Source organism: Actinomycetospora sp. CA-101289, assembly GCF_050955895.1.
Taxonomy (GTDB): Bacteria; Actinomycetota; Actinomycetes; order Mycobacteriales; family Pseudonocardiaceae; genus Actinomycetospora.
The window spans coordinates 5,226,712-5,680,980 of sequence record NZ_CP192093.1; the positions used below are offsets into that span (position 1 = coordinate 5,226,712).

The window sequence follows — 454,269 nt, forward strand, 5'->3', positions numbered from 1 at the left end:
CCACGGGCCGGAGCGTGTCACGCCGGTACGGCCAGGTCACCGCCGCCGTCATAGGGTGCGCCGCGCAGGCACACCCCACGGCTCGCGGAGGCCCGCTCTCCCATGGCGCAGGACATCATCCCGATCACGCTGGCCCTCACGGCCGGCGACCTCGTCACGCTGTGGGCGCCGCGGTGGCGCCAGGACGGCGAGGAGTGGGAGGCCTTCCTCGGCGACGACGACGCGCTGTTCGCCTTCGGCGACGCCGCCGACCTCGCGGCCTGGGTGGCCGGGGCGGAGGAGTCGGGCCAGGCGCACGACCTCGCCGACCACCCCGCGTGGCCCGTGGTCGTCAAGCTCTCGGTCGACGAGCTGACCCCCGAGGACGTGCAGCGCTACGACGTCGTCGGCGTCCCGGAGCTGGCCGCCGGCGACCCCGACACGTTCACGCTCGACGACCTCGCCGAGGTCGCGGCGATGTGCCGGTCGCTGGCCGACGTCTGCGACCTCGAGGTCGTCCACGAGGTGCTCGACGCGACGCCCGCCTTCGCCGCCCTGTCCGCGGGCCCGGCCGCGTTCGCCGGGCGCGACGGGCAGGCGCTGTGGGCGGAGCTGGCCGAGGTCGTCGACGAGCGCTGGGACGAGGTGGTCGACGCGCTCGACGCCATGGTCACTACGCCCGAGGTCGACGACGAGCTCGCCGCCCGCCTGCGGGCCACCGCCACCCCGACGCCGGCCGGGGACCTCGACGCCGACGGCGACGGCGAGTCCGCGACCCCGGCCGAGAACGCCGACGGCGACCCCGAGGACCCCGCGGCCGTCGCCCACGACCCGAAGGACGTCCCGGACGACGCCCCCGAGGAGCTGCGCACCGACACCACGGGCGACTCCCTGCGCACCGACCTCGTCGACGCCGCCGAGGAGCCCGAGGAGAGCTTCTGGGAGGAGGTCGGCATCGACCCGATCGCGATCACCACGCCCGACGGCGACGTGATCACCCTGCGCTGCTACCTCGACGACGAGCCCGTGTTCCTCGGGTCCGACGGGTCGATCGACGTCTTCGGCTCGGCCCGCGCGCTGCGCAGCTGGATCGCCGGCGAGGGCGAGGCCGGCCACGACCTCGCCGAGGTCAGCACCTGGGAGGAGGTCGTGTCCGCGGCGACCGGCGGCGACCTGGAGATCGAGGTCGCGCCGGAGAACCACTACGTGCTCGCCGGACTGGCCGACGACCTCGGCGAGGGCCCCGACGTCGTCGACGCCGAGCAGCTCGAGCTCGCCGTCGAGCTGATCACCGACGCCGCCGCGTGGGCCGGGGAGAAGCGCACCCGCGAGGACCTCGCGCCGTCGGAGAGCCTCGGCTGGCTCGTCTCGTTCGTCGTGCGACCCGACCCGACCCGCCTCACGCCGTCCCCGCCGTTCGACCGCGAGGCCGCCGCGTGGCGGGCACTCGAGGACCGGTTCCTGGGGCGGCTGCGCCGCCACTGAACCCGGGTGCACCCCTGGTGCCCCTGTGGTGCACCCCCGGGCGCAGGGCGATCACCCGGATGGTCGGGCGCGCTGAGGGGTGTTTACGCTTCGGCCCCGCCGAGACCGGCCATCCCCCGGGGCCGGCGTCGCAAGGAGAGTGGGCGCCCGCGTGATCGACAACAACCAGACCCAGTCCTTCGACCGCATGCGCAGCATGCTGGTGCGGGCGGCGGAGGTCCGGGACAGCGAGCAGCAGCAGATCTTCGACTCGCTCGACGAGATCCACGGCCGGCTCGCGACGCTGGACGGGATCGGCGCGATCCGCAAGCGGCTCTCCGACGTGCCCGACCGCACCGAGATGAGCGTGCTGGCCGAGCGTCTCGACGAGACCGTCGCGAAGATCGACTCGCAGGAGTCGTCGATCTCCTCGCTGGCGCGGCTCGTCGAGGGTCTCGTCGACCGCGTGGCCGACCGTCTCGCCACCCCGTTCGCGCAGCTCGACGGGCGCCTCGACGGGGTCACCGGCCGCTTCGAGGGCGTCGCCGGGCGCATGGACGGGCTCGAGGACCGCCTCTCCGGGCTGCACAAGCGCCTCGACGACCTCGACAACCGCCTCGACCGCCACGAGATGCGCCTCGACGGGCTGCCCGCCGCGGTCACCGGCCCGATGCGCGAGCGGCTCGACAGCGTCGACGCCACCCTGCGCGACCGCCTCGACGACCTCGCCCGCGGCGTGTCCGAGGAGATCACCGGCACCCGCGAGGCCGCCCGCAGCGACGCGAGCACCACCCGCTCGGAGTCCGCGACGGCGGTCGGCGAGCTCTCGACCCGCCTCGAGGCCATCACCGCCCGCCTCGACGAGGTCGGCACGCGCCTCGACGGCGTCGAGTCCGGGCTCGGCGAGCGCGTCGGCGCCCTGTCGACGTCGGTGGAGCACGGGCTCGACCGCCTCGACGGCACGCTGGTCAACCGTCCCGACCACGAGGCCGTCGTCGCCCTGGTCCGCCAGGCCAACGAGGAGTCCGAGCGCCGCAACGCCGGCCACCTCGACGAGGCCATGGCCACGTTCGCCGAGATCATCCTCGGCCCCGGCGGCGGCTCGTCGGGCTCGATGCCCGCGCCGCGCCCGACCGCCCGCCGCGGCCGGAAGTCCGCGGTGCGCGACGGCCAGGTCAACGGCGCCGAGCTGCCGACCGAGGACATGTCCACCGACGGCTGAGCGCGCGGCGGTGCCGCAGCGAAGGTCACCTCCGCTGCGTCCCACGCAGTCGGGGTGACCTTCGCTCCCACCTCCCGCCCGCCGCGCACCCCGGCGCTACTGTCGCCGCGATGCGCACCCGACGGCGGCTCGCGACCGTGACGGCGGTGCTCGCGATCGGGTTCTCGGCACTGCCCGGGCTGGCCGCCGCGAGCCCCGCGAGCCCGGCCCTCCCCACCGACGCCTCGTGCCCCTTCGGCACCGCGCCCGGGCCGCCGGTCGACGAGTCCGAGGCCCCGCAGCCCGGCCAGGGCGAGCCCGCCCCGCTGCCGATCCCCGACCCGCCGGTCGGCGGCGCGGCGATGGGCACGTGCGGGGACGTGGTCGGCGAGGGCGCCCCGGCCGCGCCCGCGGTGGGCGTCGTGTCCTACGTGCTCGCCGACCTGGACAGCGGCGAGGTGCTCGCCGCCCGCAACCCCCACGCGCGGCTGCGCCCGGCGTCGCTGATGAAGACGCTGACCGGGCTGCTCGTGGCCCGCCGCCTGCCCCTCGACGAGCCCATCGTCGGGACGCAGGAGGACGCCGACCAGGAGGGCACGCGCGTCGGCATCGGGCCCGGCGGGCAGTACACGGTCCGCCAGATCTTCGACTCGATGATGATGGCCTCGGGCAACGACGCCGCCCACGCGCTGGCCGTGCGCCTCACCGGCAGCGTCCCGGCCACCGTCGACCTCATGAACACCACCGCCCGCGACCTCGGCGCCCTGGACACCCGGGCCGCGACGCCGTCGGGGCTCGACGGGCCGGGGATGCAGACGTCGGCCTACGACCTCGCCTCGATCTTCCGCGTCGCGATGCGCGAGCCGCCGTTCGCCGAGGCCGTCGCCACCCGGCGGATCCCGTTCCCCGGATACGGGGCGAACCCGCCGTTCGAGGTCATCAACGACAACAAGCTGCTGACCAGCGGCTACCAGGGCTACATCGGCGGCAAGACCGGCTTCACCGACGACGCCCGGCACACCTTCATCGGCGCCGCCGAGCGCAACGGGCGCCGGCTCGTGGTCGTGCTCATGCGCGGCGAGCAGCGCCCGGTGCCGATGTACCAGCAGGCGAGCGCGCTGCTCGACCACGGCTTCGCGCTCACCGACCCCCGCGGCGTCGGCGAGCTCACCGACCGGGCGCCCGGGGCCGACGACGCGGGGTCCGCCGAGGACACCGAGGACCCCGCCGACCCCGGCGCGATCTCCCCCGACTCCGGCGCCACGGGCTCGTGGGGCACCCCGCTGCTGCTCGTCGCCATCGTCGCCGCCCTCGGCGGGCTGGTCGCCCTGCGCTCCGCGCGCCGCTGAGCTACCGGCGGCACCGCGGGGAGGGATGATCGGGCGGTGCCCGAGTCCCTCGGCGAGACCTCCACCCGCCTCGCGGCGACCCGCCCCGACCGCCCCGCGGTCACCGACGACACCTCCAGGTGGACGTTCGCGCAGCTCGAGGCCCACGCCAACCGGTGGGCCCACGAGCTCGCGAGCCACGGGGTCACGCCTGGCGACCTCGTCTCGATCGCGCTGCCCAACGTCGCCGAGCACTACGCGCTGACGATCGCGGTGTGGAAGCTCGGCGCGGTGCCCCAGCCCCTGTCGCACCGGCTCGCGCCCGGCGAGCTGGCCGCGGTGCTCGACGTCGTGCGCCCGCCCGTGGTGGCGGGGCTGGCGCCGGGCACCGACCCGGGGGTCGCGCCGCCGGGCACCACCGTCCTGCCGCTGGGGCACGTGCCCCGCGGCCCGGACACCCCGCCGCCGCCCGCGCCGGTGCCGCCCGCGTGGAAGGCGCCCACCTCCGGCGGCTCGACGGGCCGGCCCAAGGTCATCCTCGCCGGCGAGGCCGGGACGTTCGAGACCGTCACGGCCCGCGCGCCGGTGTACCGCATCGAGCCGGACGGGACGTTCCTGTGCACGGCGCCGCTGTTCCACAACGCGCCGTACCTGTTCTCGCTGCTCGCGCTCCTCACCGGCAACCACGTCGTGCTCATGGGCCGCTTCGACGCCGCCCGCGCGCTCGAGCTGGCCGCCACCCATGCCGCGACCTGGATCTACGCGGTGCCCACGATGATGGGGCGGATGGTGCGGTTGCCGGGCCCGCGCCCGGAGCTGCCGGCGCTGCGCACCCTGTTCCACATCGGCGCGCCGTGCCCGCCGGCGGTGAAGCGCGCGGTGATCGACTGGCTGGGCCCCGACCGCGTCCTCGAGGGCTACGCCGGCACCGAGGCGCAGGCCCGCACCACGATCACCGGCGAGGAGTGGCTGGCGCACCCCGGCTCGGTGGGCCGCGTGACGGGCGGGGAGATCGAGGTGCGCACCCTCGACGGCGAGCGGCCCTGCGCGGTGGGCGAGGTCGGCGAGCTGTGGCTGCGCCCCGAGCCGGGCCGGGTGACCTACCGCTACCTCGGCGCCGAGCCCCGCACCCGGGCCGGCGGCTGGGAGTCGCTCGGCGACATGGGGCACTTCGACGCCGACGGCTACCTGTACCTGGCCGACCGGGCCGCGGACATGATCGTGGTCGGTGGCCAGAACGTGTACCCGGCCGAGGTCGAGGCCGCCGTCCTCGAGCACCCGGCCGTGGTCTCCGCCGTGGTCGTCCCCGCGCCCGACGACGACTACGGCTCGGTGCCCCACGCCGTCGTGCAGACCGACGACGCGATGGGTGAGGTCAGCGACGCCGACCTCGACGCCCACGTCGCCGCGCGGCTGTCCCCCGCCAAGCGCCCGCGGGCCTGGCGGCGTGCGGAGGGACCGCTGCGCGACGACGCGGGCAAGGTGCGCCGCTCGGAGCTCCGGTAGATCACCGGTACTGCAGCGTCCCGTCGTCGAGGTCGGCGGCGGGCAGGGTGTGGCGCTCCTCGGCGTACTCCTGCATGTGCGTCCACGGCGCGCGGTCGCCCTGCTTGAACATCTTGTGCTGGCTGCGCATGACGTAGCCGGAGTTGAAGTTCTCCGGGTCCGACCACGGCCGGATCTCCATGTCGGCGTCCTCGGGCCGCAGTGTCGGCGTCACCTGCGCCGCGCCGCGGGCCTCCATGTGCGCGATCAGGCGGCACACGAGATCGGAGACGAGGTCGGCGCGCAGCGTCCAGCTGTGCCGGAAGTAGCCGAAGACGTAGGCCATGTTCGGGAGGCCCGAGATCATGATCCCGCGCCAGGTGATCTGCTGCGAGACGTCGACCGCCTCGCCGTCCACGGTAAACGGGATGTCGCCGAGGGCGCTGAGGTTGAACCCGGTGGCGGACACCACGATGTCGGCCTCGAGCTCCTCGCCGGACGAGGTCCGGATGCCGGTCTCGGTGAAGGTGTCGATGGTGTCGGTGACGACCGAGGCCCGTCCCTCGCTGATGGCGGTGAAGATGTCGCCGTCGGGCACCACCGCGATCCGCTGCTGCCACGGGCGGTAGCCCGGGTTGAAGTGCTTCTCGACGTCGTAGCCCTCGGGCAGGAGCGGGCGCATCTCGCCCAGCAGGAACTGACGCGCCTCCTCCGGGGTCTCCAGGCACATGCGGGTCAGCTCGTTGAACTGCTCGATGTACGCCCGCCGGAGGATCTCGTGCGTCCAGTCCTCCGGGATGTCGAGCGCGCGCAGCTGGATCGCCAGCTCGTGGGTCTTCGGCACCGCGGCGACGAAGGTCGGCGTGCGCTGCAGCATGGTCACGTGGGCGGCCTTCTCCGCCATCGCCGGCACCACGGTGGCCGCGGTCGCGCCGCTGCCGATGACGACGACGCGCTTGCCCTCCCAGTCGAGGTCGTCGGGCCACGTCTGCGGGTGGACGATGACGCCCCCGTTGGCCGAGTAGGAGTCCGTCCCGGGCCAGTCGGGCCGGTGGGGGTCCTGGTGGTTGTAGTAGCCCTGGCACATCCACAGGAACCCGCAGGTCATCTGCAGCGTCTCGTCGGTGTCCTCGCGGTGCACGTCGAGGGTCCAGCGGCGGTCCTGCGACGACCAGGACGCCGCGGTCACCTCGTGCCGGTAGCGGATCGTCGCCTTGAGGTCGTCCTCCTCGATGACCTCGTCGAGGTAGTTGGTGATCTCGTCGGACGTGGCGATCGAGGGGCCCCGCCAGGGCTTGTGGCCGTAGCCGTAGGTGAACAGGTCCGAGTCCGAGCGGGCGCCCGGGAAGCGGTGGGTCCACCACGTCCCGCCGCGTCCGGGCATCTTCTCGAGGATCGCGAAGGTCTTGTCGGGGAAGCGCTCGCGCAGGTGGTGTCCGGCGTCGATGCCGGAGACGCCGGCGCCGATGACGAGCACGTCGACGTGCTCGACGTCCCCGGTGCCCTCGGTCGCGTCGGCGGGTCGTGTCTCGGTGACGGTCACGGGTCCTCCTCGGCTCAGGCGGTGGTGGTGGTCAGGACGGGACGCATGGCGGCGACGGCGTCGTCGACCATGCGGGTCCCGGACGGCGTGGCCCCGAGCGTCCAGAGGAAGCCGTGGATCATGCCGTCGTAGCGGGTGGCCTTGACGGTGGTGCCGGCCGCCTCGAGCTTGCGCGCGTAGGCCTCGCCCTCGTCGCGCAGCGGGTCGTACTCGGCGGTGGCGACGAACGCCGGCGGCAGCCCGGAGAGGTCCTGGGCGCGCAGGGGGAAGGTGTACGGGTCGTCGCCCGGGTCGGTCGCGCCCAGGTAGTGGGCCCAGAACCACTGCATGGTGGCCCGCCCGAGCAGGTAGCCCTCGCCGTTGTCGTTGATCGACGGGCTCGTCCAGTCGAAGTCGACCACCGGGTAGAGCAGCAGCTGGAACGCGATGGCCGGGCCGCCGCGGTCGCGGGCGGCGAGGCTGACCGCGGCCGCGAGGTGCCCGCCGGCCGAGTCGCCGCCGACCGCGAGGCGGGACGCGTCGACGCCCAGCTCCTCGGCGTGCTCGGCCACCCAGGCGGTGGCGGCGTAGCAGTCGTCGAACGCCGCGGGCTGCACGTGCTCGGGCGCGAGCCGGTAGTCGATCGACACCACGGTGACGTCGGCGGCGTTGGCGAACGTGCGGCACGGCCGGTCGACGGTCTCGATGTCGCCGATCACCCAGCCGCCGCCGTGGAAGTACACGAGCACGCCGCGGGGGCCCTCCCCGGACGGCGTGTAGATCCGCGCCGGGATGTCGCCGGCCGGGCCGGGGATCGCCCGGTTCGACACCGTGCCGACGTGCTCGGCCGGCGGCTGGAGGTCGACGAACGCGGCCGTCGCCTGGCGCGCCTGCGGCACGGTCATGCACTCGATGGGCGGCATGCCCTGGTCGGCCAGCGCCTGCAGCAGCGTCTGGGCCTCGGGGTGGACGGGCACGGGGGGCTCCTGGGGGGTCGGAGACGGGGCTTGGGATACGTGATGCCCACCACCGTGACCCGAGCCACACGTCCGGCGCCTCGTCCCCGCTGCACAGACGGCGGCGGCGCTTTGGTCCCCGTCGCGTCGCGCGCCGTCGGCGTTGGGCCGTGTGCCGTCGGTGTGCTGGTCGACACTCTCCGCGGCGGCTACGGTCGCGGAGAGGGCCGGTGCGGGCCGTCGGGGCGCTCGGGTGGTGGTCGCGGGTGGTGACGATCGAGCCCTCGTCTGCTCCGTCTGCTCCGTCCGCTCCGTCCGCGCCGACCCCGCCGTCCCCCCGCGAGCCCGCCGCCGACACCGGCCGGGTCGTCGCCGACGTCGCCGACGCCCTCGCGCCGCGGCGCAGCGAGGTCAGCGCGTCGATCAGCGACGTGCTCGCGACGCGCATCGACGAGCTGCGCGGCGACCCCGCGCTGCGTGACCTGCTCGGCGCCAGCGTCGAGGGCAACGTCGAGACGATCCTGCACGTCCTGCGCCACGACCTGGATCCGCGCGGCGTCGAGCCCCCGGCCGCGGCCGTCGCCTACGCGCAGCGGCTGGCGCAGCGCGGGGTCCCGGTCAACGCGCTGGTCCGGGCGTACCGGGTCGGCCAGTCGCACCTCATGGAGTGGGCGTTCGCCGAGGCCGCGCGCCGGTTCGGGGCGGCGGCCGCGTCGCAGCGCATCGTGCTGGTGGTCATGGACTACGTCGACCACGTGACCCAGCACGTCGTCGCGGCCTACGAGGCCGAGCGCGACCGCGAGCGGCGAGGCCGGCACGCGATGCGCGTCGCCCGCGTGCGCGACGTGCTCGCCGGGCGCACCCCCACCGGCCCCGACGACCGGCCCGCCGTCGAGTCGACCCTGGGCTACCGCTTCGCGGCCGTGCACCTCGGGCTCGTCGTCTGGCTGGAGCCGACGCCGGCGGAGTCCGCGTTCGGCGTCCTCGAGCGGGTGGCCCTCGACCTCGGCACCGCGCTGGAGGCCGCGGGCCGGCCGCTGGTGGTGCCGTGGGACGCGGGCAGCGTGTGGGCGTGGCTGCCGTGCCGCGACGACACGGCCCCGTCGCACGAGGTGGTCGCCGGGGTCGTCGCGCGCCACGGCCCCGGGGTCCGCGTGGCCGCCGGGGCGCCGGCCGACGGCGTCGAGGGCTTCCGGACCACGCACGACCAGGCCCGCCGGGCCCGCGAGGTCGCGCTCGCCGCCGGCGCGGACCCGCCCCCGGTGACGCTGTTCGACGAGGTGGGCGCGGTGGCGCTGCTGTGCGCGGACCGCGAGGGCGCCTGGGCGTGGGCCCGGCGCGTCCTCGGCCCGCTGGCCGACCCCGACCCCGGCGCCGCGCGGCTGCGCGAGACGCTGCGGACCTTCCTCGGCACCGGCGGCAGCCTCGCCACCACGGCCCGGCGGCTGCAGGTGCACCGCAACACCGTCAAGTACCGGGTGGCCCGGGCCCACGAGGTGCGGGGCCGCCCGGTGGGCGACGGCGACGACCGCCTCGACGTCGAGCTGGCCCTGCTCGCGTGCGCCTGGCTGCGGGCGCCGGCGACGGAGTAGCGGCTACTCCTCGCGGGCCCGCCGACGACCCAGCCCCAGGCCGAGGACGCCGAGCACCGCGCCCGCGCCCAGGAGCCCCGCGGTGGCGCGCGGCCCGGGAGTGCGGCCCACGGTGACCGCCGGGCGGACGATCACCGGCGCGGGCTCGGGGAGCTCCTCGCGCTCGTTCTCCTTGAGCGTGGCCGCCCAGGCGGTGACGAACAGGATGAACCGCGAGACGAAGTTGGCGAACACCAGCAGACCGATGATCGGCCCGAACGCCGCGCCGGCGGGCGAGTTCGTGACGCTGGAGATGTAGACGGTCATGACCTGCTGGAGGATCACGAAGCCGACGGCGGCGAACAGGGCCGCGCGGACCGCCGAGCGCAGCGTCACCGGCTCGCGGGGCAGGCGGGCGATCACCCAGAGGAACACCAGCCAGTTCGCGGCGAGCGTGACCACCAGGCCGGCGAGGAAGAACAGGAACTGCGCCCAGGTCTGCCCGCCGAGGCCCAGGAACTCCAGGATCGTGGTCGAGAGCCCCGTCCCGATCCCGGTGATGGCGAACGACAGCCCGAACGCGAGCCCAAGGCCGATCATGGCGAGCAGGTCGCTGCCGTAGCGCTTGACCACCGACGGCGGCTCGCCGCGCTGGTCCCACTGCTCGGACAGGGCCTCGCGCAGGTTGCTCATCCACCCGAGCCCGGAGAACAGGGCGCCGAGCAGACCGATGATGCCGACCGCGTTGCGCTGGGCGATGGCCTGGTCGATGACCGAGTTGAGCAGGTCGCCGAGCCCGGGCGGCACGGCGGCCGTGATGGCGTCCTGGATCTCGGTGAGCAGCGCCTGGTTGTTGGCCAGCACGAACGCCGCGGCCGCGAACGCGACCATGAGCAGCGGCACGAGGGCCAGGATCGAGAAGAACGTGATGGCCGCGGCGTAGTGGTCACCGTGCTTGTCGGTGTAGCGGCTCGCGGCGCGGACGAGGTGGTCGAGCCACGGGTAGCGGGCGCGCAGCTTCTCCAGCTGCGTCGGCTCGGCCGCATCCGTCCCGGTGTCGGTCGTGCTGGCACTGGTCATCGCTGCGCGTCCCTCCGCGGTCCCCCGACGTCCCGCGGACCGGCCCGGCCCGCGCGGCTCGTAGCTACCCCGGGTGGCGGAGCGTCACGCGCCGGTCAGCCCGTAGGGGCGGGGGTCGAACGTCCCGTTGCGCGCGCGGAACGACCGCGCGGTCCCCGGCCAGAGCAGCGTCAGGCGCCCGCTCGCGTCGTCGACGTACCAGCTGCGGCACCCGCCCTGCAGCCACACCGTGCCCGCGGCCATCGCGTCGATCTCGCGGGTGTAGGTCGCCTCGGCCTCGGCGGTGACCTCGAGCAGCCTGCCGGGCCGGTCGGCGAGGTGGTCGAGCGCGCCGAGGACGTGGTCGATCTGGGTCTCGATCATGTAGACGGCGGAGTTGTGGCCGAGGCTCGCGTTCGGCCCGTTGAGCACGAACATGTTGGGGAAGCCGTGCACCGCGGTGGAGGCGTGCGCGGTCATGCCGCCGGCCCAGCGGTCGGCGAGCAGCCCGTGGCGGCCCTCGATGCGCTGGGCGAACGGCAGGCGGGTGGTCCAGAAGCCGGTGGCGAGCACCAGGGCGTCCAGCGGGTGGTGGGCCCCGGACGCGGCCACCGCCGTCGACTTCTCGACCCGGGCGAGCGCGCTCGGCTCGAGGGTGACGTCGTCGCGGCCCAGCGCCGGGTAGAGGTCGTCGGAGATGACGATGCGCTTGCAGCCGATCTCGTAGTCCGGGCGCAGGCGCGCCCGCAGGACGGGGTCGGGCACCTGCGCGGCGAGGTGGTCCAGGGCGCGCTGCCGGAGGCGGTCGATGTCGGGGCGGACGCGCCGGCGCGCGTCGACCGCCCGCTCGGCGTCGTCGAAGAGCTCCTCGCGCAGCGCGCGCTCGGCGCCGGGGTCGAGGGCGAAGTCGCGGCGCTCCTGCGCGGTGTAGGCGCGGTCGCCGCGCGGGACGACCCAGGGCGGGGTGCGCTGGAAGACGACGACCTCGGCGGCGGTGCCGGCCAGCGCGGGCACGATCTGGGCGGCCGACGCCCCGGTGCCGACGACCCCGACGCGCCGGCCTCGCAGGTCGGCGGACCCGTCCCAGCGCGCGGAGTGGAAGACGGGGCCGTCGAACCCGGACAGCCCCGGGATGTCGGGGATGCGCGGCTCGGACAGGCGCCCGGCGGCGACGACGAGCACGCGCGCGAGGACGGTGCCCGCCGACGTGGCGATCCGCCAGCGCCGCCCGTCCCAGCGGGCGTGCTGCATCTCGGTGCCGAGACGCAGGTGGGGGTCGAGGCCCTCGTCGCGGGCGCAGTCGCGCAGGTAGTCGTGGATCTCGGGACCGGGCGCGAACACCCGCGACCAGTCGGGCTTGGGGCGGAACGAGAACGAGTACAGGTGCGACGGGACGTCGCAGGCGACGCCGGGATAGCGGTTGTCGCGCCAGGTGCCGCCGACGCCGTGCGCGCGCTCGAGCAGCACGAACGACTCGCGGCGCCGGCGCGCGAGCTGGATGCCCAGCCCGATCCCGGCGAAGCCCGCGCCGACGACGGCGACGTCGACCTCGGTCATGCGGGCGCTCCGGTCTCCCTGCGCAGCACCGCCTGGCGCTCGGGCGGCGGATCGCCGTAGACGGTGGTGCGCTGGCGCGGCGTGCGGCCGAGGTCGGCGGCGAGGCGCTCGACGTCGCCGAGGGTCAGCTGGCGGCCGGCCTCCGCCCCGGCGGCGGGGTCGAGGGCGCCGTCGAGCAGCAGCCCGCCGGCGTCGTCGGCACCGCCGCGCAGGACGGCGACCGTCAGCTCCGGCCCCAGCTTGGGCCACGCGGCCTGCACGTGGTCGATGCGCCCGTGGAGCAACAATCGGGCGACGGCGTGCAGCGCCCGCGTCTCCCGGGCGTCGGGCCCGGCCCGCCAGGTCTCGGCACGTCCCGTGCCAGCGTGGGGGCCACGCTGGCGTTCAACGCCAGGAAATCCCCCCGCTCGCGGCGCGGGCGGCAGCGCCTCGGGCAGGATCGGCATGGCGATGAGCTCGGTGAACCCCCCGGTGCGGTCCTGGATCGCGGCGAGCGCGCGCAGGTGTGCGACCTGCTCGGCCCGGGTCTCGACGTGGCCGTAGACCATCGTCGCCGTCGAGCGCAGGCCGACCTCGTGGGCGGTGGTGATCAGCTCGACCCAACGCGCGGCGGGGAGGTCGGTGCCGCCGGTGATGATCGCCCGTACGTCGTCGTCGAGGATGCGCGCCGCGGTGCCCGGCACCGAGCCGAGCCCGGCGTCGCGGGCGGCGGCGAGGAACTCGCGCGGGCTCACGCCCAGCCGGGCCGCGGCGTCGGCGACCTCGGCCGGCCGGAAGGCGTGCAGGTGCAGCGGCGCACGCCCGGTGATCCGCGCGACGAGCTCCAGCTCCGCGCCGACCGGGGCGTCGGCGGGCAGCGGGCCCTGGACGCAGATCTCGGTGGCGCCGAGCGCCCAGGCCTCGTCGACGAGGATGTCGGCGCGTTCGGGGTCAGCGGCGACCGGCGTGTCGAGGTTGCGGTTGGCGACGAAGGTCAGCTGGTCGCCGACGGCGTCGCGGCGCACGGCGTCGGCCAGCGCGCACAGGGCGTCGAGCTCCGGCCCGTCGGCGCCGAGCAGCGCGGTGTAGGCGTCGTCCGCGAGGCCGGCGGGGTCGGTCTCGGCGCGGGCGAGGTGGGCGTGCAGGTCCGTCATCAGACGCCCGCCGGCTGGCGCACCCGGGCCAGCCCGCGCGGGTCGGCCAGCGCGATCACGGGGTCGACGAGGTCGGGGTGCAGCCAGCGGTTCGGGTCCTGCACGTAGCGCGGGTAGATCGTCAACCTCGGGGTGAGGGTGAACCCGGCCCCGGCGGTGACGGTCCGCAGCGCGTCGAGCCCGGGCCAGGGGCGCTCGGGGTTGACGTGGTCGGGGGTCACCGGGGAGACGCCGCCCCAGTCGTCGATGCCGGCGCGCAGCAGCAGCGCCTGGTCCTGGGCGGCGCTCGCGCTGTCGTCGAGCTCGCCCGCGAGGTTCGGCGGCGCCTGGATGCTGACACCGAGTGGCATGATCAGGCGCGCGACGGCGACGGCGGCGACGAACGCGTCGAACTCGGCGTCGGGCTCCCCGCGCATCGCCGTGTCGGGCTTGGCGCGGAAGTTCTGGACGATGACCTCCTGCACGTGCCCGCCGCGCCGCGCGGACGCGGCCAGCTCGAGCAGCGACTGCGCGCGCTCGGCCCGGTGCTCGCCGATGCCGACGAGGATCCCGGTGGTGAAGGGCACGCGCGCCCGCCCGGCGTCGTCGATCACCCGGCGCCGCAGGGCGGGCTCCTTGTCCGGCGAGCCGTAGTGCGCCCCGCCGGGCCGGGACCACAGCCGCGTCGCGGTCGTCTCGAGCATCATCCCCATCGACGGCGAGACGGCGCGCAGGCGCTGGAGCTCGACGAGGTCCATGACGCCGGGGTTGAGGTGGGGCAGGAGCCCGGTCTCGGCGAGGACGGCCGCCGCGCTGGCGTGGACGTGGTCGAGCGTGGTGCCGAGGTCGTGGGCGGCGAGCCAGTCGCGGGCGGCGGCCCAGCGCGCCTCGGGGCGGTCGCCGAGGGTGAACAGCACCTCGGTGCAGCCTTGCTCGGCGCCCTCGCGGGCGATCGCGAGCACCTCGTCGCGGGTGAGGTAGGCGCTGGGCAGGCGCCCGGGGACGGTGGCGAACGTGCAGTAGTGGCACCGGTCGCGGCACAGCCGGGTCAGGGGCACGAACACCTTGGGGCTGTAGGTGACCAGGCCGGGGCGGCCCTCGCCGGCGAGGTGCGCGTCGCGGCGCGCGGCGGCCAGCGCGAGCAGGGTGTCGAGGTCCTCGCCCCGGGCAGCTAGCAGGGCGGTGGCGTCGTCGAGCAATCCCTCGGCGTCGCCGGCCAGCGCGCCGTCGGCGGCCCGGTCCAGGGCGGCGCGCACGGCGGCGGGCGACGGCTCCGGGGGCTCGGGCAGCTCGACCAGCGCGCGCGGCGGCAGCGCGGGATCGGGGAGATCGGCCACGCACCGAACGTACGCCGCGAGGCGTGCGGGCGCCCACGAGTGCGCGCGGGGGTGTGCCAGCGTGGGGGCCACGCTGGCGCCCAACGCCAGCAAAGCCCCCACGATCACCGCGACGGCGCGCCGTGGTCCAGGGTGACCGCGTGGACGCCCGGACCCGCGCGCTCGCCGCCCTGTGCGTCACCGAGATCGTCAGCTGGGGCGTCCTGTACTACGCGTTCCCCGTGCTCGTGGGCGCGATCAGCGCGGACACCGGGTGGTCGGTCGGTGCGGCCACCGGCGCGTTCTCCGTCGGCGCGCTCGTCTCCGCCGGCGCCGGCATCGTCGTCGGCCGGGTGATCGACTCCCGCGGCCCGCGAGTGGTGATGACCACGGGCTCGGTGCTCGGCGTCCTCGCCACACTCGCGATCGCCGGGGCCCCGTCGTTGCCGCTGTTCTACGCGGCCTGGGCGCTGGCGGGCCTCGGGCAGGCGGCGACGTTCTACCCGCCGGCGTTCGCGGCGCTCACCGGCTGGTACGGCGACGAGCGCGTCCGCGCCCTGACCACGCTGACGCTCGTCGCCGGGTTCTCCAGCACCGTGTTCGCCCCGCTCACCGCCGCCCTGCTCGGCCCGCTGGGCTGGCGCGGGACGTTCCTCGTCCTCGCGGGCGTGCTCGCGGTGATCACGATCCCCCTGCACGCGCTGCTCCTGACGCCGCCGTGGCGCCGCCAGGACCGCACGGCGGCGTCGGACGGCGCCGACGCCGACCACGCCCGCGGAGTGCTGCGCAGTCCCCGCTTCGTCCTCGTCACCGTCGTCCTGACCGTCGGCGCCTTCGGGCTCTACGCGACGACGATCAACCTCATCCCGCTGCTCGTCGGGCGGGGCCTCGACCTCGGCCTCGCGGCCCTGGCGCTCGGCCTGACCGGGGCGGGGCAGGTGCTCGGACGGCTGACCTTCGTCCCGCTGGTGCGGGCGTCGACGCCGCAGGTCCGGGTCGCGGTCGTGCTGCTGCTCGGCAGCGCCGGGGTCGTGGCGCTCGCCCTCGTGCCGGGGCCGGCGCCGCTGCTCGTCGCGTTCGCGGTCGTCGCGGGGGCCGGTCGCGGGCTGCACACGCTGCTGCAGGCCTCGACCGTCGCCGACCGCTGGGGCACGCGGGCCTTCGGGCGGATCAACGGGGTGTTCTCGGCGCCGGTGACCCTGGCGGTGGCGCTCGCGCCGGCGGGCGGCGTCGCCGTCGCCGCACTCGTGGGCGGGTTCCCGACGATGTTCCTGGTGCTCGGACTGGGGACGGTGCTCGCGGCGCTCGTCGGGCTGGCGGTCTGAGGGGTCACGCGCCGTGCTGGCCGGCGTGGTGATCGAGGGGGCTTTCCTGACGTTGAACGCCAGCGTGGACGCCACGCTGGCACGGCTCGTCCACCAGGTTGCCGTCAGAGCGTGACGAGGTGGGCGGCGACGGCGGCGTCGACGCGGGCGGTGTCGCCGGTGGCCAGGAGGTCCAGCAGCGCCCCGCGCAGCACCGCGAGCAGCAATGCCCGCTCGGCGACGCCCTCGGGCGCGTCGCGGCGCGCGGGCGGCTGGTGGTGGGCGAGCAGCGTGTCCCAGTCCGCCACCGTGCGCGCTGCGAACCCCGCCCACGGCCCGTCGCCGGGGTCGCCGATCGAGCGCGTGTAGGCCTCGAGCCACAGCCGCAGCAGCGCGCGGTGCCCCGGGCCGGCGAGCCACGCCCAGATGCGCTCGCCGACCACGGCCAGGCCGGCGGGGCCGTCGGCGCGCAGGTCGTCGAGCACGGCGAGCTGGTCGGCGCGGCTGCGGGCGAGCAGCGCGCGCACCAGCCCGTCCTTGCTGCCGAACAGGAACAGCAGCACTCGCGGGCTCGACCCGATCGCCTCGGCGAGCGGGCGCAGCGACATCCCCGCCCACCCGTGCTCGAGGACCCAGGCGTACGCCGCCTCGAGCAGCTCCTGCTGCCGCGCCGATCCGCCGTCGGGAGCCGTGCTCGTCACCCCGTCAGTGTGCTTCACTGAAACAGTTGTTTCAGCGAGGAGGGCGTGATGGGCGAGGTGACGATCCGGGCCATGGACCGCCCCGGGGACCTGGGGTGGGTGCTCATGGCCCACGGCGAGCGCTACGCCGCGGAGTACGGGTGGGACGTCGAGGAGGTGACCGCGCGGATCGTCGCCGACCACGCCGCCGCCCGGCGCCAGGGCCGCGACGCGGGCTGGATCGCCGAGCTCGACGGCGTCCGCGTGGGCAGCGTCCTGTACGTCTGGCAGGACGAGCGCACCGCGCGCCTGCGCCTGCTGCTGCTCGATCCCGCCGCCCGCGGGCACGGCGTGGGCCGCCGGCTCGTCGCGTGCTGCGTCGACGCCGCCCGGGCCGCGGGGCACGACCGGCTCGTGCTCTGGACGAACGAGCCCCTCGCCGCGGCACGGCACCTCTACCTCGAGGCCGGCTTCGTGCTCACCGGCGAGGAGCGGCACACGGAGTTCGGCGACGAGCTCCACGGCCAGTCCTACGCGCTCGACCTCGCCGCCCTCCGGTGATCGACGGCGATTTCCGGACGTTCAACGTCAGCGACGCCACTTCACTGACAAGTCCTTGACGCTATCGCCTGGTCCTGCTCTGATACTCAACCAAGAGGTTGGAAAACCGAGGAGCTGAGCACCATGACCGCGACCACCGCCGCCACGACCGCCACCACCACGACGACCGGGCGCTCCCGCGCCGGGCGCTGGGTCCTCGTGGCCCTGCAGGTCCTGCTCGCGGCGCTGTACGTGGGCTCGGGGCTGGGCAAGGTCACCCTCGAGGCCACCGTCGTCGCCGGGTTCGCCGAGATGGGCGTCGGTCCGGGCCTCGCGGTGACGATCGGCGTGCTCGAGCTGCTCGGCGCGGTCGGCCTGCTCATTCCCCGCGTCGCCGGGCTCGCCGCCACCGCGTTCGTCGCGCTGATGATCGGCGCGGTCGGCATCACCGTGGCCACGCTCGGGGTCGCCATGGCCCTCGTGCCGGCCGTGGTGCTCGTGCTCGTCGCCGTCGTCGCCGTGGTGCGCCGCCACGAGACCGCCGCGCTGCTGCGCGACCCCCGCGGCGTGCTCACCACACGGTGACCCGCTACCCGCCCCCGACGGAGTGGTCCTCGACGCCGGGCACCGCCGCCCCCGCCGCACCGGTCGCCCGGGCGGCGCGGGTGTCGGCGTCCGCGTCGGGGGCGCCGTCGTGGGTGGCGGGGCCCGAGCCCGTGACGTCGGAGGGCCGGCCACCGAGCGGCACCGTCGAGCCGCCCTCCACCACGAGGTCGTCGGCGTCCCCGCCACCCTCGGGACGCCGCTCCCCGGCCTGCGCGTCGATCCGTTCGCCGAGGTAGCGCAGGATCTCCGCGAGCACCGCGGCCACCGGCACGGCGAGGAACGCCCCGGCGATGCCGGCGAGGCTCGACCCGGCCGTGACGGCGAGGATCACCAGTGCCGCGTTGAGCCCCAGCCCGCGGCCCTGGACCAGCGGCTGGAGCAGGTTCCCCTCGACCTGCTGCACGATGATGATCAGGGCCAGCACCCCGAGGGCCGTGGCCGGCCCCTGGACCACCAGGGCGATGAGCACCGCGAGCGCGCCCGCGACGAGCGCCCCGATGATCGGGATGAAGGCACCGAAGAACGTCAGCACCGCCAGCGGCAGCGCCAGCGGCACCCCGAAGAACACCAGGCCGATGCCGATGAACACCGCGTCGGCGAAGCCGATCAGGGCCTGGCTGCGGATGAAGCCCCCGAGGCGCAGCCACGCGCGCGCGCCGACCTCGGCGAGGTGGTCGCCCGACGTCGGGCCCGCCGTGCGGCGCACCCACGGCAGGAACTTCGGGCCGTCCTTGACGAACAGGAACGCGAGGACCAGGGCGAGGACGGCGTTGATGACCCCGTTGGCGACGGCCGTGAGGCCCGTGACGACCCCGCTCGCGATCTGCCCCGCGCTCTGCTGCAGCCGCTCGGTGGCGGCCTGGACGTACTGGCCGATCTGGCTCGCGCCCAGGTTGAACGGCGGGCCCTGGAGCAGGTCCTGGATCTGCCCGATGCCGCCGACGGCCCCCTGCGCGATCGCGGGTGCCTGCCCGGCCACCGCCGGCGCGATGAGCGCGACGATGCCGCCGAAGACCGCGAGCGCCACGACGAGGACCAGCGCCGTCGCGAGTCCCCCGGGCACCCGGCGGTGGCGCAGCCACGTCACCGGCGGCTCGAGCACCGTCGCGATGACCAGGCCGAGGAACACCGGGAACACCACGGACCACAGCGCGATGACGAGCAGCCCGAACAGCGTCAGGCCGGCGGCGACCAGCAGGAAGCGCAGGCTCCAGCGGGCGGCCCACGCCAGGCCCTCGCCGATGAGATGACCGCGCGTCGGCGTGTGTCCCTGGGCGATGTCCCGGGACGCGGGGGCCTCGTCCATGGTCGAGAGTCTGTCAGCGATGGCGGGTCCCGGAGGTGGAGGTCGGTGGCTCGGAGCGCGGGTGCCCGGAGGGGCGATCTGCTATCCCCGCACACCGCGGGCCCCTCCCCCGACGTGCGAGGAAGGGGCCCGGGGGCGTGCCGTGGCTAGTTGTTGACGGCCTTCTGCAGGCCCTCGTCGATGGCGTCGAGGAAGTCCTGGGTGTTGAGGTACTCGGCGTCCTTGCCGATCAGCATCGCCAGGTCCTTGGTCATCTGGCCGCTCTCGACGGTGTCCACGCAGACGTCCTCCATCTTCTGCGCGAAGTCGACGAGGGCGTCGTTGCCGTCGAGCTTGCCCCGCTGGGACAGGCCGCGGCTCCAGGCGAAGATCGACGCGATCGGGTTGGTCGACGTCTCCTTGCCCTCCTGGTGCTGGCGGAAGTGCCGGGTCACCGTGCCGTGGGCGGCCTCGGCCTCGACGGTGCCGTCGGGGGTCATGAGCACCGAGGTCATGAGGCCCAGCGAGCCGAAGCCCTGCGCGACGATGTCGGACTGGACGTCGCCGTCGTAGTTCTTGCAGGCCCAGACGTAGCCGCCCTCCCACTTGAGCGCCGCGGCGACCATGTCGTCGATGAGGCGGTGCTCGTAGGTCAGGCCGGCCTTGTCGAAGTCCTCCTTGAACTCGGCCTCGAAGATCTCCTCGAAGGTGTCGCGGAACATGCCGTCGTACGACTTGAGGATGGTGTTCTTCGTCGACAGGTAGACCGGGAAGTTCCGGTCCAGGCCGTAGCGCAGCGACGCCCGGGCGAAGTCGACGATCGAGTCCTTGAAGTTGTACATGCCCAGCGCGACGCCGCCCGCCTCGGGGAACTTCGCGACCTGGAACTCCATCGGCTCGTCGTCGCCGTCGGGCGTGTAGCTGATGGTCACCGTGCCCGGCCCGGGCACCTTGAAGTCCTGCGCCAGGTACTGGTCCCCGTGGGCGTGACGCCCGACGACGATCGGCTTGGTCCAGTGCGGGACGTAGCGCGGGATGTTCTGGCAGACGATCGGCTCGCGGAAGATGACGCCGCCCAGGATGTTGCGGATCGTCCCGTTGGGCGAGCGGTACATGCGCTTGAGGCCGAACTCCTCGACGCGCGCCTCGTCCGGCGTGATCGTCGCGCACTTGACGCCGACGCCGTGCTTCTTGATCGCGTTGGCGGCGTCGACGGTCACCTGGTCGTCGGTCTCGTCGCGGTGCTCGATGCCGAGGTCGTAGTACTCGAGGTCGATGTCGAGGTACGGGTGGATCAGCTTGTCCTTGATGAACTGCCAGATGATCCGGGTCATCTCGTCACCGTCGAGCTCGACGACGGTGCCCTCTACCTTGATCTTCGCCACGTCTCGAAAGCCCTCCTCACGGGCGCCGGCGACCGGCGCCGTCCGACCTGCGCGCACGCTATCAACGGGACTTGTACCCAGAACGGGCGAGCGGTGTGACCCCGGACGTCAGCGGGTCGCGAGCGGGCCGCCGGTGATCGTCAGCGAGACCGCGATGACCACCAGGCCGAACAGCGCGTAGGTCACGATGTCGACGCGCCGGCTGCGCACCGCGAGCAGGCCCGCGGCGGTGCGCGTGAGGCTCGCGCGCAGGATCCCGGCGAGCAGCAGCGCGGCACCGAGCTCCGTGGTGCCCTCCCGCCAGTGCTGCAGGCCGATGCGCCCGAACGCGACGGCGACGACGAGCATCACCGCGAGGAACGGGAGGTGCGCGCGCGCCTTGCGCAGCAGTTCGGCGCGACGCTCCTCGCGCGTGCGCGCCGGGCGCGCGTGGCGGCCCGCGGTCGACGGGAGCATGTCGGTGGGGCTCTCGTCGGGGGGCGGGGCCGGCGGGATCCGCTGTGGGCCCGGTCGCGGCGTGGGCTCCGGGGCGGGCGGGGGCGTCGGCCGGGGGGTCACGGCGGTCACCTGGCGCTCACCCCACCCGCTCCGCACGCTCCACGACGTTGGTCAGCAGCATCCCGCGGGTCATCGGCCCCACCCCGCCGGGTACGGGCGCGAGGTAGGCCGCGACCTCGGCGACCTCGGGCGCGACATCGCCGACGAGGCCGTGCTCGCCACGGGTGATGCCGACGTCGAGGACGGCGGCGCCCGGCTTGACCATGTCCGGGGTGACCAGGCCGGGGACCCCGGCGGCGGCCACGACGATGTCCGCGGCGCGCAGTTCGGCGGCCACGTCCTTGGTGCCGGTGTGGCACAGGGTGACCGTGGCGTTCTCGGAGCGCCGCGTCAGCAGCAGGCCCAGCGGCCGCCCGACGGTGACGCCCCGGCCGAGGATGGTGACCTTCGCGCCGTTGATCGGGACCTCGTAGCGGCGCAGCAGCTCGACCACCCCGCGCGGCGTGCACGGTAGCGGTCCCGGCTCCTGCAGCACCAGGCGACCGAGGTTGGTGGGGTGCAGACCGTCGGCATCCTTGTCCGGGTCCATGCGCTCGAGGGCGGCCCCGGCGTCGAGGCCCTTCGGCAGGGGCAGCTGCACGATGTAACCGGTGCACGCCGGGTCGGCGTTGAGCTCGTCGATGGTGGCCTCGACGTCGGCCTGCGTGGCGTCCGCGGGCAGGTCGCGGCGGATCGAGGTGATGCCGACCTTGGCGCAGTCGTTGTGCTTGGCCCGCACGTACGACTGCGACCCCGGGTCGTCGCCCACCAGCACCGTGCCGAGACCCGGGGTGCGGCCCGCCGCGGTGAGCGCGGCGACCCGGCCGGCGAGCTCGTCGAGGATCGACGCGAGCGTGGCCTTGCCGTCCAGCTTGGTCGCGGTCACGACCTCATGATGGCAGGTGGCCCGTGAGGTCCCGGGCGGCTCACCGGTCGGCGGGCTGGCGTGCCGCGGACCGGCGCGACCGCCACGGCGTCGCGGCGACGCCCGCGGCCACCAGGGTCAGCGCGGCCCCGAGCACCGTGGCGACCGACGGTGCGCCGGCAGCCGAGGGCAGCACGACGTCGAGCACGAGGGCGACGACGACCTGCCCGGCGACGGCGCCCAGCGCGAGCAGCAGCACCCCGATCCGGCCGACGACCCAGGCGGCGAGCCCGATGAAGACCGCGCCGAACGGCCCGCCGAGGTAGAGGTACCAGGCGGACGGCAGCGGCTGCGGCGGCCCGACCAGCGCGACGGCCACGAGACCGGCGACCACGAGCGCGGCGAGGCCGACGACGAAGTTGACCGTGGCGGCGGGCAGCACGGCGGTGAGCACGGAGCCGTCCTGCCCGTCGGGGTCCTCGGGGTCGCCCCCGGCGGCCGCGGCGACCCGGCCGTTGAGGGCCTGCTGGGTGGCGATGGCGACGCCCGCGAGCAGCGGTAGCAGTGCCAGCGCCACCGGGGCCTCGGTGCTCACCGCGGGCGCCACCGACAGGACGACCGCGCCGAGCATGAGCACCGCGCCCACGACGCGCGGCAGGGTGGTGGCCTGCGGCCCCGCGGGCCCGAGCCCGGCGCGGTCGACGGCGAGCCCGCCGCTGGACTGGCCCGCGACGACCGCGATGGTGAACAGCGCGGTGCCCAGGACGTGCGCGGTGAGCCCCTGGCTCGCGACCAGCAGCGCGCCGCCGAGCCCGCCCAGCAGCTGCCACGGCCGCAGGGTGCCGCGCCGCCGGGCACCGCGGACGCGCCGCAGACCCCGCCGGCCGGCGGGGACCAGCGCCAGGAGCACCAGCAGCAGCACGAGCCCCGTGCCGAACGAGATCACCGCGGCGAGCACCCCGTCGCCCAGCGCGGTGCCGAGCTCGGCGTTGGCCCGGGCCTGCCCGACGATGAAGCCGCCGGTGACGAAGGCGGCGGCGAGACCGAGCGCTGTGCGCGAGCGCGGGGGTACCACGGCGGGCGAACCTACGCCGGGACGACGCCCCCGCCGGGTGATCGCCCGGTCACACCGCGCGGGCGGTGAGGGTGTTGGCGGCGGCGACCCCGCCCGCGTAGATGCCGTGCTGGACGAAGCTCGTGCGCAGCAGGTCGCGGCGCCAGCGCCACGGCGGCGGGGTGTCGCCGAGGACGGGGAACAGACCGAGCGCCATGGTCTGGGTGGCGGCGAAGAAGACCAGGCCGGGCAGGGGCTCGCGGCCGAGCGCCCGCTGCAGCACGAGGTGCCCGGCGCCGACGAACGACCCGTAGCCCCAGTGCACCGCCCAGAACAGGGCGTGCCGGCCGCGCTCGGTGCGGGGCGCCCAGCCGACGACGGTGTGCAGCAGCCGCGAGGCCGCGATGACCACGTGCTCGCTGTCGTCGTAGTCGAGGATCTCGTCGATCTCGGAGACGAGGATGCCCTGGCGGTGGGCGTACGCCTCGCGCCGGAACCGCGCGGCGAGCGCCATCGCCCCGGTGCCGACGGTGCCGCCGACCACCCCGCGGGCGGCCTCGCGCAGCAGCGTGCGTCCCCGACCGCGCCGACTCCCCCGCCGTGCGCCCATGGCCGCAGCATGCCCTGGATCGGCGCGCAGCGCGGTCGGAGAGGACGCCGGCCCCCGACCCACCCGTCCGTTCGGCGGGTGCGCCGGATGCGTGTCCCACCTCACACTCGTCCTACACCGGGGCCAACCAGTGCGCCCACCAGGACCAACAGCTGTGCCGTGCGGACTGCCCTCGGTGGCCGACCACACGAAGGAGTGGGCATGACCACGACTGACGAGCAGTCCACCGCCGCGCACGCGGCCCCCGACGCGGGCGCCGACGCCGCGGCGGCGACGGCCGCCGCGGCCGCCAACCCGGCACTCGTCGGGGTCCCGACGTTCGTCGTGGGGTCGGTGTGCCTGGGCCTCTACCTCGTCGGGTTCACCGGCGCCTCCTCGACCGTCGCGATCGCGCTGGTCCCGATCCTGATCTTCGCCAACGGGCTCGGGCTGCTCCTGGCGACCGTCTGGGCGATCCGGCTCGGGCAGGGCCCGGTGGCGTCGATCTTCGGGATCTTCGCCGGGTTCTGGCTCAGCTTCCCGCTGCTGGTGCTGGGGCTGGCCCACGGCTGGTTCGGGGACGCGACCGAGGCGGCGGTGGCCACGAACGCGCAGGTCGCCTTCCTGCTCACGTGGCTGATCGGCGTCATCGTGCTCACGGTGGCCACGCTGCGCCTGCCCTCGGTGTTCACCGTGCTGTTCGTGCTCATCGACATCGCCCTGCTGCTGGTGATGCTGGGGACGGCGCAGGGGTCGACCGGGCTGCTGTTCGTCGGCGGCATCGCGGTGTTCGCCTTCGCGCTGGTGGGCGTCTACCTTTTCGTCGACGCGATGGGCCAGGCCACCGGCGGCAAGCCGATGCCCATGGGCAAGCCGATCATCGGCTGAGGCCCGGCGGGGACTCACCGGAAGTCCCGCGAGCTCGAGGGCACCCGCAGCTCCAGGCGCTCGATGCGGTCCGCGACGAGGTTGACCACGGTCGGCGCGTCGGGGGCCCGCTCGACCCGCCCGCGGATGACCAGTGCGGCGCTGGTGCGCGCCACCACCCGGTGGCGCGCCCAGAGTCCCTCGGAGCAGACGACGTTGAGCATGCCGGTCTCGTCCTCGAGGTTGAGGAACGTCGTGCCGCCCGCGGTCGCCGGCCGCTGGCGGTGGGTGACCACCCCGCCGACCTCGATGCGCTCGCCCTCCCCGACCCCGGAGACGGCCGCCACCGCGTACGCGCCGCGCTCGGTCAGCGACGCCCGCAGGTGGGTCACCGGGTGGCTGTCGGGGGTGACGCCGGTGGCCCACACGTCGGCGACGGTGAGCTCGACCGCGCTCATCCCCGGCAGCGCCGGGGCCTCGAGACCGACGGCGGTGTCGGGCAGCCGGTCGTGGCGCACGCCGTCGCGCACCACGCCGACCCCGGCGGCCGCGGCCCCGGCCACCCACAGCGCCTCGCGGCGCGCGAGCCCGAAGCAGCCCAGCGCCCCGGCGGTGGCCAGCCCCTCGACCTGCGCGGTGGTCAGCTCGGCGCGCCGGGCGAGGTCGGCCACGTCGCGGTAGGCGCCCTCCCGTTCCCGTTCCGCCACGATGCGGGCGGCCACCTCGTCGCCCAGCCCGCGGACCCCGGCGAGCCCGAGCCGCACGGCGACCCCGCCGGTGCTGTCCGGGTGCGGCTCGAGGCCCGGGGTGTCCGCCGCGACCTGGACGTCCGGCCCCAGCACCACCACACCGTGGCGCCGGGCGTCGGCGGTGAGCGACTGGGGCGAGTAGAAGCCCATCGGCTGGGCCCGCAGCAGCGCCGCGCAGAAGGCCGCCGGGTAGTAGAACTTGTACCAGGCGCTGACGTAGACCAGCGACGCGAAGCTGATCGAGTGGCTCTCGGGGAAGCCGAAGTTGGCGAACGCCTTGGTCTTGCCGAAGATCGTGTCCGCGAGCTCGCCGGTGATCCCGTTGGCCGCCATGCCCGCGTAGAACCGCTCGCGCATCCGCTCGATCCGCTCGGTGGAGCGCTTGGCCGACAGGGCCCGGCGCAGCTCGTCGGCCTCGGCGGCGGAGAAGCCCGCCACGTCCACCGCGAGCTGCATGAGCTGCTCCTGGAACAGCGGCACCCCCAGCGTCTTCTCCAGCGCCGGCTCACAGAGCGGGTGGTCGTAGACGACGCGCTCCAGGCCGTTGCGCCGCCGGATGTAGGGGTGCACCGAGCCGCCCTGGATCGGCCCGGGGCGGATGAGCGCGACCTCGACGACCAGGTCGTAGAACGTGCGGGGCCGCAACCGCGGCAGCGTCGCCATCTGCGCCCGGGACTCGACCTGGAACACGCCCACCGAGTCGCCCTCGGCGAGCATGGCGAACACCAACTCGTCGGTGGCCTGCAGGTCGTGCAGGCGCACGTGCACGCCGTGGTGCGCCGCGACGAGGTCGGCCGCGTAGTGCAGCACCGAGAGCATGCCGAGCCCGAGCAGGTCGAACTTGACCAGGCCCACCGCCGCCGCGTCGTCCTTGTCCCACTGGATGACGCTGCGCCCGGGCATGCGTCCCCACTCGACGGGCACCACCTGGTCGACCGGGCGGTCGCAGATGACCATGCCGCCGGAGTGGATGCCGAGGTGGCGCGGGAAGCCCGCGATCTGCTCGGCGAGGCTCGCGACCGCGGCCGGCATCTCCGGCACCTGGCCCGACAGCTCCGCGCCGGGGCCCCACCGGTCGATCTGCTTGCTCCACGCGTCCTGCTGGCCCTGGGCGAACCCCAGCGCCCGGGCGGCGTCGCGCACCGCCGAGCGCGGCCGGTAGGTGATGACGTTGGCGACCTGGGCGGCGCGGTCGCGCCCGTAGCGGGCGTAGACGTACTGGATGGCCTCCTCGCGGCGGTCGGACTCGATGTCGAGGTCGATGTCGGGGTAGCCGTCGCGCTCCGGGGACAGGAAGCGCTCGAACAGCAGGTTCATCTGGACGGCGTCGACGTGGGTGATGCCGAGCGCGAAGCACACCGCCGAGTTGGCCGCCGACCCCCGGCCCTGGCAGTAGATGTCGTGCTCGTCGCAGAACTTCACGATGTCGGCGACGATGAGGAAGTAGCCGGGGAAGCCCTGCGCCTCGATGACGTCGAGCTCGTGGTCGATCACCTCGAACGCGCGCGGCGAGCGCATCCGGTCGCCGTAGCGCACCGCCGCGCCCATCCACGTCAGCCGCCGCAGCCAGCTCGCCTCGGTCTCGCCCTCGGGCACCGCGAACGGCGGCAGCTCGGGGGCGAGCAGCTCGAGCGGGAAGGCGCACTCGCGCCCCAGCCGCGCGGCGTGGGCGACGGCCTCGGGGTGGCGGGCGAACCGCTGCGCCATCTCCGCGCCCGAGCGCAGGTGCGCCGGGCCGGGCGGCAGCCAGCCCTCGGCGTCGTCGAGGCTGCGGCGGGCGCGCACGGCGCCCAGCGCGGCCGCGAGCCGCGCGCGGTCGGGGGTGGCGTAGTGCGCGCCGGTGGTGGCCACGGTGTGCAGGCCCCGCCCGCGGTCGGCCCGGGCCGCGATCTCGGCCAGGGCCGCGTTGCGCTCGGTGTCGTCGGGCAGGCCCTGGTCGGTGAGCTCGACCGCGACGTTGGCCGCCCCGAACAGCGCGACCAGGCGGTCGAGCTCGCGGGCGGCTGCGTCGGCGCCCCCGGCGGCCAGCGCCCGGCGCACCGAGCCCTTGCGGCACCCGGTGAGCACCTGGACGTGCCCGCCGAGCGTCGACGCGACCCGCTCGGGGTCGTACACCGGGCGGCCCTTCTCGCCGTGGGTGTGCATCTGGCCCTCGGTGATCGCCCGCGAGATCGCCCGGTACCCGTCGGGGTCGCGGGCCAGGACGAGCAGGTGGTCGCCCTCGGGGTCGGGCACCCCGTTCTGCGGCGCGGTCAGGCCCAGCGACAGCTCGGCGCCGTAGACCGTCGGGATCCCGAGCTCCTGCGCGGCCTCGGCGAAGCGCACCACCCCGTACACACCGTCGTGGTCGGTGAGCGCGATCGCCTCGAGCCCCAGCCGCGCGGCCTCCTCGACCAGCTCCTCGGGGTGCGACGCGCCGTCGAGGAAGCTGAAGTTGGAGTGCGCGTGCAGCTCGGCGTACGGGACGGTGACGCCGGTGGCCCGCGCGCCCGTCGGCGGCCGGTAGGGCGTGCGGTGGCGCGACCACGCCGGGCTGTCGCCCCCGTCGCCGGGGAACTGCTCGTCGCGCGGCAGGCGGATGCGGCCCGGGCCGTCGATCCGCTCGCTGTCGTCGAAGGCCAGGGGGTCGCGGACGAAGTCGTCCGGGGCGTCGGTGTCGTCGGCGTCGGCGGCCTCGGGGGGCCAGGGCCCGGCGTGCCCGACGTGGGGCTCGCCCTGGATGGCCTTGCGCGTCCCGTTGCCCCGCCCCTGCAGGCTCGGGCCGTCGGCCGGGCGGCCCGCCAGCAGGCGCTCCATCTCCGACCAGCTCACCGGCGGGTTACCCCAACCCACGACACACACCTCCGTCCCGCGGGGAGCGCCGAGCGGGAGTAGCACACTCGCAAAAAGTGCTACTTTCGGGCGCTGTGGAGCACATCGGGCAACGTGAGCTACGGAACGACAGCGGCGACGTGATGCGCCGGGTCGAGCAGGGCGAGAGCTTCACCATCACGCGCCACGGCCGACCGATCGCCGATCTGGTCCCCCACGCCCGGCCGGCGCCCGTGCCGGGCCGGACCCTGGGCGAGATCCGGGAGGCCTTCCGCGCCCTCCCGTCGATCGACCGGCAGCGGTGGGAGGCCGAACGCGCCGAGGCCGACGATCTCCTCGGTGAGGACGCGCTCGACGAGCCGAGCGGGCGGTGACGGTCGAGCGGGTCCTCCTCGACACGTCGGCCGTCATCGACCTGGGCCGGTGGGCGCACCAGGAGCTCGAGGCGGCGGTGCCGTCGGTCGCGGCCGTCACCGTCGCCGAGCTGGCCTTCGGTCTCGACGTCGACGACCTGCTCGAACGCCAGGCCCGGACCGACCGCTTCTACGCCCTGCTGCGCGAGATGGCGGTGCTGCCCTTCGATCTCGCCGCCGCCCGGCTCTACGGCACGCTCGCCGCCACCGTGCGTCGTGCCGGGCGCAACCCCCGGCCTCGCCGGATGGACCTGCAGATCGCGGCCACCGCCGGCGCCCACGGCCTGCCCCTGGTGACGCGGAACCCGGCCGACTTCGCCGGGCTCGAGCACCTCGTGGAGGTCGTCGCGGTCTGAGCGGACACGGGAGCGGCGCCCTCGCTCAGTCATAGATCCCCTCCATCGTCCAGCGGCCGTCGCGGTGGACCAGCAGCAGCGCGCGGCCGACCGCGTCGGCGCCCGAGGCGACCGGGTCGGGCGCGAGGTCGGCGGCCGGGTCGGGCTCGGGGTCGCGCCCGGCCTCGATCTCGTCGGCGTCGGTGGCGCACACGACCTGGATGCGCACGCCGCCCCCGGCGACCGACCGCGGGTCCCACCAGCGGCCCGGATCGGGCCACGGTCCGCCCCACGCCCGCACCGGCGTGGTGGGCGCCGCCGGGTCGGTGCCCAGCGCCACGTGCGCGGGCGGGGCGGAGAGCCGGCCGCGGGACGCGCGGTGCACCGGCGCGCCGTCGGCGTCGAGCACCCGCACCGGCAGCGGTGCGGGCGGCACCCGGGCCGGCGAGGGCGCGGGCAGCGCCCCGGGCCACGGCGCAGACGGGTCGAGCGCCGGCTCCCGCTCGTCGCCCCAGGGCACCAACCGGATGCGCTCGCCGGGGCCGCGGCCGCCGCCGGACACCGCGGTGAGCACCTCCTCGGGCCCCAGCAGGCCCTGGACCCGCACGAGCGCGCGCCCCGCCCGCTCGTCGGCCACCCCGACCTCGCCCCACAGCCCGAGCTGCAGCCGGCCGGCGTCGACCACCTCCTCGGGCACCAGGCGCAGCACGGTCAGGCCGCCGCCGGGGTCGCCGGGGCCCCGCCGGGACAGCCACCCCTCGAGCTGCCAGCGCACGCGGTCGGCCGTGCCCGCCGGCGTCAGGGGCTCGGCGCAGCGCCACACGCGGGCCAGCTCGTCGCCGCCGGTGGTGCGCGCCTGCACGCCGAGCCGCGTGCACGCCAGGCCCGCCCGGCCCAGGGCCTCGTGCAGCCGCTCGGCCAGCGAGCGGGCGGCGAAGGCGGCGGCGTCGACCCGGTCGACCGGCGGGTCGAGCGGTAGCTCCGCGGTGAGCTCGTCGGGGATGCGGCGCCGCGACGGCGGGCGCTCGTCGAGCCCGCGGGCCAGCCGGTGCGCCCGGACCGCGGCCGCGTCGAAGCGCGAGGCCACGTCGGTGGCCGACAGGGCGGCGAAGGAGCCCAGCGTGGTGAGCCCGAGGCGGCGCAGCAGGCCGATGAGCTCCGCCCGCGCGGCGCTGGCGTCGTCGTCGGCCCCGGCGGTGTCGGGCTCGACGCCCGGCTCGAGCTCGAGCTCGGTGACCGGGAGCGGCGCGAGGAACGCCGGGCTCTCCCCCGGCGGCACGAGCAGCGACCGGCGCGCGGCGAGCCCGGCGGCGAACAGCCCGTCGGCCACCCCCACCTGGCACTCGACGCGGGCGCGTGCCGCGACGTGGTCGACCAGGCGCTCGGCCACGACCTCCTCCCCGCCGAAGTAGCGCGCGGGCCCGCGGGCGGAGAGCGCCACCAGCCCGGGGCGCACGACCTCCACCCCCGGCGCCAGCTCCTCGACCGCGGCCGCGACCGGCTCGAAGCCGCGGGCGTCGCGCTCGGGATCGCGGGCGAGCACCGCGAGGTCGGGGCAGCGGGCCTGGGCCTCGCGCCGGCGCAGACCCCGGCGCACGCCCTGCGCGCGCGCCGTCGCCGAGCAGGCCACCACCCGGTGCGCCGCCAGGACCGCGGCCGGCCGGGCCGCGGGCAGGCCCGCCTCGGCCGCGCCCGCCACCACCGGCCAGTCGGGGCACCACAGCGCCAGCACCCGCGCCGGCGCGCTCACCCTGCCACCCCGATCGGTGCTGGCGCGTCCGGGCGCTCCCGCGGCACCGGCGGGCCGGTGAGCGGCGCCCCGACCGGCAGCTCCCCGTCCGGCGCGCACCCGCCCGCCGGACCCGGCAGCAGGATCGGGACCTCCTGCTCGCCCGGGCGCCCGCGGGCCGCGCACCGCACGCGGACCCGGCGCGAGCGCAGCCGTCCCGCCCCGTCGCCCCCGAGCCCGGCCCACGCACCGCCCTCGGCCCGCAGCTCGACCTCGGCGCCCGGCCACGTACCCGGTGTGGCGGTGACCGGGACCAGCACCGCCCCGCGCTGGCGCACCCGGGCGCCGAGCCGCTGCCGGTCGCCCGCCGACCACCGCACGCCGGGCAGCGTGGTGTCGAGCACGACCACGTCGACCCCGTCGACCAGCGCCGCGACCACCGCCGCCGGGCGCGGACCGGGACGGGGCACCAGCGCCGTACGGGCGAGGTCGAGCCCCGCCTCGGCCGCGGCCTGGACCCCGAGGTCGGGCAGGCCCACCAGCGCGCACCACGACCCGGCCCGCGACGCCTCGGCCAGCACCGCGAGCAGCAGCGACGTCGACCCGCACACCGCGACCGTCGAGCCACGCCGCAGACCCCCGTCGGGCAGGAGCCCGGCGAGCGGGCCGGCGACGGGCAGCACCGACGCGCCCTCGCGATCGGCGGGCGGGGGCGGCGGGGGCTCCGGCTCCGGCGTCGCCACCGGGCCCGGATCGGGCGGGACCGCGGCCCGGCGACCCGCGCGTCGGCCCGTCAGCTCCGAGGCCCGCACCACCCCCAGGTCGGACCACCGGCGCGCCGGGGAGCCCTGCTCGTCGAGCAACGACGAGGCCGTCACACCGCCCACGATCCCCTCCTCGATCGAACACGTGTTCGAACGAGGAGAACGCTAACCCACCCCACCGACAATGCGCCAAGGAACGACGGAGGTCACCCCCGACGGGGTGCCGGGTACCCCGGGGTCAGGTCGGCGACGGGGACGCCGTCGGCAGCGGGCCGAGCTCCCAGCTCCCTTCACCCTGCAGGTCCAGGCGCGTGTCGTGGAACGCCTCGAGGCTGCTGCGGTGGCCGACGCTGACCAGGATCAGCTCCGGCAGCTCGCGGCGCAGCAGCGTGTAGAGCTCGTGCTCCAGCCCTTCGTCGAGCGACGCCGTCGCCTCGTCGAGGAACACGACGTCCGGACGCGCGAGCAGCAGCCGACCGAAGCCGAGGCGCTGCTGCTCGCCGGGCGAGAGCTCCCGCCACCAGACCCGGTCCTCGTCGAGCCGGTCGACCAGCTGCCCCAGCGCCACCGAGCGCAGCACGGCGGCAGCCCGTTCGTCGTCGACCTCCTCGGGACCCCGGGGGTAGGCCAGGGCGGTGCGCAGGGTGCCGAGGGGCACGTAGGGCTGCTGGGACAGGAACACCGCCCGCGGGCCGGTGGGCCGGGCGACGTCGCCCTCGGCGAACGGCCACAGGTCGGCCAGGCTCCGCAGCAGGGTGGTCTTGCCGAACCCGGAGCGCCCGGTGACGAGGAGGCTGTCCCCCGGGCCGAGGTCGAGGTCCAGGTCGGACACGAGGGCCTCGCCGTCGGGACGCCGCACGGTGAGGTCGCGGACGGTCACGCCGTCCTCGCGGTCGGACACGTCGACCTCGGGGAGCCGGCGCGCCGCGGAGTCCGCGTCGAGCAGGCCGGTGAGACGGTCGAGCACCGCCCGGTAGGCGGCGAACTGGTCGTAGGCGTTGCGGAAGAACGACAGCCCGTCGTGCACCTGCGAGAACGCGCTCGCGGTCTGCTGGACGTCGCCGAGGGTGATCGTCTGGGCGAAGAAGCGCGGGGCCTGGATGACGATCGGGAACACGACCGAGATCTGGGTGGCGACCAGGTTGAAGCCCTGGAACCGCAGGTTCCGCCGGACAATCCGCCAGTAGTTCGCGATGACCGCGGCGAAGCGGGCGTCGAGGGTGCGCTTCTCCAGCGGCTCACCGCGCAGGAAGGCGATGTTCTCGGCGTTGTCGCGCACGCGCACGAGCCCGTACCGGTAGGTCGCGCTCAGGCCCTCGTTGAGGAAGTTGAGCCGGATGAGCGGCCTGCCGATCCGGAAGGCGATGACCGTCACGACGATGACGTAGAGGAACGCGAGGAAGGTCATCGCCCGGGGGATCTCGACGCCCACGACCGACAGCGGGCCGGAGAGCAGCCAGAGGACGTAGGTGAACGACACGACGGAGAGCACCGCGTTCACCGCGCCCGAGGGACCCACCGACAGGTCGTGCGAGGTCCCGGCGAACGCGGTGATGTCCTCCTGGATGCGCTGGTCGGGGTTGTCGACCTGCTGGGGCGCGAAGCGCGCGCGGTGGTAGGCCCGACCGCCCAGCCAGTCGCCGAGCAGCCGCTCGTTCAGCCACTCCCGCAGGCGGATGACGAAGGCCTGGCCCACGTAGTAGGCCACCAGCACCTCGGCCACGTAGATGGTCGCGAGGATCGCGAAGACGCCGACGGCGGACCAGAACGCACCGGCGTCGAGATCCTGGAGAGCGGTGTAGAGGCCGTTGCTGTTGTAGGAGAGCAGGACGTTGAGCCGCACCGCGACGACGACCAGCACCAGGAGGGCGAGGACGAACAGCAGGGGCCGCCACCCCTCGTCGCCGCGGGGGTGCAACCAGGGCCCCACGAGGCGCCGGACCTGCCGGCCCCACGTGGTGAACCGTGCGAGGAGCAGCCCCACGATCGCGACCACCACGACGGTCGCGACGGACGTGACCGCGATCCAGATCAGGCTGGACAGCCACTCGCCGGCCCAGTCGATGCTGCCCACCCGCGCTCCCCTCGCCAGCAGAGATCGGCGCAGCGTAGCGACGGGCCGGGCGTCGGACGGGAGGGGTCAGTGCGGGTCGGCGACGATCGCCTCCTCGATCCGGATGGCCTCCGTCATCAGCAGGTCGGACAACCGCACGAGGAAGGCCTCGTCGAGGCCGTGCTCGCGCGCGTACGCGGCGGCCCGCCCCTCCACCTCGCCCGCGCGGCCCGGCTGGAACACCGCCAGCCCCGCCCGGGCCTTCACCGCCCCGACCCGTTCGATGCACCGCACGCGGTCGCGCACGAGGGCGAACAGGGCCTCGTCGATGCCGTCGAGCTCCGACCGCAGGGCCGCGAGCTCGGGCTCCGGAGTGCTCATGGCCCTCCCGTCGGGGTACGGAGAGTGATGACGACGCGAGGTGGAGACCCTACGCTCCCCGTATGGCCCCGCCGAGCGTCACGTGACGTGGCTTCGCGCCGTTCCTGCCCGTGGCGGCGGGGCTCTTCTGCATCCAGCTCGACTTCTTCTCGCTGGGCCTGGCCCTGCCCACGATCGCCGTCGACCTCGGCACCACGGTCACCGACCTGCAGTGGACGCTGAGCGGCTACATGATCGCCCTGGGCGCCCTGCTCATCCCGGCCGGACGGCTCGGCGACGTGCTCGGGCGCCGCGAGGTGGTCCTCGCCGGGATCGCGCTGTTCGGGCTGAGCTCGCTGGTATGCGCCTCGCGTCCACGGTGCCGCTGCTCGTGGGCGCGCGGGTCGCGCAGGGCGTGGGCGCGGCCCTGATCATGCCGTCGAGCTTCGCGCTGGTCACCAACGCCACGACCGAGCAGGAGCGGCCCCGGATCACCGGGATGATGCTCGGGGTGGCCGGGATCGGCACCGCGCTGGGGCCGGTGGTCGGCGGCGTCCTGTCCTCGACCGTGGGCTGGCGGTGGGTCTTCCTCGTCAACGTGCCGGTCGCGCTGCTCGCGCTCTGGGGCGGCCGGCGGCTGCGCACCTCCCGGGACGAGACGGCGAGCCGCGATCTCCGGCGTCTCGACTGGGCGGGCGCGCTCACCGTGGTCGGCGGCCTGGTCGCCGTCAGCGTCGCGGTCGACGACGTCGGCGCGGAGGGCTGGACCGCGCCGGTGACCTGGGTGCCCCTGCTGCTCGGTGCGCTGCTCCTGGTGGCGTTCGCCGTGCGGGAGACCCGCGCCGCCGAGCCCCTCGTCCGCCCCTCGCTGGTGCGCAACCGCCTGTTCGTCGTGCTGCTCGTGGCCGGGACGCTGGCCAACATCGGCACGGTGGTGTTCGTCGTCGCCGCCACCATCGAGCTGCAGACCCTGCGCGGCCTGTCCGCGGCCGCCGCCGGCCTGGCGTTCTGCGTGTCGTCGATCGGGCTCGCGACGTGCGGGCCGCTGTCCGGCTGGCTGACCACCCGGGCCCCGGCGGGCCTCGTCATGGCGGTGGCGGTCGTGGCCGCCGCCCCGGCGCTCGCGCTGCTGGCCCTCGCCGGGCCGCTCCCCCTCTACGTGATCGCGCTCGGGCTCTGCGGGCTGACCACGGGCATGGGCTTCTCCCTGGGCCAGGTCGCGGTCCAAAACGTCCTGCCCGCGGAGCGCTCCGCCGAGGGCAGCGGGGTGATGCTCACCGCGCTCATCAGCGTCGGCGGCCTCGGCATCGTCGCGGCCAGCGCCGCCATCGAGGCCGTGGGCCCGCGCCCGCCGAGCATCGACGGGGTGGCCGTCACCCTGCTGGGCACCGCGGCCCTCCTGCTCCTCGCCGGTCTCGTCGCCCTCGAGGTCGAGTGGCCGCGCCGCACCGGGCGGACGGCGGTGGACCGGGAGAGGCTGGGGTCATGACCGAACGCGTCCTCGTCACCGGCGCCGCCGGGCGGATCGGCGGCTACCTGCGGGCCCGCCTCGCCCGTCCCGGGCGCACGCTGCGGCTGCTCGACGTCGTTGCGGTCGACGCCGGGCCGGACGAGGAGGCCGTCACCGCCTCGGTCACCGACCTCGACGCGGTCACCGCGGCCTGCGCGGAGGTCGACGCCGTCGTGCACCTCGGCGGGTACGCCGGCGAGGAGGCCTGGGACGACGTCCTGGCCGTGAACATCCACGGCACCTACGTGGCGTTCGAGGCCGCCCGGCGGGCCGGGGTGCCCCGCGTGGTGTTCGCCAGCAGCAACCACGCCGCGGGCTTCCACCCGTCCGTCGACCCCGTGCCCGACGACCTGTCGCCCCGCCCCGACACCTACTACGGCGTGGGCAAGGCGACCGGCGAGGCGCTCGGCAGCCTCTACCACGACCGCTACGGCCTCGACGTCGTCTGCCTGCGCATCGGCACCTGCAGCGACGCCCCGCCCGACGCGCGGAGCCTCGCGACCTGGCTCTCCCCCGACGACTGCGGACGGCTCGTCGAGGCCGCGCTGACCTGCCGCACGCCCGGCTTCCGCACCGTCTGGGGCGTCTCGGCCAACACCCGCCGGCGCTGGGCGCTCGCCGGCGCCCACGAGATCGGCTACCGCCCGCGCGACGACGCCGAGGCGTTCGCCGCGCAGGTGGGCGACCGCGTGGCCGACACCGACGGGTTCGTCGGCGGCGAGTTCTGCGCCCCGGGGTACGACGCGCCGCGCTGACGGACATCCGACAGAGGAGATCCTCGCCACAGGACACCCCGACCAGCGAGGATCACCGGATGGGCTACGTCCTCGGCTTCCTCCCGTGGATCGTCTACTGGGTGCTCGTCGGCAACGTCCCGTTCGAGCTGGCGATCCTCGTGGCGGCCGCGATCTCGGCGATCGGGCTGCTCGTCGGCCGGATCCGCCACGTGCCCCCGAAGACGCTCGACGTCGGCAGCCTCGCGGTGTTCCTGGTGCTCGCCGTCGTCGCGTTCCTCGTCCCCGACGACGTCCTCGAGCGCTGGATCCAGCCGCTGGGCAACGCCGGCCTGCTCGTCATCGTGCTGGGCGGGCTCGCGGTCCGGCGCCCGTTCGTCCTCGACTACGCCACTGCCTCGGTGGACGCCGTCACCGCCCGCACCGACGGCTTCCGGGCGATCACGACCGCGATGACCTGGCTCTGGGCCGGCCTCTTCGCCGGGATGACGCTGCTGTCGGCGATCCCGCCCATCGTCGACGGCGACGCGACCCTGCTCGACGCCGACGGCACCCTCTCGATCCTCTGCTACTGGGTCGCCCCGTTCGCGCTGATGGGCATCGGCGGCACGATCTCCGGGGCGTTCCCGCCCTGGTTCACCGCGCGCTCGGCGCTGGTCGACGCGCGCACCGCCGACCCGCCCGCCGCCGTCACCCCGCCCGTGCCCGCGCCGGACGAGGCCGACGGGCTGGCGATCGAGGCGCCGGCGGACTCCCGCCACGACGAGCCGTTCGGCGTCGTCGTGCGGGGCGCGGAGCAGGACGTGGAGCTCACCGCCGAGGGCGCCGACCTCCTCGGCCGGGCCTGGCGGGCGACGGCGACGTTCCCCGCCGCGGAGACGGTCAACGTCGGGAGCACCACACCCAGCGCCGGTGACTGGGACGTCGCGGACCCGGACGCCTCGCTGTGGGCGATGCGCTTCGCCGATGAAGCGACCCCGGACGTGTTCGTCGCGGGCGAGCCGTGGCGGGTGACCCTGACGGCCCGGTCCGGGACGCGCTCGGCGCGCCGCACGGTCGGCCGGCGGGCGGCCGGGGACGGGGTCGCGCTCACCCGGGTCGACGTCGGCGGGCTCCCCGGCACGCTCGCCGTGCCCGCCGGCGGCGGGAGCGGGTGGCCGGCGGTCGCGTGCTTCGGTGGCTCCGAGGGCGGGTCCGACTCGCAGCTCGCGCACGCCGCGCTGCTCGCCTCGCGCGGGTTCGTGGCAGTCGCCGCGCCCTGGATCCCGGAGGCCACGCCGGCGATCACGAACGTCCCGCTGGAGCGCTTCGCGACCGCCCTGGAGCTGCTCGCCGGCCACGACGCCGTCGACCCCGCACGGCTCGCCGCGATGGCGATCTCGCGGGGCGCGGAGGGGCTGCTGGCCGCCGTGTCCGCCGGGCTCGGCCCGTCCCTCGCGGGCCTGGTGCTCGTCAGCCCCAGCAGCGTCACGTGGCAGGCCGTCGGCGGGGGCGGCGAGGTGCCCGACACCGCGTCGTGGACCCGCGCCGGCACCGCACTGCCGTGGGTGCCGCTGCCGACCGGGGTCCTCATGCCCCAGCTGATCCGCAACGACTGGCACGTCCACGGCGACGTCGCGGCCCACCGGCCCTCGCTGCTGCGCCTGCGTCCCGCCTACGAGGCCGGGCTCGCCCGCGACCCCGGGACCGCGGTCATCGCGTCCGAGCAGGTCGGGTGCCCGATCCTGTGCGTCACGGGCGACGACGACCAGCTGTGGCCCTCCGGGCCGATGGCCGAGGCGCTGCTCACGCGCCGCGACCGGGGCGACGACCAGCACGTCCACCACGCCGGCGCCGGCCACCTCATCCGCCTCGGCGCGCTCCCGACCGACGCCCCGTGGAGCGGCGGCATCGCCTTCGGCGGCAGCCGCGCCGGGCAGGCCGCGGCCCAGCGGGACGTGACCGAGCGGGTGCCCGCGTTCCTGGATCGGGTCACCGACGCCGCGACCGTCCGCGCGTGAGCTCGGGAGGACCGACCGTGGTCAGCGCCGAGGCCCAGCGCTTCGCGGAGATGCTGCGGCAGGCGCCGCGGATGGCCGAGATGCCGCTGGCGCAGCAGCGGGCGGCCGGCGAGCACGCCGAGGACCTCAGCGCCGAGCCCGAGGACGTCCGCTACGACACGGTCTCCGACGCGGCCGACGCGGCCGACGCGGCCGACGGGGACGCGGGCGTCGCCGGCGTGTGGGTGCAGGAGACCGGCGCTGCGCCCACGAGCACGGTGCTCTACCTGTTCGGCGGCGGGCACGTCATCACCTCGCCCGCCTCGCGGCACAAGTTCGCCGGGCACCTCGCCCGCGCGCTCGACGCCCGCGTGCTGCTGCTCGACTACCCCCTGGCCCCCGAGCACCCGTACCCGCAGGACGTGGACGCCGCGGTGCGGGCGGCGCGCTGGCTGCTCGACCGGCAGGGCGTCCCCCCGGAGCGGCTCGTGCTCGTCGGGGAGTCGTCCGGCGGCGGGCTCGTCCTCGAGACGCTGCTGGCGGCCGCCCGCGCGGGGCTCCCGCGCCCGGGCGCGGCGTACCTGATGTCGCCCTGGGCGGACCTGCGCTGCTCGGCGCCCTCGTTCGCCGCGCGCCGCGGCGTCGACCTCGAGTGCAGCCACGAGAGCCTGTCGCGGATGGCGGGCCAGTACCTCGACGGCCACGACCCCGCCGACCCCGCGGCGTCACCCGTGCTCGCGGCGCCGGCGGACGCCGCGCGGGCGTGGCCGCCGCTGCTCGTCCAGGTCGGCAGCCACGAGGTGCTGCTCGACGACGCGCTGGCCGTGGCCCGCCTCGCGGCGCTGGCCGACGTCCCCGTCACCCTCGACGTCTGGCCGCAGATGCAGCACTTCTTCCAGCTCGGGGTCGGGGTCTACCCCGAGGCCGCCGCCGCCCTGGCGCGGGCGGGTTCCTGGCTCGAGCACCAGAGGTGACCACCGGAGCGCGCCGGAGATCGGTAGGCAGCGCGACGCAGGAGCGCTGACTGCCGCATCTCCTTGGCGCGACTAATGCGCGAAGTGGCGCGTCCCCGTGAGGTACATCGTCACCCCGGCCCGCTGGGCGGCCTCGATCACCTGCTCGTCGCGCACCGACCCGCCGGGCTGGACGACGGCCGCGACGCCCGCGTCGGCGAGCACCTCGAAGCCGTCCGGGAACGGGAAGAACGCGTCGGAGGCGGCGACGGAGCCGGCGACGCGGTCACCGCCGCGGGTGACCGCGAGCTTGGCCGCGTCGACGCGGTTGACCTGGCCCATGCCCACGCCGATCGTGGCGCCGCCGCGGGCGAGCAGGATCGCGTTGGACTTCACCGCGCGGCAGGCGCGCCAGGCGAACGCGAGGTCGGCGAGCTGCTCGGGCGACGCGGCGTCGCCGCACGCCAGCCTCCAGGAGGCGGGATCGTCGCCCGGCGCGTCGATCGCGTCGCGCTGCTGGAGGAGCAGCCCGCCGGAGATCGCCCGCTGCTCGGCCGCCGACGGCGCCCAGGCCGCGGTGAGCACGCGGATGTTCTTCTTGCGCGCCAGGATCTCCACCGCGCCGTCGGCGTAGGACGGGGCGACGATCACCTCGGTGAAGATCTCCGAGACGGTCTCGGCCATGGCCACGCTCACCTCGGTGTTGGCGGCGATGACCCCGCCGAACGCGCTGGTCGGGTCGCACGCGTGGGCTCGGCGGTGCACCTCGGCGACGTCGGTGCCGACCGCGATCCCGCACGGGTTGGCGTGCTTGATGATCGCCACGCAGACGCCGTCGTGGTCGTGCGCCGCGCGCCACGCCGCGTCGGTGTCGACGTAGTTGTTGTACGACATCTCCTTGCCGTGCAGCTGCGTCGCGCCGGCGATCCCGCTGGTGTTCTCGGGGTCGCCGTAGAGCGCCGCGGCCTGGTGCGGGTTCTCGCCGTAGCGCAGCACCGCGCGGCGCCGGGCGGTCATCCCCACCCACCCCGGGAACGGCGAGCCCCTATCGGCGTGCTCGTCTGGATCGGGGGCCAGCACGTTGCCCATCCACGAGGCGACGGCGACGTCGTAGGACGCGGTGTGCCGGAACGCCTCGGCCGCGAGCAGGCGCCGGTCGGCGAGCGCCACGCCGCCCTGGTGCGCCTGCTCGAGCACCCAGACGTAGCGCGTCGGGTCGGTGACGACGGCGACGGACTCGTGGTTCTTCGCCGCCGCGCGGATCATCGCCGGGCCGCCGATGTCGATCTGCTCGACGCAGTCGTCCGGGGACGCCCCCGACGCGACGGTCTGGGTGAACGGGTAGAGGTTGACCACCAGCAGGTCGAACGGCGCGATGTCCAGCGACTCGAGCGCCTGGGTGTGGGTGGGCAGGCGCGTGTCGGCGAGCAGCCCGGCGTGCACGCGCGGGTGCAGCGTCTTGACCCGCCCGTCGAGGCACTCGGGGAACCCCGTGACCTCCTCGACGCGCGTCACCGGGACGCCCGCGTCGGCGATCCGCGAGGCCGTGGACCCCGTGGAGACGATCTCGACGCCGGCCGCGTGCAGCCCGGTGGCGAGGTCGAGCAGGCCCGCCTTGTCGAAGACGCTGACCAGGGCGCGGCGGATCCGGCGCCGGCCCTCGGTGTGTGTGGCGGTGTGCGTGGTGGTCTGCGGCTCGGTGGCGGTCACGGGATCCTCACTCCTCGTCCGGTGACGGTGGCGCCGTGGCGGACCAGGGCCGCGACGGTCTCGACGAGCACGCGCCGCTCCACCACCTTGATGCGCTCGTGCAGCGTGTCCTCGGTGTCGTCGGGGTCGACGGTGACGGGCTCCTGCGCCAGCACCGGACCGGTGTCCACGCCCGCGTCGACGAGGTGCACCGTCGCGCCGGTGACCTTCACGCCGTAGGCGACCGTGTCGCGCACCGGGTGCGCACCCGGGAACGCGGGCAGCAGGGCGGGATGGGTGTTGATCGTGCGCCCGCCGAACTCGGCCAGGAACGCCGGGCCGAGCAGGCGGGCGAACCCCGCGGAGACGACGAGGTCGGGCTCGGTCCCCGCGACGGTCTCGGCCAGCGCGACGTCCCAGTCCGCGCGGTCGGCGTGGTCGGCGGGACGCACCACCGCGGTGCTCACGCCCGCGGCCGTCGCCCGGTCCAGCGCCCCGACGCCGGCCCGGTCGGAGACCACCGCGACCACCCGCGCCGGGTGCGCCGCGTCGTCGCCGGCGTCGAGGAGCGCCTGCAGCAGGCTCCCCGAGCCCGACGCCAGGACGGTGACGCGCGCGGGCGACGGCAGTCGCAGCCGGTGCTGCTCGGTGGTGGTCAGCGCTGCTCCTGGGCCGCGGCGGGTGTCCGTACCAGGTTAGGGGCCCGCTGCGCCGGACGCCGCAGCGCCCGTGTCCCCGGTGGGCTCGTCGGGTTCGGGGTCGGTGTCCGCCGCCCCGGGGGTCACGTCGGGGACGGGCGCCGGCGTCGCCGGCGTGACGGGCCGCGTGTCGCCGAGCGGCACGGCGAGCAGGGCGACCACGACGCCGGGGACGAGCACCCACCCGAGCGCCGCGAGCGCCACCGGCAGGGCCGGGATCGTCACGGGGTCGAACGGGCCCGCGCCGAGCCGCCCTCCCGACAGCGCGGCCGCGAGGCCCAGGAGCACCGCGGCGCCCACGGCCGCGGTCGCGGTCGCCCGGACGCGGGTCGCGGCGTCGCGCGCGGTGGGGGCGAGGCGCCAGCCCACGAGGCTGCCGACGGCCAGCGGGACCGCGAAGGCGAGGCCCGCCCAGCTCGGCGGCGGGCTCTGCGGCAGGAGCGCGGCCAGCGGGACCGGGGGCAGCAGGCCCGAGGTGATCCCGGTCGGCGCGGCCGAGGCGAGCCCGACCGACACCCCGGGGCCGAGCAGCCAGCCCACGGCCGCGACGACGGCGTTGGGCAGGTAGGCGACGCACAGCAGGGCGAGGCCCGCGCCGCTGCCGGCCTCGGGCGCGATGTCGGCGAACACGTCGTGCACCGCGGCCCCGTCGGCGAGCAGCCCCGCGAGCAGGAGCCCGGCCCCGGCCGTGAGCAGGGCCGTGGCCGCGAGGGCGGCGCCGCCCAGCCCGTGCCGCGCCCACGCCGGCAGGCGGCGCGGGAGGACCGCCACCCCACAGGGAGCCGCCGCCCCCGCCAGCGCGGCGAGGCCCGCGAGCAGCCCGCAGACGACCGCCGCGAGCGCCGGCGAGGCGTCCACCACGGCCTCCGGGGTCAGCAGCGCCGCGGCGAGCACCCCGATCACGGCGTGCGATGCGGCGGCGGTGGCCACCACCGGCACGAGGACGCCGTGCTGCGCGCCGGGCGGGCGCGCGGCCCCACCGGCCCCCAGGCGCCGGACGGCACCCCGGGCGACCCCGGCGACCAGCACCGCGAGCACCAGCGCCGGCGCGAGGGGCAGCACGCCGAGCGGCACCCCGGTGACCTGCAGGGGGACGAGGTGCGCGACCAGCCACAACGGGACCCCGACGGCCAGCGCCTGCCCGAGCCCCGGCTCGCCGCCCGGCGTGGTGCCGGACGCGAGCGCGGCGACGACGCCGGCGAGCACGACCGCCACCGCGTAGCAGACAGCGGGCGGCAGCAGCGCCACGCGCGCGAGCACCGGTAGCCAGGCCGGTGCGGCGGCCGGTGCGGTGTCCTCCGCCGCCGCGCGACGGGCGCGCCGCGGGCGGTCGCTGGTCGGCACCGTCACGACCCGAGGGTGTCAGGGGACGACGGCTCACCGTGGCCGCCACGCCGACGGGGAGCCGTGTCCTCGGGACACGGTTCCCGCCATCGACTCAGCGCGGCGGGGAGCCCCACTCGCCGCCGCGGCGCTCGTCGGGCGCGCCGTTGGCGCCCGGCGGGCGGCCGGGGTCCTCGCCCGACTCGTGGGCGCCGCGGTGCTCGCCCGGGGGCTGGGGTGCGACCGGGCCCCCGGGCGCCGGCGAGCCCGCCGCGGATCCGGAGGACCCGGCGCCGCCCGACGGGGCGCCCCAGCCGGCCCCGGCCGCGCCGCCCGCACCCGCGGCGGGCGTGCCGTAGCCGGGCGTCGCGCCGGCACCACCGGACGGCGGGGTGCCCTGCGGCGTCCCCTGCGGCGGGGTGTCCGACCCGGCGCCACCGGCGCCACCGGCCGGGCCCTGCGGGGAGGACGTGCCGAGCCCGGCGTCGTCACCCGCGCCGTAGGTCCCGAACCCGCCGCTCGCGCCCGCGGTCGGCGACACCGTGGTGCTCGCCGAGCCCGCGTCGTCCCGGTCGGACCGCCCGGCCTCGCCGGACTCGCGGCCGGGGCCGCCGGCCGCCGTGGCCCCGGGGACGACCTGGGTGGTGGCCGCGCTGCCGGGCCCCGCCCCCGCCGACGAGCCCGGGCTGCCGAAGCCGCCCATCGCGCCCGACGGCGGACCGACGGTGCCGCCCTGGGCACCCTGGCCGGGTCCACCCGGACCACGCGGCGCGGCGAACTGGCCCGAACCCGGGCCGGTGGGGCTGCCGTACCCGGGCTGGGCACCCGGCTGGCCGCCCGTGGGCGGGCCCTGCGGGGCACCGCCCCACGGGCCGCCGGACGCGCCGGCCCCGCCCGGGGCGCCGAACCCGGACGCCGCCGCGGACCGGTTGGACGCCGGCGCGTTGATGACGCCGGTGGCGAAGAGGGCGGCGACGACCGCGGCGATCGCCGCCAGCACGGCGAGCACCACCTGCACGATGAGCAGGCCGTCGGCGTAGGCGAGCAGCGGCAGCATCGCCAGCGCGCCGGTGACCCCGACGACCGCGCCCGGCACCAGCGTCTGGGTGGTGCGCGGCAGCAGCGACGCCGCGGTGAGCAGGCCGCCGGCCAGCACCAGCGGCAGGTAGAACAGCGCCCCGAAGGCCGCGCTGAGGTCGGACGCGACGCCCGAGGGCTCCGCCGACCCGAAGAAGGTCAGGACGTAGGCCAGCAGCGCCAGGACTCCCGCGGCCAGCGCTACCCCGCGCTCGGCGCCGGAGGCCCCGGACGCGCCACCCGTCCGCGTCGGGCCGGTGCCGCCGGACGCGCCGCCCGCCCCGGAGGTGTCCGGGGTGGACGTCGCGATCGTGGTGGTGGGCACCGGGAAGCTGCCCGAGCCGGGAGCACCCGGGCCCGGGCCGTAGCCCTGCCCGTATCCCTGGCCCTGGCCGCCCTGACCGCCGCCGTATCCCTGGCCCGCGTACCCCTGACCCGGCGCGCCGTAGGGCTGCTGGCCCGGCTGACCGGGCTGACCGGGCTGCCCGGGCTGGCCCTGCTGCCCCTGACCCGCGCCGGCCCAGGAGGACCCGCCGTAGGGCGAGCCGTACGGCGAGCCACCTACCGGGCCCCATCCGCCGGGCCCGGACCCGCGCTGTCCGGGCGGGCCCTGATTCGGTGAGCTCATCTGAGGTGTCCTCCCGGGACGGCGGCGTCGGCGGTGGGGCGTTCTCGACCGGGTCGCGCCCGGTCAGCCCCGCGAGACGAGCGAGCGGGCGAGGTCGGCGGTCTCGGTCGGCGTCTTGCCCACCTTGACCCCCGCGGCCTCGAGCGCCTCCTTCTTGGCCTGCGCGGTCCCCGCGGAGCCGGAGACGATGGCGCCGGCGTGACCCATCGTCTTGCCCTCGGGGGCCGTGAACCCCGCAACGTAGCCCACCACGGGCTTCGTGACGTTGGCCTTCACGTAGTCGGCGGCACGCTCCTCGGCGTCGCCGCCGATCTCGCCGATCATGACGATGGCCTCGGTCTCGGGGTCGGCCTCGAACGCCTCGAGCGCGTCGATGTGCGTGGTGCCGATGACCGGGTCGCCGCCGATGCCGATGGCCGACGAGAAGCCGAGATCGCGCAGCTCGAACATCATCTGGTAGGTCAGCGTGCCCGACTTGGACACCAGCCCCATCTTCCCGGGCCCGGTGATGTTGGCCGGGATGATCCCGGCGTTCGACTTGCCGGGGCTGATGATGCCGGGGCAGTTCGGGCCGATGATCCGGGTGCGGTTGCCGTTGGCGCAGGCGTGCGCCCAGAACCAGGCCGAGTCGTGCACCGGGATGCCCTCGGTGATCACGACGGCGAGCCCGATGCCCGCGTCGATGGCCTCGACCGCGGCGTCCTTGGCGAACTTCGGGGGCACGAAGAGCACCGAGACGTTCGCCCCGGACTCCTTCATGGCCTCCTCGACCCCGCCGTACACCGGCACGGTCGTGCCCGAGATCTCCACGGACGTGCCCGCCTTGCGGGCGTTCACGCCGCCGACGATGTTCGTGCCCGACGCCATCATCTTGGTGGCGTGCTTCATGCCCTCGGAGCCGGTGAGCCCCTGGACGATGACCTTGCTGTTCTCATCGAGGAAGATCGACATCTCAGGCTCCCGCCGCGGCCAGCTCGGCGGCCTTCGCGGCCGCGTCGTCCATGGTGTCCACCACCGTGACCAGGGGGTGGTTCGCCTCGGCGAGGATCCGGCGGCCCTCGTCGACGTTGTTGCCGTCCAGGCGGACGACCAGCGGCTTGGTGGCGTCGTCGCCCAGCATCCCGAGCGCCTCGACGATGCCGTTGGCCACCGCGTCGCAGGCGGTGATGCCGCCGAAGACGTTGACGAAGACGCTCTTGACGTCCTCGTCGCCGAGGATGACGTCCAGGCCCGCGGCCATGACCTCGGCCGAGGCGCCGCCGCCGATGTCGAGGAAGTTGGCGGGCTTCATGCCGCCGTGCTGCTCTCCCGCGTACGCGACGACGTCGAGGGTCGACATGACCAGCCCCGCGCCGTTGCCGATGATGCCGACCTGGCCACCCTCGAGCTTGACGTAGTTGAGGCCCTTCTCCTTGGCCTTGGCCTCGAGCGGGTTCGCGGTGCGCTCGTCGACCAGCTGCGCGTGCTCGGCGTGCCGGAAGTCGGCGTTCTCGTCGAGGGTGACCTTGCCGTCGAGCGCGATGACCCGGTCCTGCGGGTCGCGCACCAGCGGGTTGACCTCGACCAGCGTCGCGTCCTCGCCGACGAAGGTCTCCCAGAGCTTGACGATCACCTGCGCGGCCTCGTCGGCCACCTCGGCGGGCAGCTTGGCCTGCGCGACGATCTCGTCGGCCTTCGCGCGGTCGACGCCGGCGATCGCGTCGATCGGCACCCGGGCCAGCGCCTCGGGCCGCTCGACCGCGAGCTCCTCGATCTCCATGCCGCCCTCGGCCGACGCCATCGCCAGGAAGGTGCGGTTGGACCGGTCGAGCAGGAAGGAGAAGTAGTACTCCTCGGCGATGTCGCTGGCCTCGGTGACCAGGACCCGGTGGACGATGTGCCCCTTGATGTCCAGGCCGAGGATCGCCTCGGCCTTCTCCTTGGCCTCGGCGGGGTCCTTCGCCAGCTTGACGCCGCCGGCCTTGCCGCGACCGCCGGTCTTCACCTGCGCCTTGACGACGACCGCGGTGCCGATCTCCTGCGCGGCACGCTCGGCCTCCGCGGCGGTGTCGACGGTGCGACCGGGCAGGACCGGCACCCCGTGGGCGGCGAAGACGTCCTTCGCCTGGTACTCGTACAGGTCCACTCGTGAACTCTCCTCACCAACTCCCCGGCTCGCCGCCGGGGGTCGGCGGTGACCGGGCGAGGTCGCGGCGCGCGGGGCGCCCACGTCTCGACGGATGCGCGGCGACCCTATCGACGCCGGACGCCGCTGGTCCTGGCGACGGGGGCGACCCCGGCCACAGCCGGCCGTCCCGGGCCCCTGGATCGATCCACCCCGCCCCTCGGGCGGGCTCCCGCCGGTGTCCTTGATCGGTCTGGAAGGAGGCCCCGGCGGACACCGCAGGTGAACACCGCTTAACGTCAACCTCATGGACGTGACGGGAGTCATGTCGAGGGACACGCCGCAATCAGACGAGCACGCCGATAGGGGAGCTGGACCTGTGGATGCGGCAGCGGAGCCGGATGCAGGGCCGGACGCGTCGCCGGTCGACGCGCGCCCGCCGAGCGCCGTCTCGACGGTGGCCGGCGCCCTGTGGCGCGGCGTCGGCTACGCCGCTCGCACCGTCGGGGTGCCCGCGGGGGTGCGGGGCCTGGCCGTCGAGCTGGCCTACACCGCGGTGCACCTGTCGCTCTACCCCTGGGGCCTGGTGGACGAGGTCCTCCGCCCGTCGGGCACCTTCGCCCACCACCGCACCGAGGCCTTGAGCCCCTCGCAGCGCAGCCTCGTCGTCGCCGACCTCGACGCCTCGACGACGCCCGTGCTGCTGGTGCACGGCATCGTCGACAACCGGTCGATCTTCGCGGTGCTCGCCCGGTCCCTGCGCCGGCGCGGCTTCGGCGTCGTGCACGCGGTGAACTTCAGCGTCCTCACCGCGTTCACCGGCGACATCCGCGTCGCCGCCCGCGAGCTGGGCCACCACGTCGAGCGCATCTGCGCGAGCACCGGCGCGGACCGCGTCCACATCGTGGGGCACTCGCTGGGCGGGCTGATGGCCCGCTACTACGTCCAGCGGCTCGGCGGCGACGCGCGGGTCGACACGCTCATCACGCTCGGGACCCCGCACCGGGGCAGCCTCATCGCGCACTTCCTGCCGCCCACGCGCGTGCCCCAGCAGCTCTGCCCGGGCTCGGACCTCGTGCGCGAGCTCGACGAGCCGGCGCCGGGCTGCCGCACCCACGTCGTGGCGGTGTGGAGCAAGCAGGACCAGCTGATCATCCCGCAGTCCGCGGCACGGCTCGAGCACCCGGACCTCAACGTGTCGGAGGTGGTGCTCGAGCACGTCGGGCACCTGTCGATGACCATCGATCCCGACGTCGTCCACCTCGTGACGCGGCTGCTCGCGCGCCAGCCGCTCGGCAGCGCGCGCGAGCGGGGTCGGGCGCTGGCGGGCTGACACCGCCCCGGATCGGACCGCGCGCCCTCACCCGGGGTGTCCGCGGCGTCCCGCACCGTCACGGATCGACGCAGCGTGACCTGGGCGGGCGCGCCGGCGACGAGCGGCGAGGACACGGCTGGACGAGTGAGCGGACGTCACCCGACCCGGTGATGACCGCTCGGCGCGCACGCCCGCACGCACGGCGTAGCGACCGGCTCAGGCGACTCGTGTCGTTTGCCCGCGTGCCGACCTCGTGGCTACCTTTCCGCCGTCCTCATCACGGTCAGGTCACGAACGGCATACGGATCGACCCCGAACGTTCCGTCAGGGCTCCCCGGCCCACGCCGCCGCGACCGGCCCCGATCTGCGGGAAGGATGGTCTTGGCGCACAGCTCCCCACGCCCGCCGTCCGCGCCCCTCTTCTTCGGTCTCAGCCCGGCCCTCGCGGGCGGACCGTCGTCGCCGCGCTTCCCCGACCTCGGCGGCCTCGCCGGCGGCCTCCCCGGGCTCGGTGCCCGCGGCGGACGCCGCGGCGTTGACGCCGCCGGTCTCGTCACCGGCCCCGGGCGCTCCCCGGGCGCGCTGCCGGCCCGCCCGATCGGCGTCCGCCCCGGCCCGGCCGCCCCCGCGCGCGACCCCCGCCCCGAGGAGCCCCGCGCCGGCGGCCACCCCGTCGAGCGGCTCGAGCCCCAGGGACCCGAGCACGACCCGCGGCGCGCTCCCCAGCGCCGCGACGTGCGCGGCGACCGCCGCCCGGCGCCCCCGACCGGCCGCCAGACCGGCCCCTCGCCCCTGCGCGGACGCCTCGCGGTGGCCGCGGTGGCCGCCGGCGCGCTCGCGACGGCGGGCCACAGCCTCGCCGGGCTCGGCGCGCTGGACGACACGTCCTCCACCACCGCCGAGCTCGCCCTCGCCTCGGAGCGCGCCACCGACCGCGACACCTCCGCGGCGCCGGGCAGCAGGTCCACCGGCCTCGACGCGGCCACCTCCGGCGTGCTGCCGGTGATCGCGCCCGCCACGTCCGCGGCCGCCGCCTCGAGCACCGAGGCGTCGTCCGACGAGGGACCGGGGCAGGTCAGCTCGATCGCCAAGGCCGCCGAGCGCTCCGCCGCCCAGGCCCGCGCCGCCGCCGAGGCCGCGCGTCCCGACTTCGTCAAGCCGGCCGAGGGGCGCTTCACCTCGGGCTTCGGCGCGCGCTGGGGCAGCTCGCACCGCGGCGTCGACATCGCCGGGCCCATCGGCACGCCGATCGTCTCGGTCGGCGACGGCACGGTCATCGAGTCCGGCCCGGCCAGCGGCTTCGGCATGTGGGTCAAGGTCCAGCTCGAGGACGGGACGATCAACGTCTACGGGCACGTCAACCGCTCCTACGTCGAGGAGGGCCAGCGGGTCCGGGCCGGCGAGGAGATCGCCGAGATCGGCAATCGCGGCCGCTCGACCGGCCCGCACCTGCACTTCGAGGTGTGGACCGAGGGTGGTAACAAGATCAACCCGCTGCCGTGGCTCGCCGAGCGCGGCATCTCGCTGGGTGGTCAACAGGACTAGTCCGCTCCCCGCAGGACGACCTGGGCCCCGGCGCACGTGCTCCGGGGCCCTCGTCGTGGGTGGGGGCGCGTGACCTACAGCTTCGTGAGCGGCACGCCGCCGATGAGCATCAGCCGCACGGTGCCCGACGACCCGAAGTCGATGGTGGCCGTGGCCCGCGAGCCGACGCCGTCGACCGAGGTGACGGTGCCGAGGCCGTACTTGTCGTGGCTGACGCGGTCGCCGACGTCGAGGGAGATCGTCGGCGCCTCCTTCCAGTCCGGGCGCATCGGCGAGGGGCGCGAGGGCCGCCCGCTGATGTCGGTGCCCGGGCTGGCCCAGCGGCCGGCCCCGAAGCGCGTGCGCCCGACCGGGGAGGAGCGCTCGGAGCTGGGCTCGACGCGGCGCCACTCCCACACGTCGGCGGGGACCTCGTCGAGGAAGCGCGAGGGCGGGTTGGCCTGCGGCTGCCCGAACGCCGAGCGCATGACCGCGCGCGAGAGGTAGAGCCGCTGCTGGGCGCGGGTGATGCCGACGTAGGCGAGCCGCCGCTCCTCGGAGAGCTCGGCGGGGTCGGCCAGCGCGCGTGAGTGCGGGAAGACACCGTCCTCCCAGCCCGTCGTGAACACCACCGGGAACTCGAGGCCCTTCGCGGTGTGCAGCGTCATCAACGTGACGACGCCGTCCCCGCCGTCGGGGATCGAGTCGGCGTCGGCGACCAGCGAGACGCGCTCGAGGAAGGCCTCCAGCGAGCCGGGCGCCGGGCCGTCGTCATCCCCGCCCGCGGCCTGCTGCTGCTCGGGGGTCTGCTCCTCGGCCACCACCGTGTCGTCGAGGCCCTCGGCGTTCAGCGCGTCCTGGACGAACTCGCGGGCGACGCTGACGAGCTCCTGGAGGTTCTCGAGGCGCGACTGCTCCTGCGGGTCCTCCGAACCCTCGAGCTCGGCGCGGTAGCCGGAGCGGTCGAGGATGGCCTCGACCACCTCGTCGACCGGCGCGCCCCCGGCGAGCGTGGCCGCGAGCCCGTCGAGCATCTCGACGAAGTCGGCGATGTTGCGCTGCGAGCGCGTCGCGAGGCCGTGGACCTCGCCGGCGGCCGCGCGGCGCAGGGCGGCGGCGAACGTGGTGCGCTCGCGGTCGGCGGCGTCGGCCACCACCGACTCGGCGCGGTCGCCGATGCCGCGCTTGGGCACGTTGAGGATGCGCCGCAGCGCGACCGTGTCCTCGGGGTTGGACAGCACCTTGAGGTAGGCCAGCGCGTCGCGGACCTCGCGGCGCTCGTAGAACCTGACGCCACCGACGATCTTGTAGGGCAGCCCGAGGCGGACGAACACGTCCTCGAAGACCCGGGACTGGCCGTTGGTGCGGTAGAAGACGGCCACCTCGCCGAAGCGGACCTCGCCCGCGTCCACCAGGCGGTCGATCTCGGCGGCGACGAACGCGGCCTCGTCGTGCTCGTTGTCGGCGACGTAGCCGACGACCTTCTCGCCGTCGCCCGCATCGGTCCACAGGCGCTTGTCGCGACGGTCGGCGTTGCGGCTGATGACGGCGTTGGCCGCGGTGAGGATGTGCTGGGTGGAGCGGTAGTTCTGCTCGAGCAGGATCGTGCGCGCCTCGGGGTAGTCGCGCTCGAACTCGACGATGTTGCGGATGGTGGCGCCGCGGAAGGCGTAGATCGACTGGTCGGCGTCGCCGACGACGCACAGCTCCGCCGGGGGCACCGCGCCGTCGTCGCTGCCCGCGGCCAGGGCGCGGACCAGCATGTACTGCGCGTGGTTGGTGTCCTGGTACTCGTCGACCAGGATGTGCCGGAACCGGCGGCGGTAGTACTCGGCGACGTCGGGGAAGCGCGTCAGCAGGTCGACCGTGCGGCCGATGAGGTCGTCGAAGTCGAGCGAGTTCGACTGCTGCAGCCGCTGCTGGTAGACGGCGTACACCTCGGCGGTGCGCTTCTCCGCCTCGGTGGTGGCGGCGTCGGCGGCCTCGATCGGCGAGACCAGCTCGTTCTTCCACGCCGAGATGCGCGCCAGCACCCCGCGCGGCGAGTACTTCTTGGCGTCGAGGTCGAGCCCCCGGGCCACCGACGCGACGAGGCGCCGCGAGTCGTCGGCGTCGTAGATCGAGAACGTGGAGCTCAGCTCGAGGTGGCGGTACTCGCGGCGCAGGATGCGCACGCACATCGAGTGGAACGTCGAGACCCACATCGCGTTGCCGCGGCGCCCCACCAGCGCGGCCACGCGCTCGCGCATCTCGGCGGCGGCCTTGTTGGTGAACGTGATGGCCAGGAACTGGCCCGGCCCGACCCCCTGGTGGCGCATCTGCCAGGCGATGCGGTGGGTGAGCACCCGCGTCTTGCCCGACCCCGCGCCCGCCACGATCAGCAGCGGCGACCCGGCGTGCACCACGGCCTCGCGCTGGGGCGGGTTCATGCCCTCGAGCAGCGGGTCGGTCGCCGGGTCGGGGCGGCCGGTGTCCCGGCGGACGGCACCCCCGGCGGCGGCGTCGCCACCCCCGGCGGCCGCGGCGGCGAGGCGCCGGGACAGGGCGGACGCCGCGGAGCGCACCGGCGGGCCCGACGGGGCGTCGGACCCCGTGTCGGACTCGGGGGGGCGGGTGGCGCGGCCGGTGCTCATCGTCGTCCCACGCTACCGGGGCCCCCCGACAGCGCGGGACGTCGCGCTCCCGGGTGAGCGGTTGGCGCGGCGGGGGGTCGATGGCATGATGACCGCCGTGCACGTGCGGACGCCTCGATTTTCCTACGGGTACCGGCTCCCGGTCCCCGTGGACAGCTGACGCGCCCGCCGCGCCCGACCCACGCCGCCCCGGAGTCCACGGACCCCGGGGCGTTCTCGTGTCCGGGGTCGTGGGCCCGCCGACGCCCCGACCCGCCCGGACACCCCAGGAGGCCGATCCCGTGAGCGCCACCACCAGCTCCACCCCGCCCGCCGCCGACGACGAGCCCGGCGAGGGCGACGAGCCCACCGGCGGCCCCGTCGCCCTCGCCCCGGCCACCGCGGACGAGATCCCCGCGCTGCGCGAGGAGATCGACGCGATCGACGCCGACCTGCTGCGCCTGGTCAAGCGGCGCTCCGAGATCTCCCAGCGCATCGGGCTCGCCCGGATGGCCGCCGGCGGGCCGCGCATCGTCTACAACCGCGAGATGCAGGTCCTCGCCCGGTTCCGCGAGCTCGGCAGCGAGGGCCGCGAGCTCGCGATGCTGCTGCTGCGCCTCGGCCGCGGCCGCCTGGGCGGCCGGAGCTGACGCCCCGGGGACGGTCCCGAGGACACGATCGCGCGCCGACCACGGCGGACGAGCACCGACCACACGCGCGCGGTGGCAGGCTGGTGACATGGGATCCGTCATCGACCTGATCGCCACGATCGTCACCGTGCTCAGCCTGCTCGCGGCGGTGGGGTACGGCGGCTACCTCTTCATGATCTCGTCGGTGGCCTCGAAGCGGCCGGGCGCGACCCACCTCGCCGTCGACGCCCGCAAGCGCCTCCCGGCCGCCGTCGGGCTGGGCCTCGGCGCGCTCGTCGCGCTGCTCATCACCCGCGGCGAGAGCGTCCCGTGGGACGTCATCGGGCTGCTCGTCGGCGGTGGCGTGGGCCTCGTCGCGGTGAACCAGCTGCAGACGGCCCGCAAGCGGCTGGCCGCGCCGCCGCGCTGAGCTGAACGGCCGTTCCCGCACGACGAGCGGTCGACGACCGTCGTCCGTCGGCCGGAACGCTCGTCCGCCGTCCACGAGCCCGGGGGACACGCCCACTGGGCGACCACACCCGGACGATGGCACCACACCCCTGGACGGCCGCTCCCGGTTCGGATGACGTGCGAGTAACCCTTTCCGTACACACACGGTGGACGGCGGGTCCCCGATCCGGTGAACCCCGGGCGGGAACGTGCACGGGAGCGAGGAGCGGCGCGATGGGCGAGGGTGTGGGGCGGCACGCCTGGGTCGACGAACCGGAGTCCGGCGCCCTGCTCGCGCCGCCCACGGTGCCACCGCCCGCCGCGCCCCCCGAGGCCGCGGACGTCGAGGATGCCGAGCGCGACGACGACCCCGCCGCCCCGGCCCTCATCACGCTGGTCCCCACGCCCCGCCGCGCCGTCGACGACCTCACCGCCGTCCCCCACCGCGACGTCCCCGGCCACACCGACGGCATCCCGGTCACCGAGATCGTGGCCCGCCTGGCCGCCCCGCCCGCGACCGAGGTCGAGGCCGAGCAGCAGGACACGGACGCCGACGACGAGACCGAGGCCGTCCCGGCCCCCCGCGTCCGCCCGACCCCGACCCCCGGCCGGTCGGCGCGCCGCCAGACCAACCCCTTCCAGCGCGGCCGCGGCCGCACGCTGGGCGCGAGCACCGGGGTGCTGCTGGTCGCGGGCGCGATGGCGGGCGTCGCGAGCGTGCCCGTGCCGCAGCTGCCCCTCCAGGAGAGCCCGCTCCCCGGCACGCCGGTGGCGCTCCCGCCCGTGGTCCCCGGCCTCGCGCCGGGCGTCCCGGGAGCCGCTCCCGGCGCCGTGGCCGGCGCGCCCGGGACGACGCCGGTGACGCTCAGCGCCGCGGTGACCGACCTCGGTCCGGGCCTGGGCGTCCTCGGCCTCCCGGGCGCGCCGGGCCTCGCCGGCACCGGCCTCGTCGGCGCGGGCGCGCTCGGGCCGGGCGTCGCGCAGCCCGGGACGGTCACGCCCGGCGGTGGCGGCACCGCCGCGCCCGCCGGCCCCGGAGGGACGGGCGGCACGGGCGGGGGCGGCGGCGGCGGCATCGACCTCGGCGGCCTGTTCCCCGGCGGGAACGGGGGCTCGGGAGGCACCGGCGGGTCCGGTGGCAGCGGGGGCTCCGGTGGCGGCACGGGCGGGTCCGGCGGCGGCGGGTCGGCCGGCACCCCGGGCGTCGTGGGCACGGTCGGCAACGTCGTCGGCGGGGTCACCGACGGCCTCGGCGGCGCGCTGCCCGAGCCGGTGCGCACCCCCGTGCGGGGTCTCGGCGGCACGGCCGCGCAGACGCTGCGCACGGTCGAGGACGACGTCGTCGCCCCGGTGGCCGACGCCGCGACCGACACCGTCGCCGAGGTCGGCGGGACGACGAACCGCACCCTGCGCGCCACCACCGACGACGTCGTGGAGCCCGTGACCGACGAGGTCACCGACACCGTCGACGACGTCGGCGAGACCGCGGGCGACGCGCTCGAGGACGTCCCCGCGGTGGGCGGCACCACCGCCCGGCTCGTCGAGGACACCACCGACACCGTCGACGAGACCGTCGACGACACCGTGGAGGGCGTGGGCGACGTCGTCGACACCGCGGGCGACACGGTCGAGGGCACGACGGACACGCTCGGCGACACGGTCGACGGCCTGCTGGGCGGCTCCTGAGCGGCTCGCGACCCCCGTGCACCCGTCCGCGGGCACGTGGTCGTCACCCGGTCGGGACCTCTACTGTGACCCTCGTGCACACGCGGACCGGGAGCTGCCGGTGAGCTCTCCCCGCGTGGTCGCCGGGCGCTACCGCCTCGAGGAGCGCATCGGTGCCGGCGCCATGGGCGTCGTCTGGCGGGGCACCGACGAGCGGCTGGGCCGGGTCGTGGCCGTCAAGCAGGTGTTCCTGCACGCCGGGCTGGACGAGCGCGAGGCCGAGGAGGTCCGCCAGCGCACCCTGCGCGAGGGCCGCATCGCCGCCCGGCTCCAGCACCCGCACGCCATCTCGGTGTTCGACGCCTCGATCGAGGGCGACGAGCCGTGGCTGGTCATGGAGTACCTGCCCTCGCGCGCGCTCTCCGGCGTGCTCGCCGAGCAGGGCACGCTCGAGCCGCGGACGGTGGCGCGCATCGGGCGCCAGGTGGCCGACGCCCTGGACGCGGCGCACCAGGCCGGCATCGTCCACCGCGACGTGAAGCCCGGCAACGTGCTGCTCGGCGCCGACGGCACCGTCAAGATCACCGACTTCGGCATCTCGCGGGCCACGGGCGACCTCACGCTCACCCGCACGGGGATGCTGGCCGGCACGCCCGCCTACCTCGCCCCCGAGGTGGCCCGCGGCGAGGACTCCACGTCGGCGTCCGACGTGTTCTCCCTCGGCGCCACGCTCTACGCCGCGGTCGAGGGCATGCCGCCCTTCGGCGCCGACGACAACGCCCTCGCGCTGCTGCACGCCGTCGCCGCCGGCCAGGTCATCCCCCCGACGCAGGCCGGCCCGCTGACCGCGTTGCTCATGCGCCTGCTGCGCGACGACCCCAGCGAGCGCCCCACCGCCGCGCAGGCGCGCCAGGAGCTCGGCCGGATCGCACACGCGGGCGGGCGGGCGGAGGCGCCGCTGGCCGACCTCGTGCCGCTGGGTCCGGCGGGGGTGGGTCCGTCGGGCGCACCCGCGGTGCCCGAGGCGCGGCAGTCGTCGGACCAGTGGATGGGCCCGCCCGCCGGTGGGCCCGCGGCGCCGCCGCCCGGGTCCGACGGCGGTGGTCCCGCGCCGGCCGGTCCACCGACCCGCCAGGGCCTGCCCGCCCCGCCGGTCTCGCGGCGCCGGGCCCCCCGCCGCCGCCCGACGCTCGCGGTGGCCGTGGCGGTGCTGCTCGTGGCGCTGGTCGCCGGCGGCGTCGTCGGTGTCGCGCTGCTCTCGTCGTCGGACACCGGCTCGACCGGGGCGACGGTCGGCGCGCCCCCGCAGGGCGAGGTCGGCGACCCGCAGGCCGCGATGGTGTCCGCCGTGCGCGACTACTACGGCGTGGTCACCGGCAACGAGGCCGCCGGCTGGGCGCGCCTCGGCCCGAACCTGCAGGCGCGCACCGGCGGGTTCTCGGCCTACCAGGCGTTCTGGAGCACCATCCGCTCCGTCGAGGTCGCCGACGCCACGGCGATCGACGCCGACACGGTGCGCGCCACCCTCGAGTTCGCGCCCGAGGGCCGCGACCGCACGACCGAGGTGCACGAGCTCGGCATGGTCCGCGGCCCCGACGGCCGCTGGCTCATCGACACCGATGAGAGCGTCGAGGGCGCCAGCCCCCGCGCCGCGGCCACCGGGCTGAGCCTCGAGCGGCCGGTCGCCGAGGTCGCAACGCCCAGCCCGGCGCCGTCGCCCGCGGCGAGCCACGCCGAGGACCACGGTCGCCACGACGGCGACCGGGCCCGGGACGACCGCGGCGGCGACCGTGGCGGCGAGCGCGACGGTGAGGCCGGCGGCGGTCCCGGTGGCGGCGGTGGCGGCGGTGGCGGCGGAGACGGTGAGGACGACCGCGGCGGGGACGAGGGCGGCTCCGGCGGCGACAGCGGTGGACCCCGGGGCGGGGGCGAGGAGGAGGGCTGAGGCCCGTTGAGGCCCGTCCCCCTCAGACCAGGCGGCGGTCGCTCGCCCAGCGCGTGAGCTCGTGGCGGTTCGACGACTGGGTCTTGCGCAGCACGCTCGACACGTGGGTCTCGACGGTCTTCACCGAGATGACCAGCTCGGCCGCGATCTCTTTGTACGACCAGCCGCGCGCGAGCAGGCGCAGGACGTCGCGCTCGCGGCGGGTGAGCTGGTCGAGCTCGGGGTCGACGACGCCGGTCGCGCCGGGGCGGTCGGCGAAGGCGTCGAGCACGAAGCCGGCGAGGCGCGGCGAGAACACCGCGTCCCCGGCGTGCACGCGCACGATGGCGTCGGCGAGCTCGCGCCCCGAGATGGTCTTGGTGACGTAGCCCCGGGCGCCGGCGCGGATCACCGAGATGACGTCCTCGGCGGCGTCGGACACGCTCAGCGCGAGGAACACGACCTCGGGGTGCTCGGGGCGCGTGCGCGCGAGCACCGCCGCCCCGCCGCCGTCGGGCATGTGGACGTCGAGCAGCACGACCGCGGGCTGCCGGTGCGCGATGACGGCGACGGCCTCGTCGACCGAGCCGGCCTCGCCCACCACGCTGACGGTGTGCCGCGCACTCGTCTCGAGCTCGGCGCGCACCCCGCGCCGGAACAGGGCGTGGTCGTCGACGACGACCACGGTCACCGGGTCCGCGGGCTCGCTCACGGTGTCTCCTCGCTGGTGTCGGAGCTGGTTTCCTGGCCGCCCGCTGTGGCCCCGGCCCGGCGGCGGCGGGGCAGGACGAGGCCCACCTCGGTGCCCTCCCCCGGCGCGGTGCGCAGCCGCACCCGTCCGCCGTGGCGGGACATGCGGTCGCGCACGGAGCCGGCGAGGCCGCGGCGGTCGTCGGGCACCGCGTCCGGGTCGAAGCCGCAGCCGCGGTCGCGCACGAACACCTCGACGGTCTCGGGCTCGACCTCGGCGTACACGTCGATCTCGTCGACCCCGGCGTGCTTGGCCGCGTTGACCATGGCCTCGCGGGCGGCGGCGACCAGCGCGGTGGTGTCCGGGTCGGCGGGCGCGTCGCCCACCACGACCGGGGCCACCCGCACGCCGTAGGCGTCCTCGACCTCGCCGGCGGCGCCGGCCAGCGCGACCGCGAACGTGCCGTCCGCGGGGCCCGCCGCCCGGCCGGTGTCCCCGCCGGGCGGGCCGTAGAGCCAGGCGCGCAGCTCGCGCTCCTGGCTGCGTGCGAGGCGCCGGACCTCGCGGCCCGACGCGTCCTCGCCGGCCTGCTTCTGGATGAGGGCGAGCGTCTGGAGTACCGAGTCGTGCAGGTGGGCGGCGATGTCGGCACGCTCCTGGCCCCGGATGCGCTCGCGGCGCTCGGCGCCGAGCTCGCGGACCAGGCGCAGCCACCACGGCACGGTGAGCACGACGACGCCGGCGAGCGTGGCCAGAGCCGCGAGCAGGCCGAACTGGACCTGGGTGACGTCGACGTTGCCGAGCAGGAAGGTGGCGAGGCCCGCGGCCACGAGCAGCGCCCCGGCCAGCGCGCGGAGCAGACCGAGGCGGCGGCCGGCGAGCCAGCGCGAGCGTCCGACCGGCGGCGTGGCGGTGGTGTCGGCCTCGCGCCAGACCAGCGCGACGCCCGCGAGCGCCACGCCGAGCGGCCCGATCACCCAGCCCGAGAGCTGCCCGCCGAGCGCGGAGAGCGCGAACGCGAGGCCCACGCCCAGCGTCACGAGCGCGAGGCCCTGCTGGCGCTCGCGCGGCGGCACGTCGCGGCGCACCCCGCGCGGCTCGATCGGGCAGAACAGCCAGAGTCCGGCGTAGGCCAGGAACCCGGCGCCGCCGGCGGCCACGAGCACGACGAAGACCAGGCGGACGCGGAAGACGTCGACGCCGAGGTGGTCGGCGACCCCGCCGGCCACGCCCGCGACCACGGCGCCCTGGCGGCGGCGCCGGATGCGCGGCGGGCCGGGAGCGGCGGGGACGGGCGGCGGGACCGGGGCGACCGGCGCGGTGGCGGGCGCGACGGACTCGGGCGCGGGGTGTCCCGCGCGCCCGGCCGTCACCGTCTCCACCTCGTCCACGGGCTCATCGTCACACGTCACCGACCCCCGGCGGAGTGGTCACGACCCCCGTGCTCCTCGGGGTCGTCTCGGGGTCGGGACCGGGGTGGCTCCCGGAGGTCCCGGGGCTCCGCGCCGCGCAGTGTCGTGGTCACGGCCGGACAGGTCGGCCGGTCGACGAGGAGGATGAGGACGATGAGCAGTCCGGGGCAGGGGTCGCGGGCGCCGGCGGGAGCCGACGTCGGCGCGACCCTGCGGGACATGTGGGCCACGCGGCCCGCCCGTCTCAAGGAGGACCGCAAGGTCGCCGGCGTCGCCGCCGCGATCGCGCGGCGCTACGCGATCGACCCGACGCTGGTGCGGGTCGGGTTCGTGGTCTCGCTGTTCTACGGGGTCGGCCTGCTGGTCTACCTCGCCGGGATCCTCGTGCTCCCGCGGGTCGACGCGACCGGGCGCCGCGAGACGCCGGTGTGGGCGATCGTGATCGGGGCCCTGCTGGGCATCGCCGCGGTCGGCTCCGCGTTCTCCGGCGACCTGGGCACCGTGATCGGCGTCGTCGTCGTCGTGGCGCTGCTCTACCTGCTGCACCGCAGCCGCGCCCACCTGCGCGACCCGCAGCGTCCCGCCGCCGGGGCGGACGGCACCGGCGTGCCCGGCGAGCCCGGGGACACGGCCCGCCCGCCGTCCTGGGACCCGCTCGGCGCCGCCCCGTTCGCCTGGGACCTCCCCGAGCCCGCGGCGCCCCCGGCGCCGAAGCCGCCCCGGTCGCCGCTGGTGCCCGTGACGCTCGGCGTCGCCGTCCTCGCGGCCGGCCTCGTGGCCGGGCTCGGCCTGCTCGGTGTGGTGCCCCTCGGCGTCACGGCACTGGTCGGCACGGCGCTGGCCGTGATCGGCGCCGGCCTGGTCGTCGGCGCGTTCCTGCACCGCGGCCGCGGGCTGCTGGTGGCCGCCGTGCCGCTGGCGCTCGTGCTGGTGGCCGCCGCGAACGGCGCGGGCGACGGCCCGTGGCGCGACGGCCCGCCGTGGGCCGACGGTTTCGACGACGCCCGCCCGGGCTCGACCGAGACGCTCGGCGACGCCGACTGGGCGCCCGTCGGTGCGGTGGCCCCGGTGTACGAGACGGCCTGGGGCGACGCGCGCCTCGACCTGCGCGGCCTCGGGATCGGCCCGCCGGTGCGCACCGAGGTGCGCAGCGGCGCCGGCGACGTCACCGTGATCGTCCCGGCCACCGCCGACGTGACGGCGACGTGCGAGTCGGGCGGCGGCGACGCCGACTGTCTCGGCCTCGGCGCCGGCCCGATCACCGACCTGGGCCCCGACGGCCCGGGCGGTCCCGTGATCGACCTGCAGGCCGCCAGCGGTGGCGGCGACGTGGAGGTGCGCCGTGGATGACCGATCCCCTGACCAGCCCTACACGATCCACCAGGACGCGGGCGTGATCACCGACGACACCGGTGCGGTACCCGCCCGCCGGCCGGGACCCGACCCGCTGGCCCTGATGGCCGGCCTGACCGCGATCGTCGTCGCGATCCTCGCCCTCACCGGCGCGCTCGTGAGCGTCGACCCGCGCTGGGTCCTCGCCCTCGGCGCCGTGGGCGTCGGCGTCGGGGTGCTGCTCGTGACCCTGCGCCGCCGCTGACCCCGACGTTCCCCTGGCCGGTATCGCTCGCCCCGCGAGCGGTACCGGCCGGTGGCGTGTTCTCGGGGTGTCTCAGCCTGGGGGCCACGCTGGCGTTCAACGCGAGGAAATCACCCACCTCACGGCGCGGCGCCGGCGATGACCGCCACCGGCGCCGGCACCGCGACCCGCGCCCGCCGCCCCGCGAATCGCGGGAAGCCGGGGATGCGGGACAGCACACGCAACGCCCGGGGCGGACCGTCGTCGCCCGACCCGATGCGCTCGGCGGCGGCCCGCTCGGTGCGCACCTGCGCCCGCTGCTCGCGCTCCACCCCGGGCCGGCGCGCGCTCTCGAGGCCCGCGGCGGCGACATCGAGCTGGCGCGGGTCGGGCGGGGTGCGGCGCAGCGGGCCGACGAGGCGGTTGGCGAGGTCCGCGGCGTCGGCGAGCGCCAGGTTGATCCCGTTGCCCCCGACCGCGGAGACGACGTGCGCCGCGTCCCCGAGCAGCACCAGCCCGGGCCGCGTCCAGCGCTCGACGGTGGTGATGCGCACCGGCAGCAGCGTCAGGTCGCTGACGTCGCCGAGGTCGTCGAGCCGCCCGTCCAGCCACCCCAGCGCGCCGACCGCGGCGTCGCGCAGCGCGTCGACCCCGCGGGCACGGACCTCGGCCAGCGAGCCGGCGCGGATCGTCCAGCCGAGCTGCCAGTCGGCGCCCTGGTCGAGCAGGGCGAGGCTGCCGTGCGGGGTGCCGAAGAGGTCGAGCCCCGAGTACGACGGGTCGTCGTCGCGGCGGGGCAGGGCGTGCCAGAGGATGTCGAGGCTCGCGCCGAGCTCGGTGGCGGCGAGCCCCGAGGCCTGGCGGACCTTGGAGTTGCGCCCGTCGGCGCCCACCACGAGCGTCGCGTCGAGGACGTGCGTGACCGCGTCGACCGTGTACTCGACGCCCGACACCCGCCCGCCCTCGTCGTGGCGCAGCGATGAGAAGCGCGCGCCCATGTGCACCGTCGCCCCGTGCGCGCGGGCCCGGTCGGCGAGCCACGGCAGGAACTCGGCCTGCGGGAGCAGCGCGTAGAACGGGAACCGCGCGCTGGCGCCGCGGTAGTCGACGAGCGTCCAGGTGCGCGTCGCGGTGTGCCAGCGGAAGGCGTCGGTGCGGGTGTGCGGGACGTCGGCGAGCAGGGGCTCGGCGAGGCCGAGCGTGTCGAGGTACTCGAGCACGCCCGGGGCCAGCGTGTCGCCGCGGAAGCGACGGGCGAAGTCGCGGCGGGACTCCAGCAGGGTCACCTCCGCGCCGCCGCGCGCGAGGAGGTAGGTCAGGAGCACGCCGGCGGGGCCTCCGCCGACCACGACGACGCTGGTCACTCCATCACGGTACCTCTCGATCGTCGAACTATCGTGCCCACGGCGGCGCGAGACGCGTGCCGTCGGCCAGCTCCGCCTCGAGGCCCGGCGAGGTGGTGACCCAGACCGACGCGGCCGCGGCGCCGCCGTCGACGCGGAGCTCGGTGCCGGCGGGGACGAGGACGACGTCACCGCTGGCGACAGTGCTGGTCTCGCCGTCGAGGGTGACGGCGAGGTCGCCCTCGAGCACCAGCAGTACCTCCTCGCGGCTGGGCCGGTGGGGCGCGCCGACCTGGCCGGGCGGGACCTCGAGGCGCCAGGCGCAGAGCTCGGTGCTGCCGCGCGACGGGGCGACGAGGGCGTGGAACGCGGCGCCGTGGGCCTCGTGGCGGACGGCGTCGGCGGGGCGGAGGACGGGCATCGAAGGGCTCCTTCTGGTCAATGTTCTTGACCATTTAGTCAGCCTGCTTGACCACCGTGTCAAGCTCTCCCCGTGGACGACCGCGCCGCCACCGACCTGGCGATGCTCGTGCTGCGCGCGGCGACCGAGGTGGTCGACGGCGTGCAGGCCGGCATGGCCGCCCGGGGCTACGACGACGTGCGACCGACGCACGGCTTCGCGTTCGCGCGCATCGCCTCCGGCGACACGACCGTCGTCGACCTCGCCGAGCACCTGGGCACGACGAAGCAGGCGGCGTCGCAGCTGGTGGCGGGGCTGGTGGAGCGCGGCTACGTGGTCCGCGAGCCCGACCCGCGCGACGCCCGCGCCCGCCTGCTGCGGCTGACCGCGTCCGGCGAGGCGTGCACGCGCGCGGCGGAGGAGGCCGCGGCCGAGGTGGTCGCCGGCTGGGGCGACGTGCTGCCCGGGGCGTCGCTGGGCGCGCTGCACGCGATGCTGCGCCGCGTCGTGACCCCGGGGCCGCTGCGGCCGGCGTGGTGATCGTGGGGGCTTTCCTCGCGTTGAACGCCAGCGTGGCCCCCACGCTGGCACGAGGCACGCAACCCTTCCGCCCGCCCCGCTCGACCGGCACGCTGGCCCCACCACCGACGCCCGACGTGCCGGGAGGCCCGAGGTGCACCTCACCCCGCGGGAGCAGGAGAGGGTGCTGCTGCACGGCGCGGCCGAGCTCGCCCGCCGCCGCCTCGCCCGCGGCGCCCGGCTCGGGGCCACGGAGGCGATCGCGCTGGTGTGCGACGAGGTCTGCGAGCTCGCCTGGGACGGTCACGACCTCGACGACGTGGTGCGCCGGGCGCGCGAGATCGTCGGGCCCGACCGGCTGGTCGAGGGCGTCGCCGCGGCCGTCCCGTCGCTGCAGGTCGAAGCGCTCTTCCCGCACGGCACGACCCTCGTGCACGTCGACCAGCCGTTCGGTCCGCCCCCGCCCGACGGCCCCGGTGCCGTGCGCCCCGCCGCGGGCACCATCGACCTGGCCCCCGGCCGGGACCGCCGCGGCGTCGTCCTGCACAACGACGGCGACCAGGCCGTCTGGGTCACCTCGCACGTCCCCCTCGACCGGCTGAACCGCCGGCTGCGCGTCGAGGTCGACGACGGCACCGACCCCGCGCACCTGCGCCTCGACATCGCCGCGGGCACCGCCCTGCGCGTGGAGGTCGGGGCGACGCGCGCCGCGACCGCCGTCCGCCTCGGGGGTGCGTCCCGGTGACCAGCCTCGACCGCGCCGCCTACGCCCGCCTCTACGGCCCGACCACCGGCGACCGGGTCCGCCTCGGCGACACCGACCTGTGGGTGGAGGTCGACGCCGACGACACCGAGCCCGGCGAGGAGATGCTCGACGGCTGCGGCAAGACCGCCCGCCAGGGCGCGCTCGTCGCCGACCGCGCGCCCCGCGACAGCGCCCTCGACCTCGTCGTGCTGGGCGTCCTGCTCCTCGACCCCGTCCTCGGCGTCCGCAAGACCTCGATCGGCGTCGCCGACGGCCGCATCGTCGGGGTCGGGCGCGCGGGCAACCCCGACGTCCAGGACGGCGTCGAGCTCGTCGTCGACGCCCACACCGCGATGGTGCCCGGCGAGGGGCTCATCGCGACGCCGGGTGTCGTCGACTCCCACGTCCACCTCTCCAACGCCGACCTCGCTCCCGCCGCCCTCTCGGCCGGGGTGACGACGATCGTCGGGATGGGCATCGGCGGGGTGTGGGACGTCGGCGCCAACCCCGCGCCCAACCTGCACACCCTCATGGCCTCCTGGACCGGCGCGCCGGTCAACGCCGCGTTCCTCGCGCGCGGGTCGTCCCGCTCGGCGGAGCTGCTGGAGCGCGCGGTGCTCGCCGGCGCCGGCGGGTTCAAGGTCCACGAGGACTGGGGCGCCGGGCCGGACGCCGTCGACACCTGCCTCGGCGTCGCCGAGGCGGCCGACCTCCCCGTCGCCCTGCACACCGACACCCTCAACGAGTCCGGCTTCCTGGACGACACCCTCGACGCGATCGGCGGGCGGACCGTCCACTGCTACCACGTCGAGGGCGGCGGCGGGCATCCCGACCTGCTGCGCGTGGTCGGCACCGACGCCGTGCTGACGTCCTCCACCACGCCGACCCTCCCGCTCACCCCGGCGACGGTCCGCGAGCTCGGCCCGATGACGATGACCGTGCACCGCGCGCACCCCGACCTCCCCAGCGACCGCAGCATCGCCGCGAGCCGCATCCGCGAGCACGCGATCGCCGCGGAGAACCGGCTGCACGACGAGGGCGCCATCTCGATCGTCAACTCCGACGCGCTCGGCATGGGCCGCATCGGCGAGACCGTGCGCCGCACCTGGCAGCTCGCCCACGTCCAGGCCCACCTCGCCGGCGAGACCGGCCCGGACGTCGCCAACAACGCGCGGGTGCTGCGCTACCTGGCCAAGCTCACCCACAACCCGGCCGTCGCGCACGGGCTCGCCGGGCACGTCGGCTCGCTGCGGGCCGGCCGGGTCGCCGACATCGTCCTGTGGTCGCCCGCCTGGTTCGGGGCGGTCCCGGAACTGGTGATCAAGTCGGGGTTCGTCGCCTGGGGCGCCGCCGGCTCGGGATCCGGCTCGACACGGCTCGGCCAGCCCCGCCGACTGCGCGGGTTCCACGGCGCGCGCGGCGGCGCACCGGCCCGGCTGTCCCACCAGTTCGTCGCCGCCGCGTGCCTCGACGACCCGGCGTCCCGCGCCGCCCTGCCGGCGGGACCGCGCTACACCGCGGTCGCGGACAGCCGCGGCCTCGGCGCCGCGGACATGCTCCACAACACCGCGACCCCGCACGTCGAGATCCCCGGCGAGCCGGCCCCGGTCCGGATCGACGGTCGCGAGGTGCCCCTGCACCGCGCCGTCACGCTGCCCCTGACCCGCCTGCACCACCTGGGGTGAGGAGTGGAGCCCCGTGACCGATGAGCTGGAGATCGACCTGCTGCTGCGCGACGCCGACGTCGTCACCCTCGACGACGCGCACCCCCGCGGGCGGGCGGTGGCCGTGCACCAGGGCCGCGTCCTCGCCGTGCTGGACGACGACGCGCTCCCGGCCGGCGTGCGCGCCCGCCGGGTCGTCGGCGTCGGCGGTGCGACTGTGGCCCCCGGGTTCGACGACGCCCACCAGCACGCCGCGTGGTTCGGGCAGTCGCTGGCGGAGATCCCGCTCGGCGGGCTCCGCGACCTCGACGCCGTCTACGACGCGGTCGCCGAGCGCGCGGCAGGCCTCCCGGGCGACGCCTTCGTGGTCGGCAGCGGCTACGACGACGTCGCCCTCGGCGGGTCGCCGGACCGGCGCGCGCTCGACCGCGCCGGGGGCGGGCGGCCGGTCTGGCTCAAGCACCGCTCCGCGCACGTGTGCGCGGTGTCCTCCGAGGTCCTGCGGCGAGCGGGGGTCCTCGACGGGACGGCGACGGTCCCCGCCGGCGGCGTGATCGTCCGCGACGACGCCGGCGACCCCACCGGCGTCCTGCTCGAGGCCGCGCAGGCGCTGGCCGGCGACCTCCTGCGCCCCTACACGGTGGAGGACCTGGCGGACGCGATCGCCGGCGCCACCGCCGTGTTCGCGCGCGTGGGCCTGACCCACGTCACCGAGGCCGGCATCGCGGGCGGCTGGATCGGGCGCTCCCCGCGCGAGCTCGCCGCCTACCAGCTCGCCCGCGAGCGCGGCGACCTCGCGGTGCGCGTCGACCTCATGCCCGAGACCTCCGTGCTGCGCGACGTCCCCGGCGGCCCGGGCCGCGGTCTCGACCTGGGCCTGCTCCCGGGTCTCGGCGACCTCGACCTGCGCATCGGGCCCATGAAGATCTTCTTCGACGGGGCCCTGAGCTCGCGCACCGCCGCGATGCACCAGCCCTACGCCGACCGCGACCACGCGGGCTACCTCGGTGACGACCCCGAGGTCCTGCACGCCGCGCTCGTCGACGCCGTCGCGGGCGGGTGGACGGTGGCCGCGCACGCCATCGGGGACCGCGCCGTCGACGCCGCGCTCGACGCCTTCGCCGACGCGGCCACCCGACCCTGGCCGCGGGCGCACCTGCCGCGCCACCGCCTCGAGCACGCCGGCGTCGTCGACGATGCCGCCCTCGGCCGGCTCGCCGCCCTCGGCGTCACGCCCATGCCCCAGGCCCGCTTCCTGTACGAGATCGGCGACTCGATGGCCGCCGCCGTCGGCGACGACCGTGCCGACCTGCTCTACCGCCACGCGTCGTTCCTGCGCGCCGGCCTGCGCGTGCCGGCCAGCTCGGACCGGCCCTGCGTCGCCGACGGGCGCCCCCTGCGCGGGATGCAGTCGATGGTCCAGCGGCGCACGGCCGCGGGCCGGACGCTGGGCCCCGACGAGGCGGTGGACGCGGCGACCGCGCTGCGCGCCTACACCGTCGACGCCGCCTGGATCGCCGGCGACGAGGACGTCCGTGGGCGCCTCGCCCCCGGCTTCGCGGCCGACCTCGTCGTCCTCGGCGACGACGTCACCCGCGTCGACCCCGACCGCATCGGCGACATCGAGGTCGTCGCCACCCTCCGGGGCGGGCGCGCCACCCACGGCGCGGACGTCCTGGGCCTGCCCGCCGAGGGAGCTGTTCGATGACCGAACCCGTCCGGACCCCCACCGCCGCCGACGCCCGCCGGGTCGCCGTCGGCGCCTTCGTCGGCACCGCGCTCGAGTGGTACGACTTCTTCCTCTACGGCACCGCCGCGTCGCTGGTGTTCAACCGGCTGTTCTTCGCCACCGGCGACGCGGTCGTCGCCACCGCGGCGGCGTTCGCCTCCTTCGCCGTGGGCTTCGTGGCGCGCCCGCTGGGCGGGATCATCTTCGGCCACCTCGGCGACCGGATCGGGCGGCGGGCGTGCCTGCTGATCACCGTGGTGATGATCGGCGCGGTCACCGGCGTCATCGGCGTGCTGCCCGGGTTCGCCGACATCGGCGTCGCGGCGCCGGTGCTGCTGACCCTGCTGCGGCTGCTGCAGGGCGTCGCAGTGGGCGGGGAGTGGGGCGGCGCGATCACGCTCGCCGTCGAGCACGCCCCGCCCGACAAGCGGGGCCGGTACGCGGCGATGCCGCAGATCGGGTCACCGGTGGGTACGCTGCTGTCGTCCGGCGCGTTCCTGCTGGTCGCGCTGCTGCCGCCCGACGACTTCGACACCTGGGGCTGGCGCCTCCCGTTCCTCGCCGCGTTCCCGCTGCTCGCGGTGGCTCTGTGGCTGCGCAAGCGCGTCGAGGAGTCGCCGCTGTTCGACCGCCTGCTCGCCGAGGACGCGCGCGCGTCGGCGCCGGTGCGCGAGGTCATCGTGCGGGCGTGGCCGGCGCTGCTGGTCGGCGCCGGGTCCGCGCTGCTCGGTGTCGGCGGCTTCTACCTGGCGACGACGTTCGTCATCAGCTACGCCACCGGCGACCTCGACCTGCCCCGCCCGCTCGTGCTGGGCGCGACCCTCGTCGCCGCCGTGGTGGAGATCGGGGTGCTCGTGCTCGGGGGCCGGCTCGCGGAGCGCTTCGGGGCGGCGCGCGTGACGGTCGTCGGCGGGATCGCCTCGGCCGTCGTCGCGCTGCCGATGTTCTGGCTCCTCGACACCCGCAACGCCGTCGCGGTCGTGGCCGGCGTGACGCTCGCGGTCGCCATGCTCTCGATCCCCTACGCGGTCTCCGGGGACCTGCTGGCGCGGCTCTTCCCGGCGCGCCTGCGCTACAGCGGCATCGCGCTCGCGGCCAACCTCGCCGGGATCGTGTCCGGCTTCGTGCCGCTCGTCGCCACCGGGGTGCTCGCCGCCGCCGGCGGGGGCTCGTGGGCGCCAGGGCTGCTGCTGATCGGCATCGCCCTGATCACCACCGTCAGCGGGCTGCTCGCGCCGCGGTTCTACGTGTCCGAGGCGGAGATGACCGTGGAGGGCGTGGCCCCGGCGCGCGGGTGATCGGAGCGGAGATACGGACACTCAACGTCAGCGGAGCCGCTCCGCTGACACTGGGGGTCAGAGCTTGCGCAGCCGCAGGAGGGCGTCGGCGAGGATCTCGTCGCGCTTGCAGCACGCGAAGCGGACCTGGGTCTCGACGCCCTCGGGCGAGGCGTGGAACACCTGGTTCGGCACCGCCGCGACGCCCACGCGCTCGGGCAGCGCGCGGCAGAACTCCAGCGAGTCGGTGACGCCCAGCGGCGCCACGTCCGCGGTGACGAAGTACGTCGCCTTGGAGTGGAACACCTCGAGGCCCAGCTCGCGCAGGCCGTCGGTGAGCAGGTCGCGCTTGCGCGCGAGGTCAGTGCCCAGCGCGGCGAGCCGGCTGTCGGGCAGCGTGAGGCCCGCGGTGATGCCGTGCTGCAGCGGGGTACCGGCGGCGAACGAGAACCACTGCTTGACGCCCAGCACCTTCGCCACGAGGTCGGCGGGCCCCGTCGCCCAGCCGATCTTCCAGCCGGTGACCGAGAACGTCTTGCCGCCCGAGCCCACGGTGATCGTGCGCTCGAACATGCCGGGCAGCGTCGCGATCGGGACGTGCCGCTCGTCGTCGAAGACCAGGTGCTCGTAGACCTCGTCCGAGAGCACCACGAGGTCGTGCTCGAGCGCGACGTCCGCGATCTCCTGCAGTTCGGCGGTCGAGAGCACCGCGCCCGTCGGGTTGTGCGGGGTGTTGAGCACGATCATGCGCGTGCGGTCGGTGACCGCCGCCCGCAGGGCCGCGGCGTCGAGCGCGTAGTCCGGGGCGTGGATCCGCACGGGCACCAGGCGCGCGCCGAGCAGCGCGGCGGTGGCGGCGTAGAGGTCGTAGTACGGCTCGAGCGCGATCACCTCGTCGCCGGGGCGCAGCAGCGCCGTCATCGCCGACGACAGCGCCTCCGACGCCCCCGAGCACACGACGACGCCGCCGTCGGCCGCCACGTCGAGCCCGTACCAGCGGCGCTGGTGGTCGGCGATCGCCTCGCGCAGCGACGGGATGCCGACGGCCGGCGGGTACTGGTTCCAGCCCCGGTGCATGGCCGCGACGGCGGCGTCGACCACCTCGCGCGGCCCTGGGGTGTCGGGGAACCCCTGCCCGAGGTTGATCGCGTCGTACTCGCTCGCGAGCCGGGACATCTCACTGAAGATCGTCTCGGCCACTACGCGATCACTCCCATTCGATCGTCCCCGGCGGCTTGCTCGTCACGTCCAGGACCACGCGGTTGACCTCGGCGCACTCGTTGGTGATCCGCGTCGAGATGCGTTCGAGCACGTCGTAGGGCAGGCGCGTCCAGTCGGCGGTCATCGCATCCTCGCTGGAGACCGGCCGCAGCACCACCGGGTGGCCGTAGGTGCGGCCGTCGCCCTGGACGCCGACCGAGCGGACGTCGGCGAGCAGCACCACCGGGCACTGCCAGATCACCTCGTCCAGCTGCGCCGACGTCAGCTCCTCGCGGGCGATCGCGTCGGCACGGCGCAGCGTCGCGAGCCGGTCGGCGTCGACGGCGCCGATGATCCGGATCGCGAGCCCCGGCCCGGGGAACGGCTGGCGCCGCACGATCGTCTCGGGCAGCCCCAGCTCGGCGCCGACCTTGCGCACCTCGTCCTTGAACAGCGCGCGCAGCGGCTCCACCAGCGCGAACTGCAGGTCGTCGGGCAGGCCGCCGACGTTGTGGTGCGACTTGATCGTCGCCGCACCCGAGCCGCCCCCGGACTCCACGACGTCGGGGTAGAGCGTGCCCTGGACGAGGAAGTCCGCGCCCTTGCCCTCGGCCACCTCGCGGGCCGCGCCCTCGAACGCCCGGATGAACTCGCGTCCGATGATCTTGCGCTTCTCCTCCGGGTCGACGACGCCGTCGAGCTCGCGCAGGAAGGTCTCGGCGGCGTCGACGGTGACGAGGTCGACCCCGGTGGCGGCGACGAAATCGCGTTCCACCTGCGCCCGCTCGCCCTCGCGCAGCAGGCCGTGGTCGACGAACACGCAGGTCAGCCTGTCGCCGATCGCCCGCTGGACGAGGGCGGCGGCCACCGCGGAGTCGACGCCGCCGGACAGCCCGCAGACGGCGCGTCCCTCGGGGCCGACCTGCGCGCGGACCGCGTCGACGGTCTCGGCGATGATGTTGGCCGTGTTCCAGTCGGCGTCCAGGCCGGCGACGTCGCGCAGGAAGCGGCGCAGCACCTCCTGGCCGTGGGGCGAGTGCCCGACCTCCGGGTGGTACTGCACGCCGGCGAAGCGCCGCGCGACGTCCTCGAACGCCGCGACCGGCGCCCCGGGCGACGACGCGGTGACCGTGAAGCCCTCCGGCGCCTTCGTGACGCCGTCGCCGTGGCTCATCCAGACGGGGTGGGCGTCGGGGAGCTCGTCGTGCAGCCGTCCCGCGTCGCCCGCCACCGACAGCTCGGTGCGCCCGTACTCGCGGTCGCCGGTGTGCGCGACGGTGCCGCCGAGCGCCCCGGCCATGAGCTGGAAGCCGTAGCAGATGCCGAACACGGGCACGCCCGCGTCGAACAGCGCCGGGTCGATGCTCGGCGCCCCCTCGGCGTACACGCTGGCCGGCCCGCCCGAGAGCACGATCGCCGCCGGGTCCTTGGCGAGCATGTCGTCCACCGGCGTCGTGTGCGGCACGACCTCCGAGTACACCTGCGCCTCGCGCACCCGCCGGGCGATGAGCTGCGCGTACTGCGCGCCGTAGTCGACGACGAGGACGGGTCTCTCACCACTGCCGGTCACGCCGCCCATTGTCCCCGCGGACGGCGGGCGCCACGACCTTGCCTTCTAGTGTCTAAGACACTAATCTCCTCGACACCATGACTCAGCGCTCCGGCCTCGCCCTCGCCGTCCTCGCCCTCGCCGCGGAGGAGCCCATGCACCCGTACCGGATGCAGCAGCTCATCCGGGAGCGCGGCAAGGACCAGGTGGTCAACGTCGGGCAGCGCTCGCAGCTCTACAAGACGATCGACCGCCTCGTGCGCGACGGCCTGCTCGTCGCGCAGGGCACCGAGCGGGAGGCGACGCGCCCGGAGCGCACCGTCTACGCGGCCACCGACGCCGGCCGCGAGCTCGCGATCACCTGGACCCTCGACATGCTCACGGCCCCGCGCCACGAGTTCGCGGAGTTCACCGCCGCGCTCGCGTACCTGCCGCTGCTCGGCCCGGACGTCGCCGCCGACGCGCTCGCGCTGCGCCTGTCCGACCGCCGCGGCGAGCTCGACCGCCTGCGCCGGGAGCTCGAGCGCGTCCGCGGGTCCCTGCCGCGGATCGTGCTCGTCGAGGCCGAGTACGCGATCGCCCACCTCGAGACCGACGTCGCGTGGATCGCCGCGCTCGTCGACGACCTGGGCTCCGGCGCGCTGACGTGGGACCACGCGGAACTGCTCGACCAGGCACGCCGGATGGCCGGCGGGGAGGACACACCATGAGGGTGATCATCATCGGGGCCGGCACGGGCGGGATGTGCCTCGCCCACGGACTGCGCCGCGCGGGCATCGAGGTCGCGGTCCACGAGCGCGACCGCACCCGCACCACCGGGCTGCACGGCTACCGCGTCGGCATCTCCCCCAACGGCGCGCGCGCCCTCAAGGCGTGCCTCGACCCCGAGCTGTTCGCGACGTTCGTGGCCACCACCGCCGGCCCCTACGACACGCTCGCCATGCTCACCGAGCGGTACCGGACGCTGCTCACGATGTCGTTCGACGACCTGCCGCACACCAGCGGTGGCCCCGAGGACCGCGAGCACAACGTCAGCCGCATGACCCTGCGCCAAGTGTTGTTCACCGGCATGGAGGACGTCATCGCGTTCGACCGCCGGTTCACGCACTACGAGCAGCACCCCGACGGCCGGGTCACCGCGTTCTTCGAGAATGGCTCTGAGCACGCCGATAGGGGCTCGTCCGACACCGGCGACCTGCTCGTCGGCGCCGACGGCGCGGGCTCGCGGGTGCGGCGCCAGTACCTGCCGCACGCGACGCACACCGAGACCGGGCTCGTCGCGATCGGCGGCAAGACGCTGCTCACCGAGCGCAGCGAGGCGCTGCTGCCCGAGCCGGTGCAGAACGGCTTCGGGATGTACTTCGACCGCCGCGGCCAGTTCGGGATCACGCACGTCATGCGGATGCCGTGGGGCACCTCCACCGGGGTGGGCGTGAACGAGCGCGAGCTGGTGGACCGCTGGCCGGGGCTGCGCTTCGACAACACCACCGACTACGTCTCCTGGGGCTTCACGACGTCGCGCACCGTCGCGCCCGCCGACCTGCTCGAGCGCACCGACGCCGACCTCGTCGCCCTCGCCGGCGAGCTCTCCGCCGGCTGGGACCCGCGCTGGCTGGAGCTGATCGCCACCTCCGACCCCGGCGCCGCGGTGGCGCTGAGCATCCGCACCGCCGACCCCGTCCCGGCGTGGACCCCGAGCACCGTGACGATGGTCGGCGACGCGATCCACACCATGACCCCGGGCCGCGGGGCGGGCGCCAACACCGCGCTGCGCGATGCCCGCGAGCTGCGCGACCGCCTCGTGCGGGTTCGCGACGGCGAGCTGTCGCTGCTCGCGGCCATCGGCGAGTACGAGGGCCTCATGCGCCGCTACTCCTCGCTCGCGGTGCGCGAGTCGCTGGAGTTCATGAACGACAACGGCACCGCCCGCCGCCCGGTGATCGGGCCGCTCTCGGTGCTCGCGCAGCGCACGGGCATGCGCCTGGTCGACCGCATCCCGCCGGCCAAGCGCCGCATGGCCCGGGGGTTCCAGAAGGTGCGGGACTCGGAGCTCGTTTGAGCTCCGCTCTGGTGCGCGCTTGTCCGTGCCGGGGCACGGGATCAGGGGAGCACGCCGATAGGACTCACAGCAGCAGCGCGTCCAGTGCCGCCCGCAGCTCGGCCCGGACACCCGGGTCCGCGACGAGGCCGTCGGCGCCGACGAGGTCGCGGGTCAGCGGGACGCGGCGGCAGGCGCCGTCGACCACCCGCGCCCCGACGTAGCCCAGCACCGTCGCGAGCTCGGTGTGCGCGCCGGTGCCGCCGGTCGGCGCGGCCACCGACGCCGCGTTGATCCAGCCGACCGGCCGGCCCGGCATCTCCGCGCCGCCGACCGTCCAGTCGAGCAGGTTCTTGAACGCGCCGGGCAGCGCGCCCGCGTACTCCGGCGTGCAGAACAGCACCGCGTGGCTCGCGGCGAGCCCCGCCCGCAGGGCCGCGACGGCCGGCGGGAGGGGATCGCGATCGTCGTCGGGGTCGAAGGCGGGCAGGGTCTTCAGGTCCGGCCCCCACGTGGTGCGCTCCGGCTCGAGCGCCGCCGCGGTCCGCAGCAGCGCGGTGTTCGACGAGCCCGCGCGCGTGCTCCCCGAGATCAACAGGACGGCGCTCACCCGGCCACGGTAGGCGGTGGGTGTGCGTGCTTGTCCGTGCCGGAGCAAGGAGTAGGGGAGCACGCCGATAGGGCTCACGAGCGCGGAGCGCAAATCACCGGCAGCGCCAGCGGCCCCGCGTCCACCTCGCCCCGGTGCCACGGCACGTCCTCGACCGGCACGGCCAGGCGCAGCCCCGGCGCCCGCCGCGAGAGCGCCGTCAGCGCGGCGGTCAGCTCGAGGCGCGCCAGCGCCGCGCCGAGGCAGTGGTGCGGGCCGCGCCCGAAGCCCAGGTGCGGACTCGGCCGGCCGGGGCACAGGCGCTCGGGGTCGGCGAAGCGCGCCGGGTCGTGGTTCGCCGCCTCGATCCGCAGGAGCACCTCGTCGCCCGCCGCGATCGCGACGCCCCCGAGCTCCAGATCCTCCTGCGCCCAGCGCGGGAAGACCTCGACGCCCAGCCGCCGCACGAGCTCGTCGACCATCGCCTCGACCGCCGCGGCCGGCCGGTCGGCGAGCCCGGCCAGCGCGTCCTGGTCCAGCAGCCGGATCACGGCCACCGCGAGCCCGCCCCGCACCGTGATCACGCCCGCCGCGAGCAGCGCGCCGACCAGCGCGACCAGCTCGCCGTCGGCCAGGCGCCCGTCGTCGGTGTCGCGCACCGCGACCAGCGCGGCGAGCAGGTCCTCGCCCGGCGCCTCACCGGCGGCCGCGATCAGCTCGATGGTGAACGCGGACAGCGCGCCCCACGCCCGCGCGGCCTCGACCTGCTGCGCGGGATCCCTCGGGTCCGCGCGCAGGGCGTCCTCGACCAGGCCCCGGAACCGCGCGTGCTCGGCGAGGTCGACGCCGAGCAGCAGCCCCAGGGTCCTGACGGCCAGCGGCGTCGACAGCACGTCGACGAGGTCGACGGCCCCCTCGGCCGCCACGAGCGTCGCGACGTGGGCCTCCGCGAGCGCGGTGACCTGCGGCGCGAGCTCCGCGATCCGCCGCGGGGTGAACGCCCGCGCCACGAGGCGGCGCAGGCGCGCGTGCGCGGCGCCGTCCTGGAACAACGACGCCCGCTCGTCGACCGGGACCCCGGGCGGGACGAGCCCGAGGCGTGGATCGGCCAGCCCGGCCGCCACCAGCTCGTAGGACGTGACGCGCCAGGCCGCACGACCGTCGGCCCGGGCGACCCGGGCGACCCGGGCGACCCGGGTCACCGCGTCCTGCTCCATGGCGTCCTCCTTCACATTGCAGGTGCAACGCCACCAGCATGGCGGTACGACCGCAATGTGACAAGCTGGCGCCCGTGCCGAAGCTGGTCGACCCCCACGAGCGCCGGACGCTGCTCGCCGACGCGCTGCTGCGGGTGGCCGCGGCCCGCGGCCTGATGGACGTGAGCCTGCGCCACGTCGCCGCGGAGGCCGGGGTGACCGCCGGGATGGTGCAGCACTGGTTCCGCACCAAGGACGAGATGATGGTCTTCGCGCTCGACGTCGTCCGGGCGCGCGTGCAGGCCCGGCTCGCGGCCGAGCCGCCCGGCGACGACCCGCGCGCGCGGGTGCGGGCGCTGCTCGTGCAGCTGCTGCCCCTCGACGGCGACCGGGAGCTCGAGGGCCGGGTCGCCGTCGCGTTCCACGCCTACGCGGCGACGCGCCCGGCCGTGGCGGCGCGCCTGCGCGACGACACCGCCGGCATGCGCGCCGCGATCGCCGCGGAGATCCGGGCTGCCGGCGCGCCCGGGGCGCTCGACCCGGAGCGGGCGTCCACCGGCCTGCTGTCGCTGGTGGAGGGCCTGGCGATCCACGTGCTCGGCGAGCACGTCGACCCCGACCACGCGCTCGCCACCCTCGACGGTCACCTGGATCTGGCGATGAGTCCGCGCCCTCCCGACCGTCACACCCCCGACGCCCCGCCGACGAAGGGACCCCCGTGACCGCGCCGACCGACGCCGCCACCCTCTGGACCGCCACCCACACCGAGCGCGCGCGGCTCGCCGACGACCTCGCGGACCTCACCGCCGCGCAGTGGGCGACGCCCTCGCTGTGCGGGGACTGGACCGTCGAGGAGGTCGTCGCCCACCTCACCGCCGCCGCGAGCATCGGGCGGTGGCGCTGGATCGCCAGCATGCTCGGCGCCCGCTTCGACCCGGCCGTGCACAACGCCCGCCGCCTCGCCGAGCACCGCGGCGCCACGCCCGCCGAGACCCTCGCGCGCTTCCGCGCCGTCGCCACCAGCACCGTCGCGCCCACCGGGCACACGGCGGCGTGGCTGGGCGAGGTCGTCGTGCACGGCGAGGACGTCCGCCGCCCGCTCGGGATCGCGCACACCCCGCCCGTCGCGACCACCACGCCCGTCGCGGCGTTCTTCGCGAGCCGCGACTTCACCGTCGCGGGCAAGACGCTGTCCCGCGGGCTGCGCCTCGAGGCCACCGACGGGCCGTTCGCGACCGGCGACGGGCCGCTCGTCACCGGGCCCACCCTGGCGCTCGTGATGGCGATGGCCGGGCGCGCGACGCACCTCGACGACCTCGACGGGCCGGGCGTGGCGACGCTGCGCGAGCGGATCAGTACGCCGCCTCCAGCAGGGCGCTGAGGCTCTCCCGCGTCACGGGCGCCGGGTTCGCGTAGGGCGCGGCGAGCACCTGCTCGACGACCACGGGCAGCCCGTCGCGCGGCATGCCCAGAGGGGCCAGGGAGGTCGGGGCGCCGAGCTCACGGGCCCGGGTCCTGAGCGCCTCCGTGACGGTGTCGGGGTCGGCGGCCACGCCCAGCGCGCGGCCCAGTGCGGCGACGGCGGCGGGCGCGGCGGGGGCGTTGTGGGCGACGACGTGCGGGAGCACGACGGCGTGGGTCTCGGCGTGCGGCAGGTCGAACGAGCCGCCCAGGACGTGGCAGAGCTTGTGGTGCAGCGACATCGTCGTGGCCCCGAGCACGGCGCCGCAGAGCCACGCGCCCTGCAGCGCCCCCGAGCGCGCGTCGAGGTCGTCGGGCCACGCCACGACCCCCGGGAGCGCGGACAGCAGCGCACGCGCGCCCTCCTCGGCCATCAGCGCCGTGATCGGGGTGCCGTCCGGCGCCCACAGGGCCTCGACGGCGTGGGCCACGGCGTTGAGCCCGCTCGTCACCGAGAGGCCGACCGGCAGCGTGCGGGTCAGCTCCGGGTCGTAGACGACGGTGCGCGGCAGCACCGCCCGGGCGCGCCCGGTGCGCTTGACCCCGTCCTCGGTCAGCCCCCAGATCGGCGTCATCTCCGAGCCCGCGTAGGTCGTCGGCACGGCGACCACCGGCAGCCCGTGGCGCAGCGCGACCGCCTTGCCCAGACCGACCGACGACCCGCCGCCGACGACGACGCAGCCGTCGGCGCCCAGCTCGCGGGCCCGGTCGGCGGCCGCGCCGGCCACCTCGACGGGCACGTGCTGCCGCGCCCCGGCGAAGACGCCCGCGGCGCGCCCGCCGAGACCGTCGGCGATCGCCCGCAGCGCCGCCTCCTGCGGCGGGGTGCCGAGCACCAGCACCCGGCCGAGCCCGAGGCGCGCCACCTCGTCGCCCAGCTCGGCGAGGCGGCCGGGGCCGAAGACCACGCGCATCGGCAGCGCGTCGTGGACGAAGGAGGTCACCGCGCCGACGGTACGGCCGGGACGAGGACGAGCTCGACGTCCGCGTGCCGGTGCGGACGGTCCAGACCCTCGGTCGGCGCGTCCACCTCGACGAAGTCCACGACGAGGCTGCCCTTCACCGCGAACACCGCGTCCTGGTCGAGGTACGGGCTGCCGGCGACGAACAGGTGCGTGGTCAGGGTCGCGAACCCCGGCGCCGAGACCAGGAAGTGCACGTGCGCCGGCCGGAACGGGTGGCGCCCCGTGGCCCCGAGCAGCGCGCCGACCGGCCCGTCGGTGGGGATCGGGTAGTGGGCGGGCACGACCGTCCGGAACCGGAAGCGGCCCTCGTCGTCGGCGCGGAAGAGCCCGCGGCCGTTGCCGGCGGGCTGCACCCCGGGCTCCTCGACGTCGTAGTGGCCGTCCTCGGTGCACTGCCAGACGTCGAGGACCGCGCCCGGCACCGGGCGGCCCGCGGGGTCGACGACCCGCCCCGTCACCAGCGCGCGGCGCCCGCCACCGAGGTCGTCGATGCTGTCGCCGAGCTCGCGCGGCGGGGACGCGGTCATGTGGAACGGGCCGAGGACCGTGCCCTCGGTGCCCTCCGGCGCCCCGTTCAGCGTCTCGACCAGCGAGGACACGCCCAGGACGTCCGAGAGCAGGATGAACTCCTGGCGGGTGTCGTCGCACGTCGCACCGACGGCGGTGAGGAAGCCGATCGCGGCCTCCCACTCCGCCGTCGTGGGCCGGACCTCGCGGACCAGCTCGTGCAGGTGCACGACGACGCGCCCAAGGATCGTGCGCAGGCGCTCGTCGGGGGTCGCGGCGAAGCTCGCGACGACGTCGTCGGTGAGCGTGCTGGGCGGCGCGCTCACGACAGGCGCAGCAGGCGCTCGGCGTTGCCGTGCGCGATCTTCGCGCGGTCGGCCTCGCTGATGGGCGCGGTGCGCAGGAACTCGGTGGCGACGTCCATCTCCTCGAAGGGGTAGTCGGTGCCGAAGAGGATGTGGTCGGACCCCAGCGCGAGCAGCGAGCACAGCAGCGGCGCGGCGGAGCAGACGCCGCTGGTCGTGATGTAGAGGTTGTGGCGCAGGTACTCCGAGGGGTTCCCGCGGGCGAGCTCGATGCCGTGGTGGGCGTGGAAGTCCCAGCGGGAGTCCAGGCGCCAGAGCACGAACGGCAGCGCCTCGCCCATGTGCCCGAGCAGCAGCTTCGCCTCGGGGAAGTCGTCGAAGACCCCGCCGAAGACCAGCCGCAGGACGTGCGCGGCGGTGTCGGTTCCCCAGCTCCACATGGGCCCGATGAGCTCGGGGTGCCCGGAGAGCACGTGCGCGGCGTCGACGCCGTTGGCCGGGTGCAGGTAGAGCGGGACGTCGAGGCCCGCGGCGTACTCCCAGACCACGCGCAGCGCGGGGTCGTCGAGGTAGCGACCCTGTGTGTGGGCGTTGACCAGGGCCCCGCGCAGCCCGAGCTGCGTCACCGAGCGCTCGAGCTCCTTGGCCGCGGCCTGCGGGTCCTGCAGCGGCAGCGCGGCGAACCCGGCGAACCGCGTCGGGTGGGCCTGGATCGTCCCGGCCAGCAGGTCGTTGACGGCCGCCGCGCGCGACACCGCGAGCGCGGCGTCCGGCTCGGCCTGCAGGCCCGGCGAGTTCAGCGAGAGGACCTGCACGTCGAGCCCGGCGGCGTCCATCCGCTCGAGCCGCGCGCCGGTGAGGTCGAGCAGCCGACGCGACATCTCCGCCCACACGTGCGGCTCCGCGATGGTCGCCGTCCCCGCGCCGTACCCGGCGAGCTCCTCGGTGACGAAGTGCTCTTCCAGCCCGATCGTCCGCATCTCGGCCCTCGCTCCTGTTTCACCATCGTGCATTGACTTCACTCATGATGAAACCTAGCGTTCGGCGATGTCAAACCTCACAGAGGAGCACGCATGATCGAGGCGGGAGACGCCGTGGACGTGGCCGTCGTGGGCTACGGCCCGGTCGGGATGGCGACGGCCGCGCTGCTGGGCGCCACCGGGCACCGCGTCGTCGTGCTGGAGCGCTACGCCGGGCTCTACAACCTGCCCCGGGCGGCGATCTTCGACGACGAGACGATGCGGACGCTGGCGCGTCTCGGCGTGGCGGAGGAGCTGCTGCCGAAGCTGCACGTACAGCGGAACTACGAGTGGGTGAGCGCCGCCGGCGAGCTGCTGCTCGAGCACGATTTCGCCGCGACGGGCCGCAGCGGCTGGGCGGAGTGGTACATGATGTACCAGCCCGAGCTGGAGGACGCGCTCGACCGGCGTGTGCGCGAGGCCGGGGTCGAGGTCCGCTTCGACAGCCCCGTCACGGGCGTGACCGACCGCGGCGACCACGTCGAGCTCCGTGTCGGCGGCGCTCGCCCGGACGTCGTGCGCGCCCGCTGGGTCGTCGCGTGCGACGGCGGCAACAGCTTCGTCCGCGGCGCCCTCGGGCTGGCGATGGCCGACTACGGGTTCTCCGAGCCGTGGATGGTCTGCGACTTCCGCTTCCGCGACGCCACGGGCGCGCGCACCGTGCCCACCGCCCGCCAGGTGGGCGACCCCGCCGGCCCCACGTCGATCATCTCGCTCGGCCCGGCGCACCACCGCTTCAGCTACATGCTCGACTCGGAGGAGGACTTCGCCGTCGAGCGCGACCCCGAGCGGGTGTGGGCGCGGACCACCCGCTGGCTCTCCCCCGACGACGCCGAGCTCATCAGGGTCGCCACCTACACGTTCCGCTCGCTGGTCACCGACCGCTGGCGCGTCGGCCGGGTGCTGCTCGCGGGCGACGCCGCGCACCAGATGCCGCCCTTCCTCGGGCAGGGCATGTGCTCGGGCATCCGCGACGCGCAGAACATCGCGTTCAAGCTCGACCCCGTCCTGCGCGGCCGGCTGGCCGTTGACGTCCTCGACACCTACCAGCGCGAGCGCGAGCCCCACGTCCGCGCGGTGATCGAGAAGGGCATCGAGCTGGGTCGCCAGCAGACGGTGCGCGACGCGGCCCGCGCGGCCGAGCGCGACCGCGTGCTGCGGGAGCGCCGCGCGGCGCACCAGGGCCCCGACACCATCCGCTTCCCCGGGCTGGTCGACGGCCTGCTGGCCACGGCCTCGGGTCCCGGGCGCGGCGAGCTCGCGGTGCAGGGAGTGGTCGACGACGGCACCCGCCGCGACCGCCTCGACCAGGTCGTCGGGCACGGCGCCCACCTGCTGCTCGACGCCCGCCACGTGACGCTCGACGGGGACACGGCCGCCGCCCTCGCCGCGGCGGGCGTGCGCGTCGTCGCCCTCCACCCCTCCGGCGCGGCCGTGGACGGGTCCGGCTCCGCTGGGCGCCGCGTCCCGGGGACCGTCGCCGACGTCGACGGCACCCACCTCGCCTGGCTCGCGTCGCTCGGCGCCGTCGCGGTCGCGGTCCGGCCCGACTTCTACGTCTTCGGCACCGCGCCCGACGCGGGCACCACCGACGTCCTCGCCCGCGAGCTCGCCGCCGCCCTCGGCGCACCGAGCCCGGCCCTCCAGCACTGACCAGTCCGCCCCACCCGCGCCACCGACGGCAGGAGCCCCGATGACCGCCCCACCCGCACGCGCCACCGAGCGCCTCGTCCTGGTCCTGTCGGCGGGCTTCGCCGCCCTCGAGGGGTACGACCTCGCCTGCTACGGCGTCACGGTCCCGTCCCTGCTCACCGACCCCGCCCTCGATGCCGACAAGGCGGCCGCCGGCACCGTCGGGTCGCTGGTCGCGATCGGGATGCTGCTCGGCGCCGCGATCTGCGCGGCGACGATCCGGCGGGCGGGCAGCCGGCGGCTGCTGCTCGGCGGCGCCGGCCTGTTCTCACTGGGCATGCTCGTCTGCGCCATCGCGCCGAACTTCGCGCTGTTCGGGGCCGCCCGGCTCGGCGTCGGTGTCGGGCTGGGCATCGTGCTCCCGACCGTGACGGCCTACGTCGCCGACCTGTCCGCGCCGGAGCGCCGGGCCCGCAACGTCGGCATCATGATGTCCGGGTACGCCGCCGGCGCCCTGCTCGCCCCGCTGCTCGGCGCCGCGCTGCTCACCGGCGGGAGCTGGCGCTGGATCTACGTCATCGGCGCGGCCCCGGCCTTCCTCCTGCTCCCGCTCGCGCTGCGGATGCTGCCCGAGAGCCCGGTGCACGAGGAGTCCGGTGGCGCCGCGGCGCGCGGGGATCTCCTGGGCCTGCGCCCGCTGCTCGCCCCCGGGGTGCGCGCCGCGACGCTCCTGTTCTGGGCGATGTCGTTCTGCGGCCTGCTGCTCGTGTTCGGCATCAGCACCTGGCTCCCGACGATCATGCAGACCGCCGGGTACTCGCTGGGGTCGTCACTGCTGCAGACCGCGGCGCTCTGGGTCGGCGCCGGCGTCGGCATGGTCGTCGGCGGCCGCATCGCCGACCGGATCGGCATCAAGCCCGTCGTCGCCGTGGCGTTCCTCGCCGGGGCCGCGAGCCTGCTGGTGATGAGCGCCCGCCCCGCGCTGGGCGTGCTGTTCCTGCTGATGTTCGTCGGCGGCCTCGGCCTGATCGGTTCGCAGGTGCTGACCAACGCCTACGTCGTCGGCCACCACCCGCCCGAGCTGCGCGGCCGCGCGATCGGCTGGGCGCTGTCGATCGGGCGCCTCGGCGCGATCGCCGGCCCGCTGATGGGCGCGGCCATCCTGTCCTCCGGACTCGGGGTGGCGTGGAACTTCTACCTGTTTGCCGTTCCCGGCGTCGTCGGGGCGCTGCTGGCCCTCGCGGTCCCCGCGATCCGGACGCGCAGCGCCGTGTCCGCCACCGACCGGGTCACCGCGTAGGACCCGCGACTAGGGTCGTCGGCGTGGCCCCCGCCGGCGCGCAGGACGACGATCCCGCCCCGCAGGGCACGACGGCCGCCGCCGCTCGCCAGGGCATCCAGTCGGTCGAGATCGCGATGACCGTGCTGACCGCCCTCGAGCGCGGCGGCGGGCCGATGAGCCTCACCCAGATCGCGCAGGCCAGCGACATGGGCGCGAGCAAGGCGCACCGCTACCTGGTGAGCCTCGGGCGCGCGGGCATGGTGGCGCAGTCGCCCAGCTCCGGGCTCTACGACATGGGCCCGGCGCTGCGGCGCCTCGGCGCCGAGTCGCTCCGGCGCATGGACGAGGTCGGGCTGGTCTCGCAGTACATCCCCGGCCTGCGCGACCGCACCGGCCACGCGGTCAACCTCGCCGTGTGGGGCGACCACGGCCCGGTCATCGTCCGCTGGGACTACGGCGCCTACGCCCTGCCGATCACGGTGCGGGTCGGCGCGACGATGCCGATGCTCGGGTCGTCGGTGGGCCGGGTGTACCTCGCCCACCTCCCCCGCGCGCTGACCGAGCCCGTCCTGCGGGCGCAGGAGGCCGCCGCCGGCAGCCGCGACGACGACCTCGGCCGCGAGGTCGACCGCATCACCGAGGAGGTGCATCGGCTGGGCTACGCCCTGACCTCGGGCGGCGTCATCCCGGGCATCGCCTCGGTCGCCGCGCCGGTGTTCACCACCGGCGACTCGCTGCCCCTCGTGGTCGCCCTCGCCCTGCCCGAGCGCGCGGCCGGGGACGAGGTCCTGCGCGACGTCGCCGCGGCCCTGCTGGAGACGACGGCGGCCATGTCGGCCGAGCTGGGCGCGGCCTGACCCGCTCCCCCCGGAAACCGGAGGCTCGACGACGCCCGCCCGGCTAGCGTCCCGATCGTCCGTCGGCACCGAGCCGGGGAAGGGAGACGCACATGGAGAAGATCGGTCAGCGCTTGGTCAACTGGGCGTCGATCCTGGACCCGGGCACGCGTGAGCAGGCCGAGCGGGCGGCGACGATGCCGTTCATCCACCCGCACATCGCGCTGATGCCCGACGCCCACCTGGGCCGGGGCGCCACGGTGGGGTCGGTCATCCCGACGCTGCGCGCGATCATGCCCGCCGCCGTGGGCGTGGACATCGGCTGCGGCATGGCCGCGGTCCGGACCCAGTTCGACGTCGAGGGCCTGTGGCACGCGGCGGAGCGGAGCTGCCACGCCGGAGGCGGGACACAGCGCAAGGGGTCGCTCGCGCCGCTGCGGGAGGCGATCGAGCGGGCGATCCCGCTCGGCGCCGGGCACCACAACCGCAAGGTCGTGGCCACCGCGGAGCCGCGCGTCGAGGAGCTGGCGGAGCTCGCCGACGAGGCCGGGTTCGACCCGACGCGGGACAAGAAGGGGTGGGAGGCGCAGCTCGGCACGCTGGGCAGCGGCAACCACTTCATCGAGGTCACCGTCGACGAGGCCGGCCGGGTGTGGCTGTTCCTGCACTCCGGGTCCCGGGGCGTCGGCAACAAGATCGCCCAGCGGCACATCGCCGTCGCCCGGGAGGCATGCGCCGGCCAGGACCTGCCCGACGCCGACCTCGCCTACCTCACGGAGGACACCGAGGAGTTCTGGACCTACATCCGCGAGCTGCGGTGGGCCCAGCACTACGCGCTGCTCAACCGCGAGGAGATGATGGACCGGCTGGTCCGGCAGACCGCGGAGTTCGTCGGCACGGACGTCGTGGAGCAGGAGCGCATCTCCTGCCACCACAATTACACCGAGTCCGAGGAGCACTTCGGCGAGCAGGTCTGGGTCTCGCGCAAGGGCGCCATCGACGCGGCGACGGGCCGGGCCGGCCTCATCCCGGGGTCGATGGGCACGGCGTCGTACGTGGTGGCGGGCAAGGGCGAGCCCACCTCGCTGCACAGCTCGCCCCACGGGGCGGGCCGGGCGTACTCGCGGACGAAGGCCCGCAAGACCTTCACCCACGAGCAGCTGCGGGAGGCCATGGTCGGCATCGAGTTCCGGGACACCGACGCGTTCCTGGACGAGATCCCCGCGGCCTACAAGGACGTCGACGTGGTCATGGCCGACGCGGCCGACCTCGTCGAGATCCGGCACACACTGCGGCAGATCGTGAACGTCAAGGGCACGTAGGTTGGCGCGGTGCTCCGCCGCCAGGTCGTCGTCGCCACCCCGCGCGGGCTCGGGGAGGAGGCCGCCGGCCGGTTCGCCACCGCCGCGCGGGGCCAGCCCGCCCGCGTCCACGTCGTCGTGGCCGACGGCCGGTCGGCCGAGGCCCGCAGCACGCTCGCGGTGGTCGAGCTGGGCGTCGACGGCGGTCAGGAGGTCACGCTGACCGTCGACGACACCCAGCCCGGCGCCGAGGCCAGCCTCGAGGCCCTCGCCGCGCTTCTGGCGAGGGACCTCGAGGCCGACGACGAGCCCGGCCTCGAGGCCTGACCCTCACACCACCGCGGTCTCGCCCCAGATGTCCTCCAGGTAGCGGTGCGACGCCCGCAGGCCCGCGAGCCACGCCTCGCCGTCGGACGCGCCCGCACCGGTCTTCGCCCGGAACACCGCCACCAGCGCCGCGCGCACGCCCGGCGCCATGGTCGAGGCGTTGCCGCAGACGTAGACCACCGCCTCCTCCTGCAGCGCCGCCCACACCTCGTCCGCCGCGCCCTCGAGCGCGTGCTGGACGTAGCGGTACGGCGCGCCCGCCACCCGTGAGTACGCCGGGAACAGGGTGGCGACGCCCGCCTTCTCGAACGCGGCGAGCTCGTCGGCGTAGAGCAGGTCGTCCTCGGGGTCGCGGCAGCCGAGGAACAGCAGCGATCGCGCGATCGGCACCCCCTGCGCGCGCAGCGCCTCGCGCTCCTGGAGGAACCCGCGGAACGGGGCCATGCCCGTCCCCGCCCCCACCATGATCATCGGCACGTGCGGGTTCTCCGGCGGCCGGAAGGCGATGCTGGGCGAGCGGACGAACGTGAACACCGTGCCGCCCTCCGGCACCCCGGCCAGGTGCCCCGAGCAGACGCCGCGGTAGGTCGACCCGTCGCCGGCGCGGGCCGGGCCCTCGAGCAGGCCGACGGTCAGCGCCACCGCCGACGAGGTCTGCGGCGACGACGAGATCGAGTAGAACCGCGGGCGCAGCGGGGGCAGCAGGTCGAGGAACGCCGCGAACGGCAGCTCGCACTCCGGGTGGGCCTCGAGCAGCTCGAGCAGCGTGCGCCGCGGCTTCGCGATCTGCTCCCGGTAGCGCGCCTTCGACTCGTCGTCGGAACCCGCCAGGGCCGCGAGCTCGTCGCGCGCCGGCCCCGCGGGCATCGCCGCCGCCATCGCCGTCAGCCCGCCGCGGCCCGCGACGTCCTGCAGCTCCACGCAGCCGGCGAGGATCGCGAGCAGCGGGTACGGCTCACCGACGGGCAGGTGGGTCGGAGCGCTGCCGCTCGCGGTCAGCGTCACGTACTGGCCGCCGTCGAGCCGGAAGCGGGTGATGACGCGGTTGACCAGCCCCATCGGGTTGCGCGGCAGGACCCCGAGGTGGTCGCCGGTGCCGTAGGTGGCGCCGGCGGGCAGCGCGATCTCGAGGTGGCGCACCGAGCGCCCGCCCGCGGTGCCGGCGCGGCCGGTGAGCTCGCGGTTGACCCGCACCGTGGCCGCCTGCCCGCGGTAGGACTGCAGCACGGGGCTGGCGGTGCGGCGCTGCTCGAGCGTCACGGCCAGGCGCGGGCCGCCGTCCGCCGCCGTAGTGGCGGCGGCGTCCAGACCCAGCGCGGTGCCCAGCGCGTCCCACAGCCCGCCGAACCAGGCCTCGAACTGCCCGTCGAAGTCGCCGCGGGCGTCGCCCTCGCCGCGGGGGTACACGCGCGTGCCGCCCCGGGCCTCGAGTCCGGCGTCGACCCGGGTCGGCACGGCCTGGTACGTCGCCGCCCAGTCGCGGTTGCCGCACCCGAAGACCGTGTACCTCACCCCCGTGGCCGAGGACGCCGAGCCGTCCAGCCAGGCGCAGAACTTCCCCGCGTTGTCGGGTGGCTCCCCGTTGTACGACGAGGTCACCACCACCACGGCGCCCTCGGCCGGCAGCTCCCCCACCGCGTCGTCGAGCGGGGCGGTGCGGGCGGTGTAGCCGCGGTCGGTCCCGTCGCGGGCGATCCGGGTCGCGAGGTCCTCGGCGGCGCCGAGGTTGGAGCCGAACAGCACCAGCAGCGGCGTGCCGTGGCGGTCGGCGGCGGCCACGGGCAGGGACGCGGAGCGCGGCTCGGGGACGGCGGCGGCCGCGGGCCGCGGGGACGCGCCCCACGTCCGGCCCGACCGCGGGCGCACACCGATGGTCAGCCCCTCGGGCTTGAGCGTCAGCGACTCCTTGATCTTCAGCTGGTAGTCCGCCGTGTCGAGGAGGTCGAACCGGTGCATGACCATCGCCAGCACCAGCGTCGCCTCCTGCATGGCGAACTGGCGCCCGATGCAGGCGCGCTGGCCCGAGCCGAAGGGCCGGAAGGCGTTGGGCGGCAGGGCGTCGCGGCGCTCCGGCGCGAAGTGCTCGGGGTTGAACTCCTCGGCGTCGTCACCCCAGACCTCGGGGAGCCGGTGCAGCATCGGCGTCAGCGCGATGATCGACTGCCCGGGCTCGAACGGGCCCCACCCGCCCACTGTGGTGGCCTCGCGGGCCTGGCGCGTGAACGCGGGCGCGGTCGGCCAGAGGCGCAGCGTCTCGTCGAGGATCTGCCGGATGTAGCCGAGCTGCCCGATCTGCGACACGGTCGGTGCCACCGAGGGATCGGTGCCGAACACGCGGTCGATCTCCTCCTGCGCCCTCGCCACCACCTCGGGGTGCTTGAGCAGGTACGCGATCGCGAACGAGAGCAGACCGCTGGTGGTCTCGTGGCCGGCGACGAGGAACGTGACGCACTGGGCGACGATGTTGTGGTCGGGCAGGGAGTTCCCGGCCTTGTCGGTGCCGACGAGCATGTGCCCGAGCAGGTCGTTCCCGGGGTCCCCGGACGCCTTCCGCTCCTCGAGGATGCGCTGGACCGTGTCGTCCATGTACTTGGCGTCGGCCATCAGCTTGCGCTGGGCCCCGCGCCGCAACGGCAGCAGCGCCGGGGGCACCTGCTGGCGGTGCTGCGTCTCGTGCAGCGCGCCCATCATCGCCTCGACGAACGGGTGCTGGGTGTCGCGGTAGAACGAGTTGAAGCGGTACCCGAAGCCGCAGAGCGCGATGGTGTCGAGGGTCAGGCGCGTCATGTCGGACGCGACGTCGATCGGCTCGCTCGGGTCCTGGCGCTCCCACTTCAGGCAGAGCTGCTCGGCGATGTCGACCATCGGGTCGAGGTAGCCCTTCATGGCCCAGGTGGAGAAGCTGGGCAGCAGGATGTCGTGGGCGGACTTCCAGAGCGGGTCCTCGGTGTCGGCGGTGAAGAGGCCCGCGCTCTGGTGGGTCTTGCGGAACTCCCGCTGGCTCAGCCCGACGAGCTTGTCGAAGCGGGAGTCGTCGCAGAGGTCGTCCACCATCTCCAGGCCCGAGACCACGTAGCGGATCCCGGACGGCGAGCGCACGGCGTAGATCGGGCCGTACTCGCGCGTGAGCGCCATGAGGTCCTGGATCAGCGTGGCCGGGTGGACCTCGCGGACGTTGCCCAGCAGCGGCAGGCCCTTCGGCCCGGGGACGTCGGCGGGGGTGCGCGACGCGGGACGCTCTGCCGTGGTCGAAGTTGGGGTGGTCATGGCTCGCTCCTCGGGCTCAGCGCGTCGCGGGGGTCGGGTCGGGGGCGGCGGGGAGGGCCGCCCGGCGGTCGTGGCGCAGGAGGACGACCGCGACGAGCAGCACCCACGCCGGCAGGATGAGCAGGCTCGCGGGGTGGTCGGTCGCGGTGACCAGCAGCCACGCCGCGAGCAGGTAGCCGACGACCGCCGCGCCGCGGGGCATGACGCCCGCGCCGCGCAGCAGCGTCGTGGTGGTCAGCGCGAACATCCCCGCGCCGCGCACCGAGAACAGGAAGACCAGGCCGTAGCCGAGCGCGGACAGCGCCCGCGCGGTGTCCGGTGCCAGCGGCGCGCCGCCGCCGATCGTCGTCAGCAGGACCGGCGTCGCGAGCGCCGCGGTCCCGGCGAACAGCAGCGCGACGAACAGCACCCCGGACAGCAGGTTGAGCCCGTGCGCCATCGCCGACGGCGCCGGCTCCAGCGTGTCGAGCACCGAGCGCAACGCGACGACGAACCACAGGAACGCGATGCCGGCCAGGGGGACGAGGTAAATCGCGACGGCGGTGACCAGGGTGTCGCCGGCCCCGTCGTAGAACGCGCCGTAGTCGGCGACCGGGTCGCCGAGGTGCGGCACGCCGTTCACGGCGACCAGGGCCGCGGTGAACAGGACCGCGAACACGACGCCCATCACGGCCGCGAGGCGCGGCGACGCCGGCGTCACCCGGGGCGCCGCTCGTCGCCGGGGGGCACGGGCTGCAGGTCCTCCAGGATGCGCAGCAGGTCGAGCGTGCCGGAGAACGCCTGCTCGCCGCCGGTCTCGGTGCTCACGGTGCCCTCCAGACGCCCGTCGGGGGCGCGGAGCAGGTCGACCGTCAGGTGCATGGCGACCTCCTCCTGCGCTCACCGTCGAGCGTGGTGCCTGCGAGGGGTCGCGGGGACCGGCCGGACCTTCCAGTCGACCTTCCAGTCGCGAGGTGCGCTCCGCGCACGTGAGCACTTCTCGGTGCTCGGGCACCGAGAAGTGCTCACGTGCGCCGGAGGTGCACCTGCAGCTCTCGGCGGGAGGTCACGCCGAGCTTCGCGTAGACGTTGCTGAGGTGGTAGGCGACCGTGCGCGGGGTGATGTACAGGTCGCGCCCGACCTCACGGTTGGTCAGGCCGCGCGCGACGAGGGCGACGACGGCCTCCTCGTGCGGCGTGAGGCCCAGGGCCTCGTGCGCGCCGGCCGGCGTCAGCCCGGCGCCGTGCAGCAGCTCCTCGCAGCGCCGGCACCACGGCGCCGCGCCGAGGCGCGCGAGGACGTCGCGGGCACCCCGCACGAGGTCGAGCCCGGCGCGGCGCTCGCCGGTGGCCAGGAGCCCGCGCCCGATCTCGGCCTCGAGGCGGGCGGCGGCGTGCGGGGCGTCCGGCTCCGTCACCCCGGCCTCGGCGAGTGAACGCGGCGTCGGCCGGCCCGCGGCGACGTCGAGGCGCACGCGCAGCCGGACGGCGTCGACGGCGTGCCGACCGCGGGCCCGGGCGGCGAGCTCCGCGACGCCGCCGGCAGCCTTCTCGGTCCGCCCGAGGTCGAGCAGCGCCTCGGCCTCCAGCACGCGCGGCGCGAGCATCCCGAGGCCGTCGGTCAGCGCCCGGACACCGGGGACGCACGCCGGGGCGAGCGCGCGCAGGACGCCCTCGGGGTCGTCCTCGACCGCGGCGAGCACGGCCCCGGCGATCGCGGTGCACACGTCCCGGCCCCACCACCGCGGCCCGAGCCCCGCCGCCGCGTCGAGGTGCGCCCGCGCCTCGTCGCCGCGTCCCCGCACCGCCAGTGCCTCGGCCGCGAACGCGTGCGCGAGGGCGCCGGGCAGCGCCGTGCCCCCGTCGCGGGCGTGCGAGGTGGCCAGCTCGAACCCCTCGACCACCCCGTCGGGGCGCCCGACGCGGTCCTGCACCGCCGGGCGGAACGCGAGCCCCAGCGCCAGCGCGCGGACCGGCTCGCCGGCGCGGGCCCGGCGGACGGCCTCGTCGAGGTCCGCGGCCGCGGCCGGGTCGTCGCCGGCGAGCGTGGCGAGCACCCCGCGCAGGATCAGCACGTCCACCGGCGGCGGGCGCCCGTCCACCACCGCACGACCCAGCACCGCGTGGGCCTGGTCGCCGTGGCCGCCGACCGCGAGACCGAGCACGAGCGCGAGCCCGCCGGGCAGGCGGACGTCGTCGCCGCGGGCGCCGGCCCCGAGCGCGGCGCCGGCCGTGGCCACCGCCGCGCCGGGGTCGCCCTGGAGCAGGTGCAGGACCGCGAGGTGTGCCGCGGCGCCCGCCCGCGCCCGGTCCCCCGGCCGGTCCTCGCCCGGGCCCTCCGGGGCCGTCGCCACGGCGGCCTCGAGCCGCTCGCGCCCGACGCCGAAGCGCCCGGACAGCACCGCGAGCTGGCCGAGGACCGCGGTGCGCCACGGCCCTGGCGTGCACGCCTCGACCGCCGGTTCGAGCGCCACCGCGCGGGCGACCTCGCCCTCGGCGAGCAGCCGCGACGCCGCCGCCAGCATCCGGCGCTCGCGCTCCGACGGCACGGTGCTGAGGTCCGCGGCGGCGTGCAGGAGGTCGGCGGCCTCGGTGCCCGCGACGGCCGCGCCCGGCGCCGACACGAGCTCCTCGAGCGCGTCGGCGAGCGCGGCGTCCGGGCCCGCGGCGGCGGCGACCCGGTGGTCGAGGGCCGCCCGCCCGGCGAGCAGGCCGGCCGCGGCCGCGTGCAGGGCGCGACGGCGGGCGGGCGGCAGGTCCCCGCGCACCGCGGCGCGCACCAGCGGGTGCACGAAGCCGAGCCGCACCGGCGGCCCACCGGGGCGTTCCTCGAGCAGGCCCAGCCCGACGGCCTCGTCGAGCGCGGCGGCGGTGTCCTCCGACGCGTCGCCGAGCCCGGCGACGGCGGCCGCGAGCGCCAGCGGCGCGCTCTCCCCGAGCACCGACGCCGCGACGACCAGTGCCTCGGTCGCCGGCGCGGCGCGGGCCAGCCGCACGAGCACCACCGAGGGCAGGCTGCGCGGCGCGGGCAGGGTGTCGGCGGTGCCGGCGAGCACCTCCGGCGGCAGCTCCTCGATGAGGGTCCGGGCGTGCAGCGGGTGGCCGCGGGTGTGCCGCCACAGCCGGTCCGCGGCGCCGGTGGAGCCCAGCGGGCGGCCGAGCGCGGCCGCGAGCTCGGAGAGCTCGGCGGGGTCCAGGCCCTCCAGGCGCAGCCGGTGCACCGCGCGCGACGTCGCGGGCAGCCGCTCCCACCACGGCTCGCCCGCGGGCTCCTCGGGCCCCGGCGTCCGGACCCCCGCGAGCACGAGGACCCGGTCGTGGCGCAGCCGGCGCAGCGCGAAGACGAGCACCCGCACCGAGGCCGGGTCGGCCCACTGGACGTCGTCGAGCACCACGAGCACCGGGTCCTCGCCGGGCACCGCGCCGAGCGCCGCGAGCAGGTCCGCGCCGACGGCGAGGGGGTCGGCGCGCGGGTCCCGGTCGGGCCGCAGGAGGGCGTGGCGCTCCACGAGCTCGCGCGGCAGGTCGGCGACGAGCTGGTCGAGCAGCCCGTGCGCCAGCGCCGACTCCGCCGCGTCCCCGGTGGCCGACAGCACCACGGCCGCGTGCCGGTCGGCGGTGGCGCGGGTGAGCAGCGCGGTCTTGCCGGTGCCCGCCTCGCCCTCGACCCACACGATGCGCGGCTCGCCCGCCCGCGCCCGGTCCCACGCCTCGTCGACCACCGCGAGCGCGTCCCGGCGCCCGACGAACGCGGGGGCCGCGAGCGGGCGCCGGAGACGCGGCAGCTCACGGCGCATGGTCACGTCCCGACCAGAGCGCACCCGGACGACCCTGTCCAGGGCCACTTCCGTGGGACACCGGACGATCGCCCTGCGTGCCCGACCTGCGGCGATGCGGCGAGGGGATCAGCGCCGCACGGACAGGCCCACGCGCTGGAACTCCTTGAGGTCGGAGTAGCCCGTCTTGGCCATCGCCCGGCGCAGCGCGCCGAAGAGGTTGGCGGTGCCTGCGCCGGAGCGCGCGGGACCGGTGAGCACCCCGCCGAGGTCGGCGGCGGCCGTCGGCACGCGGGTGATGCCGCTGCGGGGCAGCGACGGGTGCGCCGCCGACGCCGTCCAGTACCAGCCGCCGCCCGGGGCCTCCTCCGCGCCCGCGAGCTGCTCGCCCAGCATCACCGCGTCGGCGCCGCAGGCGATGGCCTTGGCGATGTCGCCCGAGGTGTCCATGCCGCCGTCGGCGACGACGTGGACGTAGCGCCCGCCGGTCTCGTCGAGGTAGTCGCGGCGCGCGGCGGCCGCGTCGACCAGCGCGGTGGCCATGGGGACGCCGATGCCCAGCACGGAGTCGGTGGAGGTGGCGGCGGCCTGGCCGTAGCCGACGACGACGCCGGCGGCGCCGGTGCGCATGAGGTGCATCGCCGTGCGGTAGTCGCCGACACCGCCGGCGACGACGGGGATGTCGAGCGAGTCGATGAAGTCCTCGAGGTCCAGCGGGCCCTCGGCGCCGTCCTCCCCGCCCACGTGCTCGGCGGAGATGATCGTGCCCTGGACGACCAGCACCTCGACGCCCGCGGCGAGCAGGGTGGGCGTCAGCTCGCGGGCGTGCTGCGGGCTGACCCGGGCGGCGACGGTGGCGCCGGCCGCCCGGACGCGCTCGAGCGCCTCGGTGAGCAGCGCCGGCTGCACGGGCGCGGCGTGCAGGCGCTGCAGCTCGGCGACGGCGTCGGCGGGGTCGACCGCGGCGCGCGCCGCGACCTCGGCCAGCGCCTTCTCGGCCTCGGCGTGCCGCGCCCACAGGCCCTCGGCGTTGAGCACGCCCAGGCCGCCCAGCTCGCCGACGCGCGCGGCCGTGACCGGGCTGACCACGGCGTCGGTGGGGTGGGTGAGCAGCGGGAGCTCGAAGCGGTAGGCGTCGAGCTGCCACGCCGTCGACACCGCCGACGACGAGCGCGTCCGCCGCGACGGCACGATGTCGAGGTCGTCGAAGACGTAGCTGCGCTGGGCGCTGCGGCCCCGGCCGATCTCGACCTGCTCGCGCACGCGGAGGCCCTCCCTGTCAGGTCGTAGCGCTAGCGCGCCCCGTAGTTCGGCGCCTCGGCGGTCATCGTGACGTGGTGCGGGTGCGACTCGGCGAGCCCCGCCGCGGTGATGCGCACGAAGTGCGCCCGCTGCAGCTCTGCCGTGGAACGCGAGCCCGTGTAGCCCATCGCCGCCCGCAGCCCGCCCACCAGCTGGTGGGCCACCTGGGCGAGCGGCCCCCGGAAGGGTACGCGGCCCTCCACGCCCTCGGGCACCAGCTTGTCGTCGGACAGCACGTCGTCCTGGAAGTAGCGGTCCTTCGAGTACGAGCCCTGGCGCCCGCGCGTCTGCATCGCGCCCAGCGACCCCATGCCCCGGTACGCCTTGTACTGCTTGCCGTCGAGCAGCACCAGGTCGCCCGGCGTCTCGGCGGTGCCCGCGAGCAGCGAGCCGAGCATCACGGTGCTGGCGCCCGCCGCCAGCGCCTTGGCGATGTCGCCCGAGGACTGCAGCCCGCCGTCGCCGATGATCGGCACCCCGGCCGGGGTGGCCGCCGCGGCCGCCTCGTGGATCGCGGTGATCTGCGGGACGCCGACGCCGGCGATGACCCGCGTGGTGCAGATGGAGCCCGGCCCGACGCCGACCTTGATCGCGTCGGCGCCCGCGTCCACCAGGGCCTGCGCCGCGGTGCGCGTCGCGACGTTGCCGCCGACGACCTCGACCCGCTCCCCGAGCTCCTGCTTGAGCTTCGCGACCATGGCCGTGACCGCGCGCGAGTGCCCGTGCGCGGTGTCGACCACCAGGACGTCGGCCCCGGCGTCGACCAGCGTCATCGCCCGCGTCCACGCGTCGTCGCCGACGCCGACGGCGGCCCCGCAGAGCAGGCGGCCGTCCGGGTCCTTGGTGGCGAGAGGGTACTGCTCGGTCTTGACGAAGTCCTTGACCGTGATGAGCCCGCGCAGGATGCCGGCGCCGTCGACGAGCGGCAGCTTCTCGATCTTGCGGCGGCGCAGCAGGCCGAGCGCGGCCTCGGCGGTGACGCCGACCTGCGCGGTGACGAGGTCCTCGGCGGTCATGACGTCGCGCACCCGGCGCGAGTGGTCGACCTCGAAGCGCATGTCGCGGTTGGTGATGATGCCGACCAGGCGGCCGTCGTGGTCGACCACGGGCAGCCCGGAGATGCGGAACCGGGCGCAGAGGGCGTCGACCTCGGCGAGCGTGTCGTCCGGCGAGCACGTGACCGGGTCGGTGACCATGCCGGCCTCGGACCGCTTGACCACCTCGACCTGCGACGCCTGCTCCTCGGCCGGCAGGTTGCGGTGCAGCACGCCCATGCCGCCCTGGCGCGCCATGGCGATGGCCATGCGCGACTCGGTGACCGTGTCCATCGCCGAGCTGACCAGCGGTACGCGCAGCGTCACCCGCCGGGTGAGCCGCGCCGAGGTGTCGGCCTCCGAGGGCACGACGTCGGACTCGGCGGGCAGGAGCATGACGTCGTCGAAGGTCAGGCCGAGCAGGGCGAACTTCTCGCTGTCGACGGGTCCGGCCCCGTAGCGCTCGGTCTCCCGCATCCCGGCCTCCGTCAGCACCATGCCCCCGATCGTAGTCCGACCCGCGGACCGGTCCCCCGGGCGCGCACACCGCGACGCGTGACGCCCACCGCGTGGCGGGTAAATTGCTGGTCGTGCCGTATGAAGCGTTGCCGCCCGACCCGTTCGCGGGGGATCCCGCGGACCCTGCCCGCGCGCTCGGGGGATCGGAGTCCGACGGCGACGGCGACGCCCCGCTGGACGACGCCGAGCGCGACGAGGTGGTGGCCGACCTCGGGGACCTCGCGGTGTTCGAGGCGCTGCTCGCCCCGCGCGGCATCCGCGGTGTGGTGGTCGACTGCGAGGACTGCTCCGAGCAGCACTACCACGACTGGGACCTGCTGCGCGCCAGCCTCCAGCAGCTGCTCGACGAGGGCCACATGCGCCCGCACGAGCCCCCGTTCGACCCCGACCCGGCGGCCTACGTCACCTGGGAGTACTGCCGCGGCTTCGCGGACGCGACGCTCGCCGAGTAGCACCCACCGACACCGACGAACGGCCCGGTCCCCTCGCGGGGGCCGGGCCGTTCGTCGTGGCGGTGGTGCGTCAGCCGGTGGTCGACGTCGCGCCGGGGGTGGAGGAGAGACCGTTGGTGGTGGTCGTCTCGTCCGGCGCGTCCTGCGTGTCGGCCGGGACTCCCGGGTCGTCCGGCGTGGCCGGGTCTGCGGGCGGCGCCACCGGAGTCGGGGAGACCTGGTCCTCCGGGGTCTGTCCCGCGCCCGTCGTCGGCTCCGTCGTCGGCTCCGTCGACCCGGAAGCGGGCTGGCGGGTGGACGGCGACGGGTCGTTCTGGAGCGAGCTCTGCACCCGGTCGCGCTCGGCGACCAGCGGAGCGCGCTGCTCCGGCTCGACCTGCGGGATCGCGATGTTGGCCTGGGCGAGCTCGTTGCGCGCGGCCTGGGTGTCGCCCCGCGCCAGCGCGCCGTTGGCGGCCTCGATGCGGTTGCGGACCTCCTCGACGCGCTCGACGCCCTGGGCGCGCTCGGAGAAGAAGACCTTGGAGACGCCCCAGAGCGTGTCGCCGGGCATCGCGCCGTGGACCGCGACCGTCAGCCCCGCACAGGCGACGGCGGCCGCGACGGCGGCGATGGCGAACGGCATGCGCCGACGGCCGCGGGACCGCAGCCGATCGCGCGACTCGTGACCCGCCGCGACGGCCTCGGCCGCCTCGTCCAGGGTGACGAGCTCGGGCATCGGGTCGGCCTCGATGTCGGCACGCCACGCCGCCAGGATCGCGGCGAGGCTGTCGTCGTCGGTGCCGCCGAAGCCGTAGCCGCCCTGATCACCCGCACCGGCACCGCCGGCGAGCGCGTCGATCAGGGCGTCGTCCGCCCGGACCGCAGCGAGGTCGACGGGGCCGTCGACGAGGTCACCCTCGGACCCGCCCGACGCCCGGTGGCCGCCCACTCAACTCACCTCTTCCGAGATCGCGGACACGGCGGTCCGCAGCTTCGACAGGGCCCGGTGCTGTGCCACCCGCACCGCACCGGGAGTGGACTCGACCGCTTTGGCGGTCTCCTCCGCCGACAGTCCAACGACGACACGCAGCACGAGGATTTCCCTCTGTTTGGGGGGCAGCGTGTCGAGCAGTTGACCCATCTGGACCGACAACGCTCCGTTCAGTGCTCGCTGCTCGGGTCCGTCCCGGGGATCGAGCTCCTCGGGGAGCTCCTCCACGGGCTCGGAACGGCTGCGGGCGACCGAGCGGTGGGCGTCGACGACCTTGTGGGCGGCGATCCCGTACACGAACGCGAGGAACGGGCGGCCCTGGTCCCGGTATCCCGGCAGCGCTGTCAGCACGGCGAGACACACCTCCTGGGCCACGTCGTCGGCCGAGACCGATGACCGTTCGTGCCGGCCGATGCGCGCACGGCAGTACCGCACGACCAACGGCCGGATGATCGCGAGAACGCGGTTGAGGGCAGAGCGGTCGCCGTCGTTGGCGGCGGCCACCAGACCCTCGAGATCGTTCCCTGCATCAGTCATCGCTGCGCGTGGCCCCGGTGTTACGCGGGGCGGTGTCACCGGGCGCATCGGCACGGATGTCGACACGGGGTCCACCGCCGGACGGTCCGCCGTCCCGGCCGCGGTGAGCGGGTCGGGCGACGGCGTGGTCCGTGCAGCGTAACGGGCGGGGCCCGCACTCGGCGGGGCAGGCGTGGCGTTCGCCCGATCCGGCGCACGCCACCGGTCCGCGGCGCGGTGGACCGCGCGCGGGATGCCGATCACCGGCGTCGGGAGGTCGTCGACCGGCACCCGGTGGGTGACGTCGACCCGGGCTCCCGAGCGTCCGTCGTTCCGGGAGGCGGTCAGGAGACCAGGCCCCGTCGGAAGCCGTGCGCGACGGCCTGCGCACGGTCACGGACGCCGAGCTTGCGGAACAGCCGGCGCGCGTGGGTCTTGACGGTGTCCTCGGAGAGGTAGAGCTCGCGGCCGATCTGGCCGTTGCTCTTGCCCTGGGCCATGCCGCGCAGGACCTGCAGCTCGCGCTCGGTGAGCTGGACACCCGAGTCGGCGGGCGTGCGGGGCGCGGGCACCGACGTGCTGGCCAGCGTGTGCGCCAGCGCGGCGACGAGCTCCGGGCGGGAGGCGTCCCACCGCAGGTAGCCGCGCGCGCCGCCGGCAATGGCCGCGGCGATGCTGCCGGAGTCGTCGGGCGCGCCGAAGACGATGACGTTGGCCTGCGGGTGCGCCGCGACGAGCCGGCGCGTGGCCTCGACCCCGGTGGGCACGGCCCGCTGGGTGCCGACGAGCACGACGTCGACGGTCTGCCGCGAGAAGCGCGTGAGCAGCTCGTCGCCGTGGGCGACGCAGTCGATGCGGTGGACTCCCGGGACCGCGGACATCACCCTGGTGAGGCCTTCACGGACGCTGCGACGGTCGTCGCAGATCAGCACCGTGGTCACGGGAGCTCCTTTCTGCAGCGACCCTGCAGTCGATGAGCGAGCACTCTCCCCCATCGGCACGCGGAGCGGCGAGCTTGACCCGCCGGCGGCTCCCGATTCACTGATCCGCCCGGGGACCCCACCCCGGGTGGGTCCGGGGCCGACGTGCCGGTCCATGCGCTCTCCTCACGACGGGCGCAGGACGACCACGCCTCGATGGGGCCGAGGGCATCACGCCCGATCGGCACCGCCCGGTCCCCTCGACCGGTCGGCTGTGACGACCCTCCCCCTGTCCAACGTGCGGACGACCCTACGGTGACGACCGGAGATCCACCCGATACGACCGTCCGGCGACACCCGCCCGTACTCAACGTGCGGCGAATGATCACGGATCGGAGCCGTCTCGGCAAGCACCATGACATGTAAGGGACGAGCGGTGGTGCGGAATGGCGCACGTCGCAGTGCCTTGTCGTCGCGCGCGGTACCGCCATAGGGTCCAACGCGGTGTCTGCGGTCCGCACCGTGGCGCTCACGAACAGTGACGAACCGCTTCACAGCCGCACGCGACGAGGAGGTGCCTGATGGCCGACGTCCGCCGGCTGCCGGGGCCCAACGCCGACATCTGGGACTGGCAGCGCCTCGGCGCGTGCCGCGGCATGGACAGCGCGTTCTTCTTCCACCCCGACGGTGAGCGGGGCCCCGCGCGCGCCCACCGGGAGCGCCGGGCCAAGGCGGTCTGCCGCGACTGCCCGGTGATCGAGCCGTGCCGCCGCCACGCCATCGCCGCGGGCGAGCCCTACGGCATCTGGGGCGGTCTCTCGGAGTCCGAGCGGGTCGCGGTCTCCACGGGCCGGCCCCGCCGCCTCACGGGCCGCTGAGCGACCGACCCGCCCCACGACGACGAACGGCCCCGCACCGGGTGGTGCGGGGCCGTCGTCTCGTTCAGGGCTCGCTAATGCCCGTGGCCGTGGCCGTGGCCGTGCCCACCGCCGGCGGCGGGGGCCTCCTCCTCGGGCTTGTCCACGACGGCGCTCTCGGTGGTGAGCACCATCCGCGCGATCGAGGTGGCGTTCTCCAGGGCGGAGCGGGTGACCTTGACGGGGTCGATGATCCCGGCCTCCATGAGGTCGCCGTACTTCTCGCTCGCGGCGTCGTAGCCGGTGCCCCAGGCCCCGTCGGCGACGTGGGCGGCGACGACCGAGCCCTCGAGCCCGGCGTTGTGGGCGATGGCGCGCAGCGGCGCGGACAGCGCCCGGCGCACCAGGGCGACGCCCGTGGCCTCGTCGCCGGTGAGTCCCAGGCCGCCCTCGAGCTCGGCCGAGGCGTGCAGCAGCGCGCTGCCGCCACCGGGGACGATCCCCTCCTCCACCGCGGCGCGGGTGGCGGCGATCGCGTCCTCGATGCGGTGCTTGCGCTCCTTCATCTCGGTCTCGGTGGCCGCGCCGACCTTGATGACGGCGACGCCGCCGGCGAGCTTCGCCAGCCGCTCCTGGAGCTTCTCGCGGTCCCAGTCGGAGTCGGTGTCGGTGATCTCGCGGCGGATCTGGGAGATCCGGGCGTCCACGTCGGACTTCTGCCCGCCGCCCTCGACGAGGGTGGTGGTGTCCTTGGTGATCACCGCGCGGCGCACGGAGCCGAGCACCTCGACGCCGGACTCGGAGAGCTTGACGCCGGTCTCGGGGTTGACCACGGTCGCGCCGAGCGCGGCCGCGAGGTCGTCCACGAACGCCTTCCGGCGGTCGCCGAAGAACGGCGCCTTGACCGCGGCGACCCGCACCGTCTTGCGGATGGAGTTGACCACCAGCGTCGAGAGCGCCTCGGCCTCGACGTCCTCGGCGATGATCAGCAGCGGCTTGCCGCCCTCGGCGACCTTCTCGAGCAGCGGGAGCAGCTCGGAGATCGAGCTGATCTTCTCGCGGTGCAGAAGGACCTGCGCGTCCTCGAGCACCGCCTCCATCGAGTCGCCGTCGGTGACGAAGTACGGCGAGATGTAGCCCTTGTCGAACTGGAGGCCCTCGGTGATCTCCAGCTCGGTGGCCAGGGTCGAGGCCTCCTCGACGGTGATGACGCCGTCCTCGCCGACGGACTCCATGGCCTCGCCGATGAGGTCGCCGATCGTCTGGTCGCGCGAGGCGACCGCGCCGACGGCGGCGATGCCCTGGCGGCCGTCGACCGGGGTGGCGCGCGAGCGCAGCACCTCGGTGACCTTCTCGGTGGCGGCGACCATGCCCGCGCCGAGCGCGGTGGGGTTGGCGCCCGCGGCGAGGTTGCGCAGGCCCTCGGAGACGAGCGCCTGGGCCAGCACGGTGGCGGTGGTGGTGCCGTCACCGGCGACGTCGTTGGTCTTGGTGGCGACGTTCTTCGCGAGCTGCGCCCCGAGGTCCTCGAACGGGTCGTCGAGCTCGATCTCGCGGGCGATGGTGACCCCGTCGTTGGTGATCGTCGGACCACCGAACTTCTTCTCCAGCACGACGTGGCGCCCGCGCGGCCCGAGGGTCACGACGACCGTGTTCGCCAGCTGGTCGACGCCCCGCTCCAGCGCGCGCCGGGCGGTCTCGTCGAACGTGATCTGCTTCGGCACAACGTTCCTTCCTGATCCGGCCGGACACGACGACGCCCCGGTGTCCCCGAGTGTCCGGGGGCACCGGGGCGGTGTCCGTGTCGTGCGCGGGCGTCCTTAGTTGACGACCGCCAGCACGTCGCGCGAGGACAGGATGAGGTAGTCCTCGCCCTGGTACTTCACCTCGGTGCCGCCGTACTTCGAGAAGATGACGACGTCGCCCACGGCGACGTCGAGCGGGATGCGGTTCCCGTTGTCGTCCACGCGGCCCGGGCCGACGGCGACGACCTTGCCCTCCTGGGGCTTCTCCTTCGCCGTGTCCGGGATGACGATGCCGGACGCGGTCGTGGTCTCGGCCTCGCTGGCCTGCACCACGAGCTTGTCCTCGAGCGGCTTGATGTTGACGTTGGCCACGTCGGTGACCTCCACCTGTCTGGGGTCGGAGCGGATTGCCGTTGTTGCTCGGCGTTCACGGCCTCGGTGGTCCACCCCGTCGTCGCGGGTGCCGGGGCGGCTCCGGTGCCGTGCTGTTTGGCACTCTAGCGCCGAGAGTGCCAAGGCATCAACGAGGGTCGGGCGCGGGCGCGTCCGCGGCGGCCCCGCCCGGGAGACGCCGCATCGTGTAGGCGTCGGCGCCCGAGGCGTAGTAGCGCCGGCGCGTCCCGAGCACGGTGAAACCGGTCGCCCGGTACAGGTGCAGGGCGGCCTCGTTGTCGGTGCGGACCTCGAGGTAGGTCGTCGCGCCGATGCCGTCCGCGGCCGCCAGCAGCTCCTCGAGCAGCGCCCGCCCGGTGCCGCGGCCCTGGTGGGCGGGGTCGACGCCGATGGTGTGGATCTCGGCCTCCGAGGACTGGCCGAGACGCCCGGGCAGCAGGGCGACGCCGCCGTAGCCCACGAGCACCCCCTGCTCCCGGGCCGCGAGGTAGAGGTGCCCGGCGCGCAGCTCGTCGCGGAACGCCCGCGCGCTCCACGGGTCGTCGCCGGGGAAGAGGATCGCCTCGAGCTCGGCGCAGCGGTCGGCGTCGTCGGCGGTGAGGGGGTCGAGGACGGGGCGGGGGGTCACGGCGTCACACCCGGGTCACCGTCTTCGGCGCCCCCGGCGGCACCGCGTCGGGGCGGCGCAGGTAGAGCGGCACCAGCGGCCCGGGGTCGGCGCCGGAGCGCAGCGCGGGCGCGGCCACCACGACCAGGCCCTCGGGGCTCGGGCCCGGCACCGCGTCCGGGTCGCCGCCGCGGCGGTCGGCGGCGTCGCCGAGCACGGCGTCGATCCGGCCCAGGTCGCGCTCGGCCAGCACCGCGGGGGCGACCACCTCGGGGCCCTCGGTGCGCACCCCGTCGACGAGCAGGCTCCAGTAGACCTCGCGGCGGCGGGCGTCGGTCACCACGAGCACGCGGCCGGGGACGCCGGCGGCGACGGCGTCGTGGGTCGGGACGCCGTGCACCGGCAGGCCCAGCGCGTCGCCCATCGCCGCGGCGGTGACGAGACCGACCCGCAGCCCCGTGAACGGGCCGGGGCCTAGCCCGACGACGACGGCGTCGAGGTCGCGGCGGGTGCGCCCGGCCTCGGCGAGCGCATCGCGCACCGCGGGGGCGAGGAGCTCGGCGTGGGCGCGGGCGCCGACCGCGTCGCGGCCCGCGAGCGCCACCGGCGGACCCTCGGCACCCAGCTCGACGACGCCCGCGGTGATGCGGGCGGTGGCGGTGTCGAGGGCCAGGACGAGCACGGCGCGAGACCCTACGGAGCCCTCAGGGCTCGCCGACCAGCCGGGCGGGACCGCTCAGCAGGGCCTCGCGCGCCTCGGGGTCGTCGGACGTGCCGGTGCGGTCGAGGCGGACGGTCAGGTGCTCGGCGGCGAGGTGCTCGGCGACCCCCTCGCCCCACTCGACGACCACGGCCGCGCGGGTGAGGTCGGTGTCGAGGTCGAGGTCGTCGAGCTGCGCGGCGACGTCGCGGGGGTCGGGCGTGGCCGCGGTGCCCACGCCCAGCCGGTAGGCGTCGACGTGCACGAGCACCACCCCCCGGCCCCCGAGCGGCCCGGGCAACGGCGGGTGCTCGCGGGCGATGACGAACGTCGGCGACGTGACGGGCCCCTCGACGCCCAGGCCCTCGCCGATCCCCGCGGCCAGGACCGTCTTGCCCGCCCCGAGCGGACCGGAGAGCACGACGAGGTCGCCGGGTGAGAGGCGGGCACCGAGCGCGCGGCCGAGCTCGGCGGTGTCCGCCGCGGTGGGCAGGACGACGCGCCGCTCGACGGTCAGGTCGGTGCTCACGCCCGGCGCCGGGGTCGGCGCAGCCCCCGGCGGGGACGCTCGGTGCCGGCGCCGCCGCGTCCCGGGCGCAGGCGGCGCAGGACCTGGCTGCGATGGGTGCAGCGGCGCAGCATCTCGAGGAGCGCGGCGTCGAACTCCCCGGGCTGCTCGAGCATCGCCATGTGGCCCGCGCCCTCGAGGGGCAGCAGCTCGGCGTGGGGCATCTCCGCGGCGATCAGCTCGGAGTGCTCGTACGGGATCATCCGGTCCAGCGTCCCGCCGGCGACCAGCACCTCGCACTGCGACAGCCCCGCCAGCGCGGCCCGCCGGTCGTGGGTGGACAGGGTGTTGGCGAAGGACGTCAGCGCGTCGAGCGGGGTGGCCGCGATCGTGCGGTCGACCAGGTCGACCAGCGCCGGGTCGGTGGAGCGGTCGCCGAACGACAGCCCCTGCACGAACGCCCAGATGACGTTGCCGGCGGCACGGCGCACCCGGTCGGCGAAGGCGGGCTGCCAGTGCGCCACGCGCCCGAGGACGTTCACCGTCGGGTTGCGGTGCGACAGCACGGCCTGCTTGAGGCCGCCGGCCATGACGTCGCCCGCCGAGGTGCACACCAGCGCCACGCCCGCGACCCGCTCGCGGAACAGCTTCGGGGCGCGCTCGGCCAGCGCCATGATCGTCATGCCGCCCATGGAGTGCCCGACCAGCACGATCGGGCCCTCGGGCACCACGGCGCGCAGGACGGCGTCGAGGTCGGCGCCGAGCTGGGCGATGGTGCACGAGCGCGCCGAGGCCTGCCCGGAGCGGCCGTGGCGGCGCTGGTCGTAGAGCACGGTGCGCACCGCGGGCTCGGTGAGCTCGGAGAGCATGCGGCGCTGGAAGTGCCAGCACTTGCGGTCGAGGGCGAAGCCGTGGACGAGCACGACGGTCAGCTCGGGGGCGACGTCCTCGACGGGGTCGACCTCCTCGACGGCGAGGCGCACCCCGTCGTCGGCGGCCACGGACGACTCGCGCCCGGGCGGCTGCATGCCCAGCTGCGACGGGTGGGCGCGCTCCTCCTCGGAGAGCCGGGCCCGTTCGCGCAGGATCCTCGATCGGGCCCGTCCGGCGCCCACGGCGCCCGCGGCGGCGGCGCCGCCGATGACCGCGCCCGCGACCGCGCCGGCGACGCCGCCGGGCGAGAGGTGGGGTGGGCGGTGCCGGTCGGAGGTCACGGGCCGGCCGTCCGCGTCACCCGCGGCCGGCAGCCGATGCCGGTGACGACCTCGTAGTGGATGGTGTCGAGCCAGCGCGCCCACTCCGACGCCGTGGGCTCGCCGGCGTCGCCGGGCCCGAAGAGGACGACCTCGTCGCCGGGCGCCACGCCCGGGTCGCCGTCGGCGGCGGGGCCCAGGTCGACGACCACCTGGTCCATGCACACCCGGCCCACGACCGGCCGGCGCCGACCGCCGAGCTGCACCGTCATCGTCCCTCCGAGCCGTCGCGGCACCCCGTCGGCATACCCCGTGGGCACCAGGGCCAGCACCCGGTCGTCGGGGGCCACCCACTCGTGACCGTAGGAGACACCCTCCCCCGCAGCCACGCGTTTGACCAGCGCGACGTGCGTGCGGAACGTCATCACCGGGCGCAGTCCGTGACCGTCCGGGGCCTCGAGCGGGTCGAGCCCGTAGACCGCGATGCCGGGGCGGACGAGGTCGAGGTGCAGGTCGGGGCGGGTGAGTGTGGCCGCGGAGTTCGCGAGGTGCCGCCACGGCCGCGGCCCGCCGAGGCGCTCGGCGGCGGTGCGCCAGGCCCCGTCGAGGCGGGCGGCCTGGACGTCGATGGTCGGGTGGGCGGGGGCGTCCGCGTGGGCGAGGTGCGACCACACCGCGGCCACCTCGACGTCGCCCGCGACCCGGGCCGCCTCGACGGCGTCGAGCAGGTCGCCCCAGGCCTCGGGCGGGCAGCCGTTGCGGCTGAGCCCCGTGTCGATCTTGAGGTGGATGCGGGCGGCGCGCCCGGCCCGCCCGGCGCCGGCGACGACGCCCTCGAGCTCCGCGCGGGACGAGACGCCGAGGTCGACGGCGTCGGCGATCGCGGGGGCGAAGTCCTCGTCGGGCAGGTGCAGCCAGCTGAGCACCGGCGCGCGGAGGCCGGCGGCGCGCAGCTCGGCGGCCTCCTCGAGCGTGCAGACGCCGAGCCAGGTCGCGCCGCTCGCGAGGGCCGTGCGGGCGACGTCCACCGCGCCGTGGCCGTAGCCGTCGGCCTTGACCACCGCCATCGTCGCCGCGCCCGAGCCGCGGGCCAGCCCGGCGAGCAGCCCGACGTTGTGGGCGAGCGCGTCGAGGTCGATGCGCGCCTCGACGCGCGGGCGGGTGCGGGTCGACGGGGTCACCGGGCGGCCTCCCTCACCGAGCGGATCGCGGCGGGCAGCGCGCGCTGGACGTGCGATGCGGGGACGGGCACCCCCGGGGTGCCGGCTCCGATCTCCGCGGCCCGGGCGTGCACGAACGCCGCGCAGCCGCCCGCCCACCAGGGGTCGAGGCCGGCGGCGAGCAGGGCGCCCGCGACGCCGGAGAGGACGTCACCGGAGCCGGCGGTCGCGAGCCAGGCGCTGCCCGCGGGGTGCACGAGCACGCGCCCGTCGGGGGCCGCGACGATCGTGGCGTTGCCCTTGAGCAGCACAGTGACGCCCAGGTCCTCGGCCGCGCGGCGGGCGGCGTCGACGCGGTCGTCGCCCAGCTCGGCGACGCGCCCGAACTCGCCGGCGTGCGGGGTGATGAGCACCGGGCTCCCGGACGCCTTCGCCCGCAGCTCGGCGTGCTGCCCGAGGAGCGTCACCGCGTCGGCGTCGGCGAGCACCGGCAGGCCGGCGTCGAGGACGTCGCCGAGGGTCTGCGCGCCGGCGTCGTCGGTGCCCAGGCCCGGGCCGACCACCCAGGCCTGCACGCGCCCGGCCTCGCCGACGGTGTCGGTGGCGACGATCTCGGGCCACGCGGCGCGGACCTCGTCGGCGGCGCTGCCGGCGTAGCGGACCATGCCGCTGGTGGACAGGGCCGCCGCGCCGGAGGCGAGCACGGCCGCGCCGGGGTAGGTCGCCGAGCCGGCGGCGACGCCGACGACGCCCTGGGTGTACTTGTCGTCGCCGGGGCCCGGGACCGGCCAGCGCGCGCCGACGTCGGCGGCCTCGAGCACGGTGATCGGAGGCGGCGGCAGCTCGGGGCCCAGGCCGATGTCGATCAGCGTGACGGACCCGCAGCGGGGCTCGGCGAGCACGTGCACCGGCTTGCGGGCGCCGAAGGTGACGGTGGCGGCGGCCTGTACCGCTGTGTCCCCGGGCTCGCCCGGCATCCCGGTCAGCGGGTCGACGCCGCTCGGGGTGTCGACGGCCAGCACGGGGACGCCGGCGGTGGCCGCGGCGCCGGCGAGCGTCGCGGCCTCGGGACGCAGTCCCCCGCGCGCACCGGTCCCGACGATCGCGTCGAGCACGAGGTCGGCGTGGTCGACGGCGGCGACTCCGTGCTCGACGTCGGTGAGGACGCGGCCGCGCAGCCGCCGCAGGGCGGCGAGGCCCGCGGGGTGGGCGCGGTCGGGGCTGAGCAGGACCGCGGTGACCGCGACCCCGCGGCGGCGCAGCTCGTAGCCGGCCCAGAGCCCGTCGCCGCCGTTGTTGCCCGCGCCGGCGAGGACGACGACGCGCCGGCCGGCGACCCCGCCGGTGCGCCGCTGCAGCTCGGCGAGGGCGACCCGGGCGACCCCGTGCGCGGCGCGGCGCATGAGCGCGCCCTCCGGGGTGCGCGCGAGCACGGGCTCCTCGGCGGCGCGCACCTGCTCGGGCGTCCAGACGCCGTACACCGTGGCTGCCTCCTACGTGAGCGATCTTTGGGCCTATAGCCCCGAAGATCGCTCACATACCCCTACTCGACGGTGACGGACTTCGCGAGGTTGCGGGGCTTGTCGACGTCGTATCCGCGGGCGCGGGCCACCTCGGCGGCGAAGACCTGCAGCGGCACGCTGGCCACCAGCGGCTGGAGCAGCGTCGACACCGCGGGGATCTCGATGAGGTGCTCGGCGAACGGGCGCACGGTCTCGTCGCCCTCCTCGGCGACCACGATCGTGCGGGCCCCGCGCGCCTGGATCTCGCGGATGTTGCTCAGCAGCTTCTGGTGCAGGATCGCGCGGCCCTTGGGCGACGGCATCACCACGACCACCGGCAGGTCCTGCTCGATCAGCGCGATCGGCCCGTGCTTGAGCTCGCCGGCCGCGAAGCCCTCGGCGTGCATGTAGGCGAGCTCCTTGAGCTTGAGCGCGCCCTCCAGGGCCACCGGGAACCCGACGTGGCGCCCGAGGAACAGCACCGCCTTGGACTCCGCCAGCTCGCGGGCCAGCGCCCGGGTCGGCTCGACGACCGACTCCAGCACGCGCGCCACCGCGTCGGTGCTCGCCTCGAGCTCGGCGTACTCGCGGGCCACCTCGTCGGCGTACTTCGTGCCGAACGTCTGCGCCAGCGCCAGGCCCACGAGGTAGCAGGCCACGACCTGCGCGGTGAACGTCTTCGTCGCCGCGACCCCGACCTCGGGGCCGGCGTGGGTGTAGAGCACCGCGTCGGACTCGCGGGGGATCTGGGCGCCGTTGGTGTTGCAGATCGCCAGCACGCGCGCCTTCTGCTCGCGGGCGTGGCGCACGGCCTCGAGGGTGTCGGCGGTCTCGCCCGACTGGGAGATGGCCACGACCAGCGTCGACCGGTCGAGCACCGGGTCGCGGTAGCGGAACTCGCTCGCCACCTCGACCTCGACCGGGATGCGGCACCAGTGCTCGATCGCGTACTTGGCCAGCAGCCCCGCGTGGTACGCCGTGCCGCAGGCGACGACGAACACCTTGTCGATGTCGCGCAGCTCCTGGTCGGACAGGCGCTGCTCGTCGAGCACGATCCGGCCGTCGACGAGGTGCCCGCGCAGCGTGTCCGCCAGCGCCGCCGGCTGCTCCTCGATCTCCTTGAGCATGAAGAAGTCGTGACCGCCCTTCTCGGCGGCCGCGATGTCCCAGTCGACGTGGAAGGGACGGGTGCGCGCCGGTTCGCCGAGGAAGTCGGTGACGACGGCACCGTCGCGGGTCAGCGTGACGATCTGGTCCTGGCCGAGCTCGACGGCCTCACGGGTGTGGTCGATGAACGCCGCCACGTCCGAGGCCACGAACATCTCGCCGTCGCCGACGCCCACGACCAGCGGCGACGACCGGCGCGCGGCGACGATCTCGTCCGGGGCGTCGGCGTGGGTGAACACCAGCGTGAACGCGCCCTCGAGGCGCGCCACCACGGCGCGCACCGCCGCGGTCAGCCCGGCGTCCGGGTCCGCCGCGTACGCGCGCGCCACGAGGTGCGCCGCGACCTCGCTGTCGGTGTCGCTCGCCAGCTCCACGCCGTCGGCCTCGAGCTCGGCGCGCAGCGCGACGAAGTTCTCGATGATCCCGTTGTGGACCACGGCGACCCTGGCGGAGGCGTCGCGGTGCGGGTGGGCGTTGCGGTCGGTCGGCGGGCCGTGCGTGGCCCAGCGGGTGTGGCCCATCCCGGTGGTGCCGCCCCGGCCGGTCGCCTCCCCGCTCGCGCCGCCCTCGGGCAGCACCGCCACGAGGTTGTCCAGGGGCCCGGCCGCCCGGTGCACCTCGAGCTCGCCGCCCCCGTCCACCACGGCGACCCCGGCGGAGTCGTACCCGCGGTACTCCAGGCGCCGCAGCCCGTTGACGAGGACCTCCTGGGCTCCGCGCCAGCCGACGTATCCCACGATCCCGCACACGGGCCTCAGGGTAGCGACGGGCACCGGGCGCTCCGGGCACCCGGCGCTCGCGGGGCCGATCGGTCGTGTGCACGGGGTGGGTCACGACGGGCCGTGGCCGCCCCGCTCCGCTAGGTTCCCGGGCCATGGCGAGCGTGATCTCGGGAAAGCTGGCGCCCAAGGCCGTCGTCGCCGAGCTGTCGCGGCCCGGTCCCTACGCGGTCCTGCGCGGCGAGCTGGCGCTGGTGGGGCTGCCCGGCGTGGTGTTCACGCCGACCTCGGGCCAGGGCCTGCCGGCCGTCGCGATCGCCCACGACTGGCTCCAGCCCGCGGCCCGCTACCTCGGGCTGCTGCGCCACCTGGCCTCCTGGGGCATCGTCGCCGCCGCGCCCGACACCCAGCGCGGGCCGTTCGGCTCGCACCGCGCGCTGGCCCACGACCTGCGCACCGCCCTCGGGGTGTGCGCCGGCGTCCGCCTGGGCGGCAACGCCCGCGGCGCCGCGGTGAGCGTCGACCCCCACAAGCTCGGCGTCGCCGGCCACGGCATGGGCGGCGGGGCCGCCGTCCTCGCCGCCGCGGTGCCGGCCGCCGACACGCAGGTGCAGGCGATGGGCGAGCCGTACTGGGAGGTCGGCCACGGCGTCGACCTGCAGGCCGTGGCGACCATCGCGTTGACCGACACCAAGCCCTCGGCGGTGGACGCCGCCCGCGCGGTGCACCTGCCCGGCATGCACCTCGCCTTCGGCAAGGACCTCGTCTCCCCGCCCGCGGCCGGCGCCGACCTCGTCGCCGACGCCTGGGGCGGCGAGTCGTCGCTGCGCACGCTGAAGAAGGCCACCCACCTCGGCCTGCTCGAGGGCCGGCACTGGAGCGACGCCATCCTCGACGGCAAGGGCGAGGCCGCGACGCGCACCCTCGTGCGCGCCCTGCTGACCGCGTTCCTGCTGCACCGCCTCGGCGGCGAGACGCGCTACGCGTCCGCGTTCGACGGGGCGATCAAGGGGACCGAGGTCCGCTCGCCGGACGTCAAGGCCTCCTGAGCGGGTCGCCGCCGCCGGCGGCCAGCCGCTCGCGCACGCGGGCGCCGGCCTCCTGCCCGGCGGCGTGGCTGCGCGCCGCGGCGGCGAGGAAGCGGTGCAGCCGCTCCTCGAGGTCCGCGGCGTAGGCGCGCAGCGGGGCCTCGACCGCCGGGTCGACCCGCACCGCGGCCAGCAGGGCGTCGATCTGCGCCGGGTGCCGGCCGCCGACGGGGTCGGCGGGGCGCACCGCGGCGGCACCGGCCGCGAGGTCGCGCACCGCGGCGGCGACCCGGCCCGCGGCGACCTCGAAGACGTCGGCCGTGTCGCCCAGCTCGCCCACCAGGCCGTGCGCCGAGCGCGCCAGCGCCGAGACCCGCCGCTGCACGGCGTCGGCCGACGGCCCGGCCCACGTGTCCCAGAGCGGGCCCAGGTCCTCGGCGGTGTCGACGTGCTGGCGGCGCACCAGCGTGGCGCCCTCGCGCAGCGCCTCGGCCTGGGCGGCGAGGGCGGCGGCGTCGGGCAGCTCGCGGGCCTGCGCGCCGGCGCGGCGCACCGTGGCCGGGTCGGTGTCGGGGCCGGACGGGACGCCGCGCCAGCGGGGCGGGACCGCGTGCCAGCGCGGCAGGTGGACGGTGAGCAGCCCGACGGCGACGTCGACGGCGCCGAGGAGGGCAGCGCGGGAGGGCCCCGCGAGATCGACCGGACCGGCCGGGGGGACGAGCCGGAGCGGGCGGTCGGGGGTGGTCACCCGACGGTGCGCGGCACCCCGCGCGGGGTGGTGTCGTCGGGCGGCGGGTCGTCGGCGGGTGACGCGGGCGCCGGGCCGTGCACCGTCGCGGCGCGGCCGGCCGGGCCGCCGGCGTGGTCGTCCTCGCCGCGGGCGGCCAGGAGGTGCTCGGCGAGCTCGTCCACGGCGCCCGCGTGGGCGCGGAGCAGGGCGACCGCCGAGAGAGTGTCGTCGCCGGCACCGCCCTCGCCGCCGAGCCGGTCGGCCAGCCGGTGCAGGTCGCGGGCCCGGCCCGTGACGGCCTCGACGACCTCGGGCAGGTCGGGCGCCTCGGCCGGCTCGTCGTCGGCGTCGTCGTCGAGGCCGGTCAGCAGGTCGTCGAGGTGGGGCGCGGGCTCGGGCGCGGGCGGGAACGAGTCCATCGCGTCCTCCGCGTCCCGTCCCGCTGCCGCGGGATCGCCACCGATGTCTGCCGTGCCGGGCCCCGCACCCCGGCGCCGGGTCGGCGGGACCGTGGTCAGGTTAACGCCTGGCGACCGTGCGGTGGGGGCGAACCCGGTACCGGGGCGCCCGGGCACCACGATCGGTGCGCGTCAGCGGACGGTGGAGACGAGGCCCGCGAGCCGGTCGGCGACCTCGCCGGCCACCCGCTGCGTCGGCGCCTCGACCATGACGCGCACGAGCTGCTCGGTACCCGAGGGACGCAGCAACACGCGGCCCTTGCCGCCCAGCTCGGCCTCCGCGGCGGCCACCGCGTCGGCGACCTCGGGCGACGCGCCGACCGCCGCCTTGTCCGCGACCGGCACGTTGACCAGCACCTGGGGCAGCCGCGTCATCACCGCCGCGAGGTCGGCGAGCGGGCGGCCGCTCTGGGCGATGCACGCCATGAGCCGCAGCGCGGTGAGCAGGCCGTCGCCGGTGGTGGCGTGCGCGGGGAGCACGACGTGCCCCGACTGCTCGCCGCCGAGGGAGAACCCGCCGGCGCGCAGCTCCTCGAGGACGTAGCGGTCGCCGACCGCGGTGGTGCGCAGCGCGACGCCCGCGTCGGCCATCGCGAGGTGCAGGCCGAGGTTGCTCATCACGGTGACGACGAGCGTGGCGTCGGCGAGCTCGCCGCGCGCGAGCAGGTCGAGCGCGAGGACCGCGAGGATCTGGTCGCCGTCGACGACCTCGCCCGCGGCGTCCACCGCCAGGCAGCGGTCGGCGTCGCCGTCGTGGGCGATGCCCAGGTCGGCGCCCTCGGCCACCACGGCGCGGGCGAGCGCGTCCATGTGGGTCGAGCCGACGCCGTCGTTGATGTTCCAGCCGTCGGGCTCGGCGTGCAGGGCCGTGACCCGGGCGCCCGCCGCCGCGTACGCGCTCGGCGCCGCGATCGACGCGGCCCCGTGGGCGCAGTCGACGACGACGTGCAGGCCGGCCAGCGGGGTGGGCGTGGCCGTGGCGAGGTGGGCGGTGTACCGGTCGACCGCGTCGGGGACGTCGCGGACCCGGCCGATGCCGCGGCCCGTGGGGCGCGCGGCCGCACCGGCGGGCGGGCGGGAGGGTGGGCGGTGAGCACCGGCCTCGCGGACGTGCGCCTCGATCTCGTCCTCGAGCGCGTCGGGCAGCTTGTGCCCGCCCGCGGCGAAGAGCTTGATGCCGTTGTCCGGCATCGGGTTGTGCGACGCCGAGATCATCACGCCGAGGTCGGCGTCCAGCGCGTCCGTGAGGTGCGCGACGCCCGGCGTCGGGAGCACCCCGACGCGCAGCACGTCGGCGCCCGCCGCGCTCAGGCCGGCGGTGACCGCCGCCTCGAGCATCTCGCCGCTGGCGCGCGGGTCGCGACCCACCACGGCCACCGGCCGCCGCTCCGCCTGGGCGGCACTGCGCCGACCCCCGGCCCGGGCGTGCTCGGCGAGCACGCCCGCGGCCGCCGCGGAGATCGCGGTCGCCAGCTCGGGCGAGAGGTCGGCGTTGGCCAGCCCCCTGACACCGTCGGTGCCGAAGAGCCGGGCCATCAGCGCTTCGAGTACTGGGGGGCCTTCCGGGCCTTCTTCAGGCCGTACTTCTTGCGCTCCGTGGCCCGCGGGTCGCGGGTGAGGAAGCCGGCCTTCTTGAGGCCCGGACGGTCCTCGGGGTCGACCTCGGTGAGGGCACGGGCGAGGCCGAGGCGCAGGGCGCCGGCCTGACCCGACGTGCCGCCGCCGTGGAGGGTGGCGAAGACGTCGAACTGCTCGGTGCGCTCGGTCATCACCAGCGGCTCGCGGATGAGCTGCTGGTGGACCTTGTTCGGGAAGTACTCCTCGAAGGCCTTCCCGTTGCACACGATGCGGCCCGTGCCCGCGACGAGGCGCACGCGGACGATGGCCTCCTTGCGGCGGCCGACCGTCTGGATGGGCCGGTCGATGGAGGCGAAGACCGGGGCGGGCGCGGCGTCGCCGAACACGTCGGTCTCGGCGTCGGCCTCGACCTCGGTGCTGTCGGCGTCGGCCTCGGCGCTGTCGGTGTCGACGGCGGAGTCGGTGCCCGCGTCGTCGTCGGTGTCGGTGTCGGTGCCCGCGTCGTCGGTCGCGGAGGCCGGGGTGCCACCGACGGCGCTCTCGGCGCCCTCGGGGAGGTCCGCGGCCTCGGCGAGCGTCTGCGCCGCGTCGTCGGCGGGCAGGTCGGGCTGGTCGTCGGGGCTGGTCACTGGCTCACCTGTCGGATCTCGTACGGCACCGGCTTCTGCGCGGCGTGGGGGTGCTCGGGGCCCGCGTAGACCTTGAGCTTGCTGCTCATCGCCCGGCCCAGCCGGTTCTTCGGGAGCATGCCCTTGATGGCCTTCTCGACCAGGCGGGCGGGGAAGCGCTCGAGCTCCTCGCCGACCGTGCGGGCCTTGAGGCCGCCCGGGTAGCCGCTGTGGCGGTACACCATGCGGTCGTCGCGCTTGCTGCCCGTGAGCGCGACCTTCTCCGCGTTCACGATGACGACGAAGTCGCCGGTGTCGACGTGCGGCGCGTAGGTGGGCTTGTGCTTGCCCCGCAGCAGCGTGGCGCTCTGGGTGGCCAGGCGCCCCAGGACGACGTCGGACGCGTCGATGACGTGCCAGGCGCGGTCGATGTCGCCAGGCTTCGGACTGAACGTGCGCACGGAAGCTACCTCGTCACGGACGGCTGGGCGGTCGGCTCGGGGCCGGTGGGGTCGATCAGGCGCGGGACTACACCGCGCATCGATCGTCCAGGTTACGCGTCCCTTCTCCGGGGACGCCGACCGCCCCCTGGCGATCGGTCAGCGCGAGGAGAACGACCGGTAGATCGCGTCCTCGGTGACCCGGGCGTCCTCGTTGAACCGGTTGGTCTGGGTGGTCATGTGGCCCAGCTGCTGCTGGATCGACGCCCACGCCGACTTGATCTCCTGGTTGCGGGCCTGGCACTCCCCGGCGGCCTGGCCGTTCCAGACCTGGAGCTCGGCGATGGAGCGGTCGAGGTCGGCCATGTGGCCCTCGATGGCCGCCTGCAGCGTGGACATGTTGGCCGCCGCGCCGTCGATGGTGGCGAAGTCGACGCGGATCTGGTCCTGGGGCATGGGTGAGCCTCTCGCTGGTCTCGGGTGGGTGGGTGCGTCAGAGCAGGTGGCCGAACTGCGTCCCGCCGCCGCCCTCGGCCGAGCGGAACGCCTGGGCGCCGCCGTCCTGGTTGGTCTGCATGAGCCCGGCGGCCCGGTTGACCAGCGCGGAGATGTCGTCGAGCGCCTTGTTCATGCGCTGGGCGTCGACGTCCCACTGCGTCATCGAGATGCCGAAGGCGTCCGCGGCGCGGCCCTGCCACTGCGTGCCGGCCACGTCGGCGAGCTGCGCGCGCAGCCGCCCGAGGTCGCCCTGCATCGCCGCGTGGGTGGTGTCGATCCTCTTCGCGACGGCCTGCATCGTCGCGGTGTCGGTACTGAACCCGCTGTTCGCGGCCATGTCCGCCCCCTCTGTCCCGGTGTCCTCGTCGGTCGCACCGAGCATGACGACCACGCCCGCGCCGTGGTGGCCGTTCGGGGAAACTCGCGACCCCGCTGGTCAGCCCGTGGGCTCGAGCGTCTCCACGACCTGGGCGCACGCGGCGAGGACGCGGCGGGCCTCGGCGTCGTCGGTGCCGTGGCGGCAGCCGACGCTGACCATCGAGGGCGTGGAGAGCACGACGAACCAGTCGACGCGCACGCCCGGCGCCGGGTCCTGGCGGTACCGGGCCACCGGGCGGCTGCCGAACTCCGCCACCGGCTCGTAGCCCGACACCGGGTCGCCGGCCGACCGCGCGGCCTCGTACTGGGCGGCGAGCTGGGACCGGGCGCGCTCGGGGTCCTCGGCCGCCGCGGCGTCGAGGGGGTTCTCCTGCACGGCGACGAGGTCGGTGCCGCGCGGCGCGCCCGCCGGGCGCAGCAGGACCCGGCGGGCGGCGGCGTCGCCGCCGGCGGTGACCCACCCGACGGGCGCGACGAACACCTGGCCCCCGACCACCGTGGGCGTGCCGGTCGGGCCGCGCAGCGCCCGCACCCCGAGCACGACGCCGGTCACCAGCGCGAGCACCACGAGGAGCGCGACGACCACCGCGCCGACGCCCACCGGACCGCGCGTCGGCGCCGGGGGCCGCGAGCGCCGCGCCGGGAGGCGGTGCGGGTCGGCGGCGACGGCCGCGGACGGGGCGGTGACGTCCTCCTCGTCCCCGGGTCGGTCCGGCCCGGCGTCCGCCACGCGCACGAGCGGGGTCCGCGACGACCCCGGCGACGTGGGCGTCACCCAGGTCGGGGTGTCGTCGAGGGGACCGAGGTCGTCGGTCGGCTCCGGGTCGGGCGCCGGCGGGCGCCCCGGCCGCTGCGCCACCGGCAGCGGGGTGGTGGGCGGATCGAGCAGCGGGCCGGCGGGCGCCGGGGACCAGACCGGCGCCACGGGGGGCGGGGTGCGCGGCGGCACCGGAGCGGCCCGCGGGGGCACCGGGCGGGACGGAACCGCCGACCCGCCCCGGCGCAGGGCCTCGTCCTCCCGCGCGACGACGAGCGCCCCGCGGGCGACCACGAGGCGCGGCTCGGGCGCGACGGTGGCGGGCACGCCGAGCTCGCGGTGCACGAGCGCCGCGAGCAGCGGCATCCGGGCGCCGCCGCCGGTGAGCCAGACGCCGTCGAGGTGGTCGGGCCCCGTGCCGGCGTCGGCGAGGGTCTCGGCGAGCAGGTCGACGACCCCGCGCAGCGCCGGGCGCAGGACCTCGGTCAGCTCGCCGCGCGACAGCCACGACGCCGTCGTGCGCCCGGGCAGCGGCACCGCGGCCTGCTCGGCGTCCGAGAGCTGCTCCTTCGCCGCCCGCACGTCGTCGAGCAGGACCTGCCGGTGGCGGCGGTCGGCCAGCGAGGTGGCGGCGACGACCTCGCGGACGCGGTCGGCCCCCCGGCGCGCCTCGGGGTCGGCGGCGAGCGGCTCGTCGGACAGCGTCGTCAGCAGGTGGCCGAGCAGCAGCTCGTCGGCGTCGTCGCCCCCGAACCGGACGTCGGCGCGGCGGGCGAGCACCCGGGCGTCGCCGCAGCGCCCCGCCGCGGGCGCCAGCACGGTGGCGGCCGCACCGCGCGCGCCGAGGTCGAGGACGGCGAGCGGTCGCGGGGTGCCGGGGCGGGCGGCGCGCGGGCGCATCCACGCGGCGTGCGCCGCGGCGGCGACCGGCTCGGCGAGCAGCGTGAGCTCCTCGGCGAGTCCCGAGCCGGCGCGCCGCAGCACCTCGCGCCGCCCGGCGTCCCAGCCGGCCGGGTGCGTGAGGACGAGGTGGCGCGGGCGCCCACCGCGCAGCAGCGGCCCGGCGCGGGCGAGCACGCCGGCGAGCACCGCGCCGAGAGCCTCGGCGACCCCGACGACGCGGGTGCCGAGCAGGAGGTCGGCCTCGTCGACCCGCAGGCGCGGCGTCGGCTCGTAGCGGGCGGGGTCGGTGGGCGCCCGGCGGCGGGCCTCGGCCCCGGTGACCAGCGCCGAGCCGTCGCCCGGGGCGAACACCGCCGCGAGGTCGACCGGCCCCGCGGCCCCGGGGACGTCGACGGGGTCGAGGCCCTCGGCCGGGGTGCGCCCGTCGGCGGGGTCGGCCGGCGGCGCGGTGTCGACCGCCGCGGCCACCGTGGTCACCCCGAGGTCGACGGCGACCGTCGGGCCGTCGCTCACGGGCCCGGGTCCGGGGTGCCGTCCGGGGCGTCGGGGGTGTCCCGCGGGAGCTCGGTGATCGGCGGGTCGGGCGCGCGCCACCCGACCTGGACGAGGCGCTCACCGTGCCGCCGGCCGACGAGCCAGCCGCGTCCCGGCGGCTGCGGTCCCGGCCGGACGGTGCCCAGCAGCACGCCCTCGTCGCGGCTGCCGCTCATGACGATGCCGGGCGAGGACAGCTCGCGCAGGCGCGCCAGCACCGGCTCGAACATCGCCCGCGCCGCGCCGCCGGTGCGCCGGGCCACGACGAGGTGCAGGCCGACGTCGCGGGCCTGGGGCAGCAGGTCGAGCAGCGCGGTGAGCGGGTTGGTGGAGCCGCCGGCGACGAGGTCGTAGTCGTCGACCAGCACGAAGACGTCCGGGCCCGTCCACCAGGAGCGGGCGCGCAGCTGGGCGGGCGTGACGTCGGGGCCGGGCAGGCGCTTGTGCAGCGACTCGACGAGCTCGGTCATCGCCTGCGCCGCCGCCTGCGCCGAGGACGTGTAGGAGATGAGGTGGTCGCTGGCGACGGCCCCGAGCAGCGAGCGCCGGTAGTCGACGAGGATCAGCCGCGCCTGCTCGGGCCGGTAGCGCGTGACGATCTGGTGCGCAAGCCCCCGCAGCAGCGCCGTCTTGCCCGACTCGGCATCGGCGTAGCAGACGAAGTGCGGGTCGGCGGCGACGTCGAGCAGCACCGGGGCGAGCCGCTCCTCCGACAGGCCCAGCGGCAGCAGGTGCGGCGGTCCCTCGTCGGGTCCGGGCAGCGCCTCGACGCCGATGCGGTCGGGCAGCAGGCGCACCCGCGGCGCGCCCGGCCCGCCCCACGCCGCCGCGACCCGGGCCGCGAGCTCGCCGGTCGCCCGGCCCAGGTCGGCCGCGTCGGCGACCCCGTCGAGCCGCGGCAGCGCGGTGAGCACGTGGAGCTTGTCGCGCGAGAGGCCGCGGCCCGGGCGCCCGGCCGGCACCACCGCGGCGACCCGGCGGTCGACCTCGGACTCGGACGGGTCACCGAGGCGCAGCTCGAAGCGCGTGCCCATGAGGTCCTTGAGCGCCGGCCGCAGCTCGGCCCACCGGCTGGCCGCGATGACGACGTGCACGCCGTAGGACAGCCCGCCCGTCGCCAGCGAGATCACCGTCTGCTCGAGCTGCTCGTGCTCGGAGCGGAAGGCGTGCCAGCCGTCGATGACGAGGAAGACGTCGCCGAGCATGTCGCTGCCGCCGGTGCCGGGCGCGAGCTCGCCGCGGCGCCGCCGCGCGCGCAGGTCGACCATCGACTCGACGCCGGCCTCGCGGAACCAGCGCTCCCGGCCGGCCAGCAGGGCGGCGACCTCGGCGACGGTGCGCCGCACGAGGTCGGGCTCGCCGCGGCCGGCGACGCTGCCGACGTGCGGCAGCCCGGCCAGGCCGGCGAGCGTCCCGCCGCCGAGGTCGACGGCGTAGAACTGCACCTCGGTCGGGGTGTGCGTCAGCGCGGCGGCGGTGACGAGCGTGCGCAGCAGCGTCGACTTGCCCGACTGCGGCCCGCCCGCGACCACCACGTGGCCGGCGGCGCCCGCGAGCTCGGCCCACAGCACGTCGCGGCGCTGGTCGTAGGGCCGGTCGACGATGCCCACCGGCACCGCGAGCGAGGAGTTGGCCGGGAAGCCCGGCGCGGTGAGGCCGCGGTCCGGGGTCTCGGTCAGCGGCGGGAGCAGCGCGTCCAGCGTGGCCGGGTCGGTGAGCGGCGGCAGCCACACCTCGTGCGCGGGCGGTCCCTGGCCGCGCAGCCGCTCGACCACGACGTCGAGCACCGACGGCGTGCCGCCCGCGCCCCGCAGCACCGAGGCCCCCGCCGGCCCGTGCGGCCCGATGACCGCGGGCGGCCCGGCCGCGCCGTCCCCGTCGCCGACGTACCCGCCGGGTGCCGACCCGTCGGCCTCGAGCACCGTCGGTGCCGCCGGCTCCACCCAGCCCGCCGAGAACGGGCGGGGCCGCATCTCGCGGGGCAGCGGGGAGGGGTCGGGCGCGACCCGCTCGGCCGCCCGGTACGGCCCGGACACGTAGCCGGCCTTGAAGCGGATCATCGTCGAGGACTCGACCTTGAGGTAGCCGGAGCCCGGCACCGGCGGCAGCTCCGCGGCGTCGGGCACCCCGAGCACCGCGCGGGAGTCGGCGGCGGAGAACGTCTTGAGCCCGATCCGGTACGACAGGTGCGAGTCCAGCCCGCGCAGCCGGCCCTCCTCGAGGCGCTGCGAGGCGAGCAGCAGGTGCATCTGCAGCGAGCGCCCGAGCCGCCCGATCGCGACGAACAGCTCGGCGAAGTCGGGCTTCTGGCTCAGCAGCTCGGAGAACTCGTCGACGACGACGAACAGCGTCGGCAGGGGCTCGAGCGGCGCCCCGTTCTCGCGGGCGCGCTCGTACTCGGTGACGTTGGCGAGGTTGCCCGCGGCGCGAAGCATCTCCTGCCGGCGCTGCATCTCGCCGGCCAGCGCGTCCTGCATCCGGTCGACGAGGCTCAGGTCGTCGGCGAGGTTGGTGATCACCGCGGCGACGTGGGGCGCGCCCGCGAGCCCGGCGAAGGTGGCGCCGCCCTTGAAGTCGACGAGCACGAGGTTGAGCGCCTCGGACGAGTGCGTCGTGATCAGCCCGAGCACCAGCGTGCGCAGCAGCTCCGACTTGCCCGACCCGGTGGCGCCGACGCACAGGCCGTGCGGGCCCATGCCCTCCTGCGAGGCCTCCTTGATGTCGAGCTCCACCGGCTCGCCCTCGGAGGAGACGCCGAACGGCACGCGCAACCGGTCGCGCACCGGGCGGGGACGCCACGCCGCGGCGACGTCGAAGGTGTCCGGCTCACCGTCGACCCCGAGCAGCTCGAGGATGCCGGGGCTGGTCAGCAGCGGCTCCTCCTCGGAGCCGCCGACCACCGCCGGGGTGCGGCACGGCGCCAGCCGCCGCGCCAGCGCCTCGGCCTCCGCCGCGCCCAGGGTGTCCGGGAGCCCGAACCACTCGACGCCCTGCTGGCCCAGCGCGCCCAGGCGGGCGCCGCCGTCGGCCGTGTCTTCCCCGCCCTCCCCCAGCACCAGCGCCAGCCCCCGTCGCGCGGTCAGCGTGCCCAGCGCGTCGGACAGGTCGATGAGCGTGACCCCGGCCAGCCCCTCCTCGAGCACGATCTGCTCGGAGCGGGTGACCTCGGCGTCCTCGAGGACCACGACGACGTGCTGCGCGTCGGCGACCGGGGCGGCCCCGCGGGCGAAGCGGCCCCGCCCGGCGAGCTCGGACGCGAGCCACGCCTCCACCGCCGACAGCGACGACGTCACCATGCGCACCGGGCCGGCGCCGTCGTAGAGCCGGGGGTGCGCGGCGTGCGGCAGCCACTTGACCCACTCCCACGCGGCGCGCGCCGGCCCGGTCGCCGCGACGGCCACGACGAGGTCGTCGGGGCTGTGCGCGGTGACCAGCTGCGCGACCAGCGCCCGCGCCAGCCCGCGGCGCGCGTCGATGTCGCCGCCCGTGACGCCGACGGACGCGAAGGCGCGCAGCGAGACGGCGGTGGGCAGGTCGGGGACGATCGAGTGGGTGCGCACGAAGCGGCGCAGCGCCACGGTGGACACGGGCTCGAGCTCGTCGACCGGGCCGGTCTGGGGCGGGACGAGCGCGGTGGCCAGCCGCTGCGAGCCGCGGCCCACGCGCACGTGCGCGAAGTCGGGGTCCGACGGCCGGCGCTCCCACATGCGCGGGCCGCGCACGAGGCCCACGAGCGCCGACGGTTCGGGGTGCGTCCACTCCAGCGCGCGGCGCTGGTCGACGGCCGTCTCGCGGGCCCGCCGGCGCATCTGCGCGAGGTAGCGCAGGTAGTCCTTGCGGTCCTCGTCGGCCTCGGCCCGGCGCTGCCCGCCGCCGCGCGTCGCACCGCCCGCGACCATGCCGAGCGTCGACAGCGCGAACATGCCGCCGAAGAGCCACGAGGTCGGGTTGTCGACCCCGATGACCACGATGAAGCCCAGCGACCCGACCACCATGAGCAGCGGCAACAGGCGCAGCAGCGGCGAGGTGGGCACGGCGCGGGGGATCTCCGGCGGGGCCTCGAGGTGCACCTCGCCGGAGGGCACCGCGGGCGGCGCCGGGCGCGCCGCACGCCGGAACACCCGTGTGCCCACCGGCCCATCCCCCATTCCCGCGATCGCACCACCCGGCCCCGGCGGTCCGGCCATACTAGGGAGCCACGGCCCGCGCCGGGTCCGACTCGGAGAACCGGGAGGGAGCGCATGACAGGCACGACCCGGTCCGGTCGCGGCCCGGCCCTGCCCGGCGTCCCCGACCGCCCCGCGACGGGAGAGCAGCGCGCGGTGGGCACCGGACGGCAGGCCCTGCCCGCCGCGGCCGGCGCCGTCCCGGTCGCCGCGGCCAGCCGCGTCTCGGTCCTGGCCCCGCGCACGCGCGTCGACGTGGCCCTCCCGCCCGACGTGCCGCTGGCGGACCTGCTGCCCGTCCTGCTCGACATGACCGGCGAGAGCACCACGGGGGCGCGCGGCGGGGGCGGCTGGACCCTCGCGCCGCTCGGTCAGGGCCCGGTCGACCCGTCGCGCACACTCGCCTCGCTCGGCGTCCTCGACGGCGACCAGCTGGTGCTGCGCCGTCGCGCCGACGCGGCCCCGCCGCCGCTGTTCGACGACGTCGTCGACGCGGTCGCCGAGGCGACGCCCGCCAGCTACCGGGCCTGGGGCCCGGGTCCCGCCCGCGTGCTCGGGCTCTGCGGTCTCGGGCTCGGCCTCGCCGTCGCGGTGCTCGCCCTGGTCGTGGCCGGGCGGGGTCCGGGCACCGCCGGCGGCCTCGGCACCGCGGCCGTCGGCGGCGTCGCCGCGCTCGCGGCGCTCGCGCTGGCCGCCGTGTGCACGCGGGTGGTCGACGAGCCGGGCGCGGGCTCCGTCCTCGCCGTCGGCGCCGTGGGGCTCGCGGGCGCCGCCGGCGTCGCGGCCGTGCCGTGGGGCGCCGCGGGGCCGGCCACCTCGCTCGCCGCCACGGCCGGGGCGCCGCAGCTGCTGCTCGGCGCGGCGCTCGCGGCCGCGACGGCCGCCGCCGCCCTGCTCGCCCTCGGCAGTGCCGGGCGCAGCGGCGTCGCTGCGCTGCTCGGCGCGCTCACCGCCACCGTCCTGCTGGCGGTGGCGGCCGGCCTCGCCACCCTCGTCGACGCGGGCGACGGCGCCGGGATCGCCGCCGGGGCCGGGGCGCTCGCCCTCGTCGCGTCGGCCCTGCTCCCGCGCACCGGCATCGCGCTCGCGCGGCTCCCCCTGCCGCGCGTGCCCGGCTCGGCCGAGGAGCTCGCCGACGACCCCGGGGTCGCCGAGCACGCCGACATCGAGCGCCGCGCCGACCGCGCCCACGCCGCGCTCTCCGGCCTCGTGGTGGGGTGCGGCGCGGTCACCGCCGGCGCGGTCGCGGTGCTCGCCCTGGCGCCGGTCGCCGGCTGGCGCGGGGTCGCGGCCTGGGTGCTCGCCGCCCTGCTCACGGCCCTGCTGGGGCTGCGCTCGCGCACCTACGCCAACGGGGTGCAGGCCGTCGCGCTGCTGGTGTGCGCGCTGCTCGCCGGCGCCGCGCTGGTGGTCGGCTGGCTGCTCGTCGCCCCGGCGCCGGTGGCGGTCACCGCGGTGCCCGCCGTCGCGCTCGGGTCGGGCGCGCTCGCGCTCGTGCTCGGCGTCGTGGTCCCGCGGCGGCGCTTCTCGCCGGTGGCCCGCCGCGCGGTCGACATCGCCGAGGCGATCGGCATCGCCGCGGTGCTGCCGGTGGCGCTGGCCGTCATGGACCTCTACACGGCGATGCGGCTGCTGTGAGCCCCGCCGGCCTGGTCACGGGCCTGTGCGCCGTGGCCGTCCTCCTCGCCGGGGCCCCGCCGGCCGCGGGGTCGACCGCCCCGGAGCCCCCCGCGCCCGACCGCGCCGCGCTGGCCGCGCTCGACCCGGCGCCGGACGCGGTCCCCGGCGCGCGCCCGGTCGCGCCGTGCCCGGCGGCCACCCCGCCCCTCGGAGAAGGGGCCACCGCCTTCGGTGACGTCCCGCCCGGCCCCGACCCCGCGGACGCCTGGGGCGGCGGGCGGGGCGAGGGCGCGCTCGTGGCCGTCGTCGACACCGGCGTCGCCGCGCACCCGCGCCTGGCCGGGCGCGTGGTCGACGGGGGCGACTTCGTCGCCGGCGACTCGGGCCTCGACGACTGCGACGGCCACGGCACCGCCGTCGCCGGGGTGCTCGCCGCCGCGCCCGCGCCCGGCGACCTGCTCGAGGGCGTCGCCCCGGGCGCCCGGGTGCTCGCGGTGCGCCAGACCAGCGCCTTCCTCGGCGTCGACGGGCGCCCCGGGGTCGGCGACGTCGCGACGCTCGCCCGCGCCGTCCGCCACGCCGCGGACACCCCGGACGTCGGCGTCCTCACGCTCGCGCTCGCCGCGTGCCGCACGCCCGAGCAGGTCGCCGACCCCGCCGCCGCGCCCGCCCTCGGCGCCCTGCGCGCCGCGGTGCGCGACGCGGTCGACCGGGGCGTCGTGGTGGTCGCCGCGGCGGGCAACAGCGGGCCCGGCTGCCCGGCGAACACCGGCGGCCCGGTGCGCAGCGTCCCGGTGCCCGCGTGGTTCGGCGACGACGTCCTCGTGGTCGGCGCCGTCGACGACGCCGGCGCGCCCGACCCCTCCTCGCTCGCCGGGCCGTGGGTCGACCTCGCCGCCCCCGGCCGCGCGCCGACCGCGCTCGCGGCCCGCGGCGACGGGCTGACCACCACGCTCACCGGGCCCGACGGCGCGTCCGCGCCCCTGGTCGGCACGAGCTTCGCCGCGGCGCGGGTCGCGGGCGCCGCCGCCCTGCTGCGGGCGCGCTCGCCGGAGACGCCCGCCCGCGAGATCGCCGCGGCGCTCGTGCGCTCGTCCGCCCCGACCCCCGGGCTCGCGCCCGGGACCCGCGACGACGCCGTTGGCTACGGCGTCCTCGACGCGGCCGCCGCGGTGCGCGGGGGCGCGCCGCGCACCGGGCCCGGGGTGCGGCCCGAGCCCGCCGCGGTGGCGCCGCCGTCCGCTCCGCCGGTCGGGGTGGTCGCCCTCGTGACCGGGCTGGCCGTCCTCGCCGCCGGTGGGGTCGTCGCGCTCGCGCGTCGGCGGCGGGCGCGATGAGCCTCGTCGTGTCCCGGGAGCGCCCGGTGCTCTCCGCCCGCCGCCGCACCGCGGGGCCCTCGCTCGGCCCGGTGCCGCTGGCGGGCGTGGTGGTCCTCGAGGCCGGGCTCGCCGTGGCGGTGGCCCTCGTGGCCCTCGACCGCGGGCTCGCCCCGCTCGCCGGCGTCGTGCTGTCCGCGGCGCTGCTCGTCGGCCTGCTGCGCGTGCGGGGCCGCTGGCTGGTGCAGTGGCTCGGGCTGGCGCTGCGCTACCGGCTGCGCGTGCGCGAGCGGGAGGCCGAGCCGGTCGGCGTCGACGCCGACGGTCGCCTGCGCACGCTGCGCCTGCTCACCGGCGACCTCGCCGTCGCCCGCACCCGCGACCACGACGGCCGCGAGGTGGGCCTGCTCGGCCACGCCGGCGGCTGGAGCGCCGTGCTCGCCCTCAACCCCACCGGCGTCGACGGGGGCGCCGGGCTCGTGGCCGGCGACGCGTCGGCGGGCGTCGCGTCGTTCCCCCTCGCCGCGCTCGCCAGCACGCTCGCCGACCGCGGCGTCGTGCTCGACGCGATCAGCGCCGTGTGGCACTGCCGCCCCGTCACCGACGAGACGCCCGCCGCGGCGGCGTACCGCGAGGTCCTCGGCCCGCTGCCCCCGGTGTCGCGGCGCGAGGCGTGGCTGGTGGTGCGCCTGGACCCGGCGCGCTGCCCCGACGCGGTGGCCGAGCGCGGCGGCGGGGTCGTCGGCGCGCACCGGGCGGTGGTCGGCGCGCTCGCCCGCATCTCCCGCGTGCTGGCCGACCACGACACGGCCGTGCGCCCGCTCGCCGCCGACGAGGTCCTCGACGCCGCCGTCGAGGCTGCCGACGCCGAGGCCGACCCCGGCGACCGGCTCGAGGAGCACTGGCGGGCCGTCGTCGTGGGCGAGGTGGGGCACGCGGCGTTCGGCGTGACGCGCTGGCCCACCGACGCCGCCCCCGAGCGGCTCACCGACCTCACCGCCACCGCGGCGCGCACGTGCACGCTGGCGCTCACCCTGGAGCCGGACGCCACCAGCGCGGCCACCGTGGGCCTGCGCGGCACCGTGCGCCTCACCGCCGACACCCCCGACGCGCTCGAGGTCTCCGGCCGCGAGCTGGTCGCCCGGGGCCACGCGCTCGGGGTGTCGCTCGACCCCCTCGACGGCCAGCACGCCGCCGGGCTCGCCGCCACGCTGCCGCTGGGCACGGCGCCGTGACCGCGCCCCCGGGCCCGTCGGCCCGCACCGCCCCGACGCGCGCCGACCCCGAGCTCGCCCCCACGTTCTCGGTGCCGCCCGCGGTCCTCGACGCCCTCGGGCCGCCCGTGCGCCCCGCGGGCGTGGTGCTGGGCGCCGACCCGGACGGCGAGCCGGTGGCCGTGACGCTCGTGCGCCCGGCGCCGACCCGCGTCGTCGTCCTCGGTGGGCTCTACCTCGCCCGCCAGGTGGTGCTGCGCGCCGTCGGCGTCGGCATCCGCGCGGTCGTGGTCACGGGCCGCCCGCCGGCGTGGGAGTCCGTGCGCCTCGCGGCGCAGCCGGAGGACGCCGAGGTCGGGGCCGAGCCGGACGACCCGGAGGCCGGGGTGCGCGTCGTGCCCGAGCCCCCGGCCGACCTCGCGGTGCCCGGCGGGGCGCCGCTGCTCGTCGTGCACGACCGCGGCGCGACCACCCGCGGCTCGAGCGCGGCCCGGCGTCCGCGCCAGACCACGCTCGTCGTGCTGCCCTCGCTCGTGCCCGCGGTGTCCGACCTCGCCGACGACGCCGACCTCGTGCTGCTCCAGCGCATGCCCCCGCACGAGGCGGAGCTCGCCGGGCGGCTGTGGCGCTTGACGCCGGCGATGACCGAGACCCTGCGGACCCTCCCCGACCGCGGCCTCGTGGTGCTGGGCCGCAACCTGTGGCGGCGCGTGGACCTCGTCACCGGGCCCCGCGAGACCGCGATCCTCGGCCCCGTCCGCCGCGGCGACTGAGTCGTCGCGCCAAGGAGGCGCGGGTGCCCGTCAGCGGTCTTTGTGCGTGTTCTGCGCGGGGCCACCACCGGGGTCGGTGTCGACGAGGTCGGGATCGGTGGCGGGCGCGTCGGCGGTGGTGCCGGGGCTCACCCGCTCCGCGGTGTTCTGCTGGCCCTCGAACTCGTCGCTGGTGGGGTGCGGCGCCTGCGCCGGGTCCTCGCTCATGACCATCGACGTTACGGAGGCCGTGACCGCGCCCACACCGACAAGCGGGTCACGCCGCGCCCGCCGACTCCTACGGCCCGTGACGGTGCGCCGGTAGCGTGCGGGGGCGTGGTGCCCGACGCCGAGGACGAGCCGGTCCTGCCGCTCGCCGTGCTCCGCGAGCGCGGGATGACCGCCGTGCAGGTCGGCACCACCCGCGTGCTCCTGGTGCACGTCGACGGCGAGGCCCGCGCCTACGACAACCGCTGCCCACACCGCGCGTGGCCGCTCGAGCGCGGCACGCTCGCCGACGGCGTCCTGACGTGCGCGAACCACGGCTGGTCGTTCGACGTGGCGAGTGGCCGGTGCCTCGACCCCGGCGACCGCGACCTGGTCGCGCACCGCTGCCGCGTCGACGACGACGGGATGGTCCGCGTCGCCCCTTGACCTCGACCTCGCTCGAGGTCCGACCCTCGACCGATGAGCATCGCGCTGAACCACACCATCGTCGAGACGCGGGACCGCGACGCCGGGGCGGCGTTCCTCGCCGAGGTCCTCGGGCTGCCCGCGCCCTACCGCTACGGGCCGTTCACCGTCGTCGAGGTCGCCGGCGGCACGAGCCTGGACTTCATGGACGTCGACGACCCGCACCCGCAGCACTACGCCTTCCTCGTCGGCGACGACGAGTTCCCGGTGGTCGCCGGGCGCCTGCGCGAGCGCGGGGTGCCGATCTACGCCGACCCGATGCAGCGCCGTCCCGGCGAGAACACGAACGACGGCGGCCGCGGCGCCTACTTCTCCTCGCCCGAGGGCCACAACCTGGAGATCCTCACCCGGCCCTACGGCAGCGGCGGCTGATCCTCGTCCCGCCGCCGTCGGGTCGCCGCCGCGCGGGCGGCGAGCGCGGTGTCGTCGGGGTAGTCGATCGCGGTGAGGCGCAGCCCGCGGGCGGCGGCCACCGTCACCTCGCTCGAGCGCTCCCGGGCCGCGAGCAGGGCGGCGGGCCAGCTGACGGGACGCCGGCCCTCGCCGACGGCGAGCAGCGCGCCCACGATCGACCGGACCATCGAGTGGCAGAACGCGTCGCCGGACAGCCGGGCGACGAGGACGTCGGGCTCACCGGGGCCGGGCGCCCAGGTCAGCGCCTGCAGCTCGCGGATCGTCGTGGCGCCGGCCCGCGGGCGGCAGTAGGCCGCGAAGTCGTGCTCGCCGAGCAGACCGCGCCCGGCCTCGTCCATCGCCGCGACGTCGAGGGGCCGCGGCCAGCGCAGGGTGTCGCGGGCCCGCAGCGGTTCGGGTCCCCAGGGCGCGGTGCTGACGCGGTACGCGTAGTGGCGGCGCAGCGCCGAGAACCGCGCGTCGAAGCCCTCGGGCGCCGGGGTCACCGCCCGCACCCGCACGTCCGGCGGCAGCAGGCGCGCCAGCCGGCCCACGAGGCCTGGGTGCGGCACGACGTCGGGCGGGAGGTCGACGTGCGCGACCTGCGCGTCCGCGTGCACGCCCGCGTCGGTGCGCCCGGCGACGGTCAGCGCCACCGGCACCCGCCAGATCGTGGCCAGGGCGTCCTCGAGGACACCCTGCACCGTGCGCAGCCCGGGCTGGCGCGCCCAGCCCGAGAAGTCGGTGCCGTCGTAGGCCAGGTCCACCCGGTACCGGACCGTCGAAGACACCGCGAGCCCGCCGTCGGGATCGACGGCGGGCTCGCGGGCAGTGCGTTCGGTCAGGACTCGTCGTCCCCGGTGGTCGCCGACGAGTCGGCGTCCTCCGAGGCGTCGCCGCCCGACACGTCCTCGTCCTGGGTGCCGTCGGTGGTCGCCGACGAGTCGGCGTCCTCCGACGGGTCGCCGCCGGCGGACGCCGTGGCGGCCCCGGCCTCGGGAACCTCCGGCGACTCGTCGTCGGTGCCCGCAGCCTCCTCCGCCTCCTGCGCCTCGACCGCGTCGCCGGCGTCGCTCGGCTCGGCGGGCTCCGGCGTCGCGTCGGAGGTCTCGGCGGCCGCGATGGTGGCGGCCGTGGCCGCGGCACCCGTGGCGGTCTCGCCGATCTCGGCGCCCGGGCCCGACGGCGACTTCGGCGGCGCCGCCGTGCGGGTGGCCTGCGAGGCCTCCGCGCTGGCGGTCCGCTCGCTCACCAGCTCGATGACGGCCATGGGCGCGTTGTCACCCTTGCGCGGCAGCGTCTTCGTGATCCGCGTGTAGCCGCCGGGACGGTCCGCGAAGAACGGGCCGATCTCGGCGACGAGGCGGTGCACGACGTCCTTGTCGCGGATCTGCTGGCCGATGATGCGCCGGTTGTGCAGCCCGCCGCGCTTGGCCTTGGTGATCAGCCGCTCCGCGTACGGGCGCAGCCGCTCGGCCTTGGCCCGCGTGGTGTGGATGCGGCCGTGGGTGAACAGCGACGTGGCCAGGTTGGCCAGCATCAGCTTCTGGTGGTCGGGGGATCCCCCGAGCCGCGGGCCCTTGGTGGGCTGGGGCATGGGACTGCTCCTGTCTCAGGACGCCTTTCCTCCCCGGCCGCTCGGGCCGGGGAGGGGGCAGAACGTCAGAGTGAGTGGGATACTACAGCTGCTCGGTCTCGGCGTAGTCCTGGCCGTCGTCCTCCGGAGCCCCGTAGCCGCCGCCGAAGCCGCCGCCGTCGGAGCCGTAGGACTCGAAGCCCTCGGACGGGTAGTCCGCCGCTGCGGCGGACGGGTCGAACCCGGGCGGGCTGTCCTTGAGGGCCAGGCCCAGCCCGGCGAGCTTCATCTTGACCTCGTCGATGGACTTCGCACCGAAGTTGCGGATGTCCAGCAGGTCGGCCTCCGAACGGCCGACGAGCTCGCCGACCGTGTGGATGCCCTCCCGCTTGAGGCAGTTGTACGACCGGACGGTGAGGTCCAGGTCCTCGATCGGCATCGCGAAGGCGGCGATCGAGTCGGCCTCGGCGGGCGAGGGGCCGATCTCGATGCCCTCGGCGTCGACGTTGAGCTCGCGGGCCAGCCCGAAGAGCTCGGTCAGCGTCCGGCCGGCCGACGCGATGGCGTCGCGCGGCGTCATGGACGGCTTGGTCTCGACGTCGAGGATCAGCTTGTCGAAGTCGGTGCGCTGCTCGACGCGGGTCGCCTCGACCTTGTAGCTGACCTTCATCACCGGCGAGTAGATCGAGTCGACCGGGATGCGGCCGATCTCGGCGCCGGAGGCCTTGTTCTGCGCGGCCGGCACGTAGCCGCGGCCACGCTCGACGACCAGCTCGACCTCGAGGCGGCCCTGGTCGTTCAGGGTCGCGATGTGGAGGTCGGGGTTGTGCACGGTGACACCGGCCGGCGGGACGATGTCCCCCGCGGTGACGGTGCCGGGGCCCTGCTTGCGCAGGTACATCGTCGCCGGCTCGTCCTCCTCGGAGCTCACGACGAGCTCCTTGAGGTTCAGGATGATGTCGGTGACGTCCTCCTTCACCCCCGGGACGGTGGTGAACTCGTGGAGGACCCCGTCGACACGGATGCTCGTCACGGCCGCGCCCGGGATGGACGACAGCAGGGTGCGACGCAGCGAGTTGCCGAGGGTGTAGCCGAAGCCCGGCTCCAGCGGCTCGATGACGAACCGGGAACGGGTGTCGTCGATGGCGTCCTCGGACAGTGCGGGACGCTGAGAGATCAGCACGTGAGAGACCTTTCCGATGCGGCGTCCGCTATTTGACGCCGAACGTGAGACCCGACCCGGGCACGCTCGCCCGGGCCGGGGGTCGTGCTACTTCGAGTAGAACTCGACGATCAGCTGCTCGGAGACGGGCGTGTCGATCTGCGACCGCTCCGGGAGCTGGTGGACGAAGATCCGCAGGGTGTCCGGGACGACCTGCAGCCACCCGGGCACCGGGCGGTCGCCGTAGTTCTCCTTCGCCACCACGAGGGGCAGCATGTTCCGGGACTTGTCCCGGATGTCGATGATGTCGTACTGCGTCACCCGGTAGCTGGGGACGTCGACCTTCTGGCCGTTGACCAGGAAGTGGCCGTGGCCCACCAGCTGGCGGGCCTGGCGACGGGTCTGGGCGAGCCCGGCGCGGTAGACGACCGAGTCGAGGCGCGACTCGAGCAGGCGCAGGAACTCGTCGCCGGTCTTGCCCTCGCGACGGTTCGCCTCCTCGTAGTAGGCCCGCATCTGCTTCTCGAGCAGGCCGTAGGTGAAGCGGGCCTTCTGCTTCTCCTGCAGCTGCAGCAGGTACTCGGACTCCTTGATGCGGATCCGGCCGTGCTGCCCCGGGGGGTACGGGCGACGCTCGAACGACTTGTCGCCGCCGATCAGGTCGACCTTCAGACGGCGGGACTTGCGGGTGGCGGGACCGGTGTAACGGGCCATCGTGTGTCTCCTCTCCGCCCTAGACCCGGCGGCGCTTCGGCGGGCGGCAGCCGTTGTGCGGCTGCGGGGTGACGTCGGAGATCGTGCCGACCTCGAGGCCCGCGGCCTGCAGCGAACGGATCGCCGTCTCGCGGCCCGAGCCCGGGCCCTTGACGAAGACGTCGACCTTCTTCATGCCGTGCTCGGCGGCCTTGCGGGCGCAGTTCTCCGCGGCCATCTGCGCCGCGAACGGCGTCGACTTGCGCGAGCCCTTGAAGCCCACGTGCCCCGCCGACGCCCAGCTGATGACGTTGCCGGTCGGGTCGGTGATGGAGACGATCGTGTTGTTGAACGTGCTCTTGATGTGCGCGTGGCCGTGGGAGATGTTCTTCTTCTCCCGGCGCCGGACCTTCTTGGCCCCGGCCGCGCCCTGGCGAGTCCTGGGTGGCATCTACTGGCTCCTGGTCGAGGTGACCCCCGGGCGGGGGGTTCACGGGGGGCGGAGCCCCCCGTGGGTGCGCTTACTTGCGCGTGGCCTTCTTCTTGCCGGCAACCGTCTTCTTGGGGCCCTTGCGCGACCGGGCGTTGGTCTTCGTCCGCTGCCCGTGCACCGGGAGATTGCGGCGGTGCCGCAGCCCCTGGTAGCTGCCGATCTCGACCTTGCGCCGGATGTCCGCCTGGACCTCGCGGCGCAGGTCGCCCTCGACCCGGAAGTGGTTCTCGATGTACGCACGCAGCGCGGCGGCATCGGAGTCCGACAGGTCCTTCGACCGCAGGTCGTAGGAGATGCCGGTCTCGGTGAGGATCTCGCGGGAACGGCTGCGGCCGATCCCGAAGATGTAGGTCAGCGCGACTTCCATCCGCTTGTCGCGGGGGAGGTCGACGCCGGCGAGTCGTGCCATGGGGCGACGTGCTCCTCGTGTCGTCCGGGAGGTCTGGCTCCCCGCCCGTCCCGGGCCGCCGTGGTGCTCTGCGGGTCCGGGCCCCGGCCTCCCGTGCCGAGGGTGTTCCGCCGGGTCTGTGCCGGCGTAGGTGCGGGGAGGAAACTGGACTGCGGTCGCTCACGACCGCGCCCCGGGCCGGACCCGGGGATGCCTGGTCGGCTGGATCAGCCCTGGCGCTGCTTGTGGCGCAGGTTGTCGCAGATGACCATGACCCGCCCGTGACGGCGGACCACCTGGCACTTGGCGCAGATGCGCTTCACGCTCGGCTGGACCTTCACGTCCTCTTCCTCACTGGCTCCGAGGCTGACTCGATCACTTGTAGCGGTAGACGATCCGGCCGCGCGACAGGTCGTACGGCGACAGCTCCACGACGACCTTGTCCTCGGGGAGGATCCGGATGTAGTGCTGACGCATCTTGCCGCTGATGTGCGCCAGGACCTTGTGCCCGTTCTCGAGCTCCACCCGGAACATCGCGTTGGGCAGGGGCTCGACGACCCGCCCCTCGACCTCGATGGCGCCGTCCTTCTTCGCCATGTCCTCCGCATTCTTCTCGACGTACGCTGTCGTCCCGTCCGGGCCACCGACGCCGGAGCGGCGGGGCCTTCGCGGGACCGGGCACGCGCGGCGGCCGGACACCCTCACACGAGCGCGCGCGGGAACCGGCACGACACGCGCACCAGCCATCGAGTGTACGCGGGTCACACCCACGACCTCGTCACCGGGGCCCTCGGCTCCGCTCGAGACCCCGCAGGTCAGCGGCGCAGGGCGGCCGCACCGCACGGCCCGGGCACCAGGAAGCCGGCGCGCCCCGCGAGGGCGTGCAGCGCGAGCACGGCGCCCCAGGGACCGGCGACCCAGATCCACCAGGGTGCCACCGCCGCACCGGTGCCGGCCACGACCGCCAGCCAGATCACGACGTTGAGCACCGACACCGCCGCCCACACCGCCACCGCGACCCGCAGCGGCGTGCGCGCGGGGCGCCGGCGCTCTCCCGTGGCACGCGCCGGCACGTCGGCGGGCAGGTCGGCGGTCAGGGGCACCAGGTCCGCGCCCACCACCGCCGCGTGCGCCGCGCGCACCCGTTCGTCGTACTCCGCGAGCGACAGGCGCCCCTCCGCGTGCGCCCGCACCAGCACCGCCGCCACGCGCTCGCGGTCCGCGTCCGCCACCCGCAGCTGATCCGTCCCGGCCACCACGACCACCCCGATCCCTCGACTCGAGAGGAGCGTAGCGGATAGCCGATAGTTCAGCTATCCGTATCGGCGGACCCGGCGGCCGGACCGGCGCGGCGCCGTTGCGGGGGCGGTCGCGGTGGTGCCCGGGGTGCTCCCGATGTCCTGCTCCCCCGCCGTGGCCCCGGGCCCGCAGGTCGCCGGGGCGCCCCCGGTGCCGTCGGTGAAGGCCGGCGCGCACGCCGCCCGCCGGGGCGCGTCGAGGGCACCGCCGCCCGGGCTCTGCGGGCTGTTGTTCTCGATCACCTCGAGGGCGTTGAACACGGCGCGCATCGGCGACGAGTCGATGCCGCGGAACTCGCGGACCGCCGTGCTCTGCACCTGGAACGACGCCGACGGCGCGCCCCCGGTCTCGTCCACGACGTAGGCCCCGTAGGTCTGCAGCGCCTCGGCGACCTTGCGGACGTCCGGCGCGGTGATCCCGGAGAGGTCGAGGTCGGGCGGGAGGGCCAGCAGGGCGCCCATGTTCACCTGCGGGTCCTCGGCGCCGTACTTGCCCTCGTACCCCGTGTCGGCCTTCACCGCGGGCCAGCGGAAGCCGCCGTTCTCCGGCGAGCAGCTGGTGGGGCACGGCAGGCTGACCTTGAGCGCGTGGCGGATCGGCTCGTCCGCGGAGAGCTCGCCCGCGCGGATCGTCCCGCCGATGCCGGAGAGCCCGGAGCCGCCGTGGCAGCCCTCGATGCCGGCGCCGGTGAGCGACTGGGCGTCCCACCCGTAGTCCCAGCTCGGGTCGCCGCCGGGGCGCAGCTCCATCGGCTGGCCCTGGACGATCGTGCGCCGGTCGGGGCCGTCCACGAGCAGCGTCGAGCAGTTGTTCCACGAGCCGTCGGCGCGGAGGTCGGGGTCGACGTGCACGCCGCCCCCGCCGGAGCCGCCGAGGCGGCGGACCGGGGCGTCGGGGTCGACGCTGATGTTCTCGACGTCCGCGTAGATGTTGCCGACCTGCGGGTCGAAGTCGCCGTAGCGCGCGGTGGTGGCCAGGGGCAGGTTCCAGATCGAGTTCCACGCGAACGGCCGGGCGTAGACGTCGCGCGGGGCCTGGTCGGTCGTGGTGGCGGTCGCGCCGCCGGTCCCGGTCAGCGCCGCGCCGAGCGACTCCCGGCTCTGCCCGATCTTGAGGTCGGTGACCGCCAGCTGGGCGCCCTGGCTGATGCCCGGGGCCCGGTAGATGCCCATCTTCAGGTAGGCGGCCTCGGTGCTCATCGTGCCGCGCTGCGGGCTCCAGTCGGTGACGCCGGTGGGCCGGCCGTCGCGCAGCACGGTCACCGACGAGGTGCCCGGGTCCTGCGAGAAGACGATGTGCATCGCGAGGTCGACGGTCTCCCCCGGCCGCACCGGGCCGATGGCCCGCATGTCGTCGCCCCCGCTGACCATCACCAGCTGGCCCCGCGTGATCTGCAGGGCCAGCGGCGGCGAACCGCTCGGCGAGGTGTGGTGCCACTGCAGCACGACCTGCCACAACGGGGCGTCGGTGGGGAAGTCCTCGCCGAGCACGGCGGTGTAGCGCACCCACTGCTCGTCGCCCTCGCGCGGCTTCGTGCCGCGGCCCTCCGGGAGCACCTCGCTGCGCTTGCCGCCGCCGTCGATGCGGAACGCCAGCGCCTGCCGCGCCGCGTCGAGCGGGCTGCGCACGGCCTGCGCGCGGTAGCCGTCCTCGACGAGCCCCGAGTCGCCGCTGTTGTCGAAGTGCGACAGCAGGTCGCCCTGCGCGGCGTCGAAGAGCAGGCCCGTGACGGGCGCGGCCAGCGCGAGGGCGGGCGTGGCGATCAGCCCGGCGGCGAGGAGGAGGGCCACCACCGCGGCCCGCACCGATGTCCTCACCGTGCGCCCCCGTCACCCGTCCGTGTGACCACGAGGACAGGTTGTAGCACGATCGAGGGACACGTGCCGTGCCGTGGCACCACGATCCCCGCGCAACCGCCCGAGTGGACGCCGCCGGACGCCGGGTCAGGTGGCGGGCGCGGTGAGGATCCAGGGGCCGTCGTCGGTGATGGCCACCGAGTGCTCCCAGTGCGCGGCGCGGCTGCCGTCGGCGGTGACCACGGTCCAGCCGTCGTCGAGCTCGTCGGTCTCGTCGGTGCCCCCGGTGAGCATCGGCTCGATGGCGAGCACCATCCCGGGCCGCAGACGCATGCCGCTGCCCGCACGGCCGAGGTTCGGCACGAACGGGTCCATGTGCATCGAGGTCCCGATGCCGTGGCCGCCGTAGTCGGCGACGATCCCGTACGTCCGGCCGTCGGCCGCCGCACGCCGGCGCGCCTCCTCCTCGACCGCGTGCGAGACGTCGCCGAGGCGCCCGCCGGGCACCATCCGCTCGATGCCGGCGTACATCGCCGCGCGGGTGGCGGCCGACAGCGCCTCGTCCTCCGGGCGCGGGGTCCCGACGAGCAGCGTCACCGCCGCGTCGCCGTGCCAGCCGTCGAGGATCGCCCCGCAGTCCACCGACACCAGGTCGCCGTCGCCGAGCACCTGCCCCGGGGCCGGGATGCCGTGCACGACCTGCTCGTTGACCGAGGTGCAGATCGAGCGGGGGAAGCCCTGGTAGCCGAGGAACGACGGCACGGCCCCGGCGTCGCGGATGACGCCCTCGGCGATCCCGTCGAGGTCGGCGGTGCTCACCCCCGGGCGCGCGGCCTCGGTCACCGCCGCGAGCGCGGCGGCCACCACCAGGCCAGCGGCCCGCATGGCCTCGATCTGGCCGGGCGTCTTCATCTCCACCGAGCGCCCCCGCACGCGGTCGGCGAGACCGCCGACCCGTGCGGGAAGCCCCGTGACGACCTCGGCGAGGGGGCGGCGGTCCGTCGCCACCTAGTCGTCGGGCTCGTCGGCGAGCGCGTCCATGGCCCGGTCGGTGATCTCCTCGACCGACCCGATGGCGTCCACGCGCACGGCGATGTCGCGGTAGTGCTCGATCAGCGGCTCGGTCTCCGAGCGGTAGACCTCCTGGCGATGCCGGATGGTCTCCTCGGTGTCGTCCGAGCGGCCCCGGGACGTGAGGCGCTTGATGAGCTCCTCGTCGTCGACCTCGAACACGAGCACCGCGTCGAGACGCTGGCCGAGGTCGCCCAGCACGCTCTCCAGCTCCTGGGCCTGGGCCGCGTTCCGCGGGAAGCCGTCGAGCAGGAAACCGTTCTGCGCGTCCGGCTGGGCCAGACGGTCCTTGACCATCCCGACGGTGACCTCGTCGGGCACGAGGTCACCGGCGTCGACGTAGCGCTGGGCCTCCTTGCCGAGGTCCGTCTCGTTCTTCATGTTCTCGCGGAAGAGGTCACCGGTGGAGATGTGGGGCGCGTCGAGACGCTCGGACAGCCGGGCCGCCTGCGTCCCCTTGCCCGCTCCCGGCGGTCCCACCAGCACGATCCTCACGACGCCACTCCCTCACCCGACGGTCACGTTGTCCCTGTCTACCCGGTCTCTACCCGGCGCGACCGGGGCTTCAGCGCAGGAAGCCCTCGTAGTTGCGCTGCATCAGCTGGCTCTCGATCTGCTTGACCGTGTCCAGCCCGACGCCGACCATGATCAGAACAGCCGTGCCCCCGAAGGGGAAGTTCTGGTTCTGTCCTTGACCGGTCACGCCCAGGAAGAAGTTCGGCAGGACGGCGATGATGCCGAGGTAGATGGATCCCGGCAAGGTGATCCTGGACAGCACGTAGCTCAGGTACTCGGCCGTGGGACGGCCGGGCCGGATGCCGGGGATGAAGCCGCCGAACTTCTTCATCTCGTCGGCACGTTCCTCGGTGTTGAACGTGATCGAGACGTAGAAGTACGTGAAGAAGATGATCAGGGCGAAGTACAGCAGGATGTGCAGCCAGTTGGACTGGTTGGCCAGGTAGGTCTGCACGAACCGGGAGAAGCCCGAGTCCTGGTTGCCGGTGATCCGCGAGAGCAGGTCGGGCAGGTACAGCAGCGACGACCCGAAGATGACGGGGATGACGCCGGCCTGGTTCACCTTCAGCGGCAGGTACGTGGACGTGCCGCCGTACATGCGGCGCCCGACCATGCGCTTGGCGTACTGCACCGGTATCCGCCGTTGGCCCTGCTCGACGAACACGACGCTCGCGATGATGACCAGCCCGAAGGCGCAGACCACGGCGAACGCGACGCCGCCGCTGCTCGAGAGGATGTTGCCGCCCTCGGACGGGATGCGCGCCGCGATCGAGGTGAAGATCAGCAGCGACATGCCGTTGCCGACGCCGCGCTCGGTCACCAGCTCGCCGAACCACATGATCACGGCGGTGCCGGCGGTCATGACGATGACGATGACGGCGAGGTCGAAGACGTCGGCGTTGGGCAGGATCGGGAACTGCGAGGGGTCGCAGTCCTGGAAGAGCTGGTTGCGGTCGGCCAGGGCGACGATGCCGGTCGACTGCAGGATCGCGAGGGCGATGGTCAGGTAGCGCGTGTACTGCGTGAGCTTGCCCTGACCGCTCTGCCCCTCCTTCTTCAGCTGCTCGAAGCGCGGGATCACGACGGTCAGCAGCTGCACGATGATGCTGGCCGTGATGTAGGGCATGATGCCCAGCGCGAAGATCGACAGCTGCAGGAGCGCGCCGCCGCTGAAGAGGTTGATCAGCGAGTAGACGCTCGCCGCGTCACTGCCCTGGACCTGCCGCAGGCACTCCTGCACGTTCGAGTAGGACACACCCGGCGCCGGGAGCGTGGCTCCCAGGCGGTACACGGCGACGATGCCCAGCGTGAACAGGATCTTCTTGCGCAGGTCCGGTGTGGCCAGGGCTGACCGCACGGCGCCGAGCACTCGGACCTCCAGATGTTCCGTCCGCACCGCGGGCGACGGCCACGCGGTGCCGGTTGCCACCGACTGGCCACCGACGCACGCCCGGGGGCGGTGCGCGGGGCGTCGACGAGCCTGACGGGACGGCCGTGCCGACCCGGGCTGAGACTACACGGCGACACACCACCGGCCCCGGGCCGTCCTGCTCCGGAGCAGGGCGGCCGCGGGGCCGGTGGGTGTCACGGGGGATCTACTCGACGACGGTGGCGCTGCCGCCCGCGGCCTCGAGCTTCTGCGTGGCGGCGCCGGAGAAGGCGTGCGCGGAGACCCGCAGGGTCACCGAGCCCACCTCGCCGGTGCCGAGCACCTTGACGGGGTGACCGGCGCGCACGGCGCCCGCACCGACGAGCTCGGCCGGGCCGACCTCGCCGCCGTCGGGGAACAGGCGCGCCAGGTCGCCCACGTTGACGACCTGCGAGACCACCTTGTTGCGGTTGCGGAAGCCCTTGAGCTTCGGCAGGCGCATCTGCAGGGGCATCTGGCCGCCCTCGAAGGACGACGGGACGTTCTTGCGGGCGCCCGTGCCCTTCGTGCCGCGACCGGCGGTCTTGCCCTTCGAGGCCTCACCGCGACCCACACGGGTCTTCGCGGTCTTCGACCCCGGCGCCGGGCGCAGGTGGTGCAGCTTGATCGGGGCGTCAGCCATCGTTCGACACCTCCTCCACCGCCACGAGGTGGCGGACGGCGTTGATCAGGCCGCGGTTCTGGGGGGTGTCCGGGCGCACGACGGTCGCGCCGATGCGCCGGAGCCCCAGGGTCCGCAGGCTCTCGCGCTGGTGGTGCTTGCCACCGATCTCGGAGCGGGTCTGGGTGACCTTCAGGTCGGCCATCTCAGGTCCCCTGCCCCGCGCGGGCGCGGAGCATCCGCGCAGGCGCGACGTCCTCGATCGGCAGGCCGCGGCGTGCCGCGACGGCCTCGGGGACCTGGAGTCCCTTCAGCGCCGCCACCGTGGCGTGCACGATGTTGATCGCGTTCTGGCTGCCCAGCGACTTCGACAGGATGTCGGCGATGCCGGCGCACTCCAGCACGGCGCGCACCGGGCCGCCGGCGATGACGCCGGTACCGGGGCTCGCCGGGCGCAGGAGGACGACGCCTGCGGCGTCCTCGCCCTGGATCGGGTGCGTGATCGTGCCGCCGACGCGGGGGACGCGGAAGAAGTTCTTCTTCGCCTCCTCCACGCCCTTGGCGATCGCGGCCGGCACCTCCTTGGCCTTGCCGTAGCCGACACCGACCATGCCGTCGCCGTCACCGACGACGACCAGGGCGGTGAAGCTGAAGCGGCGGCCGCCCTTGACGACCTTGGCCACGCGGTTGATGGCGACGACGCGCTCGAGGTGCGGGGTCCGGTCCTGCGAGCGGTCGCGACCGCCCTGCTGGCGGTCCCGGCCGGCGCTGCCGCCCTGACGCTCGCCGCCCTGTGCGCCCGAGCCCGGGGGCCCGTCGCGCCGTGTGCGTCCCGGCATCAGGTGTTCCTTCCAGTCATGGTGTTCACGAGGGCCTGCATCAGAACTGCAGCCCCCCCTCGCGGGCCGCGTCGGCGAGCTGCGCGATGCGGCCGTGGTAGCGGCGCCCGCCGCGGTCGAAGACGACCGCGTCGATGCCCTGCGCCTGGGCGCGGGAGGCGACGAGCTCGCCGACCTTGGCGGCCTGCGCCTTCTTGTCGCCCTCCATCCCGCGGACGTCCGCCTCCAGCGTGGAGGCGTGCGCCAGGGTGTGGCCGGCGATGTCGTCGACCACCTGCGCGGTGATGTGCCGGGTGGACCGGGTGACGACGAGGCGCGGGCGCGCCGGCGTGCCGGCGATCTTCTTGCGCAGCCGCAGGTGACGCCGCGTGCGACCCGTGCGGCGGGTCTCCGAGACGTTCTTGCCCAGGTGGCCCCGGGCCTTCGTGGTGGTGGTCGCGTTCTCTGCCATCACTTGCCCGTCTTCCCGACCTTGCGGCGGATCTGCTCGCCGGCGTAGCGGACGCCCTTGCCCTTGTAGGGGTCGGGACGGCGCAGCCAGCGGATGTTGGCGGCCACCTGGCCGACCAGCTGCTTGTCGATGCCCTGGACCGAGAACCGGGTGGGGCTCTCGACGGCGAAGGTGATGCCCTCGGGGGGCGTGATCTTCACCGGGTGGCTGAACCCGAGCGCGAACTCGAGGTCCGAGCCGCGCAGCTGGACGCGGTAACCGACGCCGTGGATCTCGAGCTTGCGCTCGTAGCCCTGCGAGACGCCCTGCACGAGGTTGTTGAGCAGGGAGCGCGACAGGCCGTGCAGGGCACGGCTCTCGCGCTCGTCGTCGGGGCGCTGCACCGAGAGCACGCCGTCGTCGACGGAGACCGTGATGGGCTCGTCGACCTCGTGGCTCAGGGTGCCCTTGGGGCCCTTGACGGTGACGTTGCGGCCGTCGACGGTGACGTCGACCCCGGACGGCACGGTGATGGGTGCCTTGCCGATGCGTGACATGGTTCGGTTCCCTCCCCGCTACCAGACGAAGGCGAGGACTTCCCCGCCCATCCGTCGCTGGTACGCCTGGCGGTCGGTCAGCAGGCCCGAGGACGTCGAGATGATCGCGACGCCGAGGCCGCCGAGCACCCGCGGGAGCTCGCCCGACTTCCGGTAGACGCGCAGGCCCGGCTTCGAGACGCGCTTGATGCCGGCGATGCTGCGCTCGCGGTTCGGCCCGTACTTCAGGTCGACCACGAGCGACTGCCCGACGGTGGCGGCCTCGGTGCGGTAGCCCGCGATGTAGCCCTGGTCCAGCAGGACCTGGGCCACGTGGGCCTTGAGCTTGCTGTGCGGCATGGTCGCGCTCTCGTGGAACGCCGAGTTGGCGTTGCGGATGCGCGTGAGCATGTCCGCGATCGGGTCGGTCATCGTCATGACCAGGTCACCTTCCTCGCCGTGGTTCCCCGGGTGACGCGCACAGCGGTGCTGCGCGCGGTCCCGATGGCGGGCCTGCGGCGTGCGGAGCTCCTCGGAGCGTTGGTACGGGGGCGCGCGCTCGCCGCCGGGGCACCGTCGAGCAGGTGCTCGCGGTGGGCGACGCGCTGGATGAGGCGCAGGAGCTCGGGGGCGATGGCGCCCTCGAGCGGGGCCTCGAGCGGGGTGTCCTCGTGCCGTTCGGGGTTCGTCTCGGTCACCAGGACGCCTTGCTCACGCCCGGGAGCTCGCCCCGGTGCGCCATCTCGCGGAGGCAGACGCGGCAGAGCCCGAACTTGCGCAGCACGGCGCGGGCACGCCCGCACCGGTTGCAGCGGGTGTAGCCGCGCACCTTGAACTTCGGCGTCTTCGCGGCCTTGTTGACCAGTGCCTTCTTCGCCATTCTCAGTTCTCCCTGAACGGGAAGCCGAGCTGACGGAGCAGCGCCCGGCCCTCCTCGTCGGTCGTCGCGGAGGTGACCACGGTGATGTCCATCCCGCGCGGCCGGTCGATCGAGTCCTGGTCGATCTCGTGGAACATCGTCTGGTCCGAGAGACCGAACGTGTAGTTGCCCTGGCCGTCGAACTGCTTGGGCGACAGGCCGCGGAAGTCGCGGATGCGCGGCAGGCCGATGGTCAGCAGCCGGTCGAGGAACTCCCACATGCGCGCGCCGCGCAGCGTGGCGCGGGCGCCGATGGGCATGCCCTCGCGCAGCTTGAACTGCGCGATCGACTTGCGGGCCCGGCGGATCTCGGGCTTCTGCCCGGCGATGAGGGTGAGGTCGCGGACCGCGCCCTCCATCAGCTTGGAGTCGCGCGCGGCCTCGCCGACGCCCATGTTCACGACGACCTTGACGACGCCGGGGATGAGCATCGGGTTCGCGTACCCGAACTGCTCGGTCAGCGCGTCCTTGATCGCGTCCTGGTAGCGCTGCTGCAGCCGCGGGCGGGTCGTCTCGGGAGCTTCGGTGCTGGTCACGAGAGGTCCTTCCCGGTGCGTCGCGAGATGCGCACGCGCTTCGCCTCGCCCTCGCCGCCCTCGCGGTGGCCGATGCGGGTCGGCTTGCCGTCGGCGTCGACGACCATCACGTTCGAGATGTGGATCGGCGCCTCCTGGGTGACGATCCCGCCCGACTGCGCACCACGCTGGTTGGCGGACTGGGCCGTGTGCTTCTTGACGCGGCCGACGCCCTCGACGAGGACCTTCTCGCGGTCGGGGTAGGCCTGGATGACCTTGCCCTTCGCGCCCTTGTCCTTGCCGGCGATGACGACGACCGTGTCGCCCTTCTTGATCTTCATCTGCTACAGCACCTCCGGCGCGAGCGAGATGATCCGCATGAACCTCTTGTCGCGCAGCTCGCGGCCCACGGGGCCGAAGATGCGGGTCCCGCGGGGCTCACGGTCGTTCTTGATGATGACGGCGGCGTTCTCGTCGAACTTGATGTACGAGCCGTCCGGACGGCGCTTCTCCTTGCGGGTGCGCACGACGACCGCCTTGACGACGTCACCGCGCTTCACGCCGGACGCGGGGATGGCTTCCTTCACCGTCGCCACGATGACGTCGCCGATCCCCGCGTAGCGCCGGGACGAGCCACCGAGAACACGGATGCACAGAATCTCTCTGGCTCCCGTGTTGTCGGCGACCCGGAGGCGCGACTCCTGCTGGATCACTTCTTCTCCAGACCTGCCCGCACGAGCGGGCGGTTTCGGGGGGCACTCGGGGGGCGGAGCCCCTCGAGTGCGTGGTTACTTGGCCTTCTCGAGGATCTCGACGAGGCGCCAGCGCTTGGTGGCCGAGAGCGGCCGGGTCTCCATGAGGAGCACGCGGTCGCCGGGGCCGGCGGTGTTCTGCTCGTCGTGCGCCTTGACCTTCTTCGTGCGCCGGATGACCTTCGAGTAGCGCGGGTGCTTCACCCGGTCCTCGAGGCTGACGACGATGGTCTTGGCCATCTTGTCCGAGACGACCAGGCCCTCGCGCACCTTGCGCAGGCCGCGGTCGTCGTTGCGGGCCGACACCGGGGTCTGCTGGGCCTCGTCGCCCTGCTTCACCTCGGAGCGGACCTGCTGCTCCTCGTCACGCTCCGGGGCCGACGCCCCCGAGCTGGTCTGCGTCGTCGAGTCCTGGGGCTCGCTCACGCCGCTCCCTCCTCATCGGGGGCGACCGACAGGCCGAGCTCACGCTCGCGCATCACCGTGTAGATGCGCGCGATGTCGTTCCGCACGGTCCGCAGTCGACGGTTGTTGTCCAGCTGCCCGGTGGCCATCTGGAACCGGAGGTTGAACAGCTCCGCCTTGGCCTCGCGGGCCCGGGCGACGAGCTCTTCTCCGGTCAGCTCGCGCAGCTCGCTGGCGGGGATTCCGGCGGCCATCAGAAGGTCTCCTCACGGCTCACGATGCGGCAGCGCATCGGCAGCTTGTGCTGCGCGCGGCGCAGGGCCTCGCGGGCCGTGGCCTCGTTCGGGTAGCTCATCTCGAACATGACCCGGCCCGGCTTCACGTTGGCCACCCACTTCTCGGGCGAGCCCTTGCCGGAACCCATGCGGGTCTCGGCCGGCTTCTTGGTCAGCGGCCGGTCCGGGAAGATGTTGATCCACACCTTGCCGCCACGGCGGATGTGCCGCGTGATGGCGATACGGGCGGACTCGATCTGCCGGTTGGTGACGTAGGCGTGCTCCAGGGCCTGGATGCCGTAGTCGCCGAAGGACATCTGGGTGCCGCCCTTGGCGGCGCCCGTCCGGTCCGGCCGGTGCTGCTTGCGGTACTTGACCTTGCGCGGGATCAGCATGCTCTACGACTCCGTCTGCGTGGTCGCCTCGGGGGCGGCGCCGGCCGGCGCTCCGCCCGTGGTCGCACCCGCGGTGCTCGCCTGCTCGGCGGCGGCGCGCCCGGCCTCGGTGCCCGAGCCGGTCGTGCCCGAGGCGCCGGAGCGCCGGCCACGGGGGCGGTCGCCACCGCCACCGCCGCCGCCGCGGCCACGGCCGCCGCGCGGGTCGCGGGTCGCGGCGTCGAGCGCGGCCTGGCGCTCGGACTCGCGCTTGCCGCCGACGACGTCGCCCTTGTAGATCCAGACCTTCACGCCGATGCGGCCGAAGTTGGTCCGGGCCTCGAACAGGCCGTAGTCGATCTCCGCGCGCAGCGTGTGCAGCGGGACGCGACCCTCGCGGTAGAACTCCGAGCGCGACATCTCCGCACCGCCGAGGCGGCCCGAGCACTGCACCCGGATGCCCTTGACGCCGGGGCTGCGCATGGCCGACTGCATGGCCTTGCGCATGGCGCGACGGAACGAGACGCGGTTGGACAGCTGCTCGGCGACGCCCTGCGCCACGAGCTGGGCGTCGGCCTCGGCGCCCTTGACCTCGAGGATGTTCAGCTGGACCTGCTTGCCGGTCAGCTTCTCGAGGTTGCCGCGCAGGCGGTCGGCCTCCGCGCCGCGGCGCCCGATGACGATGCCCGGGCGGGCGGTGTGGATGTCGACGCGCACGCGGTCACGGGTGCGCTCGATCTCGACCTTGGAGATGCCGGCCCGCTCCATGCCCTTGGAGAGCATGCGGCGGATCTTGACGTCCTCGGCCACGTAGTCGGCGTACTGCTTGTCGGCGTACCAGCGCGACTTCCAGTCCGTGGTGATGCCCAGGCGGAAGCCGTGCGGGTTGATCTTCTGGCCCATCAGCGGCCACTCCCCTTCGCGCGCGTGCGGCCACCCTTGGTCTGGGCGACCTCGGTCACCTCGACGAAGATGTGGCTGGTCCGCTTCCGGATGCGGTACGCCCGGCCCTGCGCGCGGGGCTGGAACCGCTTCATGGTGGGACCCTCGTCGACCGTGATCGTCGAGATCACGAGGCTCGTGGGGTCCAGGTCGACGTTGTTCTCGGCGTTGGCCACCGCGCTGGCGACCACCTTCGCCACCGGGCGGGCCGCCTTCAGCTGGGCGAACTCCAGCACCGAGGCGGCCTGGCCGACGGGCATGCCCCGCACCAGGTCCACGACGCGGCGGACCTTCATCGGCGACATGCGCACGTAGCGCGCCCGCGCAACCGCCCCGCGGGGGGCCGCGTCGGTCTCGGCTGCTGCAGCCATATCGGACGTACCTTCCTTGACTCGGGCCATGGGGATCCCGCGCTCCGCGTCGTCTAGCGACGGCGGGAGCGGCGGTCCTCCTTGACGTGCCCGCGGAACGTGCGGGTCGGGGCGAACTCGCCGAGCTTGTGCCCGACCATGGACTCCGAGACGAACACCGGGACGTGCTTGCGCCCGTCGTGGACGGCCAGCGTGTGGCCGATCATGTCCGGGATGATCGTCGACCGTCGGGACCAGGTCCGGATGACGGTCTTGCGGTTGGCCTCGTTGAGCGCGTCCACCTTCTTGAGCAGGTGGTCGTCGACGAACGGGCCCTTCTTGAGACTGCGTGGCATCGCTTCGCTCCCTCCTGCTCTCGTCAGCGCTTCTTGCGGTTCTTGCCGGTGCGGCGGCGACGCACGATCATGCGGTCGCTCTCCTTCCGGCCCCGGGTGCGGCCCTCGGGCGTGCCGGCGGGGTTGACCGGGTGGCGGCCACCGGAGGTCTTGCCCTCACCACCACCGTGCGGGTGGTCGACCGGGTTCATGGCCACACCGCGCACCGACGGGCGCTTGCCGCGCCAGCGGTTGCGGCCGGCCTTGCCCCAGTTGATGTTCGAGTGGTCCGCGTTGCCGACCTCGCCGATGGTGGCGCGGCAGCGCACGTCCACGTTGCGGATCTCGCCCGAGGGGAGCCGCAGCTGGGCGTACGGGCCGTCCTTGGCCACCAGCTGCACCCGCGCGCCGGCCGACCGCGCCATCTTCGCGCCGCCGCCGGGGCGGAGCTCGATCGCGTGGATCACGGTGCCGGTCGGGATGTTGCGCAGCGGCAGGTTGTTGCCCGGCTTGATGTCGGCCTTGGGGCCGGCCTCGATGGCGTCGCCCTGCCCGAGACGCTCCGGCGCGATGATGTAGCGCTTCTCGCCGTCGATGTAGTGCAGCAGGGCGATGCGGGCGCTGCGGTTGGGGTCGTACTCGATGTGCGCGACCTTGGCCGGCACGCCGTCCTTGTCGTGGCGACGGAAGTCGATGACCCGGTACGCACGCTTGTGGCCGCCGCCCTGGTGCCGGGTGGTGATGCGCCCGGTGACGTTGCGGCCGCCCTTGCTGTGCAGCGGACGGATCAGCGATTTCTCCGGGTGGTCGCGCGTGATCTCGGCGAAGTCCGAGACGCTCGCGCCGCGCCGCCCGGCGGTCGTCGGCTTGTACCTGCGGATTCCCATGGTCAGCTCCCTGCCCCGGGGGCGCCGAAGACGTCGATGGTCCGGCTCTCGGGCGTCACCGTCACCACGGCGCGCTTCGTGGCCTTGCGCTTGCCGTAGCCGCGGCGGGAGCGCTTGCGCTTGCCCTCGCGGTTCAGCGTGTTCACGCTGGCCACCTGCACGTCGAAGATCTCCTGGACGGCGATCTTGATCTGCGTCTTGTTCGCGTCGGGACGCACCAGGAACGTGTACTGGCGCTCCTCGAGGAGCCCGTAGCTCTTCTCGGAGATGACCGGCGCGACGATCACGTCTCGGGGATCGGTGATCACTTCTCGACCTCCTGTCCACCCGCGGTGCGGGCGGCCACGAACGCCTCGAGCGCGGAGGTCGTGAAGACCACGTCGTCGGCGCGCAGGACGTCGTAGGTGTTGAGCTGGTCCGGCGTGAGCCAGTGGACAGCCGGCAGGTTGGCGACGCTGCGCCGGGCCGCCTCGTCCTCGCGGGCGATGACCGCGAGCACCGTGCGGCGCCCGCGCTCGGCGGTCACCACGCCCTCGAGCGCGGTGCGCGCGCCCTTGGTCGAGGGGCCGTCGCCGTCGACCAGTGCCGAGAAGACGTGGATGCGCTCGTGACGGGCGCGGTCCGACAGCGCGCCGCGCAGGGCCGCCGCCTTCATCTTCTTCGGGGTCCGCTGGTCGTAGTCCCGCGGCGTCGGGCCGTGCACGGTGCCACCGCCGGTGAACTGCGGTGCGCGCACCGAGCCCTGGCGGGCGCGGCCGGTGCCCTTCTGGCGGTACGGCTTCTTGCCGCCGCCGCGGACCTCGCCGCGCGTCTTGGTGTCGTGCGTGCCCTGGCGGGCCGCCGCGAGCTGCGCGGTCACCACCTGGTGCATCAGCGCGGTGTTGGCCGGCGCGTCGAAGAGCTCGCCGGGGAGCTCCGCGGTGCCGTCCGTGCCGCCGGTCGGCGTGTGCACGGTGACGCTGCGGGTCTCGCCCGAGGCCGTCGCCTGCTGGTCACGCCGGGCGAGGCGGCGGGCCTCACCGGCCGTGTAGCCGCGCCGGCGGGCCGTGGTGAGGGTGGCCGTCGCGGCACCGGTCGCCGAGCCCGTGGAGGCCTCGGTCTGCTCGGCCGCGTCGGGGCCCTCGGCGTCGTTCGGGCCGGGGGTCTGTCCGTCCGCTGACTTGTTCTGGCCAGGGGTGCTCACTGCTCACCGCCCTTCGCGGGGTCGGCCTTGCTGGCCGTGGTGACGAGGACCAGGCCGCCGCGCGGGCCGGGGACGGCGCCGCGGATGAGCAGCAGGCCGGCGTCGGCGTCGACGCCGTGCACGGTCAGGTTCTGCGTCGTGGTCTTCACGTGGCCCATGCGGCCCGCCATGCGCGTGCCCTTGAAGACACGCGCCGGGGTGGCGCAGCCGCCGATGGCGCCCGGCGAGCGGTGCTTGCGCTGGGTGCCGTGGCTCGCGCCGAGGCCGTGGAAGCCGTGGCGCTTCATGACGCCCGCGGTGCCCTTGCCCTTGCTGGTGCCGGAGATGTCGACCACCGCGCCGGCGGAGAACACCTCGGCGGTGACCTCCTGGCCGATCTCGTAGTCACTCGCGTCGCTGGTGCGCAGCTCGGCGAGGTGACGGCGCGGGGTCACGCCGGCCTTGGAGAAGTGGCCGGTCTCGGGCTTGTTCACCTTGCGCGGGTCGATGGCGCCGTAGGCGATCTGGACGGCGTTGTAGCCGTCCACCGAGGGCGTCCGGACCTGCGTCACGACGCAGGGTCCGGCCTTCACCACGGTCACCGGGACGATGCGGTTCGCCTCGTCGAACACCTGGGTCATGCCGACCTTGGTGCCGAGGACGCCGTTCATCTTCCGCTCCGGCCGCGCCGGGGAGGTGTTGGCTCCATTGGCTGTAGTCACTGCCGACCTCACTGGATGTTCACGTCGACGCTCGCCGGGAGGTCGATGCGCATGAGCGCGTCCACCGTCTTCGGCGTCGGGTCGACGATGTCGATCAGCCGCTTGTGCGTGCGCATCTCGAAGTGCTCGCGCGAGTCCTTGTACTTGTGCGGCGAGCGGATGACGCAGTAGATGTTCTTCTCGGTCGGCAGCGGCACGGGCCCGACCACGGAGGCGCCGGTGCGCGTCACGGTCTCGACGATCTTGCGAGCCGACGCGTCGATCGCTTCGTGGTCGTAGGCCTTGAGCCGGATGCGGATCTTCTGTCCCGCCATGGTGGCTTCGCCGTTCCTCTTCTCGTCCCGACGGGGGGATGAATCCCCGGCGGCTGGCCAGTGGTGCCGATGGTCCGGCCCCGGTCCGCCCGAGCAGGACCGTCTCCGGTCCACGCGGTCGGGCGTGTCGAGGCCGTCGGCAGGCTCCGCCTCGTGCTCTCGCACTGTGCGGCCCCGCGGACCCCGCGCTGTTCAACGTGTGTCCGTCCCGCTGCCCCTGGGGAGGAGCGGCAGCACGGTGGACGACGGTGACCGTCGCCCGGGTCCACGGTGTGGCTCTCGGACCCCTACCCACAGCAGGGCGGCCGGCTCGATACCGCATGAGCCGGCCGCCCCGTGCGAGCTAGATGTCCAGTGTCGCACGACCGGATCGGCCGCCCGACACCGGGGGGTGCGCAGGAACAGCAGCTCCTGCGCCTCCCGACTACTTCTGGATCTTCGTGACCTGACCGGCGCCGACCGTCCGGCCACCCTCGCGGATGGCGAACTGGAGGCCCTCCTCCATGGCGATCGGCTGGATCAGCTGGACGGACATCTCGGTGTTGTCACCGGGCATGACCATCTCCGTGCCCTCCGGCAGCGTCACCACGCCGGTGACGTCGGTGGTCCGGAAGTAGAACTGCGGGCGGTAGTTGTTGAAGAACGGCGTGTGCCGTCCGCCCTCGTCCTTGCCCAGGATGTAGACCTGGCCCTCGAACTCGGTGTGCGGCGTGATCGAGCCGGGCTTGCCGATGACCATGCCGCGCTCGACGTCCTCGCGCTTGATGCCGCGCAGGAGCAGGCCGACGTTGTCGCCGGCGCGCCCCTCGTCGAGGAGCTTGCGGAACATCTCGATGCCCGTGGTGGTGGTCTTCGTCGACTTCGCACGGATGCCGATGATCTCCACCTCCTCGTTCACCTTGACGATGCCGCGCTCCACGCGACCGGTGACGACGGTGCCGCGACCGGTGATGGTGAAGACGTCCTCGACGGGCATGAGGAACGGCTTGTCGGTGTCGCGCTCCGGCGACGGGATGGCGTCGTCGACGGCGTCCATCAGCGTCAGGATCGCGTCGCCCCACTCGGCGTCGCCCTCGAGCGCCTTGAGCGCCGAGACGCGGACCACGGGGAGGTCGTCGCCGGGGAAGTCCTGCGAGCTCAGCAGCTCGCGGACCTCCATCTCGACGAGCTCCATGATCTCCTCGTCGTCGACCATGTCCGCCTTGTTCAGCGCCACCACGATGTAGGGGACGCCGACCTGGCGGGCGAGCAGCACGTGCTCGCGGGTCTGCGGCATGGGGCCGTCGGTGGCGGCCACCACGAGGATCGCGCCGTCCATCTGGGCGGCACCGGTGATCATGTTCTTGACGTAGTCGGCGTGCCCGGGGCAGTCGACGTGCGCGTAGTGGCGCTTCTCCGTCTGGTACTCGACGTGCGCGATCGAGATCGTGATGCCGCGCTGCCGCTCCTCGGGCGCCTTGTCGATCTGGTCGAACGCCGACGCCTGGTTCAGCTGCGGGTACTTGTCGTGCAGCACCTTGGTGATCGCCGCGGTGAGCGTCGTCTTCCCGTGGTCGATGTGACCGATGGTGCCGATGTTGACGTGCGGCTTGGTCCGCTCGAACTTGGCCTTCGCCACTGCTCTCGTCCTCCTGGACTGTGTTCTCCTGGCCGGTCCCTCGTCGGGGTCGGGCCGGGTGGTGCTCCGTGTGTGGGTCCTGCCGCGTCTCGGAGGACCGAGAGGGCCGACACGAGGCTAGCGAAAGCCCCGTGCCGGTCCGTGACGTGGTCCGTCACCCGGGCTCACACCCGGGTCACGGACCCGCCTCACTCGCCGGTCGCCTTCGCGATGATCTCCTTGGCCACGTTGGCCGGGACCTCCGCGTAGCGCTCGAACTGCATCGAGTAGTTCGCCCGGCCCTGGGTCCGCGACCGCAGGTCGCCGACGTAGCCGAACATCTCCGAGAGCGGGACGATCGCGCGCACGACGCGACCGCCGGCCCGCTCCTCCATGGCCTGGATCTGGCCACGGCGGGAGTTGAGGTCGCCGATGACGTCGCCCATGTAGTCCTCGGGCGTGTTCACCTCGACGGCCATGACCGGCTCGAGCAGCGCGGGGTCGGCCTTGCGGGCCGCCTCCTTGAGCGCCATCGACCCGGCCACCTTGAACGCCATCTCCGACGAGTCGACCTCGTGGTACTGCCCGTCGAGCAGCGTCAGCTTCAGACCGACCAGCGGGTAGCCGGCGAGGATGCCGTACTGCATGGCGTCCTGGGCACCCTGGTCGACCGACGGGATGTACTCCCGCGGGACGCGACCACCGGTCACCTTGTTCTCGAACTCGTAGAGCGGACCGTCGGCGGTCTTCTCGAGCGGCTCGAGCTTGATGATGACGCGGGCGAACTGCCCCGAGCCACCGGTCTGCTTCTTGTGCGTGAACTCGTACTTGTCGACCGTCCCGCGGATGGTCTCCCGGTACGCGACCTGGGGCTTGCCGATGTTCGCCTCGACCTTGTAGTCGGACTTCATCCGGTTGACCAGGACCTCGAGGTGGAGCTCGCCCATCCCCGAGATGATCGTCTGCCCGGTCTCCTCGTCCTGGTTGACGCGGAACGTAGGGTCCTCGTCGGCCAGGCGCTGGATCGCGGTCGAGAGCTTCTCCTGGTCGGCCTTCGACTTCGGCTCGACGGCCACCGAGATGACCGGCTCCGGGAAGGTCATCGACTCGAGGATCACCGGGCTCTGCGGGTCGCAGAGGGTGTCGCCGGTCGTCGTGTCCTTCAGGCCCACCACGGCGTAGATGTGGCCCGCGCGGGCCTCGTCGACCGGGTTCTCCTTGTTGGAGTGCATCTGCAGGAGCTTGCCGATGCGCTCCTTGCGGTCCTTGGTCGAGTTGATGATCTGCGCGCCCTGGGCGAGCTTGCCCGAGTACACCCGGACGTAGGTCAGCTTCCCGTAGAACGGGTGCGCGGCGATCTTGAACGCGAGCGCGGAGAAGGGCTCGTCGGTGCTGGCGCTGCGCTGGACGGGGGTCTCCCCGTCGAGCAGCGTGCCGTTCACCGGCGGGACGTCGGTCGGCGACGGCAGGTAGGCGATGACGGCGTCGAGCATGGGCTGCACGCCCTTGTTCTTGAACGCCGAGCCGCAGATGACCGGGTAGGCCTCGCCGGTGACCGTGACGGCGCGGATGCCGTGCTCGATCTCCTCGACCGTCAGCTCCTCGCCGGCGAAGTAGCGCTCCATGAGCGCGTCGTCCTTCTCGGCGACGGCCTCGAGCAGCGCCTCGCGGTAGGAGGCGACCTGCTCGGCCATCTCCGCGGGGATCTCCTCGATCGCGTAGTCCTCGCCCTTGGACACGTCGCCGCGCCAGGTCAGCGCACGCATGCGGACCAGGTCGACGACGCCGTAGAACTCCGACTCCGACCCCAGCGGCAGCTGCAGGACCAGCGGCTTGGCGCCGAGCCGGTCCTTGATGGTCTGCACGGTGAAGTAGAAGTCCGCGCCGAGCTTGTCCATCTTGTTGACGAAGCAGATGCGCGGGACGTTGTACGTGTCGGCCTGGCGCCACACCGTCTCGGACTGGGGCTCCACGCCCTCCTTGCCGTCGAAGACGGCGACCGCGCCGTCCAGGACGCGCAGGGAGCGCTCCACCTCGACCGTGAAGTCCACGTGGCCGGGGGTGTCGATGATGTTGATCTGGTGGTCTTTCCAGAAGCAGGTCGTCGCGGCGGACGTGATCGTGATGCCGCGCTTCTGCTCCTCCTCCATCCAGTCCATCGTGGCCGCGCCGTCGTGGACCTCACCGATCTTGTAGTTGATCCCGGTGTAGAACAGGACGCGCTCGGTCGTGGTGGTCTTGCCCGCGTCGATGTGGGCCATGATCCCGATGTTGCGGACCTTGCCCAGGTCGGTCAGCACGTCGCGTGCCACGAGATTCCTCTTCCCGTCGGTCGTCGCCGCGGGTCCCGCGGCGGGTGTTCTGCGGATCGGTCGGGGACCCGGGTGGTTCGCACCCGGTCGCCCCGACGGATCACCAGCGGTAGTGCGCGAACGCCTTGTTCGACTCCGCCATCTTGTGGGTGTCCTCGCGGCGCTTGACCGCGGCACCGAGGCCGTTCGACGCGTCGAGCAGCTCGTTGGTGAGCCGCTCGATCATCGTCTTCTCCCGGCGCGCCCGGGAGTACGTGATGAGCCAGCGCAGGCCGAGCGTGGTCGAGCGCCCGGCCCGGACCTCGATCGGCACCTGGTAGGTCGCGCCACCGACACGGCGGCTGCGGACCTCGAGGGCCGGCTTCACGTTGTCGAGCGCACGCTTGAGCGTGACGACGGGGTCGGCGCCGTTCTTCTCGCGGCAGCCCTCCATCGCCCCGTAGACGATGCGCTCGGCGATGGAGCGCTTGCCGTCGACGAGCACCTTGTTCACGAGCTGCGTCACCAGGGGCGACCCGTAGACGGGGTCGGAGATGAGTGGACGCTTCGGAGCGGGTCCCTTGCGCGGCATGTCAGCTCTTGTCCTTCTTCGTCCCGTAGCGGCTGCGGGCCTGCTTGCGGTTCTTGACCGCCTGCGTGTCCAGCGCGCCGCGAATGATCTTGTAACGGACACCGGGGAGATCCTTCACCCGGCCTCCACGCACGAGCACGATCGAGTGCTCCTGCAGGTTGTGGCCCTCGCCCGGGATGTAGGCGGTGACCTCGATGCCGTTCGAGAGCCGGACGCGCGCGACCTTGCGCAGCGCGGAGTTCGGCTTCTTCGGCGTGGTGGTGTAGACGCGCGTGCAGACACCGCGGCGCTGCGGGCTCCCCTTCAGGGCCGCGGTCTTGGTCTTCTCGACCTTGTCCTCGCGGCCCATGCGGACCAACTGCTGGATGGTGGGCATCGAGTGAGGGTTCTTCCGTTCTTCTGCTGGCTGTCGGATCGGGCGTGCTCCGCGTCCGGGGCCCCGTCGCGCACGCGTCGGGCCCCGGCGTACCGACCGGCCACACGGGGGGCGCCACGGTCGACCCGCGAGAGGGAGACCGACGCACCGCACACCGGGGCACGCGGAGCGACCCGACCACGTCGGGCACTGCACTCCAGGGTACGCGCCTGCACGAGGACACCCGGCATCGGGTCGGATCAGGGTGCCGGTCGCCGCTGATCGCGGCCCGGCGACGCCGTCGGTGTCCTGCGCCGCGGCCCCTCGTACGCCCTCGATCGGCCCCGGGGACCGACCATGCCGACGCGGGGTCACGACACCGCACGCCGACCGGACTGCCACCACGATACCGCGACGCCCGCCGGCCGCAAGCGAGCCACCCCGCCACACGACGGAGGGCGCCCCCGCGGCAGCGGGGACGCCCTCCGGATCGTGCGTTGGACCAGCGACTACACAGTGGTCAGCGGAACTGACCGAAGTCGTAGTCGTCGAGCGGCACGGCGGCACCGGTGCCCGAGCCGAACACGTCGGGGGCGTAGTACCCGTCGTCGTAGCTCGGCAGGGCGTAGGCGGCCGCGCGGGCCTCCTCGGTGGGCTGGACCTGGATGTTCCGGTACCGGTTGATGCCGGTGCCGGCCGGGATCAGCTTGCCGATGATCACGTTCTCCTTCAGCCCCACGAGGCTGTCGGACTTCCCCTCGATCGCCGCGTTCGTGAGGATGCGCGTCGTCTCCTGGAAGGAGGCGGCGGACAGCCACGACTCGGTGGCCAGCGAGGCCTTCGTGATGCCCATGAGCACCGGGCGGGCCGCCGCCGGGTCGCCGCCCTCGGAGACCACCTTGCGGTTGGCCGCCTCGAACTCGGCGCGGTCGACGACACCACCGGGCAGGAACTCGGTGGCGCCCGAGTCGATGATCGTCACCCGGCGGAGCATCTGCCGGACGATGACCTCGATGTGCTTGTCGTGGATGGACACACCCTGCGACCGGTACACCTTCTGCACCTGGTCGACGAGGTGCAGCTGCACCTCGCGGGGGCCCATCACGCGCAGCACCTCGTGCGGGTCGGCCGTGCCCTCGAGCAGCTGCTGGCCGACGCCGACGTGGTCGCCGTCCTGCAGCGGGCGCTCGGAGCCGTCGACCGGGATCGTCGAGAGCCGCATGCGCTTGGACAGCTTGTCGTAGACGACCTCCTCGCTCCCGTCGTCCGGGATGAGGGTGATCTTCCAGAACTTGTCGCCGTCCTCGAGCTGGATGCGGCCGTCCACGTCGGCGATGGGCGCCTTGCCCTTCGGGACGCGGGCCTCGAAGAGCTCCTGCACACGCGGCAGACCCGTGGTGATGTCGTCACCCGCGACGCCGCCGGTGTGGAAGGTGCGCATCGTCAGCTGCGTACCGGGCTCACCGATGGACTGGGCGGCGACGATGCCGACCGCCTCGCCCACGTCGACGAGCTTGCCGGTGGCCAGCGAGCGGCCGTAGCAGCGGGCGCAGACGCCCTGGGCCGAGTCGCAGGTCAGGACGCTGCGGACCCGGACCTTGCCGACGCCGGCCGCCAGGAGGGTGTCGATCGCCTGCTGGCCGATGTCGCCACCGCGCTCGAGCAGCACGTTGCCGTCGGCGTCGGTGGTCGCCGAGGCGGCCGTCCGGGTGTAGACGCTGGTGTCGACGTGGATGTCGCGCACCAGGGTCCCGTCCGGGCCCTCCTCGCCGATCGGCATCGGGATGCCGCGCTCGGTGCCGCAGTCGACCTCGCGGACGATGACGTCCTGCGACACGTCGACCAGGCGCCGGGTGAGGTAGCCCGAGTCGGCGGTGCGCAGCGCGGTGTCGGCCAGGCCCTTGCGGGTGCCGTGGGTCGAGATGAAGTACTCGACCACCGAGAAGCCCTCGCGGAAGTTGGACTTGATCGGCCGCGGGATGAACTCACCCTTGGGGTTCGCGACCAGGCCCTTCATGCCCGCGAGCTGGCGCACCTGGGTCATGTTGCCGGCGGCGCCGGAGGCGACGATCCGCGAGATCGAGTTGTCCGCGGGGAAGTTCTCCTCCATCGCCTTGGCCACCTCCTCGGTGGCCTGGCCCCAGATGCGGACCATCTCGTCGTTGCGCTCCTGGTAGGAGAGCGCACCGCGCTGGTACCGCTTGTTGACCTGCTCCGCGCGACCCTCGTACTCGTCGAGGATCTCCTGCTTGTTCGGGGGCACGACGACGTCGTCGATCGCGATGGTGACCCCGGAGCGCGTGGCCCAGTGGAAGCCGGCGTCCTTGAGCCGGTCCAGGGTCATCGCGACCTCGGTCATCGAGTACCGCTCGGCCAGGTCGTTGATGATCGCGGCCTGGCGCTTCTTCGGCAGCTGGTCGTTGACGAAGGGGTAGTCCTCCGGCAGGAGCTCGTTGAAGAGCACCCGGCCCAGCGTGGTGTCGGCCAGCCACGGGCGACCGGGCTCGTAGGAGCCGTTGGTCATCCCCGGTCCGGGCACGACGGAGCCGACGAGGCGGATCTTGATCGGCGCCTGGAGGTCGAGCGACCCCAGGTCGAACGCCATGATCGCCTCGGCCACCGAGGAGTACGCGCGGCCCTCGCCCTTGGTGCCCTCGCGCCGCTGGGTGAGGTAGTACAGGCCGGTCACCATGTCCAGGCGGGGCATGGCCAGGGGCTTGCCCGACGCCGGCGACAGGATGTTGTTGGCCGACAGCATGAGGATGCGGGCCTCGGCCTGCGCCTCGGCCGACAGCGGCAGGTGGACCGCCATCTGGTCACCGTCGAAGTCCGCGTTGAACGCCTCGCAGACCAGCGGGTGCAGCTGGATCGCCTTGCCCTCGACCAGCTGGGGCTCGAAGGCCTGGATGCCGAGGCGGTGCAGCGTGGGCGCCCGGTTCAGCATCACCGGGTGCTCGTTGATGACCTCTTCGAGCACGTCCCAGACCTGGCCGCGCTGACGCTCGACCATCCGCTTCGCGGACTTGATGTTCTGGGCGTGGTTGAGGTCGACCAGCCGCTTCATGACGAACGGCTTGAACAGCTCGAGCGCCATCTGCTTGGGCAGGCCGCACTGGTGCAGCTTGAGCTGCGGGCCGACCACGATGACCGAACGGCCCGAGTAGTCGACGCGCTTGCCGAGCAGGTTCTGGCGGAACCGGCCCTGCTTGCCCTTGAGCAGGTCGGACAGCGACTTGAGCGGGCGGTTGCCCGGCCCGGTCACCGGCCGGCCGCGGCGGCCGTTGTCGAACAGCGCGTCGACGGCCTCCTGCAGCATCCGCTTCTCGTTGTTGACGATGATCTCGGGCGCACCGAGGTCGATCAGTCGCTTGAGGCGGTTGTTGCGGTTGATGACCCTGCGGTACAGGTCGTTGAGGTCCGACGTCGCGAAGCGGCCACCGTCGAGCTGCACCATCGGGCGCAGGTCCGGCGGGATGACCGGGACGCAGTCGAGCACCATGCCGGTGGGCCGGTTGCCCGTGGCCTGGAACGCCGCGACGACCTTGAGCCGCTTGAGCGCGCGCAGCTTGCGCTGCCCCTTGCCGCTGCGGATGGTCTCGCGGAGGTTCTCGGCCTCGGCCTCGATGTCGAAGGTCTCCAGGAGCTTCTGGATCGCCTCAGCACCCATGGCGCCGGTGAAGTAGTCGGCGTAGCGGTCGTAGAGCTCGCGGTAGAGCGTCTCGTCCGAGATCAGCTGCGCACGGTCGAGCTTGACGAAGGTGGTCCACACCTCGTCGAGGCGGTCGAGCTCGCGCTGCGCACGGTCGCGCAGCTGGCGCATCTCGCGCTCGCCGCCCTCCTTGACCTTGCGCCGGACGTCGGACTTGGCGCCCTCGGCCTCGAGCTCGGCGATGTCGCTCTCGAGCTTCTGCGCCCGGGCCTCGAGGTCGTTGTCGCGCTGGCCCTCGAGGCGCTTGCGCTCGCCGGCGATCTCGTTCTCGAGCGTCGACTGGTCGGCGTGGCGCTGGTCCTTGTTGACGTCCGTGATGACGTACGCCGCGAAGTAGATGATCTTCTCGAGGTCCTTGGGCGCCAGGTCGAGCAGGTAGCCCAGGCGCGACGGGACGCCCTTGAAGTACCAGATGTGCGTGACCGGCGCGGCCAGCTCGATGTGGCCCATGCGCTCACGGCGCACCTTGGCCCGGGTCACCTCGACGCCGCAGCGCTCACAGATGATGCCCTTGAAGCGGACGCGCTTGTACTTGCCGCAGTAGCACTCCCAGTCCCGCGTCGGACCGAAGATCTTCTCGCAGAAGAGTCCGTCCTTCTCGGGCTTGAGCGTGCGGTAGTTGATGGTCTCGGGCTTCTTGACCTCGCCGAAGGACCACTGGCGGATGTCGTCGGCGGTGGCCAGACCGATCCGCAGCTCGTCGAAGAAGTTGACGTCGAGCAAAGGTTCTCCCCTGGATGGGTGAGCTGTTTCTAGAAGAGGGTCCGCACAGTCGGGGGGCTCCGCCCCCCGACGACCCCCCGACCCGGGGGTCACCCTGGGTCGGAGGATCGCGAGGTACTAGTTCACGACGTCGTCGACCGACGGCGACTCGTTGCGCGAGAGGTTGATGCCGAGGTTGGCCGCGGCACGCTCGAGGTCCTCGTCGTCGCCGTCGCGCATCTCGATGGCGGCGCCGTCCGAGGACAGCACCTCCACGTTGAGGCACAGCGACTGGAGCTCCTTGAGCAGCACCTTGAACGACTCGGGGATGCCCGGCTCCGGGATGTTCTCGCCCTTGACGATGGCCTCGTAGACCTTCACGCGGCCGAGCACGTCGTCGGACTTGATGGTCAGCAGCTCCTGCAGCGTGTAGGCCGCGCCGTAGGCCTGCATGGCCCAGCACTCCATCTCGCCGAAACGCTGACCGCCGAACTGCGCCTTCCCACCGAGCGGCTGCTGGGTGATCATCGAGTACGGGCCCGTCGAGCGGGCGTGGATCTTGTCGTCCACCAGGTGCAGCAGCTTGAGGATGTACATGTAGCCGACCGCGATGTGGTGCGGGTAGGGCTCACCGGTACGTCCGTCGAAGATCTGCGCCTTGCCGTCCTCGCCGACCAGCCGCACGCCGTCGCGGTTGGGCAGCGTCGACCCGAGCAGACCCGTGATCTCGGTCTGGCGGGCACCGTCGAACACCGGGGTGGCGGTGTTGGTGTCGGGCTCCACCCGGCGCATGTCGTCGGGCAGGTTCACCGCCCACTCGGCGGTGTTGTCCGGGTCGACGTCCCAGCCGCTCTTGGCGATCCACCCGAGGTGGGTCTCGAGCACCTGGCCGATGTTCATGCGTCGCGGCACACCGTGGGTGTTGAGCACGATGTCCACCGGCGTCCCGTCGGCGAGGAACGGCATGTCCTCGACCGGCAGGATCTTGCCGATGACGCCCTTGTTGCCGTGGCGGCCGGCGAGCTTGTCACCCTCGGAGATCTTGCGCTTCTGGGCCACGTAGACGCGGACCAGCTCGTTGACCCCGGGCGGCAGCTCGTCGTCGTCCTCGCGGGCGAACACCCGGATGCCGATGACCTTGCCGGTCTCGCCGTGCGGGACCTTGAGCGAGGTGTCGCGCACCTCGCGCGCCTTCTCGCCGAAGATCGCGCGCAGGAGGCGCTCCTCGGGGGTCAGCTCGGTCTCGCCCTTGGGCGTCACCTTGCCGACGAGGATGTCGCCGTCCGCGACCTCGGCACCGATGCGGATGATGCCGCGCTCGTCGAGGTCGGCCAGGACCTCCTCGGAGACGTTCGGGATGTCCCGGGTGATCTCCTCGGCGCCCAGCTTGGTGTCGCGCGCGTCGATCTCGTGCTCCTCGATGTGGATCGAGGTCAGGACGTCGTCCTGCACGAGGCGCTGCGACAGGATGATCGCGTCCTCGTAGTTGTGGCCCTCCCACGGCATGATCGCCACGAGCAGGTTCTTCCCGAGGGCCATCTCGCCGTCCTCGGTGCACGGCCCGTCGGCGAGCACCTGGCGGGGCTCGACGCGGTCGCCCTCGGAGACGATCGGCTTCTGGTTGATGCAGGTGCCCTGGTTGGACCGCGTGAACTTGTGGAGACGGTGGGTGGTGCGCTGCCCCTCGTCGTCCATGATCGTGATGTAGTCCGCGGAGAGCTCCTCCACCACACCGGCGCGGTCGGTGGCGATGACGTCACCGGCGTCGACGGCGGCGCGCAGCTCCATCCCGGTGCCGACCAGCGGCGACTCGGAACGCAGCAGCGGCACCGACTGGCGCTGCATGTTCGCGCCCATCAGCGCGCGGTTGGCGTCGTCGTGCTCGAGGAACGGGATCATCGCCGTCGCGACCGACACCATCTGGCGCGGCGAGACGTCCATGTAGTCCACACGCGTCGGCGCGATGAGGTCGACGTCGCCGCCCTTGCGCCGCACCAGGACGCGCTCCTCCGAGAAGTGGCCGTCCTCGTCGAGCGGCGCGTTGGCCTGCGCGACGACGAAACGGTCCTCCTCGTCGGCGGTGAGGTAGTCGATCTGGTCGATCACCACGCCGTCGACGACCTTGCGGTAGGGCGTCTCGATGAAGCCGAACGGGTTGACCCGCGCGAAGCTCGACAGCGAGCCGATCAGGCCGATGTTCGGGCCTTCCGGCGTCTCGATCGGGCACATGCGGCCGTAGTGCGACGGGTGGACGTCGCGGACCTCCATGCCCGCGCGCTCACGCGACAGACCGCCCGGACCCAGCGCCGAGAGCCGGCGCTTGTGGGTCAGGCCCGCGAGCGGGTTGGTCTGGTCCATGAACTGCGAGAGCTGCGAGGTGCCGAAGAACTCCTTGATCGCGGCCACGACGGGCCGGATGTTGATCAGGGTCTGCGGCGTGATGGCCTCGACGTCCTGCGTCGTCATGCGCTCGCGCACGACGCGCTCCATGCGGGAGAGGCCCACCCGGATCTGGTTCTGGATGAGCTCGCCGACGGTGCGCAGGCGGCGGTTGCCGAAGTGGTCGATGTCGTCGGTCTCGACGGGGATCGACCCGTTGTCGGCCTCGACCTCGGTCTCCCCCGCGTGCAGGCGCACGAGGTAGGAGATCGTGTTGATGATGTCGTCCTCGGTGAGCGTCCCCGTGGACGGCTCCACCACCGAGCCCAGCTTCTTGTTGACCTTGTAGCGGCCGACCTTCGCGAGGTCGTAGCGCTTGTCCTTGAAGAAGAGGTTCTCGAGCAGCGTCTGGGCCGACTCGCGCGTCGGCGGCTCGCCCGGGCGCAGCTTGCGGTAGATGTCGAGCAGCGCCTCGTCCTGGCCGGCCGTGGAGTCCTTCTCCAGCGTGGCCAGCAGCGTCTCGGAGAAGTGGAACTTCTCCTGGATCTGCTCGGTGGTCCAGCCCAGCGCCTTCAGCAGCACGGTGACCGGCTGGCGGCGCTTGCGGTCGATCCGGACACCGACGGTGTCGCGCTTGTCCACGTCGAACTCCAGCCACGCACCGCGGCTGGGGATGATCTTGACGCTGAAGACGTCCTTGTCGGTCGTCTTGTCGACCGTGCGGTCGAAGTACACCCCGGGCGAGCGCACGAGCTGCGACACGACCACGCGCTCGGTGCCGTTGATGATGAAGGTGCCCTTGTCGGTCATCACGGGGAAATCGCCCATGAAGACCGTCTGGCTCTTGATCTCACCGGTGGTGTTGTTGGTGAACTCGGCGGTGACGAACAGGGGCGCCGAGTACGTCATGTCCTTGTCCTTGCACTCCTCGACCGAGGCCTTCACCTCGTCGAAGCGCGGGTCGGAGAAGGACAGGCTCATCGAACCGGAGAAGTCCTCGATCGGGGAGATCTCGGCGAGGACCTCCTCCAGACCGCCGACGGGGAGCTCCTCACCCGCCTCCACGCGACGCTCGAACCACTCCTCGCTGCCGACCAGCCACTCGAAGGACTGGGTCTGCAGGGCGAGCAGGTCGGGAACCTCGAGAGGCTGGTCCAGCTTGGCGAAGGAGACCCGGGTGGGTGCCCCGGGGAACGACGCGTGGTGGTTCGAGACCTTGGTGGCGCGGGTAACTGCCAAGATGCGTCCTTCCGGAACAACGCTGTCTGAACGCTGTCAGTAGCTTCACCGGCCGGTGCGCAGCGCAGCGCACGGTCGGCGTGGACGCGGCCCCGGGCGTCGGCACACGGGTGGGCGGACAGACGTAGGGCAGCGCGATCCGACAGTCTAGCCACGCATGGCGGCACCTGTCGAACGGCCCCCCCTCGTGACACGCCGGGAGGGTTCTCCGCCAGGGGCGGGATCGACCTCCGGGGTCGGACGCGAGGGTGCCGCGCTGCGAACAGAGTGACCGCCCGTGCCCCCGGAGTCAAGTGGGACGCGCCCGGTGTCGCCGGTGCGTGGACACCCGTTCGACGCAGGTCAGCGCGCCGGGCAGGCCCTGGGGCCCGCCCGACGCGCCGACTCGGGAGCGTCTCGGTGCGGCCGGTGCCGCTAGTTCGGCGCCGGCGGCTGCGCCGTCAGCGGCGTCAGCTCGGCGAGCTTCCAGCGGCCGTCGACGCGCTCCATCAGCAGGCGCAGCAGACCGGGGGCGTTCGTCGACTGGCCCGTGGTGGCCCGCTGGGCCGAGAACTGCGCGAGCACCATGACGTCGGCGCGGTCGTCCCGCATGGTCATGACGCCGAGGTTGACCACGGTCGCGGTCTGCTTCAGCTGCTGCTGCAGTGCGGGCCCGCGGATCGTCTGGTCGAACACGGCCAGGTACCGGTCGGTGAACTGGCCGGTCGACATCGACCGCGCCGCGTCGACCGACTCGTCGAGGCGCGTGTGGTCGTAGGAGAAGATCCTCTCGATCGACTCCCGGGTCTGGCCGACGAGCTCGGCGGTGCCGCCCACGTCGACGACGGCCTGGTTCGCGAACGGGCCGGTCGTCCGCGCCTCCCGGTCCTGCCAGAAGGCGAGGCCGGACAGGACGAGGCACACCACGATGACGACGACCAGCGTGATCGGCAGCGCCCGCGAGGAGCTGCCGAACCGGGCGAGCGCGGCGCGCACGCGGCCGAGGCGCCCCGTGGCCGGCGCCGCCTCGGGCGCGCCCCGCTTGCCGCCGGTGCGGGTCGGCCGGGCCGTGCGCGTCGGGGACGCGGTGACGGTGTCGGTGTCGTCCGCCGTGCGGCCGCGACGGGCCGGGCGCTCCGTGGCCGGCGCGGTCGCGGCCTCGGCGCGCGGCGCCATGCCGCCGCGGCGCGACTTGCCCCGCAGCGGCGCGGCCGCGGTGCGCGCGGTGGTGTCGGTGGCCGTGGTGTCGGTGGCCGTCGTGTCGGCGTCGGTCGGCGCCTCGGTGGGCGTCGCGGTCTCGGTGGTGACCGCGCTCGTGGTCACGGTGTCCGTCGCCGCGGTGTCCGTCGTGTCCGGCGCCGTGGTCCCGCTCGCGGTCCGGTCGGCCGTGGTCGTGCCGGTCGCGGTCTCGGCTCGCGAGCTGTCCGAGGACGTCTCCGCCGTCTCGGGCGTCGCCGCGAGCATCGACAGCGCCGTGGTGTCGGCGGACTCCGTGGTCTCCGACGTCTCCCTATCGGCGGCCGGGGCTACGGGGGCGTCGACCACGGCGGTCCGCGTGTCGTCCGCCGGGGCCTCGGGCGCCGTGGCGACGGTCGCGGTCTCCCGGTCGTCGGTCGTCGGAGTCGGGGTGGGCGTGGCGACGGCGTCCGGGCTCTCGACGGTGTCGAGCGCGTCGGCGCCGTCGGCGTCCGGGCGGTCGGTCCCGGTGCCCACGTGCGCGTGCTGGCGCAGGCCGGCGACCTTGGGACGTCGGGTCGTCGAGCCGGGCTTGGTGCGGGAGCGGGGTGGCACGGTCACTCCCCCTTTCTCGTTGCGGCCGCGGCTACTGCTGGCCGGTCGAGGGCGTCGCCTTGGCGGCCTTCCAGCCGTCGGGCGTCTGGATCATCTCGACCAGGAACAGCTGCTGCTTGGACTGGGGTGGCGCCGAGGCGCTGCGGGCGTTGACGTCGATGGCGACGAGCGCCGTCGCGGTGCGGCGTTCGGGGTCGAAGGCCGTGATGGCCGCGGACACCGGGGTGGCGACGACCTCGGCCTGCGCCTGCCGGAGGTTCTCGGCGAACCGCTGGCGCACCCGCTGGTACTCGCCGAGCATCGGCTCGGTCAGCGACGACTGCGCGGCGTCGAGGTCCGCGTCGAGCGTGTTCGGGCGCACCGTGTTGATGTTGACGACGATCTGCTGGGCGGCGTCGACCGCCTCGTCCCGCAGCGCGGCCGCCGCGGCGGCGTCGCTCTGGGTCGACTCGTACCACCGGACGCCGGTGACGACGAGCGTCGCCAGCGCCAGGACGGCCAGCACCGCGAGGACGGTGACCGTCCTGCGCCGTCGCTGGTCGGCCGACGCACCGGCCTTCCGGCCGACGGGTCCGTCGGTCGTGATGGCCTTCTCGGCCGTGTCCGTCGCAGACGTCGGGCTCAGCTCCTCGTGGTCCGCCGGCGGGACGGCATCGTCCCGCCGGCTGTCGGGCACGCGGTCAGGGGGTCATCCCCGGGATGATCACCGGCGGCGCACCGCCGGTGCTGTCGGCGAGGACGCCGTCCGTCGGGACCGCCGCGAGCGCCGTGTTCCCGGGGTCATTCTGCGTCCCCCCGGTTCCGCCCGCGGTGGCGGGTCCCCCACCGGCCCCGCCGTCGGGCGCCGGGGCGTTCTGGGCGCCTCGCACGTTGACCGGCGGGGCCTCGTCACAGCTCACGCTCGTGTCCATCGGGGGGAAGTCCTGCGCGGTGGCGGGCCGCCACCCCGCGTCCGGCTGCAGGTAGCCGTTGCGGCAGTAGGGCGGGTCGGCGATGTTCAGTACCAGGCCGAAGTGCACGCGCCCGTCGCCCGGGACCACGGACGGGGCGCCGGCCGACAGCACCGGGTAGGTCACCAGGAACTGCTCGAGGCCCGCCAGCCGGGGCGCCTGGATGCGCGCCACCGTCAGGACGTTGGCGATCACCCGGCTGAGATCCGGACCTGTCTCGCGGATCAGGCCCTCGAGCTCCGTGGCCGCCGGCGGGGCCGCGGCGACGAGGCGCCGCAGGTTCGGGTCGTCGGCCTTGAGCTGTGCGGTGAACAGTTGGAGGTCACGGCTGAACGACGTGATCTGGGGTCCGAGCTGGCTCTGGGTCCCGAGCACGACCCGCCCGTCACGCAGCAGCTGCGTCGTCTGGGGCAGGTTCGCGATGGCGTCGGGGATCAGCACGTTGCTCGAGTCGAGCAGGCGCTGGATGTCCGGGCCGGCCCGGTCGAAGGCGGCGTAGAGCTCGTCGACGGTGGTGCGCAGCTCGGGCAGCGGGACGGAGGTGGCCAGCGCGTTGACGTCGGCCAGCAGCGTGTCCACCGGCAGCGGCGTCCGCACCTGCGACACCGGGACGATCGACTCGTCCTCGAGGTACGGCCCGTTCGTCGTGGTCGGCTGGAGGTCGACGTACTGCTCGCCGACCGCCGAGCGGTTCGCGATGACGACCGTCGAGGACGCCGGGACCGCCGGGGAGTCCTGCTCGATCTCCAGGTCGGTCTCGACGCCCGTCGGCGTCACCCGCATGGCGCCGACCTTGCCGATCTCGACGCCGCGGTAGCTCACCGAGGCGTCCGGGAAGATGCCGCCGGAGTCGGCCATCTGGACCTTGACCGTGTACGGCCCGAGCCCGATGAGCGCGTCGGCGCCGACGTAGCGCAGGCTCACGTAGCCGATCCCGATCACCGAGATGACCGCGAACAGCGCGACGAGCCGCAGGACCTGCTTGCCGATCATCCGCCGGTCCCTCCGGTGATTCCGGGCACCGCGAGCGGCACGCCGGCGTTGGGCGCCGTGGTGCTCCCGGGGATGCCCGTGCCCTGGGCACCCTGCTGCGGCGTGGTGCCCGGCGTCTGGAGCAGCTTGAAGATGGCGTCGACCCCGGGCACCGCCGGGGTGTTGAGGATGTTCGTGAGGATGGCCTGCAGGTCCAGGTCCAGGGTCACGTCGATGTTCGCGAAGTCACCCTTGATGACGTTCAGCGAGTTGTCGGCGAACGGGATGGTGACCAGGATCTGCAGGGACCCCGGCAGGGCGTCTCCCGACTCGACCAGGTTGCGCAGGATCGGCTGCAGCGCCCGCAGGTCGGCCACGGTGTTCGCCTGGCTGTTGCGGATGACGTCGGTGCCCACCACCGAGAGCCGCTCGAGCGCCTGCAGGGTCTGCACGAGCAGGCCGCGCTGTTGGTTGAGCACGTCCAGCCCGGGCGCGAGGTTGTCGATGACGTTGGCGATCCGGGCCCGCTGGTCGACCAGTGTGCGGGTGAGCCGCTCGAGGGAGTCGATCGCCCGCACGATGTCGGCCTTCTGCCGGTCCAGGGTGCCGACGAGCGAGTCCAGGTTGGTCAGGAGCGCCCGCAGCTGGGGCTCGTTGCCGGACATCGCGTTGTTGAGCTCGCGGCTGATCGTCTGGATCTTCTCCACGCCGCCTCCGTTGAGCAGCAGCGAGAGCGCCCCGAGCACCTCCTCGACCTGGGCCCCGACGTCGGTGCGGTCCACCGGGATGATCGCGCCGCCGGTCAGACGCCCCTGGGGCGCCTCGTCCGGGGGCGGCATGAGCTCGACGAACTTCTCGCCCAGCAGGCTGGTCTGCCGCAGACGGGCGATGGAGTTCGCGGGCAGGACCACGGCGCCGTTGACCTCGACGGTGACCTGCGCGGTCCAGCCGTCGGGCGCGAGCTCGACGGTGCGGATCACGCCGACCGGGACGTCGTTGACGCGCACGCTGCCGTTGGCAACGAGGTCGACGACGTCGGTGAACTGCGCCGTCACCGTGTACGGCTCGGGACCGAGGGAGGCCCCGCCTGGTAGCGGGATCTCCTGCAGCGAGTCGTACCCGCAGCCGGACAGCGCGAGCGCCGCGACGACGAGCAGCGCCGCGAGACGGGCGCGGACCCGCGTCGGCGGGGTCGGCCGCATCACTGCCCACCTCCGGTCGGGGCGAAGCCGAGGATGCCGCCGCCGGGCTCGGTGACGGTCGGCTGCTGGGTCTGACCGGCCGGAGCAGCCTGGCCGCCGGCACCGAGCGGCCCGAGGGCCTCGGTGCCGGTGACCAGCGGGGTCAGGGCGTTCAGGTTCGGCTGCTGGTTGAGCAGGTTCAGCAGGTTGAGGATCGGCGCGAGCGAGGCGCCGAGCGGGGTGTCCGCACCGGTGCCGTTGCCGAGGATGGCGCCGCAGACGACAGACGCTCGCGCGATCTGGGTGAGGATCGGGTTGGCCGGTCCCGCCAGGGCATCCGGGAGCCCGGGCTGGTTCACCAGCAGGTTGCACAGCAGGGCCCGCGGGTCGAGGCCGTCCCCGATGAGCTCGGGAGCGAGGACCGGGCGGACGTCCAGGGTGCCGGAGCTGGCGTTGTAGCTGTTCTCCAGGTTGCCCAGGGCCAGCGGCGCGACGTCGGCGACCTCGGTGAGCGCCGCGCGCTGGCGGACGAGGATGTCGGTGACGTTCGCGAGCTTCCCCACGTCAGTGCGCAGGATGTCGCGGTTGCCCCGCACGAAGCGGGCGACGTCGTCGAGCGCCGGCGGCAGCGTCGCCAGCACGGTCGAGAGGTCGCCGCGCTCCGAGGCCAGGAAGGCCGACATGTCCTGCAGCTGGTTGTTCAGGTCACGCACGGCCCCGTCGTTGCGGGCCAGCATGTTCGTGAACTGGCCGAGGTTGTCGACCGTGGCGAAGAGGTTGGCCCGGTTGTCGGCCAGCGTGCCGACCGCTCCCCCGAGCTCGGTGATCGTGCTCTTGAGCAGCTCGCCGTTGCCGCCGAGCGCGTTGGAAGACGAGCGCAGGAGGTCGTTGAGCGCACCGCTCTGGTTCGCGCCGTTCGGGCCCAGGGCGCGGGAGATCGTGTCCAGGCTCTGGTAGACGCGGTCGAGCTCCACCGGCTGCCCGGTGCGCTCGACGGGGATGACCGCGCCGTCGGCCATCTGCGGCCCGCCCTCGTAGGTCGGGCCGAGCTGGACGTAGCGGTCGCTGACCAGGGTCGGGGCGACGATCACGGCCTGGGCGTCGGCCGCGACCGGCGCCTCCTTGTCGACCTTGAACACCACCCGCACCACGTCGCCCTGCGGGACGATCGCGTCGACGGTGCCCACCGGGATGCCCTGGATCGTCACCTCGTTGTTCACGTAGAGACCGACCGTCGAGGTGAAGTAGGCGGTGACCGTGCGCTGGGTGCCCTGCTGCAGGGCGTACCAGAGCCCGGCCGTCGCGAGCAGGGCGACCACCAGGGCCGCCGCGAGCGTGCGGGACGCGCTCTCGAAGAACGTGACCATGCGGTCGGCCATCAGTTGCCTCCTCCCTCGGTACCGCCGGTGCCTTCTGCCGTGCCCGCGCCGCCACCGGCCGGGGTGCCGCCGCCACCCGCGGGCGCGGCGCCCGGCAGGAGACCGGCGCCGCCGCCCGCACCCGGCTGGAGTGCACCGAGCAGGGCGCTCAGGTCGGGGATCCCGCCCGGGAACAGGACGCCGAGCTGCTCGGGCGTCAGCCCGCCGGTGCCGCCGAGCAGCTGCTGGAGCTGCGTGAGCTGGGCCGGTGAGAGGCCCCCGAGAACGGCGCCCAGCTGGTCGGCGCCCGGGATCGCCGGGACGCCGAGCTGCGCGAGCGCGTTCTGCAGGAGCCGCAGCAGGACCGCCGGGTCGAGCCCCCCGAGCAGCGACCCCGGGTCGAGGCTCGAGCCCGGGTCGCAGTTCTGGTCGCCCGGCGGGTCGAGGTTGCAGATGTAGGCGTCGAACCAGCGCCCGTTGCCGACGACGTTGCCGAAGACCCGCGCGAACGGGGCGAACAGCCGGATCGTGTTCTCCAGGTTCGCCGAGTTCGTCTCGAGCGTGGTGAGGACCCCGTCGAGCTGCTCGAGCGTGGGGCGCAGCGTCGCCTCGTTGTCGGCGACGAGGCCGCGCAGCTGCTGGGACAGCACGACGGTGCCGTTGAGCAGGTTGTCGATCGCCGCCTTGCGGGAGCGGAGCTCGCTCAGCAGCAGGTTGCCGTCGTTGATCAGCCGCTCGACCTCGGCGTCGCGGTCGGCGAGCACCTGGGTGGTGGTGCGGGTGTTGGCCAGCAGGCGGGCCAGCTCCTGGTCGCGCGACGAGATCGTGCGCGAGAGCCGGCTCAGCCCGTCCAGCGCCCCGCGGACGGGACCGGCCGCGCCGTCGAGGGTGTCCGAGAGGACGCCCAGGCTCTGGGCGAGGCGATCGGTGTTGATGTCCTCGACCGTGGTGGAGAGCTGCGAGAACGCCTGGATGACGTCGAACGGCGCCCGGGTGCGCTCGCGGGGGATGTACTGGTCGGGGTCGAGCGGGGTGTCCCCCGCCGGCTCGAGCTCGATGTACTTCTGCCCGAGCACCGTCTTGATCTCGATCGACGCCGAGGTGCGGTCACCGATCCAGGCGTCCGGCGCCTTGAACGAGATCAGGACGTCCTTGCCCTCGAGGGTCAGGTCGGTGACCGTCCCGACCCGAATGCCCGCGACGCGCACGTCGTCGTCGGGCAGCACGCCGGCCGACTCGCTGAAGCGCGCCGTGTACGTCGGGCCCTGGCCGATCAGCGGCAGGTCCTTGATGTTCAGGGACGCCGCCATCAGCAGCAGCAGGATCGCGAGGCTCGCCGCGCCGATCGGGAGGGGGTTCCGCTTGCGGAACGGCTTCATCCTTGGCATCGGCCCGCCGTATCCGGGAGAGGGAGGCTGAGGTCGCCGGGCTGGAGGGGACCGGCACCGTCCGGGTCGGGCAGGAGCGGGCCGATGACCGGTAGCTGGCCCGCCGGCGTGCCGCCGAAGCTCAGGGTGCCGCCCAGCGCACAGAGGTAGAAGTTGAACCACGAGCCGTAGCTGCCGGCCCGGCCGAAGTTGTTGAACTTCTGCGGGGTCAGGCGCAGGAACCGCTCCACGTCGTCCCGGTTCGCGTTCAGGTTCGCCGACAGCTGACCGAGCTGGACGATGTCGTCCCGCAGCGGGGGCCGGGCCTCCTCGAGCAGACCCGCCGTCGTGGTCGTGAGGTCGGCGATGGGCTGCAGCGTCGACCCGATGGCCACCCGGTCCGCCGCGAGGCCGCTGACCAGCTGTTGCAGCGAGACGATCAGCCCCGACAGCCGCTCGTCACGGGCGTTGACCGTGTCGAGCACCGTGTTGAGGTTGTTGATCAGCGACCCGATGACCGCGTCGCGGTCCGCGATGGTCGAGGTCAGCGAGGCCGTCCGGGCGAGCAGGGAGTTCACCGTGCTGCCCTGGCCCTGGAGCACCTGGACGATCTCGAAGGTCAGCTGGTTGATGTCGTTGGGGCTCAGCGCCTGGAACAGCGGCTTGAACCCGTTGAACACCACCGTGAGGTTCAGCGGCGGCCGGGTCTGGCTCTGCGGGACGGTCGCGCCCGGCCGGAGCGTCTGGTTCATCGGCCCGTTGCCCCGCGAGATCTCCAGGAACCGCTGGCCGACCAGGTTCTGGTACTTGATCGCGAGGATGGAGCCGACCGGCAGGCGACGGGTCTCGTCGACCGCGAACGACACCTCGGCGACGTCGCGGTCGACCAGCTGGACGTCCGTGACCTGGCCGACGCGCACGCCGGCGATCCGGACTTCGCTGCCGGCGATGAGCCCCGAGGCGTCGACGAACCGCGCCTTGTAGTCCTCGGTGCTGGCGAAGTAAGAGTTCTGGATCCCCGCGGCGAGCACGGCGACCGAGAGCGCCGTGATGATCGTGAAGATCGCGAGCTTGATCAGCGGTGCGGCGAGGCCCCTCATCGGACGACCCCCGGTGCCCCGCGCAGCGTCGCCGCGGTGAGGTACGGCGCGAAGGACGGCACCTCCGCGGGGACGATGCCCATCTGCATCGCCGTCACCTCGGTCACCAGCTGGCGCTCCTCGGGTGAGTTGGGGCTGTTGGGCAGGCCGATGTTGGCGCCGTCGACGCGGCCCGCGACCGACTGGCCCGCGGTCTCGCCACCGCCGGTGTCGGCGGCGGTGCCCGCGGGAGCGCGCGCCGCGGCGGGAGACTCGTCACCGGTCTGCGAGTCCTCGTCGATCTCCTCGCCCGCGCCGCCCGCGTAGGCGTCCTGGGTGCTGCGCGAGGCCGGCGGGGCCGACGAGCCGTCGACGAGCGGACCGCCCGGCGGGTACTGCGGCGCCTGGCCCTCGATCTGGTAGCAGCGCGGACCGCGGCGGTCGCCGTAGACCGGGGCGTCGCCGGGCCGGTAGGGACCCCGGTCGAGCACGATCTCGGCGTCGATCTGGACGCCGGTGTCCGGGCGGAGGACCTCGTTGATCTTCGGCGTGACGTCCGTGAGCTGCTGGAACAGGCAGGGGAACTCGGAGCTGTACCGCGCGACCAGCTCCAGGATCGGCCGCGACGTCGCCGCCAGCGCGATGATGTTGTCCCGGTTCGCGGCCAGGAAGTCGCTGGTCACGTTGGACGCCGAGGTCACCGTGCGGAACGTCGACTCGAACGCCGCCCGCTGCTCGACCAGGGTGCGGCTCGTCGTCACCAGGTTGTCCAGCGCCAGCAGCAGGTCCGGCGAGGCCTGGTTGTAGATGTCGGCCGTGGGGGCCAGCGCCTGCAGGTTCGCCTGGAGGTCGGGCAGCACCGGGTTGAGGCCCTCGACGTACTGGTTGAGCAGCACGAGCGTGTTGCCCAGCTGCTCGCCGCGTCCGGACAGCGACTGGGAGATCGCCCCGAGGGTGTCCGACAGCTTCTGCGGCTGGACCGCGGTGAGCACCGGGAGCAGGTTGTTGAGCACCTGCTCGGTCTCGGTGGCGTTGGACGACCGGTCCTGGGTGATCGTGTCGCCGTCCTGCAGCGGCCTGGCGCTCGGGGACGGCGGGATCGTCAGCGAGACGTACCGCTCGCCGAACAGGGTCTTCGGGATGAGCACCGCGGTGGCGTTGTCCGGGACCATCGGCAGGAAGTCCGGGTCGATGGACATCTCGACGACGGCGCCCGAGCCCTCGCTGTCGATCGAGACGATCTCACCGACGATGACACCGCGCACCTTCACGTCGCCCTTCGGGGAGAGCTGGTTCCCCGCGGTGGCGGTGCGCAGGTAGACGGTGTCGGACGGCTTGAACGCCTTGTTGAAGAGCGCCAGGCAGAACCCCGCGACGAACAGCATCAGGACGACGAGGGCGAGGCCCATCAGCCGGCGGCGCAGAGGGCTGAGGTCTGGCCGCTTGTCCTTGGTCTGGGGACCCCAGTCGTCCTGCTGGGTCTCCTGCGTCGGGGCGCTCACCCGGCGATCCGGATCGAGGTCGTCGTGCCCCAGATGGCCAGGGTCAGCAGGTTGTCGAGGACGTTGAAGATCACGATGGAGTTCCGTACCGCGTTGCCCACCGCGACGCCCACCCCCGCCGGTCCGCCGCTCGCGTTGTAGCCGTAGTAGCAGTGCACGAGGATGATCACGAAAGCGAAGATCAACACCTTGAGGAAGGAATAGATCACGTCCTCCGGCGGGAGGAAGAGATTGAAGTAGTGGTCGTACGTCCCGGGCGACTGCGTGTAGAAGTTCGTGACCAGCAGCCGGGAGGCCAGGTACGAGCTCACGAGGCCGATGACGTAGAGCGGGATGACGGCGATGAAGCCCGCCACGACGCGCGTGGTGACGAGGAACGGCAGCGACGGCACCGCCATGACCTCGAGGGCGTCGATCTCCTCCGACACGCGCTGGGCGCCGAGCTGGGCGGTGAAGCCGGCGCCGACCGTCGCGGACAGCGCCAGCGCCGACACCAGCGGCGCCACCTCGCGGGTGTTGAAGTACGCGGTGACGAAGCCGGCGAACGCCGAGGTGCCGATCTGGTTCAGGGCCGAGTAGCCCTGGAGACCGACGACGCTGCCGGTGAAGAAGGTCAGCGTGCCGACGATGACGACGGTGCCGCCGATGAGGGCGAGCGCGCCGGACCCGAAGGCGACCTCGGTGAGGAGGCGGAGGACCTCGCGGCGGTAGCGCGTCACCGACTTCGGGATCCAGGCGATGGTGCGCGCGAAGAACGACGCCTGGTCGCCCAGCGTGTCCAGCACGCCGAGCGGCGCACCGGCGACGCTCTTGAGGCGTGAGGTGATGGTCATGATCTGCGTGGCCCCGGTCTGGTCAGAACTTGCTCGGCGGGACGAGGTTCAGGTACACGGCCGTCACGATCACGTTGATCGCGAACAGCATGATGAAGGTGATGACGACGGCCTGGTTGACCGCGTCACCGACGCCCTTCGGCCCCCCGGAGGGGTTGAGGCCCCGGTAGGCGGCGACGATCCCGGCCGCGAGGCCGAACAGGGCGGCCTTGATGAAGCCGACGATCAGGTCGCCCATCTTCGACAGCGCCGAGAAGCCCTGCACGTACGCCCCGGGCGTGACGCCCTGGAGCACGACGTTGAAGTAGTAGCCGCCCGCGACGCCGACGAGGCAGACGAGGCCGAACAGCAGGGCCGACACGAGGATCGAGGCGAGGACCCGGGGCACCACCAGCCGCTGGATGGGGTTGACGCCGAGGACCTCCATGGCGTCGATCTCCTCGCGGATGGTGCGGGCACCGAGGTCGGCCGCGATGGCCGACCCGCCGGCCCCGGCCACCAGCAGCGCACAGATGACCGGTGCGGCCTGCTGGACCACGGCCAGCGTGCTCGCCGCGCCGGAGAACGACTGGGCGCCGAACTGGCGGATCAGCGACCCCAGCTGCAGGGAGATGACCGAACCGAACGAGATCGAGACCAGCGCCGCGGGCAGGATGCAGACCCGCGAGATGAACCAGCACTGGTCGATGAACTCGCGCGTCTGGAACGGCCGCTGGAAGATCCCGACGACCACGTCGAGGCCCAGGGCGAAGAGCTTGCCGGTCGACTCCAGTGCACCGGCGCCCGGGAAGTTGCCGGCGGTCAGGCGATTGCTCACGAGGCACTCCGGCGGAACATGCGCTTGATGCCGCCCATGAGGCTGTCGTCGTCCTCGCGGCCGCGTGAGGGCTGACCGTCGTGGCTGGTGTCGCTGGTCCCGCTGGTGCCGCTGCTCGACCCGATGCCGCCGTCCTCGCCCTGGGGGCGACCGGTCTCGTCGGTGGCGGGCGCGGCCTGCTCCTGCGAGCCCGGGCCGCCGTCCCCGGACGGGTCGCCCGCGGCGTCGCCGTCGCGGTCCGGCGCGTCCTGGCCGGCGTTCGGCTGGGCCCAGCCCGAGCGGTCGCTCTCGCGGCCGGTGCGGGGCGCGGGCCGCTCCTGCCGGCCGCCGCCCTGCCCGTTGCCCTGACCCTGGTCCTGGCCGTCCTCGCCGCCCTCGCGGTCGGTGCGCCGCTCCATGGAGACGAGACCGCCCTGGCCGCCGTCCTGGCCGCCCTGGTCGGTGTCCTCGCGCCAGTGGTGGCGGCCGCCGGACGCGGCCGCACCGGCGTACTGGTTCACCGAGGCGCCCTGCTCGCCCTGGCCCTGGTCGCCCTGGCCCTGGTCGTTCTGGGCCTGGTCGCCCTGGCCCGCGTCGTCGCGCACGGCGGCGATCTGCTCGGTCTTCGGGTCGTCGTCCTGCTGGTCCTGCCGGCCCTGGTCCTGCTGCTGGTCGGAGTCCTGCTGGTCCTGCTGCTGGTCCGAGTCCTGCTGCTGGTCCTGGTCCGAGTCCTGCTGGTCGTCCTGGTCGGCGGGCTCGCCGCCCTCGCCCGACTTCTCGTCGTCGTCCTTGGTGTGCTCACCGGCCTGCGGGAGCACGACCGTGCCCCCCGCGTGGTCGTCGGCGGGGACGCCGACCAGGGGCTCGTCGGACTCCGGCGGCGCGGGGGCCGCCCGGCGCGCCTCGGCGTCGGCGTCCGGGTCGCCGCTGCCGGCCTGATCGCCCTCGCCCTCGCCCTCGCCGGCCGGGGACTCCTCGACCATCGAGTTGTCCGAGGCCTCCTGCATGGCCTGGTAGCCGAACGGGTCGGCGTCCTCGGGAGGGTTGTTGTAGGTGATCTCGATGAGCTCGGTGCGGTCCTGGTCCTTCGAGATGCCGTAGCGCTCCATGTCCTCGTCGGTCAGCGACTCGAGGATCGCGGTCTGCGCCTTCTCCGGGAGGGTGTGCAGCACCTGCATGACCCGGTCCTTGCGCCGCTGGACCGCCTTGCGCTCGCCGATGCCCTCGGTGGGGTCGAGCTGCGGGTCGATGAACGACTCCTCGGACTCCGCCGAGCCGCCCTTCTTCTTCAGCTCCTCCATCTCGGCTTCCATCTGGCCCGAGTCCTTCTCCTCGGACATGCCGATCGGGCCGACGCGCCGGCCCTGGAGGAACTGCTGGACCGCCGGCTCCTCCGAGGTCAGCAGGACCTCGCGGGGGCCGAACATGATGAGGTTGCGGCGGAAGAGCATGCCGATGTTGTCCGGCAGCGACCGCGCGGTACCGAGGTGGTGCGTGACGATGAGGATCGTGGCGTCCAGCTGGGTGTTGAGGTCGACCAGCAGCTGGTTCAGGTAGGCGGTGCGCACCGGGTCGAGGCCCGAGTCGGGCTCGTCGACCAGGATGATCTCGGGGTCGAGCACGAGGGCGCGGGCGAGCCCGGCGCGCTTCTTCATGCCGCCCGAGATCTCGCCGGGGAGCTTGTCCTCCGCGCCCGAGAGCCCGACCATGTCGAGCTTCTCCATGACGATGTCGGAGATCTCTTTCTCGCCCTTGCGGGTGTGCTCACGCAGGGGGAAGGCGATGTTGTCGTACAGGTTCATCGACCCGAACAGCGCGCCGTCCTGGAACAGGACGCCGAAGAGCTTGCGGATCTCGTAGAGCTTCGACTCCGAGCACCGCACGAGGTCGGTGTCGTGGATGAAGATCGAGCCCTTCTCGGGCTTGAGCAGACCGATGATGGACTTCAGGAGCACCGACTTGCCGGTACCCGACGGGCCGAGCAGGACGCTGACCTCGCCGGCCGGAAGCGTCAGCGTCACGTCCGACCAGATGGTCGAACTGCCGAACGACTTCGTCAGGTTCTTGATGCCGACCTCGACGCCCGCCATGGAGTCCTCCCGCTGTCGCCGTGGTGTCGCCAGATGCACGCCCTGTGTTACCGACGCCATCGAGCCGGCACCCCACGAGAGGGGCGTCACGTCCTCAACGACGGATGAGCGAGAAGGTTACTCGCCCGGCAACTTGGGCAGTCGCCGGGTCGTGGTCACCCGGACACGCTCCGGTGCTGGCCCGGACGGGTGGCGACGGGCGGTCGACCCCACGCGCTCGGCGGACCCGCGTCTGCCGCCCGCCGCGCGGACGGTTGCCGATGCCCCGGACGACTGACACCCCGTTGCCGACCACGCGGAGCGACCCCGGAGACGACGACGGGGCGGGGACCCGAAGGTCCCCGCCCCGTGCGTGCTGCGCTGTGAGCGCGAGATCAGGTCAGGCTGATCTTCGCGCCGGCCTCCTCGAGCTTGGCCTTGGCCGCGTCGGCGGCCTCCTTGTTGACGCCCTCGAGGATCGGCTTCGGGGCGCTCTCGACGAGCTCCTTGGCCTCCTTGAGGCCCAGGCCCGAGACGACCTCGCGGACGACCTTGATGACCTGGATCTTCTTGTCGCCGGCGGCCTCGAGGACGACGTTGAACTCGTCCTTCTCCTCCTCGGCGGGGGCGGCAGCACCGCCGGCGGCCGGGGCGGCCGCAGCGGCGACCGGGGCGGCCGCGGTGACCTCGAAGGTCTCCTCGAACTTCTTCACGAACTCCGAGAGCTCGATCAGGGTCATGTCCTTGAAGGCGTCGAGCAGCTCGTCGGTGGACATCTTCGCCATGGTGGCGCTCCTAACAGGGGAAACGGTGGTGTGGGGGTGGGACGGACGCACTCAGGCGTCGGCGGCCTCGGCGTCGGCGGACTCGACCGCCGCGACGGCGTCCTCGGTGCTCGAGGTGCTCTCCGCCGCCCGCTTGTCCTGCAGGGCCTGCGCGAGGCGCGCGACCTGCGAGGCGGGGGCGTTGAACAGCTGGGCCGCCTTCGTGAGGCTGCCCTTCATCGCGCCGGCGAGCCTGCCGAGCAGCACCTCGCGCGACTCGAGGTCGGCGAGCTGCGTGACCTCGGTGGCGGAGAGCGCACGGCCCTCCATGTAGCCGCCCTTGACGACCAGGGCCTTGTTGTCGCGCTGGAAGTCGCGGAGCGCCTTGGCGGCGTCCACCGGCTCCCCGGCGATGAAGGCGATGGCCGTCGGGCCGACGAGCAGGTCGTCGAGGCCCTCGACCCCGGCGTCGGCGGCAGCCCGCTTGACCAGGGTGTTCTTGGCGACGGCGTAGGTGACGTCCGAGCCCAGCGACCGGCGCAGCTGCGAGAGCTGCTTCATCGACAGGCCGCGGTACTCGGTGACGACCATGGCCGAGGCGTCGCGGAACTCCGCGGCGATCTCGGCGACGGAAGCCACCTTCTCGGCGTTCGGAGGCCTCTCGGTCTCGGTGGCCATGCGCGCCTCCTCTCTGCGTGCTCGGGCGAGTGCTGGTCGGGCCCGGGAACGACGAACGCCCCGTGCGCAGGCGCACGGGGCGTCGGGACGAGGCTCAGGCTCGAGGCCCGGCGGTGTCGCGATACCTCGTCCTCCTGCGCGGGACGCCCCTCGTGGGGCCTTCGTCCACCCGGCACCGGGGCCGGGCGGAGACCAGCGGTCTCGGGTGGATCGGGGTTCGATCTGGATCCAGTCTACGCGGGCACGTCGGGCACCCTGCGCGGCAGGGTGCCCGACCTCGTCAGGCCTCCGCGGAGAGCAGGTTGCGCGTGCGGTTCGGGTCGACCGGGATGCCCGGGCCCATCGTCGTGGTGACGGTGATCTTCTTGACGTAGCGGCCCTTGGCCGCCGACGGCTTGGCCCGCAGGATCTCGTCGAGGGCGGCGCCGTAGTTCTCGACGAGCTTCTCCGTGTCGAAGCTGGCCTTGCCGATGATCAGGTGCAGGTTCGACTGCTTGTCGACGCGGAAGTTGACCTTGCCGCCCTTGATGTCGCTCACGGCGCGGGTGACGTCCGGCGTGACCGTCCCGGTCTTCGGGTTCGGCATGAGCCCGCGCGGGCCGAGGATGCGGGCGACGCGGCCCACCTTGGCCATCTGGTCGGGCGCGGCGACGGCGGCGTCGAACTCGAGCCAGCCGCCCTGGATGCGCTCGATGAGGTCGTCGGAGCCCACGACGTCGGCGCCAGCCGCCTCGGCCTCGCGCGCCTTGTCGCCGGTGGCGAAGACGATGACGCGGGCGGTCTTGCCGGTGCCGTGCGGCAGGTTGACGGTGCCGCGGACCATCTGGTCGGCCTTGCGGGGGTCGACGCCCAGCCGCAGGGCGACCTCGACGGTCGCGTCCATCGACGTCGTCGACGTCTCCTTGGCCAGGTTGATCCCGTCGAGCGGGCTGTAGAGCTTGTCGAAGTCCACCTTCTCGGCGGCCTTCAGGTATGCCTTGCTGCGCTTCATCTCTGTCCTTGTCTCATGGATCAGGTGTGGTCAGGGCTGCGCGGCCCTCCCACGGGTCGCCGGCCGGGGTCACCGGCCGACGCGATCACTCGGCGACGGTCAGCCCCATCGACCGGGCGGTGCCGGCGATGATCTTGGCGGCCTGGTCGAGGTCGTTGGCGTTGAGGTCGGCCATCTTGGTCTGCGCGATCTCGCGGACCTGCTCGGCCGTGACCTTGCCGACCTTCTTGGTGTGCGGCGTCGCGCTGCCGGACTGCACGCCCGCCGCGGCGAGCAGCAGCTTGGCCGCCGGCGGGGTCTTGAGCTCGAAGGTGAAGGACCGGTCCTCGTAGACCGAGATCTCCACCGGCACGACCTGACCGCGCTGCGCCTCGGTGGCGGCGTTGTAGGCCTTGCAGAACTCCATGATGTTCACGCCGTGCTGACCCAGCGCGGGGCCGACCGGCGGGGCCGGCGTCGCGGCGCCGGCCTTGATCTGCAGCTTGACGACCGCGGAGAGCCGTCTCTTCTTCGGGGGCATGACTGCTTCCTCTTCCGGGGGTGGTGCCTAAATCTTCGAGACCTGGTTGAACCCGAGCTCGACCGGGGTCTCCCGGCCGAAGATCGAGACGAGCACCTTGAGCTTCTGGGCGTCGACGTTGACCTCGGAGATGCTCGCGGGCAGCGTCGCGAACGGGCCGTCCATGACGGTGACCGACTCGCCGACCTCGAAGTCGACCTCGACCGCGGGCTTCGCGCCGAAGGTCTCGGCGCCGGCCTTGTCGGCGCCCTTGGCCTTCTTCGGCGTCTCCTGGCGCGGCAGGAGGAACTTGACGACCTCGTCGAGCGTCAGGGGCGACGGGCGCGAGGTGGCGCCGACGAAGCCGGTGACGCCCGGGGTGTTGCGCACCGCGCTCCACGAGGCGTCGTTGAGCTCCATCCGCACGAGGATGTAGCCGGGCAGCACCTTGCGCTGGACCTGCTTGCGCTGCCCGTTCTTGATCTCGGTGACCTCCTCGGTGGGCACCTCGACCTGGAAGATGAAGTCCTCGACGTCCAGGGTCTGGACGCGCGTCTCGAGGTTGGCCTTCACCTTGTTCTCGTAGCCCGCGTAGGAGTGCACGACGTACCAGTCGCCGGGGGCCAGGCGCAGGGAGTCCTTGAGCGCCTGCGCCGGGTCGACCTCCTCCTCCTCGACCGGGGCCTCCTCGGCGGGGGCCTCGTCGACGACCTGGACGTCGTCCTCGAGGTCGTCACGGACGGCGAGGTCGCCGGTGCCCGCCGACTCCTCGGGGCGGTCGGAGTCGTCCTGGTCGGCGGGGGCGCCGAGCGCCTCGCGCGCCGCGGCCAGGTCGGGCTCGGGGTCGTGCTGCTCGTCGGCGGCGGGGGTGTCGTCGTCCTCGCGCGCCTCGCGGGCGGCGCGGGCGACCTCACCGTCGTCGAGGGTCGCCGGGTTCTCCTCGGTGCTGAGGTCCCCGTACGTCCCGCTGCCCTCGCGGACCATGACGCCGCGCGTGCGCGACTCACCGACGAGCGGGGGCTCGCCGCCATCGGGGGTGGTGTCGGGCTCTGCGCCGGATCCTGCGGAGGTCACTTCTCGTCTCACTTCCTTTGCACGGCGGGCACCACGGTGCGGTGCCCGGCCGGCCGCTCGGCGGAACGGTCAGCCGAAGAGGGCGAACACGGCCTTCGCGAACGCCCAGTCGAGGGCCGCCACGAGGGCCACCATGAACGCCACGAACACGAGGACGACGAACGTGTAGACCACGATCTGCCGCCGGGTGGGCCAGTGCACCTTGCGGAGCTCGGCCACCACCTCGCGCAGGAACCGCTGCAGGCGCGCGATCGGCGACCCCTGCGGCGCGGCCTGCGCCCGGTCGCGGGTGGGGGTGGCGGTGCCCTTCGTGCCCTTGCCGCCGGTCGTCGCCGCACCCTTGCCGGTGGCACCCGGGCGACGGCCGTCACCGGCCTCGTCGCCGTCCGCGCCGGCCCGTCGTCGACGGCCCGCGGCGGTGACCGGACGCGCGTCGTCGTCGTCGCTCCCGCGCCGACGCCGGCTGCTGTCCTCGCTCACTGCGCCGTCCTCACCGTCCTCGTCCACCCATCCCGCCGGGTCCGGCGGGCCTGCCGTCGCGTGGTGCAGGGGCGACAGGACTTGAACCTGCAACCTGCGGTTTTGGAGACCGCTGCTCTGCCAATTGAGCTACGCCCCTGTGGCGGTCCCGGAGGACCGCCGGACGACCGAAGTGCCTGCGCGAACCCGCCGGGCGAGCGCGCGAAGACCACGGACGGACCGTCCCTGCAGAGCAATGCTACGGCAGCCGCCGGGGCCCGGCGGCGCCGGGTGCACCCGGGCCAGGGCGGCGAGGCCGTCTGCCAGAATACCGGGACATGGCATCGGTCACGTCGTCCTCCACCTCCCTGCAGCCCTCCGCGACCGACCGCCGCATCTCCGCCCGGGTCGGCGGGATCGCGGAGTCGGCGACGCTGGCGGTGGACGCGAAGGCGAAGGCGCTCAAGGCCGCGGGACGTCCGGTGATCGGCTTCGGCGCCGGCGAGCCGGACTTCCCCACCCCGCAGCCGGTGGTGGACGCGGCGATCGCCGCGTGCTCGGACCCGAAGAACCACCGCTACACCCCCGCCGCCGGGCTCCCGGAGCTGCGCGACGCGATCGCGGCCAAGACCGCCCGCGACTCGGGCTGGTCGGTCGAGGCCCGCCAGGTGCTGGTCACCAACGGCGGCAAGCAGGCGGTGTACGAGGCCTTCGCGACGCTGATCGACCCGGGCGACGAGGTGCTGCTGCCCGCGCCGTACTGGACCACGTACCCCGAGGCCATCCGCCTCGCCGGCGGCCTGCCCGTCGAGATCGCCTTCGACGAGTCCACCGAGTTCCTGCCCACCGTCGAGGCCCTCGAGGCCGCGCGCACGCCGAACACCAAGGCGCTGCTGTGGTGCTCGCCGTCCAACCCCACCGGCGCGGTCGCGCCGCGCGGGCTGGTCGAGGAGGTCGGCCGCTGGGCCGCCGAGCACGGCATCTGGGTCATCGCCGACGAGATCTACGAGCACCTGGTCTACGAGGGCGCCGAGCACGTCTCGATGCCCGTGGCCGTACCGGAGATGGCCGACCGCTGCGTCGTGCTCAACGGCGTGGCCAAGACGTACGCCATGACCGGGTGGCGGGTCGGCTGGATGATCGGGCCCGCCGACGTCGTCGCCGCCGCGGCGAACATGCAGTCGCACCTGAGCTCGAACGTCGCCAACGTGTCGCAGCGCGCGGCGCTCGCGGCCGTCACCGGACCGCTCGACGCCGTGGCCGAGATGCGCGAGGCCTTCGACCGCCGCCGGCGCCTGATCGTCGAGCTGCTCTCGGGCATCGACGGCATCACCTGCCCGACCCCGAAGGGCGCGTTCTACGCGTACCCGTCGGTCGCCGGGCTGCTCGGGCGCGAGCTGCGCGGCGAGCGCCCGCAGACCAGCGTCGACCTCGCCGCGCTCGTGCTCGAGCACGCCGAGGTGGCCGTCGTCCCGGGCGAGGCCTTCGGGACGCCCGGGTACTTCCGGCTGTCCTACGCCCTGGGCGACGACGACCTGCGCACCGGGGTCACCCGGATGGCCGAGCTGCTGGCCGAGGCCCGCTGACACAGGTGATGATGGTCCGACGGTCCCGCCGGGGCCCTGGCAACGAGGAGAACCCGGTGGGCCGTCGGCCGATCGTCGTGCGTGCGGCCGTCCTGGTGGCGGCTGCGCTGGCCACGCTGTTCGCGGTGCCCGCCGCATCGGCGAACCCGGTACCGGGCGGTCTCGACGGGTCGAGCTCCGCTGCGCTGCGTCTCCCACCGGCCGGGCAGGTCTACGTCGCCCTCGGCGACTCGTACACCTCGTCGCCGCTGACCGGCCCGATCGCCGGGCCGCCGCCGGGCTGCCTGCGCTCGCTGAACAACTACCCGCACCTCGTCGCGGGCCGCACCGGCGCGCAGCTCACCGACGTCAGCTGCAGCGGCGCGCAGACGCGGGACTTCGCCGCCCCGCAGACGGTGCAGGGCGGGCAGAACCCGCCGCAGTACGACGCGCTCGGGCGCGGGACGCAGCTCGTGACCGTCGGCATCGGTGGCAACGACATCGGCTTCGGCGAGATCGTGAAGGCCTGCGTCAGCCCCACGCCGTTCGGGACGCCGTGCCGCGACCGCTTCACCGCGGGCGGCACCGACCAGCTCGCCGCGCGCGTCGACGAGGTGTCCGATCGCCTCGACGACGTCCTCGACGAGGTCCACGACCGCGCGCCCGCTGCCCGGGTGCTGATCGTCGGCTACCCGTCGGTGCTGCCGGCCGAGGGCCCGGGCTGCTACCCGGTGGTGCCCTACACCGCCGGCGACGTCGCCTACCTGCGCGGGGTGCTCACCGACCTCAACACCACCATCGCGGAGGCGGCCGCCGACGGCGACGCGACCTACGTCGACACCGCCACCCCGACCGTGGGCCACGACGTCTGCGCCCTGCCCGGGCAGCGGTGGATCGAGGGCCTGGTGCCGACCGCGCCCGCGGCGCCGGTGCACCCGAACGCCCTGGGCGCCGAGGCGATGTCGCGGGCCGTGCTGGCGACGCTCGGGGTGCCGGCCGCGGCCTGAGGGCGCGCGGGGCCGGTCAGCCCACGCGGACGGTGGCGACGGCCTTGCCGAGGACGCCCTTGCCGCCGTGGGTGGCGGTCACGCTCACGGTGCGGGTGCCGTCGTCGGCGACGGCGGTGACCTTGCCGCCGAGCTCGACCGTCGCGCCCGCGTCGTCGTCGGGGACGACCACGGGGCGGGTGAAGCGGGTGGAGAAGGCCACGACGGCCGTGGGGTCTCCGGCGAGGTCGGCGACGTAGCGCGCGGCCAGGGCCATGGTGAACATGCCGTGGGCGATGACGCCGGGCAGCCCGACGTCGGTGGCGACGCGCTCGTTCCAGTGGATGGGGTTGAGGTCGCCCGAGGCGCCGGCGTAGCGGACGAGGTCGGCGCGGGTGATCGTCGCGGTGCGCGGCTCGAGGGCGTCGCCCTCGGCGGCGTCGGCGAGCGCGCTCACGCCTCGTCCCCGCCGGCGCGGCCGACGAGGGTCGCCGTGGTGGTGAGCACGGCCTCCCCGTCGGCGTCGGTGACGTCGCAGCGGAAGGTCACGACGTCGTTGCCCGCCAGCTCGCGGATGTCGTCGACGGCCACGACGGTGGTGACGACGTCGCCCGCGTGCAGCGGGCGGTGCAGCTCGACGGCCTGGTCGCGGTGGATCACGCGGGAGAAGTCGAGCCCGAGCGCGGGGTCGTCGACGACGCGCTTGGTGGCGGGCCAGGTGAACACCACCGCGAACGTCGTCGGGGCGACGACGTCGGGGTGGCCGGCCGCGCGGGCCGCGTCGCGGTCGTGGTGCACCGGGTCGTCGGCGCCGACGGCCGTGGCGAACTCGCGAATCTTCTCCAGCGCGACCTCGTAGTTCTCCGCGGGCCAGGTCCGGCCCACGAAGGAGGCGTCGAGCGGCACGGGGTGCGCTCGGGTCAGCGGGTCTCGCGGTGGCCGCGGTGCGTGCCGCAGTGCGGGCAGAACTTCTTGATCGTGAGGCGGTCGGGGTCGTTCCGCCGATTCTTCCGCGTGATGTAGTTGCGGTTCTTGCACTCCTCGCAGGCCAGCGTGATCTTCGGACGGACGTCGGTGGTGGCCACGGAGGTCCCCTCTCGCTCTCGGGTGTGGGTGGTAGCGGTGGCCGGACTTGAACCGGCGACACAACGATTATGAGCCGTTTGCTCTACCGACTGAGCTACACCGCCGCGATGAGCCCCGTGTGCGCGGTCTCCCCGTCACACGACGAAGCCGGCGAACCCAGGTTCGCCGGCTGCTCACCGAGAGCCCCTTTACGGAATCGAACCGTAGACCTTCTCCTTACCATGGAGACGCTCTGCCGACTGAGCTAAAGGGGCCTGCCCCGGAGGGCGACCACCACGATACCTCCCCCGTCACGCGATGAGCGTGCGGGGTCCCGCCGCCGTGCCGGGCTCGCCCTGCCGGACGTCGAGGGTGTCGAGCCACTCGTCGAAGCCCAGCGCGGGCAGCGGGCGGGACACGAGGTAGCCCTGCGCGACGTCGCAGCCCATCTCCGCCAGGGCGACGCGCACGGCCGCCTGCTCAACGCCCTCGGCGACGACCTGGAGCCCCAGCGTGTGGCCCATCTCGACGATCGCGCGGACGACGGCGACGTCGCCGTACTCGGTGCCCATGCCGAGCACGAAGCTCTTGTCGATCTTGACCTGGTCGACGGGCAGGCGGCGCAGGTGTGCCAGGGACGACTGCCCGGTGCCGAAGTCGTCGACGGCCAGGCGGCAGCCGAGGGCGTGCAGGCGCCGCAGCACGGGTAGCGCGACCTCGCGCTCGGAGGAGACCCCGGACTCGGTGAGCTCGAGGGTGAGCAGCTCGGCGGGCACCCGGTGCGCGTCGAGCAGCTGGGCCACCTCGTCGGGGAAGCCCGCGTTGCCCAGGTTGGCGACGGCGACGTTCACCGCCACCGACAGGCGCATGCCGCGGTCGAGCCAGCGGCGGGCGGCAGCGAGCGCCTCGTCGAGCACGAAGGAGGTGAGCTCGCCGATCTGCCCGGTGGCCTCGAGGACGGGCACGAACTCGTCGGGCAGCAGCAGGCCCAGCTCGGGGTGGTCCCAGCGGGCGAGGGCCTCGACGCCGATGACGGTGCGCTCGCCGAGGGAGACCACGGGCTGGAAGTCGACGCGGACGTCGCGGCGGGCCACGGCGGCCGAGAACCCGCGGATGAGGCGCAGGCGCCGGGCCGCCCGCTCGCCCATGCTGGGCTCGTAGCAGCGCACGGGCGCGCCCCCGTCGCGGGTGGCGGCGAGCGCGACGTCGGCGCGCCGCAGCAGCGCGGCGGTGCGCTCGGCGCCCGCGGGGACGTCGGCGAGCCAGGGCCCGTCGGCGGCGACCCCGATGACGACGGGCGCCTCGAAGCGCACGCCCTCGACGACGTAGGGCGCGAGGAGCCGCTCGCGCAGCGTCTCCGCGGCGCGGTGGGCGTCGTGCCCGTCGACGCGCGGCAGGACGACGGCGAAGGTGTCGCCCTCGAGGCGCGCGGCGACGCCGTCGACGGCCACCGCGGCCCCGGCGGCGCCGAGGCGCTCGGCGGCGAGGCGGACGAAGACCTCGCCGCGGGCGTGCCCGAGCGTGTCGTTGACCGCGCCCAGCAGGACGAGGTCGACCACGGCCACCGCGCCGCCCTCGGCGAGGGGGCCGGCGGCGGCGTGCAGGAAGCCCTCGCGGTTGAGCAGGCCGGTCAGCGCGTCGTGGTACGCGTCGCGGCGCAGGCGCTCGGCCAGCGCGCGGGCGTCCGCGTCGTGGCGGCGACGCCGCACCCGCTGGACGATCAGCGCCGCGACGGCGGCGGCCAGCAGCAGCACGAGCACGGCCGAGACGGCGAGGACCCCGGGTTCGAGAGGGGTGCCCGTGAGGGCGCCGGACGCGGCACGGACCGGCGTCACCGCACCACGCCCCTTCCCGCTCGGCCCCGGGCTGCCCTGGCGGGAGCACCGCGGCCCATCGTCGTCTCGTTCACCCTACGCAACAAATCGTGGCCAACCGAGCGGACAGTGATTCACTCGTCCGGCCCAGCATTGTGCCGATGTCCGAGCCGGCGATGACCGTGGGGTACCGATGCGCGCAGCATCGCACCCCGTCCGTGGCGGTGGGGCCGGAACCGATCGATCAGGCCCGTGTCGCCGTCGGTCGGCCGGAACCCCGGGGTGGTGGTGGGATGGCGGCGAGGCGACGACGACGGGGGTGGGGCGTGACCGACGGCGGGCACGAGGCGCACGGAGGCGTGCGGGCCGGGATCGTGGCGACGGGCAGCGAGCTGCTCACCGGCCGGATCGCCGACCGCAACGGGCCGTGGGTGGCGGAGCGCCTCGGCGAGCTCGGGGTCGAGGTGTCGCACCTGCTGCTCGTCGGCGACCGGGGCGAGGACATGACCGCGGCGCTGCGCTTCCTCGCCGGCGACGGCGTCGACCTGATCGTCACCACGGGCGGGCTCGGGCCGACCGCCGACGACCTGACCGCCGAGGTCGTGTCCGACGCGACCGGGCGTCCGCTCGAGCTCGACGAGCACATGGAGAAGATCGTCGGCGACATCATCGCCAAGTTCGCCGACCGGCTGCGCTGGGACGCCGACGCGCTGGCCGCGGCCAACCGCAAGCAGGCGATGGTGCCGCGCGGCGCCACGCCGATCAGCCCGGCCGGCACGGCGCCCGGGCTGGCCGTGCCCCCGGACCCCGAGCGCGGTGGCCCGACGATTCTGGTGCTCCCCGGCCCGCCGCGCGAGGTCGGCGCGATGTGGGAGGACGCGCTGGCCAGCGGGCCGGTGCGTGAGGTCCTGGCCCGCACCGCGCCGTACGACGAGACCCACCTGCGGCTGTTCGGCGTGCCCGAGTCCGAGATCGCCGCGACGCTGCGCGACGTCGGCGAGCACACCGACCTCGCGTCGCTCGAGATCACGACCTGCCTGCGCGACTTCACGCTCGAGGTCGACCTGCGCCACGCCCCGGGCTCCGCGGACGCCGCGGTGGCGCGCGACGCGGTGCTCGCCGAGATCGACCGGCGGCACGGGCGCGCGGTGTTCTCGCGCACAGGGCAGACGATCGACGAGCTGCTCTTCGACCTGCTCGGCGGCCAGGTCGTGGCCACGGCGGAGTCGTGCACGGGCGGGCTGCTCGCCGGGCGGCTCACCGCGCCGGCCGGGGCGTCGGCGCACGTGGCCGGCGGGGTCGTGTCGTACTCCGACGACGCCAAGGCCGACGTGCTCGGCGTGCCCCGCGAGCTGATCGGGGCCCACGGCGCGGTGTCGCCGCAGGTGGCCGAGGCCATGGCCGACGGGGCGCTGGCGCGGTTCGGGGCGACGGTGGCCGTGGCGATCACCGGCGTCGCGGGGCCCGGCGGCGGCACCGAGGCGAAGCCCGTCGGCTACGTCTGCTTCTGCGTGCGCACGGCCGACGGACGCACGCTCGCCCGCGACCCCGTGCTGCCCGGCGCGCGCGGCGACATCCGCGAGCGCTCGGTCGTGCTCGCGATGCACCTGATCCGGCGCGTGCTCACCGGTGACGGGGAGCCCGCGCCGGTCTAGGGCGCGACCCGGTCCAGGAAGGCCGAGACGTCGGCGAGGACCTCGTCGCGGTGGGTCTCGTTGAGCACCTCGTGCCGGGCCCCGGGATCGATGCGCGTCGTGAGGTCGGAGCCCTGCAGCTGCTCGATCACCGGGCGGGTGGCGTCCAGCGGGACGAGCTGGTCGTCCTCGCCGTGCACCCAGAGCACCGGGAGGTCGCCGAAGCCGGGCCCGGCCTTGATCGTGTCCACCGAGGCCACGAACGCCTCGAGGGTCGCACGCTTGAACGGGCCGTGCCAGACCAGCGGGTCCTGCTCGTAGGCCTCGCCCACCGCGGGGTCGCGGGACAGGATCGCCGGGTCGATCGGCACGTCGGGGATCGGGTCGTACTCGAGCAGGCCGAACAGCCCGGGGCTGCCGCCGATCACGGGGCCGGTGATGACGAGGCCCGCGAGGACGCCGGGGTAGCGCTGGGCGTAGCGGGTGGCGAGCAGCCCGCCCATGGAGTGGCCGAGCAGCACGATCGGCAGGTCGGGGTGCTCGTCGTGCGCGGTGCGCCGCACCTGGTCGAGGTCGGCGACCATGTCCTCGACGTCGTCGACGAGCACGCGCTCGCCCTCCGAGCGGCCGTGCCCGAGGTGGTCGGGCGCGTAGACCACGGCGCCGCCGGCGGCCAGGTGGTCGAGGACGTGGGCATAGCGCCCGGAGTGCTCGCCGTACCCGTGCGCGAGCAGGACGACCCGTCGCGGTGCGCCCTCGGGGTCGCGGCGCCGGACGACGACGCGCCCCCGCGTGCCGTCGATCTCCAGGTCGGTCTCGGTGCCGGTCATGCGGGCGTCTCCTCGCGGTCCGGGGCGGCGGTGGTCGTGACGCCGAGGACGGCGCGCACCACCAGGTCGGGGTCGTCCCACATCGGCACGTGACCGACGCGGGGCAGGCGGACGAACTCGGCGCCGGGCAGGCGCTCGCGCAGGGTCACCCCGTGGCGTCGCCAGGGGATGAGGCGGTCGCGGCCGGACCACGCGACGCGCACCGGGCAGGGCAGCGAGGCGAACGGCGCGACCCCGCCGTGGGTCGCGGCGCCGTCGAGGAGCTCGCCCAGGATCGCGCAGTCGGCCATGTCGGCGAACAGGTCGGGCACGTCGGCCGCGGGCACCCGGTCGCCGCGCTCGAGCACCCGCCGCAGCACCATCCGCCGCAGCCACGGCCGCGTCGCGAGCGCGCGGACCGCCGGCGACGCCCCGAGGGCCCCGCCGAGGCGGAACGACCAGACGAGCCGGCGCAGGTCGAGGTCGGTGCGCCAGCCGCCCGCCGGCGACAGCGCCACCACCGAGCGCGCCCGGCCGCGGCGCGCGAGCTCGAGGGCCACCCACCCGCCCAGCGAGTTGCCGGCGAGGTGCGCGGTGGCCATCCCGGCGCCGTCCATGAGGCTCTCGACGTCGTCGGCGATCCCGGCGACGCCCACGGGCTCGCCCTCGGGCCACGGCGCGCCGCCGCGGTGCCCGGCCATCGTCGGCACGAGCACGTCGTGGTGGGCCTCGAGGCCGGGCAGCACCGGGCGCCACGCGCGCCAGGACATGCTCGCGCCGTGCAGGAGCACGAGCGGCTCGCCGCGCCCGCCGCGGTGGGGCGTGTCGCTCACGCCGCGCCCGGGGCGAGGGCGAGCACCTCGGCGAACCCGTCGGCGAGGTCCTGCTCGAAGCCCGGCAGGTCCTCGAACGACGCGGCGTCGAGGTTGGCCGCCACGCAGCAGACCCCGCCGTGGCTGATCATGGCGATCATCGCTGCGCAGCCGGGCAGCGGCGCGAAGGGGTAGCTGCGCACGATCCGGGCGCCGGCGAGGAACACGTCCTCGCGGAAGCCCGGGATGTTGCTGGCCTGCAGGTCGTTGCTGCGCGTGGCGCCGCCGCCGAAGCCCGCGACGAGCGCGCCCGGCAGCCGGGCGAGCCACGGGGTGACGACGTCGACGCTCTCCAGCGCCGGCTCCGCCAGCGCGGCCTTCATCCGGCGCCGGACGTCGACGATGCGGGCGGCGGGATCGACGATCCCCACGGGCGCGGACAGCCGGGCGGGCGCGAAGTGGTTGCCGCCCGCCTCGTGCTCCTCGCGGCGCACCGACACCGGCAGCGTCACGGGCATGAGCCGCTCGGGGGGCAGCGGGTCGCCACGGCGCGCGGAGTACCGGCGGAACGCGCCCAGCAGCCCGGCGAGGTAGGCGTCGTTGATCGACCCCCCGGCCGCCTTGCCCGCCGCGCGCAGCTCGTCGAACGGCACGTCGAGGGTGCGGAAGCGCCACGACGGGCTCCGGTGCGCGAGCGCGGGCAGCGGCGGCGCGGGCGGCGGGGAGAGCACCCGGCTCGCCGACACCACGTAGGCCAGCGCGTCGCGCACGGCCCGGTCCGGGCGCACGAGCGAGGTCGCCGCGCCGAGCACCCCGCGCAGCGCGCCGGCGACGAGGCCGAGGTCGCTGCGGACCTGGCGCACGAGCTCCTGCGACGTGCTCGCCGGCCCCCCGGTCGGCGGCGGGGGCTGCGGCTTGTCGGTCATCGGCTCGCGGGTGCGCGAGTGCAGCCCGGCGAGCAGCTGCGCGAGGCCCATGCCGTCGGACAGGACGTGGCTGAGCTTGACCAGCAACGCGGCCCCGCCGTCGGGCAGGCCGCCGACGAGCGTGGCCTCCCACAGCGGGCGGGAGGGGTCGAGCGGGGTCATGGCGACCTGCTCGGCGAGCGTGAACAGCCCCGGCAGCCCCACGTCGTCGGGCAGCCGGAGGTGGCGCACGTGGTAGTGCAGGTCGAAGTCGGGATCGAGGTCCCAGTGCGGCGTGCCGGCCCCGAGGAACGGGGTGACGATCCGCTCGCGGAACCGCGGGACCAGCCGCGACGCCCAGTCGGTGGCCGCGAGGAAGCGGTCCCACTCCGGCTCGAGGTCGAGGGTCTCGACGATCAGGACGGTGGAGCGCATCCGCGGGTCGGCCTCGGCGCGCCACATCAGCGCCTCGAAGCCGGTCATCTCCTCGGAGCGCGACCACAGCAGGCGTCCGTCGTCGCTGCGGGGCGGGGTCGGATCGGCACCGACCGCCGGGCTCACGGCGCCCCCTCCAGAACCGCGACGAACTGCTCGCGCACGTCGGCGACGTGCTGGTCGAGCGTGTCGGCGCTCCACGTGGAGGTGTCGATCGGCGGCAGGACGTCGACGTGCACCGTGCCGCCCCGCAGGGTCTGGTGCCCGCGCCACATCACCTCGCCGGCGTCGTGGATGACGATCGGCACCATCGGCACCCCGGCCTGCAGCGCGATGTGGAACGCCCCCTTCTTGAACCGCCCGAGCCGCGGCGTCGGCGAGCGCGTGCCCTCCGGCGCGATGGCCAGCGACCAGCCCTCGTCGCGCAGCTTGCGCACCGCGGGCTCCAGCGCCTCCTTGGCCTGACGGGTGTTGCCGCGGTCGACGAACGCGACACCCGCCAGCTTGAACATCGCGCCCCACAGCGGGATCGACGCGGCCTCGGCCTTCGCGACGCCGGTGAAGCCGCCGCGCAGCAGCTTCATCAGCAGCGGCACGTCGACCTTGGACTGGTGGTTGAAGACGAACACGCAGGGCCGCGACGACCACAGGTGCTCGGCGCCGCGGACCTCGACGTCGATGCCGGCCAGGGCGAGACCGAGGTCCCCGGCGACCGAGCAGGTCAGGTCGACCATCTGGCGCCGCGAGCGCCGCGCGAGCCCGACCGTCGCGGCGGTGCTCGCCGCCCCGAGCAGGGCGCCGTAGAACGCCGCGGTGCGCCCGACGTCGACCACGTCGGCGAGCGCCCCGCCGCGGGTGGGCACGGTGAGCACGGGGTGGTCGCCGCACTCGTGCCCCGACCCCGACGTCACCGCCAGCGGCTGCCCGCCCGCCGCCAGCAGCGCGCCGTGGCACGGGCCGGCGTAGACGAACGCCGGCGCGCCGCCGAGCGCCGCCGCCACGGCCGCGGCCTTCGCCTCGCCCCGGCCGTCGAGGAGCACCGGCCCGGCGACCTCGCCGGTCAGGACGCCGTCGCGGACCTCGACCTCGGTGGCCACCAGGTCGTCGGCGCCGATCTCGTCGGCCACGGCCTCGAGCACCGGGCGGGGCGCGTGCCCGGTGAGCACGACGCGGTGCCCGGCGCGCCGGTGCGCGGCCACGAGCGACCAGACCGGCGGGCGGACCGCGGCACCCAGGTCGTCGCGCAGGACCTCGCGTCCGCGGCGGGCGACGGTCGTCCCGTCCTCGCCGGCCCAGCCCGCGACGAGGCGGCGCACGGCGGCCTCGTCGTCCCCGGCAGCGCCGGCGACCAGCGCGACGTCGCCGGGCAGCGCGCGCCACGCGGTACGCCCGGCGCGCAGGGCCTCGCCCGCGTGCGCGGCCACGACGGACCGCTCGAGCAGGGCCGTCTCGTCGACCACCACGACGCTGCCCGCCGGGGCGGCGCGGATCGCCGCGCGGCGGGCGTCGAGCACGTCCACGTCCTCAGAGCTGGCCGTCGTCATCGAACACCTCCGCCCGCAGGGCCTGCTCCTGGTCGGCGGCGCGCCGCAGCCGGTCGCGCACGGCGGCGACCTCGTCGCGCCACGCCGCGCGCGCCCCCGGATCGGCGTCGCCCCCGAGCAGCCCGCGGTTGTCCGCCGCCCGCAGCGCCGAGGAGAACAGCTCGCGGGAGACGACGTCGGCGCCGTGGAGCAGCCGCTGGCGCCACCACTGCTGCCCGAGGCCCGTGCAGGCGTCGAGGAAGGCGTCCCGGTCGTCGAGGGCGCCCTCGTGGTCGGCGAGCACGGTGGCGACCACCCACTGCGACTCGACGAAGGGCAGCAGGGTCCCGGGCGCGACGAGCATCTCGGCGCGCGAGAGGGGCTCCGCGGCGCCCTGCCGGCTCGCCGGCGCGTCGCGCCAGCCCGGGGCGAGGCGCTCGAGCTCGGCGAGCAGCTCGTCGCGGAAGTCGCGCTTGCGGGGGAAGAAGAACTCGTACTTGAGCAGGTCGCGCAGGGCCAGCGCCTCCTCCCAGCACGCCTCGAGGACCTGGTCGGGCGCGAGCTCGCGGTCGTCGTCCACCACGGCGAACAGCGACATCTCCAGCACCGCCCGCGTGAGCAGGTGGTGCAGCAGGCCGTTGCGGTAGAACGCGGCGACGTGGTGGCGGTCGGGCCCGATCGACCAGACGGGCCGCGGTCCGCCCTCGAAGCACTCGACGACGCCGACGGACACGAGCCGGCAGAGCGTGTCGGTGACGCCCTGCGCGGTGTCGAGGTCGGCGATCGTCGGCTCGTCACCGAGCAGCCGCCGCAGGGGCGCCACCACCGCGCGCACCTGGTCGAGGGTCAGCGCGCGCCCGCCCGCGCCCAGCAGCGCGAAGGTCACCACCGAGGTCGGGGTGGCCGGGGTGGCGCGGTTGATGCCGACGGCGACCCGGAACGCGACCTTCTCCAGCTGCGACGGGCCCTCGCCGGCCTGGGCCATCGCGTCGCGCAGCCCGATCGGCTCGCCGAAGCGCACGCGCGCCGACCCGATGCGGCGCTGCTGGTCGCGCATGTAGCCGGCGAGCCACGCCAGCCCCTCGGCCTTCTTCCCGGCGCCGCCCTGCTCCGCGGCCAGCGCGCCCACCTCGTGGAGCTGGTCGTAGTGCAGCGAGACGGGGACGAGCAGGGGGTCACGGCCCGGCGAGTCCTCGCCGAGCTGCTCGGCCGCGTCCACGAGGTAGCGCAGCAACCCGTACTTCGGCGGGCGCAGCTTGCCGGTGCGGGTGCGGCCGCCCTCGATGTACCACTCGAGGTTGAACCGCTTGTCGAGCAGGTGCGAGAAGTACTCGCGGACGGCGAACTTGTAGATCGCGTCGTCGCCGAAGCTGCGGCGGATGAACACGATGCCCGCGCGACGCCCGAGCGTGCCCAGCGGCCAGAACGCGAGGTTGTTGCCGCCGAGGACGTGGTTGCGGGGGAAGTCGTGGGCGTGCAGCACCTCGGCGAGCACGAGGGGGTCGGCGTAGCTGCGGTGCGACGGCAGGAACACCAGCGGGCGGTGCCGGCCCTGCTCGCGCAGCGCCTCGAGGCCGGCGGTGTCGACGTCGACATCCCACGCCCGCCGGTGCAGCGGGCTCATCACGGTGCGGAACGCCTCGATCGCCGGCGGGCTCTGCACCGCCGCCATCTCCTCGAGGCACGTGGCGGTCTTCGCGAGCACGTCCTCGGTGGACAGGCCCAGCCGCTCGGCGAGCTCACCGGCCCGGCCGCGGACCGCCGCCGACGCCGTGATCTGCTCGGCCATCAACCGCGGCACCTTGTAGCGGTCGCCGGTCAGGCGGCGCTCGGCGCGGTCGCAGGCCAGCGTCGCCCGGCGCCGCACGAACGCGACGAACCCCGCGCCCTCGGGCGACCCGAGCTCCCGGTCGCCCTCGCGCCGCAGCTCGTCGAGCGTCGCCGCCTCGCCCGCGACCACCCGGCCCTTGTCCGCCGACCAGCCCCGCAGCCGCGCGTGCACGTGGCGAAGACCGCGCCGCCGGGCCGAGAGCGACAGCAGGTCCGCGGCCGCCGGGCGGTCGGACGAGCCGCGCTCCGCGGGCGGCCAGACGACGCGCACCGGCACCACCGCGGTGTCCGGGTCCGCCCCGTCGAGCGCGCCGGCCAGCTCCCGGACGTCGTCACGCACCACCTGCACGGCCGCGTCCTCGCCGTACGTCGACGCCGTCCAGCGCCGGACGAGCTCGCGCTCGGTCCGCGACCGCGCCCCGGAGAGCACGAGCGTCACGGGCCGCGCACCGCGCCCCTGGTCGTCGCGTGTCTCCCGCGTCGGTTGCACCACGTCGTGCCCCCCGCCTCACCCCATCCCGTCCCCGGGACGGGCTCAGTCCCCGATCGAGCAGGGCATGGACTTCACCGCGTGCACGAAGTTGCTGCGCAGCTTGGCCCCCTCGCCCACCGTGAGGTCCGGGACCCGCGTGAGGATCTGGGAGAAGACCTGCCGCAACTGCGTGCGCGCGAGCATGTTGCCCATGCAGAAGTGGGGTCCGCCACCCCCGAAGCCGACGTGCGGGTTGGGGTTGCGGGAGAGATCGAAGTCGAGCGGGGCGCGGAACACCTCGTCGTCCCGATTGCCCGATTCGTAGAACATGACGACCTTGTCGCCCGCCGCGATGCGCTGCCCGCGGAGCTCGGTGTCCTCGACCGCCGTGCGCCGGAAGGTGAGCACGGGGCTCGCGTGCCGGACGAACTCCTCGACCGCGCCCGGCATCCGCCCCTCGACGTCCTCGGCCAGCCAGGCGCGCTGGTCCGGGTGCTCGGTGAGGCGGCGCATCGAGTGGGCGATGGTGTTGCGCGTGGTGTCGTTGCCGGCCACCGAGAGCAGCACGAAGAACGCGCCGATCTCGTTGTCGGTGAGGCTCTGGCCGTCGACCTCGGCCTGCACGAGGTTGGTCATGAGGTCGTCCTGGGGCTGCTGCCGGCGTGCCTCGGCGAGCTCGAGCGCCGGGCCCAGCAGGTTCATCAGCGCCTGGCCCGCGACCTGCAGCGGGTCGGAGACGCCGAGGTTCTCCAGGACGTCGGGGTCGTTGGCGGCCACGAGCATGTCGGCGGCCTCGGCCAGCGACTCCTGGTACTCGACGGGCGCGCCCATGAGGTCGTAGATCGTGCCCATCGGCAGGCGCTTGGCCACCAGCTCGACGAAGTCGCCGTCGGTGTGGCCCGAGAGGTGCTCCCGCAGCTCGTCGACGATCGCCGCGGCGCGCTCGGCGATGCGGTCCTCGACGCGGCGGACCTGTCTCGGCGTGAACGCCGCGCTGACGATCTTGCGGAGCTGGGTGTGCCGCGGCGCGTCCATCGCCAGGAACGACTGCGACGCCTCGAGCAGCTCGGGCGGCGCGTCCTGGAACTGCACGCCCTGCCCCGAGCAGAAGAGCTTGGGGTTCTTGCTGACGTGGCCGATGTCGGCGTGGCGCACGACCGCCCAGAAGCCCGGGTCGTCCTCCGAGGGCATGAGCATGCCCTCGGGCGGGCGGTGCCAGGAGACCGGGCGCTCGCGGCGGAGCTCGGCGAACGAGGCGTCGCGCTCGGCCATCGGCCGGCCCCAGAACGCGAGGGTCGAGAGGTCGACGGGGTCGACCTCGAGCTGCGTGGTCATGCGGTGGCTCCCGACGGGTCGGCGGTCTGCTGCTGCTCCTCCTGCTGGGCGGCCTGCTTCTCGGCCCGCTGCGCCCGGCGCTGCTCGGCCAGCTCGAGGGCGTCGTCCCAGGTCTGCCGCTTCCCGATGAGCCGCCGGTACTTCATGACCTCGGCGGGCATGTCGACGGCGAGGGCGCCCACGATGCGCCCGCCGGCGCGGTAGATCGCCGTGAACGGCCCGCCCTCGGCGTCGTCGCCGGCCACCACCTCGACGTGGTCGCCCACCGCGATCCCCACGAACTGGACGCGGCCGCCGTACCAGTCCGACCAGAAGTACGGGACGGTCTCGTACGGCTTCGCGACGGCGGGGTCGACGGCGTGGCGCGCGGCGCGGCCGCCCTGCTCGGCCGCCGACGTCCAGTGCTCGAGGCGCATGGTGCCCGCGGCGACGTCGCTGAACAGCGCGTTCGGCCAGCGCGCGACGTCCCCGGCGACGTACACGCCCGGCGCGGCGGCGAGGGTCTCGTCGGCGATCACCCCGTCGTCGAGGCTCAGCCCCGAACCCTCGAGCCAGTCGGTGGCCGGGCGCGCACCGATGCCCACGACGAGGACGTCGGTGGCGATCTCGGTGCCGTCCGCCAGGCGCACCGCGCGCACCCGGCCGTCCTCGGCGAGGACCTCGTCGACGGCGACGCCGGTGCGCACCTCGGTGCCGCGGCGCCGGTGCAGGTGGGTCAGCGCGCGCCCCATCCGCTCGCCGACCGCGCGGGCCAGCGGGGTCTCCAGCGCCTCGAGGATCGTCACCTCGAGGCCGAGCCCGCGACCCACCGAGGCCACCTCGGAGCCGATGAAGCCCGCCCCGACGACGGTCAGCCTCGACGCCCCGCCGCGCAGGGCCGCGCGCAGCGCGATGGCGTCGTCGAGGGTGCGGACGGTGTGCACACCCGCGATCCCCTCGGTGCCGGGCAGGGTGCGGGCGTGGGCGCCGGTGGCGATGACCAGGCCGTCGTAGGAGACCGTGCGGTCCCCCACCGTGACGGTCCGCGCCGCCGTGTCGAGCGCCGAAGCCGGCGTGCCGAGCAGGAGCTCGACGTCGAGGTCGCCGGCGAAGGTCTCCTCCTCGCGGTAGCGCGGGTCGGGGGACTCGTCGGCGGCGAGGTACTCCTTGGACAGCGGGGGCCGGTCGTAGGGCAGGTGCTCCTCGGCCCCGACGAGGGTCACCTCGCCGTCGAAGCCGTCGCGCCGGACGGCCTCGACCGCGCGCAGGCCGGCCAGGGACGCGCCGACCACCACGAGGCGGGTCACGCCTCGATCGGCCCCTCGAGCGAGAGCGCCTCGGTCGGGCAGGCGGCGACGGCCTCGCGGACCTCGGCCTCCTGGTCCTGGCTGACCTCCTCGGTGTGCAGGATCAGCGACCCGTCGTCGTCCACCTCGAACACGTCCGGCGCGAGGGACTCGCACATGCCCATGCCGGTGCACCGGTCCCAGTCCACGACGATCCTCATCGGGCACCTCCTGGCTCGTTCGACGCCCTCGTCGGCGGTCACCATAACGTCCGTCATGGTACGGGCGCGAGACCTGCGTCACGGCCCGGTGGCCCTTCGTACCCTCCCGCGGACCGCGCCGCTGCCCGCCGGGCGTGAGAGCGTCGGCGGGGTCACCTCGTCCGAAGGGAGCACGGGACGTGAGCACGCTCGATCTCGACGCACCGGCCGCGCCGACGGCGCTCTCGGTCACCCGCGACGGCGGCGTCGCGACGGTGCGCCTCGAGCGCCCGCAGGCCGCGAACGCGCTGGACCGCACGCTGTGGCAGGAGCTGCGCGACACGTTCACCGCGCTCGACGCCGAGCCGGGCGTGCGCGCCGTCGTGCTCGCCGGCGCCGGCAAGCACTTCTGCGCCGGCATCGACCTCTCGATGCTCGCCGAGATCCAGGGCATGGCCCCGGCCGGCACCGACGGCGGGCGGGCGCGCGAGGCCCTGCGCCGCCTGATCCTCGACCTGCAGGACGTGCTCACCTCGGTCGAGCGCTGCCGGGTGCCGGTGCTCGCGGCGATCCAGGGCGTGTGCGTCGGCGCCGGGCTCGACCTCGCCGTCGCCTGCGACCTGCGCTACGCCACCCCGCGCACCAAGTTCTCGCTCAAGGAGGTGGACATGGGGCTCGCCGCCGACGTCGGCGTGCTGCAGCGCCTGCCCCGGATCGTCGGCGAGGGCCGGGCGCGCGAGATGGCCTACACGTGCCGCGACGTCCGAGGCCCCGAGGCCGAGGCGTGGGGGCTGGTCAACGCGTGCGTCGAGGCCGACGACGCCGACGCGCTGGTCGCCCACGTGCAGGGGATCGCGCAGGACCTGGCCGCGAAGTCGCCGCTGGCGATGCGGGGCACGAAGCACGCGATCACCTATGCCCGCGACCACACCACCGCGGACGCTCTCGACCAGATCGCGACCTGGAACGCCTCGGCTCTGCTCTCCGACGACCTGACCGAGGCCGTCACCGCCTTCGCCGAGCAGCGCGCGCCCCGCTACGCCGACTGAGGTGTTTGCCAGCGTGGGGGCAGGCGGCACGGAGCGAAGCGGAGCTGCCGCGCCGGAGGCGTGAGCGCAGCTGGCACTGGGTGCGCGGAAAGCCCCCACGATCACCGGTCCTCGTGCGCCGCCGGGTGCCACGGGGCGTCGGCGGACACCACGGGGTCCCAGACCCCCGAGGCGTGGGCGCGCACGAGCAGGTCGAACTCGTCGAGCAGCGACGCCAGGTCCGCGTCCGCGACGCCGGCGATCTGCTGGTGCCCGGCGAGCACGGCCACGCCCAGCGCGGCGAGGCGCCCGCGCCGCTCCGGGTCCTCGATCACCGGGGCGAGCACGTCGGCCAGCGCGTGCAGCCGCCCGCGGTCCACGGCGCGCTGGGCGGCCTCGACCACCGGGTCGACGGTGGCCCAGGCCCGGATCGCCGTCTCCGCCTCGTGGGGCACGGTCAGCGCCAGGTACTTCATGCGCCGCACGCGCTCGAACGGGTCGTCGCTGGCGTTGACCAGCTCGACGATGCGCCCGACCTCCTCGCGCTCCCAGTGCTCCAGGAGCGCCGCGACGAAGCCGTCCCAGCCGCCGAAGTGGTGGTAGAAGGACCCGCTGGTGACGCCCAGCGCGGAGCACAGCCGCCCGATGCGCAGGCCGTTGCGCCCCTCGCGGGCGAGCACGCGCAGGGCCTCGTCGAAGTACGACCGCGGGGTGGCCGTCGGCATGGTCGCGGACCTCCCCCTGCTCACGCCGTTCCCCTGCGCCAGAACGTAATCTACTCTACGGCGCCATGTTCCCGGGGACCTTCGCCGCTACCCACCCCGACCGGCCCGCGGTGATCATGGCCGAGACCGGCGAGGGCCTGACCTACCGCGAGCTCGAGGACGGCTCGGTGCGCCTCGCGCGCACCCTGGTCGAGCACGGCCTGCGCCGGGGCGACGTCGTCGCCCTGCTGACCGACAACCACCCCCGCGCCTTCGAGGTCTACTGGGCCGCGCAGCGCGCCGGCCTCCTGGTCACCGCGGTCAACCACCACCTCTCCCCCGACGAGGCGGCCTACATCGTCGACGACTGCGGCGCGCAGGCCCTGGTCGTCTCCGCGGCCACCGGCGACCTCGCGACCGCGATCGTCGCGAAGACCCCGGAGGTCACCCTGCGCCTCGCCTTCGGCGGCCCCGTCGCGGAGCACCGCGACTACGACGAGGTCGTCGGCGCGCAGCCCGCCGAGCCCCTGGCCGACCAGCCCCGCGGCGGCGACATGCTCTACAGCTCGGGCACCACCGGCCGCCCCAAGGGCATCAAGCCGAACCTGCCCGACCGCCAGATCGACGAGCCCGGCGACCTCTACATCGCGGTGTTCAAGCCGATGTACGGCTTCGGCGAGGACACCGTCTACCTCTCGCCGGCGCCGATCTACCACGCTGCGCCGCTGCGCTTCGGCGCCACGATCCAGTCCACCGGTGGCACGGTCGTGATGATGCACCGCTTCGACCCCGAGCAGGCCCTCGCGGCGATCGAGCGGTACCGCGCGACCCACAGCCAGTGGGTGCCGACGATGTTCGTCCGCATGCTCAAGCTGCCGGAGGAGACCAAGGCCCGCTACGACGTCTCCAGCCTGCGGGTCGCGATCCACGCCGCCGCGCCGTGCCCCGTCGAGGTCAAGCGGGCGATGATGGACTGGTGGGGCCCGGTGCTCTACGAGTACTACAGCTCCAGCGAGGCCAACGGGATCACGTTCATCAGCCCCCAGCAGTGGCTCGAGCACCCCGGCTCGGTGGGGCTCACGGGGCTCGGCACGATCCACGTCTGCGACGACCAGGGCCGCGAGCTCGCTCCCGGCGAGGTCGGCACCGTCTACTTCGAGCGCGACGTCCGGCCGTTCGCGTACCACGGCGACCCGGAGAAGACGCGCGCCGCGCAGCACCCCGAGCACGAGACGTGGACGACCACGGGCGACCTCGGCTACGTCGACGACGAGGGCTTCCTGCACCTCACCGACCGCAAGAGCTTCATGATCATCTCGGGCGGGGTGAACATCTACCCGCAGGAGATCGAGGACGTCCTCACGCTGCACGAGGCGGTGCTCGACGTCGCGGTGATCGGGGTGCCGGACGAGGAGATGGGCGAGTCGGTGCTGGCCGTCGTCCAGCCCGCGCCCGGCGCCGCGCCCTCCGACGCGCTGGCCGAGGAGCTCCTCGAGCACGTGCGCGCCCGGATCGCGCGGTACAAGGCGCCGCGGCGGCTGGTGTTCACCGACGACCTGCCGCGCACGCCCACCGGGAAGCTCGTGAAGCACCGGCTGCGCGAGCGCCACGCGGCCGGCGAGTTCGCGCCGGCCTAGAAGAGCGAGCGGAAGAACGTCGCGATCGAGGACAGCGCGCTGCCGATGATGGCCACGATCGAGCGCACGACGTCGGCCGCGCCCTCGGGCTGGGCGATCACGAAGTAGAGCAGGACGGCCACGACGACAACGATCAGCAACCGCCTCACGCCTGCAGACATCTGTCCCTGCGCTCCTGTGGCCGTGGCTGTGCGCGGTTTCTCCGGGCGGAGCCGGCGCGCACCGACCGTAACGCGCCCGCCCGTCCCGGGGGTCCACCTTCGGTGGACGTGTCGCAAGATCGGCGCGACGGCCCCGGGCCCGGCAGGATCCGGGTCGTGGACTCCTTCACCCGCGACGGCCTGCACTTCGGGGTCACCGAGTACGGCCCTTCCGACGGCCCGATCGTGCTGCTGCTGCACGGCTTCCCCCAGACGTCGGCGAGCTGGGGGCCGGTCGCCCGCCGGCTCGCCGCCGCGGGGTACCGGGTGCTCGCCCCCGACCAGCGCGGCTACTCGCCCGGCGCCCGCCCGAGCGGCCGCCGCCCCTACCGCGTCGAGGAGCTCGCCGCCGACGTCGTCGCCCTCGCCGACGCCGCGGGCGGCGGGCCGGTGCACGTCGTGGGGCACGACTGGGGCGCGATCGTCGCCTGGGCCCTCGCCGCCCTGCACCCCGAGCGCGTCACGACCGTGACCGGCGTGTCGGTGCCGCACCCCGCCGCGTTCTTCCGCGCGATGACGCGCAGCCGCCAGGCGCTGCTGTCCTGGTACACGTACGCCTTCCAGGTGCCCGGGCTCGCGGAGCGCTACCTGGCCCGGCCGGGCGCGCTGGCCGCGACCCTGCAGCGGATCGGGCAGACGCCGGAGCGGGCTCGGCGCGACGAGGCCGCCCTCGCCGCGCTCGGCGGCCTGCGGCCGGCGCTGGCGGGCGGGATCGCGTGGTACCGCGCCGCCCCGCTCTGGCAGCACCCGGGCCTGCCGGTGCCGGTGGAGGTGCCCGCGCTGATGGTCGGCAGCGACGGCGACGCCGCGGTCTCGCTGGAGGCCGTGCACGGCAACGGCGCGTGGATGCGCGGGCCCTACCGGCTCGAGGTGCTGCCCGGGGTGAGCCACTGGATCCCCGACGAGGCGCCCGACCGTCTGGCCGACCTCGTGCTGGAGCACGTGGCGAAGTGAGGGGGTTCCGGGAGCGCGGGGGGATGCGCTCCCGGAACCATGGTCGGCCGAGGGGGGCGCGGCCGACAGACCCATGCTACGGATGGGTGCCCGGTCGCGGGTGGGATCCACGACACCCGGTCCCGGCGGTGCCGGGAACCGATGAGATCGCGCGGGCCTCAGCCGACGAGGTGGAGCTCCGCGAGTGCACGCTCGGCGGTGACCTCGGGCATCCGGTCACCGCCATCCCGGAAAGGGTGGTGGCCGCCGCCGTGCCTCAGCAGGGAGTTGCGGTGGGCCACGATCGCCGTCGCCAGGGCCTGGGCATGGGACTCGGCGCCCGGAGCGCTCTCGCCGCTGACCCGCTCGACCGCACGCCCGATCGTCTCCGCCAGGCGGGCCAGCTCGTCGAGCACGTCGGCGGACCACGTGAAGTGGTCGACACCGTCCGGGCGCAACGTCGGTCCCTGGTCGTCGAGTCGGCGCAACGCGTCCGTGGCCTGCTTCGCGAGCGCGACGCCTGTGTTCTCAACCGTCACCACCCCGCTGTACCCGCCCACCGCCCGGGTGACGCCATCTCCGCCGCACGGCCGGTGGGACGACACGAGGAGGACGACCGATGACCGACGCCCCGACGGTGCGGCGCTTCGACATCCCGCGGGTGGAGCGCGTGCTCGAGGGCCCCGGCGCCCTGGCCGCCCTCGCCGAGGAGGTGGACGAGCGCGGCGCCCGGCGCGTCGCGGTGCTGTCCGGACGCTCGGTCGCGGCCCTGCCCGAGCTCGACGGGCTCCGCTCGGCCCTGGGCGACCGGCTGGTCGTGGAGCGCGACGACGTCCACCCCCACAACCCCTCGGCCGCGGTCGCGGAGATCGCCGCCGCGGTGCGCGCGGCCGGCGCGGACATGGTCGTCGCGATCGGCGGCGGGTCGCCGATCGACGCGGCGAAGCTCGTCGCCTTCGCGCTCGCCGAGGACATCACCGACGCCGACGCCCTCGGCCGCGCCGTCGACCACCCGCCGGCGGGCCTCGCCCCGCTGCCCGTCGTCGCCGTCCCGACGACGCTCTCGGCCGCCGAGTGGACGGGCCTCGCCGGGCTGACCGTCGAGCGCGAGCAGACCAAGCACGCGCTGTTCCACCCGCGCCTGGTGCCGGCGGTCGTCGTGCTCGACCCCGACCTGGCCCGGCACACCCCGCGCTCGCTGTGGACCACCACGGGCGTGCGCGCCGTCGACCACGCCGTCGAGACGATCTACGCCCGCGACGCCCACCCGTTCGGTACCGCCCTGTGCCGCGAGGCCCTCGCCCTGCTCGGCGAGCACCTCCCGCGCGCGGCCGACGACCCCGACGACCGCGAGGCGACGCTCGCCTGCCAGCGCGCGGCCGAGCTGTCGGCGCTGACGCTGACCAACGTCTCGGTGGGCCTGTCGCACGCGGTCGGCCACCAGCTCGGCGCGGCCGGCGTCCCCCCACGGCGTCACGTCGTGCGTGATGCTCCCCCACGTCCTGCGCTTCGTGGCCCCGCACGCCCCGGAGGCGATGGCGACGATCGCGACGGCGCTGGGCGACGGCACCGGCGAGGCGCCGGAGCTGCTCGACGCCCTGCTCGACCGCCTCGGCGTGCCCCGCCGGCTGCGCGACGAGGGCATCGGCGAGGGCGACCTCGACGCGATCGCCGCCGCGACGATGCGCGAGACCCGGGCCCTGGCCGGCTGCCCGCGCCCGGTGTCGGAGCAGGACGTCCGCGATCTCCTCGTCGCCGCCCTCTGAGGCTTCTCCGGCGGCCGCGTCGGCGCTAGGAAGACGCATGACGTCGACACAGGTGCTCGTCCTCGGGTTCGACCCCACCACGATCCCGGGCTACGACCCCGCGCCGGTCGTCGAGGCGATCGAGCGCGGGCAGCGGCGCTTCGTCGAGTACGGCATCTCCTGCGAGCTCGGCCTGCTGCCGTTCGACGACACCTCGGACGACCGGATCGCCACGCTGCTGCGCCGCGAGCCCTACGCGTGCGTCGTGATCGGCGGCGGCATCCGCAAGGAGGAGGAGCTCCTCGAGCTCTTCGAGCGCGTCGTGAACCTCGTGCGCGTCCACGCCCCGCAGGCCGCCATCGCCTTCAACAGCCGCCCCGACGACGGCGCCGACGCCGCGCGACGCTGGCTCAGCGTCGCCTGAGCCCTCCGCGACGGCGCAGCACGGCGGCGTCGGTCCAGCGGTCGAGCGGGTCGTCGTCGCCGGTGCGGGTGTCGACGCGGGCCTCGGCCACCAGGCGCTCCTGGTCGAGCTGGCGACGCCGGCCCGGCGTGAACCAGTCGTCCAGCTCGGCGAGGCGTTCGGCCACCACCCGGCCCCCGCCGCGACCGCGGTGCACGCGCAGGACCGCCGCGAGCAGGAGCACGAGCAGCACGACGAACATGCCACACACGACGCTCGCCGTCAGGACGGTGTCCACGCCGCTCAGCGTCCCACCTCTGCCGCCGACCCGGCGCGCCGCCGGGCGGCGTTGTCGTGCTTGCGGACCGCGAAGTCGTGGGCGTCGGCGAGCAGCGTCTCCACCGTCGGCCAGGTGCGTTCGGGGTTGAGCACGCAGACCCAGCCGTAGCCGGCGTACACGGGGTGCGGCACGAGAACGTCCAGGGCGGCGAAGTCCGGGTCCGCGGCCTCGGCGACGAGCTCGTCGTAGCGGCGCCGCGGCAGGCCGATGTTCAGCCGGAACACGCCGGGCCGGTCCAGGTCGGACACCTGGTCGTGGGCGTCGGAGCGGACCAGCGTCGCCCAGCCCTGCCGCGGACGCTGCTCGTAGTCCCCGTCGGGGTCGTAGATGGCGAAGAAGTCCCCGCCGCCCTCGATCATGCGGGTGTCGGGGAAGGCAGCGAGAACGTCCTTGACGGCGTCGAAATCCACTGCTGGAAGACAGCACGTTTCCGAGATCGCTCGTCCGGGTCAAGTGACGCAGGTCACCTCCTATTCGGCGCGGACCCGCGGCGTCGGTGGGCGACCACGAGGCCGATCCCGACCGCCAGGTGCACCAGCACCGGGCGAGTCTCCACCCGGCGGTCAGTCCCTGCGCGGGCCCTCGATCAGCGTGACGACGTTGCCGTCGGGGTCGCGGACCGGGAGGAGGCGCACACCGGCGGAGGCCTCGACCGGCTCGTCGGGCGTGATCCCGCGGGCCCGGATCGTCCCGGCCGCCTGGTCGATGCTGCCGACGGCGAGGTTGACCGCGGTCGTGCCGGCACGGGACGGGTCGCGGAACACCTGGAGCCAACCGGTCTCGGTGACGTGCCAGTCGGCGAGGGCCTCCATGGGCCGGCTGTCGGCGGGTCGCCCGAGGAGGTTCTCGTACCAACGGACCGAGGCCTCGTGGTCGCTGACGGGGACGACGGCGAGCAGGTGGCTGATGTCCATACCGTCGACCGTGCCGCAAGTAGTCCTGATTTGCAACCACTTGATCCTGGCTCGGGACCGGGCGTCGACGTCCTAGCCGATCTGACGCCCCTCGGCGTTCTCCCAGTAGGGCTTGCGTAGGTCCTTCTTGAGGATCTTTCCCGACGGATTGCGCGGCAGCGCCTCGATCACGTCCACCGACCGCGGGCGCTTGAAGCCGGCCATGCGCTCCTTGCACCACTCGAGGAAGGCGTCGGTGTCGATCGTCGCGCCCTCGTTCGGCACGACGACGGCCTTGACCGTCTCTCCCCAGCGCTCGTCGGGGACGCCGATGACCGCGACGTCGGCGATGTCGGGATGTCCGGAGATGACGTTCTCGACCTCGATGGGGTACACGTTCTCGGCCCCGGTGACGATCATGTCCTTGATCCGGTCGGTGAGGAACAGGTAGCCCTCCTCGTCGAGATAGCCCGCGTCCCCGGTCCGGAACCAGCCGTCCTCGGTGATGGCCTGCGCCGTCTCCTCCGGCCGGGCCCAGTAGCCGGGCGTGTTCTGGCTCGACCGGATCCAGATCTCGCCGACCTCGCCGTGCGCCGAGTCCTCGCCGGACGCGGGGTCGACGGCCTTGAGCTCGACCCACGGGTACGGCTTGCCGGCCGAGCGCATGAGGTGGGCGCGCGGGCCGTCCGGGTCGTGGTCCTCGGGGTCGAGCTGGGTGATCGCGCCGGTGGTCTCGGTGGAGCCGTAGACCTGGAACAGCGGCGCCTTGAACGTCGTCAGGACGCGGTTGAGCACGGTCGAGGTGATCGGCGAGGCGCCGTAGGCGATGGCCCGCAGCTTCGTCCAGTCGCGGTCGGCGGCGCCGGGCACCTGCACGAGGAACTGCAGCACCGCCGGCACGAGGAAGGCGTTGGTGACGCCCTCGTCGGCCATCGTCGCGAGCAGCTGGTCGGGGACGATGTCGGCGACGAGCACCACCCGCGCGCCGAAGGACAGGCAGACCAGCGCGAAGCCCGAGCCGCCGATGTGGAACAGCGGCATCGCGACCAGGCCGACCGACTGGGTGTCGAAGCCCCAGTGGTCTCCGACCGAGAGCAGCGCCGCGAACTGGGTGTGGGTGAGGACGACGCCCTTGGGCAGGCCCGTGGTGCCCGAGGTGTAGAGCTGCAGCACGCAGTCGTCGTCCTGGGCGTCGTCCGGCGGGTCGAGCACCTCGTCGGAGGCGGTGAGCCAGTCCTCGTAGTCCTCGTCGACGACGAGCACCCGCTGCACGGCGTCGATCTTGCCGACGTCGTCGCGCATGCCGGCGAAGTCGGGGCCGAGCACCACGAGCGGCGCGGCGGCGTCCTCGATGATCGCGAGCAGCTCGTCCTGGGTCAGGCGGTTGTTCAGCGGCGCCGTGCCGGCGCGCACGCGAGGGGCGCCGAACAGCAGGTCGAAGAACTCGGCGCGGTTCTTGCCCAGCCAGACCACCCGTGCTCCGGCGCCGAGACCGTCGGCGGCCATCGCGCGGGCGGCGAGGCCGGCGCGGCGGTCGAGCTCGGCGTACGTCGTGTTCCGCCCCTCGAACGTCAGGGCCACCAGCTCGGTGTCGCTCACGTGCTGGCGGACGACGTCGGTGAGCCGGAACGGCACGGGGGACCTCCACGGGGCCGGGGGACCTGCGGTGATGGGGACCACAGGGACGTCGCGACCGTAACCACCCGTACCGCCACCGGGAAGAGTCAGGCTTGACTGTTACCGGCCGGTGCGGTCAGGCTGAGCACCCCAGCCCGACGTCCCACGAGGAGTGGCCACCGGTGGAGCGCACGATCTTCTCCGACGAGCACACCGACTTCCGGCAGATGGTCCGGGACTTCCTGGAGAAGGAGGCGGTCCCGCACCACCCCGAGTGGGAGAAGCAGGGCCACGTCAGCCGCGACATCTGGCTCGCGGCGGGCAAGACCGGACTGCTGGCGATGGACGTCCCCGAGGAGTACGGGGGCGGCGGCACGCCGGACCTGCGCTTCCAGTGGATCGTCACCGAGGAGGTCGCCCGGGCCGGCACCAGCGGGCTGGGCTTCACGCTCCACAACGACGTCGTCGCCCCCTACCTCATCGAGCTCACCACCGACGAGCAGAAGCAGCGCTGGCTGCCGCGCTTCTGCACCGGCGAGCTGATCTCGGCGATCGCCATGACCGAGCCCGGCACCGGTTCGGACCTGCAGGGCATCCAGACGCGCGCCGTCCGCGACGGCGACGAATGGGTGATCAACGGGCAGAAGACGTTCATCACGAACGGCATCCTGTCCGACCTGGTGATCGTGGTCTGCAAGACCGACCCGGACGCCGGCGCGCACGGCTTCAGCCTCATCGCCGTCGAGCGCGACGCCCCCGGCTTCGAGCGGGGCCGCAACCTCGAGAAGATCGGGATGTCGGCCCAGGACACCGCGGAGCTGTCGTTCACCGACGTCCGCGTCCCCGCGTCGAACCTGCTCGGCGAGGAGGGCAAGGGCTTCATCTACCTGATGCAGAACCTGCCCCGCGAGCGGCTCTCGATCGCCGTGGCCGCCGTCGCCGGCGCGGAGAAGGTCCTCGAGGACACGATCGCCTACGTCAAGGACCGCACGGCGTTCGGCAAGCCGCTGGCGAAGCTCCAGACGGTCCGGTTCTCCGTGGCCGAGATGGCCACCAAGCTCGCGGTCACCCGCAGCTTCGTCGACCGCTGCATCACCGAGCTCGACGAGGGCAAGCTCGGGCCGTCGGACGCCTCGATGGCCAAGTACTGGGCCAGCGAGACGGCCAAGGAGGTCATCGACGGATGCCTCCAGCTGCACGGCGGCTACGGGTACATGAAGGAGTACCCGGTGGCCAAGGCGTACCTCGACACCCGCGTCCAGACGATCTACGGCGGCACCACCGAGATCATGAAGGAGATCATCGGACGGGTGGTCCTCGGATGAGGGTCGGCATGACGCTGGCGTACGCCGCCGGCGGGTTCCGCGAGACGGTGGACAGGCTGGTCGAGCTCGAGGCCGCCGGTCTCGACGCCGTGGGCGTGGCCGAGCTGTACAGCTTCGACGCGGTGAGCCAGCTCGGCTACATCGCGGCCAAGACGTCGCGGCTGACCATCGAGTCGGGGATCGTCCAGATCTACACGCGCACCCCGGCGCTGACGGCGATGACCGCGGCGGGCCTGGACTACGTGTCCGACGGGCGCTTCGTGCTCGGCATGGGTGCCTCGGGGCCGCAGGTCATCGAGGGCTTCCACGGCCTCAAGTACGACGCGCCGGTGGGCCGCACCCGCGAGATCGTCGAGATCTGCCGCCAGGTGTGGCGCCGCGAGAAGCTCGAGTACTCCGGCAAGCACTACACGGTGCCGCTGCCCCCGGACCAGGGCACGGGCCTGGGCAAGCCGCTCAAGCTGATCAACCACCCGGTGCGCGACCGGATCCCGGTGATGCTCGCCGCGCTGGGCCCCAAGAACGTCGAGCTCGCGGCCGAGCTGGCCGAGGTGTGGGAGCCGATCTGGTTCCACCCCGGCAAGACGCAGGAGGTCTGGGGCGAGTCCCTGGCCGCCGGCAAGGCGAAGCGGGACCCCGCGTTGGGCGAGCTCGAGGTCGCGGTCGGCGTCCCGTTCGCGATCGGTCCGGGCGCAGGCAAGCTGCGCGAGCACGTCCGCCCGCAGCTCGCGCTCTACGTCGGCGGCATGGGCTCCAAGGACCAGAACTTCTACGCGAAGCTCGCCGCCCGCTACGGGTTCGCCGACGAGGCGTCGGAGATCCAGGACCTCTACCTCTCCGGCCGCAAGGAGGAGGCGGCCGAGAAGGTGCCCGAGGAGCTGGTGCACGCGGTGTCGCTCATCGGCAGCGAGGACGAGGTCGCCGAGCAGGTCCGCGGGTTCGCCGCGGCCGGCGTCACGCAGCTCAACATCCAGCCGCTGGACCCCGACCACGAGTCCGTGACGTCGTCGCTGGAGACGTTGAAGTCGCTGCTGTGATCAGGCGGCGGGCATGAGGAGGGCCCGCGCGAGCTGCTTCCACTGCTCGAGGTGCGGGTCGGTGGACGGGTCGCGCGGGTCGAACCCGTAGGTCAGGGCGACACCGCGCATGCTGGTCAGCAGCGTCTCGCGCACCATCGCAGCCTGCTGCGGCGTGCCGTAGTCCTCGAAGAAGGCGTCGACGGTCTGGCGGATCGCCGCGCCCAGCCGGCGCTCGGCGGGCAGCAGCGCCGCGGCCAGAGCCGGGTCGGTGCGCGCGGCGGTCCACAGCTCGACCGAGGCCCAGAAGTAGGCCTGCTGGTAGGTCCACCACATGACGTCGACGGCGCGGTCGAGGCGCGTGCCCGGGTCGACGTCGGCGTCGGGCAGGTCGGCGTGCGCGAGCCCCTCCTCGGCGAACCGGCTGGTCGCGAGGTGCTGCGCGGCGGCGACGAGCAGGTTCTCCTTCGACGGGAAGTGGTGCAGCAGGCGCCCGCGCGAGACCCCGGCGCGGTTCTGGATGGTCAGCGTCGTGGTGCCCGCGTAGCCCGACTCCACGAGGCACGCCACGGCGGCGTCGAGGATGCGGGTCCGGCTGTCCGAGGTGCGCTGCTCGCGGGAGCGCCGCTCGGGCTCGGCGGCCGACCGGGTGCTCACGATCCCGCCCCTCCCGTCGCCGTGCTGATCTCCGTCGCCGACGATCGTGCCGCCGCCGACGCGAACGGTCAAACCTGACTGTCGCGGCGGAGCACCGACAGGAGCACGTCGACGAGCAGGGCGCGGGTGCCGGCGCGGTCGAGCGTGCCGCGGACCAGCCACTCGCGGGACGCCGAGCGCACGAGGCCGAAGAAGGACCGGACGCGCGGGCGGTACGGGTCGTCGGGCGCGTCGGGGGCGAGGGCGGCGAGCACGCGGTCGGCGGCGATCTCGTCGGCCTCGGCGAGGATGGCGTCGACGTCGATGTCGCCGGCCGCGCCCGTGCCGACCGAGAGCCACAGCCCGCGGTGGCGGTCGACGGTGTCGAGGAACCAGTCGACGGCCGCGGCCGCGCGCAGGTCGACCGGGCCCGGCGGGAGCTCCTCGACCGCCACCTCGGGGATCGTCGTCAGCCGGCGCACGACCTCGAGGTAGAGCGCCCGCTTGGTGCCGAAGTAGTGGTTGATGAGCCCGCGCGCGACGCCTGCCTCCTGGGCGAGGTCGGTGGTCGAGACGGCGGCGTAGGGGTGGTCGGTGAACAGCCGCAGCGCGCCGGCGACGATCTCCTCGCGCCGCGCATCGGGGGCGAGCCGCCGGCCCCGCACGGGCGTGCTCACCTCGCCGCCCCGAGGTGGGGGCTTTCCTGGCGTTGAACGCCAGCGTGGCCCCCACGCTGGTGGATGGCGCGGTCGTGCGGCGTCATCCCGAAGAGCATGGCGAAGTCGTGCAGGGTCGTCGAGAGCACCGGGCGGCGGCCGGCGAGGAAGCCGAGCGGACCGTCGGCGTCGAACGTCCAGTCGGCGCGCAGCAGGCCGAGCCCGTTGCGGCTGACCACCGGGCTCTCGATCAGCCCGCCGTCGAGGTCCTGGGCGAGCGTGAAGCCGACGCGCGGACGCCCGGGCAGGCGCGTGCCGCGGCGCAGCACCGCGCTCGCGGCGGGCCGGGCGGCGCCCTCGAGGGTCATCGACGGCCGCCCCGCCGCGAGCCCCTCGAACGTCGCGAGGCCCTTCGGGATGCCCCACAGCGCGCGCCCGCCGTCGCGCGAGGCGGGGCTGTCGACCCAGATGCGCACGATGTGCGGGCGCACCCGCGGGCCCACACGGCCGGCGACCGCGACGAGCAGCTCGTGGTAGCTCAGCACCCCGCCCTCGGCGTAGTCGACCCACGCGGCGCCCACCGGCGTGCGGCCGGCGAGGACGAACGGGCGCCAGCCGTCGGGCCAGGTCGCGGTGGGCAGGTCCGCGGTGGGGACGAGGAAGGTCGACACGTCCATCCGGCCGACCAGGGTCCAGGGTTCGGGCGGGTAGCTGGTCACATTCCCGGTCACTGGGGCGCTCCGATCCTCGGCGCGGGCAGGTCGACGGCCGTGCGCAGCGCGCCCGGCGCGTCCGCCGGCACGACCGGGTGGTGCGGCGCGACCGGGTCGACGCGACGGTAGGGCGCGCCGGGTGCCGGCCGGGGGTCGGGCTCGCCGCGGTTGGGCCACAGCGACATCGCCCGCTCGGCCAGGGCGGTGATCGTCAGCGACGGGTTCACGCCCAGGTTCGCGGGGATCGTCGACCCGTCGACGACGTGGACGCCGGGGTGGCCGTGCAGGCGGTGGTACGGGTCGACGACGCCGGTCTCCGGGGTCTCGGAGATCACCGCGCCACCGAGGAAGTGCCCCGTGACCGGGACGTTCACCAGCGTCGAGCCGGCGCCGACGGGGACGCCGCCGATGCGGCGCGCCACCCGTCGCGAGACCTCGTGCCCCGCGGGGATCCAGGCCGGGTTCGCGGTGCCGGCGCCCGGGCGCGAGCGCAGGCCCCGGAGGAACCGGCGGGGCGTGAGCGTCAGCGAGTTGTCCAGCGACTGCATCACCAGCAGCACGATCGACTGCTCGGCCCACCGGCGCGGCCGGTGCAGCGCCCACAGCGTCTTGCGGGACCGCAGGACCTCGCCGGCGATGCGGCGCCAGGACGGCCCCCGGGTGCCGAGCGTCGTGTCGTCCGCCGGCGTGGTGCCGTCGACGAGCACCGCGGACAGCAGCGCCAGCAGGTTCGACCCGCGCCCGTAGCGCACCGGCTCGACGTGGGTGTCGGCGTCGGGGTGGGTCGACGAGGTGATCGAGACCCCGCGGGTGAAGTCGGCGTCCGGGCTCGGCGAGCGCGCCGAGAGGATGGCTTCGGAGTTGGTGCGCGAGAGCTCGCCGAGCCGCGGGGACACGCGCGGCAGGTCGCCGCGGCTGCGCAGCCGGTGCAGCAGGCGCTGGGTGCCGAGCGCGGACGCGGACACGACGACCTGGCCCGCGGTGAACGTCCGCCGGCCGCCGGGCGCGCCGGTGCGGCGGGTGTCGACGACGTAGCCCGCGGCGCCGGAGAGGTCGCCGTCGCGCGGGCGGATGCGGGTGGCCGTCGTCAGCGGGTGCACCTCGACGCCCGCGGCCTCGGCGAGGTGCAGGTAGTTCTTGACCAGCGTGTTCTTCGCGTCGTGCCGGCACCCCGTCATGCACTCGCCGCAGTGCAGGCACCCGTGGCGCGCGGGCCCGGCGCCGCCGAAGTACGGGTCGGGCACCTCCGTGCCGGGGGGCGCGCCGAAGAAGACGCCCACCTCGGCCGGCCGGTAGGTGTGCTCGACGCCCATCTCGCGGGCGACGTCGCGCATCACCGCGTCCGACGGCGACACGCGCGGGTAGGTCGTGGCGCCCAGCATGCGGGTCGCCTGGTCGTAGGACGCGTCGAGCTCGTCGGCCCAGTCGGTGATGTCGCGCCACTGCGGGTCGTCGTAGAAGGCCCGCGGCGGGCGGTAGAGCGTGTTGGCGTAGACCAGCGAGCCCCCACCCACGCCGGCGCCCGAGAGCACGAGGACGTCGCGCAGCGGGCTCACCCGGAAGATGCCGAAGCAGCGCGCCCACGGCGCCCACAGGTAGTCGCGCAGCTGCCACGAGGTGGCGGGGAACTCGTGGTCGGCGAAGCGGCGGCCCGCCTCGAGCACGCCGACGCGATAGCCCTTCTCGGCCAGGCGCAGCGCGGTCACCGACCCGCCGAAGCCCGAGCCCACCACGAGCACGTCGTAATCCAGGTCGCCCACGGGCCCAGGCTCCCCGGGTCGTTGGCAGCGTGTCAACGAGGGTCCGACCACCCTACTGGCCAGTAACAGGAGGCCTCGCGCACGTTGACACGAGAGCTAAACAGTCTACTTTGACTGTTGAGAGCAGACGCCCCCGCGAAGGGACCCTTCCGTGACCGAGGCATTCATCTACGACGCCCTCCGCACCCCCCGCGGTCGGGGCAAGGCGACCGGCTCGCTGCACGCCACCAAGCCGGTGTCGCTGGTCGTCGGCCTGATCGACGAGCTGCGCAAGCGCAACCCGGGGCTCGACCCCGACAAGATCGAGGACGTCGTCCTCGGCTGCGTCACCCCCGTCGGCGACCAGGGCGGCGACATCGCCAAGACCGCCGCCATCGCCGCGGGCCTGCCCGACCACGTCGGCGGCGTCCAGCTCAACCGCTTCTGCGCCTCCGGGCTCGAGGCCGTGAACCAGGCCGGCCAGCGTGTGCGCTCGGGCTTCGAGGACCTCATCGTCGCCGGCGGCGTCGAGTCGATGTCGCGCGTGCCCATGGCCTCCGACGGCGGCGCCTGGGCGATGGACCCGGAGACGAACTTCAAGACCTCGTTCGTCCCGCAGGGCATCGGTGCCGACCTCATCGCCACCCTCGAGGGCTTCAGCCGCGAGGACGTCGACGCCTACGCGCTCGAGTCGCAGACGCGCGCGGCGAAGTCGTGGGCCGACGGCGCCTTCGACCGCTCGATCGTCCCCGTGGTCGACCGCAACGGCCTGGTGGTCTGCGACCACGACGAGCACGTCCGCGAGACCACGATGGAGGGCCTCTCGGGCCTCAAGCCGTCGTTCGCCGGCATCGGCGACATGGGCGGCTTCGACGCGGTGGCGCTGCAGAAGTACCACTGGGTCGAGGCGATCAACCACGTCCACCACCCCGGCAACAGCTCGGGCATCGTCGACGGCGCCGCGCTGGTGCTGCTGGGCACCGAGGAGGCCGGCAAGCAGAACGGCCTGACCCCCCGCGCCCGCATCGTCGGCACGGCCGTCTCGGGCGCCGACCCGACGATCATGCTGACCGGACCGACGCCGGCGTGCGAGAAGGTGCTGGCGAAGGCCGGCATGACCGTCGACGACATCGACCTCCTCGAGATCAACGAGGCGTTCGCCGCCGTGCCGATGAAGCTGATGAAGGACCTGGGCTTCTCGCACGAGCGCACCAACGTCGCCGGCGGCGCCATCGCGCTGGGCCACCCGCTGGGGGCCACCGGCGCCATGCTCGTCGGCACGATGGTCGACGAGCTCGAGCGCCGCGACCTGCGCCGCGCCCTCGTGACGCTGTGCATCGGCGGCGGCATGGGCGTCGCGACGATCATCGAGCGGGTCTGACACCACCCCCGGAACGACACCCCCAGCGAGAAGGAGCAGCCAGAGCAGTGTCCGAGAACATGTTCCGGTGGGAGGCCGACGGGGACGGCATCGTCACGCTGACGATGGACGACCCGACCGCCTCGGCCAACACGATGAGCGCCAAGTGGGGCGAGGACTTCGCCGCCACCCTCGAGCGCCTCGAGTCCGAGAAGGACCAGATCGCGGGCGTCGTGCTGACCTCGGCGAAGAAGACGTTCTTCGCGGGCGGCAACCTCGACGACCTCGTCAAGTACACCCGCGCCGACGCGCAGAAGGTCTTCGACCAGTCCCAGCAGATCAAGGGTCTGCTGCGGCGCCTGGAGACCCTGGGCAAGCCTGTCGTCGCCGCGATCAACGGCGCCGCGCTCGGCGGCGGCCTCGAGATCGCGCTGGCGTGCCACCACCGCGTCGCGCTCGACGCCAAGGGCTCGAAGATCGGGCTGCCCGAGGTGACGCTGGGCCTCCTGCCCGGCGGCGGCGGCGTCGTGCGCGTCGTGCGCCTGCTGGGCCTGGCCGACGGCCTCATGAACGTGCTGCTGCAGGGTCAGCAGCGCAACCCGAAGGCCGCCCTCGAGGCCGGCCTCGTGCACGAGGTCGTCGACAGCCCGGACGAGATGATCTCGCGCGCCAAGCAGTGGGTGAAGGACAACCCCGAGGCCGCGCAGCCGTGGGACGTCAAGGGCTACAAGATCCCGGGCGGCACCCCGTCGGTGCCGAAGTTCGCCGCGAACCTCCCGGCGTTCCCGGCCAACCTGCGCAAGCAGCTCAAGAACGCCCCGATGCCTGCGCCGTACAACATCATGTGCGCGGCCGTCGAGGGCGCGCAGGTCGACATCGACAACGCCGGGCAGATCGAGTCGCGCTACTTCGCCGACCTCGCCTGCGGCCAGGTGTCGACCAACATGACGCGCGCGTTCTTCTTCGACCTGCAGGCCATCAACAAGGGCGCCTCGCGTCCGGACGGCTACGAGAAGCACACGGCCCGCAAGATCGTCGTGCTCGGCGCCGGGATGATGGGCGCGGGCATCGCGTACACCGCCGCGATGGCGGGCCTGGAGGTCGTCCTCAAGGACGTCAGCCAGGAGAACGCCGACAAGGGCAAGGCGTACTCGCAGAAGCTGCTGGAGAAGGCCGTCTCGCGCGGCAAGTCCACGCAGGACAAGGCCGACGAGGTGCTCGCGCGGATCACCGCGACCGACGACGCGTCCGCCGCCGCCGGTGCCGACCTCGTCATCGAGGCCGTCTTCGAGAGCCCGGACCTCAAGAAGCAGGTCTTCGGCGAGATCCTGCCGCACCTCGCGCCCGACGCGGTCCTGGGCTCGAACACCTCGACGCTGCCGATCACCAGCCTCGCCGAGGGCGTCGACCGCCCCGAGGACTTCATCGGCCTGCACTTCTTCTCGCCGGTCGACAAGATGCCGCTCCTGGAGATCATCCGCGGCGAGAAGACGAGCGACGCGACGTTGGCCAAGGCCATCGACATCGCGCTCCAGATCAAGAAGACCCCGATCGTCGTCTCCGACAGCCGCGGGTTCTTCACCAGCCGCGTCATCGGCACGTTCATCAACGAGGCCGTGGCCATGCTCGGCGAGGGCGCCGCGCCGTCGTCGATCGAGCAGGCCGGGTCGCAGGCCGGCTACCCGGCCCCGCCGCTGCAGCTGATGGACGAGCTGACCCTCACGCTGCCGCAGAAGATCCGCCAGGAGACCCGGCGCGGCGTCGAGGAGTCCGGCGGCACCTGGGCGGAGCACCCCTCCGAGGCGATCATCGACCGCATGGTCGAGCTGGGCCGCAAGGGCCGCTCGTCGGGCTCGGGGTTCTACGAGTACGACGAGTCCGGCAAGCGCACGCGGCTGTGGCCGGGCCTGTCCGAGGAGTTCGGGGCGGCGAAGGGCGACCTGCCGTTCGAGGACATGCAGGAGCGCATGCTCTTCGCCGAGGCCCTCGAGACCGTGAAGTGCTTCGACGAGGGCGTGCTCCACACCATCGCCGACGCGAACATCGGCTCGATCATGGGCATCGGGTTCCCGGCCTGGACCGGCGGCGTGGCGCAGTACATCGACGGCTACCCCGGCGGCCTGCCCGGGTTCGTCGAGCGCGCCCGCATCCTGGCCAAGGCCTACGGCGACCGTTTCCAGCCCCCGGCCTCGCTGGTCGAGAAGGCGGAGAAGGGTCAGACGCTGCGGGGCGAGTGACCGCGACTGCCTGAGCTGACCGAGGGCACCTTCGCTCGATGTCTTCGAGCGGAGGTGCCCTTCGTTCGTCACGCCCGCACCCATACCGTCAGCCCTGACTGTCTCGTAGGGTCGGCCCCGACCACGCGACATCGAGGAGGACGAGGGCCCCATGGGTGTGCTGGACGGCGTGAAGATCGTCGAGGTCGCGGGGATCGGCCCGGGGCCGTTCGCGGCGATGATGCTCGCCGACATGGGTGCGGACGTGCTGCGCATCGACCGTCCGGCCGGGGGCCGCGGGCTCTCGCTCGGCAACGAGACCAAGGACGTCCTCGCGCGCGGGCGCCGGTCGGTGGCCCTCGACCTCAAGTCGCCCGAGGGCCTCGAGGTGCTCCTCGACCTCGCCGGCACCGCCGACGTGCTGATCGAGGGCTACCGCCCCGGCGTGGCCGAGCGCCTCGGCTTCGGGCCGGACGCCTGCCACGCCCGCAACGAGCGCCTCGTCTACGGACGCATGACCGGCTGGGGCCAGGACGGCCCGAACGCGGCGCGCGCCGGGCACGACCTCACGTACCTCTCCACCGCCGGTGTCGTCGCGCACGTCGAGGGCCCGGACGGGGCGCCCGGCATCCCGATCAACCTTGTCGGCGACTTCGGCGGCGGCGGCATGCTGCTCGTCGTCGGCGTGCTCGGCGCGCTCGTGGAACGGGCGACGTCGGGGCGCGGGCAGGTCGTCGACGCGGCGATCGTCGACGGCGCCGCGCTGCAGATGGCGATGATCTACGGCATGCGCGCCGGCGGGCTGTGGCCGAACCCCCGGGGTCAGAACCTCCTCGACGGCGGCGCGCCGTTCTACGCGCACTACCGCTGCACCGACGGCGGGTGGGTCGCGGTCGGGGCGATCGAGCCGCAGTTCTACGCCGAGCTCATGACGCACCTGGGCCTGGCCGGCGAGGACATCGCCGCGAACCAGTGGGACATGGCGCGGTGGCCGGAGTTCCGCGCGCGGCTCGCCGAGGTGTTCGCGATCCGCACGCGCGACGAGTGGGCCGCCGACCTCGAGCCCACCGACGCCGTCGTGGCCGCGGTGCTGGACATGGACGAGGCCCACCAGCACCCCCACAACCAGGCCCGCGGGCTGTTCATCGACGCGTTCGGCGTGCGCCAGCCCGCGCCCGCCCCGCGCTTCGACCGCACGCCCAGCGCCACGCCGACCGCCCCCGCGGCGCCGGGCCAGCACTCCGCCGAGGCGCTCGCCGACTGGGGCATCGACCCCGAACGCGTCGCGAAACTGCAGGAAGCGGGCGTCGTCCACCAGACCTAGGCTTTGGCCTACGGCCGTGTGCGCGCTTTTCCGTGCCCTGGCACGGGGAAGCGCTCACGAGCGCGGAGCGCAAAGGAGGGCCCGTGATCCTGACCCCCGCCGGGGCGTGGCGAGCGCTCGGCAACGTGCGCGACCGCGTCCTCGAGGGGCCGCTCGCCGACCTGCGCCGCATGCCCCGCACGGCGATCGACACCGGTCCCGGCGACGCGGCGGCCGCCGGCGTGGGCCGGGCCCACGGGCTCGCGCGCTCGGGGTCGGTCAGCACCTACCGCTACGCCGTGCACCCCACCGCGCGGCTGCGCGGCTCGCCGGTGCTGCTCGTGTCGCCGCTGGGGGCGTGCGGCGTCGCGTTCGACCTGCGGCGCGGCAACAGCCTCGTCGAGCACCTCGTCGGCGAGGGGCGCTCGGTGCACCAGGTCGACGACGAGGATCTCGTCGGGCACGGCGGCTCGATCTCCCCGGGCCCCGCCGACCTCGAGCGCTGGGTCGACGAGCTCCTCCCCCACGTCGTGCGCACGGTCAGCGCGCACCACGACGGCGCCCCGGTGCACCTCGTCGGCTGGTCGATCGGCGGGCTGCACGCCGTGCTCAGCGCCGCCGGGCACCCCGACCTCCCGCTCGCGTCGGTCACCGCGATCGCTACGCCGTTCGCGCTGGACGAGGTGCCGCCGGTGGTGCGCGCCCGCCCCCTGGCCGTGGCGGCGGGCGGCCCGGTGCTCGCGACGCTGCAGACCCTGCTGGCGATCATGCCGCTGCCCCGGCTGCTGCGGGCGATGCGCCTGGGCTCGCTCGACGAGCTGCTCACCGCCCCGCTGACCATGATCGCCCGGCTCGACGACCGCGACTTCCTCGCCCAGCTCGAGGCCGTCGACGACCTCCGCGCCCTCATCGGCGAGCAGGCCCGGTACGTCGGCACCTACTTCCGCAGCATGGTCGCGCCCGAGGACCTCGCCGAGGGCCGGGTACCCGTCGGCCACCGGGTGATCGACCTCGGCGAGCTGCGCCGCCCCGTGCTGCTGGTGGCGGGCGAGAGCGACCGCGTCGTGCCGCCCCGCGCCGTCCGCGCGGGCGCGCGCCGCCTCACCGGCGCCGAGACCCGCCTGACCACCGCCCCCGGCGGGCACCTCGGCGTGTTGGCCGGGCGCGCGGCCAAGGACACGACCTGGGCGCGGCTGTGCGCGTTCCTCGACCGGCACGACGCCCCGGCCACGGTCGAGGGCAGCAGCCCCACGAGCCGCCGTTCGCTGCGTCCGGCGCGGATGACGCGGCGCCGCGCCGTCGAGCCGGTGCGCTCCACGCCGTCCGCGGAGGAGACCGTCGAGGTCGCCGACCCGCTGCCCGCGATCACCAGCGAGCCGGAGCCCGAGGACCCCGACAGCCCCAGCAGCGACGACCCCGACGTCGCCGACGATTCCGCCCCGGCGGGCACGGGGAGCCGGTCGCGGCCGGCGCGCCGGTCGACCCGCCTGCCTGCGCCGAAGCGGGCGTCGCGGACCCCGCGGCGGCGCTGAGCACCCGTCGCGGGTTCGGACTGCCGATCACGCCGAGTCGTCTACTGTGACCGTGTGGTCTCGTTGCGCGATGCCCGCCGTGATCGAGGGTGGTCGCAGACCACCGCGGTGATCCGGCTGCGCGAGCTCGCCGAGCAGGGCCGGGTCGACGTCGCGAGCGCCGCCAGCCTCAAGACCCAGCTGTCGCGCTGGGAGAACGGCACCGTGCCCGACGAGCCGTACCGCACGCTGCTCGCCGAGCTCTACGACCGCGAGCTGGGCGAGCTGGGCATCGACGTGACGCCGCACTGGGAGCGCAGCCACGAGATCCCCGGCCTGCTCACCGAGATCCGCGACGAGCTGCGCCAGCTCAACGCGCTGCTGCGCGACCAGGCCGCACCCCGCGCCTGACGGGGTCGGCCGGCGTCGTTCGGGGTCAGCGCCGCGGTGGCGGCGTACTGCCGACGACGCGCAGGTGCGCGCGCCGCTCCCCCACGTCGACGGTGCGCGTGAGCACCAGCCCGAGGGCGGTGACCGAGACGGTGCCCACGGCGGCGACGGCCTCCGCGGTCAGGTCGAGCACATCGGCGAGAGGGCGCAGCGGCGCCAGCAGCACGTTCACGTAACCCCTACGGCTTCGACTGATCGAGGGTCGGGCGGAGACCCGCACGGCGTCGGCGGCATCGTTGCCGCCCCGCGCCGGGGCCTCTCGCGAGCTCGTCACACCATCGTGCCAGCGCGGCGCCGCACCGGAACCGCCGTCACCCGATTTCACACTTCGGACCCAGCAAACTGCGACGAGTGGTCGATGGCGTGCGCCGATCGGCGGTGCGCTTCTGCTGACCGGCCGTGTCGATCTCTGCGCGCGCCGTCACGGTCGTGGGTCCCTACGGTGACGGGATGCGCCATCGTCAGCTCGGTGCGAGCGACCTGCAGGTCTCGGAGATCTCCCTCGGGTCCTGGTTGACCTACTCCGGCGGCGTCGAGGCGGACGCGACCGCCGCGTGCACGCGGGCCGCGTTCGACGCGGGCATCACGTTCTTCGACACCGCCAACGTCTACGGGCGCGGCGCCGCCGAGGAGGCCTGGGGCGCCATCCTCGCCGACTACCGGCGCGAGGACTACGTGCTCGCGACGAAGGTCTACTTCCCGATGTCGAACAGCGACCGCGGGCTGTCGCCGGCCCAGATCGCCAAGCAGATCGACGCCTCCCTGCGCCGGCTGCGCACCGACCACGTCGACCTCTACCAGTGCCACCGCTTCGACGCGGACGTGCCGGTCGAGGACACCATGGAGGCACTGGCGGAGGTCGTGCGCGCCGGCAAGGCCCGCTACCTGGGCTTCAGCGAGTGGACGCCCGACCAGATCCGCGCCGGCCTCGCCGCGTGCCCGGACGACGTGGCGCTGGTGTCGTCGCAGCCGCAGTACTCGATGCTCTGGCGTGCGCCGGAGGCCGAGGTCTTCGGGGTCACCGCGGAGCACGGCATCTCCAACATCGTGTGGTCGCCGATGGCCGAGGGCGTGCTCACGGGCAAGTACCGCCCGGGCGAGCCGGTGCCGGTCGACTCGCGGGCGGCGAGCGACGAGATGAACGGCTTCATCAAGCAGAAGCTCACCGACCGCACGCTCGAGGCGGTGCAGCGCCTGGTGCCGATCGCCGAGGGCGCCGGGCTGTCGATGGCCGAGATGGCGCTGGCCTGGGTGCTGCGCCGTCCGGAGCTCGCCTCGGCGATCGTCGGCGCGTCGCGCCCGGAGCAGGTGCACGCCAACGCCGCGGCCGCGGGTACCGAGCTCTCCGCCGACACCCTCGCCGCCATCGACGAGGCCCTGGGCGACGTCCCGGTCACCGGCCAGCAGCTCGCCCCCGGCGCCTCGGCCGGCATCACCCACCGCTGAGGGGTGCCTTCGGCACGTGAGCACTTCTCGGTGCTCTGACACCGAGAGCTGCTCACGTGCGCGGAGCGCACCTCACCGGGGCAGGCGCCGCCACGCCCAGCGGGGCAGCAGGCGCATCGCGGTGAACAGCAGCCGCAGCGCGCCGGGCACCCAGACGACGTCGCGCCCGATCCCGCGCACCGTCGCCGCGGCCACCTGGTCCGGCGTCGACGACAGCGGCGCGGGCGACAGGCCGCTGTCCGCGGTCATGCGGCCCACGACGAAGCCGGGGCGCACGAGCGTGAGGTGGACGCCGCTGCCGTGCAGGGCGTCGGCGAGCCCGGAGGCGAAGCCGTCGAGGCCCGCCTTCGCCGAGCCGTACACGTAGTTGGCGCGCCGCACGCGCACCCCGGCGACCGACGAGAACACGACGATCTCGCCCCGCCCGCGGGCCCGCAGCCGCGCGGCGACCTCGGTGAGCACCGCGACCTGCGCGACGTAGTCGGTGTGCACCACGGCGACGGCGTGCGCGGCGTCGCGCTCGGCGCGGGCCTGGTCGCCGAGCACGCCGAACGCCACGACGACGACGTCGGGCACCCCGTGCGCCGCCTCCACCGCGTCGAGCACCGCGGCCTGGCCCGCCACGTCGTCGGCGTCGAACTCGACGGTCGCGACCTCGGCGCCCGCCGCGCGGACCGTCGCCACCTCGTCGGCGAGGTCGTCCGCGCGCCGTGCTGCGAGCACCACCGTCGCGGCGCGCCCGGCCGCGGCGAGACGGCGCGCGAGCGCCACCCCGATCTCGCTGCGACCGCCGAGGACGAGCACGACCGGGGAGGCGGGAGGCACGGCGGGCAGCGTAGGCAGCACGTCCTCGCCAGGCGGGGCCCGGGGCCGTAGCGTCTCGCGGACCGCCGGTGAGGAGGGGTGTGGTCGCGGTGAAGATGCTGCACGCGCTGATCCCGCCCCACGCGCTCGACGCCGTCCGCCGCGCGTTCGAGCGGCACGCGGTGCTCGGGATGACGATCATCGAGGTGCGTGGTCCCGGCCCGGACGGTCACCGGTCGGTGCACCGCGGCACGGTGATCACCGACGACCTCGTGCCCTGCCTGCGGGTCGAGTCGATCGTGCACGACGAGGTCGTCGATCGGGTGGTCGACGAGGTCGCCGCCGCGGTGCGCTCCGAGGGGCGCCTGTGGGTCGTGCCGTTGGACCTGGTCACACGGGTCCGGACCGGGGAGCGCGGGGCGGACGCGGTCTGAGGACGGTCACCGCGCGTGACCACCGGGAGGGACCGTCTGTCGCACACGTTGCTCCACTGGGCGGAACCGGGTGTCGCCCGGTACACGGTCGCGTCAGGATGCCGGGAGCGCGAGCCATCAGGACGGGGTGGTGTGGGGTGAGGGCGACGGACGCGATCGGACGTCACCACCGCGGTCCCGCGCCGACGCTGGAGCACCGGGCGCTCTTCCACGACGGTGACGACGCGCTGGTCGCCGGGGTCGTGGCGCACGTGCGCGCCGGCCTCGAGGACGACGACGCGGCCGTGGTGGCGCTGCCCGCGGCCCAGCTCGACCTCGTCCGCGACGCGCTGGGCGACGACGCCGGCGCGGTGGTCCTGCAGGACGTGCTGGGTCTCGGGCGCAACCCCGCGCGGCTGCTGCCGGCCCTGCACCGCTTCGCCGACGAGCACCGGGGGCAGCGCGTGCGCGTGGTCTCGCAGGCCTGGTCGCCGCAGCGGCGCCCCGAGGAGCGCGACGCCTGCCTGCAGCACGACGCGCTGGCCAACCTCGCGTTCGCCGACCACGCGGTCGCGCTGCTGTGCCCCTACGACACGCAGCTGCTCGACGAGGCCACCGCCGCCGACGCCCGCGCCGCGCACCCGCTGGTCGTCGAGGACGGCGCCACCGTCGCCAACCCCACGTACGGCGACCCGCTCAAGCTCGCCGAGGCCGTCGTCGGGCCCCTGTCCGACGCCCCCGACGAGGGCGAGACGCTGCTCTACAGCGCCCCGCACGGTCCGCGCGCGGTCCGCCTGGCCGTCGCCGAGCACGCGGCCGACGCCGGCCTGCACCCCGATCGCGTCGCCGACCTCTGCCTGGCGGTGCACGAGGTCGCGCTCAACACCGTCGTCCACACCGACGGCCGCGGCATCCTCTCGCTCTGGCACACCGACGACCGCGTCGTCGCCGAGATCCAGGACGGCGGCTACGTCGAGGACCCGCTCGTCGGTCGGCACCCGCCGGGTCCCGCGGACGGCCGGGGCTACGGCCTCTACCTCACCCACCGGCTCTGCGACCTCGTGCGCCTGCACAGCACGCGCGACGGCGGGACGACGGTGCGGATGACGATGTACCTGGACGGGGACCCGCGCTAGCGTCCCCGGGCCATGGACCGCGACGACCTCCGCACTGCCCTCGAGTCCGAACGCCTGCGGCTCGCCGACGTCGTGGAGACCCTCGGGCCCGAGGAGTGGCGCACGCCGTCGCTGTGCACGGGCTGGACCGTGCAGGACGTCGTCGCGCACATCACGCTGACCTCGCGGCTCACGAAGCTCGGCGCGATCCGCGCGATGCTGGCGGCGCGCGGCCGCATCAACCGCATGATCGACGAGTCCGCCCGCGCCCGGGCGGCGCAGTTCTCGCCCGCGGAGCTCGTCGCCCAGCTCCGGGAGACCGCGGGCTCGGAGCGTCGCCCGCTGGGCGCGAAGCCCATGGACCCGCTGGTCGACATCCTCGTGCACGGCCAGGACATCAACCGGCCGCTGCACCGCACCTACCCGATGACCGTGGAGTACGTCGTGCCGGCGCTCGGGTTCGTCGTGGGCACGAAGTTCTACGGGGCACCGAAGCGCCTCGCCGGCCTGCGGCTCGTGGCGACGGACGCCGACTGGTCCACGGGCTCGGCGAGCGACCGCGAGGTCCGCGGACCGGTGGGCGAGCTGCTGCTCGTGGCGACGGGACGGCCGGCGGGCCTGCCCGCCCTGTCCGGGGACGGCGCCGAGGAGCTGGCCGCGCGCCTGTCGGACTAGGCGGGTCGCCGGGCCCGCGCGTACGCCTCGGGGTCCGGTTCGGGCCGGTCCGACCAGCCCGAGACCGCCCACTCCGCGAGCCACCCGCGGGCGGCCATGGTGGGGAGGAGCCCGAGCCAGGTCGCCGTCATGCGCTCCCACAGCGAGGGGCCGTCGGGCTGGGTCTCCGCGAGGTAGTGGTGGCCGACGACGGTCGAGAGCAGCGTCGTGCTGACCGACGCCGGGTCGGTCTCCCCGGCGAGCAGGCCCTGCGCGCGGGCGCGCTGCAGCAGCACCTCGCTCTCGGCCCGCCAGCCCTCCACCCACTTGTGCCGGTCGGCCTGCATCCCGGGGTCCTCCCGCATCACCCGGACCCCGCCCTGCACGATCGGGTCGTGCACCAGGCGGGCCATCTGCGCGTCGAACACGACGAGCAGCGACCGGAGGGGATCGAGGTCCCGGGCCGCGATCCGGTCGGCGAGGTCGTCCCACGAGGCGTGCACCTCGTCGACGACGGCCCAGCCGAGCGCGCTCTTGGACGCGAAGTGGAAGAACAGCGCGCCCTTGGTGCGGCTCGCGTCGGCGGCGACCTGCGTCAGCGAGGTGCCGTGGTGGCCCTGCGACGCGAACCGTCGCGCGGCCGCCACGAGGAGCTCCCGGCGGGTCGTCAGCGCGCGCGCCTGCAGGCCCGCGGCGGCCACGTGGTCCGACCAGCGGGGCACCGGCAGCTCGTACCACCGGACACCGTCCGGTGTCATGAACAGGAGTATGCGGTCCGCCCTGCCCGCGGAGAAGATCACGGACCGCCCCGTCCACCGATCCGCGTGCTTCCTCCCGATTCGTCGTGTTCGCCGCGCGTCTTGCCCCGAGAGGGGCGTCCTGGTTGAGGTCGGGGTCGTGCTTTCCACCGGCGGGATGACGGACTGCAGCGTGGCCGGGCCTCTCCTCGCCCTGATGGCAGAGTCACGGACTCCGACAACCGCTAGTCTGTGACGCTGGGTGATTCGAGGAGGAGATCGCGATGGCCCTCGGCATGACGAAGGTGCTGCACGTCAAGCTGCCCGTCACCGATCTCCAGCGCAGCGTCACCTGGTACGGCCGATTGATGGACCTGGCGCTGGCGCACGAGTTCGTCGAGGAGGACGAGCTGCGCGGGGCGGCCCTGCGCTCGGCCGAGGGTGGCTTCTCGATCGCGCTGCGCCTCCGTCAGCACTGCGCGGGCAGTCCCGACCTCACCGGCCACGACGTCGCCGCCTTCCACGTGGAGAGCCGGGACGCCCTCCTCGACGTGCAGCGGCGGGCCGCCGACCTCGGCGCCGTCCACACCGACGTGCAGGAGCGCGGGCCCGGCCAGGCGGTCGTCGACGTCACCGACCCCGACGGCACCGTGCTGCGCTTCTTCTGGGTCGACGCGGCGGCCGCGCCGGAGACGTTCATCGGCTACGTCTTCGACGGCGACGGCCCGCCGGAGCTCGTCGACGAGCCCCGGCTGGACGCCCCGGAGGTGTTCGGCCGGTGAGCGTGGCCGACCGGGGCGAGCTCACCGCCTTCCTCGAGCTCCGGGACGAGCGCCCGTTCCTCGACCCGGACCGCAACGACCTCTCGCTGCACGAGTTCACCCCGGAGCGTCGATGATCACCGCCGCGCACGCGATCCTGTACAGCAACGACGCCGCGACGGACCGCGAGGTCCTCGCCGAGATCCTGCGCGGCGGCCGGAGCGTCGACGCCGGCGGCGGGTGGCTGATCCTCGGCCTGCCGCCGGCCGAGGTGGCGGTGCACCCGACCGACGGCGCTCCGCAGCACGAGCTCCACCTCGTCTGCGACGACGTCGAGGCCACCGTCGCCGACCTCACCGCCCGCGGCGTGGTCGTCGAGGGCGGGATCACCGACGAGGGCTGGGGGCTGCGGACGACCATCCGCCTGCCCGGCGGCGGCGCCCTCGGGCTCTACCAGCCCCGGCATCCCTTGGCCGCCGGCCCGGCCTGACCATGAGGAAGGCCCATCGTCGCTGGTCAGCGAACCGATGGGCCTGGTGTGGCGGGTGAAGGATTCGAACCTTCGAAGCTTTCGCGACGGATTTACAGTCCGCTCCCATTGGCCGCTCGGGCAACCCGCCAGGGTGTGCCGCCCCTCAGGACGACGTCGGGAAGACTACAGACCGGGGCCCGGCCGCCGCGCAGCCGGGGGCCCGCTGCCACACCCGGAGGACACGTCAAGGAGGACGACGATGGCCAACCCCTCGTTCGACGTCGTGAGCAAGGTCGACCGCCAGGAGGTCGACAACGCGCTGAACCAGGCGAGCAAGGAGCTCTCGCAGCGCTTCGACTTCCGCGGGACCGGCGCGGACGTCTCCTGGGCCGGCGAGGAGGCCATCACGATCACCGCCGAGACCGAGGAGCGCTGCACCGCGGCGATCGACGTCTTCAAGGAGAAGCTGATCAAGCGCGGCATCTCGATGAAGGCGTTCGACGTCGGCGACCCGGCGCTCTCGGGCAAGACCTACAAGGTCACCGGCTCGCTGGTGCAGGGCATCAGCAAGGACAAGGGCAAGGAGATCTCGAAGGTCATCCGCGACGAGGGGCCCAAGGGCATCCAGGCGCAGATGCAGGACGACCAGCTCCGCGTCACGGGCAAGAAGAAGGACGACCTGCAGGCCGTCATCTCCCTGCTCAAGGAGCGTGACTTCGACATCGCGCTGCAGTTCACGAACTACCGCTGACGGAGCCCGAACCACCGCGCCAGCCGTTCGTCCAGCTCCTGCTGGTCGTCGCCGACCCAGACGACGTGGCCGTCGGGGCGCAGCAGCACCGCGGGCTCGGCCACCTCGTCGCTGGTGTCGACGACGTGGTCGACGCGGTCCCGCCAGTCCGTCACCGAGAGACGTCCGGTCTGGTCGAGCAGCAGTCCCCGCCCGCAGTGCATCAGGGAGTACAGCCGGTCCCACCTCAGGGCCACGTCCCGCAGGCGGCGGCCGACCAGCGGGTGGGGGTCACCGAGGTCGTAGCGGATGCCGATCGCGAGGATCTTCTCGACGAGGTGGCGGTTGACGTCGTCGAACTCCATCAGCTCGACCAGGAGCCGGCGCACCGCCTGCGGCCCGGGCTCGGGGGACATCAGCTCCATCTGCGCGCGGGCGTTCGACAGCACCTCGGCGGCCACCGGGTGGCGCTCGTCGTGGTAGGTGTCGAGGAGGCCCTCGGGAGCCCAGCCGGCGAGCTCGGCGGCGAGCTTCCAGCCCAGGTTGAACGCGTCCTGGACCCCGAGGTTGAGCCCCTGTCCCCCGGCCGGCGGGTGGATGTGCGCGGCGTCGCCGGCCAGCAGCACCTGGCCCACCCGGTAGCGCTCGGCCTGGCGTGTGGCGTCGCCGAAGCGGGACAGCCAGCGCGGGGAGTGCACGCCGAAGTCGGTGCCGGCGACCGCCTGCAGCTGCCGGCGGAACTCCTCGAGGGTCGGCGGGGTCCGGCGGTCCTCGGCCAGGCCGTCGGCGGGCACGAGGACGCGGTAGAGACCGTCGCCGAGGGGCCCGAGACCGAAGCGCAGGTGGGTCCGGCGGACCTCGGCCACCACCGTCGCCACCGTGTCCGGCGCCACGCCCACCTCCATCTCTCCGAGCAGCGTCTCCGCGCGGCTGGGCTCGCCGGGGAAGGCGACGCCGAGCAGCGTGCGGACCGTGCTGCGGCCCCCGTCGCAGCCGACGAGGAAGCGCGAGCGCAGGCGCGTGCCGTCGGCCAGCTCGGCGGTCACGCCGTCGTCGTCCTGGTCCAGCCCGACCAGCTCCTGCCCCCGCCGGATGTCGACGCCGACCGCGACGGCGTGCTCGGTCAGCAGGCGGTCGGTGAGGGTCTGGGGGATGCCGAGGACGTAGGCGTGGGCGGTGTCGAGCCCGGTCGGCGACGGCCGGGTGATGCCGGCGAAGAAGCCGCCGACCGGGTGTCGCGTGCCGTGCGCGAGGAAAGGCTCGAGCATCCCGCGCTGGTCGAACACCTCGGCGCTGCGCGCGTGCAGGCCGAGCGAGCGCACGACCGGGGTCGGCTCCGCGTCCCTCTCCAGCACGAGCACGTCGACGCCGTGCAGCCGCAGCTCCGCGGCCAGCACCAGCCCGGTCGGCCCACCCCCCACGATCACGACGTCGTGGCGGGACGGGACGGACGTCATGGGCACCTCGGGGGGCTCGGACGGCGGGGCGCGCGATTCTGCGGCACCGCCCGGGTCTTGCCACAAGCCCCGGGACTCGCTATAGCTTCGAGGTGGCAGAGAAGTGAGCGCGCGCATCGTCGTGGTCGGCGGGGGCTTCGCGGGCGCGGGCGTCGCCCGGCGGCTGGAGAAGCTCGCCCCCGACGCCGACGTCCGTCTCGTCAGCCCGGACGACTACCTGCTCTACCTGCCGCTGTTGCCGCAGGTCGCGGCCGGCGTGCTGCCCCCGCGGGCGGCGGTGCTGTCGCTGTCGCGCCGGTTGCCGCGCACCGTGGTCGTGCCCGGCCGGGCGGTGGGCGTCGACCTCGACGCCCGGCAGGTGCTCGTCCGCAGCATCACGGGCAACCACGAGGTGCTCGACTACGACCGGCTCGTCCTCGCGCCCGGCAGCGTCACGAAGGTGATGGACATCCCGGGGCTCCGCGAGTTCGGCCGCGGGTGCAAGACGCTCGCCGAGGCGGAGTTCCTGCGCGACCACGTGCTGGGCCAGCTCGAGGTCGCCAACGCGTCGACCGACCCGGACGAGCGTGCGCGTCGGTGCCGCTTCGTCGTGGTCGGCGGTGGTTACGCGGGCGTCGAGACCGCGGCCAACCTGCAGCGCACGACCACCGGCCTCGCGCGCCGCTTCCCCCGCCTCGACCCGTCGCTGCTGCAGTGGCACGTCGTGCAGCACGCCCGCGAGCTGATGCCGGACCTCGGGCACCGGCTCAGCGAGGACACGCGGCGGGTGCTCGTCGGGCGCGGCGTGCACGTCGACCTAGCGACCAGCCTGGTGGGTGCCGACGACGGGTCGGTGACGCTGTCCGACGGGCGGCGACTGGCGACGTCGACGCTGATCTGGACGGCCGGCGTCGCGCCCAGCCCGCTGGTCGGGCGGCTCGGCGCGGAGACCAGTCGCGGTCGGCTGGTCGTCCGGCCCGACCTGTCGGTGCCCGACCGCCCCGAGGTGCTCGCGCTCGGCGACGCCGCCGCGGTGCCCGACCTCGCCACGGGCGGCGACGCGGTCTGCCCGCCGACCGCGCAGCACGCCACCCGCCAGGCCCCGGTCGCCGCAGCCAACGTCGTCGCCGGCCTCGCCGGGCGCCCGACCCGCGACTACCGCCACCGCGACCTCGGCCTCGTCGTCGACCTCGGGGGCACCGACGCCGTCGCCAAGCCGTTCGGGATCGGGCTCGCGGGCGCACCGGCCGCCGCCGTGACCCGCGGCTACCACCTCTGGGCGCTCGGCGCCCCGACGGCGATGGCGCGCGTCGCCGGCAACTGGGCGCTGCGCTCGGTGCAGGGCGAGAGCACCGTGCGCCTCGGGTTCCTCACCGGATCGAGCGGGCGTCTCGCGGAGTTCGAGCACACCGACGACTACCTCGAGCCGGCGCAGGTGCGCGCGGCGGTGGCGGCGCGGACGGAGTAGCCGCTCAGACCCGGCGGTGCCGGCCGCCCGTGCGCGCGTGGCGGGCGACGGTCGCGCCGCCGACGGCCGTCGCCGCGAGGAGACCGGACGCGAGGAGGTAGGGCGCCTCGCCGGCGGGCGCGCTGCCGTCGCCGGCCTCGACGCCGCCGACCGGGTACTCCGCCGACGCGTGCGTCGTGGTGGCCGCCGTGGCGTGGTCGTCGGCGTCGTCGTCGGACCCGTGGGACGACACCGCCGCGGGCTCGGTCTCGACCTCGTCGCCGTAGGAGAACGACTCGCAGGCCTCGTCGTCGGCGTCGGCGTCGAGGCGCTCCGGGTCGCTCGGGTCGGCGTCGAGGGCGTCCTGGGCCTCGGCCTGCGTGGAGAAGTCGTCGCAGTCGCGGTCGGCCGAGGAGACGACGGTGTCGACGGGCGCGTCGCTCGACGAGGGCGAGGTGCTGGACGAGGGCGTCGCCTCGTCGTCCAGACCCAGCTCCGTGTGCGCCGGCCGGTGCGGCCGGGCCTCGCACGCGATGTCGTCGCCGTCGTCGTCGAGGCCGTTGGGGTCGGAGGTGTCGGCGTCGAAGACGTCCTGCGCATCCTCCTGGTACCGGAAGTCACCGCAGTTGTGGACGTCCGCGCCCGCCGCCAGGGCCGCACCGGCGCCGGGGCCGAACAGGGTCAGCAGCGACAGGCCGCCGAGAGCGGCAGCGGTGGTGCGACGGGTCCGGCGGGCGGCGCGGTGAGCGGACAAGGTTCCTCTTCCGGGGCTCGAGCGGCGAGGCGATCACCTCGTCTGCGCGGACCGTCGTCGGGAGATCCGCCGTCGTTATCGGCGGACCTCGAGGACCACTCGTGCGGCGTCATCTCGCCGGTGCGGGGCAACCCGCGTCCGGCCGGGGCGTCCTGCGACGCCCACCCGGCTCAGTGCCGGACCGCGATGTCGGCCATGTCGGCCATGTCGGCCCTGAGGTCGGCGCCCGCCGCGTCCACGAGGTCGTCGACGTCGACGTCGAGCGCGCGCAGCACCGTGGCCGCGTCGTCGGCGGCGTCGGCGAGCACGCCGAGCAGGAGGTGGCGGACGCCGACGACGGGCTCATCGGCCCCCTGGCTCGCGGCGCGCAGGGCGGCGTCGACGGCCACCAGCGCGGCCGGGGTCCACGCGCGGCGCCCGGTGCCGCCGGCGCGGACCGGGCGGCGGGCGACCTCGGCGCGCACCTCGCCGACGTCGACGCGGTCGGCGAGGCGCCCGCCGTGCTCGTGCTCGTCGCGGACGAGGGCGAGCAGGAGATGGGCGGTCCCGACGCGGGCGGCGCCGTCGCGGGCCGCCTCCTGGTCGGCGATCAGGAAGACGCGGGTGAGGCGGGCGGTCTGTCGGGTGGCGAGGCGCATGGACCTCACCGTGGCGTCCGCCGGGGCCGCGCACCTCGGGGTCGGACCCCGGCTGCGGTCGGGGTCGTCACCCCACCTCAGGCGCCCGTCCGGCCCATCGGCGGCACGATCGACGAGGAGAGCCCCGACGTCGTCGGGATCGTGTTCGGCGGCATGCCCACCGCGGCCACGGCGGGCGGCACCGGCGGGGCGCCGACGGTGGCCACCGGGTCCACGACCTGCCACTCGAAGGTCATCGGCAGCACGCAGCACCCGGTCGCCAGGGGCGGCGCGGGCGCGAGCGGCACGGGGACGGCGCTGAGCGACGCATCGGCCGGGAAGGTCGGCGAGAGGGTCGTCGCCGCGGTCGGGGCCGTGGCGGGCAGCGGGACCAACGGACCCTCGGCGGGTGGCGCGGCGGTCGGGGCCGACGTCATCTCCGTCGTCAGCGACCCCGAGACGCCGGGATTGACCTCGAGCATCTGGTTGCCCGAGTCCCGCCAGGCGGCCTCGAACTGGGCGAGGGGCATCACGATCGGAGCGCTCTTCGCCGGATCGTTGAGGAAGATCTGGCCGCGGACCGGGTCGATGCCCGTCACGGTCACGAAGTGGTTCGGCTTCTGGTCCGCGGCGTCCGCGTCGAACCCCGACCCGTACGACGCGAGCTCCCCGGAATCGACCATCACGACGACGGGGTGGTCCGCCGCGAGGTGGCCGGCAAGGGTGTCGAGGGAGCCGTAGCTCCTCGTCGCGTCACCGCCCCCCGGGCCGACGTAGGCGTCGATGAGTGCCTCCAGCTCCTTCGGTTCGAGCCCCGACCAGTACCCCCAGTCGGGGTTGCCGTTCACGAAGTCCTGCTCCATCCACCCCTGCTGCTTCGCGAACTCGGCGAGCTCCTCGCCGGAGATGTTGCTCCCGGTCATCGCGTTGATCGCCATCGCCGCCGAGTACGGGCCGCAGTTGGCGTTCGCCGGGCCCTGCGGCTGGAAGTAGCCCTGGTCGATCGCGGGCGAGCCGATGACGGTGCTCGCCGTGGGGTCGACGAGCACCGTGGAGGGGTCGACGTAGAGAGCGGGGTCCATCCCGGCAGGGACCAGGGAAGCATCGACGGTGGCGACGCCACCGGCCAGGATCCCGTCGTCGTACGGGACCGCGTCCTGCGGCTCCGCGTAGTCCGTGGCGTCGAGGCTCGGGTCGCCGAGGACGGTGCCGACGGAGGTCGACGACCAGCCGGTGGTCTCCGCGTCCTCGGTCCCGTCCTCGGGCGCATCTGCCGAGGTGGTGGAGTCGTCCGCGGTCACCTCGTCCGCGGAGTAGCTCTCCTCCTCCTCGCCCCTCCCGCCCGAGTCGATGTCCTGGTCCTCGGTGGCGGTCGTCGACCAGGACGAGGCGCCCCCCGAGTCCTGGTCGTCGGCGGCGAACGCGTCGTCGCCGTACCCCTCGTCGTCGCTCACGCGGCCCCCCTGCGGCTGATGGTTGCGCTCATCGGTTAGAGGGGGTTCGTCCGGTCCGGCCCCACCGTTATCGCGGAAGGCCTGATCCGAGCAGAAGTTCTACGCAGAGCCATACGTCCTGACGCACCGAGTTCGATAGCCCCTTTTGGCTAACGCCCATCCGCGCAGCGCGATGCCTCTCGGTACCACTAGCACTTCGGGGGGAATCCAGTGACTGAATGGTCACTCGCTGTCGACTTCGGCACGACGTTCACGACGGCCGCGATGGTCTCGGGCGAGACGGTGAACATCCTCGAGCTCGACGGCTCGGTGAAGATCCCCTCCGCGGTCGCGCTGGACGACGAGGGGGAGCTCGTCGTCGGCCTGGCCTCCGGGGACGAGGCCGGCTGGCCCCCAGAGCGGGTCGAGCGGAACCCGAAGCGTTCCCTGGGCCGCACCCGGCACCTCGTGCTCGACGGAACCCCGATCCCGGTGGCCGACGCCGTCGCCGCGCTGCTGCGCGCGATCGCCGACGAGGGCACGCGGCGGCGCAACGGCGTGCCGCCCACCAAGCTGGTCCTGACCCACCCCGTCCGCTGGTCCGCGTCGCGTCGCGCCGAGCTCGCGGCGGCGGCGATCGCGGCGGGCCTGCCCGAGCCGATCATGGTCGCCGAGCCGGTCGCCGCGGCCATGCACTACCTCGACGAGAGCATCGCGCCCGGCGACCTCGTAGCCGTGTACGACCTCGGCGGGGGCACCTTCGACGCCGCGGTGCTGCGGCGCACGTCCGACGGCCTCGAGCTCGCCGGCGAGCCCGGCGGCAACGCCGACCTGGGCGGTGAGCGCCTCGACGACCTGCTCTACGGGATGGTCGGCGCCCGGCTCTCCGCGGAGCACAGCGAGCTGTGGGAGCAGATGGCCGCCGGCTCGACGCCGACCGCGCGGCGGCAGGCCGCCGAGCTGCGCCGCGACGTGCGCCGGGCCAAGGAGGCGCTGTCGCGTCAGCAGGCCTACACGGTCCACATCGCCGCCGTCGGCGCGGACCTGCGCATCACCCGCCCGGAGTTCGAGGCCCTCGTCACCGCGCCGCTGCGCGACACCGTCGACGAGCTGGCCGCGACCATCGAGCGGTGCGACGTCGCGGCCGGGGACGTCGCCGCGATCTACCTGGTGGGCGGGGCCAGCCGCATCCCGCTGGTGACGCGCCTCGTCTCCGAGCGCTTCGGTGAGCTCCCGGCCACGTTCGACGACCCGAAGTCGGTGGTCGTGCTGGGCGCCGCCGGTCTCGTGCGCGACCGGCCGGCGGCCGTCCCCGAGACCGCTCCCGCGGCGCCGGCCCCGGTCTACGCGGAGCCGGTCGCCCCGACCGTCACGCCCCCGCTCGGGACTCCGGTGGCAGCCGGCCCGGCCGGCGCGGGGGCTTCGACCGGGACGCGGCGTCCGCGCACCGCCCTGCTGGTATCGGTGGCCGCCGCCGCCCTGGTCGCCGCGCTCGTCGGCGGCGGTGTCGCCTTCCTGGGTCCGCGCCTCGCGTCCTCGAGCACGCCCGTGCCCGCCGCGAACGTGGTGCCCGCCGCCCAGCCGGTGGCGCCCGCCGTCGCGCCGCCGCCCACGACGACGACCGCCGACGCCCCGGCGACGACCACCCGCCCCCGGGCGACGACCACGACCACCACGAGTCGCCCGCCGCGTTCCTCGTCGAGCACCGCCCCGACCACCGAGTCGTGCTCCTCGGACTGCATGACCGAGGACCCGATGACGGGTGACACCTACGGGTCGGACACGGGCGGGACGCTCTACGAGGACCCCAACACCGGCTCGTACTCCACGGGCTACTGATCGTGCCGGCCGCCGCCACGCGCCGCGTCGCCGCTGCGTGCGACGAGGTGCTGACCCGTCCGGTGCCCGGCGCCGTCCGCGAAGGCGTGCTCCGCGTCCGCCGCGAGCTCGAGCGGCCCCTGCGCCTGGCCGTCGTCGGGCGCGTGAAGGCCGGGAAGTCGACGCTGGTCAACGCCCTGCTCGGGCAGCGGGTGGCCCGCGTCGACGCGTCGGAGTGCACGCGCGCGGTGACCTGGTTCTCGTACGGCCACCAGGAGAAGGTCGTCGTGCACGCCCGGAACGGGCGCTCGTGGACGCGGGCGTTCGAGGCGGACGGGTACCTCCCCGCCGACCTCGGCGCCGCACCGGAGGACATCGCCTCGGTGGAGGTGGTCCTCTGCAACGAGGCCCTCGCCGGCACCACCGTGATCGACACCCCGGGCCTGGACTCGCTCACCGCGGACGCCGGCGCCCGCACCGAGGAGCTGCTCGGGCTCGACGGCGACTCACAGCGCGCGCTGCAGGCCGCCGACGCCGTGCTCTTCCTCGTGCCACAGCTGACCCGGTCCGACGACCAGCGACTGCGAGCGCTCGCCGCGGCGATGTCCCGCACCGCGGGGGCCTCCGGCTTCTCCCCCGCGACGGTCCTCGCCGTCCTGAGCCGGGCCGACACGATCGACGACGGCACGGCGACGGCCACGCTCGACGGGAGCGGGGACACCTGGCCGGCGGCCACGGTCCTCGCCGCCCGCTACGCGGAGCAGCTGCAGGGCGTCGCGGGCGGGGTCGTGCCGGTGGCGGGCCTGCTCGCGGAGGCCGCCGATGCCTCGCTGATCACCGATGCCGTCGTGGACGACCTCCGGCGTCTCGCCGCCATGCCCGAGGACGACCGCGAGCTCCTGCTGCTCTCGGCGAACCTGTTCGCGTCCACCCCCGACGTCGGGGTCCCCGAGGCGAACCGGGCCCGGTTGCTCGGCCTCCTGGGCCTGCCCGGACTCCGCCTCTGCCTGGCGCACCTCGCCGACGGGCACGAGGGGGCGGAGGCCGTGAGCAAGCGCCTGCGGGCCCTCTCGGGCATCGAGGCCGTGCACGACGCGATCCGGCGGCTGTTCACCGCCCAGGCCGACGCGATCGGCGCCCACCGGGCGCTCGTCGCGTTGGAGAGCCTGTCGTTCGCCCCCGGAGCTCCCGCGTGGATGCGCGACGTCGTGGAGGAGGCCCGCGAGGACCCGGCGCTGCAGGGACTGCGCGAGCGGGACGTCCTCGTCCGGTGGACCCGCGGCGAGCTGCTCCTGCCCCCCGAGCTCGCCGCGGACCTGCAGGCCCTCGCACACGGCGCCGACGACGCCACCCGGCTCGGCGGGGACCCGCGCGACCCGGCGGCGGACCGCGAAGCCCTCGGACGGCGAGCGCTGGCGGCCGCCACACGGTGGTTGCGCTTCGCCAACGACCCGCGGACCGACCTGCCGGCCCGCCGAGCCGCCGAGGTCGTGCGTGACTCCTACACGGCGGCGTGGGAGCGCCTGGCGGGTCCGGCGTGACAGCGCCGGCACGCGGCACCGCGCGACCGCGTGGCGACGCGGCGACGCTGCGCAGAGGGCTCGGTGAGCTCGTGAACGGCCTGCACCAGGTCGCCACGGCTGCGGGTCTCGCGGAGGTCGTGGCGCCCCTGGTCGCCGAGTGCTCCCGCCCCACCCGCCCGATCGCCCGGATCGTGGTCGCCGGCGCGACCAAGCGCGGGAAGAGCGCGCTGGTGAACGCCCTGGTCGGGCGGCCAGGCCTCGTGCCGGTCGACACGGACGTCGCGACCGGCGTGCACATCGCCCTGCGGCACGCCGACGCGGACCGGGCCGTCGTGCACCTCGCCGACACCCCGCCGCGCGAGGTCCCGCCGACCGACGTCGAGCGCTACGCCTCGGAGCGGCACAATCCAGGCAACGGGCTCGACGTGCTGGCCGTCGAGCTCGAGCTGCCCGCCCCGCTGCTCGCCCGCGGCGTGGAGCTGGTGGACACCCCGGGCGTCGACAGCATCGTCGCCCGGCACGCCGACGTCACGCTCGCCGCGCTCGGCCTCGCCGACGCCCTCGTGCTCGTCGTGGACCCCAGCCGTCCCCTCATCGCGCCCGAGCTCGCGTTCCTGCGCGAGGCGACACAGCGCATCGGGCAGGTGGTCTTCGTCCTGACGAAGATCGACACCCACCCCGAGTGGCGCAGGGTCCTCGAGGACGACCGCGCCCTCGTGGCCACGCACGCGGCCCGCTTCGCCCAGGCCCCGTTCCTCGCCGTCTCGGGACGCCTGAAGTCGGTGGCCGACGACGCGCGGCTCCGCGGCCGCGACGCGCTCGCCGAGCGGGTGGTCGCGGAGGCCGGCACCGAGGCCCTCGAGGACGAGCTCGCGAGGATCGCCGAGGACCTCGACGTCGTCCGCCTCGGCAACGTCGTGCAGATGGCACTCGTCGTCGTCGCCCGGCTCGCCGCCGCCGTCCACGCCGCGCGACCCACCGACGACCCCTCGGTCGCGGCCGCCCTCGAGGCGGACCAGGAGCGGCTGCGGCGCCTCCAGGACTCCGGCACCCGTTGGCGGCAGGAGCTCGCCCACGGCTTCCGTCGCCTCCAGTTCGACGTCGACGCCGCCCTCACCAGCGGTGCGTCGCGGGCCGACGAGGCGCTGCTCGACAGCCTGAACCGCTGGTCGCCCGAGCGCTCGGAGACCCTCCCCCGTGAGCTCGACGACGTGGTGCGCGCGCTGTGGCTGGAGGCCGCGACGGTCGTGCGCGAGCGCGTCGAGGTGCTCGTGGCGGAGCTGGTGACGACCGTGTCCGAGCAGGGCGTCGAGCTCGCCCGGCCCGAGCTCGCCCTCCCGGAGACCACGCGCGAGGGCACACGCCGGCCCGAACCCGAGGACGACCCGACGGCGCGGGGCGTCGCGGGTGCGCTGGGCTCCTACGGCGCAGCCGCGGGACTGGCGTTCGGCGCCGAGCGGCTGCTGATGCCCCTCGGCCTGCTCCTGGGCATCGGTGGGCTCGGGCTGGGTGCCGCGATCGGCCTCGCCGGCATCGCCCTGCGCCGGCGCACGATGAACCGGGTCCGTGAGCAGCGGGCTGCGCAGCGGCTGACCACCCGCACCATCTCCGAGTCCCGCCAGCAGATGCAGCGCGAGTTCGCCAAGCACCTCGTCGAGGTCCAGTTCGGGCTGGAGGCCACCGTCACGGACCTGCTCGCGCAGCGCCGTCGCGAGCTCGGCGACGCGGTGGCCGACGCCCAGGCGACGGTCAAGCGGACCGCCGAGGAGCGCCGCACACGGCGGCGCGAGCTCGACGAGCACCTGGCGGCGCTCGAGCGGCTGCGCACGGACGCCGCCGCCCTGCACCAGGTGGCGACCTCGGCGCAGCGCGCCCGGCGGACCCCCGCTTCGTGACCGACCCGGCTCACCACTCCTTGACGTAGTAGTAGCTCGGCTCGGTCGCGCCGGGCTCGATGTGGCTGTAGCCGTGGGCGGCGTAGAAGCGGCGGGCGTCGGAGTCCTCGCCGTCGACGTTGACCTCGACGATCCGCCCGCCGCGCTCGGCCGCCAGGGCCTCGACCGCCGACAGGAGGGCGTGCCCGATGCGCCGGCCGCGGAGGTCGGGGCGCACGTAGAGCTCGTCGAGCAGGGCGACGGGCGCGTCGAACCAGACGTTGGGCCGGAACGACACGACCGCGAACGCGTCGGGCGGGTCGCCGTGCAGGAGGGCGACGAGGTCGGCGCCGGGGAGCAGCGTCCGCAGGCGCCCGGCCAGCACCTCGACGCCCGGCGTCGGGGTGTCGAACTCGGTGTTGAAGTCGTGCAGCAGCGCCGCGACGACCTCGGCGTCGTCGACGCCGCCGCGCCGGACCTCAACCACCGGAGCCGTACCGGCGGGTGATGACCTCGAAGTGGTGGCCCGCGGGGTCGTCGAAGTACAGGCCGCGCCCGCCGTCGTGGGTGTTGAACTCGCCGACCCAGCGCTGCTGGGGGTCGGCCCAGTAGGTGATCCCCCGCAGCAGCAGGCGGCCGAGGATCTCGTCGAACTCGTCCTCGCCGACGAGGAAAGCGACGTGCTGGCCGGGGAAGTCGACCGGCGGGGCCGCGTAGTCGATCGTGAACGTCTCGTCGACGTCGACGGCGATGAACGGGCCCCACGGGTGCGGGTCGGGCAGGCCGAGGACGTCGGCGAGGAACTGGGCGGACTCGCGGGCGTCGTGCGCGGCGAGCGCGAGGTGGTCGATGCGAACGGCCATGGGGTGGATCACTCCAGGGCTCCGGCGCCTCCATCCGCCGGCCTGACACCGGCCCGGACGCGACGCTGGGCAGATCGAATCGTCCGGTCCGTGAGGTCGTCAAGGTCCGGGTACCTGACATCGCGTGTCAGGTCAGGCGGGTCAGCGTGCGGCGCGGGCGGCCTCGATGGTCTCGCGGCTGGCGCCGAGGGCCTCGAGGTCCTCGGGGCGGCTGTGGCGCAGGAAGTGCTCGGCGCCGACGACGAGGAACAGCGAGCGGGCGGTGCCGGCGACCTCGCCGTCGAGCTCGTCGAGGTACGCCGTGCTCGAGATGTAGACCTTGCGGCCCACGACCGCGTCCACCTGGCTGCGCAGCCACAGCGTCGTCCCGACGGGCACCGGGCGGCGGAAGTCGGTCTCCATGCGCGCCGTCACCGCCGCGCGCACGACCTGGGTGTGGGCGGTGCCCAGCGAGTCGTCGAACGCGGTCATCAGCAGGCCGCCGTGCAGGAGGCCCGGGGCGCCCTGGTGCTCGTCGAGCACGTCGAACCGGCTGCGCACCGACACCCCGTCGTCCTCCACCCACGAGCGGATGCGCAGGCTGCCGGGCACGTCGGCACAGCCGCGGCACTGGCTGTGGTGCTCCCGCGTCCGCTCGCCGGGGCCGGGCGCCTTGGGGTGTTTCTGCGGCGCCTCCGCGTCGGCGGGCGGGTCGATGGTGGAGATCGGCACGCGCCGCACGTTACCCATGCCAACGACCTCCCCGGCCGCGAGCCGCGTCACCCCACGGCATGCTGACGGCCATGGCTGAGCCCGATGTCCGGCTGGAGCGCCTCGACGGCGTCGCGCTCCTCACCGTCTCCGACCCCAAGCGGCGCAACGCGATGACGACGGCGCTGTCGGACCGTCTCGTCGCGGCGCTCGACGAGGTCGGCGCCGACACCGGGGCGCACGCCGTCGTCATCACCGGCGACGACGACCCCAAGCCCGCCTTCTGCGCGGGCGGCGACCTCGACGAGCTCGCGGCGGCGGGCGAGTCCGGCCCGGACGCCCTCGAGCGCATCTACGCCGGGTTCCTGGCGCTGGCCGAGTGCCCGTTGCCGACGTTCGCCGCCGTCGACGGGCCCGCCGTCGGGGCGGGGCTGAACCTCGCGCTGGCCGCCGACGTGCGGATCGCCGGCGAGACCGCCCGCTTCGAGCCCGGCTTCCTGCGCCTGGGCGCCCACCCCGGCGGCGGCATGACGTGGATGGCGCAGCGGATCGTCGGCCCCCAGGTGACGACGGCGATGCTGCTCGGCGGCGAGCGCGTCGACGCCACCCGGGCCGTCGAGCTGGGCCTGGCGCTCAAGGTGGCCACCGGCGAGGGCGCGGACGGGCGCTCGGCGGCCGTGGCCGAGGCCCTGCGCATGGCCGCGACGTCGGCCGCGGCACCGCGCGAGCTGGTGGTCGCCACCAAGGCGAGCCTGCGCGCGACCGCGCACCTCGACCGGCACCGCGACGCCGTCGCCGTCGAGGTCGGCCCGCAGCTCGCGTCGCTGCGCTCGGAGGGGTTCCGCGAGGGTCTCGCCCGTGTGCGGGCCTCCACCGGGAAGCGCTGACCAGGGGTCCCGCGGGGGCGAACGCCCGGGCTGCGGACCCGGCTGTCACGGTCCAGCGTGTGACCCGTGACCAGCCAACGGTGATCGCGCCGGAGGTGAGGTTAGCCTGGGTGGTCCGCTCTTCTCCCGCGGATGGATCGACGAGGACGCGAAGGGACGCGATCGTTCGATGAGCACTGACACCGCCGTCGGGCCGGCCGGTCGGGAGGTGCGCCAGACCCACCGGGTGGTCATCCGTTTCGCGGGTGACTCCGGTGACGGGATGCAGCTCACCGGCGACCGGTTCACCTCGGAGGCCGCGGCGTTCGGCAACGACCTCGCCACGCTGCCCAACTTCCCGGCGGAGATCCGGGCCCCTGCCGGGACGTTGCCGGGGGTGTCGAGCTTCCAGCTCCACTTCGCCGACTACGACATCCTCACGCCCGGCGACCGCCCCGACGTCCTCGTGGCGATGAACCCGGCGGCGCTGAAGGCCAACATCGAGGACCTGCCGCACGGCGGCATGCTGATCGTCAACACCGACGAGTTCACCAAGCGGAACCTGGCGAAGGTCGGCTACGAGTCCAACCCCCTCGAGGACGACTCGCTGGAGCCCTACACGGTGCACCCGGTCGCGATGGCGACGCTGACGCGCGGCGCGCTCGAGCCCACGGGCATGAGCAAGAAGGACGCCGAGCGGGCGAAGAACATGTTCGCCCTGGGCCTGCTGTCGTGGATGTACCACCGCGGCACCGACGCCACCGAGGCGTTCCTGCGCGAGAAGTTCGCGAAGAAGCCCGACCTCGCCGAGGCCAACATCCTGGCGTTCCGCGCGGGCTGGAACTACGGCGAGACCACCGAGAGCTTCGCGGTCACCTACGAGGTCGCCCCGGCCCGCCTGGCCGAGGGCACCTACCGGCAGATCACCGGCAACCTGGCGCTCGCCTACGGCGTGGTCGCCGCCGGCCAGCAGTCCGGACTGCCGGTCTTCCTGGGCACCTACCCGATCACCCCCGCCTCCGACGTGCTCCACGAGCTGTCGAAGCACAAGGGCTTCGGGATCACGACGTTCCAGGCCGAGGACGAGATCGCCGGCATCGGTGCCGCCCTGGGCGCGTCGTTCGGCGGGGCGCTGGGCGTCACGTCGACGTCCGGTCCGGGCGTGGCGCTGAAGTCGGAGACGATCGGGCTGGCGGTGGCCCTCGAGCTGCCGCTGCTGATCCTCGACGTGCAGCGCGGCGGGCCCTCGACCGGCCTGCCCACCAAGACCGAGCAGGCCGACCTGCTGCAGGCGATGTACGGGCGCAACGGCGAGGCGCCGGTGCCGATCATCGCCCCGCAGTCGCCGTCGGACTGCTTCGACGCGGCCCTCGACGCCGTGCGGATGGCGCTGACCTACCGCACCCCGGTGTTCGTGCTCTCCGACGGTGCGATCGCCAACGGCTCCGAGCCCTGGGCCATCCCCGACGTCGCCGACCTGCCCGACCTGACGACGACGTTCGCCACCGAGGCCAACGCGCCCGACGGGTCCGGGGAGTTCTGGCCCTACCTGCGCGACCCCGACACCCTGGCCCGTCCGTGGGCGATCCCCGGCACGCCGGGGCTGGAGCACCGCATCGGCGGCCTGGAGAAGGCCGACGGGCGCGGCACGATCTCCTACGACCCGGACAACCACGACCGCATGGTCCGGCTGCGCCAGGCCAAGATCGACGGCATCCCGGTGCCCGACGTCGAGGTGCACGACCCCGACGGCGACGCCGAGGTGCTCGTCATCGGCTGGGGCTCGTCGTACGGGCCGATCGGGGCCGCGTGCCGCCGGGTCCGCGCGGCCGGGCTCTCGGTCGCGCAGGCCCACCTGCGCCACCTCAACCCGATGCCGGCCAACCTCGGCGACGTCCTGCGGTCCTACCGCCGCGTCGTCGTGCCCGAGATGAACCTCGGGCAGCTCGCCATGCTGCTGCGCGCCCGCTTCCTGGTCGACGCGCACTCGTACACCAAGGTCGCGGGACTGCCGTTCCAGGCCGAGGAGCTCGCCGGCGTCCTCACCGACGCCGTGAAGGGGGACCTTCCCGCATGACCGCCGTCGAACTCGGCAAGCCGTCCTTCGGGGGCGGGCTCGACCTCGTCCCGACCACGGACGAGGCGCAGAAGGCCAAGGACTACACCTCCGACCAGGAGGTGCGCTGGTGCCCGGGCTGCGGCGACTACGCCGTGCTCGCCTCGGTGCGCGGCTTCCTGCCCGAGCTGAACCTCAAGCGCGAGAACATCGTGTTCGTCTCGGGCATCGGCTGCTCGAGCCGCTTCCCGTACTACCTCGACACCTACGGCATGCACTCGATCCACGGGCGCGCGCCGACGATCGCCACCGGGCTCGCCGTGACGCGCCCGGACCTGTCGGTGTGGGTCGTGACCGGTGACGGCGACGCGCTGTCGATCGGGGGCAACCACCTGATCCATGCGCTGCGCCGCAACATGAACATCACGATCCTGCTGTTCAACAACAGGATCTACGGGCTGACCAAGGGCCAGTACTCGCCGACCTCCGAGGTCGGCAAGGTCACCAAGTCCACGCCGATGGGCTCGGTCGACGCCCCGTTCAACCCGGTCTCGCTGGCGCTGGGCGCCGAGGCCACGTTCGTCGGGCGCGCGCTGGACTCCGACCGCAAGGGCCTCACCGAGGTGCTGCGCCAGGCCGCCGCGCACCGCGGCGCCTCGCTGGTGGAGATCTTCCAGGACTGCCCGATCTTCAACGACGGCTCGTTCGACGTCCTGCGCAAGGGCGACGACGTGGCCGAGCGGCTGATCAAGCTCGTCGACGGCGAGCCGATCCGCTTCGGCAACGACGGCGAGTACGGCGTCGTGCGCTCGGCGTCCGGCGGGCTCGAGGTCGCGAAGATCGGCGGGCCCGACGGGGTGGGCGAGGACGCGGTCGTCGTCCACCGCGCCGGCGAGGAGGACCCCACGCAGTCCTTCGCGCTCTCGCGGCTGTCCGACCAGGACCTCACGCACACCGTCACCGGCATCTTCCGCAAGGTGGACCGGCCGACCTACGACGACGGCGCCCGCGCCCAGGTCGAGGCGGCCAAGGAGCAGGCCGCGTCGCGGGGCGACAACCTCGACGCGCTCCTGCGCGGCAAGGACACCTGGGCGGTCATGCCGGAGCCCGAGAACGAGCAGTAGCTTTGGCTGCGCCTCGTGAGCGCTTGTCCGTGCCGGAGCACGGACAGGCGCTCACCAGGCGGAGCCACAGTGGCTACCTCGCCGCCATCGGCGCGTACGCGCTGTGGGGCCTCTCGCCCGCGTTCTGGCCGCTGCTGGCACCGGCTGATGCCGTCGAGTCGGTCGCGCACCGGGTCGCCTGGACGCTGCTGGGCATGCTGCTGGTCATCACCGTCGCGCGGCGGTGGGGCGACCTGCGCGGCCTCTCGTGGGGCACCTGGGCGCTGGTCACCGCGGGCTCGGTGCTCATCGCGGTCAACTGGGGCACCTACATCTGGTCGACCACCCACGGCCACGTCGTCGACGCCGCGCTCGGCTACTACGCCACGCCGCTGGTGTCGGTGGTGCTCGCCGTGGTCGTCCTGCGCGAGCGGCTGCGCCGCGTGCAGTGGGTGGCGATCGGGCTGGCGGCCGCGGCCGTCGTCGTCCTCACCGTCGGTACGGGCCGGCTGCCCTGGATCACGCTCGTGCTGGCGGTGAGCTTCGGGCTCTACGGGCTGGTGAAGAAGCGGGTGCCGCTCGACCCGGTCCCGGGCCTGACTGCCGAGGGCTTCCTGCTCGGGCCGCTCGCGATCGTGTTCATCCTCGGGCTCCAGATCAGCGGCGCCGGCACCTTCACCGGGTACGGCACCGGGCACGCGCTGCTGCTCGTGGCCGCCGGTCCGGTCACCGCGATCCCGCTGCTGCTCTTCGCCGCCGGCGCCCGCCGCCTGCCCCTGGCCACCCTCGGCGTGCTGCAGTACCTCAACCCGACCCTGCAGTTCCTGTGGGGCGTGGTCGTCGCCGGCGAGCCCATGCCCGTGTCGCGCTGGGTCGGGGTCTCCCTGGTGTGGGCGGCGCTGGTGGTGTTCACCGCCGACGCCCTGCGGGCCGGCACTCAGCCGGTGCGCGCCACCGTGTAGTCCAGCAGCGCCGCGAGGGCCTGGCGGGCGGGGCCCTCGGGCAGGGCGGCGAGCTCGGCGCGCGCGGCGTCGGCGCGGGCGTCGAGGGCGGTGCGGGCCTCCTGCAGCCCCGCCGAGCCGCGCAGCAGCTCCAGGGCCTCCTCCACCTCGCCGTCGCCCAGCTCGCGGCTCCCGACGCCCAGGGTCCGGAGGCGCGCGACCTCCGGGCCGTCGCCGGCCAGCGTGTAGAGCACCGGCAGCGTCGCGACGCCCTCGCGCAGGTCGGTGCCCGGCGTCTTCCCGGAGTCCCCCGACGGCGAGGCGATGTCGATGATGTCGTCGGAGACCTGGAAGGCCGTGCCGATGATCTCGCCGAACCGGCTCATCGCCGTCACGTGCTCGGGGGGCGCCCCGGCGAACATCGCCCCGAACCGCCCCGACGTCGCGATGAGCGAGCCCGTCTTCTCGGCCACGACGGCCAGGTAGTGCTCGACGGCGTCCTCGCCCTCGCGGGGCCCGCGGGTCTCGCGCATCTGGCCCGTCACGAGCTCGGCGAACGTCTCGGCGATGATCCGCACCGCATCCGGGCCGAGCTGCGAGACGAGCCGCGAGGCGTGGGCGAACAGGTAGTCGCCGGTGAGGATCGCGACCGTGTTGTCCCAGCGCGCGTTGGCGCTCTCGGCGCCGCGGCGCATCGTCGCCTCGTCCATGACGTCGTCGTGGTACAGCGTCGCCAGGTGCACGAGCTCGACGGACGTGGCCGCGACGACGACGTCCTCCGAGGTCCCGCCCGCGAGCTGCGCGGCGAGCAGCGTCAGCAGGGGCCGGAAGCGCTTGCCGCCGGCCTCGATGAGGTGCAGCGAGGTGTCGGTGACGAATCGGTAGTCGCTGTGCACCTCGCGACGCAGGAGGTCCTCGACGCGGTCGAGGCCGTCGCTGACCGCCGCGGCGAGGTCGGGGTCGCCGATCGGCAGGCCGGCGACCTGGGTCAGTCGGGGGCCGGTCACGCGGTCAGCCCAGGAAGGACAGGCCGTCGGCCCATCCGAGGACGACGGTCGGCACGACGCCGAGCAGCAGGGTCACCACGACCCCCAGTGTGATCGCCACCGTCGTGAACGGCCCGGGGACGCTGACGGTCGGGCCGTCCGCGGCGGGCTCCGAGAAGTACATGAGCACGATGAGCCGCAGGTAGAAGAACGCGGCCACCGCGCTGACCACGAGGGCCACGATGACCAGCGGCGTCATGCCGTCGGCCAGGGCCGCGGAGAACACCGCGAACTTGGCCGTGAAGCCGCTGGTCAGCGGGATGCCGGCCAGCGCGAGCATGAGGAAGGTCATCGAGGCCGCGACCACCGGTGAGCGCTTGGCGAGCCCCGCCCACGCCGAGAGGTGCGTCGCCTCCCCGTCCGGGCCGCGCACCAGCGTCACCAGGCCGAACAGCGCGACCGTGGTGAAGCCGTAGGCGAGCAGGTAGAACAGCGTCGCCGAGAGCCCGTCGGGGGTGATCGCCATGGCCCCGAGCAGCAGGAAGCCGGCGTGGGCCACCGACGAGTACGCGATCATGCGCTTGATGTCGGTCTGGGTCAGCCCGAGCACCGCGCCGATCACCATCGACGCGATCGCGACCACCCAGAGCACCCCGCGCCACTCCCACACCGTGGAGCCGAAGGCGACGGAGAACACCCGCAGGATCGCGCCGAACGCGGCGACCTTGGTGCACGCGGCCATGAACGCGGTGACCGAGGTGGGCGCGCCCTGGTAGACGTCCGGGGTCCAGGTGTGGAACGGGCCCACCGACCCCTTGAACATCAGCCCGACCACCAGCAGCGCCAGCCCGCCGAACAGCAGCGAGTCAGGGCGCAGCGAGCCCGCGGCGGCCTGCGAGATGTCGGTGAGCTTCACCGAGTCCGCGTAGCCGTAGAGCAGCGCGAGCCCGTAGAGGAAGAACGCCGACGAGAACGCGCCGAGCAGGAAGTACTTGACCGCCGACTCCTGGCTCGCGAGCCGCCGGCGCCGCGCGAGCCCGCAGAGCAGGTACAGCGGCAGGCTGAGCACCTCGAGCGCCACGAACATCGTCAGCAGGTCGTCGGCGGCGCAGAACACGAGCATGCCGCCGAGGGCGAAGAGCACGAGCGGGAAGACCTCGGTGTGGCCCTCGACCCGGTCGCGCGGGAAGCGCCCGCCGGAGCCGCCGCCGGTGCGCCGGGCCGTGGCGGTGCCGCTGCGTCCCGTGCGGCCGGCCTGGCCCTCGGACTCGGCCTCCGCCAGCGCCACCGGGTCGGCGACGAACGGCCCACCGGGCTCGATCGAGCGGTCGGCCAGCAGCAGCACGCTCGGCACCGCGAGGGCGAGCAGCGTGCCCCAGAGGAACAGCGCCGGACCGTCCACGGCCAGCGCGCCGGCCAGCGTCGACACCGCCGGGGTGCCCGAGCTCGCCCGCGCCACGACGGCCACGAGGGCCGCGGCGATGGTGACGAGGGTCAGCGCGAGCTGCGCGCGTCCGCGACCCCGCAGGGGCATGAGGGCCTCGAGCAGCACCGAGAGGCACGCCGCGGCGAGCACGATCAGCACCGGCGCGAGCGCGCCGTAGTCGACCGTCGGGAAGGTCGAGCCGGTCATCGCGGCACTCCGTTGATCGCTGGGTTGATCGCTGGGTCCACGGTCACCGGGTCGGTGGCGCCGACCTCGGCCATGGTCGCCGCCACCGCCGGCTCGAGGACCTCGAGGACCGGCCCGGGGAAGAACCCGAGCACGAGGATGAGGGCGACCAGCGGGGTCATCACCGCGACCTCGCCGCGGGTCAGGTCGCCGAAGCGGGCCGTGGTGCGGCGCGCCCAGGAGCCGTCGCTCCCGTCGACGCCGTCGTCGGTGCCGGCCATCGCCGCCGCCGACGCCGCGCCCGGCCCGTCGCCGACCACCGCGGTGCCGCGCAGCGGCCCGGTGAACACCCGCTGGTAGACCCACAGCACGTAGAGGGCCGCGAAGACGATGCCGACGGTCGCGATCACCGTGAACACCGGCCGGGTCGGGAACGCGCCGATGAGCACGAGGAACTCGCTGATGAACGAGTTGGTGCCGGGCAGCGACAGCGTCGAGAGGCCCGCGATGAGGAACATCCCCGCGAGCAGCGGCGCGGCGCGCCCGACGCCGCCGTACTCGGTCATCGACGCCGTGCCCCCGCGCCGGATCAGCAGGCCGACGGCGAGGAAGAGCATCGCCGTCGAGATGCCGTGGTTGACCATGTAGAGCGGCGAGCCGGCGATCGACTGCGACGTGAACGCGAAGATGCCCAGCGCGATGTAGCCGAAGTGCGCGATGGAGGTGTACGCGACGAAGCGCTTCATGTCGGTCTGCGCGGCGGCGAGCAGCGCGCCGTAGATGACGCCGATGACCGCGAGCACCAGCACCAGCGGGGCGAGCTCGCGCGACGCCGCCGGGAACAGCGGCAACGTGTAGCGCAGGAACCCGAACACGCCGACCTTGTCGAGCAGGCCGACGAGGATGACGCCGCCGGCCACGGGCGCCTCGGCGCCGGCGTCGGGGAGCCACGTGTGCAGCGGCACCAGCGGCGCCTTGATGGCGAAGGCGGCGAAGAACCCGAGGAACAGCGGGATCTGGGTCGAGAGCGGCAGCTGCGCGGCCATGCCCTGCAGCGCCGCCCAGTCGAACGTGCCCTGCCCCAGCCGGGCGTCGCTGGCCACGAACAGCCCGATCACCGAGGCCAGCATGATGAGGCCGCCGAGGAACGAGTAGAGGAAGAACTTCACCGCGGCGTACTGGCGGCGCGGCCCGCCGAAGCGCCCGATGAGGAAGTACATCGGGACGAGCATCGCCTCGAACAGCACGTAGAACAGGAAGACGTCGGTCGCGGCGAACACCCCGACCAGGACGCCCTGCGTCGCGAGCATCAGCGCCGTGAAGCCGGACCCGGTGCGCCCGGGCGGGAGCTTCTCGGCCCACCCGAAGCCCAGCACGATCGGCACGAGCACCGCGAGCAGGGCGATCATCGTCAGCGCGATGCCGTCGATACCGAGGGCGAACCGCGTGCCGAACGCGGGGATCCACTCGACCGACAGCTCGAACTGGAAGCGCGGCGTGCCCGGCCCGGTGCGGAACTGCGACCAGAGGAGCGCGACGAGCACCAGCGAGACGACCGAGAACCCGAGGCCGGCCGCCTTGCCCGCGCGGTCGAGGTGCTCGCGGGAGGCCATCGCCCCGCAGACGGCGGCCCCGAGGAGCGGGACGACGAGCAGGGCCAGCAGCAACGCGCTCATCCGCCGTACCCGCCGACGGTGAGCAGGGCCGCGACGAGCACGACGGAGCCTCCCAGGATGGTCAGGGCGTAGGAGCGGACGAAGCCGGTCTGCGTGCGCCGCAGCCGGCCGGACGTGCCGCCGAGCAGGGCGGCGGTGCCGTTGACGGCCCCGTCGACGCCCCGGTTGTCGAGGTAGACCAGCGCGCGGGAGAGCCAGATGCCCGGCCGCGCGATGACCTTCTCGTTGATCGCGTTGGCGAAGAGGTCGGCGCGCGCGGCCCGCACCGGCAGGCTCACCCGCTCCGGGCGCTCCACCGGCACCGGGCGGCGCCCGACGACCAGGTAGGCGATCCCGGCGCCGAGCACCATGAGCACGGTCGCCGCGATCGGGACGAGTCCGATGGGGAACACCGCGGGGACGGTGTGCGGGTCGACCGGCGCGCCGAGCGAGGGCTCGAGCCACAGCGCCAGGCGCTCGCCGCCGACGAGGAAAGCGCCGGCACCCGCCGACCCGATGGCCAGCAGGATCATCGGCGCCGTCATCGAGGCCACCGACTCGTGCGGGTGGTAGTGCTCCGGCGGGTCCTCGAGGTCCGCGGCGTCGATCCGCCGCGGGTGCAGGTCGCGCCAGCGCTCCGGCCCGAAGAACGTCATGAGCATCAGGCGCGTCATGTAGAACGCGGTCAGCCCGGCCGCGAGCAGCGCCGCGACGCCGAGGATCCACCCGGCCACGGGGCCCGCGGTCAGCGTGGCCTCGATGATCGCGTCCTTCGTGTAGAAGCCCGAGAGGAAGGGGAAGCCGATCAGGGCCAGGTAGCCGATGGTGAACGTCCAGAACGTCACCGGCATGTGGCGCCGCAGTCCCCCGTAGCGGCGCATGTCGGTCTCGTCGGCCATCCCGTGCATCACCGAGCCGGCCCCGAGGAACAGCCCGGCCTTGAAGAAGCCGTGGGCGAGCAGGTGGGCGAGCGCCACCGCGTACCCGACGGGCCCGAGCCCGACGGCCAGCATCATGTAGCCGATCTGGCTCACCGTGGAGTAGGCCAGCACCTTCTTGATGTCGTCGTAGGCGCAGCCGATGATCGCCCCGATCACCAGCGTGATCGCCCCGATGATCGTGACGACGAGCTGCCCGACGGGCGCCAGGTCGTAGAGCGGGTTGGCCCGGGCGATGAGGTAGACGCCGGCGGTCACCATCGTCGCGGCGTGGATCAGCGCCGACACCGGCGTCGGGCCCTCCATCGCGTCCGGGAGCCACGCCTGCAGCGGGAACTGGCCGGACTTGCCGCAGGCGCCGAGCAGCAGGAGCAGGGTGATCGCGGTCAGCGTGCCCGGCGAGATCTCCCCGGCGCGGGCGAACACCTCGACGTACTGCGTCGTCCCGAGCTCGACGAACAGCAGGAAGATCGCCAGCGCCAGCCCGACGTCGCCGACGCGGTTCATGAGGAACGCCTTCTTGGCCGCGCTGCCCGCCGACCGGCGTCCCGTGTAGAAGCCGATGAGCAGGTACGACGCGAGGCCGACGCCCTCCCAGCCGAGGTAGAGCGTCACGAACCCGTTGCCCAGGACCAGCACGAGCATCGCCGCGACGAACAGGTTGAGCTGGGCGAAGAACTTGCGCCGGGCGGGGTCGTGGGACATGTAGCCCACCGAGTAGATGTGGATCAGCGAGCCGACGCCGGTGATGAGCAGCGCGAACGTCAGCGACAGCGGGTCGATCCGCAGCCCGAACTCGACGTTCAGTGCACCGACGGCGAACCAGTCGTAGAGCGGGAGCTCGCGCACCCGTTCCTCCGCGGGCAGCGCCAGCGACCCGACGAACAGCACGACCGCGAACGCGAACGACGCGACGACCGTGAGCACGCCGAGCACGTGACCCCACCGGTCGGTGCGGCGTCCGCCGACGAACAGCACCAGCGCGCCCAGGGCGGGCAGTGCGACGAGCAGCCAGGCCGCGCCGGAGGCCCCCTCCACGGGGAGGACCTCGGGGAGCGGGGCGGCGGCGCCCAGGAGCGACACGACGGACGGACCCCCTCTAGTACTTCAGCAGGTTGGCGTCGTCGACCGAGGTGGTCCGACGGGTGCGGAAGATCGCCATGATGATGGAGAGGCCGACGACGACCTCCGCCGCGGCCACGACCATGACGAAGAACGCCATGATCTGGCCGCTGAGCGACCCGTTGATCCGGGAGAACGTCACCAGCGTCAGGTTCACGGCGTTGAGCATCAGCTCGATGCACATGAACACGACGATGGCGTTGCGGCGCACGAGCACGCCGACCGCGCCGATGGCGAACAGCAGCGCCGAGAGCAGCAGGTAGATCGTCGGGCTCATCGGGAGGCCCCGCTCTCGGTGCTCTCGGTGTCCTCGGGAGCGCCCTCGTGGGTGCCCTCGGCGAGCCGGTCGTGGGTGCTGCCGACGTCGACGCCGTCGCTGCCCCCACGCAGGGCGCGCGCGTCGACGTCGCCGGCGGGCCCGCTCGTCGAGCGGACGTCGGCCATGTCGGCGTCGAGGCGCTCGCGCCGGGTCGCCTCGATGATCTTCGAGAGCGACGCCGGGGCCACCGAGCCGTCGGGCAGCAGGGCCGGGGTGGCGACGGAGTCGGCGGTGGCGAAGACGCCGGGGCCCGACCGCGAGCCGTACGAGGCCAGCGGGCCCCGCAGGCGGTCGACCACGCGCTCGCGCTGGCCGGCGTGCTGGTGGCGGGCGCGTCCGGCGAACGTGTAGACCATCGCGCCGACCGCGGCGGTGATCAGCAGCGCCGAGGTCAGCTCGAAGGGCAGCAGGTAGTCGCGGAAGATGCTGGTGCCCAGCGCCTGGACGTTGCCGCGGGCCTCCGGGCCGTAGCCCGGGCCGAGACCCAGCGGGCCGACGGTGGTCAGCGTCTCGGCGACCGCCGCGACGGCCAGGCCGCCGAGGCCGACGCCGAGCACCGCGGCGGTCAGCCGCTGGCCGCGCAGCACCTCGACCACCGAGTCCGAGGCGTCACGGCCGACCATCATCAGCACGAACACGAACAGCATCATGATCGCGCCGGTGTAGACGATGATCTGGGTGAAGCCCAGGAACGGCGCCTGCTGGACCATGTAGAGCACGCCGAGGCTCAGCATCGTCATGACCAGCCACAGCGCCGAGTGCACGGCGTTGCGGCTGAAGATCATGCCGAGCCCGCCGGCCAGCGCCACCGGGCCGAGGATCCAGAACGCCACCGACTCGCCGGTGGACATCTCGCCGCCGCCGGTCTGCGGGGCCGACGCCAGCAGGGCGCCCGCGGTGCCCACGGTGCTCACCGTGCCGCCCCGGAGATGTCGATCTCGTCGCTGGTCGAGTCGCGGACGTCGGAGCGCCGGGCCATCTCGGGACCCTGGACGTAGTAGTCCTGCTCGTTCTCCCCCAGCCGCATGGGGTGCGGCGGCTGCTCCATGCCGGGCAGCAGGGGGGCGAGCAGGCGGTCCTTGTCGTAGATCAGGGTCTGGCGGTCGTCGTCGGCGAGCTCGTACTCGTTGGTCATCGTCAGCGAGCGTGTCGGGCACGCCTCGATGCACAGGCCGCAGCCGATGCAGCGCAGGTAGTTGATCTGGTAGATCGCGCCGTAGCGCTCCCCGGGCGAGAAGCGCAGCTCGTCGGTGTTGTCGCCGCCCTCGACGTAGATCGCGTCGGCGGGGCAGGCCCAGGCGCACAGCTCGCAGCCGACGCACTTCTCGAGGCCGTCCGGGTGGCGGTTGAGCTGGTGGCGCCCGTGGTAGCGCGGGGCGGTCACCTTCTTCACGCGCGGGTAGTCCTCGGTGACGACCTTGCGGAACATCGTCGAGAAGGTCACGCCGAAGCCGGCGATCCCGTCGAACACGCCCATCAGGAGTCTCCCTCTCGGCCGGCTCCGGCGGCCACGGTCTCGGCGTCGCCGGACGCGTCCCGGGCGGGCGCCACCGCGCGGCGGCGCCGCTTCGGTGTCGCCGGCACCTCGAGGTCGAGCGGCGGGACGGGGTAGTCGGCGACGACCGGGGGCTCGGGGTCGTCCTCCGGCGGTGCCTGGTCGGGCAGCAGCAGCGCCGCCCCGACGAGCACGACCAGCGCCACCCCGCCGACGACGAGGATCTGGCCGGTGGTCAGCTCGGCGCGCAGCACGCGCAGGGTCGCGACGAGCATCAGCCACAGGAGGCTGATCGGGATGAGCAGCTTCCAGCCCAGGCGCATGAACTGGTCGTAGCGCTGGCGGGGCAGCGTGCCGCGCAGCCAGACGTAGACGAACAGGAAGGCGATCGTCTTGCCCAGGAACCACACGAGCGGCAGCCAGCCCTCGTTGACGCCGGGGATCAGCGACAGCGGCCACGGGGCCATCCAGCCGCCGAGGAACAGCGTCGTGGCCACCGCGGAGAGGGTGACCATGTTGACGTACTCGGCGAGGAAGAAGAGCGCGAACTTCAGCGACGAGTACTCGGTGTGGAAGCCGCCGACCAGCTCGGACTCGGCCTCGGCGAGGTCGAACGGCGCGCGGTTGGTCTCGCCGACCATCGACACCGCGAAGATCGCGAAGCTGACCGGGAGCAGCCAGATGTACCAGCCGGTCTGCTGCGCGGCGACGATGTCGGCCGTGGACAGCGAGCCCGAGTAGAGCACCACGGCGATGATCGACAGGCCCAGCGCCAGCTCGTAGGAGATGACCTGGGCCGCGCTGCGCAGGCTGCCGAGCAGCGGGTACGGCGAGCCCGACGCCCAGCCGGCGAGCACGATGCCGTAGACGCCGATCGACGAGCAGGCCAGCACCACGAGGACGCCGACGGGCAGGTCGGTCAGCTGCAGGGCGGTGCGCTCACCGAAGATCGAGACCTCGGGGCCGAGCGGGATCACCGACCAGGCCACGAACGCGGGCACCACGGACAGCACCGGCGCGATGAAGAAGACGGCCTTGTCCGCGAGGACCGGGCGGATGTCCTCCTTGAACGCCAGCTTGAGACCGTCGGCGAGCGACTGGAGCAGGCCGAACGGCCCGTTCCAGTTCGGCCCCGGGCGCTGCTGCATGCGGCCCACGACCCGGCGCTCGAACCAGATCATGAGCAGCGTGATGACCATCAGGGCGCCGAAGATGACGACGACCTTGATCAGCGTCAGCCAGAACGGGTCGTCGGCGATCAGCGTCTGGGTGTAGCCCAGGGGTGGGGGTACCGGGGTCACGCGGGGCTCCCCTCGTGGGCGTGGCGGCCGCCGGCGATCCCGACGGGCCCGCCGTGGGTGAGGCCGAGAGCGGCCAGGGTGACGACGCCGCCGTCGGGCTGCGGGATCCGGGCCGGGGCCCAGACCACGTCATCGGGCAGGTCGGCGAGCTCGACGGGCAGGTGCAGCGTGCCCCGCGGTCCCTCGAGCCCCGCCGTCGCGTCCTCGACGAGGCCCAGGCGCGCGGCGGTGGTGGCCGAGAGCCGGACCTTCGGCGGGCGCGCGGTGCCCGCCAGCTCGGGCTCGTCGACCAGGAGCCGGCCGCCGTCGAGCAGCTGGCGCCAGGTGGCGAGGCGCAGGGTCGGCTCGCCGTCGCCGGACTCCTCCGCGAGCGGGGCGTCCCCGCGCGTAGAGGCAGCGAGATGGCCGTTCGCTGCGGCACGGATCGGCGCCAGGGCCTCGGTGACGCGGGCGAACTCGGCGCCCGCGACCTCGACGGTCTGGGTGAACAGGTCGACGTCCATCTCGACGGCGAGGGTGTCGAGCACGCGGCAGTCCGGCAGCGTGATCGCCACCGTGCCGCCGACGCGCCCGGCCGAGCCGCCGGAGGGGTCGATCGTGGTGGCGAAGCGCCGGTCGCGGCCCTCCCAGTTGCGGAAGGTCCCGGCCTTGTGGACCACCGGGGCCACCGGCAGCACCACGTCGGCGCGCGCGGTGACCTCGCTGTGCCGCTGCTCGAGCGAGACGACGACGTCGGCCTCGCGCAGGGCCGCGCGGGCCAGGGCGGGGTCGGGGAGGTCGTCGATCTCGACGCCGCCGACCACCAGGCCGGCGAGCTCGCCGTCGGCCGCCGCGCGCAGGATGCCGGTGAGGTCGCGGCCCGGCGTGGCCGGCAGCTCCGCGACGCCCCAGCTCGACGCCAGCGCGGCGCGGGCGTCGCCGTCGGCCACCGCGGCGCCGCCGGGCAGGAGGCCGGGGACGAGGCCGGCGTCAAGCGCGCCGCGCTCCCCCGCCCGCCGGGGCACCCAGGCGACCCGCGCGCCGGTGCGGTTGGCGAGCGCGCCCACCGCGTCGTAGAGGCCGGGGACCTCCGCGGCCCGCTCGCCGACCAGCACCACCGCGTCGGGCAGGGCCAGGGCGGCGTCGAGCTCGTCGGGCAGTGTGTCCAGCGCGACGGGCTCCGCGCCCGGCACGGCGCGCACGAGGTGCCCGCCGGTCTTGACCACCGCGGGCGTCGACCACTGGCCGAGGTGCCACACCGCCGTCCCCGTGCGGGCCGCCTTGCGCAGCCGCAGCAGGACGATCGGCGACTCCTCCTCGGGCTCGAGGGCCACGCAGAGCACCGCGGGCGCGGCCTCGAGCGCGGCGAAGGAGACGTGCTCGGGACCCTTCCCGACGACGTGCGCGGCGAGGAAGTCGAGCTCCTCGGGCGACGACGCCCGGGCGCGCATGTCCACGTCGTCGGTCGCCAGCGCGAGGCGGGCGAACTTCGACCAGGCGTAGGCGTCCTCGAGGGTCAGCCGGCCGCCGGGCAGGACGCCGACGCCGCGCTTGGGCTCGCCGGGCTCCTCCTCGGTGCCGGTGGGCCGCCCGGTGCCGTCCCGCGCCGTCATCAGCAGGCCCGCGGCGTGCTCGAGGGCGTCGGTCCACGACGCCTCGTGCAGCTCGCCGTCGTCGCCGCGCACCAGCGGGCGCGCGATGCGGTCGGCGGCCTGGCTGTAGCGGAACGCGAAGCGGGCCTTGTCGTCGATCCACTCCTCGTTGACGTCGGGGTCGTCGCCGGCCAGCACGCGCTGGACCGCGCCGCGGCGCCAGTCGCGGCGCACCGCGGCGCCCGACGCGTCGTGCTCGCTGATGCCCGGCGTCGACACGAGGTCGAACGGGCGCGAGCGGAAGCGGTACGACGCCGAGGTCAGCGCGCCGACCGGGCAGATCTGGATGGTGTTGCCCGAGTAGTAGGACTGGAAGTCCTCGCCCTCGCCGAAGGCGGTCTCCTCGGTGCCGATCTGCTGGTGCGCGCCGCGCTCGAGCAGCTCGATGAACTGGTCGCCCGCGATCTGGCGGGAGAACCGCGTGCAGCGCTGGCAGAGCACGCAGCGCTCGCGGTCGAGCAGCACCTCGTCGGAGATCGGCAGCGGCTTGGCGAACGTCCGCTTCTCCTCGACGAACCGCGACTCGGCCCGGCCCGAGGACATCGCCTGGTTCTGCAGCGGGCACTCGCCGCCCTTGTCGCAGACCGGGCAGTCGAGCGGGTGGTTGATGAGCAGCAGTTCCATGACGCCCTGCTGGGCCTTGTCGGCCACCGCGGACGTCATCTGCGTCTTCACGACCATGTCCTGGGCCACGGTCATCGTGCAGCTGGCCTGCGGCTTGGGCATCGCGCGCCCGTTCATCTCCACCTCGACCAGGCACTGGCGGCAGGCGCCGGCCGGGTCGAGCAGGGGGTGGTCGCAGAACCGCGGCACGACGATGCCGAGCCGCTCGCAGGTCCGGATGATCAGCTCGCCCTGGGGGGCGTCGACGATCCGGTCGTCGATGGTGAGGCGGACGTGACCCTCGGGGGGCTCCGCCCCCCGAGAACCCCCCGACGTGCGCTCGGGCGCCTGGGTCATGCCGTTGCTCCGCTCAGTTCCACGATGCGGTCGACCTCACCCTCGGGGGGCTCCGCCCCCCGAGCACCCCCCGACTGCGAGGAGCAGAGGTCGACGAACTCCTGCCGGAAGTACCTGATGCCGCTGGTGATCGGCGAGACCGCACCGTCGCCGAGGGCGCAGAACGAGCGGCCGAGCACGTTGTCGCAGACGTCGAGCAGCGTGTCGATGTCGGCCTCGGTGCCCTCGCCGTCGACCATGCGCCGCAGGATGCCGGCGAGCCAGTAGCAGCCCTCCCGGCACGGCGTGCACTTGCCGCACGACTCGTGCTCGTAGAACTCGGTCCACTTCATGACCGCCCACGGGACCGACACGGTCTCGTTGAAGATCATGAGCGCGGTGGTGCCGAGCATCGAGCCGGCCTCGGTGGCGCCCTCGAAGTCCAGGGGCACGTCGAGGTGCTCGTCGGTGAGCAGCGGCGTCGAGCTGCCGCCGGGCGTCCAGAACTTCAGCGGGATGCCGTCCTTCATGCCGCCCGCGAGCTCGAGGAGCTGGCGCAGCGTCGTGCCCAGGGGCGCCTCGTACTGCCCGGGACGCTCGACGTGCCCGGACAGCGAGTAGATCTTCGGGCCGGGCGACTTCTCGCGGCCCATCGTGCGGAACCAGTCCTTGCCGCCGGTGACGATCGACGGGACGGTCGCGATGGTCTCGACGTTGTTGACGACGGTCGGCGCCGCGTAGAGGCCCGCGGTCGCGGGAAACGGCGGCTTGAGGCGCGGCTGCCCGCGTCGCCCCTCGAGCGAGTCGAGCAGCGCGGTCTCCTCGCCGCAAATGTACGCGCCGGCACCGGCGTGCACGACGATGTCGAGGTCGAAGCCGCTGCCGTGGACGTCCTTGCCGAGGTGGCCTGCCTCGTAGGCCTCGCGCACCGCGGCGTGCAGGCGGCGGATGCAGTGCACGATCTCGCCGCGCACGTAGATCACGCAGAAGTGCGCGCGGATCGCGTACGCGGTGATGATGCAGCCCTCGATGAGCGAGTGCGGGTCGGCCATCATCAGCGGGGTGTCCTTGCAGGTCCCCGGCTCGCCCTCGTCGGCGTTGATGACGAGGTACTTGGGCTTGGCGGCGGGGCCCGTGGGCTCCTCACCCGGCTTGGTCTGCGGGATGAAGCTCCACTTCATGCCCGTCGGGAAGCCGGCGCCGCCGCGCCCGCGCAGGCCGGCGTCCTTGACCAGCGCGACGAGGTCGTCGGGCGCGGTGTCGAGCGCGGTGTGCAGGGCGGTGTAGCCGCCGAGCTCGGTGTAGTGGCGCAGCGTCCAGGACTCGGGGCCGAGCCAGTGCTTGGTCAGCACGGGGGTGAGCGGATCGGTCACGGGTGTGCTCCCTCGTCGGGCACGGGCGGCGCGGTCCAGCCGCGCTCCTCGGCGAGGCGGGCGCCGCGCAGGCTCTCCTCGGCCCCGGACGGTCCCGCGACGGCCTCGAGGCCGCCGACCGCCGGGTCGTCGAAGAACCCGGCGAGCAGCAGCTCCACCGAGCGGAAGTCGGTCAGCGGGGCACCGCGCGTCGGGTGCGGCTTCTCGCCCCGCTGCAGGGCCTCGATGATCTCGACCGCCGACGCGACGGTCTGGTTGTCGAAGAACTCGTAGTCGACGGTGAGCACCGGGGCGAGGTCGCAGGCGGCGAGGCACTCGGCGTGCTCGACCGTCGCGGTGCCGTCGGCGCTGGTCTGCTCGTGGCCGATCCCGCCGAGGCGTTCGCGGACCGCGGCGTAGATGTCGTCGCCGCCCAGCGCCGCGCACAGCGTGTTGGTGCAGACGCTGACGAGGTGGCGGCCGACGGGCTCGCGCTTGTACATCGTGTAGAAGGTCGCGACCGCCGAGACCTCGGCCGTCGTGATCTCCAGGATCTCCGCGCAGAACGCGATGCCGGCGCGGGAGACGTGGCCCTCGACGTGCTGGACGAGGTGCAGCAGCGGCAGCAGCGCCGACCGCGGCTGCGGGTAGCGGGCGAGGATCGCCGCCGCCCGCTCGCGCACCCCGTCGAACACGGTGGTGTCGACGGTGGAGAGCCCGGCGTGGGCGGCGACGGTGCCGCCGGCCTCGTCGATGGCGTGCTCGGGCTCGACGGGCGGTGCTGCAGGGACGGTCGGTGGCAGCGCAGTCACCGGTCACAACCCCCCATCACGGGATCGAGGCTGGCCAGCGCGGCGATGACGTCGGAGACCATCCCGCCCTCCGACATCGCCGGCGCCGCCTGCAGGTTGACGAAGCTGGGGTCGCGCATGTGGACGCGCAGCGGGCGGGTGCCGCCGTCGGAGACCAGGTGCGCGCCCATCTCGCCGCGGGGCGACTCGATCGGCACGTACGCCTGGCCCGGCGGCACCTTGAAGCCCTCGGTGACCAGCTTGAAGTGGTGGATCAGGGACTCCATCGACTGCCCCATGATCTTGCGGACGTGGTCGAGGGAGTTGCCCATGCCATCGGCGCCGATCGACAGCCGCGCGGGCCACGCGATCTTGGCGTCCTCGACCATGACCGGGCCGGGCTCGAGACGGTCGAGCGCCTGCTCGATGATCTTGAGCGACTCGCTCATCTCCTCCACCCGCAGCAGGTAGCGGGCGAAGCTGTCGGCGGCCGTGTCGGTGGGCACCTCGAAGTCGTAGTGCTCGTAGCCGAGGTACGGGTCGACCTGGCGCAGGTCCCACGCCAGCCCGGCCGAGCGCAGGATCGGGCCGGTGACGCCGAGGGCGAGGCAGCCGTCGAGGGGCAGGTAGCCGATGCCCTCGAGCCGCTGACGCCAGATGCGGTTGCCGGTGAGCAGCTTGTGGAAGCCGGGCAGCCGCTCGCGCATGACCTTGACGAACGCGCGGATGCGCTCCTCGTGGCCCGTCGGCAGGTCCTGCACGACGCCGCCGGGGCGGATGAACGCGTGGTTCATGCGCAGGCCGGTGAGGAACTCGAGCAGGTGCAGGACCTCCTCGCGCTCGCGGAAACCGTTGGTCATGCCGGTGAGCGCGCCGAGCTCCATGCCGCCGGTGGCCAGCGCGACGAGGTGCGAGCCGATCCGGTTGATCTCCATGAGGAGCACGCGGATCGTCTCGGCGCGCTGGGGCACCTCGATGCCCAGCAGGCGCTCGGTGGAGAGGCAGTAGGCGGTCTCGTTGAACAGCGGCGCCAGGTAGTCCATGCGCGTCACGAAGGTGACGCCCTGGGTCCAGGTGCGGTACTCGCAGTTCTTCTCGATGCCGGTGTGCAGGTAGCCGATGACCAGGCGCGCGTCGGTGACGGTCTCGCCGGAGAGCTCGAGCACCAGCCGCAGCACGCCGTGCGTCGACGGGTGCTGCGGACCCATGTTGATGACGATGCGCTCGTCGCCCGCGGTCTGGTCGATCATCTCGTCCCAGTCGCCACCGGTGACCGTGTAGACGGTGCCCTCGGTGGTCTCGCGGGACGATGCGGCATAGGGATCCGTGGTGGTCACGTGTACGCCCTCCGCTGGTCGGGGGGCGGGATCTCCGCGTCGTGGTACTCCACGGGGATGCCGCCGAGCGGGTAGCTCTTGCGCTGCGGGTGGCCGTTCCAGTCGTCCGGCATGAGGATCCGGGTCAGGCTCGGGTGGCCGTCGAAGACGATCCCGAACATGTCCCAGGTCTCGCGCTCGTGCCAGTCGGCCGTCGGGAACACCTCGACCAGCGACGGGCAGTGCGCGTCGCTGACCTCGAGGGCCACCTCGAGGCGCAGGCGCCGCCGGTAGGTCATCGACAGCAGGTGCGTGACGACGTGCAGCTGCTGCGGCACGCCCTCGCCGTAGTCGACGCCGCTGACCCCGGAGCAGAACTCGAAGCGCAGCGCCGGGTCGTCGCGCAGGGTGCGGGCCAGGCGCACGAGGTGCGCGCGGTCGACGTACCAGGTCATCTCGCCGCGGTCGACGGTCACCTGCTGCACGCACGTCGCGAAGTCGGCGCCGCCGTCGTCGGCGAGCGCCGCGGTGGTCTCGTCGACGACCTCGTCGAACCAGCCCCCGAAGGGGCGCTCCGACGGGGCGGGCGCGTAGGCGGGCAGGCGCAGCCCGCCGAAGCCCGAGGTGTCGCCCGAGCCGCCGATGCCGAACATGCCCTCACGGGCGCGGCCGGCGACGGCGCCGCTGACGTCGGGGCGCCGGACCTCCTGCGGGCCGAACGCGACGGCGCCGGCCGAGGAGGCGTTGGACGCCCCGGTCGGTCCGCTCGCGCCGCCGGCGCCGGTGCCCGGCGTCTCCGGCGTGGTCTTCGGCTTCTCGTCCTCACCAGACATGCTCGGCCTGCACCTCCCCGGACTTCTTGGTCTTGCCGTACTTCACCGAGGAGGGCAGCAGCTCGAGCTTCTCGCCCTGGGCGCGGCGCTCCGCGGCGAGCTCGGCGCGGACCGGCCCGAGAGGCTCGTCCTGGATCTTCTGGTGGAGCTTGAGGATCGCGTCGATGAGCATCTCCGGGCGCGGCGGGCAGCCCGGCAGGTACATGTCGACGGGCACGACGTGGTCGACGCCCTGCACCACCGCGTAGTTGTTGAACATCCCGCCGGACGAGGCGCAGACCCCCATGGCCAGCACCCAGCGGGGCTCGGCCATCTGGTCGTAGATCTGGCGCAGGACCGGGGCCATCTTGTTGGTCACGCGGCCCGCGACGATCATCAGGTCGGCCTGGCGGGGGCTCGGGCGGAACACCTCCATGCCGAAACGACCGAGGTCGTAGCGGGGGGCGCCCGAGGTCATCATCTCGATCGCGCAGCAGGCGAGCCCGAAGGTGGCCGGCCACAGCGATGCCTTGCGGGTCCAGTTGACCAGGCTCTCGACGCTGGCCAGCACGATCCCGTTGGGGAGCTTCTCTTCCAGTCCCATGTCTAGCTCCAGTCCAGCCCGCCGCGGCGCCACACGTAGGCGTAGGCGAAGGCGACGGTGGCGACGAACAGCACGATCTCGACGAGGCCGAACAACCCGAGCGCGTCGATGTTCACGGCGAACGGGTAGAGGAAGACCATCTCGATGTCGAAGAGGATGAAGAGCATCGCGGTGAGGTAGTAGGCCACCGGGATGCGGCCGCCGCCCGCGACGGGCTGCGGCGACGGCTCGATGCCGCACTCGTACGCGTCGAGCTTCGCGCGGTTGTACCGGTGCGGCCCGATGAAGGGCGCGGCCGTCACGGAGAACAGCCCGAACGCGGCCGCGAGCACGAACATGACGATGAGCGGGACGTAGGGGTCCAGCATCGTCGTCTCCTTCCTCCCGGGGGCTGCGCGTCGGGAACCGCGTCGGGAATCACGTGGTGGATCACGCCGGACGGGCCGGATCGACCCTAATGAGGCCGGACGGGCCGGCCCCTGATCAGGGCGCCCTAACCCGGCAGGTCAGGAGCGGCTCAGGCCGCCACGGGACCCTCCTTCCGCGGGGCCGTCGTGCCCGTCCGCCGGGCGCCGTCGTCCAGCGGCGGCACCAGCCGGAGCGCGAGGTCGAGCGCGCGGTCGCCCGCGCTGCCGTCGCGGCCGTCGCTCAGGCCGGCGAAGAGCTTGAGCGCGGCGCGCATGAGGCGCTGCCGGGGCATCCCCAGGCGCAGCGCGTGGTGCATGAAGCGGGGCCGGCCGAGCGCGCCGGCGGCGCGGTTGCCGACGCGGTACCAGCGCCCGAGCTCCTGGCGGACCGCGGCGGGGTAGCCGGCGAGGGCCCGCTCGCGGCTCGGGCCCTCGGGTCGCGCCATGGCCTGCACGACGCACTCGGCGGCCAGCGCCGCGGACTGCATGGCGTAGGCGATGCCCTCGCCGCTGAACGGGTTGACCATGCCGCCGGCGTCGCCGACGAGCACGAGGCCGTCGCGGTAGATCGGGGTGCGGCTCAGGCCCATGGGCAGCGCCGCGCCGCCGATCGGTCCGGTGGCGTTCTCCTCGCGCAGGCCCCACTCCTCGGGCAGGCCCTCGAGCCAGGACCGCAGCAGCGCGCGGTAGTCCCGGCGGTCGCCCTGGCGCGTCGCGAGGACGCCGAGCCCGACGTTGGCGGTGCCGTCGCCCATGCCGAACACCCAGCCGTAGCCGCCGTGCAGGTCCGGGCCGACGCCGGGGCCGTCGAGGAGGCCGAGGTGGGTCTCGAGGTACGCGTCGTCGTGGCGCGGGCTCGTGTAGTAGCGGCGCACGGCGACGCCCAGCGGGCGGTCGTCGCGCTTGCCGATGCCCAGGCTGAGCGCGGTGCGCGCGCCGACGCCGTCGCAGGCCACGACCAGCGGGGCGCGGTAGGTCGCCGGGACGCGCTCGGGGCCGCGGCGGGCCTCGACGCCGGTGACGCGGCCGGTGCGCTCGTCGACGGTGGCGCCGGCGACCGAGACGCCCTCCTCGACGCGCGCGCCGGCGGCCCGGGCGTGGTCGGCGAGCATCTGGTCGAAGTCGCGGCGGGGGCGCACGAGGCCGTAGCCGGGGAAGCTCGTGAGCTCGGGCCAGTCGAGCTCGAGGCTGTGCCCGCCGCCGATGACGCGCAGGCCGCGCTGGTGGCGCCAGCCGGCCTCCTCGCGGGTGTCGACGCCGAGGTCGACGAGCTGCTTCACGCCGCGCGGGGTGACCCCGTCGCCGCACACCTTCTCGCGCGGGAACGTCGCCTTCTCGAGCACGAGGACGTCGAGGCCGGCGCGCGCCAGGTACGTCGCGACCGTGGAGCCCGACGGGCCCGCGCCCACGACCACGACGTCCGCGTCGGTGTCGGGGCTGCGGCGCGCTCCGGTGGTGGCGGACACGGCGTACAGCTCCTTGTGAAAGCGTTCACTAGCTCGGCACCGGGGAGTCTAGGAGCCGTGGGGCGTGATCGCCCACTCAGGGCGGTTTGGATTCACGGAGGAGCGGTCAGAGGGCACGATTCGGCTCGTGCCGCCCGTGATCGTGGAGGCTTTCCTGGCCCTATCGGCGTGCTGTCTTGGATCGCCAGCGTGGCCGCCACGCTGGCACATCTGGTCAGGCGGGGCGGGTGGCCGTGTGGAGGGCGACGATGCCGCCGGAGAGGTCGCGCCAGGCCACCGAGCGCCAGCCGGCGCCGGCGATCCGCTCGGCGAGGGCGGCCTGGTCGGGCCAGGCGCGGATCGACTCGGCGAGGTAGACGTACGCGTCGGGGTTCGAGCTGACCGCCCGGGCGATGGGGGGCAGCGCGCGCATGAGGTAGTCGGTGTAGACGCGGCGGAACGGCGCCCAGGTGGGCCGGGAGAACTCGCAGACCGCGAGCGTGCCGCCGGGCCGGGTCACGCGGGCGAACTCGGCGAGCGCCGCGTCGACGTCGACCGTATTGCGCAGGCCGAAGGAGATGACCACCGCGTCGACGCTCGCGTCCGGCAGCGGCAGGTGCAGCGCGTCGGCGGCCACGAACGGCACGGGGCTCGTGCCGAGCCTGCTCACCAGCCGTGAACGCCCCGTGCGGAGCATCCCCAGGGAGAAGTCGGTGGCCAGGCAGCGTGCCCCGCTGCGGGCGAGCTCGACGGTGGAGACGCCGGTGCCCGCGGCGACGTCGAGCACCGTGTCGCCCGGGCCGACGGCCAGGGCGGCGCGGGTGGCGCGGCGCCAGCGCACGTCCTGCGCGAAGGACAGCACGGTGTTGGTGAGGTCGTAGCGCGCGGCGACGCCGTCGAACATCCGGGCGACGGCGGCGGGGTCGCGGTCGAGCTGCGCGCGGGTGCCGCTCACCGGGGGGCCGACCCGGCCATCGCGGGCACGTCGGGGCTGGTCTCCGCGGGGCCCGCGGCGCGTGCCGCGGCCCGGCGCCGCCGGCGGGCGCGGGCGAGCACGTACGCCGTCGGCGCCAGGACGGTCCAGAGCACGAGCAGGCCGAGCGCGACGGGCACGAGGCCCTGGGTCCACGTGCGTCCCGCGACGCGGACGAGCTCGGGGTCGGTGCGGTCGTACTCGACCCGCACGAGCTGCCCGGCCTCGAGGCCCAGCGGGTAGAACACGCCCTTCTCCGGCGTCAGCACCGCGCCCTCGTCGGTGGTGAAGCGGACGTAGACGTGGGGCCGGGAGCCGCCCTCGAGGACCTCGGCGACGGCGCGGCCGGTGGCGTCGTCGATGTGCGCGTCGTTGCGTGCGGCGCCGACGAGGACGAGGGCCAGCAGCACGGAGACCACGACGCCGACGGCCACGACGATCTCCGGCGCCCGGCGTCCGGCGGGGCGCAGCACGGCGACGGCCTCGTCGAGCACCGGCCGGGCACGCTCCCGGGCTCGGCGCACCACCGCGCGCGGGCCTGTCATTCTCCCGAGTCTAGGGAGGTCCGGGTGGAGCGCCCGGTGAGGCCGTCGCGGCTGCGCCCGGCGGCCCCCTGCGGTCGGTGGGAGTCGCCGTCCGGGTCGTCCTCCGGCTCCTCCGGCCCGGGATCGGCCTCGTCCGGGCTGTCGACCAGCTCGTCGACGTACAGCAGGTCCCGGCGGACGCCCTCGCCGCGGTGGGCCAGCCGGCCGACGACGTGCGCGGTGACGGGGGCGGTGACGAGCTGGAACGCCCCGACGAGCACGAGCATCCACACGTCGACGCTGGTGCGCAGGTGCAGCGCACCGCCGAGCACCACGAGCAGCAGGCCCACCACCTGCGGCTTCGTGGCGGCGTGCATGCGGCTCAGGACGTCGGGCAGCGAGAGCAGCCCCACCGACGCGATCAGGGTGAGCACGACCCCGAGCACGATGCTCACCGTGCCGACCGTGTCGAGGACGACGCCGAGCGTGCCGTCCGGGTCCGGCGGCGGGGCCGCCACGACCGCGCTCACCGGCCCGTCCCCCGCCGCACGAACCGCGCCACCGTGGTCGAGCCGAGGAAGCCGACGAGGCTGATGGCCACCACGACGGGCACGAGCGAGGAGTCCCCGGTCAGCGCCGCGTAGACGACGATCCCGCAGAGGAACTCGGCGACGAGCACGTCGAGCGCGATGAGCCGGTCGAGCCCCGACGGGCCGCGCAGCAGGCGCACGACCACGAGCAGGGACGAGACCCCGAGCAGCACGAGGGCGACGACGAGCACGACCGTGAGGAGCGGGGGGAGCAGGGCGGGCAGGGTCACGACGTGGCCTCCCCGGTGCCGGTCCCCGTGCCACGGCGCAGCGGGGCCGACGGCCGGCCGAGCGCCGCCACGATGTCGGCCTCGAGCTGCGCGACCTGCTCGCGGAACGCGGCGACCGCCGCCTCGTCGTCCGCGCCGAGCACGTGCGCGTAGAGCATGCGCTCGTCCGGGCGGGCCTCGATGACCACGCTGCCGGGCACCAGCGTGAGCACCTCGGTGACCATGGCCATGACGAACTCCGAGGACGACGCGAGCTGCACCGCGACCACCGAGCTGCGGATGTCCCGGCCCGGGCGCACGGCCTGCAGCGACTGGGCGGCCACCTGCAGGCTGGAGACCACGAGGTCGGCGACGAACCGGCCGATCACGCGCAGGGCCGGGACGGGACGCGGCCACCCGCGCCCGGGCGCCGAGGGCAGCGGGAACACCAGCAGCACGACGAGCGCGACGGCGAGGCCGCCGAGGACGTTCGCCCACGAGAACGTGCCCCACAGCAGCACCCAGACCACGACGAGCCAGACGACGGGCACCGCCCGGCGCAGCAGGCCGGCGGTGTCGGGCGGGACGGGACGCTCGCTGCGGTCCCCGGGCCGGGTCACCGCGCGACCCGGTCGTCGACGGTCTGGGCGAACACGGCCTGGATGTACGGGGTGCGCGCGACGAGCTCGTCGGCGGCCTGGTCGGCGACCGCGTACAGCGGCCCGGCGAACACGGTGATCGCCAGGCCGAGGGTGACCAGGGCGGCCGTGGCGCCGGCCATGACCCGCGGCAGCGAGCGCGACACCCGGTCGCCGGCCACGCCGAGGAACCGTCCCGTGAGCACGGGCGAGCTCTCGCCGGGCGCCAGGCGGGCGACGGGCCAGTCGACCTCCGCGCCGGTGTTGGCCTCCCGGTCGGCCAGCGAATGCGCCGTGCCCGGGCGCACCGCGGTGAGCGCGCCGCTGCGGGGCGTGGGCCCGCCGGGGAGCCCGGTGCGCGAGTCGCCCGCGTCCTCGGGGTGGGAGGTGTCCCGGGGCGGGGAACCGTCCTGCTCGGGCAGCTCCTCGTCGGGGTCCTCCGACTCCTCGGGCTCGTCGGCCTCGGCGACGGGGATCTGGTCGGCGGGGCGCCAGAACGCGAGCACCCACACCTTGGTCACCGCGTAGAGCGTCAGCAGGCTGGTGAGCACCGCGACGACCACGAGCACCCAGGCGAGCACCGACCCGTCGGCCACGCCGGCCTGCAGCAGCCCGAGCTTGCCCACGAACCCCGACAGCGGCGGGATGCCGCCGAGGTTGATCGCCGGCACGAACCACAGGATCGCGAGCAGCGGCGAGGCCCGCGCCAGGCCGCCGAGGCGGGTGACCGACGTCGACCCCCCGACGCCCTCGATCAGCCCGACGACGCAGAACAGCGTCGCCTGCACGGTGATGTGGTGGACGACGTAGAACACGGCGCCGGCCACGCCCATCGCCGTGCCCAGCGCGATCCCGAAGATCATGTAGCCGATGTGGCTGACCAGCGTGAACGACAGGACACGCTTGATGTCGGCCTGCGCGATCGCGCCCAGCGCCCCGACGAGCATGGTCATCCCGGCGGCGACGAGCAGGATCGTCCGCGTGGTCTCCGAGTCGGGGAAGACCAGCGTCTCCATCCGGATGATCGAGTAGACGCCGACCTTGGTGAGCAGGCCGGCGAACACCGCGGTCACCGGGGCGGCGGCCGTCGGGTAGCTGTCGGGCAGCCACGCCGAGAGCGGGAACACCGCGGCCTTGATGCCGAACGCGGTGAGCAGGACGAGGTGGATCGTCAGCGCCGTGCCCGGCGGCACCTCGGCCATCCGCACCGAGATCTGGGCGAGGTTGAGCGTGCCGACCGCGGCGTAGGTCAGCGCGATCCCGACCAGGAAGATCAGCGACGACACGACGTTGACGACCACGTACGTCACGCCCGCCCGCACCCGCGACCGGCTGCCGCCCAGGGTCAGCAGCACGTAGCTGGCCATGAGCAGGACCTCGAAGCCCACGTACAGGTTGAACAGGTCGCCGGAGAGGAACGCGTTGGCGACGCCCGCCGCGAGCACGAGGTAGGTCGGGTGGAAGATCGTGATGGGGGTCGTCTCGTCGCGGTCGTAGACGCCCTGCCCGATGGCGTAGACCAGCACCGCGAGCGTCACCGTCATCGACGTCAGCAGCATCAGCGCCGACAGCGGGTCGACCACGAGCGTGATGCCCAGCGGCACCGGCCACGAGCCGACCGTGACCACGATCGGCCCGGACCGCACCGCCGCCACCAGCAGCATCGCGGCGATGACGACGACGGCGGAGAGCACGGTGACGCTCACCGCGCGCTGCAGCGTCGGGCGGCGCGCGAGCACGAGCGTCAGGCCCGCGCCGAGCAGCGGCAGCAGCACCGGCAGCGGGATGACGGTGGCGAGGAGGCTGGAGCCGGGGTTCACCGCACGTCCTCCCCTGCTCCGGAGACGCTGGCGGCTGGCTCGCGGTGCTCGTCGCCGTCGTCGTCCTCGGGGTCCGTGTCGGCCACGTTCTCGCAGCCGGTCGTGTCGAGCTCCTCCTCGTCCTCCTGCTCGCCGCGGGCGAGGCGGCGGCGCAGCGAGCGGTCCTCGACGTCCTCGGTGAGGTCGTCCTCGCGCTCGAGGGTCCAGGTGCGGTGGATCAGCGCGAGCAGGAACGAGGTGACGCCGAGGGTGATGACGATGGCGGTGAGCACCAGGGCCTGGACCAGCGCGTCGCTCATCGCCGACTCCGGCGCGCGGCCGACCAGCGGCGCCTCGCCCGCGGGCCCGCCGGCCACGACGACCAGGACGTTGGTGGCGTTGCCGAGCACCAGCACGCCGAGGAGCACGCGGGTCAGGCTGCGCTCGAGGATCAGGTACACGCCGGTGGTGTAGAGCACGCCGACGAGGGCGAGCAGCACGATCGGTGACGTCACGCGGAGACCTCCTGCCGGCCCGTGACCTCGGCGCGGCGCCGGTCGAGCTCGGCGCCGAGGCTGCGCAGCACGTCGAGGACGAGGCCCACGACGATCAGGTAGACGCCGACGTCGAAGATCAGCGAGGTCACGAACTTCACGTGGCCGAGCACGGGGACGTCGGCCTCCAGCACGGCGGTCTGCAGCACCTCGCCGCCCAGCAGCAGCGCGCCGACGCCGGTGCCGCCCGCGCAGAGCAGGCCGAGCCCGAGCAGCAGGCCGGCGTCGACGGGCACGGCCTCCCCGAGCTCGTAGCGCCCGCCCGCGACGTAGCGCACGACGAGCGCCAGCCCCGCGACCAGCCCGCCGGCGAAGCCGCCGCCGGGGGAGTTGTGGCCGGCGAACAGGAAGTACACCGACACCACCATCATCGTCGGGAAGACCAGGCGGGTGACCACCTCGAGCAGCAGCACGCGGTCACCGTCGCCCCGGCGCGCGGCGCTGAGCCACCCGCCGGCGCGGGTCGACGGGCTCACCGAGGGCTGGGCCTCGGAGCGCGGCGGGGCGCCGGAGCGCCGGTTCAGGAACACGAGGCTGGCGACGCCGGTCGCCGCGGCGACGATCACCGACAGCTCGCCCATCGTGTCCCAGGCGCGGATGTCGACCAGGGTCACGTTGACGACGTTCGCGCCCGCGCCGAAGCCGTAGGCCTGCGCGGGGAAGGCCGCGGCCACCGACGGCGCGTTGCGCGCGGCGAGCGCCACGGCGCCCAGGCCGGTCATGAGCAGCCCCACCGGCACGGCGACGAGCAGGCGGCGCATCCGCTGCCGCGGGGTGTGCCGGTCGGAGATGTCGCGGGGCAGCGTGCGCAGCACGAGCACCACGACGACCAGCGTGGCCGTCTCCACCAGCGCCTGGGTCAGGGCGACGTCGGGGGCCCCGGCCAGCGCGAAGATCAGGGCGATCGCGTAGCCCAGCCCGCCGACGACGATCACCGCGCCCAGCCGGCGCCGCACCCGCGTCGCGACGATCGCGCACGCCGCCCCGATCACCGCCGCGAGCACCTGGAACGGCGAGTCGGCGAGGCGGTCGACGCGCACGGAGCCCAGGTCGGCCGAGAGCAGCAGCGCGATGCCCGGCCCGAGCACCAGGACCGTGAAGATCGTCGTGAGGATCCAGGACAGCGAGCCGCGCTGGGTGAGCACGGTGACGCGCAGCGAGAGGTTCTCCAGCGCGTGCACCACGCCGCGCCAGGTGATCTCGGCGCGGACCGGGGCCAGCGGGTGGCGGGCGGTGAGGCGGGCGCTGACCCGGGGCAGGCCGACGACGTAGCCCAGGGCCACGGCCAGCACCGAGAGGCCCAGCGCGAGCCCGATCGACGGGACGACCGACAGCTCGAGCAGCGCCGGGTACGACGCGGGCAGCGTGTCGGCGTAGGCCACGAGCAGCGGCGCGATCCCCGCGACGCCGACGCCCGCGGCGAGGCCGGCGACGCCGAGGACCACCGGGGCGGCCGGGAAGAGCAGGCCCGGGGGCTGCCAGTCGACGGTCGCGACGCCGGGCTTGCGCCAGAACGCGCCCCAGACGAAGCGGGTGCTGTAGCCGACGGTCAGCGTCGAGCCCAGGACGACCAGCACGAGCAGCGGGACCGCGGCGGGGCCGTAGGCGTCGTGGAGGAACGCCTCGAACGAGCCCTCCTTGGTGACGAACCCGAGCAGCGGTGGCAGGCCGGCCATCGACGCGGCGCCGAGGATGCCGGCCGTCGCCAGCACCGGCGCCCGCCGCCCGAGCCCGGACAGCTCGCGCAGGTCCCTGGTGCCGGCGCGCCGGTCGATGACGCCGACGACGAGGAACAGGCACGCCTTGAACAGCGCGTGCGCCACGACCAGCCCGAGCGCCGCGAGCGCGCCGTCGCGGGTGCCGGCGCCCGCGAGCAGGATCATGAAGCCGAGCTGCGAGACCGTGCCGTGGGCGAGGACGAGCTTGAGGTCGTGCTGGCGCAGCGCCTGCACCCCGCCCAGCAGCATCGTCGTCACGGCGAGCGTGGCCACCAGCGGGCGCCACGGCTCGACGTCGGCGAGCCCGGGGGCCAGGCGCAGGACGAGGTAGACGCCGGCCTTCACCATCGCCGCGGCGTGGAGGTAGGCGCTCACGGGCGTCGGCGCGGCCATGGCCGAGGGCAGCCAGAAGTGGAACGGCACGAGCGCCGACTTGGTGATCGCCCCGACCAGTACGCACACCACGCCCGCGGTGATCGCGGCCGGCGTGGCCGCCGGCCCGGCGAAGTACGCGACGAGCGCCGAGAGCCGCGTCGTCTGCGCCGCCTGGGCCAGCACCACGAGCCCGACGAGCATCGTCAGCCCGCCGGCGGCGGTGACCACGAGCGCCTGGACCGCGGCCGCGCGGCTCGCCCGCTTGTGCGCGTCGTGACCCACGAGCAGGAACGAGAAGACGGTCGTGAGCTCCCAGCAGACGTAGAGCACGAACACGTCGTCGGACCAGACGAGCGCGAGCATGGCGCCGGCGAAGGCGGTCAGGACCGCCGAGAAGCGGCCCATCCCGCGGGCGTCGGGCGGGAAGTAGCGCGTGCAGTAGAGCAGCACGAGCGCGCCGATCGCGGTGACGAGCAGGGAGACCGTGGCCGCGAGCGGGTCGAGGCGCATCGCGATGTCGATGCCCAGCGCCGGGATCCACGGGATCTCCTCCGTGGGCACCGCGCCGGCGAGCACCGCGGGCAGCTGCAGGACGATCCAGACCGCCGCGGCGGCCGGCACGAGCGCGAGCACCGCGAAGGCCCGGCGCCCGAGGTACCGGACGAGGGTGGACGCAACCAGCGCCGCCACCGCGTGCGCGGCCACCAGCACCAGCACCCCGCCGCACTCCTCTCGTCCCGCCGTCGGCCGTCCAGTGTCCCGGACGTCGCGTGGTGGCGGCGTGCGGTGACGGTCAGGTCACTGCCGGGTGTCGGTGCCGACACCCGGGCACGCCGGCCCCTCGGCCAGCGCCGCGAGCACCGCGGCGCCCGTCCGCTCCCCCGTCGCGCGCCGGTCGGCGCGGTCGACGACGACCTCGACGACGCGGATACCCGATCCCCCGGCCGGGGCCAGCGCGGCGGGCAGGTCGTCGAGGCCGGCGCGGCGGTGCGGCACGCGGTGCGCGGCGCAGAGGGCGGCGAGGTCGGTGCCGTGCGGCGTGCCGAACACCCGCTCGAACGCGGCCGCCCACCGCGAGGCGCCCTGCTCCAGGGTGGTGAAGATGCCGCCGCCGTCGTCGTTGGCGACCACGATCGTCAGCTCCCCGCGCGGCTCCTCCGGCCCGATGAGCAGGCCGTTGGTGTCGTGCAGGAACGTCAGGTCGCCGAGCAGCGCGTAGGTCGGTCCGGGGTGGCCGAGCGAGACGCCGACCGCCAGCGACACCGCCCCGTCGATGCCCGAGACGCCGCGCGCGGAGGTCACGGTGACGTCGGCGCGCGGGGTCGCGGCGAGGGCGACGTCACGGATGGGGGCGGACGCGCCGACCACGAGGTGGGCACCGGGCGGCAGCGCCGCGACGGTGGCCGCGGCGAGCGCGGGTCCGGTGGTCGGTCCGGTGTGGTCGCCGGCGTGCTCCTCGGGGGCCGTGGTGTCGCCGACGACCGCGGCGGCCCGGTCGTCGGCCTCGGCCCACGCCCGCGCGAAGTCGGGGTCGGGCTTCCAGTCGTCGGCGGGCGGGAGCGCGCCGACCTCGGTGACCGCGCCCGCGACGTCGGTCCAACCCGGTCGGGGGCGGCCGCCGGTCGGGGCCACGGACGGCACGGCGAGCACGGTGACGTGCGGGTCGGCGAGCAGCCGGGAGATCGCGCGGTGCAGCGTCGGGCGGCCGAGCACCACGACCTGCTCGGGGCGCAGGTCGTCGCGCACCCCGTCGAGCGCGGCCGGGAGCACCCAGGTCCCGGCGCGCAGGGTGCGCCCGCCGGCGGGGTCCGACCACAGCGGCGACGTCGGCTCGGCGAGCACCGGCACCCCGTCTGGCAGGCGCGCCCCGTCCGGGATCGGCGTCCCGCCGTAGCCCGCGACGACCAGGGTCCGCGCGCCCGCCCGCGGGGCCAGCGGGGCGAGCACGGACGCCGGAGGCGCGGCGGCGATCCGGGTCCACGCCGCGCCGTCGGGACGTCCCGCCAGCGCGGGGTCGGGCTCCGGGAGGGCGTGGTCGGCGGGGTCGAGCAGCGGCTCGCGCAGGGGGACGTCCAGCTGCACCGGTCCGGGGTCGCCCCCGCTCGTACCCGCCGCCCGGTCCAGCGCGCGCGCCACGACCGCCCGCCAGGTGCGCGCGGCGCCGGCCCGGTCCTCGGCCAGCGGCATGACCACCGAGGCGCGGGCGGCGGCGCCGAAGATGCCCACCTGGTCGACGGTCTGGTTGGCGCCGCTGCCGACGAGCTCGACGGGGCGGTCGGCGCTGACGACGAGCATGCCGACCCCGGCGCGCGAGGCCTCGAGGACCGCGGGGTGCAGGTTGGCGACCGCGGTGCCCGAGGTCACGACCACCGGCACGACCCGGCCGGACACCGACCCGAGGCCGACGGCGAGGAACCCCGCGCCGCGCTCGTCGACGCGCACGTGCAGCCGCAGCCGCCCCTCGCGGTCGGCCGCGTGCAGGGCCACGAGCAGCGGCGCGTTCCGCGACCCGGGGCAGGCGACCGCGTCGGTGACCCCGGCGCGCACCCACTCGTCGACGACGACGTGGGCCTGCGCCGTCGAGGGGTTCACGACTCCACGGTAGAGACTCTGCGCCGGTCCGCAGTCCGGGACGGGTGTGACCACAGTCCACCGCTGCGCCGTCGGGGAGGGCGCCACCGGGCCGAGGAGCCGCGTGACGAGAGGTCACCCGTCCGTGGCATGCTGCTCCTGGCGTGTTAGTTGTATGTAACAACCATGAAGGAGGCGCGGTGGCCGCCGACACCACACCGTCGCGGGCACGGCAGCGTCCTCGCGGCCCTCGCGCGCGAGCGATCCGTCTGGGCGCACTGGCCGTCAGCACCCTCGCCGCGGGCGCGGTCCTCGCGGCCTGCGGGTCCTCGACGCCGGCCGCCCCGCGCACCGTCGCCGTCGCGCGAGGGTCGGTGAGCACGGCGGTCTCGGCCGTCGGGTCGGTGTCGGCGGGCCAGGTGAACGTCGGCTTCCCCCAGGGCGGGCAGCTCACCTCGGTGGCGGTGAAGGTCGGCGACCACGTCACGCGCGACCAGGTGCTCGCCACGATCGACGACTTCGCCGCCCGCCAGGCGCTGCGCCAGGCCGAGGCCCAGCTGGACGCCCAGAACGCGAACCTCGAGCAGGCCGAGGACTCGACGTCGGTCGACGGCGCCGAGGCCGCGCTCGCCCAGGCCCGTCGCGTCCTGGCCGCCACCGAGCGCGTGGCCGCCCAGCCCGGCCCGGCGGCGGGCGGGGCGGCCGGCGGCGCGGCGACGGGCGGAGCGGGTGCCGGCGCCTCGCAGGCCACCGGAGCGCTGCAGGTCGAGCAGGCACGCCAGGGCGTCGTCTCGGCGCAGAACAACCTCGACGCCGCCGAGGCCCAGCGCCCGCACACCCTCGACGCCGCCCGCGCCGCGGTCGACGGCGCCCGCGCGGGGGTGAACACCGCCCGCGAGAACCTGGCGAACACCACGCTGCGGGCGCCGTCCGACGGCGTCGTCACCGCCCTCAACGGCGTGGTCGGCGAGTTCGTCGGCACGAGCTCGGGCACGACAGCACGGGCGCCTGGCAGCGACGCCGCCATCCCGGGCGCGCCGGCCGCGAGCGCCGCGGGCGCGGCGGGCGCCACGGCCGGGGGCGCGACCCCGACACGCCCCGGCGGCGCCCAGTTCGTCGTCCTGGACGATCCGGCCGCGCTGCAGGTCGTCGTCCCGTTCCAGGAGTCGGACGCCGCGGCGATCGCCCCGGGCCAGCACGTCGACGTCACCGTGGACGCGATCCCGGACGCCGCGCTCGGCGGCACCGTGCAGGCGGTCGCGCCGTCGGGGGCCGCGATCTCGAACGTCGTGAACTACTACGTCACCGTCGCGCTGACCGGGGGTGACCCCCGCCTGCGCGAGGGCCAGACCGCGCGGGCCTCGGTGGTCACCGGGCACGTCGACGGCTTCCTCACCGTGCCCAACGCCGCCGTGCGCCGGCAGGGCACCTCGAGCTCGGTCGTCGTCGTCGGACCGGGCGGGCGCCAGCAGCCCGTCCGCTTCACACCGGGGCTGGTCGGCACCGACCGCACCCAGGTCCTCGCCGGGCTCCAGGAGAACCAGCAGATCCTCGTCACCGGAGGCAGGTCGCGATGACCGACGAACCGACCACCGGGCCGGTCGCGACCGCGACCGACACCGCCGGCGAGGAGTCTGCGCCGGCGAGCGGGCGGCGGCCCCTGAAACGCTCGACGCGGATCGCGCTGATCGTCATCGTGGTCATCGCGCTGCTCGCCGCGGCCGGGTTCACGGTGAACTACTTCGTGATCTCGAGCGGCTACGTGTCCACGGACAACGCGCAGATCGACGGCACCCAGATCCCGATCGTCGCCCCGGCCGCCGGGACGCTCGTGGACTGGTCGGCGACGCAGGGGACGGTGCTCACCCCGGACGAGGCGGTCGGCCGCGTCCAGCTGCAGGGGGCGTTCGTGCAACCGGAGCTGACCATCCGCGCGCCCGCCGCCGGGACCGTCGCGGTGGACGACACCACCGAGGGCGCGTACGTCACCGCGGGCACGCAGCTCGCGGTCGCCTACGACATGTCCGACCTGACCGTCACCGCGCGCGTCGACGAGACCGACATCGACCAGGTGCACGTGGGCGCGCCGGTCGACATCTCCGTCGACGCGTACCCCGACGTGGCCCTGACGGGCTCGGTCCGCGAGATCCAGGGCGGCGCCGCGGGCGTGTTCTCGCCGTTGCCGCAGTCGAACAGCTCCGGGAACTTCCAGAAGGTCACCCAGGTCATCCCCGTGAAGATCACCATCGACGACCCGCGCGGTCTCGAGCTGATCCCCGGCATGAGCGTCACCGCCGACATCGTGCGGGACGAGCGGTGACCGCGCCGGCCGCCCGAAATGCGACGACCGGGGCCTTGACCTGCGCTTTTCCGGATCCCGATGTCCGGCCGACGGCCGCCGTCGGTGCGAGACTCTGACGATGTCCACCGAGACGCCCGCCGCGCCCAGCACCGTCGAGGAGCGCCCACCGAGCGCGCCGACGTCGCCTGCGCCGGAGCGTCCGGCGGCGCCCGCCGTACCGACCCCGACGACGTCCGGGCCCTGGGCGGTGTCCCTGATCGTCCTGGTGACCGGCATGTTCATGTCGGTGCTGGACGTCAGCATCGTCAACGTGGCCATCCCGGCCATGCAGATCGACTTCGGGGCGACCACCGAGGACATCCAGTGGGTCGCGACGTCCTACTCGCTGGCGCTGGGGGTCATCGTCCCGGCCAGCGCCTGGCTCGGCGAGAGGATCGGCCTCAACCGGGCCTACATCCTGTCCCTGCTCGGCTTCGCCGCCGGCTCCGCGCTCTGCGGGCTCGCGTGGGACCTCAACAGCATGATCGCGTTCCGGATCCTGCAGGCCATCCCCGGCGGGGTCATCCCGGTGGTCGCGCTCTCGATGCTCTACCGCATCGTGCCGCGGGAGAAGATCGGCGCGGCGATGGGGATGTACGGGCTGGGCATCATCGTCGCCCCGGCCGTCGGGCCGACGCTCGGCGGCTACCTGGTGGAGTACGTCGACTGGCGGCTGATCTTCTTCATCAACGTCCCGATCGGCGTGGTCGGCGCGATCGCGGCGGTCGTGCTGCTCCCCGCCTTCCGGGGCGGCGTCTCCCACCGCTTCGACCTGCCCGGCTTCCTCGCGATCGCGGCCGGCCTGTTCTCCCTGCTCCTGGCGCTCTCGGAGGGCGAGTCGTGGGGGTGGGGGAGCTACCCGGTGCTCATCCTGCTGACCTTCGGAACCCTGTGCCTGGCGCTGTTCGTGGTCATCGAGCTCGAGGTGGACCACCCGCTGCTCGACGTCCGGGTCTTCCGGTTCTGGCCGTTCACGAACTCGCTGATCCTCATCGCCATCATCTCGATCGGCCTGTTCGGGGTGCTGTTCTACATCCCGGTCTACCTGCAGCAGTACCAGGGCATGGGCGCGTTCGACTCCGGAATCCTGCTGCTGCCGCAGGCGGCGGTCATGGCGGTGATGATGCCGCTGGCCGGGCGCATCTACGACCGGTTCGGGGCCCGCTGGCCGGCGGTGATCGGCCTGTCGGTGATGGCCGTGGGCACCTACATGCTCCGCGGGATCAACCTGGAGACCTCGCACACCGAGCTGCAGTGGCTCCTGGCCTTCCGCGCGGGCGGGATCGGCCTCGCCATGATGCCGATCATGACCAACGGGCTCTCCGCCGTCCCGCCGGAGAACACCAGCGGGGCGAGCGCCTTCAACAACCTCGTCCAGCGGACGTCGTCGGCGATGGGCCTGGCCGCCATGACCGCCCTGATGACCGGTCAGCAGGCCCAGGGGTTGAGCGACATGGGCGGTCTCATGGGGTCCCAGGCCGCGCCCACCACGGCGACGGCCGGCGGCACCGCGGCCGCGACCGGCGGTGCCGGTGACACCGCCGCCGTGCTGCAGAGCTACACGCTCGACCGGACGGCCACCGGGATGGTCTTCACCAACGCCTTCGACAACCTCATGCTCATCACCGCCGCCCTGAGCGCGGTCGCGGTGGGGTTCGCGTTCCTGCTGAGGAAGAAGTCCTCCCCCACGGGCGAGAAGGTCATGGTCGAGGCCTGACGGGGCGCAGCCGGCGCAGCGTCGCCTCGCGTCCGGTGGCGTGCGTGAACAGGTACTCGGCGCGCTCGTAGGACAGCCGGGTGCGGCCGGTGTCGGGGCAGCGGTCGGCACCCGTCCGGGCGCGGGCGGGTCCGGGGCGGCGGTCGGCGAGGAACACCGGGCCGCGGGTGCGCCCATCGAGCAGGGCGTCGAGCAGGCGCGCGGTGCGGGAGCGCCAGACCACGGTGCGGTCGTGGGTGGCGCGGTCGTCGCGGTCGAGGTCGTCGACGTCGAGGGCGAGCACCGCCCGGACCGGGGCGCCGGACTCGTGCAGCAGCGACCACAGCGCGCGCTCGCGCACCGGCAGCGCCGGGTCGTCGCACAGCGCCGCGACCCGCGCGGGGTCGACGGGCGGGGCGGGCGGGGCGTCGGCGCGGCGGCGCTCGAGGCCCTCGGCCAGCTCGGGGCGCTCGAGCCACGCGGCGAACGAGCGCACGGCGGCGCGGTGGCGGTTCCAGGTCGCGGGGGCCGCGCGCCCCCAGGCCGTCGTGACCACGCGGGCGACGTCGTCCGCGGTCAGCGCGGTGGCCGGTGTCGTGCCGCCGAGCCCGCGGACCAGGCGCCGCAGCGTCTGCCCGTAGGCCCGGGCGGCGGGGGCCCCGAGCCCGCCGAGGAACGCGACGGCCCGGTCCTCGAGCGTCGGACCGGACGGGGCGGCAGCCACATCACCAGGGCCGGCACGCGCGACGAGGACGGCGCGCTCGGCGTCGTTGCGGGTCAGGGCGGCGGCGCGGGCGTACTCGCGGCGCGCCTCCTCGCCACGGCCGAGGCGGTCGAGCAGGTCGGCACGCACCCCGGGCAGGAGGTGGTAGTCGCGCAGGCGGGGGTCGTCGCGCAGCGCGTCGACGATCGCGAGCCCGGCCGCGGGCCCGTGCGCCCGGCCGACGGCGACGGCCCGGTTGAGCGCGACGACCGGGGTCGGCAGGAGCGCGGCGAGCCGGTCGTAGAGGGTGGCGATCGCCGCCCAGTCGGTGTCCTCGGGCCGGCGGGCCTGCGCGTGGCACACCGCGATCGCCGCCTGCAGGACGTACGGGCCGGGGCTCGTGCCCAGGTCCCGGGCCCGCAGCATCGCGGTGAACCCGCGCCGCACGTGCACGGGATCCCAGCGGCCCCGGTCCTGCTCGTGCAAGGGCACCGGCTCGCCCGCCGGGCCGGTGCGCGCCGCGGCTCGCGACGCCGCCAGCTCCATGAGGGCGACCAGCCCGTGCACCTCGGGCTCGCGGGGCGCGAGCGCGGCGAGGCGGTGACCCAGGCGCAGGGCCTGCCCGCACAGGTCCGGGCGCAGCAGGTCCTGCCCGGACGTCGCTGCGTAGCCCTCGTTGAACACGAGGTAGACGACCTCGAGCACCGACGACAAGCGCGCGGCGAGCTCGTCGCGGTCCGGCATCGCGAAGGCCGCCCCGGCTTCGGCGAGCGTCCGCTTGGCGCCGGCGATCCGACGGGCGGCGGTGGCCTCGTCGACGAGGAACGCCCGGGCGATCTCGTCGGTGCGCAGCCCGCCGAGCAGGCGCAGCACGAGCGCGGAGCGCTGCTCGGTGCGCAGCGCCGGGTGGCACGACAGGAACATCAGCCGCAGGACGTCGGCGTCCTCGTCGCCGGGGGTGTCGGTGGCCGTGTCCTCGTCGGTCGTGTCGTCGGCGTGCGCGAGCGCGGAGTGCGCCCGTTCGGCCCGCTCGGCGCGGCGCAGGTGGTCGACGGCACGGCGCTTGGCGACGGCGGTGAGCCAGGCACCGGGGTTGTCGGGGACGCCGGACGCCGGCCACTGCTCCAGGGCCGCGACCAGCGCGTCCTGGGCGAGCTCCTCGGCCAGCCCGACATCGTGCACCATCCGCACGAGGGCGGCGACGATGCGGGCGGACTCGAGCTTCCACACCGCGTCGACCCGGGCATGGAGCCCCGGGTCGCCGTCGCCGTCCCCGCGCGTCGTGGTCACCCCATGACCCGGTGCAGGACGCTGTCGCCGTCACCGACGATGCGCCGGAAGCGGCGGGCGACCTCGAGGGCCTCCTCGTGCGAGGCGACCTCGACCAGCGCGAAGCCGAGGATCTCCTCCCGAGCCTCGACGAACGGCCCGTCGGTCACGGTGATGTCGTCACCCTGCGACGTCATGCGGATGCCCCCGGGCTCGAGGCCCCCGGTGGCGATGAGGATGCCGGCGGCGGTCATCTCCTCGACGAACGCGCCCATGTCGGCGAACAGGGCCTCGTCGGGCTGCCGGCTGTTCTGTCCGGTGGTCATCAGGTAGCGCATGTCTGTCTCCTCGATCTGGTGTGCCGACTGCTGATGACCGGACGTCGCCTCGGCCATGCGACAGGGAAGGATGCTATTCCCTGTCGTATCGGTCGGTCGACGTCCCGGTGAGAGTCCACCGAGCCGGAGAGGCACCCGAGATGAGCACCAGCACCGTCACCCCCGCCGCGACCCCCACCACCGCGGAGGACACCCGCACCCGCGCCGCGCTCGGCGCCCTGGTCGTCGGCCTGCCCCTGTGGAGCGCCGTGTCGATCGTCCAGGCGGCCACCCGCGAGGGGTTCGACATCCTCCGCCACCCGCTGAGCCTCCTGGCCACCGGCGACCTGGGCTGGCTCCAGATCGCGAACTTCGTGGTCGCCGGCGTCCTGACCTTCGTCGGCGGGACCGGCCTGCGCGGGGCGCTGCGCGGCACGCCGGGCGGGGTGTGGGCGCCCCGCCTGGCCCGCGGCGCGGGGGTCGGGCTCGCCGCCGCCGGCGTCCTGGTCATGGACCCGGGCGCGGGCTTCCCGGTCGGCGCGCCGGAGGGGATGCCCCCGATGTCGTGGCACGCGGTCGGCCACATGGTGGCGGGCACCCTGTCCTTCGCGTCGCTGATCGCCCTGTGCTTCGTCCTGGGCCGCCACCTCACCCGCACCGGGCAGCGGGGGCTCGCCGTCGTGTCCCGCGTCGCCGGCCTCGGCCTGGTGGTCGGCTGGGGCTGGGCGATGGTCGGCGGCACCGCGGGCACGCTGACCCTGGCGATCGGCGCGATCGGGGCGATGCTCTGGGTCGCGGTGGTGGCCGCCCGACTGCTCCGCACCGTCTGATCCGCGCCGTCTGATCCCGCCGGCACCGACCCCCGGGGCTCACCCACAGGAGCCCCGGGGGTCGCGTGCTGTCCCGGGGCGTTGCACCACGTAGGCCCCGCCGTCGAGGCGGCGCGCCGTACGGGGGTCGAAACGCTCGACGGGATGACACGCCATCGAGCGAATCCCGCGCCCACCCGGCACCGCACCCGGCACCCGGCCCGTTGGCCGCCACGTGCACACCGACTCGGCTCGATCCCACCCGACCCCGGCGCCCGCGGCCGGCGGCGCGGGCCGGCGAACGCGACGGGCTGGTCTCGTCGTGGTCACCGCCGCCCTCACCGCCGTCACGGCCCTCGGGACCGCCACCGCGCACGCCGAGCCCGGTGTGCCGCCCGCCGGCCCGGTCCCGGCGGCGGCCGCCGCCGACGAGGGCCCGCAGCGCTGGTCCCCGCCGCTCGCCGGCACGTCCACCGGCGTCGAGCTCGCCGAGGGCACCGCGCGCCTGACGACGACCCGCGACGGCACCGAGAGCGGTCCCGCCGCCCTGCGCGGCGCCCAGCGCCAGGGCCTGCTCGACCTCGGCGCGCACCAGTTCGCGACGCCCGTGAACCGGATCGACGCCCCCGTCACCGGCGACGTGCCCCCCGGCTCCGCGGTCGGCGTCGACGTCCGCGGTCAGGGCGCCGACGGGCAGTGGAGCGAGTGGATCCCCGCGGAGCCGGGCGCGCCCGCGCTGCTGCCCGAGCCGACGCGCACCGTGGCCGTGCGCCTCGCCCTCGTCGCACCGACGGGCTCGGCCGGGCCGGCCGTGCGCAGCCTCGAGGTGCTCGCCGACGAGGTGGCCACCGGCCCCCGCACCGTGGAGCCGCGCGCGAGCCACCGCGTCTTCGCCACCCGCGAGGGGCTCGTCGGCGGCACCACCGCCAACGGGCACCGGATCGTGCCGAACGACCAGTTCGTCGCCCTGCCCTCCCGGCGCGCGCTCTCGCCCAACGGCCGCGGCGACTACAGCGTGCGCGTCTGCACCGACGCCGGGCGCTGCGCGACGGTGCCGGTGTGGGACGTCGGCCCCTGGAACACCACCGACGACTACTGGAACTCCCCGGCGCAGCGCCAGTCGTGGAAGGACCTGCCCCAGGGCCGTCCGCAGGCCCAGGCCGCGTTCGAGAACCAGCACAACGGGGGCCGCGACGGGTTCGGCCGCCAGGTCAAGAACCCGGCCGGCATCGACCTCGCCGACGGCACCTTCTGGGGCCTGGGCCTGACGACGAATGCCTTCGTCACCGTCGAGTACCTCTGGACCGCCCGCAGCGGCGCCCTCGGGCGGGCGATCACCGGGGGCACCGGGCCCGTCGTGGAGCGCGCCACCCCCGACGCCGCGGGCGTCGACTCCGGCGTCGTCGGCGACGGCGCGCAGGTCGAGGTGCAGTGCCAGCTCGCCGGCTCGCCCGTCACCGGCAGCCAGGGCACCAGCAACCTGTGGCTGCGCACGCGGCCCGACCGCTACGTCCCCGCCGCCTCGATCCAGGGCGCGCCGCCGCTGCCGCCGTGCACGTAACGCCGGGCACGTCGGACCAGGCACGGAGGGCCAGGCACTAGGCTCGACGGGCGTGGCGACCGTCGGTGAGTGGGTGGAGGGGGCCCGGCCCCGCACGTTGCCCACGGCGATCGCGCCGGTGCTCGCGGGGACCGGGGCCGCGGCCGGGGTCGACGGGTTCGACCCCCTGGCCGCCGTGCTCGCCCTCGTGGTGTCGGTGTCGCTCGTCGTCGGGGTGAACTACGCCAACGACTACTCCGACGGGGTGCGGGGCACCGACGACGACCGCGTCGGTCCCCTGCGCCTCGTCGGCTCGGGGGCGGCGGAACCGCGGCAGGTGAAGACGGCCGCGTTCGCCTGCCTCGGGCTCGGGGCGCTCGCCGGCGTGGTGCTCTCGCTCTACAGCGGGCACTGGTGGCTGATCGTCGTCGGCGCGGTGTGCCTGCTCGGCGCGTGGTTCTACACCGGCGGCTCCCGGCCGTACGGCTACCGCGGGCTCGGCGAGGTCGCGGTGTTCGTGTTCTTCGGACCGGTCGCCGTGCTGGGCACCGAGTTCGTGCAGACCGGCCGCGCCAGCGGGCTCGGTATCGGCGCCTCGGTGGGCGTCGGACTGCTCGCGTGCGCGGTGCTCGTCGCCAACAACCTGCGCGACGTCCGCTCCGACGCCGAGACGGGCAAGCGGACGCTCGCCGTGGTGCTCGGCGACCGCGACACCCGCGTCCTGTACGCCGCCCTCGTGGTGGTCCCGCTCGGGATGACGCTCGTGCTGAGCCTGCGCGCGTGGGGTGCGCTGCTGGGCCTGCTCGCGCTGATCCTGCTGGTGCCGGGGCTGCGCCGCGTGCTCTCCGGGGCGACGGGCGCGCGCCTCATCCCCGTGCTGCGCGACACCGCCCTCGGCCTGCTCGTGTGGGGTGCGGCGACGGCGCTGGGTCTGGCGCTGACCTGAGTCAGCTCTCCGCGAGCCGGGCGAGCCGATCGAGGGAGGCGGTGAGCTTGGCGACCGACATCGCCCGGGCCGTCCCGAACCGCGACTCGTCGGTCAGCTCCGACCAGTCGTAGGTGTGCCGCACCAGCGTCCGGTCCGCGCCGTGGGGCTCGAGCTCCCAGCGCCACAGGTGCCCGGGCTGCTCGCGGCCCGGCTCGGAAGGCCGCCAGGCCAGGCGGCGGCCCTCCTCGAACTCGACGACGTGGTTCTCGCGGTCGCTGCCCTGGGTCAGCGACATGGTGAAGACGTCGCCCACCGCGCGGAGCCGCTGCCCCGGCGCGGCCTCGGCCAGGTTGGCGTTGCCGTCCCACTCGGGCTGGCGCGCCGGGTCGGCGATGAGCTCGAAGATCGCCTCCGCCCCTGCCGCGATCTCCCGCTCCGCACTCACGACCCGCGGTCCGTCGGTCGACTCGTCGCTCACAGCGCCTCCTCGCTCGGTGACGGATGAGCATGGTGCACGACGGCGCTCGCTAGGTGGGAACGCGTGGTCGTCCGCCGGGTCGTGGTCGTTGGTCGGGGTCGATCCAGGGTGGTGGTGTGAACCAGGGCAGGCCGTCGATCATCTCGAGGTGCCAGTGGTCGTGGTGGACGACCAGGTGGTGGTGCTGGCAAAGCAGCACCATGTTGTGCAGCTCGGTGTCGCCGCCGTCGAGCCAGTGGTGGATGTGGTGGGCGTGGCAGCGGCGGGGTGGTCGGGTGCAGCCGGGGAAGGCGCAGCCGCCGTCTCTGAGGTTCAGCGCGCGGCGGATGGCGTCGGTGGCGGTGCGGGCGAGGCGTCCGACGTCGAGGGGTTCGGACTTCGTCCCGAGGACGATGGGGATGATCTGGGCGTCGCAGGCCCAGCGGCGGGCGGTGGCGGCGTCGGCGAGGTGCCCGGAGTCCAGCGTCCCGTGACCGACGGCGGCCTGGAGCCAGCGGTGGTCCATGGTGATCGTGAGGAGGGGCCGGCCCATCGAGCGCAGCGGTCGCCGCCGCAGAGCCGCTGGCGCTGACGACGGCTCGGGCTCGGAGCGGCGGGGCTGCGGGATCAGCGCCGGGTCCGCGCCGAGCTCGAGGTCCAGCTCGGGCTCGCCGGGCGCGGGCTCGCCGGGCGCGGGCTCGCCGGGCGCGGCGGGCGACTCGCCGGCGTCAGCGGTGGTGTCGTCGTCGGCGAGGATGCCGCCCGCACCCTGCGCGCCGAGGACGAACTCGACCAGCGCCCCGGCCTGCCGGTTGCCCAGCGACCGGTCGTCGTCCGGCCCGGCGGGGGTGGAGGCGGCGTCGAAGCCTTCGCGGACGATCTCGGCGTTCACCGCCCCGCGGAACGTGGCGGTCATCCGCAACGTCCCGTCCCGCCGCGAGGAGATCAACAGCTCGTCGTCGCGTTCCTCGCGCGGGTCCGGCGCGGCGCCGTCGGGGTCGGCGTAGGCCAGCACCCGGGCCGCGACCTTCGCCAACGCATCCGGCGACAGCCGGGTCGCGGCTTCCGCCAGCGTCGCCTCGGACTCGGACCACACCGCCGGATCGAGGCCGTCGACCTTGTCGAGGCGGCTCATGGTCCGCCGGATCACCGCCACGTGCCCCGGCCCGGTCTCCCCGGCGGCGTAGACGGTGGCGGTGCAGGGCAGCCGCGGCGGCAGCGGCTCACCCGACAGGGCGAGCTGGGGGACGAGGTCGGCGGTCTCGTCGACCAACCGGTCGGCGTCGCGCCGGTCGAGCCGCCCCAGATCCTGGAGCAGGCGCTCGGTGAACCGGTCCCCGGTCTGCTGCGCGACCCCCAGCCGCTGGAGGTCCGCGACGTCCTCCAACAACCGGTACTGCTCGCGGCGCAGGGCGACGTAGCGCTCCCGGAACCGGTCGAGCGCCTCCCGCTCGACCTGCCCGACAGCCCCACTTTCGCTCATGTGTTCGAAGATAGACCCGACCCCCGACAACGCCGCCCGACCAGCGAGGTCCAGGGGCGGTCGGCCCGGCAAGCCGGCGTCGATCATGGCGATGGGCGCCAACAGCCCGTCTATCCGAGCGAAGGTGCCCTTCGCTCAGATCTCCGCCAGCCCCGGGTCGCGGGCACGGGCCGAGCGCAGTCTCGACGCGATCTTATGTCGCGCGCGACCCGTCCCCCCGGGTGCGGGACGCCCCCGGCTCCTCTCCCGTCGCCTCGTCGCCGTCGGACGGCTCCGCGTCCCCCCGCAGCTCCGCCCGCAGGGCCTCCCGGCGCTCCCGGCGCGCGGCCGTGGCCGCGTCGATCTCCGCGGCCAGGCGGGCCCGCAGCCCGCGGAAGAGCACCAGCGACAGCGGCAGGGCAACGACGAACGCGACCAGCAGGGCCAGCAGCAGCGGCAGGCCGACGGCGACGAGGATGCCCGCGATGATCGCGACGATCACCAGGCGCACCCCGACGTAGAGCGCGATCGCCAGCGCCACGCGGCCGGGGGAACCGGTCGCGGCGTCGTGTTCCTCGGAGGTCACCGCTCCAGGGTAAGCACCGGCACGCCGGCGCCGGAGGTGTCCCGTTTCGTCCTTTGTGGTCCCTTTACCTGGATACAAGCGTTCGAGTACGTGAGGCCCCGGGTGTCACGATTCCTTCCATCACGTCCGCTCCGCCCCTCGACGGCGCGGTTCCGGTGAGGCGACAGGGAAGGTGGAGCGACATGACCATCGCTCACGATGCGAACGAGCGGCTCATGACCCCGGGCGAGGTCGCCGCGATGTTCCGCGTCGACCCCAAGACCGTGACCCGCTGGGCGTCCGCGGGTCGCATCGGCTCCATTCGCACGCCGGGTGGGCACCGTCGTTTCCGCGAGTCGGAGGTCCGCACGCTGCTCGACGGCCTGACCAGCGAGGCCCACCGCTAGTCGCACCGGCGCGGGCGAGGACGGGATCTCCGTCCCCGCTCACCCCGGGCACCCGACCGCCACCCGACCGCCACTTCCCGCACGCCACGCAGACTCCTCTCCCGACCGGTAGCGTGGTCGGTGTCCGGTCCGCGGACCCGCCGGCGGCCGGTGACGTCGAAAGGCTGGAGGCGTCCCAGTGGTGATCCCGTTCCTCGTGGCCGTGCTCGTCCTGGTCGTCGTGGGGACGTTGCTGTGGAAGGTGATGGCCGCCCAGGCGGCCCAGGCCGGACACGACGGCGCTCCCGGCGGTCCGGCCGAGGACGCACCCACCGGTCCCACACGGGCGGCCTCGCCGCGGCGCCCGCAGCGCCGTCCGGTCGCGCCGGACGACGACCCGGAGTTCCTGCGCTCGCTGGACGAGAAGATCCAGCGCGAGGACCCGCCCTCGAGCTGAGGGTCGACGAGCAGACACACGACGAGGGGCGCCCCACCCGGGGCGCCCCTCGTCGCGTTCGCGGATGGTCCCGCCCCGTCAGCGCGGGATGACCGGGCGCCGGACGCGGGAGCCGGCACGGCCGAAGTCGTCGGCCACGGTGGCCGCGAGCTCGAGCAGCGCGGCGCGGGTGCTGCCGGCGAGCTTGTCCAGCTCGATCTCGGCGCCCTCCTCGAGGTGCGGGTCGAACGGCAGGCGCACGACCGCGCGGCAGCGGGCCGCGAAGTGGTCGGAGACCCGGTCGAGGTCGACGTTGCCCGATGAACGGCGCACGTAGTTGATGACCGCCACGGACCGGGACACCAGGTCGCGGTAGCCGTGCGCGTCGAGCCAGTCGAGCGTGGCCGAGGCGCTGCGGGCCCCGTCGATGGACGCCGACGAGACGATCAGCAGCGAGTCGGCGACGTCGAGGACGCCCTTCATCGCCGAGTGCATGAGGCCGGTGCCGCAGTCGGTGAGCACGACGTTGTAGAAGTGCTCGAGCAGCGTGACCGTGCGCCGGTAGTCGACCTCGCTGAACGCCTCGGACACCGCCGGGTCCTGCTCGCTCGCCAGGATCTCCAGGCGGGACGGGCCCTGCGAGGTGTAGGCGCGCACGTCGGAGTAGCGGCGCACGCGCGAGGCGTCGCGCAGCAGGTGCCGCACGGTGGCCGTGGTCTCCAGCGGGATCTTCTGGCTCAGCGTGCCCCGGTCCGGGTTGGCGTCGACGGCGATGACGCGGTCGCCGCGCAGCGACGAGAACGTCGAGCCCAGCGTGGTGGTCATCGTCGTCTTGCCGACGCCGCCCTTGAGGCTCAGCATCGCGATCTTGTAGCAGCCGTGCAGGGGCTGGTTCACGCGCGCGATGAGCTCGCGGCGCGCGGCGTCGCCCGGGCTCTCGCCGGGGTTGACCAGCCCGCCCGTGCCGACGAACAGCGCGCGGCGCCAGCCCGTCTGCGGCGGGCGCTTGCTGGGGCGCAGCAGGTGGGCCGACGACAGGTCGTACGACGCGGGGCCGTTCGGTCCGGTCGTCGCGGGGACGCCGGCGCCGCGGCCGGGCGTGGTGAAGCGCCCGGCGACCGGCGCGCGCTCGCCCGGGGCCGGCGGCCCGGGCGGACCGGGCGGCCCGGGGACGCGGCTGGTGGGTCCGGCGGCACCGACGCGCGGGTCGAAGCCGGGGTGCCGGGGCTGCGCGGCGTCGCCGCGTGCGGCCTCCGCGGTGTCGACCCGGCGGGTGGTGTCCGGGGAGTCCGGCGGCGCGGCGACGCTCGGGGGATCGGCCGCACCGGAGCCGCTCGCCCCGGCCGTGCTCGACGACCCGGACGCGGCGGCGCCGTCACCCGACGGCCCGGTCACCGGCACGCCCTCGGCGGCCGGGGACCCGGCGCTGCGCTCGGGCTCGGACGGGGAGGCGCCGGCCGTGTCGGCGGCACGGGCGGGTCCGCCCTCGCGCTCCGCCCCGGCGTCGTCCCTGGATTCCATCTGACGGCCCCTCCCTGGTCGCTGGCGCGGCTGACCGTATCCCCTCGCGGAGATCCGAACGACCGGAACGGCGCAGGGGCCCGCTCAGCCGACGCCGGCGTAGGAGTGCAGGCCCGTGACGACGAGGTTGACGAAGAACAGGTTGAACACCATGACCGCGAAGCCGACCACGTTGATCACCGCGGCACGCCGCCCGCGCCAGCCGGCGGTCGACCGGGCGTGCAGGTAGCAGGCGAAGACGACCCACGCGATGAAGGCCGTCGTCTCCTTGGGGTCCCAGCCCCAGTAGCGACCCCAGGCGGCCTCGGCCCAGATCGCGCCGGTGATCACGGCGAACGTCCAGATCGGGAAGGCCAGCGCCGTGGCGCGGTAGGCGACGCGGTCGAGGACGTCGGCGGCGGGCAGCCGCGCGGTCCAGGCCAGCCGGGTCGGGTGGTCGTCGTGCGCCGCGCGCAGCAGGTAGAGGCAGCTGGCGACGCCGGCGAGCAGCAGGATCCCGGACGCGATGACCGCCGCCGAGACGTGGATGACCAGCCAGTACGAGCGCAGGGCGGGCACCACGGGCGCGGTCTGGGTGTAGAGCACCGTGCCGGCCAGGAACATCAGCACGATCACCGGCAGCAGCACGAACACGCCGAGGCGGCGCAGGTCCGGGTGCCGGCGCAGCACGACCAGCCAGGCCGCGACGGCGACCAGGGAGATCGCCGCCGTGAACTCGTACATGTTGCCCCACGGCACGCGCTGCGCGGCGAACCCGCGCACCACCAGCATCGCGGCGTGCAGGCCGAACCCGAGGACGGTGAGCGAGACGCCCATCCGCCCGAAGCGCTCGGCGCGGGAGCGGGGCGCGCGGTCGGTGGGGGCGACGGGTGCGTCGTCCGGCCCGCTGCCCGTGCCGCCGCCGACCCCGACCGGTACGCGGGCCTCCGCGGCGGCCGGCTCGGTGCGCCGCAGGAGGCCGTGCTCCACGGCGTGCAGGATCATCGCGAGCACGTAGACGGCCAGCGCCGACCCGAACAGCAGGTCGCCGAACTGGCCCAGCTCCGCGTCAACGACCATCGTCGTCCTCTCCGTCGTCACCCCGGGGCGGCACGAGGTCCGCGGCCAGCCGACCGAACTCCTCGCCGTAGCCCGCCCGGTCGGTGCGGGCCAGACCCCCGAGTGCCACCACCGTACGACGGTCTGTCGTAGACGGCACGGCGGGGGCGGCGCGCACCCAGAAGCGGCGCCGCCGGATGGTCAGCGACAGCGTCAGCCCCCCGAGCAGGGCGATCGCCGCCACGAGCACCGCGGTCTGCGCGGGGTCGTGGGACACCTGCAGCGACACCCAGTTCTGCACGTCGTCGAAGCGCACGCGGGTGCCGTCGTCGAGGGTGATCTGGTCGCCGGGACGCATGTTCTCCCGCGCGACCCGCACGAGGCGTCCCTGGTCGACCATCCCCTGGTCCACCGAGAAGATCGACTGCGCGCGCCCCGAGTCGAGGCCCAGGTCGCCGCGCAGGACGTCGACGGCCACCTCGGGGTTGTTCAGCGCGGGGTACACCGAGGTCACGAGCCCGCCGCCGGACGAGGTCGGCGCGAACAGCCCGGTGATCGCGAGCTGCGAGCGCCGGCGCTGCGCCTCGTCCGTCACCCCGGGCGGATCGATCTTCGTGGCGCCCTCGGAGAGCAGCGTGCCCTGGTCGACGGGGCGCCACTGCACCAGCCCGGTGCGCTGCTGCCCGTCGGGGAACGTCACGGTGAAGCGCGGCGCGTAGCCGTGCCCGAGCAGGTAGACGCGCTCGCCGTCGACCCGCAGCGGGTCGTTGACCGCCAGCCCGTGGGGCGCCCAGGCGTCGTCGCCGCGCTGCACGGCCTCGGCGTCCTGGTAGCGCACGGCGGCGTCGAACGAGTCGGGCTGGCCGTCGGGCCGGAACGTCGCGCGGAAGCCGTCGACGGTCACGCAGAACGGGTCGAGGCCGGTGCCGTCGACTTCCATGCCGGGACGGAATGAGTCGTAGGCGTAGATGCCGGAGTTGCAGAACTCGCTGCCGTCGGCCATGACGATGACCTGGCCCTCGTAGCCGAACAGCCCCCCGACGGCGATGCCGCCGAGCAGGGCCACCAGGCTGAGGTGGAAGACGAGGTTGCCGACCTCGCGCAGCGCGCCCTTCTCCGCCGACAGCGTCCGCACGCCGTCGGGCTCCGAGCGCACCGCGACCCGCCAGCCGCGCAGGCGCCGGCGGGCGCGCTCGATGACCTCGTCGGGGTCCTCGTCCGCGGTGCCCTCGGCGTGGTGGGGCAGGCGGGCGAGGTTGCCCGGCACGGCGACGGGCTCGACGCGCAGCCCGCGCAGGTGCTCGAACGAGCGCGGGACGAGGCACCCGATGAGCGAGATGAACAGCAGCAGGTAGATCGCCGCGAACCACGGGGTGGCGAAGACGCCGAAGAACCCGAGGTCGTCGAGGACGGGGCCGAGGGTGGGGTGCGCGGTGAGGTAGTCCTCGACGGCGTTCGGGCTCGGCGTGCGCTGGGGCAGCACGGCGCCCGGCAGCGCGGCGACCGCGAGCAGGAACAGCAGGATCAGCGCGGTGCGCATGCTGGTCAGCCCGCGCCAGGTGTTGCGGACCAGCGCGAGCACCCGGCGCGCGGGACCGGGCGGCGACGGGGGCGGGCCGGCGTCGTCGGCGGGGGCCTGCGGCAGCGTGGTGGTCATGGTCGGCGGCCTAGAGGGGTGTGGTGAAGCCGGCGACGGGTCCGCGCAGCAGCGCGACGATCTCGGCCCACAGCCCGGTGGCGAGCAGCAGGCCGACCACGATGAGGGCGGCCCCGCCGACGACCTGGATGCGCCGGCTGTGCGCGCGCAGCCAGGCCTGGGCCCGCACCGCGCGCCCGGCGCCGAGGGCGATGAGCACGAACGGCACGCCGAGCCCGACGCAGTAGGCGAGCAGCAGCACGATGCCGCGCACCCCGGCCGCGCCCGAGTCGGTGCCGCTGGCGAGGGCGACGACGCCGGCGAGCGTGGGCCCGAGGCACGGCGTCCAGCCCAGGCCGAACGTCGCCCCGAGCAGCGGCGCCCCGGCCAGCCCGACCTGCGGCACGCGGTGCGGGCGGGTGTCGCGCTGCAGCGCGGGCACGAGCCCGAGGAACACCAGACCCATGGCGACCGTGACGACCCCGCCGACCCGTTGCAGGATCGCCTCGTTGGCCAGCAGCGCGTCGGCGAGCCAGACGATCGAGCCGAGCCCGACGACGAACACCACGGTGAACCCGAGGACGAACAGGACCGCGGCGCCCGCGAGGCGCAGGCGCCGCGGCGGGCGCCGGGTGGCCGTGGCCACGGGCAGCTCGCCGGTGACCGCCGCGCGGCGTTCGGCGGTCTGGGCGCGGACCTCGTCCTCGGTGACCGCCGGGGCGTCCGCCCCGACCAGCCCGGCGAGGTACGCGAGGTAGCCCGGCACCAGCGGCACGACGCACGGCGAGGCGAAGCTGACCGCGCCGGCGGCCACGGACAGCAGCACGGCGAGCAGCACGGGGCCGGACGTGGCCACCTCGGTCAGGTTCATACGACGTCCAGGGTAGGACGCGCGGGTCAGGCGCGCGTGGGCGCGGGCGCGCATCTCCGACGATGTGTCGTAGATCGTGCCGTCGCGGGCGCCGGTAATTCGGTGGCGCGCCCCCGTGGGGGCTCCTAGCGTCTCCGCCGTGGACATCGACTCCTGAGGCGCTCCGCGACCGTTCCGGTCCGCGCCCCTCCGCTGCCCCTCCCGCCGCCCGGCGCGGTGCTCGTGCACCCCGGGCGGTGTCCGGTCCGCACCCCCAGGAGGTCCTCCATGCGAGACACCACCCCGCACGCCCCGTCCACACCGGCCAACCGCGCCGAGCGCCGCGCCGCCGCCCGCGGCCGGTCGGCGGGCGGCAGCACGCCACCCCCGGCGCGCTCGCAGGGTCCGCGCGAGCGCACGAAGCCCGTGCACGTCCGCACGGACTTCGCCGCCCGGCGCACCGGCTGACTCCCGTGTCCCGCCCGGTCCGGCCCCTCGAGGCCCGGCCGGGCGGGACCTCAGCCGTGGGCGCCCGGGTACTGGCCGGGCGCGGCGTGCCCGTTCGCGGCCGGTCCCGACCACGGGGCCGGCACGTGGCGCAGCTGCTCGGCCTGGCCCTTCTCGATCCACTGGTGGAAGCCGCACGCCGTGCACTGCGTGGCGTAGCGGGTCCGCACCGGGAAGAGCGGGATGAAGAACAGCGTGAACTTCGTGACGGCCTTGAGCACGGCGTTCGCGGCCGTGCGCCGGCAGTTCGCGCAGGTCAGCACGACCATCGCCAGCTGCGCCACGGTCCGGCGGGTCCCGAATATGATCATGTGGCGCTCCTGTCCGTCGGTGGCGGGCGAGCCTACGGGCGTGATCGTCCGGGCGCTCAGCTCGCCGGCGGAGGCTCGGCGGCGATCCGGTCGACGACGGGCTGCAGGTCCGAAGCGAGCACCGCGGTGAGGAACACCGCGGCCACGCGGTGGGACCGGTCGAGCACGATCGTCGACGGCACCGCGTTGCGCGGGTACCCCCGCAGGGCGAGCAGTGAGCGTCCCGGCGGGTCGTAGATCGAGGGGTAGACGACGCCCCGGTCGCGGACGAAGTCGGCGGCGGCCTCGCGCTGGTCACGCACGTCGATGCCGAGGAACCGGACGCCCCGGGGCGCGGACGCCGTGGCGACCTGGTCGAGCGCGTCGGCCTCGGCGCGGCACGGCCCGCACCACGATCCCCAGACGTTGAGCACCACGACCTGGCCGCGCGCGTCCTGGCTCGACAGCGGCCGGCCCGGCTCGAGCAGGCTCTCCCCCGTCACCGCGGGCAGCACGCCGCGAGTCTCGGGCGGGTCGTAGACGACGGTCGTGCGCCCGCCCGTGCCCCCGAACTCGAACGTGCCCTCGGACGGCGCCGACGAGCACCCGGCCAGGAGCAGGAGCCCGGCGAGCGCCAGCAGGACGGCCCGCACCGTCACGCCCCCGTCGACGCCGGGTCGCTCGCGCCGCCGGGCTCGGCGTAGGCGATGTCGACGAGGCTCTCGTCGTCGAACACGAAGCTGGTCACCGAGCCCAGCGAGCACTCCCGCTTGCGCGGGTCGTGCCAGAGCCGCTCGCCGGCGAGGAAGCGGCGCAGCGTCCAGATCGGCAGCTGGTGGGAGACGCACACCGCCTCGTGACCCGCGGCGAGCGCCCGCGCGCGGTGGGCCGCGCCGAGCATCCGGTGCGCGATCTCGAGGTACGGCTCGCCCCACGACGGCCGGAACGGGTTGCGCAGCAGCGGCCAGTACTCCGGGTTGCGCAGCGCCCCGTCTCCGACCGAGACGTGCTTGCCCTCGAACGCGTTGCCGGCCTCGATGAGGCGGTCCTCGGTCACCGGCTCGAGGCCCAGCGTCGCGGCGATCGGCTCGGCGGTCTCCTGCGCGCGCTGCATCGGCGACACGAGCAGGGCCGTGACGTCGGCACCCGCGAGGTGCTTGGCCGCCCGGTCCGCCTGGGACCGCCCCTCGTCCGAGAGCCCGAACCCGGGCAGGCGACCGTAGAGGACCTTGTCGGGGTTGTGCACCTCGCCGTGGCGCACCAGGTGGACGGTGGTCCGCAGGGGGCTCACGCCTGCTCCGGCGCCGTCGCCGCAGCCGCCGCGCGCGCCGCCGCGGGCAGCGCGTCGGCGATCACCGAGAACGCGTCGTCGTCGAGCGCGGCGGAGATGAAGCACGCCTCGAACACGCTGGGCGGCATGTAGACGCCGCGGTCGAGCAGGGCGTGGAAGAACGGCGGGAAGCGCCAGGTCTCGGCGGCCTTCATGTCGGCGTAGTCGCGGCCGACGCCCTCGGCGAAGCGGATCGAGACGAGCGAGCCCGCCCGCTGGATCGTGTGCACGACGCCGGCCTCGGTGAGCGCGTCGGCGAACAGTCCGTGCAGTCGGTCGGCGTGCCCGTCGAGCGCGGTGTACACCTCGGGCGTCGCGTGGCGCAGGGTCGTGAGGCCGGCGGCGACCGCGACGGGGTTCCCGGCCAGCGTGCCGGCCTGGTAGACGGGGCCGGCGGGCGCGAGGTGGCCCATGACGTCGGCGCGGCCGCCGAACGCCGCCGCGGGCAGGCCGCCGGACATCACCTTGCCGAAGCAGTACAGGTCGCCGGCGACGCCCTCGAGGCCGTACCAGCCGGCGGACGAGACGCGGAAGCCCGTCATCACCTCGTCGACCACCAGCAGCGCGCCGTGCGCGTGGCAGAGCCGCTTGAGCCCGGCGTTGAAGCCGTCGTCCGGGGCGACCGCGCCCATGTTGCCCGCGGCCGCCTCGGTGATCACGCAGGCGATCTCCTGGCCGCGCTCGGAGAACGCGGCGGCGACGGCGTCGAGGTCGTTGTAGGGCAGGACGATCGTGTCGCCGGCCTGGGCGCCGGTGATGCCGGGGCTCGAGGGCAGCCCGAAGGTGGCGACGCCCGAGCCCGCCTCGGCGAGCAGCGCGTCGACGTGGCCGTGGTAGCAGCCGGCGAACTTGACCACGACGCTGCGCCCGGTGAAGCCGCGGGCGAGGCGGATCGCGCTCATCGTGGCCTCGGTGCCCGAGTTGACCAGGCGCACCTGCTCGACCGGCTCGACGCGGCGCACGAGCTCCTCGGCGAGGTCGATCTCGCCCGCGGTCGGCGTGCCGAACGACAGCCCGGCCGCCGCCGCCTGCTGCACGGCCTCGACGACCGCGGGGTGCGCGTGCCCGAGGATCATCGGACCCCAGGAGCTGACGAGGTCGACGTATCGGTTGCCGTCCGCGTCGGTCAGCCACGCGCCCTGCCCCGAGGTCATGAACCGCGGGGTGCCGCCGACCGACCGGAAGGCGCGCACCGGGGAGTTGACCCCGCCCGGGACGACCTGCTCGGCGCGAGCGAAGAGCTCGGCGCTGCGGTCGGCGCTGGCCGTGCCCGCGCTCGTCATCGCTGTGCTGGTCACGACGCCCACTCTCCCAGCCGCGCGCCGACCGCGCCGTGGCCGGGCGCGTGGCGCACAGCTCCCCCGGGCGCCGGGCGGGATGGTCAGGTCGGGAGCGTCCCGGCGGGCGGCGGGCCGAGCGCGCTGACCGTCCGGTCGACGGCGTCGCAGTCGGGGCCGGAGACCTCGATCGCGTAGGGCGCGGCGTCCCAGCCGAGCATCGCGCGGCACGTCGTCCCGTCCTCGCCACGGACGTAGGCGCCCTGACGCGGGCCGCCCATCGCGTTCCAGGAATTCACGTCGGCGTCGCCGTACGCCGCGCGGCGCGCGTTGGCCTCGCCGACGACGTCGCCTGCGTTGGGCCACCGCGTCCAGGTCACCGTGGTGCCCTCGGCGCCGGGGCAGGTGCGGGCCTGCAGCGGCGTGAGGCCCGAGCGGCCCGCGAGCGGGGTCGCCGATGCGCACCCGGTGCGCGCGGCGCCGGGGAACACGGCCTCCACGGCGCGCAGCTCCTGGGAGGTGGGCAAGGGGGACGACGCGAAGGTGGCGTTGACGCCGGCGCAGTCGGGGGTCTCGGTGTAGACCTGCACGACGTAGCGCAGCCCGGTGTAGCCGGCGACGAGGTTGCACTGCCCGTACGAGATGGCCTGCCAGTACGGGCCCTGGGTGGTGTTGGCGTTCTGCCAGGTCGTGATGCCGCCGTCCACCGACTGGTCCGATGTGTACGACGCAACCCGCGCCTCGGCGTCGGCGGCGGTCGACCAGAGCGTGTAGGCGAGGGTCGACGCGCCGCGGGTGCACTGCGCCACGGCCTCCGGCTGGGCGCCCCCGTTGATGCCGAACCCACTGACGTCGCCCGCGGAGCACCCGCTCGCGGTGCTGTCGGGGAACGCCTGCGCGAGCGTGATCGTGGGACCGAGGGCCAGCACGGGCGTGGTGCCGCCCTGGTTGAGGACGACGACCGTGGCGGTCACCGCGGCGACGAGCACGAGGGCCACCGCGACGAGACCGATGACGAGGCCGCGCCGGCGCCGCGGTTGCGGACCCTGCCTCCCGGGCGGCTGACCCGGCGGTCCCGGCGACCAGGGCGCGGTGCCGCGCTGCCCGCTGTCCCAGTGGACCTGCCCGCCCGACGGCGGACCACCCACGGGGAAGGGGGCCTGCGGGCCCGAGCGGTGCCCGCCCGGCGCGTACGGCGGCGCCCCCGACGACACCGGGATGCCCCCGGGCGAGGACGGCGGGCCCGTCGGCACCCAGGTCTCGCGGTGGCGCTCCGCGGTGCTGGGCCCGCCCGGCGGCGGCACCGGCTGCTCACGGGGCGGCGGCGCCGCGCGGCCGTCGAGCGCCCCCCGGGCGGCCTCGGCGAGCTCACCGGCCTCCGCGTACCGGTCGCCGGGCGACTTCGCGAGCCCGCGCAGCACGACGGCGTCGAGCCCCGGCGGCACGCCGGGACGGCGCACCGACGGCGCCACCGGGGTGACGCGCAGGTGCTGGTGCAGCATCGAGGGCATGTCGCCGTCGAACGGCGGCCGCCCGACCAGGGCCTCGTAGAGCACGACGGCCAGCGCGTAGACGTCGGCGCGCCGGTCGATGCCGGTGCCCTCGAACTGCTCGGGCGCCATGTAGGCCAGGGTCCCCAGCGCCGTGCCGGCCTCGGTGAGCGAGCGGCCGCCGCTGCTCTGCCCGAGGCGCACGATGCCGAAGTCGACCAGGTGCACGAAGTCCTGCCCGCGCGCGCTGGTGACGAGGACGTTGCCCGGCTTGACGTCGCGGTGCACGAGGTCGTGGGCGTGCGCGTCGTCGAGGGCGTCGGCGAGCTGGGAGACGATGCCGACCGCGCGCACCGGGTCGAGGGCCCCCTCCTCGCGCAGCAGCCGGGCGAGGTCGCGGCCCTCGATCAGACGCATGTCGAGGAACAGCCGGCCGTCGATCACCCCGAAGTCGTGGATCGGGACGACGTGGGGGGACGACAGCCGCGCGGCCGTGCGGCACTCGCGCTCGAAGCGCTCGCGGATCTCGACGTCCTCGGCCAGCTCGGGGGTCAGGCGCTTGAGCGCGACCGTGCGGTCCCGGCGCGTGTCGTAGGCCCGGTGCACCTCGCCCATGCCGCCGCGCCCGAGCCTGCCCTCGAGCCGGTACGGGCCGAACATCTCCGCCCGCGCGTCGGTCGGTTCCGCGGCGCGCCCACCCTGACCCGGCGAGCCGTCCGACACCGTCATCCCTGTCTCCCCCTCCGGGACCGTGGGTCACAGGCCCCGGACCCGGACGGAGGATACGGCCGTGGGGCCGCCCTGGCGATCACTCTCGGCGATCGGATCCCGGGGAGCTCGCGGCGTGCGCGGGGTCGGTCCCGGCCACCGGCGCGGGGGCGGTCTCGACCGGTACCTCCGCCGGCTCCGGGGCGTGCCGGAGCCGCCGCAGCGCGGGCACGGCCCACAGGCCCGTGAGCACCGCGGCGACGCCCGCGACCGTGCCGGCGAGCAGGAACCCGCCGACGAGGTGCACCTGGCGGATCGGCGTGACGAGCAGGCCGCCGGTGGTCTCGCGGACCTCGACGCCCGCCACGAGCAGCGCCACCGCGCCGGCGGCGAGCACGACGGTCGCGGCCGCGAGGAGGAGGGCGGTGCGGCGACGGGGGTCGCTCACGAGGTGGCCCGCGAGCGCAGCAGGTCCTCCAGCGCACCCCGCAGCGCGCCGGCGTCCCGGGCCCAGGCCACCGCGCGGGTGCCGTCGGTCAGGCGCAGCACGACCGGCCCGTGCCGGCGCGGCACCACCGGGCCGTCGCCCAGCACGCGGACGCCGTAGTGGTCCTCGTCGGCGGGGCGCAGGGAGCTGACGTGCGACATCGGCAGGCGGGTGCTGCCCTGCACGAGCGTCGACGCGGTGAGCTCCACCCGCAGGAACCGCCGGCGGCTGCGCACGAGCACGAGCGTGTAGAGGAACACCAGCAGGCCGACCCCGAGCCACAGGGGCACCGAGGGCCCGCCCGGCGCGAGGCTCTCGAGCGCGATGCCGGCGAGGGCGAGCAGCGGGCCGAACAGCAGCACCCAGGGCCGCGACCCGGACTCGGCGTAGAGGACGGGCTCGTCCTCGGGAGCCTGCGTCGGCTCGGCGCTCACGGCCGCCGCCCGAACCACGCCCGCGCAGCGGGCAGGTGCAGCAGCACCGCGCCGACGACGAACGCGACGAACCAGACGCCGCCGACGCCGAGGAACGTGACCTGCACGAGCCCGGCCAGGGCGAGCACGGCGCCGAGCACGGTGAGGCCGGCCCGCGCGGCGCGCGAGCCCCCGGCCAGACGGCGGGCCGAGATCACCGTGCCCACGCCGCCGGCGGCGAGCACGATCATCGCGGCGACGAAGGCGACCAGCCCGGTGTCCGGGTCGGGGGTACCGAACAGCAGCCCGTACCCGAACAGCAGCGCGGTGCCGAACATGAGGACGCCGAGGATGATCCACAGCACGACCGCGGCCGTGACGACGCCCGGTCGCCCCGGCTCCTCCTCGGGCGGCGTCACCGTGGTGCGGCCCCCGGCTCGCTCGGTCACCGTCAGCGGTCCAGCCAGGTCGTGGCCTCGGTGGCCCAGTAGGTGAGCACGACGTCGGCGCCCGCCCGGCGGATCGCGGTGAGCGACTCGAGGATCGTGCGCTCGCGGTCGAGCCAGCCCCGCTCGACCGCCGCCGAGATCATCGCGTACTCCCCCGACACCTGGTACGCCGCGACGGGCACGTCGACGGAGTCGGCGACGCGGCGCAGGACATCGAGGTAGGACATGGCCGGCTTGACCATCACCATGTCCGCGCCCTCGTCGAGGTCCAGGGCCACCTCGCGCGCCGCCTCGCGGGCGTTGCCCGGGTCCTGCTGGTAGGTGCGCCGGTCGCCCTGCAGCTGCGAGTCGACGGCCTCGCGGAAGGGGCCGTAGAACGCGCTGGCGTACTTGGCCGAGTAGGCGAGGATCGCGGTGTCGCGGTGCCCGGCCTCGTCGAGCGCGCGCCGGATGACGCCGACCTGGCCGTCCATCATCCCGCTCGGGGCCACGACGTGGGCACCGGCCGCGGCCTGGGCCACCGCCATCTCGCCGTAGATCGGCAGCGTCGCGTCGTTGTCGACGCCACCGTGCTCGTCGAGCACGCCGCAGTGGCCGTGGTCGGTGAACTCGTCGAGGCAGGTGTCGGCCATGACCGGCAGCGCGTCGCCGACCTCACTCCGCACGTCGCGCAGGGCGACGTTGAGGATGCCGTCGGGGTCGGTGGCCCCGGAGCCGACGGCGTCGCGCCGCGCGGGCACGCCGAACAGCATGATCCCGCCGACCCCGGCCGCCGCGGCCTCGGCCGCCGCCTTGCACAGCGAGTCCCGCGTGTGCTGGACGACGCCGGGCATCGAGGTGATCGGCTTCGGGGCGTCCAGGCCCTCGGCGACGAACACGGGCAGGACCAGGTGCCGCGGGCGCACGTCGGTCTCGGCGACGAGCCGGCGCAGGCCGGGCGTCGCCCGGAGGCGGCGCGGGCGGTCGGTGGGGAACACGGCGGTTTGTCCTCCGGACGTGTGCGCGCTCTCCGTGCTCCCTGGCACGGGATCCTATTCAGCACGCCGATAGGGAGCGCGTAGCGCAAACTAGCGCTTGCGGGCCTTCGTCTTGCGCGGCGGGGGCAGGGCGCCCTCGGAGCGCAGCTTCGCCGCGTGGGACGCCAGGGCCTCCACGAGCGCGGGCACCTCGGCGACGTCGGGCTTGACGTCGACGCGCAGCCCGAACTCCGCCGCGGTCTCCGCCGTCTTCGGGCCGATGCAGGCCACGATCGTGCGGGCGTGCGGCTTGCCGGCGATGCCGACGAGGTTGCGCACCGTCGACGACGAGGTGAAGCAGACCGCGTCGAACCCGCCGGTCTTGATCGCCTCGCGCACCGGCGCGGGCGGCGGCGCGGCGCGCACCGTGCGGTACGCGGTGATGTCGTCGATCTCCCAGCCGCGCTGCTGCAGGCCCTCGGCGAGGGTCTCGGTGGCGATGTCGGCGCGCGGCAGGAGCACGCGGTCGACGGGGTCGAGGACGTCGTCGTGCGGCGGGAACACCTCGAGCAGGCCCTCGGACGACTGCTCGGTCTCGTCGCCGGGGACGAGCTCGGGGTGCACGCCGAAGGCCCGCACCGTGTCCGCGGTGGCCTCGCCGACGCAGGCGATCTTGACGCCGGAGAACGCGCGGGCGTCGAGCCCGAACTCGGCGAACTTCTCCCACACCGCGCGCACCGCGTTGGCCGAGGTGAACACGACCCACTGGTAGCGCCCGTCGACCAGGCCCTTGACCGCGCGCTCCATCTGGGCCGGCGAGCGCGGGGGCTCGACGGCGATGGTCGGCACCTCCTCGGGCACCGCGCCGTGGACGCGCAGGCGGTCGCTCATCGCGCCGGCCTGGTCCTTGGTGCGGGGCACGAGCACGCGCCAGCCGTAGAGCGCGCGCGACTCCCACCAGGAGAGCGTGGCGCGGTCGGTGACGGCGTCGCCGAGGGTCACGACGAGCGGGCCGTCGAGGTCCGAGGAGTCGACGGCGAGCTTGTCCAGGCTGGTCTCGACCGTGCGCTGGCGCGAGCCCGTGCCACCGGCGGTGACGAGCGCGGGCGTCCCGGGCTTCCAGCCGTTCTCGACGAGGTGCGCCGAGGCGGCCGCGAGGTCGGCGGCGGTGGCCTGCAGGACCAGCGGGCCGGGGGCGACGGCGAGCGCGGCGTAGTCGACGGCGTCGCCGGCGGTGAGGTCGACCGCGGTGTGGGCCGGGCCGAGCGCGACGCCGGCGTAGGTGGGCACCGCGGTGTCGGCCGGCATGCCGGGCACGACGTCGAACGGCACCCCGGCCGCGGCGACGGCGCGGACCTCGGTGACCACGTCGGGGCGCACCAGCGGGTCGCCCACGACCAGGCGCACCACCGAGGCGCCGCTGCGGGCCTCCTCGACCACGGTGCGCGCGAGGGTCTCGGGGTCGGCGGGCGCGGGGCCGGCGCCGGTCGCGGCGGGGTCGTCGGCGGCGAAGCCGGGCGCGACGACGGCGTCGGTGGCCGGGCCACCGGCCGCCGGGTCGTCGCCGGCGTGCCCGACCGGGCGCACCGTCGTCGACGCCGGCAGCAGGCCGAGGACGTCCGCGGGGACGCCGCGGTCGGCCACGACGAGCGTGGCGGCGGCGAGGGCGTCGCGGGCACGCACGGTCAGCAGGCCGGGGTCCCCGGGTCCGCTGCCGACGAAGGCGACCCGGCCGGCGGTCGTCGAGGGTGCTGTCATGTCTTCCGTTCCCATCGTGGTGTTCAGTCCGCGGGCGGGCGCGGGACGTCGTCGGCGACGGTCCCCTTCGGCTCCGCTCCGTCGGCGATCAGCTCGTCGGCCAGCTCGCGGCCGATCCGCTCGGCGTCCTCGGTCTCTCCGGTGGCGGAGGCGCGCACGAGCGCGCCGTCCGCGGTGGTGGCCATCGCGCGCAGCGACAGCCGGTCGACGACGCGACCGTCGTCGTCCAGGTCCTCGACGATCTCCGCGAGCGCGCCGACGGGCGCGTTGCACGGCGAGCCGAGGCCCGCGAGCACGGCGCGCTCGGCGGTGACCGCCGTCGCGACGCCCGCGTCGTGCAACGTCTCGCGCAGGAGCGCCGCGAGCGGCTCGTCCTCCCCGCGGCACTCGCAGGCGAGCGCGCCCTGCGCCGGCGCGGGCAGCACCTGCAGGGGGTCGAGGACCTCGGTGACCTCGCCGACCCGGCCCAGGCGGGCCAGTCCGGCGCGGGCGAGCACGACCCCGTCGAGCTCGCCGCGGGTCACCTTGCCGATGCGGGTGTCGACGTTGCCCCGGATCGGGACGATCTCGAGGCCCAGCCCGAGCGCGCCGATCTGCGCGATCCGCCGGGGCGACCCGGTGCCCAGCACCGCGCCGGGCGGCAGCTCGCCGAGCACCATCCCGTCGCGGGCGACCAGCGCGTCGCGCGGGTCCTCCCGGGCCGGGACGGCGGCGAGCACGAGCCCGGGCACGCCCGCGGTGGGCAGGTCCTTGTAGGAGTGCACGGCGACGTCGATCTCGCCGGCGAGCAGCGCCTCGCGCAGGGCGGTGACGAAGACGCCCACGCCGGTCTGCGCGATCGGGGTGCCCGCGGCCTGGCTGCGGTCGCCCGACGTCGAGATCGTGACGATCTCGACGGTGGCCCCGGCCGCGGTGAGCGCCGAGGCCACGATGTCGGTCTGGGTGCGCGCGAGCAGGCTCGCCCGCGTGCCGATGCGCACGGTGCGCGCGCCGGACCCGGTCAGCGTGCCGTTTCTGCCCGCCACGGCGGTCACCGCCGGCTCCCCGGAGCGCGCGTGTCGACGGAGAGGGCCTGGTCGACCGGCTCGCCGGGGTCGACGCTGGCGGTCTCAGTGGCCGCGAGCACCGCGGGGGTCTGCGGGTCGAGCTCGAAGAGCTCGCGCAGCGCCTCGGCGTAGGTGTCGCCGCCGGGCGACTGGGCCAGGCGCTTGACCTGCACGGTCGGGGTGTGGAGCAGCTTGTCGACGACGCGGCGCACGCTCTGGGCGACCTCGTCGCGGGCCCGCTCGTCGAGGTCGGGCAGGCGCCCGGCGAGGCGCAGCAGCTCGGCGTCCACCACCTCGGCGGCCCGCCGGCGCAGCGCGGTGACCGTCGGCGCGACCTCGGCGGTGCGCTGCGCCGCGAAGTAGGCGCGCACCTCCTCGGCGACGACCGCGCGGGCCTCCTCGACGGCGCGCCCGGCGCTCGCCGAGCCCAGCCGCTCGCCCAGCGCCGCGAGGTCGACGACGGTGACGCCGGCGAGGGTGCCGACGCGGGCGTCGACGTCGCGGGGCAGGCCGAGGTCGCAGACCACGAGCGGGTGCGCCGTGGTGTCGCGCCCGGCGAGGCCCTGGCGCACGTCGTCGAGCCCGACGACGGTGCCGATCGCGCCGGTGCAGGCGACGACCACGTCGGCGGCGGCGATCTCGGCGCCCAGGGCGTCGAGGCCGGCGGCGCGGGCGGTGACGCCCTCGGCGCGCAGGGCGACGGCGAGGCGCTCGGCGTTCTCCTCGGAACGGTTGGCGAGCACGATCTCGCCGATGCCGCCGCGGCGCAGGTGCGCGGCGGTCAGGGCGCCCATCGACCCGGCGCCGACCACCAGCGCGCGGCGGCCGGCGAGGTCGCCCAGCGCCCGCTCGGCGTCGGCGAGGGCCTCGCTGACCACGGAGGCGCCGGCGGCGTCGATGCCGGTCTCGGCGTGGGCCCGCTTGCCGACCCGCAGCGCCTGCTGCGCGAGCTCGTGCAGCACGCGGCCGGCCGAGCCCAGCTCGCGGGCGTCGGCGTAGGCGGCGCGCAGCTGGCCGAGGATCTGGGCCTCGCCCACGACCATCGAGTCCAGGCCGGCGGCCACGGAGAACAGGTGCTCCACCGCGGAGCCTGCGTAGTGGACGTAGAGGTGGTCGGTGAGGTCGGAGACCTCGGCGTGCGCGTGGCGCGCGAGGACGGTGGAGACCTCGGTCAGCCCGCCGTGGAAGGTCTCGACCACCGCGTAGATCTCGACGCGGTTGCAGGTGGAGACCAGCATCGCCTCGGTGACGTGCTCGCCGGTGAGCAGGTCGTCGAGGACCTTGCGGGTGTCGTCGGGGGACACGGTGACGCGCTCGAGCACCGACACCTCGGCGGTGCGGTGCGAGACGCCGACCAGCAGCAGGCTCATCGGGTGACCGCCTCTCGCGGGGTCGTCGCGGTCGTCCCGGGGGAGTCGGGCGCGGCGGGTCCGGCGGCCGGCACCGAGCCGTGCCGGCGGGCCACGTGGAACGAGAGCACCTGCATCTCCACGGCCAGGTCGACCTTGCGCACCTCCACGCCTGCGGGCACCGCCAGGACGGTGGGGGCGAAGTTCAGGATGCTGCGGACGCCCGCGGCCACGAGGTGGTCGCACACCTCCTGGGCGCCCGCGGCGGGCGTGGCCACCACGCCGATGGTCACCCCGCGCTCCGCGCACACCCGGGGGATCGCTGCGGCGTGCTCCACCTCGACCCCGTCGATCACGGTGCCGACCAGGGCGGGGTCGACGTCGAACAGGGCGGCCACGGGGAAGCCGCGCTGGGCGAACCCGCCGTAGCCCGCGAGGGCGTGCCCGAGGTTGCCGACGCCCACCAGCGCCACGGCGTGGGGCCGGGTCAGCCCGAGGGTGGCCTCGACCTCGGCGGTGAGCCGGGAGACGTCGTAGCCGACCCCGCGCACGCCGGAGGAGCCGATGTGCGAGAGGTCCTTGCGCAGCTTCGCCGAGTTGACGCCCGCGGCGGCCGCGAGCTCCTCGCTGGACACGACGCCGCGGCCCTCGTCGAGCAGCGTCGTGAGCACCCGCAGGTAGACGGCCAGCCGGGCGACGGTGGCGGCGGGGACGGGACGGGCGGTGTCGCCGGCGTCACCGGAGCCCGACACGGCCGTCGCGAGCTGGTCGGAGGGCGTCCGGGTCGAGGGCACCGCACGCCGGGTGGGGCGGGTGCCGCGATCGACCGTCACTTCCGGGCGCCTCCTGTCGTGCCTCTCACCCTGCCCGCGCGGCACCGGGGTGGTGGTGTCCCGCGCACCCGGGGGTGCCCGGGACACGGGGGTCGTCCACCGGCGCACGTCCCTGGATCGGGTCCAGACAACGCTAGCGCTCGTGAACGCACGCACAAAATCGCCGCGGACCGCACCGACGTGTGCTCGACCACCCGGGCACCGGAGGTGCGGACCGCGCCGGGGCGTGTCCCGACCGGCGGTGGCCCCCAGTCTGCCAGTCGGCGCGGCGGGGCGCCGTCGGAGAGCACGGACGGAGCAGCACCACGCGGTGCCCGGCCTCCCTGGTGCGCCGTCCGGCCGTCCGGGGCGCTCAGACCGTGAGGGCGTCGACCCCGAGTGCTCCGGCGGTGGGGTCCGTCGGCGCGGTGGGCGGCCGTCCGAGCAGGAAGCCGGCGGTGGCGCCGTGCATCGCCGCGACCGGCGCGGCGCCCGCGGCGAGGGTCACCGCCGCCGGCGTGGTGAGCGTGCCGGTGATCGCGGTGAGGGTGGCCGCGGCCGTCGCGGTGACGTCGGCGGCGAGCCCCAGGAGGTCGACCGGGGCCAGCGCGGCCCCGAGGCGCTGCTGGAGCGCCGGCTCGACGGTGAGCGGGCCGCCGACGACCGCGGGCCGCCCGGCGGCGACGAGCAGCCGGTTCCAGGCCTCGGCGTGGGCGACGTGCTGGCTCGCCGCCCCGGACAGGTACGACGACACCACCGCGGGCACCGCGCCGTAGCGGCCCTGGCCCGCGCCGGCGGCGGCCTGCCCGAGCAGGTCGCCCGCGAGCCCCGACACCGCGGCGCCCAGGGCGAGCAGCGCCGCCTCGCCGCTGTAGGTCGGGGCCGCGGCCGTGGTGGTCGTGGGGGGCGGGGGCGCGCCCGTGGGCGGGCCGGGCGGCGGGGCGGACCCGGGAGCGGCGTCGGCGCACGCCGCCAGGGCGGCCGTGCCCGCGAGGCCCGCCAGCGTCCCGAGCCCGGCGAGGAACCGGCGGCGGGGCAGTGCGCGGCTCATCGCACGGCCCCCTCGTCGGCCGGCGACGCCTTCTCCGTGGGGAACAGGACGTCCGGGAAGCCCACGGTGCCCGCCGCCGGGGGCAGCGCGGCCAGGTCCGGGGGCACGGCGACCAGCTCGGCCCGCCCGGTGGCGAGCAGCGACCCCAGGGTCAGCAGCAGGGCCTTGCGCCGGGCCGAGGCGGCGGCGTGCCCGGCGACGGTGCGCCGCACGTCGGGCACCGAGAGGTCGACGACGTCGCGCACGAGCGTCTGGGCGAGGACGTCCTCGAGGGTCAGGGCGAGGCCGACGACGTCGCCGGGCCCGCGCACGGTGGGCAGCGCCTGCTCGACGACGGGGGCGTACTTCGGGTCGGGCGCGGTCTGCACGCGGCCGCCGGCGGCCCGCGTCGCGGCGGCCAGGTCGGTGCGCGCGCGGCCGAGGGCCTCGACCCCGGAGGCCAGGAGGTCGCGGACGGGGGCGAGGGCGGACGGGCCGCCGCCGAAGGACAGGGCCTGCAGGGACGCGTAGGTGTCGGCGAGGAGCTCCACCAGCGAGGACGCGGTCTGCAGGATCGGCACGTCGGCCGGGGCGGGCGCGGTCACCGCGGCGTCCCCCCGGCGGCCAGCGCGCGGACGAGGTCGTCGGGCTCGAGGCGCCAGGAGCCGACCTCGACGCCGTCCACCAGCGTCACCGGGATGCGGTCGCCGTACTCCGCGCGCCACTCGGGGTCGGCGTCCGGCCCGTCGACGTCGACGACGGCGTGCTCCTCGCCGGCCCGCCCGCAGATCTCGCGCACCACGCCCTCCATCCGGTCGCAGGTCCGGCAGTGCGCGCGGACGAGGACGACGACACGCGGGTCTCCTTCGGGGTCACCCGTCGGGGTCGACGGCCCCGGACGACCGCCCGTCGCACCGCCCACCGACGTCGTCGCCCGTTCGTCGGACCGCTCGTCCGCCACCGGCTCCCCCGCCCCCTCCGACGTCGCGTCCCTGCCCCGTCCGGCGGCAGTCTCCCACGGCCGCGAGACCCGCCGACGGCGTGGTCGACGGCCCCCGAACGGCCGCTCGCCACATCGTCGGTGCAGGTCGGAGAGGGTGGGACCCCCGCCGGCCGCGCCGGTGTCGGGGGTCCTCACGCCGCACGTATGCTCCCCCGACGACGCCTCCCGACAGGGGGCCCGGGCGGGAGTCGATCGAGGGAGAGGGCATGTCCGACGCTGCCGGTCGTCACGACCGTGCCTGCGCGCGGCACGCCGACCGCGCCCTCGGCACGGCCTTTCCCACGGCTCGGCCCTCCCGCGACGCCCGTGCCCTGCCCGCCCCGACACCGCCCGGAGCGCCGTGAGGCGCGCGGCACCGGATCCCGCCGAGGAGCCCGGTCGCGGTCGCTTCGGCGGTCGCGACGGTCGCGGCGGCACCCGCCACGGGGCCACGGGCACGGACACCCCGCCGGAGCCCGTGCTCGACGGGCGCGCGCCCTCGGCCGCCGCGCCCCCGACCGCGCCGCTCTACCCGGCGCAGCGCCGCCGCGAGGACACCTGGCCGCCGACCCCGGCGGACGCGATGCCCGCCGTCGACGCCCACGCGGGCCGTCCCGCGCGGCGCGGCCGGCCGACGCCGCCCCACGGCGTGCCGCAGGCCGGTCCCGACGTCGGCGCCCCCGCGCCGCGCACCGGTTCCGGGCCCCTGCCCCCGACGGCGTCGCCCTTCCCCCCGGGCCCGCCCGGTCCCCCGCTGCCGCCACCCCCCCTCGTCGACCCCGTCGCGGGCGCGCCGACCGAGGCGGTCCCCGTCGTCCCCCCGCTGGGCGAGCAGCACCTCCCCGAGGACGGCTCGGAGACGGTCGCCGAGGACGAGCTCCCCGAGGAGGTCGTCCACGAGCTGCCCGACGACGACGGCTCCACCGCCGAGGGCTGGGCGCTCGTGCGCGCGGCGCAGGGCGGCGACACCGACGCGTTCGGGCAGCTCTTCGACCGCTACCACGACACGGTCTTCCGGTTCGTGCTCTTCCGCCTCGGGGACCGCCCTGCGGCCGAGGACCTCACGCAGGAGACGTTCGTCCGCGCCTTCCGCCGGATCACCTCGGTGAGCTACCAGGGCCGCGACATCGGTGCGTGGTTCGTCACCATCGCCCGCAACCTGGTGCTCGACCACGTCAAGTCCAGCCGCTACCGGCTCGAGAGCTCGCACGCCGAGGTCGCCGACGTCGCGCCGGCCACCCTGCGCCCGGGGCCGGAGAACGAGGTCATCGCCAACACCACCCACGCCGAGCTGCTGAAGTGCGTGGCCAAGCTGGGCGACGACCAGCAGGAGTGCATCGCCCTGCGCTTCCTGCAGGGCCTCTCGGTGGCCGAGACGGCCGAGATCATGGGGCGCAACGAGGGTGCCGTGAAGGCCCTCCAGCACCGGGCGGTGCGGCGTCTCGCTCAACTGTTGCCCGAGGGCCTGCGGTGAGTCACAACGTTGTGGTTCGAACCGCACACCGCATCGACGTAACCGGTCGCCCGTCCGGTCGTTTCCCCCAGCGACGAGCACGGCGCGCACGCACGGTGACGCGCAGACGGTGAGGACGGGCAGCATGTCGAGCGGGCACGACGGGGACGACGAGCTGTTCGCTCGCGTCTGGGAGCAGCGGGACGGCGCAGGTCGTCCGACGCGCCCCGGTCCCGGTGCCGGTGTCGACCCCGAGCTGGCCCGCGTGCTCGGCGTCGCCGACGCCCTGCGCTCGGCCGGCCGCGCCACCCCCGGGCCCGACCCCGACGCCAGCGCCCGCATGCGGGCCGCGGTGCTCGCGGAGATCACCGGCGGCACCCCCGGCGCCACCACCGACACCCCGTCCGAGCCCGCCGCCCCGCGGGAGCGCACCCGCGTGCTGCGCGCCGCCGGCGACACGGCCGCCCACGACTCCGGTCCGGCCGGCGGTCGGGGGGCCGGCCGGGCCGGTGCCGGCAGGCGCCGTCCCGCCGGCCGCGGCAGCAGCCGCCCCGCCGACGCGCGTCCCGCCCGCGCCGCGTCCCGCCGCCCCGCCACGCGGCTGCTCTCGTCCTTCGTCACCGGCGCCTGCGCGGTGCTGCTGCTCGGCGCGCTGACCGTCCTGCTCAGCCGCGGCGCGCTGCCCGGCGAGATGCTCTACGGCATCAAGAGGGCCTCCGAGTCGGCCGAGATCGGCCTGACCAGCGGCCAGGAGGCCAAGGGCCTCAAGCACCTCGACTTCGCGGCGATCCGCCTCGAGGAGGTCTCCGACCTCGTCGAGCGCAGCGCCACCACCGCGGCGGGCGCCGGCCCGGTGGCCGCGGGCCTCGACCCCGACCAGGCCGCCCTGGTGCTCGACAACCTGCGCAGCTTCGACGACCAGGCCCGCACCGGGTCGCGCCTGATCCTCCCGCTCGCCGCCCAGCCCACCGGCCCGTCGCCGGCGGAGCTCGCCCAGTGGGCGCGCTCGCAGTCGGCGCGCCTCGACACGCTGAGCCCCTCGCTGGACGAGGGCGGCCGCACCGCTGCCGCCGGCTCCCAGCAGATGCTCCAGCGGATCACCCAGCGCGCCGCCGTCCTCGACGGCCCCGAGCCCTGCGCCACCGGCAGCGCGTCCGACGACCTCGGCCCGCTGCCCGCCGGCGAGTGCGACGTGCGCTCGGACGAGGCGACCGCGGCTCCGGCGACGCCGAGCGAGACCGCCACGTCGACCACCTCGAGCACCACCACGACGACGACCACGACGTCGACCACCCGGTCGGAGGAGTCGTCGAGCCGCGACCGCGACGAGGACTCGGGCGGCGCGTCGTCGGACTCCCGCGAGGAGCGCACGTCGCAGCCGGACCCGGTCCAGGTGCCGCTGCCGGTGCCGCTGCTGCCCCAGATCGACCTCCCGCCGCTGCTGCCCGGCCTGCCCGGTCTCAGCCTCGGGTGACGTCCCTCGCGGCGCTCGCGGGCGTCGCACCGGCCCCCCTCGTCGGGGGCGCCGACTAGGGTGGGCGGGCACCGATCCGGGGTCCTCCGTCCGCCCCGGCGGCCGGACTCCTGCGGACGGACACGACGGGAGGCCAGGCGGTGGGACGACGGCGCGAGCGCCGGGTGCAGGCGGAGCGCGACGCCGCGCGCCGTGCCGGTGAGGCGTCGGCCGAGGCCGCGCTGAGCGACCCGGCCGTGGCGCCCACCGCCTCCGAGCTGCTCGAGACCGTGCCCGAGAGCGCCGGTCCCACCACCGATCCCGCCACCGATCCCGGCACTGACCCGGCCCCCGGCTCCCCGGACGGCGAGCTGGCCGGCGGGGCCCCCGCGGCGGCCGCCGCCGCGGCGGACGCGCCCGACGTCCACCAGGTGCCGCCGTCGTCGCGGGTGCCGCCGGACCTCACCGCCGCCGCCTTCTTCGACGTCGACAACACGATGATGATGGGCGCGTCGATCTTCCACTTCGCCCGCGGGCTCGCCGCGCGCAACTTCTTCTCCGGCGCCGACATGCGGGGCTTCGTCTGGCAGCAGCTGAAGTTCCGCCTCGGCGGCGAGGGCAACGCGGACGACGTCCGCGCGCACCGCGAGCAGGCGCTCTCGTTCGTCGCGGGGCAGTCGGTGGGCGACCTGGTCCGGCTCGGCGAGGAGATCTACGACGAGCTCATGGCCGACCGCATCTGGGAGGGCACGCGCGCCCTCGCGCAGATGCACCTGGACGCCGGCCAGCGGGTCTGGCTGGTCACCGCCACGCCGCTGGAGCTCGCGCGGATCATCGCCCGGCGCCTCGGGCTCACCGGCGCGCTGGGCACCGTCGCCGAGAGCGAGGACGGCGTCTACACCGGCCGGCTCGTCGGCGAGCTGCTGCACGGGCCGGCCAAGGCGCACGCCGTGCGGGCCCTCGCCGCCCGCGAGGGCCTCGACCTGCGCCGGTGCGCCGCGTACTCCGACTCCGTCAACGACGCGCCCATGCTGTCCGTGGTGGGCACGGCGGTGGCGGTCAACCCCGACTCGGACCTGCGGCAGATGGCGCGCGAGCGCGGCTGGGAGATCCGCGACTTCCGCTCCGGGCGCAGGGCGGCCCGCATCGGCGTGCCGTCGGTGCTCGGCGCCGGCGCCGTGGCCGGCGCCGTGGTGGGCGGGCTGGCCTACCGCCGCCGCCTCGTCGGCTAGCTACCCCAGGAAGGCGTTCCGCCGGCCCGCCAGCAGGCGGTACAGCGTCTGCTGGATGTTCTCCCGCACCTGGTCGGTCAGGTTGAACACCAGCATCGGGTCGTCGGCCGAGCCCTGCTCGTAGCTTTCGGTGGGGATCGGCTCGCCGAACTCGATGTACCACTTCGACGGGAGCGGGACGAGGCCCAGCGGGCCCAGCAGCGGCCAGGTCGGCGTGATCGGGAAGTACGGCACCCCGAGCAGGCGGGCCAGCGGGCCGATGTCGGCGATCTTGGGGTAGGTCTCCTCGGCGCCGACGATCGAGCATGGGATGATCGGCACCCGGGCGCGCAGCGCGGCCGAGACGAAGCCGCCGCGCCCGAAGCGCTGCAGCTTGTACCGGTCGGCGAAGTCCTTGCCGATGCCCTTGAACCCCTCGGGCCAGACGCCCACGAGCTCGCCCGCGCCCAGCAGTGCCTCGGCGTCGGCGTTGCAGGCCAGCGTGTGCCCGGCCTTGCGCGCGGTGGCCCCGACGCCCGGCAGGCCGAAGACGAGGTCGGCGGCGAGCATGCGCAGGTAGCGCGGCACGGCCAGGTCGTCGTGCACCGCGACCGTGGTCATCAGGGCGTCGAGGGGCACCGTGCCCGAGTGGTTGGCCACGATGAGCGCGCCGCCGTGCAGCGGGACGTTCTCGGTGCCGATCGTCTCCACGCGGAACCAGCGCTCGTAGAGCGGGCGCAGCAGCGGGAGGACGACGTGCTCGGTGAGGTCGCGGTCGAAGCCGAAGTCGTCGACCGAGTACCGCCCCGTGATGCGGCGCTGCAGGAACTCGCCGACCTCGGCGACCCGCTCCTCCAGCTCGCTGTGCGTCTCGGGCGCCGGCAGCGTCGCCGGCTCGCCCCCGGGCGCGACGGCGCTCTCGACGGCCTCCACGGCGACGCCCTCGGTCTCGGTGAGCCCGCGGGCGGCCGCGGTGCGCTCGGTCAGCGACCCGACGCCGGGGCGGCTCGCTCGGCGGGGCGCCGGGCGGGGGCGGGTGCGGGGACGCCCACCGTCGGATCGCAACGGGATGACCCGGGCTTCGGGCACGACGTCTCCTCTCCGCGTGGGGCGGTCGCCGGACGGGTCTGCTCTCGTCCGGTCCTGGTCGTCCACTCCGGGGTCAGGCACCGGAGGGCAGGGCTCGAGCCACGGCCAGGGCCGTGTCCTGCACCCGATCCAGCCGGGCCGGGTCGATCACGGGGCGCAGGCCGCGCCCCGCCACGAAGTCATCGAAAGCCTGCACCGTCGTCCAGCGCGGCGTGAAGCCGAACTCGCCGCGCAGCTTGGTGGTGTCCACCACGCGCCCGAAGTTCAGCAGGCGCATCTGCTCGGGCGAGAAGTCGACGAGCCGCGCGCGGCGGGTGAAACGGCCGACCAGCGGCACCGCGGGCTGCGGGATCGGCAGCGGGATGCGGCCGGCGCGGCGGATCGCCTGGGAGAGCATCAGCACCCCGGCCCCGCCGACGTTGAAGACGCCGGGCAGGTCGTGCGCGGCGGCGCGCTCGAGCACGGCCACCGCGTCCTCCTCGTGCAGCAGCTGCACGCGCGCGTCGTAGCCGAGCACCACCGGCACGACCGGCAGCGAGAAGTACCGGACGAACGACGTGTCGATGCGCGGCCCGATGAGGTTGACGAACCGCAGGGTCGTCACCGGGATGTCCGGACGCCGGCGCGAGAAGCTGCGGACGTAGCCCTCGATCTCGACGGCGTCCTTGGCGTACCCGCCGGGCGGGATGGCCTTCGGCTCGGTCTGCTCGGTGAACGTCGCGGGGTCGCGCGAGCTCGCGCCGTAGACGGCCGACGTCGACTTGACCACGAGGCGCCGCACCGTGTCGGAGCGCTGGCACGCCGCGAGCAGCTGCATCGTCCCGATGACGTTCATCTCCATCATCATCGAGCGGCCCCCGGACTGGCCGGGATTGCCCGAGAGCGACGCGTGGACGACCGTGTCGACCTTCGCGGTGGAGATGACCTTGCCGATCAGCGGGTTGCGGATGTCCACCCGCACGAACTCCGCGCGACCCATGCGCCGGCGCATCTCGCGCGACGGCGGCGTCGTGTCGACGCCGAGGACGCGCTCGATGGACGGGTCGGAGGCCAGGCGCGCCGCGAGGTGGCCGCCCAGGAAGCGGCTCACCCCGGTGACGAGGACGACGGACGGCGCCTCGGACATGCCTGGACACTCCTGCGGTCTCAACGCGGACGGGTCGATGCGACCCGCCCGGCCCCCCTGGCCCCCGACGGCTCCCGGTCCGGGAGCCCGGGCCTACTTGCCGAGCTTGCGACGCTGCACGCGGGTCTTGCGCAGCAGCTTACGGTGCTTCTTCTTCGACATGCGCTTGCGACGCTTCTTGATGACCGAACCCACTGGCGGACCTTCCGTGAGAGTTGGGGGGCGACCGCACGGGTCGCGGACACACCACCGTACCGGCCGCCTCCCGGACGGCCGGTGTGCAGGGTGCGCGACCCGGCGGGTCAGCCGGCGTCGAAGTACGAGCCCCGCAGGTACTCGTGGACCGCGTCCTCGGGCACGCGGAAGCTGCGGCCCACGCGGACCGCGGGCAGCTCTCCGTTGTGCACGAGCCGGTACACGGTCATCTTCGACACGCGCATGGCGGCGGCCACCTCGGCGACGGTCAGGAACTGCACCCGCGCCAGGTTGTCGCCTTCGGTGCGCCGGGGTCCGGCGCCTGTCGGGTTGTTCTGGGACATCGGTCTCACTCCCACGCACAGGCCGTGCCGCCGGGCTTCCCCTCCCGACGGTTCGACACGCCGTGCTGTGCGGGTGAGGGTAGCGGGACGCGTGTGACGTCTGGTTCGAATGCACCCGCTCGTGCGGTGGCCGCGCAGGCGAACGCGTCAAGCGTCCACGCCGGAGCGCCAGGCCACGATCCCGTCACGACGAACGGGCGCCGTGGTCCGTCCGGCGCAGGTCAGCCGTACTGGCGCCCGAGGGCGGCGGAGCGGTCCCGCGCGGCGGCGACGGCGCGCGCCAGGGCGGGGCGCAGGCCGTCGGCCTCGAGGGAGGCCAGCGCGGCCGCGGTGGTGCCCCCGGGCGAGGTGACCGCCTCGCGCAGGAGGCCGGGGTGCGGCGCCGCCCCCTCACGTCCGTCGCTGCCCGGGGTGGTCAGCAGCCCGCCCGCGCCGTCCACCGTGGCCGTCACCAACTCCGTCGCGACGGGGCGCGCGAGGCCGAGCGCGACGCCGGCGTCGATCATCGCCTCGGCGAGCAGGAAGACGTAGGCCGGCCCGGAGCCCGAGAGGGCGGTCGCGAGGTCCTGCTGGGCCTCGGGCACGCGCACCGTGCGGCCCACGGCCGCGAGCAGCTCCTCCGCGGCGGCCAGCTCGGTCTCGCCCGCCGCGGACCCCGCGGAGAGCACGCACATCGCCCGGCCCACGAGCATCGGCGTGTTGGGCATGACCCGCACGACCGCGGTGTCCGCGGGCAGGCGCGCCTCGAGCGCGCTGGTGGGGAGTCCCGCGGCGAGGGAGACGACGGTGGGGCGGTCCTCGCGGGGCGCGCGCCCGGCGAGCACGTCGTGCACCGCGTCGAGGGCACCGGGCACGTCGGCGGGCTTGACCGCGATCACCAGCACGTCGGACCGGCGGGCGGCCTCCGGGGCGTCGACGACGCCGACCCCGTGCCGCGCCGTCAGCTCCTCGGCCCGGGCGGCGACGGGCTCCACGACGAGCAGCGTCCCCGCGTCGTGCCCGGCGGCCACCAGCCCGCCCAGCAGCGCCTCGCCGATCTTCCCGCCACCGAGCACCGCGACCGTCGTCATGGCCGCGATCCTGCTAGACGGGGGTGCGCGGCAGGTCGGTGCCCAGGTGCAGGCGGGCGAACAGCAGCGCCTCGGCCAGCATGTCGAGGCGTTCGTTGCGCGAGCGGGCGCGCCGGGTGCTGATCTCGACGACCACGGTGCCCGCGAACCCCGACGCGCCGAGCCGGCGGCAGACCTCGGCGCACGGCTGCGTCCCGCGTCCCGGCACGAGGTGCTCGTCGCGCTCGACGCCGGTCCCGTCGGCGAGGTGCAGGTGCACCAGCCGGTCGCCCATGCGGTCGAGCAGCGCCAGGGCGTCGTCGGCGGCGGTCGCGGTGTGCGAGAGGTCGAGGGTGTACCAGCGCGCCCCGGGCGTCGTCGGGTCGTGGCCGGGCGTGTAGCTCGACCACCGCAGCCGCCCCCGGCGCAGCGGGAACATGTTCTCCAGCGCGATGCGCACGCCGTGGGCGCGCTCGAGCTCGTCGGCCTGGCGGGCGAGCCCGTGGGCGTAGCGGCGCTGCCAGCGGAACGGCGGGTGCAGCACGACGGTCGGCGAGCCCAGGCTCGCGGCGAGGACGGCGCTGCGCCGCAGGCGCTCGACGGGGTCGGGGCTCCACACGCGCTGGGTGATCGCGAGGCAGGGCGCGTGCACGGCGAGGACCGGCATCCCGGTGCGCTCCGAGGCCCGGGCGACGGACGCGAGGCGCTGGCTGTCGGGGTCGGTCCACACCATCAGCTCGACGCCGTCGTAGCCGAGCTCGGCGGCGACCTCGAAGGCCGAGTCCATCGGCTCGGGGAACACCGAGGCGGTCGACATGGCGACGGGGGGTCCCCCGTGCGGGGGGCGCAGCGAGGTCAAGTCAGCGGCTCAGCAGCACGATCACGGCGGGCGACACGGTGACGACGAGGCCCACGACCACCGCGAGCACGGTGGTCTGCAGGTCGTCGGAGCGCCGCAGGGCCCGCACGCCGAACACCAGCCCCGTCGTCGCGCCGGCCGCCAGCACCAGCGCCACGACCGGCTGCTCCTTCCACAGGTAGGAGAAGACGGTCCACAGCACGGCCCCGAGCAGGGCACCGACGACCAGCTGCACGACCATGATCACCCAGTCGCGCGCCGACGCGGCGGGCCGCTCGTCGTCGAGGTCCTCGTCGTACTCGTCGTCGTCCTCGTGGTCGTCGTCGTACGCGGGCTCGTCGCGGTCGTCGAGACGGGTGCGCCGCGGTGCGCGGCCGAGGCCGGCCGGGGCGCTGCGCGGGTCGTCGGGCTCGTCGTCGCGCAGGTCGTCGCGGAGGTCGTCGTCGTAGCCGTCGTCGTAGCCGTCGTCCTCGTCGTCGAGGTCCGGGCGCGCCGTCGGCGAGGCCGCGGTGGCCGGGCCGCCGTGGTCGGTCGGCTCGCCACCGCGCGGCGGCGGCGCACCCGGCGGGCGGGCGGCGGGCGACGCGGACGTCGCCGGGCCGGCGTCGCCGACGCGGGCCGCCGGGACGGCCGCGGTGCCGGCGGGCCGCTGGGTGGTGGGGATGCCCCGCGGGGGGCCTGCCGGGGGACCGGCGGGCGGGCCGGCCGGACGCGCGGGCGGGGCGCCGAAGGCCTGCGTGCCCGTGACGGGCGGGGGCTGCTGGGGCGGGGGTTGCTGGGGCGGGGGCTGCTGCGGCGGGGGCCGGGAGCCGGGCGGCGGGCCCGGGGGCTGGCCGGGACCGGGGCGCGCGCCCGGGGGCGGGCCGGCGGACCAGGGGTCGCGCCGCGGCGGGGGCTCGGGCGCGCCGTAGCCCGGGGACCAGCCGCCCGGTGCGCGGCCGGCGTCGTGCCCGGGCGCCGGGTAGCGACCGGTGTCGTGCCCCGTGTCGTAGCCGGTGTCGTACCCGCCGATGTCGTACCCGCCGGTGTCGTAGCCCCGGCCGCCGGTGTCGTAGCCGGGGTCGTATCCCGTGTCGTGGCCGCCCGTGTCGTAGCCGGTCTCGTACCCGGTGTCGCGGGCCGTGCCGTACGCCGTGTCCTGACCCCGGGCGTCGTAGCCGCCCGTGTCGTACCCGCCGTCGTAGCCAGCTTCGTAGCCAGCTTCGTAGCCGCCCTCGTACCGGTCGTCGTAGCCGGAATCGTGCCCGGTGTCGTAGCCCGTCCCGTACGCGGCGGGCGGGGCCGGCTCGGGCGCCGGGGGCTCGTCGTCGGGCTCGGCGGCGCGACGACGGCGGGGCTGCTGGGACTCCGCGCTGTACGCGGCCAGGAGCTCGGCCACGCTGCGCTGGGTTCCCGGTCGGGGCCCGTCGTCCCTGTTCACGCCACCTACCGTGCCTCGCGCAGTGTCGGTCGTCCAGTCGCCAGGGGGCCGCCGACCGACGCCATCCCACCGCTCGGCTGCACCTGGTCGAGGCGACCGAGGATGATCCCCTCGCGCAGTGCCCAGGGGCACACCTCGACCTGGTCCAGGCCCAGCGCGGTCATCGCCTCGTGGGCCACGATCGCCCCGGCGACGAGCTGGTGCGAGCGGCTGGCGCTGACCCCCTCGAGCTCGGCGAGGTCGACGGAGCTCATGCGGGAGATGAACGCGACGACCTGGCGCAGGCCGGACGCGGTGAGGACGCGGCGCGCCCGGGGGCCGGCGCTGCGCGGCGCAGCGCCGGTGAGGCGCGCGAGCGAGCGGAACGTCTTCGAGGTGACCACGGCGCGGTCGGGCTGGCCCTCGCCGAGCAGCGTGCTCGCCGCGGGCGCGAGCACCTCGTGGGCGTACTCGGCCAGGGCCTTGAGCTCGCGGCGCTGCGGCGGGTCGGCGGTGAACCAGTCGCGCGTCAGGCGCCCGGCACCCAACGGCACCGAGATCGCGTGCACCGGCGCCTCGTCGCGCCCGACCGCCATCTCCAGCGAGCCGCCGCCGATGTCGAGGACCATGAGGTGGCCCGCGGACCAGCCGAGCCAGCGGCGCACGGCGAGGAAGGTCAGCGCCGCCTCGTCCGGCCCGGAGAGCACCTGCAGGTCGACCTCGGACTCGTCGCGGACCCGCTCGAGCACGTCGGGCGCGTTCGAGGCGTCGCGCACCGCGGAGGTCGCGAACGCCAGCAGGTCCTCGCATCCCAGCTCGAGGGCCTGGACGCGCGCGTCGGAGACCGCCGCGACGAGCGCATCCGCGCCCTCGTCGTCGAGCCGTCCGTCGCGGACGTGCTCGGCCAGCCGCAGGGCGGTCTTGGTGGAGTGGGTGGGCGTCGGGTGCCCACCGCGCTGGGCGTCGACCACCAGCAGGTGCACGGTGTTCGAACCGACGTCGAGCACACCGAGTCGCACGGTCGCGGAGTCTAGCCCGGCCTACGCATCGAGCTTGTAGCCGAGGCCCCGGACCGTCACGAGGTGCCGCGGCGCCGAGGGCTCGGGCTCGAGCTTGGCCCGCAGCCGCTTGACGTGGACGTCGAGGGTCTTGGTGTCGCCGACGTAGTCCGCGCCCCACACCCGGTCGATGAGCTGGGCCCGCGTGAGCACGCGGCCGACGTTGCGCATGAGGTACTCGAGGAGGTCGAACTCCTTGAGCGGCAGCGGCACCTCGGTGCTCCCCGCATCGGCACCGTTGCTGACGACCGTGACCACGTGGCGGTCGACGTCCATGCGGATGGGGCCGGCCTCGAGGACCTGGCGCTCGCCGCCGCCGGCCGCGGACCCGTCGGCCTCGCTGTCCTGGCCGCGGCGCAGCACGGCGCGCACGCGGGCGATGAGCTCGCGGGCCGAGTAGGGCTTGGTGACGTAGTCGTCGGCACCCAGCTCGAGGCCGACCACCTTGTCGATCTCCGCGTCGCGGGCGGTCACCATGATCACCGGCACCGAGGAGCGCTGGCGCAGCGCCTTGCACACGTCGGTGCCGCTCATGCCGGGCAGCATGAGGTCGAGCAGGACGATGTCGGCGCCGTGGCGCTCGAAGTCGTCGAGGGCCGCGGCGCCGGTGCCGGCCACCGAGGTCTCGAAGCCCTCCTTGCGCAGCAGGTAGGCCAGCGGGTCGGCGAAGGACTCCTCGTCCTCGACGATGAGCACGCGGGTCATGCGGTACCTCCGGTGGCTGACGGCGACGCCGGCGAGGGGCCGGGGGCCGCGGTGCGCAGGGCGCTGGAGAGGGCGGGGGTGGACGCGAGGTCGGTGACGTGGCCGTTGCGGGCGGGGGCGGGCTCGTCGGCGGGGGCCGCGGGGACGCGCAGCGTGAACGTCGAGCCGACGCCGGGCTCGCTCCACAGCCGCACCTCGCCGCCGTGGTTGGCCGCGACGTGCTTGACGATCGCGAGCCCCAGCCCCGTGCCGCCGGTGGCCCGCGAGCGGGCGGGGTCGACGCGGAAGAAGCGCTCGAAGACGCGCTGCTGGTGCTCGGGGGCGATGCCGATGCCCCGGTCGGTCACCGAGATCTCGACGCGGTCGCCCTGGCGGCGCCGGCGCACCGACACCGGCGTGCCCTCCGGCGAGTAGGCCACCGCGTTCTCGAGCAGGTTCGCCAGCGCGGTGACGAGCAGCGTGCGGTCGCCCGCCACCTCGAGCCCGCTGGGGGCGTCGAGCAGGAAGCGCCCGCCGGTCCGGTCCCCGCCGGCGCTGGCCGCCGCCTCGGCGGGCACCCGGACCCGGGTCAGCGCCTCGGCGAGGACCTCGTCGACGTCGACGCGCACGAGCGCGGGCAGCCGGTCGGCGCCCTGCAGGCGCGAGAGCGCGATGAGCTCGGTGACGAGCGCGCCGAGGCGGTGGGACTCGTTGAGGATCCGGGTGGCGAAGTGGGCCACCTCGTCGGGGTCGTCGGCGTCGAGCACGGCCTCGGCGAGCACGGCGAGCGCGCCCACCGGCGTTTTGAGCTCGTGGCCGACGTTGGCGACGAAGTCGCGGCGCACGGCCTCGAGGCGCACCGCCGCCGAGGTGTCGGTGGCGTCGACGACCACGAACCCGTCCCCGAGCGGGCGCACCTGCGCGACGATCGTCTGCGGCGTCGAGCCCGGCGGGAACGTCGCGGGCGACAGGTCGACCTCGCAGGGCTCGCCGCCCACAGCGACCTTCTCGGCGGCGGCGGCCAGGCGCGGGTCCGGGCGGGCGTCGACGACGGCGCCGAGGGCGTCGGCCCGCTCGTTCGAGAGCACCACGTCGCCGAAGCGGTTGACCACCGCGATGCCCGACTGCGAGCGCCGCACGATCCGCGCCAGCAGCTCGGCCACCGTCGGCCCGCGCGAGCGCTCCCGGGCGCCCTCCTCGCGGGCCCGCCACCGGACGGCGCCGGACCCGGCGACCGCACCGAGCGCCGCGGCCAGCAGGGCCACGACGGTCACCAGCACGGGGACGGTCACGTCTCCCGATGGTAGGGCCGTGGACACCTCCACGACCCGCTCCGCGTGAGCTGCCCGACGCGTCCGGGGGACAGGGTTGGCCCGCCGTTGGGGTTCTGTTCACCCGGCGGGCGTCCGACGGTCAGCGGCCCTGGTTGGCCACCGCCGCGATGGCGTCCTGCGCGGCGTCGGGGTCGAGGTAGGTGCCGCCCGGGTTGGTGGGCCGCAGCTCGCCGTCGCCGGCCTCCTCGAGGTCGTAGCGCAGCGGGATGCCGGTGGGGATGTTGAGCCCGGGGATCGTCTCCTCGTCGACGCCGTCGAGGTGCTTGACCAGCGCGCGCAGCGAGTTGCCGTGCGCGCCGACGAGCACGGTCCGCCCAGAGCGCAGGTCGGGGACGATCGAGGCCTGCCAGTACGGCAGCATCCGCTCGAGCACGTCGGCGAGGCACTCGGTGCGCGGCAGGGCGTCGCCGAGGTCGGCGTAGCGCGGGTCGCCGGTCTGGGCGTACTCGTCGTCGGGGTCGATGGGCGGCGGCGGGGTGTCGTAGGAGCGGCGCCAGATCTGGAACTGCTCCTCGCCGTACTCCTCCATCGTCTGCTTCTTGTCCTTGCCCTGGAGCGCGCCGTAGTGCCGCTCGTTGAGCCGCCAGTCGCGCCGGACGGGGATCCAGCCGCGGTCGGCCACGTCGAGCGCGATGTTCGCGGTGTTGATCGCCCGGCGCAGCAGCGAGGTGTGCACGACGTCGGGCAGCAGCCCGGCCTCGGCCATCAGCTCCCCGCCGCGACGGGCCTCCTGCTCGCCATTCGGGGAGAGCGCGACGTCCACCCACCCGGTGAAGAGGTTCTTCTCGTTCCAGTCGCTCTGGCCGTGGCGCAGGAGCACGAGCGTGCCGACGGTTCCCTCCGGGGTCATGACGCGAGACCCTGCCAGCGCCCCGGCGACGGCACCACGCCACCGGAGCACCGCGCGCGTGAGATCACCCCTCGCCGGGTACGGCCTCACGCGTCGGCAGACGCCCGCCGACGCCCGGGACACCCATCGGGCGGCGCGGGATCCACCAGCCCGGCGAGACCCCGACGGGGTCGGCCACCACGACGAAGGAGTCTTCAGTGAACGACGACGACATGACCACGAGCGGGCACGGCCCGGCCGACGGTGGCGCGAGCGGCCAGGGCTCCGACGGGGGTGCCGACGGCGGTGCCGGTCACGGCCCGGCCGACGGTGGCGCGCGCGGCGGCGGCTCCGACGGTGGTGCCGACGGCGGCGCGGACGGTGGCGCCGACGGCGGTGCCGGTCACGGCCCGGCCGACGGTGGCGCGCGCGGCGGCGGCTCCGACGGTGGCGCTGACGGCGGTGCCGATGGTGGCGCCGATGGTGGCGCCGACGGTGGCGCCGACGGTGGCGCCGACGGTGGCGCGGACGGCGGCGCGGACGGCGGGGCTGACGGCGGTGCCGGTCACGGCCCGGCCGACGGTGGCGCGCGCGGCGGCGGCTCCGACGGTGGCGCCGACGGCGGTGCCTGAGCAGCGATGACGACCGTGACCCCGGGGACCCCCGGGTCCCCGGAGCGCGGCCGGGACCGCGGAGCCGGGCGGGCACAGGACCGCCCGGCGCTGCGGCGCCTCGTCGCCGGCGACCTCGACGACTTCGCCGCCGCGACGTGGGGCCGCGAGGCGCGGCTCTCGCGCGCCGCGGACCTCGCCAAGCACGCGGACGGTGACGCCCCCGCGGCCTTCGGCGACCTGTTCGACCTGGCCGCCGTCGACGAGCTCCTGAGCCGGCGCGGCCTGCGCACACCCTTCCTGCGGATCGCCAAGCAGGGCACGGTCGTCGACTCGCGCCACTTCACCGGCGAGGGCGGCGTCGGCGCCGAGGTCGCCGACCAGGTGCGCGACGACCGGGTCGCCGCCCTGTTCGCCGAGGGCAACACCGTCGTGCTCCAAGGCCTCCACCGCACCTGGGGCCCGGTGGCCGACCTCGTCACCGACCTCGCCGCCGAGCTGGGCCACCCCGTCCAGACCAACGCCTACATCACGCCGGCGTCGTCGCAGGGCTTCTCGGCGCACTACGACGTGCACGACGTCTTCGTCCTGCAGATCGCCGGCACCAAGCGCTGGCACGTGCACGCCCCCGTGCACCCCGACCCGCTGCGCAGCCAGCCGTGGAACGACCGCGCCGACGCCGTGGCCGCCCGGGCCACCGAGGACCCGCTGATCGACGAGGTCCTCGAGCCCGGAGACGCGCTCTACCTGCCGCGCGGCTACCTGCACTCGGCCACCGCGCAGGGCGAGGTCAGCGCCCACCTGACGATCGGCGTCCACGTCCTCACCCGCTGGGCGGTGGTGGACGCGCTCGTCAACGCGCTGACCAGCGACCCGGAGCTGCGGGCGTCGCTGCCGCTGGGCATCGACGCCGCCGACCCGGCGGCGCTCGCGCCGCACGTGGAGGCCGTCGCCGCGCGCCTCGCCGAGCGCCTCGCCGCGCCCGACGACGGGCGCCCCGACCGCGTCGCCCGGACGCTGCGGCGGCGGGTGTGGCACGGCAACCGCCCCGAGAGCGTGGCCCCGCTGGCCCAGGCCGCGGCGGCCACCGCGGCCGACACGGAGACCGTGGTCCGCCGGCGCCGGGGCCTGCACCACCGGCTGCGGGCCACCGCGCCCGACGCCCCGGTCGCCCTCGAGCTGCCCGACCGCACGATCACCCTGCCCGCCGGGACGCGGGAGGCGGTCGCGCGCCTGCTCAACGGCCGCCCGGCCACCGCCGGCGAGCTGCCGGGCCTCGCCCCCGACGACGGCGTCGTCGTGGTCCGCCGGCTGCTCAAGGAGGGCGTGCTGCTGCCCGACTGAGGTCACCCTCACCTCAGTTTCGTGCGCCGGGTGTCCACCGTCGCGCAGGCGGGGTATGACGGGGGGATGACCACGTCGGAGGCGGGCCCCGCGACGTTCCGCTGCTCGGAGTCCGCCCGCGACCGCGACGACCCGTTCGTCGCGACCGCCCCACCGGCGCGGTGCTGGCTGCTGGTCGAGCACCCCGGCCCGTGGGGCCGCCAGGCGCTCGGCGACGCCGGCTACGCGGACGGGGTCGTCGACGCGGTCGACGCCTTCTGCCGGGCCCGCGGCGCGCGGTTCCAGCTGATCCGCCGCTCGCGCGCCCGCGGCGAGGGCCCGGCCGACATCGGCCGGTTCGCCGTCGTCGACACGACCCCGGGCTCCGAGTCCGTGCGGTGGGGGCGGGTGGCCTCGCCCGACGAGCTGCCGGCCGCGCTCGCGGACGTCGAGGCGTCCACCACGCCGTCGTCGGAGCCCATCTACCTCGTGTGCGCCCACGGGCGCCACGACGCGTGCTGCGCGATGCGCGGGCGCCCGGTCGCGGCCGCGCTGAGCATGGCCCACGCGGAACGGACCTGGGAGACCACGCACACCGGCGGTGACCGCTTCGCCGCCAACGTCGTCCTGCTGCCCCACGGCCTGGTGCTGGGCCGGGTTCCCGCCTCCGAGGCCGTCGCGGTCGTCGAGCGCTACGCCGCCGGCGAGGTCGACACCACCTGGGTGCGCGGGCGCTCGTTCCTCTCCGCACCGGCCCAGGCGGCCCAGCACCACGCCCGCCTGGCCTACGACGAGCCGGGCGTCGACGCGCTGCGCGTGCTCGGTGTCGAGGTCCGCGAGCAGGGCCTCACCGACGTCTCGCTCGACGGCGGCCCGGCCCGCGGCACGGTGACCGTGACCGTGCGGGAGCGCTGGGTCGCCTCGCCCACGCCGCTGACGTGCTCGGCCGGCCGGGCGGCCTCGATGCGCGTCTACGACCTGGTCGGGATGACCCCCGCGTCCGGCGTCTCCGGCCTCGACGTCATGGGTGCCGGCGCCGCGGGATAGTGCGCGGACTGACACCGGAATCGTGACTCCGGGTGTGCATGACGTGCGGCCGACCGGGGCACGTTGCGCGTGCGCGGGCACCGCGCAGCAATCGACGGAGGCGTGGACATGGGAATCATCGGGGCAATCATCCTGGGGCTCATCGTGGGAGCCCTGGCCAAGCTGATCATGCCGGGCGACGACCCGGGCGGCATCATCGTGACGACGCTGATCGGCATCGTCGGCTCGTTCCTCGGCGGGGCCCTCGGGCAGTGGGTGCTCGGGCAGGGCAACGGCGGCTTCTTCGACCTGCGCACCTGGGTGCTCGGCATCATCGGCTCGCTCATCCTGTTGGTGATCTACCGCGTGATCGTGGGCCGGCGGAGCAAGGTCCGTCGCTAGCGGTTGCATTGTGCGCAATGTGATCGTGTCCTAGGTTGACGCTGTGAGCACGGACGAGGGGGTCGAGGACGACCTGCTCCTCTCGGAGCAGGCCTGCTTCGCGCTCTACTCGGCGTCCCGCGCGGTCACCGACGTCTATCGCCCCCTGCTCGCCGAGCTGGGGCTGACCTACCCGCAGTACCTGGTGCTCCTGGTCCTCTGGGAGTCCGAGCCGCGGACGGTCCGGGACGTCGGTGCCGCGCTCGCGCTCGACTACGGCACGGTCTCGCCGCTGCTCAAGCGGCTGGAATCCGCCGGGTGGATCGCACGGCGCCGGGACACCCGCGACGAGCGCACCGTCGTGGTGCACCTGACCGACGCCGGCCGCGCGCTGCGCGCCCGCGTCGCCCGGGTGCCCCGCACCATCGGCTGCGCCCTCGGTCTCGACGACCGGGCCCGTCGCGAGCTCATCGTGCTCCTGCGGACGATCACCGCCTCGACCGTCGCGTTCCGTGACGTCGGGGACGGGACGTCCGCCGTCTGACCACACCCCCACACCAGGAGGCCACCGATGCCGAGCCGCGACGCCACCACCCACTGGGAAGGCGGCCTGCAGGACGGGACGGGCCAGGTCACCCTCGACTCGTCCAACGCCGGCCAGTTCAGCGTCTCGTTCCCGACGCGCGCCGAGGACCCGAACGGCCAGACCAGCCCGGAGGAGCTCATCGCCGCGGCGCACTCCTCCTGCCTGGCCATGAACCTGTCGGGCGTGCTCGGCGGCGAGGGCCTCACCGCCCGCGCCATCGACGTCAGCGCCGAGGTGACCCTGTCGCCGGCGAAGGGTGGCGGCTTCGAGATCAGCGGCATCGCGGTCACGCTGCGTGCCGAGGTCGACGGCGTCGACGCCGACCGGTTCCGGGAGCTCGCGTCCACCGCGGAGAAGACCTGCCCGGTGTCCAAGGCCCTCACCGGCACCACGATCACCCTGGACGCGGCCCTCGCCGACTGAGCCCCGGGTGTCGGGGGGCGCGGCTACGGTGACGCCGTGCTGCGCTCCCCGGTGTCGACGCTGCCGACGGTGCTGGTCACGAGGGGTCCCGACGGGCCCCGCGCCGGTACGCTGGTGGCCCACGGCCCCACCCGGGAGGCGTCATGGCCGACGGACCAGCCCACCCCGCCCGCGCCGCACGCCGGCGCATCGTCGAGCCCGGCGAGCCGGCGGGCGACCTCGCCACGCGGCTCCACCTCGACGACCCGGCGCTGCAGCGCCGCTACCGCGCCGACCTCGACCGCGTCCGTGACGCCGAGCTGCGCGCGGAGGTCGACACCGAGGGGCTCCGCCTGCACTGACGGGCTGCGATGACCTGGTCGTTCCTGGCCTGGTCGCCTGACGACTCCGCGGGCGCGGTCTACGACGTCACCGTGCCGGGCGTGTGGGAGGAGCTGCTCGAGTTCTACGCCGGCGGCGACCGCAGCCGCCCGCTCGAGCGCATCGTCGCCATCGCCCGCGAGCACGGCGTGCGCAGCGTGGTCGTCGAGCAGCGCCACCTCGACCCCGACTGGCGCAGCGAGCACGGCGCGTTCCACGGCCGGCTGTTCCGGCGCCGCCCCTCGGTCTGCCACCGCTGGCACCTGTTCACCGACGACGTGCCCGCCGACCTCTCGCGCCTGCGCCCCGCGGCCTACCGCGGTTACGTCGTGCTGCGCCCGCTGCCCTCCACGCCGGTCGGCCGCACCATGATCGCGCCGCCGCCCGGGCTCGAGGGCGCCGTCCGGTGCGAGGCCACCGAGCGCCTGTCGCTGTTCGGCCACCCGCTGTGGATCACGGCCATGCCGTTCCTCAGCCAGGACGCCGAGTACCTGCGCTGCGCGCACGCGGTGCTCTGGATGGTGCTGCGCCACGCCCACCTCGCCCACGGGCTGCCGCGCAGGCTCACCGCCGAGGTGCACGACGCCGCGCTCGGCGGCGTCATCGTCGGGCGCCAGGTGCCCAGCGAGGGGCTCTCGGTGCAGCAGATGCTCGCCGGCGCGACGCAGCTCGGGCTCTCCCCCGGCCTCATGCACCTGCCCACCACGCGGGAGGAGGACGCGGCCGCCGACGCGGCGGCCGACCCCACCGCCGATCCGGTCGACGCCGCGGGCCGCGCCGACCCCCAGGCCGGGCGGCTCTCGCTGCGCGCGGTGCTCTGCCGCTACGTCAACAGCCAGCTCCCGCCGCTGGTGATCTCGTCGAGCCACGCGTGGGTCGTCGTCGCCTACCGCCGCGATCCCGCCGAGGACCGGCGCGTGACGCTGTGGCGCCACGACGACGCCCGCGGCCCGTACCTCGAGGTCGACGACCCGTTCGCCGAGGCCGAGGACGCCCACCGGCCGTGGCAGACCGCGATCCTCCCGCTGCTGCCCGCGATCTACGTGACGGCCGAACGCGCCGAGGCCGCGGGCCGGTTGTGGTTCGCGGGCTACCTCCGCCGTGCGGCCGACGACGAGCCGGTGGCCCGGGCCGCCGCGGCCGGCGAGCTGACGTTCCGCACGTACGCGGTGCGCAGCGACCAGTTCCTCGAGGGGCTCGCCGCCCGGGGCGTCGACCCGGCGCTCGCCGACCTCTACCGCCTCGCCGCCGTGCCCGAACACCTCTGGGTGGTCGAGGCCGTCGACCGCGCCGAGCGGCGGGCCGGGCGCCCGGATGTCGTGGGCGAGGCGCTGGTCGACGCGACCTCGTCCACCCACCACGAGCCGCTGCAGGAGGGCCTCGTCGCCCTGCACGGCGGGCGCCTCGCCCACCGCATCGGTCCCGACCACGGCACCCGCCGCGACCTGCACCTTGACGACCCCGGGCACTACCGCACCGGACGGCCGGGACAGGGGTGAGTCGGCCCGCCTGAGCCGTCGGGGTGGGCGTCAGCCCGCGTCGTCCGGCAGCGCCCCGGCGATCGCCGGCCCGACCACGCCCGCCGCGGTCTCGCCACCGGTGTCGTCGTCCGGGTGCGGGCCAGTTCCGGTGTCCGACGCGACCGGACCGAGCGTGAGCTTGATGCGGTGGGTGTCGCTGCGCTCCCGCTCGCCGCGCCCCGACACGTCTCCGGAGAGCACGAACCACTTCGCCCCCACCGACCCCTGCGCCTCGCGGCTGCGGCGGACCTCGACCGCCAGCTCGATCTCCACCTCGCGCACGCCGAGGCCGTAGCCCTCGCCGTGGCGCCCGCGCGCGGCGACGAGGTCCCGTCGCAGCGCGAGCAGCACCTCGTCGAGCCCCAGCCCCTCGTCCTCGCCCACCGGCACGTCCCCCTGGTCGGTCACGACCCGACGGTAGCGAGCCCGTCCGACACCGGCCGCGGCTTCCGCGGGTGTCTCAGAACGGAGGCGATTCGTCGGGGCCGCCGAGCGGCGGGAGGGGCGGCGGTGAACCGTCCGGAGCTGGATCCACCGGCGGGTCCGGGTCCCGCGTCCACGGTGGGACCGTCCCGTGGACCCAGGCACTCGACGTCCTCCCGGTCGGGTCGCCGTCGTCGTCGGCCAGGGGCTCGAGGTCGAGGGGCGCCGCGCGCTCCTCCCCGTCCTCGCGCGGGCTCGGCGCCGGCAGGTCGCGGCGGACCGGCCGCGCGGCCACCTCGATCCTCTGCCCGCACCGGCTGATCCACACGAACCGTCCCGGTGCCACCTGCCGGAGCGTCCATCCGCCCTCGTGCTTCAGGTGGTGGTCGTGCTCGCACATCGGGTCGAGGTTCGCGTCGGCGGTCGGCCCGCCGCGCCCGTGGTCGACGGTGTGGTCGATCTCGGCGGCGTGCGCCGGGAGCGTGCAGCCGGGACCGACGCACGCGCGGTCGCGCACGCTGATCCACCGCGCGAGCGCCGCCCTCGGGAACCGGCGTGCCGGGTCGTCCCACGGGACCGGTCGGCCGGCGTCGTGCCAGGCCCGGAAGCGCGCCACGACGTCGCGGCACACCGGTTCCCAGTCCGGCGCCAGCTCCCGGGCCAGCTCCTCGAGACCGGCGAGCTCCGACTCCGAGACCCACAGCTCGACGATGTCGCCGCGGCGCCCGCCGTCCCCGCAGTGCGCGGGGCGTCGGCGCGTGAGGTCGACGAAGACCAAGTGACCGGCGTCGTCCACCACGACCACCCGCCACTCCGCCCGGCGGCGGGACGCGACCAGCGCGCGGAACGCGCCGGGCGTCACCGGGCCCCAGCCCGCGATCTCGCCGGGGCACGCCTCCGCGCCCATCACCGTCGTCAGCGGCCCCCGCACCTCGACCGTGCCGGTCCGCAGCCGTGACGGCGCCGGTGCGTCCGGAGGCGGCCCCGGCGAATCCTCGGCATCGCCAGGGTCTACGGGACGGTCCACGTCCTCGGCGTCCCGCCCGGCCCCCGCGTCCTCGTCGAACTGGTCGGCGGCGTCGTCACCCGAGTGCTGCTCCACGAGCGCCAAGACGATCTGGTCGTCGTCCAGTCCCGCGAACAGGCCGTCGACGAGTCCCATGTGCGCGTCGGCGCGGAGGGCATCGATGCCCACGCGGGCCCCGGCACGGCGGGCGGCCGCGGCCAGCGCCTCGAGGCGCGCCACGCCGCCGACGACGCGGTCGAGCGGGTGGTCGTAGCTGCCCAGCGACCCCGTGCCCGAGGGGTTGCGCCAGGCCCGGACGCGGCGACGCTCGCGCGCCGCGGCCTCGCGGCGGGCGGCCCACTCGGGATCGAGGGCGAGCAGGACCTCCTCGAGACGCGCGATGAGGGCCCCGAGCACGAGGCCGGGCGCCTCGGGCAGCACCCGCGCGCACACGAGGTGGGCGAGGTCGTCGTCCGCGTCGCGCAGGGTGTCGGCGACGGCACGCGCCCGCGGTTCGTCGATGAGCCCGGCCTCGAGCAGCTCGAGCACCTCCGGCAGTCGCTCGACGAGGCACTCGGCCAGCTCCACCCGCCGCCGGGCCCCGGCGTGCGAGAGCACCAGGGCCGCGCGGACCTCGTCGGCGCCGTACTGCTCGGTCTCGTCGGACCGGGCCGTCAGGTCCGCACCGAGGCTGCGGGCCGTCTCGTGGGTCAGGCGCAGGACCCGCGCCGCCTGGCGGTTGGCCTCGCGCGCGGCGTCCTGCAGCGCCGCGACGGCCTCGGCGCCGGTGCGGGCCGGCCTACCGGTCCTCGCGGGGCTCTCCACCGTGACGCTCACGTCGTCGACGCTAGGGCGACGGCGGCCTGACCAGCGAGAACGGAGAACTCTCCTGTGGACAGACAGAAGGGGTGTGGACAACCGCCCGCACCGCAGCACCCCGTGAGCCGCCGAGCGGCCGACCACCACAGCCCGAACGCCGAGCCGAGATTCCTTGACAGGAGAACGCAGTATCGTTCTAGGATCGACGTCATGGACCTCAGCGCCCGCCCCGTCGTCTCCGCCGCCGCGTGGGAGCAGGCCCGCCAGGAGCTGCTCGTCCGCGAGAAGGAGCTGACCCGCGCCACCGACGCCCTCGCCGCGGCGCGCCGGCGGATGCCGATGGTGAAGCTGGACAAGGACTACGTCCTCGAGAGCCCCGACGGGCCCGTGCGCCTCGTGGACGTGTTCGCCGGCCGGAGCCAGCTCGTCGCCTACAAGTTCATGTGGCTCGACCCGGAGGAGCCGTGCCAGGGCTGCTCGATGATGGTCGACCAGTTCGGCCACCCCGCCCACCTCGAGGCCCGGGACACCACGCGGGTGGTCGTCAGCTCGGGTCCGCTGGCCGAGACGGAGCCCTACCGCGAGCGCATGGGCTGGACGGTGCCCTGGTACTCGGCCGAGCACAGCGAGCTGTTCGCCGACCTCGGCCACGATGGCGGGTTCGCGGTGGACGTCTTCCTGCGCGACGGCGACGACGTCTACCGCACCTACACGATGGGCGGCCGCGGCGTGGACAAGCTGGGCAGCGTCTGGTCGTTCCTCGACCTCACGCCCTTCGGGCGGCAGGAGACGTGGGAGGACGCGCCCGCCGGCACGCCGCAGACGGAGCCCTACACGTGGTGGCGGCGCCACGACGAGTACGAGACCGCTGCCCGCTAGGAGCGCTCAGTCCCCCTCCACCACCGGCAACGGCCGGGTGTCGGCGCGCGGCTGTTGGTCGATCTCGTCCCCGACCCCCGCCCGGTCCAGCAACCCCAGCGCCACCACGACCACCAGCCCGAACACCACGCCGACGCCGAGGTACACCAGTGCCGAGGCGACGGTCGGCTCGCCGGCCACCGGGTAGGTCAGCCCCGCCTGCGCCGACGCCGCGAGCAGGAACCGCCGCGTGCGGGGCGCCCCGCCGGGCCCGCGCAGCAGCACGGCCTGCCCGGCGACGAGCAGCACGGTGACCACGAGGGTGATCCCGCTCGTGCCGGCCAGCAGCATCATCGCGGCGACGAGCACGGCCAGCACCACGGATGCGGCCGCGCGGACGACGGTGCGGTCGGGGTCGGGCACGTCCCCACGGTACGAGCGCGAAGGCTCAGGCCATCCGCATGCCCTGCTCGGCGAGGGCCTCCTGCAGCAGCCGCACCGCCTTCGACCCGACGCCGTGCAGCGCGAGCACGTCGCGCGCCGGCACCCCGTCGAGCTGGCGCAGCCGCGTGTACCCGGCGTGGACGAGGGCGCCGGTGGCCGGGCGCCCGATGCCCCGCGGGAAGTCGGTCCCAGAGTCCTCGGTCACGCCGTCACCGCAGGGCGCGGACGTAGCGCAGCATCGGCGCGCCCGCGACCCCCCGGCTCCGGCCGGCGCGCGCGAAGCCCGCCTGCTCGGCGACCCGGATCGACGGCGCGTTGCCCGGCTCGACCCGCACCACGGCGAGCTGCGTCGCGGTGGTCGTCGTCAGCCAGCCGCACATCAGGCCCACGGCCCGCGAGCCGTAGTGCCGCCCGCGCCAGGGCGGGAACACGCCGTACGCGAGGTTCGCCGTACCCGCCTCGACGTCCGCGGTGCTCAGCTGCACCTCGGCGGTGCCCGCCAGCGCCCCGCTGACCGCGTCGCGGATGCCCCAGGTCAGCGCGGTGCCGGGACGGAACCAGTCGCCCAGCCAGTCGAGGGCGCAGCGGTCGATGTGGCGCGCCGCGGTCTCGAGGGTCGGCGGCGGGCCCGAGAGCCAGCGGGCGATCTCGTCGTCCTCCCCCGCCACCAGGGCGGCCGCGTCGCCGTCCCCGGCGAGCACGGAGAGCTCGACCGTCCCGTCGCTCAGCCCCGGCGTCACGGACCCAGTCTCCGGCGCGCGCGCCGTCACCGCAGGGTCGCCCCTCACTCCGCCCGGGAGGCGTCCTTCGGCCCGGCGCCGTCGACGACCCACTGCGCGACCGCGGTGACCTTCATGTTGGTCTCCTGCGACGACGTGACCAGCATCCCGAACGCCGTCTCGTCGTCGATCCCGAAGCGCTCGGCGAGGACGCCCTTGGCGCGGCCGATGAGGTCGCGGCTGTCGACCGCGCGCTGCAGGTGGCGCACCTGCTGCGCACCGTAGAGCAGCAGTCCCGCCTGGACACCGAACAGGCCGGCGAGCACGCGGGCCCGGACGTCGTAGGCGTCGGGACGGGCCGCGTACAGGTTGAGGGCGACGCGGAGACTCGCATCGGTCGTCAGGTGGGTCGACATCAGCCCCCGGTACCCCGCCTCGACGGCCCGCGGGGCGAACCGCGGCCAGCGTTCGGCGTCGGCGCCCGCGAGGTCCTGGGCGACGACGACCCCGCTCTCCGGCGGGTCCTGGATCGCGCTGATGCACGGGCCCTCGCGCAGCTCGCTCTGGGTCTCGTCGAGCGCGCGGATCACGTCGTTCGTGGGGTGGCGGGTGTCGACGTGGGCATCACGGGTCATCGAGAGGCTGCCGGCGTCCACCCCCGGGACGGTGCGGACCGCCGACGCGACGATCTGCCGCAGCGTCTCCTCGAGGTCGCGGATGCCCGGGCGCTGCGCGAGCGCGCGGGCCGCGGTGCGCAGGGTGACGACGACCTCGTCCCCCGGTCCGGCCGTCATGCGTGCTCCCGTCGTCGGCAGACAGGTGGGCACGGGAAGCGGCAGCGGATGCGCGCTCAGGCGGGGCCGGCGCGGGATGCGCGGCGGCGAGCGGTCGACGCCCATGTCCTGGTGACGGCCGTGAGGTCGACCGGGCGCGCACTGTACCTCGCCGGGCCACGGCCACGGCGTCGTGATCAGGCGGGACGGACCCGGTCCGTCAGCTGCGGTCCTGGCGGCGGGTCTCCTGCAGGGCCGCGCGGGACTTCTCGTTCGTCAGCCACTCCGCGACCGCGGTGAGCTTCACGTTGGTGTCCTGCGAGGTGCGGACGAGCATCTGGAACGCGGCGTCGTCCCCGATGGTGAAGCGCTCCATGAGGATGCCCTTGGCCTGCCCGATCAGGTCGCGGCTGTCCACGGCGCGCTGCAGGTGCGCCGCCTGGTCGGAGCCGTAGAGCAGCAACGACGCCTGCACCCCGAACAGCCCCGCCATCGTGCGGCTCTGCTCGTCGAACGGGTTCGCGTCGGCGGAGTAGAGGTTCAGCGCCGCCCGCGGGCTGCCGTTCGTGGACAGCTGCGTCGACAGCAGGGCCCGGTAGCCGGCGTCCACCGCGCGGGGCGCGAACCGGGGCCACAGCTCGGCGGCGGCGCCGGCGAAGTCCTGCGCGACGACGACCCCGCTGTCCGGCGGGTCGTCGATCGCCTGGATGCAGGGGCCCTCGTGCAGCTCGCTCTGCATCTCGTCGAGCTTGTGGATGGTCTCGGTGGTGGGGTGGCGGGTCTCGATGCGCCCGTGCTCGGTGATGGAGATGCTGCCCGCGTCCACCGCGGGGACGGTGTGGACGGCCGAGACCACGATCTCGCGCAGCGTCTCCTCCATGTCCCGGATGCTGCGGCGCTGGGCGAGCCCGCGGGCGGCGTGGCGCAGGGCGATGAGGAGCTGGTCGTTCTGTTGGGGGCGCACGGCGGGTCCCGCTTTCGTGACCTGGCGTGGAGACCGGTGGCGCACCCCGGCGGGGTGGGCGCACGAGACAGCACCGCTGCGACATGCGCTGCGTTCGGCCGTCCACCGCGGGATCACGGGCTGGGACGCACATGGGGCTTCGGGACCGCTGGCCACGCACGCCCAGGAGCATGCGCGTCGCGTCCTCTGCAACAGCCGGTGGTGTCGGCCGTGCGGCGACCGTACCCCGATCCGCCCCGCCGTGGGGTCAGGGACCGCCGTCGCGTCCGGGCGGGCGGGCGGCACGCCGGCCGACGTCGCTGATCAGCCAGCGGGCGACGTCGGTGAGCTTCATGTTGGTGTCCTGGGAGGACTTGACCAGCATCTGGAACGCGGCGTCGCCGTCGAGGGAGAAGCGTTCCATGAGGATGCCCTTGGCCTGCCCGATCTCGTCGCGGCCGTCCACCGCCCGCTGCAGGTGCTCGGCGGTGTCGGCGCCGTAGAGCAGCAGCGAGGCCTGGACGCCGAACAGCCCGGCCATGACGCGGGCGTCCTCGTCGAACGCGTGCGCGGTGGCCCCGTACAGGTTCAGCGCGGCCCGCGGACCCCCGTCGGTGGTGAGCTGGGTCGACATCAGCGCCCGGTAGCCGGCCGCGACCGCCTCCGGCGCGAACCGCGGCCACCGCTGCGCGTCCTCGCCGGCGAAGTCCTGCGCGATCACGATCCCGCTCTCGGGCGGGTCGTCGATCGCCGAGATGCAGGGGCCCTCGTACAGCTCGCTCTGGGTGCGGTCGAGCTTGCCGATCTCCTCGCTGCTCGGGTGCCGGGTCTCGATCCGTCCGTGGTGGGTGATGGAGATGCTGCCGGCGTCCACCCCCGGCACCGTCGCCACGGCCGAGGTGACGATCTGCCCGAGCGTCTCCTCCAGGTCGCGGATGCTGCGCCGGCTCGCCAGCTCGCGGCCGGCGCGCCGCAGCGCGGTGACGAGGTCGTCCTGCTGACCGGGTTCCATGTGGGGTCCCACCTCCGGGATCGCGGCTGGGAACGGGCGCGACGCCTCGAGGAGGCGATGGCGCCCGGCAGCACCGAAGGCCCGGGGGCTGCGCCGCGCCGGCGCGGGAGGCCGGTCGGGGGCGCACAGGTGACGACGGGACCGCCGGGGGCGCTCGGGAGGGAGCGCTCCACGTCCGGTCAGCGCCCGTCAGGTCGAACACTGCGCCCGCCACCGTAGCGCGGCCGGGCGACGGGGCGCTCAGTCGTCGGGTGCGGTGGCCGCCCGGCTGGCGGCGAGGTGCGGGACGGGGTCGTCCCCGGGGCTCGCGGCCCGACGGGCCATCGCCGCGGTCACGCTGATGCCCTGGACCACGGCCAGGAGATCGTCGCCGGCCGGCGTGGTGGGCAGCGGTCCGCGGGTCGTCGTGCGCACGAGGGCGGCGAGGGCCTCGAGATTCCTGGCGAGGTCGGCGACCAGCACGGTGCCGTTGGTGCCGGTCGTGCCGTCCGTGCCGTGCTCGCGGCCGGCGCTCAGGGTGGTCGCCTGCACGAGCGCGGCGGTGGCCTCGCGCAGGGCGCAGAGGGCGTTCTGGGCGTCGTCGGCCACGCGGAGCCTCCTGTCCCGGGAGGGGCGGTGCCCCTGGCTGGAGCCCACCGGTGTGGAGGCCGTTGCTCCAGTATGCCCGCACCCGGTCGGATGCCCCGACGCCGACGCTCAGGCGAGGTCGAGTGATCCCCCGACGACCTCGCGGGCGACCGTGGTGAGGCGCTCGTGGTGGCTGCGGGCGTGGTTGCGCAGCCGCGCGAACGCGGCGGTCAGGCTCTCCTGGTGGCGCTCGGCGAGGTAGCCCTTGGCCTGCTCGATGATCACGCGGCTGTTGAGGGCGTTCTGGAGCTGCTCGTTGAGCAGGTCGCTCGACCGCTTCGCGCGGGTCTGCAGGATGCCGATGGTCGCCGCCGTCGCGAAGGACTGGGCGATGGCCAGATCGGACGCGGACACCGGTCCGGGCCGGACCCGGAACAGATTGAGACCGCCGATCACCTGCTCGCGCACCCGCATCGGCACGGCGTGCACCGACCGGACCCCCTCGCCGAGGGCCTGCGGGGTGAACGTCGGCCAACGTCCACCGGCGCGCGACACCTCGTCGCAGGACACCGGGGCGGCCGTGCGGTAGCAGTCCACGCACGGGCCCTCGTCGGTCTGGAGCTGGAAGAGCTCGAGGAGCCGGGTGCCCTCGTGCGACGAGGCGACGGTGTGGAGGCGGCCCTGCTCGTCGGCGAGCAGGAGGCCGGCCGTGTCCACGTCGAGCAGCTCGACGCAGGAGGCGGTGAGGTCGTAGAGCACCTCGCTGAGGTCGAACTCGTCGCGCAGCGTGTCGGCCAGCACGACGGCGGCCTCCACGACACGCTGCTCCCGCGACACGTCCATCGACTGCTGCTACCCGAAGAGGTCCGCGTGCATTCCCCGGCGCTCGGAGGCCCTCCCGCATCGCGGCCTGGTTGGCGTCGAGCTCGCGGATGCGGCCGGTGGTGGCGTGGCGGGTCTCGACGCCACCGTGCCGGGCCAGGAAGATGCTCCCGGCGTCGACGGGGTCGATGCCCGCCACCGCGGCGGCCACGATCTGCCCGAGCGTCTCCTCCAGACCGTGGAGGCCGCGACGGTCCGCCAGTCGGCGCTCCGCGCCGCGCAGGGCGTGGGTCAGTCGGTCGTGGTCCAGGTGCACGTGGTCTCGCCATCGGGTGGTGCCGTCGAGAGACGAGGCACAACACCTGGCGAGCGTGCTGGCGTGACCTCCGGGACGAGGCCAGCGGATGGGCGTCCGACACGACGCCGCATCCCGGGTCCGATCGCGGCCCGTGGTATCGACCCGCTCAGGCGACCGTACCCGCATCCCGTCCGGGCTGCCTGGAGGGTGACGCCCCGGGTCCGAGGAGCGACCGCAGCCGCCCGTCCAGCAGCGGGGGAACGGCCGGGTGCTCGGGCCGGGTGAGCGAGGCCTGCACCTCGGTCTCGAACGCCAGCTCCTCGAGACGTTCCGCCTCGGCCCGGCGCGCGTCCCGCCTGGCGTCCAGCTCGTCCGCGTCGTTGCGCAGCATGTGATCCCCACCTGGTCGACGACTCCCTCGTCTCCGGACGAGAGCGGTCATCGACGGGGTCTGGGTCGACGTCTCCACGATGGCCGAAGCGGGCCGCGACGTCCACCCGGGGCGAGCTCCGTGCGCCTCGCTGCCGGGCCGGGCGCCTTCGACGACCTCCAGGCCCGGCTGCGCGAGGGCCCCTGCGTCGACGCCATCTTCGACGAGCGCCCCGCCGGCCGGCAGCGGGGAGCGACCCGAGCGACGTCACGCCCCGCCGTCGCCGGGACGCTGCCGCCCCCGACCCCGTGGGGTCAGGCGGACGCGGTCTCGCGGGCGCGGAGGTCCTTGCGCAGGATCTTGCCCGAGGCCGACTTGGGGATCTGGTCGATGAACTCGACCACCCGGACCTTCTTGTGCGGCGCGATCCGGTCGGCCACGAACGACATGACGTCGTCGCCGGAGAGGTCGGCGCCCTGCTGGAGGACGATGAACGCCTTGGGCACCTCCTCGTTCTCCTCGTCCTTGACCCCGATGACCGCGGCGTCGGCGATGCCGTCGTGGGTCAGCAGCAGCGCCTCGAGCTCGGCCGGCGGCACCTGGTAGCCCTTGTACTTGATGAGCTCCTTGACCCGGTCGACGATGGAGAAGACGCCCTCGTCGGTGACGGTGGCGACGTCGCCGGTGTGCAGGAAGCCGTCGTCGTCCAGCGTCGCGGCGGTGGCCTCGGGGTTGTTGAGGTACTCGCGCATGACGTTCGGGCCGCGCACCCACAGCTCGCCGCGCGACCCCTCCTCGCCGGTCTCGGGGTCGACGAGCTTGCACTCGATGTTGGGCAGCGCGACGCCGATGGAGTTGAGGTCCATGTCGGGACGGTCCTGCGGCATGGCGTGGCTGACGGGGCTCAGCTCGGTCATCCCGTAGCCCTGCAGCACCGTGCAGTTCAGTCGCTTGCCGACGGCGTGGCCGAGCTCGGCGTCGAGGGCGGCGGCGCCGGAGAAGACCATGTCGACGCAGTCGATGTCGTACTGGTCGACCATCGGGTGCTTGGCCAGCGCGACGGCGATGGGCGGGGCGATGTAGACGCGGTTCACGCGGAACTCGGAGATGACGCGCAGGAACTCCGCCAGGTCGAACTTCGGCATGGTCACGACGGTGGCCCGCACGTAGATGCCGTGGTTCATCATCACGGTCATGCCGTAGATGTGGAAGAACGGCAGCACCGCGAGGATCTTCGACTCGGGCCCGGTGCTGGCGTTGACCGCCTGGAACTGCACGAGGTTCGCCACGAGGTTGCGGTGGGTCAGCACCACGCCCTTGGCCCGCCCGGTGGTGCCCGACGAGTAGGGCAGCGCGGCGACGTCGTCGCCCGTGACCGTCACCTGCGGGCGCTCCGCGGTGGTCGAGAGGGCGTCGGCCAGCGTGCTCTCCGGCATCGGCGTGCTGGCGTCGTCGCGCGCGTCGTCGAGCAGGATCGTCTCGGTGACCGCCATGCCCTCCTGGCGCAGCGCGGCGCGGGCGCGGTCGAGGAAGGGCGACACGGTCACGAGCAGCTTCGCGCCCGAGTCGCGCAGCTGGAAGGCCAGCTCGTCGGGGGTGTACAGCGAGTTGATGGTGGTGACCGCCAGGCCGGCGGCGAGCGCCCCGTGGAAGACCACCGGGTAGTACGGGTTGTTGGGCGCGAACAGGGCGACGACGTCGCCGCGGCCGAGGCCGCGCTCGCCCAGCGCCGCGGCGAAGCGGTCGATCGCCCCCGCCAGCTCCCCGAACGTCGTCTCCCGGCCCGACGGGCCGTCGATGATCGCGACCCGGTCCGCGTGGTCGCCCAGGTCGCCGAAGAGGAACTCAGGGAGCCCCACGTCCGGGATGTCGACGTCGTCGTAGGGGGAGCGGACGATCATGCGGAACTCCTCGTCGAGCCGGACGGACAGGCCACGTGGGCAGAAATCTACCTGCCGGTACCGCGATGCGGTGCCTCCGTGCGGTCCCTCTGTGATCGTTGACGACGTCCGGGGTCGTGGTGGGTCACTCGTTCGGAGTATCAGGAACCCTTGTTAACGCTCTTGCGTGGTGGAACAGTGAGCCTCCTTGGGGCCGTTCGCGACGCGTCTGCGCGCTGACGGCCCCGGCCGCTCGACTCGAGCGCCCCTCAGCGCCCGCCGCCGGCGTCGGATGCCCCCCGTCCCACGCCGGCGGCGCGGCCCTCGTCACCTCGGCGCCCCGCCTCAGCGCGACGTGCGGTCCCCGTCCACCAGGTGCGCGAACGCCGACAGGTTCGCCAGCGACTCCCCGCGCGACTCCCGCCAGGCCCACTCGCGGCGGATCGAGGTGGTGAAGCCCAGCTCGAGCAGGGTGTTGAAGTCGCCGTCGGCGGCCTCGAGCACCTGCCCGAGGATGCGGTCGATCTCCTCGTCGACCACCGCGTGCAGCGCCACCCGGCCCACGAGGTGGATGTCGCCCTGGCGGTCGATCGTGTAGTGCACGCCGTAGAGGCGGGCGTTGCGCTGCAGGAGGAAGCGGTAGACCTCCTCGAGGTTCTCGTCGGGGTGCCGGCAGACGAACGCCTCGACCAGCAGCGCGTGCGGCGTGAGCACCAGCCAGCAGTGTGTGGCGAGCTTCTTGGTGCCGGGCAGGGTGACGAACAGCCGGCCCGGCCCGCGGCGCAGGTAGTGCAGCTCGCGCTCGTCGAGCGCGGCGACCACGACCTGCTCGAGCTCCTCGAGGTCGCTCACACCGCCACCCCCCGCGCCCGGTCGCGGGCCAGGGCGCGCGACGCCTCGGCGTAGGTCGCGAGCAGCTCGTCGGCCGTGCGCTCCCACGAGAACATCGTCGCGTGCTCGACGGCTCCGGCCGCGAGGCGCTGGCGCTCGGCGGGGTCGGCGGCCACGCGCACCAGGGCCTCGGCCCACCGCTCGGGGTCGTGCCCGTCGACGAGGAGCCCGGAGCGGTCGTGGGCGACGGCGGTGGGCAGGCCGCCCACCGCGGCGGCGACCACGGGCGTCCCGCAGGCCTGGGCCTCGAGCGCGACGAGCCCGAAGGACTCCGAGTAGCTGGGGACCGCGACGACGTCGGCGGCCCGGTAGACCCGGGCCAGGTCGTCGCCGGCGCGGGGCGGGAGGAAGCTCACGACGTCCTCGATGCCCAGCTCGCGCGCCAGCGACACCAGCGACTGCGGCTCGGCCAGCCCGGACCCCGAGGGTCCGCCGACGACGAGGACGACGAGGCGGCGGCGCAGCTCCGGCCGGCCGGCGAGGATCGCGGCGGCGGCGCGCAGCAGCACGTCGGGCGCCTTGAGCGGCTGGATGCGGCCGACGAACGCCAGCGCGATGTCGTCGGGCCCGATGCCCAGGGCCGCCCGGGCGGCGTCGCGGTCGGGCGCCGGGGTGAAGGTCCGCAGGTCGACGCCGGGCGCGATGGTGCGGATGCGGTCGGGGTCGGCGCCGTACGCGGCCACGAGGTCGTCGGCCTCCGCGCGGGTGGAGGTGACGAGGCGGTCGGCCTCGGCCACCACCTGCTCCTCGCCCACCACGCGGGACAGCGGCTCCGGGCGGTCGCCGACGGCCAGCGACGCGTTCTTGACCTTGGCCAGGGTGTGCGCGGTGTGCACCAGCGGCACGCCCCAGCGGTCGCGCACGAGCCAGCCGACCTGGCCCGAGAGCCAGTAGTGACTGTGCACCACGTCGTACCAGCCGGGCTCGTGGCGGGCCTCGTCGCGCAGCACGCCGGCGGTGAACGCGCACAGCTGGCTCGGCAGGTCCTCCTTGCCCAGCCCGCCGTACGGGCCCGCGGTGACGTGCCGCACCAGCACGCCGGGCGCGAGCTCGGCGACGGGCGGCAGGTCCGACGACGTCGCCCGCGTGAAGATCTCGACCTCCACGCCGCGCTGCGCCATCCGGCGCGCGGTCTCGACGACGTAGACGTTCATGCCACCGGCGTCGCCCGTGCCGGGCTGCGCCAGGGGCGAGGTGTGCAGCGAGATCACGGCGACGCGTCGCGGACGTCCGGGATGGTGGCGGATGACCGGATCCGGCGGCCGGGAACGGGTCGCCGGGGAAGCCGTCGCCGTCGTCGCCGCCGGTGTCACGCCGTCAGCTTAGGTCCGGAAGGCCCGCGCAGCCGCAGCGAGCACGGGTGAGCCCCGGACCTAGGGTGCCAGGGGTGACCACGCCTGCCCCCGGAACCGACCGCCCCCTCGTCGTCGTCACCGGCGCCAGCTCGGGCATCGGTGCTGCGTCCGCCCGCGCGCTGGCCGCCGACGGCTGGCACCCGGTGCTCGGGGCGCGCCGTGTCGAGCGCCTCGAGCAGGTCGCCGAGGAGACCGGCGGCACCGCGCTCGAGCTCGACGTCACCGACGCCGACTCGGTGGCCGCCTTCGCGGCGGGGGTGCGCGACCTCGCCGGCCCGACCCGTCCGCTGCGCGGCCTCGTCAACAACGCCGGCGGGGCCCAGGGCACCGAGACGGTGCTCGAGGCCGACGAGGACAAGTGGCGCTGGATGTGGGAGTCGAACGTCCTCGGCACCCTGCGGGTCACCAAGGCCCTGCTGCCGATGCTGCTGGACTCGGGCGACGGGCACGTCGTGACGATCACGTCGATCGCCGGGCTCGAGACCTACGACGGCGGCTCGGGCTACACGTCGGCCAAGCACGCCGAGGGTGCGCTGCACCGTACGCTGCGCGGCGAGCTGCTGGGGCAGCCCGTGCGCCTCACCGAGATCGCGCCCGGCGCCGTGGAGACCGAGTTCTCCCTCGTGCGCTTCGGCGGCGACCCCGCCCGCGCGGCCAAGGTCTACGAGGGCATCACGCCGCTGGTCGCCGACGACGTCGCCGAGGTGGTGGCGTTCGCGATGAGCCGCCCGTCGCACGTCAACCTGGACACCATCGTGCTCAAGCCCCGCGACCAGGCCTCGGGGATGCGGTTCCACCGCAGCTAGTCGACCCCTAGGTCAAGGCGGAGAGCGTCTGCCACTCGCTCCACGGGATGGCCCAGTCGTAGATGTCGCCGTCCCGGGCCGAGTACTCGACCCCGGAGTTGGTGACCTCGACGGGGTCGCCGTACTGGGCGGTGTCGTAGAAGGCGCGCGCGTCGGCCTCGGACAGGTTGATGCAGCCGTGGGTGACGTTGCTGGAGCCCTGGGCGCCGGTGGAGGCCGGGTTGGCGTGGATGAACTCGCCGTTGTTGCTGATGCGCACGGCCCAGCGCTCGACGAGGTCGTAGCCGTACTGCTCGCTGACCATCCGCTTGTTGGTGAACTTCTCGGTGACCACGTGGATGCCCGAGCGGGTGGTGCGGTTCGGGTCGGAGTCGGTGCCGTAGCTCGCCGGGACGTCCATCACCTGCTGGCCGTCGCGCTCGACCACCATGCGGAAGCTGTTGACGTCGGCGCGCACGATCTGGGCGCGGCCGATGCGGAACGAGGTGGTGAGGTCCTCGCGGCCCCACGCGCCCCCGCCGAACGGCACGCCCAGCAGGTTCGCCGCGACGTCGACCTCGGTGCCCGTGCGCCAGTACTCCTTCGGCCGCCAGTGCACCCGCGAGCCGCCGTCCTGGTCGGGCAGCCAGGCCCACGACCCTTCGGTGGGCACCGAGGTGCGCACCTGCAGCGCCCGCTCGACGGCCGCCTTGTCCTCCACGGGCGCCGAGAACTGCAGGGTGATCGGGGCCGCCACGCCGACCTCGCGATCGTCGCCGATGTTCAGCGTCGCGCGCACCGTCTCGCCCGGCGCCACCGTGGTGAACGACCCCGTGACCGGCGAGGAGCCCCCGTCGGGCCCGGTGGCCGTGCCGCCCCAGGTGTAGGTGGCGCCGTAGGCCAGCGGCCCGTCGGGCGCCCACCGCTTGCGGTCGGGCGAGAGCGTGCCCGCGACCGGACCGCCCGGGTCCGCCGTGAGCGTGACCTCGGTGAACGTGCCCTGCGTGGTCGCCGCGACCGCGGCGCGGGGGGCCACGTCGGTGGCGCTCGCCGCGGGCTCCACCGCGATCGGCACCGGGGCCGTCGTCGTCGTGCTCGGCGGCGCCCCGGCCGGCGCGGCGCCCGACCCGCAGGCCGTCAGCAGCACCAGCAGACCAGCGAGCAGCGCCATCAGGGAGACCGAGCGGAGCGGAGCTCGACCCATCGACGACCCACGACCCATGCGTCCCCCGAACCCCTCGATGCCCTGCGACCACGATCGTGTCACGCGCCACCGACACCCGCCGAGGATCAGGGCAGCGCCGACATCCCGCGCCAGGTGTCCCAGTCGATCGCCCAGTCGTAGACGTCGCCGTCGGCGGCGGAGAGCGCGACCGGCGAGTTGGTGACCTCCACCGGGTCGCCGTAGATCGCGGTGTCGTAGTAGGCCCGCGCGTCGGCGGTGGAGAGGTTGACGCAGCCGTGGGTGACGTTGCTCGAGCCCTGCGCGCCCGCCGAGGCCGGGTTGGCGTGGATGAACTCGCCGTTGTTGCTCATCCGCACCGCCCAGTGCTCGATCAGGTCGTAGCCGTACTGCGCGCTGGTCATCCGCTTGTTGTCGAACTTCTCGGTGACGACGTGGACGCCGCTGCGCGTGATCCGGTTGGGGTCGCTGCCGAGCCCGTAGCTCGCGGGCACGTCCATGACCTGCTGGCCGTCGCGGATCACGACCATGCGGTGGCTGGTGACGTCCGCGCGCACGATCTGCGAGCGCCCGACGGTCATGTGGCTGGTGAGGTCCTCGCGCCCGTAGGCCCCGTCGCCCAGGGCGACGCCGTAGAGGTCCGCGGACACGTCGATGACCGTGCCCGGCTGCCAGTACTCCTTCGGGCGCCAGTGCACCCGCGAACCCATCGCGTCGTCGGGCAGCCAGCCCCACGAGCCCTCGGTGGGCACGGAGGTGCGCACGGTCAGGGCGCGCTCGGCGGCGGCCTTGTCGGTCACCGGCCCGTCGAACTGGATGGCGATCGGCGCGGCCACGCCCACCGTGGCGTCGTCGGGCTGCGCGAACTGGGCGCGCACGACCCGCTCCGGGCTCACGGTGGAGAAGCCGCCGGCCACCGGCGTCGTGCCCCCGTCGGCGCCGACCGCGACGCCCGACCACGTGTAGGCCTTGCCGTAGCCCAGCGCCTCGGTGGCGGCCCAGCGGTGCCCGTCGGGCGTGACGGCGCCGGCCACGGTGCGGCCGTCGGCGGCGGTGAGCGCGATGCCCTGGAGCGCGGCGTCGGGGGCGGAGACGCTGATCTCGCCGCCCGGGTCGACGTCCGTGCGCCCCGGCACCGCGGTCGTCGTCACCGCCGGGGGCTCCGCGCCCTGCGACATCCCGGGCAGGCCACCGGGGGTCGCCCCCGCGGCCGCACACCCGACGACGACGCCGGCGACGGCGACCAGCGCCACCACCACGGCCAGCACACTCCGCACCCGATCCTGCACCCGAGCAGCACCCCATCCTGATCGATCCCGAACCGCACGACGCCGCACGGCCTCGGGTGGTTGTCAGTGCACGGGCTCCCTCACACGGGTGGCCCATCGATCGTGAGCGGGGTCTCTACAAGGTGCAGGAGACCAGCACCGGCTCGGGCTCGAGCACGAGACCGAACGCCGCGTCGACCCGGTCGCGGACGTCGCGGGCGAGCGCGAGGAGGTCGTCGGTCGTGCCGCCGCCGCGGTGGGTCAGCGCGAGCGTGTGCTTGGTCGACACCCGCACCGGCGCCTGCGGACCGGGGTGGCCGCGGGACACGCCCGCGCGCTCGATCAGCGCCGCCGCGGAGAGCTTCACGCGCCCGTCGGGCATCGGCCACGCCGTCACCGGCACCTGGCCCGCGGCCTCCGCCCGGGCGGCGACCCGGTCCGCGGTGGCCCGGTCGACGACGGGGTTGGTGAAGAACGAGCCGGCGCTGCGGCTGTCCGGGTCGTCGGGGTCGGTGACCATGCCCTTGCCGCGACGCAGCCGCAGCACGGCCTCGCGGGCCTCGGCGACGGGCACGCGCGTGCCGGGCTCGACGCCGAGGGCGCGGGCGAGCTCGCCGTAGCGCACCGGGGCGGACAGCCCGTCGGTGGTGAGCCGGAAGCGGACGCCGAGCACGACCTCGCCGTCGACGTTGCGGTCGCCCTTGAGGCGGCTGGTGCGGTACCCCAGGCCCAGGTCAGCGGCGGGGACGACGCCGCGCCGGCCCGTCCGCCGCCCGTAGAGGTCGACGTCGACGAGCACGTCGGCGACCTCCACGCCGTACGCGCCGACGTTCTGCACCGGCGTCGCGCCCGTGCGCCCCGGGATGCCCGAGAGGCACTCCAGCCCGCCGTACCCGGCGGCGACGGTGTCGGCGACGAGCGCGTCCCAGTCGTGGCCGGCCTCGACGTGCAGCACCACGGAGTCGGCGTCGCGGGCGACGACGTGGTGGCCCCGGGTGTCGATCAGCAGCACGGTGCCGGCGAACCCCGCGTCGCCGACGACGAGGTTGGACCCGCCGCCGACCAGCAGCAACGGCTCGCCCGCCCCGTCGGCGGCCCGGGCCCGCGCGACGACCTCGTCGGCCGTCGTGGCGTGCACCAGGCGCCGCGCCGGGCCGCCGAGGCCGAGGGTGGTGTGCGGCGCGAGGAGGGTCGCAGCATCAGCGTCGGCGGGGTCGGCGGCGGGGGTGTCGGCGGCGGGGGTGTCGGCGGCGCGGTCGTCCTGCGCCGGCGCCGTCTCTGCGGTCGGACCGGGTGCCATGACCTCCGACGGTAGCCTCCGCCCCGTGCCGAGCCGCATCACCCACCGCGCCACCTGGGACGTCCCCGCGCAGGACGTCTACGCGGAGCTGGTCGACGCCGACCACCTCCGTGCCCGCCTGCAGGAGCTGGGGGGCAACGACCCGGAGCTGGTCGAGCACGCCGTCGACGGCTCCGGCGCGCGCCTGAAGCTGCGCCAGGCGGTCCCCGCCGAGTTCCTGCCGTCGGTCATCCGCCGCTTCACCGGGGGCGACCTCGTGCTCGACAGGGTCGAGACCTGGCGCCCGCGCGACGGGGGCGGCTACGAGGGCACGGTCGAGGTGACGGTCCGCGGGCTGCCCGGCTCGCTGTCGGGCACCCAGCGCCTCACGGACTCCGGCGGCGGGTCGGTCACCGAGGTCGACGGCGAGGCGTCGGTGAACGTGCCCATGGTCGGCCGGAAGGTCGAGGGCGTGGTCGTCGAGCAGATCGGTGCGCTCCTCGACGCCGAGGACGAGTTCACCCGCCGCCGCCTCGCCGAGGGCTGAGGCGGTGAGTCGCCTCGTCGTCACCCTGAGCTGCCCGGACCGCACCGGCATCGTCGCCGCCATCACCGGCCGGCTCGCGGCGCTCGGCGCCTCGATCACCGAGGCTGCCTACCACGCCGACGTCGACGCCGGCTGGTTCGTGACGCGCCAGGTCGTCGACTCCGCGTCGGTGCCCGGCGGCGCCGACGTGCTGCGCGCGGTGGTGGGCCGGGTCGCCGCCGAGCTCGAGGTGCCCGGCGGCGAGCCGGTGCGCTGGGGGGTGCGCGACACCGCCGAGAGCCCGCGCGTGGTGCTGCTGGTCAGCCGCGAGTCGCACTGCCTGCACGACCTGCTCGGGCGGGTGTGGGGCGGCGAGCTCGACATGGACGTGCGCGCGGTCGTCGGCAACCACGACGTGCTGCGCCCGATCGCCGAGGCCCACGACGTGCCGTTCCACCACGTCCCGTTCCCGTCCCGGGCGCAGGACGACGAGGCGCGGACCGGCCGCGACGCGGCGTTCGCACAGGTCGCCGAGCTGGTCGACGCCCACGATCCGGCGGCCGTGGTGCTGGCGCGGTTCATGCAGGTGCTGACGCCCTCGCTGTGCGAGCGCTGGGCGGGCCGGGCGATCAACATCCACCACAGCTTCCTGCCCTCCTTCATCGGCGCGCGCCCGTACCACCAGGCCCACGCCCGCGGGGTGAAGCTCGTCGGCGCGACGTGCCACTACGTGACGCCCGACCTCGACGCCGGCCCGATCATCGAGCAGGACGTCAGCCGCGTGGACCACGCCGACACCCCGGAGGACATGGTCCGCCGGGGTCGCGACGTCGAGAAGTTGGTGCTGGCGCGGGGCCTGCGCGCCCACCTCGAGGACCGCGTGCAGGTGCACGCCGGCCGCACGGTGGTGTTCCGCTAGCTGATATGGAGGGCACTTCTGTCAAGTGGGCAGGGGTGATGGGCCCTCGATGCGGTGCATCGTGGCTGGTCAGGGCGTTGTGGGTCCGGCGGGGCCGGGTGGGGTGGAGGCGTGCCGGCTCGACGCGCGGTCAGGCTGATATGCGCGGGTTGGTTACCGCATGACCGGGTGTTCGTCGGGAGCGTTCCGCGGATCTAGGGGCGAGCGTCGCCCTGCTCGATGAGGGTCGGGCGGAGCTGCTCATAGCTAACTCGCGGGTCGCTCCTCGCGCTGCCTGCATCCGCACCCGGCACCCGCCGGGGCTTGTGGGGGCGGCCGCGTGTCAGGCGGCCGCGTGATGCTGGTGCTCGTCGAGCACCGCGAGGCTCCAGCACCAGCCGGCGAGCTCGCGGGCCACGGCCACCACCGACACCGTCGGGCGCTTGCGGCGCTGCTCGAGACGGCACCAGCGTTGGTGTAGGCGGCGGTTGCCGGCCTCGGCGCGCGCCCGCACCGCGGCGGGCTGACCGTCGGCGCGCCGGGCCCGTTCCCGGCTGGGGCGCAGCGGGCGACGGTGATGCCAGGCGGCTTCGACCAGCAACCGGCGGGCGTGCGCGTTGCCGGTCTTGGTGATCCCGCCCTGGACCCGCCGAGCTCCCGAGGAGAACTCTGAGGGCACCAGCCCGAGGTAGGAACCGATGGTCGAGCCGGTGAAGCGGTGCCAGTCGGCGACCTCGACGCAGAGCCCGACCGCGGTCAGCGTGGAGACCCCGCGCAAGCAGCGCAGCCGTCCCACCGGCCCGGCCAGCGACGTCGTCTGGGCCATCTCCTCGATCGCGGTGTCGAGCCGGTCGCGGCGGGCGTGCACGCTGAACACCGCATCGAGGGCTTCGTCGAAGGCCAGCTGCACCCCGCGCCGGTCGAAGCGCTGGCGGCGCAACCAGTCGGTGTGCTCGCCGGTCCACGCGCTGCGGTCCCACACGATGCCCTGGCGCAGCAGCAGCTTGGAGAGCCGATGCCGGGCACGCATCAGGTCTCCCCGCGCGTCTTCACGGGCCCGCACCAGATCCCGGGCGGCTTCCTCGGCCTCGCTGGGGACCCGCACCGCGGGCAGTTCCCCGATGCGCAGCAGCCGCGCCAGGCGCTCAGCGTCCCGACGATCGGTCTTGACCTTGTCCCCGGCCGGACGCTCGAGCTTCGAGGGCGCGACCACCTCGCAACGGACCCCGGCCGCGGCCAACGCCCGCGCGAGTCCGAAACCGGTCGGCCCGGCCTCATAGGTCACCGCCACCGGCCCCGGCAGCGCGAGAACCCAGGCCACGATCGCGGCGGTCTGCGGCGCCACCCGCTGGGTGCGGATCTCGCACGCCTCGTCATCGATCGCGCACCCCACGACCGAACGAGCATGAACGTCCAGACCCACCCACGTACGCTCTGCCAACACCCGGCGCCTCCCGTAATTGCGGCACCGTCACCGAGTGCGACGGCGACCCGCGCCAACTTACGAGCGAGGCGCCGGGCCTCCATACGGTCTAGACCCGCTCCGCCGGCACCGCGCCGAGGCGCCCGGCGTGGAAGTCGCGGAAGGCGTCGTGGACCTCCTGCTGGGTGTTCATGACGAACGGCCCGCCCCAGGCCACGGGCTCGCGGATCGGGCGTCCGCCCAGCAGCACGACCTCGAGCTTCGGGTGGCGGCCCTCCTGTCCCGCGTCGGCGGCGACGCGCACCGACTCACCGGGGCCGAACACCACGAGCTGCCCGGTGCGGACGGGGCGGCGCTCGGCGCCGACGGTGCCATCGCCGGAGAGCACGTAGAGCAGCGCGTTCTGCTCGCGGTCCCACGGCAGGTGCAGTTGCGCGCCGGGCTCGAGCGAGGCGTGGGCCATGGTCATCGGCGTGTAGGTCGACCCGGGGCCGGCGTGCCCGCCGACCTCGCCGGCGATGACGCGCACGAGCGCCCCGGCGTCAGCGGAGGTCAACAGCGCGGCCTGGCCGGAGCGCAGGTCCTGGTAGCGGGGCTGGGCCCACTTCTGGGCGCGCGGCAGGTTGACCCACAGCTGCAGGCCGTGGAACAGCCCGCCCGACGCGACGAGGGCCTCCGGCGGGCGCTCGATGTGCAGCACGCCGCCGCCCGCGGTCATCCACTGCGTGTCGCCGTTGGTGATCGAGCCACCGCCGCCGTGGTTGTCGGCGTGCTCGAAGGTGCCGTCGATGATGTAGGTGACGGTCTCGAAGCCCCGGTGTGGGTGCCACGCCGTGCCCTTGGGCTCGCCCGGCGCGTACTCCACCTCGCCCATCTGGTCCATGTGGATGAACGGGTCGAGCAGCGCGAGGTCCACGCCCGCGAAGGCCCGGCGCACGGGGAAGCCCTCGCCCTCGTGGCCCTGCGGGGCCGTGGTGACGGAGCGGACGCCCCGCTCGGTGATCCCCACCCAGGCCTCGTCGGGCTCGGGGATGCGGGGCAGGACCGTGAGGTCGGCGACCGTCAGGGCGGGCATCGTGGCTCCTCTATTGGTTGAACCTTCAATGTGTCGGGGCCAACGTCGCGGCGCCGCGGGCGATTCCCCGGACCCTGCCGCGTCCTGCCCCGAACGTCTCCTCGCGCGCCCGCGAACGGGCTACGGTGCGCCCGGGTCCGGAGAGCCTGCTCCCGGGGACGACGGGGAGGCGGCGATGGCGGGCGACGACGAGCGCACCGGTGGCGGGGACACCCCGGACGACGCCGGGGCGACCGACGCCGGCTCCGCCGACCGCACCGAGGTCGTCGGCACCGGTCCGCCGTCGAGCACCTCACCGGCGCCGCCGGTGTCCTGGCCACCGGCGGAGTCGTCCTCGGAATCCGAGGCCGAGGGCGCCGACGCTCCCGAAGCCGGGGCCACCACGGTTCATCGGCTCCCGCCGTCGGCGCCCACTCCCCCCGCCGGCGCGCCGACGCCGCCGGGCGACGAGAGCACGCGCCGCCACGAGGTGCCGCCGAGCGCCGGTCCGTGGCAGCCGCCGCCCTCCGGCGGGCCCACCTCGCCGTGGGGCCAGGGCACCGGCGCCGGCCCGTCCGTGCCGCCCGGGCCGGCGGTGGGGCCGGCGTTCGGCACCGCCCCGGTGGTCGGCGGCACGGGGCCGTGGGGCGGACCGCCGCCCTCGACCAGCGCGTTCCCGGGCCAGGGCGGCTGGCCGGGCGGCTACGGCCAGCCCGGATATGGGCAGCAAGGCTACAGCGGCCCGCCGCCCGGCGGCTCGTTCGGACCCGGCGGCCCGGGTGGCCCCGGTGGCCCGTTCGGTCCCGCCGGCGGGCCCTGGGGCCCGCCGCCCGGTGCGCCGGCCCCGAAGCGCCGCCGCAGCCCGTGGTTCTGGGGCGGCATCGCCGGGGCGGTCGTGCTGGTGCTGCTCCTGGCGTCGGTCGTCCTCGTGGCCACCGGCGAGCAGGCCCCGCAGGAGACGGTCGAGGCCGCCACCGCCGACCTGCGCGGGTGGGAGGGCGCGACGTACTCGGGGCAGGTCCCCGACGGGCTCGGCGGCCAGGCCACGCTCGAGGTCACCGTCGACCGGTTGGGCAACGCGGCCGGCACGGTCACCCGCGCGTCCGGCGGCCGCGCCGAGTTCGTGTCCGTGGGCTCGTCGGACGCCATCCGGGGCGACCGCGCCTGGTGGGAGCGCAGCGCCGACCGTCCCGAGCTGGTCGACCGCTTCACCGGCGTCTGGCTCTCGGAGGCGGCGAGCGAGCTGCCCACGGGCCTGAGCACGTGGACGGAGTCGCCGTCGGAGCTCGCCGACGGGTTCCTCGCCTACGAGCTCCGGGAGGAACCCGAGGAGGTCGTCGAGGGCCGCGACGTCCGCGTCATCTCGATGGGCTCCTCGTACGGCTCGCGGGTGGCCATCGACGACGCGGGCGACGTCCCGACCTTCGTGCGCTTCGACCAGCGGACCTTCGGCACCGGGCGCGTCTCGCCGGTGACGGTGCACCGGGCGGCGCCGCAGGCCCTGTCGACCGTGCGCGACCTGGCCGCGCAGCTGCCGACGATGAAGAGCTACTTCCAGGCGCTCAGCGAGCGCCCGCGCCTCGCGCTCACGGTCGAGGGCGGCGCGGGCGAGTGCAGCACGCCCACCTGCACGGTGACGGTGCGCCTGGTCAACACCGGCACCCTGTCCACCACCGGGACGATCATCGTCACGCTCAACGGCGCCGAGGTGGCCCGGCACCCGTTCAGCTCGGCGGCCGGCAGCGACCTCGCGTTCCCGACGACGGCCGACAACCCGGTCTACAGCAGCCCGGGGGCGCGCATCTCCGCGTACTGGTACGCCCGCGTCGAGGGTGGGCGCTAACGACCCAGCCCCTCGAGCGCCTCGGCGCCCGGCAGCTCACCCAGCACGGCGCCGGGCACGAGGAGCTTGCTCTCGCGGCTCCCGCTGCCGACGACGACGGCCGGCGCGGCGAGCACGGCGGGGTCGACCAGCAGGGGCCAGCCCGTGGGCAGGCCGAACGGGGTGATGCCGCCGTAGGCCATGCCGGTGAGCTCCACGGCCTCGTCCATGGGCGCGAACGAGGCCTTGCGCACGTCGAGGCGCTTGCGCACGACGGTGTTGACGTCGGCGCGTGTCGTGGCCAGCACGACGCACGCGGCGAAGCGCCGCTCGCCCGAGCGCGACCCGGCGACCACGACGCAGTTGGCGGAAGCGTCGAGCGGCGAGCCGTAGGCCTCGCAGAACGCGGTCGTGTCGGCGAGATCCGGGTCGATGGCGGCGACCAGGCACGCGGCGGCGGTGTCGGCGGGCAGCGCGCGCAGGGCGTCGGCGACGGGCGCGGCGAGGAGGTCGGGCCGGTCGAGGGCGGGCTCGGGCCGCAGCGACCCGGCGATGGCCAGGGCCGCCCCGGTCACCAGCGCGGGCCCTGCTGGATCTCGGTGATGCGCGGGCGCACGTCGACGATGTAGATCAGGACGGCGATGACGCCGACGAGCCAGAGGAAGCTCGCGGGCCCGGCTGGCCAGCCGCCGGAGAGCAGGTCGGGAAGGATCATGATGGCGGCGCCGACGCCCGTGATCGCGCACCAGACGGGCTTGGTCAGCTTGTCGGCGGCCGTGTACGCGTCGGAGCGCTGCATGAGGGCGTGCACGAAGGCGAAGAGGCCCACCGGGATCCCGATCAGCCACAGCGCCAGCAGCACGTAGTTGTCGAGGTTGTAGAGCACCGCCACGGCCGCCAGCGTACGTGCCCTCCGCGGTCGGGTGACAGGCGCGCGGTCGGCCGACGACGCACGACGGCCCCGGGACGGCGGAGCGTCCCGGGGCCGTGCGGTGCGGAGGGTCACCGAGGGGTGACCCGGCCTCAGCTCTTCGAGGCCTTCTTGGCGCCGCCCGCGGTGGCCGCGGACTTCGGCGCGTTCTTCGGGCCCTGCTTCTTCGGGGCGGTGCGCGCGGCGGCCTTGCGCGAGGCGCTGCGGGTGTCCGACGCGACCTCGTCGCCGGTCTCCTTGATGTCCTCGGAGAGCTCGGCACCGGCCTCGGCCACGGTCTCGGCGGCCTCGGCGCTGACGCGCTGGGTGGTGCGGGCGGCGCGCTCGCCGACCGACCGGGTCTGCTTGGTGACCGTGGCGAGGGTGTCCTCACCGCGGACGCGGATGCCCTCGACGGCCTCCTCGAGGCGACCCTCGATCTCGGACTGGACCTGGTCGACGGTCGCGAGCGCCTGCTTCACCTGCGGCTGCGCCTTGATGCCGTGGTAGGTGACCTCGCCGCGCTTGATCAGGTCGGTGTAGACGCTGCGGACGGCGGCCAGGTAGCTGTCGACCAGGCGGCGGAAGTCCTCCGCGGTCAGCTTGGTGCGCAGCTCCTGCAGCTCCGCCGGCAGGTCCTCGACGCGGGCCTGCACCTCGGTGGCGCCGGCCTGCACGCGGCCCGCGGCCTCACGGGCGGCGGCGACGGCGGCGTCGCCGAGGCCGAGCACGGCCAGGGCCGGCTGGCGCAGCGGGTCGATGGCGTCCGAGACGGCCTTGGAGGCCTGGTCACGGGCCTCGCGGACGTCGAACTTGGTGGGGAAGGTGACGGCCATGGTGTTCTGACTCCTCGTTCGGTTCTCGATCTGAGCGTTAGACGCGCGGAACGGAGTCCACGCCGGGGCCGGCCACGTCGTCGACGACGGGCACGACCGTGCTGTCGGAGCCGCCTGCGTTGCCGCGACGGAACGACTCGTAGATGTCGGTGAGCACCTGCTTCTGGCGCTCGGTCAGGTCCGGGTCCGCGGCGACCGCGTCGAGCACCGGGGAGTGGTCCCGGGCCTCGAGGATGCCGGCGCGGACGTACAGCGCTTCGGCGGAGATCCGCAGGCCGGTCGCGATCTGGGCGAGGATCTCGGCGGACGGCTTGCGCAGTCCACGCTCGATCTGGCTCAGGTACGGGTTGCTGATCCCCGCGACCTTGGCGAGCTGACGGAGGCTGACCTCCGCGCCCTCGCGCTGCCGGCGGATGTAGGCCCCGATGTCCTCGACGGCCTGGCCGATCTTCTCGACCCCGTCCGTGGCCACCGGAACCACCTCCTCCGATTTCGCTGACACCCACGCTAACCGCGGGTGCTAGCTGGTGCAAGCACATCGCTAGCGCTGGTCAGGTGGGCTGTCACACACACGGACGGGTGACGGCTAGGAAGGACCGCGTGCCTTCGGACCCGCCGCCGGACCCCCGTGACCCGGACGTCGTCGCAGCGCAGCGGCGGGGTGCGGGCGTCCTGCACGGGCAGGCCCGGCCGACGGTGGCGGTCGCCGCGGGCGGTGTGCTCGGCGCGCTCGCCCGCTGGGCCGTGGGCCTGCTCGCGCCGACGCCCCCGGGCGCGTTCCCGTGGGCGACGTTCGGCATCAACGTCGTCGGGTGCCTGCTCATGGGCGTCGTGGTCGCGTTCGTCGTGGAACGACCCGGCGCCCACCCGCTGCTGCGCCCGTTCCTCGGCGTCGGGGTGCTCGGCGGGTTCACGACGTTCTCGACCTTCGCCGTGGACGCCGAGGTGCTCCTGACCGGCGGGCACCGCGTGACCGCGCTCCTCTCGCTCGCCGGGACCGCGCTGACGGCCGTCGCCGCGACGGCGCTGGGCCTGTGGGTCACGCGCCGCCTGGCCGGGGTGACCCGGTGACCGGCCTCCTGGTCGCCCTCGGCGCCGCGGTGGGGGCGCCGATCCGCTACCTCGCCGACCGCGCCCTGCAGGCCGCCCTGGGCACGGCGTTCCCCTGGGGCACGCTCGTGGTCAACGTCGTGGCGTCGTTCGTGCTCGGCCTCGTGCTCGCGGCCCCGGGCTCGCCGCTGGTCGTCGCGGCGGTCGGGGTGGGCTTCTGCGGCGCGCTGTCGACGTGGTCGACCCTCGCGTACGACGCCGTGCGCCTCGCCGAGGCTGGCGCGCGCACGGCGGCGGTGCTCGACGTCGTGGTGTCGATCCTCGCCGGGCTCGGCGCCGCGGGGCTCGGGCTCGCGCTCGGTGCCTAGACGAGCAGTTCGCCCACGGTGTAGATCACGACGCCGGCGAGCGAGCCGACGATCGTGCCGTTGATGCGGATGAACTGGAGGTCGCGGCCGACCTGCAGCTCGATCTTGCGCGACGCCTCGTCGCCGTCCCAGCGCTCGACGGTGTCCGAGATCAGCGTCGTGATCTCGCGGGAGTAGCGGCCGACGATGTAGCCGGCGGCGTCGACGACCCAGCCGTCGATCTTCTCGCGCAGCTCGGGGTCGTTGTCGAGGCGCTCGCCGAAGCGGGCGACGCCGTCGGTGACGCGCAGGCGCAGCTGCGACGACGGGTCCTCGGCGGCGTCGAGCAGCATCGCCTTGCCCGTCGTCCAGGCGCGCGAGATCAGCGCCTGCACGTCGGGGTGCTCGAGCAGCTGGCGCTTGATGGCCTCGACCCGCTCGCCGGTGTCCGGGTCGTCCTGCAGGTCGGCGGCGAAGGAGACCAGGAAGCGGTCGATCGCCTTGCGCATCGGGTGGTCGGGGTCCGACTTCACCGCCCAGGCGAACGACAGCGCCTCGGCGTAGAGCCGGTCGCCGATGAGGCCGTCGACGAAGCGCGGCGACCAGCTCGGCGCCTGCCGGCTGACCAGCGCCGAGACGGTCTCGTGGTTGTTGCGCACCCAGTCGTAGGCGCGGTCGCAGATGAGGTCCACGAGGCGGCGGTGCGAGCCGTCGGCCAGCACCCCGGCCAGCAGCCGGCCCAGCGGCGGCCCCCACGGCTGGGCGACGACGCGGCGCGTCACGGCCTGGTCGACGACCTCCTGGATCTCGTCGTCGCGCAGCACGGTGACCGCGCCGCGCACGACGGTCGCGAGCTCGGCGGTGACGCGCGCCGCGTTGCCGGGCGCGCACAGCCACCCGCCGACCCGGGCGGAGATCCGGGCGGCGCGCAGCTTGTCGCCCACCACCGACGGGGCGAGGAAGTTGTCGCCGACGAAGCCGGACAGGCTCTGGCCGAGCTGGTCCTTCTTGCGCGGGATCAGCGCCGTGTGCGGAATCTTGATGCCGAGCGGGTGCCGGAAGAGCGCCGTCACGGCGAACCAGTCGGCGAGCGCGCCGACCATGCCGGCCTCGGCGGCGGCGCGGACGTAGCCGGTGAACCCGGGGCCGCCGTTGCGCTCCCAGAGCAGGAAGACGATCCAGACCACCGCCGCGCCGAGCAGGAACCCGGTCGCGACCGCCTTCATCCGCCGCAGCCGCGTGCGCTTCTCGGCGTCGTCGCCGCCGAGGCCCACCATCGAGGTGAAGGACTCGTTCGGGCGCGCCCGCGGCGTCTCCGGGGCGGCCTCGGGGGCCGCGCCGGTGGTGGCGTCCCCGGCCGGGTCGGGACGGACGACGGGCACGTCGCGGCCGAACGGGTCGGTCGGCGGGTCCGTGTCGACGCCGCGATCCGCGGCGCTCGGTCTCCCGGCACCGCGGTCCGGGCCCTGGGCGGTCTGCACGTCCCCAGTGTCCCACCGCCGCGGGGCGACCCTCGGGTCGTGGCCCCACCGGCACCTCCCGCCGCGTCCGGACGGCCCAGAGAGAGCTGGGTCACGCCCCGCTCGTCGCCCACGAGGGTGAACCGGGCGACCGGTCGGCGCGAATTCCGGACGGGACGGCGAGAGTGCGTATCGCGCGCACGACCTCGTTCGTTGGACAGATGCCGTTGTCGCCGCAGTTCGCGCCGAAGCCGCCGCGAGGTCTCGACGGTCTGGTACCCCCGAGCCGTCCCCGCCTGGGGACGTCCCGGTCCCCCGTGCGACCGACCGCGCCCGGCCGCACGGGGTCTCGCGTCCCTCGGTCGCCGTGCTGCCCCACGGCGACCGGGGGGCGCCCTTTGGGCCTACGGCCTCGTGCGTGCTTGCCCGTGCCGGGACACGGACAAGCACGCACAAGAGCGGAGCTCACAGGGCGAGCGTCGGGCGGTAGCGGCGCAGCCAGGCGTCGATCTGCAGCACGGACTCCATGCGCGCCCGGTCGGTGTCGATGCTCGGCCCGTCCTGCGGCGCGTCGACCGCGGCGCGCAGTGCGTCGGCGTCGACGAGCTCGCGGACCGGGGCCTCCCGGTCGGCCAGCACCTCGGCCACCGACGACCGCAGCGCCTTCTCGTAGCCGGGGTCCTGCGTCGACGGGTACGGGCTCTTCACGCGGTCGACGATCGAGGCCGGCAGCAGGTCGCGCGTCGCCGCGCGCAGCAGGCTCTTCTCGCGCCCGTCGAAGGTCTTGAGCGCCCAGGGCGTGTTGAACACGTACTGCACGAGGCGGTGGTCGCAGAACGGCACGCGCACCTCGAGCCCGCTGGCCATGCTCATGCGGTCCTTGCGGTCGAGCAGGATCTGGACGAAGCGCGTCAGGTGCAGGTGGCAGACCTCGCGCATCCGGCGCTCGTGTGCCGACACCCCGTCGACGTGCGGCACCTCCGCCAGCGCGTCCCGGTACGACGCGTCGACGTAGCCCGCGAGGTCGAGACGCGCCCGCAGGTCGGGAGCGAGGTGGTCCGTCGACCGGTCCAGCGGGCCCTGACGCGTCGCGGCCATCCACGGGAACGTGTCCGCGTTCACCGCGTCGGCATCGTGGAACCACCGGTAGCCGCCGAACACCTCGTCGGCGGACTCCCCGGACAGCGCGACCGTCGAGCGCCTGCGGATGGCCTTGAACAGCAGGTAGAGCGAGGTGTCCATGTCCCCGATCGACACCGGCACGTCGCGCGCGGCGAGCACCGCGGCGCGGGCGTCGGGGTCGGTGAGGTCCTCGTTGGCCAGCGTGATCGCCGTGTGGTCGGCGCCGACGTGCTCGGCGAGCTCCCGGACGTACGGGCCGTCGGGGGTGTCGCGCATCGGGTCGGCGGCGAAGGCGTCCTCGTAGCCGACGAAGTCCACCGAGAACGACCGCACCGGGCCGGCGTCCTGCGCGCGCAGCTTCTGCGCGGCGAGCGCGGTGATCGCCGAGGAGTCCAGGCCGCCGGAGAGCAGCGCGCACAGCGGCACGTCGGCGATGAGCTGGCGGTCGACGATGTCGTCGAGCAGCTCGCGGACGTGCGCGACCGTCGTGTCCCGGTCGTCGGTGTGCTCGAGGGCCTCGAGCCGCCAGTAGCGGTGCACGTCGGTGCCCTCGCGGCGCACGCGCACCCACGACCCGGGGCGCACCTCGCGCATCCCGCGGTAGATGCCGTGCTCGGGCGTCTTGACGTGGCTGAGCAGCTCGCGCAGCCCGTCGAGGTCGAGCACGGCCTCGCTGCGCGGGTGGGCCAGGATTGCCTTCGGCTCCGAGCCGAACAGCACCCCGTCCGGTGTCGGGTACCAGTACAGGGGTTTGACGCCCATGCGGTCGCGGACGAGGAAGAGTTCCTCGCTGCGGGTGTCCCAGATCGCGAACGCGAACATGCCGTTGAGGCGCTCGACGACGCCCGAGCCCCACTCGAGCCAGCCGACCAGCACGACCTCGGTGTCCGACACCGTGCGGAACGCGTGGCCGCGACCCTCGAGCTCCGCGCGCAGCTCGCGGAAGTTGTAGACCTCGCCCGAGAACACCAGCGTCAGCAGCGTCTCGCCGCCGCGCTCGAGGGTCATCGGCTGGGTCCCGCCGGGCACGTCCACCACGGCGAGGCGCCGGTGCCCGAGGGCGGCGCGGGACGGCCCGTCGTCGCCCCTGAGGCCTTCGGACGACAGCCACAGGCCCTCGTCGTCGGGCCCCCGGCAGCTCATCGTCTCGACCATCGGGGCGACCTCGGCGCGGTGCACTCCGCGCGCCAGGTCCACGGCTCCGGCGATGCCACACATGGCCACGACCTCCTCGTCGACGGTGACGTTGAGAGGGTGCCCTGGTACTTAGCTCGCGTAACTAACCTGGTGGATCAGCCGAGCTCGTCGTCCTGTCCGCCCGGCTCCGGCGCGCGCTCCGGCCCGTCCAGCGGCAGGCAGACCTCGAACGTCGTGCCCTCCGGGCCGGTGTGCACGCGGATGTCGCCGTGGTGCTTCTTGACCACGATGCGCCACGAGATGTCCAGCCCCAGGCCGGTGCCCTCGCCGACGTCCTTCGTCGTGAAGAACGGCTCGAAGATGCGCGGGCGCACGTCCTCGGGGATGCCGGGGCCGGTGTCGCTGATCTCGACGACGGCGTTGCGGCCGTCGCGGCGGGTGCGGATGGTCAGCGTCCTATCGGCGTGCTCCCCTTGATCGTCGCCGTGCGAGCGCATGGCGCCGACGGCGTTGTCGATGATGTTGGTCCACACCTGGTTGAGCTCGGCGGCGTAGGCCGGGATCTTCGGCAGGTCGGGGTCGATCTCCTTGACGATCCGGATGCCCTCGAACTTGCGGCTCATCATCACCAGCGTCGACTTCAGCAGGTCGCGCAGGTCGACCTCCTGGAAAGGTGCCCGGTCGAGCTGCGAGTACTGCCGGGCCGCGCCGACCAGGGTGGCGATGCGCCCGGTGGCGTCGGTGATCTCGCCCATGAGCGTCTCGGTCTCGACCGCGTAGGCGATCCAGCGGACCGCGGCCTCGATCGAGCCCGGCGGCACGGTGCGCTCGACCTTGTCCAGCCACTCGGCGTCCAGGCCGCCGGCGACGAGCACCGGCGCGACGTCCCAGGCCCCCCCGACGCCGCGCTCGTCGAGCCAGTCGCCCAGCTCGTCCTCGGCGTCGGACGCCTGCAGCGCCGAGAGCTCGGGGGCGGTCTCCGCCCGGCTCACGGCGTCCTCCTGCAGCTCGACGAGCTGCGCGACGATCTCGTTGTCGAGCTTGCCGCAGGCGAGCATGCCCAGCTTGTGCCGCATGCCGGCGACGCGGCTGCGCAGCGACTCGGTGGCGCGCTGCGCGGCCGCGGCGGGGTTGTTCAGCTCGTGGGTCAGGCCGGCCGAGAGCGACCCGAGGGCCAGCAGCCGCTCGCGCTCGCTGGTGATGGTCGACGTGCGGCGCATGCCGACGACGAGCCCCTCGAGCAGGTGGATCGGCAGCGGGAACCAGGTGCGCAGCGCGTCCGCCCACTCGGTGGCGGGCAGCGCGAGGAACGTCGAGGGCACCAGGGCCCGCAACGTGTGCATGTAGGTCTGCTCGGCGTTCGGGATGTAGGCCTGCGTCGACCCGCCGTAGGTCCCGCGCTGGCTGGTGCGCGTGGTCTCGACCTCGTCGCCGCGCATCGTCTGCAGCATCGCCATCTCGCCGCTGAGCAGCACCCAGAAGCAGCTGGCGGGCTCGCCCTCGCGGCAGACGTCCTCGCCGGCGGGCGCGCTGACCACGTCGCCGTGGAGGGCGAGCCAGTCGAGCTGGTCGTCCGAGAGCGCCTCGAACAGGAACAGCTCCCGCAGCTCGTCGCGGGTCATCTTCTCGGGCGTGCTCGTGGTCATGGTCATCCGTTCTCCAGCCATCGGTGCACCAGACTCACGGCCATCGCGCCCTCACCGACCGCGGACGCGACGCGCTTGACCGACTCGGCCCGGACGTCGCCGACGGCGAACACCCCGGGCACCGAGGTCTCCAGGTGGAACGGATCCCGGGCCGGTTCCCATCCCGGGGGGCCCTTCTCGCCCGTCTCGCCGGTGCGGCGCGGCAGGTCGGGGCCCGTGAGGACGAAGCCGCGCCCGTCGCGGGCCACCACGCCCTCCAGCCAGTCGGTGCGCGGCGCCGCACCGATGAAGACGAACAGCCACGACGCCTCGACGGTCTCCTCGGCACCCGAGTTCCTGTCGCGCAGTGTCAGCTTCTCGAGGTGGCCGGTGCCGTCGGCGCCCACCACCTCGGTGCACGTGCGCACCTCGATGCGCGGGTTGGCCCGGATCTGCTCGATGAGGTAGCTCGACATCGACGCCTCGAGGGAGGGCCCGCGCACCAGCATCACGACCCGGCTGGCGTGCCGGGAGAAGTTCATCGCCGCCTGGCCCGCGGAGTTCGCGCCGCCGACGACGTAGACGTCCTGGTCCGTGCACGAGTTCGCCTCGGTGGCCGCGGCGCCGTAGAACACGCCCTGGCCGGTGTGCTCCTCGAGCCCGGGGCAGTCGAGCATCCGGTACGAGACGCCGGTGGCCAGCACCACGGCGTGCGCGGTGACCTCGGTGCCGTCGTCGAACCGCACCACGCGCGACTGCCCGCGGGTCTCGAGACCCGTGACCGTGCGGGTGGTGATGACCTCGGTGCCGAACTTCTCGGCCTGCAGCCGCGCCCGCGTCGTGAGCTGGTCGCCGGAGACGCCGTTGGGGAAGCCGAGGTAGTTCTCGATGCGGCTCGACGTGCCGGCCTGGCCGCCGGTGGCGCGCGACTCGATCAGCGCGGTGCGCAGCCCCTCGGAGCCGCCGTAGACGCTGGCCCCGAGCCCGGCCGGGCCGCCGCCGACCACGACGAGGTCGTAGACGGCTCGCGACGCGGTGGTGGCGAGGCCCGCGGCCTCGACGACCTCGCCGTCGGTCGGCTGCACGAGCGCGGTGCCGTCCTCGGTGACGACGACGGGCAGGCGCTCGGCGCCGACGCCCGCGGCGGCGAGCAGCCGGGCGCCCTCGGGCTCGTCGGCGCGGCGGAACTCGTAGGCGACCTGGTTGCGGGCCACGAGGTCGCGCAGCTCGTAGGAGCGCGCCGACCAGCGGTGCCCGACGATCCGGATCGAGGCCGCCGGCCGGTCGGGCGCCTCGCGCCACGCGGCCAGCAGGCCGTCGACCACCGGGTAGAGCTTCTCCTCCGGCGGGTCCCACGGCTTGAGCAGGTAGTGGTCGAGGTCGACGACGTTGATCGCGGTGATCGCGGCGTCGGTGTCGGCGTAGGCGGTCAGCAGGACGCGGCGGGCGCGCGGGAACAGGTCCATCGCCTGCTCGAGGAACTCCACGCCGCTCATCCGCGGCATGCGCTGGTCGGCGAGGATGACGGCGACCTGCTCGCCGCGCAGCGCGATCTCGCGCAGCGCCTCGAGGGCGGCGGGCCCGGACTCGGCGCGCACGATGCGGTGGTGCTCGCCGTACTCACGGCGCAGATCGCGGGCGACGGCGCGGGAGACGCCGGGGTCGTCGTCGACGGTCAGGATCACCGGACGGGTCACACGGACGAGACTAGGCCCTCGCGGCGCCGGGCCGTCCCGATCGCGGCGGACGGTGACACAGCGGCACGGGCGCGGGGCGCTCAGTCACCGCTCAATCCGTACTGCCGCCGCAGCCGCCGGAGTCACCGCCCCCGGAGTCGCCGCCGGACCCGCTGTCCGAGACGGGGTCGTTGCTGCCGGCCGGGCTCCCGGTGTCCCACCACGTCGCGTCACCATCGCCGCCGCGCCCGCGGGTGAGCGGGGCCTCGCGGGCGGCACGGATCTTCGCGTCGAGCTCGGCGACGACGAGCACGCAGAACGCGGCCCCGGCCGGGGTCAGGGCCTCGGGCAGGCGGGCCTGCGGGTGGACCCGCCGGCCCTGTCCCCGGCGGCGCCGGGCCTGGCCGACGTCCACCAGCCAGGCGACGCCCGCGCCGTCGACGAGCGTGCGGCGCGGCACGGGGTGGCCGCCGCAGACCTCGAAGCGCAGCCGGACGCCGTCGGCGGTGATCTCCCAGGTCCGGCGGCCGGCGGGGCCGGAGCGGCGCGCGGTGAACACGGGGCCGCCGCCCTCGCTCGCGGTCATGAGGGCCGCGCGCATCCGCAGCCGGAGCCGGCGCCGGCCGTCCTCGAGCCGGGACACCGGCCCGCCGCGCTCCTGGGTGTCGCGCACGAGGACCGCGCCGGGGGCGTGGTCGACGTCGATCAGGTAGCGGACGCCGGCCGCGGCGTCGCCCCGTCCGGGCGCGCGGAACCGCACCGGCTGCCCGGTGCCGTACTCGGTGACGTCGTCGCGCACCCGCTGCCTGACGGCCGAGACCAGCTGGTGCACGAAGCCCCAGAGCAGCACCGGCGCCGCGAGGATGACGACGGTGAGCACGTTGACCGCGCCGTCGTCGGGGACGCCGGGCCCGGGCGAGGTGTCGAGCCCGACGGCGATGGCGGCCGCGACGGCGGCGAGCACGAGGCCGCCGAGCCACCACAGGTAGCGGTGGTGGCCCAGGCGGCGCGGCGACCAGCGGGGCGCGGGTCCGCCGTGGGCGGGGCGGACGGGGTCGAGGGTGGCGGTCATGCGGACGCTCGCTCCTCGGTCGGGGTGGTGTGGGTGGTGGTCTCGGACGGGTCGGGGTCCCCGTGGCCGGCCCAGGAGTCGGCGACGTCGTCCTGGCGGGCCGCGCCGATCTCCTGGCCGTAGCTGCGCACCCGGCTGAGGTGCTCCTCGAGCTCGCCGAGCCAGAACAGGACGAAGGCGCCGGCGTCCGGGGCGAGGTCCTCGGGCAGCCGCCCGTGCGGGGCGGGCCGGCCGGTGCGCCGGCCGGTGAGCAGCGCGAACAGCGTCGGCAGGCCCATGTGCAGCAGCCAGGCGGTGCCGTCGGGCCCGACCAGCGTGCGCCGGGGCGGGTCCTGCAGGCCGCGCACCTCGCACCGCAGCCGGTGCCCGTCGAGCTCGAGGTCCCAGTGGCCGCGGTGGCGCCCCGGGAGCGCCCGGCGGGTCGCCCGGTGGCGCACGACGCCGTCGCGGTCGGTGGCGGTGAGCCAGCCCCGCCCGGTGCGCAGCCGCAGCGCGTCGTCGGCGGTCTCGACGAAGCGGTGACGGCCGTTGCGCCCGGCACGGTCGACCACGCGGGCGGCGTCGGGCACGCGGTCGACCTCGACGCGCAGCAGGGCCACCTCTTCCGGCCGGGGCCACACCGGGACGCCGCGGACGGGCAGGGGCACCTCGGCGCGCACGGGCTGGCCGACCCCGTGGACCCGCACGTCGTCGTGGACGCGCCGGCGGATGGCGAAGGACAGGCTGTGCACCGCCCCGAACAGCAGGAACGGGGAGAGCAGGACGACCGTGACCAGCACGGCGAGCGCCCCGGTGTCGGCGATGCCCGGGCCGGGCGAGGTGTCGCGGCCGATCGCGATCGCCACCGCGACCCCGCCCACCACCAGCGCGCCCGTCCACCACAGGTAGCGGTGGTGCGCCCAGCGTCGCGGCGACCAGCGCGGTATCGCCGCGCCGCCCCGTCCGTCCTCCGTCGTCACTCCTCATCCCTCCCGATCACCAGCTTGCTGGTCACGCAGAGACACGACAAGTGGGAACATTGGGCCGAAAGGGTGGAGGAGGGCGGTTCCGTCGAACGGCCCCGGGGCGACCGCCCGGAGGCCTAGCATCCGCGGGGTGCGGGAGATCCTCGGGCGGCGGCTGCTGGTCGTCGTCGCGGCCGTGCTCGCCGTGTCCGCGGTGCTCGCTCCCGCCCCGGCGGCCGCGGCGCCGGTCCCCCCGCCGCCCGACCCCGCCGCGCTCGCGCGCCTCGACCCCGAGCCCCGCCCCCTGCCGGGCGTGGTGCCGCGCGTCGCGTGCGTCACCTCGGCGGGCGGCGGCGATGCCGTCATCCCCGGGGCGCCGTGGTCCCAGCAACGGCTGCGCTTCACCGACGCCTGGCGCTTCACCCGCGGCGCCGGCCAGACCGTCGCGGTGATCGACACGGGGGTGAGCCGGCACCCGCGCCTGGCCGGGCGCCTCGTCGACGGCGGCGACTTCGTGGCCGACGACACCGGCCTGCGCGACTGCGACGGCCACGGCACCCTCGTCGCCGGGATCATCGCCGCCGCCCCCGACCCCGCCACCGGCTTCGTCGGCGTCGCCCCCGACGCGCGCGTGCTCTCGATCCGCCAGTCCAGCGCGACCGTGAGCACCACGGCCCCGGACGGCTCGACGAGCTCCGGCGGCGGCAACGTCGACACCCTCGCCGAGGCGATCCTGCGCGCCGTCCGCCTCGGCGCAGGAGTCATCAACATCTCCGAGGCCGCCTGCGTGCCCGAGGCCGAGGCGGCGCGGGGGCTCGCGGGGCTGCGGGCGGCGGTGCGCGCGGCCGTCGACGCCGACGTGGTCGTGGTGGCCGCGGCGGGCAACGCGGGCACCGGCGCGTGTGCCCAGGGCCCGGCGGGCGAGAGCTCGGGGCAGGTCGTGGCCCCGGCGTGGTTCGGCGACGACGTGCTCTCGGTCGGTTACACCCGCCGGGACGGGCTGCCCGCGCCCCAGAGCCTGCGCGGCCCGTGGGTCTCGCTCGCCGCGCCGGGCTCGGAGATCGTCTCGCTCGACCCGACGGGCCCCGGCGTCGTCGACCGGATCGTGCCCATCGGCGCCGCCCAGGCCGTCCCCGTGGAGGGCACCAGCTTCTCCGCGCCCTACGTCAGCGGGGTCGTCGCGCTGGTCCGGGCCCGCTACCCCGGGCTGGACGCCCGCCAGGTGATGGCCCGCGTGACCTCGTCGGCCGACCGCCCCGCCGGGGTGTCGGCCACCGCGGGCCAGGACGACGCCGTCGGCGCCGGCACGGTCGACCCGGTGGCCGCCGTGGCCGACGTGCGACCCGACGAGTTCACGGGTTCCCCCGCCCCGGTGTCCCCCGCGGAGGCGGGTCGGGTCGACCTGAGCGACGCCCGGGATGCACACTCCGGATCGCGCACGGTGGCGCTGGTCGGGTCCGCGGGGGCAATGGTGCTGCTGGGGGGAGTCGGCCTCGCCGTCCTCGTCGCTCGTCGGGCTCGCCGGCCGCGCTGAGGTCCGCCACCGCGCGCGGAGGACGCATTCCCCCGACGCCGCGTACGGCGCCGACCCCCGAGGAGCCCGCGTGCGCATCACGCTCGCCCAGACCGACGCCACGCTCGGCGACCTCGACGGCAACCTCAAGCGCACCGAACGCGTGGTGGCCGAGGCCGTCGACGCCGGCTCGGACCTCGTCGTCTTCCCGGAGCTCGCGCTGTCGGGCTACCAGGTCGGCGACGTCCCGCACGACCTCTCGCTCGCGCCCGACGACCCGCGGCTGCTGCGCATCTCGCAGCGCGCCGGCGGGGCGGGCGTGCTGCTCGGCTTCCCCGAGGCGGGCAGCCACGGCCTGCACACCTACAACAGCGCGGGCTACTACGAGGACGGGCACCTCGTCCACACCCACCGCAAGCTCTACCTGCCGACCTACTCGACGTTCGAGGAGCGCAAGCACTTCCTGCCCGGCCAGCACTCCCGCGCCTACGGCGTCCGCGGCGGCCGGCACCGCGCGGCGACGCTGATCTGCAACGACGCCTGGCAGCCCCAGGTCGCCTTCCTGTCGGTGCAGGACGGCGCGCACCTGCTGCTCGTGCCGGCGAACTCGGCGCAGTCGATGTCGCCCGAGCGCTACGACTCCAAGGAGTACTGGCGCAACATCACCACGTTCTACGGCCGCATCTACCAGCTGTTCGTGGTGTTCGTGAACCGCGTCGGTGTCGAGGGCGGCCTGACGTTCTGGGGCGGCAGCCACATCGTCGACCCGTGGGGCGAGGTCGTCGGCGAGTGCGGCGAGGGCGCCGAGGCCGAGGAGACCTGCACGGTCGACATCGACCTCGCCGACGTCCGCCGGCGCCGCCGCGACATCCCGCTGGTGCGCGAGGCGCGCCTGGGCCTGCTGCGCCGCGAGATCGACCGCCTGCTGGACGAGGGCGGCGACCTCTAGCGACCACCGGAGCGCGACGGCGCCGGGTCGGCAGCGCGACGGAGGAGCGCTGACGACGCAAGCCTTGGAGCGGAGGGCTAGATCTTGGTGGCCTCGGCCAGCAGCTCGCCGCGGCTGACGGTGACGGCGTCGCCGCGCAGGTACACGCGGTCGCCGGCGAGCTCGACGCCGACCTCGCCCCCGCGCGGCGAGAGCTGGGCGCCGACGAGGCGCTCACGGCCCAGGCGCTTGGCCCAGTACGGCGCGAGGCAGCAGTGCGCCGAGCCGGTGACCGGGTCCTCGTCGATGCCGACGGCCGGGGCGAAGAAGCGCGACACGAAGTCGGGCGCGCCGGGCGCCGGGTCGTCCTCGGCGCGGGCGGTGACGATGACCCCGCGCCCGCTGGCCGCCCGCAGCGCCGACAGGTCCGGCTCGAGGTCGCGCACCTCCTCCGGCGACGGGATCTCGACGAGCACGTCGTAGCGGCCGCGCGCGAGCTCGACCACCGCGGCGCCCAGCGCGTCGGCGAACTCGTCGGCGAGGTGCCCGTCGGGCAGCGCCGACACCGGCTCGTCGACGGGGAAGTCGAGCTGGATGCCCCCGCCCGGCAGGCCCTCGGCGCGCAGCACGCCCGCAGCCGTGCGGAACGCGATCGGCGACGAGGCCAGGCCCTGCTCGAACAGCACGTGGGCGCTGGCGAGCGTCGCGTGCCCGCAGATCTCCACCTCGACCTTCGGGGTGAACCACCGCAGGCCCACCTCGCCCGTCGCCTCCAGCGTCGAGAGGTCGACGAACGCGGTCTCGGAGACGTTCACCTCCGCCGCGACGGCCTGCATCCAGGCGGCGTCGGTCGCGTCGGTGAGGCACACCCCGGCCGGGTTGCCGGTGAAGGGCGAGGACGTGAACGCGTCGACCAGGTGGAGCTGCACACCCCCATCGTGCCCGGTGCGGTCCGCCGCGGTCGACGTGTCACCCGCCGGGACCGGGGTAGCCGGGCGGATGCGACTGCTGGTGCTCGGCGGTGGCGGGTTCCTCGGGTTCCACGTGGCGGCGGAGGCGCTGCGCGCCGGCCACGACGTGACGGTCGCGAGCCGGTCGGGCGAGGCACCGCTCGACGGGGTCGAGGCGCTCGCGGTCGACCGTTACGGCGACCTGTCGCCGCTGGAGGGGCGCACCTTCGACGCCGCCCTCGACACGTTCTCCGACGCCGACGCCGTCGGGCGCGCCGCCGAGCTGCTCTCCGGCGCGGTCGGGGCCTACGGCTACGTGTCGGGCATGAGCGTCTACCACCCCGACGGCCCGGCGGTGCCCCGCGCGGGCGACCCGGTGCGCCGCGAGGGCGAGGCGGCCGACGACGACCCGCTCCAGGAGCGCTCGCTGGCCAAGCTCGCCGCCGAGGACGCGCTGGGGGTGTTCGACGGCCCGGTCAGCGTGCTGCGCGTGGGGATCATGGTCGGGCCGCGCGACCCGTCCGACCGCTTCACCTGGTGGCCGGTGCGCCTGGCCCGCGCGCTGGCCGGCGAGGCGTCACGCACGGTGCTCGCCCCCGGCGACCCGTCGCGCGCCGTGCAGTACAGCGACGCCCGCGACATCGCCGCCTTCGCCGTCCACGCGCTGGCCTCCGGGCACGACGGCACGTTCGACACCGTCGGCCCGGGTCGCGCCCAGCCGCTGGCCGCCGTCCTCGACGCGTGCCTCGAGGCCGTCGGTGGGCGTCCCGGCGACGTGACCTGGGCCTGGGCCGGCGAGGACGCCCTGCGCACCGCCCTGCGCGACGTCGAGGAGGAGGCCCGCCCGCTGTGGTTCCCGGAGGACCAGATCCCCCAGGACGCGATCGACTCCTCCGCCGCCCTGGCCGCCGGGCTGCGCTTCCGGCCCGCCCTCGACACCGCCCGCGACGTCCTCGCGTGGCACCGCGAGCGCGGGGCGCCCGAGCTCGCCGCCGGGTTCGACGCCACCCGGGAGGCCGAACTGGTCGATCGCTGCGCCACGGGGACTGCCCCGACGGGGTGACGCGGGTCGCCGCTACCGTCTGGGCCATGAGCACGGTCTTCCTCGTCACGGGCGCGTCGTCGGGGGTGGGCCGCGCACTCGCGCAGTTCCTCGCGCGGCACAACGTGTCGGTGATCGGACTCGACCGTCGCGAGCCGCCGGACCGCGAGGTCTCGCACATCGGCTGCGACCTCGCCGACCCGACGTCCATCGACGCCGCGGTCGAGCGGCTCGACGGCCAGGTCGACGCGCTGGCCAACGTCGCCGGCGTCCCGGGCACCGCACCCGCCGAGACGGTGCTCGGCGTGAACTTCCTGGGCATGCGCCACCTCACCGAGGCCCTCGTCGGGCGCATCCGGCGCGGCGGCTCCGTGGTCAACGTGTCGTCGTCCGAGGGCCGGCACTGGGTCGCCCACCTCGCCGAGCTGCGCCCGCTGCTGGCGACCCGCACGTTCGCGGAGGGCCTGCGCTGGTGCCGCGAGCAGCGCCCCGACCGCCCGGTGTACGACGTCGCCAAGGAGGCCGTCCTCGCCTACACGACGGCCTCGTCGACGCTGACCTGGGCCGACGGCGTGCGCATGAACGCCGTGGCGCCGGGCACCGTGCGCACGCCGTCGCTGCCCGAGGTCGAGCGCTCCACCGACCCGCGCCGCATCGCCCGCTTCCGCTCCGCCGCCGGCCGCGACGCCGAGGCGGCGGAGATCGCGTCGGTCGTCGCGTTCCTCATGTCGAACGAGAGCCGCTGGGTCAACGGGCAGACCCTGGCCGCCGACGGCGGCGTCACCGCGGCCACCACCTGGGCGGCCCTCCAAGCCCGCTGACCCCATGCAAGCGTGGGGGCCACGCTGGCGTTCAACGCCAGCGGATCCCCCACGATCATGGTCCGCCCGTCACCCGTCCGTGTCCCGGCCGTTGCACCCGGCAGAGTGACCGACCGTCCCGGGGGAGCGATCGATGGCGGCAGCGCGACGGAGTTGGGCCGCGGTGGCGGCGGGCGTGGCCCTGGCGGCGGCCGCTTGGCTGGGCGGCCCCGTCGCCGTCGCGGCGCCCGCCGCCGGCCCGGTGCCCACGGCCCCCGGCGTGCACCCCGGCGTCCAGACCCGCACCGCCGGCGCGCAGTGCACCGCGAACTTCGTCTTCACCGACGGCGCGCACACCTACCTCGGCCAGGCCGCGCACTGCTCGGGCACCGGGAGCTCCACCGACGTCGACGGGTGCACCGCGGGCTCGCTGCCGCTCGGCACGCCCGTCGAGGTCGCCGGCGCGAGCCGCTCCGGCACGCTGGCCTACAACTCGTGGCTCGCCATGCAGGCCGACGACGAGGCCGACCCCGACGCCTGCGCCTACAACGACTTCGCCCTCGTGCGCCTCGACCCCGCCGACGCCCGGCTCGTCTCGCCCGCGGTCCCGGTGTTCGGGGGGCCGCGCGGCGTCGACACCGACGGCGTCCGCCCCGGCGAGGTCGTGCGCAGCTACGGCAACTCCGAGCTCCGGGGCGGCGTGACGCTGCTCAGCCCGAAGGTCGGCACGGTCCTGGGCTCGCGGGGCGGCGGCTGGAGCCACGACGTCGTCACCGCGACCCCGGGGGTCCCCGGCGACTCGGGCAGCGCGTACCTCTCCCCCGACGGCTCCGCGCTCGGCGTGCTCTCGACCCTGCAGTTCGCCCCGCTGCCCGCGAGCAACGGCGTCAGCGACCTCGCGAGGATGCTCGACTACGCCCGCGCCCACGGCATGGGCGGCGTCCGCCTCGTCAGCGGCTGACGACCCGCCGGCGCGCGGGTGCCTGCGGCGGCGCGGGGGCCGACGAGACGGCGAAGTGCGCCGCGGCGGCCCGGCGCCGGGCCTCGGCGGCACGCCGTTCCTGCCGTGACGACCAGCGCACCGTCGCCAGGTACATCGGCACCCCGATCACGACCACCGAGATGACCAGGAACGCCCCCACCGCCACGATCCACTCCACGCGCACCGACCCCCCTGCGTCCACCGACCTCGGGGTCCGTGTCGCACGATCAGGTGACGGCGTTACGCGACGTCGACGGATCTCCGCCGAGTGCCCGTGTCCCTCGCCGTCCGGCGCAGGACACGGGCCGGGCGGTCAGCAGCAGTCGCACGTACTGCAGTCGCACTCGGGGTCCTCGCAGCAGGGACAGGCCCTCAGATCGAGCATGCGTCACACCTCCCCTCGGTCACGCGGTGGTCGGGCGGGCACCACGTCCCGGGCACGGGGTCCGGGCACGTCGCGCTGGGCAGCTGGTCGGCCATGGCGACGAGGTCCGCGCGCAGGCGCTGCAGTCGGTCGAGCTCGGCGTCGATCTCGGCGATGCGGCCGCGCAGCAGGGGCTCGGCGGGCTCGCAGGGGCACTCGCCGGTGTCGCGGACGGCGAGCAGGTCCCGGATGTCGTGCAGGCGCAGCCCGAGCCGCTGCGCGCCGCGGATGAACTGCAGCCGGTCGACGGCGAGCCCGTCGTAGCGGCGGTGGTCGCCGCTGGTGCGCCGCGGCGCGGGCATGAGACCGACGCGCTCGTAGTAGCGCACGGTGTCCGGCCGCAGGCCCGTGCGCGCGGCGAGGTCGGAGATGGTGAGCGGGCGCGCCTCGGTCATGGAGGAACGCTAGAACCCGGAGCCGACTCCAGGGTCAAGAGCGGAGACGGAACCCGTTTCAGTCGCCGAGCGCCTCGAGGATCCGGATGTCGCGCACCGCGCCGTCGGCGAGCGCGGCCAGGGCCTCCTGGTACGCGGGGCTCTCGTACGCCGCGACGGCCTGCTCGACGCTGTCGAAGGCGATCAGCGTGGTGCGCTCGGTGAGCCCGGACTCGAAGGCCGCGGCGGCCTTGCCGCGCGCCAGGAACCGGCCGCCGGCGGCCTCGATCGCGGGGCCCGCGAGGGCGACGTAGGCCTCGAGCTTCGCGGGGTCGCGGATCTCGCGGAAGGCGTTGACCCAGTACGCGCCGGGCATCGGGGCTCCTTGTCGGATCAGATGGGCTCGGTCCCGTTCCCGGTCGGCTCCCCAGCGCCAGGAACGGGACCAGCCTCTCGCACGGTCACCGCTCTCGAGCCCCCGAAGCCCGACGTGACCTGTCCTCCAGAGCGTCCCCCGGGCCTGGCGGGCGGAAACGGCTCGGGCTGACGTAGATCGGTTCAGCCGCGCCGGACGGGTGGTACGAGGCGGACCCCGCCCCTGCGCAGAGGCGCGGGGCCCGCCCGGCCGGCTGCCCGTTCCAGCGGACAACCGCCGACGCTGGGGAGCCAGGCCCGACACGGTGACCGACGCTGGGGCGTGGGGGCAACTCGCGGGGCCCGGATTCTCATGCTGGGCCCGACAGCACGAAGCCCACCGAGCGTTTCCGCTGGTGGGCAGGGGTGGCCAGGGGCGGGGTCGAACCGCCGACCTATCGCTTTTCAGGCGATCGCTCGTACCGACTGAGCTACCTGGCCGGACGGCCGAGGGACACCTCGACCGGAAGAGCGACCCAGACGGGACTCGAACCCGCGACCTTCGCCGTGACAGGGCGACGCGCTAACCAACTGCGCCACTGGGCCTTGAACGTGCTGTTCCAGCGTACCCCCAACGGGATTCGAACCCGCGTTGCCGCCTTGAAAGGGCGGAGTCCTAGGCCGCTGAACGATGGGGGCGCGACCCTCTGGCTGAGGACCTTACCCGCAACGGCGAACCCGTTGGGAGCGACGAAAGCATAGGTGACGGCCCTCAGGGCCCCGCCACCCACCCCCCGGTGAGGTGCGGTCCCAGCACCGCGCCCATGCCTCCGCCGGCGCGCCACTCCCGCAGCCAGTCGGGGTCGGCGGTGGCGCCGAGCAGGAGCTCCCAGTTCTCGCAGACGCGCATCGCGAGGTCGCGCAGCCCGCTGACCCCCAGCGAGGTCACGAACGCGCCGGCGGAGATGTCGACGATCGCCCGCGCCAGGGGGACGTCGTCCACGCCCGCGGCGAGGAGCCCGTCACGCCGCGCGTCGGCGAACAGGCCCCCGAACACGTCCTGCCAGAACGTGAACGGCCAGCCGGGCCGCTCGGGCCCGGCGAACCCCTCGGAGCACAGCCGCTGCCCCGCCCGCAGGACCGGGCCGGCGAGGGCGTCCTGCACCTCGCGGGCGATCTGCGCCGCGGTGCGCAGCGGGTCGCGGCCCGTGGCCCGCGCGCGGAGCACGAGGTCACGGCAGAGGGCCTCCATCTCGTCCACGACCGCGGAGGCGATGCTCTCCTTGGAGATGAAGTGGAAGTAGAGCGCGCCCTTGGTGACCTTGCTGCGCTCGAGGATCCGCGACAGCGAGGCCTCGTGGTACGACGCCGCCGCGAACTCCTCAGCGGCCGCCGCGAGGATCGCGCTGCGGGTGGCCACCGCCCGGGCCTGGCGCTGCGGAGCACCGACGCGTGACCCGGGCGACGGGTCGGACGGTGGGGCGTCCCCGGGCTCGGACATCGAGGATCACGGTAGCGCGATCGCGTCACGGCCCGGGGCGCGCATCAGATTTCGTCAGACCACGGACGATCCGGCGCCGGTCACCGGCGGACGGGCGGCGGGTCGCCGCCCTCGCCGATCAGCCCGAGCATGTCGAGCAGCTCGCGGCAGTCGTCGGAGTCGAGTGAGTTGCGCGCCACCGCGATCCGCGCCCGGTGCACCTGGTCCTCGCTGACGCCGTAGACGTCGGCCGCGGTGCGCTGGGTGGGGACGGTCGGTTCGTCGAGCGACGCGCGCTCGGGGTGGGGTGCGTTCGGTCGTCGGCGAGGTCCTGACGTCGTGTTCATCGTGGCTCCCGGTGGCCGCCTGGTCCCGACCCGCTGCAACACCTCGCGCGGCGGGATCACCCGGTTCGGGGGCTCGCCCGGTCACTGCGCGTGGCCGATCTCGTCCCTCGTCCGAGTCGCGACGACGCTACCCAGCCGCCCCCGGCGATGCAGCCCCCTCTCCGAGTGACGGACCGGGTGTGCGTCAGGTGACGACGGGGCCTCAGAGCGGTCACGGAAGGCGACCACTCGGGTGCGTACCGACCCCGCCGGACGGCGGGCGGTCGCGCCGCCCACGCTCAGTGCCCGCGTCGACGACGCACCGTCGACGACTGGTCAGTCGACGAGGGCCTGATAGACGAGACCGCGCAGCTGGGTGCGGATCGGGTGGGCGCTCGACGGCAGCAACTGGGTGAAGAACATCGCGGTGATGCGCTCGACGGGGTCGACCCAGAACGCGGTGCTCGCCGCACCACCCCAGCCGATCTCACCGACGCTGACCGGCACCTTGTAGGCCACCGGGTCGAGCACGACCGAGAAGCCGAGCCCGAACCCGACGCCGTGGAACGGTGCCTCGGCGAACAGGGGCCGGCCGACCTGCTCGAGGTCCTGCCCGCCCGGCAGGTGGTTGGCGCACATGAAGTCGACGGTGCGGCTGCCGAGGATGCGCACGCCGTCGACCTCGCCGCGGCCCAACAGCATGCGCGTGAAGCGGTGGTAGTCCGCGGCGGTGGACACCAGCCCGCCTCCGCCGCCGAACCAGGTGGGCTCGACGGCCTCGCGGGCGATCGCGCCGACGCCCGCGGCATCGGCGGCGAGGAAGCGGCCCGTGGCCGGGTTGGCGACGTAGAGCGTCGCCAGCCGGTCCGGGTCGTCGACGGCGAAGCCCGTCGCCGTCATCCCGAGCGGGCCGAGCACGTTCTCCTCGAGGAACACGTCCAGCGACTGGCCCGAGACGACCTCGATCAGCCGGCCGAGCACGTCCGTGGCCTGGCTGTAGTTCCACTCCGTGCCCGGCTGGAACACCAGCGGCAGGCGAGCCCACGCCTGGACGCACCCGGCGAGGTCGAGGTCCGGCGGCGCGGTCCACTCGAAGCCCGCGGCGCGGTACATCTCGTCGATCGCGTGCGCGTGGTGGAAGCCGTAGGTCAGGCCGGCGGTGTGGGTCAGCAGGTGCCAGACGCGGATCGGCTCGGTGGCCGGCTCGAGCAGCGGCTTCGACGACGAACCCTTGACGTAGACCTTCGGCTCGGCGAACTCCGGCAGCCAGCGGCTGATCGGGTCGGTGAGCTCGAACAGACCCCGCTCCCAGAGGACCATCGCCGCCACCGAGGTGATCGGCTTCGACATCGAGTAGAGGCGCCAGCGGGTGTCGTCGGTGACCGGCTCGCCGGCCTCGGCGTCGCGGGCGCCGGCGACCGTGGAGTGCACGACCTGCCCGTCGCGGGCCACGACGGCGTGCCAGCCCGCGAGGCGGCCGTCGTCGACGTACCGCTGGAAGTGCTCGTCGATGCGGGCCAGGCGCGCCGGGTCGAAGCCCAGCTCCTCGGGATCGGTCTCGACCTTCAGGGGGCTGCTCACCACCGTCAGTCTGCCCCCGTGAAGAACGCCCGCAACTCGTCGACGACCTCGTCGGGCCGCTCCTCGGGCACGAAGTGCCCGCAGCGCTCGATCGCCCGCCCGTGCACGTCGTCGGCGTACTCGCGCCACAGGTCCAGCAGCGGCAGCGTCGTGCCCATGACGCCCTCGGCGCCCCACAGCGCGAGCAGGGGCTGGATGACGCGCCGGCCGGCGGCGTGGTCGGCCTCGTCGTGCTCCGCGTCGACCGGGTCGGCGCGGTAGTCGTCGAAGCCGCAGCGCAGCGCCCCGGGCTGGGAGAACGCGCGCACGTACTCGGCGATCGCTTCGGGCTCGAGGCCCTCGCGGGCGTAGGTCCACCTCTCGAGGAAGTAGCGCAGGTAGCCCTCGACGTCGGCGCCCGCGAGGCGTTCGGGCAGGTCGGGCTGCAGGTGGAACAGCCAGTGCCAGTACTTGGCGCCGAGCTCGGCGTCCATGCGCTGCCAGGTCGCGCGCGTCGGGGCGATGTCGAGGACGGCCAGCCGCGACACCTCGTCGGGCCGGTCGAGCGCCCATCGGTGCGCCACCCGGCCGCCGCGGTCGTGGCCGACGACGGCGACGCGGTCGAACCCGAGGTGGCGCACGAGCGCGGAGACGTCGGCGGCCATCGTGCGCTTGTCGAACCCGGCCGTGGGCTTGTCGCTGGCGCCGTAGCCGCGCAGGTCGGGGACGATCACGATGTGGTCGGCGGCCAGCGGGCCGGCGACGTGGCGCCAGCAGTGGCCGGTCTGCGGCCAGCCGTGCAGCAGCACCACCGGTGGGCCCTCGCCACCGCGGCGGAAGTGCAGGCGGACGCCGTTCACGGCGGCCGTGTCGGGGTGCAGCGCGGGGGTGCTCACGCCGCGGCATCCTGCCCGCGGGCGGGCTCAGCAGGCCATCGGACCGGCCGGGCCGCCGGGTCCCCCGGCGCGCGGTGGGCGCCCGGACACCGCGCCCCGGTCGGCGGCCTCGACGACGGCCGCCGTGGCGTCGACCGCCGCGGCACGCCACAGGCGGTCGCGCATCCGGCGCACCAGGCCGTCGGCGTGGCAGAGGGTGGCGAAGTCGAGGGCGCGGTCGGCCGTCGCCCCCCGCGGCGCGGCGCGGACGCGGGCGTACTCGTCGAGCGCGGGCACGATGCGCCCGTCGGCGTGGTCGAAGGCCCGCCCGAGCGCGGCGGCGTCGAGCACCTCCAGGGCCACCGCCTGGGCGGTGTGCGGCAGCATCGGCTGCGCCGCGCCGCCCACCACCGTCATGCGGTGGCGCGTGTCGCGCAGCAGCGGGGCGTGGTGGCGGTGCACGTGCGTCGGCGGTGTCCCGACGGCCCCGGCGGCGGCCGCCCGGACCTCCGGCGCGGTGGCGCCCAGCAGCCGCCCGAGCAGCGCGGCCACGCCCTCGCGGTGCAGGTCGTCGAGGGCGTCGACACGCACCGTCACCGACACGTGGCCCGTGCCGTCGGGCACCCGGGCCTGGGTGACGTGCAGCGACGGCGACGACCAGAGCCGCAGCAGGTCGTCGGGTGGCGCCGGCCCGGGCGCCCGGTGCAGCAGGTAGGGGCTGGAGACGGCGTGGCCGCCCCCGAGGTGGGCGCGCACGCGGCTGGCGGGGCCGTCGGCGCCGACGAGCGCCTCGGCGCGGTAGCGGGCGCCGGCCTCGTCGGTGACCACCACGGCGTCGCCGACGTCCTCGACCGCGGCGGCGCGGCGTCCCCACTCGACGGTGACCATCTCGTCGGCCGTGCACGCGGCCACGAGCAGCGCCCGGAGCACGGCGTGCGGGACGAGCACGTAGGGCCGCGCGTAGCGCGCCCGGACCGCGGCGCCGAGCTCGGCCACCCGCAGGACCGTGCCGCTCGCGGCGTCCGCGTGCACGAGCCGCCGGGGCTCCCAGGCCGCGGCCGTCAGGGCGTCGGCGAGGCCCAGGGCGGCGAGCTCGCGCAGCGCGTCCGGGGTGAGCACGGCGAGGCCGGGGTCGACGTCCTCGGGCCGGTCGCGCTCGAGGACGTGCACGGGGAAGCCCTGGTGGGCCAGGAAGAGCGCGGCGACGAGCCCGGAGAAGCGGGAACCCAGCACGAGCAGCGGTACGGCAACCACGGCTCCACCTCGTTCACCCGCGCGGACGAGACAAGCGTAGGCAGATCATCTCGGACGGAGCAATCGGGCGCCGGAAGGTGAGGTCAGGGCCCGTCGACCACTCGGTCGGGTGTCCCTCGGTCGAGCGACGGGGCGGTCGCGGCGTGGTCGGGCGCGTCGCCGAGGCGGTCACGGGCGTCGAGGACGCGGGCGAGCGTGAGGCAGGTCGTGGCCAGCGCGGCGCCGAGCAGCCAGCCCGCGGAGACGTCGGTGGTCCAGTGCACGCCGAGGTAGACCCGGCTCGCGCCGACCACCAGCGCGCCCAGGGCGGCCAGCGCGATCGCGGCCGTGCGGATCGCGCGGGCCCGCGGGGTGCCGACGGACAGCGCGCTCACCGCCGCCGCGGTCAGGGTCAGCCCGAGCGCCGACATCAGGGCGTGGCCCGAGGGCAGCGACGCCGTGGCCTCCTCGGCGAGGCGCAGGGCCTCGGGCGGGCGCGGGCGCTCGACGGCGAGCTTGACGAGGCGGACCGTCAGCGAGCCCGCCGCCACGCCGACGACCCAGATCACCGCGGTGCGCCGGTGGCCGCGGGCGAACAGCACGACGGCGGAGACGACGGCGAGGCCCCCGGTGCCGACCGTCCCGCCGATCAGGGAGACCGCCTCGGCCGTGGTGGTCAGCCCCGGCGTGCGGTGGACGAGCATCCACGAGAGCACCGGGGAGTCGGCGGCCGCGAGCGCCTCGTCGGTGGCGACCAGCGCGAACACCACGCCGGCGGCGGCGACGAGCACGCCCACGAGGGCGGTGTCGCGCAGCGCGCCGGGCACGGCGGACAGGGCGCCGCCGGCGACGCGGTCGGCCACCGTGGCCAGGACGACGAGCACCCCGAGGACCAGCAGCGACACGGCGGTGGCGTCGAGGGCCACGGAGATCCTCCTGCGGGTGCTGTGCGTGCGGAACGGGCGACGCGCCGGTGCGACGTGGCCGGGCCCCGATCATCCCAGGGCAGACTGGGGTCGTGCTCCTCCTGGGGCTCCTCGCCGCCCTCGCGGCGGCGGGGGCCAACGCCGGCGCGGCCCTGCTCGAGGCGAGCGCCGCCCGGCGCGCGAGCCGGCCGGCGACGATCGTCCTGCACCCGATGTACCTCTCGGGCCTCGCCCTGGACATCGGCGGCTGGGTGCTCACCGTGCTCGCGCTGCGGTTCATGCCGATCGTCGCGGTGCAGGCGATCGTGGCCGGCCAGGTCGGGATCACGGTGGTGGCGTCGCACTGGGTGTTCGACACGCCGCTGCGCCGCGTCGACCTGTTCGCGGCCGGGGCGAACGTGCTGGGGCTCGCGCTGCTGGTGGCGAGCGCGAGCGTCGACGACGAGCCGCCCGTCCCGTCGACCGGGACCACCGTGGCCCTGCTGGCGACGTTCGCGGTGCTCGCGGCCGTCGGGATCCCGGTGGCGGTCAAGAGCCACCGGGCGGTGCTGATCTCGTTCGTCGCCGGGCTGGCGTTCGGGGGCACGGCGGTGGCGGTGCGGCTGGTCGAGCTCGGGGGGACGCTCGGGGAGATGGCGGGCCAGGCGCTCACCGACCCGGCGGTGTGGGCGCTGCTGGGCTTCGCGGTGCTGGGCCTCGGGACCTACACGGTCGCGCTCGGCAAGGGCGCCGCGGTCGGTCCGGTGGTGGCCGTGCTCGCGGTGACCGAGACCCTCGCGCCCGGGTTCATCGGGCTGATCTGGCTGGGCGACAGCGTCCGCCCGGGATGGACGCCGGCGTTCGTGCTGGGGCTCGTGCTCGCGCTCGGCGGGGTCGTGCTGCTGGCGCGCTCGCCCGCACAGGCGTCGCTGGCCGGCGACGACGGCGTCGCCCCGCCGCCGCTCAAGCGGCTGTAGCGGGGCGACGCCGCGGGCTCAGTCGCGGAACGCGTCCTTGACCTTCTCGCCGGCGTTCTTGAGGTTGCCCACGGTCTGGTCCTTCTTGCCCTCGGCCTCGAGGCGCTCGTTGCCGACCGCCTTGCCGATGCCTTCCTTGACCTTGCCCTTGAGCTCCTGGGCCTTGTTGTCGACCTTGTCGTCCTGCGCCATGATCGTCTCCTCACCGCGCGCCGTCGACGGCGTGCTGACGGAGAGCCCAGTACCCCCGCGCGGACGGGTCAACGCGCGGGAGTCCGCTCCGAGCTGCGCAGGACGACGTCGCGGACGACGTCCCCGGCCGACGGCAGGTCGACCCACGCGACCTCGGGGTGGTGCTCGTCGGCGCGCGCGAGGAGCTGGAACGTGCCGGCGTCGGCGGGGAGCAGCCGGAACGCGCCGTCGGTGTCGGCGGTGGCGACGGCGACCTCGCGCCCGTCGCGGCCCACGAGCGTCAGCGTCGCGCCCCCGACGGCGTCGCCGCGGCCGTCGGTGACGTGGCCCTGGAGGGCGGCCTGCTGGTCGGTCTCTCCGGTGTCGGGCGCCCGACGCGCGGCCCGTCGGCGGTCCGCGAGGAGGTCCACGACGCCCAGCACCAGCGCCAGGACGACGAAGGCGACCGCGCCGATGAGCCCGAGGCTGATGGCCCGCGCCCAGTCGCCGCCGGTGGAGGCGAGCTGGCCGAAGAAGACGGCGCCGACCGCGGAGATGCCGATCGCCGACCCCACCCGCTGACCGGTCTGCAGGACGCCCGCGGCGGTGCCGCCCTCGCGGGGCGGGACCTCCTCGAGGGCGAGGGTCTGGTTGGGCGCGATGACGAACCCGCTGCCGATGCCGGCGACCAGCAGCGGCCCGGCCATCGCCCAGCCGACCTGCTGCGGGTCGAGGCGCAGGACGACGTCGACCGCGACCAGCCCGATCGCCACGGCGAGCAGGCCGCCGACCACGAGCGGCTTGCCCAGGCGGGAGACGAGACGGCCGCCGACCGCCGAGGTCACCGCGGACCCCAGCGCGAACGGCGTCAGGGCCAGCCCGGCCTCGAGCGGGGTGTAGCCGCGCCCGTTCTGCAGGAACAGCGTGATGACGAAGAAGATCGCGGTGAAGCCGGCGAAGTAGAGCAGCCCGAGCGAGCTGCCCAGGGCGTAGCTGCGGGTGCGCAGCAGGGCGAAGTCGACCAGCGGGTGCCCGTGGGCGCGGCGCGCGCGGCGCTCCCACCGCACGAAGAGGACGAGCAGGACGGCGAACACCCCGAGCAGCCACCAGGGGGCGCTCGCCGGATCGCCCTCGGAGAGCACGAGCGGCACCATCAGCGCGACCACGGCGCCGCCGAGCAGGATCGCCCCGACGATGTCGAGGGGCCGGCGCTCGGCTGCAGCGACGGTGTCGCGGGGCAGCAGGCGGGCGCCGAGGACCAGCGCGAGCACGCCGATCGGGACGTTGACGTAGAAGACCCAGCGCCAGCCGTCGGCCTCGCCGCCCCACTCGAGCAGCAGGCCGCCGAGCAGCGGCCCGATCGCGGTGGAGATGCCGATCGCGGCGCCGAACAGGCCGAACGCCCGGCCGCGCTCGCGACCCTGGAACAGCTGCTGGATGAAGCCGATGACCTGCGGGTTGAGCATCCCGCCGGCCGCGCCCTGGAGCAGGCGGGCGGCCACGAGCGTCTCGGCGTTCGGCGCGAGCCCGGCCGCGGCGCTGGTCAGCGTGAACAGGGCCAGCGCGATGACGAACATCTTCTTGCGGCCGCGGTCGTCGCCCAGGCGCCCGGACGCGACGAGCACGAGGCCGAAGGTCAGGGCGTAGCCGGACACGACCCACGACAGCTCCGCGGCCGAGGCGCCGACCCCCCGCTGCATGGCGGGCAGGGCGACGTTGACGATGCTGACGTCGAGCAGCGTCATGAACCCGGCGATGAGGCACACCGCCAGGGCGCGCCAGCGTCGCGGGTCCGGCTCGGGTTGCGTCACCAGGACGGCTCCCCCGGCCGCGCCCCGGTCAACCACGAGCCCGGCCGGACGAGACGAAGGGAACGCCCGTGGAGGTCCTGTCGAGCCGCATCCTCGTGCGCCCGCGCGACTGGGAGGTCTCCCGGGCGTTCTACGCCGACGCCCTGGGGCTCGCCGTGGCGCGCGAGTTCCCCGGCGGCGTCGTGTTCTTCCTCGGCACCGGCTACCTGGAGCTGTCGAAGGCCGGGGCGGTGAGCGTGGGCGACGACGCGCTGTGGTTGCAGGTGCGCTCGCTGACCTCTGCGGTCGAGGAACTGCGCGAGCGGGGCGTGACGATCACCCGCGAGCCGCGCCGCGAGTTCTGGGGCCTCGACGAGTGCTGGATCGCCGACCCCGACGGCCGCGCGATCGTCCTCGTCGAGATCCCCCCGGGCCACCCGATCCGGACCGACACCCGTACGTGAGCGATCTTTGGGCCTATAGGCCCAAAGATCGCTCACATGCCCAGGGCGCCCGCCAACTTCTCCAGCGACGGGCGGGGGTCCGCCATCGGGTGCTCGCCCAGGGCCTGGACCAGCACGTGGTCGGCGCCGGCATCGAGGTGCGCGGTCACCGAGGCCGCGACGGTCTCGAGGTCGCCCATGCCGACCAGCGCGCGGGCGAGGCGTTCCGAGCCGCCGGGCACGAGGTCGGACTTCTCGAAGCCCTGGCGCAGCCAGGAGTTCCGGTAGTTCGGCAGTCCCGAGTAGATCTCGAGGTGCTGGTGCGCGCGGGCCAGCGCGTCCTCGGCGTCGTCGCCGACGGCCACGGCCTGCTCGGACACGACCCACTTGTCCACGCCCAGGGCCTCGCGGGTGACCCGGGTCTGGTCGGGCAGGACGAGGTAGGGGTGCACGCCGTCGGTCTCGGCGCCGGCCAGCTCGATCATCTTCGGGCCGAGGGCGGCGACCAGGCGCGCGGGCCGCCCGGCGCCCGGCTCGATCTGCTCGGGCACCGCGGCCATCCGCTGCAGGTAGTCGCGCATCGTCGCCAGCGGCTTCGCGTACGTCCCGCCCCGCCCGCGCTCGACCAGCGGCGCGTGGCTCACGCCGAGCCCGAGCACGAACCGCCCCGGGTGCAGGGCGGTCAGCGTGCGCCCGCCGTTCTCGGCGGCGATCGGGTCGCGGGCGTGGATGTTGGCGATGCCGGTGCCGACGACCAGGCGGTCGGTGGCGGCGAGGAACGCGCCGGCCTGGGTCAGCGTCTCCTTGCCGTAGGCCTCGCCGTAGAACAGCGAGCCGTAGCCCATCGCCTCGAGGTCGCGGGCGACCTGCTGCGCGTCGCGGATCGCCCAGCTGTCGCTGGTCCACCAGACGCCGACGCGGGACGGGAAGTCGATCTGTGCGGCCACGCCGCGACGCTAGCCCTGGCCCGCGAGGCCCGCCGACGCGGACTCGTGCGCCATCGTGCGCAGCGCCGAGATCAGCCCCGCGCCCAGCACCGTGCCCAGCACCGCGCTCTCGACGACGTCCTCGCGCCGCCCGCGCGACACGACGGCGTCGACCTCGCGGCGCGCCAGGGCCTCGAGGGTCTCGGCGTAGGTGTCGAGGAGGTTCACCAGCACCTCGGTGCCGAGGCGCTCGCTCGTGGCCAGGATCTCCACGGCCGCCCGCCGTCCCGGATTGCTCTCGTGGACGTGCCACCCCCGCCGGGCGACGAGGTCGTCGAGGACCTTCGTCGCCCGCTCGGTGGCGTCGTCGTCGGTCAGGACGGCACCACCGACGAGCGCGTCCTGCGTGGCCCCGAGCACCGAGTGCAGCGCGACCTCGTCGGCGTCGACCGCGGCGAGGACGTCCCGCGTGCCGGCGACGGACAGCCCGCCGACGTCGATGAGCGCGCGCACCAGCCGAAGCCGGCGCACGTGCGCCTCGCCGTAGGCGGCCTGGTTGGGACTCGTGCGCTCGCCGGGCGGCAGCAGGCCCTCGCGCAGGTAGTACTTGATCGACGCGACGCTCACGCCGGTCCGGCGGCTCAGCTCGGCGACCCGCATCCCGCTCCCCTCTGGACGACACCGTGCAGATAGTTCTACTCTCCACTCATGGACAGTGACACTATCCGTTCGACGGCCCGGGACCACCGCGTCCTCGCCGTGTTCACCGGGGCCATGGCCGCGCTCGCGGTGGTGTGCCTGGCCGGGGTCGCGCTCGACCCGCGCCTGCTCGGCGGCCAGCCCATCTGGGCCAAGCCGCTGAAGTTCTCGGTCAGCTTCGCCCTCTACGGCGCGACGCTGGCGTGGATGATCTCGCTGGTCGCGGCGCCGGCGGCCCGCCGCTGGGCCCGCCGCGCCGGGGTGGTCGTCGCCGTCGCGGGGACGGTGGAGATGGTCGCGATCGTCGGGCAGGTCGTCCGGGGACGCGCCAGCCACTTCAACGTCGCGACGGCCCTGGACACCGCGATCTGGTCGGTGATGGGCACGACGATCGTCGTGCTCTGGGTCGCGACGGCGACCGTCGGCGTCGTGCTGCTGCGCGAGCGCACGCTGCCGGCCGACACGGCGTGGGCGGTGCGTCTCGGCCTCGGGGTCACCCTGCTCGGCATGGCCGCGGCCTTCCTCATGACCGGCCCGACCGGCGCGCAGATCGCGGCGGCGCAGGACACCGGCGCGATGCCGACGGTCGGCGCGCACGCCGTGGGCGTCCCCGACGGCGGCGCCGGCCTGCCGCTGGTCGGGTGGAGCACCACCGGCGGCGACCTGCGCATCGGGCACTTCGTCGGCCTGCACGCGCTGCAGGGCCTGCCGCTGCTCGGCGTCCTGCTGCTCCTGCTCGCGCCGCGAGTGCCCGTGCTGCGCCGCGTCGGCGTCCGCGCCCGGCTGATCGGCGTCGCCGGTACGGCCTGGACCGGGCTGACCGTGCTGCTCGTGTGGCAGGCGCTGCGCGGCCAGTCGATCATCGCCCCGGACGCCGGGACCCTCGTCGCCGCCGCCGTGCTCGTCGTCGCGACGCTCGCAGGCGCCGTCGCCGTCCTGCGCGGCGGCGCCCGTCACGACCGCACCGCCACCCCGACGACCGCCCTGGAGCCCCGATGACCACCCCGACCACCACCGCCGCCCCGCGCACCCGCGCCGGCAGCCCCGTCCTCGTCGGCGTCTACCTCGTCCTGTCGCTGGTGGGCCTGGTCGGGACGTGGTGGTTCAACATCGCGTTCTTCCTCGGTGGCGGCGACGACTACCTCGGCGGGTGGTTCGCCAACGCCGCGAGCTCCTCGGCCGCGGTCGACATCCTCGTCGCCGGCGCCGCCGCCTGCGTGCTCATCGTGGTCGAGGGGCGGCGCCTGGGCTTCCGGGCGGTGACGATCGGGCTGCTCGTCGTCCTGAGCTTCGTGATCGCCGTGGCGTTCACGTTCCCGCTGTTCCTGGCCCTGCGGGAGGTGCGCCTCCGGCGCACGTGAGCAGCTGTCGGTGCGCCAGCACCGATTTCTGCTCACGTGCCGAAGGCACTACAGGCCCAGGTGCCGCGCGATGAGGATCTTCTGGACCTCGCTGGTGCCCTCGCCGATCTCCAAGATCTTCGAGTCGCGGTAGTGGCGGGCCACCGGGTACTCGTTCATGAAGCCGTAGCCGCCGAAGATCTGGGTGGCGTCGCGGGCGTTGTCCATCGCGGCGTTGGAGCTGACGAGCTTCGCGACCGCCGCCTCCTTCTTGAACGGCTTCCCGGCCGCCATCTTCGCCGCGGCGTCGTGCCACGCCAGGCGCGCGCAGACCGTCCGCGCCTCCATCTCGGCGATCTTGAACTGGATGCCCTGGTAGGTCCCGATCGCCGCCCCGAACGCCTCGCGCTCGCGGGCGTAGCGCACCGACTCGTCGACGCAGCCCTGCGCCGCGCCGGTGGACAGCGCGGCGATCGCGACGCGGCCCTCGTCGAGGATCGACAGGAACTGCGCGTAGCCCCGGCCCTGCGCACCGACGAGGTTCTCCTCGGGCACGCGGCAGTCGTCGAACGCGAGCTCGTGGGTGTCGGAGGCGTTCCAGCCGACCTTGGAGTAGCTCGGGGCCACGGTGAACCCGTCGGTGCCCGACGGCACGAGGATCGCCGAGATCTCCTTCTTGCCGTCCTCGCCGCGGTCGGTCACCGCGGTGACCGTGACCAGCGCGGTGATGTCGGTGCCCGAGTTGGTGATGAACGCCTTGGTCCCGTTGATCACCCACTCCCCGCCGTCGACCTTCGCCGTGGTGCGGGTGGCCCCGGCGTCGGAACCGCCGCCGGCCTCGGTGAGCCCGAACGCGCCGAGCGTGCGGCCCGCGGCGAGGTCGGGCAGCCAGCGCTCCCGCTGCTCGTCGGACCCGAAGCGCAGGATCGGCATGATGCCCAGCGAGACGCCGGCCTCGAGGGTGATCGCCACCGACTGGTCGACCCGCCCCAGCTCCTCGAGCGCGACGCACAGCGCGACGTAGTCGCCGCCCATGCCGCCGTGCTCCTCGGGCACCGGCAGGCCGAACAGGCCCATCTCGCCCATCGACGCGACGATGTCGTAGGGGAACTTCTCCTGGATGTAGAGCTCGCCGATGACCGGCGCGATCTCCTTCTGCGCGAACTCCTCGACGGTGGCCCGCAGGGCCTCGTGCTCCTCGGACAGCTGCATGATCAATCTCCCGGGTCGGGCACGACGGTGACCAGCGGTGCGTCGAGGGCGACGGCGGCGCCGGCCTTCGCGGCCAGGTCCTTGACGACGCCGTCGCTCGGCGCCGACACGACGTGCTCCATCTTCATGGCCTCGACGACGACGAGTCGCTGGCCGGCGGTGACGTGGTCGCCCTCGGCGACCTCGACGGCGGTGACCGTGCCGGGCATCGGCGCGGTGAGGGGGCCGTCCCCGGGGCCCCCGGCGGTGCGCGCGGCGCGCAGGCGCTCCTGCTCGCGCAGAGCCCAGGCGTCACCGTCGCGGGCGAGCCAGCGGACGCCGTCCGCCACCGCCGTCCGGTAGTTGCGCGTGGTGCCGGCGAGGGTGACGACGAGGGTGCTGCCGTCCCTCTCGGCGGAGGCCCTCCGTGAGGCGCCCTCGGCGCCGACGGTGACCATCGCGCGTGCAGCGGGTCCGGCCACGGCGACGTCGACCGGGTCGCCGCTCGCCCCCGCCGCGGGGACGAGGCGCCAGCGCGCGGGCGCGGGGTCGGCGCCGAGGCGCCAGCCGCCGAGACGGTCGAACGGGGCGTCGCCGGCGGGGAGGTCGAGCAGGCCGGCGAGGGCCGCGGCCACGAGGACGTCGTCGGGGGTCGTGTCGTCGGGCGGGTCGAGCCGACCGATGAGCCCGGTGTCGAGGCGCCCGGCGCGGACGTCGGGGTGGGCGAGCAGGGTGCGCAGCCAGGCGAGGTTGGTGCGCACGCCGAGCACGGTGGTCGTGCCGAGCGCGGCGTCGAGGCGGTCGAGGGCGGCGGCGCGGGTGGGGCCGCTGGCGATGACCTTGGCGAGCATCGGGTCGTAGCGGGACCCGACCTCGGTGCCGGTGGCGACGCCGGCGTCGACGCGGGCGTCGGCGGGCCAGACGAGGTCCAGCACCGTGCCCCCGGTCGGCAGGAAGCCGCGGGCGGGGTCCTCGGCGTAGAGGCGGACCTCGACGGCGTGGCCCTCGATCCGCACGTCGCCCTGGTCGTAGCCCAGCGGCTCGCCCGCCGCGACGCGCAGCTGCTCGGCGACGAGGTCGAGCCGGTGGCCGCGGATCGTCACGACCTCCTCGGTGACCGGGTGCTCGACCTGCAGCCGGGTGTTCATCTCGAGGAAGAAGAACTCGCTGGCGTCGGCGTTCGTCACGAACTCGACGGTCCCGGCACCGACGTAGCCGCAGGCGATCGCGGCCTCGACGGCGGCGGCGCCCATGTCGTGGCGCTGGCGCCCGTCGAGCACCGCCGAGGGGGCCTCCTCGACCACCTTCTGGTGCCGGCGCTGCAGCGAGCACTCGCGCTCGCCGAGGTGCACGACGGTGCCGTGCGCGTCGGCCAGCACCTGGATCTCGATGTGGCGGGGGTCGGTGACGTAGCGCTCGACGAGCAGCGTGTCGTCGCCGAAGGAGCTGCGGGCCTCGCGGCGGGCGGCGGCGATGGCGTCGCGCAGACCCTCGTCGCCCTCGACGACGTGCATGCCCTTGCCGCCGCCGCCCGCGCTGGGCTTGAGCAGCACGGGGAAGCCGACGGCGCGCGCGGCGGCGGCGACCTGGTCGTCGTCGAGGCCGGAGCCGTCGGACCCGGGCACCAGGGGAACGCCCGCCGGGCCGACCGTCGCCTTCGCCCGAATCTTGTCGCCCATCGCCTCGATGGCCTCGGCGGGCGGGCCGATCCAGGTCATGCCGGCCTGCTCGACCTGGCGGGCGAACGCGGCGTTCTCGGCGAGGAAGCCGTAGCCGGGGTGCACGGCGTCGGCGCCGACCGCCCGGCCGGCCTTGATGATCGCCGCGCCGTCGAGGTAGTCGGGCACGCGCACCGCGACGTCGGCGGCGTGCACGTGCGGTGCGTCGGCGTCGGGGTCGGTGTTGACGGCCACCGCGCGCAGGCCCCGCGCGTGCAGGGTCCGCGTGATCCGCACGGCGATCTCGCCGCGGTTGGCGATCAGCACGCTGGTGAACACGGTGGCCTCTCTGGCGGGCGAGCGGGGTGGTTTCCTGGCGTTGAGTGCCAGCGTGGCCCCCACGCTGGCACGCGCGCGCTACATCCGGAACACGCCGAAGTGCGGCGGGTCGAGGGGGGCGTTGGCGCAGGCCGAGAGGGCCAGGCCGAGGACCGTGCGGGTGTCGGCGGGGTCGATGACGCCGTCGTCCCACAGCCGCGCGGTGGAGTAGTACGGGTGCCCCTGGTGCTCGTACTGCTCCCGCACGCCCTCGGCGTCGCTCGAGCCCACGGTGCCGAGCACGGTCGCCGCCTGCTCGGCGCCCATGACGCTGATGCGGGCGTTCGGCCACATCCACAGGAAGCGCGGCGAGTAGGCCCGTCCGCTCATCGCGTAGTTGCCGGCGCCGTACGAGCCGCCGATGACCACGGTCAGCTTGGGCACCCGAGTGGTCGCGACGGCGGTGACCATCTTCGCGCCGTCCTTCGCGATGCCGCCGGCCTCGTACTCGCGCCCGACCATGAACCCCGTGATGTTCTGCAGGAAGACCAGCGGGATGCCGCGCTGGTCGCACAGCTGCACGAAGTGCGCGCCCTTGAGCGCCGACTCGCGGAACAGCACGCCGTTGTTGGCGACGATGCCCACCGGGTGCCCGTGCAGGCGGGCGAAACCGGTGACGAGCGTGGTGCCGTAGTCGGGCTTGAACGGGGTGAACCCAGCAGAGGATCCCGAGGGCCCGTCCACCAGGCGCGTGATCACCTCGTGCACGTCGTAGGCGGTGCGCCCGTCGACCGGGACGACGTCGTAGAGCTCGGCCGGGTCGTGCTCGGGCTCGACGGTGGGGCGCCGCTCCCACGGCGGCGCGCACCGGGGACCGAGCGTGTCGACGATGTCGCGCACCATCGACAGCGCGTGCGCGTCGTCGTCGGCGAGGTGGTCGACGACCCCGGAGGTGCGTGCGTGCAGCACCCCGCCGCCGAGCTCCTCGGCCGTGACCTCCTCGCCCGTCGCCGCCTTCACCAGCGGCGGGCCGCCCAGGAAGATCGTCCCCTGGTCGCGGACGATGATCGCCTCGTCGCTCATCGCCGGGACGTAGGCCCCGCCCGCGGTGCAGCTGCCCAGCACCGCCGCGATCTGCGGGATGCCGAGCCCTGACATCGTGGCCTGGTTGTAGAAGATGCGCCCGAAGTGCTCGCGGTCGGGGAACACCTGGTCCTGCTGCGGCAGGAACGCCCCGCCCGAGTCGACGAGGTAGACGCACGGCAGGTGGTTCTGCAGCGCGACCTCCTGGGCGCGCAGGTGCTTCTTCACCGTCATCGGGTAGTACGTGCCGCCCTTGACGGTGGCGTCGTTGGCCACCACCACGCACTCGCGCCCGGCGATGCGCCCGACGCCGGTGATGATCCCCGCGCCCGGCGCGGCGTCGTCGTACATGCCCGTCGCGGCCAGCGGCGAGAGCTCGAGGAACGGGCTCGACGGGTCGAGCAGCGCGTCCACCCGATCGCGCGGGAGCAGCTTGCCCCGCTCGACGTGGCGCTGGCGCGAGCGCTCCGGCCCGCCGAGGCGCGCCACCGCGAGCCGTTCGCGCAGGTCGGCGACGAGCGCGTGGTGCCCGGTGTGTACGTCGGTGCTGGCCGCGGCCACGCTCGACCTCCTCGTCGTCCGTTAACGCTCGTTCACGTTAGTGACCGTTCACGTCCCCTGGCAAGGGGCACTAGGGTGCGAGCGTGCCCGTCACGACCTCGCGCCGCGAGCAGATCCTCACCGAGGCGGCCAGGCTCTTCGCCCGCCACGGCTTCCACGGCGTGTCCATCGACGGGATCGGCGCGGCGGTCGGCGTGAGCGGACCGGCCCTCTACCGGCACTTCCCGTCGAAGGAGGGCCTGCTCGCCGAGCTGCTGGTGGGCATCAGCGAGCACCTGCTCGCCGCCGGGGAACGGCTCGCGACCGAGCACGACGACCCCGACGCGCTGCTCGAGGCGCTCATCGCGTTCCACACCGACTTCGCGCTGCACCGGCCCGAGCTCATCACCGTCCAGGACCGCGACCTCGCCAACCTCCCCGACGCCGCCCGCCGCCGCGTGCGCGGCCTGCAGCGGGCGTACGTGGAGATCTGGGTGGACGCCCTGCGCCGCGCGGGCCTCGCGGCCGGCGAGGAGACCGCGCGGGTCGGCGCGCACGCCGCGTTCGGCCTGATGAACTCCACCCCGCGCAGCACGGGGCGCACGCAGGCCGCGGTCGCCGCGCCGGTGCTCGTGGCCATGACCCGGGCCGCGCTGCACGCGCGTCCCGAGTAGTCCCGGGATCGGCCCCGGCGCCGCTACGCTCCGCGCCGTGCAGCCTCAGCAGCAGGACCAGCAGCCGGGCGGGCAGCAGTACCCGATCCTGCTCTCGACGATGAACGACCTGCCCGGCTACGAGGTCGTCCGCGTGTTCGGGGAGGTCTTCGGCCTCACCGTCCGCAGCCGCAACATGTTCTCGACCATGGGTGCGGGCTTCAAGTCGATGGCCGGCGGCGAGCTCAAGGGCCTGTCGAAGCTGCTGTCGGACTCGCGGCACGAGGCGCTCGCGCGCCTGTCGCAGGAGGCGCTGGCGCACGGCGCCAACGCCGTGCTCGCGCTGCGCTTCGACTGCAACGAGATCGCGAGCACGGCGAGCGAGATCGCCGCGTACGGCACGGCGGTGTACGTCGTGCCGGCCGCGTCCCGCTAGCCCCAGCGCGGCCCGGACGGCGCGTCGTAGCTCGCGAGGCCGGCGCCGAGCTCGTCCTCGGTCTCCTGCAGCCGGTTGCGCCGCAGCGTGGACTCCTCCAGCCGCGAGCGCACCGCGATCCGCCGCGACACCAGCTCGCGCACGTAGTCGTGGCGCTCCTGCTCCTGGGCCGTGTGGATCTGCGCGGTGAGCTTGGCGTCCTGGCGCTCGAGGATCCCGACCTGCTGGTCGGCCGCGTGGCGCCGCCGCGCGGTCTCGTCGTACCGGGCGCGCGTGACCACCGGGGCGTGCTCCTGCGGCGAGAACGGCCGGGGAGCGGGCGCCGGCGGCCGGGCGGTCGGCGCGGGCGGACCCGGACGCGCCGGCACGTACGTCGTGGTGGCGGCCGGGCCGGGCCGGTAGCCCGCCGTGCCGTGCCCCGGGGCGCCCGGCGGCGGCTCGTACTGCCGCGGGGCACCGATGCCGGTGTACGCGGGCGGCGCGGTGTCGGCCTCCCGGTCGTCCTTGCGCCCGAACAGGCGGGCCAGTCGTGAGGTCGCCATCGCGCAACCCTCCTCACGTGCCGTGACTGCCACCACTGTGCACCCGTCGCGGCCCGGACGGAAGCGGACAGGCGGGTCGTCCGCCGGACGGATCGACCGCGTCCGGACGTCAGGCCTGGTCGCGCAGCACGTTCTTCTGGATCTTCCCCGTCGACGTCTTCGGGAGCTCCCCGAACACGATCCGCTTCGGCGCCTTGAACCGCGCGAGGTGCGTGCGCACGTGCTCGACGAGCTCGTCGGGGTCGACCTCCTCGCGCACCGACACGTACGCGACGGGCACCTCGCCCCACCGCTCGTCGGGCGCGCCCACGACGGCCGACTCGATCACCGCCGGGTGGCTGTCGAGCACGCGCTCGACCTCGACCGACGCGATGTTCTCGCCGCCGGAGATGATCACGTCCTTGCTGCGGTCGCGGATCTCGACGTAGCCGTCGGGGTGCACGACGCCGAGGTCGCCGGTGCGGAACCAGCCGTCCGCATCCACCTCGGCGGTGGCCTCGGCGTCGCGGTAGTAGCCGAGCATGACGTCGTTGCCGCGCAGGACGAGCTCGCCCATGGTCTCGCCGTCGGAGGGGACCTCGGCGCCGGTCTGCTCGTCGAGCACGCGCAGGCGCTGGGCGATGACGTTGCCGACGCCCTGGCGCGCCTTGAGCCGCGACTGCTCGGTCGCGTCGAGGTGGTCCCACTCGGGGTGCCAGTCGTTCACGGCGGCCGGGCCGTAGGTCTCGGTGAGCCCGTAGAGATGGGTCACCGACATGCCCAGGTCGTTCATCTGCGCCAGCAGCGTCGGCGACGGCGGGGCGCCGCCCGTGGCGACCGTGACCGGCTCGGGCGCTGGGCCGTCCTGCGCGGCCTGCGCGTTCGCGATCATCGTCAGCACCGTCGGCGCGGCGCAGTAGTGCGTGACGCCCTCGGTGCGGATGAGCCGCCAGATCTCCTCGGCGTCGATGACGCGCAGGCACACGTGCAGCCCGCCCGCCGCGGTGACCGCCCAGGGGAAGCACCAGCCGTCGCAGTGGAACATCGGCAGGGTCCACAGGTAGCGCGACGCGGGCTCGAGGCGCACGTGGAACGCCATGGCCAGCGCCTGGAGGTTCGCGCCGCGGTGGTGGTACATGACGCCCTTGGGACGCCCCGTCGTGCCCGACGTGTAGTTGATGGCGAGCAGGCCGCGCTCGTCGGCGACGGGCACGACGCGCTCCGGGGAGTCGGCGACCAGCGACTCGTAGCGCTCGCCCTCCTCGACGAGGTCGACGCCGGTGCGCTCGGCCACCGCGCGGGCCTGCTCGACGAGCTCGCGGGTGGCGATCAGCAGCCGGGCGCCGGAGTGCTCGACGATGTGGACGATCTCGTCGACCGAGAGCCGGGTGTTCAGGGGCACGAGCACCGCACCGGCGTAGGGCACGCCGTGGTGGCACTCGAGCATCACGTGGCTGTTGGTGCACAGGGCCGCGACGCGGTCGCCGGGCTCGACGCCCAGTTCGTGCAGGGCCCCGGCCAGCCGACGGGACCGGGCGCCGAACTCCGCGTAGGTGAACCGGGCGTCGCCGTCGACGATCGCGTCGCGCGCGGCGAACGCGTGCGCCGCTCGGTCGAGGTACGCGGTGGGGGTCAGCTCGGTGAAGCTGAACGGGGCCGGGGTGACGCGCTCCATGCCCTCGTCCTACACCACGCCGAGGCTCGTCATCGCCTCGGCGACGCGCAGGAACCCCGCGGCGTTCGCGCCGTTCTCGAGGTCTGCCCCGTCGCCGTGGTAGCGCTCGGCGGCATCACGGACCCGGTCGTAGGCGTCGCTCATGATCACGGAGAGGCGCTCGTCGACGTCCTGGGCGCTCCAGCGCTCGCGCCCGGCGTTCTGCTGCATCTCCAGCGCCGACACCGCGACGCCTCCGGAATTCGCCGCCTTCCCGGGCCCGAAGGCGACGCCGCCGTCGCGCAGGATCTCCCGCGCCTCCGGGGTGACCGGGCCGTTCGCGCCCTCCGCGACCACCCGGCACCCGTTCTGCACCAGCGCGCGGGCCTCGTCCGCGCCGAGCTCGTTCTGCGTCGCGCAGGGCAGGGCGACGTCGCACTCCTGCGTGAACGGCGAGCCGTCCGCGGTGGAGGCGCCCGAGCGCTTCTCGGCGTAGTCGGCGACCGAACCGCCCTGGCCCTTGACCTCGCGGAGGAGCTCGACGTCGACGCCGTCGGGCTCGGAGATCGAGCCGCGCGAGTCCGAGCAGCCGACGACGGTGCCCCCCGAGGCGACCACCTTGTCCATCGCGAAGAGCGCGACGTTGCCGCTGCCGGAGACGACGACGCGCGCGCCGTCGAGGTCGCGGTCCTGCTCGGCGAGCATCCGTCGGGTGAAGTACACGACGCCGTAGCCGGTGGCCTCGGGCCGCAGCGCCGAGCCACCCAAGACGGCCGGCTTGCCGGTGAACGCGCCGGGCTCGTGGTAGCCGATGAGGCGCTGGTACTGCCCGTAGATCCAGCCGATCTCGCGTGACCCGACACCCATGTCACCGGCGGGGACGTCCACCGCGGCGCCGACGTGACAGGCCAGCTCCGTGGCGAACGACTGGCAGAACCGCATGAGCTCGCCCGACGAGAGCGCCTTCGGGTCGACGTCCGCCCCGCCCTTGGCGCCGCCGATGTCCTGGCCGGTCAGGGCGTTCTTGAACACCTGCTCGAAGCCGAGGAACTTGATGATGTCGAGGTCGACCGACGGCGCGAACCTCAGGCCGCCCTTGTAGGGGCCGAGCGCGGAGTTGAACTGGACGCGGAACCCGCGGTGGACACGCACCCGCCCCGCGTCGTCGGTCCACGGGATCCGGAAGACGATGACCCGCTCGGGTTCGCAGAGCCGTCCGACGACCTCGACGTACTCCGGGTGCTCGACGAGCACCGGTCCGATGCTGCGGAGCACGCCACGGACATCGGAGTGGAAGAACTGCTGGTGGGGGTCGCGGCGCAGGACGTCACGCCACACCTCCCGCAGCACCGCGTCCTCGGGCTCGTCGGTCCGGTCGCGCGCCATCGCCGTCCTCCACAACGTCGTCGTTGGGTGCGCCCGGCCTGGTACCCGGCGGTAGGTGCTGTCAGTCCGCCTGTTCGGCCGAGCACCACCACGTCGTCCGACCACCGACGGTGTCGCGCACCATCGGGGCGCCGCACCGCGGGCAGGTCTCGTCCTTGCCGCGGTACGGGATGACCTCGCCGGTGTGCACGCCGCCGTGGGCGATCGCGCTGCGCGTGGCCTTGCGCAGCTCGCGGCGCAGGGCGTCGAGGTCCTCGGTCGACAGCTCGCCCGCCGGCCGCGACGGGTTCAGGCGCGCCTGCCACAGCGTCTGGTCGGCGAGCAGGTTGCCGACGCCGGCGAGCACCGACTGGTCGAGCAGCCGGGCCTTGATCGGCGCGGTGCCCTTCCCGACGCGGGCGCGGAAGTCGTCGCGGGAGATCTCGGCGGCGTCGGGGCCGAGCGCGTCGACGTCGGGCTCGAGGTGCACGCGCCCGAGGCGCCGCTTGTCGAACAGCCGCAGCTCGCCCCCGTCCTCGAAGGTGATGCGGACGCGGTCCCACTCGGGCTTGTCGGGGCGCTCGTCGGGCTTGCGGGGCATGCCGCCGACGTGGGGGTCGCCACCGGCGTAGAGGCTGTGGGCGTCACCGCTCGGGCCGGTGACGAAGATGCGCCCGCCCATGCCGAGGTGGATGCCGAGGTGCGGGCCCTCGCCGCCGTCGGCGGTGACGGTGTCGCACCACATCGTCTTGCCCCGGCGGTGCGCGGCGACGAGCCGGCCGCCCTTGAGCGCCCGGTCGATCTCGCCGGGGTGGTGGGGCCGGCAGACGAACTCGTCGCGGTCGTCGACGCCGGCGATCGTGCGGTCGAGGGCCTTCTCGACGACCTGGCGGGCGTTCTCGACCTCGGGGAGCTCGGGCACGGGGTCCAGCTTGGCGCTTCGCGCTCGTGCGCGCTTGCCCGTGCCAGGGCACGGACGAGCGCGCACACGTGCGAAGCGCCAAGCTGGCCCGCGTGATCGAGCCCCGCGCCATGCTCGCCGTCGCCCTCGAGGAGGCCCGGACCGGGGCCGCGGCGGGCGGCGTGCCCGTCGGCGCCGCCCTGTTCGGCCCCGACGGCGAGCTGCTCGGGCGCGGCCACAACCGCCGCGTCCAGGACGGCGACCCCGCCACCCACGGCGAGACCGCCGCCTTCCGCGCCGCCGGGCGCCGCCCGCACTACCGCGGCACGACCATGGTCACGACGCTCTCGCCGTGCTGGTTCTGCGCGGGGCTCATCCGCCAGTTCCGCATCCCGCGCCTCGTCGTCGGCGAGGCGGAGAACTTCGGCGGCCAGCACGGATGGCTCGCCGAGCAGGGCGTCGAGGTCACCGTGCTCGACGACCCGGACTGCGCGGCCCTCATGGCGCGCTTCGCCGCCGAGCACCCCGAGGCGTGGATCGAGGACATCGGCGGGCCGGAGTGAGGTGCGCTCCGCGCAGGTGAGCAGAAAGTGGTGCTGCAGCCCCGATTTCTGCTCACGTGCGCGGAGCGCACACCTCCGCGACGCACCGGGCGACCGGCCCGTCGGGGTCCGCCGCCGCCAGCACCGCGTCCTCGCCGACGCCCAGGCCCCGCAGCAGCGTCCGGCAGAACTCCGCCGCCACGTCCGCCGCGGGCAGCCGGCCCGCGGGGTCGAACCAGGTCCACATCCAGTGCAGCGAGCCGAACATCTGCAGGCTGCGCAGGCGGGCGTCGCCCGGGACGAACACCCCGTCCGCCTCGCCGTCGCGCAGGACCGCCACGACGAGGTCGCGGTAGGCGTCGCGCTGGGCCCGCGCCGTCGCCATCCCCGGGACGTCGGTGAGCCGCACGACCTCGCGCTGGAACGCGACGGTGGTCGCCGGCTCCTCGGTGGAGTAGCGGACGCCCGCGTGCACGAACGCCGCGATCCGCTGCTCCGGCGCGGTGAGCCGGGCCAGCAGGACGTGGGCCTCCTCGAGGCGGCGGCGCATGTAGCGCTCCTGCACCTCGGCGAGCATGCGGTCCTTGGTGCCGAAGTGGTGGACGATCGTCCCCTTGCTCATCCCCAGCTCGTTCGCGACGTCGCCGAAGTTGGCCCGGTCGTAGCCGCGCTCGGCGACGTGGCGGGTGAACGTCGCCAGGATCTCGTCGCGACGCCCGCCGCGGGCACGCCCCGGGGCCACCACCGGCTCCGTCATCGGGCCCCCTTGTGAACTGACCGCACGTACGGGCAGAGTAGCTCAGGTCACGCCGACGTGGGAGGACAGCCGTGGACGGTGGCATCGCCGACTGGGTGGCCCGGCGCGCCCTGCGCCGCCCCGAGGCCGAGGCGCTCGTCGACGTCGCCACCGGCGCCCGCCACACCTACGCGCAGCTCGACCGCCGTATCGGGGCCCGCGCCGCCGCGCTCGCCGCCCTCGGGGTCGGCGCCGGCGACCGGGTGGCGCTGCTCGGCGAGAACTCCGCGGCCTACCTCGAGTGGCTCTTCGGCGCCGCCCGCCTCGGCGCGATCGCCGTGCCGATCAACCACCGGCTGGCCCCGGGCGAGGTCGGCCACGTCCTCGCCGACTCGGGGGCGACGGTGCTGGTCCGCTCGGCGGCCTTCGCGAGGCTGGCCGAGGACGCCCTCGCCGCGCTCGCGGGCGACGCCGTCGGCGCCCTGGTCGAGCTGGCCGAGGAGCCCGGCGACCAGGCCGTCGAGGCGCGCCCCGTCGCCGGCGACGACCCCTGCGTGATCATGTACACCTCGGGCACCACCGGCGTGCCCAAGGGCGCGGTGCTCACGCACGACAACATGCTGTGGAACGCGATCAACATGGTCACCGCGGGCCCCGGCATCGGCGGCACCGACGTGACGATCGCGGCCGCGCCCCTGTTCCACATCGGCGCGCTGGGGCTCTCCGCGCTCCCGCTGCTCTACGCCGGCGGCACCGTGGTCGTCGTGCCGTCGTTCGACCCGGCGGCGTTCGTCGACCTGCTCGCCCGCGAGGGCGTCACCACCCAGTTCCTCGTCCCCGCGATGTGGGCGGCGCTGACCCGCCTGCCCGCGCTGCCGCCACTGCCCGCCCTGCGCTGGGCGATCTCGGGCGGCGCGCCGTGCCCCGTCACCGTGATCGAGCACTTCACGGGCCTGGGCTGGACGTTCACGGAGGGCTTCGGGATGACCGAGCTCTCCCCCGCGGCGCTGTTCCTCGACGCGGGCGACGTCCTCACCCACGCCGGGTCGGTCGGGCGGCCGTTCATGCACGTCGACGCGCGCCTGGTGTCCGGGACCGGCGAGGACGTCGGCGTGGGCGAGGTCGGCGAGCTCGTGCTGCGCGGGCCGACCGTCTTCGCCGGCTACTGGAACCGCCCCGACGAGACCGCCGCGGTGCTGCGCGACGGCTGGTTCTCCTCGGGCGACCTGGGCGTCCGCGACGCCGAGGGCTTCGTGACGCTCGTCGACCGCAAGAAGGACATGATCATCACGGGCGGCGAGAACGTCTACCCCGTCGAGGTCGAGCAGGTCCTGCACCGCCACCCGCACGTCGCCGACGTCGCGGTGATCGGCGTTGGCGACCCGACGTGGGGCGAGACGGTGACGGCGGTGGTCGTCGCCTCCGGTGACCTCGACCCCGACGAGGTGATCGCCTTCGCCCGCGAGCGGATCGCGCACTTCAAGGCGCCGCGGCGCGTCGAGGTCGTCGACGAGCTGCCCCGCAACGCCACGGGCAAGCTGCTCAAGCGCGTGCTGCGCGAGCGCTACGCCGGCCAGGCCGAGGCGGTCGCGCGGTGACGGCCGCGCCTGTCCCGAGCGAAGGGCACCTTCGCTCGAATCCGGGCGGCGGGCGTCCCGACGACGGGCGCCCACGCGCGGCTGTATCGAGCGAAGGGGCCCTTCGCTCAGAACTGGTCAGCGCCCACGACGCCTGGGCGACGCCCGAGCGCCGGGCGCTGCGCGGGCTCGTCGCCGACTTCACCGCGCGCGAGATCGTCCCCCACCTCGATCGCTGGGAGGACGAGGGCGCGCTGCCCCGGTCCCTGCACGAGCGCGCGGGCGACCTGGGGCTGCTCGAGCTCGGCTTCCCGGCCGCGGCGGGCGGCGCCGGCGACCACGTCGACTCCCTGCTCGTCACCGAGCAGCTGATCCTCTCCGGCGGGTCGAGCGGCGTGTGCGCGGGCCTGTTCACCCACGGCATCGGCGTCCCCCACATCGCCGTTGCCGGTGACCCCGACCAGATCGCGCGCTTCGTGCGCCCGGCGCTCGCGGGCCGGGCGATCGCGAGCCTCGGCATCACCGAGCCCGACACCGGCTCCGACGTCGCCGCGATCACCACCCGCGCCGAGCGCGACGGCGACGACTACGTGGTCACCGGGGCCAAGACGTTCATCACCTCGGGGACCCGCGCGGACTTCGTCACCACGGCCGTCCGGACCGGCGGACCGGGCCACCGCGGGGTCTCGCTGCTGGTGATCGAGACCGACCGGCCCGGGGTGTCGCGCTCACGCCTGCGCAAGATGGGCTGGCACTGCAGCGACACCGCCGAGCTGCGCTTCGACGGCGTGCGCGTGCCGGCGGCGAACCTCGTCGGCGCCGAGGGCACCGGCTTCCGCCAGATCATGGTCAACTTCGGTGCCGAGCGGCTGTCGCTCGCGGTGCAGGCCTACGCCACCGCGCAGCGCTGCGTCGACCTGACGCTGGACTGGGTGCGCAGCCGGCGGACCTTCGGCGAACCGCTGGCCCGGCGCCAGGTCGTGCGCCACCAGGTCGCCGAGATGGCGCGCGAGGCCACGGTCGCGCGCACCTACGTCCGGGACGTCCTGGCGCGGTGGCAGGCGGGGTCCCCGGACACCGACGTCGTCACCGAGCTCGCCATGGCCAAGAACACCGCGGTCGCGGCGTGCGACGCCGTCGTCGACCGCGCCGTCCAGCTGCACGGAGGGATGGGCTACATGCACGGCGTGGAGGTCGAACGCCACTACCGCGACGCGCGGATCCTGGGCATCGGCGGTGGCACGACCGAGATCATGAACGAGGTCGTGGCGGGCCGGCTGGGGCTGGACGGGTGAGCGGGGCCCCTTCCGTTGCGCAGCTGTTGAGCGACCTCGACGACGAGCGCGCCGCCGTCATGGGCCTGGTGCGCGAGCTCCCGCGCGCGTCCTGGACGTTGCCGACCCGCGCGGTGCCGTGGACGGTGCGCGACCAGATCGCCCACCTCGGCTGGTTCGACGGCGCCTTCGCCCGCGCGATCTCGACGCCTGTGGAGTTCGAGGCCGAGCGCGACGCGGTGGCCGACGTCGGCGCGTTCGTCGAGGCGGCGAACGCCCAGGTCCCCGCGGACGGTCCGGCGGCGCTCGCGTGGTGGCAGGACGCGGCGCTCGCGTTCGACCGGGCCGCGGTGGCCCTCGAGGCGACCGACCCGAAGGCGCGCCTGCCCTGGTACGGGCCGCCGATGTCGCTGCGCTCGGCGATCACCAGCCGGATCATGGAGACCTGGGCGCACGGCGCCGACGTCGCCGACGCCCTCGGTGCCCGGCTCGCGCCGACCGACCGGCTGCGCCACGTCGCCGACATCGCCGTGCGCGCCCGACCGCAGGGCTACCGGGTGCGCGACCTCGAGGTCCCCGCGACGCCCGTGCGCGTCGAGCTGACCGGACCGTCGGGCGACGTGTGGACGTGGGGCGAGGAGTCCGGCGACGTGGTCCGGGGCGACGCCGAGGAGTTCTGCCTGGTGCTCGTGCGCCGGGTGCACGTCGACGACACGGCGCTGGTGGTCACGGGTGACGCGGCGCGCGAGTGGATGCTCGTGGGGCAGGCGTTCGCGGGGACGCCGGGTGCGGACCCGGTGCGGGCATGAGTGCGCCGCCCGAGGTGTCGCCCAGCGCCGTGCTCGGCTCGCGCCTCGACCCGTCGTCGCCGGAGTACGCCGCCGACCGCGAGGCGATGCTGGCCGCGCTGGCCGGCGTCGACGAGGTCGCGGCCACGGTGCTCGCGTCCGGCGGGGCCGAGTACGTCGACCGCCACCACGCCCGGGGCCGGCTGACCGCGCGCGAGCGCGTCGACCTGCTGCTCGACCCGGACGCGGCGTTCCTGGAGATCGGCGCGCTGGCCGGGGCGCACGAGCCCGACCTGACGACGCCGGGCGCGGGCCTGGTCGTCGGGATCGGGGCGGTCAGCGGCGTCGAGTGCCTGGTCGTGGCCAACGAGCCGACGGTGAAGGGCGGCTCGATCACGCCGATCGGGGTCACCAAGCAGCTGCGCGCGCTGGAGATCGCCGAGCGCAACCGGCTGCCGGTGATCGCGCTCGTCGAGTCCGGCGGGGCGGACCTGCCGCGCCAGGCCGACCTGTTCGTCCCCGGCGGGCGCACGTTCCGCGAGATGACCCGGCTCTCGGCGGCCGGCATCCCGACCATCGCGCTGGTGTTCGGCTCGTCGACCGCCGGCGGGGCGTACATGCCGGGGATGAGCGAGTACACGGTGTTCGTCCGCGGCCAGGCGACGGTGTACCTGGGCGGGCCGCCGCTGGTGAAGATGGCGATCAACGAGGACGTCGACGACGAGACGCTCGGCGGGGCGGAGATGCACGCGCGCGAGTCGGGGCTCGCCGACCACCTCGCGGCCGACGAGCGCGACGCGCTGCGGATCGGGCGGCGGATCGTCGCCGACCTGGGCTGGCAGCGCGGCGGGCCCGGGCCGTCGCTTCCCGCCGACCCGCCGCGGTTCCCGGCCGAGGAGCTGCTCGCGTGCGCGGCGTCGGACGCGAAGCGGTCGGTTGAGGTGCGCGACGTCCTGGCGCGCGTGCTGGACGGGTCGCGGTTCGACGAGCACAAGCCGCTCTACGGCACGACGCTCGTGTGCGGCTGGGGCTCGGTCGGCGGATTCCCGGTCGGGGTGCTGGCGAACAACGGGATCCTGTTCTCGGAGGAGTCGCAGAAGGGCGCGCAGTTCGTCCAGCTCGCGAACGCGCGGTCGATCCCGTTGCTGTTCGTCCAGAACATCACGGGGTTCATGGTGGGCTCGGCCTACGAGCGCGGCGGGATCATCAAGGATGGCGCGAAGCTGATCAACGCGGTGTCGAACTCCGAGGTCCCGCACCTGACGCTGATGGTCGGCGCGTCCTACGGCGCGGGGAACTACGGCATGTCCGGGCGCGCGTACGACCCGCGGTTCGTGTTCACGTGGCCCAACCACCGCATCGCGGTGATGGGCGGGACCCAGCTCGCGGGGGTGATGTCGATGGTGCAGCGCCGCTCGGCCGAGCGCGCGGGCCGGGAGTACTCCGCGGAGGCGGACGCCGCGACCCGGAAGGCGATCGAGGACGCGGTCGAGGCGCAGTCGAACGCGGTCTACGCCTCGGGGCGGATGTGGGACGACGGGGTCATCGACCCCCGTGACACCCGGACCGTCCTGGGCCTGGCGCTCTCGGCCGTGCACTCGGCCCCGATCACCGGCGCGACCCGCTTCGCGCCGTTCCGGATGTGAGCGGGGTGCGGGGTTCTTGCCAGCGTGGGGGCCACGCTGGCGTTCAACGCCAGGAAATCCCCCACCTCGAGGTGAGCCGGTGATCAGCACGCTGCTCGTGGCCAACCGCGGGGAGATCGCGCGCCGGGTGATCCGCGCGGCCCGGTCGCTCGGCGTCCGCACCGTGGCCGTCTACTCCGCACCCGACGCCGACGCCCCGCATGTCGCGGAGGCCGACCGGGCCGTCGCGCTGCGCGGGTCCACGGCGACCGAGACCTACCTCGACATCGACCAGGTCCTCGCCGCCGCGCAGGCCACCGGCGCCGACGCCGTGCACCCCGGCTACGGCTTCCTGTCGGAGAACGCGTCGTTCGCCCGGGCCTGCGCCGACGCCGGGCTGACGTGGGTGGGCCCGGACCCGGCGTCGATCGAGGCGATGGGCGTCAAGCACACCGCCAAGGCCCTGGCCCGCGAGGCCGGCGTGCCCACGCTGCCCGACGCGCTGCTCGAGACCGACGACTCCGACGACTGGGCGCGCGCGGCCGAGGGCGTCGGGTTTCCGCTGCTGGTCAAGGCCTCGGCGGGCGGCGGGGGCAGCGGGATGCGGGAGGTCCGGGCCGCGCCGGAGTTGGCCGACGCCGTCTGCTCCGCCCGCGCCGAGGCCGCCCGGAGCTTCGGTGACGACACCGTCTTCCTCGAGCGCCTGCTCGACGCGCCGCGGCACGTGGAGATCCAGGTCGTCGGCGACGCGCACGGGCACGTCGTGCACCTCGGCGAGCGGGAGTGCTCGATCCAGCGCCGGCACCAGAAGGTCGTCGAGGAGGCGCCGTCGCCGGTCGTGTCGCCGGATCTGCGCGAGCGGATGGGCGCCACGGCCGTCGCGCTGGCGTCGAAGCTGGGCTACGTGGGCGTCGGGACGGTCGAGTTCCTCGTCGACGACGTGGGGGATTTCCACGCACCCAGTGCCAGCGTGGCCCCCACGCTGGCACAGACGCCCCCAGAACAGCCCTTCTACTTCCTCGAGATGAACACCCGCCTGCAGGTCGAGCACCCCGTCACCGAAGAGGTCTACGGCGTCGACCTCGTCGCACTCCAGCTCGCTCTCGCCGACTCCGAGCCACTGCCGTTCACCCAGGACGACGTGCGCCCCCGGGGCCACGCGATCGAGGTCCGGCTCTACGCCGAGGACCCCGCACACGGTGACCGCCCCGCTCCCGGCACCCTCCACCGCTATGCCCACGACGGCGATCTCCGCTGGGAGGACGCCCTCGGTACCCACGGCGAGATCAGCGCCTTCTACGACCCCATGATCGCGAAGGTCATCGCCCATGCCCTCACGCGTGCCGCCGCGGCGCGACGCCTCGCCGCCGGTCTCGCGCGCGCCGAGATCCACGGGCCGACGACCAACCGCGACCTGCTCGTCGCCGTCCTGCGCGACCCCGACTTCCTCGCCGGCGCCACGCGCACCGACTTCCTCGACCGTCACCCCGACCTGCGCACCCCGGAGCCCGCGACCTCGCGCGTCGTGCACCTCGCCGCCGCCGTGGCCGGCACGAGCGCGGCGCGCCGGGCCCACGACCCGCGCGCCCACCTCGCCCCGCCCGGCTGGCGCACCCTGCATTGCGCTCCCCGCCCGACCGTGCATTGGGAGGGCCCGGACGGCGAGGTCGCCGTCGTCGACCGGCTCGTCGACGGCGTCCTCACCGTCGACGGCACCGACCACGCCGTCACGATCCGCGACCTCACCCCGGACACCGTCCGCGTCACCCACGCCGGCGTCGAGCACCACTGCCGCGTCGCCCAGCACGCCGGTGCCGCCTACGTCGACGACGGCGAGGGGCACAGCACCTGGCGCGAGCTGCCGCGCCTGCCCGCCCCCGACGCCGCGGCCGGCGGGGCGGGGCCGGTCAGCGAGGTGCCGGGCACGGTCGTCGAGGTGCTGGTCCGCGAGGGCGAGCACGTCGTCGCGGGCCAGAAGCTCGTGGTGCTGGAGGCGATGAAGATGGAGCACCCGGCGCTCGCGGCCGCCGACGGCGTCGTCGACACCGTGCACGTCGCGGTCGGCCAGTACGTCGAGGCGCACGCCACGCTCGTCACGCTCAGAGCCACGGAGGCGCAGACGTGATCGCGATCGCCAACGTGTCCGGCTTCTACGGCGACCGCCTCGCCGCCGCCCAGGAGATCGTCGACGCCCACCGCGAGGGACGCGTGCACGTCGACGTCCTCACCGGCGACTGGCTCGCCGAGCTGACGATGGGGCTGCTCGCCAAGCAGCGCGAGCGCGGCGCCGGCGGCTGGGCGTCGACGTTCGTGCGCCAGATGCGCGACGTGCTCGGCGACTGCCTCGACGCCGGCATCCTCGTCGTCGCCAACGCCGGCGGGCTCGACCCCGCCGGCTGCGCGGCCGAGATCGCGGCGATCGACGAGCGCGCCGTCGTCGCCTGGGTGGGCGGCGACGACGTCACCGACCAGGTGCGCGCCCTGGCGCCCGGGCAGGCCACCCACTTCGAGACCGGCGAGCCGATCCCCGACACCCCGCTCGTCGCCAACGCCTACCTCGGTTGCCGCGGCATCGTCGCCGCGCTGGAGGCGGGCGCGAACGTCGTGGTGACCGGGCGCGTCACCGACGCCGCCGTCGTCGTGGGGCCCGCGGCGTGGCGCCACGGCTGGGGTCCCGACGACCTCGACGCCCTCGCGGGCGCGGTCGCCGCCGGGCACGTCATCGAGTGCGGCGCCCAGGCCACCGGCGGCAACTTCTCGTTCGTCGGCGAGCTCGACGGCACCGAGCACGTCGGCTTCCCCGTCGCCGAGATCGCCGCCGACGGGTCCGCGGTGATCACCAAGGCGGCGGGGACGGGCGGCGCGGTCACGGTGGAGACGGTCACCGCGCAGCTGCTCTACGAGGTCGACGGGCCCCGCTACCTCACCCCCGACGTCGTCGCGCGCCTCGACACGATCACGCTCACCACCGAGGGGCCGGACCGCGTGCGCATGACGGGCACCCGCGGCGAGCCGCCGCCCGCCACCGTCAAGGTCGGCGCGGTCGTGCCCGCCGGGTGGCACAACGAGATGACCTTCGTGCTGACCGGCCTCGACGTCGAGGAGAAGGCCGAGCTCGCGCTCGCCGCGCTGTGGGCCGGGGTGCCCGGAGGGCGCGGGGCGTTCGACCGCGTCGAGACCCGTCTGCTGCGCGCCGACCGCCCCGACCCGGCGCGCATGACCGACGCGGTCGCGCTGCTCACCGTGGCCGTCGCGGGGTCGAAGGAGACCGTGGGACGGCTGTCGCGGGCGGCCGTCGAGACCGCGCTCGCGGGCTACCCGGGCTTCTTCGCCACCGCCCCGCCCGGCCCCGGGAGCGCGGCGAGCGTCTTCTGGCCGATCCTGCTCCCCGCCGCCGACCTGCCCCAGCTCGTGGGCCTCGGCGACCGGACCTGGACGGTGCCGCCGCCCGCGCCCGACCGGACCAACGCCGACGACCGGGTGCGCGCCGACCCCGAGAACGAACGGCGAGTTCGCTGCGTAGGAAGCAGCGAGAGCGCCGTTCGTTCGGTTCCCCTCGGCCGACTCGTCGGCGCGCGGTCGGGCGACAAGGGCGGCAACGCCACGCTCGGGCTCTGGGCCCGCGACGACGCCGCCCACGCCTGGCTCGCCTCCTGGTGGGACGACGAGCACGTCGCGTGGCTGCTCGGCGAGGACGCGGCCGGCTGCCCGCTGAGGCTGTGGGCGCTGCCGGAGCTGCGCGCGGTCGGGGTGACCGTCGTCGGTTTCCTGGGCCGCGGGGTGGCCGACAACCTCGCGCTCGACGCGCAGGCCAAGGGGCTCGGCGAGTTCGTCCGCGCCCGACACGTCGACGTCCCCGAGGAGCTGCTGCGATGAAGGTCGACGCGACCGTGGTAACCGGCGGGCTCGACGCCTTCGCCGACGACGCCGCGACCGCCGAGGCGGCGGGCTACGACGCGGTGTGGGCGTCGGAGACCCAGCACGACCCCGCCGTGATGATCACGTTGGCGGCGCGGCGGACCGAGCGGATCACGCTGGGCACCGCGATCTCCGTCGCCTTCGCCCGCACGCCCATGACGGCGGCGATGACCGCCAACGACCTGCACCTCGTCACCGAGGGGCGCTACGTCCTCGGGCTCGGCACGCAGATCAAGCCGCACGTCACCAAGCGGTTCTCGATGCCGTGGTCGCGGCCCGCCGACCGGATGCACGAGTACATCCGCGCCGTCCGGGCGATCTGGGACGCCTGGGCCACCGGCGAGCGCCTGGACTTCCGCGGCGAGTTCTACACGCACACGCTGATGACGCCGTTCTTCTCGCCGGGACCGAACCCGCACGGCAACCCGCCGATCCACCTCGCCGGCGTCGGCCCGCGCATGACGGCCGTGGCCGGCGAGGTCGCCGACGGGTTCATGGCGCACGCGTTCTCCACCGAGCGCTACCTGCACGAGGTGACGCTGCCCGCGCTGCACCAGGGCTTCGAGAGGGCCGGACGGGACGGCAGCGGCTTCGAGTTCTCGGGGACCGCGCTGATCGCGACCGGGGAGACCGAGGAGGAGTTCGCGGAGTCGATCCGCGAGGTGCGCCGTCAGGTCGCGTTCTACGGGTCGACCCCGGCGTACCACCCGGTGCTCGAGCTGCACGGCTGGGGCGACCTGGCCCGCGATCTCAACACGCTGTCCAAGCGCGGCGAGTGGGAGGCGATGGGCGACGCCCTCGACGACGAGGTGCTGCGCACGATCGCGATCGTCGCCGAGCCCGACGAGGTCGGCCCGGCGCTGGAGCGGCGCTTCGGCGGCATCGCGCAGCGCATCCCGCTCTACGCCCCGTCCGGCTCGCAGACCGACCGCTGGGGCCCGGCCCTGGCCCACCTGCAGGGAGTGTCCTAGATGGTCGCGTTCACCGAGGAGCACCAGGCGTTCCGCAAGACCGTGCGGGCGGTCGTCGAGCGCGAGATCGACCCCTACGTCGACGCGTGGGAGCGCGACGGGCGGATGCCGACCCACGAGCTGTTCGGCAAGCTCGGCGAGCTCGGGTTCCTGGGCCTGGAGTACGACCCGGCCTACGGAGGCGGGGGCGCGGACCACTTGTTCTCCGTCGTGCTGGCCGAGGAGATCGGGCGCGCGGACGCGGCGGGCGTCGGGATGGCGATCGCCGTGCAGACCGACATGGCCACGCCGTCGCTGCACCGCTACGGCTCCGAGGAGCTCAAGCAGACCTACCTCACCCCGGCGATCCGCGGGGAGATCGTGACCGCGATCGCGGTCACCGAGCCCGACGCCGGCTCCGACGTCGCGGGGCTCAAGACCCGCGCCGTCCGCGACGGGGACCACTGGGTGATCCACGGGTCGAAGCTCTACATCACCAACGGGGTGGAGGCCGACTGGCTGTGCCTGCTGGCGCGCACGTCCGACGAGGGCGGCGCGCGCGGCATCAGCCAGATCGTGGTGCCCACGGACACGCCCGGGGTCAGCGTCTCGCGCAAGCTCGACAAGCTGGGCAACCGCTGCTCGGACACCGCGGAGCTGGCGTTCGACGGCGCCCGGGTCCCGATCGCCAACACCATCGGCCGCGAGGGCCGCGGCTTCCAGCAGCAGATGTCGCAGTTCCAGAACGAGCGGATGGTCGCCTGCTACGGACGGGTCGGCGCGTGCGAGCGGGCGCTGGACCGGACCGCGGCGTACCTGCGCACGCGCGAGGCGTTCGGCGGGCCGCTGATCAAGAACCAGTACCTGAGCTACCAGCTCGCGGACCTCTACGCGCGCCTCGACATGTGCCGGCACTACAACTACGCCTGCGCCGAGGCGTACATGCGCGGCGAGGACACCTCGCGCTTCGCGACGATCGCCAAGCTCGCGATCGGCCGGCTCTGCGAGGACGTCGCCCGCACCTGCCTGCAGTACCACGGCGGGCTGGGCTACATGGAGGAGACGTGGACCGCGCGCTTCCTGCGCGACATGCGGATCACGTCGATCGGCGGCGGCGCCGACGAGGTCATGCTCCAGGTGATCGCGAAGATGCACGGCATGTGAGCTCCGCTCACGTGAGCACTTCTCGGTGTGGGAGCACCGATTTCTGCTCACGAGCACGAAGTGCACCTCGTGAGCTCTCCGGTCCAGCCCAGCTCGGTGAGGCGGCGCGCCACGAGGGACGCCGCGGTGCAGGGGTGCCGGTGCACCTCCTCCCAGCCGAACACCATCCGCGCACGATGGGCGAGCTCCGCGGCGTTGTCGCGCGCCCGGTCGCGGCGGGCCGTCCGGCTGTCCGCGTGGTACCGCCAGCCGTCGAGGCGCACCACGAGCTCGCCGCCCGGCATCGCGTAGAGCAGGTCGTCGGCACAGCGCCGTCCCTCGACGACGACGGGGGCCTGGCGGTGCGGTGCGGGCAGCCCGTGCGCGCGCTCGACGTCGAGCGCCCAGTCGGCCTCGAGGACGGAACCGACGCCGTCGCGCAGGAGCCCGGCGGCGTCGCGGAGGGGTCGGAGGTACCGGCGGGGACGTCGGAGCTCGATCGCCTGCTCGACCAGGAACGACGGGACGCGGTGTGCGGCGGCCAGCGCGGTCAGCGTCCGCATGGCCTGGCGGGCGTCGGGCGCGTCGACGGCCAGGTCGAGGATGGTGTGCACCTTCGCGACGTGGGGCAGGTCGGCGTCGACCGTGATGTGGGCGAACGCGCGGGACCGGTGCAGGGCGACGTCCGCACCTCCGCGGGCCGACGATCCGTAGGGCACGGTCAGGTGCACGGGGTCGGCGTCGGCGCTCCGTTGCAGGCCCAGCAGGGCTGCCGCCGACCGGTGGCTCAGCGCCGCGGGCCCCGGGACGGACAGCAGCGCGGCGCGCAGCCGGGCGTCGGGCAACAGCGGGCCGGTGAACGTCGCCAGCACCCCACGCCCCCGCCGGGTCCACCGGCCGCCCTCGATCTGCGCCACGACCGCGTCGGGCGTGTAGCCGTGCGCCAACGCCTGCTGCCACGTCACCAGCCCGTCCTGCGCCCGGACGAGGTCTCTCCACGAGCTCTCCACGTCCTGTTCGACGCACGCACCCGGCTCATGGCTCCGTGTGCGCTGCGCGCTCGTGAGCACTTCTCGGTGCGTCAGCACTAAGTTCTGCTCACATGCACGAAGTGCACATCGTGCCGCTGACCCCGGAACAGGCGGTGACGCTGCTGACCGAGCCGGAGCGGTTCGGCGAGCGCTTCGGGCTCACGCCCGTCGAGGGCTACCTCGCGTTCCCCGAGGCCCTGGAGCCGACGATCGCCGCGCTCGAGGGCGGCGTCGACCCGGCGTGGTTCTCCCACCTCATCGTCGAGGGCACCGAGGTCGTCGGTCTCGGCGGCTTCACCGGCCCGCCCACCGACGGCGAGGTCGAGGTCGGCTACTCGGTGGCCCCGTCCCGCCGCGGCCGGGGCGTCGCGACGGCCGCGGTCGGGCTGTGGCTCGAGCGCGCGGCGGCCGCGGGCGTGCGCCGCGCCGTCGCCCACACGCTCGCGGACGAGAACGCCTCGACCACCGTCCTGCGCCGCCACGGCTTCGTCCGCGACGGCGAGGCGCACGACCCCGACGAGGGCACGGTGTGGCGCTGGGTGCGGGACCTCGCCGAGTGATCACCGGGCGCCGGGCCCGATACCGTGCCCGCGTGACCCCTCCCGCCGCCGTGGAGCGCTCCTTCTGGCTCTGGATCGCCGCGGTCGTCGTCAACCTGGTCGGCAGCCTCGTCTCCTTGGTGACGACCCCGCCCGTCTCGGCCCTGAGCAGCATCGTCGGGCTCGTCGTCGGCGTGCTCTTCCTCGCCATCGTCGTCTTCCTCGCCCTGCGGCTGCGCCAGGGCGACGGCTGGGCGCGCCTGACCCTGGCCGTGCTGGGCGGGCTCTCGGCGGTGATCACCGTCCTCGGCCTGCTCGCCGGCGCCGGGCTGGGCGTCGGCTTCAGCGCGCTGTCGACCGTCGTCGGCTTCGTCCAGGCCGCCCTGATCGTCGCCGCGATCCTCTTCTCGTTCCAGGCGCCGGCGAACGCGTACTTCCGCTGATCAGGCGTGGTCGACCGTCGACGCCCCGACGGCGGCGGACGCGCAGTGGGCGCAGCAGAAGAAGCGCCCGTCGACCTGGTGGCCGTGACCCATGATCATGACGCCACAGTGCTCGCAGCGCGGCGCCATCTTGTGCATCGCGCACTCGAAGCTGTCGAAGGTGTGCGTCGTGCCCGCCGCCGTGATCTCGAACGCCATCTCGTAGTCGTTGCCGCAGGTCTCGCAGACGGCCATGCCGGTGCTCCTCGCCTCGTGCGGCGGCGCGGGGTGCGCCGCCGGGAGGCGACGGGTGCCCGACGGCCCGTCGCGTGAACCGGGGCGCATGAGTAACCCGTCCTCGTGACGGCGGGGGAGTTGAGTAGTCGACTCATCTGTACGGCCGACGGGCAGCGCCATAGGTTCCCGCCATGAGCGCACCGAACCCGCCGCACGGCGAGCGACCCGATGCCGGCGGATCGGGCTACGGCCCGCCCTCCTCCGGCCAGCCGTACGGCCAGCAGCCGCACGGCCAGCAGGATCAGTACGGGCAACAGCAGTACGGTCAGCCCCCGTACGGGCAACAGCAGCCCTACGGTCAGCAGTACGGCCAGCAGCCCTACGGTCAGCAGTACGGGCAGCAGCAGCCCTACGGCCAGTACGGGCAGCAGCAGCCCTACGGCCAGCAGTACGGGCAGCAGCAGTACGGGCAGCAGCCCTACGGCCAGCAGCCCCCGCCCGGCCAGCCCTTCGGCCAGCAGCGTCCCGGGGGCCCGGGCGGCGGGGCCAACGCGCTGATCCCGCCGGGCTTCGGCGGCGTGCCGCTGCCCCCGGACATCCCCCAGGCCGTGCAGCGCGCGTTCCTCGTCTGGCTCGTGATCATCGGGGTGAACGTCCTCGGCACGATCATCTCGTCGGTCGGGCTCGGGGACTACTTCTCCGGCGTCGGCATCGTCTTCGCGCTCCTCGGCGCCGCCATCGGCGTGTTCCTCGCCCTGCACTTCCGCGGGCGGGCGCAGTGGGCGCGCATCGTGCTCACCGTCCTGACCGGGCTCGGCATGCTGTCGAGCCTCCTGTCGTTCTTCGCCTCCTTCGTGCTCTTCGGGTTCGCACCGTTCGTGGGGCTCGTGTCCCTCGCGACCAGCGTGGTGTTCCTCGCGGGCGGCACCCTGGCGCTGATCAATGCGTGGCACGCCTCGTCGAACGCCTGGTTCGGCCGGCTCCCGTTCTGAGCGAGGCCGGCGCGGGCGGGCTGCGGTAGAACGGCGGGGTGGCAGACGACGACCGCCCCTGGGGCTTCCGCACCCGCGCCGTGCACGCGGGTGCGGTGCCCGACGCCGCCACCGGGGCCCGCGCGGTGCCGATTTACCAGTCGACGAGCTTCGTCTTTGACGACACCGCCGACGCCGCGAACCTCTTCGCGCTGCAGAAGTACGGCAACATCTACAGCCGGATCGCCAACCCGACGGTCGCCGTGCTCGAGGAGCGCCTGGCCAGCCTCGAGGGCGCGCTCGGCGCGGTGGCCACCAGCTCCGGGCAGGCCGCGGAGTTCCTGACGTTCGCCACCCTCGCCGGCGCGGGCGACCACATCGTCGCGGCCGCCGCCCTCTACGGCGGCACGGTCACCCAGCTCGACGTCACCCTGCGCCGCTTCGGGGTGGACACGACGTTCGTCGCCGGCGACGACCCCGAGGCGTTCCGCGCGGCGATCACCGACCGCACGCGCTGCGTCTTCGCCGAGATCATCGCCAACCCCTCGGGCGAGGTCACCGACGTCGCCGCCCTGGCCGAGGTCGCCCACGAGCGCGGCCTGCCGCTGATCATCGACGCGACCATGGCCACGCCGTACCTGTGCCGGCCGATGGAGCACGGTGCCGACATCGTCATCCACTCGGCGACGAAGTTCCTCGGCGGCCACGGGACCACGCTCGGCGGGGTGATCCTCGAGTCCGGCCGGTTCGACTGGGGCAACGGCAACTTCCCGCAGATGACCGACCCGATACCCTCCTACGGCGGCCTGACCTGGTGGGGAAACTTCCAGGAGTACGGCTTCCTCACCAAGGTCCGCTCCGAGCAGCTGCGCGACGTCGGTGCGACGCTGTCGGCGCACGCGGCGTTCCTGCTGCTGCAGGGCGTCGAGACGCTGCCGCAGCGGATGGAGTGCCACGTCGCCAACGCGCAGCGCGTCGCCGAGTGGCTCGAGGCCGACGAGCGCGTCGCGTGGGTCAGCTACGCCGGCCTGCCCGGCCACCCCCACCACGCGCGCGCGCAGCACTACCTCCCGCAGGGCCCGGGCGCGGTGTTCAGCTTCGGGGTCCGCGGCGACGACGAGGACGCCGCACGCGACGCCGGCCGGCGGTTCATCGAGGCGGTGCAGCTGTGCAGCCACCTCGCGAACATCGGCGACGCCCGCACGCTCGTGCTGCACCCGGCGTCGACCACCCACCAGCAGCTGAGCGCCGACCAGCTGCGCGAGGGCGGCGTGCGCCCCGACCTCATCCGCATCAGCGTCGGCATCGAGGACCCCGAGGACATCCTCTGGGACCTCGACCAGGCCCTGACGGAGGCGACGAAGGTGGCGACGCGATGAGCTGGACCCCGCCGAGCGCGCAGGAGCGCCAGGCCATCCTGCGTCGCACGCGCAGCGTCGCGATGGTCGGCGCCTCGCCCAACCCGGCGCGCGCGTCGAACTTCGTCGCGACCTACCTGCTGGGCGTCGGCGACTACGACCTCTACCTGGTCAACCCGAACGCCGACGAGATCCTCGGCCGCCCGGTGTACCCGTCGCTGGACGCGCTGCCGGTGACGCCCGACCTCGTCGACGTCTTCCGCCGCCCCGAGGACCTGCCCGACGTCCTCGACGCGACGATCGCGGCCGGGGCGTCGACGTTCTGGACCCAGTTCGGGCTCTACGACGAGGCGCTGGCGCAGCGCGGCGTCGACGCCGGGCTGACCGTGGTGATGGACCGCTGCCTCAAGGTCGAGCACGCCCGGTTCCACGGCGGGCTGCACCTCGCGGGCTTCGACACCGGCGTGATCAGCTCGCGCAAGCGCTGAGGACCGCCCCGATCAGCGGCGCACCGCGCCGGTGAACGACCAGGCGGCGACGAGCACGGCGCCGACGGTCAGCACCATCGCCCCGGGCACGTGGACGTTGATGGGTCCGTGACTGCCGAGGTAGGCCTGCAGGAAGCTCAGGACGAAGACCAGCGCGGCCACGATCAGCGGCCACAGCGCGGCCCCGCCCCGCCACACGAGGGCGGCGGCGACCATCGACAGCCCGGACACGACGTGCAGCACGATCGCGCCGGCCGCGTGCAGGCCCTCCGCGGACTCGCCGCCCGGTCCGCCGGCGACCAGCGAGCCGGCCGTGACGAACTGCCAGACGATGGCGACCACGGTGAGCACCGACAGGACGCGCAGCGCGGTGACGACGGCGGGCGCGGCGGTGCGGCGTCCGGTCGCGGTGTGGCTCATGACGTCCTCCTCGGGGTGGTCAGCCGGGATCTACCCTCGCCGGTGTCGGTCCACGCGGCCGGTGCCGATCACCACGCCGCGAGGCGCTCCGCCACCCGGTCGAGGCGGGTCAGGCTGTGGCCCAGCCCGCCCAGCTCGTCGCGACCCTCGCGCAGGACCTTGAGCGCGATCGGGGGCGTCAGCCCCGGGAACGGGCTGAAGCGGGCGCCGATGGCGGCGCCGACCTCCTCCAGCGCCCCCTCCAGGCGCCGCCGCACGGTGTCACCCGTGTCCCCGGCGCGCACCGGCGCCACCGTGACGCGGTCGGCCACCCCGGCCGCCTCGGCGACGGCGGCGAGCTCGCGGGCCAGCTCGTCGGCGGCGTCGCGACCCGACGTCCCCGTGGCGTGCCGTCCCCCGCCGGTCGGGCGCCCCACCGGGCCGCTCGTCGGCCGGCGCACCGTCGCGGACAGGTCGGCGGGCGGCTCGGGCACGGCGAAGCCCGTCGGCGTCAACGGCGGCGTGGGCAGCGCCGGCGGCGTCACGACACGCCCCGGCGTCCCGCCCGAGCCCCGCCGGCGCCGGTGCGCCCCGGGCAGCGAGACGTGGATCGTCGCGCTCACCGACCCCGGGACGGTGGCGAGCGCCCCGAGCACGACCACCGCCTTCGGGTCGTCGCGCATGCCCGGGACGTGCCCGAGCAGGTCGCCCAGCAGCGTGCTGATCCGCGGGGTCCGGCTGGTGCTGCCGGTGAGGTAGACGTCGACCAGGGCGTCCGGCGTGGTGCCCGCCCGCGCGATCGTGTCCTGGAGCTCGACGACGCTGCGGGCGAGCAGCGGCTCGATGGCGCGCTCGTACTCGCGGCGCGTCACCCGGATCTCGTCGTCGTAGCCCGGCACCCACAGGTTGAACGCGGGCAGGCGCGAGAGCGCCTCCTTGGCCTGGGTGACGTCGCGGCGCAGCAGCGTGCGGTGCCGCTCGGCGACCCGCCCCTCGGCCTCCCACAGCTCGTTCCAGGGGTCGGGGTCGAGCGCCTCGGCGTGCTCGGCGAGGATCTCCATGAACGCGACGTCGAGGTCCTCGCCGCCCAGGGCGACGTCGCCGCCGGGCGACCCGGCCAGCTCGAACCCGACGCCGCGCCGCAGCAGCACGGCGGTGTCGAAGGTGCCGCCGCCGAAGTCGTAGACGCCGATCATCCCGCCGTCGGGCACGGCCTGGTCGCCGGAGCCCGAGCGCACGTAGTGGTGCGCGGCGGCGACGGGCTCGGCGACGAGGTCGGGCACCCCGAGGCCCGCCCGGTCCGCGGCCTCGGTGAGCCGGCGCAGCTCCAGCCCGCCGGCCTGCCAGCGCGCCGGGTGCGTCAGCACGACGCGCGCCGGCCGCCGACCCGAGAAGCGACGCACCGCCTCGCCGGCGACCCGCTCGAGCACCGCGGCGACGAGGTCGACCGTCGCCACCGTCCGCTCGCCCAGCAGCACCTGCTCGTGGGCCACGAGCGCCCGCTTGGGCACCCGCTCGGTGCGGTCGGGCGCCATCGCGGACTCGGTGACCGCGTCGCGGCCCACCAGGATCGTGCCGTCCTCGTCGAGGCACACCAACGACGGCACGTACTTCGACCCGTCGATCTCGAGGACCTCCGCGCGCCCCCCGGCCAGCGTGGCCGTGGTGGTGAACGAGGTCCCGAAGTCGATCGCGAGATCCCAGGGCTGTCCCGGTCCGCTCACACCGCCCCGCCGTCCCAGGCCCCGTCGACGTGGCCCGCCGGGTCGTCGCCGGCGGCGTCGAACCCGGGATCGCCGACGGGGTCGTCGCCGTGGTCGTGCACCGCCGGGTCGGCGTCCCAGCCGCCGGCGGCCCAGTCGTCGGTCGCCGTGTCGGCGGGGTCGTCGGCGGCGTCGGTCCCGGCGTCGGGGTCGGTGTCGTCGGCGCCCGTGACGACGGCCAGCATGTGCTCCCACACGGCGTCGGGCAGCTCCGCGTCGTCGACCGCGAGCGAGCTGCTCAGCAGGTCCTGCTCCTCGCCGGTGAGCGCCGCGTCCGGGTCGGTGTCCGGGTACCGCGACATGTCCAGCCACATCTCCGGGCCGGCCCCGGCCTCGTACGGCGCGGTCACGACGACTCCCCTCGGTGGACCGGCAGCTTCTTCCCGAGCTGCTCGGCGGACTCCCTCAACTCGTTGCGCTTCTTCAGCTTCGCGTCGACCTCGACCTTGCGGCGGTTCAGCGCGTTCTTCTCGACGGTCATGTCCTTCTCGTGCTCGGCGATGCTCGCCGTGAGCCGGTCCTTCTCCTCGGCCAGCGCCGTGGTGATCTGACGGCCCAGGACCTCGCGGGCCCCGGTGACCGCCTGGGCCACCACCGGAGGGATCTCGTTGTTCAGCCGCGTGGCCACCTCGCCCAGGTAGCGGCGGGCGTCCTCCCGGCTGCGGGCCCCGCGCTCCTTGCTCCAACGCCGCCAGGAGAAGAACCCGACGGCGCCGACGCCGGCGAGGATGCCGATCGGCGGCGCGACGACCAGCGCCACGAGGTGCCCGAGCCCCATGCCCAGGCCGGCCGCCATGATCCCCTGCTCGGCGAAGCTCGTGCTGCCCTGACCGCGTTGCGCGCCGGGGAGCTGGAGCATGCGCTCGTGCGGCTCGGGGACCACACCGGAGAGATCGGCCTCGACCCCCTCCAGGTCAGCCAGCAGCGCCTCGGCCAGCTCGGCGAGCTCCCGGCGCAGCAGCGTGTCCAGCTCGATCCACAGCGCCTGCGCCCGCGGCGGCAGGTCGGTGGCGACCTCGTCGAAGACCTTGCCGCCGCCGGTGGCGATGCGGTCGCCGACCTCCTTGCGCAGGTCCTCGAGCCGGCGCGCCAGCTCGGTGCGCATCCGCTGCTCGAGGCGCGCCGAGCGCTCGCCGAGCGTGTGGCGCCACGTCGCGTTCTGGCTCTGCAGCGCGGTCAGCGCCGCCCGCTCCTTCTTGACGAGCTCGCCGAACTCCGGGCTCAGCGACAGCGACAGGGCCCGGCGCACCTGCAGGCCGGCCAGGCGCTTGGCCGTCGCGGTCGCCTGGTGCAGGAGGTTGGACAGGCGCAGCCCGTCGGCGCCCTCGGCGAGCCCGGCGAGGTGGTCCGACAGCGGGTCCATGCCGCTCGCCGCGCGCTCCTCGGCGGCCTCCTCGAGCTCCCCGTCCGCCTCGGCCTCCAGCGCGTCGGCGGCGGCGCGGCTCGAGACCCCGAACCACGGCGCGTCGGCGTAGCGGGGCGCGTGACGGGCGATCAGCTCGACGTCGCGGGCGCGCACCTCCTCCCACGCCGGGAACTGGTCGATCTTGGTGAGCACGAAGACGACGGTGGCGATGCGCTCGGTGGCGCGCTCGAGGAACGCGAGCTCCGAGGCCGTGATCTCGCTGGAGCCGTCGAGGACGAACACCAGCGCGTCGGCGCGGTTCAGCGTCGCGAGCGTCAGGGCGGCGTGGCCGGCGACGAGCCCGCCGACCCCGGGGGTGTCGATGAGCTCGAGCCCGCCGGCGAGCACGGGGGCGGGTACGCGGACCTGCACCTGGCTGACGTCCTCGTGCTCCGGGGCGCGGGCGCCGGGGTCGAGGGCGGCGTACTCGGCGAGGGCGTCGAGGCCCACCTCGCGCCCGGTGGACCCGCCGCCGAGCACCACGGTGGCGCCGTCGGGGCCGTGCGAGACGACGATGTGCACGCAGGTGGCGACGTCGGCGTCGACGGGCAGCAGGCCCGGGCGCCCGATCAGCGCGTTGATCAGCGAGCTCTTGCCGCGCTTCTTCTCCCCGACCACGACGACGGCGGCCTGGGCGGCGCGGACGCGGGCGACGTCGCTGTCGAGCGCCTCGGCCGCGGCCGTCTCGCCGTCCTCGATCGCGACGGCGCGCACGGCGGCCACCACCGCCACGACCTCGTCGGTCATCGGGTGGGGACGCCGGCCGGTGGGAGGGGCGTCAGTCGCGGTGCTCATCGGTGGTCTCCAGCGCGTAGACGACGACCTCGGGCCGGCGCAGGACACGGCCGCGGTCGGCGTAGCCGGTCCGTTCGGTGCTCGCGACCGTGCGGTCGCGGGCGGGGTCGGTGGTGGGTTCGCGGTCGACGGCGTCGTGGCGGGCCCGGTCGAACGGGTGGCCGTCGGGCGCGAGGGGGACGACGCCGACCTCGGCGAGCCCCCGGTGCACGCGGGCGTGCAGGCCGGGTGCCGCAGTGCGCAGCCGGTCGGCGAGGTCGATGCACAGCGCGACCAGCGCGGCCCGGTCCCCCGCCGGGTCCGCCTCTGCGTCACGGGTCCAGCTCCGCTCCGCTGCGTGTCCGGCCGGGAGCGTCACCGGCCCCGTCGCCCGCTCGTCGGGAGCGGGGGCGGAGGCGCCGGGACCGGGCCGCGGGGTCGTCGTCATCTCCGTGCTCGCCGGGCTCAGAAGCCGGCCGGGTCGTACGCGGTGGTGTCGGCCTGGCCGTCGTGGTCGGTGTCGACCGCGGCGGTGTCGTAGTCGCCGTCGCCGTCGGTGTCCACGATCATCGTGTCGTAGTAGCCGTCGCCGTCGGTGTCCACGACGCCGGTCTCGAAGGTCCCGTCGCCGTCGGTGTCGGACACCGTCGTGTCGAGCACCCCGTCGGCGTCGGTGTCGGTCGCGACGGCGTCCACGCGCCCGGCGGCGTCGGTCTCGTAGGTGCCGATCATGGTGCCCGAGGCGTCGTAGACCCCGCCGTCGGCGCTGAAGTACATGCCGTCGGTGGCGCCCGTGGTCCCGCTCATCGTGTCCCGCCTCGGGTCGTGGTCCGCCGCCGTCGGCGGACCTCTCGTGCCTGTGACGGACCGAGGGGGCGCGGATGTTCCGGCGCCGGAGGAAAAACCTGCGGAGTTCTCCCGGCCCGCCTACCGGAGGGCGGCGCGGGCGGCGGCGGCGAGGGTGCCGACGGTGACGGTGCGCGCATCGGGCGCCTTGGCGAGCGCCCCCGCGATCACCTCGTCGAACGCCGCGGGCACGCCCGGGCGCTGCTCCGAGGGCCGCGGGACCGGGCTCTCGAGGTGCCCGCGCATCCGCTCGGGGAGGCTGCGGCCCGGGTAGGGCCGGGCGCCGGTCAGGCAGGTGTAGAGCACGCAGCCCAGCGCGTAGACGTCCTCGCGGTGGTCGGTGGCGCCGCCGCGGAAGCGCTCGGGCGCGGTGTGGTCCAGCGAGAGCCCGTTGCGCGAGACCAGGCCGAAGTCGCCGACGCGGACCTCGGTGGCCGCGGCGTCGGCGAACAGCACGTTGGACGGCTTGACGTTGCGGTGGGCCAGCCCGCGCGCGTGGGCCGCGGCGAGCGCGCGCGCGGCCTGCTCGACGACGGCGACGGCGCGCTCCGGGGCGAGGACCTCCTCCCGGCGGAGCACCGTGCGCAGGTCGGGCCCGGCGAGCAGGGGCGTCGCGACGTAGAGCTGGCCGTTCACCTCGCCGTGGTCGAGCACGGGCAGCACGTGCGGCTCGTGCAGCATCCGGACGGTGCCGCACGCGCGGTCGAACCGGGCGCGGAACTCGCGGTCGACGCCGTCGGGCGCGAGCAGGCGCAGGGCGACGACGCGGTCGTGGGCGGTGTCGTACGCGCGCACGACCTTCCCGGAGCGCCCGCGGTGGACGAGTTCCTGGAGCAGGTACGGCCCGAGGGAGGCCTGCGGGGGCCCGGCACGGGGCGGCACGCCCACCACGGCCTCCTCCCCTCGCCCCGACGACATCTGCGGACGACACCTGCGGCGCCGGCATCACCGGCTCGGTGTCGGAGCCTGCCAGGTCGGGGGCGTCGGCGCGCCGGACCCGTCGGGCCCGGCGAACAGGATGTGCTCGCAGAGCTCGCGGGCCGTGCGGACGTGGCGCGCCAGGACCCGCGACGGGCGGGCCTCCAGGCGGCGCCACTGCGGGATCTGCGCGGTGGCCGCGGCGGCGACGGCCTCAGGCGTGGCGCCCGCCTCGAGCCCGAGCCGGCGGGCGTCGTCGGCACCGGTGGCGAGGTCGCGCAGGCGGGCGACGTCCTCGGCGCCCAGGCGCATCCGGCCGGCCTCGAGGTCCACCAGCGCGGCGGCCAGCTCCACCTGGCGCAGGGCGGGCTCGAGGCGCAGCCGGTCGAGGTCGGACTGCAGCGCGAGCAGGGCGCGGCGGTCGACCTCGTCGGGGGCGTCCCAGAGGTGCTCCAGCGCGGCGATGCCCGCGCTCGCCCGCAGCCGGTCGGCGCCGGCGACGAACACTGTGTCGATGCGCTCGAGCACCGTGGCGACGCCGGAGCGCTGCGCGAAGCCCTCGAGCAGCGCGGGCGTCGAGCGCCGGCCCTCGTCGAGCAGCGACAGGCCGACGCGGATGCCGTGCAGGCCGAGCATCTCGAGCAGCCGCTCGAGGTCGGCGTGCTCGATCGGCGCGTCCTCCCACCGGCGCAGCCGCTGCACGCTGCGCAGGGCGCGGGTGACCCGTCCCCGGTCGGCCTCGGCGAGGGTCCGCAGGCACCGCGCGTCGGTCTCGGTGAAGTCCGGGCCGCGGGCGGTCTCGGCGAGCAGTCCCGCCACGGGCACCACGTCGGAGAGCACCGCGCGCAGGTCGCGGGCGTAGCGGTCGGCCACCTGCCGCGCGGTGGGCCACGGGTCGTCGTCGTCGGAGAGCGTGTCGACGCGGCTGAGGACCCCGAGCATGTTCGCCGCGCCGAGCCGCAGCCCGCCCGCCCAGCCGCGCACGGCGTCGAGGGCCTCGACGTCGTTCGCCCCCGGGTGCGGCATGAGGTAGACGACCGCGTCGGCGTCGCCGAGGGCCGCGAGCGAGTCCGGGTCGAGCTTCGACAGCGAGTCCATGCCCGGCGTGTCGACGAGCGTGTGCCGGGTCAGCGCGTCGTTGGGGGTCTCGACGGTGAGGTGGCCGACGCCCTCGGTGTCCGCGTCCCCGACCGACGCCCCGACCCCGCCGCCCGGCGCCAGCGGCAGGACCCGCTCGCCGCCGTCGCGGCGGTGCACGCGGACGCGCGCCTGGTGGCCGTGGCGGAACCACGTCACCAGCCGCGTCGTCTCGGTGGCGCCGGTGGCGGCGAGGCGCTCCTGGAGCAGGGCGTTGACCAGCGTCGACTTGCCGGCGTTCATCCGGCCGCCGACCGCGACGCGGATCCGCGGCTCGCCCAGACGCGTGATCAGCTCGTCGAACCGGTCGCGCAGCTCGGGGGTGCGCAGCCGATCGCGGGTGCGCGTGCAGAGGTCGATGAGGCGGGCGGTGACGGGACCGACGGGCCCCGTGCTCGGAGCCGTCATGCCGTGCGCGCGGCCGGCTGCTCGGTGAGCAGCTCGACGAGGGCCCGGCGGCCGCGGGAGAGCTGGGACTTCACGGTGTCGACCGGGATGTCGCGCAGCTCGGCGATCTCGGTGTACGACAGGTCGCAGAGCTCGCGCAGCACGACCACGGCGCGGTACTGCGGGGGCAGCTGGGCCAGCGCCCGGTCGACGTCCATGCGGGCGATCACGGAGCCGTCGGCGGCGCGCGAGGGCGGGGGCTCGGGCATCGTCTCGGACTCGGTGGGCTCCGGGGTGCGCTTGCGGCGGCGGACCTCGTCGATCGCGGCGTTGGTGGCCACGCGGTAGAGCCAGGTGCCGACCGCCGACCGGCCGTCGAACTCCCCGAGCCGCTTCCAGGCCAGGATCATGGTCTCCTGCAGGGCCTCCTGCGCGTCCTGGTCGTGGCACGTCACGCGTCGGCACACCGCGTAGAGGCGGGGGCGGTGGCGCGTCATGAGCTCCGCGAAGGCCGCCTGGTCGCCGCCCGCCGCGAGCACCACGAGCTCGGTGTCCGGACGCCCGTCCGTCACGCCTGCCCCCACGGTCCCTCCCACCCCACCTCGTCGAGCACCGCTTCACGCGCGGTGACCATGACTCGGCCCGCCCGGCCCAGACGTTACGTTCGGTCCACCACCGCGGCCACCAGACTCACTCCTTCAGCCTAGTGTTGGCTCCGCTCCGTCACCGGACAGGTCGGGAACAGGCCAGCGGCTCCCAGCGCTGACAATGGTGGTCGCGCGCGTCGAGGACCAGGGACCGCTGTCCCGACCCGCGTCCCGACCCTCCGTCACCCCGTCCCGTCCCCCGAGGAGTTCCCCGGTGCCCGCAGCGACCGACCGTGCCGCCGTCGGCGCGGACCTCGCCGCGCGCGTCGCCGCCCTCGGCCCCGCCGACGAGCACCGCCTGCGGCGCCGGGTCGCCGGCGCGGAGCGCATCGGCGACGAGGAGCGCCGGGCGAGCACGCTGGAGAAGATCGCCGGCGACGTCACCGCCGCCGAGGAGCGCCTCGCGCGCCGGGCGGCCTCGGTGCCGGCCGTCTCCTACCCCCCGCAGCTGCCGATCAGCGAGCGCGTCGACGACATCCGCGCCGCGCTGGAGCAGCACCAGGTGGTCGTCGTCGCCGGCGAGACCGGCTCGGGCAAGACGACACAGTTGCCCAAGATCGCGCTCGAGCTGGGCCGCGGGGTCCGCGGCACGATCGGCCACACCCAGCCCCGCCGCATCGCCGCCCGCACGGTCGCCGAGCGGGTGGCCGAGGAGCTGGGCACCACCGGCACCGACACCGTCGGCTACCAGGTGCGCTTCACCAGCCGCGCGAGCGAGGACACGCTGGTCAAGCTCATGACCGACGGCATCCTGCTCGCCGAGATCCAGCAGGACCGGCTGCTGCGCCGCTACGACACCCTCATCATCGACGAGGCCCACGAGCGCAGCCTCAACATCGACTTCCTGCTCGGCTACCTCGCCCAGCTGCTGCCGCGCCGCCCGGACCTCAAGGTCGTCATCACCTCGGCGACGATCGACCCCGAGCGCTTCAGCAAGCACTTCGGCGACGCGCCCATCATCGAGGTGTCGGGCCGGACGTTCCCGGTCGAGGTCCGCTACCGGCCGCTGGTGGACGAGGAAGGCGGCCAGCGCGACCAGGTCGACGGCATCGTCGACGCCGTCGACGAGCTGCGCCGCGAGGGCCCGGAGGGCGACGTGCTCGTCTTCCTCTCCGGCGAGCGCGAGATCCGCGACGCGGCCGACGCCCTGCGCGAGCACGCCGACGACCTCGACGTGCTGCCGCTCTACGCGCGCCTCTCGTCCGCCGAGCAGCACCGCGTCTTCGAGCCGAGTGCGGGCGGGCGGCGCCGCGTCGTCCTGGCCACCAACGTCGCCGAGACCTCGCTGACCGTCCCGGGCATCCGCTACGTCGTCGACCCCGGGCTCGCGCGCATCTCGCGCTACTCGCGGCGCACCAAGGTGCAGCGCCTGCCCATCGAGCCGATCTCGCAGGCCTCCGCCACCCAGCGGGCCGGGCGCTGCGGACGTGTCGCCGACGGCATCTGCATCCGCCTCTACGCCGAGGACGACCTCGACGGCCGCCCGGAGTTCACCGACCCGGAGATCCAGCGCACCAACCTCGCCTCGGTGATCCTGCAGATGGCGGGCGCCAAGCTCGGGCCGGTCGAGGAGTTCCCGTTCGTCGACCCGCCCGAGCGGCTCGCGGTCCGCGACGGCGTGCGCCTGCTCGCCGAGCTGGGCGCGATCGTCGACGGCGACGCCACCCGCCTCTCGGAGATCGGCCGGCGGCTGGCGCGGCTCCCCGTCGACCCCCGCATCGGGCGGATGGTGCTCGCCGCCGACGAGCTGGGCTGCCTGCACGAGGTCACGGTGATCGCCGCGGGGCTGTCCGCGCAGGACCCCCGCGAGCGCCCCGCGGACAAGGCCGACGAGGCCGACGCCGCCCACGCCCGCTTCACCGACGCGCGCTCGGACTTCCTGTCGTGGGTGCACCTGTGGGAGCACGTGCGCTCGGGGCGCCGCGAGCTGTCGTCGAACCAGTTCCGCAAGCGGTGCCAGGCCGAGTTCCTCAACTTCCTGCGCATCCGCGAGTGGCAGGACCTCGCCGCGCAGCTGCGCCAGATCGAGGACGAGCTGGGGCTCACGCGCAACGAGCCGGGCGCGGAGATCACCAAGGACCTCGCCGCCCGCGTCCACCAGGCCCTGCTCACCGGGCTGCTCTCGCAGATCGGGCTCGCGCAGGAGCCGCCGAAGGACCCGAAGACCGGCAAGCCGCGGCGCCGCGCGCTCATCGAGTACGAGGGATCGCGCGGCGCGCGGTTCGCGCTCTGGCCCGGCTCCACGGTGGCCAAGCGCCCACCGACGATGGTCATGGCCGCCGAGCTGGTCGAGACCTCGCGGTTGTGGGCGCGCACCGTCGCCGGCGTGGACCCGGCGTGGGTCGAGGCCGCGGCCGGCGACCTCGTCACCCGCACGTACTCCGAGCCGCACTGGTCGAAGCGCCGCGGGGCCGCCGTGGCCACGGAGCGCGTGTCGCTGTTCGGTGTCCCGCTGGCGATGGACCGCACGGTCGACTACCACCGCGTCGACCCCGAGACCGCGCGCGACCTGTTCGTGCGCCACGCCCTGGTGCAGGGCGAGTGGAACACCCGCCACGCGTTCGTGACGCGCAACCGTGAGCGTCTCGAGCAGGTCGCCGAGATGGAGCGCCGGGCCCGCCGCGAGCTCGTCGTCGACGACGACACGATCCAGGCCTTCTTCGACGCCCGGGTGCCCGCCGACGTCGCCACCGTGCGCCAGTTCGACCGCTGGTGGCAGAAGGCCTCCCGCCGCGACCCGCACCTGCTCGACCTCGACGAGGCGACGGTGCTCGCCGGCGAGGCGCCGAGCGCCGAGCAGTTCCCCGACACCTGGACCGCGGGCGGGCTGACGCTGCCGCTGTCCTACGCCTTCGAGCCCGGGGCCGAGAGCGACGGCGTCACCGTCAGCGTGCCGCTCGCGGTGCTCGGGCAGGTGCGCGCCGAGGACCTCGCGTGGCAGGTACCGGGCCTGCGCGAGGAGATGCTCACCGCGCTGGTCCGCTCGCTGCCCAAGAACCTGCGCCGCTCGCTCGTGCCCGCCCCGGACACCGCGCGGGCGCTGCACGCGCGCCTCGCCCACGACGGGCGCCCCCGCGGCGACGAGACCCTGCTGCCGGCGCTGTCCGACGCGGTGCGGCGCCTGTCGGGGCTCGACGTGCCGGTCGACGCGTGGAACGTCGGCGGCCTCCCGTCGCACCTGCGGCTGACGTTCCGGGTGGTCGACGACGAGGGCGCGACCGTCGCCGAGGGACCCGACCTGGGCGCCCTGCGCCGCCGGCACGCCGCGGCGACGCGCGCCGCGGTGGCCGCGGTCGCCGACGGGGTGGAACGGCGCGGGGTCACCTCGTTCGCCGAGATCGGCCCGCTGCCGCGCACCCGCGAGCAGCAGCGTCCCGGCGGCACGGTCACCGCGCACCTCGCGCTGGTCGACCGCGGGTCGTCGGTCGACGTGCGGGTGTTCGACTCGCCGCTGGAGGCCCGCGACGCCATGCGCGCCGGCACCCGGCGGCTGCTGCGCCTCGCCGTCGCGTCGCCGGCCAAGTCGCTGGTGCGCTCGCTGGACAACACCGCCGTGCTGCGACTGCGCGGGGCGATGGCGGCCGGCGGCTACCGGGACACCACGGCGCTGGCCGAGGACTGCGTCGACGCCGCGCTCGACGCCCTCGTGGCCACCGGCGGCGGGCCCGCCTGGGACCCCGCGGCGTTCGAGGAGCTGCGCGCCCACGTCGCGGCGCGCCTCGCGGCGGCCGCGGCCGAGGTGCTCTCGCGGGCCGAGACCGTGCTCGGCGAGGCCGGGCGCACCGAGCTCGCGCTCGACGAGGTCGCCGCGCGCCCCGGCGGCCTGCTCACCGGCGCCGTCGACGACGTCCGCGGCCAGCTGCACACGCTGGTGGGCGACCGCTTCGTCGCCCGCACGCCGGTGGCGCGCCTGCCCGACGTCGCGCGCTACCTGCGGGCGGCGCGCCGGCGGCTGGAGAAGCTGCCCACCGCGCCCCGGCGCGACGCCGAGGCGCTCGAGGGCGTGCACCGCGTCGAGTCGGCCTACCGCGAGCGCCGCGCGCGGGCGTCCGCCGAGCCGCGCACGTTCGACCGCGACGCCTTCGACGCCGTCGCCTGGATGCTCCAGGAGCTGCGCGTCAGCGTGTTCGCGCAGGAGATCGGCACCGCCGGTCCGGTGTCCGAGCAACGCATCACGCGAGCGCTCGCCACGCTCTGAGCCCCTGACGGGAGACGACCGACCGGGATGGAGAATCCGCGCCCGTGGTGAGCGACGCCGAGGAGGCACTGGTCCAGGAGCAGCTCGAGCAGCTGCACGACCACCACGCCGACCAGCACGAGGAAGACATCGTGTCGATCGCGCTGCCCGCCGCGCAGGACGAGGAGGACGTCTTCGGGCTGGCCGGCACCGCGGTGGACGGCACCCAGTGGACCGTCGGCGACTGCGAGCACCGCTTCCCGCTGCAGTCGATCTCCAAGGTGGTCACCTACGCGCTCGCGCTCGAGGACAACGGCCGCGAGGCGACGCTGCGCCACGTCGGGGTCGAGCCCTCGGGCGACCCGTTCACCGCCATCGTCTTCGACGAGGAGCACCAGCGCCCGCACAACCCCATGATCAACGCGGGCGCGCTCGTCGCCGCCTACCTCGTGCACGGCGACACCCCCGGCCAGAAGGTCGAGCGCATCCTGGCCCGGCTGCGCGCGTTCACCGGCGTCCCCGAGCTGGAGGTCGACGGCGAGCTCCTCGCCGACCAGCTCGCCTCGGCCGACCGCAACCTCGCCATCAGCTACCTCATGCGCTCGCTCGGCATGATCACCGGCAGCATCGAGGACAACCTCGCGGTGTACCTGTCGATGTGCTCGGTGCGGGTCAACACCTGCGAGCTCTCGGCCCTCGGCGCGACCCTGGCCAACGGCGGGGTCAACCCGCTGACCGGCGAGCGGGCGCTCGACGGGCGCCACGTCCGCGACGTCGTCAGCGTGATGATGACCTGCGGCATGTACGACGCCGTCGGCGAGTGGACCACCGACGTCGGCATCCCCGCCAAGAGCGGTGTGTCCGGCGGCATCGTCGCGGTCATGCCCGGACGTCTGGGCATCGCGACGTTCTCGCCCGGCCTCGACGCCCACGGCAACTCGGTGCGCGGCCAGGCGGTGTTCCGCGAGCTGTCCGCCCGCTACGGGCTGCACATGTTCGCCTCGCCCGACCAGACCCGCTTCGGCCGCCTCGGACGCACCGGCGGACCCCGGCTGACGCGGGCCTGACCCGAGCCTGACGGGCCTCCCCCCGGCGCCCACATCCCGGCAGAATCGCCGAGATGGTCGCCGTCGGAGAACGCGAGCTCGTCCGCCAGCAGCTCGACGAGCTGCACGAGAAGTACCGGCAGGTCGGCGACGACGAGGTCGTGAGCTACTACCCGCCCGAGGCGGAGGCCGACGCGCACCTGTTCGGGCTGGCCGGCACGAACATCGACGGCACGCAGTGGCAGGCGGGCGACTGCACGGTGCCCTTCCCGCTGCACTCGGTGTCGAAGGTGTTCACCTACGGGCTCGCCCTGGAGGACAACGGCGCCGAGGAGACCCTGCGCCGCATCGGTGTCGAGCCCTCCGGCGACCCGTTCAACTCGATCACCTTCGACGAGGTCCACCACCGTCCCCACAACCCGATGATCAACTCGGGCGCGCTCGTCGCGGCGAGCCTCGTGGCGGGACGTGACGTCGACGAGAAGGTCGACCGCATCCTGGAGCGCTACCGCGTCTACGCGGGCAACCCGGACCTCGCCGTCGACCAGCGGATCCTGCGCGCGCAGCTGCGGAGCAACGACCGCAACCTCGGGCTCTGCTACGTCATGCGCTCGCTCGGCATGATCAGCGGCGACATCGACGAGGTCGTCGAGACCTACCTGTCGGCGTGCTCGATCACGGTGACCGCCGCCGACCTCAGCGTCATGGGCGCCACCCTGGCCAACGGGGGGCTCAACCCGTTCAGCGGCGAGCGCGCCGTGGCCCGGGCGCACGTCCGCGACATCGTCAGCGTGATGATGAGCTGCGGGATGTACGACGCGGCGGGCCAGTGGGCCAGCGAGGTCGGCATCCCGGCCAAGAGCGGCGTCTCCGGCGACATCGTGTGCGTGCTGCCCCGGTACTTCGGGTTCGGCGTGTACTCCCCCGGGCTCGACGTGCACGGCAACTCGGTGCGGGGGGTCAGCCTCTGCCGCGAGCTGTCCGCCACGTTCGGGCTCCACGTCTTCGCCGACCCGGCCGACTCCCGCTTCGGCCGGGTCGCGCAGCCCACGCACGGCGAGGTGACGGACGTCAGCGCTTCGGCATGATCACCCAGAGCGCGATGTAGATCACGAACTGCGGGCCCGGCAGCAGGCAGGACAGCACGAACAGCAGGCGCACGACGCCGGCCGACATCCCGAACCGCTCGGCGAGTCCGGCACACACCCCCGCGATCACCTTGTCGTGCTGCGGCCTGGTCAGGGTGGCCATGACGTCTCCGATCCTCGTCACCGGGACCGTCCCGGCGCTCTCACTCGACACTCCCGCAACGTGCGGGCGGCGGTGTCAGTGTCCGACCCCGGGCTTTCCGGGGGGAACCCCGTGACGCCGCTCACCGTGGCGGGCGCACCGCTCGTTGCTGAATCACCGTTTCGATGGACAGCAACCGTTGGTACCTCGGCCGGGGTCCGCACCGGGCCGGACAGTTCGGGTCGAGGAGGACCGCGTGGCCGAGGCAACACGTACAGGAGTGGCGATCGTCGGGCTCGGTGGCGCGGTCGCGACCACCGCGGTGGCAGGCGTCGAGATGATGAGGCTCGGCGCGATGGGGCGGGACGGACTGCCCTTCGCCGACGCCGAGGGCCTGGTGCCCTACGAGTCGTTGGTCTTCGCCGGATGGGACGTCGACGGCGACGACCTCGCCAAGGCCGCGCACGGGCACCGGGTGCTCGACGCGCGGCAGATCGAGGTCGCCGGGCCGGCGCTCGCCGGGATCGAGCCGTGGCCGGCCGTCGCCGACCCGGAGTACTGCCGCAACGCCCGCGGCAGCAACCTCGTCGCGGTGCCGGCGCTGCGCGACCGCGTCGCGCACATCGCCGAGGATGTCCGGCGCTTCCGCAGCGAGCAGGACCTGACCGACCTCGTCGTCGTCAACCTGGCCTCCACCGAGCGCTGGCCGGACCTGACGCTGCCGGCGCTGGCCACCGTCGACGGCTTCGAGGCCGCGCTCGACGGGGACGACCCCGCGATCACGCCGGGCATGCTGTACGCCTACGCGGCCATCACCGAGGGCTGCCCGTACGTCAACTTCACGCCGAGCGCGTCGGCCGACGTGCCCGCCCTCCAGGAGCTCGCCCTGCGGCGCGGCGTCCCGGTGGCCGGCAAGGACGGCAAGACCGGCCAGACGATGATGAAGACGGTGCTGGCGCCGGCGTTCCGCTCGCGCGCCCTGACCGTCGACGGCTGGTACTCCACCAACATCCTCGGCAACCGCGACGGCGAGATCCTCGACGACCCGGACTCCCTGTCGAGCAAGGTCGCCACCAAGGGCCGGGTGCTCGACGACATCCTCGGCTACAAGGTCGAGGACCACGTCGTGCGCATCGACTACTACCGCCCGCGCGGCGACGAGAAGGAGGCCTGGGACAACATCGACCTCGTCGGCTTCCTCGGCCAGCGGATGCAGGTCAAGGTCGACTTCATGTGCCGCGACTCGGTGCTGGCGGCGCCGCTGGTGCTCGAGCTCGTGCGGCTCGTCGTCGAGGCCCAGCGCCGCGGCGAGGGCGGGGCGCAGGAGCAGCTCGGCTACTTCTTCAAGGCCCCGGTGACCCGCGACGGCGGGCGCCCCGAGCACGCCCTGTACCGGCAGGAGCAGGTGCTGCGCGACTGGCTCGCGGCGGGCGCGCGGTGACGTCCCTGCTCGCGGCGCCGACCGGGCGCTACGCCGCGGTCCCGGGCCTGTTGCGCGAGGTCGGCGACCTCAAGCGGGTCCGGACCGCGGACGCCGACGGGTCGATGGCCTCCCGGGCGTTCGTCCGCGCCTGGGCGGCCCTCGTCGACGGCGCGGACCCGGTCGCCGTGGCCGACGCCGAGACCGCGGCCGCGGTGGCCGGCGCCCGGCTGGCCGGGATCGACGCCGACGTGCTCACCGCGATGGGCCTCGGCGAGGACGAGGCCCGCGCGGTGCGGCACCGGGCGATCGACGAGGTGGCCGACGGCGTGCTGCACCCGGCGACGCTGGCGCGGCTGCACGCCGCGCCCCCGCCCACGCCGGGGGCGACCCCGCCGCCCGCGTTCGTCGCGGCGCTGTGCCGCCAGCCCCGGGCCGGGGCGACGGCGCCGGGCCGGGCGCGGCTGATCACCGAGCCGCCCGAGGACCACGGCGAGCACTGCTGGGCGGTCGCCGTCTACGGGGCGCTGCTGGCCGAGGACCACGGCGCCGACCGGGGCGAGGCGTTCCTGCTCGGGCTCGCCCACCACCTGCACAACGCCGTGATGCCCGACGCGGGCTTCGCCGGCGAGATGCTGCTCGGCGAGCACCTCCACGCCGTCGTGGAGCGGCTCACCGAGCGCGAGCTGGCGACGCTGCCGGGCGCGCTCGCCGACCGGGTGCGGGGCCTGCTCGCCGCCCGCGCCGACGCCGACACCCCGCTCGGGGCGACGTTCCACGCGGCGGACGTGCTCGACCGCGTGCTCCAGGTGCACCACCACGCCCGCGCGGCGGCGTTCACCGCCCGCGAGGCGCTGGTCGACCTGGAGCTGGTGCACGCCTCCCCGGTCCAGGCGCACCAGAACGCCGTCCTCGACGCGGCGGGGCTGCTGCCGTGAGCGCCGGTCCTGGCGCCGCGAGCGCGGACTCCGCGCGCGTAGAAGCAGCGAACAGGCCGTTCGCTGCTCTCGTCGACCCGGTGAGCGGCGGCGAGCTCCACGCCGACACCCCGCACAGCCTGTCCGACGGCACCACGCGCTGGCCGGTGCTCGAGGGCATCCCGTACCTGCGGGCCGGGCGCGACGAGGTCCGCGAGCAGGCCCTCGCCGCCCTGGACGACGGCCGCGACCGGGATGCCGCGGCGGTGCTGCTCGCCGACAACGACGACTGGTGGGACCAGCCCCCGCCGCCGGCCGAGCAGCTGCGCGCCGTCCTCGACGCCACCACCCTGCGCGAGGCCGTCGCCGGCCTGGGGCTCGGCCGGGTCGGCGACTACTTCCTGCACCGCGACCACGACCCCTCCGGCCTCGCCGTGCTCGCGCTGACCGCGGCGCACCCGCCCGCCGGGCGCCCGGTGCTCGACCTCGCCTGCGGGGCCGGGCACCTGCTGCGCCGGCTCGCCCAGCACGGCGAGCAGGACCTCACCGGCGTCGACGTCGTGTTCAGCAAGCTCTGGCTGGCGCGCCGGTTCGTCGTCCCCGGGGACGTCGCGCTCGTCTGCGCGGACCTCGCCCACCCGTGGCCGGTGCACCCCGCCGGGGACACCTACGTCGCCGTGCACGACGTCCTCTACTTCCTCGACGACCCCGCCGCGGTCCTGGCCACCGCCGCCGAGCACGCCGGCGAGGGCGGCGCCGTGGTCGCCGCGCACTGCCACAACACCGGGCAACCCGGGCACCCGCGCCCGCCCGAGGCGTGGGCCGCGCTGCTGCCCGGCGCGCTGACCTACGGCGAGGAGGAGCTGACGTCGGCGACGCTCGAGCGCCGCCTGCCCCGGTCCGCGGACGCCCAGGACCTCGGCGACACCGAGGCCGTCGCGCTGGCCCGCGACGGCGGGGCCGCGGCGCCCGAGACCGCCCTGCTCGACCCCGCACCCGGCGCCGACCTGCGACCCAACCCGCTCTACGCCGACGGGACGCGCCGCTGGCCCAACGAGGTGTGGGGCGCCGAGTACGGCCCGCGCGCCGCGACGTACCTGCCCGAGCGCCGGCCCGACCCGATGCCCGACGACGCCGTCGCCCGGCGACTGCTGGTCGACCTGCCGGAGGGCTGGTGAGCACACGCCGAGAGGGATGTGGCTGGGGAGTGGTCGGCGCCGGGTGGGTGGCGCGCGACTTCGTGCTCCCCGCGATCGCCGCCGACCCGCACGCCCACCTCGTCGGCGTGCACGACCGCGACCCCGCCGCGCTCGAGGGCCTCGACGACGGTGCGCCGGCGTTCGACGACCTCGACGACCTCCTCGCCGCGCCGGGCCTCGACGCCGTCTACGTCGCGACGCCCAACCACGCGCACGCCCCCGTCGTCCTGGCCGCCGCGACCGCCGGGATCCCGGTGCTCTGCGAGAAGCCGCTGGCCCACGACGTGCCCACCGCCGAGGAGATGGTGGCGGCGACGGCCGGGCTGCTCGCGGGCACGGCGTTCGACCAGCGCTTCCACCCCGCCCACGAGGCGATCGCCGCGATGGTCGCGGGCGACGAGCTGGGCGTCGTCACCACCGTGCGCATCGTCTACGGCTGCTGGCTCCCGCCGGACTGGGCCACCCCCGTCGGCGGGCGCGACAACTGGCGCGTGGACCCCGCGCGGGCCGGGGGCGGCGCGATGATCGACCTCGCCCCGCACGGCGTCGACCTCACCGGCCGGCTGCTCGGCGAGGACGTCGTCGACCTCGTCGCGCTCACCGCCACCCGCGTCCACGACTACGTCGACCCCACCGCCGACGACACGGCTGTCCTCGCCGGCCGCACCGCGAGCGGGACGTTGCTGTCACACCACGTCAGCTTCTCCACGGCCGACCCCCTGCCGCGACGCCGGCTCGAGGTCGTCGGCACCCGCGCCCAGCTGGTCGCCGAGGACACCCTCGGCCAGGACCCGGGCGGCCGGCTCACCCGCATCGACGCGACGACCGGCGTCGCCGAGCCCGTCCCCTTCGACGCCGCAGCCGGGCCGTTCACCCGCCAGCTCGCCGCCTTCGGCGCCGCCGTGCGCGGCGAGGCGCCCTGGCCCTACCCGCTCGACCGCGACCTCGCCCTGCACGCCCTGCTGATGGAGGCGGCATGCCCCTGAGCCCCTGGTCCTGCACGAACTGCGGCCACTGGCAGCGCTGGTTCGCCGTGCCCCCGCAGTGCCCGGTGTGCGTCGACGTCCGCAACGCCCTGCCCGAGGACGGCTGGGAGATCCGGTCGTTCGACGACCTCGCCGCCGGCCGCGAGGCCCGCTGGGCGGAGGTGACGCCGGGCGTCACCGGGTTCTGGTGCGAGCCGCAGGTCGGGCTGGGTACGTGCGGCTGGGTGATCGAGACCGAGCGAGGTCTCGTCGGGTGGGAGGCCGCGGGCCTCTACCCGCCGGCCGCGATCGAGGAGCTGCGCCGCCGCGGCGGCCTCGCCGCACTCGCGTCCAGCCACGTGCACGGCTACGGCGCGCTGTTCCAGCTGCAGGACGAGCTGGACCCGCCGGTGCTCGCCATCGGCGTGCGCGACCTCGAGTGGACCAAGGCGTTCCGCGTCACCTGGCCGCTGGACGACCGCCACGAGTTCGCACCCGGCCTCGTCGCCCACCGCACGGGCGGGCACTTCGACGGCCACATGGTGCTGCACGACGAGCACCGCGGCGTCCTGTTCTGCGGCGACATGCTCAAGGCCAGCTTCGACGCCGACGGGCGCCCCGTGGGCCTGAGCGCGCACAAGGCCTTCCACGCCCAGATCCCGCTGTCGCACCAGGAGATCCGCGACGCCTACGCGGTGATCGAGCGGCTCGACTTCGACGCCGTCGCCACCCCGTTCGAGTACGCCGCGGGCATCTCGACCAAGCAGGTCCTGGCGCTCTACGACCGGCTGCTGTCCGCGCAGCCGCTGGCCGGGCCGATCCCGCTGGAGGAACTGTCGTGACGACCGCCGCCGACACCCACGACCGCGTCACCGCGGCCCTCGACACCGCGCTGCCTCCCGGCGACGTCGGCGACGTCGTGGTCGACGGTGCCGACCGCACCGGGGTCGCCGTGGTCAGCGCCGACTTCGCCGACCCGTCCGGGCAGTGGCCGCGCAGCGCCGCCTTCGGCTACGGCCTGTCCGTCGCCCGGGCCCGCGTGGCCGCCCACGCGGAGCTGGCCGAGGAGATGATGCTCTCCCGCCGGCTGCGCGAGCTGGAGCCCGTGCGGGGCTCGTACACCGAGCTCCGGGCCGCCCGCGGCGCCGACCGCGTCGTCGACCCGGTCTCGCTCGTGCTGCCCGCGGGCACCGACTACGACCCCGACCGCGCCCGCTGGTGGCTGCCGACCACGCGCTGGCGCACCGGCGAGGAGGTGCTGGTGCCCGCCGAGTTCGCCGCGCCCTACGGCGTCGACATCGACTGGCAGCCCGCCGACGAGCAGCTCATCACCGTGATCACCAACGGCTGCGGCGCCGGCGACACCGTCGAGCGGGCCGTCGGCCACGCGCTCGGCGAGCTGCTGCAGCGCGACGGCAACGCCACCGCGTTCCGCGCGATGGACCGCGGCATCGTCATCGACACCGACGGCGTCACCGACCCGGACACCCGGCGCCTGCTCGACCACCTCGCCGACGTCGGCATCACGGTGGTCCCGAAGCTCGCGTCGACCGACTTCGGTGTGACCGTCCTGCACGTCGTCGGGTACGACACCGACCCGGCCGGCGCCCCGCACCCCATCGCGATCACCGCGTGCGGCGAGGCCGCCCACGCCGACCGGGAGGCGGCGCTGCAGAAGGCGCTGCTGGAGTTCTGTGCGGCGCGGGTGCGCAAGTTCGTGGCCCACGGGGACCTCGACACGGTGCAGCCGCTGATGGACGCCGGCTACTGGGAGCGCGAGCTGGCGCACCCGCCGCACGCCGAGGAGCGCCGGGCGTTCGAGGCGATGGCCGACTGGTCGCGGCGCTCGGGCGCCGAGCTCCGCGACCTGCTCGCCCCGACCGTGCTGGCGCACCGGGAGACGGTGGCGTTCACCGACCTCCCGCACACGCCCGGGCTCGACGACCCGCAGGCCGTGCTCGATGACCTCCTCGCCCGCCTCGACGGCTTCGACGTGCTCACCGTGGTCGCCGACTCGGGCTCGGCCGCCGCGGTGAAGGTGATCGTCCCGGGCCTGGAGGCCGAGACGATGTCCTACGGCCGGATCGCGGCCCGCGGGGTGGAGCGCCTGCTCGCCCGGGGCAGCGAGCTCGTCGGGCTCGGCGCCCCGCCCCACGCCGGCGCCGCCCCGGTCGCGCTGACCGCCGAGGGCCGCGAGCGCCTCGGCGGCCCGGCGTGGCTCGACCGCGCCGCGGTCGACCGCACCGTCGGCGCGCTGTACCCGCTCTACCGCGAGCCCGGGCGCCACGCCCTCACCCGCGCCGAACGGGGGGAACCCGTCGAGCTGCTGTGACCCACACGGCTCCTGTGACCCACATTGAGACAGGCGCCACGGGCGGGACGGCCTAGCGTCGGTGACGTGGACGACGACGTAGTGGTGCCGAGCGGGGGGTCGCGGTCGCTGAAGACCGCGGCGACGGTCCTGCGCGCGCTGCGCCTGCTCGGCGACCACCCCGCGGGGCTGTGCGCGAGCGACCTCGCCGAGCGTCTCGGCAAGAGCGCCGCCACCGCCCGATACATGATCAACACCTTGTGCGAGGCGGGCTACGCCGAGCGCGACGGCTCGGGCCGCTGCCGCCTGACCGAGGCCCCGCCCTGGGGCCAGTGGGGCGTGTCGTCGGGCCCCGTCCCCGGCGATCCCGACCCCGGCGCCGTACTGGCCGAGGCCGCCACCGAGCTCTACCGCCGCACGCGCCAGCGCTCCTACCTCGTGCGCCGCACCGGCACGGTCGTCGCCACGGTCACCGACTCGCGCGGCCACCAGGGCCTCGCGAAGCTCCCGGGCCTGGGCCACCACATCCCGCCGCACCACGCGCACGCCCTCGCGCTCACCAAGGTGCTGCTGGCGACGTCGCCGGCGTACCGCGAGGCCGTGGAGAACGAGCCCCTGACCCGGCTCACGCCCACCACACTCGTCGACCCCGCTGCCCTGCGCCGCGAGCTCGAGGGCGTGCACCGCGACGGCCTCGCGCTCGACCGCGAGGAGTACGCCGAGGGCTTCGTCACCCTCGCCGCCCCGGTCGTCGCGCCCTCGGGCGCCGCGACCGTCGCGCTGGGCCTGTCCTGTTCGGCCCGGCGCCTCGCCGTCGACGGCGACGAGCTGGCCGAGGCCGTGCGCGCCGTGGCCGCCCGGGCCACCGCGCAGTGGGCCGGCGAGCTCGTCGCCGAGCCGATGCCCGCAGTGCCCGGCGTGCCCGGCGTGCCCGGCGTGCCCGGCGAAGCGACCGTCGTCGGGCGCGACGAGGACCTGGTCAGCGGCCCACGTCGGTGATGCCGAAGGCGCGCAGGCGCCGGTAGAGCGTCGCCCGGCCCATGCCGAGCGCCGCCGCGGCCGCCGACCGGTTGCCACCGGCCTCGAGCAGCGCGGAGACGATCAGGTCGCGCTCGGCGGTCTCCAGCGGCGTGAGGCGCCGCCGGGTGCCGTGCACGACGAGCTCGACGGGCAGGTCGGCCGGCTCGACGTCGCCCGCGGGCCGCGCGGCCAGCGCGCGGCGCAGCACGTCGGCGAGCTGGGTGACGTTGCCCGGCCAGCGGGCCCCGGCGAGCAGCGCGGTGGTCTCGGGCGTGCACCGCGCGCGGCGCGACGGCGCGAGCCGGGCGAGCAGGGCCGTCACGAGCAGCGGGACGTCGTCGGGGCGGCGGCGCAGCGGCTCGACGACCACCGACCGCGCGAACCCCGCGAGCACCCGGCCCACCGCGCCCTCCTCGGGCGCACGCTCGGCGCTGACCAGGGCGACGATCCACCACGATGGCGGCACCTCCCCGAGCAGCGCGGTGAGCGCGCCCGTCCCGGCGTGGTCGAGCGCCTCGGTGTGCCGGACGACCACGGTGGCCGACCGCGGCCCGCCGGGCGCGCCCGGCGCCCGGGCCGTCGAGGCCTCCGCCGCGTAGCCGGCGAGGACGACGGCGGCGTCGGGGTCGGACCCGTCGATCGTGATCCAGCGGGCCCCCGGGCGGATCTCGCCGTGCACGGCCCGGACCGCGGCCGCCTTCCCGGTGCCCGGCTCGCCGACGACGACCGTGCTGCGCGCCGACCCGGCGGCCCCGCGCAGCGCCGCGGCCACGGTGCGCCACGGGCGCGAGGCGCCGGCGAGGCCGGGCAGCGGGCGCTCGGAGATCGCGATCGGGGACGACGGGGCCGCGGGCGGCTCGTGACCCGGCCCCCGGTCCGGCGAGGGGACCGACAGCAGCGTCGGCGACGGCGGGTCCTCCCGGCCGAGGAGGCGCAGGCTGCTGCGGCTCGGCACGACCTCGACGACCACGCCCGCGGGACGGCCCGCCGGCACCGGGGTGATCACCAGGCGCGCGGGCCCGTCGGTGAGCAGCACCCGGTCCTGGCGCGGGCGGGCCGCGTGGCCCCGTTCCGCGGCGCGGCGGGCGACCCGGTCCTGGTCGGCGCCCGACAGCGCGCGGGCGGCCCGGTTGGCCATGACGAGGTCCTCGGTGAGCGCGAGCACCGGGCCGCGGGAGCGCGCACACGTCGAGCGGAACGCGGCCATGAGCCGGCGCACGCCGGTGCCGCCGCGCTCGCGCATCACGTCCTCGATGTCGGTGGCCGCCTGCTGGGCCAGGAAGCGCATGAGGTCGTTGGCCTCCGCGCGCAGGCAGGTGACGTCGAGGATCCCGGCGAGCGTGCCGTCGGGCCCGCACACCGGGGCCCCGGCGCAGGCGAAGGCCTGGAGCCGCTCGCTGAAGTGCTCGGCGCCGACGACGAGGGCGGGCATGGCGCCCTCGAGCGCGGTGCCCACACCGTTCGTGCCGGCGAACTCCTCGGCGTAGCTGAAGCCGGGGGCCAGCGAGATCGCGTCGAGGCGGCGCTGCAGCTCGCCCTCGCCGACGCGGCGCTCGAGGACGCGCCCGTCGGCGTCGGTGAGCACCACGGCCACCGACATGCCTGAGAGCCGCTCGGCGAGGTCGTCGAGCACCGGGCGCGCGCAGTTGGCCAGGCTGCCGTCGAAGTCGAGGTCGGCCTCGTACGGCAGCGCGAGCTGGGTGGCGTCGACCCCGGCGCGCCGGGAGCGCTCCCAGGAGTCGACGATCTCGGGACGGACGACGCCGCGCGTGTTCACCGCGCCCGCGTCCACGAAGTGCTCGCGGGCGCGACCGAGGGCACCGTCGGCGCGTCGATCCATGGGCCACCTCGCCATCCGCGCGCCACGTCGTGGTGATGCGCAACACGGGATGGTACGGCGCGGACGGGCCGCGCAGGAGTGCTCGACCGTCTCGGATCGAGACGGCCGCGCAGGTCAGGAACCTCCTAGGCTGGGTCCTGCGGATCGTCGGCGGGCGGGCGCTCGAAGTCCTCGACCGTGGCCTCCTCCAGGAACGCGCGCATCCGCTGCACCTCCTCGGCCGCCTCGCGGGCCGGCTCGGGCCGGTCGCCGCCCAGCGCGCTGAACGACTGGCCGACGGCGTCGAGCACCGCGTCGGCGACCTCGAGGCGCAGGCCCTCGCGCACGCCGACCGCCAGCACGTCGCTGGGCCGCCCCGGCAGGCGCGCGCCGTCGTCGAGCACCAGCTCGGCCCGGAAGCGGTCCTCGACGAGCTCGGTGATCTCGGCCCGCTCGAGCCGCCGGCCGAGGAGCACCGCGAGGTCCGCGACGAGGTCCTGGGTCAGCACGCCGTCCGCGTCCTCCCCGTCCGGCCGGGCGCCGCGGTCGATCACCTCCGCCTGCGGCCCGCGCACCGACACCACCACGCAGCGATCACCCCCCGTCTCGACCAGCAGGGCGAGCGGCTCGCGCGTCATGCGGTGCACCGCGAGCCGCGCGAAGCGGACCTCAGTGGTCGAGCTCCGCTGCGCTTCGTCTCCCACCTCGGCCACGGTCAGTCCCTCGTGGCCGGCTCGTCGACCGGGTCGAACGCGGCCCGCACCGCGGCGAGGTCGTTGCGCACCCGCTCGGCGTCCTGGCCGTCGCCCCAGGACGGGTCGCCGGGCGTGATGCCGAGGGTGCGCAGCAGCTCCGCCGCCGCCGCCGACGGGTCGCCCGCCTCCCCGAGCACCGGGTGCAGGCCCTGGTCGGCGAGGTGGCGGAACACCAGGTTGACCACGGTCCACGGGTTGTACTTCTCGGTCACTGCTCGCTCCCCTCGGTCAGCTCGACCTCGTCCAGTGTCTCCAGCTCGGTCGGGCTCAGCGCCCGCACGCCCTCGAGGACGGTGGCCTGGTGCTCGCCGATGCGGGCGTCGACCAGCTGGCTGAGGTGGTAGGCGATGGCGCCGGTCTGGTGCACCGACACCGTGTCGGGCAGCGCCTGGCGGGTCGACGTGATCGCCACGCCCCGCGGCGTCCCGTCGGACACGGCGACCCCGACCTCGAAGACCTCGCGCGGGTTCACCGCCGGGTCCGCGTAGTGCTTGCGGATCTGGCGCACCATCTTGTGCCAGGCCAGCACCTCGCCCTCGATCTCGAGGCCCTCGACGTCGGCCTCGGTCAGGCCCATGCCGCGCCCGCCGGGGGCGAAGCACCGGGAGTACGACAGCAGCGCGGTCGTCCACAACGACTCGACCACCACCGGGTCGGGCTCCGGGACGCTGAGCTGGGTGATGAGGCGCTCGCAGCACAGCAGCACGGTCTGCAGGTCGTCGAAGATCGCGGCGAGGTCGGCCAGCGCGGCGGCGGCCGGGGACCCCACCCGCCGGACGGTGCGCGGGGTCTCGCTGGGGGCGGTCATGCGGCTCCTCTCGAGGGACTCCTCAGAGCCCGTAGCGCGCCGCGAGCTGGCCGCGGCAGATGCTGGTGTTGGCGTCGACGCCCACCTGGTAGCTGCGCGCCTTGCGCAGGTGCAGCGGGAGCGCCTCGAGGCCGACGGTGCGGCCCACCGGGTCGACCACCAGCGGGGCGTCGTCGTCGGCCGGGATGTCGAGCTCGCGGCGCCGCTCGCGCAGCCGCCGCAGGTCGGGCGTGGCCGGGGCGTCGCCCAGCGTCATCGCCACGACCTGCTCCGGGGTGGCGCCGGCCGCCATCAGCGGGCGGACGACGAGGTCGGTGCCGGCCATGAGCGCGCGCTCGGTGAAGTTGCGGCGCAGGTCGTGGAGCTCGTCCACCGCCTCGCCGACCTCGGAGCCGGCCATCGAGGTCACGAACCCGGCCCGGGCGGCGACGCCGGCGTTGATGGCGTCGGACGCGAAGTGGTCGATCAGCTCGACGTCGACGTCCTGCAGGCCCGGCACCTGGGACACGGCGTCCCACGCGTCGGCGACCATGAGGAACGCGAAGTTGGGGGCGCAGAAGTAGGTGGGCAGGCGCAGCCGGACGTGCGCGACCCCGTCGTCCGAGATCGAGCAGGACGCGACGAAGTCCAGCGAGACGACGTCGGTGTCCAGCTCGGGGTCGCGCACGGTGCGCAGCGCCTCCCACACCCCGTCCACCGCGGCGGCGGTGGACGGGGTGTCGGAGGTGACCGTCATGCCTGGGCCACCGCCCGGTCCTCGACGAGCTCGGCGTCGTCGGGGGATGCGGGGGCCGTGCTCTCCGCGGAGACCTGGTACTCGGCCGGGACCTCGATGTCGTAGAGGCGGGCCGCGTTCAGTCCGAGGATCTTCTTCTTCCCGTCCACGCCGAGGCGCGGGTAGTCGTCGTACTCGTGGCCCTCGGGGTAGTCCCAGTCCGCGAGACCCTCGACCTGCCACTTCGGGGTCCAGATGTTGTAGTCCGAGCCGAAGAGCATCTTGTCCTCGCCGACCCAGAACAGCAGCTCGCCCATCACCTTCGCGTGGAACCGCGGGCGGGCGTGCATGAGGCCGCCGGTGACCACGGACAGGCCGGCGTAGACGTTCGGCTCCTGCGTCGCCATGAAGCAGAAGTCCTCGATGCGCGGCAGACCCACGTGCTCGACGATGAAGTTCAGGCCCTGGAAGTCGGTGGCCGCGTGGTCGACGTCGGAGACGTCGAACGCGTCCTTGTCCAGCGGCCAGATCGTCGGGCCCTTGTGGACGTGCACGTTCTTGATGCCCAGCTCCTGGGCCCGCTCGAGGAACCGGTAGGCCTCGGGGTCGGTCAGCTTGTAGCCGCGGGACTCACCGTTCCACTCCGCGGTGTAGAGCTTGATGCCCTTGGGGTGCCACTTCTCGACCTCGGCCTCGAACTCGCGCATGCCGGCGTCGCCGTCACGCGGGTCGAACCGGCAGTTGACGATGAACTTGTCGGGGTGCTGCTCGACGAGGTGGCCGTTCTGCGCCGCGGTGTTGAAGCCCTCCTTGTACCACTCACGCAGGTACGTCGACTGCAGGATCGCGACGTCGACGTGGCCTTCCTCGAACTCCTCGCGCATCAGCTGCTCTTCGGAGACCTTCTGGAACTCCTCGATGGGCTGGTGCGTCTCGGCCGGGCCGAGGCCCTGGTAGGCGTGGAAGCACTCGATCCAGCCCTTGGCGTACTGCTCGGCGCCCTCGACCCAGTTCTCCGGGGACGCGTCCCAGAAGTGCATGTGGCTGTCGACGATGAAGTACTTCTCGCCGTCCTTCTCGTACATGTGGTGGTTTCCTTTCCCTACGGGACGAGGATGGCCCGACCGCGGACCTTGCCCGCGTCCAGGTCGTGCAGGGCGTCCAGCGCCGCATCGAGCGCGTACTGCTTGGTGTGCAGCGTGACCTTCCCGGCCTGCGCCAGCACCATGAGCTCGGCGAGGTCGTTGTACGTCCCGACGATGTTGCCGATCACGTTCTTCTCGCCGGCCACGAAGTCGAGCGTGGGGGCCTGGAACTGGCCGCCGTACCCGAGGACGAACTGGTAGCCGGCCGGCCCGGTCATCTGCCAGGCCTCGAGCTCGACGCCCTGCTCGGCGACGAAGTCGAAGACCACGGTGGCGCCGCCACCGGTGAGCTCCTGCACCTCGCCGACCTGGTTCCCGTCCGCGACGACCGTCTCGTCCGCGCCGATCTGCTTGGCGAGCTCGAGCGCGTCCGGGTTCTTGTCCACCACGATGATCTTCGTGGCGGTGAGGGCCGCCAGCGCCTGGACACCGATGTGCCCGAGGCCGCCGGCCCCGATGACCACCGCCGAGGTGCCCGGCCAGAGCATCGGCACGGCCTTGCGCACGGCGTGGTACGCGGTGATACCGGCGTCGGCCAGCGCGGCGACGTCGGCCGGGTTGGTGTCCGCGTTGAGCTTCACGCAGGCCCGGGCGGTGGTGCGCAGGTACTCCGCCATGCCGCCGTCGTTGTTCGACAGCCCGGGGAAGAACGCGTCGCCGGTGCACTGCATGTCGCGGCCTGCCCGGCAGGACAGGCACAGCCCGCAGGACGGCTGCGGGTGCAGGATCACCGTGTCGCCGACCGCGACGTTGGTGACGGCGTCGCCGATCGCGTGCACCCAGCCGGCGTTCTCGTGGCCGATGACGTAGGGCAGCGTCGGGTCCTGGATCGCCGCCCAGTCGCCGTCGATGATGTGCAGGTCGGTGCGGCACACCCCGGCGCCGCCGATCTTGATGATGACGTCGAGCGGCCCCTGGAGCTCGGGCTCCGGGATGTCGTCGATCGACGGGTCGACCTTGTAATCGTGCACCCGCACGGCCTTCACACCGCGCTCCTCTCCGAGTCGGTCTCTTGCCTTGCCACGCCCGTCAGCCCATCGACGGGCCGAGGCCCATGGACTGCGGCGTGCTCGCGTCCGGCGCCGGCTGCGGGATGCCTTCGTCGAGCTGACCGAACTCGGTCATGAGCGACTTGTTCCAGGGCGTCTGCTCCTCGGCCACGAGCGAGTTCGTGGTGAGGATCAGGCCGGCCACCGAGGCGCCGTTCTGCAGCGCCGAGCGCACGACCCGCAGCGGGTCGATGATGCCGAGCTCGAGCATGTTGCCGAAGCGGCCCTCGAGGGCGTCGAAGCCCTCGTCGACGGCCATGTCGCGCGCCTGCTTGACGATGTCGGCGCCCTCGTAGCCCGCGTTGGACGCGATGAGGTTGGCCGGCTCGGAGAGGGCGGCGCGCACGATCTCGGCGCCGATCCGGCCGTCGCCGGTCAGGCCCTCGAGGTCGTCGAGCGCCGCCTCGGCGTGCAGCAGCGCGGCGCCGCCGCCGGCCACGATGCCCTCGGCCATCGCCGCGCGGGTGGCCTGCAGGGAGTCGTCCACGCGGTGGCGGACCTCCTTGAGCTCCGCGTTGGTCGGCGCGCCGACCTGCAGGATCGCGGCCTTGCCGGAGAGCCGCGCGATGCGCTCGGAGAACCAGTCCTCGTCGGTGCCGATCGTCGTGCGGTCCATCTCGGCGCGCAGCTGGGACAGCCGCGTCTCGCGGGCCGCGGGGTCGCCGCCGCCACCGATGATCGCCGTCTGGTCGCTCGTCGCGCGGACCTGCCGCGCCCGTCCGAGGTGCTCGACGCCCATCTGCTCGATCGAGAACGCCGAGGCCCGGGAGAACACCTGGCCGCCGCAGAGCGCGGCCATGTCCTCGAGGAGGTGCACGCGCTTCTCGCCGAAGCCCGGGGCCTGGATGGCGGTGGTCTTGAGGTGCCCGTTGACGTGGTTGTGCACGAGCATCTGGAGCGCGGAGCCGTCGACCTTCTCGGCGATGATCACGAGCGGCGCGGGGTTTCGCATGATCCGCTCGAGCATCGGCATGAGCGTGCGGACGTCGGAGATCTTCTCGGCGGAGAACAGGATGTAGGGGTCGTCGAGCACGGCGAGCATCGAGCCCGGGTCGGTGACCAGGTACGGCGAGACGTAGCCGTTTTCGAACTCGAAGTCCTCGACGAGGTTCACGTGCAGGCCCAGCAGCGGGCCGTCGTCGACGGTGATGACGCCGTCGTCGCCCACGGCGTGCAGGGTCTCCGCCACCACGCGGCCGATCACGTCGTCGTCGTTGGCCGAGATCGCCGCGACGCGGGAGAGCGCCTCGACGTCGTCCACCGGGTGCGCGACGGAGGCCAGGTGGGCGACCACGCGCGCCACGGCGGCGTCGATGCCGCGCTTCACCAGCACCGGGTTGCCGCCCTGGCCGATGGCCTTGAGGCCCTCGCGGACGATCGCCTGGGCGAGCACCGTCGACGTCGTGGTGCCGTCACCGACCACGTCGTTCGTCTTGACCGCGGCTTCCTTGAGGACCTGGGCGCCCATGTTCTCGAACTGGTCGCGCAGGTAGATCTCCCGCGCGATCGTCACGCCGTCGTTCGTGACCTCGGGGGTGCCCGTGATCTTCTCGAGGATGACGTTGCGCCCCTTGGGTCCCAGCGTGGATTTGACCGCCTCGGCGAGCTGGTCGACTCCTGCCTGGAGTGCCCTGCGCGCGTCGGCGCCGAATCGCAGTTCCTTGGCCATGTCCTCACTTCTCCGGTGCTCTGGGGCGCGAACGGGGAGTCAACGGTCGTTCTCCGGGAACGGCACCGGGCCGTCGCACGTCCGCCCCGCGCGGACGTGCGACGACCCGGGCCGCGGGACGTGCTACTTGTTGACCACCGGGGGCAACATGTCGCCGATGAACTCGGCGGCCTCCTCGAGGTTGCCGAACATGATCGTCCGGTCATCCATGTGGATCATCTTCCCGTAGTGGGTCGACATGTTCTCCTCGAACTCGGCGGCGTTGTAGAAGTCGGGCTCCTCGCCGAGCGCCTCGGAGATGTCCGCGTACACGAAGTCCATGCGACCCACGCAGTCGACGCGGATCATCGAGGGCAGCTGCTTGACCGTCACGTTCTCCTGGCGGTCCATCACCTCCGCCACGACGGCGCCGACCTGGTTGTTCATCAGCGTCACGCCGGCCATGCCGGACTCGGTGTTGTCCTGCTTGAACGGGCTCTCGGCCGTCTTGAAGCTCTTGGTCACCGGTTCAGCTCCTTCGGGGTCTCGAGCCCGAGATCGGTGAGGATCGCGGAGAATCGGTTCTTCACCCGGTCGAGGCTGTCCTCGAACCGCGGGGGCTTCGCATCGGGCTGCGACCACAGGGGCTGCATCGTGCGGGCCGCGTCGAGCGCCATCGGCACCCAGTGCTCCAGCCAGCCGTTGAAGACGTCCTTGTTGTGGTCGGCGAACTCGCGGTCCTGGGTCAGGGGCGCGAAGGCGGCGACGGTCCAGCGCAGGTCGCGGTTGGAGAAGTCGTACTCGCCGGAGCCCATCACCGTCGGTGTCACGTAGTCGCCGTTGCCGGCGGCCGACTGCATGACCAGGTTCGACCGGAAGAGCTCGCCGAGCAGCGGCTCGAAGACGATGTTGGTGGCGAAGATCATCTCGCCCCAGTCGTCGTTGACCGCGGTCAGCGCCTCGGTGACCCGGCGGATGCCCTGCCACTCGGGGTCGGAGTTCCAGGCCTCGAGGTGCGCGGTGCCGTCGAAGCCCTCGATCTCCTCGGTGAGGGTGAGGTTGTAGAGCGCGAGGTCCTGCGCGAAGCGGATCTTGTGCTCGCTGTTCACGGCCATGACCGTGTTGTGCATGTTCGTCGGCCCGGAGCGGTTGCAGGCGGCGAACACGTAGAGGCCGAGGATGTGCTCGATGTGCATCCAGGCGCCGACGTTGCGCTCGACGAAGCGCACCCAGTTCGGGGTCCACTGCTCGAAGGCCTTGGACTGGCGGGCGTTCTCGACGTTCTGGGTCACCTGCCGGACAACGTTGGCGTTGTACCGGTACATCGTGAGTTCCCACTCCTCGTTGGGATCACGGAACTCGTGCCAGCCGTGGGCGGGCCAGTCGGCGACGTGCCGGCCGCCGGAGCCCGGGCCGCGCTCGGGCTCGGGGTTGTCGACACCCCACGCCTTCAGCTTGGTCCAGGTCAGCGGGTAGCCACGGGACCCGTCGGCGAAGCCGTAGATCCAGCCCTGGGAGAGGTAGTGCCGCGGGTCCGGCTGGACCTCGACGGTGACGTCCTCGTAGTGGGTCTGCTTCCGCTTCGCCGGCTTGAAGTAGTTGTAGCGCCGTGCCGAGGGCCCCGAATCGGGGAACTCCTTGGCGCCCGCCTCCGCGTCGGTGAAGACGGGCTTCGGAACGCTCCGCTCCGGACGTTCTTCGGTGCTGGTCATGAGGTGCCCTCGTCCTCCGGCTCTCCAGTGGTGGTGAACTTGTCGTAGAAGATGTTCTGCGTGCTCATCCCTCGTTGGCTCAGGAGGGCGATCGCGGCGTCGACCATCGGCGGCGGACCGCACACATAGGCATCCATCCCTTCCAGGCTCGGCTCGTGCTGCCGGACCACCTCGGTGATCAGGCCGGTCTCGCCGTCCCAGTCGTCGCCCTGCTCGGAGAGGGCGGGGACGTAGCGGAAGCCGGGAATCTTCCCCTCGAACGCCCGCAGTTCGTCCTCGAAGCAGAGATCGGCCTGCGTGCGGGCGCCGTAGTAGAGCCGGGCCTTGCGCTCCGTGCCCTTCTCGACGAGCGCGCGCAGCAGTCCGAGCAGGGGCGCCATCCCCGCGCCGCCACCGATGAAGACGATGTCGGAGGTGCGGTTCTCGCGCAGCGTGCAGGTGCCGAAGGGCGCCTCGACCTCGAGCCGATCGCCGATCGACACCTTGTGCTTGAGGAACTGCGAGAACGCGCCGTCGGGGTAGATCTTGATGACGAACTCGAAGACGCCCTCGCGGTTCGGGGTGTTCGCCATCGAGAACGAGCGGACTTCGCCGGTGTCCGGGACGGTGAGGTCCATGTACTGGCCGGGGAAGAACTTGATGTCCTCGCCGGCGACCTGCTTCACGACGAGGTGGCGCATGTCGTGGGTGACCTCGTCGTTGGCGAGCACCTCGACGGTGCCCTTCCGGACGGGCAGGCCACTGCGGAGGATCTCCTCGTCGTAGTTGAGGAGCTCGATCACCAGGTCGTCGTAGGGGTGGGCGCGGCAGAGGAGCGTCTGCCCCTCCTCGCGCTCCATGTCGGGGAGGGCGAAGGTCGAGTACTTGTCGAGCTCGATGTCGTCCATCTCGCCCTCGAGGACGAACGACTTGCAGGCCGCACACTGGCCTTCCTTGCACCCGTGCATGAGTTGCACGCCCTGCTCGAACGCGGCACGCAGGATCGTCTGGTCCTCGTCGACCTCGATCTCGATGCCCACCGGTTCGAACCGGACCCGGTGCTTCTCACCCATTCGATGGCTCTCCGTTCGGGAGGGGGTTGCCGGAATCCGGACGAAACGGACGCGCTCGGCCGGACGAGGCCGTGAGGATCGAGGGAGGGCCGGGCGGACCCGACCCTCCCTCTCACCTCACCGTGCTGCGTCGATCAGCAGCGTCCGCTAGCTGGTCGCGTCCGCCGGCCGTCCGGCAGGACCCTGGCGGTTGTAGTCCGCCACGAACGCCTCGCGGTCCGAGTCGCTCATCTCGTTGAGGATGACGTTGGGGCTGGCCACGTGCGGCATGCGCCGCAGGTGGTCAGTGGTCCACATCTTCTTCGGGTCGAGATCCAGGTGCGGCTGCGCCGTCATGGTCTTGCCGTCGTCGCGGACGAAGCCCATGTCCTCGACCACGTCGGCCCAGTTCCAGCCGTGGTAGAGCGTCTCCCACTCGCGGTGACCCACGAGCTTGCCCATGTTCGGGGTCTCGCGACCCTGGTACGTGGGCCGGAAGGCCTCGGCGTCGGTCCAGCGGCAGGCCTCGTGGCAGTACGTGCGCCACTGGCCGTCCACCTTGTCGACCACCATGTCCTCGCGCACCAGACACGGGACCATGCAGGTCCAGCAGCGGTGCGGGTACACGTAGTCGACGTCCTCGGCGACGATCGGGTGGTGCCCGTTCGGCTTGGCGAGGCGGTTGTAGTTCTCCCACCACTTGCCGTACTTGTCGTACCAACCCGGGTACTTGTACTCGAACCACTCGAAGTCATCGTCGGTCATGCCGTCGATGCGCCAGTAGTTGGCGAGCCACCCGGTGGCGAAGAACTGGGCCACCTCGTGCACGTAGCCCTTGTTCCAGATCTGGTTCCACGACTCCTCGATGAGGTCGTGGGGGATCACCAGGCCGTACTTCTCGAGCGGCAGCAGGTAGGCCCGGTAGTAGTCGTCGTAGATCCAGCGACGCCACATCTCCGCGTAGGACTCACGGTCCTTGCGGCGGTCCTTCGTGCCGTACTCGATGAACGTGCCGATGGCGGCGTCCACCACGCGGTGGTTGTTCCACCACGCGTAGCGCAGGTCCCGCTCGAGCAGCTGGCGGTTGTCCTCGTCCGACAGCGCCATCAGCAGGGTGGCGTAGCCGTTGGAGATGTGCCGCGACTCGTCGGACTGCACCGAGTGGAACACCGTCGGCAGCAGGTAGTCACCGTTCGCCGCGGCCTCGGCCGGCATGGCCACGAACAGGGTGTTCGTGAACGCCGTCTCGGCGACGATCGTCAGGTAGATGCTGGCCGCGGTGATCGCGTCACCGGTGATGAACCCCTCGGCGAACTGGCGGCCGATGGTGCCGCAGTAGTCCGAGTGGAAGTTCCGGAGCGTGTTGTTGAAGCCCGCCGGGTCGATGTAGTTGTTCATGTACAGCCGCTTGAGGTTCTGCTGGATCGTGCTGTGCCGGACCTCGTCGATCATCTGGATCGCCTGGCCGTTGTGCAGCTCCGGGTTCGGAACCGCCTGGAACAGCATCGGCATCGACCGTGCGGCCGAGATCTCCGGCAGCGGGATGATCGACAGGAACAGCTTCTGCCACTCCAGCCAACGCTCCTGGACCTGGCGGAACATGTTCCCGCGGATCGCGCCGTCCGACGCGCCGTAGACGCGGTTGTCCTTCTCCTCCTGCATGGGGAAGTAGGAACGGAGGACCTGCTTGAGCGGGTCCTTCTTCGCCGCCTTCCGGAACGTGTAGTCCGTCCCGTACTTCATGTACGGCTCGTGGTACTGCGGCTCCCAGGAAAGTTCCTGGATTTTCTGGTGAGCCTTCGCCAAACTCTGACGGCTCATCTTTCTCTCCTCGTGGAGTTCTTGGCTCGGCCTGCGGGGTTCCGCAGCCGTGGACTGTGGTGGTGCACCCGCCGGATCGCGGTGGGCGCGGGGAGTGGCCGGGCTCAGGCCCGGCCGGGGACCGATCTCGCCGCCAGGGGGTCCGGGTCGTCGGGGGGCGGGACCCCCGATTCGGCCGCGGACCAGCCCTCGGTGGCGGTGGCGGCGACGTCGCGGACGGCGCCGGTGAGCTCCTCGCCGTGGGTCGCGAAACGGCGCGCCGGGGTGGAGATGGCGATGCTCGCGGCGACCCGGCCGTCGGGGTCGAAGATCGGGGCGCCGATGCAGCAGAAGCCCTCGGCGTACTCCTCGCGGTCCACGGCGTAGCCGCGCCGGCGGACCCGGGCGAGCTCGAGCTCGATGGCCGGGGTGCTCGTGATCGTGGTGCCGGTGAACGACGCGCGGTCGGACTGCGCGCGCAGCCGCTCCGAGCGCGTCCCGGACGAGGCGATGAGGGCCTTGGTGACGGCCAGCGCGTGCGCCGACGCGAGCGGGATGCGCTCGGCGAGGTCGGGGATGCGGGCGAGGCCCTGGTGGCCGCGGGCGTCGACGATGACGGTCGCGTCGTCGTCCTCCCAGCGGGCGAGGTACGTGCGCTGGCGGGTGCGCCAGTAGAGCTCGGTGACGGCGTCGGAGAGGCGCTCGGGGAGCTCGTAGCGGGTGAGGTCGTCGGGGACCTCACGTTCGCCCCAGGTCTCGCCCCAGGGCGGGGTCTCGTGCAGGCGGACCGTGCCGGCCTGCCGGTCGCGGACCGCGTAGCCCTCCTGGCACAGGGTGTTGAGCAGGTACCGGGCCGTCGCGGTGCTCTTGCCGAGCTCGGCGGCGAGCGCCTCGGGCGTGACCCCGTCCGGGGCGGCGCCGAGGATGCGCAGCGCCGCCAGCGCCTCGGCCGCGGTCTTCAGGGAGCGGCCACCGGTGGTGCCGCGGCTGTGGCGCGGTTCCGTCATGTGCCCTCCTCCCCGTCGTCGGATGTGGCTGCTCCGAGCGGCCGCTCGCTCGCCGTCGTGCGGGGGCCACTGAACGCGGCCCCGGACCTTGTGGTCAACATCACGGTTATCGCGTGCAGATGCTGCACCCGCCGCTGGCCGCAGGGGGCGGACCGCTCACGCCGGACCGTGTCCCGGAGGGTCCTCGCGGGGGTCGCGCCGAGCGGCGGGGCGAGCGGTCGGGTTTCCGGCGGTTCCATCGGAAGGCCGAGTGGTACCTCGGGCTCGATGACCGCCCCCGAGCCGCACCGGTTGCGCTACGCCTACAACACCAACGGCCTCACGTCGCACCGCCTCGACGACGCGCTCGCGCTGCTCGCCGACTGCGGCTACGACGGCGTCGCGCTGACCCTCGACGTCGCCCACCACGACCCGTTCGCCCCCGAGCTGGGCCGGCGCACCGCCGCGCTGGCCGACCGGCTGCGCGGGCTGGGGCTGGGCAGCGTCGTCGAGACCGGCGCGCGCTTCCTGCTCGACCCGCGCCGCAAGCACCAGCCCACGCTGATCACGCCGGACCCGGACGGCCGTCGGCGCCGCGTCGCCTTCCTGCAGACCTGCGTCGACGTAGCCGCCGACCTCGGCAGCGAGGCCGTGTCGTTCTGGGCGGGGGTGCCCGCGGCCGCCCAGGACCGCGACGAGGCGTGGCGGTGGCTCGCCGACGGGGTGCGCGAGGTCGTCGCGCACGCCCGCGAGCGGGGCGTCGTGTGCGCGGTGGAGCCCGAGCCCGGGATGCTCGTCGAGGACTGCGACGACTGGATGCGCCTGGCCCTCGACGTCCCCGAGGTCACGCTCGCGCTCGACACCGGGCACTGCATCGTCTCGGGGCGCTGGACCCCGGAGGGCGCGGTGCGCGAGTTCGCGCCGCTGCTCGGGGCGGTCGCGGTCGAGGACATGCCCCGCGGGGTGCACGAGCACCGCGCGCCGGGCGAGGGCGACATGGACCTGCCCGCGGTGCTCGCCGCGCTCCGCGAGGTCGGGCACCCCGGGCTCGTGTCGTTCGAGCTGTCCCGCGACTCCCACCGCGCGGACACGCTCGTGCCGGCGGCCCTGGAGACGATCCGTCAGATGGAAGCCAGAAGGGAGTTCGATCGCGGGTGAGGATCTGCTTCGTCTCGCGCCGGTACTGGCCCGCCGTGTCGGGCATGAGCGCCTACGCCGAGAACCTGCTGCGCCACCTCGTGCGCGAGGGCCACGACGTGGTGCTCGTGTCGCAGTACCGCGGCGACCCCCAGGGCCGCGCGGTCTACGGCGGCGGCCCGCCCCCGCCCGAGCGCGTGCCCGCGGGCGTGCACGGCGTAGCGCTGGAGGCGCACGGCGAGCAGGAGGTCGCGCAGGGGCGGCCCGCCGACTTCGAGGCCGACGTCGAGACGATGCGGCGCACGATCGCCGAGGAGCACGCGCGGGCGCCGTTCGACATGCTCCACGCGCAGTACGCCTACCCGAACGGCCTGGCCGTGCTGCGCGCCGCGCACGACCTGGGCCTGCCCGCCGTGGTCAGCGTGCAGGGCGGCGACGGGCACTGGGTGGGCACGTGCTGCGCCACCCACGAGACGCTGGTGCGCGCGGTGTTCGCCCACGCGCCGGCGCTGGTGATCGGCTCGTCGTCGTTCGCCGCCGAGGTGTCGCAGCGCCACGGCGTCGACCCCGACCGGTGGACGGTCGTCTCCGGCGCCACCGACACCGAGCGCTTCACCCCGGCCCGCGAGCCGGGGGCGCTGTCCGACCCCCCGGTGCTGCTCTACCACGGTCGCGTCGACGCCCGGAAGGGCGTGCTCGACCTGCTCGACGCCGTCGCCGACCTGCTCGGACGCGGCCGCCGGCTGCGCCTCGTGGTCTCGGGCATCGGCCCCGACACCGGCACGGTCGCCGACCGCGTCACCGAGCTCGGGCTCGACGACGTCGTGACCCAGCTGGGCTACACCGCCTACGAGCAGGCCCACGAGGTCTACCGCCGCGGCGACGTGTTCGTCAGCCCGACCTACGCCGAGGGCTTTTCGAACACCGTGCTCGAGGCCATGTCCACCGGTCTACCCGTGGTGTCCACCGACGTCGTCGGCGTGCGCGACTGCGTCCGCCACGAGGACAACGGGCTGCTCGTCGCGCCGAAGGACCCCGCGGCCCTCGCCGACGGCATCGCCCGCGTGCTCGACGACACCGACCTGCGCGTGGGGATGGCGCGCCGGGCCCTCGACGAGGTCCGGGCGCGCTGGTCCTGGCCGGTGATCGCGCACGAGCTCACCGACGTCTACGACCGCGTCCGCGACGTCCCGGTGCCGGCGATCGACGACCCGCCCGTCGACCCCGACTGCCGATTCCGCGCGGCGCCGCACCTGTTGTGAGTGTCAGCGGAGTGGCGTCGCTGACATTGAGTGCCAGCGGAGCGGCTCCGCTGACGTTCAGTGTCCGCAACTCCACTCCGATCAAGGGACGCGCGTGAGCCGGATCGTCGCCGTCAGCCCGCACCTCGACGACGCCGTGTTCTCCGCCGGCGGGACGCTCGCGCGCCTGGCCGCCGCCGGGCACGAGGTCCTGGTCGTCACCGTGTTCACCGGCTCCGTCGCCGCGCCGACCGGGTTCGCACTCGCCTGCCAGACCGACAAGGGCCTCGCGCCGGACGTCGACTACATGGCCCTGCGCCGCGGCGAGGACGCCGCGGCGCTCGCCCGGCTCGGGGTCCGCGGCGAGCACCTGGGCCTGCTCGAGGCCCCGCACCGCGGCTACGACTCCCCCGCCGCCCTGTTCGCCGGGCGCCGCGCCGACGACGACGTGGCCGGCGCGGTGGGCGAGGCCGTCGCCCCGTGGATCGCGGGCGCCGACCTCGTCCTCGCGCCCCAGTCGGTCGGCGACCACGTCGACCACCAGGTCGTCACGTCCGTCGTCGCCGCGCTCGCCGACCCCGACCGCACGGCCTGGTGGCGCGACACCCCGTACGCCGTACGCCACCCCGACGCCCCCGGCGCGCCCGAGGTCGCCGGCACCGAGGTCGCGGTCGCCCTCGACGACGTGCTCGACGTCAAGGCCGAGGCCGCCGCCGCGTACGCCACCCAGGTCGGCTTCCAGTTCGGCGGGCCCGAGCACGTCGCACCGGTGCTGGCCGACCTGGCGCGCCGGGAGGGACACGGCACGCCGGTCGAGGTCCACCGGGCCGGTGGCGGGGCCCGCGCGCTGATCGGCACGCTGGGCACGTGAGCCTGCTCGAGGTGGCGACGATCCACGCCGAGCCCGCGTCGCTCGCGTCGGCGCGCGGGCAGGAGGTGCTCGCGCGCTTCCCCGACGCCGAGGTCGTCGAGATCGCGTCGCACTGGGCGATCCCCGACCTGCACGGCGACGAGGCCAACGTCGCGCGCTGGGTGCGGGTCAAGGCCGAGCACCTCGTGCTCGGGGAGAAGAAGTCGCTGACGGTGCGGCCCAACGGGCGCTCGGCGGACTTCATCGCGCCGTCCACCGCCAACGGCTGCGCCATGGCCTGCGCCTACTGCTACGTCCCGCGGCGCAAGGGCTACGCCAACCCGATCACGGTGTTCACCAACATCGACGCGATCAGCCGCGCGATCGCCCGCCACCTCGCCCGCCAGGGCCCCAAGCCCGAACCCAACCAGTGCGACCCGGCCGATTGGGTCTACGACCTCGGCGAGAACTCCGACTGCTCCGTCGACGCCCGTGTCAGCGACAACGTCGCCGACCTCGTCGCCCAGTTCGCCCGCCTCGACGGGGCCAAGGCGTCCTTCGCGACCAAGCACGTCAACCGCGACCTGCTCGCCCTCGACCCGCGCGGCGGCACCCGCGTGCGCTTCTCGCTCATGCCGCGCCGCGACGCCCAGCTGCTCGACATCCGCACCAGCTCGATCGACGAGCGGATCGCCGCGGTCGACGACTTCGTCGCCGCCGGCTACGAGGTGCACCTCAACTTCTCGCCGGTCGTCCTGCGCGAGCGCTGGCAGTCCGAGTGGGCGCTGCTGCTCGACGAGCTGACCGAGCGCCTGTCCGCGCGCGCGAAGGCGCAGGCGGCGTGCGAGGTCATCCTGCTGACCCACCACGAGGGCCTGCACGAGGTGAACCTCGGCTGGCACCCGAAGGCCGAGGACGTGCTGTGGCGGCCGGCGGCGCAGGAGGTCAAGCGCACCGACCACGGCGGCGCGGTCGTGCGTTACCGCGTCGACGTGAAGCGCCGCGCCGTCGCCCGGTTCCGCGAGCTCGTCGCCCGCCACGCCCCGTGGCTGACGATCAGGTACGCGTTCTGAGCGACTACTACGCTCGATCCACGTGAGCACCCGGCTGGCGCTGAGCCGCGCCTATCCCCACGGCGTCCCCGCCTTCGCCGCCGCGCTCGCCGACCCCGACTTCCACCGCGTTAAGCTCGACGTCGACGGCACCGGCCGCATCGAGGTGGTCGCGTTCGAGCGCCGGGACGCCGGCCGCGTGCGCGTCGTGCTGCGCCAGCCCGTGCCGCCCGGCCAGATCCCGGCCGTCGTCGAGCGGCTGCTCGCGGGCGTGCTCGTCATCGAGCGCACCGAGGAGTGGACGCTCACGCCTCAGCGCTGCGACGGACGGGCGCGGGTGGTGGTGCCCGGGACGCCGATCAGCGCCGGGGGCACCATGTCCGTCGTGCCCGACGGTGACGGCAGCCGGCTCTCGGTGGACCTCGCCATCACCGCGGCCGTCCCGCTGCTCGGCGGCGGGATCGAACGGCAGGTCGTCACCGGCATCCGCGGGCTGACCGGCAGCGAGCACGACCGGATCTCGCGCTGGCTCGCCGCGGAGGAGGCCGGCTGATGCCCGCGCGCCGCCGCCGTCGTCCCGGCTCCGACCGGCTGTACGTCACCTCCGCCGACGGGCTGCCCCTGGGCCACCTCGACCTGATCACGCGCGTCGCGCACGACGTGCCCGCCGGGTACCGGGAGCGCTTCCTCCAGGAGGCCAACGCCTGGCTCTGGTCGAACAACATGCCGCCGATGGGCAGCCAGGCCGAGGTCGCCGAGCCCGCCGCACTCGGTGCCGGGGTCGAGGCGCCCGAGGGCGGCTGGAGCGCGGGCTGGGAGGACCTCGCCCTGCACCGCCCCGGGCACGGGCTGCTGGAGCAGGCCGCCGAGGCCCGCCTCGCGCGCGGCCCCGAGGCCGACCGGCCCTACCGGCTGCGCGCCGACGGGCAGCACGCGGTGGCCGAGGCGCTGGGCAAGCTCACCCGCGCGCCGTCGCTGCGCCGGGGGCGAGGCCCGCGCTGGCGCATCCTGCACACGATCACGATGGCGTTCGACGAGGTGCCCGAGGGCTCGGTGGTGCTCGACCACCTCGTCGTCGGGCCGCCCGGCGTCTTCGTCGTCGAGGTCGTCAACATCCCCGGCGGGCGCGTCGGGCTCGGCGACCACCAGCTCGACCTCGGCGGTTCGAGCACGCTCGACCTGGGGCGCCGGCGCCGCATCGGGCTGGAGGCCGCCGACCGCGTGTCGGTGGCGCTGGCCCGGGCGGCAGGGGCGACCGAGACGCTCGACCCGCCGGCCGTGCACCCCGTCGTCGCCGTCGTCGGCGCGATCCTCGTCGGCCAGGGGCGCCCGCGCGGGGTGACGGTCACGCGCGTCGGGCAGCTGCCGCGGCTGTTGACGGCGTTCGGGGCGCCGCTGTCGGACCTCGCGGTCGCGCAGATCCACGAGGTCGCGCGCCGCTCGACGACGTGGACGCCGTGAGCGCGCCGGCCCCCGCACCGACCCGGACCCTGCGCCGGGCGCGGCTCGCGGTGGTCGGCATGTTCGTGGTCAACGGCGCGACCTACAACAGCATCGTCCCGCGCCTGCCGACCCTGCGCGACGAGCTGGGCCTGTCCAACGCGGCGCTCGGCGCGGCGATCGCCGCCTTCCCCGCCGCCGCGCTGCTGTTCGGGGTGCTGGCCGGGCCGCTGATCGCGCGGGTCGGCAGCGGGCGCGCGGGCGCGGGCGTCGGGCTCGCGGGCGCGGTGCTGCTGCCCGCGGTGGCGCTCGCGCCGTCGTGGCTCGCACTGGCCGCGGCCCTGTTCGTCCTGGGGCTCACCGACGCCTGGGCGGACGCGGCGATGAATGCGCACGGCCTGCGGGTCCAGACCGGCTACGGGCGCTCGATCGTCAACGGCCTGCACGCGGTGTGGAGCATGGCGGCGGTGGGCGCGGGCCTGCTCGGCGCCGCGGCCGCCGGGCTCGGGGTGCCGCTGCTCCTGCACCTCGGGGTCGTGGGGGCGGTGCTCGTCGTGGTGTCGGTGCTGGCGTGGCGCTGGGCGCTGGGCGGGCCCGAGCCGGAGGCGGAACCGGGCGAGGGGAGCGCGCCCGGGGCCGGGCCGCTGCGCGCGGTCGTCGTGGCGGCGGGCCCGCTGCTGGCGGTGGCGGCGCTGCTCGTCGCGTCGGGCGGGATCGAGGACTCCGCCGCGTCGTGGGGCGCGCTCTACGTGCGCGACGACCTCGCGGGCGCGGCGTTCGTCGCCGGCCTGCCGTTCGTGGCGTTCCAGGCGGCGATGACGGTGGGGCGCCTGCTGGGCGACCGCGTCGTCGACCGCTTCGGGCCCGTTGCCGTGGCGCGGGGCGGGGCGGTGCTGGCCGCGGTCGCGATGAGCACCGCGCTGCTCGTGGCCCACCCCGTCGCGGCGGTGCTCGGCTTCGCGCTGACGGGCCTCGGGGTCGCGACGATCTTCCCGCTCGGGTTCGCCGCCGCCGGCCGCATCCCGGGCGTGCGCCCCGGCGACGGGATCGCGGTGGTCGGCTTCCTCGCGCGGCTGGGCTTCCTCGCGTTCCCGCCGATCATCGGAGCCGTCGCCGACCGCGTCTCGGTGGGCGCCGGGCTGGTGCTCGTGCCGCTCTCGGCGGTCGCCGCGATCGTGCTGGCCGGGGCGCTGCGGCCGCGGGGAGCGCGGTCGTGACCGGGCCCGTGGGCGAGGTCGTCGCCGCGCTGACCGCCCCGCTGGCGCCGCTGGACGAGGCGGTCGCCGCCCTGGGCCGCGACCCGGGGCTCGTGGCCTGGTGGGGGGACGGCGAGGTCCCGGCCACCGGTCCCGAGCACCCCGTCGACGCGAGCTGGGTGCTGCTCGAGGTGGGCGACGCGACGATGCTGCGCAACCGCGTGACCCGCCAGGACCTCTACCGCACGGGCGTCTCGCCGCTGCGGCGCGCGCTGGCCGGGCTGCTGCTCGACGACCTGGAGCTCGCGCCGACCTGGGCCGCCGACGTCATCCTGCCCCGCGCCCACGAGGACCGGCTGGACGCGTGGATGCGCGCGCACCTGCGGCTGTCGTGGACGGTGCGCGAGGACCGCAAGGTGCTGCTCGGCCCGGTGCGCGACGCGATGGGCCCGGGGCTGCGCGAGGACGGTGCCACCGCCCGCGCGGCCTGCGCGCGCTTCACCGCCGCGGCCGGCGAGCGCCCCGTCCGCGACCCGTCGGTGCCGTTCCGCCGTCCGTAGTACGTGCGTGATCTTCTGAGCTATAGCTCAGAAGATCACGCACAGGTGACGCACGTGCGCGCGGCCGGGCGGGCCTCGAGGCGCTCGGGGGCGATCGGGCGCCCGCAGCGTGCGCACACCCCGTACGTCCCCGCCGCCACGCGCCCGCGCGCCGCCTCGATCTCCGCCAGCTCGTGGCGCGCCGCCGCGAGCAGGGCCGCCACCTGCGCCCGGTCGAAGGCGATCGTCTGGCCCTCGGGGTCGTGCTCGTCGTCGCCCGAGCTCGCCGACGCGGTCTCGACGATGCCCGCGAGCTGCGCGGTCAGCGCCGCCACCCGCGCCCGGGCCTCGTCCTCGGCGGCGGCGAGCGGGTCGGCCGGCGGATCGCTCACACCACGGTCACGAGCGCCCGCGGCGCGATGGTGACGGTGACGGCGCGGTCGGCCTCGAGGTCGAGCACCTCCCCGTCGACCTGCACCGGCATCGGCTTGAGCGTGGTGAACGCGAACCGGTCGGTGTGCGGCTGGGGGCCCAGCCCGCGCACGGCCGCCCGCACCGCGAACGCCAGCAGGCGCAGCCGGGACCGGTGCGGCAGCGTGATCACCTCGAACTGCCCGTCCGCCGGGTCGCCGTCGGAGAGCTTCGCGTACTTCGCCATCTCGGGGATGTTGGCGAGGATCAGGCTGTCGAAGCGCCGCGGACCCTCCCCCTCGACGTCGACCGCGAAGGGCTTGAAGCGGGAGAACGCCCGCAGCGTGGTGATCACCTCGCGGATCGACCCCTTGCCGCCGCGCTCGATCTCGAGCGCCACGGTCGGCGTGATCCCGAGGCCGAAGTAGGAGTGCGCCCAGCGCGCCCGCTCCTCGCCCGCCACCTCGATGCGCATGAGGTCGAGCCGCCGCACCTCGCCCGCCGCGATCGCCTCCACCAGCGGGCGCTCGCGTGTGGCGCGCCGGTGGTCGTTGGCGTTGCCCGCCGCGTGCACCGCGGCCACGGCCGCCGACGTGGTGCCGTCACCCGCGGCCATGACGCCCTCGACGACCTCGTGGTAGCCGCCGTCGCCGCTGACCGAGACCACGAGCGCCCGGCCCGCGCGGGCCTCCTGCTCGGCGATGACCCGCGCGTGGCCCGCGTACTCGGTGGGCACGGCGACCACCTCGAGGTGCGGTGCGGCGTCCGCCAGCTCCGCCTTCGCCCGCACCGCGCGCTGCGGCCCGTCGCCCGTGCTCTCGGGGTTGTAGACGAGCACGACCCGCTCGTAGGCGGGCACCGGGGACGGTTCGGACGGCAGGGCCACGGGAGCGAGCGTACGACGCGGTGCGGGCCGGGTGGTGCAGCGCGCGCGGCCGGGCGCCGACCGTGCGACGGTCAGGCGGTGACCGCCCCCACCGCACGGCGCCGTGCCCTGCTCGGCGGCCTGGTCGCCCTCGTCGCGCTCGCGGCGCTCGGGGTGCCGCTGCTGCTGGGGTCCGCGACGCCCGCGCCGAGGGACACCGCGGCCGCCGACCCGATCGTCGCGGCCCGTCTCGAGGTCCCGCGCCGCGACCCCGCCGACCCGCTCGCGCTCGGCCGCCCCGACGCCCCGGTCGTCGTGGCCGAGTGGGGCGACTTCCGGTGCCCGTTCTGCTCGCTCTACGCGACCACGACCGAGCCCGAGCTCGTCCGCCGCTACGTCGACGCCGGCCTCGTGCGGATCGAGTGGCACGACTTCGCCTACCTCGGCCCGCAGTCCGTGCTCGCCGCCCACGCCGCCCGCGCGGCGGCGGCCCAGGGACGGTTCTGGGAGTTCCACGGCGCGCTCTACGCGGACCTGCGCGCCGGCCGGGGCGCGGTCACCGAGGAGACGCTCGCCGCCACCGCGGGCGGCCTGGGGCTCGACGTCGACCGTTTCCGGCGCGACGCCGCCGACCCGGCGGTCGCCGCGGCGGTCCGCGCCGACCAGGAGCTCGGCGCGCGCCTGGGCGTCGGCGGCGTCCCGAGCTTCGTCGTCGACGACCAGCTGATCTTCGGCGCGCAGCCCCTGCCCACCTTCACCTCCGCGATCGACGCCGCCCTGGCCCGGGCCCGCTGAGGTGCTCGACGTCGGCTACCTCGCCGCGTTCGCCGGCGGGGTGCTCGCCCTGGTCAGCCCGTGCAGCGCGCTGCTGCTGCCGTCGTTCCTCGCCTACGCCGTCGCCGGGCGCACCGAGCTCGTCGCGCGGACCGGGGTCTTCCTGATCGGCCTGCTCGTCGTGCTCGTGCCGCTCGGGGCCGGCGCCTCCGCGCTGACCGGCCTGCTCACCGGTCAGCGGGCCACGGTCGTGCTCGTCGCCGGGCTCGTCGTCATCGCGCTGGGCGTCGTGCAGATCCTCGGCGGCGGCTGGGCCCTCGCGTCGGCGGCCCGCGCCCAGCCGGACCTCGCGCGCCGCGGCACCTGGGTGGCGACGGGCGCGCTCGGCGCCGTCTACGGGCTCGCCGGGTTCTGCTCCGGCCCGATCCTGGGCGCCGTGCTCACGGTGGCCGCCGCGAGCGGGCAGCCCCTGCGCGGCGCGGGCCTGCTCGCGGTCTACGCGCTCGGCATGGTCGTGCCCGCGTTCCTGCTCGCCGCCCTCTGGCAGCGCTTCGACCTCGGCCGGCGCTCGTGGCTGCGCGGGCGGGCGTTCCGCCTCGGCCCGCTGCACCTGCACACCACGTCGACGCTCTCGGGGCTGCTGTTCGTCGGGATCGGCGTGCTCTTCCTCGTCGCCGACGGCACCGCGGGGCTGGTCGGCGCGGACCCGGCGACGGCCGCCCGTGCCGAGGACGCGGTCAGTGGGCTGGGCGCGCGGCTCCCCGACGGGCTGGTGCTGGCCGTCCTCGCGCTGGTCGTCGTCGCCGTCACGGCCTGGCGGGTGCGCCGGGCGAGCCGCTGACCAGCGCCAGGACGTGCTCGACGGCATCGGGCAGGGTGGCGACGGCCGGGGCGACGGTGCGCAGGTCGGCCAGGTGGTGGGTGGAGTGCTCGCCGACCAGGACGCACGCGCAGCCCACGGACGCGGTCGCCGCGGCGTCGTCGAGGGTGTCACCGACGAGCACCACGCGGGCGGGGGCGAGGTCCAGCACCGCGAGGTGCTCCGCGAGCGCGGCGGCCTTGCTGCGCCCGTCGTGGTGGTGGTCGCCGTCGACGCGCGCGAACCACGCGTGCAGCCCGCGGCGTTCCAGGGTCGCGTGCAGCACGTCGTGGGCGAGCATGCTCAGCACCGACTGCCCGAGCCCCACGGCGGCGAAGCGCTCGAGCGCCTCGTCCGCCCCGTCCGCCAGCGGCAGGGCGGGTTCCGCGTCGAGGTAGTGCGCGCCGAAGACGGCGTTCACCCGCGCCCACTCGTCGTCGTCCACCGCGCGGCCGACGACGTCGGAGTAGAAGTCGCGCAGCGGGCGGCGGAAGCGCGATCGGTAGGCGTCGAGGTCGAGCCGGCCGTCGACGCCGACCTCCGCGAGGCTCGCGGACGTGGCGTCGACGACGGCGTGCACGTCGGCGAGCAGCGTGCCGTTCCAGTCCCAGACGACGTGGTCGATCACGCCGCCATGGTCCGCTACCCGCCCAGGTGCTTCAGCAGGGCCTGCAGCGAGCGCTCGCGCGTGTGGCGCAGGACGTCCTGCGGGTCGTCGGACTCGGTCTGCTCCATCCACGCCTCGGTGTCGCCCCGGTCGTTGATGGCGAACCAGATCGTGCCCGGGGGCTGGTCGTCCTGCGGCTCCGGGCCGCCGGCGCCGCTGACGGCCAGCGTCAGGTCGGCCCCGAGCAGGTCCGCGGCCTTGTCGGCCATCGCCCGCACCGCGGGCTCGGAGACCACCGGGCCGTCGGGCACCCCGAGGGCGCCGTGCTTGGTGGAGCGGTCGTAGGCGACGACACCACCGCGGAACCACTCGCTCGATCCCGGCGACGCGGCCAGGTCGCTGCAGACCAGACCGCCGGTGAGCGACTCGACGATCGCCAGCCGGCGACCCTCCTTCGACGCCACCTCGGACACGGCCTTGGCGAGCTCTTCCGGATCCTCCACGCGGACCTTCCCCTCAGCTTCGGTGCGACCCTGGGGCGTTGCCGATCGGGGGCGCGCGGAAACGCCGTCAGGGGCGGAAGCGCCGCAGCCGCAGGCTGTTGCCGACGACGAACACGCTCGACAGCGCCATGGTCACGCCGGCGATCATCGGGTTCAGCAGCCCCGCGACGGCCAGCGGCAGCGCCAGCACGTTGTAGGCGAAGGCCCAGAACAGGTTCCCGCGGATGGTGCCCAGGGTCCGCCGGGCGAGCGCCAGCGCGTCGGGGACGGCGCGCAGGTCGTCGCGGACGAGGGTGACGTCGCCGGCCTCGATGGCCATCGCCGTCCCCGTGCCCATCGCGACCCCCAGGTCGGCCTGGGCGAGAGCGGCGGCGTCGTTCACGCCGTCGCCGACCATGGCGACGACCGCCCCGCCCTCCTGGAGGCGACGGACCTCGTCGGCCTTCTCGGTGGGCAGCACCTCGGCGACGACGTCGTCCGCGTCGATGCCCACCTCGGCGGCCGCGGC

The 454,269-nt window shown here is 74.8% G+C and carries 442 protein-coding genes, 7 tRNA genes and 5 pseudogenes (2 of these 454 cut by a window edge); 147 read left to right on the top strand and 307 right to left on the bottom strand.

The window, feature by feature from the left end; translation table 11 throughout:
- Window positions 1–4: the beginning of a haloalkane dehalogenase gene (locus ACQPX6_RS26030; RefSeq protein ID WP_433783567.1), read on the bottom strand. The gene continues 938 nt to the left of window position 1, outside the view; the window shows 4 of its 942 coding nt (coding positions 1–4); its start codon is at window positions 2–4; its stop codon lies off the left edge, out of view.
- 98 nt (window positions 5–102) lie between these two features.
- Between ACQPX6_RS26030 and ACQPX6_RS26035 the strand changes: the two genes are divergently transcribed.
- The 4 genes from ACQPX6_RS26035 (at window position 103) to ACQPX6_RS26050 (ending at window position 5,478) form a co-directional block, all read left to right on the top strand.
- Window positions 103–1,464: a primosomal protein gene (locus ACQPX6_RS26035; protein ID WP_433783569.1), complete on the top strand. Its 1,362-nt coding sequence runs from the start codon at window positions 103–105 to the stop codon at window positions 1,462–1,464.
- A 151-nt stretch (window positions 1,465–1,615) separates the two neighbouring features.
- Window positions 1,616–2,665 (top strand): PA containing protein, encoded by a 1,050-nt coding sequence (locus tag ACQPX6_RS26040; RefSeq protein ID WP_433783570.1) that lies wholly within the window; start codon window positions 1,616–1,618, stop codon window positions 2,663–2,665.
- A gap of 110 nt (window positions 2,666–2,775) precedes the next feature.
- Entirely contained in the window at window positions 2,776–3,993 is a 1,218-nt protein-coding gene (locus ACQPX6_RS26045; protein WP_433783571.1) for a D-alanyl-D-alanine carboxypeptidase family protein, read from the top strand.
- 36 nt (window positions 3,994–4,029) lie between these two features.
- The gene (locus ACQPX6_RS26050) at window positions 4,030–5,478 is read left to right on the top strand and encodes an AMP-binding protein (RefSeq protein ID WP_433783572.1); all 1,449 of its coding nucleotides are present in this window, start codon (window positions 4,030–4,032) and stop codon (window positions 5,476–5,478) included.
- A gap of 1 nt (window position 5,479) precedes the next feature.
- On the opposite strand, the gene ACQPX6_RS26055 is transcribed toward ACQPX6_RS26050, so the two are convergent.
- On the bottom strand, window positions 5,480–7,000 hold the full coding sequence (locus ACQPX6_RS26055; protein WP_433783573.1) for a flavin-containing monooxygenase: 1,521 nt from the start codon (window positions 6,998–7,000) through the stop codon (window positions 5,480–5,482).
- 14 nt (window positions 7,001–7,014) lie between these two features.
- Window positions 7,015–7,956: an alpha/beta hydrolase gene (locus tag ACQPX6_RS26060; protein WP_433783575.1), complete on the bottom strand. Its 942-nt coding sequence runs from the start codon at window positions 7,954–7,956 to the stop codon at window positions 7,015–7,017.
- Window positions 7,957–8,165: 209 nt separating this feature from the next.
- Here ACQPX6_RS26060 and ACQPX6_RS26065 point away from each other — a divergent pair, with 209 nt between their 5' ends.
- Window positions 8,166–9,527, top strand: coding sequence for a PucR family transcriptional regulator (locus ACQPX6_RS26065; RefSeq protein ID WP_433783576.1), 1,362 nt, complete (start codon window positions 8,166–8,168; stop codon window positions 9,525–9,527).
- Window positions 9,528–9,530: 3 nt separating this feature from the next.
- Here the strand turns inward: ACQPX6_RS26065 and yhjD are convergent, their stop codons facing one another.
- The 4 genes and pseudogenes from yhjD to cofG form a co-directional block, all read right to left on the bottom strand.
- Window positions 9,531–10,586 (bottom strand): inner membrane protein YhjD, encoded by a 1,056-nt coding sequence (gene yhjD, locus ACQPX6_RS26070; protein WP_433783578.1) that lies wholly within the window; start codon window positions 10,584–10,586, stop codon window positions 9,531–9,533.
- A gap of 84 nt (window positions 10,587–10,670) precedes the next feature.
- Entirely contained in the window at window positions 10,671–12,122 is a 1,452-nt protein-coding gene (locus ACQPX6_RS26075) for a flavin-containing monooxygenase (protein ID WP_433783579.1), read from the bottom strand.
- On the bottom strand, window positions 12,119–13,255 hold the full coding sequence (locus ACQPX6_RS26080) for an FO synthase (protein ID WP_433783580.1): 1,137 nt from the start codon (window positions 13,253–13,255) through the stop codon (window positions 12,119–12,121). The genes ACQPX6_RS26075 and ACQPX6_RS26080 overlap by 4 nt, the downstream gene beginning before the upstream one ends.
- A 26-nt stretch (window positions 13,256–13,281) precedes the next feature.
- Window positions 13,282–14,490: pseudogene (gene cofG / locus ACQPX6_RS26085) on the bottom strand (7,8-didemethyl-8-hydroxy-5-deazariboflavin synthase CofG); the annotation flags it as partial.
- 221 nt (window positions 14,491–14,711) lie between these two features.
- Here cofG and ACQPX6_RS26090 point away from each other — a divergent pair.
- Window positions 14,712–15,875 (top strand): MFS transporter, encoded by a 1,164-nt coding sequence (locus ACQPX6_RS26090; RefSeq protein ID WP_433783581.1) that lies wholly within the window; start codon window positions 14,712–14,714, stop codon window positions 15,873–15,875.
- A gap of 104 nt (window positions 15,876–15,979) precedes the next feature.
- On the opposite strand, the gene ACQPX6_RS26095 is transcribed toward ACQPX6_RS26090, so the two are convergent.
- The gene (locus ACQPX6_RS26095; protein WP_433783583.1) at window positions 15,980–16,555 is read right to left on the bottom strand and encodes a TetR family transcriptional regulator; all 576 of its coding nucleotides are present in this window, start codon (window positions 16,553–16,555) and stop codon (window positions 15,980–15,982) included.
- A gap of 48 nt (window positions 16,556–16,603) precedes the next feature.
- Between ACQPX6_RS26095 and ACQPX6_RS26100 the strand changes: the two genes are divergently transcribed.
- Window positions 16,604–17,095 carry a GNAT family N-acetyltransferase gene (locus ACQPX6_RS26100; RefSeq protein WP_433783585.1) on the top strand — a complete coding sequence of 164 codons (492 nt, stop codon included), beginning with the start codon at window positions 16,604–16,606 and terminating at the stop codon, window positions 17,093–17,095.
- 123 nt (window positions 17,096–17,218) lie between these two features.
- Window positions 17,219–17,659 carry a DoxX family protein gene (locus ACQPX6_RS26105; RefSeq protein WP_433783587.1) on the top strand — a complete coding sequence of 147 codons (441 nt, stop codon included), beginning with the start codon at window positions 17,219–17,221 and terminating at the stop codon, window positions 17,657–17,659.
- A gap of 4 nt (window positions 17,660–17,663) precedes the next feature.
- Here ACQPX6_RS26105 and ACQPX6_RS26110 read toward each other — a convergent pair whose 3' ends face one another.
- From ACQPX6_RS26110 to ACQPX6_RS26135, 6 genes are all read right to left on the bottom strand, one after another.
- Window positions 17,664–18,986 (bottom strand): AI-2E family transporter, encoded by a 1,323-nt coding sequence (locus ACQPX6_RS26110; protein ID WP_433783588.1) that lies wholly within the window; start codon window positions 18,984–18,986, stop codon window positions 17,664–17,666.
- Between the two features lie 146 nt (window positions 18,987–19,132).
- Window positions 19,133–20,350 (bottom strand): NADP-dependent isocitrate dehydrogenase, encoded by a 1,218-nt coding sequence (locus ACQPX6_RS26115; RefSeq protein ID WP_433783589.1) that lies wholly within the window; start codon window positions 20,348–20,350, stop codon window positions 19,133–19,135.
- 108 nt (window positions 20,351–20,458) lie between these two features.
- Complete coding sequence (locus ACQPX6_RS26120) at window positions 20,459–20,908, bottom strand: DUF3017 domain-containing protein (protein ID WP_433783590.1); 450 nt, start codon at window positions 20,906–20,908, stop codon at window positions 20,459–20,461.
- A 16-nt stretch (window positions 20,909–20,924) separates the two neighbouring features.
- Complete coding sequence (locus tag ACQPX6_RS26125) at window positions 20,925–21,773, bottom strand: bifunctional methylenetetrahydrofolate dehydrogenase/methenyltetrahydrofolate cyclohydrolase (protein WP_433783591.1); 849 nt, start codon at window positions 21,771–21,773, stop codon at window positions 20,925–20,927.
- 40 nt (window positions 21,774–21,813) lie between these two features.
- A complete protein-coding gene (locus ACQPX6_RS26130) occupies window positions 21,814–22,827 on the bottom strand; it encodes a DMT family transporter (protein WP_433783592.1) in 1,014 nt (337 codons plus the stop codon).
- Between the two features lie 49 nt (window positions 22,828–22,876).
- A complete protein-coding gene (locus ACQPX6_RS26135) occupies window positions 22,877–23,416 on the bottom strand; it encodes a hypothetical protein (RefSeq protein WP_433783593.1) in 540 nt (179 codons plus the stop codon).
- A gap of 201 nt (window positions 23,417–23,617) precedes the next feature.
- Here ACQPX6_RS26135 and ACQPX6_RS26140 point away from each other — a divergent pair, with 201 nt between their 5' ends.
- On the top strand, window positions 23,618–24,283 hold the full coding sequence (locus ACQPX6_RS26140; RefSeq protein WP_433783594.1) for a GPR1/FUN34/YaaH family transporter: 666 nt from the start codon (window positions 23,618–23,620) through the stop codon (window positions 24,281–24,283).
- A gap of 14 nt (window positions 24,284–24,297) precedes the next feature.
- Here ACQPX6_RS26140 and ACQPX6_RS26145 read toward each other — a convergent pair whose 3' ends face one another.
- On the bottom strand, window positions 24,298–27,843 hold the full coding sequence (locus ACQPX6_RS26145) for an error-prone DNA polymerase (protein WP_433783595.1): 3,546 nt from the start codon (window positions 27,841–27,843) through the stop codon (window positions 24,298–24,300).
- 74 nt (window positions 27,844–27,917) lie between these two features.
- Here ACQPX6_RS26145 and ACQPX6_RS26150 point away from each other — a divergent pair, with 74 nt between their 5' ends.
- Complete coding sequence (locus ACQPX6_RS26150) at window positions 27,918–28,196, top strand: type II toxin-antitoxin system Phd/YefM family antitoxin (RefSeq protein WP_433783597.1); 279 nt, start codon at window positions 27,918–27,920, stop codon at window positions 28,194–28,196.
- Window positions 28,193–28,591: a type II toxin-antitoxin system VapC family toxin gene (locus tag ACQPX6_RS26155; RefSeq protein ID WP_433783599.1), complete on the top strand. Its 399-nt coding sequence runs from the start codon at window positions 28,193–28,195 to the stop codon at window positions 28,589–28,591. Before ACQPX6_RS26150 ends, ACQPX6_RS26155 begins: the two co-directional genes overlap by 4 nt.
- Before the next feature lie 25 nt (window positions 28,592–28,616).
- Here ACQPX6_RS26155 and ACQPX6_RS26160 read toward each other — a convergent pair whose 3' ends face one another.
- From ACQPX6_RS26160 to ACQPX6_RS26175, 4 genes are all read right to left on the bottom strand, one after another.
- The gene (locus tag ACQPX6_RS26160; protein ID WP_433783600.1) at window positions 28,617–30,320 is read right to left on the bottom strand and encodes a DNA polymerase Y family protein; all 1,704 of its coding nucleotides are present in this window, start codon (window positions 30,318–30,320) and stop codon (window positions 28,617–28,619) included.
- Window positions 30,317–31,186 (bottom strand): hypothetical protein, encoded by an 870-nt coding sequence (locus tag ACQPX6_RS26165; RefSeq protein ID WP_433783602.1) that lies wholly within the window; start codon window positions 31,184–31,186, stop codon window positions 30,317–30,319. The genes ACQPX6_RS26160 and ACQPX6_RS26165 overlap by 4 nt, the downstream gene beginning before the upstream one ends.
- Window positions 31,187–31,301: 115 nt before the next feature.
- A complete protein-coding gene (locus ACQPX6_RS26170) occupies window positions 31,302–33,137 on the bottom strand; it encodes an ABC transporter ATP-binding protein/permease (protein WP_433783603.1) in 1,836 nt (611 codons plus the stop codon).
- A gap of 66 nt (window positions 33,138–33,203) precedes the next feature.
- Window positions 33,204–33,497: a chorismate mutase gene (locus tag ACQPX6_RS26175; RefSeq protein WP_433783604.1), complete on the bottom strand. Its 294-nt coding sequence runs from the start codon at window positions 33,495–33,497 to the stop codon at window positions 33,204–33,206.
- A 110-nt stretch (window positions 33,498–33,607) separates the two neighbouring features.
- Between ACQPX6_RS26175 and ACQPX6_RS26180 the strand changes: the two are divergent.
- The 4 genes and pseudogenes from ACQPX6_RS26180 to ACQPX6_RS26195 all read left to right on the top strand — a co-directional run bounded on the left by ACQPX6_RS26180 (window position 33,608) and on the right by ACQPX6_RS26195 (window position 38,673).
- A pseudogene (locus ACQPX6_RS26180) lies at window positions 33,608–34,965 on the top strand (MFS transporter).
- Complete coding sequence (locus ACQPX6_RS26185; protein ID WP_433783605.1) at window positions 34,962–35,741, top strand: NAD-dependent epimerase/dehydratase family protein; 780 nt, start codon at window positions 34,962–34,964, stop codon at window positions 35,739–35,741. Before ACQPX6_RS26180 ends, ACQPX6_RS26185 begins: the two are co-directional and overlap by 4 nt.
- A gap of 59 nt (window positions 35,742–35,800) precedes the next feature.
- Window positions 35,801–37,720 carry an acyl-CoA thioester hydrolase/BAAT C-terminal domain-containing protein gene (locus ACQPX6_RS26190; RefSeq protein WP_433783606.1) on the top strand — a complete coding sequence of 640 codons (1,920 nt, stop codon included), beginning with the start codon at window positions 35,801–35,803 and terminating at the stop codon, window positions 37,718–37,720.
- On the top strand, window positions 37,717–38,673 hold the full coding sequence (locus ACQPX6_RS26195; protein WP_433783607.1) for an alpha/beta hydrolase fold domain-containing protein: 957 nt from the start codon (window positions 37,717–37,719) through the stop codon (window positions 38,671–38,673). Before ACQPX6_RS26190 ends, ACQPX6_RS26195 begins: the two co-directional genes overlap by 4 nt.
- A 72-nt stretch (window positions 38,674–38,745) precedes the next feature.
- Here the strand turns inward: ACQPX6_RS26195 and purH are convergent, their stop codons facing one another.
- The 6 genes from purH to sucC form a co-directional block, all read right to left on the bottom strand.
- Window positions 38,746–40,362 carry a bifunctional phosphoribosylaminoimidazolecarboxamide formyltransferase/IMP cyclohydrolase gene (gene purH, locus ACQPX6_RS26200; RefSeq protein ID WP_433783608.1) on the bottom strand — a complete coding sequence of 539 codons (1,617 nt, stop codon included), beginning with the start codon at window positions 40,360–40,362 and terminating at the stop codon, window positions 38,746–38,748.
- A complete protein-coding gene (gene purN / locus ACQPX6_RS26205) occupies window positions 40,359–40,976 on the bottom strand; it encodes a phosphoribosylglycinamide formyltransferase (RefSeq protein ID WP_433788358.1) in 618 nt (205 codons plus the stop codon). Before purN ends, purH begins: the two co-directional genes overlap by 4 nt.
- A 60-nt stretch (window positions 40,977–41,036) precedes the next feature.
- Window positions 41,037–42,389: a cell division protein PerM gene (locus ACQPX6_RS26210; protein WP_433783609.1), complete on the bottom strand. Its 1,353-nt coding sequence runs from the start codon at window positions 42,387–42,389 to the stop codon at window positions 41,037–41,039.
- Between the two features lie 88 nt (window positions 42,390–42,477).
- Entirely contained in the window at window positions 42,478–44,067 is a 1,590-nt protein-coding gene (locus ACQPX6_RS26215; RefSeq protein ID WP_433783611.1) for a DUF5336 domain-containing protein, read from the bottom strand.
- A 63-nt stretch (window positions 44,068–44,130) separates the two neighbouring features.
- Entirely contained in the window at window positions 44,131–45,018 is an 888-nt protein-coding gene (sucD, locus tag ACQPX6_RS26220) for a succinate--CoA ligase subunit alpha (RefSeq protein ID WP_433783612.1), read from the bottom strand.
- 1 nt (window position 45,019) lies between these two features.
- Window positions 45,020–46,192 carry an ADP-forming succinate--CoA ligase subunit beta gene (sucC, locus tag ACQPX6_RS26225; RefSeq protein WP_433783613.1) on the bottom strand — a complete coding sequence of 391 codons (1,173 nt, stop codon included), beginning with the start codon at window positions 46,190–46,192 and terminating at the stop codon, window positions 45,020–45,022.
- A 436-nt stretch (window positions 46,193–46,628) separates the two neighbouring features.
- On the opposite strand from sucC, the gene ACQPX6_RS26230 reads away from it, so the two are divergent.
- Window positions 46,629–47,504, top strand: coding sequence for an esterase/lipase family protein (locus tag ACQPX6_RS26230; RefSeq protein ID WP_433783614.1), 876 nt, complete (start codon window positions 46,629–46,631; stop codon window positions 47,502–47,504).
- 363 nt (window positions 47,505–47,867) lie between these two features.
- The gene (locus ACQPX6_RS26235; protein ID WP_433783615.1) at window positions 47,868–49,031 is read left to right on the top strand and encodes a peptidoglycan DD-metalloendopeptidase family protein; all 1,164 of its coding nucleotides are present in this window, start codon (window positions 47,868–47,870) and stop codon (window positions 49,029–49,031) included.
- A 74-nt stretch (window positions 49,032–49,105) separates the two neighbouring features.
- On the opposite strand, the gene pcrA is transcribed toward ACQPX6_RS26235, so the two are convergent.
- A complete protein-coding gene (gene pcrA, locus ACQPX6_RS26240) occupies window positions 49,106–51,439 on the bottom strand; it encodes a DNA helicase PcrA (protein WP_433788359.1) in 2,334 nt (777 codons plus the stop codon).
- A gap of 485 nt (window positions 51,440–51,924) precedes the next feature.
- Between pcrA and ACQPX6_RS26245 the strand changes: the two genes are divergently transcribed.
- From ACQPX6_RS26245 to ACQPX6_RS26260, 4 genes are all read left to right on the top strand, one after another.
- Window positions 51,925–52,272, top strand: coding sequence for a chorismate mutase (locus ACQPX6_RS26245; RefSeq protein ID WP_433783617.1), 348 nt, complete (start codon window positions 51,925–51,927; stop codon window positions 52,270–52,272).
- Window positions 52,273–52,360: 88 nt separating this feature from the next.
- The gene (locus ACQPX6_RS26250; protein WP_433783619.1) at window positions 52,361–52,681 is read left to right on the top strand and encodes a hypothetical protein; all 321 of its coding nucleotides are present in this window, start codon (window positions 52,361–52,363) and stop codon (window positions 52,679–52,681) included.
- Window positions 52,682–52,935: 254 nt separating this feature from the next.
- Entirely contained in the window at window positions 52,936–54,387 is a 1,452-nt protein-coding gene (locus ACQPX6_RS26255; protein ID WP_433783620.1) for a hypothetical protein, read from the top strand.
- Window positions 54,388–54,487: 100 nt separating this feature from the next.
- Window positions 54,488–56,311 carry a serine/threonine-protein kinase gene (locus ACQPX6_RS26260; RefSeq protein ID WP_433783622.1) on the top strand — a complete coding sequence of 608 codons (1,824 nt, stop codon included), beginning with the start codon at window positions 54,488–54,490 and terminating at the stop codon, window positions 56,309–56,311.
- Window positions 56,312–56,333: 22 nt separating this feature from the next.
- On the opposite strand, the gene ACQPX6_RS26265 is transcribed toward ACQPX6_RS26260, so the two are convergent.
- Both ACQPX6_RS26265 and ACQPX6_RS26270 read right to left on the bottom strand, forming a co-directional pair.
- Window positions 56,334–57,002: a response regulator gene (locus ACQPX6_RS26265; protein WP_433783624.1), complete on the bottom strand. Its 669-nt coding sequence runs from the start codon at window positions 57,000–57,002 to the stop codon at window positions 56,334–56,336.
- The gene (locus ACQPX6_RS26270; RefSeq protein WP_433783625.1) at window positions 56,999–58,372 is read right to left on the bottom strand and encodes a sensor histidine kinase; all 1,374 of its coding nucleotides are present in this window, start codon (window positions 58,370–58,372) and stop codon (window positions 56,999–57,001) included. The genes ACQPX6_RS26265 and ACQPX6_RS26270 overlap by 4 nt, the downstream gene beginning before the upstream one ends.
- A 174-nt stretch (window positions 58,373–58,546) precedes the next feature.
- On the opposite strand from ACQPX6_RS26270, the gene ACQPX6_RS26275 reads away from it, so the two are divergent.
- Window positions 58,547–59,743 (top strand): PspC domain-containing protein, encoded by a 1,197-nt coding sequence (locus ACQPX6_RS26275; RefSeq protein WP_433783627.1) that lies wholly within the window; start codon window positions 58,547–58,549, stop codon window positions 59,741–59,743.
- Window positions 59,736–59,990, top strand: a complete 255-nt coding sequence (locus tag ACQPX6_RS26280) for a hypothetical protein (RefSeq protein ID WP_433783628.1) — start codon at window positions 59,736–59,738, stop codon at window positions 59,988–59,990. The genes ACQPX6_RS26275 and ACQPX6_RS26280 overlap by 8 nt, the downstream gene beginning before the upstream one ends.
- Before the next feature lie 119 nt (window positions 59,991–60,109).
- Here ACQPX6_RS26280 and ACQPX6_RS26285 read toward each other — a convergent pair whose 3' ends face one another.
- Complete coding sequence (locus ACQPX6_RS26285) at window positions 60,110–61,333, bottom strand: FAD-dependent monooxygenase (protein WP_433783630.1); 1,224 nt, start codon at window positions 61,331–61,333, stop codon at window positions 60,110–60,112.
- Window positions 61,334–61,361: 28 nt separating this feature from the next.
- The gene (locus ACQPX6_RS26290; protein ID WP_433783631.1) at window positions 61,362–61,733 is read right to left on the bottom strand and encodes a cupin domain-containing protein; all 372 of its coding nucleotides are present in this window, start codon (window positions 61,731–61,733) and stop codon (window positions 61,362–61,364) included.
- Between the two features lie 72 nt (window positions 61,734–61,805).
- Here ACQPX6_RS26290 and ACQPX6_RS26295 point away from each other — a divergent pair, with 72 nt between their 5' ends.
- From ACQPX6_RS26295 to ACQPX6_RS26315, 5 genes are all read left to right on the top strand, one after another.
- Entirely contained in the window at window positions 61,806–62,252 is a 447-nt protein-coding gene (locus ACQPX6_RS26295) for a MarR family winged helix-turn-helix transcriptional regulator (protein WP_433783633.1), read from the top strand.
- A gap of 133 nt (window positions 62,253–62,385) precedes the next feature.
- A complete protein-coding gene (ureA, locus tag ACQPX6_RS26300) occupies window positions 62,386–62,976 on the top strand; it encodes an urease subunit gamma (RefSeq protein ID WP_433783634.1) in 591 nt (196 codons plus the stop codon).
- Window positions 62,973–64,661: an urease subunit alpha gene (locus ACQPX6_RS26305; RefSeq protein ID WP_433783635.1), complete on the top strand. Its 1,689-nt coding sequence runs from the start codon at window positions 62,973–62,975 to the stop codon at window positions 64,659–64,661. The genes ureA and ACQPX6_RS26305 overlap by 4 nt, the downstream gene beginning before the upstream one ends.
- Before the next feature lie 13 nt (window positions 64,662–64,674).
- The gene (locus ACQPX6_RS26310) at window positions 64,675–66,348 is read left to right on the top strand and encodes an amidohydrolase (RefSeq protein ID WP_433783636.1); all 1,674 of its coding nucleotides are present in this window, start codon (window positions 64,675–64,677) and stop codon (window positions 66,346–66,348) included.
- A complete protein-coding gene (locus ACQPX6_RS26315) occupies window positions 66,345–67,667 on the top strand; it encodes an MFS transporter (protein WP_433783638.1) in 1,323 nt (440 codons plus the stop codon). The genes ACQPX6_RS26310 and ACQPX6_RS26315 overlap by 4 nt, the downstream gene beginning before the upstream one ends.
- 57 nt (window positions 67,668–67,724) lie before the next feature.
- Here ACQPX6_RS26315 and ACQPX6_RS26320 read toward each other — a convergent pair whose 3' ends face one another.
- Complete coding sequence (locus tag ACQPX6_RS26320) at window positions 67,725–68,822, bottom strand: aminotransferase class I/II-fold pyridoxal phosphate-dependent enzyme (protein WP_433783640.1); 1,098 nt, start codon at window positions 68,820–68,822, stop codon at window positions 67,725–67,727.
- A 31-nt stretch (window positions 68,823–68,853) separates the two neighbouring features.
- Entirely contained in the window at window positions 68,854–70,416 is a 1,563-nt protein-coding gene (gene guaA / locus ACQPX6_RS26325; protein ID WP_433783641.1) for a glutamine-hydrolyzing GMP synthase, read from the bottom strand.
- Between the two features lie 77 nt (window positions 70,417–70,493).
- On the opposite strand from guaA, the gene ACQPX6_RS26330 reads away from it, so the two are divergent.
- Both ACQPX6_RS26330 and ACQPX6_RS26335 read left to right on the top strand, forming a co-directional pair.
- Window positions 70,494–71,105 (top strand): PadR family transcriptional regulator, encoded by a 612-nt coding sequence (locus ACQPX6_RS26330; protein ID WP_433783642.1) that lies wholly within the window; start codon window positions 70,494–70,496, stop codon window positions 71,103–71,105.
- Complete coding sequence (locus ACQPX6_RS26335) at window positions 71,102–72,454, top strand: FAD-dependent oxidoreductase (RefSeq protein ID WP_433783643.1); 1,353 nt, start codon at window positions 71,102–71,104, stop codon at window positions 72,452–72,454. Before ACQPX6_RS26330 ends, ACQPX6_RS26335 begins: the two co-directional genes overlap by 4 nt.
- A 64-nt stretch (window positions 72,455–72,518) precedes the next feature.
- On the opposite strand, the gene ACQPX6_RS26340 is transcribed toward ACQPX6_RS26335, so the two are convergent.
- Both ACQPX6_RS26340 and ACQPX6_RS26345 read right to left on the bottom strand, forming a co-directional pair.
- Window positions 72,519–73,043 (bottom strand): NADPH-dependent FMN reductase, encoded by a 525-nt coding sequence (locus ACQPX6_RS26340; protein WP_433783644.1) that lies wholly within the window; start codon window positions 73,041–73,043, stop codon window positions 72,519–72,521.
- Between the two features lie 74 nt (window positions 73,044–73,117).
- Window positions 73,118–74,239 carry a cytochrome P450 gene (locus ACQPX6_RS26345; RefSeq protein ID WP_433783646.1) on the bottom strand — a complete coding sequence of 374 codons (1,122 nt, stop codon included), beginning with the start codon at window positions 74,237–74,239 and terminating at the stop codon, window positions 73,118–73,120.
- 74 nt (window positions 74,240–74,313) lie between these two features.
- Between ACQPX6_RS26345 and ACQPX6_RS26350 the strand changes: the two genes are divergently transcribed.
- Complete coding sequence (locus ACQPX6_RS26350; protein WP_433783648.1) at window positions 74,314–74,940, top strand: TetR/AcrR family transcriptional regulator; 627 nt, start codon at window positions 74,314–74,316, stop codon at window positions 74,938–74,940.
- Window positions 74,937–75,599: a maleylpyruvate isomerase family mycothiol-dependent enzyme gene (locus tag ACQPX6_RS26355; RefSeq protein ID WP_433783649.1), complete on the top strand. Its 663-nt coding sequence runs from the start codon at window positions 74,937–74,939 to the stop codon at window positions 75,597–75,599. Before ACQPX6_RS26350 ends, ACQPX6_RS26355 begins: the two co-directional genes overlap by 4 nt.
- On the opposite strand, the gene ACQPX6_RS26360 is transcribed toward ACQPX6_RS26355, so the two are convergent.
- From ACQPX6_RS26360 to ACQPX6_RS26370, 3 genes are read right to left on the bottom strand one after another with little or no spacing between them, the layout of a single operon-like run.
- Window positions 75,571–76,623: a maleylacetate reductase gene (locus ACQPX6_RS26360; RefSeq protein WP_433783650.1), complete on the bottom strand. Its 1,053-nt coding sequence runs from the start codon at window positions 76,621–76,623 to the stop codon at window positions 75,571–75,573. The genes ACQPX6_RS26355 and ACQPX6_RS26360 overlap by 29 nt on opposite strands.
- Complete coding sequence (locus ACQPX6_RS26365; RefSeq protein ID WP_433783651.1) at window positions 76,620–77,477, bottom strand: dioxygenase; 858 nt, start codon at window positions 77,475–77,477, stop codon at window positions 76,620–76,622. The genes ACQPX6_RS26360 and ACQPX6_RS26365 overlap by 4 nt, the downstream gene beginning before the upstream one ends.
- A complete protein-coding gene (locus ACQPX6_RS26370) occupies window positions 77,474–78,436 on the bottom strand; it encodes an amidohydrolase family protein (protein ID WP_433783652.1) in 963 nt (320 codons plus the stop codon). Before ACQPX6_RS26370 ends, ACQPX6_RS26365 begins: the two co-directional genes overlap by 4 nt.
- Window positions 78,437–78,529: 93 nt before the next feature.
- Between ACQPX6_RS26370 and ACQPX6_RS26375 the strand changes: the two genes are divergently transcribed.
- The 5 genes from ACQPX6_RS26375 to ACQPX6_RS26395 all read left to right on the top strand — a co-directional run bounded on the left by ACQPX6_RS26375 (window position 78,530) and on the right by ACQPX6_RS26395 (window position 83,853).
- Window positions 78,530–80,128: a bifunctional 3-(3-hydroxy-phenyl)propionate/3-hydroxycinnamic acid hydroxylase gene (locus ACQPX6_RS26375; RefSeq protein WP_433783653.1), complete on the top strand. Its 1,599-nt coding sequence runs from the start codon at window positions 78,530–78,532 to the stop codon at window positions 80,126–80,128.
- A 40-nt stretch (window positions 80,129–80,168) separates the two neighbouring features.
- Entirely contained in the window at window positions 80,169–81,407 is a 1,239-nt protein-coding gene (locus ACQPX6_RS26380) for an MFS transporter (RefSeq protein ID WP_433783655.1), read from the top strand.
- 23 nt (window positions 81,408–81,430) lie between these two features.
- Entirely contained in the window at window positions 81,431–82,246 is an 816-nt protein-coding gene (locus ACQPX6_RS26385) for an IclR family transcriptional regulator (protein ID WP_433783657.1), read from the top strand.
- Window positions 82,247–82,338: 92 nt separating this feature from the next.
- Window positions 82,339–83,547 carry an RtcB family protein gene (locus tag ACQPX6_RS26390; RefSeq protein WP_433783658.1) on the top strand — a complete coding sequence of 403 codons (1,209 nt, stop codon included), beginning with the start codon at window positions 82,339–82,341 and terminating at the stop codon, window positions 83,545–83,547.
- A gap of 9 nt (window positions 83,548–83,556) precedes the next feature.
- Window positions 83,557–83,853 (top strand): HPr family phosphocarrier protein, encoded by a 297-nt coding sequence (locus ACQPX6_RS26395; protein ID WP_433783659.1) that lies wholly within the window; start codon window positions 83,557–83,559, stop codon window positions 83,851–83,853.
- A gap of 3 nt (window positions 83,854–83,856) precedes the next feature.
- Here the strand turns inward: ACQPX6_RS26395 and ACQPX6_RS26400 are convergent, their stop codons facing one another.
- From ACQPX6_RS26400 to guaB, 6 genes are all read right to left on the bottom strand, one after another.
- On the bottom strand, window positions 83,857–87,120 hold the full coding sequence (locus ACQPX6_RS26400) for a bifunctional cytochrome P450/NADPH--P450 reductase (protein ID WP_433783660.1): 3,264 nt from the start codon (window positions 87,118–87,120) through the stop codon (window positions 83,857–83,859).
- Window positions 87,121–87,136: 16 nt separating this feature from the next.
- Window positions 87,137–87,820, bottom strand: a complete 684-nt coding sequence (locus ACQPX6_RS26405) for a hypothetical protein (protein ID WP_433783661.1) — start codon at window positions 87,818–87,820, stop codon at window positions 87,137–87,139.
- The gene (locus ACQPX6_RS26410) at window positions 87,817–87,981 is read right to left on the bottom strand and encodes a hypothetical protein (RefSeq protein ID WP_433783662.1); all 165 of its coding nucleotides are present in this window, start codon (window positions 87,979–87,981) and stop codon (window positions 87,817–87,819) included. The genes ACQPX6_RS26405 and ACQPX6_RS26410 overlap by 4 nt, the downstream gene beginning before the upstream one ends.
- Window positions 87,982–88,124: 143 nt before the next feature.
- Window positions 88,125–90,896, bottom strand: coding sequence for an ATP-binding protein (locus ACQPX6_RS26415; protein ID WP_433788360.1), 2,772 nt, complete (start codon window positions 90,894–90,896; stop codon window positions 88,125–88,127).
- A gap of 108 nt (window positions 90,897–91,004) precedes the next feature.
- Complete coding sequence (locus ACQPX6_RS26420; protein WP_433783664.1) at window positions 91,005–92,138, bottom strand: GuaB3 family IMP dehydrogenase-related protein; 1,134 nt, start codon at window positions 92,136–92,138, stop codon at window positions 91,005–91,007.
- Window positions 92,139–92,167: 29 nt separating this feature from the next.
- Window positions 92,168–93,688, bottom strand: coding sequence for an IMP dehydrogenase (guaB, locus tag ACQPX6_RS26425; protein WP_433788361.1), 1,521 nt, complete (start codon window positions 93,686–93,688; stop codon window positions 92,168–92,170).
- A 104-nt stretch (window positions 93,689–93,792) separates the two neighbouring features.
- On the opposite strand from guaB, the gene ACQPX6_RS26430 reads away from it, so the two are divergent.
- Window positions 93,793–94,182, top strand: a complete 390-nt coding sequence (locus tag ACQPX6_RS26430) for a DUF5319 domain-containing protein (protein WP_433788362.1) — start codon at window positions 93,793–93,795, stop codon at window positions 94,180–94,182.
- A gap of 70 nt (window positions 94,183–94,252) precedes the next feature.
- Here ACQPX6_RS26430 and ACQPX6_RS26435 read toward each other — a convergent pair whose 3' ends face one another.
- The 3 genes from ACQPX6_RS26435 to ACQPX6_RS26445 form a co-directional block, all read right to left on the bottom strand.
- Window positions 94,253–95,113, bottom strand: a complete 861-nt coding sequence (locus ACQPX6_RS26435; RefSeq protein ID WP_433783666.1) for an anti-sigma-D factor RsdA — start codon at window positions 95,111–95,113, stop codon at window positions 94,253–94,255.
- Window positions 95,114–95,692 carry a sigma-70 family RNA polymerase sigma factor gene (locus ACQPX6_RS26440; RefSeq protein ID WP_433788363.1) on the bottom strand — a complete coding sequence of 193 codons (579 nt, stop codon included), beginning with the start codon at window positions 95,690–95,692 and terminating at the stop codon, window positions 95,114–95,116. It abuts the gene before it with no gap.
- 323 nt (window positions 95,693–96,015) lie between these two features.
- Complete coding sequence (locus ACQPX6_RS26445) at window positions 96,016–96,612, bottom strand: response regulator transcription factor (protein WP_116709579.1); 597 nt, start codon at window positions 96,610–96,612, stop codon at window positions 96,016–96,018.
- A 560-nt stretch (window positions 96,613–97,172) separates the two neighbouring features.
- Here ACQPX6_RS26445 and ACQPX6_RS26450 point away from each other — a divergent pair.
- Complete coding sequence (locus tag ACQPX6_RS26450) at window positions 97,173–97,469, top strand: WhiB family transcriptional regulator (protein WP_433783668.1); 297 nt, start codon at window positions 97,173–97,175, stop codon at window positions 97,467–97,469.
- 74 nt (window positions 97,470–97,543) lie between these two features.
- Here ACQPX6_RS26450 and groL (ACQPX6_RS26455) read toward each other — a convergent pair whose 3' ends face one another.
- The 9 genes from groL (ACQPX6_RS26455) to glmS form a co-directional block, all read right to left on the bottom strand.
- Window positions 97,544–99,172, bottom strand: a complete 1,629-nt coding sequence (gene groL / locus ACQPX6_RS26455; RefSeq protein WP_433783670.1) for a chaperonin GroEL — start codon at window positions 99,170–99,172, stop codon at window positions 97,544–97,546.
- 96 nt (window positions 99,173–99,268) lie between these two features.
- Window positions 99,269–99,580 (bottom strand): co-chaperone GroES, encoded by a 312-nt coding sequence (gene groES, locus ACQPX6_RS26460; protein WP_433783671.1) that lies wholly within the window; start codon window positions 99,578–99,580, stop codon window positions 99,269–99,271.
- Window positions 99,581–99,713: 133 nt separating this feature from the next.
- The gene (rimI, locus tag ACQPX6_RS26465; RefSeq protein ID WP_433783673.1) at window positions 99,714–100,214 is read right to left on the bottom strand and encodes a ribosomal protein S18-alanine N-acetyltransferase; all 501 of its coding nucleotides are present in this window, start codon (window positions 100,212–100,214) and stop codon (window positions 99,714–99,716) included.
- Window positions 100,215–100,218: 4 nt separating this feature from the next.
- The gene (gene tsaB / locus ACQPX6_RS26470; protein ID WP_433783674.1) at window positions 100,219–100,875 is read right to left on the bottom strand and encodes a tRNA (adenosine(37)-N6)-threonylcarbamoyltransferase complex dimerization subunit type 1 TsaB; all 657 of its coding nucleotides are present in this window, start codon (window positions 100,873–100,875) and stop codon (window positions 100,219–100,221) included.
- Window positions 100,876–100,897: 22 nt separating this feature from the next.
- Window positions 100,898–101,422 carry a tRNA (adenosine(37)-N6)-threonylcarbamoyltransferase complex ATPase subunit type 1 TsaE gene (gene tsaE / locus ACQPX6_RS26475; protein WP_433783675.1) on the bottom strand — a complete coding sequence of 175 codons (525 nt, stop codon included), beginning with the start codon at window positions 101,420–101,422 and terminating at the stop codon, window positions 100,898–100,900.
- On the bottom strand, window positions 101,419–102,615 hold the full coding sequence (locus tag ACQPX6_RS26480; protein WP_433783676.1) for an alpha/beta fold hydrolase: 1,197 nt from the start codon (window positions 102,613–102,615) through the stop codon (window positions 101,419–101,421). The genes tsaE and ACQPX6_RS26480 overlap by 4 nt, the downstream gene beginning before the upstream one ends.
- Window positions 102,612–103,775: an alanine racemase gene (gene alr, locus ACQPX6_RS26485; RefSeq protein ID WP_433783678.1), complete on the bottom strand. Its 1,164-nt coding sequence runs from the start codon at window positions 103,773–103,775 to the stop codon at window positions 102,612–102,614. The genes ACQPX6_RS26480 and alr overlap by 4 nt, the downstream gene beginning before the upstream one ends.
- Window positions 103,772–105,235 (bottom strand): NAD(P)H-hydrate dehydratase, encoded by a 1,464-nt coding sequence (locus tag ACQPX6_RS26490; protein WP_433783679.1) that lies wholly within the window; start codon window positions 105,233–105,235, stop codon window positions 103,772–103,774. Before ACQPX6_RS26490 ends, alr begins: the two co-directional genes overlap by 4 nt.
- 62 nt (window positions 105,236–105,297) lie before the next feature.
- The gene (glmS, locus tag ACQPX6_RS26495; protein ID WP_433783680.1) at window positions 105,298–107,172 is read right to left on the bottom strand and encodes a glutamine--fructose-6-phosphate transaminase (isomerizing); all 1,875 of its coding nucleotides are present in this window, start codon (window positions 107,170–107,172) and stop codon (window positions 105,298–105,300) included.
- A 125-nt stretch (window positions 107,173–107,297) separates the two neighbouring features.
- On the opposite strand from glmS, the gene ACQPX6_RS26500 reads away from it, so the two are divergent.
- Entirely contained in the window at window positions 107,298–108,191 is an 894-nt protein-coding gene (locus tag ACQPX6_RS26500; protein ID WP_433783681.1) for an alpha/beta hydrolase, read from the top strand.
- Here the strand turns inward: ACQPX6_RS26500 and ACQPX6_RS26505 are convergent.
- From ACQPX6_RS26505 to eccCa, 9 genes are all read right to left on the bottom strand, one after another.
- Complete coding sequence (locus ACQPX6_RS26505) at window positions 108,178–108,918, bottom strand: hypothetical protein (protein ID WP_433783683.1); 741 nt, start codon at window positions 108,916–108,918, stop codon at window positions 108,178–108,180. The two genes, ACQPX6_RS26500 and ACQPX6_RS26505, sit on opposite strands and share 14 nt — an antisense overlap.
- Window positions 108,915–109,319 carry a hypothetical protein gene (locus ACQPX6_RS26510; RefSeq protein WP_433783684.1) on the bottom strand — a complete coding sequence of 135 codons (405 nt, stop codon included), beginning with the start codon at window positions 109,317–109,319 and terminating at the stop codon, window positions 108,915–108,917. Before ACQPX6_RS26510 ends, ACQPX6_RS26505 begins: the two co-directional genes overlap by 4 nt.
- Before the next feature lie 171 nt (window positions 109,320–109,490).
- Window positions 109,491–110,894, bottom strand: coding sequence for a phosphoglucosamine mutase (gene glmM, locus ACQPX6_RS26515; RefSeq protein WP_433783685.1), 1,404 nt, complete (start codon window positions 110,892–110,894; stop codon window positions 109,491–109,493).
- Window positions 110,894–111,565: a 30S ribosomal protein S9 gene (gene rpsI, locus ACQPX6_RS26520; RefSeq protein WP_433783686.1), complete on the bottom strand. Its 672-nt coding sequence runs from the start codon at window positions 111,563–111,565 to the stop codon at window positions 110,894–110,896. Before rpsI ends, glmM begins: the two co-directional genes overlap by 1 nt.
- The gene (gene rplM / locus ACQPX6_RS26525) at window positions 111,562–112,005 is read right to left on the bottom strand and encodes a 50S ribosomal protein L13 (protein ID WP_433783687.1); all 444 of its coding nucleotides are present in this window, start codon (window positions 112,003–112,005) and stop codon (window positions 111,562–111,564) included. The genes rpsI and rplM overlap by 4 nt, the downstream gene beginning before the upstream one ends.
- A 138-nt stretch (window positions 112,006–112,143) precedes the next feature.
- Window positions 112,144–112,440: a WXG100 family type VII secretion target gene (locus ACQPX6_RS26530; RefSeq protein WP_433783689.1), complete on the bottom strand. Its 297-nt coding sequence runs from the start codon at window positions 112,438–112,440 to the stop codon at window positions 112,144–112,146.
- A gap of 37 nt (window positions 112,441–112,477) precedes the next feature.
- The gene (locus tag ACQPX6_RS26535; protein WP_433783690.1) at window positions 112,478–112,819 is read right to left on the bottom strand and encodes a WXG100 family type VII secretion target; all 342 of its coding nucleotides are present in this window, start codon (window positions 112,817–112,819) and stop codon (window positions 112,478–112,480) included.
- 99 nt (window positions 112,820–112,918) lie between these two features.
- Complete coding sequence (locus ACQPX6_RS26540; RefSeq protein ID WP_433783691.1) at window positions 112,919–115,033, bottom strand: type VII secretion-associated protein; 2,115 nt, start codon at window positions 115,031–115,033, stop codon at window positions 112,919–112,921.
- Window positions 115,030–119,187: a type VII secretion protein EccCa gene (eccCa, locus tag ACQPX6_RS26545; RefSeq protein WP_433783692.1), complete on the bottom strand. Its 4,158-nt coding sequence runs from the start codon at window positions 119,185–119,187 to the stop codon at window positions 115,030–115,032. Before eccCa ends, ACQPX6_RS26540 begins: the two co-directional genes overlap by 4 nt.
- A gap of 108 nt (window positions 119,188–119,295) precedes the next feature.
- On the opposite strand from eccCa, the gene eccD reads away from it, so the two are divergent.
- The 4 genes from eccD to ACQPX6_RS26565 are packed head-to-tail and all read left to right on the top strand — an operon-like array spanning window position 119,296 to window position 124,143.
- Window positions 119,296–120,858: a type VII secretion integral membrane protein EccD gene (gene eccD / locus ACQPX6_RS26550; RefSeq protein ID WP_433783693.1), complete on the top strand. Its 1,563-nt coding sequence runs from the start codon at window positions 119,296–119,298 to the stop codon at window positions 120,856–120,858.
- Window positions 120,855–122,177: a S8 family serine peptidase gene (locus ACQPX6_RS26555; protein WP_433783694.1), complete on the top strand. Its 1,323-nt coding sequence runs from the start codon at window positions 120,855–120,857 to the stop codon at window positions 122,175–122,177. The genes eccD and ACQPX6_RS26555 overlap by 4 nt, the downstream gene beginning before the upstream one ends.
- A complete protein-coding gene (gene eccE / locus ACQPX6_RS26560) occupies window positions 122,174–123,391 on the top strand; it encodes a type VII secretion protein EccE (RefSeq protein WP_433783695.1) in 1,218 nt (405 codons plus the stop codon). The genes ACQPX6_RS26555 and eccE overlap by 4 nt, the downstream gene beginning before the upstream one ends.
- Window positions 123,388–124,143 carry a hypothetical protein gene (locus ACQPX6_RS26565; protein WP_433783696.1) on the top strand — a complete coding sequence of 252 codons (756 nt, stop codon included), beginning with the start codon at window positions 123,388–123,390 and terminating at the stop codon, window positions 124,141–124,143. Before eccE ends, ACQPX6_RS26565 begins: the two co-directional genes overlap by 4 nt.
- A 30-nt stretch (window positions 124,144–124,173) precedes the next feature.
- Here ACQPX6_RS26565 and ACQPX6_RS26570 read toward each other — a convergent pair whose 3' ends face one another.
- A complete protein-coding gene (locus ACQPX6_RS26570; RefSeq protein ID WP_433783698.1) occupies window positions 124,174–124,350 on the bottom strand; it encodes a hypothetical protein in 177 nt (58 codons plus the stop codon).
- Between the two features lie 108 nt (window positions 124,351–124,458).
- Here ACQPX6_RS26570 and ACQPX6_RS26575 point away from each other — a divergent pair, with 108 nt between their 5' ends.
- On the top strand, window positions 124,459–124,776 hold the full coding sequence (locus ACQPX6_RS26575; RefSeq protein WP_433783700.1) for a Rieske (2Fe-2S) protein: 318 nt from the start codon (window positions 124,459–124,461) through the stop codon (window positions 124,774–124,776).
- 33 nt (window positions 124,777–124,809) lie between these two features.
- Window positions 124,810–125,187 (top strand): VOC family protein, encoded by a 378-nt coding sequence (locus tag ACQPX6_RS26580; RefSeq protein ID WP_433783701.1) that lies wholly within the window; start codon window positions 124,810–124,812, stop codon window positions 125,185–125,187.
- Here ACQPX6_RS26580 and truA read toward each other — a convergent pair.
- The 59 genes and pseudogenes from truA to ACQPX6_RS26875 form a co-directional block, all read right to left on the bottom strand.
- Window positions 125,169–125,975, bottom strand: coding sequence for a tRNA pseudouridine(38-40) synthase TruA (gene truA / locus ACQPX6_RS26585; RefSeq protein ID WP_433783703.1), 807 nt, complete (start codon window positions 125,973–125,975; stop codon window positions 125,169–125,171). The two genes, ACQPX6_RS26580 and truA, sit on opposite strands and share 19 nt — an antisense overlap.
- Before the next feature lie 251 nt (window positions 125,976–126,226).
- A pseudogene (rplQ, locus tag ACQPX6_RS26590) lies at window positions 126,227–126,805 on the bottom strand (50S ribosomal protein L17); the annotation flags it as partial.
- 82 nt (window positions 126,806–126,887) lie between these two features.
- Window positions 126,888–127,967 carry a DNA-directed RNA polymerase subunit alpha gene (locus ACQPX6_RS26595; RefSeq protein WP_433783705.1) on the bottom strand — a complete coding sequence of 360 codons (1,080 nt, stop codon included), beginning with the start codon at window positions 127,965–127,967 and terminating at the stop codon, window positions 126,888–126,890.
- An 87-nt stretch (window positions 127,968–128,054) separates the two neighbouring features.
- Complete coding sequence (gene rpsD / locus ACQPX6_RS26600; protein WP_433783706.1) at window positions 128,055–128,660, bottom strand: 30S ribosomal protein S4; 606 nt, start codon at window positions 128,658–128,660, stop codon at window positions 128,055–128,057.
- A gap of 19 nt (window positions 128,661–128,679) precedes the next feature.
- Window positions 128,680–129,090 carry a 30S ribosomal protein S11 gene (rpsK, locus tag ACQPX6_RS26605; RefSeq protein WP_433783707.1) on the bottom strand — a complete coding sequence of 137 codons (411 nt, stop codon included), beginning with the start codon at window positions 129,088–129,090 and terminating at the stop codon, window positions 128,680–128,682.
- Window positions 129,091–129,160: 70 nt separating this feature from the next.
- Window positions 129,161–129,541 carry a 30S ribosomal protein S13 gene (rpsM, locus tag ACQPX6_RS26610; protein WP_433783709.1) on the bottom strand — a complete coding sequence of 127 codons (381 nt, stop codon included), beginning with the start codon at window positions 129,539–129,541 and terminating at the stop codon, window positions 129,161–129,163.
- A 206-nt stretch (window positions 129,542–129,747) separates the two neighbouring features.
- Window positions 129,748–129,861: a 50S ribosomal protein L36 gene (gene rpmJ / locus ACQPX6_RS26615; RefSeq protein WP_018330934.1), complete on the bottom strand. Its 114-nt coding sequence runs from the start codon at window positions 129,859–129,861 to the stop codon at window positions 129,748–129,750.
- Window positions 129,862–129,895: 34 nt separating this feature from the next.
- Entirely contained in the window at window positions 129,896–130,117 is a 222-nt protein-coding gene (gene infA / locus ACQPX6_RS26620) for a translation initiation factor IF-1 (RefSeq protein ID WP_018330933.1), read from the bottom strand.
- A 218-nt stretch (window positions 130,118–130,335) separates the two neighbouring features.
- The gene (locus ACQPX6_RS26625; protein WP_433783712.1) at window positions 130,336–130,776 is read right to left on the bottom strand and encodes a DUF1707 SHOCT-like domain-containing protein; all 441 of its coding nucleotides are present in this window, start codon (window positions 130,774–130,776) and stop codon (window positions 130,336–130,338) included.
- A 57-nt stretch (window positions 130,777–130,833) separates the two neighbouring features.
- Window positions 130,834–132,624, bottom strand: a complete 1,791-nt coding sequence (locus ACQPX6_RS26630) for a heparin lyase I family protein (protein ID WP_433783714.1) — start codon at window positions 132,622–132,624, stop codon at window positions 130,834–130,836.
- A gap of 138 nt (window positions 132,625–132,762) precedes the next feature.
- A complete protein-coding gene (gene map / locus ACQPX6_RS26635; protein WP_433788364.1) occupies window positions 132,763–133,527 on the bottom strand; it encodes a type I methionyl aminopeptidase in 765 nt (254 codons plus the stop codon).
- 96 nt (window positions 133,528–133,623) lie between these two features.
- Window positions 133,624–134,181 (bottom strand): adenylate kinase, encoded by a 558-nt coding sequence (locus ACQPX6_RS26640; protein ID WP_433783715.1) that lies wholly within the window; start codon window positions 134,179–134,181, stop codon window positions 133,624–133,626.
- A gap of 70 nt (window positions 134,182–134,251) precedes the next feature.
- On the bottom strand, window positions 134,252–135,571 hold the full coding sequence (secY, locus tag ACQPX6_RS26645; protein WP_433783716.1) for a preprotein translocase subunit SecY: 1,320 nt from the start codon (window positions 135,569–135,571) through the stop codon (window positions 134,252–134,254).
- Between the two features lie 226 nt (window positions 135,572–135,797).
- Entirely contained in the window at window positions 135,798–136,253 is a 456-nt protein-coding gene (gene rplO / locus ACQPX6_RS26650; RefSeq protein ID WP_433783717.1) for a 50S ribosomal protein L15, read from the bottom strand.
- Window positions 136,246–136,437, bottom strand: coding sequence for a 50S ribosomal protein L30 (rpmD, locus tag ACQPX6_RS26655; RefSeq protein ID WP_433783718.1), 192 nt, complete (start codon window positions 136,435–136,437; stop codon window positions 136,246–136,248). The genes rplO and rpmD overlap by 8 nt, the downstream gene beginning before the upstream one ends.
- A gap of 1 nt (window position 136,438) precedes the next feature.
- Window positions 136,439–137,071: a 30S ribosomal protein S5 gene (rpsE, locus tag ACQPX6_RS26660; RefSeq protein ID WP_433783719.1), complete on the bottom strand. Its 633-nt coding sequence runs from the start codon at window positions 137,069–137,071 to the stop codon at window positions 136,439–136,441.
- A gap of 40 nt (window positions 137,072–137,111) precedes the next feature.
- Window positions 137,112–137,522, bottom strand: a complete 411-nt coding sequence (gene rplR / locus ACQPX6_RS26665) for a 50S ribosomal protein L18 (RefSeq protein ID WP_433783720.1) — start codon at window positions 137,520–137,522, stop codon at window positions 137,112–137,114.
- On the bottom strand, window positions 137,522–138,058 hold the full coding sequence (gene rplF / locus ACQPX6_RS26670) for a 50S ribosomal protein L6 (protein WP_433783722.1): 537 nt from the start codon (window positions 138,056–138,058) through the stop codon (window positions 137,522–137,524). The genes rplR and rplF overlap by 1 nt, the downstream gene beginning before the upstream one ends.
- An 18-nt stretch (window positions 138,059–138,076) precedes the next feature.
- A complete protein-coding gene (gene rpsH / locus ACQPX6_RS26675; RefSeq protein ID WP_433783723.1) occupies window positions 138,077–138,475 on the bottom strand; it encodes a 30S ribosomal protein S8 in 399 nt (132 codons plus the stop codon).
- A complete protein-coding gene (locus ACQPX6_RS26680) occupies window positions 138,472–138,735 on the bottom strand; it encodes a hypothetical protein (protein WP_433783724.1) in 264 nt (87 codons plus the stop codon). The genes rpsH and ACQPX6_RS26680 overlap by 4 nt, the downstream gene beginning before the upstream one ends.
- Window positions 138,732–138,917, bottom strand: a complete 186-nt coding sequence (locus ACQPX6_RS26685) for a type Z 30S ribosomal protein S14 (RefSeq protein WP_133829609.1) — start codon at window positions 138,915–138,917, stop codon at window positions 138,732–138,734. The genes ACQPX6_RS26680 and ACQPX6_RS26685 overlap by 4 nt, the downstream gene beginning before the upstream one ends.
- A gap of 2 nt (window positions 138,918–138,919) precedes the next feature.
- Window positions 138,920–139,492, bottom strand: a complete 573-nt coding sequence (gene rplE, locus ACQPX6_RS26690; protein WP_433783725.1) for a 50S ribosomal protein L5 — start codon at window positions 139,490–139,492, stop codon at window positions 138,920–138,922.
- The gene (gene rplX / locus ACQPX6_RS26695; RefSeq protein WP_433783727.1) at window positions 139,489–139,812 is read right to left on the bottom strand and encodes a 50S ribosomal protein L24; all 324 of its coding nucleotides are present in this window, start codon (window positions 139,810–139,812) and stop codon (window positions 139,489–139,491) included. Before rplX ends, rplE begins: the two co-directional genes overlap by 4 nt.
- A 3-nt stretch (window positions 139,813–139,815) precedes the next feature.
- A complete protein-coding gene (gene rplN / locus ACQPX6_RS26700) occupies window positions 139,816–140,184 on the bottom strand; it encodes a 50S ribosomal protein L14 (RefSeq protein ID WP_116708470.1) in 369 nt (122 codons plus the stop codon).
- 75 nt (window positions 140,185–140,259) lie between these two features.
- On the bottom strand, window positions 140,260–140,529 hold the full coding sequence (gene rpsQ / locus ACQPX6_RS26705; protein ID WP_433788365.1) for a 30S ribosomal protein S17: 270 nt from the start codon (window positions 140,527–140,529) through the stop codon (window positions 140,260–140,262).
- Window positions 140,530–140,645: 116 nt separating this feature from the next.
- On the bottom strand, window positions 140,646–140,882 hold the full coding sequence (gene rpmC / locus ACQPX6_RS26710) for a 50S ribosomal protein L29 (protein ID WP_433783728.1): 237 nt from the start codon (window positions 140,880–140,882) through the stop codon (window positions 140,646–140,648).
- On the bottom strand, window positions 140,882–141,298 hold the full coding sequence (gene rplP / locus ACQPX6_RS26715) for a 50S ribosomal protein L16 (protein WP_133829614.1): 417 nt from the start codon (window positions 141,296–141,298) through the stop codon (window positions 140,882–140,884). Before rplP ends, rpmC begins: the two co-directional genes overlap by 1 nt.
- 3 nt (window positions 141,299–141,301) lie before the next feature.
- On the bottom strand, window positions 141,302–142,180 hold the full coding sequence (gene rpsC / locus ACQPX6_RS26720; RefSeq protein WP_433783729.1) for a 30S ribosomal protein S3: 879 nt from the start codon (window positions 142,178–142,180) through the stop codon (window positions 141,302–141,304).
- On the bottom strand, window positions 142,180–142,590 hold the full coding sequence (gene rplV / locus ACQPX6_RS26725) for a 50S ribosomal protein L22 (RefSeq protein WP_433783731.1): 411 nt from the start codon (window positions 142,588–142,590) through the stop codon (window positions 142,180–142,182). Before rplV ends, rpsC begins: the two co-directional genes overlap by 1 nt.
- 53 nt (window positions 142,591–142,643) lie before the next feature.
- The gene (rpsS, locus tag ACQPX6_RS26730; RefSeq protein ID WP_116708465.1) at window positions 142,644–142,925 is read right to left on the bottom strand and encodes a 30S ribosomal protein S19; all 282 of its coding nucleotides are present in this window, start codon (window positions 142,923–142,925) and stop codon (window positions 142,644–142,646) included.
- A 23-nt stretch (window positions 142,926–142,948) separates the two neighbouring features.
- Complete coding sequence (rplB, locus tag ACQPX6_RS26735; protein WP_433783732.1) at window positions 142,949–143,791, bottom strand: 50S ribosomal protein L2; 843 nt, start codon at window positions 143,789–143,791, stop codon at window positions 142,949–142,951.
- A 2-nt stretch (window positions 143,792–143,793) separates the two neighbouring features.
- Entirely contained in the window at window positions 143,794–144,099 is a 306-nt protein-coding gene (rplW, locus tag ACQPX6_RS26740) for an uL23 family ribosomal protein (protein ID WP_433783733.1), read from the bottom strand.
- Window positions 144,096–144,743, bottom strand: a complete 648-nt coding sequence (gene rplD / locus ACQPX6_RS26745) for a 50S ribosomal protein L4 (protein ID WP_433788366.1) — start codon at window positions 144,741–144,743, stop codon at window positions 144,096–144,098. Before rplD ends, rplW begins: the two co-directional genes overlap by 4 nt.
- Window positions 144,744–144,970: 227 nt before the next feature.
- Entirely contained in the window at window positions 144,971–145,624 is a 654-nt protein-coding gene (gene rplC, locus ACQPX6_RS26750; RefSeq protein WP_433783734.1) for a 50S ribosomal protein L3, read from the bottom strand.
- A 59-nt stretch (window positions 145,625–145,683) separates the two neighbouring features.
- A complete protein-coding gene (gene rpsJ, locus ACQPX6_RS26755) occupies window positions 145,684–145,989 on the bottom strand; it encodes a 30S ribosomal protein S10 (RefSeq protein ID WP_116708461.1) in 306 nt (101 codons plus the stop codon).
- 424 nt (window positions 145,990–146,413) lie between these two features.
- Window positions 146,414–147,607, bottom strand: coding sequence for an elongation factor Tu (gene tuf, locus ACQPX6_RS26760; RefSeq protein ID WP_433783736.1), 1,194 nt, complete (start codon window positions 147,605–147,607; stop codon window positions 146,414–146,416).
- 188 nt (window positions 147,608–147,795) lie between these two features.
- Window positions 147,796–149,898 (bottom strand): elongation factor G, encoded by a 2,103-nt coding sequence (gene fusA / locus ACQPX6_RS26765; protein ID WP_433783737.1) that lies wholly within the window; start codon window positions 149,896–149,898, stop codon window positions 147,796–147,798.
- A 100-nt stretch (window positions 149,899–149,998) separates the two neighbouring features.
- Window positions 149,999–150,469, bottom strand: coding sequence for a 30S ribosomal protein S7 (rpsG, locus tag ACQPX6_RS26770; protein ID WP_433783738.1), 471 nt, complete (start codon window positions 150,467–150,469; stop codon window positions 149,999–150,001).
- A gap of 1 nt (window position 150,470) precedes the next feature.
- Window positions 150,471–150,845, bottom strand: coding sequence for a 30S ribosomal protein S12 (gene rpsL, locus ACQPX6_RS26775; protein WP_433783740.1), 375 nt, complete (start codon window positions 150,843–150,845; stop codon window positions 150,471–150,473).
- 499 nt (window positions 150,846–151,344) lie between these two features.
- Window positions 151,345–155,256: a DNA-directed RNA polymerase subunit beta' gene (locus ACQPX6_RS26780; protein WP_433783741.1), complete on the bottom strand. Its 3,912-nt coding sequence runs from the start codon at window positions 155,254–155,256 to the stop codon at window positions 151,345–151,347.
- Window positions 155,257–155,373: 117 nt separating this feature from the next.
- Window positions 155,374–158,853, bottom strand: a complete 3,480-nt coding sequence (gene rpoB / locus ACQPX6_RS26785) for a DNA-directed RNA polymerase subunit beta (protein ID WP_433783743.1) — start codon at window positions 158,851–158,853, stop codon at window positions 155,374–155,376.
- A gap of 414 nt (window positions 158,854–159,267) precedes the next feature.
- Window positions 159,268–160,623: a hypothetical protein gene (locus ACQPX6_RS26790; protein WP_433783744.1), complete on the bottom strand. Its 1,356-nt coding sequence runs from the start codon at window positions 160,621–160,623 to the stop codon at window positions 159,268–159,270.
- A gap of 31 nt (window positions 160,624–160,654) precedes the next feature.
- On the bottom strand, window positions 160,655–161,299 hold the full coding sequence (locus ACQPX6_RS26795; protein WP_433783745.1) for a hypothetical protein: 645 nt from the start codon (window positions 161,297–161,299) through the stop codon (window positions 160,655–160,657).
- A 4-nt stretch (window positions 161,300–161,303) separates the two neighbouring features.
- A complete protein-coding gene (locus ACQPX6_RS26800; RefSeq protein WP_433783747.1) occupies window positions 161,304–162,566 on the bottom strand; it encodes an MCE family protein in 1,263 nt (420 codons plus the stop codon).
- A complete protein-coding gene (locus ACQPX6_RS26805; RefSeq protein WP_433783748.1) occupies window positions 162,563–163,747 on the bottom strand; it encodes an MCE family protein in 1,185 nt (394 codons plus the stop codon). Before ACQPX6_RS26805 ends, ACQPX6_RS26800 begins: the two co-directional genes overlap by 4 nt.
- Complete coding sequence (locus tag ACQPX6_RS26810) at window positions 163,747–165,105, bottom strand: MCE family protein (protein WP_433783750.1); 1,359 nt, start codon at window positions 165,103–165,105, stop codon at window positions 163,747–163,749. Before ACQPX6_RS26810 ends, ACQPX6_RS26805 begins: the two co-directional genes overlap by 1 nt.
- Window positions 165,105–166,472 carry an MCE family protein gene (locus ACQPX6_RS26815; RefSeq protein ID WP_433783751.1) on the bottom strand — a complete coding sequence of 456 codons (1,368 nt, stop codon included), beginning with the start codon at window positions 166,470–166,472 and terminating at the stop codon, window positions 165,105–165,107. Before ACQPX6_RS26815 ends, ACQPX6_RS26810 begins: the two co-directional genes overlap by 1 nt.
- The gene (locus ACQPX6_RS26820) at window positions 166,460–167,551 is read right to left on the bottom strand and encodes an MCE family protein (protein WP_433783752.1); all 1,092 of its coding nucleotides are present in this window, start codon (window positions 167,549–167,551) and stop codon (window positions 166,460–166,462) included. Before ACQPX6_RS26820 ends, ACQPX6_RS26815 begins: the two co-directional genes overlap by 13 nt.
- Window positions 167,548–169,032 carry an MCE family protein gene (locus tag ACQPX6_RS26825; protein WP_433783753.1) on the bottom strand — a complete coding sequence of 495 codons (1,485 nt, stop codon included), beginning with the start codon at window positions 169,030–169,032 and terminating at the stop codon, window positions 167,548–167,550. Before ACQPX6_RS26825 ends, ACQPX6_RS26820 begins: the two co-directional genes overlap by 4 nt.
- The gene (locus ACQPX6_RS26830) at window positions 169,029–169,865 is read right to left on the bottom strand and encodes an MlaE family ABC transporter permease (RefSeq protein WP_433783754.1); all 837 of its coding nucleotides are present in this window, start codon (window positions 169,863–169,865) and stop codon (window positions 169,029–169,031) included. The genes ACQPX6_RS26825 and ACQPX6_RS26830 overlap by 4 nt, the downstream gene beginning before the upstream one ends.
- A 22-nt stretch (window positions 169,866–169,887) precedes the next feature.
- The gene (locus ACQPX6_RS26835; RefSeq protein ID WP_433783756.1) at window positions 169,888–170,682 is read right to left on the bottom strand and encodes an MlaE family ABC transporter permease; all 795 of its coding nucleotides are present in this window, start codon (window positions 170,680–170,682) and stop codon (window positions 169,888–169,890) included.
- Between the two features lie 1,061 nt (window positions 170,683–171,743).
- Window positions 171,744–172,751 (bottom strand): annotated as a pseudogene (locus tag ACQPX6_RS26840) (ABC transporter ATP-binding protein); the annotation flags it as partial.
- Between the two features lie 374 nt (window positions 172,752–173,125).
- Window positions 173,126–173,515 carry a 50S ribosomal protein L7/L12 gene (gene rplL / locus ACQPX6_RS26845; RefSeq protein WP_433783757.1) on the bottom strand — a complete coding sequence of 130 codons (390 nt, stop codon included), beginning with the start codon at window positions 173,513–173,515 and terminating at the stop codon, window positions 173,126–173,128.
- Between the two features lie 51 nt (window positions 173,516–173,566).
- Window positions 173,567–174,172, bottom strand: coding sequence for a 50S ribosomal protein L10 (gene rplJ / locus ACQPX6_RS26850; protein WP_433783758.1), 606 nt, complete (start codon window positions 174,170–174,172; stop codon window positions 173,567–173,569).
- Between the two features lie 280 nt (window positions 174,173–174,452).
- A complete protein-coding gene (rplA, locus tag ACQPX6_RS26855; RefSeq protein WP_433783759.1) occupies window positions 174,453–175,163 on the bottom strand; it encodes a 50S ribosomal protein L1 in 711 nt (236 codons plus the stop codon).
- An 85-nt stretch (window positions 175,164–175,248) separates the two neighbouring features.
- Window positions 175,249–175,683 carry a 50S ribosomal protein L11 gene (gene rplK, locus ACQPX6_RS26860; RefSeq protein WP_433783760.1) on the bottom strand — a complete coding sequence of 145 codons (435 nt, stop codon included), beginning with the start codon at window positions 175,681–175,683 and terminating at the stop codon, window positions 175,249–175,251.
- 27 nt (window positions 175,684–175,710) lie between these two features.
- On the bottom strand, window positions 175,711–176,646 hold the full coding sequence (gene nusG, locus ACQPX6_RS26865) for a transcription termination/antitermination protein NusG (RefSeq protein ID WP_433788367.1): 936 nt from the start codon (window positions 176,644–176,646) through the stop codon (window positions 175,711–175,713).
- Between the two features lie 159 nt (window positions 176,647–176,805).
- Window positions 176,806–177,216: a preprotein translocase subunit SecE gene (secE, locus tag ACQPX6_RS26870; protein WP_433783762.1), complete on the bottom strand. Its 411-nt coding sequence runs from the start codon at window positions 177,214–177,216 to the stop codon at window positions 176,806–176,808.
- 66 nt (window positions 177,217–177,282) lie between these two features.
- Window positions 177,283–177,355, bottom strand: a tRNA-Trp gene (locus ACQPX6_RS26875).
- Window positions 177,356–177,533: 178 nt separating this feature from the next.
- Here ACQPX6_RS26875 and ACQPX6_RS26880 point away from each other — a divergent pair.
- Both ACQPX6_RS26880 and ACQPX6_RS26885 read left to right on the top strand, forming a co-directional pair.
- Complete coding sequence (locus tag ACQPX6_RS26880) at window positions 177,534–178,781, top strand: pyridoxal phosphate-dependent aminotransferase (RefSeq protein WP_433783763.1); 1,248 nt, start codon at window positions 177,534–177,536, stop codon at window positions 178,779–178,781.
- A 56-nt stretch (window positions 178,782–178,837) separates the two neighbouring features.
- Window positions 178,838–179,767, top strand: coding sequence for an SGNH/GDSL hydrolase family protein (locus tag ACQPX6_RS26885; protein ID WP_433783765.1), 930 nt, complete (start codon window positions 178,838–178,840; stop codon window positions 179,765–179,767).
- Window positions 179,768–179,783: 16 nt separating this feature from the next.
- On the opposite strand, the gene ACQPX6_RS26890 is transcribed toward ACQPX6_RS26885, so the two are convergent.
- The 6 genes from ACQPX6_RS26890 to ACQPX6_RS26915 all read right to left on the bottom strand — a co-directional run bounded on the left by ACQPX6_RS26890 (window position 179,784) and on the right by ACQPX6_RS26915 (window position 182,646).
- Window positions 179,784–180,203 carry a MaoC/PaaZ C-terminal domain-containing protein gene (locus ACQPX6_RS26890; protein WP_433783766.1) on the bottom strand — a complete coding sequence of 140 codons (420 nt, stop codon included), beginning with the start codon at window positions 180,201–180,203 and terminating at the stop codon, window positions 179,784–179,786.
- Entirely contained in the window at window positions 180,200–180,652 is a 453-nt protein-coding gene (locus ACQPX6_RS26895) for an FAS1-like dehydratase domain-containing protein (RefSeq protein WP_433783767.1), read from the bottom strand. The genes ACQPX6_RS26890 and ACQPX6_RS26895 overlap by 4 nt, the downstream gene beginning before the upstream one ends.
- A 14-nt stretch (window positions 180,653–180,666) precedes the next feature.
- Window positions 180,667–180,831, bottom strand: a complete 165-nt coding sequence (gene rpmG, locus ACQPX6_RS26900; RefSeq protein WP_433783769.1) for a 50S ribosomal protein L33 — start codon at window positions 180,829–180,831, stop codon at window positions 180,667–180,669.
- 29 nt (window positions 180,832–180,860) lie between these two features.
- Window positions 180,861–180,936, bottom strand: a tRNA-Met gene (locus ACQPX6_RS26905).
- A 77-nt stretch (window positions 180,937–181,013) separates the two neighbouring features.
- A tRNA-Thr gene (locus ACQPX6_RS26910) sits at window positions 181,014–181,086 on the bottom strand.
- Between the two features lie 36 nt (window positions 181,087–181,122).
- Window positions 181,123–182,646 (bottom strand): putative bifunctional diguanylate cyclase/phosphodiesterase, encoded by a 1,524-nt coding sequence (locus ACQPX6_RS26915; RefSeq protein ID WP_433783771.1) that lies wholly within the window; start codon window positions 182,644–182,646, stop codon window positions 181,123–181,125.
- A gap of 305 nt (window positions 182,647–182,951) precedes the next feature.
- Between ACQPX6_RS26915 and ACQPX6_RS26920 the strand changes: the two genes are divergently transcribed.
- Window positions 182,952–184,280, top strand: coding sequence for a competence/damage-inducible protein A (locus tag ACQPX6_RS26920; protein WP_433783772.1), 1,329 nt, complete (start codon window positions 182,952–182,954; stop codon window positions 184,278–184,280).
- Here ACQPX6_RS26920 and ACQPX6_RS26925 read toward each other — a convergent pair.
- The 8 genes from ACQPX6_RS26925 to ACQPX6_RS26960 form a co-directional block, all read right to left on the bottom strand.
- Window positions 184,277–185,089 carry an alpha/beta hydrolase gene (locus ACQPX6_RS26925; RefSeq protein ID WP_433783774.1) on the bottom strand — a complete coding sequence of 271 codons (813 nt, stop codon included), beginning with the start codon at window positions 185,087–185,089 and terminating at the stop codon, window positions 184,277–184,279. The genes ACQPX6_RS26920 and ACQPX6_RS26925 overlap by 4 nt on opposite strands.
- Window positions 185,086–185,901: an alpha/beta fold hydrolase gene (locus tag ACQPX6_RS26930; RefSeq protein ID WP_433783776.1), complete on the bottom strand. Its 816-nt coding sequence runs from the start codon at window positions 185,899–185,901 to the stop codon at window positions 185,086–185,088. The genes ACQPX6_RS26925 and ACQPX6_RS26930 overlap by 4 nt, the downstream gene beginning before the upstream one ends.
- Window positions 185,898–187,346 carry a wax ester/triacylglycerol synthase domain-containing protein gene (locus ACQPX6_RS26935; protein WP_433783778.1) on the bottom strand — a complete coding sequence of 483 codons (1,449 nt, stop codon included), beginning with the start codon at window positions 187,344–187,346 and terminating at the stop codon, window positions 185,898–185,900. Before ACQPX6_RS26935 ends, ACQPX6_RS26930 begins: the two co-directional genes overlap by 4 nt.
- A complete protein-coding gene (locus tag ACQPX6_RS26940; protein WP_433783779.1) occupies window positions 187,343–188,764 on the bottom strand; it encodes a 1-acylglycerol-3-phosphate O-acyltransferase in 1,422 nt (473 codons plus the stop codon). The genes ACQPX6_RS26935 and ACQPX6_RS26940 overlap by 4 nt, the downstream gene beginning before the upstream one ends.
- Window positions 188,745–191,012, bottom strand: coding sequence for a glycerol-3-phosphate 1-O-acyltransferase (locus ACQPX6_RS26945; protein ID WP_433783780.1), 2,268 nt, complete (start codon window positions 191,010–191,012; stop codon window positions 188,745–188,747). Before ACQPX6_RS26945 ends, ACQPX6_RS26940 begins: the two co-directional genes overlap by 20 nt.
- Window positions 191,013–191,108: 96 nt before the next feature.
- On the bottom strand, window positions 191,109–192,380 hold the full coding sequence (locus tag ACQPX6_RS26950) for a cytochrome P450 (protein ID WP_433783781.1): 1,272 nt from the start codon (window positions 192,378–192,380) through the stop codon (window positions 191,109–191,111).
- On the bottom strand, window positions 192,377–193,666 hold the full coding sequence (locus ACQPX6_RS26955) for an NAD(P)/FAD-dependent oxidoreductase (RefSeq protein WP_433783783.1): 1,290 nt from the start codon (window positions 193,664–193,666) through the stop codon (window positions 192,377–192,379). The genes ACQPX6_RS26950 and ACQPX6_RS26955 overlap by 4 nt, the downstream gene beginning before the upstream one ends.
- On the bottom strand, window positions 193,663–193,866 hold the full coding sequence (locus ACQPX6_RS26960; protein WP_433783785.1) for a ferredoxin: 204 nt from the start codon (window positions 193,864–193,866) through the stop codon (window positions 193,663–193,665). Before ACQPX6_RS26960 ends, ACQPX6_RS26955 begins: the two co-directional genes overlap by 4 nt.
- 179 nt (window positions 193,867–194,045) lie before the next feature.
- Between ACQPX6_RS26960 and ACQPX6_RS26965 the strand changes: the two genes are divergently transcribed.
- A complete protein-coding gene (locus tag ACQPX6_RS26965; RefSeq protein ID WP_433783786.1) occupies window positions 194,046–194,894 on the top strand; it encodes a crotonase/enoyl-CoA hydratase family protein in 849 nt (282 codons plus the stop codon).
- A 101-nt stretch (window positions 194,895–194,995) separates the two neighbouring features.
- Here ACQPX6_RS26965 and ACQPX6_RS26970 read toward each other — a convergent pair whose 3' ends face one another.
- Window positions 194,996–195,598 (bottom strand): TetR/AcrR family transcriptional regulator, encoded by a 603-nt coding sequence (locus tag ACQPX6_RS26970; RefSeq protein ID WP_433783788.1) that lies wholly within the window; start codon window positions 195,596–195,598, stop codon window positions 194,996–194,998.
- A gap of 65 nt (window positions 195,599–195,663) precedes the next feature.
- On the opposite strand from ACQPX6_RS26970, the gene ACQPX6_RS26975 reads away from it, so the two are divergent.
- Window positions 195,664–197,214, top strand: a complete 1,551-nt coding sequence (locus tag ACQPX6_RS26975) for an acyl-CoA synthetase (RefSeq protein ID WP_433783789.1) — start codon at window positions 195,664–195,666, stop codon at window positions 197,212–197,214.
- Here ACQPX6_RS26975 and ACQPX6_RS26980 read toward each other — a convergent pair.
- Window positions 197,211–197,336 (bottom strand): hypothetical protein, encoded by a 126-nt coding sequence (locus ACQPX6_RS26980; RefSeq protein ID WP_433783791.1) that lies wholly within the window; start codon window positions 197,334–197,336, stop codon window positions 197,211–197,213. The genes ACQPX6_RS26975 and ACQPX6_RS26980 overlap by 4 nt on opposite strands.
- A 195-nt stretch (window positions 197,337–197,531) precedes the next feature.
- On the opposite strand from ACQPX6_RS26980, the gene ACQPX6_RS26985 reads away from it, so the two are divergent.
- The gene (locus tag ACQPX6_RS26985) at window positions 197,532–198,368 is read left to right on the top strand and encodes an alpha/beta fold hydrolase (protein ID WP_433783792.1); all 837 of its coding nucleotides are present in this window, start codon (window positions 197,532–197,534) and stop codon (window positions 198,366–198,368) included.
- A 158-nt stretch (window positions 198,369–198,526) separates the two neighbouring features.
- Here the strand turns inward: ACQPX6_RS26985 and ACQPX6_RS26990 are convergent, their stop codons facing one another.
- Window positions 198,527–198,886, bottom strand: coding sequence for a hypothetical protein (locus ACQPX6_RS26990; RefSeq protein WP_433783793.1), 360 nt, complete (start codon window positions 198,884–198,886; stop codon window positions 198,527–198,529).
- A gap of 80 nt (window positions 198,887–198,966) precedes the next feature.
- On the opposite strand from ACQPX6_RS26990, the gene ACQPX6_RS26995 reads away from it, so the two are divergent.
- Entirely contained in the window at window positions 198,967–200,142 is a 1,176-nt protein-coding gene (locus tag ACQPX6_RS26995; protein ID WP_433783794.1) for an iron-containing alcohol dehydrogenase, read from the top strand.
- A gap of 8 nt (window positions 200,143–200,150) precedes the next feature.
- The gene (locus ACQPX6_RS27000; RefSeq protein WP_433783795.1) at window positions 200,151–200,516 is read left to right on the top strand and encodes a hypothetical protein; all 366 of its coding nucleotides are present in this window, start codon (window positions 200,151–200,153) and stop codon (window positions 200,514–200,516) included.
- On the opposite strand, the gene ACQPX6_RS27005 is transcribed toward ACQPX6_RS27000, so the two are convergent.
- From ACQPX6_RS27005 to ACQPX6_RS27020, 4 genes are all read right to left on the bottom strand, one after another.
- A complete protein-coding gene (locus ACQPX6_RS27005; protein ID WP_433783796.1) occupies window positions 200,503–200,793 on the bottom strand; it encodes a hypothetical protein in 291 nt (96 codons plus the stop codon). The genes ACQPX6_RS27000 and ACQPX6_RS27005 overlap by 14 nt on opposite strands.
- 5 nt (window positions 200,794–200,798) lie before the next feature.
- Window positions 200,799–201,245: a DUF6194 family protein gene (locus tag ACQPX6_RS27010; RefSeq protein ID WP_433783798.1), complete on the bottom strand. Its 447-nt coding sequence runs from the start codon at window positions 201,243–201,245 to the stop codon at window positions 200,799–200,801.
- 153 nt (window positions 201,246–201,398) lie between these two features.
- Entirely contained in the window at window positions 201,399–201,749 is a 351-nt protein-coding gene (locus ACQPX6_RS27015) for a VOC family protein (protein ID WP_433783799.1), read from the bottom strand.
- Window positions 201,750–201,821: 72 nt separating this feature from the next.
- Window positions 201,822–203,363, bottom strand: a complete 1,542-nt coding sequence (locus ACQPX6_RS27020) for a long-chain-fatty-acid--CoA ligase (protein WP_433783800.1) — start codon at window positions 203,361–203,363, stop codon at window positions 201,822–201,824.
- A gap of 164 nt (window positions 203,364–203,527) precedes the next feature.
- On the opposite strand from ACQPX6_RS27020, the gene ACQPX6_RS27025 reads away from it, so the two are divergent.
- Together ACQPX6_RS27025 and ACQPX6_RS27030 are read left to right on the top strand one after the other, a co-directional pair.
- A complete protein-coding gene (locus ACQPX6_RS27025) occupies window positions 203,528–204,670 on the top strand; it encodes an acyl-CoA dehydrogenase family protein (RefSeq protein ID WP_433783801.1) in 1,143 nt (380 codons plus the stop codon).
- A complete protein-coding gene (locus ACQPX6_RS27030; RefSeq protein WP_433783802.1) occupies window positions 204,667–205,707 on the top strand; it encodes an LLM class F420-dependent oxidoreductase in 1,041 nt (346 codons plus the stop codon). The genes ACQPX6_RS27025 and ACQPX6_RS27030 overlap by 4 nt, the downstream gene beginning before the upstream one ends.
- Here the strand turns inward: ACQPX6_RS27030 and ACQPX6_RS27035 are convergent, their stop codons facing one another.
- The 4 genes from ACQPX6_RS27035 to ACQPX6_RS27050 form a co-directional block, all read right to left on the bottom strand.
- Window positions 205,708–206,343 (bottom strand): TetR/AcrR family transcriptional regulator, encoded by a 636-nt coding sequence (locus tag ACQPX6_RS27035; protein WP_433783803.1) that lies wholly within the window; start codon window positions 206,341–206,343, stop codon window positions 205,708–205,710. It abuts the gene before it with no gap.
- A 68-nt stretch (window positions 206,344–206,411) separates the two neighbouring features.
- A complete protein-coding gene (locus ACQPX6_RS27040; protein WP_433783805.1) occupies window positions 206,412–206,999 on the bottom strand; it encodes a TetR/AcrR family transcriptional regulator in 588 nt (195 codons plus the stop codon).
- Entirely contained in the window at window positions 206,996–207,697 is a 702-nt protein-coding gene (locus tag ACQPX6_RS27045) for an acetoacetate decarboxylase family protein (protein ID WP_433783806.1), read from the bottom strand. The genes ACQPX6_RS27040 and ACQPX6_RS27045 overlap by 4 nt, the downstream gene beginning before the upstream one ends.
- 8 nt (window positions 207,698–207,705) lie before the next feature.
- Entirely contained in the window at window positions 207,706–209,451 is a 1,746-nt protein-coding gene (locus tag ACQPX6_RS27050; RefSeq protein ID WP_433783807.1) for an FAD-dependent oxidoreductase, read from the bottom strand.
- A 151-nt stretch (window positions 209,452–209,602) separates the two neighbouring features.
- Between ACQPX6_RS27050 and ACQPX6_RS27055 the strand changes: the two genes are divergently transcribed.
- The 5 genes from ACQPX6_RS27055 (at window position 209,603) to ACQPX6_RS27075 (ending at window position 216,231) form a co-directional block, all read left to right on the top strand.
- A complete protein-coding gene (locus tag ACQPX6_RS27055; protein WP_433783808.1) occupies window positions 209,603–210,811 on the top strand; it encodes an acetyl-CoA C-acetyltransferase in 1,209 nt (402 codons plus the stop codon).
- Window positions 210,812–210,870: 59 nt separating this feature from the next.
- Window positions 210,871–213,027 carry a 3-hydroxyacyl-CoA dehydrogenase NAD-binding domain-containing protein gene (locus ACQPX6_RS27060; protein ID WP_433788368.1) on the top strand — a complete coding sequence of 719 codons (2,157 nt, stop codon included), beginning with the start codon at window positions 210,871–210,873 and terminating at the stop codon, window positions 213,025–213,027.
- Between the two features lie 151 nt (window positions 213,028–213,178).
- Entirely contained in the window at window positions 213,179–214,330 is a 1,152-nt protein-coding gene (locus ACQPX6_RS27065; protein ID WP_433783809.1) for a CaiB/BaiF CoA transferase family protein, read from the top strand.
- An 83-nt stretch (window positions 214,331–214,413) separates the two neighbouring features.
- Window positions 214,414–215,841 carry an alpha/beta fold hydrolase gene (locus tag ACQPX6_RS27070; protein ID WP_433783811.1) on the top strand — a complete coding sequence of 476 codons (1,428 nt, stop codon included), beginning with the start codon at window positions 214,414–214,416 and terminating at the stop codon, window positions 215,839–215,841.
- Between the two features lie 54 nt (window positions 215,842–215,895).
- Window positions 215,896–216,231 (top strand): hypothetical protein, encoded by a 336-nt coding sequence (locus ACQPX6_RS27075; protein WP_433783812.1) that lies wholly within the window; start codon window positions 215,896–215,898, stop codon window positions 216,229–216,231.
- A gap of 25 nt (window positions 216,232–216,256) precedes the next feature.
- Here the strand turns inward: ACQPX6_RS27075 and ACQPX6_RS27080 are convergent, their stop codons facing one another.
- Entirely contained in the window at window positions 216,257–216,442 is a 186-nt protein-coding gene (locus ACQPX6_RS27080) for a hypothetical protein (protein ID WP_433783814.1), read from the bottom strand.
- Between the two features lie 278 nt (window positions 216,443–216,720).
- On the opposite strand from ACQPX6_RS27080, the gene ACQPX6_RS27085 reads away from it, so the two are divergent.
- Complete coding sequence (locus ACQPX6_RS27085) at window positions 216,721–217,716, top strand: aldo/keto reductase family protein (RefSeq protein ID WP_433783815.1); 996 nt, start codon at window positions 216,721–216,723, stop codon at window positions 217,714–217,716.
- A 72-nt stretch (window positions 217,717–217,788) separates the two neighbouring features.
- Here the strand turns inward: ACQPX6_RS27085 and ACQPX6_RS27090 are convergent, their stop codons facing one another.
- A complete protein-coding gene (locus ACQPX6_RS27090) occupies window positions 217,789–218,520 on the bottom strand; it encodes an SDR family NAD(P)-dependent oxidoreductase (protein ID WP_433788369.1) in 732 nt (243 codons plus the stop codon).
- A gap of 101 nt (window positions 218,521–218,621) precedes the next feature.
- Between ACQPX6_RS27090 and ACQPX6_RS27095 the strand changes: the two genes are divergently transcribed.
- The 3 genes from ACQPX6_RS27095 to ACQPX6_RS27105 all read left to right on the top strand — a co-directional run bounded on the left by ACQPX6_RS27095 (window position 218,622) and on the right by ACQPX6_RS27105 (window position 220,723).
- The gene (locus ACQPX6_RS27095; RefSeq protein WP_433783816.1) at window positions 218,622–218,954 is read left to right on the top strand and encodes a P-II family nitrogen regulator; all 333 of its coding nucleotides are present in this window, start codon (window positions 218,622–218,624) and stop codon (window positions 218,952–218,954) included.
- A gap of 137 nt (window positions 218,955–219,091) precedes the next feature.
- Window positions 219,092–220,069: an anti-sigma factor RsbA family regulatory protein gene (locus ACQPX6_RS27100; RefSeq protein ID WP_433783818.1), complete on the top strand. Its 978-nt coding sequence runs from the start codon at window positions 219,092–219,094 to the stop codon at window positions 220,067–220,069.
- A 12-nt stretch (window positions 220,070–220,081) separates the two neighbouring features.
- A complete protein-coding gene (locus ACQPX6_RS27105) occupies window positions 220,082–220,723 on the top strand; it encodes a maleylpyruvate isomerase family mycothiol-dependent enzyme (protein WP_433783819.1) in 642 nt (213 codons plus the stop codon).
- Here the strand turns inward: ACQPX6_RS27105 and ACQPX6_RS27110 are convergent.
- Entirely contained in the window at window positions 220,720–221,460 is a 741-nt protein-coding gene (locus ACQPX6_RS27110) for a TetR family transcriptional regulator (protein ID WP_433783820.1), read from the bottom strand. The two genes, ACQPX6_RS27105 and ACQPX6_RS27110, sit on opposite strands and share 4 nt — an antisense overlap.
- Before the next feature lie 263 nt (window positions 221,461–221,723).
- Here ACQPX6_RS27110 and ACQPX6_RS27115 point away from each other — a divergent pair, with 263 nt between their 5' ends.
- Both ACQPX6_RS27115 and ACQPX6_RS27120 read left to right on the top strand, forming a co-directional pair.
- On the top strand, window positions 221,724–222,221 hold the full coding sequence (locus ACQPX6_RS27115) for a VOC family protein (RefSeq protein ID WP_433783822.1): 498 nt from the start codon (window positions 221,724–221,726) through the stop codon (window positions 222,219–222,221).
- Between the two features lie 112 nt (window positions 222,222–222,333).
- Window positions 222,334–222,690 (top strand): VOC family protein, encoded by a 357-nt coding sequence (locus tag ACQPX6_RS27120; RefSeq protein ID WP_433783824.1) that lies wholly within the window; start codon window positions 222,334–222,336, stop codon window positions 222,688–222,690.
- Window positions 222,691–222,739: 49 nt separating this feature from the next.
- Here the strand turns inward: ACQPX6_RS27120 and ACQPX6_RS27125 are convergent.
- Window positions 222,740–222,820 (bottom strand) — tRNA-Tyr (locus tag ACQPX6_RS27125).
- A 111-nt stretch (window positions 222,821–222,931) separates the two neighbouring features.
- On the opposite strand from ACQPX6_RS27125, the gene ACQPX6_RS27130 reads away from it, so the two are divergent.
- Window positions 222,932–223,423, top strand: coding sequence for a YajQ family cyclic di-GMP-binding protein (locus tag ACQPX6_RS27130; RefSeq protein WP_433783825.1), 492 nt, complete (start codon window positions 222,932–222,934; stop codon window positions 223,421–223,423).
- Here the strand turns inward: ACQPX6_RS27130 and rox are convergent.
- Window positions 223,414–224,859, bottom strand: coding sequence for a rifampin monooxygenase (rox, locus tag ACQPX6_RS27135; RefSeq protein ID WP_433783826.1), 1,446 nt, complete (start codon window positions 224,857–224,859; stop codon window positions 223,414–223,416). The two genes, ACQPX6_RS27130 and rox, sit on opposite strands and share 10 nt — an antisense overlap.
- 103 nt (window positions 224,860–224,962) lie before the next feature.
- Here rox and ACQPX6_RS27140 point away from each other — a divergent pair, with 103 nt between their 5' ends.
- On the top strand, window positions 224,963–226,306 hold the full coding sequence (locus ACQPX6_RS27140) for an NAD(P)/FAD-dependent oxidoreductase (RefSeq protein WP_433783827.1): 1,344 nt from the start codon (window positions 224,963–224,965) through the stop codon (window positions 226,304–226,306).
- A gap of 4 nt (window positions 226,307–226,310) precedes the next feature.
- Here the strand turns inward: ACQPX6_RS27140 and ACQPX6_RS27145 are convergent, their stop codons facing one another.
- From ACQPX6_RS27145 to ACQPX6_RS27155, 3 genes are all read right to left on the bottom strand, one after another.
- Window positions 226,311–227,039, bottom strand: a complete 729-nt coding sequence (locus ACQPX6_RS27145; protein ID WP_433783828.1) for a hypothetical protein — start codon at window positions 227,037–227,039, stop codon at window positions 226,311–226,313.
- Window positions 227,040–227,209: 170 nt separating this feature from the next.
- Entirely contained in the window at window positions 227,210–227,677 is a 468-nt protein-coding gene (locus ACQPX6_RS27150; RefSeq protein WP_433783830.1) for a Clp protease N-terminal domain-containing protein, read from the bottom strand.
- A gap of 77 nt (window positions 227,678–227,754) precedes the next feature.
- On the bottom strand, window positions 227,755–229,110 hold the full coding sequence (locus tag ACQPX6_RS27155) for a C39 family peptidase (RefSeq protein ID WP_433783831.1): 1,356 nt from the start codon (window positions 229,108–229,110) through the stop codon (window positions 227,755–227,757).
- Window positions 229,111–229,320: 210 nt separating this feature from the next.
- On the opposite strand from ACQPX6_RS27155, the gene ACQPX6_RS27160 reads away from it, so the two are divergent.
- The 3 genes from ACQPX6_RS27160 to ACQPX6_RS27170 all read left to right on the top strand — a co-directional run bounded on the left by ACQPX6_RS27160 (window position 229,321) and on the right by ACQPX6_RS27170 (window position 234,325).
- Window positions 229,321–230,928 carry an Hsp70 family protein gene (locus ACQPX6_RS27160; protein WP_433783833.1) on the top strand — a complete coding sequence of 536 codons (1,608 nt, stop codon included), beginning with the start codon at window positions 229,321–229,323 and terminating at the stop codon, window positions 230,926–230,928.
- A gap of 2 nt (window positions 230,929–230,930) precedes the next feature.
- A complete protein-coding gene (locus ACQPX6_RS27165; RefSeq protein WP_433783835.1) occupies window positions 230,931–232,448 on the top strand; it encodes a dynamin family protein in 1,518 nt (505 codons plus the stop codon).
- Window positions 232,449–232,519: 71 nt separating this feature from the next.
- Entirely contained in the window at window positions 232,520–234,325 is a 1,806-nt protein-coding gene (locus ACQPX6_RS27170) for a dynamin family protein (protein WP_433783836.1), read from the top strand.
- Window positions 234,326–234,335: 10 nt separating this feature from the next.
- Here ACQPX6_RS27170 and ACQPX6_RS27175 read toward each other — a convergent pair whose 3' ends face one another.
- From ACQPX6_RS27175 to ACQPX6_RS27185, 3 genes are all read right to left on the bottom strand, one after another.
- The gene (locus ACQPX6_RS27175; protein WP_433783837.1) at window positions 234,336–234,791 is read right to left on the bottom strand and encodes a GNAT family N-acetyltransferase; all 456 of its coding nucleotides are present in this window, start codon (window positions 234,789–234,791) and stop codon (window positions 234,336–234,338) included.
- On the bottom strand, window positions 234,784–235,167 hold the full coding sequence (locus ACQPX6_RS27180) for a VOC family protein (RefSeq protein WP_433783838.1): 384 nt from the start codon (window positions 235,165–235,167) through the stop codon (window positions 234,784–234,786). Before ACQPX6_RS27180 ends, ACQPX6_RS27175 begins: the two co-directional genes overlap by 8 nt.
- Window positions 235,168–235,308: 141 nt before the next feature.
- Window positions 235,309–235,896, bottom strand: coding sequence for a PaaI family thioesterase (locus ACQPX6_RS27185; protein ID WP_433783840.1), 588 nt, complete (start codon window positions 235,894–235,896; stop codon window positions 235,309–235,311).
- 53 nt (window positions 235,897–235,949) lie between these two features.
- On the opposite strand from ACQPX6_RS27185, the gene ACQPX6_RS27190 reads away from it, so the two are divergent.
- From ACQPX6_RS27190 to rarD, 4 genes are all read left to right on the top strand, one after another.
- A complete protein-coding gene (locus ACQPX6_RS27190) occupies window positions 235,950–236,744 on the top strand; it encodes an enoyl-CoA hydratase (RefSeq protein ID WP_433783841.1) in 795 nt (264 codons plus the stop codon).
- A 169-nt stretch (window positions 236,745–236,913) separates the two neighbouring features.
- Window positions 236,914–238,800: a 2-oxoacid:acceptor oxidoreductase subunit alpha gene (locus ACQPX6_RS27195; RefSeq protein ID WP_433783842.1), complete on the top strand. Its 1,887-nt coding sequence runs from the start codon at window positions 236,914–236,916 to the stop codon at window positions 238,798–238,800.
- Complete coding sequence (locus tag ACQPX6_RS27200; RefSeq protein ID WP_433783843.1) at window positions 238,797–239,903, top strand: 2-oxoacid:ferredoxin oxidoreductase subunit beta; 1,107 nt, start codon at window positions 238,797–238,799, stop codon at window positions 239,901–239,903. The genes ACQPX6_RS27195 and ACQPX6_RS27200 overlap by 4 nt, the downstream gene beginning before the upstream one ends.
- A gap of 29 nt (window positions 239,904–239,932) precedes the next feature.
- Complete coding sequence (rarD, locus tag ACQPX6_RS27205) at window positions 239,933–240,844, top strand: EamA family transporter RarD (RefSeq protein WP_433783844.1); 912 nt, start codon at window positions 239,933–239,935, stop codon at window positions 240,842–240,844.
- On the opposite strand, the gene ACQPX6_RS27210 is transcribed toward rarD, so the two are convergent.
- The 25 genes from ACQPX6_RS27210 to menD form a co-directional block, all read right to left on the bottom strand.
- On the bottom strand, window positions 240,820–241,830 hold the full coding sequence (locus ACQPX6_RS27210) for a polyprenyl synthetase family protein (protein WP_433783845.1): 1,011 nt from the start codon (window positions 241,828–241,830) through the stop codon (window positions 240,820–240,822). The two genes, rarD and ACQPX6_RS27210, sit on opposite strands and share 25 nt — an antisense overlap.
- Window positions 241,831–241,834: 4 nt before the next feature.
- The gene (gene nuoN, locus ACQPX6_RS27215; protein WP_433783846.1) at window positions 241,835–243,442 is read right to left on the bottom strand and encodes an NADH-quinone oxidoreductase subunit NuoN; all 1,608 of its coding nucleotides are present in this window, start codon (window positions 243,440–243,442) and stop codon (window positions 241,835–241,837) included.
- Window positions 243,439–245,097, bottom strand: coding sequence for an NADH-quinone oxidoreductase subunit M (locus ACQPX6_RS27220; protein WP_433783847.1), 1,659 nt, complete (start codon window positions 245,095–245,097; stop codon window positions 243,439–243,441). Before ACQPX6_RS27220 ends, nuoN begins: the two co-directional genes overlap by 4 nt.
- Complete coding sequence (nuoL, locus tag ACQPX6_RS27225) at window positions 245,094–247,097, bottom strand: NADH-quinone oxidoreductase subunit L (protein WP_433783848.1); 2,004 nt, start codon at window positions 247,095–247,097, stop codon at window positions 245,094–245,096. Before nuoL ends, ACQPX6_RS27220 begins: the two co-directional genes overlap by 4 nt.
- Window positions 247,098–247,113: 16 nt before the next feature.
- Complete coding sequence (gene nuoK / locus ACQPX6_RS27230; RefSeq protein ID WP_433783849.1) at window positions 247,114–247,413, bottom strand: NADH-quinone oxidoreductase subunit NuoK; 300 nt, start codon at window positions 247,411–247,413, stop codon at window positions 247,114–247,116.
- Window positions 247,410–248,306 (bottom strand): NADH-quinone oxidoreductase subunit J, encoded by an 897-nt coding sequence (locus ACQPX6_RS27235; RefSeq protein ID WP_433788370.1) that lies wholly within the window; start codon window positions 248,304–248,306, stop codon window positions 247,410–247,412. The genes nuoK and ACQPX6_RS27235 overlap by 4 nt, the downstream gene beginning before the upstream one ends.
- Window positions 248,307–248,365: 59 nt before the next feature.
- Entirely contained in the window at window positions 248,366–248,932 is a 567-nt protein-coding gene (gene nuoI / locus ACQPX6_RS27240) for an NADH-quinone oxidoreductase subunit NuoI (RefSeq protein WP_433783851.1), read from the bottom strand.
- A complete protein-coding gene (nuoH, locus tag ACQPX6_RS27245; RefSeq protein ID WP_433783852.1) occupies window positions 248,932–250,251 on the bottom strand; it encodes an NADH-quinone oxidoreductase subunit NuoH in 1,320 nt (439 codons plus the stop codon). Before nuoH ends, nuoI begins: the two co-directional genes overlap by 1 nt.
- Window positions 250,248–252,842: an NADH-quinone oxidoreductase subunit G gene (locus ACQPX6_RS27250; RefSeq protein WP_433783853.1), complete on the bottom strand. Its 2,595-nt coding sequence runs from the start codon at window positions 252,840–252,842 to the stop codon at window positions 250,248–250,250. Before ACQPX6_RS27250 ends, nuoH begins: the two co-directional genes overlap by 4 nt.
- Window positions 252,839–254,194, bottom strand: coding sequence for an NADH-quinone oxidoreductase subunit NuoF (nuoF, locus tag ACQPX6_RS27255; protein ID WP_433783854.1), 1,356 nt, complete (start codon window positions 254,192–254,194; stop codon window positions 252,839–252,841). Before nuoF ends, ACQPX6_RS27250 begins: the two co-directional genes overlap by 4 nt.
- Entirely contained in the window at window positions 254,191–254,868 is a 678-nt protein-coding gene (gene nuoE / locus ACQPX6_RS27260) for an NADH-quinone oxidoreductase subunit NuoE (RefSeq protein ID WP_433788371.1), read from the bottom strand. The genes nuoF and nuoE overlap by 4 nt, the downstream gene beginning before the upstream one ends.
- 113 nt (window positions 254,869–254,981) lie before the next feature.
- A complete protein-coding gene (locus tag ACQPX6_RS27265) occupies window positions 254,982–256,301 on the bottom strand; it encodes an NADH-quinone oxidoreductase subunit D (protein ID WP_433783855.1) in 1,320 nt (439 codons plus the stop codon).
- Window positions 256,298–257,113 (bottom strand): NADH-quinone oxidoreductase subunit C, encoded by an 816-nt coding sequence (locus ACQPX6_RS27270; protein WP_433783856.1) that lies wholly within the window; start codon window positions 257,111–257,113, stop codon window positions 256,298–256,300. The genes ACQPX6_RS27265 and ACQPX6_RS27270 overlap by 4 nt, the downstream gene beginning before the upstream one ends.
- Window positions 257,103–257,696 (bottom strand): NuoB/complex I 20 kDa subunit family protein, encoded by a 594-nt coding sequence (locus ACQPX6_RS27275; RefSeq protein ID WP_433783857.1) that lies wholly within the window; start codon window positions 257,694–257,696, stop codon window positions 257,103–257,105. Before ACQPX6_RS27275 ends, ACQPX6_RS27270 begins: the two co-directional genes overlap by 11 nt.
- Before the next feature lie 2 nt (window positions 257,697–257,698).
- Window positions 257,699–258,064, bottom strand: a complete 366-nt coding sequence (locus ACQPX6_RS27280) for an NADH-quinone oxidoreductase subunit A (protein WP_433783859.1) — start codon at window positions 258,062–258,064, stop codon at window positions 257,699–257,701.
- Between the two features lie 149 nt (window positions 258,065–258,213).
- Window positions 258,214–259,569, bottom strand: coding sequence for a geranylgeranyl reductase family protein (locus tag ACQPX6_RS27285; protein ID WP_433783860.1), 1,356 nt, complete (start codon window positions 259,567–259,569; stop codon window positions 258,214–258,216).
- 214 nt (window positions 259,570–259,783) lie between these two features.
- Window positions 259,784–260,503, bottom strand: a complete 720-nt coding sequence (locus ACQPX6_RS27290) for a demethylmenaquinone methyltransferase (protein ID WP_433783861.1) — start codon at window positions 260,501–260,503, stop codon at window positions 259,784–259,786.
- Entirely contained in the window at window positions 260,500–261,066 is a 567-nt protein-coding gene (locus ACQPX6_RS27295) for a DUF3592 domain-containing protein (protein WP_433783863.1), read from the bottom strand. The genes ACQPX6_RS27290 and ACQPX6_RS27295 overlap by 4 nt, the downstream gene beginning before the upstream one ends.
- Window positions 261,063–261,575, bottom strand: coding sequence for a monovalent cation/H(+) antiporter subunit G (gene mnhG / locus ACQPX6_RS27300; RefSeq protein ID WP_433783864.1), 513 nt, complete (start codon window positions 261,573–261,575; stop codon window positions 261,063–261,065). The genes ACQPX6_RS27295 and mnhG overlap by 4 nt, the downstream gene beginning before the upstream one ends.
- Window positions 261,572–261,865, bottom strand: coding sequence for a monovalent cation/H+ antiporter complex subunit F (locus ACQPX6_RS27305; RefSeq protein ID WP_433783865.1), 294 nt, complete (start codon window positions 261,863–261,865; stop codon window positions 261,572–261,574). Before ACQPX6_RS27305 ends, mnhG begins: the two co-directional genes overlap by 4 nt.
- Window positions 261,862–262,464: a Na+/H+ antiporter subunit E gene (locus ACQPX6_RS27310; protein ID WP_433783867.1), complete on the bottom strand. Its 603-nt coding sequence runs from the start codon at window positions 262,462–262,464 to the stop codon at window positions 261,862–261,864. Before ACQPX6_RS27310 ends, ACQPX6_RS27305 begins: the two co-directional genes overlap by 4 nt.
- Window positions 262,461–264,302 (bottom strand): Na+/H+ antiporter subunit D, encoded by a 1,842-nt coding sequence (locus tag ACQPX6_RS27315; RefSeq protein ID WP_433783869.1) that lies wholly within the window; start codon window positions 264,300–264,302, stop codon window positions 262,461–262,463. The genes ACQPX6_RS27310 and ACQPX6_RS27315 overlap by 4 nt, the downstream gene beginning before the upstream one ends.
- A complete protein-coding gene (locus ACQPX6_RS27320) occupies window positions 264,299–264,796 on the bottom strand; it encodes a Na(+)/H(+) antiporter subunit C (protein ID WP_433783870.1) in 498 nt (165 codons plus the stop codon). Before ACQPX6_RS27320 ends, ACQPX6_RS27315 begins: the two co-directional genes overlap by 4 nt.
- Window positions 264,793–267,645 carry a Na+/H+ antiporter subunit A gene (locus ACQPX6_RS27325; RefSeq protein ID WP_433783871.1) on the bottom strand — a complete coding sequence of 951 codons (2,853 nt, stop codon included), beginning with the start codon at window positions 267,643–267,645 and terminating at the stop codon, window positions 264,793–264,795. The genes ACQPX6_RS27320 and ACQPX6_RS27325 overlap by 4 nt, the downstream gene beginning before the upstream one ends.
- 81 nt (window positions 267,646–267,726) lie before the next feature.
- Window positions 267,727–269,520 carry a 2-succinyl-5-enolpyruvyl-6-hydroxy-3-cyclohexene-1-carboxylic-acid synthase gene (gene menD / locus ACQPX6_RS27330; protein WP_433783872.1) on the bottom strand — a complete coding sequence of 598 codons (1,794 nt, stop codon included), beginning with the start codon at window positions 269,518–269,520 and terminating at the stop codon, window positions 267,727–267,729.
- 179 nt (window positions 269,521–269,699) lie between these two features.
- Here menD and ACQPX6_RS27335 point away from each other — a divergent pair, with 179 nt between their 5' ends.
- The 3 genes from ACQPX6_RS27335 to ACQPX6_RS27345 all read left to right on the top strand — a co-directional run bounded on the left by ACQPX6_RS27335 (window position 269,700) and on the right by ACQPX6_RS27345 (window position 273,557).
- A complete protein-coding gene (locus ACQPX6_RS27335; RefSeq protein WP_433783873.1) occupies window positions 269,700–271,076 on the top strand; it encodes an efflux RND transporter periplasmic adaptor subunit in 1,377 nt (458 codons plus the stop codon).
- Window positions 271,073–271,819, top strand: a complete 747-nt coding sequence (locus ACQPX6_RS27340; protein ID WP_433783874.1) for an HlyD family secretion protein — start codon at window positions 271,073–271,075, stop codon at window positions 271,817–271,819. Before ACQPX6_RS27335 ends, ACQPX6_RS27340 begins: the two co-directional genes overlap by 4 nt.
- Before the next feature lie 100 nt (window positions 271,820–271,919).
- The gene (locus tag ACQPX6_RS27345; protein ID WP_433783875.1) at window positions 271,920–273,557 is read left to right on the top strand and encodes a DHA2 family efflux MFS transporter permease subunit; all 1,638 of its coding nucleotides are present in this window, start codon (window positions 271,920–271,922) and stop codon (window positions 273,555–273,557) included.
- Here the strand turns inward: ACQPX6_RS27345 and ACQPX6_RS27350 are convergent.
- The 3 genes and pseudogenes from ACQPX6_RS27350 to ACQPX6_RS27360 all read right to left on the bottom strand — a co-directional run bounded on the left by ACQPX6_RS27350 (window position 273,541) and on the right by ACQPX6_RS27360 (window position 275,846).
- Window positions 273,541–274,260, bottom strand: a complete 720-nt coding sequence (locus ACQPX6_RS27350) for a site-specific integrase (protein ID WP_433788372.1) — start codon at window positions 274,258–274,260, stop codon at window positions 273,541–273,543. The two genes, ACQPX6_RS27345 and ACQPX6_RS27350, sit on opposite strands and share 17 nt — an antisense overlap.
- Before the next feature lie 12 nt (window positions 274,261–274,272).
- A pseudogene (locus ACQPX6_RS27355) lies at window positions 274,273–275,529 on the bottom strand (RNA polymerase sigma factor); the annotation flags it as partial.
- Window positions 275,526–275,846, bottom strand: coding sequence for a YciI family protein (locus ACQPX6_RS27360; RefSeq protein WP_433783876.1), 321 nt, complete (start codon window positions 275,844–275,846; stop codon window positions 275,526–275,528). The gene ACQPX6_RS27360 and the pseudogene ACQPX6_RS27355, both read right to left, overlap by 4 nt.
- 140 nt (window positions 275,847–275,986) lie before the next feature.
- On the opposite strand from ACQPX6_RS27360, the gene ACQPX6_RS27365 reads away from it, so the two are divergent.
- From ACQPX6_RS27365 to ACQPX6_RS27375, 3 genes are all read left to right on the top strand, one after another.
- A complete protein-coding gene (locus ACQPX6_RS27365; protein ID WP_433783877.1) occupies window positions 275,987–276,655 on the top strand; it encodes a DUF998 domain-containing protein in 669 nt (222 codons plus the stop codon).
- A gap of 301 nt (window positions 276,656–276,956) precedes the next feature.
- On the top strand, window positions 276,957–278,195 hold the full coding sequence (locus ACQPX6_RS27370) for a hypothetical protein (RefSeq protein WP_433783878.1): 1,239 nt from the start codon (window positions 276,957–276,959) through the stop codon (window positions 278,193–278,195).
- Window positions 278,196–278,247: 52 nt separating this feature from the next.
- Window positions 278,248–279,120: a 1,4-dihydroxy-2-naphthoate polyprenyltransferase gene (locus tag ACQPX6_RS27375; protein ID WP_433783879.1), complete on the top strand. Its 873-nt coding sequence runs from the start codon at window positions 278,248–278,250 to the stop codon at window positions 279,118–279,120.
- A 1-nt stretch (window position 279,121) separates the two neighbouring features.
- Here ACQPX6_RS27375 and ACQPX6_RS27380 read toward each other — a convergent pair whose 3' ends face one another.
- The 3 genes from ACQPX6_RS27380 to ACQPX6_RS27390 all read right to left on the bottom strand — a co-directional run bounded on the left by ACQPX6_RS27380 (window position 279,122) and on the right by ACQPX6_RS27390 (window position 281,607).
- Window positions 279,122–279,580 (bottom strand): SRPBCC family protein, encoded by a 459-nt coding sequence (locus tag ACQPX6_RS27380; protein ID WP_433783880.1) that lies wholly within the window; start codon window positions 279,578–279,580, stop codon window positions 279,122–279,124.
- A 49-nt stretch (window positions 279,581–279,629) separates the two neighbouring features.
- Window positions 279,630–281,042, bottom strand: coding sequence for a DUF222 domain-containing protein (locus ACQPX6_RS27385; protein WP_433783882.1), 1,413 nt, complete (start codon window positions 281,040–281,042; stop codon window positions 279,630–279,632).
- Window positions 281,043–281,235: 193 nt separating this feature from the next.
- A complete protein-coding gene (locus tag ACQPX6_RS27390; protein ID WP_433783884.1) occupies window positions 281,236–281,607 on the bottom strand; it encodes a DUF4229 domain-containing protein in 372 nt (123 codons plus the stop codon).
- A gap of 182 nt (window positions 281,608–281,789) precedes the next feature.
- Between ACQPX6_RS27390 and ACQPX6_RS27395 the strand changes: the two genes are divergently transcribed.
- Window positions 281,790–281,993 (top strand): BldC family transcriptional regulator, encoded by a 204-nt coding sequence (locus ACQPX6_RS27395; protein ID WP_433783885.1) that lies wholly within the window; start codon window positions 281,790–281,792, stop codon window positions 281,991–281,993.
- 178 nt (window positions 281,994–282,171) lie between these two features.
- Window positions 282,172–282,429 (top strand): hypothetical protein, encoded by a 258-nt coding sequence (locus ACQPX6_RS27400; RefSeq protein ID WP_433783887.1) that lies wholly within the window; start codon window positions 282,172–282,174, stop codon window positions 282,427–282,429.
- Window positions 282,430–282,507: 78 nt separating this feature from the next.
- Here ACQPX6_RS27400 and ACQPX6_RS27405 read toward each other — a convergent pair whose 3' ends face one another.
- The 4 genes from ACQPX6_RS27405 to ACQPX6_RS27420 form a co-directional block, all read right to left on the bottom strand.
- Window positions 282,508–283,929: a MinD/ParA family ATP-binding protein gene (locus tag ACQPX6_RS27405; protein ID WP_433783889.1), complete on the bottom strand. Its 1,422-nt coding sequence runs from the start codon at window positions 283,927–283,929 to the stop codon at window positions 282,508–282,510.
- Window positions 283,930–284,013: 84 nt separating this feature from the next.
- The gene (gene ccsB, locus ACQPX6_RS27410) at window positions 284,014–284,988 is read right to left on the bottom strand and encodes a c-type cytochrome biogenesis protein CcsB (protein ID WP_433783891.1); all 975 of its coding nucleotides are present in this window, start codon (window positions 284,986–284,988) and stop codon (window positions 284,014–284,016) included.
- On the bottom strand, window positions 284,978–286,624 hold the full coding sequence (gene resB / locus ACQPX6_RS27415; protein WP_433783892.1) for a cytochrome c biogenesis protein ResB: 1,647 nt from the start codon (window positions 286,622–286,624) through the stop codon (window positions 284,978–284,980). Before resB ends, ccsB begins: the two co-directional genes overlap by 11 nt.
- Before the next feature lie 10 nt (window positions 286,625–286,634).
- Window positions 286,635–287,474 (bottom strand): cytochrome c biogenesis CcdA family protein, encoded by an 840-nt coding sequence (locus tag ACQPX6_RS27420; RefSeq protein WP_433783893.1) that lies wholly within the window; start codon window positions 287,472–287,474, stop codon window positions 286,635–286,637.
- A 267-nt stretch (window positions 287,475–287,741) separates the two neighbouring features.
- Between ACQPX6_RS27420 and ACQPX6_RS27425 the strand changes: the two genes are divergently transcribed.
- Window positions 287,742–287,921, top strand: coding sequence for a hypothetical protein (locus tag ACQPX6_RS27425; RefSeq protein ID WP_433783894.1), 180 nt, complete (start codon window positions 287,742–287,744; stop codon window positions 287,919–287,921).
- Between the two features lie 50 nt (window positions 287,922–287,971).
- Here the strand turns inward: ACQPX6_RS27425 and ACQPX6_RS27430 are convergent, their stop codons facing one another.
- The 16 genes from ACQPX6_RS27430 to ACQPX6_RS27505 all read right to left on the bottom strand — a co-directional run bounded on the left by ACQPX6_RS27430 (window position 287,972) and on the right by ACQPX6_RS27505 (window position 302,316).
- Window positions 287,972–288,271, bottom strand: a complete 300-nt coding sequence (locus tag ACQPX6_RS27430; protein WP_433783896.1) for a zinc-ribbon domain-containing protein — start codon at window positions 288,269–288,271, stop codon at window positions 287,972–287,974.
- A 56-nt stretch (window positions 288,272–288,327) separates the two neighbouring features.
- On the bottom strand, window positions 288,328–288,903 hold the full coding sequence (locus ACQPX6_RS27435) for a TlpA family protein disulfide reductase (RefSeq protein WP_433788373.1): 576 nt from the start codon (window positions 288,901–288,903) through the stop codon (window positions 288,328–288,330).
- A 2-nt stretch (window positions 288,904–288,905) separates the two neighbouring features.
- Window positions 288,906–289,532, bottom strand: coding sequence for a histidine phosphatase family protein (locus tag ACQPX6_RS27440; RefSeq protein ID WP_433788374.1), 627 nt, complete (start codon window positions 289,530–289,532; stop codon window positions 288,906–288,908).
- 5 nt (window positions 289,533–289,537) lie between these two features.
- Window positions 289,538–290,863 (bottom strand): glutamate-1-semialdehyde 2,1-aminomutase, encoded by a 1,326-nt coding sequence (gene hemL, locus ACQPX6_RS27445; RefSeq protein WP_433788375.1) that lies wholly within the window; start codon window positions 290,861–290,863, stop codon window positions 289,538–289,540.
- Window positions 290,864–290,961: 98 nt separating this feature from the next.
- On the bottom strand, window positions 290,962–293,076 hold the full coding sequence (locus ACQPX6_RS27450) for a serine/threonine-protein kinase (protein WP_433783897.1): 2,115 nt from the start codon (window positions 293,074–293,076) through the stop codon (window positions 290,962–290,964).
- A gap of 79 nt (window positions 293,077–293,155) precedes the next feature.
- The gene (locus tag ACQPX6_RS27455; RefSeq protein ID WP_433783898.1) at window positions 293,156–293,503 is read right to left on the bottom strand and encodes a hypothetical protein; all 348 of its coding nucleotides are present in this window, start codon (window positions 293,501–293,503) and stop codon (window positions 293,156–293,158) included.
- Window positions 293,500–293,976, bottom strand: a complete 477-nt coding sequence (locus ACQPX6_RS27460; RefSeq protein WP_433783899.1) for a hypothetical protein — start codon at window positions 293,974–293,976, stop codon at window positions 293,500–293,502. Before ACQPX6_RS27460 ends, ACQPX6_RS27455 begins: the two co-directional genes overlap by 4 nt.
- The gene (locus ACQPX6_RS27465) at window positions 293,973–294,404 is read right to left on the bottom strand and encodes a hypothetical protein (RefSeq protein WP_433783900.1); all 432 of its coding nucleotides are present in this window, start codon (window positions 294,402–294,404) and stop codon (window positions 293,973–293,975) included. Before ACQPX6_RS27465 ends, ACQPX6_RS27460 begins: the two co-directional genes overlap by 4 nt.
- Window positions 294,405–294,406: 2 nt before the next feature.
- Window positions 294,407–295,381, bottom strand: coding sequence for a porphobilinogen synthase (hemB, locus tag ACQPX6_RS27470; protein WP_433783901.1), 975 nt, complete (start codon window positions 295,379–295,381; stop codon window positions 294,407–294,409).
- 90 nt (window positions 295,382–295,471) lie between these two features.
- Window positions 295,472–297,118: a uroporphyrinogen-III synthase gene (locus ACQPX6_RS27475; RefSeq protein WP_433783902.1), complete on the bottom strand. Its 1,647-nt coding sequence runs from the start codon at window positions 297,116–297,118 to the stop codon at window positions 295,472–295,474.
- A gap of 23 nt (window positions 297,119–297,141) precedes the next feature.
- A complete protein-coding gene (hemC, locus tag ACQPX6_RS27480) occupies window positions 297,142–298,143 on the bottom strand; it encodes a hydroxymethylbilane synthase (protein ID WP_433783903.1) in 1,002 nt (333 codons plus the stop codon).
- Between the two features lie 5 nt (window positions 298,144–298,148).
- Window positions 298,149–299,534 (bottom strand): glutamyl-tRNA reductase, encoded by a 1,386-nt coding sequence (locus ACQPX6_RS27485; RefSeq protein WP_433783905.1) that lies wholly within the window; start codon window positions 299,532–299,534, stop codon window positions 298,149–298,151.
- On the bottom strand, window positions 299,531–300,346 hold the full coding sequence (locus ACQPX6_RS27490; RefSeq protein WP_433783906.1) for a redox-sensing transcriptional repressor Rex: 816 nt from the start codon (window positions 300,344–300,346) through the stop codon (window positions 299,531–299,533). The genes ACQPX6_RS27485 and ACQPX6_RS27490 overlap by 4 nt, the downstream gene beginning before the upstream one ends.
- 352 nt (window positions 300,347–300,698) lie before the next feature.
- Entirely contained in the window at window positions 300,699–301,376 is a 678-nt protein-coding gene (locus tag ACQPX6_RS27495; protein WP_433783907.1) for a hypothetical protein, read from the bottom strand.
- Window positions 301,373–301,960 carry a hypothetical protein gene (locus tag ACQPX6_RS27500; RefSeq protein ID WP_433783908.1) on the bottom strand — a complete coding sequence of 196 codons (588 nt, stop codon included), beginning with the start codon at window positions 301,958–301,960 and terminating at the stop codon, window positions 301,373–301,375. The genes ACQPX6_RS27495 and ACQPX6_RS27500 overlap by 4 nt, the downstream gene beginning before the upstream one ends.
- A complete protein-coding gene (locus tag ACQPX6_RS27505; protein WP_433783909.1) occupies window positions 301,957–302,316 on the bottom strand; it encodes a glutaredoxin family protein in 360 nt (119 codons plus the stop codon). Before ACQPX6_RS27505 ends, ACQPX6_RS27500 begins: the two co-directional genes overlap by 4 nt.
- An 844-nt stretch (window positions 302,317–303,160) precedes the next feature.
- Between ACQPX6_RS27505 and ACQPX6_RS27510 the strand changes: the two genes are divergently transcribed.
- The 3 genes from ACQPX6_RS27510 to ACQPX6_RS27520 all read left to right on the top strand — a co-directional run bounded on the left by ACQPX6_RS27510 (window position 303,161) and on the right by ACQPX6_RS27520 (window position 306,475).
- Window positions 303,161–303,811, top strand: a complete 651-nt coding sequence (locus tag ACQPX6_RS27510) for a sigma-70 family RNA polymerase sigma factor (protein WP_433788376.1) — start codon at window positions 303,161–303,163, stop codon at window positions 303,809–303,811.
- Window positions 303,812–303,935: 124 nt separating this feature from the next.
- Window positions 303,936–305,264: a DUF5667 domain-containing protein gene (locus ACQPX6_RS27515; protein WP_433783910.1), complete on the top strand. Its 1,329-nt coding sequence runs from the start codon at window positions 303,936–303,938 to the stop codon at window positions 305,262–305,264.
- Window positions 305,265–305,614: 350 nt separating this feature from the next.
- Window positions 305,615–306,475, top strand: coding sequence for an HAD family hydrolase (locus ACQPX6_RS27520; RefSeq protein ID WP_433788377.1), 861 nt, complete (start codon window positions 305,615–305,617; stop codon window positions 306,473–306,475).
- On the opposite strand, the gene ACQPX6_RS27525 is transcribed toward ACQPX6_RS27520, so the two are convergent.
- The 12 genes from ACQPX6_RS27525 to ACQPX6_RS27580 all read right to left on the bottom strand — a co-directional run bounded on the left by ACQPX6_RS27525 (window position 306,476) and on the right by ACQPX6_RS27580 (window position 316,989).
- Window positions 306,476–307,543 (bottom strand): lysophospholipid acyltransferase family protein, encoded by a 1,068-nt coding sequence (locus tag ACQPX6_RS27525; RefSeq protein WP_433783911.1) that lies wholly within the window; start codon window positions 307,541–307,543, stop codon window positions 306,476–306,478.
- A 73-nt stretch (window positions 307,544–307,616) separates the two neighbouring features.
- The gene (locus tag ACQPX6_RS27530) at window positions 307,617–308,669 is read right to left on the bottom strand and encodes an NAD-dependent epimerase/dehydratase family protein (protein ID WP_433783912.1); all 1,053 of its coding nucleotides are present in this window, start codon (window positions 308,667–308,669) and stop codon (window positions 307,617–307,619) included.
- Window positions 308,670–308,762: 93 nt separating this feature from the next.
- Window positions 308,763–308,864, bottom strand: a complete 102-nt coding sequence (locus tag ACQPX6_RS27535; RefSeq protein WP_010241351.1) for a 30S ribosomal protein bS22 — start codon at window positions 308,862–308,864, stop codon at window positions 308,763–308,765.
- A gap of 107 nt (window positions 308,865–308,971) precedes the next feature.
- On the bottom strand, window positions 308,972–309,208 hold the full coding sequence (locus tag ACQPX6_RS27540; protein WP_433783913.1) for a helix-turn-helix domain-containing protein: 237 nt from the start codon (window positions 309,206–309,208) through the stop codon (window positions 308,972–308,974).
- A 221-nt stretch (window positions 309,209–309,429) separates the two neighbouring features.
- Entirely contained in the window at window positions 309,430–310,278 is an 849-nt protein-coding gene (proC, locus tag ACQPX6_RS27545; protein ID WP_433783914.1) for a pyrroline-5-carboxylate reductase, read from the bottom strand.
- Between the two features lie 13 nt (window positions 310,279–310,291).
- Window positions 310,292–311,074 (bottom strand): sugar phosphate isomerase/epimerase family protein, encoded by a 783-nt coding sequence (locus ACQPX6_RS27550; RefSeq protein WP_433783915.1) that lies wholly within the window; start codon window positions 311,072–311,074, stop codon window positions 310,292–310,294.
- A gap of 43 nt (window positions 311,075–311,117) precedes the next feature.
- Window positions 311,118–312,536, bottom strand: a complete 1,419-nt coding sequence (locus ACQPX6_RS27555) for a hypothetical protein (RefSeq protein ID WP_433783916.1) — start codon at window positions 312,534–312,536, stop codon at window positions 311,118–311,120.
- A 5-nt stretch (window positions 312,537–312,541) separates the two neighbouring features.
- A complete protein-coding gene (locus ACQPX6_RS27560) occupies window positions 312,542–313,534 on the bottom strand; it encodes a Ppx/GppA phosphatase family protein (RefSeq protein ID WP_433783917.1) in 993 nt (330 codons plus the stop codon).
- Between the two features lie 21 nt (window positions 313,535–313,555).
- Window positions 313,556–314,278 (bottom strand): response regulator, encoded by a 723-nt coding sequence (locus tag ACQPX6_RS27565; RefSeq protein ID WP_433783918.1) that lies wholly within the window; start codon window positions 314,276–314,278, stop codon window positions 313,556–313,558.
- Entirely contained in the window at window positions 314,275–315,549 is a 1,275-nt protein-coding gene (locus ACQPX6_RS27570) for a sensor histidine kinase (protein ID WP_433783919.1), read from the bottom strand. Before ACQPX6_RS27570 ends, ACQPX6_RS27565 begins: the two co-directional genes overlap by 4 nt.
- Before the next feature lie 121 nt (window positions 315,550–315,670).
- Window positions 315,671–316,441: a phosphoglyceromutase gene (locus ACQPX6_RS27575; protein ID WP_433783921.1), complete on the bottom strand. Its 771-nt coding sequence runs from the start codon at window positions 316,439–316,441 to the stop codon at window positions 315,671–315,673.
- 194 nt (window positions 316,442–316,635) lie between these two features.
- The gene (locus ACQPX6_RS27580) at window positions 316,636–316,989 is read right to left on the bottom strand and encodes a hypothetical protein (protein ID WP_433783923.1); all 354 of its coding nucleotides are present in this window, start codon (window positions 316,987–316,989) and stop codon (window positions 316,636–316,638) included.
- Window positions 316,990–317,058: 69 nt separating this feature from the next.
- On the opposite strand from ACQPX6_RS27580, the gene ACQPX6_RS27585 reads away from it, so the two are divergent.
- From ACQPX6_RS27585 to ACQPX6_RS27615, 7 genes are all read left to right on the top strand, one after another.
- Window positions 317,059–318,375, top strand: a complete 1,317-nt coding sequence (locus ACQPX6_RS27585) for a cupin domain-containing protein (protein WP_433783924.1) — start codon at window positions 317,059–317,061, stop codon at window positions 318,373–318,375.
- A 66-nt stretch (window positions 318,376–318,441) separates the two neighbouring features.
- Complete coding sequence (locus ACQPX6_RS27590) at window positions 318,442–319,401, top strand: sucrase ferredoxin (RefSeq protein WP_433783925.1); 960 nt, start codon at window positions 318,442–318,444, stop codon at window positions 319,399–319,401.
- Between the two features lie 108 nt (window positions 319,402–319,509).
- The gene (locus tag ACQPX6_RS27595) at window positions 319,510–319,782 is read left to right on the top strand and encodes a GlsB/YeaQ/YmgE family stress response membrane protein (protein ID WP_433783926.1); all 273 of its coding nucleotides are present in this window, start codon (window positions 319,510–319,512) and stop codon (window positions 319,780–319,782) included.
- A 43-nt stretch (window positions 319,783–319,825) separates the two neighbouring features.
- The gene (locus tag ACQPX6_RS27600; RefSeq protein WP_433783927.1) at window positions 319,826–320,305 is read left to right on the top strand and encodes a MarR family winged helix-turn-helix transcriptional regulator; all 480 of its coding nucleotides are present in this window, start codon (window positions 319,826–319,828) and stop codon (window positions 320,303–320,305) included.
- 27 nt (window positions 320,306–320,332) lie between these two features.
- Complete coding sequence (locus ACQPX6_RS27605; protein WP_433783929.1) at window positions 320,333–320,770, top strand: OsmC family peroxiredoxin; 438 nt, start codon at window positions 320,333–320,335, stop codon at window positions 320,768–320,770.
- 143 nt (window positions 320,771–320,913) lie between these two features.
- Window positions 320,914–321,111, top strand: a complete 198-nt coding sequence (locus ACQPX6_RS27610) for a hypothetical protein (RefSeq protein WP_433783930.1) — start codon at window positions 320,914–320,916, stop codon at window positions 321,109–321,111.
- 9 nt (window positions 321,112–321,120) lie between these two features.
- Window positions 321,121–322,629, top strand: a complete 1,509-nt coding sequence (locus ACQPX6_RS27615; protein WP_433783931.1) for a hypothetical protein — start codon at window positions 321,121–321,123, stop codon at window positions 322,627–322,629.
- A gap of 30 nt (window positions 322,630–322,659) precedes the next feature.
- On the opposite strand, the gene ACQPX6_RS27620 is transcribed toward ACQPX6_RS27615, so the two are convergent.
- Together ACQPX6_RS27620 and ACQPX6_RS27625 are read right to left on the bottom strand one after the other, a co-directional pair.
- Window positions 322,660–323,058 carry a trypco2 family protein gene (locus tag ACQPX6_RS27620; protein WP_433783932.1) on the bottom strand — a complete coding sequence of 133 codons (399 nt, stop codon included), beginning with the start codon at window positions 323,056–323,058 and terminating at the stop codon, window positions 322,660–322,662.
- 52 nt (window positions 323,059–323,110) lie between these two features.
- Window positions 323,111–324,916 (bottom strand): hypothetical protein, encoded by a 1,806-nt coding sequence (locus ACQPX6_RS27625; protein ID WP_433783933.1) that lies wholly within the window; start codon window positions 324,914–324,916, stop codon window positions 323,111–323,113.
- Window positions 324,917–325,108: 192 nt separating this feature from the next.
- Here ACQPX6_RS27625 and ACQPX6_RS27630 point away from each other — a divergent pair, with 192 nt between their 5' ends.
- Window positions 325,109–325,777, top strand: coding sequence for a DUF899 domain-containing protein (locus ACQPX6_RS27630; RefSeq protein ID WP_433783934.1), 669 nt, complete (start codon window positions 325,109–325,111; stop codon window positions 325,775–325,777).
- Between the two features lie 6 nt (window positions 325,778–325,783).
- Here ACQPX6_RS27630 and ACQPX6_RS27635 read toward each other — a convergent pair whose 3' ends face one another.
- From ACQPX6_RS27635 to mshA, 12 genes are all read right to left on the bottom strand, one after another.
- A complete protein-coding gene (locus ACQPX6_RS27635) occupies window positions 325,784–326,179 on the bottom strand; it encodes a hypothetical protein (RefSeq protein ID WP_433783935.1) in 396 nt (131 codons plus the stop codon).
- 25 nt (window positions 326,180–326,204) lie between these two features.
- Complete coding sequence (locus ACQPX6_RS27640; protein ID WP_433783937.1) at window positions 326,205–326,405, bottom strand: DNA-binding protein; 201 nt, start codon at window positions 326,403–326,405, stop codon at window positions 326,205–326,207.
- A gap of 4 nt (window positions 326,406–326,409) precedes the next feature.
- Window positions 326,410–326,940, bottom strand: a complete 531-nt coding sequence (locus tag ACQPX6_RS27645; RefSeq protein ID WP_433783938.1) for a GNAT family N-acetyltransferase — start codon at window positions 326,938–326,940, stop codon at window positions 326,410–326,412.
- A gap of 44 nt (window positions 326,941–326,984) precedes the next feature.
- Complete coding sequence (locus ACQPX6_RS27650; protein ID WP_433783940.1) at window positions 326,985–327,713, bottom strand: GAF and ANTAR domain-containing protein; 729 nt, start codon at window positions 327,711–327,713, stop codon at window positions 326,985–326,987.
- Window positions 327,714–327,912: 199 nt separating this feature from the next.
- Window positions 327,913–328,656 carry a GAF and ANTAR domain-containing protein gene (locus tag ACQPX6_RS27655; RefSeq protein ID WP_433783941.1) on the bottom strand — a complete coding sequence of 248 codons (744 nt, stop codon included), beginning with the start codon at window positions 328,654–328,656 and terminating at the stop codon, window positions 327,913–327,915.
- Between the two features lie 247 nt (window positions 328,657–328,903).
- On the bottom strand, window positions 328,904–329,647 hold the full coding sequence (locus ACQPX6_RS27660) for a GAF and ANTAR domain-containing protein (RefSeq protein WP_433783942.1): 744 nt from the start codon (window positions 329,645–329,647) through the stop codon (window positions 328,904–328,906).
- 240 nt (window positions 329,648–329,887) lie between these two features.
- A complete protein-coding gene (locus ACQPX6_RS27665; protein ID WP_433783943.1) occupies window positions 329,888–330,235 on the bottom strand; it encodes a hypothetical protein in 348 nt (115 codons plus the stop codon).
- Window positions 330,236–330,343: 108 nt separating this feature from the next.
- Window positions 330,344–331,057 (bottom strand): GAF and ANTAR domain-containing protein, encoded by a 714-nt coding sequence (locus ACQPX6_RS27670; RefSeq protein WP_433783944.1) that lies wholly within the window; start codon window positions 331,055–331,057, stop codon window positions 330,344–330,346.
- Between the two features lie 443 nt (window positions 331,058–331,500).
- Window positions 331,501–331,725 carry a hypothetical protein gene (locus tag ACQPX6_RS27675; RefSeq protein ID WP_433783945.1) on the bottom strand — a complete coding sequence of 75 codons (225 nt, stop codon included), beginning with the start codon at window positions 331,723–331,725 and terminating at the stop codon, window positions 331,501–331,503.
- 293 nt (window positions 331,726–332,018) lie between these two features.
- Window positions 332,019–333,605: an AMP-binding protein gene (locus tag ACQPX6_RS27680; protein WP_433783947.1), complete on the bottom strand. Its 1,587-nt coding sequence runs from the start codon at window positions 333,603–333,605 to the stop codon at window positions 332,019–332,021.
- 324 nt (window positions 333,606–333,929) lie between these two features.
- Complete coding sequence (locus ACQPX6_RS27685; protein ID WP_433783948.1) at window positions 333,930–334,436, bottom strand: YbjN domain-containing protein; 507 nt, start codon at window positions 334,434–334,436, stop codon at window positions 333,930–333,932.
- Window positions 334,433–335,722 (bottom strand): D-inositol-3-phosphate glycosyltransferase, encoded by a 1,290-nt coding sequence (mshA, locus tag ACQPX6_RS27690; RefSeq protein WP_433788378.1) that lies wholly within the window; start codon window positions 335,720–335,722, stop codon window positions 334,433–334,435. The genes ACQPX6_RS27685 and mshA overlap by 4 nt, the downstream gene beginning before the upstream one ends.
- 140 nt (window positions 335,723–335,862) lie before the next feature.
- Between mshA and ACQPX6_RS27695 the strand changes: the two genes are divergently transcribed.
- A complete protein-coding gene (locus ACQPX6_RS27695) occupies window positions 335,863–336,636 on the top strand; it encodes an SDR family NAD(P)-dependent oxidoreductase (protein ID WP_433783950.1) in 774 nt (257 codons plus the stop codon).
- Between the two features lie 7 nt (window positions 336,637–336,643).
- On the opposite strand, the gene ACQPX6_RS27700 is transcribed toward ACQPX6_RS27695, so the two are convergent.
- The 3 genes from ACQPX6_RS27700 to ACQPX6_RS27710 all read right to left on the bottom strand — a co-directional run bounded on the left by ACQPX6_RS27700 (window position 336,644) and on the right by ACQPX6_RS27710 (window position 340,366).
- Entirely contained in the window at window positions 336,644–337,786 is a 1,143-nt protein-coding gene (locus ACQPX6_RS27700; protein WP_433783951.1) for an Ig-like domain-containing protein, read from the bottom strand.
- 119 nt (window positions 337,787–337,905) lie between these two features.
- Window positions 337,906–339,075, bottom strand: coding sequence for a L,D-transpeptidase (locus tag ACQPX6_RS27705; protein ID WP_433783952.1), 1,170 nt, complete (start codon window positions 339,073–339,075; stop codon window positions 337,906–337,908).
- A gap of 127 nt (window positions 339,076–339,202) precedes the next feature.
- Window positions 339,203–340,366, bottom strand: a complete 1,164-nt coding sequence (locus ACQPX6_RS27710; RefSeq protein ID WP_433783953.1) for a UDP-N-acetylmuramate dehydrogenase — start codon at window positions 340,364–340,366, stop codon at window positions 339,203–339,205.
- Between the two features lie 25 nt (window positions 340,367–340,391).
- Between ACQPX6_RS27710 and ACQPX6_RS27715 the strand changes: the two genes are divergently transcribed.
- On the top strand, window positions 340,392–340,892 hold the full coding sequence (locus ACQPX6_RS27715) for a DUF2505 domain-containing protein (protein WP_433783954.1): 501 nt from the start codon (window positions 340,392–340,394) through the stop codon (window positions 340,890–340,892).
- 4 nt (window positions 340,893–340,896) lie between these two features.
- The gene (purU, locus tag ACQPX6_RS27720) at window positions 340,897–341,790 is read left to right on the top strand and encodes a formyltetrahydrofolate deformylase (RefSeq protein WP_433783955.1); all 894 of its coding nucleotides are present in this window, start codon (window positions 340,897–340,899) and stop codon (window positions 341,788–341,790) included.
- A 322-nt stretch (window positions 341,791–342,112) separates the two neighbouring features.
- Here purU and ACQPX6_RS27725 read toward each other — a convergent pair whose 3' ends face one another.
- Complete coding sequence (locus tag ACQPX6_RS27725) at window positions 342,113–343,192, bottom strand: IS110 family transposase (RefSeq protein WP_433781620.1); 1,080 nt, start codon at window positions 343,190–343,192, stop codon at window positions 342,113–342,115.
- A gap of 109 nt (window positions 343,193–343,301) precedes the next feature.
- Complete coding sequence (locus ACQPX6_RS27730) at window positions 343,302–344,267, bottom strand: pirin family protein (protein WP_433783956.1); 966 nt, start codon at window positions 344,265–344,267, stop codon at window positions 343,302–343,304.
- Window positions 344,268–344,442: 175 nt separating this feature from the next.
- Here ACQPX6_RS27730 and ACQPX6_RS27735 point away from each other — a divergent pair, with 175 nt between their 5' ends.
- Window positions 344,443–346,089, top strand: a complete 1,647-nt coding sequence (locus ACQPX6_RS27735; protein ID WP_433783957.1) for a hypothetical protein — start codon at window positions 344,443–344,445, stop codon at window positions 346,087–346,089.
- Here the strand turns inward: ACQPX6_RS27735 and ACQPX6_RS27740 are convergent.
- The 4 genes from ACQPX6_RS27740 to ACQPX6_RS27755 all read right to left on the bottom strand — a co-directional run bounded on the left by ACQPX6_RS27740 (window position 346,086) and on the right by ACQPX6_RS27755 (window position 348,286).
- Entirely contained in the window at window positions 346,086–346,643 is a 558-nt protein-coding gene (locus tag ACQPX6_RS27740; RefSeq protein ID WP_433783959.1) for a YbaK/EbsC family protein, read from the bottom strand. The two genes, ACQPX6_RS27735 and ACQPX6_RS27740, sit on opposite strands and share 4 nt — an antisense overlap.
- The gene (locus ACQPX6_RS27745) at window positions 346,640–346,954 is read right to left on the bottom strand and encodes a DUF2516 family protein (protein ID WP_433788379.1); all 315 of its coding nucleotides are present in this window, start codon (window positions 346,952–346,954) and stop codon (window positions 346,640–346,642) included. Before ACQPX6_RS27745 ends, ACQPX6_RS27740 begins: the two co-directional genes overlap by 4 nt.
- A 137-nt stretch (window positions 346,955–347,091) precedes the next feature.
- Window positions 347,092–347,814, bottom strand: a complete 723-nt coding sequence (locus ACQPX6_RS27750) for a hypothetical protein (protein ID WP_433783961.1) — start codon at window positions 347,812–347,814, stop codon at window positions 347,092–347,094.
- Between the two features lie 37 nt (window positions 347,815–347,851).
- A complete protein-coding gene (locus tag ACQPX6_RS27755; RefSeq protein ID WP_433783963.1) occupies window positions 347,852–348,286 on the bottom strand; it encodes a helix-turn-helix domain-containing protein in 435 nt (144 codons plus the stop codon).
- A 128-nt stretch (window positions 348,287–348,414) separates the two neighbouring features.
- Between ACQPX6_RS27755 and ACQPX6_RS27760 the strand changes: the two genes are divergently transcribed.
- The gene (locus ACQPX6_RS27760; RefSeq protein ID WP_433783964.1) at window positions 348,415–348,885 is read left to right on the top strand and encodes a fluoride efflux transporter FluC; all 471 of its coding nucleotides are present in this window, start codon (window positions 348,415–348,417) and stop codon (window positions 348,883–348,885) included.
- On the top strand, window positions 348,882–349,232 hold the full coding sequence (locus ACQPX6_RS27765; protein ID WP_433783966.1) for a fluoride efflux transporter FluC: 351 nt from the start codon (window positions 348,882–348,884) through the stop codon (window positions 349,230–349,232). The genes ACQPX6_RS27760 and ACQPX6_RS27765 overlap by 4 nt, the downstream gene beginning before the upstream one ends.
- On the opposite strand, the gene ACQPX6_RS27770 is transcribed toward ACQPX6_RS27765, so the two are convergent.
- From ACQPX6_RS27770 to ACQPX6_RS27795, 6 genes are all read right to left on the bottom strand, one after another.
- Window positions 349,229–350,488, bottom strand: coding sequence for a DUF445 domain-containing protein (locus tag ACQPX6_RS27770; RefSeq protein ID WP_433788380.1), 1,260 nt, complete (start codon window positions 350,486–350,488; stop codon window positions 349,229–349,231). The two genes, ACQPX6_RS27765 and ACQPX6_RS27770, sit on opposite strands and share 4 nt — an antisense overlap.
- Window positions 350,489–351,136: 648 nt before the next feature.
- Window positions 351,137–353,011: an asparagine synthase (glutamine-hydrolyzing) gene (gene asnB, locus ACQPX6_RS27775; protein WP_433788381.1), complete on the bottom strand. Its 1,875-nt coding sequence runs from the start codon at window positions 353,009–353,011 to the stop codon at window positions 351,137–351,139.
- 74 nt (window positions 353,012–353,085) lie between these two features.
- Window positions 353,086–354,582 carry an ATP-binding protein gene (locus tag ACQPX6_RS27780; RefSeq protein ID WP_433783967.1) on the bottom strand — a complete coding sequence of 499 codons (1,497 nt, stop codon included), beginning with the start codon at window positions 354,580–354,582 and terminating at the stop codon, window positions 353,086–353,088.
- Entirely contained in the window at window positions 354,579–356,252 is a 1,674-nt protein-coding gene (locus ACQPX6_RS27785) for an FAD-dependent oxidoreductase (protein WP_433783968.1), read from the bottom strand. The genes ACQPX6_RS27780 and ACQPX6_RS27785 overlap by 4 nt, the downstream gene beginning before the upstream one ends.
- Window positions 356,253–356,343: 91 nt before the next feature.
- On the bottom strand, window positions 356,344–357,303 hold the full coding sequence (locus ACQPX6_RS27790; protein WP_433783969.1) for a hypothetical protein: 960 nt from the start codon (window positions 357,301–357,303) through the stop codon (window positions 356,344–356,346).
- Window positions 357,300–358,262, bottom strand: a complete 963-nt coding sequence (locus ACQPX6_RS27795) for a hypothetical protein (protein WP_433783970.1) — start codon at window positions 358,260–358,262, stop codon at window positions 357,300–357,302. Before ACQPX6_RS27795 ends, ACQPX6_RS27790 begins: the two co-directional genes overlap by 4 nt.
- Window positions 358,263–358,398: 136 nt before the next feature.
- Here ACQPX6_RS27795 and mycP point away from each other — a divergent pair, with 136 nt between their 5' ends.
- Together mycP and ACQPX6_RS27805 are read left to right on the top strand one after the other, a co-directional pair.
- A complete protein-coding gene (gene mycP / locus ACQPX6_RS27800; protein WP_433783971.1) occupies window positions 358,399–359,781 on the top strand; it encodes a type VII secretion-associated serine protease mycosin in 1,383 nt (460 codons plus the stop codon).
- Window positions 359,782–359,851: 70 nt separating this feature from the next.
- On the top strand, window positions 359,852–360,709 hold the full coding sequence (locus tag ACQPX6_RS27805) for a nitrilase-related carbon-nitrogen hydrolase (protein WP_433783972.1): 858 nt from the start codon (window positions 359,852–359,854) through the stop codon (window positions 360,707–360,709).
- A 77-nt stretch (window positions 360,710–360,786) separates the two neighbouring features.
- On the opposite strand, the gene ACQPX6_RS27810 is transcribed toward ACQPX6_RS27805, so the two are convergent.
- Window positions 360,787–361,617, bottom strand: coding sequence for a PhzF family phenazine biosynthesis protein (locus ACQPX6_RS27810; protein WP_433783974.1), 831 nt, complete (start codon window positions 361,615–361,617; stop codon window positions 360,787–360,789).
- A gap of 70 nt (window positions 361,618–361,687) precedes the next feature.
- Between ACQPX6_RS27810 and ACQPX6_RS27815 the strand changes: the two genes are divergently transcribed.
- The 3 genes from ACQPX6_RS27815 (at window position 361,688) to ACQPX6_RS27825 (ending at window position 364,441) form a co-directional block, all read left to right on the top strand.
- Window positions 361,688–362,701 carry a hypothetical protein gene (locus tag ACQPX6_RS27815; RefSeq protein WP_433783975.1) on the top strand — a complete coding sequence of 338 codons (1,014 nt, stop codon included), beginning with the start codon at window positions 361,688–361,690 and terminating at the stop codon, window positions 362,699–362,701.
- A 26-nt stretch (window positions 362,702–362,727) separates the two neighbouring features.
- Window positions 362,728–363,501, top strand: a complete 774-nt coding sequence (locus ACQPX6_RS27820) for a coniferyl-alcohol dehydrogenase (RefSeq protein WP_433783976.1) — start codon at window positions 362,728–362,730, stop codon at window positions 363,499–363,501.
- A gap of 133 nt (window positions 363,502–363,634) precedes the next feature.
- Window positions 363,635–364,441, top strand: coding sequence for a serine protease (locus ACQPX6_RS27825; RefSeq protein WP_433783977.1), 807 nt, complete (start codon window positions 363,635–363,637; stop codon window positions 364,439–364,441).
- On the opposite strand, the gene ACQPX6_RS27830 is transcribed toward ACQPX6_RS27825, so the two are convergent.
- The 12 genes from ACQPX6_RS27830 to ACQPX6_RS27885 form a co-directional block, all read right to left on the bottom strand.
- Window positions 364,431–364,664 (bottom strand): hypothetical protein, encoded by a 234-nt coding sequence (locus tag ACQPX6_RS27830; protein ID WP_433783978.1) that lies wholly within the window; start codon window positions 364,662–364,664, stop codon window positions 364,431–364,433. The two genes, ACQPX6_RS27825 and ACQPX6_RS27830, sit on opposite strands and share 11 nt — an antisense overlap.
- Window positions 364,665–364,834: 170 nt before the next feature.
- Window positions 364,835–365,281 carry a MerR family transcriptional regulator gene (locus tag ACQPX6_RS27835; protein WP_433783979.1) on the bottom strand — a complete coding sequence of 149 codons (447 nt, stop codon included), beginning with the start codon at window positions 365,279–365,281 and terminating at the stop codon, window positions 364,835–364,837.
- A gap of 58 nt (window positions 365,282–365,339) precedes the next feature.
- Entirely contained in the window at window positions 365,340–365,636 is a 297-nt protein-coding gene (locus tag ACQPX6_RS27840) for a DUF1330 domain-containing protein (RefSeq protein ID WP_433783980.1), read from the bottom strand.
- Window positions 365,637–366,041: 405 nt separating this feature from the next.
- Window positions 366,042–366,115, bottom strand: a tRNA-Phe gene (locus ACQPX6_RS27845).
- 31 nt (window positions 366,116–366,146) lie between these two features.
- Window positions 366,147–366,220 (bottom strand) — tRNA-Asp (locus ACQPX6_RS27850).
- Between the two features lie 20 nt (window positions 366,221–366,240).
- Window positions 366,241–366,313 (bottom strand) — tRNA-Glu (locus ACQPX6_RS27855).
- Window positions 366,314–366,386: 73 nt separating this feature from the next.
- On the bottom strand, window positions 366,387–367,115 hold the full coding sequence (locus ACQPX6_RS27860; protein ID WP_433783981.1) for a TetR family transcriptional regulator: 729 nt from the start codon (window positions 367,113–367,115) through the stop codon (window positions 366,387–366,389).
- Between the two features lie 80 nt (window positions 367,116–367,195).
- A complete protein-coding gene (locus ACQPX6_RS27865; protein ID WP_433783983.1) occupies window positions 367,196–367,441 on the bottom strand; it encodes a hypothetical protein in 246 nt (81 codons plus the stop codon).
- A gap of 315 nt (window positions 367,442–367,756) precedes the next feature.
- Complete coding sequence (locus ACQPX6_RS27870) at window positions 367,757–369,001, bottom strand: serine hydrolase domain-containing protein (protein ID WP_433783984.1); 1,245 nt, start codon at window positions 368,999–369,001, stop codon at window positions 367,757–367,759.
- A 5-nt stretch (window positions 369,002–369,006) separates the two neighbouring features.
- A complete protein-coding gene (locus ACQPX6_RS27875; RefSeq protein ID WP_433783985.1) occupies window positions 369,007–369,876 on the bottom strand; it encodes an alpha/beta fold hydrolase in 870 nt (289 codons plus the stop codon).
- Between the two features lie 27 nt (window positions 369,877–369,903).
- Entirely contained in the window at window positions 369,904–371,109 is a 1,206-nt protein-coding gene (locus tag ACQPX6_RS27880; RefSeq protein WP_433783986.1) for an FAD-dependent monooxygenase, read from the bottom strand.
- An 83-nt stretch (window positions 371,110–371,192) separates the two neighbouring features.
- Window positions 371,193–372,014 carry a phosphatase PAP2 family protein gene (locus ACQPX6_RS27885; RefSeq protein ID WP_433783987.1) on the bottom strand — a complete coding sequence of 274 codons (822 nt, stop codon included), beginning with the start codon at window positions 372,012–372,014 and terminating at the stop codon, window positions 371,193–371,195.
- Between the two features lie 92 nt (window positions 372,015–372,106).
- Between ACQPX6_RS27885 and ACQPX6_RS27890 the strand changes: the two genes are divergently transcribed.
- Window positions 372,107–372,970, top strand: coding sequence for a hypothetical protein (locus ACQPX6_RS27890; protein ID WP_433783989.1), 864 nt, complete (start codon window positions 372,107–372,109; stop codon window positions 372,968–372,970).
- A gap of 18 nt (window positions 372,971–372,988) precedes the next feature.
- Here ACQPX6_RS27890 and ACQPX6_RS27895 read toward each other — a convergent pair whose 3' ends face one another.
- Window positions 372,989–373,162 (bottom strand): CsbD family protein, encoded by a 174-nt coding sequence (locus ACQPX6_RS27895; RefSeq protein ID WP_433783991.1) that lies wholly within the window; start codon window positions 373,160–373,162, stop codon window positions 372,989–372,991.
- 68 nt (window positions 373,163–373,230) lie between these two features.
- The gene (locus tag ACQPX6_RS27900) at window positions 373,231–374,952 is read right to left on the bottom strand and encodes an MFS transporter (protein ID WP_433783993.1); all 1,722 of its coding nucleotides are present in this window, start codon (window positions 374,950–374,952) and stop codon (window positions 373,231–373,233) included.
- A gap of 68 nt (window positions 374,953–375,020) precedes the next feature.
- Here ACQPX6_RS27900 and ACQPX6_RS27905 point away from each other — a divergent pair, with 68 nt between their 5' ends.
- The gene (locus ACQPX6_RS27905) at window positions 375,021–375,395 is read left to right on the top strand and encodes a VOC family protein (protein WP_433783994.1); all 375 of its coding nucleotides are present in this window, start codon (window positions 375,021–375,023) and stop codon (window positions 375,393–375,395) included.
- 32 nt (window positions 375,396–375,427) lie between these two features.
- On the opposite strand, the gene ACQPX6_RS27910 is transcribed toward ACQPX6_RS27905, so the two are convergent.
- Complete coding sequence (locus tag ACQPX6_RS27910; RefSeq protein ID WP_433783995.1) at window positions 375,428–376,321, bottom strand: TIGR03620 family F420-dependent LLM class oxidoreductase; 894 nt, start codon at window positions 376,319–376,321, stop codon at window positions 375,428–375,430.
- A 9-nt stretch (window positions 376,322–376,330) separates the two neighbouring features.
- On the bottom strand, window positions 376,331–376,960 hold the full coding sequence (locus ACQPX6_RS27915) for a MerR family transcriptional regulator (protein WP_433783996.1): 630 nt from the start codon (window positions 376,958–376,960) through the stop codon (window positions 376,331–376,333).
- Window positions 376,961–377,008: 48 nt separating this feature from the next.
- Here ACQPX6_RS27915 and ACQPX6_RS27920 point away from each other — a divergent pair, with 48 nt between their 5' ends.
- On the top strand, window positions 377,009–377,998 hold the full coding sequence (locus ACQPX6_RS27920; protein ID WP_433783997.1) for a hypothetical protein: 990 nt from the start codon (window positions 377,009–377,011) through the stop codon (window positions 377,996–377,998).
- On the top strand, window positions 377,995–378,360 hold the full coding sequence (locus ACQPX6_RS27925) for a DUF2834 domain-containing protein (protein ID WP_433783998.1): 366 nt from the start codon (window positions 377,995–377,997) through the stop codon (window positions 378,358–378,360). Before ACQPX6_RS27920 ends, ACQPX6_RS27925 begins: the two co-directional genes overlap by 4 nt.
- 48 nt (window positions 378,361–378,408) lie before the next feature.
- On the opposite strand, the gene ACQPX6_RS27930 is transcribed toward ACQPX6_RS27925, so the two are convergent.
- The 3 genes from ACQPX6_RS27930 to ACQPX6_RS27940 all read right to left on the bottom strand — a co-directional run bounded on the left by ACQPX6_RS27930 (window position 378,409) and on the right by ACQPX6_RS27940 (window position 383,150).
- Complete coding sequence (locus tag ACQPX6_RS27930) at window positions 378,409–379,551, bottom strand: acyl-CoA dehydrogenase family protein (protein ID WP_433783999.1); 1,143 nt, start codon at window positions 379,549–379,551, stop codon at window positions 378,409–378,411.
- Window positions 379,552–379,553: 2 nt separating this feature from the next.
- Window positions 379,554–381,527: a biotin carboxylase N-terminal domain-containing protein gene (locus ACQPX6_RS27935; protein WP_433784000.1), complete on the bottom strand. Its 1,974-nt coding sequence runs from the start codon at window positions 381,525–381,527 to the stop codon at window positions 379,554–379,556.
- Window positions 381,528–381,605: 78 nt separating this feature from the next.
- On the bottom strand, window positions 381,606–383,150 hold the full coding sequence (locus ACQPX6_RS27940) for an acyl-CoA carboxylase subunit beta (RefSeq protein WP_433784001.1): 1,545 nt from the start codon (window positions 383,148–383,150) through the stop codon (window positions 381,606–381,608).
- An 83-nt stretch (window positions 383,151–383,233) separates the two neighbouring features.
- On the opposite strand from ACQPX6_RS27940, the gene ACQPX6_RS27945 reads away from it, so the two are divergent.
- Together ACQPX6_RS27945 and ACQPX6_RS27950 are read left to right on the top strand one after the other, a co-directional pair.
- Window positions 383,234–383,803, top strand: coding sequence for an SACE_7040 family transcriptional regulator (locus ACQPX6_RS27945; protein ID WP_433784002.1), 570 nt, complete (start codon window positions 383,234–383,236; stop codon window positions 383,801–383,803).
- Window positions 383,804–383,840: 37 nt separating this feature from the next.
- Window positions 383,841–384,218: a YbjQ family protein gene (locus ACQPX6_RS27950; protein WP_433784004.1), complete on the top strand. Its 378-nt coding sequence runs from the start codon at window positions 383,841–383,843 to the stop codon at window positions 384,216–384,218.
- Here the strand turns inward: ACQPX6_RS27950 and ACQPX6_RS27955 are convergent.
- From ACQPX6_RS27955 to ACQPX6_RS27970, 4 genes are all read right to left on the bottom strand, one after another.
- Window positions 384,215–384,760, bottom strand: coding sequence for a hypothetical protein (locus ACQPX6_RS27955; protein ID WP_433784005.1), 546 nt, complete (start codon window positions 384,758–384,760; stop codon window positions 384,215–384,217). The two genes, ACQPX6_RS27950 and ACQPX6_RS27955, sit on opposite strands and share 4 nt — an antisense overlap.
- Window positions 384,761–384,869: 109 nt before the next feature.
- Complete coding sequence (locus ACQPX6_RS27960) at window positions 384,870–386,414, bottom strand: acyl--CoA ligase family protein (protein ID WP_433784006.1); 1,545 nt, start codon at window positions 386,412–386,414, stop codon at window positions 384,870–384,872.
- Window positions 386,415–386,423: 9 nt separating this feature from the next.
- Entirely contained in the window at window positions 386,424–387,779 is a 1,356-nt protein-coding gene (gdhA, locus tag ACQPX6_RS27965; RefSeq protein WP_433784007.1) for an NADP-specific glutamate dehydrogenase, read from the bottom strand.
- Window positions 387,780–387,840: 61 nt separating this feature from the next.
- A complete protein-coding gene (locus ACQPX6_RS27970; RefSeq protein ID WP_433784008.1) occupies window positions 387,841–388,680 on the bottom strand; it encodes an Fpg/Nei family DNA glycosylase in 840 nt (279 codons plus the stop codon).
- A 110-nt stretch (window positions 388,681–388,790) separates the two neighbouring features.
- Here ACQPX6_RS27970 and ACQPX6_RS27975 point away from each other — a divergent pair, with 110 nt between their 5' ends.
- Window positions 388,791–389,222, top strand: a complete 432-nt coding sequence (locus tag ACQPX6_RS27975) for a nucleoside deaminase (RefSeq protein ID WP_433788382.1) — start codon at window positions 388,791–388,793, stop codon at window positions 389,220–389,222.
- Window positions 389,223–389,274: 52 nt separating this feature from the next.
- Here ACQPX6_RS27975 and ACQPX6_RS27980 read toward each other — a convergent pair whose 3' ends face one another.
- Window positions 389,275–389,958 (bottom strand): TetR/AcrR family transcriptional regulator, encoded by a 684-nt coding sequence (locus ACQPX6_RS27980; RefSeq protein ID WP_433784009.1) that lies wholly within the window; start codon window positions 389,956–389,958, stop codon window positions 389,275–389,277.
- A 71-nt stretch (window positions 389,959–390,029) separates the two neighbouring features.
- On the opposite strand from ACQPX6_RS27980, the gene ACQPX6_RS27985 reads away from it, so the two are divergent.
- From ACQPX6_RS27985 to ACQPX6_RS28020, 8 genes are all read left to right on the top strand, one after another.
- Window positions 390,030–391,535, top strand: coding sequence for an acyl-CoA synthetase (locus ACQPX6_RS27985; protein WP_433784010.1), 1,506 nt, complete (start codon window positions 390,030–390,032; stop codon window positions 391,533–391,535).
- A gap of 113 nt (window positions 391,536–391,648) precedes the next feature.
- Window positions 391,649–392,809, top strand: coding sequence for an acyl-CoA dehydrogenase family protein (locus tag ACQPX6_RS27990; protein ID WP_433788383.1), 1,161 nt, complete (start codon window positions 391,649–391,651; stop codon window positions 392,807–392,809).
- 26 nt (window positions 392,810–392,835) lie between these two features.
- Entirely contained in the window at window positions 392,836–393,597 is a 762-nt protein-coding gene (locus ACQPX6_RS27995) for a TIGR03084 family metal-binding protein (RefSeq protein WP_433784011.1), read from the top strand.
- Complete coding sequence (locus ACQPX6_RS28000) at window positions 393,594–395,222, top strand: acyl-CoA carboxylase subunit beta (protein ID WP_433784013.1); 1,629 nt, start codon at window positions 393,594–393,596, stop codon at window positions 395,220–395,222. The genes ACQPX6_RS27995 and ACQPX6_RS28000 overlap by 4 nt, the downstream gene beginning before the upstream one ends.
- 79 nt (window positions 395,223–395,301) lie before the next feature.
- Window positions 395,302–397,326 (top strand): acetyl/propionyl/methylcrotonyl-CoA carboxylase subunit alpha, encoded by a 2,025-nt coding sequence (locus ACQPX6_RS28005; RefSeq protein WP_433784014.1) that lies wholly within the window; start codon window positions 395,302–395,304, stop codon window positions 397,324–397,326.
- Window positions 397,323–399,077: an acyclic terpene utilization AtuA family protein gene (locus ACQPX6_RS28010; protein ID WP_433784015.1), complete on the top strand. Its 1,755-nt coding sequence runs from the start codon at window positions 397,323–397,325 to the stop codon at window positions 399,075–399,077. The genes ACQPX6_RS28005 and ACQPX6_RS28010 overlap by 4 nt, the downstream gene beginning before the upstream one ends.
- Entirely contained in the window at window positions 399,074–400,090 is a 1,017-nt protein-coding gene (locus ACQPX6_RS28015; protein WP_433784016.1) for a TIGR03617 family F420-dependent LLM class oxidoreductase, read from the top strand. The genes ACQPX6_RS28010 and ACQPX6_RS28015 overlap by 4 nt, the downstream gene beginning before the upstream one ends.
- Window positions 400,091–401,233 carry an acyl-CoA dehydrogenase family protein gene (locus ACQPX6_RS28020; RefSeq protein ID WP_433784018.1) on the top strand — a complete coding sequence of 381 codons (1,143 nt, stop codon included), beginning with the start codon at window positions 400,091–400,093 and terminating at the stop codon, window positions 401,231–401,233.
- Between the two features lie 47 nt (window positions 401,234–401,280).
- Here the strand turns inward: ACQPX6_RS28020 and ACQPX6_RS28025 are convergent, their stop codons facing one another.
- The gene (locus tag ACQPX6_RS28025; protein ID WP_433784020.1) at window positions 401,281–402,177 is read right to left on the bottom strand and encodes a hypothetical protein; all 897 of its coding nucleotides are present in this window, start codon (window positions 402,175–402,177) and stop codon (window positions 401,281–401,283) included.
- A 137-nt stretch (window positions 402,178–402,314) separates the two neighbouring features.
- Between ACQPX6_RS28025 and ACQPX6_RS28030 the strand changes: the two genes are divergently transcribed.
- Together ACQPX6_RS28030 and ACQPX6_RS28035 are read left to right on the top strand one after the other, a co-directional pair.
- Window positions 402,315–402,803, top strand: a complete 489-nt coding sequence (locus tag ACQPX6_RS28030; protein WP_433784021.1) for a GNAT family N-acetyltransferase — start codon at window positions 402,315–402,317, stop codon at window positions 402,801–402,803.
- Between the two features lie 32 nt (window positions 402,804–402,835).
- Window positions 402,836–403,225: a hypothetical protein gene (locus tag ACQPX6_RS28035; RefSeq protein WP_433784023.1), complete on the top strand. Its 390-nt coding sequence runs from the start codon at window positions 402,836–402,838 to the stop codon at window positions 403,223–403,225.
- Here ACQPX6_RS28035 and ACQPX6_RS28040 read toward each other — a convergent pair whose 3' ends face one another.
- The gene (locus ACQPX6_RS28040; protein ID WP_433784024.1) at window positions 403,226–403,459 is read right to left on the bottom strand and encodes a hypothetical protein; all 234 of its coding nucleotides are present in this window, start codon (window positions 403,457–403,459) and stop codon (window positions 403,226–403,228) included. It abuts the gene before it with no gap.
- Window positions 403,460–403,632: 173 nt separating this feature from the next.
- Between ACQPX6_RS28040 and ACQPX6_RS28045 the strand changes: the two genes are divergently transcribed.
- The 3 genes from ACQPX6_RS28045 to ACQPX6_RS28055 are packed head-to-tail and all read left to right on the top strand — an operon-like array spanning window position 403,633 to window position 406,258.
- Entirely contained in the window at window positions 403,633–404,433 is an 801-nt protein-coding gene (locus ACQPX6_RS28045) for a hypothetical protein (protein WP_433784025.1), read from the top strand.
- Between the two features lie 38 nt (window positions 404,434–404,471).
- Window positions 404,472–405,791: an O-acetylhomoserine aminocarboxypropyltransferase/cysteine synthase family protein gene (locus tag ACQPX6_RS28050; protein WP_433784026.1), complete on the top strand. Its 1,320-nt coding sequence runs from the start codon at window positions 404,472–404,474 to the stop codon at window positions 405,789–405,791.
- Complete coding sequence (locus ACQPX6_RS28055) at window positions 405,788–406,258, top strand: CoA-binding protein (RefSeq protein ID WP_433784027.1); 471 nt, start codon at window positions 405,788–405,790, stop codon at window positions 406,256–406,258. The genes ACQPX6_RS28050 and ACQPX6_RS28055 overlap by 4 nt, the downstream gene beginning before the upstream one ends.
- A gap of 12 nt (window positions 406,259–406,270) precedes the next feature.
- On the opposite strand, the gene ACQPX6_RS28060 is transcribed toward ACQPX6_RS28055, so the two are convergent.
- From ACQPX6_RS28060 to ACQPX6_RS28100, 9 genes are all read right to left on the bottom strand, one after another.
- A complete protein-coding gene (locus tag ACQPX6_RS28060) occupies window positions 406,271–406,678 on the bottom strand; it encodes a hypothetical protein (protein WP_433784028.1) in 408 nt (135 codons plus the stop codon).
- Between the two features lie 68 nt (window positions 406,679–406,746).
- Window positions 406,747–408,381: an Hsp70 family protein gene (locus ACQPX6_RS28065; protein ID WP_433784030.1), complete on the bottom strand. Its 1,635-nt coding sequence runs from the start codon at window positions 408,379–408,381 to the stop codon at window positions 406,747–406,749.
- A complete protein-coding gene (locus tag ACQPX6_RS28070; protein ID WP_433784032.1) occupies window positions 408,378–408,770 on the bottom strand; it encodes a hypothetical protein in 393 nt (130 codons plus the stop codon). Before ACQPX6_RS28070 ends, ACQPX6_RS28065 begins: the two co-directional genes overlap by 4 nt.
- Window positions 408,767–410,620 carry a dynamin family protein gene (locus ACQPX6_RS28075; protein ID WP_433784033.1) on the bottom strand — a complete coding sequence of 618 codons (1,854 nt, stop codon included), beginning with the start codon at window positions 410,618–410,620 and terminating at the stop codon, window positions 408,767–408,769. Before ACQPX6_RS28075 ends, ACQPX6_RS28070 begins: the two co-directional genes overlap by 4 nt.
- Window positions 410,604–411,047 carry a nucleotide exchange factor GrpE gene (grpE, locus tag ACQPX6_RS28080; protein ID WP_433784035.1) on the bottom strand — a complete coding sequence of 148 codons (444 nt, stop codon included), beginning with the start codon at window positions 411,045–411,047 and terminating at the stop codon, window positions 410,604–410,606. The genes ACQPX6_RS28075 and grpE overlap by 17 nt, the downstream gene beginning before the upstream one ends.
- Window positions 411,048–411,064: 17 nt before the next feature.
- Window positions 411,065–411,406, bottom strand: a complete 342-nt coding sequence (locus ACQPX6_RS28085; RefSeq protein ID WP_433784037.1) for a hypothetical protein — start codon at window positions 411,404–411,406, stop codon at window positions 411,065–411,067.
- A 120-nt stretch (window positions 411,407–411,526) separates the two neighbouring features.
- The gene (locus tag ACQPX6_RS28090) at window positions 411,527–412,333 is read right to left on the bottom strand and encodes a serine/threonine-protein kinase (protein ID WP_433784038.1); all 807 of its coding nucleotides are present in this window, start codon (window positions 412,331–412,333) and stop codon (window positions 411,527–411,529) included.
- A gap of 57 nt (window positions 412,334–412,390) precedes the next feature.
- Window positions 412,391–413,908 carry a dynamin family protein gene (locus tag ACQPX6_RS28095; protein WP_433784039.1) on the bottom strand — a complete coding sequence of 506 codons (1,518 nt, stop codon included), beginning with the start codon at window positions 413,906–413,908 and terminating at the stop codon, window positions 412,391–412,393.
- The gene (locus ACQPX6_RS28100; RefSeq protein ID WP_433784041.1) at window positions 413,905–414,459 is read right to left on the bottom strand and encodes an RNA polymerase sigma factor; all 555 of its coding nucleotides are present in this window, start codon (window positions 414,457–414,459) and stop codon (window positions 413,905–413,907) included. The genes ACQPX6_RS28095 and ACQPX6_RS28100 overlap by 4 nt, the downstream gene beginning before the upstream one ends.
- 289 nt (window positions 414,460–414,748) lie before the next feature.
- On the opposite strand from ACQPX6_RS28100, the gene hrpA reads away from it, so the two are divergent.
- The 3 genes from hrpA to glsA (ACQPX6_RS28115) are packed head-to-tail and all read left to right on the top strand — an operon-like array spanning window position 414,749 to window position 420,845.
- Window positions 414,749–418,732: an ATP-dependent RNA helicase HrpA gene (hrpA, locus tag ACQPX6_RS28105; protein ID WP_433784043.1), complete on the top strand. Its 3,984-nt coding sequence runs from the start codon at window positions 414,749–414,751 to the stop codon at window positions 418,730–418,732.
- Between the two features lie 44 nt (window positions 418,733–418,776).
- A complete protein-coding gene (glsA, locus tag ACQPX6_RS28110; protein ID WP_433784044.1) occupies window positions 418,777–419,778 on the top strand; it encodes a glutaminase A in 1,002 nt (333 codons plus the stop codon).
- A 53-nt stretch (window positions 419,779–419,831) separates the two neighbouring features.
- Window positions 419,832–420,845: a glutaminase A gene (gene glsA, locus ACQPX6_RS28115; RefSeq protein WP_433784045.1), complete on the top strand. Its 1,014-nt coding sequence runs from the start codon at window positions 419,832–419,834 to the stop codon at window positions 420,843–420,845.
- On the opposite strand, the gene ACQPX6_RS28120 is transcribed toward glsA (ACQPX6_RS28115), so the two are convergent.
- Entirely contained in the window at window positions 420,829–421,008 is a 180-nt protein-coding gene (locus tag ACQPX6_RS28120) for a PspC domain-containing protein (RefSeq protein WP_433784046.1), read from the bottom strand. The genes glsA (ACQPX6_RS28115) and ACQPX6_RS28120 overlap by 17 nt on opposite strands.
- A 235-nt stretch (window positions 421,009–421,243) precedes the next feature.
- Here ACQPX6_RS28120 and ACQPX6_RS28125 point away from each other — a divergent pair, with 235 nt between their 5' ends.
- The 7 genes from ACQPX6_RS28125 to ACQPX6_RS28155 all read left to right on the top strand — a co-directional run bounded on the left by ACQPX6_RS28125 (window position 421,244) and on the right by ACQPX6_RS28155 (window position 428,798).
- The gene (locus tag ACQPX6_RS28125) at window positions 421,244–422,428 is read left to right on the top strand and encodes an inositol-3-phosphate synthase (RefSeq protein WP_433784048.1); all 1,185 of its coding nucleotides are present in this window, start codon (window positions 421,244–421,246) and stop codon (window positions 422,426–422,428) included.
- Entirely contained in the window at window positions 422,425–423,345 is a 921-nt protein-coding gene (locus ACQPX6_RS28130; RefSeq protein ID WP_433784049.1) for an HD domain-containing protein, read from the top strand. Before ACQPX6_RS28125 ends, ACQPX6_RS28130 begins: the two co-directional genes overlap by 4 nt.
- Before the next feature lie 80 nt (window positions 423,346–423,425).
- Window positions 423,426–424,502, top strand: coding sequence for a class I SAM-dependent methyltransferase (locus ACQPX6_RS28135; RefSeq protein WP_433784050.1), 1,077 nt, complete (start codon window positions 423,426–423,428; stop codon window positions 424,500–424,502).
- 29 nt (window positions 424,503–424,531) lie between these two features.
- Window positions 424,532–425,509, top strand: a complete 978-nt coding sequence (locus ACQPX6_RS28140) for a Gfo/Idh/MocA family protein (RefSeq protein WP_433784052.1) — start codon at window positions 424,532–424,534, stop codon at window positions 425,507–425,509.
- Window positions 425,500–426,330 (top strand): MBL fold metallo-hydrolase, encoded by an 831-nt coding sequence (locus tag ACQPX6_RS28145; RefSeq protein ID WP_433784053.1) that lies wholly within the window; start codon window positions 425,500–425,502, stop codon window positions 426,328–426,330. The genes ACQPX6_RS28140 and ACQPX6_RS28145 overlap by 10 nt, the downstream gene beginning before the upstream one ends.
- Window positions 426,327–427,820, top strand: a complete 1,494-nt coding sequence (locus tag ACQPX6_RS28150) for a YcaO-like family protein (protein WP_433784054.1) — start codon at window positions 426,327–426,329, stop codon at window positions 427,818–427,820. Before ACQPX6_RS28145 ends, ACQPX6_RS28150 begins: the two co-directional genes overlap by 4 nt.
- Window positions 427,821–427,886: 66 nt before the next feature.
- Entirely contained in the window at window positions 427,887–428,798 is a 912-nt protein-coding gene (locus ACQPX6_RS28155; RefSeq protein ID WP_433784055.1) for an IclR family transcriptional regulator, read from the top strand.
- Here ACQPX6_RS28155 and ACQPX6_RS28160 read toward each other — a convergent pair.
- The 13 genes from ACQPX6_RS28160 to ACQPX6_RS28220 all read right to left on the bottom strand — a co-directional run bounded on the left by ACQPX6_RS28160 (window position 428,779) and on the right by ACQPX6_RS28220 (window position 442,308).
- Window positions 428,779–430,659 carry a sigma-54-dependent Fis family transcriptional regulator gene (locus tag ACQPX6_RS28160; RefSeq protein WP_433784057.1) on the bottom strand — a complete coding sequence of 627 codons (1,881 nt, stop codon included), beginning with the start codon at window positions 430,657–430,659 and terminating at the stop codon, window positions 428,779–428,781. The two genes, ACQPX6_RS28155 and ACQPX6_RS28160, sit on opposite strands and share 20 nt — an antisense overlap.
- 125 nt (window positions 430,660–430,784) lie before the next feature.
- Entirely contained in the window at window positions 430,785–431,351 is a 567-nt protein-coding gene (locus tag ACQPX6_RS28165; RefSeq protein WP_433784058.1) for a bifunctional nuclease family protein, read from the bottom strand.
- Between the two features lie 2 nt (window positions 431,352–431,353).
- Window positions 431,354–431,605, bottom strand: a complete 252-nt coding sequence (locus ACQPX6_RS28170; RefSeq protein WP_433784059.1) for a hypothetical protein — start codon at window positions 431,603–431,605, stop codon at window positions 431,354–431,356.
- Entirely contained in the window at window positions 431,602–432,201 is a 600-nt protein-coding gene (locus ACQPX6_RS28175) for a hypothetical protein (RefSeq protein ID WP_433784060.1), read from the bottom strand. Before ACQPX6_RS28175 ends, ACQPX6_RS28170 begins: the two co-directional genes overlap by 4 nt.
- A 22-nt stretch (window positions 432,202–432,223) precedes the next feature.
- The gene (locus ACQPX6_RS28180; RefSeq protein WP_433784061.1) at window positions 432,224–432,937 is read right to left on the bottom strand and encodes a metal-sulfur cluster assembly factor; all 714 of its coding nucleotides are present in this window, start codon (window positions 432,935–432,937) and stop codon (window positions 432,224–432,226) included.
- Window positions 432,934–434,001: an amidohydrolase family protein gene (locus ACQPX6_RS28185; protein ID WP_433784062.1), complete on the bottom strand. Its 1,068-nt coding sequence runs from the start codon at window positions 433,999–434,001 to the stop codon at window positions 432,934–432,936. The genes ACQPX6_RS28180 and ACQPX6_RS28185 overlap by 4 nt, the downstream gene beginning before the upstream one ends.
- A gap of 17 nt (window positions 434,002–434,018) precedes the next feature.
- Window positions 434,019–435,047, bottom strand: a complete 1,029-nt coding sequence (locus ACQPX6_RS28190; protein WP_433784063.1) for an NAD(P)-dependent alcohol dehydrogenase — start codon at window positions 435,045–435,047, stop codon at window positions 434,019–434,021.
- 43 nt (window positions 435,048–435,090) lie between these two features.
- Window positions 435,091–436,779, bottom strand: coding sequence for a chaperonin GroEL (gene groL, locus ACQPX6_RS28195; protein ID WP_433784064.1), 1,689 nt, complete (start codon window positions 436,777–436,779; stop codon window positions 435,091–435,093).
- A gap of 123 nt (window positions 436,780–436,902) precedes the next feature.
- Entirely contained in the window at window positions 436,903–437,223 is a 321-nt protein-coding gene (locus ACQPX6_RS28200; protein ID WP_433788384.1) for an MmoB/DmpM family protein, read from the bottom strand.
- 56 nt (window positions 437,224–437,279) lie between these two features.
- Window positions 437,280–438,470 carry a toluene hydroxylase gene (locus tag ACQPX6_RS28205; protein WP_433784065.1) on the bottom strand — a complete coding sequence of 397 codons (1,191 nt, stop codon included), beginning with the start codon at window positions 438,468–438,470 and terminating at the stop codon, window positions 437,280–437,282.
- Window positions 438,467–439,522: an NADH:ubiquinone reductase (Na(+)-transporting) subunit F gene (locus ACQPX6_RS28210; RefSeq protein WP_433784066.1), complete on the bottom strand. Its 1,056-nt coding sequence runs from the start codon at window positions 439,520–439,522 to the stop codon at window positions 438,467–438,469. Before ACQPX6_RS28210 ends, ACQPX6_RS28205 begins: the two co-directional genes overlap by 4 nt.
- Before the next feature lie 147 nt (window positions 439,523–439,669).
- Window positions 439,670–441,322 carry a methane monooxygenase gene (locus ACQPX6_RS28215; RefSeq protein ID WP_433784067.1) on the bottom strand — a complete coding sequence of 551 codons (1,653 nt, stop codon included), beginning with the start codon at window positions 441,320–441,322 and terminating at the stop codon, window positions 439,670–439,672.
- Window positions 441,323–441,426: 104 nt separating this feature from the next.
- Window positions 441,427–442,308, bottom strand: coding sequence for an IclR family transcriptional regulator (locus ACQPX6_RS28220; RefSeq protein ID WP_433784068.1), 882 nt, complete (start codon window positions 442,306–442,308; stop codon window positions 441,427–441,429).
- 267 nt (window positions 442,309–442,575) lie between these two features.
- On the opposite strand from ACQPX6_RS28220, the gene ACQPX6_RS28225 reads away from it, so the two are divergent.
- From ACQPX6_RS28225 to ACQPX6_RS28260, 8 genes are all read left to right on the top strand, one after another.
- Window positions 442,576–443,445: a sugar phosphate isomerase/epimerase family protein gene (locus ACQPX6_RS28225; protein ID WP_433784070.1), complete on the top strand. Its 870-nt coding sequence runs from the start codon at window positions 442,576–442,578 to the stop codon at window positions 443,443–443,445.
- Window positions 443,442–444,686, top strand: a complete 1,245-nt coding sequence (locus ACQPX6_RS28230; RefSeq protein ID WP_433784071.1) for a glycosyltransferase family 4 protein — start codon at window positions 443,442–443,444, stop codon at window positions 444,684–444,686. The genes ACQPX6_RS28225 and ACQPX6_RS28230 overlap by 4 nt, the downstream gene beginning before the upstream one ends.
- Window positions 444,687–444,780: 94 nt before the next feature.
- Window positions 444,781–445,536 (top strand): PIG-L deacetylase family protein, encoded by a 756-nt coding sequence (locus tag ACQPX6_RS28235; RefSeq protein WP_433784072.1) that lies wholly within the window; start codon window positions 444,781–444,783, stop codon window positions 445,534–445,536.
- Entirely contained in the window at window positions 445,533–446,588 is a 1,056-nt protein-coding gene (locus ACQPX6_RS28240; RefSeq protein WP_433784074.1) for a spore photoproduct lyase family protein, read from the top strand. Before ACQPX6_RS28235 ends, ACQPX6_RS28240 begins: the two co-directional genes overlap by 4 nt.
- 22 nt (window positions 446,589–446,610) lie before the next feature.
- Window positions 446,611–447,120 carry a DUF2505 domain-containing protein gene (locus ACQPX6_RS28245; protein WP_433784075.1) on the top strand — a complete coding sequence of 170 codons (510 nt, stop codon included), beginning with the start codon at window positions 446,611–446,613 and terminating at the stop codon, window positions 447,118–447,120.
- Window positions 447,120–448,028 (top strand): NERD domain-containing protein, encoded by a 909-nt coding sequence (locus tag ACQPX6_RS28250; protein WP_433784076.1) that lies wholly within the window; start codon window positions 447,120–447,122, stop codon window positions 448,026–448,028. Before ACQPX6_RS28245 ends, ACQPX6_RS28250 begins: the two co-directional genes overlap by 1 nt.
- A complete protein-coding gene (locus tag ACQPX6_RS28255) occupies window positions 448,025–449,224 on the top strand; it encodes an MFS transporter (protein WP_433784077.1) in 1,200 nt (399 codons plus the stop codon). The genes ACQPX6_RS28250 and ACQPX6_RS28255 overlap by 4 nt, the downstream gene beginning before the upstream one ends.
- Window positions 449,221–449,763, top strand: a complete 543-nt coding sequence (locus ACQPX6_RS28260; protein ID WP_433784078.1) for a GIY-YIG nuclease family protein — start codon at window positions 449,221–449,223, stop codon at window positions 449,761–449,763. The genes ACQPX6_RS28255 and ACQPX6_RS28260 overlap by 4 nt, the downstream gene beginning before the upstream one ends.
- A 35-nt stretch (window positions 449,764–449,798) precedes the next feature.
- On the opposite strand, the gene ACQPX6_RS28265 is transcribed toward ACQPX6_RS28260, so the two are convergent.
- Window positions 449,799–450,134 (bottom strand): TraR/DksA family transcriptional regulator, encoded by a 336-nt coding sequence (locus ACQPX6_RS28265; protein WP_433784080.1) that lies wholly within the window; start codon window positions 450,132–450,134, stop codon window positions 449,799–449,801.
- Window positions 450,131–451,039, bottom strand: coding sequence for a diacylglycerol/lipid kinase family protein (locus ACQPX6_RS28270; protein ID WP_433784081.1), 909 nt, complete (start codon window positions 451,037–451,039; stop codon window positions 450,131–450,133). Before ACQPX6_RS28270 ends, ACQPX6_RS28265 begins: the two co-directional genes overlap by 4 nt.
- A gap of 78 nt (window positions 451,040–451,117) precedes the next feature.
- Here ACQPX6_RS28270 and ACQPX6_RS28275 point away from each other — a divergent pair, with 78 nt between their 5' ends.
- Together ACQPX6_RS28275 and ACQPX6_RS28280 are read left to right on the top strand one after the other, a co-directional pair.
- Window positions 451,118–451,813 carry a DsbA family protein gene (locus ACQPX6_RS28275; protein ID WP_433784082.1) on the top strand — a complete coding sequence of 232 codons (696 nt, stop codon included), beginning with the start codon at window positions 451,118–451,120 and terminating at the stop codon, window positions 451,811–451,813.
- A 1-nt stretch (window position 451,814) separates the two neighbouring features.
- Complete coding sequence (locus ACQPX6_RS28280; RefSeq protein WP_433784083.1) at window positions 451,815–452,633, top strand: cytochrome c biogenesis CcdA family protein; 819 nt, start codon at window positions 451,815–451,817, stop codon at window positions 452,631–452,633.
- Here ACQPX6_RS28280 and ACQPX6_RS28285 read toward each other — a convergent pair.
- From ACQPX6_RS28285 to ACQPX6_RS28295, 3 genes are all read right to left on the bottom strand, one after another.
- Window positions 452,599–453,279 carry an HAD family hydrolase gene (locus ACQPX6_RS28285; protein ID WP_433784084.1) on the bottom strand — a complete coding sequence of 227 codons (681 nt, stop codon included), beginning with the start codon at window positions 453,277–453,279 and terminating at the stop codon, window positions 452,599–452,601. The genes ACQPX6_RS28280 and ACQPX6_RS28285 overlap by 35 nt on opposite strands.
- A 14-nt stretch (window positions 453,280–453,293) precedes the next feature.
- Window positions 453,294–453,761: a CinA family protein gene (locus ACQPX6_RS28290; protein ID WP_433784085.1), complete on the bottom strand. Its 468-nt coding sequence runs from the start codon at window positions 453,759–453,761 to the stop codon at window positions 453,294–453,296.
- A 67-nt stretch (window positions 453,762–453,828) separates the two neighbouring features.
- Window positions 453,829–454,269: the 3' end of a heavy metal translocating P-type ATPase gene (locus ACQPX6_RS28295; protein ID WP_433784086.1), read on the bottom strand. It continues 1,932 nt past the right edge of the window; 441 of the gene's 2,373 nt are visible here — the last part of the coding sequence; the start codon falls outside the window, past its right edge — the gene reads right to left on this strand; its stop codon occupies window positions 453,829–453,831.

Bases quoted from the DNA above. Each gene is read 5' to 3' on its own strand.
- ACQPX6_RS26035 (WP_433783569.1), top strand. From the start codon at position 103: ATGGCGCAGGACATCATCCCGATCACGCTGGCCCTCACGGCCGGCGAC.
- ACQPX6_RS26045 (WP_433783571.1), top strand. From the start codon at position 2,776: ATGCGCACCCGACGGCGGCTCGCGACCGTGACGGCGGTGCTCGCGATC.
- yhjD (WP_433783578.1), bottom strand. From the start codon at position 10,586: ATGACCAGTGCCAGCACGACCGACACCGGGACGGATGCGGCCGAGCCG.
- ACQPX6_RS26075 (WP_433783579.1), bottom strand. From the start codon at position 12,122: ATGACCGAGGTCGACGTCGCCGTCGTCGGCGCGGGCTTCGCCGGGATC.
- ACQPX6_RS26080 (WP_433783580.1), bottom strand. From the start codon at position 13,255: ATGACGGACCTGCACGCCCACCTCGCCCGCGCCGAGACCGACCCCGCC.
- ACQPX6_RS26100 (WP_433783585.1), top strand. From the start codon at position 16,604: ATGGGCGAGGTGACGATCCGGGCCATGGACCGCCCCGGGGACCTGGGG.
- ACQPX6_RS26105 (WP_433783587.1), top strand. From the start codon at position 17,219: ATGACCGCGACCACCGCCGCCACGACCGCCACCACCACGACGACCGGG.
- ACQPX6_RS26110 (WP_433783588.1), bottom strand. From the start codon at position 18,986: ATGGACGAGGCCCCCGCGTCCCGGGACATCGCCCAGGGACACACGCCG.
- ACQPX6_RS26135 (WP_433783593.1), bottom strand. From the start codon at position 23,416: ATGGGCGCACGGCGGGGGAGTCGGCGCGGTCGGGGACGCACGCTGCTG.
- ACQPX6_RS26140 (WP_433783594.1), top strand. From the start codon at position 23,618: ATGACCACGACTGACGAGCAGTCCACCGCCGCGCACGCGGCCCCCGAC.
- ACQPX6_RS26175 (WP_433783604.1), bottom strand. From the start codon at position 33,497: ATGAGCACTCCGGAGCCCGAGCTCGCGGCCCTGCGGTCGGAGCTCGAC.
- ACQPX6_RS26185 (WP_433783605.1), top strand. From the start codon at position 34,962: ATGACCGAACGCGTCCTCGTCACCGGCGCCGCCGGGCGGATCGGCGGC.
- ACQPX6_RS26190 (WP_433783606.1), top strand. From the start codon at position 35,801: ATGGGCTACGTCCTCGGCTTCCTCCCGTGGATCGTCTACTGGGTGCTC.
- ACQPX6_RS26215 (WP_433783611.1), bottom strand. From the start codon at position 44,067: ATGAGCTCACCGAATCAGGGCCCGCCCGGACAGCGCGGGTCCGGGCCC.
- sucD (WP_433783612.1), bottom strand. From the start codon at position 45,018: ATGTCGATCTTCCTCGATGAGAACAGCAAGGTCATCGTCCAGGGGCTC.
- pcrA (WP_433788359.1), bottom strand. From the start codon at position 51,439: ATGAACCCGCCCCAGCGCGAGGCCGTGGTGCACGCCGGGTCGCCGCTG.
- ACQPX6_RS26250 (WP_433783619.1), top strand. From the start codon at position 52,361: ATGGGATCCGTCATCGACCTGATCGCCACGATCGTCACCGTGCTCAGC.
- ACQPX6_RS26255 (WP_433783620.1), top strand. From the start codon at position 52,936: ATGGGCGAGGGTGTGGGGCGGCACGCCTGGGTCGACGAACCGGAGTCC.
- ACQPX6_RS26275 (WP_433783627.1), top strand. From the start codon at position 58,547: ATGAGCAGTCCGGGGCAGGGGTCGCGGGCGCCGGCGGGAGCCGACGTC.
- ACQPX6_RS26290 (WP_433783631.1), bottom strand. From the start codon at position 61,733: ATGCCCGTCCTCCGCCCCGCCGACGCCGTCCGCCACGAGGCCCACGGC.
- ACQPX6_RS26315 (WP_433783638.1), top strand. From the start codon at position 66,345: ATGACCGAACCCGTCCGGACCCCCACCGCCGCCGACGCCCGCCGGGTC.
- ACQPX6_RS26320 (WP_433783640.1), bottom strand. From the start codon at position 68,822: ATGTCCCGGCTCGCGAGCGAGTACGACGCGATCAACCTCGGGCAGGGG.
- ACQPX6_RS26330 (WP_433783642.1), top strand. From the start codon at position 70,494: ATGACTCAGCGCTCCGGCCTCGCCCTCGCCGTCCTCGCCCTCGCCGCG.
- ACQPX6_RS26335 (WP_433783643.1), top strand. From the start codon at position 71,102: ATGAGGGTGATCATCATCGGGGCCGGCACGGGCGGGATGTGCCTCGCC.
- ACQPX6_RS26345 (WP_433783646.1), bottom strand. From the start codon at position 74,239: ATGGAGCAGGACGCGGTGACCCGGGTCGCCCGGGTCGCCCGGGTCGCC.
- ACQPX6_RS26370 (WP_433783652.1), bottom strand. From the start codon at position 78,436: ATGCGGACGATCGGGCTGGAAGAGCACTTCGTCACCGAGGAGCTCGCC.
- ACQPX6_RS26375 (WP_433783653.1), top strand. From the start codon at position 78,530: ATGATCGAGGCGGGAGACGCCGTGGACGTGGCCGTCGTGGGCTACGGC.
- ACQPX6_RS26380 (WP_433783655.1), top strand. From the start codon at position 80,169: ATGACCGCCCCACCCGCACGCGCCACCGAGCGCCTCGTCCTGGTCCTG.
- ACQPX6_RS26390 (WP_433783658.1), top strand. From the start codon at position 82,339: ATGGAGAAGATCGGTCAGCGCTTGGTCAACTGGGCGTCGATCCTGGAC.
- ACQPX6_RS26400 (WP_433783660.1), bottom strand. From the start codon at position 87,120: ATGACCACCCCAACTTCGACCACGGCAGAGCGTCCCGCGTCGCGCACC.
- ACQPX6_RS26410 (WP_433783662.1), bottom strand. From the start codon at position 87,981: ATGCACCTGACGGTCGACCTGCTCCGCGCCCCCGACGGGCGTCTGGAG.
- ACQPX6_RS26415 (WP_433788360.1), bottom strand. From the start codon at position 90,896: ATGCGCCGTGAGCTGCCGCGTCTCCGGCGCCCGCTCGCGGCCCCCGCG.
- guaB (WP_433788361.1), bottom strand. From the start codon at position 93,688: ATGCGGGAGACCGAGCGCTACGGGGCCGGACCCGTCGACAGCGAGAAG.
- ACQPX6_RS26440 (WP_433788363.1), bottom strand. From the start codon at position 95,692: ATGACTGATGCAGGGAACGATCTCGAGGGTCTGGTGGCCGCCGCCAAC.
- ACQPX6_RS26450 (WP_433783668.1), top strand. From the start codon at position 97,173: ATGGCCGACGTCCGCCGGCTGCCGGGGCCCAACGCCGACATCTGGGAC.
- ACQPX6_RS26500 (WP_433783681.1), top strand. From the start codon at position 107,298: ATGGCGAGCGTGATCTCGGGAAAGCTGGCGCCCAAGGCCGTCGTCGCC.
- ACQPX6_RS26510 (WP_433783684.1), bottom strand. From the start codon at position 109,319: ATGGACTCGTTCCCGCCCGCGCCCGAGCCCGCGCCCCACCTCGACGAC.
- glmM (WP_433783685.1), bottom strand. From the start codon at position 110,894: ATGGCCCGGCTCTTCGGCACCGACGGTGTCAGGGGGCTGGCCAACGCC.
- ACQPX6_RS26530 (WP_433783689.1), bottom strand. From the start codon at position 112,440: ATGCCCCAGGACCAGATCCGCGTCGACTTCGCCACCATCGACGGCGCG.
- ACQPX6_RS26535 (WP_433783690.1), bottom strand. From the start codon at position 112,819: ATGGCCGCGAACAGCGGGTTCAGTACCGACACCGCGACGATGCAGGCC.
- eccD (WP_433783693.1), top strand. From the start codon at position 119,296: ATGACAGGCACGACCCGGTCCGGTCGCGGCCCGGCCCTGCCCGGCGTC.
- eccE (WP_433783695.1), top strand. From the start codon at position 122,174: ATGAGCCTCGTCGTGTCCCGGGAGCGCCCGGTGCTCTCCGCCCGCCGC.
- ACQPX6_RS26570 (WP_433783698.1), bottom strand. From the start codon at position 124,350: ATGAGCGAGGACCCGGCGCAGGCGCCGCACCCCACCAGCGACGAGTTC.
- ACQPX6_RS26580 (WP_433783701.1), top strand. From the start codon at position 124,810: ATGAGCATCGCGCTGAACCACACCATCGTCGAGACGCGGGACCGCGAC.
- rpsD (WP_433783706.1), bottom strand. From the start codon at position 128,660: ATGGCCCGTTACACCGGTCCCGCCACCCGCAAGTCCCGCCGTCTGAAG.
- rpsK (WP_433783707.1), bottom strand. From the start codon at position 129,090: ATGCCACCCAGGACTCGCCAGGGCGCGGCCGGGGCCAAGAAGGTCCGG.
- rpsM (WP_433783709.1), bottom strand. From the start codon at position 129,541: ATGGCACGACTCGCCGGCGTCGACCTCCCCCGCGACAAGCGGATGGAA.
- infA (WP_018330933.1), bottom strand. From the start codon at position 130,117: ATGGCGAAGAAGGACGGCGCCATCGAGGTCGAGGGGCGGGTCGTCGAG.
- map (WP_433788364.1), bottom strand. From the start codon at position 133,527: ATGAAGACGCCCGGCCAGATCGAGGCCATGCGGGCCGCTGGCCTGGTG.
- rplO (WP_433783717.1), bottom strand. From the start codon at position 136,253: ATGGCTGACGCCCCGATCAAGCTGCACCACCTGCGCCCGGCGCCGGGG.
- rpmD (WP_433783718.1), bottom strand. From the start codon at position 136,437: ATGGCCGACCTGAAGGTCACCCAGACCCGCTCCGAGATCGGTGGCAAG.
- rpsE (WP_433783719.1), bottom strand. From the start codon at position 137,071: ATGCCGGGACGCACACGGCGCGACGGGCCCCCGGGCTCGGGCGCACAG.
- rplR (WP_433783720.1), bottom strand. From the start codon at position 137,522: ATGGCAGAGAACGCGACCACCACCACGAAGGCCCGGGGCCACCTGGGC.
- rplF (WP_433783722.1), bottom strand. From the start codon at position 138,058: ATGTCACGCATCGGCAAGGCACCCATCACCGTGCCGTCCGGGGTCGAC.
- rpsH (WP_433783723.1), bottom strand. From the start codon at position 138,475: ATGACGATGACCGACCCGATCGCGGACATGCTCACGCGCATCCGCAAC.
- ACQPX6_RS26685 (WP_133829609.1), bottom strand. From the start codon at position 138,917: ATGGCGAAGAAGGCACTGGTCAACAAGGCCGCGAAGACGCCGAAGTTC.
- rplX (WP_433783727.1), bottom strand. From the start codon at position 139,812: ATGAAGATCAAGAAGGGCGACACGGTCGTCGTCATCGCCGGCAAGGAC.
- rpmC (WP_433783728.1), bottom strand. From the start codon at position 140,882: ATGGCCGCCGGAATCCCCGCCAGCGAGCTGCGCGAGCTGACCGGAGAA.
- rplP (WP_133829614.1), bottom strand. From the start codon at position 141,298: ATGCTGATCCCGCGCAAGGTCAAGTACCGCAAGCAGCACCGGCCGGAC.
- rpsC (WP_433783729.1), bottom strand. From the start codon at position 142,180: ATGGGCCAGAAGATCAACCCGCACGGCTTCCGCCTGGGCATCACCACG.
- rplV (WP_433783731.1), bottom strand. From the start codon at position 142,590: ATGGCTGCAGCAGCCGAGACCGACGCGGCCCCCCGCGGGGCGGTTGCG.
- rpsS (WP_116708465.1), bottom strand. From the start codon at position 142,925: ATGCCACGCAGTCTCAAGAAGGGCCCGTTCGTCGACGACCACCTGCTC.
- rplB (WP_433783732.1), bottom strand. From the start codon at position 143,791: ATGGGAATCCGCAGGTACAAGCCGACGACCGCCGGGCGGCGCGGCGCG.
- rplC (WP_433783734.1), bottom strand. From the start codon at position 145,624: ATGAACGGCGTCCTCGGCACCAAGGTCGGCATGACCCAGGTGTTCGAC.
- rpsJ (WP_116708461.1), bottom strand. From the start codon at position 145,989: ATGGCGGGACAGAAGATCCGCATCCGGCTCAAGGCCTACGACCACGAA.
- rpsG (WP_433783738.1), bottom strand. From the start codon at position 150,469: ATGCCGCGCAAGGGACCCGCTCCGAAGCGTCCACTCATCTCCGACCCC.
- rpsL (WP_433783740.1), bottom strand. From the start codon at position 150,845: ATGCCCACCATCCAGCAGTTGGTCCGCATGGGCCGCGAGGACAAGGTC.
- ACQPX6_RS26800 (WP_433783747.1), bottom strand. From the start codon at position 162,566: ATGATCGGCAAGCAGGTCCTGCGGCTCGTCGCGCTGTTCGCGGTCATC.
- ACQPX6_RS26805 (WP_433783748.1), bottom strand. From the start codon at position 163,747: ATGCGGCCGACCCCGCCGACGCGGGTCCGCGCCCGTCTCGCGGCGCTG.
- ACQPX6_RS26810 (WP_433783750.1), bottom strand. From the start codon at position 165,105: ATGGCCGACCGCATGGTCACGTTCTTCGAGAGCGCGTCCCGCACGCTC.
- ACQPX6_RS26815 (WP_433783751.1), bottom strand. From the start codon at position 166,472: ATGCCAAGGATGAAGCCGTTCCGCAAGCGGAACCCCCTCCCGATCGGC.
- ACQPX6_RS26820 (WP_433783752.1), bottom strand. From the start codon at position 167,551: ATGAGGGGCCTCGCCGCACCGCTGATCAAGCTCGCGATCTTCACGATC.
- ACQPX6_RS26830 (WP_433783754.1), bottom strand. From the start codon at position 169,865: ATGACCATCACCTCACGCCTCAAGAGCGTCGCCGGTGCGCCGCTCGGC.
- rplL (WP_433783757.1), bottom strand. From the start codon at position 173,515: ATGGCGAAGATGTCCACCGACGAGCTGCTCGACGCCTTCAAGGACATG.
- rplJ (WP_433783758.1), bottom strand. From the start codon at position 174,172: ATGGCCACCGAGACCGAGAGGCCTCCGAACGCCGAGAAGGTGGCTTCC.
- rplA (WP_433783759.1), bottom strand. From the start codon at position 175,163: ATGAAGCGCAGCAAGGCATACCTGAAGGCCGCCGAGAAGGTGGACTTC.
- rplK (WP_433783760.1), bottom strand. From the start codon at position 175,683: ATGCCCCCGAAGAAGAGACGGCTCTCCGCGGTCGTCAAGCTGCAGATC.
- nusG (WP_433788367.1), bottom strand. From the start codon at position 176,646: ATGGTCCGCGAGGGCAGCGGGACGTACGGGGACCTCAGCACCGAGGAG.
- ACQPX6_RS26880 (WP_433783763.1), top strand. From the start codon at position 177,534: ATGGCATCGGTCACGTCGTCCTCCACCTCCCTGCAGCCCTCCGCGACC.
- ACQPX6_RS26925 (WP_433783774.1), bottom strand. From the start codon at position 185,089: ATGACCGGCACCGAGACCGACCTGGAGATCGACGGCACGCGGGGGCGC.
- ACQPX6_RS26940 (WP_433783779.1), bottom strand. From the start codon at position 188,764: ATGACGACGGCCAGCTCTGAGGACGTGGACGTGCTCGACGCCCGCCGC.
- ACQPX6_RS26950 (WP_433783781.1), bottom strand. From the start codon at position 192,380: ATGACCACGCAGCTCGAGGTCGACCCCGTCGACCTCTCGACCCTCGCG.
- ACQPX6_RS26960 (WP_433783785.1), bottom strand. From the start codon at position 193,866: ATGAGGATCGTCGTGGACTGGGACCGGTGCACCGGCATGGGCATGTGC.
- ACQPX6_RS26970 (WP_433783788.1), bottom strand. From the start codon at position 195,598: ATGCCGACGGCCACCCCGCGGTCGTACTTCGACGAGGCCCTGCGCGTG.
- ACQPX6_RS26975 (WP_433783789.1), top strand. From the start codon at position 195,664: ATGTTCCCGGGGACCTTCGCCGCTACCCACCCCGACCGGCCCGCGGTG.
- ACQPX6_RS26995 (WP_433783794.1), top strand. From the start codon at position 198,967: ATGACCGACGCCCCGACGGTGCGGCGCTTCGACATCCCGCGGGTGGAG.
- ACQPX6_RS27000 (WP_433783795.1), top strand. From the start codon at position 200,151: ATGACGTCGACACAGGTGCTCGTCCTCGGGTTCGACCCCACCACGATC.
- ACQPX6_RS27015 (WP_433783799.1), bottom strand. From the start codon at position 201,749: ATGGACATCAGCCACCTGCTCGCCGTCGTCCCCGTCAGCGACCACGAG.
- ACQPX6_RS27030 (WP_433783802.1), top strand. From the start codon at position 204,667: ATGAGGGTCGGCATGACGCTGGCGTACGCCGCCGGCGGGTTCCGCGAG.
- ACQPX6_RS27060 (WP_433788368.1), top strand. From the start codon at position 210,871: ATGTTCCGGTGGGAGGCCGACGGGGACGGCATCGTCACGCTGACGATG.
- ACQPX6_RS27065 (WP_433783809.1), top strand. From the start codon at position 213,179: ATGGGTGTGCTGGACGGCGTGAAGATCGTCGAGGTCGCGGGGATCGGC.
- ACQPX6_RS27085 (WP_433783815.1), top strand. From the start codon at position 216,721: ATGCGCCATCGTCAGCTCGGTGCGAGCGACCTGCAGGTCTCGGAGATC.
- ACQPX6_RS27105 (WP_433783819.1), top strand. From the start codon at position 220,082: ATGGACCGCGACGACCTCCGCACTGCCCTCGAGTCCGAACGCCTGCGG.
- ACQPX6_RS27110 (WP_433783820.1), bottom strand. From the start codon at position 221,460: ATGACACCGGACGGTGTCCGGTGGTACGAGCTGCCGGTGCCCCGCTGG.
- ACQPX6_RS27115 (WP_433783822.1), top strand. From the start codon at position 221,724: ATGGCCCTCGGCATGACGAAGGTGCTGCACGTCAAGCTGCCCGTCACC.
- ACQPX6_RS27120 (WP_433783824.1), top strand. From the start codon at position 222,334: ATGATCACCGCCGCGCACGCGATCCTGTACAGCAACGACGCCGCGACG.
- ACQPX6_RS27130 (WP_433783825.1), top strand. From the start codon at position 222,932: ATGGCCAACCCCTCGTTCGACGTCGTGAGCAAGGTCGACCGCCAGGAG.
- rox (WP_433783826.1), bottom strand. From the start codon at position 224,859: ATGACGTCCGTCCCGTCCCGCCACGACGTCGTGATCGTGGGGGGTGGG.
- ACQPX6_RS27150 (WP_433783830.1), bottom strand. From the start codon at position 227,677: ATGCGCCTCGCCACCCGACAGACCGCCCGCCTCACCCGCGTCTTCCTG.
- ACQPX6_RS27180 (WP_433783838.1), bottom strand. From the start codon at position 235,167: ATGGCCGTTCGCATCGACCACCTCGCGCTCGCCGCGCACGACGCCCGC.
- ACQPX6_RS27185 (WP_433783840.1), bottom strand. From the start codon at position 235,896: ATGGGTAACGTGCGGCGCGTGCCGATCTCCACCATCGACCCGCCCGCC.
- ACQPX6_RS27190 (WP_433783841.1), top strand. From the start codon at position 235,950: ATGGCTGAGCCCGATGTCCGGCTGGAGCGCCTCGACGGCGTCGCGCTC.
- ACQPX6_RS27195 (WP_433783842.1), top strand. From the start codon at position 236,914: ATGAGCACTGACACCGCCGTCGGGCCGGCCGGTCGGGAGGTGCGCCAG.
- ACQPX6_RS27200 (WP_433783843.1), top strand. From the start codon at position 238,797: ATGACCGCCGTCGAACTCGGCAAGCCGTCCTTCGGGGGCGGGCTCGAC.
- nuoN (WP_433783846.1), bottom strand. From the start codon at position 243,442: ATGACCGGCTCGACCTTCCCGACGGTCGACTACGGCGCGCTCGCGCCG.
- ACQPX6_RS27220 (WP_433783847.1), bottom strand. From the start codon at position 245,097: ATGAGCGCGTTGCTGCTGGCCCTGCTCGTCGTCCCGCTCCTCGGGGCC.
- nuoK (WP_433783849.1), bottom strand. From the start codon at position 247,413: ATGAGCCCGACGATCTACCTGCTGCTCTCGGCGCTGCTGTTCGCCATC.
- ACQPX6_RS27235 (WP_433788370.1), bottom strand. From the start codon at position 248,306: ATGTCCACCGGCGAGTCGGTGGCGTTCTGGATCCTCGGCCCGGTGGCG.
- nuoI (WP_433783851.1), bottom strand. From the start codon at position 248,932: ATGGGCGTGTTCGACGGGATCGCCGGCTTCGGCGTGACCTTCTCGACG.
- ACQPX6_RS27250 (WP_433783853.1), bottom strand. From the start codon at position 252,842: ATGACCCAGGCGCCCGAGCGCACGTCGGGGGGTTCTCGGGGGGCGGAG.
- ACQPX6_RS27270 (WP_433783856.1), bottom strand. From the start codon at position 257,113: ATGTCTGGTGAGGACGAGAAGCCGAAGACCACGCCGGAGACGCCGGGC.
- ACQPX6_RS27275 (WP_433783857.1), bottom strand. From the start codon at position 257,696: ATGGGACTGGAAGAGAAGCTCCCCAACGGGATCGTGCTGGCCAGCGTC.
- ACQPX6_RS27280 (WP_433783859.1), bottom strand. From the start codon at position 258,064: ATGCTGGACCCCTACGTCCCGCTCATCGTCATGTTCGTGCTCGCGGCC.
- ACQPX6_RS27295 (WP_433783863.1), bottom strand. From the start codon at position 261,066: ATGACAGGCCCGCGCGCGGTGGTGCGCCGAGCCCGGGAGCGTGCCCGG.
- ACQPX6_RS27340 (WP_433783874.1), top strand. From the start codon at position 271,073: ATGACCGACGAACCGACCACCGGGCCGGTCGCGACCGCGACCGACACC.
- ACQPX6_RS27345 (WP_433783875.1), top strand. From the start codon at position 271,920: ATGTCCACCGAGACGCCCGCCGCGCCCAGCACCGTCGAGGAGCGCCCA.
- ACQPX6_RS27360 (WP_433783876.1), bottom strand. From the start codon at position 275,846: ATGCGCTACCTGATGACCACCGGACAGAACAGCCGGCAGCCCGACGAG.
- ACQPX6_RS27365 (WP_433783877.1), top strand. From the start codon at position 275,987: ATGAGCACCAGCACCGTCACCCCCGCCGCGACCCCCACCACCGCGGAG.
- ACQPX6_RS27385 (WP_433783882.1), bottom strand. From the start codon at position 281,042: ATGAGCGAAAGTGGGGCTGTCGGGCAGGTCGAGCGGGAGGCGCTCGAC.
- ACQPX6_RS27395 (WP_433783885.1), top strand. From the start codon at position 281,790: ATGACCATCGCTCACGATGCGAACGAGCGGCTCATGACCCCGGGCGAG.
- ACQPX6_RS27405 (WP_433783889.1), bottom strand. From the start codon at position 283,929: ATGGAATCCAGGGACGACGCCGGGGCGGAGCGCGAGGGCGGACCCGCC.
- ccsB (WP_433783891.1), bottom strand. From the start codon at position 284,988: ATGGTCGTTGACGCGGAGCTGGGCCAGTTCGGCGACCTGCTGTTCGGG.
- resB (WP_433783892.1), bottom strand. From the start codon at position 286,624: ATGACCACCACGCTGCCGCAGGCCCCCGCCGACGACGCCGGCCCGCCC.
- ACQPX6_RS27420 (WP_433783893.1), bottom strand. From the start codon at position 287,474: ATGAACCTGACCGAGGTGGCCACGTCCGGCCCCGTGCTGCTCGCCGTG.
- ACQPX6_RS27425 (WP_433783894.1), top strand. From the start codon at position 287,742: ATGCGAGACACCACCCCGCACGCCCCGTCCACACCGGCCAACCGCGCC.
- ACQPX6_RS27430 (WP_433783896.1), bottom strand. From the start codon at position 288,271: ATGATCATATTCGGGACCCGCCGGACCGTGGCGCAGCTGGCGATGGTC.
- hemL (WP_433788375.1), bottom strand. From the start codon at position 290,863: ATGACGAGCGCGGGCACGGCCAGCGCCGACCGCAGCGCCGAGCTCTTC.
- ACQPX6_RS27450 (WP_433783897.1), bottom strand. From the start codon at position 293,076: ATGACGGTGTCGGACGGCTCGCCGGGTCAGGGTGGGCGCGCCGCGGAA.
- ACQPX6_RS27475 (WP_433783902.1), bottom strand. From the start codon at position 297,118: ATGACAGCACCCTCGACGACCGCCGGCCGGGTCGCCTTCGTCGGCAGC.
- ACQPX6_RS27485 (WP_433783905.1), bottom strand. From the start codon at position 299,534: ATGAGCCTGCTGCTGGTCGGCGTCTCGCACCGCACCGCCGAGGTGTCG.
- ACQPX6_RS27495 (WP_433783907.1), bottom strand. From the start codon at position 301,376: ATGAGCCGCGCACTGCCCCGCCGCCGGTTCCTCGCCGGGCTCGGGACG.
- ACQPX6_RS27515 (WP_433783910.1), top strand. From the start codon at position 303,936: ATGTCGAGCGGGCACGACGGGGACGACGAGCTGTTCGCTCGCGTCTGG.
- ACQPX6_RS27530 (WP_433783912.1), bottom strand. From the start codon at position 308,669: ATGTCCGAGGCGCCGTCCGTCGTCCTCGTCACCGGGGTGAGCCGCTTC.
- ACQPX6_RS27540 (WP_433783913.1), bottom strand. From the start codon at position 309,208: ATGTCCCAGAACAACCCGACAGGCGCCGGACCCCGGCGCACCGAAGGC.
- proC (WP_433783914.1), bottom strand. From the start codon at position 310,278: ATGACGACGGTCGCGGTGCTCGGTGGCGGGAAGATCGGCGAGGCGCTG.
- ACQPX6_RS27550 (WP_433783915.1), bottom strand. From the start codon at position 311,074: ATGTCGACCGCCTCGGTGTTCCCCGAGCCGATGGACTCGGCCTTCGAG.
- ACQPX6_RS27565 (WP_433783918.1), bottom strand. From the start codon at position 314,278: ATGACCCGCGTGCTCATCGTCGAGGACGAGGAGTCCTTCGCCGACCCG.
- ACQPX6_RS27575 (WP_433783921.1), bottom strand. From the start codon at position 316,441: ATGACCCCGGAGGGAACCGTCGGCACGCTCGTGCTCCTGCGCCACGGC.
- ACQPX6_RS27585 (WP_433783924.1), top strand. From the start codon at position 317,059: ATGACGACCGTGACCCCGGGGACCCCCGGGTCCCCGGAGCGCGGCCGG.
- ACQPX6_RS27590 (WP_433783925.1), top strand. From the start codon at position 318,442: ATGACCACGTCGGAGGCGGGCCCCGCGACGTTCCGCTGCTCGGAGTCC.
- ACQPX6_RS27595 (WP_433783926.1), top strand. From the start codon at position 319,510: ATGGGAATCATCGGGGCAATCATCCTGGGGCTCATCGTGGGAGCCCTG.
- ACQPX6_RS27605 (WP_433783929.1), top strand. From the start codon at position 320,333: ATGCCGAGCCGCGACGCCACCACCCACTGGGAAGGCGGCCTGCAGGAC.
- ACQPX6_RS27610 (WP_433783930.1), top strand. From the start codon at position 320,914: ATGGCCGACGGACCAGCCCACCCCGCCCGCGCCGCACGCCGGCGCATC.
- ACQPX6_RS27615 (WP_433783931.1), top strand. From the start codon at position 321,121: ATGACCTGGTCGTTCCTGGCCTGGTCGCCTGACGACTCCGCGGGCGCG.
- ACQPX6_RS27630 (WP_433783934.1), top strand. From the start codon at position 325,109: ATGGACCTCAGCGCCCGCCCCGTCGTCTCCGCCGCCGCGTGGGAGCAG.
- ACQPX6_RS27650 (WP_433783940.1), bottom strand. From the start codon at position 327,713: ATGACGGCCGGACCGGGGGACGAGGTCGTCGTCACCCTGCGCACCGCG.
- ACQPX6_RS27660 (WP_433783942.1), bottom strand. From the start codon at position 329,647: ATGGAACCCGGTCAGCAGGACGACCTCGTCACCGCGCTGCGGCGCGCC.
- ACQPX6_RS27670 (WP_433783944.1), bottom strand. From the start codon at position 331,057: ATGGACGTGTCGCGGGAGCAGCGTGTCGTGGAGGCCGCCGTCGTGCTG.
- ACQPX6_RS27675 (WP_433783945.1), bottom strand. From the start codon at position 331,725: ATGCTGCGCAACGACGCGGACGAGCTGGACGCCAGGCGGGACGCGCGC.
- ACQPX6_RS27680 (WP_433783947.1), bottom strand. From the start codon at position 333,605: ATGATCGTCCGCTCCCCCTACGACGACGTCGACATCCCGGACGTGGGG.
- ACQPX6_RS27700 (WP_433783951.1), bottom strand. From the start codon at position 337,786: ATGGCGCTGCTCGCTGGTCTGCTGGTGCTGCTGACGGCCTGCGGGTCG.
- ACQPX6_RS27710 (WP_433783953.1), bottom strand. From the start codon at position 340,366: ATGGCACCCGGTCCGACCGCAGAGACGGCGCCGGCGCAGGACGACCGC.
- ACQPX6_RS27730 (WP_433783956.1), bottom strand. From the start codon at position 344,267: ATGCCCGCCCTGACGGTCGCCGACCTCACGGTCCTGCCCCGCATCCCC.
- ACQPX6_RS27735 (WP_433783957.1), top strand. From the start codon at position 344,443: ATGGCGGGCGACGACGAGCGCACCGGTGGCGGGGACACCCCGGACGAC.
- ACQPX6_RS27750 (WP_433783961.1), bottom strand. From the start codon at position 347,814: ATGGCCGTCACCTTCCCCACCAAGTTCGACGTCCGCGAGGCCCGTGAC.
- ACQPX6_RS27770 (WP_433788380.1), bottom strand. From the start codon at position 350,488: ATGGTGGGCCTCGGCGGCGACGACGCCGAGAAGCGCACGCGGCTGCGG.
- asnB (WP_433788381.1), bottom strand. From the start codon at position 353,011: ATGTGTGGCATCGCCGGAGCCGTGGACCTGGCGCGCGGAGTGCACCGC.
- ACQPX6_RS27780 (WP_433783967.1), bottom strand. From the start codon at position 354,582: ATGACCATGACCACGAGCACGCCCGAGAAGATGACCCGCGACGAGCTG.
- ACQPX6_RS27790 (WP_433783969.1), bottom strand. From the start codon at position 357,303: ATGACCGCCACCCTCGACCCCGTCCGCCCCGCCCACGGCGGACCCGCG.
- ACQPX6_RS27815 (WP_433783975.1), top strand. From the start codon at position 361,688: ATGCGACTGCTGGTGCTCGGCGGTGGCGGGTTCCTCGGGTTCCACGTG.
- ACQPX6_RS27820 (WP_433783976.1), top strand. From the start codon at position 362,728: ATGAGCACGGTCTTCCTCGTCACGGGCGCGTCGTCGGGGGTGGGCCGC.
- ACQPX6_RS27825 (WP_433783977.1), top strand. From the start codon at position 363,635: ATGGCGGCAGCGCGACGGAGTTGGGCCGCGGTGGCGGCGGGCGTGGCC.
- ACQPX6_RS27835 (WP_433783979.1), bottom strand. From the start codon at position 365,281: ATGACCGAGGCGCGCCCGCTCACCATCTCCGACCTCGCCGCGCGCACG.
- ACQPX6_RS27840 (WP_433783980.1), bottom strand. From the start codon at position 365,636: ATGCCCGGCGCGTACTGGGTCAACGCCTTCCGCGAGATCCGCGACCCC.
- ACQPX6_RS27860 (WP_433783981.1), bottom strand. From the start codon at position 367,115: ATGTCCGAGCCCGGGGACGCCCCACCGTCCGACCCGTCGCCCGGGTCA.
- ACQPX6_RS27865 (WP_433783983.1), bottom strand. From the start codon at position 367,441: ATGAACACGACGTCAGGACCTCGCCGACGACCGAACGCACCCCACCCC.
- ACQPX6_RS27895 (WP_433783991.1), bottom strand. From the start codon at position 373,162: ATGGCGCAGGACGACAAGGTCGACAACAAGGCCCAGGAGCTCAAGGGC.
- ACQPX6_RS27915 (WP_433783996.1), bottom strand. From the start codon at position 376,960: ATGCGGGTCGCCGAGCTGAGCCGCCGGACCGGCGTGAGCGTCGCGTCG.
- ACQPX6_RS27920 (WP_433783997.1), top strand. From the start codon at position 377,009: ATGGACAGTGACACTATCCGTTCGACGGCCCGGGACCACCGCGTCCTC.
- ACQPX6_RS27925 (WP_433783998.1), top strand. From the start codon at position 377,995: ATGACCACCCCGACCACCACCGCCGCCCCGCGCACCCGCGCCGGCAGC.
- ACQPX6_RS27930 (WP_433783999.1), bottom strand. From the start codon at position 379,551: ATGCAGCTGTCCGAGGAGCACGAGGCCCTGCGGGCCACCGTCGAGGAG.
- ACQPX6_RS27955 (WP_433784005.1), bottom strand. From the start codon at position 384,760: ATGGCGACCTCACGACTGGCCCGCCTGTTCGGGCGCAAGGACGACCGG.
- ACQPX6_RS27960 (WP_433784006.1), bottom strand. From the start codon at position 386,414: ATGGAGCGCGTCACCCCGGCCCCGTTCAGCTTCACCGAGCTGACCCCC.
- gdhA (WP_433784007.1), bottom strand. From the start codon at position 387,779: ATGGCGCGCGACCGGACCGACGAGCCCGAGGACGCGGTGCTGCGGGAG.
- ACQPX6_RS27975 (WP_433788382.1), top strand. From the start codon at position 388,791: ATGCTCGCCGTCGCCCTCGAGGAGGCCCGGACCGGGGCCGCGGCGGGC.
- ACQPX6_RS27980 (WP_433784009.1), bottom strand. From the start codon at position 389,958: ATGACGGAGCCGGTGGTGGCCCCGGGGCGTGCCCGCGGCGGGCGTCGC.
- ACQPX6_RS28000 (WP_433784013.1), top strand. From the start codon at position 393,594: ATGAGTGCGCCGCCCGAGGTGTCGCCCAGCGCCGTGCTCGGCTCGCGC.
- ACQPX6_RS28015 (WP_433784016.1), top strand. From the start codon at position 399,074: ATGAAGGTCGACGCGACCGTGGTAACCGGCGGGCTCGACGCCTTCGCC.
- ACQPX6_RS28020 (WP_433784018.1), top strand. From the start codon at position 400,091: ATGGTCGCGTTCACCGAGGAGCACCAGGCGTTCCGCAAGACCGTGCGG.
- ACQPX6_RS28030 (WP_433784021.1), top strand. From the start codon at position 402,315: ATGCACGAAGTGCACATCGTGCCGCTGACCCCGGAACAGGCGGTGACG.
- ACQPX6_RS28040 (WP_433784024.1), bottom strand. From the start codon at position 403,459: ATGGCCGTCTGCGAGACCTGCGGCAACGACTACGAGATGGCGTTCGAG.
- ACQPX6_RS28045 (WP_433784025.1), top strand. From the start codon at position 403,633: ATGAGCGCACCGAACCCGCCGCACGGCGAGCGACCCGATGCCGGCGGA.
- ACQPX6_RS28055 (WP_433784027.1), top strand. From the start codon at position 405,788: ATGAGCTGGACCCCGCCGAGCGCGCAGGAGCGCCAGGCCATCCTGCGT.
- ACQPX6_RS28060 (WP_433784028.1), bottom strand. From the start codon at position 406,678: ATGAGCCACACCGCGACCGGACGCCGCACCGCCGCGCCCGCCGTCGTC.
- ACQPX6_RS28075 (WP_433784033.1), bottom strand. From the start codon at position 410,620: ATGAGCACCGCGACTGACGCCCCTCCCACCGGCCGGCGTCCCCACCCG.
- grpE (WP_433784035.1), bottom strand. From the start codon at position 411,047: ATGACGACGACCCCGCGGCCCGGTCCCGGCGCCTCCGCCCCCGCTCCC.
- ACQPX6_RS28085 (WP_433784037.1), bottom strand. From the start codon at position 411,406: ATGAGCGGGACCACGGGCGCCACCGACGGCATGTACTTCAGCGCCGAC.
- ACQPX6_RS28095 (WP_433784039.1), bottom strand. From the start codon at position 413,908: ATGACGGCTCCGAGCACGGGGCCCGTCGGTCCCGTCACCGCCCGCCTC.
- glsA (WP_433784045.1), top strand. From the start codon at position 419,832: ATGGTCGCCGTCGGAGAACGCGAGCTCGTCCGCCAGCAGCTCGACGAG.
- ACQPX6_RS28120 (WP_433784046.1), bottom strand. From the start codon at position 421,008: ATGGCCACCCTGACCAGGCCGCAGCACGACAAGGTGATCGCGGGGGTG.
- ACQPX6_RS28145 (WP_433784053.1), top strand. From the start codon at position 425,500: ATGCCCCTGAGCCCCTGGTCCTGCACGAACTGCGGCCACTGGCAGCGC.
- ACQPX6_RS28160 (WP_433784057.1), bottom strand. From the start codon at position 430,659: ATGGATCGACGCGCCGACGGTGCCCTCGGTCGCGCCCGCGAGCACTTC.
- ACQPX6_RS28175 (WP_433784060.1), bottom strand. From the start codon at position 432,201: ATGACCGCCCCCAGCGAGACCCCGCGCACCGTCCGGCGGGTGGGGTCC.
- ACQPX6_RS28180 (WP_433784061.1), bottom strand. From the start codon at position 432,937: ATGACGGTCACCTCCGACACCCCGTCCACCGCCGCCGCGGTGGACGGG.
- ACQPX6_RS28185 (WP_433784062.1), bottom strand. From the start codon at position 434,001: ATGTACGAGAAGGACGGCGAGAAGTACTTCATCGTCGACAGCCACATG.
- groL (WP_433784064.1), bottom strand. From the start codon at position 436,779: ATGGCCAAGGAACTGCGATTCGGCGCCGACGCGCGCAGGGCACTCCAG.
- ACQPX6_RS28200 (WP_433788384.1), bottom strand. From the start codon at position 437,223: ATGGCCGGCGTGACGCTGATGAACAACCAGGTCGGCGCCGTCGTGGCG.
- ACQPX6_RS28205 (WP_433784065.1), bottom strand. From the start codon at position 438,470: ATGACCAGCACCGAAGAACGTCCGGAGCGGAGCGTTCCGAAGCCCGTC.
- ACQPX6_RS28210 (WP_433784066.1), bottom strand. From the start codon at position 439,522: ATGGGTGAGAAGCACCGGGTCCGGTTCGAACCGGTGGGCATCGAGATC.
- ACQPX6_RS28215 (WP_433784067.1), bottom strand. From the start codon at position 441,322: ATGAGCCGTCAGAGTTTGGCGAAGGCTCACCAGAAAATCCAGGAACTT.
- ACQPX6_RS28220 (WP_433784068.1), bottom strand. From the start codon at position 442,308: ATGACGGAACCGCGCCACAGCCGCGGCACCACCGGTGGCCGCTCCCTG.
- ACQPX6_RS28225 (WP_433784070.1), top strand. From the start codon at position 442,576: ATGACCGCCCCCGAGCCGCACCGGTTGCGCTACGCCTACAACACCAAC.
- ACQPX6_RS28250 (WP_433784076.1), top strand. From the start codon at position 447,120: ATGCCCGCGCGCCGCCGCCGTCGTCCCGGCTCCGACCGGCTGTACGTC.